Origin of the sequence: Sphingomonas sp. NIBR02145 (genome assembly GCF_027359115.1) — a bacterium.
GTDB classification, from domain to species: domain Bacteria; phylum Pseudomonadota; class Alphaproteobacteria; order Sphingomonadales; family Sphingomonadaceae; genus Sphingomonas; species Sphingomonas kyeonggiensis_A.
This window is the reverse complement of the sequence record NZ_CP114791.1, coordinates 4,620,611-5,010,245: the sequence shown is the minus strand read 5'-3', so window position 1 is coordinate 5,010,245 and position 389,635 is coordinate 4,620,611. Positions and strand designations below refer to the sequence as shown.

Genomic DNA, 389,635 nt, shown 5'->3' with positions numbered 1-389,635 from the left:
CTGAGTCACCGTGACGCACCCCTCCTTCGCGGGAAGCACTGCTTCCCGTGCGCAAATTCGCTCCGACATGAGGCCCCCCGACACCGGACATCCCCGGTCCCTGTGCGGCAGGCTTCGACTACACCCTGGCGAGAACCCGCCTGGGAGGTCTGTTGTAGGTACCCCTTTCTGAGTCGAGCAAGGGGGTCCGGTGTAAAGATACTGAAATAGTTTTGTTGACTCGCCGTAACCCACGGAAAACCGTGCCCATGGCCACTAACTATCTGAAAAGAATAGCGCCTTCAAATTATTGCAAGTCGAAGACACCGCGACTCGCGCGAATCGTAGGGTTCCAGGGTGCTAACCACGATTCGTTCCGCAAGCCTCTGTCGAACACGACAAAAACCCCGCGGAACTGGTGTCCCGCGGGGCTTTGTTACGGAAAAGTGACGATTATGCCAGCGCTTCGACGCGCTTGTTCAGACGCGCAAACTTGCGCGAGGCCGTGTTCTTGTGGAGCACGCCCTTGGCAACGCCGCGCGCCATTTCCGGCTGCGCAGCGGCGAGCGCGGCAGCGGCCGCAGTCTTGTCGCCGGCTTCAAGGGCCGACTCGACCTTCTTCACGAAGGTGCGGATACGGCTCACGCGGGTGCCGTTGATCTCCGCGCGGCGCGCATTGCGCCGGATACGCTTCTTCGCTTGCGGCGTATTCGCCATGCCGTGTCGTTCCTGCTCGTAAAATGGTTTGGACCCGGAGACAAAACGCCGTCCACGTCCGGAAAGACGGGCCCCTTAGCGGCACCAGCGATTCGGGTCAACCAAGAACGATGCGGCACGGCGGAGGCAGTATCTCGCCCGGCCCCGGTACGTACGCAGAATCGAAATAGGGACCCACCATCACGAGGCGCCTGCCTTCGAACCGCGCGGTGCCCCGCCATTCCCCACCCAGCGACAGCGCGCCGCTGGCCTGGTGCCAGGTGTAGCTGCCACTGCCGCTGGTCATCGTCTCCACCATCGCTTCCGGGTAGGTGAAGTCATATCCGCCATTGTCGAAGAAGCGGATTTCGGAAGGCAGCTTTGTGCGGCAATGCTGCGATTCGACCACATGCCAGGTGCCGGTGAGCACTTGCTGATCCCGCCCTGTGACCTTCGCCGTGCGGCTGTACGGCATCCCGCCTATGCGCATCGAGAGGGCAATCTCCTCGCCGCCCTTGGCATCGGACCGTACCAGCAAGCGCTGCCTGCCACGCAAGCGGGCCGGACCTTTCACCGCCAGATCGGCGATGCAGCGCTGCGGGATCATCTTCTCTCCGTCCGGACCGTCACGGTAAACATATTCGATGTTCGTCTCGTCACCCGGCCGCAGGACCTCGCGGTCATAGCGCGCCGCCCGCAGCGATTCGCCGATATGACGGCAATCCGCCGCACCGGCGGCGAGCAGGGCAAGGGCAGTCAGCAGCATGGCATCTCCCTATTTCTGGCAGGCGGGGCACCAGAAGGTCGACCGCCCCGAATCGATTCGCCGCTCGACCAGCCCGCCGCAGCCGCAGGGCTCCCCTTCCCGGCCATAGACGCGCCATTCCTTGGCGAAATAGCCGAGCTCGCCGTCCGGCCGAGCATAATCGCGAATCGTCGAGCCGCCGGCGCGGATCGCGCTTTCGAGCACGTCGCGAATCGCCGCGACCAGCTTTTCCAGCCTGGCCTTCGAGATCGAGCCGCCTTCGCGGGTGGGCGCGATGCGGGCGATATAGAGCGCCTCGCACACATAGATATTGCCCAGCCCCGCCACGACGCGCTGATCGAGCAGCAGCGCCTTCACCGGCGCGATCCTGTCCTTGAAGACACGCGCCAGGTGCGCGGCGTTGAAGTCCGGGCCCAGCGGCTCGGGGCCAAGTGCGACGAAGGGCGCCCAGGCACTCACCTCCGCGGTCGGCACCAGGTCGACCGAGCCGAATCGCCGGGGATCATTGAGCGCGAGACGGTGCTGCTGCGTCTCCAGCACCATGTGATCATGCTTGCCGATCTCGCCCGGATCGATCCGCCAGCGCCCGGACATGCCGAGATGGAAGATCAGCGTGTCGCCGCGATTCGTCTCGATCAGCCCATATTTGGCGCGGCGGCCCATGCCAGTGACCGTCGCCCCGGTGAGCCGCTGGCCGAGCCCTTCCGGGAAGGGCCGGCGCAGATCGCCGCGGTGGAGGGTGACGCGCTGGATCGTCTCGCCCTTGAGCACGGGCTCCAGCCCGCGAACGGTCGTCTCTACTTCGGGGAGTTCTGGCATAGGCCTCCCTACCGCGCCCACCCCCCTTTCGTCATCCCCGCGCAGGCGGGGATCCAGGGTAACCGAGCGAGACCCTTTGCGACTCTGGATCTCCGCCTGCGCGGGTATGACGATGGAGCGGGGGATAACGTGGAGTGGGGATGACGCGCGCAGAAACCCCCGCTAGAGCCCGTCGCATGACCGACACCGTCTCCTTCGGCTACGAGGATGTGGCCCCCGAGGAAAAGACCCGCCGCGTCGGCGAGGTCTTCTCCAGCGTCGCGGCGAAATATGACCTGATGAACGACGCCATGTCGGGCGGGCTTCATCGGTTGTGGAAGGACAAGTTCGTCCGCCGGGTGAAGCCGCGCGAGGGCGAGCATATCCTCGACATGGCCGGCGGCACCGGCGACATCGCCTTCCGCATGGCCCCTTCGGGCGCATCGATCACGGTGGCGGACATCAATCCCGAGATGCTTGCCGTCGGCGTAGAGCGCGCCGCCGAGCGCGGGATCGACGGGCTGGTATGGAGCGAGGCCAATGCCGAGACGCTGCAATGGCCCGACAAGTTCTTCGACGCCTATACCATCGCCTTCGGCATCCGGAACGTGACCGACATTCCCAAGGCGCTGCGCGAAGCACACCGCGTGCTCAAGCGCGGCGGGCGGCTGTTCGTGCTCGAGTTCTCGACCACCGAGTGGCCGGGCTTCTCCGAAGTCTATGACGCCTATTCGCACAAGCTCGTCCCCAAGCTCGGCCAGATGCTGGCGGGCGATGCGGAGAGCTATCGCTACCTGATCGAATCGATCCGCCGCTTCCCGAAGATGCCCGAGTTCGAGCGGATGATCCGCGAAGCAGGCTTCACCCAGACCAAGGTCGAGCCGCTGCTCGGCGGGCTGGTCGCGATCCACAGCGGCTGGAAGATCTGAGCTAAGTGACCGCACCCGCCGTTCATCTCTGGCGCCTGCTGAAATGGGGCCGCATCCTGGCGCGCCACGGCGCGCTGCGCGGTATCGAGCAGGATCCGCACACGCCCAGGCCCGTGCGCCGCGTGGCGCGCATCGCCCGCTTCGGCGCGCGCGTGCCCAAGGTGCCGCATTATGCCGATGCCTTCCAGGCGATCGGCCCCGCCGCGATCAAGCTCGGCCAGACGCTGGCCACCCGTCCCGACTTGGTCGGCGATGAGGCGGCGCACGACCTGCTGCGCCTGCAGGATGCGCTGCCGCCGCTCCCCTTCCCGGTGATCCGCCAGCGGATCGAGGGCAGCTTCGGCCGGCCGCTCGAGACCTTCTTCGCCGAATTCGACGAGCATCCCGTCGGTGCCGCCTCGATCGCGCAGGTCCACCGTGCGATCACCACCGATGGCCGCCAGGTCGCCGTGAAGGTGCTGCGCCCGGGCATCGAGACCGAGTTTGCCAAGGCGATCGACACCTATGAATGGGCCGCCGCCCAGGTGGAGAGCATGGGCGGCGAGGCGTCGCGCCTGCGCCCCCGAATGGTGATCGAGACGTTCAAGCGCTGGACCGCGCGCGAGCTCGACCTGCGCCGCGAAGCAGCCTCTGCTTCCGAACTGGCCGAGGGCATGCAGGCCGAGCCGGACTTCATGGTTCCCCAGATCGACTGGCAGCGCACCACCGGCAAGGTGATGACGCTGGAATGGATCGACGGCATCAAGCTGTCGCACCGGCAGAAGCTGATCGAGGCCGGGCACGATACCAGCGCGCTCGCCAGCCGGCTGATCAAGGCGTTCCTGCGCCAGGCGATCGCCGAAGGCTTCTTCCATGCCGACATGCACCAGGGGAACCTCTTCGCGCTCCCCGATGGCCGCATCGCCGCGATCGACTTCGGCATCATGGGCCGGATCGATCGACGTGCAAGGGTCTGGCTGGCCGAAATCCTCTACGGACTGATCACCGGCAACTACAAGCGCGTCGCCGAGATCCATTTCGAGGCGGGCTATGTGCCGCCGCACCACAATGTCGCCGAGTTCGCGACGGCGCTGCGTGCGGTCGGCGAGCCGATGCGCGGGCTGGCGGTGAAGGACATGTCGATGGGCGCGATGCTCGACGGCCTGTTCTCGATCACCCGCGACTTCGACATGCAGACCCAGCCGCATCTCCTTCTGCTCCAGAAGACGATGGTGATGGTCGAGGGCGTGGCGCGCGGGCTCGATCCCGATATCAATCTGTGGGACGTCTCGGCCCCGTTCGTGCGCGAATGGATCCGCACCGAGCTGGGGCCGGAAGCCAAGATCGCCGACCGGCTGGTCGAGGATTTCCGCACGCTTGCCCGCCTGCCCGACCTGATCCGCAACATCGAGCTGCGCTTCCCGGCTCCGGGTGGCGCGCCACCCGCGCCGCCGCTCAAGGAGATCGAGCGGATCCGCGTGGTCGGCGGCTGGCGCTATGCGCTGGTTGCGGTCTTCTCGGGCGCGGTGGGTGCCGCGATCATGATGTACCTGCTCTCGTGAAGCTGCCTGCGGTCCAGTGGCTGGCGGAACCGACGCGCTTCGCCGCGCTGGCCCGCCCCCGCGCCCGGATCGTTCTTGGCATTCTGCTGCTGTTCCTGCTGTTGTCGCTGACCGCGCTGGTCACGGTCGGGCCGCCGCCGGTGAGCGGCGATCCGGCGAAGCGTGCCGACGACCAGAGCGACGTGGTGCTCTATGAGAGCATCGTCGCCGGCGTGCGGCACGGCGGCGACTATTACGAAGTGACCGCCGATGCGCTGCGGGCCGGCAACTACCCGCTACGCCCCTTCGTCACCTTCCGCCTGCCCGGGCTGGCGATGGTCGAGGCGCATGTGCCGCGTGCCGGCATGCTGGCGCTGCTCTTCGTGCTGGTCGCCTCGGTCTTTGCCGTGTGGGGCATGAAGCTGCGGAGCGGGATGACGCGCTGGCCGCCGGTCCTGATCGGCCTCGCCCTGCTCGCCGGCGGGCTGATGGCGTTCGTCCAGACCGACCTCTGGGCGTTTCACGAGATATGGGCGGGGCTGCTGATCGCCCTGTCGCTCGGCATCCGGCGGCAGGGGCGCTGGATCGAGGCCGTCGCGATCGCGCTGCTGGCCATGCTGGTGCGCGAGCTGGCCGCGCTCTACGCGATCATGATGCTCGCCGCCGCCTGGTTCGAGGGACAGCGGCGCGAGGCGATCGGCTGGGGCGTGGCGCTGGCCTGCCTCGCGGTCGCGGTCGGCTTCCATGCCCATGCGGTGGGCCAGGTGACCAATGCCGCCGATCCGGCCTCGCCGGGTTGGGCCGGGCTGCACGGCTATGGCTTCTTCGCCAAGGCGATGGTGCTGTCGACCGCGCTGCAGCTCTTCCCGATGGCGCTGGGCGTGCTGCTGTTCACGTGCTCGCTGTTCGGCTGGGCGGCTTGGAAAGACCAGGCGGCGGGGCGCGTGTTCCTGACGCTTGCGGCATATGGCGTGGCGCTGGCCCTGTTCGCGCGGCCCGATACCTTCTATTGGGGACTGATGGTCGCCCCGCTCTCGCTGATCGGCCTCGCCTTCGTGCCCGACGCCCTGCGCGACCTGTTCCGGCAGGCGCTCGACAGGCGCAGGATCACCGTGACAAAGGTCACACGATGAAGAAGATCCTCCTGATCGTCGGCGGCGGCATCGCGGCCTACAAGGCGTGCGAGCTGATCCGGCTGTGCCGCAAGGCCGGGATCGAAGTGAAGTGCGTGCTCACCGAAGGCGGGCAGCATTTCGTCACGCCGATGACGCTCGCGGCGCTGAGCGAGAACCAGGTCTATACCAACCTGTTCGACCTCAAGGACGAGGCCGAGATGGGGCATATCCAGCTCAGCCGCGAGGCGGACCTGGTGGTGGTGGCGCCCGCCACCGCCGACCTGCTCGCCAAGATGGCCGCGGGGATTGCCGACGATCTGGCGACCACGCTGCTGCTCGCCACCGACAAGCCCGTCCTCGCCGCGCCGGCGATGAACGTGCGGATGTGGCAGCACGCCGCGACCCGCCGCAATGTCGCGACGCTGCGCGGCGACGGGGTGACGGTGCTGGAGCCCGACGAGGGGCCGATGGCCTGCGGCGAGTACGGCCCCGGCCGGCTGCCCGAGCCCGAGGCGATCCTCGCGGCGATCCAGAAGTTCTCAGAACCTAAATCTGGTGCGCCTCGTCCGCTTGCCGGCAAGCATGTCCTCGTCACCGCCGGCCCCACCCATGAGCCGATCGACCCGGTGCGCTACATCGCCAATCGCTCCTCGGGGAAGCAGGGCTATGCGATTGCCGGGGCGCTCGCAGCCTTGGGAGCGAAGGTCACGCTGGTTTCGGGGCCGGTCACGCTGGCCACGCCGCCGGGCGTCACCCGCATCGATGTCGAGACCGCGCAGGAAATGGCCAATGCCGTCGCCCAGGCGCTGCCCGCCGATGCCGCGGTGATGGTCGCCGCGGTCGGCGACTGGCATGTCGAGCGCGCCGGGCAGAAGCTCAAGAAGCAGGGCGGCGCCCCGCCCCGGCTGGAGCTCACCGAGAATCCCGACATCCTCGCCATGCTCGGCGCCAGCCCGCGCCGGCCGGGACTGGTGGTGGGCTTCGCCGCCGAAACCGAACAGGTGCTCGAACATGCTGCCGCGAAAAGGACTCGCAAGGGCGCAGACTGGATTGTCGCCAACGATGTTTCCGGCGATGTGATGGGCGGTGAAGCCAATGCCGTTCATCTCGTCACCGCCGACGGTGTCGAAAGCTGGGAAAGACTGCCCAAGGACGAAGTCGCCCGCCGTCTCGCGCAGCGGATTGCCGATGCGCTCTAGCCTTGCCCTTTTGCTGCTCGGCGCGAGCCTGGCCGCCTGTACGCCGGGCGAGCGCATTGGCGCGCCGGAACCGGGCCCGGGCCTGTACAGCCAGAGCTTCGGCAACACGCCCGCCAAGCAGGTGCGCACGCTGATCGTCGTGCTGCACGGCGACGCCCCGACGACCAAGCCCGACTATCACTATGCCTTTGCCCGCAGCGCCGCCGCCGCAGTGCCACAGAGCATCGCCGTCGCGCTGCTCCGCCCGGGCTATGAGGACCCGCAGGGGCATGTCTCGCCCGGCGAGCGCGGCCTGACCACCGGCGACAATTATACCGCGGACCGGATCGGCGCCGTCGCCGCGACGATCCGCCACCTGCAGCGCCGCTACGGCCAGGCACGCACCGTGGTGGTCGGCCATTCGGGCGGCGCCGCGATCGCCGCCGACCTTGCCGCGACGCATCCGGGGCTGGTCGACGGCATCGTCCTCGTTTCCTGCCCCTGCGCGCTGCCCGAGTGGCGCAAGCACATGAAGACCGTGTCGCCCACCCCGCTCTGGGACGCGCCGGTCACCAGCCTCGACCCGGTCAAGCTGGTCGGCGGCATGCAGCCCTCGCTGCGCGCCGCGGTGCTGGTCGGCGGCGACGACAAGACCACGCCGGTGCGCTTCTCGCGCACCTATGCCGAGGCGCTGTCGCTGCGCGGCATCGCCACCGATTTCCGTATCATCCCCGGCAAGGACCATGAGCTGCTGAGCGATCCCGAAGTGATCTCCGCGCTCCAGCGCCTTGCCGCCGCGCTTCCAGGAAAATCTTGATGCTCGCTCCGATCCGCATTGCCCTTCAGCGCCTGCCGCATGGCGAGGGCCTGCCGCTGCCCGCCTATGCGACGGCGGGAGCCGCGGGCATGGACGTGGTCGCGGCCGAGGATGTGGTGCTCGCCCCCGGCGCGCGCCATGCGGTGGCGACCGGCTTCGCGATGGCGATCCCGGTCGGCTACGAAGTCCAGGTCCGCCCGCGCTCGGGCCTGGCGCTCAAGCACGGCATCACCTGCCTCAACACGCCCGGCACGATCGACAGCGACTATCGCGGCGAGGTTAAGGTGATCCTTGCCAATCTCGGTGACGCGGCGTTCACCGTCGCGCGCGGAGACCGTATCGCACAACTCGTGCCCGCGCCGGTTCAGCATGCGGAGCTCGAGGAGGTGGGGACGCTCGACGAAACGGCGCGAGGCATCGGGGGCTTCGGATCGACGGGCACGTGATAGCGACGGTTCTTCTTGCTGCGGCGCTCCAGACGGCGCCGATCGACTGGGACGCCCTGCCGCCCCTGCCCTGGCGCGCACCCCCAATCATCACCGCCGAGATGCAGACCTTCGTCCAGCGCGAAGTGAAGCTGCGCAAATGCGTGCTCGCCAAGCCGGGTGTCGCCGAAGTCTCGATCGCCGTGCTGGTCGACGAGGGAGGCAATATCCGGACCACCGTACCGCGCGCCATCGCCTGCCCCTCGGTCGAGCAATATGCCGCCGCGCTGGCAGCCGGCTTCGCGCGCAACAACCTGCTCCCCCGCCCTGGTGCGACCGAGCAATGGTATCGCACGACCATCAGCTTCACCCTGACCAAATGACACTCTCCGACACGGAGCTGGAGCGCTACGCCCGCCATATCGTGCTGCGCGAGATCGGCGGCGGCGGGCAGATGCGGCTGAAGGCCGCGCGCGTGCTGGTGATCGGCGCGGGCGGCATCGGATCGCCGGCGATCGAATATCTGGCGGCCGCGGGGATCGGCGCGCTCGGCGCGGTGGACGACGACACGGTCTCGCTCTCCAACCTCCAGCGCCAGACGCTCTATGCGACCGGCGACGTAGACCGCCCCAAGGTCGAGGCCGCCCGCGCCCGCGTCGCCGCGCTCAACCCCGAAGTGGTGTTCACCGGCTTCCAGCAGCGCATCGACGCGCGCAATGCCGATGCGCTGATCGCCGAGTTCGCGCCGGACGTGATCCTCGACGGCTGCGACAATTTCGCCACCCGGCTGGCGGTCGCAGACGCCGCGCTGCGTCATTGTATCCCGCTCGTCTCCGCCGCCGTCTCCGAATTCGAGGGACAGCTGGGCGTGTTCCGCGGCTGGGAGCCGGACAAGCCCTGCTACCGCTGCTTCGTCGGCCATGATCCCGAGCGCCCGGGCATCAGCTGCGCCGAACAGGGCGTGCTGGGCGCGCTTACCGGGGTGATGGGCAGCCTCGCCGCGCTGGAAGTGGTCCGCGCCATCGTGCCGTTCGGCGAGGAGACCGCGGGCAAGCTGCTGCTGGTTGACGCGCTGGCCTTCCGCTTCCGCACGCTGACGCTGCCGAAGGACCCGGGCTGTCCCGCTTGTGGTGATCTGGAGAGGCCGGAGTGATCGGTCCGCTCCCCGAGGTGACGTTCTACGGATTGGCGACAGCCTATTTCGTCCTGTGCACGATCGCCCCTCGCGGAGTGATCCTTTTGATGAGCTTCGGGCAATCGCGCATCAGCGATACCGGTGAGCGTGTGCTGCGCTGGCTGTCCGGCTTCTTTGCCCTGGCATCTTTCGCAAGTTTCCTTTGGGCGTTGCTCACCTAACGCCTTTCCCGACCGTAGAGGTCAGTGACTCGTCACTACCTGATGCGTGAAACTGGACTTCGCCGCGCCCTTGAGGCACCTGCCCTCCCCATGACGCGCGTCCTGGTAACCGGCTCGGCCGGCTTCATCGGCTTCCACACGGCCAGCAAGCTCCTCCAGCGCGGCGCCACCGTGCTCGGCGTGGACAATTTTAGCGCCTATTACGATCCGGCGCTCAAGGAAGCGCGCAACGACATCCTGTCGAACCACCCGAACTTCAACGTCGCCCGCGTCTCGATCGACGACATGGGCGCGTTCGGCGCGCAATGGGCCGAGTTCCAGCCCGATGTGGTGATCCACCTCGCCGCGCAGGCCGGCGTGCGCCACTCGATCGACAGCCCGGAATCCTATGTCACGGCGAACCTGATCGGCAGCTTCAACGTGCTGGAGCTGGCGCGTCAGCACAAGACCAGGCACCTGCTCGCCGCCTCGACCAGCTCGGTCTATGGCGCGAACACCGACATGCCGTTCACCGAGACGCAGCGCACCGCCACCCCCTTGAGCTTCTACGCCGCCACCAAGGGCGCGACCGAGCTGATGGGGCACAGCTACGCGCATCTGTTCAAGACGCCGATGACCTTCTTCCGCTTCTTCACGGTCTATGGGCCGTGGGGCCGGCCGGACATGGCGCTGTTCAAGTTTACCAAGGGCATCCTCGCCGGCCAGCCGATCGACATCTACAACAACGGCAACATGGTCCGCGACTTCACCTATGTGGAGGATCTGGCCGAATCGATCGTCCGGCTGACCGAGGCCGTGCCGGGCGACACGCCGGTGGAGGGCGACAGCCTCTCGCCCGTCGCCCCCTTCCGCGTCGTCAACATCGGTGCGGGCCAGCAGACCCAGCTGATGGACTATATCGGCGAGATCGAGCGCGCGCTGGGCAAGGAAGCGATCAAGAACTTCATGCCGATGCAGCAGGGCGACGTGCCCGCGACCGAGGCGTCGCACGCGCTGCTCAAGACGCTGACCGGCTATGCCCCCACCACCCCGCCGAGCGCCGGCGTGCCGGCATTCGTGGATTGGTATCTGGAGCATTATCGAAACTGAAACCCCTGCGGAGGCATGAAGGGCGCGACAGAGCGTACTTCACGGGGTTTCTATGAGCATCGAATGGCCCGCCCATGGCTTGAAGCTGCAGGCGCGGATCGAAAGCGGCACCGCGATCATCGGCGTGATCGGCATGGGCTATGTCGGCCTGCCGCTCGCCGTTGCCTTTGGCGAGGCGGGCTGCCCGGTCCTCGCTTTCGACGTCGACCAGGCCAAGATCGACGCGCTCGAAGCCGGTGAGAGCTATATCAAGCATATCGACGGCGCCCGCATCGCGCCGCTCGTCGAAAACGAGAAGCTGCGCGCCACCGCCGACCTCGCCCGGCTGGACGAGGCGGACGTGGTGCTGATCTGCGTCCCCACCCCGCTCACCCGCCATCTCGAACCCGACCTGAAATATGTCGAGCTGACCACCCAGGCGATCGCGAAGACGCTGCGCCGCGGCCAACTCGTCATCCTCGAATCGACGACCTATCCGGGCACCACCAGGGAGGTGATGCAGCCGATCCTCGAGGCCGAGGGCCTGGTCGCCGGCAAGGACTTCTTCCTCGCCTACTCGCCCGAGCGCGAGGACCCGGGCAACCCAACCTTCTCGACCACCAAGATCCCGAAGGTCGTCGGCGCCGACGACACGGTCTCGGCCGACCTGGCGCTGGGCGTCTATCGCCACATCGTGCCCCAGGCGATCCAGGTCTCGTCCGCCGCGACCGCCGAGGCGGTGAAGATCACCGAGAATGTGTTCCGCGCCGTCAACATCGCGCTGGTCAACGAGCTCAAGCTCATCTTCACCGCGATGGACATCGATGTGTGGGAAGTGATCGACGCGGCGAAATCGAAGCCGTTCGGCTTCATGCCCTTCTATCCGGGCCCGGGCCTGGGCGGGCACTGCATCCCGATCGACCCCTTCTACCTCACCTGGAAGGCGCGCGAGTATAACCAGCACACCAAGTTCATCGAGCTGGCCGGCCAGATCAACGCGGACATGCCGCAGCATGTCGTCCGGGTGATGGCGGACACGCTGGACGCGCGCTTCGGCCGCGGCCTGCGCGGCGCGCGCATCCTGGTGATGGGCGTCGCCTACAAGAAGAATGTCGAGGACATCCGCGAGAGCCCGTCGCTCCGCCTGATGGAGATGATCGAGGCACGCGGCGCCACCGCCGACTTCTTCGACCCGCATGTCGCCCAGATCGACAACACCCGCGAGCACCCGACGCTCAACTTCCGCAACGGCGTGGCGTGGGACGAGGCCGAGATCGCCAGGTACGACGCGGTGCTGATCGCCACCGACCATGACGCGGTGGACTATGCGGCGCTGGTCGATGCCGCGAAGCTGGTAATCGACACCCGCAATGCCTGTGGCAAGGCGGGTGTGGTTTCGGAGAAGGTCGTCCGCGCCTGAGCCCCCAAGCTCAGCCCGGGCCTCAGCCCGGGCAACGGCTCGTCATGAAATCGCGGATCGCCGGCGCGATATCCTCGCGCTCAAGCGCCACCGCGATGTTCGCCTGGATGAAGCCGGCCTTATCGCCGCAATCATAGCGGGTGCCCGCGAAGGTGACGCCGTGGAAGCGCTGGTCGCCGATCATCTGGGCCATCGCATCGGTCAGCTGGATCTCGCCGCCGGCACCCTTGCCCTGCTTCTCGAGCACCCGCATCACTTCGGGCTGCAGGATGTAGCGGCCGATCACCGACAGGTTGGACGGCGCCGTGCCCGGGGCCGGCTTCTCGACCAGGCCCTTCACTTCAGTCAGCGCCCCGTCCTGCGCGCCCGGCGTGATGATGCCGTAGCGATGCGTCTGGTCGTCCGGCACGATCTCGGCGCAGATCAGGTTGCCGCCCACCTTGTTATAGGCATCGACCATCTGCTTGAGGCAGCCCGGCTTGCCGAGCATGAAATCATCGGCGAGCAGCACCGCGAAGGGCTCGTCGCCGACGATGTCGCGCGCGCACCACACGGCATGGCCCAGGCCCATCGGCTCCTGCTGGCGGACATAGGCGACCGCGCCGGGCTTGAGCCGGGTGGCGTCGAGGATCTCGAGCGACTTGCCGCGTGCCGACATGGTCGTCTCGAGCTCATAGGCGATGTCGAAATGGTCCTCGATCGCGCTCTTGCCGCGGCCAGTAACGAAGATCATCTGCTCGATGCCGGCTTCCAGGGCCTCGTCAACCGCGTACTGGATCAACGGACGATCGACCACCGGCAGCATTTCCTTCGGCATCGCCTTGGTGGCGGGCAGGAAACGCGTACCGAGGCCGCCCACGGGAAACACGGCCTTGCGCAACGGCTTGATGGTCATTCGGGAAATGCCTTTTCAGATCAGTCGGGCGCCCATAGCGATGGCTATAAGCTTTCGCAATTATGTCCGCGACCGTAACCTGATGGTGACGGGATCGGCGATAGGAGAATGCGCATGACCGGTACCAGCAAGCGCGTTCTCCTGATCTTCGGCACGCGTCCCGAAGCGATCAAGCTCTTTCCCGTGGTCCGCGCGCTGGCGGCCGTGCCCGGGCTGGACGTGCGCACCTGCGTCACCGCCCAGCATCGCGGGCTGCTCGACCAGGTGCTGTCGATCGCGGGCCTGACGCCGGACATCGACCTCGACCTGATGGAACCGGGCCAGACGCTCGATCAGCTCACCGCGCGGCTGCTCACCGGCCTCGGCAAGGTGATGGACGACGAGAAGCCCGACCGGGTAATCGTGCAGGGCGATACCGCCACCGCGATGGTCGGCGCGCTGGCAGGCTATTACCGCAAGGTGCCGGTGAGCCATGTCGAGGCGGGCCTGCGCTCGGGCGACATCTACCAGCCCTGGCCCGAGGAAGTGAACCGCCGCATCGTCGCGCCGATCGCCGACCAGCATTTCGCTCCGACGGATACCGCGGCCGAGGCGCTGCGCCGCGAGAATATCGGCCCCGCGACGATCCATGTCACCGGCAATACGGTGATCGACGCGCTGCTCGCCACGCGCGCCCGGATCGAAGCCGAGCCGGAGCTGGCCGCCGGGCTCGATCCGATCGCCGCGCGCTTCGCCGGCAAGCGGATCGTGCTGGTCACCACGCACCGCCGCGAGAATTTCGGCGGCGGCATGGAGGACATCGCCCGGGCGCTCGGCCGCATCGCCGACCGCGACGACACCGCAATCCTGTTCCCGATGCACCCCAATCCCAATGTCGTGGCGGCAATGGACAAGGTGCTGGGCGACCGGGCCAATGTCGCGCGCATCGAGCCGCTCGACTATCCCCACTTCATCCGCGCGCTCGAGCTCTGCGACGTGGTGCTCAGCGACTCGGGCGGCGTGCAGGAGGAAGCGCCCGCGCTCGGCAAGCCGGTGCTGGTGATGCGCGAGACCACCGAGCGCCCGGAAGGGGTCGTCGCGGGCACCGCGAAGCTGGTCGGCACCGACCCGGAGCGTATCGTTTCCGAAATCTCAACCCTCCTCGACGTACCATCCGCCTATTCGGCCATGGCCCGCGCCCACAATCCGTTCGGCGACGGCCATGCCTCTGAGCGGATTGCGGGGATCGTCGCACATGGTTTCGGATTCTGAGCTCAAGGTCTGTGTTCTCGGCCTGGGCTATATCGGGCTTCCCACGGCAGCGGTGATCGCGCGCACCGGCGCGAAGGTGCTGGGCGTCGACGTCCACCAGTCGGTGGTCGACACGGTGAATTCGGGCAAGGTCCATATCGAGGAGATCGACCTGGACGGCCTGGTCTCGGGCGTCGTCGCGCGCGGCAGCCTGCGCGCCTCGCTCCAGGTGGAGGAGGCCGACGTCTTCGTCATCGCCGTCCCCACCCCCTTCGGCGAGAACCATGCGCCCGATATCGGCTATGTGCTCAAGGCCGCGACCAATGTCGCGATCACGCTCAAGGCCGGCGACGTGGTGATCCTCGAATCGACCTCGCCGGTGGGCACCACCGAGAAGGTCGCCGCGCTGCTCGCCCAGCTCCGCCCCGACCTCAAGATCCCCGGCCACTGCACCGGCAGCGCCGATGTCGCCATCGCCTATTGCCCCGAGCGCGTGCTGCCCGGGCGCATCCTGGTCGAGCTGATCGACAATGACCGCGTCATCGGCGGCATCACGCCGCGCTGCGCCCGCAAGGCACTGCAATTCTATCGCCGCTTCGTGCGCGGCGCCTGCGTCACCACCACGGCCAAGGCTGCGGAGATGACCAAGCTCACCGAGAACGCCTTCCGCGACGTCAACATCGCCTTCGCCAACGAGCTGAGCCTCGTCGCCGAGAAGATGGGCGTCGATGTGTGGGAAGTGATCCGCCTCGCCAACCGCCATCCGCGCGTCAACATCCTGTCGCCCGGCCCGGGCGTGGGCGGCCACTGCATCGCGGTCGATCCCTGGTTCCTGGTCAGCGCCGCGCCCGAGCAGACCCCGCTGATCCGCACCGCCCGCGAAGTGAATGACGGCAAGACCGACTATGTCATCGGCCACGCCGCAGCGATGCTCGAATCCAACCCCCATGCCCAGGTTGCGTGCCTGGGCCTCGCGTTCAAGGCGAACATCGATGATTTCCGCGAGAGCCCCGCGCTCAAGGTCGCGGCGGCGCTGGCCGAGCAGTTTGGAGAGCGTATCCAGATCGTCGAGCCCTATGCCGACGCGCTGCCCAAGGCATTCGACGGCACCGGTGCCGGGCTGATCGACATCGACAGCGCGATCGAGAGCTGCGGCATCTTCGTGGTGCTGGTCGATCACGACGTGTTCAAGTCGGTCCCGCTCGACGAGCGCGCCGACAAGCTGGTCTACGACACGCGCGGCATCTGGCCCGACCAGCCGCGCGGCGTCCCTGGCGAGCCGCTCCGCCTGGCGAGCTGAAGCGCTAGTTCCGCACCAGGATCGACTGCCAGTCGCCATCCAGCGGCTTGTCGCGTTCGCCGAGGATCGGGGGCACGACCGGCCGGGCCGAAATGGTCTCGGCCTTGGCAATCTCGGCCTCGAACGTGGCGACCCGGTCCCGCCAGGCCGGATGCGAGCGGCTGCGCAATATGCCGCCGGCCTTGCTCGGGCCGAAGCGCTTCCAGAAGGCCGTCGTCGCGCGCAGCGGATAGCCGGCATTGGCCAGCAGGTAGACCGAAAGGAGATCCGCCTGGACCTCGGTCTGGCGGAAATACTTCACGTTCGCGCCAAAGCCGGAAAGCAGGCCGTAATCGACGCCGCGCGCAATCAACCGGTCACGGTGGCGCAGGATATTGTGCGCGAATTCATGCGCTACCACTACGGCGATCTGCTCGTCCGGATAGTCCTCGACGAAGCCGGCTCCGACCTGCACCGCGGTGCCGGTGCTGGCCGCGTTGAAGTCATCGGTCATCTCGAATCGGCTGTTGCAGGCGCGGATCGGGCGAATCGTGACATGGATCGGGCGACCGGCTCTAAGTGCGTCCACTTCGATCGATGCATCGACGGGCAGTGCCGCGATTGCGAGGTGCGCGGCATCCAGCCGGTCTGCCTTGCCAGCCTTGCCGGACAGTTTCGCGATCTCGACCGAACCGACCCGAACGAGCGAATCATCGGCGCGCAGCCCCGCCTGCTCCGCCGGGCTGCCGGGCAAGACCCCTTCGACCGCGACCGGCGTGGCGAAACCGAAATGCCGGGCAGCGGCCTCGCGCTGCGGCCCGCCATATTGATCGAGCACGTGAAGCTGCATGCCGGTGCCGGGCTCGGTCCGGTCGCACAGCCGCGCATTGGCCACGGCGAGCCGCCAGCCGATCGCCGCGATGCGCATGTCGGCAGCGCGCACCCCTTCGAACAGGGCGGCATCATCCGCGCGCGTCGACAGGGGCAGGAAAAGCAACGGCAGGACGATGGCCGGAAAGCCGCGGCGACAGGCATGAGCGAGGCGGCGGAACGCGGATGATACGGGCTTCATTCCAGCCATCCTACGCGCGGCCCGCCCCATCGACAAACCCTGGCACGCCCATTCGAGACCCCATCACCCGATTCGCTCTGCACTACCGTGTTTTTGCACCGCAACTCGAACCGGGGCCGGTCTTCCGCAACATATCAGTCACAAAAAAACCCTCCTAACCATCACGAAACAAGGCCATTTCGACGAAGACACTTCATTAACCCCCTTGGCTATATTGGTGCAGCGCGTTAAGGACGGCTGCGTAACCACTTGGTGCGGGTCGCCTGGGTAACAGAAGTGATCCGGATCAACCGGGCCTGTGTTGCCAAAGGGTCACGTCGGGAACTTTCTCGCCGTTACCAAAGTTTGAGGTGTTGCGACGGGTTTGGTCCTATGGCATAGGACTGCCCGACGAGAGCACCAGAGCTCGAAAGAGGGAGAAAAAGAGTGTTCACTAAGCTTCTTACGGCGGCCGCTATCGCGTCGATGGCGACTGCTCCTGTTCTGGCCGCTCCGACGAGCGCTTCGAAGCTGTCGCTGTCGGGCGTTCGCGCCTCGACCTCGACCAGCAAGAAGAGCGAGCTGGCTCCGGCCGTTCTGATCGGCGTTCTCGCCACCGTCGCCATCATCGGCGGCGCCGTGGTTCTCGCCGACAGCGACGACACGCCCGACAGCCCGTAGGATTGTCGGTCGGTCAGCTGACCGAGTTTCAAGTGGCGATCCTTCGGGGTCGCCACTTTTTATTTGCCCGTCGCACGCGTGGCGAGTTGATCTCGCCGGGGCATGAGGGCGAACGGGTTATTTGAGTTTGCAAGTCGGTATGGCGTTCGGCTTATCCCTCTTCAAGCGCCCTGCCAAAGGGAACTCCGCCCTCCCCTCGGGAGAGCGATATTACGCGATCGGCGACATTCACGGCCGCCTGGATCTCCTCAACGAATTGCTCGCACGCATCGAGGAGGATGACCGCCAGCGCGCGCCAGCCGCCACGACGCTGGTCTTCATTGGAGACCTGATCGATCGGGGCCCCGATTCCGCCGGCGTGATCGACGCCCTTATGGCGCTCCGGGAGCGCTTGCCGAATTCCCGGTTCCTGCTCGGAAATCACGAAGAACTGTTTCTTGGCGCCCTTGAGGGCAGCATCGAGATTCTGAAATTCCACCTCCGCGTGGGCGGCAAGGCCACCGTGCTCAGCTACGGCATCTCCGAAGAGGAATACGCACCGGCGAGCCATACCGAGCTCCTCGAGCTCCTGAAGGCCAGGGTCCCCGAGGCCCATGTCCGCTTTCTCGAAAGCTTCGAGGACATGATCATCGCCGGCGACTATGTCTTCGTGCACGCCGGGGTAAATCCGAACCTTCCCCTGGAAAAGCAGCGGGTGAAGGATCTGCGCTGGATCCGGGACAGCTTCCTCGATCACAAGGGCGCCCTGGAGAAAACCGTCGTCCACGGGCACACCATCGTCCCGGAGGCGCAGTTCAAGTCCAACCGGATCGCGATAGACACCGGCGCCTATGACTCAGGCCGCCTGACCGCGCTCGGGCTCGAAGGCGAAGAGCGCTGGCTGCTGCAGACCTGATTGCCTCCCGGTTGCCCGCTCCGGCAGCGCGCGCGACCAAGCCGACTTGACTGGGCGTGCGCGCAAGAGCACGGGAATCTTCCGTTCATCTCCTCGAAAAGGTCGCCCCGGCGACCTCGCTGTGCAAAGTGGGGCATGTTCGCACTGGAGGGCAAATGACTGACGTTCCGGCCAATTTCCGTATCCAGACTTTGAAGGAAATCGTCCGTCACGGGTTGCGACTGGTCGGCCTGGGGCGCCGCCCCTCCCATCTTGGCTCCGGCAATATCCGCGAACGGTTCTCCGAGATCTACGCGTCGGGCGTCTGGCAGGTCGGCAATGACGATGCCCCAGGCTCCGGCGCCGGATCCAGCCTGCAGGCGACGCAGAATATCCGGACCGAACTCCCTCGGATTCTCGACACGCTTGGTGCCGAGACGCTGCTGGACATCGGTTGCGGCGATTTCACCTGGATGCGCGAAGTCAGCCTGTCGCAGCGCTATATCGGTGCCGACATCGTCCCCGCGGTGATCGAGAGCAACACGGCGAATTTCAGCTCGGACCGGCGCGAATTCCATTGCCTGGACGCAATCAGCGGAACCTTGCCCGACGCGGATGCGGTGCTGTGCCGCGAAATGCTGTTCCACCTGAGCTTCGCCGATGCCCGGCGCGCGCTGCAGAATATCCTGAGCAAGCCGCGCAAGTTCATTCTGCTGACGACGGATGGCTCCACCGGCTTCAACCGCGACGTCGATACCGGCGACTTCCGGCTTCTGAACCTTACCCGCCGCCCGTTCGGCTTTCCGACGCCGGCCCATGTCATTGATGACAGCTTCGTATCTCCAGGGCGCGCGATCGGCGTATGGCATGCCGAGGACATCGCCGCCGCCTTGCGCACGCACGCTTGATCTGAACGGCTGACGCCGACATCCAGACAAAATAGTCCAGTACAGAGTAGCCCAGTACGAGAGGGGCAGCGATGAATGTCGACAGAGGGCGCCTAGCGACCCGCTCCGTTTCCCAGACGCTGGGTCGAACACGGTACCAGGTTGCCCTGGCTTTCCTCATTGCCATCCTGGTGCCGGTGGTGCTCCGCCAATATTGGTTTGGGGCGGCGGTGACGTCGCCGAACCAGTTCAACACCGCGGCGGGCGGAACGCTGGCCCTCGTACTCGGCTATCTCGGCTATCGGCGGCTGCATGTGTTTCCCGGCATTACCGCCGGCGGATATATCGTGGCGAGCGTCTCCTTCACCTTCGCCATGCTGGCCACGATGCTCGTGGTCCTTCGCCTCGACTACAGCCGCGTCCAGTTCGCCATCAGCTATGTGCTGACATCGGTGATTTTCACGCTCATCCACCTGATCGTGCGGCGACGTCGCAGGGTTTGCTTCGGCGTGATCCCGGGCGGCAGGACAAACCGGCTCCCGCAGCTCGGCTCGGTAACCTGGCATCATATCGAGACGCCGGACGCCCCCACGCCGCCCCTGCACGGCGTGGTCGTCGATCTGAGCGCCGACCATAGCGCCGCGTGGGACAGCCGGATCACGTCCTTCGTGCTGCAGGGCGCTCCCGTCTATCATGTGAAGCAGGCGATCGAGCAGCTCACCGGCCGGGTCGAAGTCGATCATCTGTCCGAGAACACCCTGGGCTCGCTGAACCCGAACGACGTCTTCTTCAAGATCAAGGCGACGGTCGATATCCTCGCGGCGCTCTGCATGCTGATCGTGCTGTCTCCGGCGATGCTGCTGATTGCGGTGCTGATCCGGCTGGACTCTCCTGGCCCGGCCCTTTTCCGCCAGTGCAGGACGGGTTTTCGCGCCCGCCCGTTCACGATCTACAAGTTCCGCACGATGCGAATTGCGACTGCCGCTTCGAGCGATGAGGAGGCACGCCGACGGGCGATGACCCAGGCCAACGATCCCCGGATCACCCGGCTCGGCGCCTTTCTGCGCAAGAGCCGCCTGGATGAACTGCCGCAGCTGATCAACATCGTGCGTGGCGAGATGAGCCTGATCGGCCCGCGCCCGGAAGCGGCCGAGCTGACAAGCTGGTACGAGAAGGAAATCCCGTTCTACCACTATCGCCACATCATCAAGCCGGGCGTCACCGGCTGGGCGCAGATCAACCAGGGTCACGTCTCCGAGGTTGAGGCCATCAAGGAAAAGCTCAACCTCGACTTCTATTATGTGAAGAACTTTTCGCTCTGGCTGGACATCCTGATCATCCTCAGAACCGTCCACACCATGTTCACCGGCACTGGTGCGCGCTAGCCCTCGATAAGACTAAAGGCTTGAAGATGATCACTTTTCGACGTGTGGCCCGCGGCCTCAAGAATCTCTATCGCCGGGAAGTACTTCGCGATGGCCCCCTTCTGGAGGCAAAGCGCTGGTTCCGCGACAAGGGCGATACGACGCTTCGCCTGGACTATCCGCTCGATGAAGACAGCATCGTCGTGGATCTGGGTGGCTATATCGGCCAATGGGCGCTCGACATCCACGAACGCTATGGCTCGACCGTGCATGTCTTCGAACCGGTGCCCTCGCTCCACGCCACCTGCGTCGAGCGCTTCTCCGGAAAGCCGAAGCTGCACGCCCATCGCTATGGCCTGAGCGACAAGGACGGCACCTTCGCGATCACCGACGATGGCGACGCCTCCAGCTTCGTCAGCCTCGAGAAATCGGATTCGCACATCAATTGCGAACTCCGCTCGGCACCCGCGGCGCTGAATGCGCTCGGGCTCGATCATATCGACCTGCTCAAGCTCAATATCGAGGGCGGCGAATTTGCCGTTCTGCCCGCGCTTATCGAGGCGGGCTGGCTGCCCCGGATCCGCTTCCTGCAGATCCAGTTCCATACCGTCGGCGACTATGATGCGATGCGCGACGCCATTCGCGCAAAGCTGGCGGAAACCCATGATGAGCAGTGGTGCTATCGCTTCGTCTGGGAAGGCTGGGAGCGAAAGCCGGGCTGAACCCGGCACTGGCTCTGTCCATAGCCGCTTGCGATATCCCCGATGGCGCCGCCTGCCCGGCTGCGCCATCGGCGTTTCAGGCTTGGCTATCCGCGCCCAGGCCTTCGCTGGCCAGCTGGAAATACCGGTCTGCGATGATACCCCAGCGATAGGTGTCGCGCAGCGCCGCCAGTGCCTGCGCATCGATCGACACAACCACTTCGCCGGCAAGCGCCTCCGCCAGCTGCCCGGCATCGGCAAAATAGCTGCCCGCGTTGCTGAGCGTGGCGCGATTGAAGGCACAATCGAAGCTGAGCAGCCTGTCCGTGTGAAACAGCGCCTCGACCAGCGACGGATTGGTCCCGCCCACGCTATGGCCGTGGATATAGCCGATCGCGCCGCGTCGGTAGCGCTCCAGCACCCGCTGATCATAGATGGGGTCGAGCAGCCGCAGGTGCGTGCTGGCGCCGAAGCGCTCCCGCAACCGGCGGCCATAGTCGCTTCCGTTCCAGTTTCCGATGAACACCAGGCCCGCGCCGGCCTTGTCGCAGGCCTCGAGGATCATTTCCGTATTGTTCTCGGGCTCGATACGCGCGACCGCGAGATAATATGCCCCTTGCGGCGCGTCGAGCGGCGCGGCGTCGGCGGGCACCGGCGCCTCGGGCAGGACCGTGTGATCGCCGCCATAGGCAATCACCGTCGCCTTGCGCCGGTATCGCGCCTCGAAGATCTCCGCGAGCGCCGAATTGTCGGCAATGATCTTCTGGCTGAAGACGGCCGCGAAATATTCGAGCCCCTTCAGCAGCAGCTTCGAGGAGGCGGAGAACTTGTCCCGCCGCCACTCCATGCCGTCGACATTGGTGATGTAGCAGGTGGAAGGCGACAGGAGGCGCAGCAGCGGGAGGATCCAGCTGCCGGAATAGCCGAACAGGAACACGACCGGACTGCGCTCGACGAAGCGCGCGTGCAGCAGCGCGGCTGCATCGTACAACATGCTCATGGGGCCATTGGCCCGCAGCGGGATGAACACCCGCCTATGGCCGCAGAAATCCTCGGACAGGTCCTCGCTATAGACCTTGCGCTCGCAATAGACCGCGAATGTCATCCGGCCAGGCTCGATATGCCGACACAATTGCTCGGCCAGCGTCTCGAAGCCGCCATAGCGGCCGGGAACGCCCACCGTGCCAACCAGAGAAACGCGCCTCGATCGGCGCGTCCGTGCCCTATTCACGCTCTTCCCCCTGCAAAATCACGCGCAGCGCCTCGCGGAAACGGTCCATGGTGTAAAGCCCGCGCCGCACCTCGCAGGCGGCGCGCAGTTCGGCTTGTCTCGCCGGGTCTCCGGCGAGCGCCGTGATCCGCGCGGCGATCTCCGCCGGATCCCGGGATGCGATGTTGAACGCCAGCGCCGGGCCCAGCACTTCGTCGAGCACCTCGGCTCCCGCGCCTCCCACGGGCACCAGGAACGCGCATGATTCGACCGCTACCAGCGAGAAGGTCTCCACCCACAGTTCGGGATCGGTGGCCAGCAGGGTCAGGAAGCCGTCGGCGAACAAAGTCGATGGCGCGGTTTCGCCGAAATGCACCGCCACGCCAAGCGCGCGGGCCTTCGCCAGCAACCCGGCATCGTACCGCTCGAGATCGGCCAGATAGGCAACGGGCCGCAGTCCCGTCCCGCCCAGCCGCGCCGCGACGTCGAGATAGAGGTCGAACCCCTTCATCGGCGCCGTCGTGCCGATATACAGGAACCGATCGCGCGCCGAAGCCGGCGGCAGGTCCGGCACCGCCACGGGATTGGCAAGGATCGTCGCGTCGATGCCCAGCCCGGAGGCATGGACATGGGAAACGCACATCACCCGCACGCCCCGCCGCATCGCCAGCCGGAGCAGCGGCCGGAAGACTCCGGGAAAGGTCAGCTCATGCAGGTGCAGGAAGACCTGCCGCGGCCGGACCAGCGCCGCGAGCATCGCCGGCGGCAGCGCATAGATGGTGTTGCCCCAGATCCGCTCCCCGCGCAGCACGCGCAGCAGCAGCAGCGGCGCCAGGGCGAGTGACCATAGTGGGAAGAGCAGCTTGCGCACCCGTACCGAGCCGCAGACCAGGTCCGCGCGTACGTCCGGCAGATCCGAGACGAAGCCATGGCCGCCAAAGCCCAGCTGCACCCGGACCCTGGCGCCCAGCGCCTCGAACGCGGCAAACAGCTGCGTGGCCACGCGCTGCGAGCCCGCATAGGCATCGAACGGGTTGAGCAGGGTCACGGGCGGCATCGCGGCGCGCATGTCAGGACTCCGCCGCGGCGGTTCCGGAAGCGAACATCCGATGCTCGACGAACCAGACAATGCCCGCCAGCAGGGCGAAGACCAGGCCGGAGAACACGATCCTGACGGTCAGCGCCTGGGCATCGAGGGCAAGCAGCAGGTCGATCTCGCGCAGGCCGATCGCGGCCAGGGCCATCACCGCGAGTCGGGGGAGCGCAAGCACGCCGAGGTCCCGCAACGCTCCGCGCCCCGCCGCACGGAACATCAGCGCCGCCGCGATGGCGTGCGACACGCACAGGGCGAGCGGCAGCGCGACGAGGCCGAGCCGCGGGAAGAAGCCGACGACCATCGCCATCGATACCACCTGCCCGAGCGACCCGGCAAAGGCATAGGACTTCCCCTTCCCCGCCGCGAGCAGGCTCACCCCGCCCAGCAGGTACAGGATCACCGAGACCAGCGCGGGCGCGTACCAGCGCAGGAGCGGCGCGAGCGCCAGCGCGGAATTGCTCAGGCCGTGCTTCCCGAACAGAATCGTCACTGCGATGTCCGAAAAGCCGTAGAGGAACACCACCGCGGCGCCGCCAACCAGCAGGCACTGCCGCACCCATATGTCGGTCACGCCGCGAAACGCCGCCTCTCCGTCGCGCTGGAATGCATGGGAGAGCTGGGGCAGCGCGAGCGATGCCAGCGCGCTGGTGAACACCGCCTGCAGCGTCGAGCGCGCGAACAGCGCATAGCTGAGAACCGACAATCCGCCGACGCCGGCGAGCGCCGCATATTGACGCTCCAGCAGCCCGCTCGCCTGCCCCAGCAGATAGGGCACGAACAGCGGCAGCGCGACCAGCGTGGCCGCCCTGACATAGAAGCGCAGCTCGCTCCATTTCAGCTGCCGTAGCCGGGAAACCACTGTGCGAAGGAAATCGAACGAGACGGCGAGCGGCGCGAGGACGCCGAGATAATAGGAGACGAGGAGCAGCTCCACCGCCGGCAGTCGCGGAAAGAGCACGATGAAGGCAGTGCCGATCGCCCCCCCGAGCGTTCCGGCGATTTCCGGCCGATAGACCACGCCGACGCAATTCATATAGGCGGTGAGCACCGCGACCAGCTGGGAAAGCACCAGGCCCGGCAGCAGCAGCAATACGAACCTGGTCGCGTCCCCGGTCAGGCCGCCGGTGGACGCGAGCCCGAACATGTCGTCCGACAGGCTGAGCAGCGCGACCAGGCCGAGGCCGATCACCAGCGCGCCCACGACCACGCCGACGCTGACCGACGCTATGTACTTGTCGGCGGCCGCCTGCCCTTCGCCGTGCTGGAACTTAGCATAGGTGGCCCGAAAGGTCTCGACGAAGGGGCCGAACACCATCAGGCTGATCGCGTTCACCAGGCCCAGCGACCAGACCCAGGCGTCGTACATGGCACTTACGCCGAAAATCCGGGCGAACACGAAGATGGTGACCAGGCCGACGCCAAGCTTCAGCCCGCGTACCGTGATCAGGCCGACGAAATCCAGCTGGACCGCCATCTAGCGCCCCTTGGCATGATAGGTTGCGATCGCCGCCTCATAGGCCTCCAGGATCACCTTCTCGCGGCTGTCCCAGCGGAACACGGTGCATTCGCGGGCACAGGCCTCGGCCATCTCGCGGAGCTTCTCCGGGCGCTCCGCCAGCGCCTCCAGCGCCTCCGCCATGTTGCGCTCGATCGCATCGAGGCTCTCGACCGGCAGCTTGATCCCATAGCCGCCGCCGACGGTGTCGTGCATGCCGCAATGGTCCAGGGCCATCAGCGGGACGCAATTCTCCATCGCTTCCCAGATGGTGGTCGGATTGCCCTCGTTGAGCCCGGTCACGACGTGCAGATGCGCGCTGCGGAACAGCTCGGACACCGTCTCCCGCGGAATCTGGCCGTGCCAGGTGATCACGTCATCGATACCCGCCTGGATCGCGGCTTCCTGCATCGACGACATCATCGGGCCATCCCCGATGATGTCGAAATGATAGGCGTGGCGATCCTTCAGCTGCCCGATCGCGCCGAGCAGGATCGGTAGCCCCTTGCGCGCCTCGATGCTGCCGATCCAGGCAACGCGGATCGGCTTTGCCGGGAACTTGCTGGTATCCAGCGTCAACGGCCCCACGATGCCGTTCTCGGGCATGTAGCGGCTGGATACGCCGTGTATCCGCTTGAAGATCGCCTGGTTCTCGCTCGTGGCGGTGAACAGGAAATCGGCGCGCTTGAGCGCCTTGCGCACCCGCCCGCTGAAGCGGAGTTGAAAACCGTTGACCATCGCCCGCAGCGAGAGCTTGGCCAGCCCGCTCGCCGGCATCGCGCGGCGCAGCTGCCAGGGGAAATTCGTGGCGCCGCCGATCGGGCCCCAGACATAGGGTTTGTCCAGCTTCCACAAATGCCCCGGCTCGCGATAGCCGATCGGCCCGAGATAATGGACCAGGTCGAAATCGCGCTCGGCGCAAAGGCGCCTGGCCACCCTGCCCGCCTCGCGATGCCACACCGCATAGGCCAGGTAGAAGCTGTAGAGGAGGAAACCCTTGCGGTTGAAGCGGTTCAGGATCGACGCCAGCCGCGGGGGCTGGACGAAGACATAGTCGACATCCTTGTCGAGCACGTCGCGGACCGCGGCCATATCGTCGTCATCGCCCATATGCGGCCCCGACGTGCCGTACAGCAGGGTGATGTCGCACCATTTCTTCATCGCCTGGATGTGATTCCAGGTCACCGAATATTCCGAGCCCCGCCGCGGCGAGATCATATAGGCCAGCAGCAGCACCCGCCGGCGCGGCGGTGGCGGATCATCCGAACTGGTTTCGGCCAGGCCGTGCATCAGAAGGCGAACTGATAGGGCGAAGCCCAGGCGGCGCCGCGCGCGATGCCGACGACCAGCCACGCCGTGAACATCACCAGCAGCGCGGCGGCGAAACTCGCATCCCGAAGCGACCTGCGCGACAGGAGGTCTGCGGTCAGGAACGCCAGGCAGATCGCGCGCATGCCGTTGAAGTAGAACAGCGCGCGCGCGAACGGGATGAAGCCCCAGCTGGTGTTCACCGGCGTCAGGATCGCGGCGACCAGGAAGAGATAGTGATAGCGCGCATAGCCCTGATCGGCCCAGCGCGCCGCCGTCCTGCGGGAGAACAGGATCAGGATGATATCGACGATCATCCAGAAGAAAGCCGCGATGCCGTAGGAATCATAGCCCCCGGTCAGCAGCAGGTCCGATCGGGAGGTCCGGCCATAGGAGGTATAGTCCAGCATCGGCGCGAGATAGGAGAACAGGAAGATCACCTGGTCCGAGAAGAGCTGGGTCATGAAATAGGCGAGCATCAGCCCGCCCAATTGCAGCGAGACCGGCGGCAGCGAGACGCGCCAGAGCATCAGGCCGATCGGGAAGAAGACGATGGCGCTGCGGTGAAACAGAAACGCCAGGAAGATCATCGCGCCGAAGAGAAACACGTTGCGGCGATTGATCGCGTCAAGCGCGACCAGGATCGCGAAGAACGCCACGCCCTGCCGGATCGTGCTGTTGACCTCGAAGATCAGCAGCGTGGAGAAAATATAGAAGATCACGAGCGCGGCGAGATCGACCCGCTTGCGAAGCCAGGCCACCAGCAGAATGCACTGGACGCAGGTGGTGGCGGCAATGATCGCCTGTGGCGGGAACGAAAAGAGCTTCAGAAACTGGATTAGATAAAGGAACCCCGGCTCGAAATACACCGTCGACGGCGTGTCGTACATGGTGGTGTAGGTGTAATAATCGATATAGCCGAAGAAGTCTCCGCCCACCGCGTAGCGGAAACCGATCACCACCGTGACCAGCACGACGGTGATCACGGACGCGATATTGGCTCCCGATTGGGAGAAGTCTCCGCTCGCCGTCGAATACCATCGCGGCAACTGCCAGACGAGCGCCAGCGAGATGATAAGGCCAAAATAAACAATATATGCGAGCGTCATGTCTCAATCCCAGGCAGCGCTGCCGCGGTCACGCCAACTTGCCGCCCGCCCGCTTCAGCCGGGCGAGAATCCATTGAACGCTCATCAGTGGAAGGAACAGCATGGCCACGCCGAGGTGCTTCGCGGTGAAGCCGCTCGAACTCGCGGTCACCGCCTGCACGAATTCGGGAACCCGCTTCACGCCCCGCCGCTCCACTCCACTAGTCCTGCGCCAATAATATCGCACGCCGCTGACCGCAAATCCGATCTGTCGCTCGATGGCCTGGCGGCCGGCCCGTCCGACGTCCGCCCGCATCGCCACCCCGCGCAGCTTCAGGACGATATGGATCATGTCCCGGACATGCTTCACCGGATTGCTCGCCGCCATGATCGAGCCGGGGCGCATCCGATAGAGATAGGCCGGCCGCTCGATCCTCAGCAGTTTCCTGGCGCAGAGCATCGCCTGAGGTGTGAACAGCGCATCCTCGTGATAGATGCCGGGTTCGAACCAAAGGTCATGCTCGGCCAGCAAGCCCCGCCGGAAGACATAGAATTGCACGGGCATCGGCGGATTGCCGCTCATCAGGAAATCGGTGCCCGGGATCGCCTGCTCGCAATTCTCGCTGAACACCCCGCGCACCAGCGTGCCGCCGATCGTCTCGAAATTCAGCGCGAGCATGTCCACGCCGACCGCCGCGCGATCGAGGATCTGGCCGGTCGCGCCGGGCAGCACCTCGTCATCGCTGTCGACGAACCAGATATAATCGCCCCGGGCGGCGCGTATGCCGGTATTCCGCGCTTCGCTGAGCCCCTTGTTCTCCTGGGTTATGATCGTGACGTTCGGCAGCATCCCACAGATCGCCTGCGCGATGCGGATGCTGTCATCGGGGCTCCCGTCATCGACCAGGATCAGTTCGCACCGATCGGCGAACTCCGGCTCGCGGATGATGCTCTCCACGCATGCGGCGATGAATTCCTCGACGCGGTAGACCGGGACCACGAACGACAGCCCCGGCGTACGCTGCGGTGCTGGGCTGTGTCCTTCCGGCATGGTCACCAGCCCCGTAGGCGATATGCGGCCCGCGTCGCGAGCGTCCGCATGCGTCGGTGCATCCTCGAGCCCAGTTCCCGCCAATTGAAATCGGCAAAGGCCTGGGGCGGCGCAAGCCGCACCGTGCGCGGCGGCGCGTCCTGAACGCGGCCCAGTTCCGCCAGGATCAGGGCCGTGAGATCATGCTCCTCGATCAGGCGCCGGCGTGCCTCGATCAGCGCCGGCAGGCGCGCCTGGTAGATCTCCTCGGCATGGTCGAGCACGTTCGCCACCACGGCCTCCGCCGCGGCCGGATCGTCCAGGTCGAGCCGGATCACCGCGCCCGGGAAGAATTTCTCGATATCGGGGGCGCCGGCATAGATGGGCACCGCATAACCCAGGATCGGATCGGCGATCTTCTCCGTCCAGAGCCCCGGCACGCCGCTGTTCTCGAAGCAGAGATGGAAGCGATAGGGCAGCAGCGCTTCGTCCTTGTACTCGACGAACCGGTGCGGGCGGCCGAAGAAGTCGATGCGCTCGCCAAAGCGCTGCCGGAACCGCTCGATCAGGCGCAACCGCTTGAAATGGTTGGGCAGGTAGGAAAGGTTCGACGTCACGACCGAGATGTCGCGCGTCTTCTCGGGTATCGGCAGTGCCCGGAGCGCCGCGTGGTCGTAGCGATAGCTCTGCTCGCTGCCATTGTAGCCGAAATGCCAGTTGTTGAAGTGCTGGATGCGCACCGCATCGGGGTGGCGCCCCGGCTTGGCCGAATAGACGCGATCGAACTGCGCGAGGAAGCCCGGCGGATAGATGCCGATCTCCGGCGGCTCGCCCGAAACGAAGACAAGCCCGCCTTCGCGCACCGTCAGCGCTGCCGGGACCGACATGCCTTCGAATACGATCGCGAGGTCCCAGTCGCCGCCGTCTCCATTCTCGACGAGCTCGACCTTCTCGGAAAATTGCGCGCCGATATGCTGGGTGTACAGCGGATAGGCATGCCGGGTGAGCAGGTTCACACGCGCGCGCATGTCAGGCCTTCTCCCCGGCCAGGGTAGCACGCAGCAATGCCTGGGTCTCGGCAAGCCTCGGGTCATCGAAGCTGGCGTCGGTGTCGCCGAGCACCGAAGCCCAGAACAGCAAGGTGCTGTTGTTCCCGTCGATCGCACCGAAGCGGCAGAAGGTCCGCAACACGTCCTCGCTCTTCATGCCCGCCGTCGTCACGACATGGGCTTCGCGCTCGGCCAGCAGCGGCGCGAGTTCGGGCGACGAGAGCAGCGCTTCATCGTTGGTAAGCAGGGCGGCTCCTCTCGGGATCGCTGCCATGCGCGACTGGACATGCGCGATGGCAGCGGCGCGGTCGGCGAAAAAGTCGCCGAGGCGCAGATGCACGCCGAACGGATAGAGCTTTTCGCCCGGAATGGCGAGATCCAGGCGCAGGTCGGCCAGGGCGCTCGCGACCGCCTGGGGCGAGAAGCGGGCATAGTCCCGGCTCGACTGGAAATAGCCGTCGAGCAGCGTGACGCCCGGAAGCGCGATCCATTCCCGCTTCGCGCCGAGCCGTGCGGCGATCTTGGGCAGCCGGGCAGCCGAGAGCGCGCGCATCCAGCCGGCGGGCGCCTCGTACGGGAGTTCGTCGCTCTGCGTGAAGCGGTGCGGGTAGTTCAGGTCGTGGATCTGGTACAGCCGCTCGCCCCGCTCCGCCGCGAACAGGCGGGCGAAGAGCAGCTGGAACAGTTGATTGCCCAGGCCACCATGGGTTCGAACGACAACCGGCATCAGATCTCGAGCGAGGCGAGCGCCTCAATGGCATCGGGTATCGGATAATGGTGGTTGCCCACGAACACGCCGTGCGCATCCACATGGTCCGCGGCGGTCAGCCGGCCGTGCACTTCGTGATCCATGTACTTCACCACCTCCTTGGCAGCGAAATTCCCGGCCACGATCGGGCGGCATTCGAATCCCTTCGCATGCAACGCCCCCAGCAACCGGCTGCGCGTGAGATTCCGGCCCGGCCGCACGACGAGGCTGAAGCCGAACCAGCTGCTCTTTCCGGTCTCCCGCTGTATCATCAGGTCCGGATGCTGAGACAGGGCAGCCTGCAGAAGCGCACCATTTTCCTGCCGCGCGGCGATTAGCCCCGGCAGCTTCTCCACCTGGCAGATGCCCAGGGCACCAGACATCTCCAACGGGCGAAGATTGTAGCCCGGAAGGATGAAGCGGAAGGCTTCCTCGAAATAGTCATCCGACTTGTCGGAGCAGATATGGTTCACGCGCGGCAGATTGCGCGTCCAGCCATGCGCGCGAAGCGAGAGGAGGATGTGGTACAGCTCCTCGTCGTCCGTCGAGACCATGCCGCCTTCCATCGTCGAGATGTGATGGCTGAAGAAGCAGCTATAGGTCCCCATCAGGCCGAAGGTGCCGGCCTGCTTGCCGTCGAATTCGGCGCCGAGGGATTCACAATTGTCTTCGAGCAGGATCAGGCCATGCGCGTCACAGATCTTCTGGAGGCGCGCAAAATCGTTCGGATTGCCGAGAAGATTGACCGCGAGGATCGCGCGCGTCGACGGGCCGATCGCAGCCTCAACCGCATCGAGATCGAGATTCAGCGTCTCGAGATCGATGTCCACGAACTTCATCTTCAGGCCATACTGGTGGAGCGGGTAGTAGGTCGTGCTCCAGGAAACCGCCGGAACGATCACCTCGTCGCCACGCTTGAGCCGGCGCTTCTCGTCCGACGTGTAGAACAGCGCCGCGATCATCAGGAGATTGGCCGAGGAACCCGAATTGACCATCACGGAGTAGCTCGCCCCGAGATAGTCCGCGAAGGCGCGCTCGAACGCCTGCACCTTCGGACCCATGGTGAAGTGTCCGGAAGCGATCACGTCCTGCAACGCCTGGTATTCAGCTTCGTCCCAGGTGGAATTCGCCAGCGGGAAAACAAAGCTCATACTGCGCTCCTCAGAAAGAACTCATAAGTCAGACCCACTGCCTGCTTGAGGTCATGGCGGGGCTTCCACCCCATTGCGTCGAGACGCGACACGTCGACGACTTTCCGCGCCATCCCGACCGGACGGTCCAGGTCGTGGTGGAAGCCGCCGGAATATCCGAGGACATCCGCCACGGTCTGATAATATTCGTTGATGCTGTAGTCGAAGCCCAGGCCGATGTTCATCAGGTCGGGCATCGCATCGAAATTCTGCAGGCAGTGCACCACGGCATCCGCGAAGTCGGTCGCGAACAGGAATTCCCGCCGCGCCGTGCCGTCGCCCCAGATCTCCACCGATTCCGCGCCCGTCTGGATCGCGCCGTGCACCTTCTGGATGATCGCCGGCAACAGATGGGAGCTGGCCGGCTTGAAATTGTCATGCCGTCCGAAGAGGTTGCACGGGATGACCGACTTCAGCGAGGTCGCCTCGCTGGCTGCGTCGAGATAGGCCGCGAGCTTGAGCACCGCGATCTTGGCCAGCGCATAGCCTTCGTTCGTCGGCTCCAGCGGACCGGTCAGAAGGTCCTCCTCGCGCAGCAGCGTCGTGCGGTCGCGCGGGTAGATGCAGGAGCTGGCGAGGTTCAGCACGACCGAGGCGCCCGCCTCCACCGCCGCCGTGATAACGTTGCGACCGAGATCGAGATTCTCGATCAGAAAGCCGGCGGGGTCCCGCATGTTCGCCTGGATGCCGCCCACCTTGCCGGCAGCATGGATCACCGTGACCGGCCGATGCAGCTGCATATAGGCGCGCACCGCGGCTGCGTCCCGCAGGTCCAGTTCGGCACGCCCCGGCATGAGCAACCGCGCCCCGCTCAGGGCCGGATGCTCGCGCAGATTCTGCCCGACCATCCCCGTGCCACCGGTTACAAGGATGGGCTCCAGCAGTCCCGATGCGGCCATGCCTTCAATACCCGGAATGGGCGATGAGCGCAGCGCGACGCGCCGCCTTGAGATCCGCCTCGACCATTTCCGCGCAGAGATCGCGGGTCGAAATCTCGGGCAGCCAGCCGAGGTCGTCCTTCGCCAGGGCCGGATCACCGAGCAGGGTCTCGACTTCGGCCGGACGGAAATATTTCGGATCGACGCGCACGATCACGTCGCCCGGCTTCACTGCCGGCGCATTGTCGCCGCTGACCGCCTCGACGATGCCGCGCTCCTCAACGCCCTCGCCCTCGAAGCGCAGCGTGATCCCGAGGCCTTCGGCGCTCCAGGTCAGGAACTCGCGGACGCTGAACTGCACGCCGGTCGCGATCACATAGTCCTTGGGGGTTTCCTGCTGCAGCATGAGCCACTGCATCCGCACATAATCGCGCGCATGCCCCCAGTCGCGCTTCGCATCGAGATTGCCGAGATACAGGCAATTCTCAAGCCCCTGCGCGATGTTGCAAAGGCCGCGGGTGATCTTGCGGGTGACGAAGGTCTCGCCGCGGCGCGGGCTCTCATGATTGAACAGGATGCCGTTGCAGGCGTACATCCCATAGGCCTCACGATAATTCACCGTGATCCAATAGGCGTAGAGCTTCGCCACCGCATAGGGGCTGCGCGGATAGAAGGGCGTCTTCTCGGTCTGCGGCACCGTCTGCACCAGGCCATAGAGCTCGCTGCTCGATGCCTGATAGAAGCGCGTGCGCTCCTGGAGCCCGAGCAGGCGGATCGCCTCGAGCACGCGGAGGGCGCCCACGCCGGTGACGTCGGCGGTATATTCGGGCAGCTCGAACGAAACCGCGACGTGGCTCTGCGCGCCGAGATTATAGACCTCGTCCGGCTGGATCTGCTGCATCAGCCGAATGAGGTTCGTGGAGTCCGCCAGATCGCCATAGTGGAGATGCAGGTTCACATCCTGGGCGTGCGGGTCCTGGAAGATATGGTCGATGCGCCCGGTGTTGAACGAGCTGGACCGGCGCTTGATGCCGTGGACGACATAGCCCTTCTGCAGCAGAAACTCGGCAAGATAGGATCCGTCCTGCCCCGTGATTCCGGTGATCAGCGCAACCTTTTGACCAGAACTCATAGATCTTACCGAGCCCGAAGGCTCTCTCCGCTAGAAACGTTTGGGAAACCGCCGTCCGAAAAAGCCGCGGGAAATCAGGAGCAGCCTAACGAGGAGCGACGCGCGTCAGATCGATCTTCACCACGTCGAAAGTCACCCCTTGCCGGTCTTCGCCCCCGCTCACATCAAGCTCCAGAAACTGGTGCGGGCACCCTTCGTCGATAAGGATCGAATCGTCAATCTCCTCGGATTGCGCTCCGTTGACCGGACGGCCCTGCCACACGATCCGGCTGCCTTCGCCGATTCCGCAGCGTAAAATCCAATTGGCCTTTGCCCGCGCGGGCAAGGCGATGTTGTCGTACTTGGCCTGGAAGCGATACCGCCCCGGCGCGAGGAACAGCAGCTTGCTCGCGGCCGTGCCGCCATGGCCGGGATTGGCATAGGCACTGAATCCGGTCTGGCCATTGGCGGCACTGGAGAATTCCGCGCCGGCATCGGGATCGCTGACCAAACGCCATCCAAGCGCGCCGAACTTCCTGCTTGCGTCGCGCTCGCCGATCGCGGCGCTGCGCAGAACGGTTAGATCGGCATAAGGCAGCGAGCGATAGAAGCGCTCGAGCTCGTCGAAAGCCGCTGCACCGGCCAATTTGTCGACCAGCTGGATCTCGATGATGCGATAGACGGAATCACGCGGAAGCGGCCCGTCCTCGAGGATCATCGCCGACAGCACGCGAGGATCCTGGTCCGGCGCAGCGACGCGCGTGATCAGGAACGGCACGAGCCACGGAGCGCCGGCCTTCACATAAGGCTTCATCGCCTTGCGGATTTCCGGATCCGACAAGGCATTGCCAAGCGCGGGCAGCAACAGGTCGCGCGCGCCCTCGCTGGAACGCAGCGCGAGATCATATTGCACGAGGACCTGGGGCAGCTGGTTGTGCGCGGCGTGATATTCGATCAGCCAGAGCTGGGCGAGACGCGTACGCTGGCCCACGCGCTGCGCGAGATTGATCAGGCGGGCGGCGCCGGCCTGATCCCCGCGAAGATCCCTGGCGATACCCAGCGCGGCGATCGCGCTGGGATTGATCGCCTGCGCCCGGATCGAGCGAAGCGCCAGGTCGCTCACCCGCCCCGCCGAGGCAGGATCCGGCGTCGTCAGTACGCGCTGCGCCATCCCGGCGAGCGCGCCACTGTCATGTGGTGCGAAACGCAGTGCCGCGGACGGATCGCTCCCGCGATAGACAGAGCCCATCGCGGCGGCGAAGCTCGCATAGCCGATTCCGGCTGCCAGGATCCCAAGTGCAATGCCCCGGCCCATTCTGGCCCTGTCGGAAAAGGCATCACGAAGGGATCCCCGACGGCTCATCGCGCGTCGCCGCCCTCATCGTTTCCGTAGCCATAGCCATAGCCGTAGCCATAGCCATAGCCCGCCTGACGGCGCTTGAGCTTGGTCAGCACCACGCCGAAGATGTGCGCGTGGACATCCTGGAGACGGCTGAGCGACGACTTCACGCCGCGCACCGCCACGCCCTCGGCCTCGACCACGAACACGCTGCCCTCAACCGAGCGCGACAGCAGCGGCGCGTCGGCCAGGCCAAGGATCGGCGGGGAGTCGACGACGACATGATCGAACTCTTCGAGCAACTGACGGACCAGAAGGCCCATGCGGTCGCTGCTCAGCAGCTCGGCGGCGCTCGGCGGGATCGGGCCCGACGACATGATCGACACGCCACGCAGCGGCGTCTCGACGACGAACGAACGCCAATCATTCTCGCCGGCCAGGAAGTTGCTCAAACCGCGCTCGTTCTTGACCCCGAACAGGCCATGGACGGACGGACGGCGCATGTCGGCATCGACCAGAATGACCTTCTTCGAGGTACGACCCAGCACGGTAGCGAGCGCGAACGCGGTCGTGCTCTTGCCTTCCGCAGGCCGGGTACTGGTGACCATGAGCGATCGCGGCACACCGTGATCGGTCGAGAAGGACAGGTTGGAGCGAATACTGAGATAGGCTTCGGAAAGCTCGGACTTCGCATCGGCCAGCGCCTTCGACGCGTCCTCTCCCTCCACGTCGGGCACGCTGCCCAGCAAGGGAACCTGCAGGACCCGGTTGACCTGGCTCGGCTCGCGCAATCCCTCGTCGATCTGATCGAGTGCGATCGTCGCAATGCCCGCAAAGGCAAGGCCGCCCAGCATCGCCAAAGCGAGATTGAGGAACAGGCGGGGCGAGGAAGGCTTCGCCGGCACCTTCGCGGTATCGACGATCGCGATGTTGCTCGGGGTCACCCCGGCGACGCCGATCTCCTTGTAGCGCTGCAGCAGCGCATCATAGAGCTGGCGATTGGTGTCGGCCTCGCGCTGGTAGATATTGTACTGGATGCTGTCGCGCTGCTCGACATCGAGCCGCTTCTTCAGCACCGAGACCTGTTCGCGCAATTCCGCCTCGCGGCGCGTTGCCTCGCGGAACGCATTGCTGTCGAGGCCGGTTACGCGACGCTCCTCACGGGCAATGCTCGCATCCAGAACCCCGAGCTGCTCGTGCAGCGCCCGCGCCGCCGGATATTGCGGCTCGAACTGCACCAGCATGCGGGCATATTCCGACGCGACTTCCGCGCGGCGCTGCCGCAGCTGCGACAGGGCGGAGTTGGCGAGCGCAAGCGGATTGCTGTCCGCGGAGCCGCCGCTCTTCATCCGGCTCTCCGCCGCGATGCGATCGGCAATCGCCTTGCTCAGGGCATCGTTCAGCGCTTCGAGATCGACCGCCGTCAGCGTCCGCTCGGCCTGGGTCTTGCCATCGGCGCCCTGCGTCCGGTGGAGCGTCACGATGTCGCGCTCCGAGGCATAGGAAACCAGGTCCCGCTCGGACTTTTCGAGCTTGCCGCGAAGATCGTTCAGTTGGCGCTCGAGGAAGGAACGCGCGTCGGCAGTCGACGAGAAGCGACGGTCGGCGCTGGCTTCGATGAACTGCTGCGTCCAGGCATTGGCGATTTCCGCGGAAAGCGCAGGCGACCCGCTGGTGTAGCTGACGTCGACAAGCGCGGAGCCGCGAACCGGCGCGATGCCGATATGCGCGAGCACCAGGTTGGTCGCGGCCTTCTCGCGCTCATCGGCGATCGACGACGCCGCGCCGGCAGGCTTGCCGGCGGCAAAGGCGGCGGGATCGATCCCGTGCGCGGCAAAGAACGCATCGTTGCTCGCCAGCCGCAGCCTGCGCACGACGCGCTCGCCCAGCGTGCGCGCCTCGAGCAGCGCATACTGGGTCTGGTAGAATTCCAGGTCGCGGCCCGCATCGGCCGGCTCAAGACCTTCGACCTTCGTGATATTCTTCTGATCGCGGCTGATCTCCACGCGCGCACGCGCGGTGTATTGCGGCGTCATCATCATCGTGGCGACAAAGCCGAGGACAACCGAAACGACCAGGATCGACGCGATCACCCACTTCCAGCGGTTGATGATCTGCCAATACTGAAGCAGCAGCGGCGGCGCGAGCGAGGATACCCGCTTCACCTCACCCTGGCCCCCAGCAACCTGCGCGTGCCCTTCAGTATCTGTCTGCGACATGTGGGAAAATATCCGAGTGTCAGTTTGATTAGTTTTGAAGGGCCACGACCAGCGGAGTCGTCACCAGCGGAATGATCGAGATGAAGTCGCGGAAGAGGCGGCGCGCGTAGGATTCCCCGACGACCACGACGTCGTTTGCGTAGACCTCAGGGTCCGCATAGGCGCCCTGACGAATGGCCTTCAGGTTATACAGCGCGGCATATTTCTGCCCCTGCACCGTCCGGAACACGACAACATAGTCGAGCTTCGCATATTCGGTGGCGCCCTTGGCAGTCGCGACCGCGCGCATCAGCGTCATGCGGCCCACCACGGGATACAGGCCCGGCTCGCGAACCTGGCCGTCCACGGTGACGACCTGGCTCACGGTCTCCTTGAGATTCACCGTGACCTGCGGATCCCGGATATGCGCGGCGCGAAGGCGATCGCGGAGAATGTCCTGGATTTCGGCCGGCGTGCGGCCGGCAGCCTCCACCACCCCCGCCAGCGGGAACGAAATTCGCCCGCTCGCATCGGTCTGGACTTCCTTCTTGCTCAGTTCCTCGACGCCGAAGACGTCGATCTCCAGCTTGTCGAACGGGCCGACAAGATAGGGACGGTCTTCGCCGACGATATCCACGCGCGAAGGCGGCGGCAGCTCATTGCCGACCACCACCTGCGTACCGGCATCACCACCAAGCGCACGACTACCGGCACAGGCCGAGAGCGCGGAAACGGCGACCAGCAGCGCGACCCCGCGAAAAGCACCAAAACTCAGCAAGATTATTTCCCTCCTACCTCATCGTCGATGAGGCCCTTGCCGTCCTTTACAGCGCGTCTCTCGCCGGAAACCCACAAAACCGCAACAACGAAAAGGCAAGAAATCGACGGGACACGAAGCGGATAGTCCCCGAGACTCGCAAGCGCAACAAAAACCACGAGAAATGCGCCCAGGCGGCCAAATAGATCGCCCTCGGCGCGCACCGGAGCACGGAAGCGGCTCCATATCCTGCGCCCCAGCAAAACCACCGCCAGCAAGAGCAGAATTACGCCCGGCACGCCTGCAGTCAGCCAGATCTCCAGGAAATCATTATGCGCGTGGTTGGTGTAGGTCAGCGACAGCAGGTTTCTAGGTTCATCGACCTGATATACCTCGACGAACGAGCCGACGCCGGACCCGAACGGGAAGTATTTCCATGCCATTTCGGCAATGGGCCCCCACATCTGGAAACGGCGATCATTGCCCTGCCCCGCCGCCAGCAGGCGGCTCAGCGCCTCGGCCTTCGAGCTCAGCGCCGCGATCGCGACCATCGCCGATACGACGGCGGCCGCGGCCCAATAGCGCCAGTCGCGCCACAGCGCCTTGGAACGCCCGCCGCGGCGCGTGCTGGGCAGCCGATATATCATGGCGATGCTCAGCAGCCCGCAGATCCCGATCAGCAGGCCCGCGCGCGATCCGGTGATCAGCAACAGCGGCACGAGGACCAACCCGGCTCCAGCGGCCAGCAGCGAACGCCCGATGCTCCGCTCTCCCTTGTCCCCGCGCAGCATCGCGTAGGTGGCAAGCATCGGAAACAGCAGCGCAAGCAGCAACGCCTGGTGATTGCGATTGGCGAACATGCCGACCGCGGCGCCGTCATTGGTGACGCGGTAGAGATACAGCGACCCGTGCGGGGGGCCGAGTATCTGGAGGATACCCAGCACGCCGCTCAGCAGGCCCAGCGCCACGAACAGCGGCAGCAGCGCGTGCAACTCGCGCTGCCGAAGCTGCACGCCCATCAGGAATATCGCGAAGGGCACCAGCAGGCTGTACAGGGCGTTCCAGCTATCGTCCGGCGCCAGGCTCAGCGGCCGCCACACGCCCTGCAGGCCGGCAGCTGCATCGACCTGAACCGCGAGCTGCCGCCCCGGCAGGTTCTGCCAGAGCGCGGGCGGCAACGGGATGAGGTGCAGGATGCAAAGCCCGGCAACTGCCGCGGCGATGCCAAACGCGAACCGATTGGCCCGAACTTCTTCCATGCGCAGGGAGAACAGGGCGAAGCAACACATCAGCGCCGCAGCAGGCCGCAGGATCAACAGGGATTCAACATCGTCCCGCGAGCCGCCGCCGATGAAGAAAACAAGCACCAGAAATGCCGCTATCACCCAGAACTTCGCCCGGAACTGACGAATATATTGCATCATCGCGCATTTTCTTTCTGACGCCGGCATCGCCTGCCGAGAAGGATGGCGGCACGGCGTTAGATGCGGCCATTACGAGCGTCAACCGCACCCCGGCGCCGCCCCGGCCCGGCTCCACCCCGCACGGGGAAGACGTCGGCGCGGAATCGTGGCAGGGCCACCCGCAAACGCCACAAGGAAAGCCTGCCCGAATGCCGATCGATGCCCCTCACGCCTCGCGGCGCATGCTGCTGGCCGCACTCGCAGGCTCGGCCGCGCATCCCGTGGCAGCCCGGGCGCTGTACAGGAATGGCGGCCCCGACATAATCGGCGCACCGCAGGACGCACCGCAGCCCCGGCCGATCCAGGGCTTCGTCTCGGTGCTTGATTTCGGCGCCACCGGCCACGGCACCTCGGACGATACCAGCGCCTTCCAGAAGGCCATCGACTTCGTTTCCGAGCACGGCTTTGCCCTGCACGCTCCCGCCGGACGCTACCGGCTGACCAAGACCCTAGAAATCAAGGAAAACATCACGATTTCAGGCGACGGATCGGACAACACGCTGCTGCACCTGGACAGTGACGGCCCGATCCCGGCGATCCGCATATCCTGCCGCGACAATTCCAGCATCATCGGATTGCGGATCCAGGGCCTGAAACTGATCTGCGGCACCCCCGGCTCCGCCAGCGACGGCATCGAGATCATTACGACGAAGGTCAATTCGAGCGTCAATCAATCCGTCTTCGAAGATCTGTTCATCATCAACCCGCGCATCGGCATCCGCATTGGCGGCGTGGTCTACCGATCGATCTGGCAGAACATCACCATCTCCGGCCGCGTATCCAGATATGGCATATATTGCGAAGACGCGTTCATCGACGTCACCTACAATACATTCTGGAATATCGAGGTCACCGGCGTAACCGACAAGGCATATGCCTATTACATTCATTCGAACTTCTCGAATTTCATCAACCTGACCTGCGATGGCTGCTGTTATTTCTCCTCACCCGGAGGATCCATCATCAACCTCGCGGTCGAGACGATGACCGCCGACCATCCGCCGAGCGACAGCGTCGTGACCCTGAATCAGGTCCAGACGGCAAGCAACTTCAACCTGCTCAGCATCCGCCCCACCCAATGCCTGTATGCAGTCAAGGTGATTGGTCGCGCCGTCACGATCGCGGGGCTGCGCTTCGGCGGCGCCCAGCCCTCCCGCCCGATCTTCTTCGATCACGGGTCCTCGGGCGTCGTGAATGGCATCTACATGGATCCGCCATTCGAGAAGCTGGACAGCTATACGCCCGCCGCGGTGCTCAACAACTGGGCGCTGCTCGGCTGCGATGGGGTATCTTCCCGAACGCTCACCTACGCCGAAGACGATTGGACACCCAAGTTCATCGGCTGGGCCAAGCCCCCGAAGCTTCGTTCGGCAACCTATGAGCGGATCGGTCGCCGCGTGTTCGTCACGCTCGAAGCCGAGGGCGGGGTGAGCTCGGCCACTGCGCGCATCGAGGGCATGCCATTCGCCTGCGCCACCGGGGCGGCGGCCACGGTGAGCCTGAATGCCGATGGCGCGCCGCTCGCCGCGCGCGCCAGCCTTGCGCCGGGAAGCAACCGCATCGGCGGCATGGGTCAGCACGATCTCTCGCAGAAGGTCTGGCAGATGTCGGCCTCCTATCGCAGCGCCTAGCCCGACGGCAAGACACTCAGGCCAGCAGGCGCCTCACCACCGGAGCGAGCGAGGCTCGCCATTCCGGCGCGACATAGCCGAACAGCTGGGCAAAGCGCCGACTGTCGAGCCGGGAATTGGAGGGCCGCCGTGCCGGCGTTGGATAGTCGGTGGCGGGGATGCCGCGCACCTCGGCGTCCTTGCCACCATGCGCGATGCTCATCGCCAGGATCTCGCGCGCGAACTCCGCCCAGTTGGTCTCGCCACCGCCGGCAAGATGATAGATCGCATCGGCGCCGTGCTGCGGGTCTACCGCCCAGCGGTCCGCGATGCGGAACAGCGCATCGGCAATGTCGAAGGCCGAGGTGGGGCATCCCCACTGGTCGTTCACGATCGTGAGCTCGTCGCGCTGCGCGGCGAGCGCCAGGATGGTCTTCACGAAGTTCCGGCCGAAAGGACTATAGACCCAGGCGGTGCGCAGGATCGCGTAGCGGGCGCCCGATGCGGCAACGGCCTGCTCGCCGGCCAGCTTGGTCTCGCCATAGACATTGATCGGCGAGACCGGATCGGTCTCCAGATAGGGGCGGTCGAGCGTGCCGTCGAAGACATAGTCCGTCGACAGGTGCACGATCCCGGCGCCGATTTCCGCGGCAGCCCGGGCCAGCACGCCGGGCGCGGTTCCGTTCACCGCCATGGCAAGCGCCGGCTCGGACTCTGCCTTGTCCACCGCGGTATAGGCGGCAACATTGAAGATCAGGTCCGGCCGCTCGGCTTCGATCACCCGGTGTATCGTGTCGAAATCGGCGAGATCGAGCTCAGGCCGCTGCGCGAAGATGACGTCATGCTGCGACGGCGCCCGCTCGGCCAGGCTTCTGGCGACCTGTCCGTCCCTGCCGGTAACCAGGATCCTCATGCGCCTCCCAGCCGTTCGCCGGCATAGGTTCCCGACCGGATCGGCTCCCACCACCAGCGATTTTCGAGATACCAGTCGATCGTGCGATCGAGACCCGTCTCGAAACTCTCCTGCGGCGTCCAGCCCAGCTCCCGGGCGATCTTCGAAGCATCGATCGCGTATCGCCGGTCATGGCCCGGGCGATCGGTCACGAACCGGATGAGCCCCCGGCGCGCGCCGCCTTCGGCCAGCGGGACGCGACGATCCAGCGCGTCGCAGATCGCCTCGACCACCGAGAGGTTGGCCCGTTCCTGATTGCCGCCGATATTGTAGCTCTCGCCGACACGCCCCTGGGTGAGCACAAGCTCGAGCGCCCGCGCGTGGTCCTCGACGAACAGCCAGTCGCGCACATTCTCGCCCTTGCCGTAGACGGGCAATGGCTTGCCCTCGAGCGCATTGAGAATGGTCAGCGGGATCAGCTTCTCTGGGAAGTGATAGGGCCCGTAATTGTTCGAGCAGTTGGACAGCACAACCGGCAGCCCATAGGTCTCGTGCCAGGCACGGACGAAATGGTCCGAAGCCGCCTTGGAGGCCGAATAGGGCGAGGAAGGCGCGTAGGACGTCTCCTCGGTGAAGATGCCGCTGTCGAACGGCAGGTCCCCGAACACCTCGTCGGTGGAAACATGGTGGAAGCGGAATCCCGCCCTGGCGTCGCCTTCCAGCCCGCGCCAATATTCCAGAGCGGCGGAAAGCAGCCGGAACGTCCCGACGACATTGGTCTCCACGAACGCCCCGGGGCCATCGATCGAGCGATCGACATGGCTCTCCGCCGCAAGATGCATGATCCCGTCGACCCGCTCCTCGCGCAACAAGCCGAGCAGCAGGGGAACATCGGCGATATCGCCCTGGACGAAACGATGGTTCGCGGCGTTCTCGATGGCCTTCAGCGAGGCCGGATTGCCCGCATAGGTGAGCTTGTCGAGGTTGATGATGCGAAGGCCCTTGCGGACCAGATGGCGCACCACCGCCGAACCGATGAAGCCTGCGCCTCCCGTGACGAGAATGGTCTTCATACGCGCGCTCCCTCGTAGACGAATGGAGAGTCAAAGGCACTCAGCGGCAATGCCACGCGATCCTTGTCCGACAGCGTCGGCGCGACACCGAGATCGGGCCATTCGATGCCGAGCGCCGGGTCGTTCCAGAGAATGGCCCCCTCATTCTCCCGCGAGTAAGGCGCGCTCACCTTGTACATCACTTCGGCATCCTCGGTGAGCGTCATGAAGCAATGCGCGAAGCCGATGGGAACCAGCAACTGGTTCCACTTCTCCGCCGAAAGCTCGCAGCCGACCCATTTGCCGTAGGTCGGCGAGCCCTTCCGTATATCGACGGCAACGTCGTAGATGCGGCCGCGCAGCACCCGGACAAGCTTGTCCTGGGCAACCGGCGGAAGCTGGAAATGCAGGCCCCGCACCGTCCCCAGGTCGGTCGAGAGGCTGTGGTTGTCCTGGACCCAGCTGATGTCGATCCCCTCGGCCTCGAACGCCGAGCGCTTGTAGACTTCAGAGAAGAAGCCGCGATGATCGCCATGTTTCGGGGGAATGATCTCGATGACGTCGGGAATGGCCAGCCGATTGAAAACCGTCATATCGTACTCGCCACCCGTCGCTTGAGATAATCGGCATAGCCGGTCTTGCCCAGCATCGCGGCCCGCGCGAGCACCTGCTCCCCGCTCACCCAGCCCAGTTCGAGCGCGATTTCCTCGGGACATGCGATCTTGATGCCGGTGCGGTGCTCGATCGTGCGGACGAACGCGCTGGCTTCCTGCAGGCTGTCATGCGTGCCGGTATCGAGCCAGGCATAGCCGCGGCCCAGCCGGGTGATGTGAAGGTCGCCGCGCTCCATATAAGTGCGGTTGACGTCCGTGATCTCCAGCTCGCCGCGCGCCGACGGCCGCAGCGACCTCGCGATATCCACCACGTCCTGGTCGTAGAAATAGAGGCCGGTCACCGCCCAGTTCGACTTGGGAGCGGCGGGCTTCTCCTCGATGCTGGTCGCCCGCCCATCCGGATCGAACGCGACCACGCCGTAGCGCTCGGGATCATCGACATGATAGGCGAAGACGTTCGCGCCCCCACGCGCCGCCTCTTCCGCCGCGACCCGGCATTTCTCGCCCATCTTGTCGCCATGATAGATGTTGTCGCCCAGGATGAGCGCGCTCGGCTTGCCGTCGATGAAATCGGCACCGATCACGAACGCCTCGGCCAGGCCATTGGGCTCGGGCTGCACGGCATAGTGGAGATTGATCCCGAACGCCGAGCCGTCCCCGAGCAGCGTCTCGAACAGCGGAAGGTCACGCGGCGTGGAGATGATCAGGATATCGCGAATGCCGGCAAGCATAAGCACCGACAAGGGATAGTAGATCATCGGCTTGTCGAACACGGGCAGGAGCTGCTTCGAAATCGCAAGCGTCGCCGGGTAGAGCCGGGTGCCGCTGCCGCCGGCCAGAATAATACCCTTCATTGGCGCGTCATCCCCTAAGGCCCACGCCCGGCGCCTAATCAAGCACCGCATGGCACGCAACCGTTTTGGACCGCGGCCGAACGCTCCGTGCGAGAAATGGGGCGGAAAGCAAAAACGCCGGCGGAGCGATCCGCCGGCGTTTTGCTGTTCACTGTGTCGGGAGCTTACTGACCCTCGGGACCACCCGGCTGCGGGCCGCCGGGGCCGCCCGGGCCGCCGGGAGCGCCGCCGCCCTGGCCCTGCTGCTGCATCATCTGCTGCATCATCATCTGCTGCAGGACCGCGGCGGGGACGATTTCCTTCACCTCGAGGTCGAACTGCAGGAGCTTGCCGAACAGCGGATGCTGCGGGCCGGCCTTCTCATAGGCGATGTTCGCCGGAATCCAGATGCGCAGCTTCGAGCCCTTGCTCATCATCTTGAGCGCTTCGTCGAAGCCGGGGATCGCGCCACCGACCTGGAGGCGGATATCGCCGGCCGGCTGGAAGACGGTGCCGTCACGCATCGTGCCGACGGTCCACACCGAGACGCCGTCGCCTTCCTGCGCCTTGGCGCCGGAGCCTTCCTTGAGCACCTGATACTGCAGGCCCGAAGCCGTGGTCTGCACGCCGGTCTGGCCCTTGTTCCAGGCGAGGAACTGCGCGTCGCTGCCCTTGGCAGCGACAGGCGCGCGGGTACCGGTCCAGGCCAGCGCCACCGCAACGGCGATCGCCAGCACCACACCGGCCCAGAGCCAGGTCTTGTAGCTGCGCTTGACGGGCTGGAGCGGAACGGCGGTCACGGACATGCGATAGGCTCCAGGCGCGGGTATTCAGGCTACCCGTTAGTCAAGAAAGTCACGACGGCCACGCGCGAGGTCCGCGCATGGCCGATTCGCGAAATCAACGGGCGCTGTCGCGCTCCATGCGCTTGCGCTCGAGCTTGCGGGCGCGGCGAACCGCGGCGGCACGCTCGCGAGCACGCTTCTCGCTGGGCTTCTCGTAGTGGCGACGGAGCTTCATCTCGCGATACACGCCCTCACGCTGCAGCTTCTTCTTGAGTGCGCGCAGTGCCTGGTCGACGTTGTTGTCGCGAACGATGATCTGCATAAACCCGTCAGTGCTCCGGTCTAATCAATAGAAAAGGGTTCGCCGGAACACGAGAGTTGCGGCGTAAGGGCGGCCACCTAACAGCGTGAATCCAATTTTACAAGGGCGAACCGGCCCCGCCTCCCCTGTGATGCGGCGAGCCGCACCTCAGGCAGCCGGCTTGCCGGTGCAAAGCCCCAGCCGCTTGCCATAGACGCGCATGCGAATCGCCGCATAGTCGGGCTGCCCCCTGGCGCCGCTCTTCTGGTCGACGGTCACGTCATAGGCGTCCTTGCCCATGGTGCCGGCATAGAGGAGAGTGGTCTTCGCGCCGCTCGCCTGGGTGCACTGGATCTCGACGTCGAGCTTCCCGCCCTTCTGGATGAAGCGCGGGAAGGTGCAGGTGCCGGCGACCTTCTCCAGATTCTCGATGTCGAGCGGCTTGAGGTCGCTCGCCGTCTGGCACTTCACCGCATGGCGCTCCTGCTTGCGCACCGCGGCAAGCTGGTCGGCCTTGTCCGCCCCGTCGGTGAAGTCGGCCGAGATCACCTGCATCCCCGAGTCCCAGGTGCCCGGCTGCATCAGCATCTTCGAATGCGCCGCCTTGGACAGCGCGGCGACTTCCTTCATCGAGCCATTGTGCACTTCGAACTCGCCCGTGGCGGCCGCCTGGCGCTCCGCGGCGGACTGGCAACCGGCAAGCGCAAGGGCGCCGACGAGCAGGATGGCACGCATCTTCAGGAAATCCCTCTCCAAATTCGTGGCGCCACTCAGCCGATATCGCAGCCAAAGACAAGCGCGATTCCTGGCGCCATAGTGGCGCGATGACAGCAGCCGACGCCACCACCCCGCCCCGCCACCGCCTGCGCTCGATCCTGGGCGGATCGGCCGGCAATCTGGTCGAATGGTATGACTGGTATGCCTATGCGGTGCTCGCCAGCTATCTGGCGCCGCACTATTTCCCCAAGGGCGCCGGCCAGGACATCAGCGCCTGGATCGTCTTCGCGATCGGCTTCTTCATGCGCCCGATCGGCGGCTGGCTGATGGGCATCTATGGCGACCGGCGCGGGCGCAAGGCGGGACTGACCCTGTCGGTCACGCTGATGTGCGCCGGCTCGATCATCATCGCGGCAACGCCCAGCTATGGCGAGATCGGCGTGGCGGCCACCGTCGCGCTGGTCACCGCGCGGCTGCTCCAGGGGCTCAGCCTGGGCGGCGAATATGGCGCCAGCGCCACCTATCTTTCGGAAATGGCAGGCAGGAAGCATCGCGGCTTCTTCTCCAGCTTCCAGTACGTCACGCTGATCTCGGGCCAGCTCGTCGCACTGCTCGTGCTGCTGGTGCTCCAGGCGGTGATGAGCGAGGCGGACCTGAAGTCCTGGGGCTGGCGCATCCCGTTCGCCGTGGGCGGCGTGCTGGCGCTCGGCGTATTCTGGCTGCGGCGCCGGCTGGCCGAGACCGAGAGCTTCGCCAAGCGCGAAACGGCCAAGAAATCGAGCGCACTGGCACTGGTCCGCGAGCATCCGCGCGAGGCGGCCGTGGTGATGCTGCTCACCGCCGGCGGCACCCTCGCCTTCTACGCCTATACAATCTACCCGATCGCCTTCCTCAAGAAGACCGCCGGCTTCTCCGATTCAGCGGCGACCCAGGTGAACGCGGCCGCCCTGTTCGTGTTCATGGCGATCCAGCCGCTCGCCGGCGCCCTGTCCGACCGGATCGGGCGCAAGCCGCTGATGATCGCATTCGGCGTGCTCGGCACCCTGCTCAGCTATCCGATCTTCGTCGCGATGGAAGGCGCACGCGACGCGCTCACCGCCTTCCTGCTGATGACCGGGGCGCTGGTGATCGTCACCGGCTACACTTCGATCAACGCCGTGGTGAAGGCCGAGCTCTTCCCCGCCCATATCCGCACCCTGGGCGTCGCCCTGCCCTATGCGCTGGCCAACGCCCTGTTCGGCGGCACCGCGCCCACCGTGGCGCTTTGGTTCAAGCAGGAAGGGTGGGAGCGCGGCTTCTACTGGTATGTCACCGCGATGATCGCCATCTCGCTGGTCACCTATCTGCGCATGCGGGACACTGCGAAACACTCGCAGATCCTCGAGGATTGATGAGCTATTGCTAATCATTAGCGTATCGAACTCGTCGAATTGCAGGCCGGCATCACAGCAAGCGCTTCGTCATGCTGAACTCGTTTCAGCATCCAATGCGCCTCCAGCGATATCGCCCGTGGAGGGTTGGACCCTGAAACAAGTTCAGGGTGACGGCGTGAAGGGCTCGCGGTCCCGACACGCCCGGCCTCCCCGCGAAAGACAAAAGCAGAAATCCCCTTACGGCTTTCCCCGTCCCGCTCCGTCATTATGTTTCCGTGCGTTGCAGCCGTGCAATACCGGCGTTAGGCTCGGCACTTAAACCGATGGGATGCCACAAGCAGCTTTAGCCCCCGCCTTGGACATCGAGACCCGCCTGCTGATCGTCGATGACGATCCCGGAATCCGCGAGCTTACCGCGGCCTTCCTGTCGCAGCATGGCTATGTCGTCGACACCGCATCGGGCGCCACCGAGATGCGCACCCTCACCGCGCGCAACGATTACGACCTGATCGTACTCGACGTGATGATGCCGGGCGAGGACGGCCTTTCGATACTCCGCTCGATGGATCGTGAGACCGGCCCCGCGGTGATCCTCCACTCGGTGATCGGCGAGGATATCGACCGGATCGTCGGGCTGGAAATGGGCGCGGACGATTATGTGCCCAAGCCCGCCAATCCGCGTGAGCTGCTGGCCCGCATCCGCTCGGTGCTGCGCCGCAGCCAGGGCGACCGCAGCGCCGCGCCGGCCGCGATCACCACCCGCGCCTTCATGCGCTTCGCCGGCTGGCGGCTCGATCCCGTGGCACGCCAGCTCTGGGATCCGGACGACGTCATCATCAACCTGAGCGACGGCGAGTTCCGCCTGCTGCTCGCTTTGGTCGAGCGCCCACGCCGGGTGCTGACCCGCGACATGCTGCTCGATCTCTCGCGTGGCCCCAATGCCGAGCATTTCGATCGTGCGATCGACGTGCAGATGAGCCGCCTGCGCAAGAAGCTGGCCCGGCCGGGCTCCGAGGACCTGATCCGCACGATCCGCAACGAAGGCTATATGTTCGTCACCGAAGTGACGACCAAGTAACCCCGTGACGCGGCGTTCGATCACCGTTCCGATCGTATTGCTCGTCATCGCCGCGGCGCTGATCGCGACGACGACGCAGTTCACGATCATGTTCAACGGCCCGCCGCCCGGGCCGGGGCCGTTGCCGCTTGCCCGCGTCGCCGAGGCGCTGCGTACTGGCACGGTGGCGCCCACCGCCCAGGCGCGGATGGCGATCACCCGCACCAGCGAGGACAAGTTCGGCCGCGAGGACGAGCGCCCCTCGCCGGCGCGCGACGCGGCGATCGCCCGGCTGATCGGCGTGCCGGCCGAGCGTGTTCACGGCCTCTACCAGTTCCCCGCGCGCGACCCCGAGCAGGACATGCACGGCAGCTTCACCGTCGCGCTGGAGGACGGCAATGGCTGGATCGTCGCCTCGAGCCTGTTCCGCCCCGCCTTCACCCGCTGGCACCTCGCCCGACTGCTGGGCATGCTCGGTGTGCTGCTGGTGCTGTCGCTGCTCGCCTGGGGCGTGGCGCGCCGCATTTCGCGCCCGATCCGCGATCTGGCGGGCGCCGCGACGCGCGTACGGCTCGGCGCCCGCCAGCCGATCCCGCACAACGGCCCGCGCGAAGTCCATGAACTCGCCCGCGCACTCGATTCGATGCAGGAGCGCATCCTGGTCGAGGCGGAGAACCGCAGCGCGATGCTCGGCGCGATCGCGCATGACCTGGGCACTCCCCTCTCCCGCATCGCCTTCTGGGTCGAGCAGCTTCCCGACGATGCCCGGCTGCGCGCCGAGGCGGACATCGAAGAGATGCGCGCGATGCTCAAGGCCGCGCTCAGCTTCACCCGCGACGGCCGCGACGGCGCCCCCCACGAGAAGCTCGACCTGGGCAGCCTGGTCGAGAGCCTGGTGGATGACCTCGCCACCGCCGGCAAGCCGGTGAGCGTGGAGCCTGGCCCACGCGCGGTGGTGCGGGGCGATCCCGCGGCGCTGCGCCGCCTGTTCGCCAATCTGATCGAGAATGCGGTGCGTTACGGTGAGCGCGCGCGTCTCGGCTGGAGCCTGGCCGAAGGCAAGGTGGACGTGGTGATCGAGGATGACGGGCGCGGCTTCGATCTCAGCCGGGCCGAGGCGCTGTTCGCGCCCTTCGTGCGCGGCGAGAGCTCGCGCAATCGCGAGACCGGCGGCACCGGCCTCGGCCTCGCGATCGTCCGCACGATCGCCGAAGCGCATGGCGGCGAAGTCACGCTGGAGAATCGCGCCGCCGGCGGCGGACGGGTGCGGGTGCGCCTGCCGGCCTGACTGCAACATGCTGCAACAATCGGCGACGCGGGGAAATCCGCGCGTGTGTCCGGCATGTGACTGAAGCCTCTGACCAAGGAGGCAGAATGGAACATCATGACGAGCACGACCTGGGCCTCGCCCACGACCTGAAGGCAATGACGCAGCTCGCCAGCCGGCGCCGGGCGCTGGGCTGGTTCGCCGGCGCCAGCGGCGCGGCGATGCTCGCGGCATGCGACGGCGGATCGAGCGGTACTGCCAGCAGCACGAGCAGCTCGGGCACCACCACCACCGCGACACCCACCCCCACAGCGTCGGCCACCGCCACGCCGACCCCGACCGCGACCTCCACCAGCAGCACCTGCGTCGTCGACCCCACCGAGACCAACGGCCCCTATCCCGCCGACGGCACCAACACCTCGAGCGGCGCGACATCGAACGTGCTCACCGCCAGCAACGTGGTGCGCAGCGACATTCGCTCCTCGTTCGTCGGCAGCTCGACCACGACGGCGGCGGGCGTGCAGGTCACGCTCACCCTCACCCTGGTCAATGTGAACGCCGCCTGCGCCCCGCTGGCCGGCTATGCCATTTATATCTGGCACTGCGACCGCGACGGGAAATACTCGCTCTACGACCTCCCGGCCGAGAGCTACCTCCGCGGCGTCGGCGTGACCGACAGCAACGGCCAGGTGACCTTCACCACCATCTTCCCGGGCTGCTATTCGGGCCGCTGGCCGCACATCCATTTCGAGGTATTCTCGAGCCTGGCCAACGCCACCGGCGGACGCTACGCCACGCTGATTTCGCAGCTCGCCATGCCGAGCGCCGCGTGCAGCACGGTCTACAACAACGCCACCGGCTATTCGACGAGCATCCGCAACTTCGCGAGCGTCAGCATCAACAGCGACAATGTGTTCGGCGACAATACCAGCGCCCAGATCGCCCAGCAGACCCCGGTGATGAGCGGCAGCGTCGCGGCGGGCTATACCGCCACCGCCGTGATCGGCATCGCACGCTGAACTCGGCCAGGCATCCCCAGTCGCCCTGAACCTGTTTCAGGGTGACAAAGGGGGCCTTCGACAGCCCCCTTCAAGCCGCTTTAGAGTATCATCCCGCCGCCGCCGCGGATCGCGAGCACGCGGCCGATCGAATCGAACAGCGCGTCCATCGCCACCGGCTTGAACAGCACGTCGTCGGCGCCCACCGCGAGGCAGCGCTCGCGCAGGTCCACCGCCGTATCCGCAGTGACCACGATGATCGGCAGCTCGCCCTTCTCGTCGCCGCGCGCGCGGATGCGCTCGATCGTCTCGAACCCGTCCATCCCCGGCATGCGCAGGTCGACCAGGATCACGTCGAAGCTCTCGGCATCGAGCATCGCCAGGCCTTCCTCGGCCCAGCTGGCCTCGGCCATGGTGGCCCCCGCAACGTCGAGCATGTCCTTCACGACCCGACGGTTCATCGGATCGTCCTCAATGAAGAGGATGTTCATGCCCGCCCGCCCGTGGCGACCGGTTTCCTCGAGATACGCGCGACCATTTCTGTCATGTCAGGTGTGCTATCGCCCTAAGCCGCCCGAGATACAAGCGGGTCCCCATCCCTCTTGTCGGAATTTTCTTCCGTCGGCGGAATGATAGCATCAATCAGGCTCGCGCCGGTAATAGGTTTTTCCAGTATTTTGCCGTCACTTGCCGCAATCAGCTCAGCCACGGTCTCCGCATCGGGCTTGAGCCAGAGAATGGTGTGGGAAACGCTTCCATCCGCCGCCCGCAGCGCGGTGAGCGCCTGGACGGGACCGTCGGCCTCGGCCTTGAGCGTGGCTTCGTCGGCGAGCAGGTGACCGACCCCGCCCTCCTCAAGCATCGGCAGCGCCTCGCCGACATTCGCCGCGAAGCGCAGCCGGGCGACGCGCGGCTCGAGCAGGGTGCGCAGCATCGAGCGGGCGATGGGGTTGCGATCGAGCACCACCAGGTCGATCCCGGTGCTGCTTTCGGCCGTCGCGGCAGTCTCCGGCGCCTCGGCGGGAACCAGCGGCAGATCGACGACAAAGCGCGATCCCTTGCCGTCCTCGCTCTCCACCATGATGTCGCCGCCCAGCGCGCGCGCCAGGTTGCGGCAGATGGCCAGGCCCAGCCCGGTGCCGCCGAAGCGGCGCGTGGTGCTGGTATCGACCTGGCGGAAGCTCTCGAAGATCTCCTCGAATTTCTCGCGCGGGATGCCGATGCCGCTGTCCTCGATCGCCAGCTTGAGGCGGCGGGCATCGCCCTCCCCCTCGGCCACGGCACGCAGCGTCACGCCGCCCTTCTCGGTGAACTTGATCGCGTTGGAGAGCAGGTTGAACACCACCTGGCGCAGGCGGGTGGCGTCGCTGACGATCCAGTGCGGCGCATGGCTGAGCTCGAGCTTGAAATTCAGCCCCTTGGCGCGCGCCTGCTCCTCCCAGAGCTTGGTGACGTCCCGGAGCGTGGCGCACAGGTCCATCGGCGACGCCTCGACGCTGAGGTTGCCCGTCTCCATCTTGGCCACGTCGAGAATGTCGTCGACCAGCGTGCGCATCGTCACGCCGGCGCTGTGGACGATGCCGATCCGGTCGCGCGTCTGCGCTTCCAGCTTCGGGTCGGACAGCATCACCTGGGTCATGCCCAGGATGCCGTTCAGCGGCGTGCGGATTTCGTGGCTGGTCGTTGCCAGGAACTCGGTCTTGGCCTTGAGCGCCTTCTCCAGCGCGACATTGGTCTCGCCGAGCACGATGTTGGCGGCGCGCACCTTGTTGCGGCTCCGACGAATGGTGACGAGGCCCCAGCCCAGCGCGCCCATGACGATTACCGTCGCGCCGCCGATCAGCAGGAACATCGTCAGCTGGGTACGCGCGCGGTTCTCGGCCTCGCGGTTCTGCAGCGTCAGGATGTCGTTCTGCTGCTTGGCGTACTGGAACTGTGCCGCCATCAGCGCCGCGCTGGTCGTCGTCGCCACCTTCGAGGCTTCGTCGCCCAGCCGCTTCGCCGCCTCGAGATGGATCAGCGCCTCGCGGGTATCCCCGGCTCGGCTGAAGACCTGATAGGCGTACATATGGTCACCGCGGAACTCGACCGTCGTCTTCGCGATGTCGAAGCCCGCAAAGGCCTCGCGGATCAGACGCACCGCCCGTTCGGTGTTGCCCCGCTCCAGCTCGAGCGCCGCCGCGGTCGACAGGAGGTGCCGGCGCAGGAAATCGGCATCGACGCCCTTCAGCAGCTCGAACCCGCGCGAGATCAGCCGGCCGGCGACATCGAAGCGCTTCAGCTCGATCTGGCTGCGCGCATAGTTGCTGAGGATACGCGCCTCGAGCACGGGCTGGTCCATCTCGCGCGCGACGCGCAGCGCATCCTCATATTCCCGCCCCGCCTCGACGTTGCGGTCCATCGTGAGCAGCACGTTGCCACGATTGTTGTGCAGCGACAGCGAGAGCACCGGATCGCCGTCATACAGGTCGGCGGCCTGGCGGTAATATTGCTCGGCCCGGCCATTGTCGTTGGCCGAGCTGTAGAGCGATGCGATGTTCTGCAGCGCGATCGCCTGGCTGCGCAGCTCCTTGACGTCGCCGAAGATGCGGAACGCGTTCTGGTAGCTGTCGAGCGCGCGCACCGCCTGGTCGCGCGCCATGAAGAAGGTACCCTGCGACATCAGCAGGTCGCCGCGCAGCTTGATCGGCTCCGGGATCGTCTCGATCAGCTTCAGCCCTTCGACGATCAGCGGCTGTGCCTGGGCGGGCTCGTCATTGCGCAAGCGCGCTTCGGCGGCGAGCCAGCGCGCGGTTGCCTGGGCGAGCATGGACTGGCGCGCATCGGGCAGCTGCCGGGCAAGCTTGTCGATCGCGTCGGCGTGGCGCAACGCCTCGGCCTGATCGCTCATCATGCTGCCCTTGGCCGCCTGGATCTCGGCCTGGATCGCAGGGGTGAATTCATTCGCCGGCTTGGCCGGTGCCTGGGCGAGCGCGGGGACAGCCGTCAGCAGCGCGAGGAACGTCAGGAAAGCGTGGAGGCGCACGCGCATCAGGCGCGCTTCCAGAAGCTCTCGGGCCGGACGAACGACTGAAGCTGGCCGTTCGCAGTGTCGAGATGGCCGTCGTCCGCAAGGAACTTGCGGAACGCATCGAGCCCGAGCGGGCGCGAGATCAGGAAGCCCTGCACCATGTCGCAGCCCATCACGCTGAGCAGCGCCAGCGCCGACGGTGTCTCCACGCCCTCGGCGGTGACTTCCATCTCCAGCGCATGGGCCAGGTCGATCGTCGAGCGGACGATCAGCGGATCGCGATTGCTGCTGGTCAGCTGCATCACGAACATCTTGTCGATCTTGAGCTCGCGCGCCGGCAGCTTCTTGAGATAGGCGAGCGAGGACAGGCCCGCGCCATAATCGTCGATGGCAAGCGTCACGCCGCTGTCGGCGAAGAACTGCAGGTGGCGGATCGCGCTTTCCGGATCGCGGATCACCGCGGTTTCGGTGATCTCGAAGCCGAGCTTGGCGTCGGTGCTCGCCAGCATCTCGCAGACTTCGTTCACGAAGGCGGGGTCGGCCAGGAGCTGGCCGGAGATATTGACGAAGAGCAGCAGGTCGAAGCCGTCTTCGCGCAGCTTGCGCTGGTCCTCGATCACCTGGCGCAGCGTCCACAGCGTCAGCTTGGAGATTTCGCCTGCCTGCTCGGCGACGGAGATGAAGTCGCCCGGCAGGATCAGCCCGCGCGTCGGATGCTGCCAGCGGACCAGCGCCTCGGCGCTGGCGATCTCCTGGCGGCGGACATGCACCTTGGGCTGGTACTGGAGGAACATCTCGCCATTGGCGATCGCGCGCGGCAGTTCGCGCATCAGGGTCAGCTTGTCGAACGCCAGGTCCGCCCGCGACAGGTCGAGCATCACCACCCGGCCATCGACACGCGCCTGCTCGAGCGCGGATTCGGCGGCCTCGGAGAGGAGCACCTCGTCGTCCTCGACCGTGGGCGCGGCGGCGACGCCGATATGCATCTGGAGCTGGTGCGGCTCGCCGTCGATGTCGAGCGTGGTCAGGAACGCCTTGTAGATCCGGTCCATATCGTCGGCGGCGACTTCGGGGGATTCGCGCTCGAACGCGATCTCCACGACCGCGCGGCCGGCGGCGGAAATTCGAACGTCGGGAATCAGCGAAGAGATTCGCCGCGCGACGTCCAGAACCAGCGAATCGGCCCTCGCGCGGCCGATATGGCGGCGCAGCGAAGCAAAATTCGCAATTTCACAAAGTCCGAGAACGCTCCAGTAACGCCCCTCGACGTGGCGATCGTTACTTGCCCGGTGCAGTTCGCGCTTGCCCGGCGCCTGGCGGCTGCGCGGGCGTGCGCGGATATCCATCGCGGCGTCCTGCGAAGCTCGCACTTGCACAAATTCCCTCGTGATTTCCGTATTTTCCACGGACCTCACGACTGCGCTCGAGATAGCGCTGGCCTGGTTAGCCAAGGGCTCTTTGCGTGCCGACATGCCCCGACGGTCTAGCCCGAGACCATTGAAGGAACCGTTAAATCCCGGGCGCTTCGGCATTTTCGATCACGCCAACTCCGCAGAAATCCGGATTGATTCATCGTTAAGCAGTCTTTAACCACGTGAATCGCGCACATGTGCGCACCGATGGGAGACTAAAAATGTTCGCGTTCTTTGAACTTATGTTCCGTGACGGTGCGAGCGGTAACGACATCCGCCCGTTCTAACCGGAACACTCATCCGGGCCGGCGGTGAAGCGACCTCCTGTGAGGCCGTGCTGACCGGCCCGGACGACAACGGAAGACAAAACCAAAAATGGCGGCCTTGGGCCGCCTTTTTTGTTGCCCGCGCCCTTCTCGCGCACGGCACCGGAGAAGCGGTTTGATCCAGCCCCTTGCCCCGGGCGCTGGCGTCGCTATCTGCGCAGCATAGTTTCTTCCCAAGGGGATCCACGTTGCGCATCGCTATGATCGGCACGGGCTATGTCGGCCTGGTTTCCGGCGCCTGTTTCTCGGACTTCGGCCATGACGTCGTCTGCGTCGACAAGGACGCACGCAAGATCGAGCTGCTTCACCAGGGCGTGATGCCGATCTACGAGCCGGGGCTCGACGCGCTGGTCGCCTCGAATGTGAAGGCCGGCCGCCTCTCCTTCACCACCGATCTGGCCGAAGGCGTCAAGGATGCCGATGCGATCTTCATCGCGGTCGGCACGCCCAGCCGCCGTGGCGATGGCCATGCCGATCTCAGCTATGTCTTCGCCGCCGCGCGCGAGATCGCCGAGAACCTGACCAAGGGCAGCGTGATCGTGACCAAGTCGACCGTGCCGGTCGGCACCGGCGACGAAGTCGAGCGTATCCTGGCCGAGGTCGCACCGAATATCGGCGCGAAGGTCGTCTCCAACCCCGAATTCCTGCGCGAAGGCGCCGCGATCGAGGACTTCAAGCGCCCGGACCGCGTCGTCGTCGGCACCGATGACGAGGGTGCGCGCGAAGTGATGCGCGCCATCTATCGCCCGCTCTCGCTCAACCAGTCGGCGCCGATCCTGTTCACCGGCCGCCGCACCAGCGAGCTGATCAAGTATGCGGCGAACGCGTTCCTGGCGGTGAAGATCACCTTCATCAACGAGATCGCCGATCTGTGCGAGGAAGTCGGCGCCGACGTGCAGGAAGTCGCGCGCGGTATCGGCATGGACAACCGCATCGGCGGCAAGTTCCTCCATGCCGGGCCGGGCTATGGCGGCTCGTGCTTCCCCAAGGACACGCTGGCGCTGCTCAAGACCGCCGGCGACAACGAGACCCCGCTGCGCATCGTCGAGGCGACCGTGCAGGTCAACGACGCCCGCAAGCGCGCTATGGGCCGCAAGGTCATCAAGGCGATGGGCGGCGATATTCGCGGTAAGACGGTCGGCCTGCTCGGCCTCACCTTCAAGCCGAACACCGACGACATGCGCGACGCGCCCAGCCTGTCGATCGTCGCGGCGCTGGAAGATGCCGGCGCCACGGTGAAGGCCTATGATCCGGAAGGCTTCGAGCAGGCCCGCCCGCTGCTGCCGAACGTCGAGTTCAGCGACAGCGCCTATGCCGCCGCGGACGGCGCCGATGCGCTGGTGATCGTCACCGAATGGGATGCATTCCGCGCGCTCGACCTTGGGCGGATCAAGTCGCTGCTCAAGGCGCCGCTTCTCGTCGACCTGCGCAACGTCTATCCGGCCGCGGAGGCCGAGCGTGCCGGGCTGACCCTGGTCGGCGTCGGCAAGCCGAAGCGCGGCTGATCCCGGCCGGACGGGGGGAGTAGATCGATGAAGGCCAGCCTGCTGCAGATGACGAGCGGGATCGATCCGGCCGCCAATGCGCGCACCATTTCCGATGGGGTTGCGCAGGCGGCGGCTGCCGGCAGCGCGATGCTGTTCACCCCCGAAATGTCCGGCCTGCTCGACGGCAATCGCGAGCGCGCCCGGGGCCATGTCGTGCCGGAAGACCAGGATCTGGTCCTCGCCGCCACGCGCGAGGCTGCCGCGAAGCACGGCATCTGGGTCCATCTCGGCTCGCTCGCGGTGAAGGGCGAGGGCGACAAGTTCCTCAACCGCGGCTTCGTCATCGACGATACCGGCGCGATCCGGGCGAGCTATGATAAGCTCCATCTGTTCGACGTCGATCTCGCCACCGGCGAGAGCTGGCGCGAGTCCAACACCTATCAGCGCGGCGAGCGGGCGATCCTGGTCGATACGCCGATCGGCCGGCTCGGCCTGGCGATCTGCTACGACATGCGCTTCCCGGACCTGTTCCGCGCGCTGAGCGACGCCGGCGCCACTGCCCTCGCCGTCCCCGCCGCCTTCACCCGCCCGACCGGCCAGGCGCATTGGCACGTGCTGCTGCGCGCCCGCGCGATTGAAGCCGAAGCCTTTCTCATCGCCGCCGCGCAGACCGGTGAGCATGCGGACGGCCGCGCCACCTATGGCCATTCGCTGGTGATCGATCCCTGGGGCGAGGTGCTGCTCGACATGGGCGAGCAAGCCGGGCTTGGCACCGCCGAGATCGATCTTGCGCGCATCGAGGACGCCCGTTCGCGCATCCCGGTGCTCCGCCACCGCCGCCCCATTCCTCCCGTCGAGACCTTCGCATGAGCACCAAGACCGAGAACACCAAGGTGTCGGCACCGATCGAGGACCGGCAGCAGCTGATCGACTATTTCGCCGGCGGCGAGAAGCCGAAGGAGCGCTGGCGGATCGGCACCGAGCACGAGAAGTTCGTGTTCGCGAAGAGCGACTTCCACGCCCCCAGCTACACCGAGCAGGGCGGCATCCGCGACCTGCTCGACGGGCTCACCGCCTATGGCTGGAAGCCCGTGCTCGAAGGCGACAACGTCATCGCCCTGTCCGGCCCCGACGGCACCGTCAGCCTTGAGCCCGCCGGCCAGCTCGAGCTCTCCGGCGCCCCGCTCGAGAACCTCCACGAGACCTGCAACGAGACCGGCCGCCACCTTGAGCAGGTCAAGCAGGTCGGCGAGCGGCTGGGGATCAACTATCTCGGCCTCGGCATGTGGCCCGACAAGACCCGCGCCGAGCTGCCGATCATGCCCAAGGGCCGCTACGAGATCATGCTGCGCCACATGCCGCGCGTCGGCAATCTCGGGCTCGACATGATGCTGCGCACCTGCACGATCCAGGTGAACCTCGACTATGCCTCCGAGGCGGACATGGCGCAGAAGTTCCGCGTCGGCCTCGCGCTTCAGCCGCTGGCGACCGCGCTCTTCGCCAACTCGCCCTTCACCGAGGGCAAGCCCAACGGCTTCCTCTCGTTCCGCTCGAACATCTGGTCGGACACCGATCCCGCGCGCACCGGCATGCTGCCCTTCGTGTTCGAGGACGGCTTCGGCTATGAGCGCTACGCCGAATACGCGCTCGATGTGCCGATGTACTTCGTCTACCGCGACGGCAAATATATCGACGCCGCCGGCCAGAGCTTCCGCGACTTCCTCAAGGGCGAGCTGCCCGCCTATCCCGGCCACAAGCCGACGATCGACGACTGGGCCGACCACCTCTCCACCGCCTTCCCCGAAGTCCGCCTCAAGACCTTCCTCGAGATGCGCGGCGCCGATGGCGGCCGCTGGGGCCGGATCTGCGCGCTGCCCGCGCTGTGGGTCGGCCTGCTCTACGACCAGGGCGCGCTCGATGCCGCCTGGGACCTGGTGAAGGGCTGGTCGATGGAGGAACGCGAGACGCTGCGCAGCTCGGTGCCGAAGCTCGCCCTCGACGCCCCGCTGCCCGGCGGCGGCAAGCTCAAGGACATCGCCGGCGAAGTCCTCGACATCGCCGCCTCGGGCCTCAACGCCCGCGCGCGCTTCAACGCCTCGGGCGACAACGAGTCCGGCTTCCTCGATCCGCTGCGCGAAGTGGTCCGCACCGGCAAGGTGCCGGCGCAGGTCCTGCTCGATCGCTTCAACGGCGATTGGGGCGGCGACATCCGCCGCGTCTATGAGGAAGCGCGGTTCTAGCCTCCCCGACCCGGGGGAGCACCGCCGGGAAGGCTAGTCCCTTGCCGAAGCGATATCCGCTCGACTTCGCGCAGCCGTCCGTCGATCGCGGCGACTTCGTCGTCGTCCCCCTTGCGGATGGCCGCAACGATCAGGTCGATCAGCTGCTGCGGGGCCGCGTCCCCGAAGCGCAGGAGCAACTCCTCGCCCGAGAGCACCGCGACGTCCCGAAGCACCATCCGCCCGCACTGGCCGATCTTCGGGGCGGATTCGGCCTTTCCACGCTTCACGCTCGCCATCATCGCTTCGTCTCACTGAACCGCCGCAAAGCCTGCTCCCGGCCCCGAAATCCGGAAATTGGTAAATTTACGTATTACCGTCCCCGGCACCCGAAAGGCGCCGACGGACCTTGCCCAGCCATATCTGTGGATTATGCCCCCCTGCGGGTTCGGCATGGCAAGGCCGGGCATCGCTGCTGTTAGGGAGCAACCATGGCCTTTTTCCTGGGGATAGACGCAGGCGGCAGCCATTGCCGCAGCCGGCTGGTTGACGAACACGGGACGATCCTCGGCACCGGGGAGAGCGGCCCCGCCAATACCCGTATCGGGATCGAGCGGCTCCACGCCGTGCTGAGCGAGGTCGTCCAGCAGGCGATCTCCGCCGCCGGGCTCGACCAGGGCCAGGCCGCGACGATCCGCGCCGGCATGGGCATCGCCGGCATCACCCGCACCGGCATGCGCGAGCAGCTCGCCGCTCTGCCCTTCCCCTTTGCCGACATCATCTTCGCCACCGATGCCGCGATCGCCAATCTCGGCGCGCATGCCGGGGCCGAAGGCGCCACGCTGATCATCGGCACCGGCAGCATCGCCGAGGTCCGCGTCGGCACCACCAGCTTCGCGATCGGCGGCTATGGCTTCCCGATCTCGGACGAGGGCAGCGGTGCCGCGCTCGGCCTCAGCGCGATGCGCCACGCGCTTCGCGCCCTCGACGGCCGCAGCGAAGTCACCGCGCTCAGCCACGCCGTCACTGCCGGCTTCGGGCACGACACCGCCCGCGCCGTTGCCTGGATGGATGCCGCGACCCCGAAGGATTACGCCGCCTTTGCCCCGCTCGTCATGGACTATGCCGAGAATAACGACGCGATCGCCCGCTCGATCGTCGAGGATGCCGCCCAGCATATCGAGCGCTTCATCGAGACGATCTTCGCCCGCGGCGCCGTCCGCTGCGCGCTTGCCGGCGGCCTCGCGATGCGGATCAAGCCCTGGCTGCGCGCCCGCACCGTCGCCCGGCTGACCGACGCCATCGCCGATCCGCTCGACGGCGCGCTGCTTCTCGCCGGCCTGTCCGCCTCTGTCCTCCCGACCCGGAAGCCGCATGTCGACTGAAGCCACCGACCCCCGCTATCGCGAACTCGATCGCTGGCCCACCGAGGCCGCCGTCGAGGCGATGCTCGAGGCCCAGCTCGCCGCGATCGCCGCGCTCAAGGCCCAGACCGCCCCGATCGCCGCCGCGATCGATGCCGCCGCCGGGCGGCTGCGCAGCGGCGGCCGCATCGCCTATGCCGGCGCCGGCACTTCGGGCCGGATCGGCGTGCAGGACGGGGTCGAGCTCACCCCCACCTTCAACTGGCCGTTCGAGCGGCTCGCCTTCCTCATCGCCGGCGGCCCCGCCGCGCTCACCCGCACCCAGGAAGGCGCCGAGGACAGCCGCGAAGCCGCGATCCAGGCCGTGGCCGCCGAAGCGCTCGGCCCCGATGACGTGCTGATCGGTGTCGCCGCCAGCGGCCGCACCCCCTATGTCATCGCCGCGCTCGAAGCCGCCCGCGCCGCCGGCAGCCTGACCATCGGCGTCTCCAACAATCCCGACACCCCGGTCCTCGCCGCCGCCGAGCATGCGATCCTAGCCGACACCGGCAGCGAAGTCGTCGCCGGCTCCACCCGGATGAAGGCCGGCACCGCGCAGAAGGTTACGCTCAACCTGATCTCCACCGGGATCATGCTGCGCCTCGGGCTCGTTCACCACGGGCTGATGGTCAACATGCAGGTGTCGAACGCCAAGCTGCGCACCCGCGCGATCCGCATGGTCGCCACCCTCGCCGGCACGAGCGAGACCGTGGCCGAGGCGGCGCTCGACGCCGGGCGCCTCAACATCAAGCGCGCCGTGCTGATCGCCCGCGGTCTCGACGCCGCGGAGGCCGAGACCCTGCTCGCCGCCACCAAGGGCAGCCTCGGCGCGGCGCTGGACACGCTCGCGTGAAAGCCCTGGTCAACGGCCGCATGCTGCTGGCCGAAGGCTGGCGCGACGATGCCTGTGTGGTGATCGAGGGCGAGCGGATCGCCGCGATCCTGCCCGAGCCGCCCGCCGGTGCCGAGCAGGTCGATCTTGCCGGCCACACCCTGCTCCCCGGCTTCATCGATACCCAGGTCAATGGCGGCGGCGGCCGGCTGTTCAACGACGATCCGAGCGTCGAGACCCTGCGCATCATCGCCGGGACCCATCGCCGCTACGGCACGACCGGCCTGCTCCCTACCCTGATCAGCGACGATCTCTCGGTGATCGAGGCCGCCATCCAGGCGGTCGATGCCGCGATCGAAGCGGGTGGGCCCGGCATCCTCGGCATCCATATCGAGGGACCGTTCCTCAACCCGGTGCGCCGCGGCATCCATAGCGAGAGCAAGATCCAGCCGCTGCAGGACGGGTTCCTCGCGCTGCTCGAATCCGCCCGCCACGGCAGGACGCTCGTCACCCTCGCGCCCGAGGCCGCCACGCCCGATCAGGTCGCCCGGCTGGTCGCCGCCGGGGTGATCGTCTCGGCCGGCCATTCGGACGCCCCATATGAGACGGTCCGCGCCGCGCTCGACAATGGCGCCACTGGCTTCACCCATATCTTCAACGCGATGTCGCCGCTCACCAGCCGCGCGCCCGGCATGGTCGGCGCCGCGCTCGAGGCACCGGACGCATATGCCGGCATCATCGCCGATGGCCACCACCTCCACCCCGCCACGCTGCGCGTCGCGCTCCGCGCCAAGGGGCCCGACCATCTGATGCTGGTCACCGACGCGATGCCCAGCGTCGGCAGCGACGAGGACCATTTCCTGATCCACGGCCGCGAGATCCACCGCGACGGCGACCGCCTGGTCGGCGCCGACGGCACGCTGGCCGGCTCCACCCTCACCATGGCCGGCGCGGTGAAGGGGATGATGGAGCAGGGCCGCGTCCCGCTGGAAGTCGCTTCCCGCATGGCCTCGGCCACCCCGGCGGCCTTCCTCGGCCTGGCCGGCCAGCTCGGCCACATCGCCCCGGGCTACCGCGCGGACCTGGTGCTGCTGGACGATACCCTGGACCTGCAGCGCAGCTGGATTTCCGGCCTCTCCAGCTAGCGCTCACCGCTGGACCTATCCGCTCCCCGGCGAAAGCCGGGGCCCAGGGTTTCTCTGCCGTTTCGCTCTGTTACCCTGGGCCCCGGCTTTCGCCGGGGAACGGAGGAGCTTCGTCCAATCCATAAATGCTCCCCCGGAGGGGGAGGATTTGATCAGAGCCCCCCATCCTACTCCCCGCTAAACATAAACTAGATCGCGCAGCCCGGGGCAGCTTCCTAAATCGCCCCCCATGCTGCATTCCGGGAACATGACGGAGAACCAGGCTCAAGCGACCGCATCGCTCGCCCCCGCGCGCCTGACGCACCTCCAGCGGCTCGAGGCCGAGAGCATCCACATCCTGCGCGAAGTCGTCGCCGAGGCCGAGCGCCCGGTGATGCTCTATTCGATCGGCAAGGACAGCGCGGTGATGCTGCACCTCGCGCGCAAGGCCTTCTACCCCGCGCCGCCGCCCTTCCCGCTGCTCCATGTCGACACGACCTGGAAGTTCCGCGCGATGTACGATCTGCGCGACAAGGCCGCCCGCGACGCCGGCATGGAGCTGCTCGTCCACAAGAACCCCGAGGCCGAGGCGCTGGGGATCAACCCCTTCGATCATGGCGGCCGCCACACCGACATGTGGAAGACCGAGGGGCTCAAGCAGGCGCTCGACAAATATGGCTTCGACGCGGCGTTCGGCGGCGCCCGGCGCGACGAGGAGAAGAGCCGCGCCAAGGAGCGCGTGTTCAGCTTCCGTACCGCCTCGCATCGCTGGGACCCGAAGAACCAGCGCCCCGAGCTCTGGCACCTCTACAATGCCCGCAAGCAGAAGGGCGAGAGCATCCGCGTCTTCCCGCTCTCCAACTGGACCGAGCTCGATATCTGGCAGTACATCCTTGCCGAGGGGATCGAGATCGTCCCGCTCTATTTCGCCGCCCCCCGCCCGACGGTGGAGCGCGATGGCCTGCTGCTGATGGTCGATGACGAGCGCTTCCGCCTCAACCCCGGCGAACAGCCGGTCACCCGCTCGGTCCGCTTCCGCACCCTCGGCTGCTACCCGCTCACCGGCGCGGTCGAGAGCGAGGCGGATACGCTGGAGGCAGTGATCCAGGAGATGCTGCTGACCACCACCTCGGAACGCCAGGGCCGCGCGATCGACCACGACCAGGCAGCGAGCATGGAGAAGAAGAAGCAGGAGGGGTATTTCTGATGGCCCGCGTCCTTCTTCTTCGTCACCCTGAACTTGTTTCAGGGTCCAATCCTCCACAAGCGAAGGCATCCGTCGTTGCGCCTTGGATGCTGAAACAAGTTCAGCATGACGGAGTGTGGGCATGACCTCCTACCGCCCCGACGCGCTCATCGCGTCCGACATCTCCGCCTATCTCCAGCTCCACCAGAACAAGTCGCTGCTGCGCTTCATCACCTGCGGAAGCGTCGATGACGGCAAGTCCACCCTGATCGGCCGCCTGCTCTACGATTCGAAGATGATCTTCGAGGATCAGCTCGCGTCGCTCGAAGCTGACAGCAAGCGCGTCGGCACCCAGGGCGGCGAGATCGACTTCGCGCTGCTGGTCGATGGCCTCGCCGCCGAGCGCGAGCAGGGCATCACGATCGATGTCGCCTATCGCTTCTTCGCGACCGAGAAGCGCAAGTTCATCGTCGCCGACACGCCCGGCCATGAGCAGTATACCCGCAACATGGTGACCGGCGCTTCGACCGCCGATCTCGCGGTGATCCTGATCGATGCGCGCAAGGGCGTGCTCACCCAGACGCGGCGCCATTCCTATCTCTGCCATCTGCTGGGCATCCGCCACATCGTGCTGGCGGTGAACAAGATGGACCTGATCGGCTACGACCAGTCCGCCTATGACGCGATCGTCGAGGACTATCGCGCCTTCGCCGAGAGCATCGGCATCACCAGCTTCACGCCGATCCCGATCTCGGGGTTCAAGGGCGACAACATCACGGGCTCCAGCCCGAACACGATCTGGTACACCGGCCTGTCGCTGCTCCAGCATCTCGAGAGCGTCGAGATCGACGCGGACGCCGATGCCGCGCGCCCCTTCCGCCTGCCGGTGCAGTGGGTGAACCGGCCGAACCTCGATTTCCGCGGCTTTGCGGGGATGATCGCGGCGGGCACGGTGCGGCCGGGCGACAAGGTGCGGATCCTGCCCTCGGGGCAGGTGACCGAGGTGGCGCGGATCGTCGCTTTTGGTGGCGATCGGGAGCAGGCGGTTGCGGGCGAGAGCGTCACGCTTACATTGGCGGACGAGGTCGATTGCTCGCGCGGCAATGTGATCGCGGCGGCGGATGCGCCGCCCCAGGTCGCGGATCAGTTCCAGGCGACGATCGTGTGGATGGACCAGGCGGAGCTGCTGCCGGGGCGGGCCTATTGGCTCAAGCTCGGCACCCAGACGGTCAGCGCGACCGTCCAGCCGCCGCGCCATGCCGTGTGCGTCAATACGATGGCCGAGCTGAGCGTGAAGACTCTGGGCCTGAACGACATCGGAATTGCCGAGGTTTACACCGACCGCGGAGTGGTTTTCGAATCCTACGCCCAAGGCAAGGACCTTGGTGGATTCATCCTGATCGACAAGGCCACGAATGCGACTGTGGCCGCCGGAATGCTCAATTTCTCGCTGCGGCGAGCCCAGAATGTCCATTGGCAGGCCGTGGAAATCAACCGCGAGGCCCATGCCAACCAGAAGCACCAGGCACCCCGGCTGCTCTGGTTCACGGGCCTTTCCGGCTCGGGCAAGTCGACCATCGCCAATCTGGTCGAGAAGAAGCTGCACGCCATGGGCAAGCACAGCTTCCTCCTCGACGGCGACAATATCCGCCACGGCCTTAACAAGGACCTTGGCTTCACCGATGCGGATCGCATCGAGAATATCCGCCGCGTCGGCGAAGTCGCGAAGCTGATGACCGATGCGGGCCTGATCGTCCTCACCGCGTTCATCTCACCCTTCCGGGCCGAACGCGAACTGGTCCGCCGCATGCTTCCCGAAGGTGAGTTCTTCGAGATCCATGTCGATACGCCGCTGGAAGTCGCCGAAGCGCGGGACGTGAAGGGCCTCTACAAAAAGGCCCGCGACGGCCAGATCGCCCACTTCACCGGCATCTCCAGTCCCTATGAGGCACCGGAGGCGCCGGAAATCCGGGTGGACACCACGCGCGAGAGCCCCGAGGACGCAGCCGAACGGATCGTGGAGACGATCATGGGCACGTGGAGTCCGGTGATTTGAACGACGCTGAACTGGCCAGGGAAGTCGCCGAGGAGGCCGGCGCGCTGCTGCTGCGCATCCAGAACGAATGCGCCGGCGGAGATCGCGGCGACCGCGAGGCCAATGCGATGATCCTCGCCGCGCTGGCGCTGGCACGGCCCGACGATGCGGTCCTCTCCGAGGAATCAGCGGACGATCCCGCGCGGCTGTCTGCCAGCCGGGTGTGGATCGTGGACCCGCTCGATGGCACGCGCGAATTCGCCGAGCGACGCGGTGACTGGGCAGTGCACATCGCCCTCGCCATCGATGGCGTGCCGGCAGTAGGCGCGGTCGCCCTGCCCCGTCTCGGCTGCACGCTCTCGAGCGATTGCCCGCCCGCCTTGCCCGAAGGCGAGCTGCCGCCCCGCATGCTGGTGAGCCGCACGCGCCCAAGCCAGCTCTGCGCCGGCGTGGGCGAGCGGATCGGCGCGGTGCATATCGGCATGGGCTCGGCGGGCGCCAAGGCGATGGCGGTGGTCCGCGGCGAGGCCGAGATCTATCTCCATTCGGGCGGCCAGCACCAATGGGACAATTGCGCGCCGGTCGCGGTAGCGCTCGCAGCCGGGCTCCACGCTTCGCGGATCGACGGCAGCCCGATCGTCTACAATCAGGCGAGCACAAGCATTCCGGACCTGCTGATCTGCCGCAAGGAATGGGCACCGATCGTGCTTGAGGCAGTGAAGGACTGCGGCGCGGATCTCTGAGATTTCGCCGCTAAGTGTGTCGCGCTGATTCCAAGCGACTCGCGGATTCAACGCGAGTCGCGCATAGACGGTGATTCCGGGACATGGTAAACGCTCCGTTTGGGAGGGGCGTTTTTGACTGCCGATATCTGGTTCTTTCTGGCGATCGGATTCAGCTTTGCGGGCTATGCGACCTACCTGATCGGGCTGCGTCGTGAGCTGGTGGAGCCGAACCGTGCGTCATGGCTGATCTGGAGCGCAGCGACCACGCTCGAGGCACTGACCTATGCCGCCGTCAATCCCGGCGCGCCGCAGGGCTGGGTGTTCGCGCTCTCCTCGATCGCCTGCATCCTCGTGACGATCGGCATCTGGCGGCGCTCCTCCTGGGCCCCGCCCTCGCCCACCGAGACCTTCTGCATCGCCGCCAGCCTGAGCGCGTTGCTGCTGTGGCTCGTCTTCCGCGAAGCCTTCTGGGCGCACATGCTGGTAGTGCTCGCGGTGCCGGTAAGCTTCTGGCCGACCTGGGCCAGCGTCTGGACCGATCGTAACCGCGAACGCTCCCCGGCCTGGGGTCTGTGGACCTTCGGTGACCTGGCCACGCTGCTGATCGCCGTACGCGGCGCCGAGCCGGGCGTCGCCGAACTCGCCTATGTGATCGTCGAGTTCCTCTGCCATGCCAGCGTCTGGTTCCTGATCGGCCTGGCGACGATTAACCCGCTGCGCTCCTTCGGCACCCGCCGCGGCGGGCTGCGCTGGCTCGATCGCTACCGGCCTTCAGGCAATCTCTTCAAGGTAGGTGACAACCATCTGGGCAAGGCTGTCTATGCCGCAAGCGGCTTTGCCGAAGGCGACGTGCTGATCGAGTTCACCGGCCGCCGCTTCCGTGCCGACCAGATTCCCAGCCTGATGCGCGGCAGCAACGACCGCTTCGTCCAGGTGACGCCCGACCATTATATGGGCCCGTCCGGCCGGATCGACGACCTGGTCAACCATAGCTGCGATCCCAATGCCGGACTGCGCTTCACCGATCGCGGCGTGTTCCTGGTCTCCGTGCGTGCGATCCAACCGGGCGAGGAGATCGCCTGGGACTATTCGACGACGCTTCGGGAATCGAACTGGCACATGATCTGCCAGTGCCGTTCGGAACAATGCCGCCGGGTGATCGGGAACTTCGACAGCCTCGATCCGGACCGGCAGGAGTGGTTCCGGGCGCGGAACCTAGTCGCACCCTATCTGCGGCGGAAGGATGAGGTGGCGGGTCCCCACCGCGCCGCCGGGCAGCGTTAGGCCGCCATCCCGCTCGGCTGGGCCAATTGGGCAGTCCCCAGCGTCAGGATCGCCTTGGCGCCCGTGCCCCTGCCGTCGCTGAGCAAGTCGAGCCTGCCTTCCATCGCCAGCATCGAATTCGCGCACCAGTGCAATCCCAGCCCGCCCGACTTGTGCGCGCGGGTGGAGAAACCGCGCTGGAACAGCGTGGGTGCAGTCGATGGATCGAAGCCCTCGCCATCGTCGCGGATATGGATTTCGGTGTTCTCGCCCTTCTGCTGGATCGTCACCGCGATCGAACCACTGGTCCGTCCCGTCGCCGCGATTGCCTCGGCAGCATTCGCGAATAGGTTACCGACCACCTGGCTGAGGATCACCCGGTTCGCCATCACCCATTGCGGCTTTGACGGGAAGCTGAAGGCAATCGAGTTCTCGCCCGAATACCGCGCGATCGTGGCGTTCTGGGCGACGATATCGGTGATATCGCAGGCATCGAGCGGCGGACGTTCGTGCGCCGCCTCCTGCTGCTGGCCGATGATCTCCAGCACATGGTGGAGCGCCTCGCGACCGATCGTGATCTGCTCGCGCCGATCGCTGCGTTCCTGCTCCACGCTTTCGATCGCAGCAGCGAGAAAGGCGACCAGCTTCTGCCGGCGCACCGCCGGGATCTCCTCGCCCGCCAGCTCGCCGAGCGCGCGATCGAGCAGTGCGCGGTCCATCGGCGCCCCCGTTCCCAGCCCCTGGCTGAGCACCGTGCTGATCGGGTTCAGTGCGTTGCGGACATTGTGCATCACCGCGACCGCGCTTTCGCTGCGGCCGAGCGAGAAGCTCTGCACCTCGAGCTGCTCGCGCAGGTCCTTGAGCTGCTTGAGCATCGAATTGAAACTGGTGACCAGGCTGCCGATCTCGTCATCGCGCTCCTTGTCGGTGAGCAGCCCGAGCGTGCCCGACGCGCGAACCACGCCCATATGCTGCTCGACCCGCTTGAGCGGCCCGAGCACGAGCCGCGCGATCATCCGGCGCAGCACCAGCAGGACGATCGCCAGCAGGATCGACGACCCGACCACCGCGAGCACCAGCATGCGGGTACCCAGCGTAGAGAGGTCACGCGGCACGGTGTAGGTGGCGGTGGCGACCGAGCGGCCATCCGGGCCCGGGACCGGCACGGCGATACGGGTACGGGTAGTGCCGGGCGTCTTGGTGACTTCGGCTACGGGATTGTCGAGCGCAAGGCTCGCCTTGAGCTGGAGCAGGGTGCTGAGCTGGCTTGCGGTGACGGCGCGCGCCATCAGCACATAGCCGCGCGGACTTCCGCTGCCATCACTCTTGCGCACCTGCGCGACGCCTATTGCGGCCAGCCTATCGCCCAGCCGCATGAAGAAGCCGGCCGAACTCTGGCCGTGCAGTGCCCCCGAGAAATCGAGCTTGGAGATAGCGGTCGTCAGCTGCGCGCGCATCGCCGGCACATCGGCCTGTTTCTCGAGATCGAGCCAGCGGGCGATGACGATCGAGCGGTCCGGCCGGACATAGGCCATGCCGTTGACGTCGAGATTGACCATGGCGAGCGTCGAGAAGCTCTCTTCCTCGAATGCCCTGGTCGGGTTCGCCATGTAGTCGTAGGACGAGTTCCAGTCGCCATAGTCACGCACGGCGTTCTCGACCTTGGCCGAGACGTCGTGAACCACCGCTTCGGTGCGCGCGACATGCGCATTCACGGCGTCGCGCTCGAGCTGGTTGAAGCTCGGCGTGATGACGGTAGCCAGCATCAGCGTAAGCGCGGCGGCGCCAACCACGCCGACGCCGGTGAGGATCAGGACCAGTTTCGCGCCGAGCGAGGCCGGCGCCTTGAGGCGCCCCCGGGTTGGCATCAGCCGTGCGTCCCGTTGCTCAGTTCGGCCTCAGGCTCCTCGATGCCCATATAGCGCTTGTTGGCGAGCACCAGCGCATCCTCGGCATCCATCGGACGGGCGAGATAATAGCCCTGGAGATGGCTGCAGCCGGCCAGGCGGAGCGCCTGGAGCTGCGCTTCGGTCTCCACGCCTTCGGCGACCACTTCCATGCCCAGCGCGCGGCCGAGATGGATGATCGAGTGGACGATCGCCGCGCTCTCGCGCTCACGGCCCATGCCGTCAACGAAGCTGCGATCGATCTTCAGGCAGTCCAGCGCGAAGCGGCGGATATTGTAGAGGCTCGAATAGCCGGTGCCGAAATCGTCGAGCGCAATGCGGAAGCCCATCTGGCGGAGCTTGAACAGCGTCTCGGCGGCACGTTCGACATCGTCGAAGATCGCCGTCTCGGTGATCTCGATCTGGAAGCGGCCGGGCTCGACGCCGGCATTGGCGACGCGCTCCATCACATGCGCCACGAAATTGTGGCGGCGGAACTGGCGCGGCGAGAAGTTCACCGACACATATTGCCCCGGCCAGGTCTTGAGCGTCTCGACCGCACGGTCGATCACCCAGTCGCCCAGTTCGTGGATCAGGTTCGATTCCTCGGCGATCGGGATGAACATGCCCGGCGAGACCATGCCATATTCCGGGCTGCACCAGCGGATCAGCGCCTCGAAGCCCGTGATCTCGAGCTGGTCGCGACCGACGATCGGCTGGAAGACGAGCTTGAGCTCGCCCTTCGCGATAGCCTCGGAAAGCCCGCCTTCGATCTGACGGCGGAATCGGATCGATTCGTCCATCGCCTCGTCGAACAGGCGAACGATACCGCGGCCATTGTGCTTGGCCTCGTTGAGCGCGAGGTCGGCACGGCGCATCACGTCGATCGGATCATGGATCGTGCCGGGCTCGACCACCATAAGGCCGACCGAGGCCCCGCCCTGCACCGAGTGACCGAACACCTTGAAGCTGACCGAAACCGCCTTGAGCAGGCGCTCGGCGACCATCGTCGCCTCGTCCTCGCCGGTCACGGGATAGAGCATTGCGAACTCGTCGCCGCCCAGCCGCGCGACAAAACCTTCTGCCGGCACGTTCGTCTGGAGAATCTCGCAGACCATGCGGATCAGCTCGTCGCCGGCAAGATGGCCGAGCGTATCGTTGACGATCTTGAACCGGTCGAGGTCCATCATCGCCATGGCGAAGCACTGGTCGCCCTTCACCGCCTTGCCGAGCATGTGGAGGAACGAGAGGCGGTTGGGCGCGTCGGTGAGCGAATCATGGTTGGCGATGTGGACGGCGCGGGATTCATTGGCGGCCAGTTCGAGCTTCTGCTCCTCGAGCAGCGCGATGGCGCTGCGCAGCTTGCCGTCGGCTTCCCATCGATGCGCAAGCGCGGTCGCCGTCTGCATCACCTCTTCCGCCTGGAAGGGCTTGGCGATGTAGAAGATCTTGTCGGCGGGGCCGGCGGCGCGGCTGATGTCGAGCGGGGAGAAGTCGGAATAGCCGGTGACGATCACCAGATTGATGTCGGGATCGAGCGCGCGGATGCGGCGAGCGGTTTCCTTGCCATCGATGCCCGGCGGCATGCGCACGTCGATGAACGCGACGGCGAAACGCTTGCCGGTCTCGATCGAGTCCTGGATCGCCTCGACGGCATCCAGGCCCTGGTTGAAATGGGCACAGTCGAAGTCGATCGCGTCATTGGCGGGCTCTGACGGTGCGTCATCCTCGTCGCCGAACAGCTCGGCGGCCATGGCGCTCAGCGCGGTCGCGTTGCCGCCCCGGCGACTCCCGAACACCTGGCGGTACGACTCGTGCATCGCCGGTTCGTCGTCCACGATCAAAATGCGCACTTGCGAAATCCCCTCGCTCATCCCTGCAAACGAGGTAAGCGGACAGCGTTAAGGAGCGGTAAAATCATTACGCCTCCGAGAGGGAAAGGCGCCGGACAAGGTTAAGGATGACGCGCGGTTTACCCGTCGATCCGGCCACGATAGCAAGGCTGGATAACAGGAGGATGCATGACCGACCCGCTCGCCGCCCGATCGCTGCTGTTTGCACCGGGTGATTCCGAACGCAAGATCACCAAGGCAGGCGCGAGCGAAGCGGATCTGGTGCTGCTCGATCTGGAAGACGCGGTGGCCGAGGCGAACAAGCCCGCCGCCCGCACGCTGGTCGCCCAGCATCTCAAGACAGCCGAGCGCGCCCAGCAGCAATGGGTACGGATCAACCCCCTCGACACCCCGCATGCCCTGCCCGACCTCGCGGCGATCGTGCCCGGTCGCCCCGACGGGATCATGCTTCCCAAGGCCAGTCGCGCCGAAGCGGAACTGCTTCATCACTATCTGACTGCACTGGAGGCCGCGCATGGCCTTCCCCAGGGCGGCATCCGCACGATCGTGGTGGCAACGGAGACCGCGCAGGCGATCTTCGGGCTTGGTGACTATGCCGGCTGCCCGCGCCTCGCCGCGCTCACCTGGGGGGCCGAAGATAGCGCCACGGCGCTGGGCGCGACGCACAACCGCGACGAGGCGGGGGAATATGATTTCCCCTATCAGGTCTTCCGCGCCCTCGCCCTGACCGGGGCGGCAGCGGCAGGCGTAACGCCGATCGAAACGATCCATGGCGATTTCCGTGACCTGCAGGGGCTGGAGAAGGTCGCAACCAAAGCGCGCCGCGCGGGTTTCCGCGGGATGCTCGCGATCCATCCCGATCAGGTGCCGGTGATCAACCGCGCCTTCTCCCCTTCCACGGCCGAGATCGAGCGCGCCGAGAAGATCGTGGCCGTCTTCGCGGCTAATCCGGCTATGGGTACGATCGGACTGGAGGGCGAGATGCTCGATATGCCGCATCTGAAGCGCGCCAAGGCCGTGCTGGCGATGCGCCGGTGATATGCGTTGATTTGCCGTAGCCTGGCTAGGACATTGCTGATGCAGCTCGACGGGGTACGATGATCGAAGCACCTGCTGAACCATTGCCGGTTGGCGAGGACGAGTTCCGCCTGATCGCGGACAGCGCCCCCGTCGCCGTGTGGGTCACGCGGCTCGATCGCCGTCGCAGCTTCGTCAATCGCGCCTATGTCGCCTTTCTCGGCGTTTCCTATGCGGAAGCATTGGAGTTTGACTGGCGACGGATCATTCACCCCGATGACGCCGCGCGACTGCTCGCGGAATCGGTGGCGGGCGAAGCGAGCCTCCAGACCTTCGAGCTGGAGGGCCGGTATCGCAACGCCGAGGGCGAATGGCGCTGGCTTCACTCGACGTCGCAACCTCGCCGCGACGCCGAGGGGCGTCACATCGGCTTTATCGGCGTCGCGCATGACGTGACCGAGGCCAAGACCGCCGAACTGGCCCTGCGCGAGCGCGAGGCACAGCTCTCCGCCTTCATCAGCCAGACCACCGCCGGCTTTGCCCAGGTCGATCTCGAAGGCCGCTTCACCCTGGTCAATGATCGCTTTTGCGACATCACCGGCTGGAGCCAGGAAGCGCTGATGGGCATGACCATGCAGCAGATCACCCATCCGGACGATCTGGTGCGCAACGTGCCGCTGTTCGAACGTGCGGTGCGGGAGGGCACGCCCTATACTCATGAGAAGCGCTATGTCCGCGAGGACGGCGGCATCGTCTGGGTGAACAATTCGGTCGCGGTGATCCGCCGTGCCAATGGCGAGCCCTTCGGCGTGCTGGCAGTGACGCTGGACGTCACCCAGCGGCGCGAGAGTGAGGAGGCACTGCGCAAGAGCGAGGAAACGCTTCGCCTAGCCACCGAGACCGCGGGCATGGCGACCTGGGAACTCGATCTCGAGACGATGGAGGGCACCTGGTCGCCCAATCGCTTCGACCTGCTCGGCATGGCGCGCCGTCCCGATGCACGCGGTACCTTCGAGGAGTGGATCGAGCGCGTGCATCCCGCCGATCGCGAACGGACGCGCGAGGCGGCGCTGCGCTGTTTTACCGAGGGCACGCCCTATACGATCGAATATCGCATCCTGCGTGCCGACGACGGCGCCGAACGCTGGCTGCAAAGCCATGGCAACCGGATCGACTATGGCGACAGCCGACCCAGCCGCTTCGTCGGCGTCTCGTTCGACGTGACGGCGCGCCGACGCGCCGAGGACGAGCTGCGCGAGAGCGAGACGCGCTTCCGAACGATCTTCGAGCAGGCCAACGACTTCCTGATCACCACCACGCTCGACAATCGGGTGACGTCGGTGAACCCGGCGGTGGTGGAAGCGATCGGCTATGACGAGAGCGAGATTCTCGGCCACTCGATCGCCGAGTTCATGGACCCGGACCAGTTTGCGATCAGCATGGACGCGTTCAACCGCAAATTGCAGCATGGCGGATCGACCCGGCTCACCGTCAGGCTGCGCGCCAAGGACGGGCGCGAGCTGATCTGGGAAGTCAATTCACGGCTCAGCCTCGACGATCAGGGCCAGCCCGTGGCACTCCATGCGATCGGCCGCGACATGACCGAGGCGAAGCGCGCCGAGGCACATCTCCGCCTGCTGATCGATGAGCTCAACCACCGTGTGAAGAACACGCTGGCGATCGTCCAGGGCATCGCCCAGCAGAGCTTCAAGGACGACGTGCCGCCGCGCCAGGCCCGTGCCGCCTTCGAAGGCCGGCTGGCCGCCCTGTCCGAAGCGCACAACCTGCTCACTCGCGAGTATTGGAGCCTGGTGTCGATGCGCCAGATCATCGAGGACGCGCTGCGCCCGCACGGCGAGGCCTGTCGCTTCACGCTCGACGGGCCGGACCTGACGATCCTGCCCAAGACCGCGATCAGCCTGGCTCTGGCGATCCACGAGCTGGCGACGAACGCGGTGAAACACGGCGCTCTGTCGCGGCCAGAGGGCCGGATCGCCGTGCATTGGCAACGCGTCCATAATGACGGCCCCGCCCGTCTTTCGATGCGCTGGGAGGAAACCGGCGGGCCGACCGTGTCGGCGCCCAGCCGCCGCGGTTTCGGTACCAGGATGATCGAGCGCGGCCTGGCGGCCGAGCTGGGCGGCAGCGTGAAAATCGAGTTCCGGCCCGAGGGGCTGGTCTGCGTCGTCGATGCCCCGCTGCCGGAGGGCGCCGAATGAGTGGGCTGGAGGGCCTGCGCGTGCTCGTCGTCGAGGACGAGCCGGTGGTGGCGATGTACCTCGAAGACCTGCTCGAGGCGCTGGGCTGCCAGACGATCGGACCGGCGAGCCGGCTGGCCGAGGGGCTGGCGCTGGCTGAGGAGCAAGGCTTCGAGGTGGCGATCCTCGACATCAACCTGGGCGGCGAGCGCAGCACCCCGATCGCCGAGACACTGCGGGCACGCGGGGTGCCCTTTGCCTTTGCCAGCGGCTATGGCGCGCCGCCGGAGGGCTTTGGCGACGAAGTGCCGATGATCGAGAAGCCCTATCGCGAAGCCCAGGTGGCCGCCGCACTCGACCGGCTGCTGGCCCGGTAGCTCAAGACCTCCCAAAGTACACGAAGTACAGGCCAAGAACGGTTTTCAGCGGCCTGCCTCGCAACATTGCTGCGCGAGACCGCTCCTATCTTTCCTACATCGGAAGAACGCTCCGGGACGGCGTGAGCCGCCCCGGAGGTCGTTCCCGTTACCAGCGCTTGGACAGCCGGATCTGCAGGGTGCCGGCACGTTCGCCCTGGCCGGCGCGCAGGCCGGTCTCGAAGTCGAACGACCAGCCGCTGCTCAGGATGTCGAAGCGCGTGCCGATGCTCAGCTGGAGCTGCTCGCGCTTCCAGCCATTGCCCGCCAGATCATAGAGCGCAGCACCCGGGATATCGGCATAGTCGAGCCACTGGGCATCGACATCGGCGAACTCATGGTTCCACTCGGCGCGGATGCGCGGGGTGATCGAACCGAAGCTCACCTTCTGGCGATATTCGAGGCGCCCGCCCAGCGTGCCGGTGACCGAACGCACCTGGCGCGCATCGAAGCGCAGGTTGTAGCGCCCGGCACCGCTCTCCGCATAGGCGTCCAGGTCCGCATCGAGATACTCGGCGCGGCCATAGAGCGACCATTGCAGCGGGCCGCCTGCCCGGTCGATGCCGAGCGAGATCGCGGCGACCGTGTAGCTGCCATCCCGGCTGCCGCGCGCCGTCGCGTTCACCGCCGCGGCAAGGCGCCGGGTGGTGAAGTCGAGCTGGCCGCGGCCGACCATGCCATCGATGAATGTCCCGCTTGCCGGCTGAATGCTGGCATAGGCGGCATAGATGGTGCTGGTGCCGCGCACCTGCGCCGCCGTGCCGATCCGGCTCAGGTCATTGCCATAGCCGCCACCCAGGCCGACGAGGATATCGTCGGACAGCTTGATGTCGGCGCCGGCGCTGAGGCCCGCGGTAGTGGCGGTGATCTTGCTGCGATCGGTGCGCTTGTCGCGCGTGCCGATGTCGATGGCACCGCCCGCCCAGGTCGCGACCGACCCGTTCCGGCGCTTGCCGTCCTCATCGACACCCGAAGCCGCCTTGGCCGGCCCTGCCGTGCCGCCGACCCCGCCCGTGGTCGCGACCGTGCGGCCATAGCCGAGCTGGTCGGCCCGCGAGAGCGGCGACTGCGGGTTGTTGGCGAACTGGCCGATCGCCGGATCCTCGCCCGAGACGCGCATCCGGTCGGTGATGGCGAGGCCCCAGTTCTTGTCGTCGGGCCGCTGCAACGCCATCGTCCCGTCGCGCGAGCCGAGCGTCACGCCCATGGCGAGGCCGGTCGCGCCGCCCCCGTTATGGAGCTGCTCGGTGCGCCGCATGAAGTTGGACACCTGTGCCCGGGCGAAGCGGCGTGCCGTCTCGGCCTGGGCATCGCTGATCGCCGCGATATCCGGATCGTTGCGCGGATCGGGGCGGGCCTGGACGGTGAGCGTCACGGTCGACGGCGCCGAGGCACCGAAGATGTTGCTCAGCGTATAGTTGACCACGATCTGCCCGCCGAAGCGGTTGTTCGGCGTCACATCCAGACGATAGGTGCCGTTGCCCGCCGCCACGATCGTGGTGGTTGCCGAATTGGCCGGCGAGATGCTGACCACGGTCGCGCCGGTGATCGGCCCGCGCGTGGCCCCGTCGGTGAGCATCACCGACACCATCTGGCCGTCGCCCGCCGTCGCGGTCTTGGGCGTCGCGATCGGCACCTGGCCGACCACGGTGATCGTCACCGTGCCCGGCGACGAGGTGCCGCCAGGGCCGGTCGCGGTGAAGGTGAAGCTGTCGGTGCCGGCATAATTGGCTGCCGGGGTATAGGTCGCGACATAGGGCGAGACCGGTGCCACCGCGGTCGGCGTCAGGCTGGGCCCTGCCCCGCCGCTCAGCGTAACCGTGCCGTGCGCCGGCTGGCTGGCGATCTGGATCGAGTCATAGACGCCGGTGACCAGCGACGAGAGGTTGATCTGGACACTGGTGCCCGCCGTGGTGGTGCTGCCCGGCACCGTGCCGGTGCCCGGCGCCGCGCTCGGCGGCGGCGGGGTGGCGACCGTCAGGCCCACCGTCGCCGCGGCCGAAGTGCCGCCCGGACCGGTCGCGGTGTAGGCGAAGCTGTCCGCACCGTAATAGCCGGTGGTCGGAACATAGGTCACGACATCCCCGCTGACCGTCGCGGTGCCGTGGGTCGGCGCCGTGCTGATCGTGATGCTGGCATGCACGCCAGTGATCGAGGGCGCGAGATCGATCGCGGTACCTGCGCTGTTATAGCCCACCGCCACGCCGGTCTTGTTCGCCGCCACCGGGGCCGGCGGCGTCGCCACCGTGATGCTCACCGTCGCCGGCGCCGAAGTGCCGCCGGGGCCGGTCGCCGTGAAGGTGAAGCTGTCCGCGCCATAATAGGTCGCGGCCGGGGTGTAGGTCACCACATCGCCGGCGATCACCACCGTGCCGTGCGTCGGCGCCGTGCCGATCGCGATCGCCGAATGCACGCCGGTGATCGAGGCGCTGAGATCGATCGCCGTGCCCGTGCTCGCATAGGGCACCGCCACGCCCGGCTTGTCGGCTGCGACCGGTGCCGGCGGCAGGCCCACCGTGATGCTTACCGTCGCCGGCGCCGAAGTGCCGCCGGGGCCGGTTGCCGTGAAGGTGAAGCTGTCCGCACCGTAATAGGTCGCGGCCGGGGTGTAGGTCACCACATCGCCCGCGATCGTCACCGTGCCGTGCGCCGGTGCCGTGCCGATCGCGATCGCCGAATGCACGCCGGTGATCGAGGCGCTGAGATCGATCGCCGTGCCCGTGCTCGCATAGGGTACCGCCACGCCGGTCTTGTCCGCCGCCGTCGGAGCCGCCGGCGTCGCCACCGTCAGGGTTACGGTCGAGACGTTCGACGCACCACCCGGGCCGTTCGCCACATAGCTGAAGCTGTCCGCACCATAATAGGTGGCGCTCGGGGTGTAGGTGGCAACGTCACCGGCAACGGTCACACTGCCATGCGCGGGTGCCGTGCCGACTGCGACGCCCGAATGCACGCCCGTGATCGAGGCGCTGAGATCGATCGCAGTGCCGGTGCTCGCATAGGGCACCGCCACACCACTCTTGTCGGTAGAGACCGGCGCGGGCGGCAGGCCCACCGTGATGTTCACCGTTGCCGGCGCCGAAGTGCCGCCCGGGCCGGTCACCGTATAGGTGAAGCTGTCCGCGCCGTAATGCGTGGCGTTCGGGGTGTAGGTAGCGACGTCACCGGCGACGGTCACCGTGCCGTGCGCGGGTACCGTGCCGACAGCAATGCCCGAATGGACACCGGTGATCGACGTCGACAGGTCGATTGCCGTGCCGGTGCTCGCATAGGGCACTGTCACGCCGTTCTTGTCGTTCGCCACCGGTGCCGGCGGGTTGGCCACCGTCACGGTCACCTGCGCCGGAGCGGAAGTGCCGCCCGGGCCGGTCGCCGTGAAGGTGAAGCTGTCGCCGCCATAATAGTTGGTGGTCGGCGTGTAGGTGACGACATCGCCCGCGATGCTCACCGAGCCATGCTGCGGCGGCGTGCCGATCGCGATGGACGAATGCACGCCGCTGATCGAAGTGCTGAGGTCGATCCCCGTGCCCGTGCCGTTGTACGGGATCGCGACGCCGCTCTTGTCGGTTGTGACCGGAGCGGCCGGCGTCGCCACGGTGATGTCCACCCGCGCAACGTTCGAAGTGCCGCCGGCACCGGTCGCGGTGTAGGTGAAGAAGTCAGCGCCGAAATAACCGGCGGTCGGGGTGTAGGTCACCACATCGCCCGAGATCGTCGTCGTGCCATGCTGGGCAACGGTGCCGATGGCGATGCTGCTGTGCGGGCCGCCGGTGATCGAGCTCGACAGGTCGATGGCGGTGCCGGCACTGTTGTACGGCACCGAAACGCCCGGCTTGTCCGCCGCGATCGGCTTGTCGATGAAGGTGAAGGTTGCCGAGGTCGTGCTGGTCTGGCCGTTGACCGAGACCGTCACGGCCTTCGCACCCGAACCGGCCACCGGGGCGGTGACGGTGAGCGAGGTAGCGCTCGCCGCCGTGACGTTGCCGTTGCCGGCCGAGCCGAAGGTGACCGTGTTGTTGCCCGGGGTCGTGCTGAAGCCGGTGCCCGAGATCGTCACCACCTGGCTGACCGGGCCCGTGTTCGGCGAGACGCCGGTCACGGTCGGCACGACGGCGAAGGCGCTGCTGCCGGCCGCCGACGTGGTCGGATAACCGCTCGGGGTGAAGGCGCCGAGCGAGAAGCCCGCCGACGAACCGGCGGTGGTGCCGGTATAGCTGATCGTGACGGTGCAGCTGCCCGAAGGGATGCTGAAGCCGTTGAACTGGAAGTTCGCACCGCTGTCCGAACCGCTGGCGCCGCAGCTGCCGCCCAGCGCGCCACGGCTGACCAGCGCCGAACCGCTGAACAGCGGCGCGATGTTGGGCGATGCCGAGGCATTGGGATTGGTGAAGGTGATCGTCGCGGTGCCGGTCTGGCCGACGCCGAGCGTGCTGGTCGAGAAGTTGACCGTCACGCCGATCGCGCCCGCCGCACCGACGGTGACGCTCTGCTGGGCCTGGGGCGCGGCGTTCCAGTTGGAGTCGCCCGCCTGGTTGGCGTTGATCAGGCAGGTGCCGGTCGCCTGGAAGGTCACCGAGCCGCCCGAGATCGTGCAGATCGCGGTGGCGCTGGCGTCGATCGAAAGGATCGGCGTCAGCCCCGAGGTCGCCGAGGCGGTCACATTATATGCCGCACCACCCACCGACGCGCTCGGCGCGGTCGAGGGATTGAAGCTGATCGTCTGGTTGCCCTTGGCAATGTTGACGGTGGTGACGGGGGTATCGGCGGTGTCGGCGGGCCCCTGGGCGTCGGTCGCCCGGATGATGTAGCTGAAGGAGCCCGCGACGGTCGGCGAGCCCGAGACGACGCCGGTCCCTCCGTTGAGGGTGGTGCCCGGCACGAAGGCGCCGGCGCTGAGCGTGTAGGTATAGGGCGCGACGCCGCCCGAGGCGGTGTTGGCCTGGTTGTAGCTGGCGCCGACCTGGAGGCCGGTAGCGGCGCTGGCGTTGATCGTCAGGTTCGCCGGGGTGACGGTGAAGCTGCGCGAGACGTCGGGCGCGGCGGTCCAGTTGCCGTCGCCACCCTGGCTGGCGGTGACCGAGCAGGTACCGGTCTGGTGCAGGGTCAGCGTGGTGCCCGAGACGGTGCAGACGCTGGTCGTGGTCGAGGCGAAGCTGACCGTCAGACCCGAGGATGCGGTGGCCGACAGGGTCAGCGGCGAATCATCGAGCGAAGCGTTGGACAGTGTGCCGAAGCTGATCGTCTGGGCGCCCTGGGAAACGGTGACGCTGTACGACTGGGTCCGGGTGTACGGGCCGCCGCTGCCGGCAGTCGAGCCGTCGGTCGCGGTGATGTCGAAGTTGAAGGTGCCGGTCGTGGTCGGGGTGCCCGACAGCGTGCCGCCCGAGAGGGTCACGCCCGTCGGCAGCGTGCCCAGCGTGCGCGCATAGGTGTAGCCGGCGGTGCCACCGCTCGCAGTGAAGCTCTGCGAATAGCTGGTGCCGACGGTGGCACCCGGCAGCGCGCCGGAGGCAGGCGAGATGCTGATCGTCGGCGCGCCGATGGTCAGCACCATTGGACCGGTCGACATGGTGTAGGGGCCGGTGCCGAGCGAGCTGTCGGTCACGGTGGCCGTGAAGGTGAAGGTGCCGCTCGCCGCCGGCGTGCCGGTGATCGTGCAATCGGCGTTGAGCTGCGTGCCCGCGGGCAGCGAGCCCGTGTTGAGCGTGGTCCCGCAGGTATAGGGCGCACGGCCGCCGGTGGTGTCGATTCGCACGTTCGAGAGCGCGACGCCGCGCGTGCCGCTGCCCACCGGGAAGGTGAAGAGCAAGGTCGGGTTGTTCACCGGCACGGTGACCGTCGCCGGGGCGGACGTGCCGCCCAGGTTGGTCGCGGTGAAGGTGAAGCTGTCATTGCCGCGGAAGCCGCTCGGCGTGGTGTAGGTGACCGTGCCCGAGGAATCGACCGAGACCGATCCGCCCTGCGCCGTGGTCGCCGAGCCGACCGCATAGTTGGTCGGGCTGTTGGTCGCATGGCTGGCGACGCTGAAGGTCGTGTTGCTGATATCATAGGCGACCGCCGCGGCCGTGTACGAGCTGGCCACCGGCGGGGCGATATAGGTGTACTGGTCCGCCGCGCTCGTCGCGCTGGTGCCGCCGGGCGTCGCGACCGTGATGTCGTACGTGCCCGCGGCGCTCGCCGGCGAGGTCGCGGTGATCTGGGTGCTGCTGTTGATCGTGTAGGTCGCGGTGGTCGCGCCGAACTTGACCGCACCCGTGCCCGGCGCCGCCGCGAAACCGGTGCCGGTGATCGTCACCGTCGTGCCGCCGCTGGTCGGGCCCGCTGTCGGCGAGACCGACGTGACCGTCGGCGCCGAGACATAGGTGTACTGGTCCGCCGCGCTGGTCGCGCTGGTACCACCAGGCGTGGCGACGGTCACGTCATAGGTGCCCGCCGCATTGGCCGGCGAGGTCGCGGTGATCTGGGTGTTGCTGTTGATCGTGTACGTCGCGTTGGTCACGCCAAACTTGACCGCACCCGTGCCCGGCGCCGCCGCGAAGCCCGTACCCGTGATCGTCACCGTCTGGCCGCCGCCGGTCGGGCCGGCGATCGGCGAGACCGAGGTCACCGTCGGTGCCGCGATATAGGTGAACTGGTCCGACGCGCTCGTCGCGCTGGTCCCGCCAGAGGTGGTGACGCGGATGTCCACCGTGCCTGCGCTTCCCGCGGGCGAAGTCGCGGTGATCGTGGTCGCGTTGACGAAGGTGAAGCCGGTCGCGGCGGTCCCGCCAAAGGTGACTGCCGTCACGCCGGTGAAGTTGGTGCCGGTGATCGTCACCGAGGTGCCGCCACCCGTCGGGCCCGCGGTCGGCGAGATCGACGTGATCGTCGGCGCCGGGATATAGGTGAACTGGTCCGCCGCGCTGGTCGCGCTGGTACCGCCGGGCGTGGCAACCGTGATGTCGTACGTGCCCGCGCTGTTCGCCGGCGAGGTCGCGGTGATCTGCGTGTTGCTGTTGATCGTATAGGTCGCGGTGGTCGCGCCGAACTTGACCGCGCCCGTCGGGTTCGCCGCCGCGAAGCCGGTGCCGGTGATCGTCACCGTCGTGCCGCCGGCCGTCGGACCCGCCGTCGGGCTGACAGACGTGACCGTCGGTGCGGTGACATAGGTGTACTGGTCCGCCCCCGACGTCGCGCTGGTGAGGCCGGCATTGGTGACGGTGATGTCATAGGTGCCGGCGCTGTTCGCGGGCGCCGTCGCGGTGATCTGCGTGCTGCTGTTGACGGTGTAGCCCGTCGCATTGGCCGCGCCGAACTTGACGCCGGCCGCGCCGGTGGTCCCCGAGAAATTAGTGCCGGTGATGGTCACCGAGGTACCGCCGCCCGTCGGGCCTGCAGTCGGCGACACCGACGTGACGGTCGGCGTCTGGTTGACCACAGTGGAATCGGTAGCCGTCGGTGAGTTCGAAGCGCCGCCGCCCGACAGCTGCACCTGTGGCACAAGCGGAGTCGTGGCGTTGCTCGCGAAACTGGTGTTCAGCGTAATCGTCGGGCCATTGCCCGTGCCGATCGAAGTGGTGCGCGTGCACGAGCCGGTCTGGCCTGAGCCGCTGCAGCTCCAGCCGGTACCGGTCGCGCTGCTGTAGGTCATGCCGGTGGGGAGCGTGAACGCGGCGGTCAGCGTCGCGGTGCTGGTCGGGGCAGTCGTTGTCGACGGAGTGATCGTGTAGGCCAGCGAGCCACCCTGCGAAGCGTTGCCGCTATGGGTCATCGAGACGCCGAGCACCGGCGTGGGCGCCGAGCAGCTGATCGTGACGCTGGCAGTGCCGTTGGTCGGGCCGCTGATGTTCGGGCCGCCGCCAAAGGAACCGGCATCGAGGCGCACACCGACGATATCGCCCGAGTTGACGATCGTGAAGGAGCCGCTGCCCGAAGCCGCGGTCCGATCATAGGAATTGGTCCCGGTGATCAGATTGTAGTTCGAGTCGGTAAGATAGATGTGGAGGTATACGTTGGTGGTCTTCGTATAGCTCCAGCTGATGATCTCACCGGGCGCGAAGGTATCGACCAGATTCGCGCTGGTGGTGATGTTCTCGTCATTACCGTTCGGCGCGATGAACCCGTAGGTTCCGGACATTGCCGTCGGATTCTGGCCGCCCGCGCGCCCGTTGTTCACATATTGGCCGCTGTTGATCGCGGTACAGGCACTAGAAAGCGCCCAGGCGGTATTTGGCGCGACGAAGAGAAGTGCGGCAGCCACCGCCCCGCCGACGCGGGTGCGCAGTCGCCCGAGGGCCGAAGGATGATTGGCCGGGGTCGGCGTCTTGCGCCCCCCGATTCGCTGCTTACCAGAGATCCCCGCAACGATCCGACCACAGGCGGAACGCGCCTTCCCCAAGCCCCACGACATGTGCAAACCTACCCCCAACGCCCATGACGGACGAGCGCGCTGTATATATCGCGCGAACGTTGAACAAAAGTCACTAAAATCAGGAATTAGTTCCGAATTAAGGAACTAGTTACTTTTCCACCAAAATGACTTGAAGCGCATCTGGAGGATTATTCGCGCCGATAGCTCCCAAATGGCACCTTGAATTTTGCAAATTACGACTTTTCGTCAGCCCACTCTTCCCCACCGAGGCGAGATAGAACGGAATTGAAGTAATAGCCGCTTGTCTGCCCTTGCGATCGCGTATCTAAAAACCCCGCCTTAGGAACCGGCGCGGCATTCCGGCGCGCTGGCCATCGCTAACTTGGGGGGTAGGACAATGTCTGAACCGTTTATGGGCCAGATCATGCAGGTCGGCTTCAACTTCGCGCCGCGCGGCTGGGCCTCGTGCAATGGCCAGATCCTCGGCATCTCGCAGAACAATGCGCTGTTCGCGCTGCTCGGCACGACCTTCGGCGGCAATGGCGTGAGCACCTTCGCCCTGCCGAACGCAGCGGGACGCGGCTTTGTCGGCCTTGGCCAGAGCACCGCCAGCGGCCAGACCTATGTGTGGGGCCAGGTTTCCGGCACCGAGACCGAGACGCTGACGATCGCCAACATGCCGGCGCACAATCACGTCGCCACCTTCACCGGCATCGCCGGCCAGACCTCCGCCACCGGCTCGATCTCGGCGATCAGCGACGTCACGGGCGGCCAGCAGGTCAACACGCCGGCAGCCGGCTCGCTGCTCGCGAACTGCGCCAATGCCGGCACCCAGGCCGTGAAGATCTACGTCCCCTCGGGCACCACCGGCACTTCGGTGAACCTGGGCGGCGTCAACATCACCGGCGGCAACTTCACGCCGCAGGGTTCGGTGCAGGTCGGCATCACCGGCAGCAACATCCCCTTCTCGATCATGAACCCCTATGTCGCGGTGCAGACCAACATCTCGCTGTCGGGCGTGTTCCCGTCGCGCAACTGATCGTCACGACGACCAAACAGAACCGGCTCCGTCGCACCCTGCGGCGGAGCCGGTTTCGTTTCAGCCGTCCTGGATCAGGAGAAGACCGCTTCGTAGATTCGCCGATCGGGCAGCGGCTGGAGCTGGGTGATCAGGATCGCATGCGGGCCGCCCCTGCCGCAATCGAGCTCATAGGTGGCATCGATCAGATAGACGTCCATCGGCGCTTCGAAGAACAGCGAGAAGGGCGCACGCACGTCGATGCCCCGCAAGGGACTGCGCCGAAAGATCTGGGCAAGCGTGATCTCCACCGGCTCGGGCAGGGTCGAAACGCGGACCTTGCGCCCAACCCAGGGTTCGAAATCTTCCGGCTTAAGTTCCATGTCGCTGCTTTCCCCTCCTGCATAATCAAAGCTATCCTGCCGGTACGGACGCAACACGGGAAGACGGTCCACGCCGTTTCGGGGCAAAATGACGCGGAATAAGCTACCTTCCTTCCCGGCGGCACGGGTCCTCCCGCCCTTGCCCATGGAGTTGCCGACACAGGGGATCGCGCTGCCCGCAGCCGATGTCGGCAACCTGCCCGAGCTTGCCGATCTTCACGCTCAGGCGCGCATCGCGGAGCTGCTGTTCGCGCCCTGGGCTCCCGACCAGAAACGCGCGTTCCTCGACGAACAATTCGCGCTCCAGCACGCGCATTTCGTGAAGGCCCACCGCAAGGGAGACTTCCGGCTGGTGACGCGCGGCGATGCTCCGATCGGCCGCTTCTATTTCGACAGGAGCGGGCCGGAATGGGTGCTGATCGACATCCTGCTCGCGCCCGGGGCACAGGCCAGGGGGCTCGGCACGACGCTGGTCGGCTGGCTGCAACAGGCTGCACGGGACGCGAACGCGGACCGACTGCGCCTGAGCGTCGCCTATAACAACCCGCGCGCGCAGGCACTCTACCGACGGCTGGGGTTCGAGGATGCCGGCGACGTGGCCGGCACCCATCTCTCGATGCTCTGGCGGCCTATTCGACCGTGACCGACTTCGCCAGGTTGCGCGGCTGATCGACGTCGGTGCCCTTGGCCACCGCGACATGATAGGCGAGCAGCTGCACCGGCACCGCATAGACCAGAGGCGCGATCAGCGGGTGGACCTTGGGCATGGTGATCGTCGCCACGGTGCCCTCGCCCGCCGCTTCGATGCCGTCATAGTCCGAGATCAGGATCACCTTGCCGCCACGCGCCTGAACCTCCTGCATGTTGCTGACGGTCTTCTCGAACAGCGGGCCCGAAGGGGCGATCACGATCACCGGCACGGCATCGTCGATCAGCGCGATCGGCCCGTGCTTCATCTCGCCGGCGGCATAGCCCTCGGCGTGGATGTAGCTGATTTCCTTGAGCTTGAGCGCGCCCTCGAGCGCCAGCGGATAATCGGTGCCGCGGCCGAGATAGAGCACGTCGCGGGCAGCGGCGACCACGCCGGCCATCGCCTGGATCGCCTCGTCATAGGCCAGCGCGCCGTTGAGCGCGGCCGGCGCCTCGGCGAGATGCTTGACGATCGCCTTCTCCTCGGCGTCGGACAGCTTGCCCTTGGCCTTGGCGAGATTGGCGGCGAGCGCGGCGAGTACCGCAAGCTGGCAGGTGAACGCCTTGGTCGAGGCGACGCCGATCTCCGGCCCGGCATGCGTCGGCAGCAGCAAGTCGGCCTCGCGCGCCATCGAGCTGGTGGGGACGTTGACCACCGCGGCGATCTTCTGGCCTTCGCTGCGGGCATGGCGGAGCGCGGCGAGCGTATCGGCGGTCTCGCCCGACTGGCTGATGACGATCATCAGCCCGCCCTCTTCCATCACCGGCGCGCGGTAGCGGAACTCGGAGGCGACATCGAGATCGACCGGCACGCGGGCGAACTGCTCGAACCAGTATTTGGCGACCATGCCGGCATAGAAGCTGGTACCGCAGGCGACGATGGTGACGCGCTTGATCGCCGACAGATCGAAGTCCGGGATCGGCAGCGTTACCTGGTCGTCCATGCGCTGCAGATAGGCGCGCAGCGTCTGGGCGACGACGATCGGCTGCTCGTAGATCTCCTTGAGCATGTAGTGGCGGTGGTTGCCCTTGGAGACGAGATCGCCGGTGACGCCGGAGATGGTGACCGGGCGCTCGACGGGGTTGTTGTCCTTGTCGAAGATCTGGGCGCCGTCGCGGGTGATGACGACCCAGTCGCCTTCCTCGAGATAGGCGATGCGCTGGGTGAGCGGCGCCAGGGCCAGCGCGTCCGAGCCGAGATAGGTCTCGCCGTCGCCATAGCCGACGACCAGCGGCGAGCCGAGGCGGGCACCGACCAGCAGATCCGGATGCTGGCGGAACAGGATGGCGAGCGCGAAGGCGCCATGCAGGCGCGGCAGCACCTCGGCGACGGCCTCGGCCGGGGCCATGCCGGCCTCGACCTTCTCGCTGACCAGATGGGCGACGACTTCGGTATCGGTCTCGCTCTCGAACTTGCGGCCGCGGGCGATCAGCTCGTCGCGCAGCGCCTTGAAGTTCTCGATGATGCCGTTGTGGACCAAAGCGACTTCGCCGGTGGCGTGCGGATGGGCGTTGTTGGTGGTGGGACCGCCATGGGTAGCCCAGCGGGTATGCGCGATGCCGGTGGTGCCGGGCAGCGGGTTCTCCGCCAGCTCCTTGCCGAGATTGACCAGCTTGCCGGAGGCGCGGCGGCGCTCGATCCGGCCATCGACATCGGTGGCGATGCCGGCCGAGTCATAGCCACGATATTCCAGCCGCTTGAGGCCGTCGTACAACCGCTCCGCAACGTCTTCCCGGCCGACGATTCCAACGATTCCGCACATCTCAATTCATCCTTCAGACCGCATCAATGCGGGAATTTGGTATCGACAAAGACCCGGGTGAACTCGACCGGATCGGGCTCCCGGCCATTGGCCGCGACGAACCGGTCCCGCCCCTTGTCCCAGACCTGGCGGATCGCGCCCGCAATGCCATCGGGGAACTGCATCCGGGCAACCACGATCGCCCGCCAGTCGCCGGCCTCGCCGAAGACCTCGCGGAACCGGGGCTCCATCGCCGTCAGCCTGGTATCCTGCTCGGCGTCGAGATGACCGATCGCATCGAGCACATAGCTGTCGAGCAGCCGAAGAAAGGGTTTGCCGGCATATCGGTCGGTCATGGCGTTGCGGGCTTCCTCGTCAGGCAAGTGGCGGCCGAAAATCAGCCCAGGATTTCGATCTGGTCCGCCGTCTCGACGGAGATGCGGGTCTGGAAATGCGAGCCGACCGGCACGCGGCGGGCGATGCCCTTCACGCGCACGCGCTTGCCGACAAGGACGTCTTCGGCGTGCCCGCCGAGCTTCTCCTTGAGCCCGTTGCGTGCCCCGGTATGCAGCTCGATGGTGAGGTTGCCGGGGTCGCGGTAATTGGCGGCGGAGTTGAGATAGGCGCTGAACCCGCCCGCGCCGGACGAAGCGACCACGAACTCGAACACGCCCTCGACCGCACCGGTCTTCGAGGCGGCGACCGCCTCGATCGCCTGGGCCGGCGTGAGCGGCGCGGCGGTCTGGGCGATCGCCGGCGCGGCGAGCACCAGGGAGAGCATCGCGACCTGGCTGCGCATACGCATCATTTCTTCCCCGCTTCCTTAAGAGCCTTCATCTTCTCGCGGAACTTGCGCGCCCAGCCCGGCTTCACCTGCTGCTCAGCCCGCACGATCCCCAAGGCGTCGCTCTCGACATCGCGGGTCACCACCGATCCGGCGGCGACGATCGCGCCATCACCGATGGTGACGGGCGCCACGAGCGCGCTGTTGCTTCCTACAAAAGCGCCGTTTCCTATGACTGTCCGGTACTTTAAAAATCCGTCATAATTGCAGGTGATCGTGCCCGCGCCGATATTCGCCCCCGCCCCGACGGTGGCATCGCCGATATAGCTGAGGTGGTTGGCCTTGGCGCCGGGGCCGATCACGGCCTTCTTGATCTCGACGAAATTGCCCACCTTGGCACCCTGCTCGATCCGCGCGCCGGGGCGCAGCCGGGCATAGGGGCCGATATCGGCACCGGACAGGATCTCGGCGCCTTCGAGGTGGCTGAAGGCATGGATGACCACCCGGTCGGCCACGCTCACGCCGGGACCGAACACCACGTTGGGCTCGATCGTCACGTCGCGGCCGATCACCGTGTCATAGGCGAACCACACCGTCTCGGGCGCGACCAGGGTGGCGCCCTCGACCATCGCGCGGGCGCGGCGGCGCTGCTGCCATTCCTGCTCGAGCCCGGCGAGCTCGCCGCGACTGTTGACCCCCGCAACCTCGATCGCATCGGTCTCGATGCCGACCGAGAAGCGGCCCTCGGCACGGGCGAGCTCGACCAGGTCGGTCAGGTAATATTCGCCGGCGGCATTGTCGTTCTTGAGCTGCGCGAGCAAGCGGAACAGGTCCGCCGAGCGCACAGCCATCAGGCCGGAATTGCAGAGGGTTACCGCACGCTCCTCGGGCGTCGCGTCCTTGAACTCGACGATCTTGTCGAGCCGGCCATCAGGGCCGACGATCACCCGGCCATAGGCGCCGGGATCGGCCGGGCGGAAGCCGAGCACCACCACGCTCGGATCGCCCTCGCCGTGAAGCGCGTCAATCATCCGGCGCATCGTTCCGGTCGTGACCAGCGGCACGTCGCCATAGAGGATCAGGACATCGCCCTGGAAACCGGCCAGCGCCGCCTCCGCCATGCGCACGGCATGGCCGGTGCCGAGCTGCTCGGCCTGCTCGGCGGTCTCGACACCGAGGGGGTGCACCGCCGCCTCGACCTGCTCCTTGCCCGCGCCGACCACCACGACCTCGCGCTCGGCACCCAGCGCCTTCACGCTGTCGATCAGGTGGAGCAGCATCGGCCGGCCGGCGATGGGATGGAGGACCTTGTGGGTATCGGACTTCATCCGCGTGCCCTTGCCGGCCGCCAGGATGATTGCTGCGATCGGTGCGGTCATTTTCCCTCCATTTACCCGTCCCCTGCCACGTTAGCCTTGCCAATTCCATAGGGCTGCTGGCAGGCAGCACCGCCATGGCTGATTTCCCCTTCGACATCGTCGGTTTCGACCTGGACGGCACCCTGATCGACAGCAGCACCGACCTGGTGGGCGCGACCAACCACGCCCTCGATCTGGCCGGGCGGCCGCTGCTCGACAAGGCTGCGGTGATGACCATGGTCGGGCTCGGCGCCAAGCATATGCTGGAGCAGGCGCTGGAGGCCTCGGGCGGCTATGACGAGGCGCTGATGGCGCGGCTCTATCCGGCGCTGCTCGAATGGTACCGGGACCATGTCTCCGAGCATTCGCGGCCCTTCCCGGGCATGATCGAGGCGCTGGACCTGCTGGCGGCGCGCGGCGCGAAGGTGGCGATCGTCACCAACAAGTTCGAATATCTGGCGGTGAAGCTGATCGACGAGCTGGGGCTGAGCGCCCGCTTCGAGACGATCATCGGCGGCGACACGATGGGCAAGGGCAACGCCAAGCCCTCCGCCCTGCCGATCCAGGAGATGATCCGGCGCTGCGGCGGCGGGCGCGCGGCGTTCGTCGGCGACACGATCTTCGACACGCTGGCGGCGAAGAATGCCGGGGTGCCGAGCGTGGCGGTAAGCTTCGGCTTCCTGACCCAGCCGATCGAGGAGCTGGGCGCCGACGCGGTGATCGATTCCTTCGCCGAGCTGGTGCCGGCGCTGGAGCGGCTGGGACAACAGAATTAGGCGTGCACAATTCCCCTCCCTGCAAGGGAGGGGCTAGGGGTGGGTTAGAAAAGGTCGGGCTCGATGCCCGGCCTTTTCTTTTTACCGATGCCGTCTCGCTGGGCGCGCCCGGAAGGCCGGGCGCGCAACCCACCCCCACCCCCTCCCTTGCAGGGAGGGGAGCAAGAAGGAATCAGGTACGATTCTTCAGCTGGTGGAGCAGCACGCCATTGCCTTCGCTGTCCTCGATCACGCGCATCCGGCAGACGGGCGAGTGGATCAGGTCGGTCTTGAAGGTGACGCCCTTGGCCTCGAGATCGGCGCAGAGCGCGTCGAGGTCCTCGACCTCGAAGGCGATGGTGCCGCCGGAATCGGCCGAGGGCTTGTTGCCGGTGACCGTGGTGATGCCGAGGCAGCCGCCGCCGGGCAGGTCATATTCCACCCAGGGAATGCCATAGGCGGCGTTGCTCGCCGGCAGGCCGAGGACGTTCTCGTAGAAATTGCGGGCACGGTCGAGATCGATGACCGGGTACATGGTGAAAGCGACCTTGCGGAACATCGAAACCCCTCCTGCTGAACGCCGCGGAGGATAGGCTGCGATCGCCTACATCACAAGGATTTGTTCCCGTTTCGTTTCAATGCGTTCAGCCGACCGGGCGATAGCCCTTGCGGTATTTGGTCCAGAGATGGCGGGCGAGCATCGCCGGCGGCATGCGGAGCCAGTGGCTGCGGACATAGAAGGCCATGCGCAGCGGCCTGCGGGTCTGGCGGCCCCAGCCGTCACGCGCGGTGAGGCGGCGGAGATAGAGGCGATCGGCCAGCCCAAGCCGCTGGTATTCCGAAGGAACTTCGGTGCCGTAGAGGGCATGGCTGAGGCGCAGGGCGCGGGCCATTTCACGGGCCAGGCCGTGGTGGCGGGCGCGCTCCAGCAGGCCTTCGGTGCCACCATCCCGTACCAGACAGTGAAAGTCCCAAAGGTTGCGCATTCCACCCGCCAGATCGCCGTCCGCCAGGAGATGGGCGACGGCGTGGACCAGCACATCCGGACGCGAAAGTATGCGCAGGCCGTTTTCGAGCGGTTCGCTGGCCGCGATCAGGCCGGCCGCGTCCGGGGTTATCTTCGCGGTCAGCGGCAGGATCGTGTGGTGGACGTCGATCATGCGATCCCGTTCATGATGGATCAGCGGGGGCAGCTCGTGCATCCAGCGGCGGTAATAGGCATCGTCATAGGGATCGGGCTTCACCCATTCCCAGCCGGCGGCCATCAGCGCGGCCTCCACCTCGCCAAGGCTCTCGCGCGGCACGAGAATATCGAGATCGCCGATATTGCGGCCCGCGCTCGGCGACAGGCCGGCGGCGGCAAAGGCAGTGCCCTTGAGCAGCACCACCGGCACGCCCAGCGGGGCGAGCGCGCGACGGGCCATTTCGGCTTCCCAGAGGGCGGCCATGCGGACCTGCTCGGACGAGGCGAGCGCATCCTCGACCAGACGCTTTATCCGGGCGGGTAGCACCAGGCCATGCAAACGGTGCGCGAGCGTGCCAGCCATCTGCTCTGCACGGGCTACGGCGAAGAGTTCGGTCCACTCTTTCGCCGAGAAGGTGAGCGAAGCGGAGGGCTCGCGGAGTATGGTCGCAAGGCGCCAGCCGGGGTTCATGCGAGCCCCTCGACCAGGGCAATGCCAGCTTCGGTGTCCGGATAGTCTATTGCGCGCGCCGGGACCGACTGGACGAGCCGGGTGAGCGCATCGAAACCGCGCTCCGCCAGATGGACGTAATTGGTCGAGGCCTGGGTGAGACGGACGAATGCTTCGCTGGGCAGCACCGGACGCTCGGCGGTGTCGAAGCCGAAGCGCGGGAAGAGGATCAGCGCGGGCTGGGCAAGCTCGTCCATCGCGGCGATGGCGCGGGCATCGGGGACGAGATGGCGGATATCGCCCTTGGGCGTGCCGGCGAGCAGCGGCCCGAACCGGCCCTGCGGATGCGCGGCCTGGGCGACCGCGATCGCCTGGTTCTTGAGGCTGATCAGGCGCGGAAAGGCGTGGGCTGCACCAGTTCGCGGATCGATCAGTACGAACTCGTCGCCCATCAGCCGCCAGCCGCGCGCCATCAGCAGCGCAGCCAGGGTGGACTTGCCGGCGCCCGAGATGCCGGTCATCAGCACCGCCTTCCCGTCCCTTTCAACCGCGGAAGCGTGCAGTAACAGGTAGCGGCGCTGCGCGAGCGCCATCTGCAGGTTCATCCCCATCTCGGCGGCGAGCAGGCCCTGGGCAAGCGGCAGCGGCGCGGCATCGGGAATGGTGAAGTCCCCGCCGATATGGACCGCGGGGCGGAGATATCTGCGCCACGGACGGGCGGCGAAGAGGTGGACGTTGAAGTCCGGGATCTCGGGCTTCGGGTAATCGCCGTACAGGTCTTCGAGCGCGGCGATCGGCGCGCGCCAGTGGCTGCCGATGCGGAAGGCGGCGGGGCCGATCCGGAGATGGGCGATGTGCCTCACAGCCGCTCGACCAGCCCGGCCTGGACGAGCTCGTCGAGACGGATCGCCAGCGCGGCGGGATCGGCGTCGAGCAGGTCGTAGCGCTCGGTGAGGTTGGCGAGGAGCTGGTCGAGGGTCCGGGGCTCGGGGGTGAGCGCTTCGAGCAGCTCGGGTACCGGCGCGTCGACGACATGGGTGATGCCCGAGGCGCGGTGGTAGATCAGGGTGAGCGCGTCGAGCGGGACGATGCGGAGGGTTTCGGGCGCGGCGGCGCGGTAGAGGACCGTCATCTCACGCCCCATTCGTCATCCCGGCGAAAGCCGGGATCTCGTGCGGCTCCTTCCCCGCGCCTTCGCCTGAGATCCCGGCTTTCGCCGGGATGACGGGAACCGGGAATGCCACGGCCTCAGCCGCGCGGCATTTGCAGCGAGGCGAAGCAGGTGAAGCCGCTGGTGCCCGATTGCAGGCGGCGGATGTAATTGGTGTAGGCGCGGCTCTGCTCATAGGTGGTGCCGGGCAGAGTGCCGCCGTTGAGCGCGTTCTTGACCTCGGCCGCCTTGAACGGCCGGCCCGCCGCCGGGAAGGCGCCCTGGGTGCCCGCGGGGACCAGCTTGCCGTCGGCCGCGACATATTGGCCGGCGCGGCCCGGATCGGGGACCGGGATCTCGCAGTTCATCACCGAGGCATTGGTCTGCGCCAGCGCGGGGCGGATCGAGACGATCGCGGACGCACTCGCCGCGCCGAGCATCAGTGCGCGTCGGCTTGCCTTCGGACCCTGTGCTTCGTCTGCCATGATGCATTGTCCTGCGCCCGGTGGCGTTTCGCAATCGTAAATTGTGGGACAGGCCGTCCCAACACCCTCGTCATTCCCGCGGAAGGCGGGAATCCATTGCCGCTGCCGTCGCGGCTCCGTTCGAGAAGCCGGCCAGAATGGATCTCCGCCTTCGCGGAGATGACGGTGAAAAGGGGTGGGGATGACGAAGCTGGAGTGCGGGAACGATGGAATAGAGGGCGCATCGGCAATAATCGCGGCAATAATCGCGGGTGACGAATCTTCGCCCCGCCCCTAGTAAGGCGGCTCATGCCCTATTCCTCCGGTATCAAGGCGCTTGTGGCGCTCGGCATCGCTGCCGCGGGCGCGCTGGCGGGGCTGTTGCTCAACGGCGACGTGCAGACCAGCCTGATCATGCTGGTGTGCGGCGTGGCCGCCGTGCTGGTGGCGACGGCCGGTGGCGACCAGGACGGTCCGCCCGATGCCGCCCCGGCGGCGAGCGAGGATCCGGGCATTGCCGAAGTGCTCGATGCGATCGCCGAGCCGGTGCTGCTGATCGCCGAGCGCCGCGTGACCGCCGCCAATCCGCCTGCCCGCACCCTGCTCGGCCAGCATATCCTGGGCGAGGATGTTCGGGTGGCCATTCGCCACCCCGCCGCCGCCGAGCGGCTGATGAACCCGAGCGATCCGGGCAGCGCGGCACCGATCCACCTGGTGGGCCTGGGCACGCGGGACCAGCGCTGGGAGATGCGGGTGACGACGCTCGCCGACGGGCGGCGGATCGTCCATCTGGTCGACCGCACCGGTAGCTATGCCACCGAGCGGATCCGCGTCGACTTCGTCGCCAATGCCAGCCACGAGCTGCGCACCCCGCTCGCCTCGCTGCTCGGCTATGTCGAGACGCTGGAGGATGGCGCGGGCGAGGATCCGGGGCTGCGCGAGCGGTTCCTCAAGATCATGCACGGCGAGGCACGCCGGATGCAGCGGCTGATCGACGACCTGATCTCGCTGAGCCGGATCGAGGCGGAGAAATATCGCGCGCCCGACGATCCCGTCGCGCTGGGCGAGCTGATCGACGAAGTGTGTCTCGAGCTTTCGGGCGTGCCGCGCGCGGGCGATGTGGTGACCGAGATCGCCGAGGTGGCGCCGGTGCGCGGCGATGCCTCGCAGCTCAGCCAGCTGCTCCACAACGTCATCGGCAATGCGATGAAGTACGGCCGCGAGGGAACGCCGATCCTCGTCAGCCTGTTGCCCGAGGGCGATTCGATGGTGCGCCTCAGCGTGACCGACCAGGGCGACGGCATCCCGCCCGAGCACCTGCCCCGCCTCACCGAGCGCTTCTACCGCGTCGATGCCGGCCGCAGCCGGACGATCGGCGGCACGGGCCTGGGCCTCTCGATCGTCAAGCATATCGTCGAGCGGCACCGCGGGCGCTTCGACATCGCCAGCGTGGTCGGCAAGGGAACCACGGTGAGCGTGCTGCTTCCCTTGGCCGCTGTCATAAAGCCGTAACCGTACTGCAACAGAGGCAGGCGAACCGCAGGGCGATTCTCGCCCCCTTCTTGCCGTTCCCGGGAGACGAGACATTTTCGGCAGGCTTGCACTCGTGGCGACCGCGCTGACGCTGACTGCCTGCAACGGCAACAGCGCGCGGGAGATCCGCGTGGTCGGCTCGTCGACGGTCTATCCCTTCACCACGGCGGTGGCCGAGGCGTTCGTCAACCAGGGCAGCGGGCACCGCGCGCCGGTGGTCGAATCGATCGGCACGGGCGCGGGGCTGAAGCGCTTCTGCGAGGGCGTGGGCTGGCAGTTCCCGGACATCGCCAACGCCTCGCGCCGGATCAAGAAGACCGAATATGCCGATTGCCAGCGCAACGGCGTGGGCGAGATCATCGAGGTGCAGATCGGCATCGACGGAGTCGCGCTGGCCGAGGCGAACAACGGCCCGAAGCTGACGCTCAGCAAGAAGGACGTGTATCTGGCGCTGGCGGCGCATCCGTTCGGCAAGGACAGCAACCCGGCGCGGACCTGGCGCGACGTAAACCCGTCGCTGCCCGCGATCCCGATCCAGGTGATGGGCCCGCCCTCGACCAGCGGCACCCGCGACGCGCTGGTCGAGCTGGTGATGGAGCCGGGCTGCGCCGAGGCCGATCCCGCCGTCCACGCGATGAAGACGGCGAAGGACACCAGCCCGTACGACAATCGCTGCAAGCGCATCCGCGACGATGGCCCGTACATCGACAAGGGCGAGAACGATAATCTGATCGTCCAGGGGCTGGCGCAGAACCCCAATGCGATCGGCGTGTTCGGCTATTCCTATCTCGAGGAGAATGCCGACCGGCTGCACGGCGTGCCGATCGACGGCGTGGCGCCGAGCTATGCGACGATCGCCGACGGCAGCTATCCGGGCGCGCGGCCGCTGTTCCTCTATGTGAAGAAGCGCCACCTGCGCGCGGTGCCCGGGCTGGCCGACTTCCTGAAGCTGTACGGCACGATGTGGGCGCCGGGCGGCAAGCTCTCGCGGCGCGGGCTGATCCCGGCGCCGGACGCGGTGCGCGCGCACGCGCTGGCGATCCTCGAGCAGCGCACGCCGCTCGATCCGGCGGGGCTGCACTGATGAACCCGCTCGCCCTCCTTTTCCTGATCGCCGGGCTTGGCCTGATCGGCTGGCTGACCGGCCGCGCCCGCGCCCAGCGGATCGATCGCGGTGGCGCCAAGCGGCTCCATTCGCTGCCCTCGCAGCATGGCTGGTATGTCGCGACCTGGGCGGTGCTGCCCGCCCTGCTGTTCGTCGCGGTCTGGGCCTCGCTCTCGCCGAGCCTGGTGCGCGACGCGGTGCTGGAGCATCCGGCGGCGAAGCAGCTGCCCCAGTTCGAGTTCGAGCGCGACGCGCTGCTCGCCGAGGCGAAGCGCGTGGCCGAGGACCCGGACGCCAAGGCGTTCGATCCGCTGGCCGCCGAGCTCGCCCCGGCGACCCGCGCGGCGGAGAACCGCTACAACTGGATGGGCAGCGCGATGGCGATCCTGCTCGCCTTTGCCGGCGGGCTGTTCGCCTGGTCGCGGATCCGCGCGCAGCTGAAGGCGCGCAGCCAGGTCGAGCGGATCGTGATGCTGCTCCTGCTGGTCGCCTCGCTGATCGCGATCCTGACCACGCTGGGCATCTTCCTGTCGCTGCTGTGGGAATCGCTGCGCTTCTTCGAGCAGGTGCCGATCACCGACTTCCTGTTCGGCACGCATTGGAGCCCGCAGGTGATCGAGGCATCGGACCCCGGCAAGTCACTGGGCGCGGTGCCGTTGTTCTGGGGGACCTTCTTCATCGGCGCGGTGATCGCGATGCTGGTCGCCATCCCCTTCGGGCTGATGAGCGCGATCTATCTGACCCAATATGCCGCCCCCCGGGTGCGCGCCTGGATGAAGCCGACGCTGGAGATGCTCGCGGGCGTGCCGACCGTGGTCTACGGCTATTTCGCCGCGCTGACCGTGGCGCCGGCGGTGCGCGACCTGGCGGTGCATCTCGGCATGCCCTTCGCTTCGTCCGAGAGCGCGCTGGCAGCGGGTCTGGTGATGGGCGTGATGATCATCCCGTTCGTCTCCTCGATGGCCGATGACTCGATCGCCGCGGTGCCGACCGCGATGCGCGACGGCAGCCTGGCGATGGGCGCGACGCACAGCGAGACGATCTCGCGGGTGCTGCTGCCCGCCGCGCTGCCCGGCGTGGTCGCGGGCGTGCTGCTCGCCGTATCCCGCGCGATCGGCGAGACGATGATCGTGGTGATGGCCGCCAGCGGTGCCGCCAACATCACGCTCAACCCGTTCGAGAGCGCGACCACCGTCACCAAGCAGATCGTCGACCTGCTGACCGGCGAGGCCGAGTTCGACAGCCCGAAGACGCTGGCCGCCTTCGCGCTGGGGCTGACGCTGTTCGTGATCACGCTGCTGCTCAACATCGTCGCGCTGCGCGTCGTGAAGAAATACCGGGAGGCCTATGAATAAGCCCGCCCCCGAGGCCGTGCAGTCCCGCGCGCCGACCGACTGGAAGACCGCGGCGATGCAGAAGCGCATCCGCCGGCGCTATGCGCGCGAGCGGCGCTTCAAGCTGTTCGGGATGATGGCGGTGATCCTGTCGGCCGCCTTCCTCGCCTTCCTGCTGTTCACCATGGTGACCAATGGCTGGCGCGGCTTCACCCGCACCGAGATCGCGCTGCCGCTCGACTTCCCGGCGATGGCGATGAAGATCGATCCCGCCCAGCTCTCCACCCCGGGCGCCAATCTGGCGCTGGCCGGGGCGGAACTGGAGGACAAGGTCTCCAACGCCGCGCTCGCCGCCTATGGGCCGCAGAGCGTGCCGGTGCTGTCCGATGTCGCCTGGCTCAAGGTGCGCGAGGCGCTCAAGGCCGATCCGTCGCTGCTCCATCAGAAGAAGCTGCTCTGGGTGCCGGCCTCGACCCAGGTCGAGCAGGGGCTGCGCGGCAATGATGCCGCCGCGGCACCGCTGGCACGCAAGCTCAATGCCGCGGGCAAGCTCCACACCGGGTTCAACGCCGGCTTCTTCAGCGAATCGGATTCGACCGATCCGGTGGCGGTGGGCATCTGGGGCGCGTTCAAGGGATCGCTGCTGACCATGGCGGTGACCTTCCTGATCGCCTTCCCGATCGGGGTGCTCTCGGCGATCTATCTCGAGGAATATGCCCCGAAGAACCGCTGGACCGACCTGATCGAGGTTTCGATCAACAACCTGGCGGCGGTGCCCTCGATCATCTTCGGCCTGCTCGGGCTGGCGGTGTTCCTGGGCAGCTGGAGCCTGTTCGGGATGCGGGTGGGGCCGCTGCTGCCGCGCTCGGCCGCCTTGGTGGGCGGCGTGACCCTGGCGCTGATGATCATGCCCGTCATCGTCATCGCCAGCCGCAACGCGATCAAGGGCGTGCCGCCGTCGATCCGCGACGCCGCGCTGGGCATCGGGGCGAGCCGGATCCAGGTGGTGTTCCACCATGTCCTCCCCCTCGCCATGCCCGGCATCCTGACCGGCACGATCATCGGCATGGCGCGTGCGCTGGGCGAGACCGCGCCGCTGCTGCTGATCGGCATGCGCGCCTTCATCGTCACCCCGCCGGGCGGCTTCACCGACCCCGCCACCGTGCTGCCCGTCCAGATCTTCCTGTGGTCCGACGAAGTCAGCCGCGGCTTCGTCGAGAAGACCAGCGCCGCGATCCTTGTCCTGCTGGTGTTCCTGCTCGCCATGAACGGGCTCGCCATCTATCTTCGCAACAAATTCGGGACCCGCTGGTGATGACCGACGCCCACCCTGCCCCGCACAAGATGTCCGCGCGCGGCGTCAGCGTGTCCTATGGCGACAAGCAGGCGATCCGCGACGTCTCGATCGATGTCGACATGGATCATGTGACGGCGTTCATCGGCCCGTCGGGCTGCGGCAAGTCGACCTTCCTGCGCACGCTCAACCGGATGAACGACACCATCCCGAGCGCGCGGGTGACCGGCGAGATCACGCTGGACGGCGAGGACATCTATTCGTCGGACATGGACGTGGTGCAGCTGCGCGCCCGGGTGGGCATGGTGTTCCAGAAGCCCAACCCCTTCCCCAAGTCGATATACGAGAATGTCGCCTATGGCCCGCGCATCCACGGGCTGGCGGCTTCGAAGGGCGCGCTGGACGGGATCGTCGAGCAGTCGCTGCGCCGCGCCGGCCTGTGGGACGAAGTGAAGGACCGGCTGAACGACAGCGGCACCGCGCTTTCGGGCGGCCAGCAGCAGCGGCTGTGCATCGCCCGCGCGATTGCCGTGGACCCCGAAGTGATCCTGATGGACGAGCCCTGCTCGGCGCTCGATCCGATCGCCACCGCGAAGATCGAGGAGCTGATCCACGAGCTCAAGGGGCGCTATGCGATCGTGATCGTGACGCACAACATGCAGCAGGCGGCACGCGTCAGCCAGAAGACCGCCTTCTTCCATCTCGGCCAGCTGGTCGAATATGGGGACACCGACAATATCTTCACCGCCCCCAGGCAGGAGCGGACGAAGGATTACATCACCGGCCGGTACGGCTAGGAGTACCCATTATGTCGACCGGCCAGGAACATACGGTAAAGGCGTTCGATCAGGACATCGGGCAGCTGCGCGCGCTGATCTCGCAGATGGGCGGGCTGGCCGAGCAGGCGATCGAGGACGCGATGCTGGCGCTGTCGCGCGGCGATGCCGAGCTGGCCGACGAAGTGCGCAAGAAGGACAAGCAGATCGACGCGATCGAGGCCGAGCTGGAAAAGCTCGTCGTCCGCGTGATCGCGCTGCGCGCCCCGATGGCCGACGATCTGCGCGAAGTGATCGCCGCGCTCAAGATCGCCGCGGTGATCGAGCGGATCGGCGACTATGCCAAGAACATCGCCAAGCGCGTGCCGCTGATCCATGCCGAGGGCGAGGAGCGGATCGAGGTCGTCTCGATCCTGCCGTCGATGGGCCAGCTGGCCGCGGACATGGTGCACGACGTGCTCGACGCCTTTTCGGCCCGCGATGCCGAGGCCGCGGTGCGGATCTGCGCCCGCGACAACGCGCTCGACGATTTCTACGACTCGATCTTCCGGACGCTGGTGACGTTCATGGTCGAGAATTCGAAGACGATCAGCCAGGTGGCGCACCTGCTGTTCGTGGCGAAGAACCTGGAGAGGATCGGCGACCACGCAACCAATGTGGCCGAGATGGTCTATTTCGCGGCGACAGGCGAATACATGGCCGAGCGCGAGACCGGCGCGGCCGGGACGAACTGAGCGGATTGGGGAACATATGGCCCGAGTGAAGATGCTTCTCGTCGAGGACGACGCCGCGATTGCGGAACTGGTCGCCTATCATTTCAAGCGTGAAGATTATGAGGTGAAGCACACGCCCGACGGCGAGGAAGCCCTGCTCCTCGCCAAGGAAGCGACGCCCGACATCGTGCTGCTCGACTGGATGGTCGAGGGGCTGAGCGGGATCGAGGTCTGCCGGCGCCTGCGCCGCATGCCCGAGACGGCGAACGTGCCGATCATCATGCTCACCGCGCGCGGCGAGGAAGAGGATCGCGTGCGCGGGCTCGAGACCGGGGCGGACGATTACGTCACCAAGCCCTTCTCCCCGCGCGAGCTCGTCGCCCGGGTCGGCGCGGTGCTGCGCCGCGTGCGCCCGGCGCTGGCCGGCGAGGCGCTGACCTATTCGGACATCGAGATGGACACGGTGGGCCACAAGGTCCGCCGCGGCGGCGAAGTGGTGCAGCTGGGGCCGACCGAGTTCCGCCTGCTCAAGCACTTCCTCGAGCATCCGGGCTGGGTGTTCTCGCGCGAGCGGCTGCTCGACGCGGTGTGGGGGCATGACAGCGACATCGAGAGCCGCACGGTGGACGTCCACATCCGCCGCCTGCGCAAGGCGATCAACCATGGCAACCGGCCGGACATCATCCGGACGGTGCGCTCGGCCGGGTACGCGCTCGACGCGGGGAATTGAGGAATAGCCGTCATCCCGGCGAAAGCCGGGATCTCGTGCGGCTCTTTTCCCGACTCCTCACTTCGTCATTCCCGCGCAGGCGGGAATCCATTGGCACTGACGCGGCGCTTCTTTCGACAAGCCAGCCAGAATGGATCCCCGCCTGCGCGGGGATGACGGCGGGTGTGCGGAGGAGAGCCCTTCCACATGAACCCGATTTAACGAAACCAACCCCTCCCCCTCGCGTTGCTGGAACCGGGCGTAACGATCTCGCCCGGTTTCAGGAGACGCACCCCATGAAGCTCCTTGTCATGGCAGCCGCGCTGACGCTGGTCGCCGGCGCCGCGCAGGCACAGACTTCGGCGCAGAAGGCCGAATCCCCGACCAACAACGACGCGAGCAAGCTCGGCGGCTATGCGCCGGCCGCGCCGCTGTTCAGCACCGGCACCACGCCGCCGCCGGGCACCCAGGTGGTGTTCGTGCCGAGCACCCAGACGCCGACCCAGGCCTTCCCGCCGCCGGCACCGAAGGAAAGCTACCCGATCTGCAAGCGCGGCCAGTTCGACGGCTGCCGCCAGCGCGGCGGCTGAGCGCGGCCAAATCCCCTTTTTGCGGGATGGAATGTGCCGGGTGCGCAACGTCGCACCCGGCACATGCGTTTCGGGAGGGAAGCGGGTGGGGTGACAGAGAGGAATGCTCACAATGAAGTTCATGCTTTTGGCCTCGGCCGCCCTGGCGCTTGGTGGCACCGCCATCGCGCAGGACATGCCGCAGACCGCCCCGCAGACGGCGCCGGCCCCGACTCCGCCGGCACCGCCCGCCCCGCCGGCCGACGCACCGCCGCCGCCCCCCGACGCGCCTGCGGCGCCTGCCGACCCGGCTGCGCCGCCGCCGCCGGCGACCAACCCGCCGCCCGCCGCTCCGGCCGCGCCCGCTGCTCCGGAAACCACCCCGACGCCTCCGGCTCCGCCCGCGCCTCCGGCAGCTCCCCCCGCATCGCCGCCCCCGCCGGCGGCCGATGCAGCCACCGCCGCGGCGCCGGCACCTTCGGACCCGAAGAGCTATCCGCGCTGCTCGAAGACCATCAAGGATCATTGCCGCCAGTCGCGGTGATCTGTTTAGAACCGGCAGGGGCCTGATGCCTCTGCCGGTTCGTCCCTTGGGGAGAGTTGGACCCTGGAACAAGTTCAGGGTGACGGAGGGTGGGATCGCGTCGCATCCCTCCGCTAGCGGTTGTTGCGGCTTGTCTCCCCCTCCTCGCCCTGCCTAAGCTCTCCGCAAAGGAGAGACCTGCATGACCATCGACTTCAAGGACCGCGTCGCCATCGTCACCGGCGCCGGCGGCGGGCTGGGCCGTGCCTATGCGCTCGAACTGGCGAAGCGCGGCGCGAAGGTGGTGGTGAACGACCTGGGCGGATCGCGCGACGGCACCGGCCATTCGGACGCGGCATTGAAGGTGGTCGAGGAGATCGAGGCGCTGGGCGGCGAGGCGATGTCGAACGGCGGCAGCGTCACCGACTATGCCCACATGGTCGCGATGGTCGAGGCGGCCAAGGCGAAATGGGGCCGGATCGACATCCTGATCAACAATGCCGGCGTGCTGCGCGACAAGAGCTTCGCCAAGATGGAGCCGGAGGACTTCAAGTTCGTCGTCGACGTCCACCTGATCGGCTCGGCCAACTGCACCAAGGCGGTGTGGGAGACGATGCGCGAGGCGAATTACGGCCGCATCCTGATGACCGCGAGCTCGACCGGGCTGTTCGGCAATTTCGGCCAGGCGAATTACGGCGCGGCCAAGCTCGGCCTCGCCGGGCTGACCAAGACGCTGTACCTGGAGGGCGCGAAATACGGGATCAAGGTCAACACCATCGCACCGGTGGCGGGCACGCGGATGACCGAGGACCTGTTCCCCGAGGAAGCATTCAAGGCGTTCGCGCCTGAGAATGTCGCGCCGGCCGCCCTGTTCCTGGTGAGCGAGGACGCGCCGACCAACCAGATCGTCGGTGCCGGCGGCGGGGTAGTCCAGGCCGCCTATGTGACGCTGACCCAGGGCGCCAGGCTGGAAGCGCTGACGCCCGAGGCGGTGCAGGCGCAATGGGCGCAGATCACCGACCGGACGGGCGAGATCGTCCCCGGCTCGGGCAGCGAGCAGACGATGCTGATTTTGAGCCGGTTGCAGAAGGGCTGAGCTTTCCCCTTCCTTCGTCATTCCCGCGCAGGCGGGAATCCATTGGCACTGACGCGGCGCTTCTTTCGAGAAGCCAGCCAGAATGGATCTCCGCCTGCGCGGGGATGACGAAATAGAGAGGAAGGGCACACCGCCTTACCGTATTGTTTCACTAACACACATATGGTATATCCTCCCCAACAGGAGGAGACTGCCATGTACAGCGAAAGCGATCTGGCCAGTGCCGTGGAAGCGGGGGCGCTTTCCCCCGCAGCCGCCAATGCGCTGCGCAATTACGTCGCCGAGCGCCGGTCGGCGCCCGCGGTGGACGAAGAGCATTTCAAGCTGCTCACCGGGTTCAACGACATCTTCGTGGCGATCGCCGCCGCGCTGATCCTGGTTGCCGCGGCGCGCATTGGCGCATTCTTCGGCGAGATGCTGATCGGCCCGGGACCGGAGCCGCGCATCGTCGGCGGCAACATGATCGGCGGTGGGCTCGCCGTGGCCGCGTCGAGCTGGATGCTCGCCGAGTATTTCACCGCCAAGCGCCGGATGGCGCTGCCGTCGATCCTGCTGCTGTTCGGCTTTGTCGGCGGCGTGGGCGCGGCGCTGTCGGGCATCTTCGCCGCGAACCTGCCCTGGATCGAGGAGCAGCTGCACCTGGCCACCGACCTGCAGCGCCAGCAGGTCGGCGCTGGCGTCGCCGCGATCGTCGGCCTGCTGACCGCGCTCGCCACCTGGATCCACTGGAAGCGCTTCATGGTGCCGATCACGGTCGCCGCCGGCGGGCTGGTGATCGTCGGCATGGGCGTGGCGATCGTGCTCGCGCTGGTGCCGAACGCGAAGGACTGGGTGAACGAGATGCTGCTCGTCGCCGGCGTCGCGATGTTCTTCTTCGCGATGCGCTGGGACATGACCGACCGCGAGCGCCGCACGCGCCGCTCGGACGTGGCCTTCTGGCTGCATCTCGCCGCGGCGCCGCTGATCGCGCACCCGGTGTTCCACATGCTCGGCGTGTTCGACGGCGAGGTTACCGGCCCGGTCGCCGCGGTGGTGATCGCGCTCTACATCGCCTTCGCCTTCGTCGCGCTGGCGGTGGACCGGCGGGCGCTGCTCGTCTCCAGCCTGATCTATGTGCTGTGGGCGATGTACGCGCTGTTCCAGGCGACCGGTGCGGTCGAGCTGGCGGCGGCGCTGACCGCGCTGGTGATCGGTTCGGCACTGCTGCTGCTCTCAGCCTTCTGGCAGCCGGTGCGCCGCATCGTCGTCGGCCTGCTCGGCGGGCTGGAGGAGCGGCTGCCGCCGACCCAGCTGGTGACCGCCTGAGTTCCCTGGAGGCCCGGGGTTCGCGCCCCGGGCCGATACTCTCGATCAGGATATTGCATGATGCCCTGTCTGACGCTGGCCCTGTTGCTCACCACCCCCGCCCCGCAGGCGGATGCCCCGCTGGTCGAGCTGGTCGGCAAGTTCGTCGAGGCCGAGCGCGCCTATGACCAGGAGAAGATCGCCAACCTGGTGACCCAGGATTATGCCGAGGTCTCGCCGCTGGGCGATGTCGACACGCATGACGAATTCCTGGGCTTCTATGCCGCGGACAAGAAGCGGCCGGTGCCGGTGACCAGACTGAGCGATCCGCTGGTGCGCGAATATCGCGATGCCGCCTCGATCATCGTGCGGCTGTCGTTCGACCTGCCCGGCGCGCCGGCGCAACCGCCACGGACCGTGTCGATGCGGGCGAGCTTCCTGGCGGTGCGCGCGGGCGGCACCTGGAAGATCGCATCGGCGCACTACACGCCGATCCGTCCGCCGGCGCCGCCTGCCCCGCCGCAGCCGCCTGCGCCCTGACCTTACTTGGGAGGAAGCGCGGTCCCCAGCCCTGCTTCCGACACCACTCCCCTCCCGTGCCCCCCGGCGCGGGAGGGGTTTTTCGTTCAGGGCTGCTCGATCGCGGTGCCGGGACGCGCACTCATCGCGGTGCCGACCGAGGAGAGGACGATCAGGCACACCGCCAGCCACTGCACGCCGCTGAGCACTTCGCCGAGCAGCATCAGCCCCATCAGCGCACCGACCGCGGGCTCGGCGCTGAGCAGCGTGCCGAAGGTGTTGGCCGGGAGCCGGGGCAGCGCGATCATCTCGAGCGCATAGGGGATCGCGCTGGAGACGATGCCGACGAGCAGGCCGAGCATCAGCACCTCGGGCCGGAGCAGCGCGGTGCCGGCGTGGAGGATACCGACCGGTGCGGCTAGGCAGGCGGCGATCAGCATGCCCCCGGCCGCGGCGGCGGGCCCGTGCGCGGCGCCGGCATGGCGGCCGGTGAGGATGTACGCCGCCCAGCAGGCACCGGCGACCAGCGCGAGGGCAACGCCGCGCCAGTCGAGATGCGCGGCGCCCTTCCAGATCGGCAGCAGCAGCGCGAGGCCGAACACCGCCAGGCCGATCCACAGGAAATCGATCCTGCGCCGCGAGGTGAGCACCGCGACCGCGAGCGGCCCGGTGAACTCGACCGCGATGGCGATGCCGAGCGGGATGTAGGACAGCGCCTTGTAGAAGCTGAGGTTCATCACCCCGAGCACGAGGCCGTAGCCGAGCAGCGAGCGCCAGCCGGCGTCGAGCCGGATCCGCCACGGGCGAAAGATCGCCGAGAGGATCACCGCCGCGAACATCAGGCGCAGCGCGGTGGCCCCTTCGGGGCCGACCAGCGGGAACAGCTTCTTGGCGAAAGTCGCGCCCATCGTCACCGACAGCAGCGACACGAACAAGGCGGACAGCGCGACAAGATCGATGCGCGGCGAAGCGGGCCGCGGGGCAGCGAAAGCGGACATCGGGACACTCGAAAATGCGGGGTGGTGGCTTCAGGATAGGGATTTGCCGCGATAAGGGCGGTTTATTTTGGCACTTATGCGATAAAGTTTATCGACCTAGGCTCGAAAAATGACGAAGATTGAACCGCTCGATTCGTTCGACCGCAAGCTGCTCGAGCTGCTGCAGGTTGATGTGCAGCAGCCGGTGGCGGCGCTGGCCGAGAAGGTCGGGCTTTCCGCCCCCGCCTGTTACCGCCGCATCCGGCGGCTGCGCGAGACCGGGGTGATCGAGCGCGAGATTGCGGTGGTGCATCCGAAGACTTTGGGCTGGCCGCTGTCGATGATCGTGCTGGTAACGCTGGAACGCGAAACCGCCGACACGGTGAGCGAGATGTTCGAGATCTTCCGCCGCGAGCCCGAAGTGATGGAAGCGTGGAACGTCACCGGCGACCATGATTTCGCGGTACGGATCATCGCGCGCGACATGGAGAGCTATGACGACCTGGTCCGCCGGCTCTTCTCCGCCGACGAGCGGGTGCGGACGTTCGAGACTTTGGTGGTGATCCGCGAGACCGGGGGAATGAGCCCGGTGCCGGTGGGATTGGGGGGTAGCTGAGGCCAAGGCGCTCCGAGCCACATCCCTCGTCACCCTGAACTTGTTTCAGGGTCCAACGCGCCTCTAGCGATATCGCCGGTGGAGCGTTGGATGCTGAAACAAGTTCAGCATGACGGAGTCGCCCTATTCCTCCACGAGCTTCATCAGCCGGCGCTCGACCGGGGCGAGCACCGGGCCGAGCTCATGCCCGCGCTTGAGGATCATGCCGCTTTCGTTGACCAGCGCCCACATGCCCTGGCGGTTGCGCAAGGCGGGGCGCTTCTCGATGCGGAATTCGGGGCGTTCGGCGGCGCGGCGGAAGGCGGCGAAGATCGCGGCGTCGAGATCGAACGACATCGCATAATCGCGCCAATGGCCGGCGGCGACCATGCGGCCGTAGAGATCGAGGATTCGGGAGAGCTCGGGGCGCTCGAAGCCGACCTGGCCGGGGCGTCCAAGGGGGAGCGGGGTTACGGTGCCCATCTACGCGCTGTCGCGCTGCTCCCCTTCGGTGCGGCGCTCGGCGAGCACGGCGTCGAGCCGCTTGCGCATCGCCTCCAGCTCGCAGCGCATCAGTTCGAGCTTCTGGGTCTGCGGATCGAACAGGTCGCTGCAGGGCGTGCCATAGGGCACGAAATCCTTCTGCCACTTCTCGGCCTCGACCAGGGTCGGCTTGGCGGGGATGCCGACCATCACCGCGCCGGGCGCGACGTCCTTGGTGACCACCGCATTGGCGCCGACACGCGCGCGCTCGCCGACGGTGATCGGGCCGAGCACCTGCGCGCCCGAGCCGAGGATCGCACCGTCGAGCAAGGTCGGGTGGCGCTTGCCGGCCACACCATTGTCCGGGCTGGTGCCGCCCAGGGTGACGCACTGATAGATGGTGACGTCGTCGCCGATCTCCGCGGTCTCGCCGATCACGACAAAGCCGTGATCGATGAAGAAGTTGCGGCCGATCTTCGCGCCCGGATGGATGTCGATCGCGGTCACGAAGCGCGACCAGTGATTGACCACGCGGGCGAGGAAATAGAGGCGATTGCGGAACAATGCGTGCGCGATGCGGTGATAGCCGAGCGCCCACACGCCCGGATAGAGCAGGATTTCCGCGCGCGATCGCGGCGCGGGATCGCGCGCCTTGATCGAATCCAGATACGCCAACAGGCGCTGAAACATGGCCGGTCCCCTTTTATCGGGTGTCCACATAATAGCTAAACCCACGGAATTCCAGAATGGCCCATTCTGCGCTTGGCCGCACTAAAGCCGATGTATCTTGTTGGAACGTTCCGGTGCCGTCATCCATTCCATCCCGGCCCAACCTTCAAGGTGCGAATGATCTTTGGAATCGACCTGAGCCTCCTGCTGCCGTTCATCGCGGTGGGATTCGCCGCCCAGATGGTGGACGGCGCGCTGGGCATGGCCTTTGGCGTGATCTCCAATACCCTGTTGCTGAGCCTGGGGGTGCCGCCCGCGGCGGCCTCTGCCGGCGTGCACACGGTGGAGACCTTCACCACCGCCGTATCGGGCATCAGCCATGCGGTGCACAAGAATGTGAACTGGAAGCTGTTCCTGCGCATCGCCGTGCCCGGGGTGATCGGCGGCGGGCTGGGCGCCTATGTGCTGTCGAACATCGACGCCGGCACCGCCAAACCCTTCATCCTCGCCTATCTGACCGCGATCGGCTTCTACCTGCTGTGGCGCAGCCGCCATTATCCGCCCAAGGAGAAATCGCCCAAGATCGTCGAGCCGCTCGGCCTGGCCGGCGGCTTCCTCGACGCGGCGGGCGGCGGCGGCTGGGGGCCGGTGGTGACCAGCAACCTGCTCGTCCAGGGCGCCTCCCCGCGCACGACGATCGGCACGGTCAACACCGCCGAGTTCTTCGTCACCACGACGATCTCGGCGACCTTCATCACCCAGCTCGGCTGGGGCGCCTTCACCCTGGCGACGGTCGGCCTGCTGGTCGGCGGCGTGATCGCGGCGCCGTTCGGCGCGCTGCTCGCCAAGCGGGTGGAGCCCAAGACGCTGATGCTGATGGTCGGCATCGTGCTGACGCTGACCAGCCTGTACAATCTGTACCTGGCGGTGGGGCGGTAGGGTCTTCACTCCCCACCCTGGAAGGGAGGGGTCGGGGGTGGGTCGATGTACGCGATATGGCTGGGTTAAGCCTTAGGCGACAGTATCGCCCGGCTTCCACCCACCCCCAGCCCCTACCTTCCAGGGTGGGGAGCTTGAGACTTTACGCCTTCCTTACGCCCTCCCCCATCTTCCCTCTCGAAGCTTAACGCCGATCCGCCCCACATCCCCGCGCATGTGGGACAGCAGCAGGAACAGCCGCCACGGGCGGATACGGCGCATCGGCGCTCCCGAAACCGGATGGCAGCGGCGCTGGGGCCGGATCGTCGACTGGCTCGGCGCGCGGCGGCCGCTTGACCTGATCCTGGGCTGCATGATCGTGATCACGCTGATCTCGATGATCGCCCGCGCCGTCTGATCGGTTTTCCAGAAATCCAGTCGATCAATCGATGCCGCTTGATCGATTAAAGCGATCACCCCGAACGGGCTTTCCAATTTCACATTGCAGTGCAGCGGCCCTATCTCGCCATTGCAACAACAACCCCCGTTCTGGAGGAATACCAAGCAATGGCTCTCATCGGCAGCACCATCAGGCCGTTCACCGCGCAGGCCTATAAGGAAGGCAAGTTCGTCCAGGTCACCGACGCGGACACGAAGGGCAAGTGGGCGGTGTTCTTCTTCTACCCGGCGGACTTCACCTTCGTGTGCCCGACCGAGCTCGAGGACCTGGCGGACATCTATCCGCAGCTCCAGAAGATGGGCGTCGAAGTCTATTCGGTCTCGACCGACACGCACTTCAGCCACAAGGCCTGGCACGACACCTCGCCGGCGATCGGCAAGATCAACTATTACATGCTCGGCGACCAGAACCACGTGCTGTCGACCAACTTCGACGTGCTCCGTGAGGGCCAGGGCCTGGCCGATCGCGGCACCTTCGTCGTCGATCCGGAAGGCGTGATCCAGCTGGTCGAGATCACCAGCGAGGGCGTGGGCCGCAACGCGGCCGAGCTGCTCCGCAAGATCAAGGCTGCGCAGTACATCGCCGCGCATCCGGGCGAAGTCTGCCCCGCCAAGTGGGAAGAGGGTGCCGAGACGCTGGCTCCGTCGCTCGACCTGGTCGGCAAGATCTGATCCCCCAGGCGCCCGTTAGCCCCCTTGCGGGCGCCCATGCGGCCCGGGACGGCAATCAACTTCTGTCCCGGGCCGTTTTGTATCTGAATTAGTGGAGTTTCTGCCATGCTCGACGCAAACCTGACCCAGCAGCTCAAGGGCTATCTCGCGAACATCCGGGAGCCGATCGAGCTGGTCGCCAGCCTCGGTGACGATGCCAAGTCGCGCGAGCTGGAGGAGCTGCTCAATGAAATCGCCGCACTTTCGGACAAGGTCTCGGTCGTCCGCACCGATGACGATAGCCGCAAGCCGAGCTTCCTGATCCACCGCACCGGCACCGATATCGGCGTGCGCTTCGCGGGCCTGCCGATGGGGCATGAGTTCACCTCGCTGGTGCTCGCTTTGCTCCAGGTCGGCGGCCATCCGAGCAAGGCGGCGCAGGAGCTGATCGAGCAGGTGAAGAACCTGGACGGCGACTATGTCTTCGAGACCTATTTCTCGCTGACCTGCCAGAACTGCCCGGACGTGGTGCAGGCGCTGAACCTGATGGCGGTGCTCAACCCGCGCATCCGCCATACCTCGATCGACGGCGGGCTGTTCCCGGCCGAAGTCGAAGAGCGCAAGGTGATGGCGGTGCCGACCGTATTCCTGAACGGCGAGCCCTTTGCCAGCGGCCGGATGGAACTGGAGCAGATCGTCGCCAAGATCGACAGCGGTGCCGAGAAGCGCACCGCGGCCAAGATCGCTGGCAAGAATCCGTTCGAAGTCCTGGTGGTGGGCGGTGGCCCGGCCGGTGCTGCAGCTGCGATCTATTCGGCGCGCAAGGGCATCCGCACCGGCATCGCCGCGGAGCGCTTCGGCGGCCAGGTGCTCGACACGATGAGCATCGAGAACTTCATCTCGGTGAGCCACACCGAAGGCCCGAAGCTCGCCGCGCATCTGGAGCAGCACGTCAAGGAATATGACGTCGACATCATGAACCACCAGCGCGCTGCGAAGCTGGTGCCGGCCCGGCATGAGGGCGGGCTGCATGAGGTCGTGTTGGAGAATGGCGCGAGCCTGAAGGCGCGCACCGTGATCCTTTCCACCGGCGCCCGCTGGCGGACGATGGGCGTGCCCGGCGAGGAGGAATATCGCAACAAGGGCGTGACCTATTGCCCGCACTGCGACGGCCCGCTGTTCAAGGGCAAGCGCGTGGCGGTGATCGGCGGCGGCAATTCCGGCGTCGAGGCCGCGATCGACCTGGCCGGCCTCGTCGCGCACGTCACGCTGATCGAATATGACAGCCAGCTGCGCGCCGACGCGGTGCTCCAGCGCAAGCTGGGCAGCCTGCCCAACGTCAAGGTCATCACCTCGGCGCTGACCACCCAGGTGGACGGCGATGGCGAGAAGCTGACCAGCCTGACCTACAAGGACCGCAACCACGGCACCGTGCATCAGGTCGAGCTTGAAGGCATCTTCGTGCAGATCGGCCTGGTGCCGAACACCGAGTGGCTGAAGGACGCGATCGCGCTGTCCAACCGCGGCGAGATCGAGATCGATGCGCGCGGCGAGACCAGCCAGCCGGGCATCTTCGCGGCGGGCGACTGCACCACGGTGCCGTACAAGCAGATCGTGATCGCGATGGGCGCAGGCTCGACCGCGGCACTCTCGGCATTCGACTATATGATCCGCCTGCCGGACGAGCTCAGCGAGGCGGCGTAACCTCTAAATCCTCCCCGAGCTTGTCTCGGGGAGGGGGACCAGCCGCAGGCTGGTGGAGGGGCGGCGAAGCCGGCGGTGTGCCACCGCCGCCCCTCCACCCCTCGCTTCGCGAGCGGTCCCCCTCCCCCAGCAAGCTGGGGGAGGATTTGTTTTATCGCCTGGCTCACTATATACCCGCCATACAATCGACACAGGCGATCAATGGCGCAGACCACCTACCTCCCCACGCTCAAGCAGCTCCAGTATCTCGTCGCATTGAAGGACCATGGCCATTTCGGCCGGGCGGCGGAGAGCTGCTACGTTACCCAGTCGACACTGTCGGCGGGCATCCGCGAGCTGGAGACGCTGATCGGCGTGGTGCTGGTCGAGCGGACGCGGCGGGTGGTGCGCTTTACGCCGCTGGGCGAGCGCATCGTCGACAAGGCGCGGCGCGTGCTGCGCGAGGCGGACGAGCTGGGCGACCTGGCCCGGGCCGCCGGGCGGCCGCTCTCCGGCGAGATGCGAATGAGCGTGATCCCGACGATCGCGCCCTTCCTGTTGCCGCGCATCCTGCCCAAGCTGCGCAGGGACTATCCCGACCTGAAGCTCTATCTGCGCGAGGAAACCAGCGGCCAGGCCTGTGAAGGGCTGCATCATGGCCGTACCGACTGCGTGCTGCTCGCTTTGCCCTATGCGTGCGGCGACGTGGAAACGGCGCCGCTGTTCGACGACCGGCTGTTCGTCGCCTATCGCGAAGGCGAGATGGATCCGAGCGCCTCGATCCGCCCGGCCGAGATCGACGAGACGCGGCTGCTGATGCTCGAGGACGGGCATTGCCTGAAGGAACATGCGCTCGCCGCCTGCAACCGGCCGGAGATGCGCGCCGAGGCGACGATGATGGGCACCTCGCTGCACACCATGGTGCAGATGGTCGACAATGGCCTTGGCGTGACGATGCTGCCCGAGATGGCGGTGGATTCGGGCATCCTCGACCACACCCAGGTGGCGGCGCGGCCGCTGGAGGCGGACAATGCCTCGCGGCGGATCGCCCTGGTGTGGCGCAAGGCTTCGCCGAGGGAACGGGACTTCCGGCTACTGGCGGACGTGCTGGCGGAGGCCCGGCCCTGACCTCCCTCTCCTTACGGGAGAGGGATTACCACTTGGCCGCAGCCGCCTCGTCGCTTGCCCGCGCTTCGACCCAGCTCGCATCCTCCCCCCGCCATTCCCGCTTCCAGAAGGGGGCGTCGGTCTTGAGCCGGTCGATCAGGTATGCGCAGGCCTCCAGCGCCTCGCGGCGATGCGCGGCGGCGGTGCCGATGAAGACGATACGCTCGCCCACCGTCATCCGGCCGACGCGGTGGAGGATCGTCACGCCGAGCAGGTTCCAGCGGTCCATCGCCGCCTCGGCCAGGGTGCAGAGCGCGTCCTCGGTCATGCCGGGATAGTGTTCGAGTTCGAGCGCGGTGATGCCGTCGCCGCCGCGGACCACGCCGGTGAAGCTCGCCACTCCGCCCGCGCCGCGCTCCTCGAGCGCCGCCAGCTCCAGTGCAAGCTCGATCGGTGCGGGATCGATCGAGACGCGGATCATCCGCCGGTCACCGGGGGGAAGAGCGCGACTTCCTTCGCCCCGTTCAGCGGCGTGGCCAGCGGCACGAAGCGCTGGTCGATCGCGGCGCGCAGCCTGGCCGGATCGGCAAAGGCAGCGGCGTGGCCGGGGCTGCGCGTGGCCAGCCAGCCGACCAGATCGGCAACCGTCTCCACCGCCTCGGGCGGGTCGACCTGCTCCTGCCCCACCCCCACGGCCTCGCGGACCCAGGCGAAGTAGAGCAGGTCCATCACGTGTCCATGTGCCGCAGGCCGACGCGCAGATAATCCCAGCCGGTGATCAGGGTGAGCGCGGCCGACACCCAGAAGGCCGCCAGCGCCGCCTGCCACAGCCACGCATAGGGCAAGGCGCCGACCAGGATCAGCCCGCCGAGCGAGACCAGCTGCAGCGTCGTCTTCCACTTGGCGAGCCGCGATACGGGAAGCGAAACCTGGATGCCGCCCAGGAACTCGCGCAGGCCGGAAACGGCGATCTCGCGCACCAGGATCACCAGCGCGGGGATCAGGTGCAGGTCGGTGATCACTCCGCGGCCGGCGAGGATCAGCAGCACCGCGGCGACCATGATCTTGTCGGCGATCGGATCGAGGAACACGCCGAGCTTCGACACCGTGCCCTGGGCGCGGGCGAGATAGCCGTCGAAATAATCGGTGACGCCCATCAGGCAGTAGATCGCGAAGGCGATGCCGTAACCCAGCCGCCATTCCGGCCACCAGAGAAACGCCGCGAGCAGCGGCACCGTGATGATACGCGAGAGCGTAAGGATATTGGGCAGCGTCAGCATTTGGCAGGCTCTACCACCGCACTTACCCTTCCGTCATCCCCGCGGAAGCCAGTACCATCGACAGGCAAAGCCGTTCCCCGGCGAAAGCCGGGGCCCAGGGTAACAGAGCGACACGGTAGAGAAACCCTGGACCCCGGCTTTCGCCGGGGAACAGCATGGCGGGAAGCCGCGTAGCCTACTTCACCAGCTTGAACCGGATCGCCTGGCCGCCGCCCGGCGCCAGCACGAGATCGAGCGTGTCGGCGCTCGTCACCATGCGCTTCTCGATCGTGTAGGCGACCGGCTTCTTCACATAGTCGGCATCCGCCGCATCGCGGTAGATCTGCGCCTCGTAGCGCTTGCCCGGCGCGAGGAAGTCGAGCTTCACCGGCAACACACGCGCCGTCTCGTCGGTGATCGCGCCGAGATACCAGTCCCCGCCCCCGCGCGGCTGGCGGGCGACGACGACATAGTCGCCGATCTCCGAAGCCAGCGTCCGCGTCGTCTCCCAGTCGGTCGGCACGTCGCGGATGAACTGGAAGGCATCGAGATGCTTCTCGTAATTTTCGGGCAGGTCCGCCGCCATGTGGATCGGCGAATAGAGCACGACATATTCGGCGAGCTGTGCAGCGAGCGTCGACTGGTTGCGCTCCGTCAGCAGCGTCTTGCCATGCTCCAGGTCGAAGATGCCGGGCGTGAAGTCCATCGGCCCCGCGAGCATGCGCGTGAACGGCAGGATCGTGAGATGCTCGGGCGGGTTGGTCGGGCGGCCCCAGGCGTTGAACTCCTGCCCGCGCGCGCCTTCGCGGCTCACCCAGTTGGGCCAGGTGCGGCGCAGGCCCGTGTCCTTGACCGGCTCATGCGTGTCCATCGTGATGTGGCGCTTGGCCGCAGCCTCGATCACCTTCAGGTGATGCTGGACCATGAACTGGCCGGCGAACCATTCCTTGCCACCCTCGCGATCGAGGATATCGCCCGAATGGCGGACATAGCCGGTCTTCACCGACGGCACGCCGACCTTGGCATAAAGGTCGAGCGCGTCCTCGAGCTGGTTCTCGTAGTTCACCACCGCGCCGGCAGTCTCGTGATGGCCGATCAGGTGGACGCCCTTCGACCTAGCATAGGCCGAGAGCATCGGCAGGTCGAAATCCGGGTACGACTTGGTGAAGCTGAACTTGTCGCCATTGGCGATCCACTCGCCGTCCCAGCCCTGGTTCCAGCCTTCGACGAGCACGCCGTCGAACCCGTATTTCGCGGCGAAATCGATGTAGCGCTTCACATTGTCGTTATTGGCGCCGTGGGTCGGGCCGCTGCCCCAGGTGGTGCGGTTGAGATGCATCTCCCACCAGACGCCGACATATTTGCCCGGCTTGAACCACTTCTGGATATCCGGAAGCTTGCTCGGCTCGTTGAGGTTGAGCTCGATCCGGCTGTCGGCCAGCGCGCCGGGCGTGGTGCCGATCAGGATCGTGCGCCACGGCGTGGAGAAGGGCCCGGTCTTCTTCGCGCCGACGCCGTCGGGCCAGGGCATCAGCCAGGCGGTAAGCGTGCCGGCGCCGTTGCCCTGGAGCAGCATGCTCGGGAAATCGACCAGCGCCGCTTCGTGGAAGGACAAATACAGCCCGTTGCCGCCCTTCAGCGTCAGCGGGGTCTCGGCCAGGGTGATGCGGCGCGCGTCGGTCTGGGTGTAGAGATATTCGTCGCGCTCCTGGCCAAGCCCTTCATACCACCAGGCCTGGTACGCGCCCTTCGTGCGGAACTGGGTGCGATCGGCGGTGACGCCGACCTGCTCGCCCGCCGGAATGCCGGCATAGGAATAGCGGAAACCTACCCCGTCATCGAAGATGCGGAAGGTGACCTGCATCGCCTTGTTGAGCGCGGTGTCCCCCGTGATCGTCACCGCCAGCTCGCTGTGATTGTCGCGGACCAGCCGCTGCTCGCCCCAGGGCTGCTCCCAATTGCTGTCCGAGGCCGAGCGGCGGGCATCGGTGATCGCACTGTAGCGCGCCGCCGGTTCCCCTGCGAAGCTGAGGCCCAGCGCCGAGGGAGCGATCACCACCGTGTCGCCGCGCTTCACTTCGTAGAGCGCCTGCCCGCCTTCGACCGAAACACAGACTTCGAGCGTCTTGCCCGGCGACTGGGCGCATTCCCGATCCGCCGCGAAGGCAGTGCCGGGAAGCGCAAGGGCAAGCAGGGTCACGAGGGTACGAGAGGTCATTCGGGGTCTTTCCTGTGGGGAAGTCATGATTGGGGAGCGGCGAGCCGGGCCAGCCAGGCGTCCTGCATGGGCTGGCGCAGCACCTGCTCGCGAACGAAGCCGAGCATACGGCGGAACTGCGCCTTCACTTCCTCGGGCGGGACCCGATCGATCGCCGGCGGCCAGCTTTCGGGTTCGACGCCCTGGCCGAGGAACAGCGCGCGCCAGCTGTCGGGCGGGAGGTTCTCCTCCTCGAACGGCGCCAATTCGCCACGGGCGCGGAACAGCGCGATGGCATGGGCGAGATCGGGCGATACCTCGCACGCGCCCTGCCAGAAGGGGCCGGCATAGCGGGCGAGCGCGTAATGCGCGGACTGGAAGTCGCGCAGCCGGTCGAGCGCTTCCGTGGTGGCGCGGTTATAGGCGTCGCGCTCGGCAGCGAAACCGGCACTGGCCGGGAAGTCGGCGAGGAGCTGGACCAGGCTGACCTGCAGGCCGAGCAGGTCGAGGCCGTGAACCGGATCGAAACGTGCGCCGAGGGTGACCTGGTTGCCGGTCCAGGGTTGCGCGGGGCGCCCCGGATCGAGCGTGCGGATCACGGCGCCGGTGAGCGGCAGGCCGGCGGCTGTGGTCGCGGCGGCCAGCGCTTCGTCGTCACTGGCGTGCGCGCTCGACCAGACATGGGTGACGAAGGTCGCCGGGCGGCTCGGGTGGAGCGCGGTCCAGCCGGTGGGACCGGCTCGGTTCTCGGCATAGACCGGGAGATTGGCGAAGGCCGGGCCGGCGGCGGTCAGCACGCGGTCCGCAGGGAAATGCGCACGCCAGCTCAGGAAATCCGTGTCGAGCGCGCCGCCGGCATCGACGAACAGATCGCCCGTGAGCCGCCGTCCCTCGCCGAGATCGAGCGCGGTAATCGTCTCGCCCTGTCGTGCAGGGGTTACCGCGTCGGCGGCATGTACAATGACGCCGTGGCGGATCGCCGTCTCGCGCAGCAGCCGGGCATAGGCGGTCGCCGGCAGGTGATAGCCATAGTCGCAGCGGCCGTAGCTCGCGCTCTGGTCGTCAGGCAGCATCAACCGCCCGTGTCGCGCAGCGGCGGCAGTGAGCGAGAAGTCGTCGAGCGGGACGCTCAGGCCATAGGCGCGTGCCTTGACCCAATGGGGGAAGAATTCGTCCTCGCCGATCCGGGTGCCGGCGGAGCCATAGGCGTGGAGGAAGGCGGGTTGCGACTGTGCCCCTACCGCTTCCGAAGCTGATCCCCGGCGAAGGCCGGGGCCCAGGTTCGACGCAGCCTCGGCGGCGCTTGCCCTCTCCTCCAAACCGCTTGCAGCTGGGCCACGGCCTCCGCCGGGGATCTGGTTGGGCTCTATTGTGCTGGGCTCAAGCTCCACAAAATTCTGCCCAAGCGTCAGGCTTCCCCCCGTAGCCCGCAGCACCCCAGCCTCATCGATACGAAGCTGGCTATGCAGCGCCTCCAGCGCCGGGAAGGTGGCGTAGAAATCCACCGGCGCGAGCCCGCTCGGCAGCTCCACCGCCTCCACCCGAACACCCGAAGCCCCAAGCGCCCGCGCCAAGGCAGCCGCCGCCAGCCAGAGCGGCGCATCCCGCCCTACAACGACAACGGTGAACGCCCCGCTCATGCGACCACCGCCACTTCCCCCGCCGGGCAATAGCCGGCCAGGAAATCGGCATGCGCTGGCAACGCCGCGGCGTTGCTGGCGATCCGTTCGCGCAGATCGGAGAGGCGCTCTGCCACCTGATCGAGCGGCGCGCGGTCGGCCTGACGATCCCAGGCCTGGGGCATGATCCCCTGCCCCATCAGCACCGCCAGCCAGCTGTCGCGCGAGAACAGGCCAAGCTTGTAGTCGGGCGCGCGGCCGCTGGAGCGGAAGAGATCGATCTTGTGGGCCAGGCTGTCCGGCAACGCCATGTTCCGCACATGATCCCAGAGCGGTTCGCCGTGGCGCGCGTTGGCGGTGTAATGGAGCACCAGGAAATCGCGGGTCCGGTCGTAATGGATCGCGAACAGCCGGTTGAACTCGGCGGCCAGGCGCGGATCGATCGCGCCGCCGGGCCGGGGCATCAGCTTCGCCAGGTCGGTTACCGCCGCCTGGATCAGGAAGATGCTGGTCGATTCCAGCGGCTCGAGAAAGCCCGAGGACAGCCCGACCGCGACGACATTGCCTTCCCAGCCACGCTCCCGCCGCCCAGCCTGGAAGCGCAGCACACGCGGCTCGGCAAGCGGGGTGCCGTCGATCGCGCCGAGCAGCGTCTCGCGCGCCTGGTCTTCCGAGCAGAAAGCGCTGGAGAAGACATAGCCATTACCGATCCGATGCTGGAGCGGGATGCGCCAGGTCCAGCCGCCGGTCTGGGCCGTCGAGCGCGTGAAAGGCGTGATGCCGGCCACGCTGGCGCACGGCACCGCCATGGCGCGGTCGCAGGGCAGCCATTCGCTCCAGTCCTGCCACGCCACGCCCATATTCTGCCCGAGCAGCAGCGAACGGAAGCCGGAGCAGTCGATGAACAGGTCGCCTTCGATCCGCGCACCCGATTCGAGCGAGACGCTCTCGACGAGCCCGGTCTCGGCGCCGCGCAAGACCTCGACGATCTTGCCCTCGATCCGCTGCACGCCGCGCTGCGTCGCCCAGCCACGCAGATACCGGGCGTAGAGCCCCGCATCGAAATGATAGGCGTAGGAGAAGGTCGAGCGGATCGAGCGCGGGTCCGGATCGGGCATGTCGAACACGCCTTCGCGGCACATCGCGGCGGCGAAGCTGTGCTCGGCGAATTCGCCAACCGGCTTGCCCGCCGCTTTCGCCCGCAGCCAGTGGTGCTGGAAGTCGAGCCCGCCCCAGCGTTCGCCGAACGTGCCGAAGGGGTGGACATAGCGCCCCCCGGGCCTGTCCCAGCCGACGAACTCGATGCCCAGCTTGAAGCTGCCCTGGGTGGCGGCCATGAACTCGGCCTCGTCGAGCCCGAGCATCGCGTTGAACTCGCGGATATGCGGCAGCGTCGCTTCGCCGACGCCCACCGTGCCAATCTCGTCGGACTCGATCAGGGTCAGCGCATAATCTGTCTCCGGCAGCAAGCGCGCCAGCCCGGCCGCGCACATCCAGCCCGCGGTCCCGCCGCCGACGATGACGACGCGCAGGGGCGCCGCGGATGTGCTCGAACTGGGCTGCATGCAATTCGCTCCCGAAAGAAATGGCGCCGCCGAATGAAGGAACGGCGGCGCCGAGGGGAGTTAGAACTTGAACCGGGCGCCGAACTGGAAGCGGCGATCGACCCGGCTCCAGTTTGCGTCGCGGTAGACAGGCTTGGCGCCGGGCGTCTTGCTCGTGTCGCCGAAGATCTGCTGCTGGAACACGCTGGTGGTGCCGAGCAGGTTCGATCCTTCGACCGACAGCTCGACCCATTTCGCCAGCGAGAAGCGCAGGGAGCCGTCGAGGAACCCGGCCGCCTTCTGGAACACCGGCAGGCCGATGCAGCAGTCGAGATTGTCGGTGAGGAAGCGCGAGCGCCAGTTATAGGCGACACGCATCGCTATCGGGCCCTTTTCGTAGAGCATCACCGCGTTGAACGTGTGCTTGGAGATGCCCGCCAGCTGGTGCGAGTCCATCACCACGCCGCGCCCGCCCGATGTGTCGAGGCCCGCGCCGAAGCCGCCGGTGCCGCCCGAGTCCAGCGCGCCCGCCGTCACCAGGTTCGAGTTGTTGATGCCCGACTGGTCGACGAACGTGTAGTTCAGCTGCGTACCAAGCCCGCTAAGCGCGCCGGGCAGGAAGTCGAAGAAAGTCTGGAAGGCAACTTCGAATCCCTTGAGCGTCCCCCCATCCTCGCCGTTGCGCGGGCCGCGCATCAGCACGGTCTGGGTCGAGTTGTTGTTGGTGAAGCTGCGATAGAACTCGCCGTACGAGATGCTCGAATTGAGCTTCTTGTAGAAGCCGTCGATCGTGAACGAGCTGCTGCGGCCGAAATAATGCTCGAAGGTCAGGTCGAACTGGTCGGCCGTGATCGGCTTGAGCGCCGGGAAGCCCGATTCCGCGCGGAACACGAAGTTGTAGCCGGTGACCGTGCCCGCGCCGTTGCGGACCAGGTAGGGCGACGTCGCCGAACCGTCGAGGATCGGTCCCTGGATCGATACGAAGTTGCGCAACAGGCCGAAGTCCGGCCGCGACATGCCCCGCGAATAGCCGAAGCGGATGAAGCTCTTGTCGTCGAGGCCCAGCCGCAGATTGAAGCTCGGCAGCCAGTTGTCATAGCTGGCCTCATAGGTGTTCGCCGTGCCGCCGCCGCTGGCGAAGGCCGCCACGGCCGGCGTGACGAAGCACATCGGGTTGACGATCCAGGTGGCTGGCAGCGTCGAGCCGCAGGGCTGGTAGTTGGTGAAGGTGGTGGTCAGCGGATAGCCGACGCTGCCGTCGGAATCGATGCTGGTGCGGACATAGCGCAGGCCGATATTGCCGCGGATATTCACCCCGCCGATATTCGCATTGTCACCGCCGAAGCGCAGCATCGCATAGGCCGCGGTGGTCTTCTCCTTGACGTGCATCACCTCGGACGGGAGGTAGCAGCCCTCGACCGTGGCATCGGCGCGGTCGCAGATCGGCTCCCAGCCCATCGGCGAACCGGTGGTCGAGCCGCTGACGCCCTGCACCAGCCGCGCGCGGTCCATCAGCGTGGCGCGGTTCATGTAGACCAGCGCCGGGTTGTCGTAGACGCCGCCATCGTAGAAGCCGTCGCCGAGCGTGACCGACTCCCACATGCCCGGGCCATAGCCCTTGAACGCCGGGTGGCCGGCGTTGCAGCTCGGATAGGCACCGCCCGTGGTGTTGTCGATATTGAAGCCCGGGCCGTTGCAGTTCCACGACGCCGCGACCGGCGACCAGTTGAAGGTCGAGTAGCGCACCGTCTGCGCGCGATCGGCATAGCGAACGCCTACCTTCAGCGAGTCCAGCCAGCCGCCCTCGTCGAAATCATAGCCGATATCGCCGCGGAACGCGGTCTCCTTGGCGTCATTGTCCTCCATGTGCGCCTGGACGAACGGCATCCAGTAATTGTGCGGGTTGGAGAGGCCGCCGGCGGCGTAGTTCACGTTCGAGCCCGGCAGCAGCTTCACATTGGGCGTGCCGTCCTTGTTCGTGCTGTACTGCACATTGGCCATCGAGCCGACGGCGACGAGGATGTCGTCATTGGTGGTGTTGGCCCAGATATGCTGCACGTCGAGGTTGACGTGGAGCTTCTCGGTCACGTCCCAGCTGATGTTGCCCGACAGGTCCTGGGTTCGCTCGCGGTGATCGAAGTTGCGCGCCTCGTTCTGGAAATAGAGGCCGTCCTGCAGCGTCGAGCAGACCGAAGGCGCCGCGCAATTGTTGACGAAGGGCTGGCCCGGCACGGCCGAACCGGTGTTGATCGCTTCCTGGGTGCTGTCCCAGCTGCCGCGCCAGCTGCCATGCGCCTGGGTCAGCGTGCCCGACTGGAGCATGCCGTCCGGCCCGAAGACGAAGGCCGAGGTGCCCGGCGCCCGGCCGAGAACCGTGGTGGCGCGCGGGTTGAACGCCGGGGTGCCGAAGTAATTGCCGTCCAGGATCACGTGGCTGGCCCGCTCGAGCCAGGCATTGTGATACTCGCTGTCGTTATACTGGGCCGACATGCGGAAATTGCCCGCATTGTTCTCGTACTGCGCCGCCGCCGAGATGCCGCGCCGGGTGCGGTCGTAATCGACCTGCGAATAGCGGATGCCGTCGGGAATATAGGCCCAGCCGGTGCCGCCGAACGGATTGGCGGAGCAGTTCACGGTGCCGTTGGTCAGCACACCATTGCCCTGCGCATTGGTCGCGCCGGCCGAGCAATAGGTATCGATCTTGTCCATGATCACGTTTTCGGTGCGCGTCACGACATGGCTGCGGGCGAAATTGGCCATCAGGCCGAAGCGGCCGATCGCGGTGTCCCAGGTGTTCGAGATCAGGCCCGAGAACTCGCCGGTCCACTCCTTCGAACGGGTGCCATAGCTCGCCTTGGCGTTGCCGGCGACGACCAGCCCCTTCTGGTCGAACGGCAGGCGGGTGCGCAGATTGACCGTGCCGGCCAGGCCGCCTTCGATCATCTCGGCCGTCTGGTTCTTGTAGGCATCGACGCCGGCCATCAGCTCGGGCGAGATGTCGTTGAAGTTGAGCCCGCGATTGGCATCGGCCGAGAAGCTGTCGCGCCCGTTGAACTCGGTGCGGACGAAGGTGAGGCCGCGGATCAGCACCGCGGTCGGCTCGCCCGAGGGGTGGGTCGAGTCCCCGGCTGCCTGCAGGCGCGAGGTGGTGATGCCCGGCACGCGCTGGAGCGCGCCCGCCACCGAGGTGTCCGGGAAGGCGCCGATATCCGTCGCGGTGATCGAGTCGACCACCGTGTCGGAATCGCGCTTGATCGTCTGCGCGCTTTCCAGTGCCTTGCGGACGCCGACGACGACGATCGCGCCGCTATCGTCCTCCTGGGTGGCTTCGGGTGCCGAGGCGGTCTGCGCCTGGGCAATGCCGGCCAGGCCCATCAGGGCTACGGCCGCCAGCGAGGCGCCGCCCCGCAACAAAGTGATCTGCTTCATCTTTCCTCCCTCCGTCGCGCCTTTGCGGCGCTGTTGCACGCGCGGCACCACGGGGCCCCCGCCCCGCAGCGTCGCTTCAGATTCCAATTCGGTGCTTCAAGGCGCGGATGCGCGAAACGCGCGCAGGGCAAGGCCCGACGCTATCGCGCATGATCGCAAGCCGGCTATGCCGCGCTTCCCCCAAGACACCCTCCATTGTGCCGCCCCCGCTCTCCGGCGGGACCATCCACTTGCGAGCTGCCCGGCCCGGGAAGCTCTTTGCGTAACTTTGCGTAAATTGAGCAAAGCCGCAAGAGGGAAATTCTGCAGAATATTTCTGCCGATATCTTATTATAAAATAACAGTTCTATGCGGATTATCAGTGGGACGTGCACGAATTTCCGCAGCAGCGAACGAGTCGCGCGATGCAATTTTGTCTTGCAATTAATGCAAATTTTGCACAGCCTCGCGCGGCAATGCGAAGCACTGCAAAGCCTTGCGCCCGTGAGGGGCTGTCACCGGGAGCCGGTATCGGCGCTGCGTGGAAGCGTGAGCGCGAAGCCTGCCGCGACCAGCAGCGCCGCGGCGGCGAGGAGGAGCGCGTATTCGGCCTGCCCGTGGAAGACGCGGCCGACCAGCGGCCCGAGCATCGTCGAGGCGACGAGCTGGGGGATCACCAGGAACATGTTGTGGATGCCCATATAGACGCCGGCCTTGCCCGGCGGCACGCTGCCGGCGAGCATGGCATAGGGCATCGACATGATCGCCGCCCAGGCGAGCCCCACCCCGATCGTCGGCAGCCACAAAGCCACCGGATCGCCGACGAGAAGGAAACCGACCAGCCCCGCCGCGCCGAAGCACAGGCACAGCGCATGCGTCAGCCGCCGGCCGAGCCGCTCACCGATGCCGGGCAGCAGCAACGCGCCCAGCGCCGCGACGCCGTTATAGCCGGCGAACAGCACCCCGACCCAGTCGGCCGCTTCATTGTAGCCCGGCGAGGCCGGATCGGCGGTGCCGTAATGCCGGAGCGCCAGCGCGGGTACGGTGTAGATCCACATCGCGAACAGGCCGTACCAGGTAAAGAACTGGACCACCGCCAGCCGCTTGAGCACCGGCGGCATCGACCGGATGTCCTCGACGATCTCGAGCATCCCGATCGAGCTTCGGCCGAGCCGTCGGAGGCGGACGACCACGGCCTGGAGCAGCCCGAACAGGAAGCAGATGCCGGCGATGACATAGATCTCGCGCTTCCATCCGGCGAGCGCGGCAGCCCCGGCGACCCCCGCCCCGGCCAGCATCCAGCCGATACCGTGGCGCACCAGCGAAGCCGCGCGCTCGGGCGACAGCGTCACCGGCGGCATCGCTTCCTCGGGCAGCCGCGTCGGCGCCGGGCATTCGGGGGTGGTGACGATCGTCCAGCTCACCGCCACCAGCAGGCAGACGCCGCCGATATAGAAGGCGCTTCGCACCGATTGCGGCAGCAGATGCGGCTCGGGCTGGCCGCTCAGCCCTGCCCAATGGACCAGCATCCAGGGCAGTGCGGAAGCGAATACCGCGCCGATGCCGATGAAGAAAACCTGCATCGCGAAGCCGGCGGTGCGCTGGCTCTCGGGCACCCGGTCCGCCACCAGAGCGCGGAACGGCTCCATCGCGATGTTGATCGATGCGGTGAGCACCCAGAGCATCAGGCTCGCCGCCCACAGGCTGGTGGCATTGGGCATCAGGAACAGCGCCAGCGCGGTGCAGACCGCACCGGCCAGGATATAGGGGCGCCGCCGGCCGAGCGGGCCGCGGGTGCGATCGCTCAGATGGCCGATGATCGGCTGGACGAGCAGCCCGGTCGCCGGGCCCGCGATCCACAATATCGCAAGGTCGTCGAGCTCGGCGCCGAGCGTCTGGAAGATGCGGCTGGTGTTTACGTTCTGCAGGCCCCAGACAATCTGGATGCCAAGCAGGCCGAAGCACATGTTCCAGATCTGCAACAGGCTGAGCCGCGTGACACGCGGCGCGGCGCCCGCGTCGCCAGCTTGCAATGCTCCCCCCTCACCGTTCTAATCTGGCCGTATTCGGCTTTCCTCAAGCTTGGGCACAATGGGCAGCAGTAGCAACAACAATACGACGCTGGAGGATCTGGCGAAGCTGGCCGGCGTGTCGATCTCGACCGTCTCGCGGGCACTCAACGATCATCCGCTGATCAGCGCGCGCACCAAGCAGAAGATCTGGGCGCTGGCACGCGACCATGATTATCCCTTCCGCCCCTATATGCCGGCCGCGCCGGTGGGAGCCGAGGGGACGATCGTGATCGTCACGCCGTTCATGCGCGGCCGGCCGCTGCCGCTCTCGCACCCGTTCTTCCTCGAGCTGCTCGCCAGCATCGGCGAGGCGGCGCGCGCCCGCGACTGCGACTTCACGGTGAGCCACACCACGCCCGCCAATTATGACGATCTCGTCGCCACCACCACGACCAGCCGGGCGAGCGGGGTGATCTTTCTCGGCCAGTCGATGCTGCACGACGCGTTCAACCAGCTCACCCAGACCAGCGCCAATTTCGTGGTGTGGGGCGCACAGATGGCCGGGCAGCTCTATTGCTCGATCGGATCGGACAACCAGCTGGGCGGCAGGCGGGCGACCGCGCATCTCGCCCGGCTTGGCCGCAAGGCGATCCTGTTCCTGGGCGGCACCGATCCGGAATCGATGCAGCGCAAGCGCGGCTATGACGAGGCACTGCGCGAAGCCGGGATCGCGGCCGATCCCAAGCTGGTGGTGCCGGTCGATTTCGAGCTCGAATCGGCCGACGCGGCGGTGAGCCGGCTCTTGCGGCGACACGTCCATTTCGACGGCATCGTCGCTTCGTCGGACCTGATCGCCCTGGGCGCCATCCGCGCGTTGCGCCGCGCCGGCGTATCGGTGCCAGGCGACGTATCGGTGATGGGCTATGACGACATGCTGCTCGCCCGGCTCTCCACTCCGGCACTCAGCACGATCCGCCAGGACACGTTCGAGGCCGGCCGCCAGCTTGTCTCGCGCATCCTCGACCCTTCCCCCGATCCCAGCGCCGAGCGGCTGCCGACGGACCTGATCGTGCGGGAGTCATGCGGGGCGTAATCCAGTGAATTCCCCTCCCTGGAAGGGAGGGGAGCAGAGGGGAAACCGATTAACCGATTGCCGCCATGCATGCCGCTCGGCTATGCCCGCCCCAGATACAGCGGAAAATCCGCAACCAGAGGTGAAAGTTAGCTTATGCATGGTGCGGCGCTCGGTTTGATGCGGGAGCGCCGGTTCCTGCCGCTCTTCGTCACCCAGTTTCTCGGCGCGTTCAACGACAATCTGTTCAAGAACGCGATGATCTTCTTCGCGACCTATCAGATCTTCAATTCGGTCGAGGACGAGACCCGGTTCAGCGCAATCGCAACGGGCATCTTCATCCTGCCCTTCTTCCTCTTCTCCGCGCTCGCCGGCCAGCTCGCCGACAGCTACGACAAGGCGAAGATCATGCGGATCATCAAGGCCGCCGAGATCGGGATCATGCTGGTCGGCGCCTCGGGCATCTTCCTCAAGAATCTCGAGCTGATGCTGGTCGCGCTGGTCGGCATGGGCGTGCACTCGGCGTTCTTCGGCCCGATCAAATACGCGATCCTGCCGCAGCATCTGAAGGAAGACGAAGTGCTGGGCGGCACCGGCATGGTCGAGGCCGGCACCTATATCGCGATCCTGTGCGGCACCATTGCCGGCGGCGTGATCAGCGCGAAGGCCGCGGCCTTCGCCGTGATCGGCGTGGCGCTTGTCGGCTGGCTGGCCTCGCAGCGCATCCCCTCCGCCCCGCCGCTGACCAAGCTCAAGATCGACTACAACATCTTCCGCGCCTCGTGGCGGCTGATCTCGGCTACGATGCACATCCGCCGGCTCTATCTCGCGATCATCGCGATCAGCGTGTTCTGGACGATCGCCGCGGTGCTAGGCGTGCTGTTCCCGCCGCTGGTGAAGAACGTGTTCCACGCCCAGAAGGACGTGGCGAGCGTGTTCCTCGGCATCTTCTCGGTGGGCATCGCGATCGGATCGGTGATCATCAACCGGCTGCTCAAGGGCCATGTCTCGGCCAAATATGCCGTGCGCTCAGTCCTCTCGATGATGCTCTTCGTGATCTGCTTCTACCTCACCGCGCGCTTCTGGCCGGTGCATGAGGGTCCGCTGCTCAAGACCGCCGAGTTCCTGTCGATGCCGATCGGCTGGGCGGTGCTGGGCACGCTGCTGGCGATCGCGACCACCGGCGGCATGTTCGTGGTGCCGCTCTACGCCTTCCTCACCACCACCGTCGAGAAGTCGCAGACCGCGCGGACCGTTGCGGCGAACAACATCGTCAATTCGGGCTTCATGGTGTTCGGATCGGTCGGCATCTTCGGGGTGAGCAAGATCCCCGGGGTCGGCGTGGCCGAATGCGTCCTGGTCGTGGTGCTGCTCTGCCTCGCCTCGGCCTGGTGCGCCAATCGCCTCTACAAGGCCGAGGACACACCCCACGCGCCGGACGTGCTGCCCTAAAGGGGCGGACGACCACCCTGCCTTTATCCTTCGTCACCCTGAACTTGTTTCGGGGTCCAACCCTCCACCAAGGATATCCCTCGTGGTGCCCTGGATGCTGAAACAGGTTCAGCATGACGAAGCGTTTCAGGCGATGAACGTGAAGAAGCAGACGAAGAAGGCCGTGAAGCTCAATGCGAAGAGCTTCACGTCGCTGTCGTCGCGCAGCTGGCGTTGCTGGGCCACCGCGCGGCGGACATAGCGGCGGAACGGATGGCGGCGGGGGGCATAGCCCTCAAGGACGAGCTGGCGTTGCATGGCCAGCAGTTAACGACTTCTTAACTTTTGCCGCCAGCGCCGTGTTTGGTTAACCCCTGTCCGGCTGCGGGACAGCTATTGGTTACCGGGACACCGGCCCGGTGCTCGCCCGTATCATCAGCTTGTGCTCCAGCGTCACCCGCGGCTGCGGCGCCGTCCCGGAAAGGATCAGCTCGGCCGCGGCGGCAGCAAGCTCGTGCACCGGCTGGCGGATCGTGGTCAGCGGTGGCCACACCGCGCGCGCCAGGTCCGAATCGTCGAAGCCGGCGATCGACAGCTGGCCCGGCACGTCGATGTCGCTCTCATGCGCCACCGCGAGCGCGCCCGCCGCCATGTCGTCATTGCCGGCGAAGATCGCGGTCGGCCGGTCCTTGAGCGCCAGCAGCTCGCGCGCGGCGGCCGCGCCCGAGGCGAAGTCGTTCTCCGCCGCCACCACCAGCGCCGGATCGAAGGCGATGCCATGCGCCTCGAGCTCGGCCTTGTACCCCGCCAGGCGATCGGCCGACGAGGCGTGGCTCTCGAGGCCGCGGATCATCGCGATCCGGCGATGGCCGAGCCCGATCAGGTGCGCGGTCATCTCGCGCGCGGCGGCGACGTCGTCCATCGCGGTCGACATGCCCGCGTCCTGGCGGATGCCCGGCGCGATCCGCGCATAGGGCAGCCCGCGCCGGTCGAGCTCGTCGAGCAGCGCCGTCGCCTCGGTTACCGGCGGCGAGAGGATCAGCCCGTCGAGATGCGTCTCGTCGATCAGCGCCAGCACGTTGGAGACCAGGTCCGGCGACTGGCTGTCGATCGGCTGGAGCAGCAGCCGGTAGCCCAGCTCGGTGCAGCGCTGCTGCGCGCCGGTCTGGACGTGATAGATGTAATAGGGGCTGGGATTGTCGTAGAGCAGCCCGACCTGGAACGACTTGCGCCCGGCCAGCGTGCGCGCCGCATGGCTTGGCCGGAAGTTGAGCCGTGCCACGACTTCCTCGACGCGGCGGCGCGTCTCTTCGCTGACATGCTTCTCGTTGTTGAGCACCCGGCTGACGGTCTTGAACGACACGCCTGCGATCTTCGAGACTTCCTTGATCGTCGGACGACTGGACACAAGTTTTCCCCGCCGGGAAGGGCCCCGGCCCGCACCAGCCTTATTTGACAGCGCTGGCAGAGCGCAAGCACAGATGCAGCCGATGGCCGCGCCCCCGCCCCTTCCCGCCGCCGAGTGGATCGCCGAACGGCTCCGCCCCGGCACACGCCGCCCCTTCGTGCTGGGCATCGCCGGCGCGCAGGGCAGCGGCAAGAGCACGATCGCCCGCGCGCTGGCCGAGCGCTTCGCCTGCCCGGTACTGTCGCTCGACGACCTCTATCTGGACGGCGCCGAGCGCCGACACCTTGCCGAGACCGTCCACCCGGCGCTGCGCACCCGCGGCGTGCCCGGCACGCATGACGTCGCCGCCGGCCTTGCCGCGATCGAGGCGCTGGCGCATGGCCCCGCCCTGCTTCCCCGCTTCGACAAGGCCCGCGACGAGCCCGGCGCGCCCGAGCAGGTCCCCGGTCCGGCCGGGATGCTGATCCTCGAAGGCTGGTGCCTCGGCGCCCGCCCGCAAGGCGAGGCGGAACTTGACGAGCCGGTCAACGATCTCGAGCGCACCCAAGACCCCGACGGACGCTGGCGCCGCTGGGTCAACGCCCGGCTCGCCGGCCCCTATCAGGCACTATGGGCGCGGATCGACCAGCTGGTGTTCCTGCAGGCGCCCGGCTTCGAGATCGTCGCCGACTGGCGGATCGAGCAGGAGCGCAAGGCCGGCGGCCCGATGAGCGATGCCGAAGTCCGCCGCTTCGTCCAATATTATGAGCGGCTGACCCGCCACATGCTGCGCCACGGCGGCGCGTGGGCGGACCTTACGCTACGGCTCGACGCCGACCGCAGGCCCGATTTCGTAACGTAGATCAATCCCAACATGAAATTTGCGTAATATCGGGACTCTTCCCTCAGAATCTGCGTGCGCGTGAATGTTTCCGTCTATATTGGAAGCGGGGCTAACCGTCCGGAATCGAATAGAAACCACGGAAACAAAGAAACTCGGGGGTGTAGTTTGGCGTCGCAACCTGTTCGCGTACACCGTTACACGACCGCCCAGATCGACGCCAAGGATCGCCACGAAGTGTGGCTGAGCCATTGGCCGGGCATGACGCCGCTCTACCATACCGAGCCGCTCGAGCAGTTCCGCATCTCCAGCAGCATCGCCCAGCTCGGCGAGATCGCGCTGGTGTTCACCGACATCTCGGCCCAGCGCTGGCGCCGCGACAAGCGGCTGGTCGACATGGGCAACGACTCCATGGCGCTGACCGTCAACCTCGACGGCAAGGCGGCGGGCGTGGTCGGCAAGCAGGCACAGGACTGGGTGCAGATGCCCGGCTCGGCGGTCATCGTCGATCGCCAGCAGACCTCGATCCATGATTCCGCCGGCGGGCGCAGCATCTCGCTCAGCGTGCCGCGCCATCTGGCGATAGAGGCGGGGCTCGATGTCGCCAGCCTGCACGGCACGGTGCTCAATCCCGCCGAGATCGCGATGTTCACCTCGCACGCGATGCAGATACGCGAAGCCCTGCCCCGCTTCAGCGAGGAAGACGCCCCCAGGCTGGGCAAGTCGATGCTCGACGTGCTGGTGCTCGCGCTGAAGGGCGCCAGCCGCACCGAGGCGCCGGGCTTCCGCGAGGATCCCGCGACCCTGGTGCTGCGCGCACGGAACGAGGTCCAGGCGCATCTCGGTTCGCCCAGCCTGACCGTCAACAATCTCTGCCGCAAGCTGGGCGTGTCGCGCAGCACCCTGCACCGCTTGTTCGAAGCCGGCGGTGGCGTGCAGGCCTATATCCGCGACATGCGGCTGGAGGCCGCGCGCCAGGCACTGCTCAACCCCGAGAACCTCGAGCGGATCGGCGATCTCGCCGAGCGGCTCGGCTTCAGCGACGCCGCGCATCTGAGCCGGCTGTTCAAGGCGCGCTTCGGCGAAACCCCCAGCGATTGCCGTGCAAGGGCCGCGCTAACCCGTTGATGTCCCAAAGCGGGAGTTGTCCTCCCGTGCGACATCGGTCCAAATCGGTGAGACGGCTGTTCAACAGCAAAACCCCCATCTGGGACTAAGGGATTTCCCTATGTCTGCCGTGTGTCGCGTGGAGTCGGGGCGCACGGTCATTTGATTTCGGGGGCTTTTTCGAATGATCGATCGTGGCAATGGCGCGCGTGCGTCCAAGGCGGTTTCGGTGCGCGTGGGTCGTGAGGCGCTGCTCCGCAAGGCGCTGCTCGGCTCGACCGCGCTGATCGGCATCACGCTGGCAACGCCGGCGCTCGCCCAATCGACCAGCCCCGCCGGCGGCGGCACGATCTCGGGCTCGGGCACCTATACCGACGATACCGCGACCAATGGCGGCGTGATGGTGGACAACACCCAGAGCTCCGGCGTCACCATGACCGGCGTCACGATCGACAACACCACCGGCAACCCCAATGGCAGTGCCTACCGGCAGAACGCCGGGAGCGGCCAGAGCGCGGTCCTCTACACCGCGGGCGCCAACTCGCTGCGCAGCGACCAGAACGGCGCGGCGCTGTTCATGCAGGCCGGCGGCGGCAACCTGACCTGGGCGATCGGCCAGTTCGACACCAGCTCGACCACCGACCTGAACGCGACCTTCGGCGCCTATCTGGTCGCCACCGGCTTCATCAACGTCGTCGATTTCGGCACGGTCAGCAGCCTGCGCAACGTCACCGGCATCAGCGGCGACACCGGCATCTATGCGACATCCACCACCGCGACGGTGGACCTGTCGCTCAAGGCGCCGACGATCTCGGGCTTCGCCACCGGAATCAACGCCCTGTCCGCCACGGGCGCCAACGTCACCACCACGGGCGGCACGATTACCACGCTTGCCAACGGCACCGGCATCGCCGCTTCGGCCAGCAACGCCATCGCCGCCGTCAACGTCACCTCGGGCTCCGCGATCACCACCAGCGGCACCGGCATCGGCATCAACGTCACGTCGAGCAACACGACCAACAGCGTCACGACCACGGCTGGCGGCACGATCAACGGCGGCAGCGTCGGCATCCAGATGAAGTCGGCGCAGTCCGGGCAGACGAACACGGTGACGGTCGGCGCCGCCATCGGCAATTCGACCCGCCCGAGCGCGGGCGTCCTGTTCAACACCGCCGGCGCGATCGGTGGGCTCAACACCGTCTACGCGAATGCGGATATCCTGGCGGGCAATGGCAGCTACGCGATCGGATCGGGCTGGACCAACACCGACCTGGTGGTGAACGTGGCATCCGGCGTCACCGTATCGAGCCAGGGCAGCAGCGCGATCGGCGCCGGCCATGACGTCACCATCGTCAACAACGGCACGATCAGCGCGACCGCCGCCGGCGGCACCGGCGTGCGCAATTCGCAGGGCCCCTCGACGGTCACCGTGACCAACAACGGCACGATGACCGCCGGCAGCGTCGTGGTCTGGGGCGCGGCGACGACCAACATCACCAATTCCGGCACCCTCACCGCGACGAACAATTCGGCGATCATCTCGGGCCGCGGCGGCACGATCACCAACAACGCCAGCGGCCACATCACCGGTGGCTCGGCCGCCAATGGTTGGGCGATCCGCTTCGACAGCAGCACCTTCTCGCCGGGCCAGACGGTCAACAGCGACGGCCAGATCACCGGCGGCGGCGCCGGCGCGATCCGGATCGACGCGACCACCGCCTCGACGCTCAACCTCAACGCCACCTCGCAGACGACCGGCCTGATCAGCGTCGTCGGCAGCGGCGCGACCACCGTCAACCTCGCCGGCGCGCTTGTCGGCGACTATGACGGCAGCGGCTCCACCGGCGCCCAGAACTTCCGGCTCGGCGCGAACGGATCGATGCAGAGCGCAGATTTCGGCTCGGGCAACGACACCTTTACCTGGGCCGGCGGCGCCTTCAGCGGCACGATCGACGGCGGCACCGGCACCGACACCTTCGCGGTGGATGTCGGCTCGTCGACCAACAAGACGCTCAATCTCACCACCGACTTCGCCAACCTCACCAATTTCGACGCCTACAGCCTCGTCAGCGGCAACCTGACCCTGACCGGCAGCCGCAACGGCGGCGCGGGCTGGACCGTGGCGGGCGGCAACGCGACGACGTTCATCCTCAACGGCTCGCTGACCAATATCGCCGGTGTCGGCGTCACGCTGACCACGCCGGACCTGATGTTCGTCCAGTCGGGCGCGCAGCTGAGCGCGACCGGCGACGTCATCTATTCGAGCGGCACCGGCAACAACATCCAGAACAGCGGCACGATCACCTCGGGCACCGGCGCCTCCTCGGCTATCGCGATCGGCAGCGGCACGGTCGATAACTATGGCACGATCACCTATGCCGCCGGCGGCTCGATCACGACGCAGGGCAACGGCGTCCTTGCCAGCACCAACCAGCTGTCGCTCGGCAACCACACCGGCGCGAGCCTCTATGGCCGCTGGGACGGCGCCCGCGCCAACAACGGCGCCTATATCGTCAATGACGGCCTGATCCAGGGCGACCGCTTCGCCGGCGTCGAGATCAGCGGCACCAGCGTCGTCATCAACAACGCCACAGGCCGCATCTATGGCGCGACCGGCGAAGGCACGGGCCTGCTGATCAACAGCGGCGCGGTGCAGGTCACCAATGCCGGCCAGATCGTCGGCGCGGGCACCGCGGGCATCAACAATGTCGGCAGCGGCCTGCTGAGCGTCAGCAACTCGGGCACCATCGCCACCGGCACGCTCGACGGCTCGAACAACTATGTCCAGGGCGGCACCACCACGGCGATCCGCACCGGCACCGCCAACATCACCAATACGGGCACGATCCGGGGCGCATCGGGCGGCATCGCTGCCACCGGCGCGCTGACGCTGGTCAACATCGGCATGATCAACGGCGTCGGCGCCGGCACGCTGGCCCTCAATGCCGTCGATGTCGGCGGTGCCGCGAGTATCCTCAACGCCGGCGCGATCAGCGAAGGGACGAACTTCGCGATCAGCGCCACCGGCGGCGGCACGATCACCAACGCGGTGGGCGCCTCGCTCGGCGGCGGCAGCGATGCGACCAACGGCTATGCGGTGTTCCTGAACGGCGGCACGACCTTCAACAACTATGGCCAGGCGGGCAGCGGCACCGGCAGCACCGTGCTGACCGGCAGCACCGGCGGCACGATCAATCTGTTCGCCGGCTCGGCCAGCGGCCGGATCACCGGCGGTGCGGGCAACGACACGCTGGCGATCTACACCGGCCAGACCAACGCGAGCGCGGTCACGCAGGGCTATACCAACGCCGTGACCGGCTCGGCCGGCACCGTGACGCTGCAGAGCAGCGGCGCGCTGGCGGCGGCGACCTATGGCGCGATCGACCTGGGCGGCGGCAGCGACACGCTGCAGCTGCGCGGCACCGGTACCGGCGCAGATGCAGGCAGCTTCTCGCTCGCCACCTCGACCGGCGCCGAGACGATCACCAAGCTCGACAGCGGCACCTGGACGCTCACCGGCGCAGCAGTGGTGCCCGGGATCACCGTCAATTCCAATGGCGGCACCCTGCTATTCCAGGGCACCAGCGGCATCGGCACGATCAACGCGAACGGCGGAATCGTCCTCGCCAACGGCGCCGGCGCGTTCGGCAGCGCGGTCGTCCACCTGCTCACGTCGAACGTCCAGTTCGGCGCATCGGGCGTCTATGCGAACAACTTCGTGCTCGACGTTCCGGCGGTGCTGAACGGCCAGCCGGCCGTGTTCGAGAACCTGTTCGGCGGCAACGCCATCCTGAGCGGCAGCATCACCTCGGGCAGCGGCACCAACGCCGCCGGCCAGGCGATCGGCACCTCGCAGGCGGTTACCTTCGCCGGCATCGGCGGCAGCCTGTTCAACCTGACCGGCACCGGCAACAGCTGGACCGGCATCACGACGATCGGTTCGGGCGTGACCGTGCGCGGCTCGACCAGCGCGATCTCGGGCGGCAGCATCACCAACAACGGCACGCTCACCTATGCCCAGTCGGGCGCCAGCTCGAGCGCCAAGGTGATCTCGGGCACCGGCGCGCTCCGGGTAGAGAGCGGCCAGGTCACGCTGACCGGGTTCAACACCTATACCGGCGGCACCACGGTCGCCGGCGGCACCCTCCAGGTCGGCGATGGCGCCGCCAGCGGGCGCATCACCGGCGCGATCACCGTCGATTCGGGCGGCACGCTGATCTTCAACCGCACCGACAATTACGACTTCACCAGCGCGATCAGCGGCGCCGGCGACGTCCAGGCACTCGGCACCGTCTCGCTGAGCGGCGCGATCACCAACACCGGAAACCTCACCGTGGATTCGGCCACCGGCGGCCAGGTCACGCTGACCGGCGCGCGCAGCGGCGCGGCTGTCTCCGCCGTGACGCTGGCCGGCGTGGGCAACGTCCTGCGCGTCGGCCTCTCCGGCTCGGTCGCGGGCGGCCAGTATGTCGGCGTGCGCCTCGGCGGCACCAATGACGGCGTCGACAATTTCGGCGCGATCACCAACACCGGCACCGGCGGCGACAATGGCTATGGCGCCGCGATCGCCGTGGTCGCGACGAGCGGCACCAGCACGATCAACAATGGCTCGGCGAGCAACTCGACCGCGACGATCAGCGGCCAGAATGCCGGCATCAACCATGTCGCCTCGGGCGGCATCGTCGCCACCGGCGCGTTGAACGTGAACAATTACGGCCTGATCGCCGGCAACCTCTACAACGCGATCGAGAACCAGGGCGGCTCGGGCAACCTCTCGATCAACAACTACGGCACCGGCCGCATCGTCGGCCAGGGCAATGCCGGCGGCGGCAACGGCATCGGCATGGGCGGCACGGGCACGCTCGGCCTGGACAATGCCGGCCTGATCGTCGGCCGCTCGAACGGCATCGCGACCGGCGGCACCGTCAACATCACCAACCGCGGCACGATCGCCACCGGCACGCTCTCGGGCGGCACCACCGGCACGCTCACCGCCGGCGGCGGTACCGGCATCCAGGCCATGGGCGGCACGATCACCAACCAGGCCGGCGGTGTGATCCAGGGCTCGTTCCTGAACGGCAGCGGCGCCGACACCAACGCGATCTCCTCGTTCGCGGCGACCACCGTCAACAATTCCGGCCAGATCCTCGGCGCGGCGCTCGGCTCGACCTCGACCGTGCGCGCCAATGGCGTCTATCTCGCTAGCGGCCTCGGCACGGTGACCAACAATGCCACCGGCCTGATCACCGGCAGCTGGGACGGCGTCTATCTCGCCAGCGGCGGCTCGGTGACCAACACGGGCACGATCTCGGGCTATAGCGTCAACGGCATCGAAGGCGCCGGCACCGTCACCAACAATGCCGGTGGCCGTATCTTCGGCGGCGGCGTGGGCGTGAAGCTGGCCGCAGGCGGCACGGTGAACAACAGCGGCCTGATCGCCGCCGCAACCTATGACTCGCTGGCCAACACCTATACCGCGAGCACCGGCATCGGCGTGTCGCTCATCTCGGGCACGGTGATCAACCAGTATAACGGCACGATCACCGGCGCGACCGGCGTCAGCGCGACCGGCACGCTGAACTTCAACAACAGCGGCGGCACGATCATCGCGTCGACCAATGCCGGCCTGAACGTCGCGGGCACCAGCAACCAGCTCTTCAACTCCGGCACGCTCACCGGCGGCAGCAACGCCACCCAGGGCTATGGCGTGCGCTTCACCAGCACCTCGACCGGCAGCCTCAACAACCAGACCAACGGCCTGATCAGCGGCGGCACCGGCGGTTTCCTGGCGGGCGCCGCCACCGGCGTGAGCGTCGACAATGGCGGCGCCATCGTCGGCCTCGACAGCGGCAGCCGCGGCATCTACTTCTCGAACGGCAGCGCCATCGTCACCAACCAGGCGGACGGCGTGATCGTCGGCCAGGGCTGGGGCATCTCGGTCTCCGGTACCGCGAACATCAACAATAGCGGCTTCATCGGCTCGGGCACGCTGTCGGGCGGCACCACCGGCACCTTCACGGTGAACGGCACCGGCAACGGCGTGGTCTTCAACGGCGGCTATTTCAGCAACAACGTCACCGGCACCGTCACCGGCGGCAATTACGGTGTCGCTTCGGGCGGCACCACCGCGGCGAACATCGCCAACGCCGGCACGATCACCGGCGGCACCTATGCGATCTATCTGACCGGCAACAACGCCGACACGGTCAGCCTCTACGCCGGCTCGACCACCAATGGCGCGATCGCGCTCGGCAACGGCGACGACACGCTCAACTGGTATGGCGGCAGCTTCACCAGCATCAATGGCGAGGGCGGCAACGACCGCTTCGCCGCGACCGTCTCCGCCCCGGCGACGCTCGACCTCTCCACCCTCACCGGCTTCGAACAGCACAGCCTGAACGGCGGCGGCACGCTCACCCTGACCGGCACCCAGGCACCGACCGAAGGCGGCTGGAGCGTGAGTGGCAGCAATCTCGTGCTCGGCGGCACCGCGAAGCTCGAGATGACCGGCACGGGGGTGACGCTCGTCAACGCCGACGCAAGCCTGGCCGTCAACGCCGGCGGCCAGCTGATCGCTCATGACGCCTATGCCGTCGCCTCGTACACCGGCGGCGGCGTGACCAATGCCGGCCTCATCAAGTCGACCGGCAGCGGCTTTGACGGCGTGATCACCAATGGCGGCACCGTCGACAACCAGGCCGGCGGCCGGATCATCGCGGCGGGCAACGGCGTCACGCTGCAGGCCGCGGGCACCACGCTCACCAATGCCGGTGTCATCGCCGGCCAGGCCAATGGCGTGATGGGCAGCGACGACTATCAGACGCTGACCAACACCGGCGTCATCGTCGCGGGCACCGCCGGCGACAACGCCACCGCATATTGGCAGACCAATGCCAACCTCAGCACCGGCGACGGCGTCCGCTTCACTGCGGGCGGCTCGGTCACCAACGTCGGTGGCTATGTCAACGGCAACACCACGGGCATCATCGTCGGCGGCGCCAATGGCGTGACCATCTCGGGCGGCGCGGCCACGATCGAGAACTCGGGCACGCTCCAGGGCAATAGCGGCTACGGCATCTCGATCGACACCGCCGGCGGCGTGACCTCGACGATCACCAACCATAATGGCGGCGCGCTCGTCGGCGGCACCGGCTCCGCGCTGCTCTCGGGCGACGGTACGGTCAACATGACCAACGAGTACGGCTCGTACATGTACGGCAGCATCGTCTCGACCGGCAACGGCACCCGCAACATCGATCTGTCGGGCGTGGTCTATGGCGACTATGACGCCTCGTCGGGCGCGGGCGTCGACAATGTCATCTTCCGCGGCGGCTCGATCTACAACGCCAACCTTGGCGACGGCGACGACAGCTTCACCTATTTCGGCGGCACCATCAGCGGCATGGTCGACGGCGGCGCGGGCAATGACTGGCTGTACGCCGACTTCGGCGACGCCGGGACCAGCGTCTCGGTCAGCCTGGCCAACTTCATCGGCTTCGAGAATCTCGGCCTCGTCTCGGGCGACATGACCCTGACCGGCCCGAGCGCCAATCCGGGCCAGTCGATCAGCGCCGGCGTCCGCGGCATGCCCTCGGGCACCATCACCTTCGACGGCACCAGCGACCTGACCGGCGACATCTGGGTCAATGGGGGCACGATCCGCGCGGCGACCGCGGGCGCCTTCGGCACCGGCACGATCCACATGGTCGATCCGACCGCGGTGTTCGGCATGACCGGCACCTATGCCAACAATATCGACCTGCAGGCGGTGGACACGGTCAACGATCCGGCCGTGCTGCGTGCCGAGACCGGCGTCACCGCGACGCTGACCGGCGCGATCACCGAGAGCCTGGCCGGCCAGAACCTGGTCTTCCAGGGCAGCATGGGCTCGGGCCTCGTCCTCACCAACGCCGCGAACGACTGGACCGGCACCACCACCATCTCGGCTGGCGCCTCGCTCGCCGGCACGTCCGACACGATCTCGGGCGGCGATATCGTCAACAACGGCCTGCTGACCTACAATCAGGCCGCCAACGGCACGGTCTGGCAGGACATCACCGGCACCGGCAACTTCGTGAAGACCGGCACCGGCGACCTGACGCTCGCCGGCACCAACAACTGGACCGGCACCACCACCGTCAGCGGCGGCACGCTGATCGGCACCACCGACAGCATCTCGGGCAGCAGCGTCACCATGTCGGGCGGCTCGCTCTACTTCCAGCAGGCGAACAGCGGCACCTTCGCGGCCAATATCTCGGGCAGCGACGGCGGCGTCTTCGTGAAGGGCCTGGCGGCGGGCAACACGCTCACCTTCTCGGGCAACACCAACTATGTGGGCAGCTTCACCGTCGTCGACGGCTCGGCGATCGCCTTCACCGGCTCCGTGAACAGCGGCGCCGGAGTCAGCGTCGCCCTTGCCGGCGCCGGCAGCAGCGTGACCAATTCGGGCACGATCACCGGCGTGCGCGCGATCGACGCGATGGCTGCGGGCACCAGCGTGACCAACCTCGCCGGCGGCACGATCGACGGCACGTCGGACAGCGCCGCGGTGTTCTGGAACGGCGGCACGCTCAGCAACGCCGGCACGCTCACCGCCTCGGGCAGCCTTGCCACGGTCTACATGGCGGGCGCGACGGGCAGCGTCACCAATGCCGCCGGCGGCAGCATCACCAGCACCGCGAGCACCGGCCTCAACATCTACACCGCCAGCTTCACGCTGGACAATGCCGGCCAAATCAGCGGCTTGACCGGCGTCTATGTCGGCACCGGCACCAGCGGCACGCTCACCAACCAGGCGAGCGGCACGATCACCGGCACCACCTATGGCATCCAGACCAACAGCGCGGGCCTGACGATCGACAATTATGGCTCGATCTCGGGCGGTTCGGCGACGAGCGCCTCAGCGGTCCGCGCAGCCGGCGCCAACGTCACCGTCATCAACGAAGCCGGCGCGACGATGAGCGGCTGGCGCGGCATCGTGACCACCGGCGCCGGCGCCACCGTCACCAACTATGGCACCGTCACCGGCATCGCCGACAACGCGCTGAGCCTCGATGGCGGCGGCACCGGCACCAACGCGCTGGGCGGCATCCTCAACGCCACCGCCCCCGGCGGCTGGGGCATCTTCGTCAACAACACCGGCACCGCGATCAACAACGGCACGATCAACGCCGATATCGGCATCGCCTTCGCCGGCAACGGCACCCACACCGCCACCAACACCGGCACGATCAACGGCATCAGCGCCGGCGTCGCGACCTGGACCGGTGCTTCGGCGGCGAGCCTGGTCAACAGCGGCACGATCGCGGCGACCACCGGCGCGGGCATCAACTATGTCTCGGGCGGCTCGGTCACCAATTCGGGCACGATCACTGGCGGCACCGCCGGCTATGGCATTGCCACCACCGGCGCGACCACGATCACTAACCAGTCGGGCGGCAAGATCGAGGGCGGCCTCGGCGCGCTCTACCTGGACGGCGCCGCGGCGATCACCGTCAACCTCGATGCCGGCTCGACCACGATCGGCACGATCGGCTCGGTCGGCACCGGCGATCGCATCGTCAACATCAGCGGCACGCTGACCGGCAACTATGTCGGCGGCGACGGCGCCGATGCCCTCACCCTCGATACCGGCGCAGTCTTCAACGGCACGCTCAGCGGCGGCGCGGGCAATGACACGCTGGCACTGGTCGGCACCGGTTCGGGCACGCTCGGCGCCGTCACCGGCTTCGAAAGCGCTACCAAGTCGGGCACCGGCACCTGGACGCTGGCCGGCGCCAACGACGTCGCCAGCTGGACCGTCACCGGCGGCACCCTGGCCACTGGCGGCGCGATCGACAACGCCGCCTCGGTCAACCTGGCGGCCGGCGGCACGCTGCAGCTTACCGCCGACGAAGGCATCGGCACGCTCTCGGGCACGGGCACCGTCTCGCTGGGCAGCCTCACGCTCGGCCTGTTGGCCGGCACCAGCAGCTTCGCCGGCGCCCTGACCGGTACCGGCAACCTGCTGATCGACGGCGCGAACCTGACCTTCGGCGGCACCGCCGGCTATACCGGCGTCACCCAGGTCAACTCGGGCAGCCTCACCCTGGCAGCCGGCGCGAGCTTCGATCCGGCCTCGACGCTGATCGTCGGCACCGCCGGCACGCTCGATCTGTCCACCATCGGCATGACGGTGTCGCAGGCGACGCTGAACGGTACGCTGAACGGCGCCGGCACGCTCACCGCCACCACGATCGCGCTGAACGGCGCGACCGTGAACGGCAACCTGTCGGGCGCGGTAGGCAACACCGGCGGCGTCTCGCTGCTGAACGGCACCATCAGCGGCGGCAATGTCTCGGTCACCGCAGGCACGCTGCGCCTCGGCGCCGCCAACCGCATCGCCGACACCGCCGAGCTCGGCGTGGCCCAGGGCGCAACCTTCGACCTGCAGGGCTATAACGAGACTGTCGCCGTCGCCGGCATCGCCGGCACGCTGGCGGGCACCGGCACCCTCACCGCCAGCCAGTACAAGCTGAGCGGCGCGACGGTGAACGCCAATCTCGGCGCGGGCACGCTGGTCAACCTGGCCGCCATCTCGACGCTCAACGGCACGCTGGCCGGCGACGCCGTGGTCCAGGCTGGCACGCTCAGCCTCGGCGCCTCGGATCGCATCGCCAATGGCGCCACGGTCTCGGTCGCTTCGCTCGCCACGCTCAACATCGGCGGCTTCAACGATACCATCGGTACGCTGGAGCTGGCCGGAACGCTGAACGGCACCGGCACGCTCACCGCGAGCCAGTACAAGCTGACCGGTGCGACGGTGAACGCCAACCTCGGCGCGGGCACGCTGTTCAACCTGGCCGATACCTCGACGCTCAACGGCATGCTGGCCGGCGACGCCGTGGTCCAGGCTGGCACGCTGAGCCTCGGCGCGGCGGATCGCATCGGCAACGCCAGCACGGTCGCGGTCGCATCGGGCGCCACCTTCAACATCGGCGCCTTCAACGATACCATCGGCACGCTGGCGCTGAGCGGCACCCTGGCCGGCACCGGCACGCTCACCGCGAGCCAGTACCTGCTCAGCAACAACGCCGTAGTGAACGCGAACCTTGGCGCGGGCACCCTGTCGAACCTCGGCGGCACCTCGGTGCTGAACGGCACGACGGCGAGCAACGTCTCGGTCCAGGCCGGCACGCTGCGCCTCGGCGCAGCCAATCGTATCGTTGATACGGCAACGGTGGCGGTGTCCTCGAACGCCATTTTCGACCTTGGCGGGAACAATGAAACGGTCGGATTGCTGGCACTTGGCGGCACCCTGTCGGGCACCGGCACGCTTACCGCGGCCGAGTATCAGCTCAGCACCGCCACGGTGAACGCCAACATCGGCGCCGGAAACGTCTACAACCTTGCCGGTACTTCGACGCTGAACGGAACGGTCGGTGCAGGCACGGTCGTCGTACAGGGCGGCACCCTGCGCCTCGGCGCAAGCGAACGTGTCGCCAACAATGCCACCCTCGGCGTCTCTTCGGGTGCAGTGTTCGACCTGGCGGGCTATACCGAGACCGTCGGCGGCCTGGCCGGCACCGGCACGCTGGCGCTCGGCGCCGGCAAGCTGGTCCTGTCGAACACCTCCGAGCAGAGCTTCGGCGGCGCGATCACCGGCACCGGCTCGATCGACAAGCAGGGCCTTGGCCGCCTCAATCTGGCGGGCACCTTCGCCACCACCGGTCGCTTCGACGTGACGGCCGGCACCCTCGCCTTCTCGGGCTCCACCCAGGGCGGCATCCGCGTCCAGGGCGGCACGCTGATCGGCTCGGGCACCGTGGCGGGCGCGCTGACGATCGCCTCGGGCACCTTCTCGCCGGGCGGCCTCAACGGCGCGCTGGGCACGGTCAACCCGATCGGCAGCTTCACCGTCGGCAGCCTCGTCGCCAGCGGCGGCAGCCTGCTCTTCGACTTCGGCGGGACGAGCTTCAACTTCGCCTCGGACAGCATCAAGGTGAACGGCACCGCGACGCTCTCGGGCGGCACGGTGGCGGTCAACGCGCTGACGTCGACGGCGAGCGACTATCGCTTCAACCAGCTCTACACGATCGTCCAGGCGAACAGCCTCACCGGCACCTTCGCCAATGGCAGCACTTTCGCCACGGTGGCGAGCAACCCGAACCTGAAGTGGCGCCTGCGCTACGATCTGGTTGCCAACTCGGTCATCCTCCAGGTCCAGAAGAACATGGAGTTCAACGACGGCGTGGCAGCGGGCGACACCAACACGCTGGCGGTGGCCAATGCGCTGAGCAACTCGACCACCGGCAATGCATCGGACGAGTGGGCGGCGACGCTCAACACGATCACCGCACTCGACACCACGCAGCGGGTCGCGGCGTTCAAGAGCCTCAGCGGCGAGGCGCTCGCCGACATCTCGACGGCGACGATCTCGGCGAACAACCTGTTCACCGACCTGCTCCGCCAGCGCGTCGGCGACGGCAGCGATGCCCTGGTCGGCGGTGGCTTCGCCAGCTCGAGCCTGGCCGATGTCCGCACCACCGCCACCTCGGGCAACAGCTTCGCCAGCGCCCTCTCCGGCGCGACCCTGCCGGGCACCGGTGCGGGTGGCGACACCAGCCGCGGCGGCATCTGGGGCCAGGTCTATGGCGGCTACCAGAAGCTGCTTGGCGACAATGTTCATGCCGGAGTGGAGAACACCACGGCGGGCGTCGCCATGGGCGTGGAGACGAAGCTCGATGGCTTCACCCTCGGCGTTGCCGGCGGTGTGGCGCAGATCGACTCCGACATGAACAGCCGGGGTTCGACCGTCAGCGGCAACCAGTATCAGCTGGGCGGCTATGCCAGCTATGATGCCGGCAGCCTGTTCATCGCGGCCTCGGGCAGCTGGTACTCGGGCGACTTCGACAGCCGCCGCACGCTCAGTCTCGGCGGCACCACCAGCCTGGCCACCGGCGACATCAGCTCGAAGGGCTATTCGTTCGGCCTCACTGGCGGCGTCCGCACCGAGCTCGGCAACGGCCTGCGCCTCGCCCTGATCGGCAGCGCGAGCAAGGTCCATGACAAGCGCGACGGCTTCAACGAGAGCGCCGCGGGCGGCCTCGGCCTCCAGGTCGCCTCGGCCAGCCGTGACCTGTTCACGGCCTCGGGTGAGCTCCGTCTCGGCGCCAAGGTCAAGACCGGCGCCGGCGAGGCGATGCCCTGGGTCAGCATGGGCGTGCGCTACAATTCGGGCGATCTCGACACCCTCGGCGCGATGCGCTTCGCGGGTGCTCCGACCGGCACGGGCAGCTTCGGTGTGAGCGGCGTGCGGATGGCACCGGTGCTCGGCACGCTCGGCGTCGGCATCGATGCCCGGGCCAGCAAGAATGTCCGCCTGGGCATCGCGCTGGAAGGTGCAGCCGGCGAGAACACCCGTGAGGGCCGCGCGTCGGTGCGGGTGAAGATCGGCTTCTAAGGGAGCTTCGGCGCGGCGCGCGGAGGGGTCTGGAATCCCGCTCTTCGCTGCCGTGCCGGCATCCGGCCTCTTTGGGGGGGGCCGTGGGGGCCCGCGCAGGGGGACTGCGCGGGCCCTCTTTGCTGCCCGCCTTGTAGCCGTCTACGGCAACTGTTCCGTTGCGTAGGGCGCCGCGGTTCCCCCAACCGCAGCGCCCGGCCCTGAGGGGCAGAGAGCCCGCACCGAAAGGTCGTGCGGGCTCTCCCGCTACTTGTCGCCGTCGCCCTCGTCCTCGCCCTGATCGTCGCCCTCGAGATTCCGGGAAGGGTTCTGATCCAGCGAGAAGCCGGGTGCGACGCCGGCCCGCAGCGTCCTGAGGGCGTCGCTTGCATCGGCGCCCGATTGGGTAAGGGTGATCGCCAGCGTGCCGGGGATCACGGTGAGCAGGTAGTTGGCCGACAGCGCCAGCGTCCCCTGCCCGATCGCATAGCGGCCGACCTGCTCGCCCGCAGTCCGCGCCAGCGCGCCACCGAAGCTATCGCCGCTCACCACCGATCCGCCGGTGACGGCATAGGTGAATGCGGGATCGGGCTGGCCGAGGAGCTTGGTCATGTCGGCCACCGTCACCGTCACCGCACGGCGGGTGATGTCGGCGGTCACCGGGGTGCTCGACAGGGTGACGGTGTAGTTCGCCGCGTCCGCGCCCGAGAGCGCAAGGCCGCTCACCTGCACCGTGCGGCCGGTGCCGGCATTGGCATCGGCGAAGCGATAGCTCGCCGTACCGGTTACCGTGTCGCCCGAGATCAGCCCGGTCAGCGCGATGCGGCCCGTGGCGGTGGTGGTGCCGTCATAGGTCCGGCTGTCCGCCGTGGCGGTGGCGCTGATCGCCTTGGGGGAGATCACGGCGCTGCCGCTGGCGGTGCCGCTGACCGTGTAGTTGGCCGCATCGGCACCGTTGAGCGCCAGGCCCGTGGCGGTGGCGGCGCGGGTGCCGGCATTCTTGCTGTCGAAGGCGATGCCGGCGGCAGTAACGCCAACCGTATCACCCGCGATAAGACCGCTCAGGCCGAGCGTGCCGGTGGCGGCCGTGGTGCCGTCATAGACCCGCCCGTTCGCCGCCAGCGTGGCGGTGATCGCCTTGGCGAGGATATTGGCCAGGGCGGTCGCGATAGTGCCGGTCAGCACATAATTGCCCGCGTCGCCGCCCGACAGGCCGATCCCGCTCGCGGTCACCGTGCGGCCCGTGCCCGCGTTCTTGCTGTCGAAGGCCATGCCGGCGCTGGTCGCCGAGACCGCGTCACCGGCGACCACGCCGTTCAGCCCAAGCGCGCCGGTGGCGGCCGTGGTGCCGTCATAGGTCTTGCCGTTGGCCGACAGGGTCGCCGTGATCGACTTGGCCAAGATGTCCGCCAATGCCGTCGCACTGGTGCCGGTCAGCACATAATTGCTCGCATCCACGCCCGAGAGGCTGATCCCGCTAGCAGTCACCGTGCGGCCCGCGCCGGCATTCTTGCTGTCAAAGGCATAGCTGCCGGCCGCGCTCACCTGGTCGTTGCCGACCAGACCGCCCAGGCTCAGCGTGCCGGTGGCGGCAGTGGTGCCGTCATAGGTCTTGCCATTGGCCGACAGGGTCGCGGTGATCGCCTTGGCAAGGATGTCCGCCAGCGCCGTCGCGCTGGTACCGGTCAGCACATAGTTGCCCGCGTCCACCCCCGACAGGGTGATCCCGCTTGCAGTGACCGTACGGCCCGTGCCCGCATTCTTGCTGTCAAAGGCATAGCTGCCGGCCGCACTCACCTGGTCGTTGCCGATCAGCCCGCCAAGGCCCAGCGTGCCGGTGGCGGCGGTAGTGCCGTCATAGGTCTTGCCATTAGCCGACAGCGTCGCCGTGATCGCCTTGACCAGGATCTCCGCCAGCGCAGTCGTGCTGCCGGCCGAAAGGACATAGTTGCCCGCATCAGCGCCCGACAGGGTGATGCCGTTCGCCGTGACGAGATGCGTGCCGGCATTCTTGCCGTCAAAGGCCATGCCGGTGCTGTTCGCCGACACCGTGTCGCCCGCGATCAACCCGTTCAGGCTCAGCGTGCCAGTGGCGCCCAGCGTGCCGTCATAGGTCTTGTCGTTGGCGGTCAGTATCGCGCTGATCACGCGCGGATCGATCACGACCGTGCCGGGCACGAAGGCGAAGGTGTAACCCATCTCCGAGCTGAGCGTGCCCAGCGAGCTATAGGCGAAATAGGTGCCGGCATCGCTGCCGACGCCGCTGATCGCTGCCGCGCCGCCATACGCATTGGCGGCACTGTCGCCATTGACCAGACCGGTGATCGTCGTGGTGACGTTCGGCACGGTGCCATCATAGACGAGGTGCAGGCTCGACGGGGTGACCGTCAGCACCGGGCGATAGCCATAGACGAAGCGATTGCCTGCATTCGGCGCGGTAGCGAAGCTGCCGGTGCCGAAATCATAGGCGTCGCCATAATAGCTGGTCCCCGCCAGCCCGCCGAAATCGTTGAGCGGGTCGGAGGCGCCGGGATTGCCGCCCGTCTGGGTATAGACCAGCCAGCGGCCGTTCGAGGCGCTCAGCGCGCCTGCCCCGGCCAGGTTGGTGAACCGGCCGTCCGAGGCGAGCACGATCGCATCGCCCGAAGCGGCGGAGACGATGCTGCCATTGGGGCTGATCTCCAGCCCGCCATGCGAGGCGATCGTCACCGCGCCGCCATTGCCCTGGACGGGGCCGTCGATCACCAGCGAGGTGGCGTTGTTGAGCCTAAGGCCATTTGCCGAGAAGGCGGCAAGCGTGCCGATGCGGTTGTCACCACCCAGCGTCGCCGCGCCGGTCACATTGCCCTGCAGGCGATCGGCGACGATGTACCAGGCATTCTGGGTCAGCCCGCCTGTGACCTGCAGGTCAAGCACGCCGCTCACCTCGATCACGCCGTCGAGGCTGAGGCCCTGAAGGTTGCGCAGTGCGAGGTTGCCGTTGCCGACCGTCACGCTGGCCAGGCTGCCGATGTGCGAACCGGTCCCGCCATTGTCGAGATTGACGTTGCCGCCCATCGCGACCACGCCGAGCGTGCTGGCCGAGATGCCGGCGGCGTCGATGCCGCCCGCCACCGAGAACGACACGTCACCGCCGGTAACGGCGCCGACGCTCAGATTGCCCAGGCTGGCGCCGAGGGTGATCACGAAGTGGCCCGACACATTGCCCAGCGTCGTGTTGCCCTGGCCGCTGACGTTGATGAGGCCGGCGCTGGTGGTCAGGTTACCCAGCGCGAGCGTGCCGCCCGGCCCCTGCACCAAGAGCGCGCCCACCGCATCGATGTCGCCAGCCGAGAAATCGCCGGCCGCCACTGCGATCTGCACCGTGCCGCCCTCGATCGCGCCAAGGCCGTCGGCCTGATGAAGGTTGATCGCGAGATTGCCGTCCGCCTGGATGCTCGTGCCGCTCGCCAGCGACCCCGCGTTGCTGAAGATATTGGTGCCAACGACCGAAGCCGTATTGGCGGCGCCGAACTGCAGGTCCCCGCCCGAGACGAGCGAGAAGCTGTTGGTGCCGGTGGACGTCAGCTTCGCGCTGGCCAGCGTCAGATTGCCGCCGGCGTTCAGCGTGATCGCGTTACCTGCCTGCAGGTTACCGATGTTGAGCAAGCCGTGCGACGCGTCGATGTCGATCGCGCCGCCAAAGGCGAAGTCGGTCGCGCCGAAGTCGAAATCGCCGACCGTGTCGGTGATGGCGAGCGAGCCCGTGTTCGCGCCACCGGTGGCCAGAGCATTGCCCGAGAAGTTGCCGGCGGTGACCGTATAGTTTCGGCCGACACTGAGCGTGTTCGAGATCGCGGCCGTGCCGGTGCCGGCATCGATCGTGACGTCGCGGCCCTCTGCCCATTGCAGGGCAACGCCCTGACCAATGGCGGTGACGTCGCCGGCTGCGGTCAGCGCCAGTCCGCCGGTGATAGCGCCGTCCCGCGCTTCAACCCGGATATCGCCCGAGGAATTGAGCGCCCCCGTGGAATTGAGATCGCCATCGGTGTCGATGATCGTCACGTCGCCGAGGCGGGTGGCCCCGCCGAACAGCGACGGGCTGAGCGTGAAGGTGCCGAAGTCCGCCGCGGTCAGCGCATAGCTGCCACCGCTGCTCTGCGCGTCCATGATGCTGAGCTGGCCGGGCGTCGAGACCAGGATATTGTGGCCACGCAGCCTGTTGATCCCGAGATCGCCCGAGGCATTCGCGATGCTGACATCGCCGGCGTCGGCGGTCACGCGGTCGAAGACACCCGTCACGCTGGTCAAGTTGATCGACACGTTGCCGCCAAGCGAGATCACCGTCGCGCCGCCGGTGAAGCAGCCGCAGCCGCCCAGCGCTCCGCCGACCTGGATATCGTTGCCGGCAGCCGCGAGCGTTCCGGCATCGGCGCCTAGCGTGACATTGCCCTGCCCCGTCAGAGTGAAGCCATTGCCTGCGATCACGCCGCGCACCGTGGCTTCGCCGCCTGCCACGAAATCGCTGAGGCCGCCGACCGAGATCTGGTTCATCGCCAGGTCGCCAAACGCACTGACGAACGCCACGCCCGAAGCGGTCAGGTTGTCGAGCGTGATCCCGCCATTGGTGCTCGACAGGTCGGCATCACCGCTCGAGCTGAGCGACGCCGCGCGGATCTTCGATCCCACGATCTCGATATACTGGCCGGAAAGGTTGCTGATCGCAGTGGTGTCGATGGTGCCGTCGGCCACCAGATGGATACCGTTCGCGGTGATCCCGGCGCCGCCCAGCGTCAGGTTGCCGCCACTGGCCTCGAGCAGGAGAACTCCGCCCCGGGCGGAATTCACGAAGATCGAACCCGCTCCGGTGATGGCGGTGGCGTCGCCGGCAAGCGCGCCAAGCGTGTCGATCGACAGGTTGCCATGCTGCACCTCGACCCAGGCCGTGTTGGCCTGAACCAGGTCCAGCGCCGCGGAATGGTCGAGATACACTTTGGCGCCGGTCGATCCGAGGATCGAGACGGTGCCGCTGGAACCCGCCGCACGCTCGAAATAATGGTCGCCGGTGATCGAAGCGTCATCGTCCGCGCCAAGTTTCGCCGCGCCGATAACGCTCTGCACGCTAAGGCTACCGGTCGCGCCGGTGAGCTTCGCCTGGCGCAGCGTGGCGTTGCCGAACAGCGAATAGACACTGATATCGCCGCCCGCACTGGCATTGCCGACCGTGGCGGCGCCGAACTGGGCCGACACGCTGGCATTGGTGCCCGCCTCGATACTGCCGGTCACGTTGAGCGCCTGGCTGCTGCGAAGCGTCGCGCTGCCGCTATCGGCGATAGCCTGGAAGATCGTGAAGCTGCCGCTGGTGGCGGAGACGTCGAGGTCGGTCGCCGCGATCAGCTGGTAGACATCGGCCGAATTGGCGGTGCCCGTCACCGCACCGGACAGCGAGCGGATCGTGCCGTTGCTGAGCAGGCCGGCGACCGAGAAGTCGATATCGCCCGCATATTCGAGCGTGTTGCCGCCCATGTCGAGCGCGCCCGTGGCGGTCAGCGCCCAGATGCCGCCGCGCGTGCCGCCCGGCGCAAGCGCCGCGCCCGCGAAATTGCGGCCGGTGAGCGTATAGTCGTTGGCGACGAGCAGGAAATTGCGAACGTCGATCGTGCCTGCATTGGCGACCAGCGTGACATTGTTCCCGCTGAGGCCGCCGATGCCGATATTGGCGGCGCGGATCTCCACATCCCCGTTCGCGCCGAGTTGGACGCCGGTGTCGGCGTCGAGCGCGCCGGCCGCGATTTTGATCAGGATGTTCCCGGTCGCGCCGATCGAGGTCGGCAGGAAGAGGTTGCCGTTGTCCTGGGTGATGGTCAGGTTGACGATGCCGCAGCCACAGGGCGACAGCGCGCCCGCGTTGAAGCCGGCGCCGCTCCACAGCGTGTAGTCGCCGGTGACGGTCACCCCGGTCGCATTGACCGAACCCAGCACCGAGCGCAGCGAGACATTGCCGCCCGAAACGGTGTCCAGCATCAGGTCGCCCGTATTAACCTGGGCCTGGACCGCGCCCGAGACGGCGGCGACCGAGAGCGCATTGTTCATGCGGTAGAGATTGACGGTCGCGCCGCCCGCGCCCGCGTTGATCGCCGCGCTGCCCGTCCAGCCGTTGAACTCCAGGGTATTGTCCGCCGAGATGCTCGCCGGGCTGACCGCGCCGAGGGTCACGCCGCTGCCGCTGAACAGCATGTTGTGGTCATCGGCTTCGTTGTCGACACCGCTCGTGCCGATCGACGCCCCCACGATCGACACCGCCGTCGCCGCGGAGACCGCGATGTCGTCGCCGGCCCGGACGGTGAACAGGCTGACCGCGCCATTGTGGCTGGTCACCGAGACATCGCCGCCCGCGTCGATCGCCGAGGTGATCGAGACGAAGCTGTCCGCCTCGAGCGATAGGTTGCCGGCCGCGGTGACGGTGGGCGAGCCGATCGTCAGGCTGCCGCCTGCCACGGTGACGCTAGCATCGCCCGGGCTGGCGAGCGCGGTAAGGACGAGGTCGCCGACATTCCTGATGCCGATGTCGCCGGTCATGGTGCTCAGCGAGAGCGTGCCGAAACGGTTGTTGCCCAGCAGGCTGATGCCATTCCGCGCCGACAGCGTGGTCGAACTGGCGGTGATCGCCCCGCCCGACTGCGTGATCTGGCCGCCGGTCGAAGTCAGCTGGACGGCGTCGGCGACGATATCCGCGGTTATGTCAAAATCGGCTGCCTGCGAGAAGCTGAACAGCGTCGGGTCGATCAGGCCGAGGCGCAGGATGTCCTGGTTGGTGAGGACGACGTCGCCGATCGCCTGGATGTTGAGCGTGCCGGTGTGCAGCACGCCGGTGCCGCTGTTCTGGATCGCCGGCCCCGACGCCAGCGTGCTGATCAGCGAGATGCTGTGGCTGCGATCGGTCGTGACATCGCCAACGATGGTCAGCGAACGATCGGTTGCGACCGCGATCTCACCGTTCGTGGCGGTGATCGTGCCCAGCGCCGAGATATGGTTGGCGCCGGTCAGCAGGAAGTTGCCGGTGGCCATGCCCTCGATATTGGCGGCGCTGACGATCGAACCGCTGGCCTGGGTGACCGAACCGTTGGCGGCGCTGAGGAATACACCGCCCCCACCGCCCGCCTGGACAACTCCGGTGATATCCACCGACGCGGCGCCGAGCCCGATATAGCCGCTGCCGGTCAGGATATCGCCGAAATGGCCGACAGTGTCGGTGCCGAAATTCAGGCTGATGTCGCCGGTGATGTTCTGGGCGCTGATCGTGCCGCTGATGGCGCTGTGCGCGCCGGAGGCGGTGATCGCGTTGTAAGCGCGAAGGTACAGATCGCCGTCCACCACCGCACTGTTAAGATAGATGCCGCCCATCGAGGTGGTGACGCTGGCATCGCCGTTGAAGTTTAGATTGAGCTCGAGCTGGCTCGACGACGCAATGATGCCGGTCAGCGTCGCGGTGCCGGCACTGCCGGTGTTGCTGAGGCTGATCATCTGCGCCCGCAGCGCGCCGTTCGAGCCCATGCCGAGCGCAAAATCGGTCGCCAGGCCCGAACGGACAAAGGCGATGCTGTTGGCGGCGTTGATATAGCCGGTGATCGCGGTCTGGCCGACGCCGACCGAGATATTGTTGCCGAACAGATAGCCGAGGCGGTCGATCAGATTGTCGCCGGTCAGTTCGATATCGTTGCCGGTGGCATCGACGTTGAGCAGGCTGGCCTTGACCGAGTCCGCGGTGATGCGGCCGACGGTGAGGTCGACCGTGCCGTTCACGGCCGAGATCAGGTTGCCGCCCAGGATGTTGGCGGTGGTGATGACCGTAATGCCGCCGTTCTGCGACACCAGCCGATCGATATAGTTGAAGGTGCCGCCGTTCAGATCGATGTTGCCAGCCGCGGTGACATCGACAGTGTTGGCGGTGAACAGAGCGCCGGGGTTGGATACGCTGCCGGTATCCGAATAGAGGCCGAACTTGCCGCCGACGACGCTGTTGCCGCTGGCCCAGAGCTCGATGTCGCCGACGTTGCGGAAGAGGAAATCGCCGCTGGTGGTGACCAGCCCGAGCTGATCGACCACATTGGCCTGGCGCAGATCGGCGCTACCCGCATTGACCGCCAGCGACTGGGCGGTGATCGTGCCGCCGGTCTGGGTGATGCCCGCGCCGCCGTTCAGCGAGGCAGTGGTGCCGGCGGTGACGTCGCCGGTCAGCGCATAGGCGGTCGAGCCGTAATAGGTCAGCTCGGTGCCGGCACTGAGCTTGGCGAGAGTGCCGATCACATTGCTCTGGTTGAACGAGATCGAGCCATGCGCCGTCGCGGCGAGCGAGCCCCCGTTCATCACGCCCGACTGCCAGATATTGCCATTGGTCGAAGTCAGGTCGATCGCGCCGGTGGTCCCGGCATCGATCCCGCCGACGGTAAAGGTCCCGTCGTTCACGAAGGTCACGTTGTCGCCGCTCAGCGAGACGGTGCCGCCGGCATCGACAAGATTGGCCGCATCGAGCGTGACGTCGCCAGCAGCGTTGACGTAGAGCCAGCCCGCCTTGATCCGCCCCCCGGTCTGGTCGACCGCGCCGCCGGCATCGAGGCTGAAATAGCCGCTCGCATCGATGTTGCCGGTCAGCGCGACCGCGCCGAGGCTCTTGATCACGACGTCGCCGAAGCTGCTGCTCAGCGTGCCGAGCGCGGCGATATGGTTGGCGGCGCCATCAAGGGTCACACTGCCATAGCCGCTGGCATTAAGCAGATTGGCGGTGATCGAACCGGAGGTCTGGCGCACGAAGCCACCATTCGCGGTGCCGCCCAGCGTGACGGTGTCGCCGCGAATATCGCCCTGGATATCGAGCAGGCCCGACAGGATCGAGACGTCGCCGGTGGTCGTGGTCGCCCCGTAGACATAGCTCAGATTGCCGGTGATCGAGATGCCGGTCGCCGCCTGAAGCGTGACGCCGCCGCTGTTGACCGCGCCGCCCGCCATCGAGATAGAGCCGTTCTGGCTGGTCAGGAAGGTCTGGAACATCCCGTTCTGGAGCGCACCCGCTATGGTGAAGCTGCCGTCGTTGACGAACTCGAACTGGTAGCCGTTGAATCCGCCGATCGAACTGACGTGACTGGCGGTGTTCAGGAAGACGCCGCCGCCGATCGGGTTCACGGTCAGGAGGTTGGCAGTGATGTTGCCGCCGCTGATGTCGCCGCCATTGTAGATCGTGACATTGTGGCTGCCGGCATCGATGGCGTCGATCTGCAGCGCCACGTCGTTGCGCAGGCTGAGGTCCGACCCGGTCGAGATCAGGCCGATGCGGCTGATCCGGTTGCCGGTGTTGTCGAGCACGACATTGGTGCCGGTCGCCGAGAAGGTGCCAGCAAGGATCGACGTGCCGGCGAGCTGAGTGACGCTGCCGGTATCCGAGATCATCTCGACGATGTGACCGGCGGCGCTGATGTCGCCGAGCGCAAAGTCGCCGGTGTTGCGGAAGCGCAGGTCCTTGCCGTTCGAGTTCAGCGTCGCATTGCCGACCTGGTTGTGGTTGAGCAGGCTGATGCCGTTGGCGGCCCCCACGCCGCTCGTCGCCTCGAGGAAGTCGCTGTGGATCGCTCCGGTGCCGACCTGGGTGATGTCGCCGCCAGCGACAAGCTTCACCAGGTCGTGCGCGGTGATCTCGCCGTCGAGCGCTAGGCCCGTGGTGGTGCGCGCCGAGATCCCGTCGAGCGCGGTGATGGCGTTGAGCGTGCCGATCGAATTGAGCTGATCGAGCACGATGTCGCCGCCGACGGCGCTGGCAGCCAGCCGGTCGGCCGTGATCGCGACCGTCTGGGTGATGTCGCCGCTGTCCGCAGTGAGCGAGAGCAGGCCCGGCGCGTTCACCGTGCCGAGCAGGATCGCGTTCGCCGAGTGGAAGAAGATGTTGCCGACGTTCGAGGAGAAGGAACTGGCCGTGGTGCTGCCGACATTGTTGGCGCTGTCGAGCCGGATCAGGCCATAGGCCGACGAGGCGATGTTGCCGGCGGTGATGATGCCGCCGCTCTGGGTGAGCCCGCCGCTGGTCGAATCGAGCGTTACCTGCTGTCCCGCGGCAGTGACGTTGCCGGCGAGTTCATAGCCCAGGAAATTGTTGAACGAGATGCCGCCCGAAACTGCATTCGACAGCCCGGCGATCTCGCGGATGTTGTTGTTCGCGTGGAGCTGCACGCCGGTCTGGGCGCTGACGCCAAGCGATTGGGCGGAGATCATGCCGGCCGCGGCCTGGCTGACCGCGCCATTGAGCGACGTGAGCGAAACCGCCTGGCCGGTCGCGGTGATGCCGCCGTCGATGCGCAGATCGCCGCTGTTGGTCAGCACGATGCCGCCGCTGGTGCTGTTGGTCGCCTCGGAGATCGAACCGATCGTGTTGCCCGAGTTGCTGAAGTCGATGCCAGTCGCCGCCTGAAGCTTGACGTAACCGACACCCAGGGCAGTGGACTGAGTGATCGATCCGGTATCGGAGATCAGCGTCAGCAAACCCCCGCCGTAATAGAAGCTGAAGTCGCTGTTGGCGACGATGTCGCCCTGGTTACGGAACGCGATCGCGAGCCCGCTCGAGTTGAGATAGTTGCCGGTCGCGCCGACCTGGTTCGCCCCGACCAGGCTGATGTCGCCGCCCGTTGCCGAAATGCGACCGGCAACGATCCGACCGGTACCGCTCTGGGTGATCGCGCCATCGGTGGACAGGCCGATGCCGGTGGCGGCGGTGATCGTGCCGGCGCTCTGGTTGAGCGTGTGGCCGCTGAGCTCGATGCCGCCCGCTGCGGTGACGTCGCCGATGATGGCGAGGTTCGAGTTCGAGCCGTTGATCTGGATATCCTCGCCGCTTGTGACCGCGTCGAGGGTGTTGAGGCTGGTGAAGTCGAGATAGAAATCGCCGTTGGCGCTGCCGGTGAGCTGGTCCGCGCTGAGATAGCCGTTGCTGTAGACGGCGCCGCCCGAATAGAGCGCCAGCGTGCCGCCCACGGTGCCGTTGTTCATCGTGATGTCGGCGGGCGTGTGCACGGTCAGCGAGCCGCCGACCGACAGGCTCTGGGCGATCGTGGTGGCGAGCGCCGAGCGCAACGTCGCGTCGCCGGTGACGTTCAACCCGAAGGTGCCGACCAGATTGGCGTTGTCCAGGATCGCCGAGGCGTTGGTGCCGGTGGTCGTGACGTTGAGCCGGTTGGCGGTGATGACGTTGCCGGTCGCCTGGCTGAGGCCGTCTTCCGCGGTGATCGAGACGGTCTGTCCGGCGGCGGTGATGTCGCCTTCCAGGGTGACGTTGCCGAGCAGGTTGAGCGCGATGCCGCCGCTGCCGCTGTTGGTGATCGTGCCGAGATGGTTGGCGGCGATCTGCCCACCGGCGCCCGCCGCCGAGTAGATGCCGTTGGCAGCGGAGAGGGTCAGCGTGCCGGCCGAGGACGAGCCCGCGCCGGTGAAATTGATGTTGCCGCCCGAGGTGATCGTCGCCGCGCTGGTGGCGTTCAGCCGGAGGTTGAGGTCGCCATAGGACAGGAAGCTGCCGCTCCCCATCGTGATATTGGCCTGGCCGCCGACGATGTTGATGACATTGCCCATGTCGAGCGTGCCGGCGGTGTTCAGGTTCAGATTATAGGTGTTGATCACCCCGCCCGGGCCCTGGGTGATGCCGGCGGCATTGGTGATCGTGGTGGTGCCGCTGACCACGATGTTGCCGTTCAGGCCAAGCACCCCGGTCGACAGGTTTGAATTGGCGGTGAAGTCGCCGCCGTCGATCTGGATGGAATCGAGATTGTCGAGCGCGTTGGCGCCCAGCGTGGCGCTGCCGTTCATCAGGCGGAGCCGCAGATATCCACCGGTGATCGTGCCGCTGTCCTGCGTGAGGTCGCCGTCGCCGACGAAGAAATAGACATACTGGCCCGGCGCGGTCACATCGCCGGCGATGTGCATGTCGACATCGGAGGCGATGGCGATCCCGACATTGGCGGCGCTGCTGCTGTTGGTCAGGCCGTCGACGGTGTGGATCTGGTTGCCGATCTGGCTGAGCACCAGCCCATCGACCGCCGAGGCGGTGAGATGGTTGGCGATGACGGTCCCGCTGTTCTCACGGATCTCGCCGGCATCCGCGATGAGCGTGACATGGTCGCCGCGCACACTGCCGGCGATCTGGAAGCCGTTGATGTCGTGGAAGCGCACATCGCCATCGGCGGTGAGCGCGCCCAGCGTACCGACGTCATTGGCAGCACCCAGCGTGATCGCGCCGGTAGCGCCGCCGGCGGTGGCATAGAGCGACGCGGCGGTTAGCGTGCCGCTGGTCTGGATGATCGCACCCTGCGCACCGAGCGTAAGCCTGCCGCCGACAGCGACGTTGTTGAGCAGGCTGAGCGACGTGCTGCTCGTCGTGATCGTGGCATCGCCCGAGGCGCTGAGAGCGCCGAGATAGGTGAAGCTGTTGGCGGCGTTGCCGAAGCTGATGGTGCCACGCTCCGCAATCGCGGACAGCGCGGTGGCGCTTATGGCGCCCGTCGAAGTGATCGAGCCATTGTCCGAGGTCAGCGCCAGGTTGCCGCCCGAGGTGAAGCCGCCGAGTGCGTCGAGATCGATCGATCCTGCGTTGCGCAGGATCAGGCCGCCATTCGTGGCGACGGAAACCGAGCTGCCGGCGCTGTTGAAGCTGTTCGCACCGTTGAAGATGATCGCGTAACTGCTCAGCGCGATGGTGTTGGCCACGACCCGGCTGGTGGTGCCGATCTGGCTCAGGTTGCCCACGCTGGTGAGGTGGACGTCGTCGCCGGTGATCGTGCCGCCGAACTGCGAGATTCCGCCCGTATTCGCCCGCAGGTCCACGGTGCCCAGCGTGCTCGTACCGGCGGTGACGTCGCCGAGGATCTGGAAGCTGTTGGCGTCAGTGAGCAACACATTCCCCGACGTCGTGATCAGCTTGCTGACGCTGTTCACGTCCGTATTGAACGTGAGGTCGATCGCCCCGCCTGCGGTGAGCGACAGGTCGCCCGCCCGAATATAGGCTCCGAGCACGCCGCCCGCGGTGGTGACGACCGCGTTGCCCGTGGTGCTGACGGTGAGGTCGAGCGTGGAGGTGCCGGCATTGTTGAAGGTGACGGTGCCGCCGCCCTGCGACGTGCCACCGAAGCTGCTGAGGCTGTTGGCCTTGTCGAGCGTGATGCTGCCGGCCGCGCCGGTGAGCACGGTGTTGCCGGTCACGATGCCGGCGCTCTGGGTGATCGAGCCGATATTGGCGATCAGGCTGGCGGCGAAGAAGTTGCTGGTCGCGGTCAGGTCGATGCTGCCATCGGCGACCAGCGTGAAGCCGCTGTTGACCGAGGACGCGCCAAGATTGATGTCGCCGGCGGTGTAGACCGTGGCGTTGACGGCGGAAACGGTGAGCGTGTCGGCATCGACCTTGCCATGCGGCGTCGTGACGACGCCGACCGTGGTGGTGCCGGTGGTGATGTTGCCGCCGCTGGCGAGCGCGACGGTGCCGGGCGCGGTGATGTTGCCTTCGATGGCGAAACCGTTGGTGTCCGCGATCCGGATGTCGCCGGTGGCGGTGGTAAGTCCGGTGAGCGTCGTGAAGTTGTTGGCCTGGGTCAGATTGATGCCGGCGGCGGCATTCGCGATCAGCGTGGCCACGGCGATAGCGCTCGTCTGGCCGATGCTGCCGGTATCCGACGTCAGCGTGAGCGTGCCGAAGCTGTTGGCGGTGCCCGGCAGCGTGATGCTGCCAAGGTTGCGGATGGTGACGTTCTTGCCGTTGCCATGGCCGAAATCGAGCAACTGACCGAAATTGTTCGCGCCGCCGAGCAGCAGGTCGCCGCTCGTGCCGGTGAAGAGGCGGTCCGCGGTGATCGCGCCGGCGGTCTGGCTGATCCCCTGCGTGGCGTAGATATTGACGCCGCCGCCGGTGATGTTGCCCGTCAGGCCCAGCAGCGAGTCACTGAAGATGTCGATATCGGTGCCGCCGGTGTTCCTGGCGGTCAGGTCGCCGAGCGAACCGATGTGATTGTTGCCATAGTTGAAGACGAGCTTGCCGTTGGCGGCAGTGGCGCTCAGCCTGTCGGCGTTGATCGGGCCGCCGATGATGTCGCCGGTATCGGAAATCAGCGTGGTGTAGTGGTTGCTGCCGGCCTGGTTGGCGGATCCGCTCATGTTGATCGTGCCGACCGCGCGCAGCGTCAGGTCATGGGTGACCGTATACATGCTGATCGCGCTGATCTCGTTGGCGCCGATCAGCGACACATCGGTGGCGCGGAGGCTCAGGCCGTAATCGCCGGTCACCACCTTCGCGCTGGCGTCCTGGAGGACCGACTGGGCGGCATCGAGCTCGACGCTGTAACCGCTGATCGTGCCGCTGTACTGCTGGAGCGAGCCACCACTCGAGTTCAGGCGGACATAGTTGGAGCCGGTCCCGCCGCTTGCGGTGACATCGCCGTCGAGGTTGATGTCACCCTGGTTCTCGACGTCGATCGCACCGGCCGACGAGGTCAGATAACGATAGCTGCCGACGTTGATGGTGACGGTCTGGTCGCTCAGATAGACACCACCGTCCGCGTTTATCCCCACCGAATTGGCGATCACGCTGTCGTTGTTGCCGGCGATGCCGCCGGCATCGACGGTCAGGTCGCCGGCCGTGTCGATCTTGAAGAAGATATCGGCATTGCCCGTGAGATTGATGGCGCCGCCGTTGCTCGAACTCGCCCAGACGATCGCATTGCCGGTGCTGTCGAGCGTGATGCTGTCGCGCGCGGTGGCGGCAACCGAGTTGGCCGTGATCGTGCCGCTGGCGCCGTGCCCGATCGTGCCGAAATTCGCCTTCAGCGTCGCGTCGCCGCCATTGGTGTTGAGCAGGCCGGCGACGGTGAGATTGCCGTCGGTATCGATCGCGAAATTGCCGTTGGTGGTGACGGTGCCGAGCTGGATGTTGTTACCCGCGACCAGATTGGCGCTGGTCGCCGAGACGTTGAGCAGGCCGCCCGCGACGACCAGCCCGCCATTGGTGGTGATCGCCCCGCCCGAGGTGAGCGAAAGCGCACCGGCGGCACGCACCTGGCCCGTCAGGTCGAAGGCATTCGCATCGACGATGGTGACGCCGCCGCCCTGGCTGCGGATCGCGCCCAGATGGCTGATAGCGTTCCCTGCATAGTCGAGCACGATGTCGCCGGCTGCATCGGCCTTGAGCGTGCCGGCGATGAAGCGGTCGCTGAAGCTGGTCTGGCTGATCCCACCCGTGTCCGAGATGAGCGAGACGGTGCCGCCGGGCGCCTCGATCTGATAGTCGAGCACGATCGCGCCGACATTGCGCAGCGTGATGTCGTGGCCGGTGCCGCTGTCGTACTGGTCGGTGTCGAGCCGCCCGACTACATCGATCTGGTTCGCCCCGGTCAGCAAGATGTCGCCATTGGTGATGACGTTGAGCCGGTCGGCATCGATGATGCCGCCGGTCTGGCTGAGCCCGGTATTGCCGTAGAGGCTGACGTTCCGGCCGGTGACATTGCCGGTCAGCACCATGCTGCCGTTGTTGGTGGTCAGCAGGATGGACTGGCCGGCAGTGATGGTACCGAGCGAGGCGATCGTGCCGGCGAGGCTGATCGAACCCGCCGCGCTCACGGTCAGGCGCGAGGTGTCGATACCGGAGTTGGTGCTGAGGATGTTCCCGGTATCGGAGATCAGGGTGAGCGCGCCACCCGTCCGATATCCGCCGGTCCCCCCGAGGATCGGACTGAGATCGATGTTGCCGAGATTGCGCAGCGTCAGGTCGCCGCCCACCGCAAGGTCGGTGAGGGTGGTGAAGTCGTTGGCCTCGCCCAGCGTCGTATTGCCGCCGCTGGTCAGCGACAGATTGGTGCCGTGCAGCGTGGCGCCGCTGCCCTGAGTGAGAGTGGTACCAGCCTGCAGCCCGATGCTGCCGCCGGTGAGCGTGGTGCCCGCGTTCTGGGTGAGAGCGCCGAATAGCGACGTCAGCGCAAGGGTATTGGAGCCCGCATTGATCGACTGGGTGACATTGAAACTGCCGGCATTGGTGAAGACGATCGGCCCCATCGTCGAAGCGAATGTGCCGAGATTGCCGACCTGGTTGTTGCGCCCGACGCTGATACCATTGGTCGCGGAGAGGCTCAGCGTATCGGCCGTGACAATGCCGCCGCCCTGGAAGATGTTACCTGCAAGATCGGTGATCGACACCGTCTGGCCCGCAGCATTGATGTTGCCGGCGAGCGTGAGCTGCGACGCGCTATAGCTGACAATGTTGATGCCGCCGCTGGTCGTGTTGGTGATCGTGCCGAGATTGAGGATGCCGTTGTTGCCGACAAGGGATGCGCCCGGCAGGTTGATTCCGGTGACCGCGCTCAGATTGGCCGTGCCCGCCGAGAACGAGCCGTTAATGCTCTGGGTGATCGCCCCGCCCGAACTCAGCGAGATCGTAGCGAAATAGACGGATTGGTCGATCAGGAGATCGGTGGTGGTGTTGAGCGAAAGCGCGCCGTTGCCCGAGGTGGCGATGAGCCTGTGGATCCGGTTCGCCTGGTTGAGCGTGACCGTGCTGGCGCCGGTGGTGATCACGCCGAGATAGTCGACGTCGATGATGCCGCCGCTCTGAGTGATCGACCCCGCACCGGCCGTGCGCAGCGAAACGCCCCCGGTGACAGCTGTGGTCGCGGTGATGTTGCCCGCGATGTCGAAGCCATTGGCGTCGCGATAGAGGATGCCGCCATTGGTGCTCGTCGCGCCGCCAAGCGTGGCGATGTCGTTGCTGGTGCTGCTGAGCAACAGGTCGCTGGCGCCGCTCAGGAAGAGCTGGTTCGCGCGGACATAGATGCTGGCGCCGGTGTTCTGGGTGATGCCGCCGGTGTTCGAAGTCAGCCGGAGCGCGCCGCCCGTGGCGTCGATCCGGCCGTTGAGAATGATGTTGCCATCGTTGCGGAAGGTGATGCTGTGGCCGCTGGTGAACAGATTGGCGTTGAGCCCGCTCACCGTGGTGACCGCGTTCGCCTGGTCAAGCGTGATGTTGTTGTTGGCGGTCGCGTTCAGCGTGTCCGCAGTGATCTTGGTGCCGGCGTTCTGGGTGATCCCGCCATTCATCGCGAGCAGAGTCACATTCGTGGCGGTGATGTCGCCGGTGAGGGCGAAGCCGGGGAGATCGGTGCCGATCTCGATGTCGCCGCCCGCGGTCATCGCACCGAGCGAGCCGATCAGATGACCGCCGCCGCCAAGCAGGATCGACCCGTTCAGCGCCGTGGCGGTTAGCTTCGTGGTGGTGACGACATTGCCGGCAGAGATGTCGCCGATGTCCGAGGTCACGGTCAGCGCACCGCCCAGGGTGGCGCCGCCGCCGACCGTAGGATCGAGATCGATGCTGCCCAGGTTGCGCAGCGTCAGGTCGCCACCGATCGAGAGATCGGCGATGCTGGTGAAGTCGTTGGCCTGGCCCAGCGCCACATTGCCGCTGCTGGTGAGCGACAGGGCGCCGCCGTGCAGCGCCGCGCCGCTCGCCTGGTTGATCGCGGAGGCGCCGCTCAGCTTGATGATGTCGCCGGTGATCGTGCCCGAATTCTGCAGGATGCTCCCGCCCGAGGTCAGGCTGACGGTATTACCCGCGCCGCCTGCGGTGACGTCGCCATCGAGCTTGATGTCACCGTTGAGGTCGATGCTGATCAGGCCGTCATCGGTGCCGAGATGGCTGAAGCTGCCGATATCGACCGTGAAACCCGTGTTGACCAGGCCAATCCCGGTGCCCGCGGTGATAGACACCGAACTCGCGATCACGTCACCGGTGTTGCTCGCCTGCCCGCTGGTCTCGACGGTGAGGGTGCCGGTGGTGTTGGCCGCGAAGCCGAGATCGTTGTCGCTGCTGAGATGGATGGCGCCGCCACCGCTCGAGGTTGCCCAGAAATTGGCGAAGCCGGAGCCGACGAGCGTGATCGCGCCGGTGGCGTCCGCCGTCGTCGAAAAGGCCTTGATCGAGCCGCCATTGCTGGTGATCGCGCCGTTGGTGGTGGACAGCGTCAGGTTGCTGGTGCCGGTGTCGACCAGGCCGGTCAGCTCGATATTGCCGTTGCTGCCCAGGTAGAAATTGCCGCCACCGCCGGTGCTGACATCACCGAGCTTGATGTTGCCGGTCACATCGAAGCTGGCGCCGCCACCTGCGGTCACTTCCAGCGTGCCGGCGGAAAGATGGCCGGAATTGGTGTTGATCGCCCCGCTTGTACCGAGCTGAACAAGCCCCGGAGCGCTGATGTCGCCGGCAATATCGAATCCATTGCCTTCGACGAACATGATGTCGCCGCTGGCGGTGCTGAGCCCGCCCACGGTGGTGACGGTGTTGCCGACGCCGCCGCCATCGAGCCGCAGCCCGGTCGCCGCCTGCGCGATCAGCGTGTCGGCATAGATGCCGCTGCCCTGGCGGATGCTGCCGGCGTCGGAGATCAGCGTCAGCGTGCCGACGGTGATACCGTAGCTGTTATAGCGGAAGTCGCCGATCGCGCGGATCGTGACGTCCTTGCCGGTGCCCGCTGTGAGGTACGGGTCCTGGTAGCCCAGGTTGTTCGCACCACGCAGCAGCAGGTCGGTGGTCGCATGCGCTTCGAGATAATTGCTGGTGCTGATGCTGCCGCTGGCATGCTGGTCGATCGCTCCAGCCGTGGCATTGAGCGTGACGTCGTTGCCGGAGATCGTCGTGCCGGCACCCTGGCCGATCGACGTCCCGGACAGGCTGACATTGGTTCCGGCGACGACGTCGGCCGTCACCGAGAGCGCGCGGTTGGACGTGATTCCAATCATGCCGCCGGCGGCCACGGCGCCCAGCGAGTCGATCGCGCCCGAAAGGCCTATCGATCCCCAGGCCGAAGCGGTGATGCGCGATGCGGCGATGGCATTGGGGCTGATGATATCGCCGTTATCGGACGTCAGGTTGAGCTGGCCACCCGCGGTGTAGCCACCGCTCGACACTGGGGTGAGGTTGATCGTGCCGGCATTGCGCAGCGTCAGGTCGCCGCCGACGTGCAGGTCCTGGAGGCTGGTGAAGCTGTTCGCGCTGCCCAGCGTCGCGGTACCGCCGCTGGTGAGCGACAGGCCACCCGTCTGGACGAAGGCGCCGTTGGTCTGGATGATCGTGCTGTCGGCGTCGAATATGATCGCGCTTGCGGTAATGCTGCCGGAGGACTGCTGGATCGCGCCGCTCTGCGAAGTGAAGCGCGCGGTGCCGCCATTCGCCTGCACGACGCCGCCGAGCCGGAGCACGCCGTCCATCGCGAGCATGATGTTGCCGTTGGCCTGCAGGTCCCCGAACGCGGCGTCACCGCCGTCGGAGCTGAGGTTGATCGCGCCGCCCGCGGTCACGTGCAGACCTCCGGCGATCAGAGCGTTCGTGCCCGAAGACGTCGCATCGCCCCCGACGGTGAACCGCGCGCTCGAGAAGGTGTTCACCTTGAAGTCGAGATTGCCGGTCGCGTTGACCGTGATGTTCTCGCCATCGGCGGAATTGGCCGTAAGGCTGGTGAAGCTGTTGGCCCCACGCAGGTCGATCTCACCAGCGGCATTGGCGACGACGGCGCCCCCGCCCGAGATGAAGCCACCGGTCTCGCGGATCGCGCCGGTGTCCGCAGTCAGCGAGAGCTGGTTGCCGAGCAGCATCCCGAACTCGTTCGACAGCGTGATGCCGCCGGTCGCGTGGACCGTCACCGCCCCTTGGGACTGGCCGTAGCCGATATTGGCGTCGCCATTGACCTTGAACGACCCGCCGCCGCCCAGGGACAGCTCCAGGCTGCCGGCGGTGATCGAGCCAGTCGTAGTATCCATGAAGCCGCGCGCGCCGAGCGTGACCTTGCCGGGCGCGCTGATCGCGCCGGTGAGGATGACCCCGTCCTCATCGCCGATATAGGCGAGATCGCCCGTGACGGTGCTGAGCGCGCCGAGCTTGTCGACCCGGTTTGCACTGAACGAATTGAAGTTGATGCCCGTCTGCGCGCTGGCGGTGAGCGTGTCCGCCGTGATCACACCGGCGAACTGCCGGACATCACCATTGTCGCTGCGCAGATCGACGGTGCCGCCCGTCGCAGTCACATCGCCGCGCAACAGGACGCCGTCAGTGCCGAGCACGCTGACCGACGGCGCGACGAGCGCGCCGCCAGGGGTCCCGACGAAGCCCGAGCCGGTGCCGGAAACCGGGGCCGCCACCGCGGCGCCGCCCACGATATTGTGGTTCGCGCTAAGCACGATCGCACCGGTTTCGTCGGTTACGGCAGTCGTGGCGGTGATTGTGCCGGTGCTGAGAATATTGGCTTGCAGCCCGGACTTCGAGACCGCCGCGACGAACACGCGGTTGCCGCTGATGTCGCCGGCCAGCGAGATTGCATCGGTGCTCGAAGTGCCGGCGCCGTCCGCCACTTCGAAGCTCAGCAGGTCCATGTCGTCGGTCGAGGTCGGCCGGAAGCTGATCTGGTATTTGGACGCCGAGCCGACGAGCACGTTGCCGCCATCCTGCGCCGAGATGCTCGATCCGACCTCGGCGGTGACCACCGGCGCCACCAGCGCGATCGCGCCGCCGTGGCTGGTGATCTGCGCGCCGTTCTGCACGGTGATGTTGCCGGTCCCCGCCCCGGTGAAGCCGAAGCTGGTCGAGCTGCCGTCGAGGAAGCCGCCCGCGCTGCTGTCGGTCGCACGGTCCAGCCCCGCCGTCGTGACGAGCAGGCCGCCGGTGCTCACCCGGGCATTGGCACCGATCACCACGCCATTGGCGTTGTAGATCCAGATATTGCCGCCCACCGCCCCGCCGGTGGAGCCGATCGTACCGTTCAGATTGCCGTTGATCGTGCTGCCCGCGCCGCCCACGCGGTTGAGCACGATGTCGCTGCGATTGGCAAAGACGAAGTTCGCCGTGTCGCCCGAATTGATGTCGAACTTGTCCCAGTCGATCACCGTGCGCGATCCGCCCAGCGTCACCGTGGTGGTGTTGGGCACCGACTGGTCGATCGCGGGGCCCGTGCCGTTGCTCTGCGCGGTCGTGGCGCCCTGGACGAGCTGCGCTTGCGCGGGTGCCGCCCAGACCGCGGCGAGCGCGAGCGCGCCGAATGCCGAGGTCGTGAACAGGCGGCGATTGGAGCGGCGGCGGGGAGCGGACATCTATCTATTCCTCAGAAGATCGAGGCGGTGAGGCTGACGAGGAAGCGGTCGCCGGGTTTGGGCGCGCCAGGCGCCACCCGGTCGAAGGGATGCGCCCAGGCGGCATCGACCGAGAACCACGGGCCGATCTGGGCGCGGACGCCGTAGCCGGCGGAACGCAGCGTCACCTGATCAGCGCCCGGCCCGATATTGGTCAGGCGCACGGCGTCGAGGAACGCATAGGGCCGGATCACCGATCGCTTGGCGAACTGGAAGGGCGCGGTGCTGATCTCCAGCGACGAGCCCAGTGCCCGATCGCCCGAAGCTGCCGAGGGGTCATAGCCCCGGCCGATCAACAGCCCGCCGGCGGCGAACTCCTCATAGGAGAGCAACGGCGTGTCGGTGTACTGCCAGCTGGTCGAGAGGCTGGCCGTGATCGGGCCGAACAGCCGGGCGCCGACCGACAGGTCCGCGCGAACCACCGTCGCGTCCGGGCGCCCGCCGAAGCGCGACGCATTCTTGTTGCCGAACGGCGTCGCGCCCAGGCCGTTTATGCCCTTGCGGATTTCGAGCGAGCCGGTCGCCGCTACCGAGTGCGACGCCAGCTCGCGCGGGGCGAGATGGCCGTCGAGCTTGGCGAAGAACACGCGCAGCTTGTCGTCGGTCAACGTGGCGATGCCGCCGCCGAACTCGACCTTCTGGTCGATCCATTCGAGACCGCCCGACAGGTTCAAATTGTACCGGCGGTGGCGCAGCACCGGGTAGCTGAGCCTGGCATTGCCGGCGAAGCTGTTGCCGAGCAGGTTCAACGGCTTGAGCGCCGCGCCCGGCCGCGTCCGCGCGAACGAGCCGGACAGGTCGAGCTGCAGCCCCTCCCCGCCCAACTTCACGCTCTCGGTCAGCTGGATGACGCGTTGCTCGGGGCTTGTGATCGTGCCGTAGCCGACGACGGTTGTGCGCTCGCCGAACGGGGTGAAGCTGTTGTAATCCACCCGAGCGGTAGCGAGGTCGCGCCCGATCGATTCCGAGCCGCCATTGTTCACGGAGAAGCTGGCGGTGACCGGCGTGCGCGAGATCGCGATGTCGAGGTCGACAGCTCCCTTGCCGCCCGACGCCTGCTTGAGCGAGGCCTGGACGATCACGCCGGGAATATCCGAGGCAAGCAGCAGGTAGCGCTGGGCGACGTTCAGGTCGAACGGCGTCATGCCCTTCAGCTTGTCGAGATAGCGCTCGACCTGACGCTGCGCCGGGCCGACATCGCCGTGATAACTGACCGAGGAAACATGCGCCTCGGTGACCAGCAGGACGAGCTTGCCGTCGGCGATGCGCTGCTCGGGGATCTCCACCGAAGCGAGCACCCCGCGCCGCAGGTAGAGCGACGCCACCCGATCGCGGATCGTGCAGATCGTGGCGAGCGGCACCTGCTTGCCGATCAGGTCGGCATAGGCGAGGCGCAGCCGGTCGCCGGAGAGCGCGAGCTTGCCGTTATTGCCCTGGAACACGACGTCGGCCAGCGTCACCTTGAGGTCGCTGCCGGCAAAGGGACAAGGCCCAGCTTCCATGTCGCGGAACAGCTCGCCGCGCGGCGCCGCCGGGATCGGCGTCTGCTGGGCGGGGTTGAGCTGCTGGCGGTTGGGCAGCACCTGCGCCGCCGCCGGCATGGCGAGGACCGCCGCGCCAAGTAGCAGGGATGTGGCGAGCGCCTTCCGCCCGTAAGGGAGATGCTGCACGGCAACCTTCGGCATCGCTCGGCCTTTTTTTGTCTTGAACTGGAGAACCGGGAGGCCGCTCCACCCCACGACCCGGGCGAGCGATCCTGCGCGTGAATGGTACCGCAGGGCGGATTCTGCGTCTGTCGCTACAACTAGTGACAGCAGCGGAACGACGTCGCGGAACGTCGGACTCCGCGGCCTGGACCTGCGCATCGGCTGCGGTTCCGGGCCTAAGCCACGGTGAAGAAACTCCAATTCCATCGACGCCATCCCCCCGACGCGATCCCGCGCGCACGATCCCGAGGGTGGTTGGGTAAGGAGGCCGATAGGGAGCGAATAGCTCCCATATGGGAGTATCCCTCAGACGAGTCGGAGAGTGGGGACCGACATGGCGAGGCGCACCAGATCCATCTGGCGGTGGCAGTCCGTCTTGGCCTGGATCGTCTTCAGGCGGGTGCGGGCGGTGGAGAGCTGGATGCCCAGTCGCTCCGCCGCTTCGCTCAGCGGCACGCCCGCGATGACCGCCTCGGCCAGCCTCTCTTCCGATGGCGACAAGCCGAACCGCCGCGCGATCCAGGCGACCGCGCCCGGCGGGGTATCGTCCGGATCGGAGACCACGAGGAGAACCTGCCCGGGAAGGCTGGGCAGGTTGAATTCGGCCGCACTGGAAATCGGCCACAGCATCGCGTGCAGCGCGCTTGCCCCGGCGCGGCGCGGCAACATCACCCCGCCTGGATCGTCCACCGCTCGAATCGGCGCATCCGCGCTCGCCCGGCAGGCAGCCAAGGCGGTTTCGAGCGCCCGGCTGCACTTGTCGTCGAAGCTGCGCGGTTGGCCGAACCGGTTGAGCACCAGGCAGTCGCCCCGAATGACCAACGCATCGGCGCGGCGGTTCATCGTCATCACCCGGCCGTCACGATCGAGCACGAAGGCGGCATGCATCCAGCCATCGAATACCGCCTGCTGGGCCTGGCCGGCCATGCGGCTGTCCATCAGCGTGCGCCGCAGCTTGAACGCGCGACCGAAATGCGGCGCGAGCAGGCGGAGCAGCTGCATCTGGTGGTCGCGCCGGTCCACATCATTCCGGCGGTCGGCGAGGGAAAGCGAAGCCCAGCCGCCGGGGTCCCGCTCCAGCACCATGCCGGTGCCATATCGGCCAACGCCATGCGGCAGCATGAAGTCGTTATAGTGCTCGGTCCGGAACAGCTCCTCGTCGCTGATGATCGCCTCGGTCCGCACCGGCTGGCCCACGCCGTTGCGGGGCACGAAGTCGACATAGGGGCTGGTCGAGAAATGATAGGCCGAATAGTCGCGCAGCGCCGCTTCGGAGAAGTTCGCCCGGATGTTCAGCGCCGCCGAGGGAACATGGCTCTCATGGCTGAACAGCGCGACCGTGATTTCGGGATAGATCGCCTCGATACGATCGACGAGGCTCTGCCACAGGCACGGGTCGAGCGCGGCCTCGTAGATACCGCCTACCAGTTCCGCGACGAGCATCGGCGTCAGAGGGGCCGGGCTTGGCATGGACGACTCATTCTCTTGCCTGACCTGGGAAACGGAAGGTTAACCCAGCCAGGGTTCCGGAACAAATTGTAACGAGCCCGAAATATTGAGTATGTCGCTATTTATAGGGACAAGGTCGGGGCGTATCCGATGGTACAATCGCGAAAGCCGGGCGTGGCGACACGCCCATCCGATCGCCGCTCTGGCCGCGCCGCTGGAGGCGGGCCGCTTCAGGATGCCCGAATGGCCGATTCCACTCCGCCGCTGCTCAAGGTCGCGCTGGTGGAGGACGACATCGCCTTCCAGAACAGCTTCGCGGCAGCGGTGCGCAGCTCCGGTGACATGCATCTGGTCGGCATGGCGCATAATGTCGCCCAGGCGCGCAGGATGATTGCCGGCGATCCGCTCGACGTGCTGGTCGTCGATCTCGGCCTGCCCGACGGGTCCGGGATCGAGGTGATCCGTGCCGCGCATGATGCCTGGCCCGATTGCGGGATCATGGTCAGCACCACCTTCGCCGACGAGAAGCACGTCATTGCCTCGATCGAGGCGGGTGCCGCCGGCTACCTGCTCAAGGACAGCTCGGCCGAGAAGATCGCCGACGAGATCCGCGCGCTCCATGCCGGCGGCAGCCCGATCAGCCCGCGCATCGCCCGCCAGATCCTGCTGCGCTTCCGCCCCGCCGAGCCGGTACCGGCGGCTGCGGCGCTGGCGGAAGTCACGCCGATCGCCAACCCGCTTTCTCCGCGCGAGCGCGAGGCCCTGGAACTGATCACCAAGGGCTTCAGCTATGACGAGATCGCCGAACTGATGCAGGTCTCGCGCAACACGGTGATGACCTTCGTCCGGCGCATCTATCAGAAGCTGGAGGTCACCTCGAAGGCCGAAGCCATCTTCGAGGCCCGCAACCATGGTATCCTCTAGGACCCTGCGCGCTATCCTCGTCTATACCGGGATAGCGCTGCTGGTACTGCTCGCCTGTTACTACGGATCGCGCCCCCGGGGGATCCACCTGACCAGTGCCGATCTGCTGGTGCAGGACACGCTGGGCTATCCGCCGCCCTCGCGCACTCAGGACTGGCGCGCGCTGCCCGGCCAGTGGCAACAGGTCCCCCTCCCCCATGCCCCGCGCCCGAGGATGGTGCCGGGCTCGGGCGATGCCGGCCTGCTGCCCACCCAGACGAGCTGGTATCACTTTACCCTCGGCCCGGAGCAGGCCGCACCGGCCGGCGCCTATATCTATGTCCCACGCTGGAAGACCGATGGCGAGCTGGCCATCTATATCGACGGACGGCTCTTCTATCAGACCCACGCCAATCTCCAGTGGAACGGCTCGAATCGCCCGCTGTGGATCCCCCTCGAGGAAGCGGCCGAGAGCACGCCGCCCAAGGACATATTGATCCGCATCCGCCATGTCCGCGGCATCGGCGGAGCACTCTCCACCCTGTGGATCGGCGACTATCGCCAGCTCGGCGCCGCTTACTACATGCGCGCCTTCTTTCAGGCCGAGCTGCCCTATATCAGCTCGGCGCTGTTCCTTGCGACTGGGGTGTTCGCCTTCCTGATCTGGCTGCGTTCGCGGCGCGAAACGCTCTACCTGCTCTATGCGGTGATGACGGTCGCGACCTTCCTGCGCGTGATGCACGCCTATATGGGGGCGGACCGCCTGCCGGTGTCCGACGCGTGGTTCGGCTGGATCACGGTCAACTCCGTGGGCTGGACGGTGCTGATCACCCACCTCTTCCTGACGGCCCTCCATCACCACCATGTCCGCGTGCTGACCTGGATCATCGCCCTGATGTGCGTGGGCTTCGGCGCAATCACCCTGCCGCTGTTCGAAGGCACGACCGACGCCACGATCATCTCGCCGCTTATGTACATCACCATGGTGGCGGTCGGCTCCGTCACCTTCGCCCTTCACATCCTCTGGAGCCGCCGGGCCGGTACGCTTGAGGGTGCCGGGCTGGCGATCTGCGGCCTGCTCTCGTTCATCCTCGGCGCGCGCGACATGCTGCTCCAGAACAACATCATCAACATCGAGAGCCTGTTCGTCTCCTTCTACGCCCAGATCTCGCTGATCATCGTCTTCTGCCAGATCATGCTGAGCCGCTATCTCAAGGCGATGAAGGCGGTGGGGGAAGCGAATGTCGTGCTCGTCCGCAGCCTGGCCGAGCGCGAGGCGGAGCTCACCGCCAGCCACCAGAAACTGCGCGAGGTCGAGCGCCGCGAAGTGCTGTTCCAGGAGCGCCAGCGGCTGATGCAGGACATGCACGACGGGCTGGGCTCGTCGCTCGTCAGCACGCTGCGCATGGTCGAGCATGGCCATATCGACGAGGCCGACATCGCCCAGCTGCTCAAGGGCTGCATCGACGACCTCAAGCTCACCATCGACTCGATGGAGCCGGTGGAGACCGATCTTCTCCTCCTGCTCGGCACGCTGCGCTTCCGCCTCCAGCCTCGTCTGGAATCGACCGGCATCCGCCTGCGCTGGGACGTACGTGACGTGCCGCCTCTCGGCTGGCTCGACCAGCGCCACTCGCTCCACATCCTGCGCATCCTGCAGGAGGCCTTCACCAACGTAATCAAGCATGCCGGGGCCAGCGAGATCATCGTCACCACCGGCGTACGGGACGGATGTGTATGCGTGGGCGTGGCCGACAATGGCCAGGGCTTCGACGTGGCGGCAACGGGCGCGGGCCGCGGCCTGGGCAACCAGGCGCGCCGCGCCGAGGTGATCGGCGGCCGGGTGGAGCTGCTGTCCGGACCGCAGGGTACCCGCTTTGCGCTGCTGCTGCCGGTAGAGGGAGCGGCGCTGCAGCAAAGTGCCGCCGACTAAACGGAAGAAGGGGTTCCGGGCCGCAACCGCCGCTGGTACCTCTGCCCCATGACCCAGACGGGATATGAAAGCCGACCACTCCTGCGCATCGCCCGCGCCGGCGAACAGGGCCCGGCGGACCGGGACATCGCGGAGGAATGCCCGGTCGCGCTCGAATATCAGGGCCTCGGCTATGCGGTGCTGATGGCGACGCCGGCCGACCTGGTCGACCTTGCCTATGGCTTCTCCCTCTCGGAGCGGCTGATCGACCGGGCCGAGCAGATCCTCGATGTCGACAGCTTCCGGGCCGAGAAAGGCTTCATCCTGCGCATCCAGCTGGCGCCAGAAGTGGCGGGCCGGATCACCGATCGCGTCCGCCACCGCGCGAGCGATTCCTCCTGCGGGCTCTGCGGAATCGAGAATCTCGAACAGGCGCTGCGCCCGCTCCCACAGGTGTCGCAGCCCTGCCTGGCGGAAGACGCCGCATGCTTCGCCGCGCTTGCGGCGCTGCCCAAGCATCAGGTGCTCAACCAGGCCACCGGCTCGGCCCATGCCGCGGCCGCCTGCTCGGCGGACGGAGAGCCCTGGCTGGTCCGCGAGGATGTCGGACGCCACAATGCCTTCGACAAGCTGATCGGCGCGATGGCCCGCGCCGGGCGCGGCTGGAACAGCGGCTTCGCCTTGCTCAGTTCACGCTGCTCCTATGAGCTGGTCGAGAAGGCTGCGCTGGCGAACTGCCCGATGCTGGCGACCATATCCGCCCCCACGACTCTGGCGATCGATCGCGCCGCCGGGGCGAGGCTGCGCCTGCGGGTGCTGGTCCGCAGCGACGCCCTGCTGGCGGCCCATCCCTATAGTAGCGGCAGCTTGGGATAGGCCAGGAAGCGCGGCGCATCCGGCGAGACGCGGAGCCAGTGATCGGCATGCACCACACTGCTCAGGACATGCGAGCGCTGGTCGAGGCCGGTATCGATCCGCACGCGCCCTTCCGCATCGAGCATGCGCCGGCCGCGCAGGAACAGGGTGGTGCCTTCGCGCGGTTCCGCATTCGCCGAGACCAACTCAGCCGCCTCACGCGGCAAGCCGAGCATCCGCCGGACCGCCGCCATCACAAAGAAGCGGAAAGCGACGAATGCCGCCACCGGATTGCCTGGCAGGCCGAAATAGGGCCGCCCGTCAGGCAGTTTCGCGAACAGCAGCGGCTTGCCCGGGCGCATCTGGACACCGTGGAAGCATAGGGTCGCGCCCCGCGCCTCCAGTCCGGCGCGGACCAGGTCGAAGTCTCCAACGGACACCCCGCCTGTCGAGATCACGATGTCCGCGTCGCCGGATGCGAAGACCGTGTCGAGCATCGCCGTCACCGCCGCATGCGTATCTGCCATCCGCCCCTGGAATCGCACCGGCAGGCCTAGGCTTCTCGCGGTCGCAAGGATCATCGGCGCGTTGCTGTCGATGACCTTGGCCTCGCCGGAGAGCGCCGCGGAGCTAGCGGCCAATTCGCTGCCGGAGGAGACAAGCACGATCCGGGGCATGCGCCGGACCGCGAGCCGTTCGATCCCACAGGCTGCCAGCGCGCCAATCGCGTCGGCGGTAATCAGATGGCCGGCACCGATCAGTTGGCCTCCGCGTGCCATGTCCTCGCCTCGGGTACGTACGTTGCGCCATTTGTCGATCGCCCCGCGAACCCGAAGGCGCGCACCTTCTTCGCTTCGTACAATCTCGCCGAGCTCCCGCACGAGGACTGCATCGGCCCCTTCCGGAAGCGGCGCACCGGTGCTGATCGGCACCGCGTGTCCCGCCGCCAAGGCACCCGCCGCGCTGCCGGCTGGCACGGGCGCTCCCAGCGGGAGATCGACGGGGAACTCCTGGGTCGCGGCCAGGACATCGACGCTGCGTACCGCAAACCCGTCCATCGCGGAGGCTGCGAACCGGGGTACGTCCAGCGCGGCAATCGCGGGCTCGGCGGTGATACGGCCCAACGCGTCCGCTGCCGCGACGGTCTCCGAACCAAGCGGCGATACCATCCTCTCTATCATGTCCAGCGCGGCATCGACGCTCGGCCGCGGGCGCCGTTCAGCCATTGCGCCCGGCCAGTCGCGCCAGGTCTTCCGGCGTGTTCACGTTGAGGATCGGCCGCTCGAGGCTGATGCCCCGCGCGCCGAGCCGCCGCGCCCAGCCGCGCATCGAGCGATCCTCGCCGGTCAGGTGTTCGTCCAGCATCTCGGCCATCGCGACCGGCCACAGCCCGATCACCGGCGCATCCTCGACAAAGGCAGGCGCGCCCGCCGCTTCCAGCCGCGCGCGCAAGTCGGGCGGCAGCAACGGCGCATCGCACGGCACACTAAGCACTGCGTCGAAGCCCTGCGCCGCGTGCAGTGCCGCGTTGATCCCCGCCAGCGGCCCAAGCCGACCGAGGGGGCGGTCCGCCAATCCCTCCGGCCCGCACAGCAGCAGGGCATCGACCTGCGGGGCCAGCGCCTCCCGCACCCAGTCGATCAGCGCGCGCCCCTCCAGCACTGCCGCTGCCTTGTTCGATCCGAAGCGCCGCGATTCGCCCCCGGCCAGGATGGCACCCAATATCCGCACGGCTAACCCGTAACGACGCGAACCGGGATCGACTTGGCGGCGGGCGTGCCGCTGATCCTGTCGTAATGATCCAGCGGCAGCAGCGGGTTGAGCTCGGGATAATAGCCCGCCACCGCACCACGCGGCATCGCATAGTCGAGCACGGTCAGCCCCTCCACGCGCCGGGCCAAGCCGTCGCTGCTGATCGTCTCCAGCGCGATCTTCGCGCCCGCCTCGAGCCCGCGCGCGGCACGATCCTCGGCGTTCATGAACAGCACCATCCGGTCGTTGTAGACCCCGCGATAGCGGTCGGAATAGCTGTAGATCGTCGTGTTGAACTGGTCGTGCGAACGCACCGTCGCCAGCCGCAGCATCTGCGGATCGTCCACCGGCGAATCCACTTCCAGTCCCGGCAGGATGAGCATGTTCGCCTTGCCGTTCGGCGTCTTCCAGACGAGCCGGCGCGGCGCGACGTCGAGGTGGAAGCCCTTGGGATTGCGGATCTTCTCCGAGAAGGCCGCATAGATCTCCGGATAGACCTCGGCGATCTTGTCGCGGATCGCTCCATAGTCATGGATATAGCTCACCCAGTCGACCTTCGAGGCCGGCAGCGTCGCCATCGCCATGCGGCAGACGATCTCCACCTCGGGCATGCAGTCCGGGCTCGCCGGATCGAGCACCCCGCGCGACGCGGTGACGTTCGACATCGAATCCTCGATCGTCACAAACTGCTCGCCGGCCTCGGTCTCTATGCGCTCGGAACGCGCAACCACCGGCAGGATCAGCGCATCCTTGCCGTGGATCAGGTGCCCGCGATTGAGCTTGGTCGCGATCCCCACGGTCAGGTCGAGCTTGCGCATCGCGGCATAGGCGCGGTCGGTATCGGGCACCGCGCGGACGAAGTTGCCGCCCAGCCCGATGAACACCCGGGCGGTGCCGTCCAGCATCGCCTCCATCGTCTCGACGGTGTGATGGCCATGCTCGCGCGGCGGCTCGAAGCCGAACACCTCGCGCACCCGGTCGAGATAGGCCTGGCTCGGCTTCTCGTCGATGCCGACGGTGCGATCGCCCTGGACGTTGGAATGGCCGCGAATCGGAGAGATACCGGCGCCGGGCTTGCCGAAATTGCCCTTGAGCAGCAGGACATTGGCGACCTGCTGGAGCAGGCGCGACGACAGCTGATGCTGGGTCAGCCCCATGCCGTAGCAGATCATCGTCGCCTTCGACCGGATATAGACCTCGGCGCAGCGCCGGATCTGCGCTTCCTCGATCCCCGAGACGCGGACAATCTCGTCCCAGTCCTGCGCCATCACATCGGCGCGCAGTTCGTCGAGCCCGACCACATGCTCGGCCAGGAAGGCGCGGTCGAGGATCGGTTCGCCCGCATCCTCGCGCTCGAACATCACCTTCATCATGCCCTTGAGGAAGGCGAGGTCACCGCCGATGCGGATATGGACGAACTCGCTGGCGATCGGCGTCGAGCCGAAGGTCGCCATCTGCACCACGTCCTGCGGCTCGGTGAACTTGATCAGCGCGCGCTCGGGCATCGGGTTGACCACCACGATCGGCACACCGCGCTTCCGCGCCTCGACCAGGTTGGTCATCATCCGCGGCGAATTGGTGCCGGTATTCTGCCCGATGATGAAGATCGCCTCGGTATGCTCGAAATCCTCGAGGATCACCGTGCCCTTGCCCACCCCGATCGCCGGCGGCAGGCCGCGGCTGGTCGGCTCGTGGCACATGTTCGAGCAGTCCGGGAAATTGTTGGTTCCGAATTCGCGCACGAAGATCGAATAGAGGAACGCCGCCTCGTTCGGGGTGCGGCCCGAGGTGTAGAATTCCGCGTGGTGCGGGCTGTCGAGCCGGCGCAGGTGATCGCCGATCAGCGCGAAGGCATCGTCCCACGATACCGGCACATAATGATCCGTCGCCGAATCATAGCGCATCGGCTCGGTCAGCCGGCCCTGCATCTCCAGCCAGTAATCGGACTGTTCGTTGAGCGCGGTGACGCTGTGCTGCGCGAAGAAATCGCGGGTGACCCGGAATTTGGTCGCCTCGTGGGCCAGCGCCTTGGCGCCGTTCTCGCAGAATTCGAGCGTCTTCTTGCACTCAGGATCGGGAAAGGCGCAGCTCGGGCATTTGAAGCCCCCGGGCTGGTTCATCGAGAGCAGCGCACGCGATCCCTTGGTGACGACACTCTGTTCGAGCAGCACCTTGGCGGTGGCCGCCGCCGCGCCCCAGCCGCCCGCGGGATGGTCGTAGCGCTTGTACCGTGGCTTGCTCTCGCCCATTCGCTTCACTCCGTCCCGCCCGGCATCGATGCTCTAGCACAGCTAGCCGATCGTGCGCGACGGAGCAGGAGAAACAAAGGTATGGGAATGTCGCGAGGAAGGAACGCGAGCCCAGCATCGCTGCGCGGGCCGCCCGGCACGGGGCGCCTCGCGGCGCGATCACATCATGCTGGAAAACAAGGAGGGAATGGTGGAGCCGAGGGGGATCGAACCCCTGACCTTCGCAATGCCATTGCGACGCTCTCCCAGCTGAGCTACGGCCCCATTTCCTCGGGAGACGGGCCCTCTAGATGGGCCCTTCGGGTCTGGCAAGGGCCTTTTTTCGACCCTTGCCATTTTCCCGGAAATTACTGCTCTTCGTCGTCGCCGCCGGTCTCGACGCCCAGGTCGTCGTCGCCGCCCAGATCAACGTCGTCGTCCGCCGAGGGCTCCTCGTCGTCGTCGCCGATGTCCAGATCCTCGTCGCCGAGATCACCGTCCTCGGTCTCGGGCTTCTCGCCGTCCTTCTTGACCATCTCGAAGGGAAGCGGCTGCTTCGACTTCAGGATGGGCTCCGGATCCCATGCAAAGCCGCAGTTGATGCAGGTGACGGGTTCGTCCTTGGTAAGATCATAGAAGCGCGTACCGCACTTCGGGCACGCGCGCTTGGTGCCCCATTCCGGCTTCACCATGTGTTGCCTCTTCGCCTTTCAAAATCTCGGATTTCGGGATGTTGTCCCGGAAAGTGGGGCGCGCCTTGCCATGCCGCAAGGGCGCTGTCAAAGCCGCGCGTTATGTCTACCGCCACGCCCCGCCCGCTCGCCGTCTCCTCCCGTGGTCCGCTGAAGGGCCGAGTCACCGTTCCCGGCGACAAGTCGATCAGCCATCGCTCGCTGATGTTCTCGGCGCTCGCGGTCGGCGAAAGCAGGGTCGAAGGGCTGCTCGAGGGCGAGGATGTGCTGGCCACCGCGGCGGCGATGCGCGCGATGGGCGCGACGATCACGCGCGGCGAAGACGGCGTGTGGACGGTCAACGGAGTCGGAGTCGGCGGACTGCTCCAGCCCGAGGGTGCGCTCGACATGGGCAATTCGGGCACCTCGACGCGCCTGCTGATGGGGCTCGTGGCCAGCCATCCGATCACCGTGACCTTCACCGGCGACGCATCGCTCTCCAGCCGCCCGATGGGTCGCGCGATCGAGCCGCTCAGCCAGATGGGCGCCGAGATCACGGCCAGCCCGGGCGGCCGGCTCCCCTTGATGTTGCGGGGCATCAATCCCGCGGTGCCGATCACCTACACCCTTCCCGTCGCCTCCGCCCAGGTGAAGTCGGCCGTGCTGCTCGCCGGCCTCAACACCCCGGGCATCACCCGCGTCATCGAGCCGGTGCCGACTCGCGACCATAGCGAGCGCATGCTCAAGGGCTTCGGCGCCGAGCTGACCGTCGAGGACAGCCCCGAGGGCAAGATCATCTCGATTCGCGGCGAGGCGGAACTCAAGCCGCAGCACATCGTCGTGCCGGGGGATCCTTCCTCGGCAGGCTTCTGGATGGTCGCCGCCTCGATCGTGCCGGGCTCGGACATCACCATCGCCAATGTCTGCATGAACCCGACGCGCACCGGCCTGATCCAGGCCCTGCGCATGATGGGCGCGTCGATCGAGGCGGTCGATTCGCGCGAAGTCGGCGGCGAGCCGGTCGCCGACCTGCGTGTCCGCCATGCCCCGCTCAAGGCCATCGAGGTCCCGCCCGAGCTCGCCCCGAGCATGATCGACGAATATCCGATCCTGTTCGTCGCCGCCTCGGTCGCGGAGGGCCGCACCGTGGCGCGCGGCGCGCATGAGCTGCGCGTCAAGGAATCGGACCGGATCGCGACGATGCGCGCCGCGCTCGAAGCCAATGGCGTGGTGCTCGAGGAGTTTGACGACGGCCTGGCGATCACCGGCACCGGCGGCGCGCCGATCCCGGGTGGCGGCGCGGCGGTCTCGAAGCTCGACCACCGCATCGCGATGAGCATGACCGTCGCTGGCCTGGCCGCCGCCGCGCCGATCGCCATCGACGATGTCGCGCCGGTCCAGACCAGCTATCCCGCATTCTTCGACGTGCTGGACAGCCTGACCGCATGACCCCGATCGGCCGCCGCGCTTTCCTCGGCGGCCTCGCCGCCGGCGCGATCACCCTGCCCGCCTGGGCACGGATTGCCGGCAGCGATATCCGGTTCACGCCGGACCGGGAGCTGATGGTCCCGGTCGAGGGCGGCAGCGTCTATGTCCGGATCAACGGTGACCCCAAGGGCCCGCGCCCGCCGCTGATCTACGCGCATGGCGGCCCCGGCGGCGACCATTCGGGGCTCCTGCCCCTCACCGCGCTCGCCGGCGAGCGTGCGGTGATCCTGTGGGACCAGCTCGACAGCGGCCGCTCGGACGCCCCGCTCGATCCGAAGAACTGGCGGGTCGAGCGCTTCGTCGACGAGATCGACCGGATCCGCGACGCGCTCGGCATCACCCGCTGGCATGTCGGCGGCGGCAGCTGGGGCGGCACGCTCGCGATCGAATATGGCGCCCGCCGGCGGCCCGGCACCGCCAGCCTGATCGTCCAGTCCCCACTGGTCTCGACAAGAAGCTGGATCGCCGACGCCAATCTGCTCCGCGCGCGGATGCCGGCCGAAGTCCGCTCCACGCTGGAGAAGTGCGACACCGCCGCCCCGCCCCCGGAAGCGACCTGCGAGGCCGCGACCTGGGACTTCTACCGCCGCCACGTGATCCGCTCGAAGCGCGCCGACGGCATCGCCGAATACCGTGCCAGGGCACCGCGCGACGCCGGCGATACGCTCTACAACCGGATGTGGGGCAAGGCCGAGTTCGTCTCGACCGGCACGCTGCGCGACTATGACGGCGAGCCGCTGCTCGGGAAGCTGGATGGCCCCAGGACATTGTTCGTCTGCGGCGAATATGACGAGGCCCGGCCCGAGACCGTCGCGAAGTTCGCCGCGCGGGTGCCCGGCGCCACCTTCAAGGAAGTGATGGGATCGGCCCATTCGATCCTGTCGGATCAACCCGAGGCCTATCTTGCCCTGCTGCGCGACTGGATGGCGCGTCACGACGGTATTTGATGCCGATTCATGTCCGAATCGCTTGACGCCGCGCCCGCGTGCCGCGAACGCTCGGGCATATGATCATCGCAGTCGACGGACCGGCAGCCTCTGGTAAGGGCACCATCGCGCGCGCCCTCGCGCAGCATTACGGGCTGCCGCATCTCGATACCGGGCTGCTCTATCGCGCCGTCGCCGCCACCGTGCTGCGCGAGGATCTCGATCCGTCGAAGGAAGCCGATGCCGTCTCGGCCTGCAGCTTCGAGGATTATCTGCTCGACGATCCCTGGCTGCGCACCGACGAGGTGGGCAAGGTCGCCTCGGTCGTGTCGGCGCACCCGCTGGTCCGCGCCGCGCTGCTCAATCGCCAGAAGAAATTCGCCCGCCAGCCCGGCGGCGCGGTGCTCGACGGGCGCGACATCGGCACGGTGATCGCACCGGACGCCAATGTGAAGCTGTTCGTCAAGGCGACCCCGATGATCCGCGCCCAGCGCCGCCATCTCGAGCTGCGCAAGAACGGCGTGCTCACCAGCCTCGACAAGGTGCTCAGCGACATCCGCGCCCGTGACGAGCGCGATTCCAAGCGTAGCGAGGCGCCGATGCTCCAGGCGCCGGACGCGGCCCTGCTCGACACCAGCTTCCTCTCGATCGACGCCGCCGTGCAGCGCGCGATCGCGATCGTCGAGAGCAAGACCAACTCGGCCGCCTGAGACCGCGCGATTCTGGTTAACGCCTTTATAACCATGACTGCTCAGTATTGTCCCGGAGGAACCCCGGGGGATTACCATGCAGATGACGGTGCGCGCGTTCGAGATCGCAGAGCTGCTCGACCAGGCGCCTGACGGGATCGAAGTCCTGTCGCTCGATTGCTTCGACACGCTGATCTGGCGCAACACCCATGCGCCGACCGACGTGTTCGCCGATATCGAGTTCACCGGCGGCGGCGTCGAGCCGCGCATGTGGGCGGAATCGCATGCCCGCAAGCGCGCCTATCTGCGTACCGGCGCCCGCGAAGTGGGCCTCACCGACATCTATCGCGAGATGCTGAGCAATGCCGACGACGCCGAGATCGAGGCCGCGATCGGCCGCGAGCTGGCGATCGAGGCGAATCACGCCTTCGCCTTCGCTCCCACCGTCGCGCTGATGCGCGAGGCCAAGCGCCGCGGGCTCAAGCTGATCCTCGTCTCCGACATGTACCTGACCGAGGCCCAGCTGCGCGCGCACGTCGCCGGTGCCGCGGGCGACGACGTGCTGGCGCTGGTCGATCAGGTTTTCGTCTCCAATGCCTATGGCGAGGGCAAGCGCGACGGGCTGTTCCCGCACGTGCTCGAGGCGCTCGGCGTCTCGCCCGACAAGATCCTGCATGTCGGCGACAATCGCGCCGCCGATTATGATTCCGCGATCGAGCATGGCCTGCATGCCGCGCATCTCGTCCAGTTCGACGCCGATGCCGCCGCGCGGCTGCGCATGGAGGCGGCGACCGCGCTGATGCTCGATCCGCAATGCGGCATCACTCGCCCCGTCGCCCAGCCCCACCGCGCCCAGATCGCGATGCGCCGCTCGGACGATCCTGCCTATATGCTCGGGCACGACATTGTCGGCCCGGGCCTCGCCACCTTCGCGCACTGGCTCAAGAACGAACTGGACGAAGCCAGCGCCAAGGCCGGCAAGCCCATCCGCCCGCTGTTCGTGATGCGCGATGGCTATCTGCCCTGGAAGGTATTCGACGCGCTCTATCCGGAGATGGGCGCCAGCACGGTCGAGATCAGCCGCTTCGTCGCGCTGCGCGGCAGCATCGCCGACGAGAAGTTCCTCGACCATTATCTCGAGGAATGGACCGAGCGCCTGCCGGTCCGCTCGCTGGCGCGCCAGCTGATGCTGTTCAGCCACGAATATACCAAATACGACAAGGCGACGGATGCCGACGCGGCCAAGGTGGAGCGCGAGGCGTTCGTGAAGTGGGTGCGCAAGGATCGCGACATCCAGCGCAAGATCTTCACCCGCCGCAACGCCTTCCTCAAGAAGATCGTCGCGCATCTCTCCGCCGCCGGCGTCGAGCGGGGCGATGCGGTGATGCTGGTCGATATCGGCTATAACGGCACGGTCCAGAACCTGCTGACCCCGATCCTCGCCGAGGCGATGAACGTCAGCGTCAGTGGCCGCTACATCTTCCTGCGCGAGAAGCGCCAGTCGGGCCTCGACAAGCGCGGCATGATCGATGTCCGCAACTTCGACTATCGCACGCTGCATGCGCTGTCGCGCTCGATCGTGGTGCTCGAGCAGCTCTGCAATGTCGAACAGGGCTCGACGATCGACTTCGATGCCGATGGCACGCCGGTGCGCGAGAAGACCGATGCCAAGGCCGCGAGCAACGCCACCCGCGGCGTGGTCCAGGCCGCGTGTCTCGACTTCGTCTCGGAAGCCGCCGGCCCCAGCCGCGTGCGCGCACCCCGCGCGGACGACCTGGACAGCCGCTGCCGCGCCGCCGCCGCCAGCTTCGCGCGCCTGTTCTTCCTGCCCAATGCCGGAGAAGTCGGCGTCTTCGAGAGCTTCGATTTCGACTATAACATGGGCAGCGCCGCGTCGGTGACCCTGGTCGACAAGGGGCGCGGCCGGCATGGCCTGCGCCGTCGCGGCCTCACCTTCTACAACGATCAGCTGCCCCAGTTCATGTCGGCCGAGCTTCAGGCCCAGGGCCTGCCGGTCAGCCTCGCCAACTTCACCGCCTCGCGCTTCAAGCTCGATCTGCGCTCCACCGATTTCGAGGTCGGCGGAATCAAGGTGCCGGTGATCCTGGCCGGTGCCGCGCAGCAGGGGGTGATGGACTTCACGGCCTGGCCGACGGCCGAGGGCTATTATCATGTCCGCGTGCCGGTCGGCCCGCAGCGGCCGGTGGTCGCGGTGCAGCTCGGCCAGATCTGCGAATGGGTCCAGGTCGAGGAGTTTGGCTTCATGCCGCTCGAGGACATGTGGGACGGCAAGACCGCGTCCACCGTTCCCGCCCAGGCGACCGCGGACGCGATGGAGCAGATGAGCCCGGGCCTGTTCCGCGCTGGTCCCACCGGCGTGCTGATCGCAGCCCCGCCGGCGGGCACCGAGCCCATGGTATTGTCGCTGGTGTTCCGCCCCGTCGTCGCCCGCAAGGCAGCAGCGGAGCTGCGCGTGGCGGCCTGACCGGCCGCCCTCGCACTAGCGCCGGAGTTCCACCTCGCCTTCGCCCGGCTCGGTGAAGCCGCGCAGGATCTGCAGCATGCCTTCGGTGCCGAACAGCTGGTAGAGCGTGTTCAATCCCTGGGCGAGATCGCCGCCGAACTGGAAGGAGAAGCGGTCCATCCCGCACTCCGCCATTTCCACCGGTCCGCCGGAATAGTGCAGCCGAACGTCCTTGAAGCTGCAATTCCGGTAGGTATTGCCGTCCAGCGTTACCGTAACCCCTTCAAAATGCTCGTTCTCGTATACCATCTCGAATCCTTGCAACCTGGCCCCAAAGCCCGCACGTCGCATCCCGGCCGCTTCTCCGCAATGCTTGCGGATAAGGGCTGTTTCCGCTAAGGCGCGCGCGTCCGGCGGGCAGTGCCCGCGGAGGAAGGCGCGGAGAGTTGACTCTCACGCGCCCTTTTCGCTTTTACCGGCGGCTAGTCCTTCCTCCGCTTGCTCCTGCGCGACGGATGCCGCGATCGGCGATCGGCCGCCGCGGCGACTCTGGCCCAAAGACCGCCGGATCCAACCGGCTGGCCGGAAAAACATTGTTAGGAACTGAAACCCTTATGGCCACTACGGCAAATCCGAGCCGCGACGATTTCGCGGCTCTCCTCGAACAGACCCTCGGTCAGGCAGACGGCTTCGAAGGCCGCGTCGTGATCGGCACCGTCACCGGCATCGAGAACGACCTCGCGGTCATCGACGTCGGCCTCAAGTCCGAAGGCCGCGTGCCGCTGCGCGAATTCGCCGCGCCGGGCCAGAAGGCTGACCTCAAGGTCGGCGACGAAGTCGAAGTCTATGTCGATCGCGTCGAGAACGCGAACGGCGAAGCGATGCTCAGCCGCGACCGCGCCCGCCGCGAAGCCGCCTGGGACAAGCTGGAAGCCGAGTTCGCCAAGTCGGCTCGCGTCGAGGGCGTGATCTTCGGCCGCGTCAAGGGCGGCTTCACCGTCGACCTCTCGGGCGCAGTGGCCTTCCTCCCCGGCTCGCAGGTCGATATCCGCCCGGTGCGCGACGTCACCCCGCTGATGGACATCCCGCAGCCCTTCCAGATCCTCAAGATGGACCGCAAGCGCGGCAACATCGTCGTGTCGCGCCGCGCCGTGCTCGAAGAGACCCGCGCCGAGCAGCGTTCGGGCCTCATCCAGAGCCTGGCCGAAGGCCAGATCATCGACGGCGTCGTCAAGAACATCACCGATTACGGTGCGTTCGTTGACCTGGGCGGCATCGACGGCCTGCTGCACGTCACCGACCTGAGCTACAAGCGCGTCAACCACCCGTCGGAGATGCTGAACATCGGCGACACGGTGAAGGTGCAGATCATCCGCATCAACCGCGACACCCAGCGCATCTCGCTCGGCATGAAGCAGCTCGAGAGCGATCCGTGGGATGGCGCCGGCGCCAAGTACCCGGTCGGCGCGAAGCTGTCGGGCCGCGTGACCAACATCACCGAATATGGTGCGTTCGTCGAGCTGGAGCCGGGCATCGAAGGCCTGGTCCACGTCTCGGAGATGAGCTGGACCAAGAAGAACGTGCACCCGGGCAAGATCGTCTCGACCTCGCAGGAAGTCGAAGTCGTGGTGCTCGAGGTGGACGCCGAGAAGCGCCGCATCTCGCTCGGCCTCAAGCAGGCCCAGGGCAATCCGTGGGAAGCCTTCGCCGCTGCCCACCCGGTCGGCACCGAAGTCGAGGGCGAAGTCAAGAACGCCACCGAGTTCGGCCTGTTCATCGGCCTGGACAACGACGTCGACGGCATGGTCCACATGTCGGACATCGCCTGGGGCATCTCGGGTGAGGACGCGCTCAACCTGCACCGCAAGGGCGAGGTCGTTAAGGCCATCGTTCTCGCCGTGGAGCCGGACAAGGAGCGCATCTCGCTCGGCATGAAGCAGCTCGAGCGTGGTGGCGTTGCCGCTGCCGGTTCGACCGCCTCGGCCGATCGCCTCAACAAGAACCAGGTCGTCACCGTGGTCATCCTCGAAGTCCGCGACGCGGGCCTCGAAGTGCAGGTTGGCGAAGACGGCGCGACCGGCTTCATCAAGCGCACCGACCTCGGCCGCGACCGCGACGAGCAGCGTCCGGAGCGTTTCGCTGTCGGCCAGAAGCTCGACGCGATGGTCACCGGCTTCGATCGTTCGAAGAAGCCGACCTTCTCGGTCAAGGCGATGCAGATCGCCGAAGAGAAGCAGGCTGTTGCGCAGTACGGCTCGTCCGATTCGGGCGCGTCGCTGGGCGACATTCTCGGCGAGGCCCTCAAGGCCCGCAACGAGAAGAACTAAGACCTTTCGGAACGGGGAGCGGCAAAACCGCTCCCCGTTTTCGATTATTCCCGATTATCATAGGTTAATAAGCAATCTTCGCCTTGATGAAGATTGCTGAACGGGGCTAGAGAGTCCGTAAGGGATTGGTGTTCGCACGGAATCCGCATGTCCGTGTGCGCAAAGGGAGGGTTGCGGATGATCCGCTCGGAACTGGTTCAGTTGCTGGTGCAGGACAATCCGGGCCTCTCGGTCCGTGAGGTCGAGAAGATCGTGTCCGTCTTTTTCGATGAGATCGTCGGCCGCCTCCAGCAGGACGGCCGGGTCGAGCTCCGCGGCTTCGGCGCCTTTTCCACCCGCGCACGCGATGCGCGTACCGGCCGTAACCCGCGCACGGGCGAGACGGTCGAAGTCGACGCCAAGCGCGTCCCCTATTTCAAGCCTGGCAAGGAAATGCGCATCAAGCTGAACGTCTGACGCCGCGCGCCGGATGGCGCGCGTGCTTGACGATGCTTTGCGCATGCGCTTCGTGCGCCTGCACGATGCGGACGTGGCGGAACCGGTAGACGCCGGAGACTTAAAATCTTCTGCCCTTCGGGGCGTGCGGGTTCGAGTCCCGCCGTCCGCACCAGCGCTGAGCCAGCGTTCCCGCTACCCCAAGCGGGCCCCAAGGCCGGATTACCCCGACCGTCGCCTCGGCGACCATGATCGCATCGCCGGATCGGCGGGGGTTGGCAGCCCATGCGCGGCGCCATACACCAAGCATACCCCAGCCGGATCCATTCCCCGATGCGCCCAAGCTTCCTTGCCCTGCTGCCCCTGCTCGCGCTTGCGGCGTGTGGCGGCGGTGCGGGTCAGCGGCGCGACAACACCGTCGTGGTGGTGAGCGCCATCGGCAGCGGCAGCACGTTCGCCGATCCCGATACCGGCCCACTGGATCCCGCGCACCGCGTGCTGATGGGCGCGGCCGCGCAGGGGCTGGTCCGCTTCGACGCCACCGGCCAGATCGAGCCCGGCCTGGCCGAGCGTTGGATCGTGATCGACGACGGCCGCAGCTACATCTTCCGGCTGCGTGACGACGCGACCTGGCCCGATGGCGAGGCCGTCACCGCCGGCGAAGTCGTCCGTGTCCTGCGTCGCGCCATTCAGCCGCGTTCGCGCAATCCGCTCGCCCCCTTCCTCGCGGTGATCGACGAGATCGTCGAGATGACTCCGCAGGTAATCGAAGTGCGGCTGAAGCGCCCGCGCCCGGACCTGCTCAAGCTGTTCGCCCAGCCGGAGATGGCCGTGTTCCGGCTCGACAAGCTCGATGGCAGCGGCCCGTTCCGCGCCACCCAGAACCGCGCGGGCGTGCTGCTCAGGCCCGTCCCCGAACCCGGAGATCCGGACGAGGCAGCGGCACCGCGCCCCCAGGAGACCCTGCAGTTCCGCGGCGAGCGCGCCTCGATGGCGCTCGCCCGTTTCCGGGAAGGACAGTCCGACCTGGTGCTGGGCGGCAGCTTTGTCGATTGGCCCCTGGTCGGCGTGGTCGGCATCGCTGGCCCGAATGTGAAGCTCGACAACGCACTCGGGTTGTTCGGCCTGGCCGTCGCCTCGCGCGAGGGCTTCTTCGCAGATCAGGCCAACCGCGCGGCAATCGCCATGGCGATCGACCGTCCCACGCTCACCCGTCAGATCCACCCCGATTGGGCCCCGGTCGAGACGCTACTGCCCAGCCAGCTCGATTCCGCCAGTGCCCCCGCCCAACCGGCCTGGGCATCGCTCGATCTCGACGCGCGCCGGCAGAATGCCCGCAATACCGTAGCCAACTGGCGCCGAAGCCACCCGGGACCGGTCACCATACGGGTAGCCCTGCCCTCGGGCCCCGGCGCCAATCTTGTCTGGTCGCGAATCGCCGAAGCGCTCTACGCTATCCGGCTGACCCCGGTCCGCGTCGCGCAGGACGCCCCCGCCGACCTGCGGCTGATCGATGCCGTCGCGCCCTATGACAGCGCCCGCTGGTTCGTCGCCACCGCGTGCGAGACCTGCTCGCCCCAGGCCCAGGCGCTGATCGAAGCGGGCCGTGACGCGCCCGACCTCGACGCCCGCGCCGCACGCATCGCCGATGCCGACGCCGCGCTCACCGCCGACATCGCATACATCCCTATCGCCCAGCCCTTCCGATGGTCTATCGTCGCGCTGCGGCTGCAGGCCTGGCAGGGGAACGCCCGGGCGTGGCACCCGTTGAACCACCTGCGCAACGAGACGAGGTGAACGTGGCGAAGACGACGCGGATGGCTTCGGGGGCAAGGACGGCGGCGAGTGCGCTGCCGCTGGGAACGCATGCGGCCGACGTCCGCAAGCGGATCGAGGCGATGGAGCATCTGCTCGAGCGCAGCGTGCCCATCCCCGGCACCAAGGCCAAGGTCGGCCTCGACGCGATCCTGGGGCTCGTCCCCATCGGCGGCGACGTGGTCGCGGCGCTGCTCGGACTCTACATCGTCTGGGAAGCCCGCAACCTGAAGATGCCGAAGACGACGATGATCCGCATGCTCGGCAATGTCGGCTTCGACTGGGCGATCGGCCTGGTGCCCGTGGTGGGCGACGCAGCCGACTTCCTGTTCAAGTCGAACAGCCGCAACCTGAAGCTGATCAAGCGCCACCTCGACCGGCACCACCCGGGCACCTCGACCATCGACCACCGTTAACGGCGGCCGCCACCCCGCCAGATCTTGAGCGCGGCGCCGTCCGCGGCCCCGCCGCTGTTCGGCTTGCAGCGCTCATAGCGCAGCCCGGTGTCGAGGCAGAGCCACAGCTCGTCGAGCCAGTTCTCCTTGGTCACCGTCACGCGGATCGCCTCGGCCGGAATGTTCGGATTGGCGGCAGCGAAGCGCGCCTTGAACTGGCCGACGGTCAGGTTGCCGCGCGACAGCTGGTCCATGTCCGGATAGCGCACCAGGTCGTAGAGCCGCCTGGCCGTGGCGAAATAGGTGGCGGGCGACATGGTCGTGCAGGTGCCGTGCTTGGCCCATTCGTGCTGGATCAGCTGGGCCGAGGGGGTGGCGCACAGCATCTGCTTGATCTGCGCCGGCGGCAGGATGCGCGTATCGGCGCAATATTGCGGCCAGGTCTTGCCCGTCCCGTCGGGCCACAGGCCGTGCAGGGTGAAGCCGAAACGCGCGCTCCGGCTGCAGCGGAAGCGGTTCTCCGGATTGGCAGCATCGGCGCGGCACAGGCCGGGGTTCCAGGTCAGCGCCAGCGTATAGCTACCGATCGGCAGGATACGGCGCGGCTGCCGGGCATCGGGCAGGTCCGGACGCGGCCGCTCGACACCCGCGGCGGGGCGGCACATCAGCGCCTGGGCCGATGCCATGCCCGGCAGCAGCGCAAGCCCGGTGCCGGCGATCCCGAGAAGCAGCTTGCGCATCCCCATCTTCCTCATCCTTGGGTGAAATCCAGGCCGATATCGGCGGCGGGCGCCGACTGGGTCAGGCGACCGACGCTGACATAGGTGACGCCGCTTTCGGCAAGCGAACGGATCGTATCGAGCCGCACCCCGCCCGAAGCCTCGGTCGGCACCCGCCAGGAGACCAGCGCCACCGCCTCGCGCAGTGTCTCCGGCCCCATATTGTCGAGCAGCAAGTGGGTGGCGCCGGCTTCCAGCGCCGGCTCGATCTGGTCGATCCGATCGACCTCGACGATGATGTGCTCGATGCCCGCGGCCACCGCGCGGCGCGCCGCCTCGCCCACCGAACCGGCGACGGCGACATGATTGTCCTTGATCATCGCCGCGTCCCACAGGCCCATGCGGTGATTGGTCGCCCCGCCCATGCGCGTGGCATATTTCTCGAGCACGCGGAGACCCGGCAGCGTCTTGCGGGTGTCGAGCAAGGTCGTGCCGGTGCCGGCGATCGCAGCGACATAGGCGCGCGCCATCGTCGCGATGCCGGACAGGTGCTGCACCGTGTTGAGCGCCGATCGCTCGGCGGTGAGCAGCGCGCGGGCCTTGCCGCGCAGCCGCATGAGATCGGTACCGGCGGGCACCTGCTGCCCGTCCTCGACCAGCCGCTCGATCTCCACCTCGGGATCGAGCGCGCGGAAGAACGCCTCGGCGATCGGCAGCCCCGCGACGGTGATCGCGTCGCGGCTGTCCATCACCCCGGTGAACACGGCATCCGCCGGAATCACGGCGGCGGAAGTGATGTCTCCCTTGTCGCCCAGATCCTCGGCAAGGGTGGCGGCGACGAAGGCGTCGAGATCGAAGCGGTCGAGCGTAAAGGCCATGCGCTGCCCTTAGGAGCCATGCCCCGTGGCGGCAATGGCGACCTGCCGAACGGATGCCATTGACCGAAGCCAGCCCGCCGGGTCATCGATAGCCCATGGCCGATGTCGAACCCGCCCTGTTCCCGGATATCCGTGGTCTGCATACATATTGGGAGCGCAAGGCCTGCCATCTCGCCGCGCCGCCCGAAGACTGGCTGGCGGACAAGCTGCTGCTCGACCTCCTGGGGCTGGGGACGGAGCAGGCCATACAATATCTTGCCGTAGAGAGACCGGACTTTGACGGTTTCCGCCGCTGGATCCTCGCCACCGCCGGTTCGCCCGAGCCGCTGGAAATCGCCCGGTTCCACGCCGCGCTGGATGGCGCCCCGCCCCCGCCGGCCGTTGCCGCCCGGCTGGCGGCGATCGATGCGATGCCCGACACGCTGGACTCCACCGACCTCGCCCATTGGGAAGAGCACGGCTATGTGGTGCTGCACGACGCAGTCACGCCCGAGGAAGCGGAAGCGGCCGCGACCCTGCTCTGGGAAACCGTCGGCGCCGACCCGTCCGATCCTGCAACCTGGTATTCGGCGCGCGGCCAGGGGATGATGGTCCAGCTGTTCCAGCATCCGGCGCTCGAAGCGGTGCGGCGGTCGGCCCGGGTGCACAAGGCCTTTGCCCAGCTCTGGGGCACCAGCGACCTGTGGCGCCGCGTCGACCGGATGAGCTTCAACGCGCCGCTGCACCCCAGGCATAGCTTCGCCGCGCCAAGGCTGCACTGGGATGTAAGCCTGGTGCCGCCGATCGCCTTCGCCACCCAGGGGGTGCTGTATCTATCGGACACCAGCGAGGACCAGGGCGCGTTCGAGCTGGTGCCCGGCTTCCATCACGAGTTGCTCGAATGGCTCGACGGATTGGGGGATGCCGATCCACGCAAGGTGGACCTGAGCGATCGCGCGGTGCGCATCCCGGGTCGCGCAGGCGACCTGATCATCTGGCGGCACGACCTGCCGCACGGCGCCAGCCCGAACACGACCGACCGGCCAAGGCTGGCGCAATATGTGAACTTCTATTCGGCGACGATGGGCATCCAGCCGGAATGGCGCTGAGCCACCGCGGCGGCCAGCTTGCAATGTAGGATTTCGTCTGCTGGGCTCGCGCCGCCGGCTCCATGGCCGGCCGCTCTTTGAAGCCGCTGGAAAAATAGGATCACGCGCACGCAATCATGTTGCGGGACGCACGACTTCCCCGGGAAAACAGGGAAGACAAGCACCGGCGAAACCCGTTCCAGGCCTGTACTTTGTGTACTTTCGCGAGTCGCAGCCGGACGCGTGTTGGAGCGCGTCGATCGCGCCTTAGTCGCCCTTGGTGGGGTCGCCGCCGATCGCGCCGAGATCGCCCTGCCCGACCGTGCTCGACGCCATCTCCAGCATCCGGTCGAGGCTCTTCTTGGCCTGGAGGCGCAGCCCCTCCTCGATCTCGATGCGCGGAGTGAGATCGCGCAGCGCGAGGTAGAGCTTCTCCATGTTGTTGAGCGCCATGTACGGGCAGATATTGCAGTTGCAGTTGCCGTCGGCACCCGGCGCGCCGATGAAGGTCTTCTCCGGCATCGCCTTCTGCATCTGGTGGATGATGTGCGGCTCGGTGGCGACGATCAGGATATCGCCGTCCATTGCCTGCGAGAATTCCAGGATGCCGCGGGTCGAGCCGACATAATCGGCGTGATCGAGGACATGCGGCGGGCATTCGGGGTGCGCGGCAACCGGAGTGCCGGGATACTGCGCCTTGAGCTTCAGCAGCTCGGTTTCGCTGAACGCCTCGTGCACAATGCATACGCCCGGCCAGAGCAGCATGTCGCGGCCGATCTTGCGCTTGAGATAGCCGCCCAGGTTGCGGTCCGGCCCGAAGATGATCTTCTGGCTCTCGGGAATCTGGGCGAGGATCTTCTCGGCCGAGCTCGAGGTGACGATGATGTCGCTGAGCGCCTTCACCTCGGTCGAGCAGTTGATATAGGTCAGCGCGATATGATCCGGGTGCGCGGCACGGAAGGCGGCGAACTGCTCGGGCGGGCAGCTGTCCTCGAGGGAGCAGCCGGCGTTCATGTCGGGCAGCACCACGATCTTCTCGGGGCTCAGGATCTTCGCCGTCTCGGCCATGAAGCGCACGCCGCAGAAGGCGATCACATCCGCATCGGTCTCCGCCGCCTTGCGGCTGAGGTCGAGGCTGTCGCCGACGAAGTCCGCCAGGTCCTGCAGCTCGGGCTTCTGGTAATAATGGGCGAGGATGACGGCGTTGCGCTCCTTGCGCAGCCGATCGATCTCGGCGCGGAGATCTAGCCCGCTCAAGCTGCCGCCAATGCCGTTGCGCGCGTCCATGCCAACCATACTCCCTTGCCCGCGCCGCACATGGCCCGGCGCGAGCCCGGGTTCAAGGCCGTTCGGGCTCACCACTTGTTGTTGATGACATCCTCGGGCCGGCGCGAGACGTCCCATTGCTCGCTCGGGCGGTTCAGCTCGTCGGGGAACAGCACCTCGACGCTGCCGTCGATCCCGGCGGCCTTGAGCGGCATGGTGAAGCTGCGCTCGATCGCGCGGCGCGTCGCGTCCCGGGCCATGCGCATGTACGGGCCCGAGCGCGCCTGGTTGAGCAGTTCCTGCTGCCCGGCCTTGCGGTTCGCCTCGTCGAGCTTGCCCCCGACATTGGTGACCGAAAGCAGAATGCCGCCATTGTCATACTGGCGGATGGCGTTGAGATCGACCGCGGGATCGGTCGCCTCGACCGCAGGCAGCTTGATGGTGAGCCGCTTGTTCGCCGCATCCCAGGTGACGTCGTCCTGGCCGAGCTTCGACAGATCGACTTCGTAGCGGACGCTGCCCGGCATGATCATGGTCTTCTGCGCGGTAAGACCCAGCTGGCTCTGCTTCGAGGTCACCACCGCGACGAACTTGGCGGCGAAAGCGGACAGGCGGTTCTGCTCGCGCAGCCCCTGCAGGCTGGCCTGGGCAACCGTCTCGGGCGTGGGCCCCTGGAACTGGCGCTTGATCGTGTCGCCGATGAACCAGAATCCGGCGCCGAGCATCAGGGCGATTGCCAGCAAGATCGCCAGCGTCACGCCCAGCAGCTTCAGGCAGCCGCTCCCCTGCTTCACGCTGCCATCTTCCAACTATCGCCCTCCTCGATCACCAGCCCCCGATCGCGCAGGTCGATCAGATGCGCGAGCACAGACCGGCCCGCCGCGCCGTTGAGACGCGGGTCGAGGCCTACATACATGCGCTCGACCATGGCGGGAACCGCGCCGACATCCGCCTTGAGCAGGCGCAGGATCTGGCCCTCGCGCTGCTTGCGGTGGCCGATCAGCCCGCGCACGAACCGGTGCGGCCGCTCTATCGGCTCGCCATGCGCGGGGAAGTAGATGCGGTCCTGCGCGCGCGCCATCAGCACCTCGAGGCTGCGCATATAGGACGCCATGTCGCCATCGGGCGGCGCGACCACGGTGGTCGACCAGCCCATGACATGATCACCGCTGAACAGCGCGCCGCTCTCCGTCAGCGCGAAGCAGAGGTGGTTGGAAGTGTGGCCGGGCGTGGCGACGGCGGTGACCGTCCAGTCGGGGCCGGTGACGGACTCGCCGTCCGCCAGCACCCGATCGGGTGCATAGCCGGTGTCGAAGGCGGCATCGGCGCGCGGGCCGGCGTCGGCGAGCGACAGCGGGGCACAGCCGATGATCGGCGCCCCGGTCAACGCCTTGAGCGGCGCGGCGGCGGGGCTGTGGTCGCGGTGCGTGTGCGTGCAGAGGATCGCCACCACCTTGCGCCCGGCGATCGCGCCGATCAGTGCGGCGATATGCTCGGGATCGTCGGGGCCCGGATCGATCACGGCAAGCGCGGTCGTGCCGACCAGATAGGTCTGCGTGCCGGTATAGGTGAAGGGCGACGGGTTGGGCGCCAGCACCCGGGTGACCAGCGGATCGAGCGCCATGGCCAGGCCGGTCGGAGCGTCCGTGGGGATGTCCATGCGCCCGAGATGGCCTTTGCGGCGGCGCAGCGCAAGACTGGCCTCGAAAACGAAACGGGGCCGGCTGCGAAGGAGTGGCAGCCGGCCCCGTCGAAGGGCGTTCGTGAAAGGGGCAACAATCCGAACGCCCTTCCCCTCGCGGGTTACTTGTCGGCGTTGAGGCCGCCCTTTTCGAGCTCGGCGATCGCCTCATCGATGCCCTTCAGTGCCTTGGCACGCTGCTCGGGGCTGAGGTCGGGCTGGCTCTCGATCGAGCGGCGGGCAACCTGCAAGCCGATCGTAGCCGAACGCATGCCGACCCGCTTCGCCTCGAACGCGGCCTTCTCGGCCTGGACAGTGATCTTCTCGATCCGGTTCGAACAGATGATCATGATCTTCTTGCCGTTCCGCTCGAAATTCTCGACGACCGGCTTGCCGTCCGTGGTGTCGGTGCACTTGCTGTTGCGGACTTCCGGAACGCGGGCACGAAGCTCGTCGATGTCCGGCATGTCCTTCTCGGTCTTGCTGCCATCGGCATGCACCATCACGATCTTGGTGACGCGCTTGCCATCCTTCTTGTCCTTGCCGTCCCCGGTGACCGTATAGCTGTAGGTGCGGACCTTGACCGGGCCTTCCGGCGCTTCCGGGGCCTCGGGTACGGCAGGAACGGCCTGGGGCGAGACCGGCGCGGGCGGTGCCGGCGGCGCGGGCACGTCCTGGCCGAGCTTGATGCCGGTCACCTTCTCCACCTTCACCTTGATGGTCTCGGCGGCCTGGGTGCCGGAAGCGGTGAGGCCGAGCGCGGCGAGGCCCAGCGCCGTGGTGCCGACCAGGCCGGCGGCCAGGCGAGCGGGGGAATTCTTGTGGGTCTTCGAAAGCATGCGGAGCCTCCCTTTGACTTCGTTGATTGTGTGCAAGTGACATGCCGCCGAGACCGCACCCCCATGCGCGGACTTGACGATCGCACGGCCATAAGCATGGCGCAGTGCCTGGGCGCGGCCGGCGAGCACCAGGGCGTCGCAGGCCATTTCCTGGTCGGCGCGGAAGGCACGGAATGCCCGCCAGGCGACCGGATTGAACCAGTGGAGCGCGAGGACGATGAGCGCGACCCAGTTGGCGATCAGATCGCCGCGGACATGGTGGCCCAGCTCATGGGCGAGCGCGAGATCGCGCTCCTGCTCGTCGTAGCGCTCGTTGAAGTCGCACGGGAAAGCGACATATTTGCGCATCACCCCGAAGGCGAGTGGCCCGTGAACCGCGTCGGTCTCGATCACCCGCACCTTGCCCTGGGCGATGGTGCGGTCGATGCGCGCCGCCCGGAGCAGCTTGGCGCAGTGCCGACGGTGCGCGATCAGGTGATAGGCGAGGAACGCCAGCGCGCCGAGCGCCCACAGGCCGATGGCAAGGATCAGCAGGCTGGGCCCGCTCGCACTATAGGTGGGCGCGACCAGCGCCGCCGTGGCGGGATGGCTGCCGCTGCCGATCTCCACGATCGTCACCGCGCTCCTGTCGATCGTGGCGGGCAGTGCCTCGGGCTTGATGATCCCCGTGACGATCCCCGGTACGTCCGCCTCGCGGACGAAGGGAGCGATCAGGCTGGTGAGGGTCCAGTCGCCGGGCAGCGGCGGCATCAGCAGCCGGAGTACCGGCATGGCCCACAGCGCATAGGCCATTTGCGGGCCGAAGGCGCGGCGGACCGGTGCCCGGATGACGAGCACCAGCAGCATCAGCAGCGTGCTCGCGATGAAGGTCTCGACGATCCAGCCGGTCATTGCTTGAGATCCTTCAGCAGTGCCTCGATCTCGGCGATGTCCTGGTCGGTAAGCTCATCGCGCTCGGCGAGATGGGCGACCAGCGGAGTCAGCTTGCCGCCGAACAGCCGGTCCATCAGCTTGCGCGATTCTCCCGCGACATAGTCGCCACGGACGACCAGCGGACGATAGAGGTAGCGACGGCCCTCTTCCTGGTGCCCGATGATGTTCTTGGCGAGCAGGCGGCCGAGCAGGGTCTTGACCGTATTGGCGCTCCAGCCGCGCTCGGTGGGCACGCGCTCGGCAACTTCCTGGGCAGTGAGCGGCGACTCCTCCCAGAGCACTTCCATCACGGCATGCTCTGCATCGCTGATCCGTTCCGTCATCACGTCCCTCTTTTGCTGACTACGCCTGTAATCGTCACGATTACGCTTGTAGTCAAGCGGGTGAACGCTGGCTGAACGGAAACTGACGGCTTTGCTGCTGGATGGTCGGCGCAACCTGCCGAAACTGTCGGAATCGCTTACAAGTCCAGCAACGGGTTAACCCTCGCTAACCAGTGAAACCCGCGCAAATCCGGGGTTCGTGAAAACTGGCACGCGGACTGCAAAGTATAGGGCACCCCAAGCGTTCAACGCTTCATTTCAGGGTGGGTCGACCGCTACTTTCCCCGGTCTCGCGTCGACCCACCCGACCCGGGTTCCCTAGAACGAATCGAGCAAGTGACGTCACGACGTCGCATCATGGCGGCGTGCAGCCATGACGTCATGAAAAAGGCCGCCACCCGCGAAGGAGTGACGGCCCGATATTCCGGACGCGTGCCGCGAGATCAGGCGGCGGCGTTGTCGGCGAGAAGCTGGGCGAGTTCGCCGCTCTCGTACATTTCCATCATGATGTCCGAACCGCCGACGAACTCGCCGTTCACATAGAGCTGCGGGATGGTCGGCCAGTCGGAGAATTCCTTGATCCCCTGGCGGACACCCTGGTCCTGGAGCACGTCGACGCTCTCGAACTCGGCGCCGAGATGGTTGAGGATCGCCACCGCGCGGCTGGAGAAGCCGCACTGCGGGAAGAGCGGACTGCCCTTCATGAACAGCAGCACCTTGTTGCTGTCGACCAGCTGCTGGATGCGGGCCTGGGTATCGTCGGTCACTTGGTCTTACTCCTCGACAGGCGCTTCGGTGGTGAGCTGGAGCGCGTGGAGCACGCCACCCATCCGCCCGCCGAGCGCGGCATAGACCGCCTGGTGCTGGCGCACCCGCGGCATGCCCTTGAACATCGGCGCGACAACCCGCGCCGCATAATGGTCGCCGTCCCCGGCGAGATCGGTGATCTCGACCCGGGCATCGGGGATGCCGGCCTTGATGAGATCCTCGATCTCGCTGGCCGCCATCGGCATCAGATCTCGCCCATCAGCTGGCGACGTGCCTCGACGGTCTGCTCGTCGAGCGCGCGGCGCACCGCGGCGTCATCGGCCTCGACCCCGGCGGCGAGCAGGTCGCCCAGCACCTTGCGGATCACGTCCTCGTCACCGGCTTCCTCGAAATCGGCCTGGACGACGGCCTTGGCATAGGCGTCGGTCTCTTCCGGGGTGAGCTTCATCTGGGCCGCAGCCCACTGGCCGACCAGCTTGTTGCGGCGGGCCGTGACGCGGAAGGCCATGTCCTCGTCGCGGGCGAACTTCGCCTCGAATGCCTTTTCGCGATCGTCGAACGTGGTCATTGCAGTCCCCTATATGGCGTTTGGTGCGGAGATAGGGGGGCGATGGGCGCTAGGCAAGCGAGTGCGGCCCGAACTCCACGCGCCGGGGCCACTCCTTCGTCCAGGCGCGCACCCGGGCAGGCGCCGGAAAGCTTGACGGCCAGCCCAGGAATAATAATAAACAGAGTACTCTCTCTTTTATTGGATTCACATGCGCACCGTCGATCCCGTCAAACATGCCTTCCAGCGACAGGCCGTCCTCGCCGCGGCGCGGGCCTGCTTCATGCGCGATGGCTTCCACAGAACCAGTACCGAGGCCATCCGCATCGAGGCCGGCACGAGTTCGGGCAAGCTGTTCCACTATTTCCCGAACAAGAAGGCGATCATCCTCGCCGTCGTGGAGGATCAGAGCCGGCAAACCGCGAGCTGGATGGAATCCCTGCGCCGGCAACCGCAATTCCCCGCGGCATTGACCGCTTTCCTCGACGGGATCCTGCACCTCGCCAGCGACGCGGGCGAGCGACGGCTCATCCTGGAGATTGCAGCGGAGGGCGCGCGTGACGCGGATGTCGCCGCAGCGAGCATGACCGGCGATCGGCTGCTGGAGGAAGGGCTTGCGGCACTCCTCCTGGACGCCACCGCTCGGGGCCAGGCGCATCCGTTGATCCCGGCCGACCATGCCGTTCGCTTCCTCATGGTGCTGGTCGACGGGATATTCAGCCGCGTCGCCGTCGACGGGAACTTCGATCCCATGGCGGAGCGCGCCGCGCTGGCAACCGTGATCCAAGCCATTTTCGGCATCGACGCGACCGACCGCGATGCATGAACGCATCACCAATATCGATGCGGCCCGGGGAAGCGCCCTGTTCGGCATTCTGGTGGTCAACGCCATGGTCTTCTCCTCGCCATGGTATGGGACCGGGCTCATGCCGCCGGGCGGAAGGGGCCCGCTGGACGACGCCCTCGCCTTCGTGATCTCCACGGTCTTCGAGCTGAAATTCTACCTGCTGTTCTCCTTCCTGTTCGGCTACAGCGTCACCCTCCAGATGCAGTCGGCGGAAAGGGCGGAGGCCGCGTTCCTGCCGCGCATGCTGCGCCGTCAGGCCGGGCTGTTTCTGATCGGGGCCTGCCACGCCGTCCTGCTGTTTCATGGCGACATCCTCGCCACCTATGCCGTGCTGGGCCTCTTGCTCCTGATGACGCGGCGTTGGAGCGATGCAACCAGGTTGTGGCTCGCCGCCGCCATCATCCTGGCGACAGCGGCCTTCTGGTTGCTGCTGGCCCTCCTCCAGGCGAGCGAGCCGATGCGGCAGGATTCCGTGGCACTCCAGCAGCACGCCGAAGCAGTCGCCGCTGCCTTTCGGGGGTTGATGCCGTCGATCGTGGGCCAGCGCCTGGAAGAGCTGCAGTCCTTCCTGCCGATGCTGCTCCTGCTCCAGGCACCCTGTGCACTGGCGATGTTCCTGCTCGGTTTCGTCGCCGGCCGCCGCCGATTCTTCGAGGCGCGCGAAACCTATGGGCCATATCTCGGCCGGGCATCCCGTTGGGGGTTGCTGGTCGGTTTGCCGGGAGGCCTTGCCTATGCGGCGGCGACGCAGCTCGCGCCCGGCTCTCCGCTTGAAACGGCCACACTGGCCCTCTCCATCGTCACATCGCCATTCCTGACGATGGCGCTGATGGCCGCGATGCTCACGATATTCGATTCCGGCCGGACCGAGCCCTGGCGCGACTATCTGGCAAGCGCCGGCCGCATGGCGCTCTCCAACTACCTCCTGCAATCGCTGGTCTGCGCCTTCATCTTCTACGGCTATGGCCTAGGCCTGATCGGGCGCCTGTCCATCGCGCAGACGCTCGGCACGGTCATCCTGATCTTCGGCGCCCAGCTGCTCGCGAGCCACTGGTGGCTTCGGCGCTTCCGTTATGGCCCCACCGAGTGGCTGTTACGCGCAATGACCATCGGTCAATGGCCGCAATGGCGTGCCGACCGGCATGCCGGCGGGTGAGAAGGCCCGAACCCACGACATCGCCCTGACGTGAAGCAGGAGAAGGGAAAGCTCAGACCCGCACCACGACCTTCCCGATCACCTGGCGCGCGGCCATCTTGGCAATCGCCTTGCCGCCATCGGCGAGCGGGAACGTCTCGGTGACCTTCGGCGCGATCTTGCCTTCGGCCCAGAGGCGGAAGAGGTGCTCGACATGGGCCTGGTTGGCCTTGGGATCGCGCGCCGCGAAGGCGCCCCAGAAAACGCCGCACACGTCACAGCTCTTGAGCAGGGTCAGGTTGAGCGGCAGCTTGGGAATGCCCGCAGGGAAGCCGACCACCAGGTAGCGCCCTTCCCAGCCGATCGCACGCAGTGCCGGCTCGGCATAATCGCCGCCCACGGGATCGTAGACCACGTCCGCACCCTGCGGCCCCAGCGCCGCCTTGAACTGCTCGGCCAGCGCCTTGGACTGGTCCCTGTCGAACGGCGCACGGCCGTAGACCAGCGTCTCGTCGGCGCCCGCCGCCTTGGCCGCCGCCGCCTTCTCCTCGGAGGAAACCGCCGCGATCACCCGCGCGCCGAACGCCTTGCCGAGCTCGACCGCCGCCAGGCCGACGCCGCCGGCCGCACCGAGCACGAGCAGGTTATGCCCCTCGCGCAGATGGCCGCGATCGAGCAGCGCGTGGATCGTCGTCGCATAGGTGAGCAGCAGCGCCGCGCCTTCCTCGAAGCTGCGGCCCTCGGGCAGCCTGAACAGGCGGAAGGATTCGATCGCTATCCTTTCGACCAGGCCACCATGGCCCGTCACGGCGATTACCCGGTCGCCAACCGCCCAATCGGTCACGCCCTCGCCGACGCTTTCGATCACGCCGGCGATCTCGCCGCCCGGCGCGAAGGGCCTGGGCGGCTTGAACTGGTACTTGTCCTCGATGATCAGAAAGTCGGGATAGTTGATCGCGCAGGCCTTCACCGCGACCACCACCTGCCCCTTGCCGGCGACCGGATCGGCGACTTCCTCGAGGATTAGAGTGTCAGGTCCGCCCGGCTCCTTCGAGAGCAATGCCTTCATGTCCGCCTCCTACAGCGATCCACGGGCGCTCTGCGGCCACCGCGGATTCGAATTTCGAAATCGCGGTATCCTTTGCCAGCGTCATGCCGATCTCGTCCAGCCCTTCCATCAGGCACTGGCGACGGAACGCATCCAGCTCGAAGGCAAAGCGATCCTGGAACGGCGTGGTGACGGTCATCGTCTCGAGGTCGACGGTAATCTCGTCGGTCTTCGCCACTTCGACCAGCCGGTCGACGGCTTCCTGCGGCAGCACCACCGGCACGATGCCGTTCTTGAAGGCATTGCCCGAGAAGATGTCCGAGAAGCTCGGCGCGATCACCGCCTTGATGCCGAGATCGGCGAGCGCCCAGGCCGCATGCTCGCGGCTGGAGCCGCAGCCGAAATTGTCGCCGGCGACGAGCACAGGGGCGCCGGCATAGCGCTCGTCGTCGAACACATTGCCCGGCTGCGCGCGCACGCTTTCGAACGCGCCCTTGCCCAGCCCTTCGCGCGTGGTGGTCTTCAGCCAGTGCGCGGGAATGATGATGTCGGTGTCGATATTCTTGGCGCCCCACGGATAGGCGCGCCCCTCGACCTTGCGAACGGCTTCCACTTATTCTGCCTCCCGGTTCAGCGGGCGGCTGCGGTCTCCGCCTTCGCTTCCATGACCCTGCCGGTCGTTGCATAGGCTGCTGCCAGCCCGCTCAGCACCGTTGCTGCGATCAATGCGACAAGCGCACGCTTCATACTTCATCCCCTTACGCATCCTCCGACATCAGCTCCCTGACATCGGTGAGGCGCCCCCGTATCGCTGCCGCCGCCGCCATTGCGGGTGAAAGCAGGTGCGTCCGCGCCCCAGGACCTTGTCTTCCTACGAAATTTCGATTCGAGGTGGAAGCACAACGTTCGCCGGCGGGGACCTTGTCGGGGTTCATGGCGAGACACATCGAGCAACCCGGCTCGCGCCACTCGAAACCTGCCTCGCGGAAGATGCGGTCCAGCCCCTCGGCCTCGGCCTGGCGCTTGACCAGCCCGGAACCCGGCACGATCAGCGCCTGGCGGATGCGATCGGCGACGTGATGGCCCTTCACCACCGCGGCGGCGGCGCGCAGATCCTCGATTCGGCTGTTGGTGCACGAGCCGATGAAGACATGCTCGATCGACACGTCTTCCATCCGCATGCCGGGGGTGAGCCCCATATAGTCGAGCGACTTCTGCGCGGCGATGCGCTTGGCCGGATCCTCGAAGCTCTCCGGATCGGGCACGGCGCCGGTGATCGGCACCACGTCCTCGGGGCTGGTACCCCAGGTGAGCGAGGGCGCGATGTCGCTGGCCTGCAGGATCACGCTCTTGTCGTAACACGCGCCGGCATCGGTCGGCAGCGTCTTCCAATAGGCGACGGCTCTGTCCCAGGCCTCGCCCGTCGGTGCCAGCGGCCGGCCCTTGATATAGTCGAAGGTCGTCTGGTCCGGTGCGATCAGGCCCGAGCGGGCGCCGCCCTCGATCGACATGTTCGAGACGGTCAGTCGCCCCTCGATCGACATGGCGCGGATAACCTCGCCGGTGAACTCGATGACATAGCCGGTGCCGCCGGCGGCGCCGATCTTGCCGATGATCGCCAGCACCACGTCCTTGGGGCTCACCCCGAAGCCGAGCGTGCCGTCGACGCGGATCTCCAGCGTCTTGCTCTGCTTCAGCAGCAGCGTCTGGGTCGCAAGGACATGCTCGACCTCGCTGGTGCCGATCCCGAAGGCAAGCGCGCCCAACGCGCCATGCGCCGACGTATGACTGTCACCACAAACCAGCGTCGTGCCCGGCAGCGTGAAGCCCTGCTCGGGACCGACGACATGGACGATGCCCTGCCGCGCATCGAGCGCGTCGATATAGGGTACGCCGAACTCGGCGACGTTCGCGCGCAGGGCGGAGAGCTGGCCGGCGCTGGCCGCATCGGCGATCGGCAGCTCATGCCCGGCGGCATCGACGCGCGCAGTGGTCGGCAAATTATGGTCGGGAACCGCAAGCGTAAGGTCCGGACGGCGCACCGGCCGCCCCGCCGCGCGCAGGCCGGCAAAGGCCTGGGGGCTGGTCACCTCATGGACGAGGTGGCGGTCGATATAGATCAGGCAGGTTCCATCATCCCGGCGCTCGACCACATGGTCGGCCCAGATCTTTTCGTACAGGGTGCGAGGTTGAACGGTCATGCGGGCGCTTTAGTCGATTCTTGCGCACAGGCAAGCGTTCGTGCAATTTTCCATCGCATAGTTGAACTATTCTCCGGTCCGGCAGCTGCATCAAGTTGCCGAGCTGGAGATAGGAATTGCCGACCCGGATCGCCACTGTGATCCAAGGCTCTGCAACTACCTGCTCCCCGGCGAAAGCCGGGGCCCAGGGTCACGAGCGGTCCGGCAGAGAAACCCTGGGCCCCGGCTTTCGCCGGGGAACAGATTGACCCCTAGCGCGCGCCCTTCGCGGCCTCGGCCTTGAGATAGGCCTGCAGCGCGACGATCTCCTGGTCGGTGAAGGCCGAGAAACCGGCGCGGGCGACGACGCCCATCAGCCCCAGGTCACGCTTGCTCATCCCCTGCCCCGTGCGCATCAGCTTGTTGAACGCGGCGGGATCGTAGGAAGCGACCATCGGCGCCAGCGCCGGCACCTTGGTCTTGCCGTCTTCCATCGTGCCGTCCTCGTGCAGCTTGTGGCAGGCCTGGCAGGCGACGCTCGAATAATAGCGGCCGACATCGGCGGGGCGCTTCGCCGCCGAGACATTGGCCGGCGTCGCCATCGCCGGCAGCGCACCGGTGAGCAGCAGGAAACGGCCGATCGGCCCGAACCGGTTCTGCGCCTTGCTGTCCTGCGGGCCAGGCTTGAGCGTGCGGATCCAGGCGATGATCCTGCCGAGATCGTCGTCGGAGATATGCCCCAGCGAGTGGCTGGGCATGATGAAGGTCGAGCTGCCGTCCTTCTTCACGCCGTGGCGGATCAGCCGGGCAAGCTCGGCATCGCTGAGCTGCGCCGCCATCTTGGCGATCGGCGGCGGTGCCACCGTGCCGAACATCGGATCGGAGAAAATCTGCTGCCCCTGCCCCTCTGCCGCATGACAATCGCGGCACATGACGATCTTGGCGAGGCGGCCGCCTTCGGCCACCGACGCGGCATCCTTCGGCACGGCGATCGCGACTTCCGGCACGGCATGGCTGCGGCGGAGCACCCATTCGGAACCCGCAAAGACGATGATGGCAAACAGCACGGCAAGGCCGGCCAGAACGGCCAGTCCACGAAATATCCAGCGCATGTATAATTCCCAAGGCTCAAAAGTGTATCAAGCCACTAATACACAGCCAGCCCCAGCGGATTATGCCGCGGCCGGACCTTCCTTAGGGGAGACGTAAGACGGATCATGCGCGAAAGGCAGTGGCCTCCCGCCGCGCAGCGTATCCAGAACTTCTGCGAACCCGGTCTCACACCGAAAGCCGAGTCTTTGCTCGGCGCGGGCTGCGTCATAGATGCGGCCGATGCTGCTGGGAAGTTCCCATCCCTTTGCACGATATAACTCCGGTGCATCGGGGAAATGACGGGTAATTACCGTAGCGGCATCGTGCTTGAGTTCCGAGCAATCCGCGCGCGAGAAGGGTGTCGGCGCAGAAACGATGCAAGTATCGAAGCCGATTTCCGGCGCCTTCTCCAGCGCAACCAGATGCGCCCGCGCCGCGTCCTCTACCGTGAGACGGCGATTAAGCAGTTCATTCGCCTTCATATTCTCGCCGGACAGCGCATGGTGGGTATCATCATCTTCCGGGAAGAAACGGCTGGTGCGCAGCACGATGCAGTTGAGCCCGTCGTTCAGCCAGGCGAGCCGGCAGAGCTGCTCGGCGGCAAGCTTGGTGACGCCGTAGATGTTGCGCGGCTCGAGCGGGCCCGAGGCCTCATCGAGCCACACCGCCGCGTCGCCGGCCTCGTCGCGGATCGCCTGGCTGATCATCAGCGAGGTGGTGGATGTGAACACGAACCGGTCATGCCCGGCCTTCGCGGCCGCCTCGAGCAGATTGAGCGTGCCGGCGACATTGACGTCGATGAACGCCTGGGCGGGATAGCGGGCGATGTCGGGCTTGTGCAGCGCGCCGCCATGGATCACCGCCTCGATCCCCCGCTCGGCGAAGGTGCGATCGACAAGTGCCCGATCAGCGACCGATCCGGCCACATCGGTATCCACGCCCGGGGCGACATCAAGCCCGGTCACCTGGTGGCCATTCGCACGCAGCAAAGGCGCAAGGAAACGGCCGAGCCAGCCGGACGAGCCTGTCAGCAGGATATGCATCGAGGTGGATATGCCCGAGGCATCGCAGTGTCGAAAGCCCCTCCCCTTCGGGAGAGGGGCTTTAGGTCAGGAGAGCACCGGCACCGGCGAAGCCTTGGCCTCGGCCGGCTCCCGCGCGTCCTGCCATTCCGTCCGCCGCTTCACCCGGAAGTTCAGGAACAGCACCGGCAGCTTGAGAAACAGCAGCTCGGAATGAATGAAGGTGTCGATCCCCCGCTCCCACCAACGGGACTCGCGCTTGCCGTTCGCCTTGAGCCAGCCTTCATAGGGGGCCCAGTGGCTCGGCTCATCCTTCTCGATGATCCGGAAGATCTTCATCAGCACCTTGTCGCCGGTCACCAGCGGATGCCTGAGCAGGATCTCCACCTGCTTGTGCCCGCGCTGCTCGGTGAGCGAGATCACCCGGCAGAGCTTCTCGAACTGGTCATCCTCGGCGATGATCCGCCTGGTATCGAGCTCGTCGATCGTCCGGCGGAACATGATCTCGACGAAGCGGTCGATATGGCCGCAGGTCCGATCGACCTGGAGCGGCATCTTGCCCCGCAGCTCGAACCAGCGCTTGAACATGACATAATGCTTGCGCTCGTCGGCGCGGTGCTTCTCGATCGCGGCGATCAGGGCGTGGTCGTCGGGCGCACGCGCCTTCACGGCCTCGAGCACCCGGTCGATGCTCGTATAGCCCCGATGCTCGTTATAGATGTAGATCGAACCGAGCAGGTCGAGGTAGCGGCGGCGGAACCAGTCGATCATGGGCGGAGGCTACGCCCTTGCGCAGCCCCCGGCCAATTAATTCGCGTCCATGCGGCGCTGCAGCAACTTATGCCGTCGCCAGCGCCACTTCGTACTTCGCGGTGGTCTTCGCCGCGACGTCTTCCTCGCTCACGCCCGGTGCCAGCTCGATCAGACGGAAGGGCGAGCCGTGATCGGGGCGCTGGAACACCGCGAGATCGGTGATGATCATGTCGACCACATTCTTGCCGGTAAGCGGCAGGTCGCAGCTCGGCACGAACTTGGGCGCGCCATCCTTGGAGTTGTGCTCCATCACGACGATGATCTTCTTGACGCCGGCGACCAGATCCATCGCGCCGCCCATGCCCTTGATCATCTTGCCCGGGATCATCCAGTTGGCAATGTCACCGGTCTCGCTGATCTCCATCGCGCCGAGCACGGTGAGATCGATATGGCCGCCGCGGATCATCGCGAAGCTCTGCTCCGAGCCGAAATAGACCGACTGGGGCAGCTCGCTGATCGTCTGCTTGCCGGCGTTGATCAGATCGGGATCGACTTCGTCGTCAAAGGGAAACGGGCCGATGCCGAGCATGCCGTTCTCCGACTGGAGCGTCACCTCGACCCCTTCCGGGATATGGTTCGCCACCAGCGTGGGGATGCCGATGCCCAGATTGACGTAGAAGCCGTCCTGCAGCTCCTTCGCGGCGCGCGCCGCCATCTCGTCACGGGTCCAGGCCATTATTTCTTCTCCTCGGCCGGATCGGCCCATTGCTTGTCCTTGGGGAACACCTCGTCCATCCCGCCCTTGAGGCCGGAGCCGTAGACCGGGTTGGGCAGGATGAACCAGCCGCGCCCCCAGAGCGGGGCGATCAGCGTGTTGCCGGTGGTGTTGCGTCGCGCCGGCGTCGACAGGTCCCTGGCGTTGAACAGGTCGCTGAAATCACCGAGCTGGTCGCCGCCCATCGCGACGATGCAGTAGCGCTCGGCGATCTTCCAGCGCCGCTCGTCCTTGCCGCTCGGCGCACTGTCGTCGCGCAGGATCAGCGTGTCGCCCAGGGTCACCGGGCCCAGCCCGGCCTTGTTCAGCGCATCGATCGTGAAGGCCGCGGTGCTGGCCGAGCGATTGGTGTTGTAGATCACGGTGATGCCGTCGCCGCGGATCGCGGCGATCGTCTCGGCGGCGCCGGGCACGGCCTCCACCTTGTCGGCGCCGGTCTCTTCCCAGCGCGTCCAGCGGCCCTGGTCATAGCCGGGCCCACGCCTTGCCGCATCGCTTTCGAAGCCAAGGTTGAGCAGCACAGTCTCATCGACATCGAACACCACGGCAAGCGGGCGCTTGCCGCAGGTATCGAACTTGGGCGAAGTCAGGGTGGAATCGCGCGTCATCACCACCGAGCTGATCTGGCTCTTGTCGCGGCGGAAGCGCAGCTCGTCATGCAGATAACGCCACAGCGCGGCATAGGCCTGGAGGCTGAGCGCCGACGCCTCGCCCGAGCCATAGAGGAACTGCATTTCCGGCGGGACCTTGCCCGGCGCGACGGCTGCCGCGGTGGGCGCGCCGCTGGGCGGCGGCAACGCCGTCAGGCCGGTGACCTGCGCCTTCTTGCCGTCCTCGGTGACATAGACATCCCCGGCACGCGGCACGGCCTGCTTCTCGCGCTTGCTCTTCTTGCGCGCCTTGCCGTCCTGCGTGGTCTTGACCACCTGCGCACCGGCCATGAGCGGCACCGCGGCCACTGCCGCGACACAACCCGAAAGGCCGGTCGCGGCAAGCGCCAGGCCGGCTATCGCCAGGCGGCTGGTCACGCCTGCTGCGCCTCGGGGCGCGGCCGGGTGGTGCGGAACTCGATCTTCTTGTCGTAGGGCGCGCCCACGATCAGCCGCTTCACATAGATGCCGGGCAGATGGATCGCGTCATGATCCAGGCTGCCGACCGGCACCACTTCCTCCACCTCGGCGACGCAGATCCTGCCCGCGGTCGCCATCGGCTGGTTGAAGTTGCGCGCGGTCTTGCGGAAGATCAGGTTGCCGCTCTCGTCGGCCTTCCAGCCCTTGATGATCGACAGGTCGCTGCGGATGCCGCGCTCGAGGATATATTCCTCGCCGTCGAACACCTTCACTTCCTTGCCCTCGGCCACCAGCGTGCCGACGCCGGTCTTGGTGTAGAAGCCGGGGATGCCCGCCCCGCCCGCGCGGCAACGCTCGGCCAGCGTGCCCTGGGGGCAGAATTCCACTTCGAGTTCGCCCGAGAGATACTGGCGCTCGAACTCCTTGTTCTCGCCGACATAGGACGAGATCATCTTCTTCACCTGGCGGGTGCGCAGCAGTTTGCCGAGCCCCTCGCCATCGATGCCGGCATTGTTGGAAGCGATCGTCAGGTCCTTGGTGCCCGCATCGCGGATCGCGTCGATCAGCCGCTCGGGGATGCCGCACAGGCCGAACCCGCCCGCGCAGATCGTCATGCCATCGAACAGCAGCCCTTCCAGCGCTGCTTCTGCGTTGGGATAGAGCTTCTTCATCGGCGATTCTCTCCTGACTTCGCCGGGGCGATAATCCGGGCGCAGCCTGCCGGTCAAGCAAACCTGAACCGACTTTCAACTTCGTGGCGCAGCGGCGGCGCTCAGGGATCGTAGGGCCAGGGGTTGGAGCGGGCGCGCGAGCCCTGGCGGATCAACTCCTCATTGGGATCGCCTTCCGTCGGGACGTACCGGCCCTGCCCTTCGTCCCAGCGCTCGGTCGGAGCACGGCCGCGGCGCTCTTCTTCCTCTTCCGCTCTGCGCCGGCTTTCGGCTGCGGTGTGCGCGTTGACCCGGCGCATCTGGCGCCACATCGCCCGCATCAGCAGGAAGGTGAGGCCAAAGACGATGGCCACCCCGGCAAAGGCTGTCAGCTGTTCCCCCATGCGGGCATGCTAGCAAGCCCGTCATGCGCCGCAAGGGCGGCGAGGCTTCTCGGCCAACCTGAACAGAACATGATCGAGAATGGCGGTGTGGCACAAAGGCAACACGCCGAAATTGTAATTAAATTGCCATATTGCACTGCGGAATCGGAGGCCTACGTAGAGCCCCGGATGGCCATCCGAACCTGAGTAAATAAGTCCAAAGTTAGGAAATATAATGCGAATTCTCGCAGTGTCCGCGTTCGCCCTCGTGGCAGCCACCGCAACTCCCGCTTTCGCGCAGGACAGCGCCGCGCCGTTCAACGGCCCGCGCATCGAAGCCGAAGGCGGCTGGGATCACGTCGGCTCCGAGGGTGATGGCCGTTCGGGCTTCGTCTATGGCGGCGCCATCGGCTACGACAAGCAGTTCAACAACATCGTGATCGGCGCCGACGCCGAGATCACCGGCGCGACCACCAAGGAAGGTGGCGTGGAAGCCGGCCGTGACCTCTATGTCGGCGGTCGCGCAGGCTTCGTCGTCGGCGGTTCGACGCTGATCTACGGCAAGGCCGGCTACACCAATGCCCGCATCAGCGTCGGCAACGACGGCATCAACAACGACGGCTACCGTCTGGGCGCCGGCGTCGAGAAGAACTTCGGCCGCTTCTTCGGCAAGGTCGAGTATCGCTACTCGCGCTACGAGAAGATCGACCTGAACCGCGACCAGGTCGTCGCCGGCCTCGGCGTTCGCTTCTAAGCGAACCGATCAAATCCGGACAGCAAGGAGGGCCGCGCGGGCAACCGCGTGGCCCTTTTCCGTTCGGGAGATGCGGCAGGGACAAGCCCCATAACGGCCGCATGTCGGCATTGCCCGTCCCACATACTTCGGGCACGCTCCGGCCGTGCAGTTGCGCCGGCCCACCCTTTTCCGGTTCACCCTCCTGGCACTGGCTTTGGCGGGCGCCCTCGGCGTCGCCTGGCTTTTGCTGCCGCCGGCAACCGCGGATGAGCGGGCGGTCCTCGAAAAGGTGGCGAAGGCACAGCCCGTAACGACCTGCCTGGCGCTCAAGACCAGGCGGCCCTCAGGCTATCACATCCCCTGGCGTGACAAGGTGAGGGACGCCGCTATCCTTCGCGCGGACGAACTTGCCCAATCCAGGGACGTGAGCCTCGCGCTCGACCTGGAAAGCCTCATCGACAATGCGCTGAAACTGGATTGCAGGACCAGGGCCACGCTTTCCACGCCAGCTTTTTCCGGGAGCTTCGCATTCGTCGAAGTGGCCGATAAAAACTCGCGCGATGCGATCGTTCTGCAAAAGAGCGGCAAGGGATGGGAGTTCGTCAGACATTATCCGGCCCCGATCCAGAGCGTGATAGTCTAGCTTCCTCCGACCGCTGGCCCATCTTCCAGCATGATCGAGCGCTGCGCCGTCCGGTCGCCATAGCTGTGCTCGGCCACTTTCGCGCCCGCCGCCCGCAGCGCCTCCGCCCGGTCCGCCGAGCGCACCCCGAAGATCGCCGCCTCAAGCGGCATCGTCCCCGCGAACGCCGGCACCGCGCGGACCCGCTCCAGCCAGTTCGCGGTTCGCGGCCAGCGTTCCGCATCTACCTCGAACCCGGCGAGCGAAGCGTTGCGGAAGAAGCAGGCATAGGTGAAATCAGCGGTGCAGACATGATCGAACAGGAAGCCCTCGCCCGGCGCCCGCGCCTCGATCCAGTCGAGCGCCTCGGGCAGGTCCTGCGTCACCGTCTTCTCGACCAGCGCATGGTCGATCTCGCGCTTCCACACATAGGGGACGATCGTCTTCTGGTAGAAGAGCCGCCAGATGATCAGGTCGCCCAGCCGGCTGTCGGCAAACTCCTCCATCCAACGCGCCTTTGCCCGGTCGGCGGCGGCGCGCGGCATCAGCGGCGGCTCGGGCCAGCGCTCATCGACATATTCGGCGATCACCGTCGAATCGTTGAGCAGCAGATCGCCGTCGATCAGCACCGGAATCCGGCGCAAGGGACTTACCCGGGTGAATTCCTCGGTTCCGAAGAACGGCACGATCGGATCGATCTCATAGTCGACGCCCTTGTGATCAAGCGCGACGAACACCTTGCGGGCATAGGGCGAGACATGGTTGCCGATGATGAGCATGGGGCCTCCGCACTATCGCCGTTCCTGGATCAGAGCTCTATCTCGAAAAAGCGCAGCGGACCATCGCCCTCCTCCCAAACCGGCTCGCACTGGGCCGCCGCGACAAGGAATGCCGTGAGCCCCGGCGCCAGCACCTGGCGCTCGTCCTCGTCGCTGCCGATCACGATGATCTGCCCATGGCTACCGCCCGGAACCGGCGCGAGATCGACCGCATAGGCATTTCCCCCGCCATCGATCGCGAACGGAAACCAGCCGCGCCGGAAATATTCGCGCGCGACCGGCGGATCGCCCGCGCGCAGCGTGATCCATTCGTTCGGGTCGCTCTCGTCGCCCCATTCGTCGATGACGTCCACCCAGGTCCGATAATCATCGAGCGCGCGGGAGAGCGAAGCGAATTCATATCCGCCGAACAGGGGCGTCACGATCGTACCGGGCGTGGGATCGATCGGCTCATGGAAGCGCTTCTGCCCGTCCGCCCGCAGGTAGAGTTCCCGCAGGTCGTCGGAGAGGCGGAAGCCGATTTCCGCTTCCACCGCCATGATCGCCGCCCTGGTCGCCGGAGGGTTGAGCTGCGCTTCGGCGACGAAGCCGAGATCGTTCAGAAAGACGAGCCACGCATCGAACGCGGACTTGAAATCGCCAGCCATATCTGTTCCCCTTTCGTACCGTTTTCTATCGTGGGGCGGGGACGCCGAACAGCATCGGACGGGGCAGAAGACTCCGGATCGGACATAGTTCGCGGCGGTTCGCGCCATTGCCGCAGCCTATACGCCGGTAACAATCGCACGGGTTGGTCTGGCCGCGCGGCCTCGCTAGACAAGGCGCATGACCGCGAAACGTACCGGGGGCCGGATCCTCGTCGACAATCTGGTTGCGCAGGGCTGCGACCGCATCTTCCACGTGCCGGGCGAGAGCTTCCTCGCCGTGCTCGACGCGCTGCACGACACGCCGCGGATCGACGTGGTGACCTGCCGCCAGGAAGGCGGAGTCGGCTTCATGGCCTGCGCCGATGGCGCGATGACCGGCAAGCCGGGCGTGGCCTTCGTCACCCGCGGCCCGGGCGCGACCAATGCCTCGATCGGCGTGCATGTCGCGATGCAGGATTCGCAGCCGATGATCCTGTTCATCGGCGATGTCGACCGCGGCATGCGCGACCGCGAAGGCTTCCAGGAAGTCGATTTCCCCGCGATGTTCGCGCCGCTCGCAAAATGGGCGACCAAGATCGAGGACGCCCGCCGCATCCCCGAATATGTCGCCCGCGCCTATGCCGTGGCCATGTCCGGCCGACCGGGCCCGGTGGTGATCGCCCTGCCCGAGGACATGCTGTGCGACGAAGTCGAGGCTGTCGACCGGCCCGAGCTCGCCCCGCCGCTCCAGGCGCCCGACGGCTATGACCTCGACCAGATGTATGCGCTGCTGGAACAGGCCAAGCGCCCGGTCGCGATCGTCGGCGGCGCCGGCTGGGATGCCGAGACCGGCGAGGCCTTTCTCAAGTTCGCCGAGCGCATCGCCCTGCCCGTCGCCGGTGCCTTCCGCCGCCAGGACGCGATCCCCAACGCCTCGCCGGTCTGGGCCGGCAATCTGGGCTATGGCCCGAACCCGAAGCTGGTCCAGCGGATCAGGAATGCCGACCTGCTGCTGGTGGTTGGCGCCCGCCTCGGCGAAGCGACGACCGACGGCTACACCTTGGTCACGCCCGATCATCCCGGCCAGACGCTGATCCACGTCCATCCGGACCCGAACGAGCTCAACCGCGTCTATCTCGCCGACCTGCCGATCTGCGCCAAACCGTTCGAGTTCGCGGCGACGCTGGCCGCCGATGAGGACGTCGAGCTTCCGAGCTTCGACGCCGAGCAGGCACATGCCGAGTGGCTCGACTGGTCCACCCCCAAGCCCCGCGACGGCGTGGCGCTCGATCTCGGCCAGTGCGTCGCGGCGATGCGCGCGGCGATGCCGGCGGACACGATCATCTGCAACGGCGCGGGCAATTTCTCGAGCTGGTGGCATCGCTACTGGCCCTATGCTGCCCACCCCTCCCAGCTCGCCCCCACTGCCGGGGCGATGGGCTATGGCGTGCCCGCGGCGGTGGCCGCGGCGATCCGCTTCCCCGATCGCACCGCGGTCGCGCTCGCCGGCGACGGCGACTTCATGATGAACGGCCAGGAGCTTGCCACCGCCGTCCAGCATGACGCCAACCTGATCGTGCTGCTGATCGACAACTCGACCTATGGCACGATCCGCATGCACCAGGAGCGCGAATACCCCACGCGCCTCTCGGGCACGACGCTGAAGAATCCGGATTTCGCCGCGCTCGCCCGCGCCTATGGCGGCTGGGCCGAGACGGTGGAGACGACCGAGCAGTTCGCCCCTGCCCTGGCCCGGGTGCTGGAGCGCGACGGCCTGCGCCTGCTCCACCTCAAGACCGATATCGAGTTCATCACCCCGGGGCTCACCGTCTCGGGCCTGCGGAGCAAATAAAGGCGGCCAAGTGCCGATTCGAAAGGTCCCTGCCCGCTATAATGCTGAAACAGGGATTCAATCGAAGAGGCATGATATGGGCTGGCGGCACCTGCACGTCGGGCGCAAGGGCGACAATCTGACCATCCAGAACCGTCAGGTCTGGAAGGAAGAATGGCGCTGGATCAACGCGGAGACCGTCCGCCTGCCCGATCCGATGGTGCCGGTCGATATCCTCTCGCACATGATCTGCGAGATCGGCCCGAAGACCCGCCCGGTCCGCTTCGCCGCCCACAAGCTGCAGAGCGACCTGTGGAGCTTCTACATCCCGGATTGATCCCGGGCGCGCCGCCTCAGTCCAGCAACCACGAGCGCTTCGGCCCCGCGCCGGACACCAGCGGATCGTCCGGCTGCGCCAGGCGCAGCTTCGCATCGGCCAGCGGCTTGCCGGTCAGCCGGTCGATCACCATCGGCTCGACCAGCGCATCGGTCTCCATATCGACCAGCCGGCTGGTGCCGCCTTCGCCATTGTGGCGCCGGCCCCATTCGCCGATCACGTGCAATACCGGCAGGAAATCGCGCCCGGCCTCGGTCAGCACATATTCGTCCCGCGGCGGACGCTCGCTGTAGCGCCGTTTCTCCACCAGCCCCGCCTCGCCCAGCGCGCGCAGCCGCGCGGTGAGGATGTTCGGCGCGATCTTCAGGCTCACCCGCAGCTCCTCGAACCGGCGCAGGCCGAGCGATAGATCGCGCAAGATCAGCATGCTCCACGCATCCCCGACCTTTTCCAGCCCACGGGCGACCGGGCAGCAGGTCCGATTTTTTTCTTCGCTCATATCCATTGCATAATGATAGTGACTCACTATTAAATTGCAAGCGACTCGATCTCCGGGCCGCTTCGGAGACGACCCATGACTGATTCCACCCTTGGCACCGCCCTGATCACCGGCGCTTCCACCGGCATCGGCGCCGTATATGCAGACCGGCTGGCGAAGCGCGGCCATGACCTGATCCTCGTTGCCCGCGATACCGCACGCATGCAGGCGCTGGCCGAGCGCCTCACCGCCGAGACCGGCCATACTGTCGAAGTGTTTCCCGCCGACCTCACCGATGGCGACGATCTCGACCGCGTCGCTAAGCGCCTCGCCACCGACGAAGCGATCACCCTGCTGGTCAACAATGCCGGCATGTCGCTGAACGGCGGGCTGCTCGACAATGAGGGGCCGGCGATCGAGCGGCTGATCGCACTCAACATCACCGCCCCCGCCCTGCTTGCTTCGGCCGCCGGCAAGGCGTTCAAGGCACGCGGGCGCGGTGCGATCATCAACATCGCCTCCGTGCTCGCCTTCGTGCCGGAAATGTATGACGGCACCTATTCGGGCTCCAAGGCTTTCCTGCTCAACCTGTCGCTCTCGCTCGCCGGCCAGCTCGAACCGCTGGGCGTGCGCGTCCAGGCGGTACTGCCCGGCGCTACCCGCACCGAGATCTGGGAGCGGTCGGGCAAGGACGTCGACAGCTTCCCGGCCGATTTCGTGATGGGCGTGGACGATCTGGTCAACGCGGCGCTGCTCGGTTTCGACCGGGGCGAGACCGTGACGATCCCGCCGCTCGCCGACGAGGGGTTGTACACCGCCTATACCGAGGCTCGCCTCGCCATGGGCCCGCACCTTTCGAAGCGCGACGTCGCGCCGCGTTATCGCGAGGTTGTGGAGGCCTGAGCCCACCACCAACCTGTTCCCCGGCGAAGGCCGGGGTCCAGGGTTGCTCCGCCGTTGCGCTTGTGGCTCTGGGCCCCGGCCTTCGCCGGGAAACAGGTCAGCGGGAGGAGAGGCTCACCAGCCCCTCGGCGATTCCCTTCCACACCGGATCGCGCTTCCGCCGCAGCAGCTCTACTGCCGTCCGCCCTTCGGCATCGGCAATATCCCCCCGCGCGCCGGCCGCCACGAACATCGCGAAATGCCCGGCCGCGCTGCCCTTCCTGAGCATCAGGTGCAGCGCGGTCCGCCCCTTGCCGTCGCGCGCATCGGGATTGGCGCCGCCATCCAGCAATTCCTCCGCCGGACCGAACTTGCTCCAGCCCACCGCCCCCAGCAGCGGCGTCTCGCCGCGGCCCGCGCCTTCCTCGATATCCGCGCCATGCGTCAGCAGCAGCCGGATCGTCGCACGATCCTCGTTCCAGGCGGCGGCGAACAGGCAGAAATCGGGATTGCAGCCACGCTTCAGCAGATATTCGGCCAGCGGATAGTTCTGGCCGCGCGCGATAGAGAACCAGAGCGGCGTGGCCCGCCATTCCCCTTCGGTGAAAGCGGCCTCGTCCAGTCCCAGGCCCAAGCCGAGCAGCAATTCCGCCATCGCGATCGGCGTGCCGGGCACCGAACAAGCCAGGTGGAGCCAGTTCCGCCCACGCTCGTCGCGTTGGCCAAGCAGGTCGGGACGTAGCGCCAGCCCCTCGCGCACCTCCTCCACCCGGCGGCCACGCACGCTTTCCGTGAGGCTGGTCTTCGAAACCATGGCCGCATCCTAAACGCGAGCACCCGCCATACAAAGAGGCCGCCCCGGTTTCCCGGAGCGGCCTCACCCGAGTATCCGCCTGGGCGGATCAGATATCGTCGCCGAGCGCGCCCTTCACCTTGCCGATGAACTGCTGGCCCTTGCCCTTGAGCTCCTGGGCCTTGCCCTCGGCATCCAGCTTGTCGTCGGCATGGGTGCGCTGCGGGTCGGCGGGATCGCCGGCCACGGCCTGCTTGGCCTTGCCCACCAGCTCGTTGACGTTGCCCTTGATCTTGTCGGTAAGTTCGCCCATGATTCCAGTCTCCTAGCCGCGGATTGGCGCTTGGCCGCGCTTGTCATCCGTCCGACTGAAACAACGGTCCGCGCTGGAAATGGGTTCCGTCATGCCTGAGCGGATTGCCGAACATTATGAAAGACATGCGCACGCGTTCGACCATGAGCGGCGCAAGCGCTTCGCCGAACGCGCCTGGCTCGACCGATTCCTGCTGGGGGTGACGAAGGGCGCACCGGTGCTCGATCTGGGCTGCGGGGCGGGCGAGCCGATCGCGCGCTACCTGATCGCCCATCATCATCCGGTCACCGGCGTCGATGCCTCGCACGAGATGATCGCGCTGTGCCGCACCCGCTTTCCGCGCGAGCGCTGGATTGTAGCCGATATGCGCAGCGTGCCGCTCGACACCGCCTATGGTGGGATCATCGCCTGGGACAGCGCCTTCCACCTGCCCGCCGACGACCAGCTTGCCCTGATCGCGCGTCTAGCGCCCTGGCTGGCGCCGGGTGGCACCTTGCTGTTCAACACCGGCCCGGCACGCGGCACCGCAATGGGCTGCCAGTTCGGCGAGGAGCTCTTCCACGCCAGCGCCGATCCGGCCGAATATCGCGCGGTGTTCGCGAAGACTGGCCTGTTCGAAGTCGCCTACAAGCCCGAGGATGCCGCGATCGGCGGAAGATCGGTGTGGCTGGTGCGGCGGCCCCATTAGATCTGTACAACATCTCGTCACCCCGGCCTTGAGCCGGGGTCCCGCTGCCCTATCCTGACAAAGAAGAAGCGGGATCCCGGCTCAAGGCCGGGATGACGTAAGAAAACCCGGCCTCACGGTGCCACCTTCTGCAGGAACGCCAGCACCGCTGACCAGGCCGGCTCGGAGCCGTCCGGGTTCTTCGCACGCAGCAAGGTCGACGAGCCGTGCACCCCGCCCAGCTTGGGCACGAACTGCTCCTTGGCACCGGGCACCGCGGCGAGGATGTCGCGCGCCGCGTCGATCTCGTGCCCGTCCTTGGCGGAGGTCGCGAACACCGGCACCCGCACCTTGGCCGCAGCCTTCGCCACCAGCGTCTTGTCGTCGAAATATTCGCCCGGCGAGAAGGCCATCACCGCCCGCAGCTCGGGATGCTCGGCCGCGAGCAGAAATACCAGCGATGCCGAATAGCTGCTGCCCCACAGGATCACCGGCAGCTTCTTCGCCTCGGCCCAGGCAAGCGCGGCCTCCAGATCCGGCTTCGCCGCCAGATATTCGGCCGGAGTCGCGACATGGCCCGGCTTCACGCCCACGCCCTTGGCGGTCGCGTTTCCGCCGAACAGCTCGCCGCCGGCACGCTGGTCGATCCGCAGCGAGGCATAGCCCCAGGTGGCGAGGCGCGGCGCGATCGTGGCGTATTCGTCCTTGCCCGATTCGGCCTGGTGGAAGAGCAGGATCAGCGCCTTGGGCTTCTCCACGCCGGTATGGACGCCGGCGATCTTCACGCCGTCCGCCGCGGTGAGCGTCACCGGCTCGGCCGAGATCGAGCGTGCCTCCTTGGGCACGTTGGCGGGCTTGGGATGGCAGGCCGAGAGCGCCAGCAACGCAAGCGCCGCAGCAGCGCCCCGCATCAGATCAGGCCTGCCAGCGGGCTCGACGGATCGGCATAGCGGCGCTTGGCCATGCGCCCGGCACGATAGGAAAGCCGGCCGGCTTCCACTGCCGCCTTCATCGCAGCCGCCATCAGGATCGGGTCCTTGGCCTCGGCGATCGCGGTGTTCATCAGGATGCCGTCGCAGCCCAGCTCCATGCCGATCGCGGCGTCGCTAGCGCTGCCCACGCCGGCATCGACCAGCACCGGCACCTTGGCGCCTTCCACGATCAGCCGGATCGTCACCTGGTTCTGGATGCCCAGGCCCGAGCCGATCGGCGCGCCCAGCGGCATGATCGCCACCGCGCCCGCATCCTCCAGCCGCTTGGCGGCGATCGGATCGTCGACGCAATAGACCATCGGCTTGAAGCCTTCGTTCGCCAGAATTTCCGTGGCCCGGAGAGTCTCGACCATGTCCGGGTAGAGAGTCCGCGCCTCGCCCAGCACTTCGAGCTTCACCAGCTCCCAGCCGCCCGCCTCACGCGCCAGGCGCAGCGTGCGGATCGCCGATTCGGCATCGAAGCAGCCGGCGGTGTTGGGCAGGTAGGTGATCTTCTTGGGATCGATATAGTCGGTGAGCATCGGCGCGTTCGGATCGCTGACGTTCACCCGCCGCACCGCCACGGTGACGATCTCGGCGCCCGAAGCAGCCACCGCTGCCGCGTTCTGCTCGAAATCCTTGTACTTGCCGGTGCCGACGATCAGCCGCGAGCGGAAGGTCTTGCCGGCGACGCTCCACGTGTCTTCGTCCACCGGCTTGCCATGGTCGCCGCCACCGACGAAGTGGACGATCTCCAGCTCGTCGCCATCCTCGACGACCACCTGGTCCAGCGTCGAGCGCGGAACGACCTCAAGGTTGCGCTCCACCGCCAGCTTGGCGGGCACCAGGCCGAGCTCCTCGGCCAGCTGGGCGATGGTCAGGCCGGCCGTCACCCGCTTGTGCTCGCCGTTTACGGTGATGGAGACGGTGCAGTCGCTGTGCATGAACTGTCCTTGGAAATTGATCGGAAGCGCGGGCTCATATAGGGAAGCCGCTCCCGCGCCCGCAACCGAAAGGCTTGGCCTTGGCCAACACGATCTACGTCCTCAACGGTCCCAACCTGAATCTGCTGGGGCTGCGCGAGCCGGAGATCTACGGTTCGGACACGCTCGACGACATTGCCGGCCGGCTGGAAGACCGTGCCAAGGAGCTCGATCTCGAGATCGACCTGCGCCAGTCCAACCATGAGGGCCATCTGGTCGACTGGCTGCACGAGGCCCAGGCGCGCGGTGCAAAAGCCGTCTTGCTGAATGCCGGTGCCTTCACCCATACCAGCCTGGCGCTCTACGATGCGATCCGCTCGATCAGGACGCCGGTACTCGAAGTCCATCTCTCCAACCCGCTCGCCCGGGAGGAGTTTCGCCACCACAGCTATGTGGGCATGGCCGCCAAGGGAACCATCTCCGGTTTCGGGGCGCTGTCCTACATGCTTGCGCTTGAAGCCGCCGCGCTCCTCTGACAAAGGGCGCGGTTTCATCGGAAGAACGAGATCAAATGGCAGACAAGAACGACAAGGCGGGCGCCATGCAGGTTGATATCGAGCTGGTGCGCCAGCTCGCCGCGGTGCTCGACGAAACCAATCTGACCGAAATCGAGGTCGAGGACGCCGACCGCAAGGTCCGCGTCGCCCGCACCGTGCAGGCTGCGCCGGCGATCATGCAGGCGCCGATGGCCGCGCCCGTGGCCGCCCCGGTTGCCGCGCCTGCCGCTGCCGCTCCGGCCGCCGAGGCGGCGCCGGTCGCCGCGCTCAACGCCGTCAAGTCGCCGATGGTCGGCACCGCCTATCTCGCACCGAACCCGGAAGCCGCGAACTTCATCGCAGTCGGCCAGTCGGTGAAGGCCGGCGACACGCTGCTGATCATCGAGGCGATGAAGGTGATGAACCCGATCCACGCCACCTCGGCCGGCACGGTCAAGGCGATCCTGGTCGACAACGGCCAGCCGGTCGAGTTCGACCAGCCCCTCGTGGTGGTCGAGTAAGCGCCTTGCCCGAGATCAAGAAGCTTCTGATCGCCAATCGCGGCGAGATCGCGCTGCGCATCCATCGTGCCTGCCACGAGATGGGCATCAAGACCGTCGCGGTGCACTCCACCGCCGATTCGGACGCGATGCATGTCCGCCTCGCCGACGAGGCGATCTGCATCGGGCCGCCGGCTGCCGCCGAGAGCTATCTGAAGATCGACCGGATCATCGCCGCGGCGGAGATCTCGGGCGCGGATGCGATCCACCCGGGCTATGGCTTCCTCTCGGAGAACGCCAAGTTCGCCGAGATCGTCGAGGCGCACGGCATCATCTTCGTCGGCCCCAAGCCCGAGCATATCCGCACGATGGGCGACAAGATCGAGGCGAAGCGCACCGCCGGTGCGCTCGGCCTGCCGCTCGTCCCCGGCTCGGACGGCGCGATCAGCGATGTCGAGGAAGCCAAGAAGATCGCGGAAGCTGCCGGCTATCCGGTGATCATCAAGGCCGCGTCGGGCGGCGGCGGCCGCGGCATGAAGGTCGTGACCAACCCGGCCGATCTCGAAGCGCAGATGCTCCAGGCGGGCAGCGAGGCCAAGGCCGCCTTCGGCGACGCCACCGTCTATCTCGAAAAGTATCTCGGCAACCCGCGCCACATCGAAGTGCAGGTGTTCGGCGACGGCAATGGCAACGCCATCCACCTCGGCGAGCGCGACTGCTCGCTCCAGCGCCGCCACCAGAAAGTGCTCGAGGAAGCCCCCTCGCCCGTCCTCTCGTCCGAGGAGCGCGAGCGCATCGGCGGGATCTGCGCCAGGGCGATGGCCGACATGGGCTATCGCGGCGCCGGCACGATAGAGTTCCTGTGGGAAAATGGCGAGTTCTACTTCATCGAGATGAACACCCGCCTGCAGGTGGAGCATCCGGTGACCGAGGCGATCACCGGCCTCGATCTCGTCCGCGAGCAGATCCGCGTCGCCGAGGGCCATGGCCTGACGCTGCGCCAGGAGGACGTCGTCTTCCGCGGCCATGCGATCGAGTGCCGCATCAACGCCGAGGACCCGCGCACCTTCGCTCCCTCGCCGGGCCTGGTGAAGGGCTATCACGCGCCGGGCGGCATGAACGTCCGCGTCGATTCGGGCCTCTACGCCGGCTACAAGGTGCCGCCCTATTACGACTCGATGATCGCCAAGCTGATCGTCTACGGCACTACCCGCCAGGGCGCGCTGCGCCGCCTGCGCCGGGCGCTGGAGGAGTTCGTGATCGACGGGATGAAGACCACCATCCCGCTCCACCAGGCGCTGCTCGACGACCCCGAGTTCCAGAAGGGCGAGTACACGATCAAGTGGCTCGAAGAGTGGCTGGCACGCCAGGACGAGGCCTGATCCCATCCGGGATCAGGTCCGCCTGAAAGGATTCGTTACAAGTAGATCATCATCCCCATCGCTCGATTTCGGAACGTCATCGACGCCCGAACGCCGGACTTTACCGAAGCCGACTGAATGAGAAGAGATTTACTGGTATCGAATCCCATCAATTGTAGAGAGAAGCCAAAAATCTCGATTCGCCCCGGCCCGGCATCGACAGTAACTGCCGTCGGAACCGACAAAGGGCCTTCAGTCCGATCATAATCAAACCAAAAGGCAATATTGGAAGACTGGCCAGCAATCTTTGCCCGCTTGCCGCCCCAGCGCAGGTCGGCCTCCCCTGCCGGCCCCTCGTGATAGTCAACTGGCGAATAAGAAATTGGTGATGGCAGCGCCTCAATTTGCTTATGCCGTACCCCAATCACATTTCCCTTCTTACTCACGGCCATGCCGTCGGGATTGATCGAGGTGAACGCGACTTTCTGAATTCCGTCGAATTTTCCGTCGGCATTGCTGTCGATTAGGCAGGCCCCAGCCATGCCGATTCCGCTTGCGCGCAAAGGCACGCAATAGCGCCCGCTACGATTCTCGGTTGCGATTAGCACCACACCCCGGCGCAATGGCGCGCTTGGGTCGATGGACGCGCGCATAGCTAAATCGCTATTTAGCCCAACGTCTTCATCCAGCTTAATCGCAAAGGGGGCATAGGTCTTCAATTTGAGGATCGAATCTCCAGCGTGCACTGATCGCACAGCAATGTCCGCAGTTTCGACTGCTTCGACGATCACAAACCCTTCGGGCGCTTGCTGCGCTGACGCTGGACTAATAAAATTCAGCCCCCACACGACCAGGACGGCTGCCACAAGACCAAAGTGAATTTCTCGCATAGCCCCCCCCTCAAACCCAACGATTGGTATCACAACTTCTTCGTTTCAAGACAATCAAGGCACAAGCATGAAGGCCACGATCTACAACAATCCCCGCTGCTCCAAGTCACGCGAGGCGCTGGCGATCCTGAACGAGACGCCGGGCATCGAGGTCGAGATCATCGAGTATCTCAAGACCCCGCCGAGCCGCGACACGCTGAAGGACCTCTATGCCCGCGCCGGCATGACCCCGCGCGAAGGCCTGCGCATCGCCGAGGACGCCGCCAAGCCGCTCAAGGGCGCGGACGACGATACCATTCTCGATGCGATGGCCGCAAACCCGATCCTGATCGAGCGCCCGCTGGTCGTCACCGAGAAGGGCGTTCGCCTCGGCCGCCCGCCGGAGAATATCCGATCCATCCTATAATTTTCGGCCCGGACGCCCGGTTATCCACGGCTTTCCGAGCTTTGGTGGCCTGAAAATTAACGATCCGCCGCGTAGCATTCTCGTCGAAACGGGGGTGGAAATGCCGGTAAGGTTCAGGAATTACAGGAAAGGTCCGAAACGGGAGGCCGTGCGACTCAGCACCGGCCGAATTGGCGAGTCGCGGGCATGAACGCGCCTGTCTCGCTCCATTCCCCGCTCGACCGCCTCACCTCCTGGTTCCGGCGCAGCGACGGCACCGAATCCGATCGGGTCGCGCAGTATCGCCTGCGCTACGAGCAGGTCGGCGCCCTGCTGTTTCAATATGGTCTCGAGCCGACCACGACCAATTTCGACTTCGCCAGCCGCTTCCTCGACGGCAATGATACCGCGCTGATCCAGGCGGCCCAGACGGTTCTCGAATTCAAGGGCAAGCTCAGCGACCGCGACGTGGAGCGGATCGTCGAGCGCTGCACGCCCAACGACACGCCCGACAAGCTCGACAAGCTCACCCGCCAGCTCGAGGCCAAGGTTGCCGAATGCCTTGGCGCCGTCGGCGATGCCTCGGCTTCGACCAGTGCCTATTCGACCGCGCTCGGCGAAGCCGCCGGGCAGATGGAGAAGGAGCCGGCCGAGGCCTATCGCCGGCTGCTTTCGGCGACGCTCGACGTGGCCGAGACCACGCGCAGGATCGGCGGCCGGCTGGAGCGCACGCGCGAAGACACCAAGCGCCTGCGCGCCGATCTCCAGCGCGCGGTGCGCGAGGCGGAGGAGGATCACCTCACCTGCCTGCCCAATCGCCGCGGCTTCTTCATCCGGATGGAAGAGGCGCTGGCCCGCACCGACGCCGCGCCCTTCGCGCTGGCGCTGTGCGACATCGACAATTTCAAGGCGATCAACGACCGCCACGGCCACCAGACCGGCGACCGGGTGCTCCGCTTCGTCGGCCGCACGCTGAGCGAGTTCCTCGGTCGCCGGGTGACGGTCGGCCGCTATGGCGGCGAGGAGTTCATCTGCCTGTTCGAAGGCAGCGATGCCGAGGATGCGGCAGACACGCTCGACGCCTGCCGCACCAGGCTGCGCGAACGGATGCTGCGCGACCAGACCACCGACATGCCGATCGGCCGGATCAGCTTCTCCGCCGGCGTCACCACGGTCACCGGCGATCCAAGCGAAGCGCTGCGCATCGCCGACGAACTCCTCTATGCGGCCAAGCACGCCGGCAAGGATCGGGTGGTCACCTCCACCAGCGCGATCGCCTCGGCGGCCTGACCCTGACAGCTCCCCGGCGAAAGCCGGGGCCTAGGGTCACAAGCGACACGGCATAGAAACCCTGGGCCCCGGCGTTCGCCGGGGAACGGCGCTTTTCCAAAGCCCCCCAACTCCGCAAGAACCGTCAGGCGCCCCACCACCCCTTGCGGCATCCCCTCCCCTCAGGGAGACCAGGAACCGTGAAGCCAGACGCAAGCCAGCACTATCTCGCCCGGATGGGCCGCGTGCTCGATCATATCGACGCGCATCTCGACGCCGATCTCGGCACCGGGGCGCTGGCGCGCGTCGCGGCCTTCTCGCCCTTCCATTTCCACCGCCAGTTCGCCGAACTCTTCGGGATCAGCGTCCACCGCTATGTCCAGCTCGCCCGCCTGAAACGGGCCTCGCTCGCCCTCGCCTACCGGAAGCATAGCGTGCTCGACATCGCGCTCGACTCCGGATTCGGCGGGCCTGAGGCCTTTGCGCGCGCGTTCCGGCAGCGGATCGGACAAAGCCCGAGCGAATTCCGTGCCGGCCCGGAATGGGCTCCCTGGAACGCGGCGCTCGCGCCGCTCGAACAGGCAAGGAGCCAGCACATGACGCCCACCTTCACCGATGCCGATGTCACCATCATCGATTTCCCCGACACGCCGGTCGCACTGGTCGAACATCACGGCGATCCCGTCGCGATCGGCGACACGATCCGCCGCTTCATCGACTGGCGCCGCGCCAATGGCGTGGCGCCGGCGAAGAGCGCGACCTTCAACATCCTGCACAATGATCCGGAAAGCGTGCCGGCCGAGGATTACCGGCTCGACATCGCCTGCGCGGCGAACCGCGTCGCGCCCAATCATGCCGGCGTCACCGAAGGCCTGATCCCTGCCGGCCGCTGCGCCCTGATCCGGATGACGGGCCCGGGCGACAATCTCCGCCCCGCCGCTCACTTCCTCTACGCCGACTGGCTCCCGCGCAGCGGCGAGGAACTGCGCGACTTCCCGATGTTCGCGCAAAGGGTGAAGTTCTTTCCGGACGTGCCGGCGAGCGAGGCCGTGACGGACGTGTTCCTGCCCTTGAATTAGCCGCCCCCGGTAACCGTCCTCCCCGCCTTCGCGGGGAGGACGACGAAAGAGATGCGCGTTAGCCCAACTTCACTGCTTCAAATGGGTGATGTCCTGCTTGAGCCCGTACAGATACGCCGCCCGACCATCGCGGACCTCGACATCGGCGGTAATCCGCATCCAGCGCACCTCTCCATTCGGGCGCCGGATTTCGGCCTCGAAGGTGAAGCTCCCGCAGGTCGCGATCGCGTCATCGCGTAGTCGCTTGAGCTCCGCCTGCGATTCGGCGCTGTACATCGCCACCGCGTCTTCACGACGCAGCGGCACGTCCGGTGGCAGCCCGAATATCTCGAACACCCCGGGCGTCCAGCGCAGCGAATCGTCGGAAAGGTCGCATTCCCAGGCGGCGGGCATCGGGGCGAGCACGCCGGGCGCTTCGTCGGGCACGACATGCAGCCCGTTCGCCCAGCCCATCGGCACGCGGCCCGATGCCGGCTCCGCTACCCGATCTATCCAGTGACGCGACAAGCTACCACCCGAGATCCTGCTCCCTATGTCCCTTTGCTACGCCTGTAGTGGTTAATGTCCAGTCCCATCGAACAGCGACGAATCGGTCTTTTAATGTAGGATTCCATCTGCTTGGCTGCCCGGCGATGCCGATCCGCCTCTCCTCCCCCGCTACGCTGCCCGCCAATCCGGTGCCGATGTTTTCCGGCGCCGCGCACCCGCGTTGGGGATTCAAGAGATTCAACATTTCTGCTTCCGCCCCGCTCGGGGGTGACGCGGGCGAACACCCTCGCTATGGGCTGCGCCCATGAGCCAGATCACCCCCGAAACCGTCGCCGAACACGGCTTCACTCCCGAAGAATATGAGCGCGTGCTCAAGGCAATGGGCCGCGAGCCCAACCTGACCGAGCTGGGCATCTTCTCGGTGATGTGGTCCGAGCATTGCAGCTACAAGTCGAGCCGCATCCACCTCAAGAAGCTGCCGACCACCGGCCCCCAGGTCATCTGCGGCCCGGGCGAGAATGCCGGCGTGGTCGATATCGGCGATGGCCAGGCGGCGATCTTCAAGATGGAGAGCCACAACCACCCGTCCTACATCGAGCCCTATCAGGGCGCGGCGACCGGCGTGGGTGGCATCCTGCGCGACGTCTTCACCATGGGCGCGCGCCCGATCGCCAACATGAACGCGCTGCGCTTCGGCCGGCCGGATCACCCCAAGATGAAGCACCTCATCGCCGGCGTGGTCCATGGCATCGGCGGCTATGGCAATTGCGTGGGCGTCCCCACCGTCGGCGGCGAGGTCAATTTCCACAAGGCGTATGACGGCAACATCCTCGTCAATGCGATGACGGTCGGCATCGCCGATACCGACAAGATCTTCTATTCGGCCGCGAGCGGCGTGGGTAACCCCATCGTCTATGTCGGCTCGAAGACCGGCCGCGACGGCATCCACGGCGCGACCATGGCCTCGGCCGATTTCGGCGAGGACAGCGAGGAGAAGCGCCCCACCGTCCAGGTCGGCGATCCCTTCACCGAGAAGCTGCTGATCGAAGCATGCCTCGAGCTGATGTCGTCGGACGCCATCGTCGCGATCCAGGACATGGGTGCCGCCGGCCTCACCTCCTCGTCGGTCGAGATGGCCAGCAAGGGTGGCGTCGGCATCGAGCTGATCATGGACGATGTCCCCCAGCGCGAAACCGGCATGACGCCGTACGAGATGATGCTGTCGGAGAGCCAGGAGCGCATGCTCATGGTGCTCAAGCCCGGCCGCGAAGCCTTTGCCGAAGCGATCTTCCGCAAGTGGGAGCTCGATTTCGCCGTCATCGGCCACGTCACCGATACCGGCCGCATGGTGCTCAAGTGGAAGGGCGACACCGTCGCCGACATCCCGCTCGCTCCGCTCGCCGACGAAGCGCCGCTCTATGACCGTCCGCATGTGCCGACGCCGAAGCCGGCCGAGCTGGCGAACGTGCCGGAGAGCGTGGATCCGGCCGCGGACCTGCTCAAGCTGGTCGGCACCCCCGACCTCGCCTCGCGTCGCTGGATCTGGGAACAATATGACCACATGGTCGGCGCCGACACCACGCAGCGCCCGGGCGGCGATGCCGCAGTGGTCCGAGTCCATGGCTCGGGCAAGGGCCTGGCGATCACCACCGACTGCACGCCGCGCTATTGCTTCGCCGACCCGATCGAAGGCGGCAAGCAGGCTATTGCGGAGGCATGGCGCAACCTCTCGGCAGTCGGCGCGACGCCGCTCGCCGTGACCAACTGCCTCAACTTCGCCAATCCGCAGCGCCCGGAGATCATGGGCCAGATCGTCGGCTGCCTCGAGGGCATGTCGGAAGCCTGCATCGCGCTCGACTTCCCGATCGTCTCGGGCAACGTCTCGCTCTACAACGAGTCCAAGGCCACCGGCGGCGGCTCGGCGATCCTGCCGACCCCGGCGATCGGCGCGATCGGCCTGCTCAAGGACTACAGCAAGAGCGCGACGATCGCGTTCAAGGGCACCGGCGACATCATTCTCGCCGTGGGCGAGCGCTCGGGCCATCTCGGCCAGTCGATCTGGCTGCGCGAGCTGCATGGCCGCGAGGAAGGCCCCGCCCCGGCGGTCGACCTGATGATGGAGCGCCGCACCGGCGCCTTCATCCGTTCGGCGATCAACACCGGCTGCATCACCGCCTGCCATGACGTCGCCGATGGCGGCCTCGCCGTGGCGCTCGCCGAAATGGCGATGGCCTCGGGCATCGGCGCGATCATCGACCAGCCCCAGCCGTTCGGGATTGCGGGCTCGTTCTTCGGCGAGGACCAGGGCCTGTATGTGGTCACGGTGCGCGACGAATCGCTCGCCGACTTCCTGGTCGCCGCCGACAAGGCCGGTCTTGCGGCCGACCCGATCGGTCGCACGATCAAGGACCGGATCATCTTCGAGCTGGAAGAAGGCGATTTCTGCGTGAGCTTGACCGATCTCAAGGCGGCGCACGAAGCTTTCTTCCCAGAACTGATGGGGGAAGACGCCGCCCTGGCATGAGGTGACGCGCCGGGCCGGCAATGGAAGGAGGTCGTTCGATGACCGAAGGCTATTCCGGCACGCCGCTCGCGCAGAAGCTGGGGTTGAAGCCGGGCATGCGCAGCTGGTTCTGCGGCATGCCCGACAGCGTCCGCGACGAGATCGATCCCGAAGCGCTGGGGATCGAGGAATATGAAGTCGCCTGCACCGGGCTGCAGGCCGCGCACCTCTTCGTCACCGAACGGGCGAAGCTGGAGCGGGAACTGGACGCGCTGCTGGCGCTGATCGAACGCAACGGCTTCATCTGGGTATCCTGGCCCAAAAAGGCCGCGAAGGTGGAAACCGACATCACCGAGGACGTGATCCGCGAGGTCGCGCTGCCCAAGGGACTGGTCGATGTGAAGGTGTGCGCGGTCGATCCCGTCTGGTCCGGCCTAAAACTGATGATCCGCAAGGAAAATCGCTGAGGACCTAGGGAAGAATCCTTAGTGCCCGCCGGAGGGCACCGGTGACATGCTGCGGTCAGGGATTCCTATGACCGAGCATGAAGCGCTGCCCTGGCAGCCCTATCCGGAACTGAGCGACGAATCGCGGATCGAGCGAGCCCGGGCCTTCCTCGCGGAAATGGCCACACGCCGCAGCTGCCGCGCCTTCAGCGATTCGCCCGTGCCCCGCGAAGTGATCGAGGCAGCGCTCCGGGCCGCCGGTTCCGCCCCCAGCGGCGCCAACCGCCAGCCCTGGCATTTCTGCGCCATCGAGGCTCCCGAGGCCAAGGCGGCGATCCGCGTCGCGGTAGAGGAGGAAGAGCGGCATTTCTATTCGGGACGTGCGCCGGCCAACTGGATCAACGCGGTCCGCCCGCTCGGCACCGGCGCCGACAAGCCCTATCTCGAGGTCGCGCCGTGGCTGATCGCGATCTTCGCCCAGCGCCATGCCACCGAAGAGGAAGAGCGCCTCCGCAACTATTATGTCGTCGAGAGCGTCTGCATCGCCGCCGGTCTGCTGCTCGCAACGCTCCATGCCGCGGGCATCGCCACCCTGGTCCACACGCCGCACCCGATGCGCTTTCTCAACCTCGTCTGCCGCCGGCCGGACAATGAGCGTCCGGTGATGCTGATCGTCGTCGGCCATCCCGCGCCGGGCGCCACCACGCCTGCCAATGTGATCAGCAAGAAGCCGCTGGAGGAGATCAGCTCCTGGCTGTAGCGTCCTGCGCAGAACGCGGCAGGGGACGAGGCATGGCAAGGGCTGGACAGCGCATTCTGGTCTCGACGCTGGTCGCCGGCACGCTCGACATCGCCGCGGCGGCGTTGCTCGCGATCCAGGCCGGGCGCACGCCCGACAAGATGCTGCGCGGCGTTGCCAGTGGACCGTTCCCAGATGCGGTCCATTGGGGCCTTGGCGGGGCTGCGCTGGGCCTGCTTGTTCATTTCGCGATCATGGCGGTGATGGCCGCCGTCTATATCCTTGCTGCTGATCGGCTGCCGGTGCTCAAGGCGCAGCGCCTGCTGGCCGGCATCCTTTATGGCATCGCCACCTGGGCGGTGATGAACCTGGTCGTGCTGCCGCTGCGCTGGCCTACTGTCTTCCCGCATCTCGACCTGCAGAGCGTCGCTACCCAGCTCTTCTGCCATATCGTGCTGGTCGGCTTGCCCATCGCGCTGATCGCGGCGCGGCGCTGAATGAACCGCCCCGCCGGCAGCGCCCGGCTTGCCTCGCTGGATACGGTCCGCGGTGTGGCGGTGCTGGGCATATTGCTGCTCAACATCCTGTCCTTCGCGATGCCCGAGGCCGCCTATTTCAACCCGCGCGCCTATGGCGGCTGGCACAGCGCCGACCTTGCCACCTGGGCGGTCAACTTCATCCTGTTCGACGGGAAGATGCGCGGGCTGTTCTCGTTCCTGTTCGGCGCATCGACCCTGCTGGTGATCGAGCGAGCCGAAGCCGGCGGGCTAAGCCCTGCCGAGGTCCATTACCGGCGCATGGCCTGGCTGCTGGTCTTCGGCATCGCCCATCTGTTCCTCGTCTGGCACGGGGACATCCTGGCCCATTATGCGCTGGTGGGCATGATCGCCTTTGCGATGCGGGACATGCCGGTTTCGCGGCTGATCATCCTTGGCATCCTGCTGGGCCTGGCAGGGGCGGTGCTGTTTGCGACGATCCCTTTGGGTATCGTCGCGGCGATGGGGAGGGATTCGAACCCTCAGGCGCTCCATGACTATAGTCTCATGTTCGGGGTGCCGAACGCGGCCGATATCGCGCGGGAACTGGCGCTGCACCGGGGCGGCTACGGCCCGATCCTGCTCGACCGGCTGCAGCATGACAGCGGCGCGCTGACCGGGCAGCTGATCTTCTTCGGGCCCGAGACCCTCGCCTATATGCTCTTCGGCATGGCGGCGCTGCGCAGCGGCATGCTGCGCGGCGAATGGGCCCCGGCACGCTATCGCCGCTGGCTCGTCGCCTGCTGGAGCATCGCGCTGCCCGCCTATGCGCTGCTGGCCTGGTGGCAATGGGCATCGGCCTTCGACATCCGCGTGGTCGCCGCGATGATGCCGCTGACCGCGCTGGCCCGCCCGCCGATGATCGCCGGCTGGATCTGCCTGATCCTGCTCCTCGCCCGCCCCGGCGGCCGGCTGACCGCCCGGCTGGCGGCGGCGGGGCGCATGGCCTTCACCAACTATCTCGTGACCAGCCTGATCTGCACCACGCTCTTCTACGGCTATGGCCTGGGCTGGTACGGCCATCTGAGCCGCTGGCAGCTCTACCCCGTAGTTTTCGGGATCTGGGCAGCGATCCTGACCTGGTCCAGTCTCTGGCTCCACGCCTTCCGATTCGGCCCGTTCGAATGGCTGTGGCGCAGCCTTGCGCGCTGGGAGCTGCAGCCGCTCCGCAACACCAGCCTACGTAATAATGCGACTGCCTCGCAATAGTCTTGCGAATCAGTGTCAATAGCCCTAGATCACCCGCAGCGAGTTGCGAGGGTTCGATGGTCGTTTGCGTTTGCAATGCTCTGCGGGAACGGGAAGTGCGCGAAGCCGCGCGTGGCGGCGCAACCAGCGCATGCCAGGCCTATCGGGCGCTCGGCTGCCAGGCCAAGTGCGGACAATGCGTGCCATTCGCACGTGAGATCATCGCCGAGGAACGTGCTGCTGCGTAACACTCGCAACAGCCAAAAACCGCAGAAATCCGCCATTTTTTGACTGTTAAACGCGGCCGTCCGCGCCTATTCTGCTGCCCGAAATTCAATCAGAAAACAGGTGGCAGCAATGAAGGGCGACCCCAAGGTCCTCGACTATCTCAACGAGGCGCTCAAGAACGAGCTCACCGCGATCAACCAGTATTGGCTGCACTATCGCCTGCTCGACAATTGGGGCGTGACCAAGCTCGCCGAGCTGGAGCGCCACGAATCGATCGACGAGATGAAGCACGCCGACAAGCTGGCCGAGCGCATCCTGTTCCTTGACGGCCTGCCCAATTTCCAGCTGCTCGGCCGGCTGCGCATCGGCGAGACGGTGGAAGAGATCCTCAAGGCCGACCTGGCGATCGAGATGGAAGCCATCCCGCTGCTGCGCGACGCGATCCAGCATTGCGAGAGCGTGCGCGACTATGTCTCGCGCGACCTGTTCGCCTATATCCTCGACAGCGAGGAAGAGCATGTCGACACGCTGGAGAAGCAGTTCGACATGATCGCCCGCATGGGCCTGGAGAACTATATCCAGCTCAACAGCAAGCCTGTCGAAGGCAGCTGAGCCGCATCGGCATCAGGCATTCGGAGCCGGGCCCTTTCCCAAGGGTCCGGCTTTTTCGTATCCGGCACCGGACACGGTTGTTGCTCGACGGCGTCAAGGAGCGGCCGGCGATCCGGCTGGGGCGAGCGAAGCAGGCGAAATCCTACATTGCAAGGCGGGTTGGGTGCGGAGCGCCTGCCCCGGAGGAGCGGAATGTGGATTCCCAACCCCCGCCCGTGGGCACGGAAATCAGCCCCAGGCTGGTGGCGGGGTAATATCCGCGAGCGATGTCGCGCGTGGCACGCTACCCCTCCACCACCAGCTTCGCTGGCGGTCCCCCTCCCCCTCCGGGGGAGGATGGTGGTGCCAGCACCAAGAAGCACTGCGATCCGGCCCTTGCGGGGATGACGACAGTAGCGCGGCGATGTCGGTGGGTGGGTTCAGGCGCCCTCGCCAGTGCCCGAGACTGGGCCCCGGCCTTGGCCGGGGAACCGGAAGGAAGCTTGCCGCGCGAAGAAGCCTCACGAAATCCCGGCGGCCGGCGGGATAACGCGAACGGGCAGCCTCAGCCCGCGAGCGAGCGGCGGCCGAAGACCGGGCGGCGTTCCACCAGCGGATTGGATTCGCGCTCAAGCAGCGCGAGCGTGGCTTCGAAGAGCGGGCGCAGCGCCACGACATGTTCGAGGACATTGGTGGGCGTATCCTGGCGCTCGACGCAGGAGCGCGCGGCCATCTCGATCGTCTCGGCCAGATCGGCCAGCGGATCGGCGCCGAACTGGCGCGCCTCGCCCTTGAGCGTGTGCGCGGGAATCACCATCGACGCGGCATTGTTCGCGCGCATGGCTTCCTCGATCCGCGCGACCGACTTCACGCCGTCTTCGCGGAAATAGCCGAGAATCCGCACGAAATTGGCGCCGAGCTCGGTCCGCGCCTGCGAAAAACTGTCCCAGTTCACCAGCTGCTCGCTGCCGGTCATCGCTTCATTCCCCTACTCCGCACCCCAGAGCACGGGAGGAGATTAAAGCCGGTTCGTAAACACAGGGTTGATTTAGGCTAAGGGTCGTTACGGAAGCGTCTGGATTCTCAACCCTTATCGCGATCGAACGGGTTCTTCGGCGCACGCAGATTGAGCCGCACCGGCACCGCCCCGAAATCAAACTCCTTGCGCAAGCCGTTGATCAGATAGCGCTGGTAGCTCATCGGCAGCAGATCGACCCGCGTGCCGAACAGCACGAACGTCGGCGGGCGCGTCTTGTTCTGCGTGACGTAGCGCGGCTTGATCCGCTTGCCGCCGGGCGCGGGCGGCGGGTTCGCTTCGATCGCGCGCTCGAACCAGCGATTGAGCTGACCGGTCGAGACGCGGCGCGACCAGGATTCACGCGTCTTGAAGGCGACGTCGATCATCGTGTCGAGGCCCTTGCCGGTCACCGCGGACACGGTGAGCAGCGGCACACCCTTCACCTGGGCGAGACCTTCGTCGAGCGCCTTCTTCACGCCGTTGAACAGGCTGGAGGCATCTTCGGCCACATCCCACTTGTTAAGCACGATGATCAGCGCGCGCCCTTCCTGGAGCACACGATCGGCGATCTTGAGGTCCTGGACTTCCAGCCCGCGCGTCGCATCGAGCAGCAGCACCACGACTTCGGCGAAGTCGATCGCGCGCAGCGTGTCCATCACGGAGAGCTTCTCCAGCTTCTCCTCGACCTTCGCCTTCTTGCGCATGCCGGCGGTGTCGATCAGGCGGACCCGGCGCATATTGCCGTCGAAATCCTCCCATTCCCAATCAACCGAGATCGAATCACGGGTGATCCCCGCCTCCGGCCCGGTGATCATCCGGTCCTCGCCGAGCAGACGGTTCACCAGAGTCGACTTGCCGGCGTTCGGACGGCCGACGATCGCCAGCTTGAGCGGGGCGTTGGGGTTGTCGGGATCTTCCTCCTCGATTTCCTCCTCGCCCTCCCGCTCGACGTGCGGCAACAGCGCCTCGAACAGGTCGGCCAGGCCTTCGCCATGCTCGGCGGAGAGCTGGACGGGCTCGCCGAAGCCGAGCGCCATCGCCTCGATCACGCCGGTTTCGCCCGCGCGGCCCTCGGCCTTGTTGGCGACGAGGATGATCGGCCGGTCGGTCGAGCGCAGCCAGCGGGCGATCTCCTCGTCGAGCGGTGTCACACCGGCGCGGGCATCGACCAGAAACAGCGCGACATCGGCGTCCTGCACCGCTGCCTCGGTCTGCTGGCGCATGCGACCGGGCAGCGTCGCCGCGTCCTCGTCCTCATAGCCGGCGGTATCGAAGATGCGGAACTCGAGCCCGAGCAGGTTCGCCTCGCCCTCGCGGCGATCGCGGGTCACGCCCGGCTGATCGTCGACCAGCGCGAGCCGCTTGCCGACGAGCCGGTTGAACAGCGTCGATTTGCCGACATTCGGCCGGCCGATAATGGCGACGGTGGGCAATGGCATGGCGTTGAAACTCTTGTCGGCGTGGTTCGATCAGAAAGAAGCAGCTTGGCCCAAAAAGCAACGGGCGAGGTCTTGCGACCCCGCCCGCCTGCCATGGCCGGGACAGATATCAGCGGAACGCGGTGAGGCGGCCCTTCTCGTCCAGAACGTAGAGCGTGTTGTTCACCACCACCGGCTGCAGCGAGATCGGATCCTTGAGATCGATCGTCGAGCTGATGCTGCCATCGGCGGGCGAGACGAACACCAGCTCGCCGCGGGTGTTGCCCAGGATCAGCTTGCCGCCGGCGAGGACCGGGCCGACCCAGCTATAGGGGTTCTTCGGCTTCTTGGCGTTCTTGTAGAGCTTGAGCTGCGAGATCCAGCGGACCTTGCCGCTGGTGCGCGACAGGCAGAGCAGGCGCGCATCGTCGGTGACCACGAACAGCCACTCGCCCGCCACCCAGGGGGTGGAGATGCCGGCGATGTTCTGTTCCCACATGCGGTTGCCGGTGGCGATGTCCATCGCGACCATGCGGCCGCCCTGGCCCACGGCGTAGACGCGGCCCTGATCGATCACCGGCTCGGCATCGATGTCCGACAGCGACGAGACCGAGGTGGTCATGCTGCTGCGCGACAGCACGTCGCTCCACAGCTGGCGGCCATTCTCGTAGCGATAGGCGTTGAGCTCACCCGAGGAGAAGCCCGCGACCAGCGTGCCCTGGGCCGAAGCCGGGGCAGCGACGCCGAACACGCCCTGGGTCTCGAGGCTGGCCGATGCGGTCCAGCTGACGTCACCATTCTCCTGCTTCATCGCGAAGAGCTGGTTGTCCTGGGTGACGACATAGAGATTGTCGTTGGCCAGCGTCGGCGCGCCGCGCAGCGGGCCGCCCGGGCGCTTGCGCCACACCTCGGTGCCGTCGGCGACGTTGAGCGACACGACATCGCCCAGGCCGTTGGTGGCGAAGACATGCTCGCCCGCGACGCTGACGCCGCCGCCGAAGCGCGCGGTCTTGTTGCCCTCGGCCTTCACGGTCGCGGCGGTCCACAGCTCGTTGCCGCTGTCGGCGGACATCGCATGGACGACACCGTCGGTGTCCATCACGAACAGCTTGCCGCCCGCGATCACCGGCGACGCGGCGAGGCGCTCGCGCTTCGAGGTCTTGGCGACCTGCTTGCTCCAGACGCGCGACGGCGAGGCCGAAAGCGCGAGATGGCCCATCGACTTGGCGGCGTTGCCGCCCGGCTGCGTCCAGTCCTCGTTCACGGCCGCTTCGGGCACGAGCACGTCGACATTGGCCAGCGACTTGTCGCTGGTGATGTCGTTCTCGGACATCAGGATGGGAACGCGCTCGCCGAGCACGGGCGTCTTCTTGCCGCCCGATCCCTTGAAGACCCCGCAGCCGCTAACCAGCGCGAGTGCCGCAAGGGCCCCAGCCACCCTCAGCTTATTGTTCATTTAGCCTGCTTTTCCTTCGACTGATCGAGGACGTCGATCCCCAATACGCTCGCCAGCTGAACCGCGCGTTGCCGCGTCGTATCCGGCACGTTCTCGCCCCCCTGGGCAATCTGCTGGAGCAGCTGGCCGGCCTCGGCCCGCTTGCCCAGCTTGATCTGTGCGGCCGCCACCATCTCGCCGGCGCTGCCGAACCAGGCCGAATCCGGCTTGGCGAGCGCCTGGAGGCGCGAGACCACCACGTCCGGCTTCAGCGTGTCATACTCGACCGTGGTCTGGCGGAGCAGCGCATAGTCGCGATAGGGCTTGGCGAAGCCGCTGTTGCTGGCGACGGTCGCGAACTTGGCGGCGGCGCCCTTCAGGTCCTTCTTCTGGACGAGGAGGTTGCCCTCGACGATCGCCGACATTGCGGCGAAGCCGTTGGTGCCGCTGGCGGCCAGCTTGGCGAGCTCGGGCGCTGCCTTGTCGCCCTGGTTCTGCTCGATCTGGCGGAGCGCCGCGTCATATTGCTCGCCCTTCTGGCCAGCCGCGGAATCGCTCTGGTGCTGCCAGAACAGGAAGCCGCCGAGCGCCGCGAAGGCGATGACGATGCCGCCGATGATCAGCCGCCCATATTTCTGCCAGATGCCAAGCACCTGCGAGCGGCGATATTCCTCGTCGACTTCGCGCAGGAAGGCTTCGTCTGTCGTGCCGGAGGGGGGAAGCGCCAAAATCTACCTCATGCGTCTCTTGCGGGCGCGGACCTATAGCCGCGCCGTGCGGGAATCGATAGCGCTCGGTAGCCCGTCAATCCCGCGGCGCATAGACCTGATCGGGTCCCGGAAAGGACCGCGACCGAACATCGGCGGCATAGGTTTCAACCGCGGCGGAAATACGGCCAGCCAGATCGTCATATTTCTTCACGAAACGGGCGGTGCGCTCGAACATGCCGAGCATGTCGTCGATGACGAGGACCTGGCCGTCGCATTCGGCCGAGGCGCCGATGCCGATCACCGGGCAGGAGACGGCGGCGGTGATCTCCTTCGCCAGCGTCTCGACCACGCCCTCGACGACGATGCCGAAGGCGCCGGCGGCCGCGATGGCGCGGGCATCGTCGATGATCTGGGCGTGCTCGGCATTGCTGCGGCCGCGCGCGCCATAGCCGCCGAGCGCGTTGACCGCCTGGGGCGTGAGGCCGACATGGCCGACCACCGGTATGCCGCGCTTCGTGAGGAACTCGACCGTGGGAGCGAGCGTCTCGCCGCCCTCGAGCTTGACGCCGGCGGCGCCGGTCTCGGCCAGTACCCGGGAAGCGGAGGCGAAGGCCTGTTCGGGGCTTGCCTCGTAGCTGCCGAAGGGCATGTCGACGATCACCAGCGAATGCCAGCTGCCGCGCACCACCGCGGCACCGTGCGCGATCATCATGTCGAGCGTGACCGGCAGCGTCGACGGCAGGCCGTAGATCACCTGGGCCAGGCTGTCCCCAACCAGCAGCACGTCGCAATGCGGATCGAGCAGCTGCGCCATCCGCGTGGTGTAGGCGGTCAGCATCACGATCGGGTCCTTGCCCTTGCGATCGCGGATGGCGGGAACGGTCAGGCGCTTCATCGGCGCCGGGGTCGGGTTAGCGCGGCTCGTGGCCGTGTCCATCGTGACGTGCGACATGCCGGGCTCTCTAGCCGCTCCGAACCGCGCCCGCCAGCACCGAGCGGCATGCAAGTTCGCCGCGCTTGACTCAATGTTATATATTTCTAACATAGAGTCATATGATTCGAACTTGAGGTGAAGAATGCCATTCAAGGAAAAGATCGCCTGGATCTCGGTGGTCACCACGATCCTGGTGTGGGGCGGCTATTTCGGCTTCGGACTGGCGACCGGCTGGCAGATGCACGGCATGGTCTATGTCACGGGCTTTGTCGGCGCGGTGATCGTCCAGACGATCCTGGTGGTGGTGGCGAGCATCGTCACCGCCGCGCTTGCCCCCCGCGACGCCAGCGCGGGCAGCGACGAGCGCGACCGCGACATCGCCCGGCGCTCCTATGCCTTCGCCTATCCGGTGCTGCTGACCCTGGTCCTGTGCGTCGCGGCGAGCATGCACTTCGGCGTCAGCAAGATCGGCATGGCCTATGGGATCATGGGCGCGATCGTGATCGCCGAGATCGTCCACTATGCCGCGCAGATCGCCGGCTATCGCCGGGGATATTGAGCATGGCCTATCGCGAAAAGACCGCCTGGCTGACGCTGATCTGCATGATCGTGGCGTACGGCATCTACTTCCCGATGATGGCGCTCCGGGACACACAGCCCACGCTGTTCGACATCCTCTGGGCCTTCGGCATCATCGCCGGGCTGCAGGCAGTGGCGGTGATCATCGGCAGCATCGTCCTCGCCATCCAGACCGAGCCGACCGCGCGCCGCGCCGACGAGCGCGACAAGGCGATCGCCCGGCGCGGCGCCTCGGCCGGCTTCTATGTGCTGATGGCCGGCACGATCCTGGTCGGCGTGGTGATGCCCTTCACCGAACCGGCCCCCAAGATCGTCAACACCACCCTGCTCGCGCTCGTCATCGCGCAGGCGGTGAGCCTGGTCCTGGTCCTCATGAGCTATCGGAGGGGCTGGCATGGCTAAGGGACGCGTCGTCAACCAGGTCCGCACGCTGCGCTTCCTCGCCGGCGAGATGACCCAGGCCGAGCTGGGCGACAGGATCGGCCTTACCCGCCAGACCGTGGCGGCGATCGAACAGGGCAAATATTCGCCGACGCTCGAGGCAGCATTCCGCATCGCCCAGGTATTCGGCAAGCCGCTGGAGGAAGTATTCAGCTGGGAGGAATAGGCTTCAGCTACCCATTTTGGCAGAGCCGGCACTTGCACGGATCGGCAACCACGCTAGCGTGGTTGCCACCAGATTGGGGGGAATCAGGATGCGTCTCGCACTGCTCGCGCTTGCCGCGCTCGTTACACCGCATGCGGCCTCGGCCCAGTCCTGGCGCCTCGCCGCCTATTCGAACCAGGCGCCGCAAATGGCCTATTTCGTCGACGTCGATTCGGTGCGCCGCAATGGCAACGTCGTGACGTTCAAGCAGCAGACCATCTACGAGACGACCAGCCCGACGCGCGACTTCGACCGCTCGATGCTCACCCGCCAGGCCGACTGCTCGGCGATGACCTCGTTCATGCGCGACAGCAGCTTCTATGTGCGCGGCACCTATCTGGACACCGAGGCCGGCCCCAGCGACCCCACGCTCGCCAAGCCGGGCACCGTGCTGCTGACCATGCTCAACACGGTGTGCGGCCGCGGCGACTATTTCTCGCCGGTGGTCGCCAATCCGGAAATCTGGGTGCTCGAGAAGTTCCGCAAGGGCTTTTGAGCGTCAGCTGTTCCCCGGCGAAAGCCGGGAAAGCCGTTTACCGTGCGCGCCTGCCCTTACAGCAGCGTCCTGGCGTAGATCTCCGGCTTGAAGCCGACCAGCACACCGCCCGGATATTCGAGCACCGGCCGCTTGATCATCGAAGGCTGGGCCAGCATCAGCGCCGCCGCCTTGCCGGCATCGATTCCCTCGCGATCGGCATCGGGCAGCTTGCGGAAGGTGGTGCCGGCCCGGTTGAGCAGCACTTCCCAGCCGACCATCCCGCTCCAGCGCGCCAGCCGCGCGGCATCCACGCCCTGCGTCTTGTAGTCGTGAAAGGCGAACGGGATGCCATGCTCGTCGAGCCAGGTCCGCGCCTTCTTGATCGTGTCGCAATTCTTGATGCCGTACATGGTGATGGTCATTGCGCGCTTTCCTGATCGGGTCTGATATCCCCATATTGCCTGGACCAGGGAGCACAAGCGGAGGTGCGGCATGCGCGACGTAAAGCTGCTGGCGGGCGGCAACCCGCAGATCCCCAAGGGCGAGGGCGATGCGCCGGTGCAGGCCTATCTCGCCGCGATGCCGGGCTGGAAGCAGCGGATCGGACGCACGGTCGATGCCCTGGTGACGGCCACCCTGCCCGGCGTGCGCAAGGCCGTGAAGTGGAACTCACCCTTCTATGGCGCGGCGGACCAGGAAGGCTGGTTCCTGTCGTTCCATTGCTTCGACCGCTATGTGAAGCTGACCTTCTTCCGCGGGACCTCGCTCGATCCGGTGCCGCCGGGGCCGTCGAAGCAGAAGGATGTGCGGTATCTCGACATCCGCGAGGAGGATGCGATCGACCAGGCGCTGCTGGCGGCGTGGTTCCGGCAGGCGAGCGCTTTGCCGGGGGAGAGGCTGTAGGATGTAGCCTGTGCTCTCCCCGTCATCCCTGCGAAGGCGGGGATCCATTGTCGCTGAAGAGAATGAGACTCACGCCGGCCAGCCAGAATGGATCCCCGCCTTCGCGGGGATGACAGAGATAGGCGCGAGGACAGAGGTAGGTGCGAGGACGGAGGTAAGTGTGGGAATGACGAAGGGTAGGTTTTCCTAGTCCTTCAGGAACCGCCCCAGCGTGACCACGCCCTGCGGCTCCAGCCCCAGCGCGGCGTAGAAGTCCAGCGCCTCGGCATTGGTGTCGCGCACCATCAGCTGGATCTTGGGGCAGCCGCGGGCGCGCAGCCAGTCTTCCGCCGCCGACATCAGCTGCCGGCCGAGACCGGTGCGGCGGGCGCTTTCCGCCACGGCGAGATAATAGACCCAGCCGCGATGGCCATCGTCGCCGATCATCACGCTGCCGATAACCCCGCCCTCGCCTTCCGCGAGCAGCACGGTCGAGGTCTCGCCTGCCAGCGCCCGGGCAAAATCCTGCGCGGGATCGTTCCAGGGCCGGGTGAGCCCGCAGGCATGCCACAGCGCGATCACCGCATCGGCATCCGCGATCAGAGCTTCGCGGATCATGCCGGCTTCCGGGCGATGCGCCACAACGTCACGCCGCCGATCAGCAGCCACACCACGTTGAGCGCGGCCGAGGGAATCGCGCCGTTCCAGCCGCTGTTGACGATGAAGCAGGCCGCGCCGGCGACGTTCATCCATTGATAGAGGCGCGACTGGCCGGTCACCTTGCCCGAGGAGAGCAGCAGATAGGCCACGAGGATCAGTCCGGCGCCGGTCCAGCCGACGACCTCGATCAGCACCCGCTCGACAGTCATCGCGCGATGCAGGTCGTGCCGGCCCAGAGATTGGTGACCTTGCCATCGGGCGCGGGCGTGCTGAGCAGGCCGGAAAGCCCGCCCATCATGAATTCATTGCCGATCGAGGTCTCGCCGACATCGACTGCGCTGCCGGACGCTTCCAGCTCCTTGCGGGTAGTGCCGATGCCGACGCCATTGCCGGTGGTGAACTTGCCGTTCTCGCGCCCGTCCAGATCCCAGCCGGCGAACTTGCCGTCGTCGAAATAGAGCGACAGGCCGTTGCGGAAGGCGGCATAGCCCAGCGCGCCGGCGCCGCAATCCTGGTTGACGGCTTCCTCGATCGGGCTGCCCAGCGCGGCGCTGATCATCTTCACCGCTTCCGCCTTGGCCATGCCGAATCCGACATGGCGCGAAGAGCCATTGGGCAAGACCAGGGTCAGTTCGTCCGGCGCGAGATTGAGGCCCACCCCGGCCGCTTCCTCGCTGGCATTGGCGATATTCACCTCGGGCGGCGCGGAGGGGACGATGATCTCGGCCTCGTTCGCCGCGGCGTTGTTGGCGACGGGCTTCTCCGCCTCGGGCGAGCAGGCGGCGAGCAGCCCCAGCGCGGTGAGCGCGGCCGGCAGCAGCTTGATCGTCATCGTCATTCCCCCATCCCGATACAGGGCCATTGTCCCATTATCGCCGGTCGCCCGCAATGATTTCAGGCAAGCGCGGCGACGGGTTCGCGGCGAAAACAGCCGAGTTGATGATCGTTGACCAGCCCGACTGCCTGCATCCAGGCATAGACGATCGTCGGGCCGACGAACTTGAAGCCGCGGCGCTTCAATTCCTTCGAGATCTCTTCGGACAATGGCGTGGTCGCGACGAAGCCGTGGCCGGGGCGCTGGATCGGCTTGCCGTCCACGAACGCCCAGCAGAACGCGGCGAAATCCTCGCCGCGATCGCGCATCTCGCACCAGATCTGCGCGCCCCGGATCGTCGCCTCGATCTTGGCGCGGGCGCGGACGATGCCGGGATTGGCCATCAACCGCTCGACATCCCCGGGCCCGAAGGCTGCGACCTTCACCGGATCGAAGCCGGCAAAGGCTTCGCGGAATGCCTCACGCTTGCGCAGGATGACGATCCAGGCGAGTCCGGCCTGGAAACCTTCCAGCATCAGCGTTTCCCACAGCTCGCGGGAATCGCGGACGGGCACGCCCCATTCGGCATCGTGATAAATGCGATTGAGCGGATCGCCGGCCGCCCAGGCGCAGCGCTGCGGTTCGTCGGTCATTGGCTTCCCCTGATTGTCTCTCCGATTCGCACCTCGCCGAGCCCGAGCCAGCCGGCCATGCGCGCCAGCTCGACCGCCAGCCGCTCGAGCGTGTCGGCCGGCGCGTCCGGCTCCAGCGTGATCCGATGGGCGAGCAGCCGCCCGGCCTGACGATCGGCCTTGAGGTCGACGCGCGCGGTCAACGCCTCGTCCTGCAGGAAGGGCAGCACGAAATAGCCGTGCGTGCGCTTGTCGGCAGGGACGTAGATCTCGATCCGGTAGCGGAAGCCGAACAGCCTTTCGGTACGGCTTCGTTCCCAGATCAGCGGATCGAAGGGCGCGAGCAGCGCATCGCCGCGCACCCGGCGGGGCAGTTTCGCATCGCGGTGGAGCCAGGCCTTCTGGCTCCAGCCCTGCACCGCCACCGGGACCAGCACGCCTTCCTCCTCCAGCTCTGGGATGGCGTGGTTCGCTTCCTCGGGCTTCAAGCGGAAATAGTCGCGCAGATCGGTCGCGGTGGCGACGCCGAGCGCGCGGGCGCTGCGCTCGATCAGCGCGCGCTGGGCGGTGGCGGCATCGGGCGTAGGCAGATCGAAGACGGCGCGGGGGATCACCCGCTCGCTCAGGTCATAGACGCGCTCGAAACTGCCGCGCCGCGTCGCCGTGGTGATCTGGCCGGACCAGAACAGCCATTCGAGCGCGAGCTTGGCTTCGCTCCACTCCCACCAGCCGCTCTTGCTGCTGCCATTCTCGAAATCGGAAGCGGCCAGCGGCCCTTCCGCGGCGATGCGGTCGAGCACCGCCTTCGCCTCATGATTGCGCTCCTGCGCGAACAGGCGGAGATGACGCCAGCCGATCTCGCCGCGCTCGGCCCGGGCCATGCGCCAGCGGAAATGGGGGTGAAGGTCGATCGGCAGCAGCGAGGCTTCGTGCGCCCAATATTCGAACAGCCGGCGGCTGCGCTTCGGGCCCCAGGCATCGCGCTCGAGCAGCATGCGATCATAGCTGCCGAGCCGGGAGAAGGCGGGCAGATAATGCATCCGCGCCAGCACGTTGACGCTGTCGATCTGGTGGAGCCCCAGCCGCTCGACCGTGCGGCGGAGGTGCGGCGCGCCCACCGTTTCCGGATGGCGCGCGCCGAAACCCTGGGCCGCGAGGAAGATGCGACGCGCCTGCTTCAACGATAGGCTCGTCACTATTCCCCCTCCAGGCACTCGCGGAACATAACGAGTACCTTAGCGGGTTTTTATTCCCATTCAATCGTGCCGGGCGGCTTCGACGTATAGTCGTAGGTTACCCGGTTCACGCCGCGCACTTCGTTGACGATGCGGGTCGAGACGCGGGGCAGGAAGCCGGCAGGGAACTCGAAGGCCTCGGCGGTCATGCCGTCGATCGAAGTGACCGCACGCAGCGCCAGCACCGAATCATAGGTGCGGCCATCGCCCATCACGCCGACCGACCGGACCGGCGTCAGCACCGCGAAGGCCTGCCAGATCGTGTCGTAGAGACCGGCGTTGCGGATCTCCTCGAGATAGATCGCGTCGGCCTTGCGCAGGATGTCGCAGCGCTCCTTGGTGACTTCGCCCGGGATGCGGATGGCGAGGCCCGGCCCCGGAAAGGGGTGACGGCCGACGAACGCCTGGGGCAGGCCCAGCTCGCGGCCGAGCGCACGGACTTCGTCCTTGAACAGCTCGCGCAGCGGCTCGACGAGCTTCATGTTCATCCGCTCGGGCAGGCCGCCGACATTGTGGTGGCTCTTGATCGTCACCGACGGGCCGCCGGTGAAGCTGACGCTCTCGATCACGTCCGGATAGAGCGTGCCCTGGGCAAGGAAATCGGCGCCGCCGATCTTCTTCGCCTCTTCCTCGAACACGTCGATGAAGGTCTTGCCGATGAACTTGCGCTTGGCCTCGGGATCGGTGACCCCGGCCAGGCCGTTCAGGAACAGCGCCTCGGCGTCCACATGGACGAGCGGGATATTGTAGCTGTTGCGGAACAGGCTGACGACCTGCTCGGCCTCGCCCGAGCGCATCAGGCCGTGATCGACGAACACGCAGGTCAGCTGGTCGCCGATCGCCTCGTGGATCAGCACCGCGGCAACCGCGCTGTCGACACCGCCCGACAGGCCGCAGATCACCTTGCCGCTGCCGACCTGGGCGCGGATCTCGTTGATCTTGGTCTGGCGGAACTCGGCCATCGTCCAGTCGCCGGTCAGGCCGCAGACATGGCGGACGAAGTTGGCGAGCAGCTTGGCGCCGTCGGGCGTGTGGACCACTTCGGGGTGGAACTGCATCGCATAGTAGCGACGGTCGTCATCGGCGATCACCGCGAAGGGCGCGCCCGAGCTGTGGGCGACCGGGCGGAAGCCGGGGGCGAGGTTGGTCACCTTGTCGCCATGGCTCATCCACACCTGGTGGGTCTCGCCTTCGTGCCACATGCCGTCGAACAGCACGCAGCCATCGTCGATGTCGATGAAGGCACGGCCGAACTCGCCGCTGTCGCCCAGCTGCACCGTGCCGCCGAGCTGGTGCATCATCACCTGCTGGCCGTAGCAGATACCGAGCACCGGCAGGCCGGAGTCGAAGATCTCCTGCGGCACGCGCGGGCTGCCGTCTTCGAGCACCGAGGCCGGCGATCCCGAGAGGATGATGCCCTTGGGCTTCATCCGGGCGAACGCCTCTCCGGCGGTGGTGAAGGGAGCGATCTCGCTATAGACCCCCGCCTCGCGCACGCGGCGCGCGATCAGCTGGGTTACCTGGCTGCCGAAATCGACGATGAGGATGGAATCTGCATGCTGGTCCATGCCCAGCGCGCTTAGCCAGAAGCAGCGCCGGGGGGAAGGCCGGGCGCGAGATTATTCTTCGCGCCCTCCTCCGTTCCGCTTCAGAGCGACTGCAGCCCCTCGATCGTCACGATCGGATCGCTGCCCCGGCGCAGCGCGCAGCGGAAGCCGTGGCTCTGCTTCGTGGTGTCGCGGTAGCTGGCGGCGAGCTCGACCTGGCCCTTGATCACCCAGCTCTTGCCGTTCCACACCGTGCTGGTGACGTTCGAGACGCGGGCGAGCCGGGCATAGCGTTCGCCAAGGCTCTCGGCTTCCATCGCGCAGCGATCCGCCGCGGCGTCTTCGTCGTACAGCCCGTCGAAGCGCGCCGAATCGGGTGCCGGCATCTCGGCGATGGGACCGCTGCCCGGCTGGGGTGCCTCGCCATAGCGGCTGTCGGCGACGGGGCCGGTATCGATCGGCACGCGATCCTCGGGGGGAGGCGCGTCCTCGAGCGCCTCGACCGGGCGCGGCTTCTTCTTGCCGCTGGAGACGAGCGCGAGCAGGCCGCCGACCACGAGCCCGCCGACGATCGCGTCGCCGACATCGAACTTGTCCTCGTGATGCTTGCGCTCGGGGCGCCAGCGCTGGGCCTGGGCGGGCATCGCCATGCCGACGATCGCAACCACGGCGATCGCGCCGCCTCCGAGCTTCAGAACACCCATCGCCGCCTCCGTTACTTTTGTGGAACGAAATCTAAATCCATCAATCTGTCAGGTGGCTGAATGACATCAATCAGGACGCGGGTGGCGCAACACGACCAACCTGGTGATTTCAACATGCAGCGAGCCACCCGAGACTTGCCAGATCCTGGCTTCGACATCGTCCTTGCCGACGAACCTGTAGCAGGTCGCCCCTTCCTCCGTCGCGCAATTCCACATGCTTTCGAGCGGGCGCGCGACGAATGCCGACAATGCTTCGACGCAGGAGCCGGTGGCAGTATCGCAGCGGGGGAGCTTCCCGGCCTGCGCTTCGGCTGCCGCACGCCGGAGCAGGGCATGGCCTTCGCGTGCCGCCTCCTCGCTCACCGCGCGGAAGAAGCGCGGATCGTCCTGCCCAAGCCTCGCGCAGGGGCCGTTCCATTTGTCGTCGAACACGTCCCCCCGCTCTTCCGGCAGCAAGGAGAGCACCAGGAACCGCTTGCTGCTCTCCAGGCCATAGGCACGCATTGGCGTGACCGCGTCGGCATCGCGCAGCAGGCCCTGCGTCGGCGCCAGCTTCATCACCACCACATCCATACGACAGAGGCCGGAAGTGCCGAACGCACCGGCGGGATAGGGTGTGGTGACGAGGCGCTCGCCCGTGAGCGGCTGGGTTGGCTGCGTCGGGCTGCGGCGATCGGCCTTGCGGAAGAGGCCCCATAGCTGGTCCCGCAACTGCGCGTCGGTGATCGAGGGATCCTGCTGCCGGACTTTTGCCTTGGAGATAGTCTGCTGGGCACTTGCCGGCACCGGCAACATCAGCGCTGCCAGCATCAACATCGCATAGGCCCGAATACGCATCACCCCTCCCGAACACCGGCTCTGCCCAGACATAGGAGCCGTGCCCATCGGGCGATATCGAATGTTCGGCATTCGCGCCGAATTGGATGCGAACGCGGCGCCATCCCAAAGTCAGGATGGCGCCGCGTGCCGGTTACTTGCTCTTGATCTCCAGCCCGGTCCACTTGGCCGTGAAGGCATAGAGGTCGGAAGCTTCCTCGATGATCTTGTCGGTCGGCTTGCCGGCGCCGTGGCCGGCGCGCGTCTCGATGCGCACGAGATGCGGCTTGTCACCGATATCCGCATGCTGGATCGCGGCCGTGTACTTGAACGTGTGCCCCGGCACGACGCGGTCGTCGGTATCCGCCGTGGTCGCCAGGATCGCCGGATAGGCTACACCCGACTTAACATTGTGGTACGGCGAATAGGCATAGAGCGTCTTGAAATCGGCTTCCTTCGACGGATAGCCATAATCATCGACCCAGTAGCGCCCGGCCGTGAACCGGTCGAAGCGCAGCATGTCCATCACGCCCACCGCCGGCAGTGCCGCGGCGAACAGGTCGGGGCGCTGGTTGACCACCGCGCCCACCAGAAGCCCACCGTTCGAGCCGCCCTGGATCGCCAGCTGGTTCTTGCCGGTGATGCCTTCCTTGATGAGATACTCGCCCGCGCCGATGAAATCGTCGAACACGTTCTGCTTGTTCGCCAGGCGCCCGCCGTCATGCCACGCCTTGCCATACTCGCCGCCGCCACGGATGTTGGCGAGGACGAACACGCCGCCCTGCTCCATCCAGGCGATCCGCGAGGCGGAGAAGCTGGGCGTGTACGAGACGTTGAAGCCGCCATAACCCCAGAGCAGGGTAGGCGCCGGGCCGGTGGTGGTCTTCTTGCGGACGATGAACATCGGCACCTTGGTGCCGTCCTTCGACGCGAAGAAGCGCTGCTCTACCTTATAGTCCTCCGGCTTGAACAGCAGCTTGGGCTGGGCCCAGGGCGTGCTGGCGCCGGTCGCCATGTCGTAGCGGTAAATAGTGGTCGGCTCGTTGAAGCTCGTGAAGGCGTAGAAAGTCTCGGGATCGTCCGGCTCGCCGCCAAAGCCCGATGCGGTGCCGACGCCCGGCAGCTTGACCGCGCCCAGCGCCTTGCCGTCCAGGGTGAAACGGCGCACTTCGGTCTTGGCGTCGACCAGATAGCTGGTGACCAGCTTGCCACCGACGATCGCGGCGCCTTCCAGCGTCGCCTTGTCCTCGGGGACCAGATCGGTGGTGGCGAGGTCGGCGGAAGCCACGTCCATCGTCACGATCTTGTGCTTCGGAGCGCCCTTGTTGGTAACCCAGTAGAACTTGCTGCCGATATTGCCGGCCAGACCCCAGCTGTTCTCCAGCGCGGGGATCAGCACCCGCGGCTTCATCGCCGGATCCTTCAGGTCGATCAGCGAGATCCGGTACCGATCATCGGTGCCCTCGCTGGTGGTGACCACCATCCAGCGGCCGTCATCGGTTACCTGGGCATAGTGGCTCCACTTGGGATGGTCCGGCGTCTCGTAGACCAGCCTGTCCTCGCTCTCGGCCGTGCCGAGCTTGTGGAAATAGACCTTGTGGTTCTCGTTCAGCGCCTGGAACTTGGCATCGGCGGCCACATCCGGATAGCGCGAATAATAGAAGCCGCTGCCGTCCTTCGCCCAGGAGGCGCTCAGCGTGAACTTCATGCCATGGACGGTGTCGGGCAGTTCCTTGCCGGTGGCGACATCGAGCACCTTGGCGAAGCGCCAGTCGGTGCCGCCGTCCTGCACGGCGTAGAGCAGATACTTGCCATCGTCCGAAGGCGCCCATTCGGAAAGTGCCGTGGCGCCATCCTTCGACCAGCCATTGGGATCGATCAGCACGCGGCCCTGGCCATCCAGCGTATCGCGCACGAACAGCACCGCCTGGTTCTGCAGGCCGCTATTGTGCATGTAGAAATAGCGGCCGCCCTTCTTCTGCGGCGCGCCGAACCGCTCATAGTCGAACAGCTGCTTGATCCGCGCCTTGAACCAGTCGCGCCCGGGCAGCGTGGCGAGATAGGCACCCGTCACCTTGTTCTCGGCATCGACCCATGCGGCGACTTCCTTGTCGTTGCGCACGTCATTCTCGAGCCAGCGATACGGATCGGCGACCTTCACCCCGAACTGTTCCTCCACCACATCGACGCGGCGGGTTTCGGGATAGGCAAGCTTGGTCACTTTGGTCTCCGGCTGGGTCTGGGCGAATGCGGGGGTGGCAAGGAGCAACGGCAGGATGAGAGCGCGGCGCAAGGGAACCTCCGATTGGGGGGAATGCGTCCTAGGCTAACGCCCCGCCGCGATCGCTCAAGCGAAACCGACCACCGACGTCTCCGAAACGGCCCAGATCAGCGCGCCCAGCACCGGCGCGAGCGCCATGCCGGCCGAAAGCCAGGCGCTCATGTTGGATTGGGAATGGTTCCTGTTCATTCCCCGGATATGGGGATCGGAACGCCTGCGGAAGGAGTGCAGGAAAACTTGTGGGGCTGAAACGAAAAGGGCGGCCGCACTTGGTGCGACCGCCCTTCCCTATCTCGATATCGAGGCCGATCAGGCGACGGCGTCGAAATCGTCGTCGACGAGGACCGGACCCGAGTCCTGGCCCTTGGCCGAGACGTCGCGATCGACGAACTCGATGATCGCCATCGGCGACGCGTCCGAAGCGCGCGGGCCGGTCTTGATGATGCGGGTGTAGCCGCCGTTGCGGTCGGCATAGCGCGACGCCAGGACGTCGAACAGCTTCACCAGCTGCGCATCGTCGAGCAGGCGGGCATGCGCCAGACGACGGTTCGACAGGCCACCCTTCTTGGCGAGGGTGATCAGCTTCTCGACGTAGGGACGCAGTTCCTTCGCCTTGGCGAGGGTGGTGGTGATCTGCTCGTGCTTGATCAGAGCGGCGCTCTGGTTGCGGAACAGGGCCGCACGATGGGCCGAGGTACGCTGCAGCTTACGGCCGCCAACGCGATGACGCATTGTCTTCTTCCTTCAGTTCGTCTGGGGGCCGTTTCAGGTACCCCAAGCCAGGCGGTGCTAATCGGGCCACCGCCCAAAACCCGTGTGCGAATTTCGCGAAGGGGCGCCCAAAGCGGATTCGGGGCCGAGAGTCAAGGGCGGGGACGAAACTCCGCCCGCAAAAGGCCGTCGCTAGCTCGTCGACTTCGCCGCTCCGACCGGTGCCAGCACCTTAATCTCATATACCCGGTCAATGTAGAGATAGAAGAAGAACATAGAGGCGACGAGAACGAACAGCCCAATGATCGACGAGCTGATCTCGACCCCGTCGAAGCCGAATTTCAGCCTGCTCATTCCAGCCGGGGCGACGGGATTCTCCCCGGAAACTCCGCCAGCTTCGGAGGCACCTCCCCCATCATTGCCGGTTCCAGTCGGCCCACTCTTTCGGAATTGCAGATAACTCATATAGATACCGCTCAGGACGGTCAGCATCACGAAGATGCCGATGACGATATCGGTCACGCTCTGCTTGTAGAACGAAAACATGCGGTGCTGGTCTTCCTTGACCGCCTGGTCGATCTGCGCCCGGCGATACCGCAAATCCTCCGCATAGAGCGCTGTCGTGATGCGAGCGCGCTCTGCATCCTCCTTCGATACCACTGGCGGCGGTTCGCCCTCTTGCGCACGCACCGGCATCGTGGCGGTACACGATATCGCCAACGCCAGCGCAGGCCCGAGCCACTTCACTCCCGTCAAGGCCGCCTTGGCCTGCAGACTTGTCGATCCGGTAGCCATTCCCCTCCCCTTGCAGCACAAGCGCCAGGCGTGCTCGAATTGCGCAGATCGGCCTGGGTTCCCTGCCCGACCTGCGTGCAGCCGCAACATGCCAGCAGAAACGGGATGAGCGTTCGGCGCATCACTTTCTGCGGAGCGTCAGGGAGTAGCGCCGGACCTTGCACGTAGCGGTGACGGGATCCCATTCACGGCCCTGCGCCGCACAAAGGCCGGCTGCGGACAATGTCGGCCGCGGCAACGCCGGCAGCGGCGCAGAGCCCTGGGTCCCACCGCCGATGGTGCTGGCGTTGCAGCCCACGCAATTGGGCAGATTCCGCAGACCCCGTACAAGATCACCGGGAAGAGCCCGCCCCGTCTCGCCCCGCACCTGCGCAGCCGCGGCACCACTGGACGCCAGCAAGGTGATTGCTGCAATCAGGCGAATGCCCTGACCGAACACGGCTAAGCCCTCCCCCATATTCAGGCACGCATTTCTATCAGAAGCCATGCGCCCGGAACAGCGCCGGGGCGGAGATCCAACGATAATGAAGCAAATAGCAAAAAGGGCCGCCACAAGGGCGACCCTTTCCGATGTCTATTCAGGAAGTAACGGGCCTTAGCCCATGATTTCCTGCTCGAGCTTCTTGGCCATCTCTTCGATGTTCTCAGGCGGCCAGCCCGGGATTTCCATGCCGAGACGGAGACCCATCGACGACAGGACTTCCTTGATCTCGTTGAGCGACTTGCGGCCGAAGTTCGGCGTGCGCAGCATCTCGGCTTCGGTCTTCTGGACCAGATCGCCGATATAGATGATGTTGTCGTTCTTGAGGCAGTTGGCCGAGCGGACCGAAAGCTCCAGCTCGTCGACCTTCTTCAGCAGGTAACGGTTGATCTGCGACGCGTCGCCCGAACCGGTGTCCGCAGCGCCGCCGGCAGCCGGAGCGGCCATGCCGATCGGAGCCGAGCGGGTGATCGCCGAATCGTCGAAGTGGACGAACAGCGCCAGCTGGTCCTGGAGGATGCGCGCGGCATAGGCCACGGCGTCTTCCGGGGTGATCGTGCCATCGGTCTCGATCGACAGCGTGAGCTTGTCGTAGTCGAGCTCCTGGCCGACGCGGGTGTTCTCGACCTTGTACGAAACCTGGCGAACCGGGCTGTACAGCGCGTCGATCGGGATCAGGCCGATCGGAGCATCCGCCGGACGGTTCGACGCGGCGGGGACATAGCCCTTACCGGTGTCGGCGGTCAGCTCCATGTTGAGCGTCGCGCCGTCGTCGAGGTGGCAGATGACGAGATCGGGGTTCATCACCTCGATGTCGCCCGAGACGGCGATGTCGCCGGCCTTCACCTCAGCCGGGCCGGTGGCCGAAAGCTGGAGGCGCTTCGGGCCTTCGCCCTGCATCTTGAGCGCGATCTGCTTCACGTTGAGGACGATGTCCGTCACGTCCTCGCGCACGCCTGCCAGCGAGCTGAACTCGTGGAGGACGTTCTCGATCTTGATCGAGGTGACCGCGGCACCCTGCAGCGAAGAGAGCAGCACGCGGCGCAGCGCGTTGCCGAGCGTCAGGCCGAAACCACGCTCCAGCGGCTCCGCTACGAAGGTCGACTTGCGCTTGGGATCGCCACCGGGCTTCTTCTCGAGGCCGTTGGGCTTCTTGAGTTCCTGCCAGTTCTTAGCGTTGACCGACACGGGCTTTCCTCATGTTGGGCAGGCTGGGGTGTGCCTGCCAGAAATATACTGCAAAGGCCGCGGGCCCACCCCTGGGCCCACGGCGAACGCAGGGTTGCCGCTTAGACGCGACGACGCTTCGACGGACGAACGCCGTTGTGCGGGATCGGCGTCACGTCACGGATCGACGTGATCTGGAAGCCGACCGCCTGCAGCGCACGAAGCGCCGACTCACGGCCCGAACCCGGACCCTTCACTTCCACCTCGAGGGTGCGCACGCCGTGCTCGGCAGCCTTGCGGCCTGCGTCCTCGGCGGCGACCTGGGCAGCGTACGGGGTCGACTTGCGCGAGCCCTTGAAGCCCATCATGCCGGCCGACGACCACGAGATGGCGTTGCCCTGAGCATCCGTGATGGTGATCATGGTGTTGTTGAAGCTGGCGTTCACATGGGCGACGCCGGCGGTGATGTTCTTGCGTTCGCGACGGCGAATGCGCTGCGGTTCACGTGCCATTGTTAGAGCCCTCCCTTACTTCTTCTTGCCGGCGATCGGCTTGGCCTTGCCCTTGCGGGTGCGCGCATTGGTGTGCGTGCGCTGGCCACGGACCGGGAGGCCCTTACGATGACGGAGGCCGCGATAGCAGGCCAGGTCCATCAGACGCTTGATGTTCATCGCGGTCTGGCGACGCAGGTCACCTTCCACGGTGTAGCCGGCGTCGATCGCTTCGCGGATCTGCAGCACTTCCTGGTCCGAAAGGTCCTGGACGCGGCGCTCGGCGGCGATGTTCAGCTTGGCGGTGATCTCCTTGGCCTTGGCCGCGCCAATGCCGTGGATATACTGCAGCGCGATAACGACGCGCTTGTTGGTCGGGATGTTTACACCCGCAATACGTGCCATGGAATTTGTTCTCCCAGCTCCACGGGGTGCCGCATGGCAGCTCACACCCCATCTCGTAGCGTTTACTCCCGAAATGCAGTGGCACGACGAACACGCCTAGGCGCCGCCGTGATACCGATCTTTCGGAAGATGCGCGACATATGCGTCCGCCCACGCTGAGTCAAGCGCTGCGGGAAAGGCTTTCGCCGGAACGCGGTTCATACACCATCCCGCCCCCCTCGCCAAGCAGTCCACTCGATCCCCTCCGGGCCGGTATATTCAACCGGGCGGTTGAACGATTCATTGAATCTCTTGATACTCCACGCATACGCGCAAAGCGCCGCCCCTCTCCTTCCAGAGAGCAGGCGAAATCCTATTTTGCAAGGCGAAGAATCCTCCCCTCCCTTCCAGGGAGGGGATCAGGACTCACACCGCGGCGAGCCGATATCCCGCCCCGCGCACCGTGTGGAGGATCGGCGGCTCGCTCTCCTCGAGCTTGCGGCGCAGGCGGCCGATATGGACGTCGACAACGTTCGAGCCCGGATCGAAGCGGCAGTTCCACACATGCTCGAGCATCATCGTGCGGGTGACGACCTCGCCGGCGTGGCGGGCGAGATATTCGAGCAGGTGGAATTCGCGCGCGACCAGCGGCACCGGGCGACCGGCGCGGACCACGGTACGACTGAGCAGATCGATATCGAGATCGCCGACGATGATCCGCGTCGCCTTGGCATCCGATTCGGCACGATCGGCACGGCGCAGCAGCGCGGCGATGCGCGCGCGCAGCTCGGCAAAGGAAAAGGGCTTGGCCAGATAATCGTCGGCGCCGGCGGCCAGGCCGCCGACCTTGTCGTCGACAGTGCCGAGCGCGGAGAGCATGATTGCCGGAGTGCGCAGGCCCTGGCGGCGCAGCGCATCGAGCATTGCCAGCCCGTCGATGCCGGGAAGCATGCGATCGAAGATCCAGAGATCGAAACGCCCCTGCCCGGCGCGGGCAAGGCCGGCATGGCCATCGGCGCAGATTTCGATTTCGAAACCAGCCTCGCCGAGGCCCTTGGCAATCAGCTCGGCAGCGGCCGCATCATCCTCGACGATCAGGATCTGGTGGGTCACTTCCATCCTCCGCACCCCCGCAAAGGGCTGCCGGCAAGAGGGTGGCCGGCGAACAAGGGGGTGTCCGCCGGCCGAGACGTCGATGCCAGGGCAGCATCGGCGACTTCAATACGCAGCACGATTTCCGAAAGCTCTTCCCGGCAGGCCCTGGTCCGACAGGGGCAATCGCCGGAGCGGAGCCGCGGCGAAGATCACGGGACGGATCCGCCGGGCCGGGAAGAGCAACCGGGGAAACCGTGTGCGGTTACCTCTGATGCGTGGTCGGCGGGGGCTGCCGGCCATGGGCTCCTGATAGCCGCCGACCCCGCCTCCGGCGGTGACCGGGGCATGACAAAACCGTAATGTTGGGTGGTCGATCAAATCCTCCCCGAGCTTGCTGGGGGAGGAATTGAAGGGTCAGCGCTCCGCTGCGGCCTTGAGCCCGGCGACTTGCGCGGCGAGGACGCCATCGACCGGCGCGGCGATCCGGCCAAGCCCGGGCGCGCCGGCCACGGCGTAGGTGAAGACAACCGCCGTCGACTTGCCGTCCGCCCCGGGCGTCAGCGTCACCGTCATCACCGCGCTGGCCGGCATTGCCTGGAGCGGACCGAGACCGCCGGTCAGACGCAGCATCTCGCCGGGCGCCGCATAGACGACCCGCATATGCTCGACCCCACCGCCCTTGGGCAGCTTCTCGCACCAGCAGCCGCCGGGGCGCGGATCGAGCGACAAGTTCGCGGCACTGCCCGACCAGGTATGATCCTTGTTCCACCACAGCGACGGCGCGACCAGCGTCGCCCAGACCTTGGCGGCGGGCGCGGCGACCGTGACCTTCTCGGTGACGGTGAAGCTGGTTTCGGTGGACGCCGTGACTTCGGCGGCAGCGGGCGACGCAGCAACGAATGCCAGGGCGACGAGCGAATGAGCCTTCATGTTCCCCTCCCACGATGTGGCGGGGCGATCATAGCGCGCAGAGCAGCATTCCAGAAGCTGCGGCGACACGGCGCGGAATCCCGGTTTCGACCCGGTCCGCAAGCGTTCGCGCCAGCGAGAGATAATGCAGCGTGCCGTCCAGATACGCCTGGAAGCTGGCCATCGGCACATGCTGCGCATCGACGAACCGGCGCAGCGCATAGGGGTTCGCCCCCGGCGCGTTGAGCCCTTCGGAAACCAGCGTGGCCGACCGGACCCCGCTGGCCGCGAGCAGGGCGGGCGCCGAAGGGTGGAAAGTGCCGCTGGGATAGCAGAAATGCTCGGCGGCCGCCCCGCCGGTGGCGGCGCGCAACGCGGCGCGGTTCGCCTCGATCTCGGGTACCAGCTGCCCGATGCGCCCGGCGACATCGATATGGCGGTGGGTGTGGAGCTGGATGTCGAGCCCGCGGGCATGCGCGTCGGCCAGCGCGTCCGGTCCCATCAGGTGGAACTGGCGGCAGGCGAGCCAAGCCTCCCCTACCCCCAGCGCCCGGCCAAAGGCACGCAGCGCATCGAGCCGATCGGCCTCGGGCAGCGCCTCGATCCGGCGGATCGTCGCGGTGCAGTTCTGGTCCGTCCGGCCCGAGGCGGCGACCAGATAGTCGACCGCGACATTCACCACCGGCAGGTCGCGCTCGGCATACCAGGTAGTGGCGTAGAGCGTTGCCGGCAGGCGGTGCGCCTCGAGCACCGGCAGCATGTGGCTGTGGGTGGAGGCCCAGCCATCGTCGATCGTGAGGACCACCGCGCCGGCGGGCAAGCGATCGGCGGCAAGCCGCTCGACCGCTTCGCCGAGCGGCAGCACCGGGCGCCCCGAGCGGGCGAGCCGGGCCATGCGATCGGCGAACAGCGCGGGCGTCATGAACAGGCAATTGCCATGCGGGGCGCCGGGAGCCAGCCACAGGCCGTGATAGCAGAGGATGCGCAGCTGCGACGCGGTGGCGCGGCGGGCGAGCGCGGACAGTCCGGCAAGGCCGGCGAGCTTCAATGCGGCGCGCTTGGGCATGATTACGATCCCCCACCCGGCGGGCCGCCGGAGCAGGGGAAGCGTGTCACTGCAGGTTTAAGCAGGGGTTAGGGCAACAATATATTACAATGGGTTGGACTTCAGTTCCCCGGCGAAGGCCGGGGCCCAGTTGCAATGTCGGCCGAGAGCTCCGACCGCCCTAACCAACTGCGCCGAGACTGGGCCCCGGCCTTCGCCGGGGAACTGCCAGTAGTTAGGCCGAAACGGAAAAAGGCCGGGCATCACACCCGGCCTTTTCCAATTCCCGGCCCCTCACACGGAGGGGTACTCAGGCCTTGGCGTCGAGGATCGCGTCGATCTGCGCGCCGACCTCGGCGATGTCGGCCATGCCGTCGACCTTCCGCACCAGGCCCTTGGCCTCGTAGAAGGGCAGGATCGGCGCGGTCTTGGCGCGATACTCGGCCATGCGGGTGCGCACGGTCTCGGCATTGTCGTCCGGACGGCGCTTGAACTCGTGATGACCGCACACGTCGCAAGTGCCCTCGACCTTGGGCAGCTTGAACTTGTCGTGATAGCCCTCACCGCAGTTCGCGCAGGTGAAGCGCCCCTCGACACGCTCGACCAGCGCATCCTCGTTCACTTCGAGCTCGATCACGAAATCGAGCTTGCGGCCACGCTCCGAAAGCAGCGCGTCGAGCGATTCCGCCTGGGCGGCGGTGCGCGGATAGCCATCGAAGATCGCGCCGTTCAGCGTGTCTTCCATATCGAGGCGCTCGCCGATGATCCCCGAGACGATCGCGTCCGACACCAGTTCGCCGGCATCCATCACGGCCTTGGCCTGGAGCCCGACGGGCGAACCCGCCTTGACCGCGGCGCGCAGCATGTCCCCAGTGGAAAGCTGCACCATGCCGCGCTCTTGCTCGAGCCGCTTCGCCTGGGTGCCCTTGCCGGCTCCCGGCGGGCCCAACAGGATGATATTCACTAAGCCTATCCCCTCAGTATCGGCCAGTATGGGTCGCGCTTAACGCGCGCGACCCTTGAGCTTCGCCTTCTTGATCAGATCGCCATACTGGTGCGCCAGCAGGTGCGACTGGATCTGCGTCACTGTGTCCATCGTCACGTTGACGACGATGAGCAGGCTGGTGCCGCCCATCAGGAACGGAATGCTCATCGACGAGAACACCGCTTCGGGAACGAGGCAGATGATCGTCAGATAGGCAGCGCCGATCACGGTGATGCGGGTGAGCACGTAATCGAAGTACAGCTCGGTGTTCTTGCCGGGGCGGATGCCCGGGATGAACCCGCCATAGCGCTTCAGGTTCTCGGCGGTCTCCTCCGGATTGAACACCACGGCGGTGTAGAAGAAGGAGAAGAAGACGATGCCGAGGCCGTAGAGCGTCATGTACACCGGCGAGCCGTGGCGCAGCCAGGTGTTCAGGTTGATGATCAGGTCGCTCCACCAGTTCTCGCCCGCGGTCATGTTGCCGGCAAACTGGGTGACGGTCAGCGGCAGCAGCAGCAGCGACGAGGCGAAGATCGGCGGGATCACGCCGGCGGTGTTCAGCTTGAGCGGCAGGTGGCTGCGCTCGGCCTGGACGCCGCGCGCGGTCTGGCGCTTCGGATACTGGATCAGGATGCGGCGCTGGGCACGCTCCATGAAGCAGATGAACAGCACCAGCGCGGCAACGCCGACGATGATGAAGATCAGGCGCAGCGGATCGATCGAGCCGGTGCGGCCGCTCTCGAACAGCTGGACAAGCGTGGTGGGCAGGCGGGCAACGATGCCGGCCATGATGATCAGCGAGATGCCGTTGCCGATGCCACGATTGGTGATCTGCTCACCGATCCACATCAGGAACATGGTGCCGCCGATCAGCGAGACCACCGCGCCGATGCGGAAGATGAAGCCCGGTTCGACGACCGGCTGCAGCCCCTGGCTTGCACCAAAGGTCTCGAGGCCGACGGCGATGAAATAGCCCTGCACCGCGGTCAGCGCCACCGTGCCGTAGCGGGTGTACTGGTTGAGGCGCTTGCGGCCGCTCTCGCCTTCCTTCTTGATCGCGTTGAGCTGCGGCGACAGCGACGTCGCCAGCTGCACCACGATCGAGGCGGTGATGTAGGGCATCACGCCGAGCGCGACGATCGACATGCGGTTGAGCGCGCCGCCGGTGAAGTTGTTGAAGAAGTCGAGCACGCCGCCCTGGGTCTGCTGCGCGAGCAGGTTGAGCTGGGTGGGGTCGACGCCCGGCAGGGGCACGTAGCTCAGCATGCGGAAGACGATCAGCGCGCCGAGGGTGAACCACAGACGCTTCTTGAGATCGGTCGCCTTGGCGAACTTCGCCAGGTTGATGCTGGAAGCAAGTTGATCGGAGGCGGAGGCCATAATGTATTAGGTCCCGGAAACAGAAACGGCGGATGAGCGTTTCCGCCCTCCGCCGCTCATATAGGGTGTCCAACCCTTTGGGCAATCTGTCCCTGCCCACAGGCTGGGGACAAGTTGCGGAACGGCGTATGCTGGGCCCCGGCGCGACGGCCGGGGAGCAGCAGTTTTACGCCTTGGCGGCAGCCTTCTTGGCTTCCTTGTCCGCGGCGCGCGTCTTCTGCACGACGCGATACTTGGCCTTGGCCTTCTCGGCGGCCGGCACGATCTCGGGGATCGTCACGGTGCCACCGGCCTTCTGGACCGCCTCGATCGCGCCCTTCGACGCGCCGGCAACGGTGAAGTTCAGCTTGGCCTTGAGCTCGCCCTTGCCGAGCAGGCGCACGCCGTCCTTGCCGCCACGGGTCAGGCCCGCCGCGTTCAGCTCGGCCTGGGTCAGGTCGGTCGCGGTCAGCTTGCCCGAGTCGATCGCCTTCTGGATCGCGCCCAGGTTCACCTCGGCATAGTCCTTGGCGAAGATGTTGTTGAAGCCGCGCTTCGGGATGCGCATGTGGAGCGGCATCTGACCGCCCTCGAACCCGTTGATCGAGACACCCTCACGGCTCTTCTGACCCTTGACGCCGCGGCCGCCGGTCTTGCCCTTGCCCGAGCCGATGCCGCGGCCGACGCGGATCTTGCGGTGGCGGGCGCCCTGGTTGTCGGTGAGTTCGTTAAGCTTCATGATATGCACTCGCTTTCGCTTTTGTCGCGCGTTGAAAGGAAGCGGGGCCCATAGCGGCGCAGGCCGGACTTGTCACCCCTGTTTTCACCGGACTAGCCAGCATCGGGGCCGGGCCGTAGGAAATCGGGCTTGCCGCCCATCCGGCCGGCAGATCACGGTGCAGGCGATGAAGAGTTTCTGGGCCATTTTGCGTCAGCCCGCCGCACGGATCGTGGTGGCGGCCGCCCTGTCCTTCGTCATCATCTCGTGGATCGCGGTCATCTGGCAGATTCGCGAGGACGCGGCCACCGCCATCCAGTCCGCCTCCCGGGAGAATCGCAGCCGCGTCGTCGCGTTCGAGCAATATGTTCGGCGCACGCTCGAACTGGCGGACCTGGCCACCGAGTATCTCGGCGAGCGCTATGGCGGCCGGATCGACCAGGGCGACAGCACCCGGCCCAACCTGATCACCCTGCCCAGCTATTTCCGCCCGATGATCACCGGCGCGGAGATCGCCGATCGCGACGGCAATATCCGCTTCACCACCAAGCCTACCGGCCCGATCAACGTGAAGGACAAGCGGGTGTTTCGCGAGTTGCTCGCGGCCCCAGGCATCGCCCGCGCGATCTCCAATCCCAGCGAAGCGCTCAATTCCAAGGGGGCCGTGCTGCTGATCGCCCGTTCGTGGCGCGATGCGAAGGGGGCGTTCGCCGGCGCCGTGGCGGTCGATATCCCGACGGACCGGTTCGTCGATTTCAACGCCGGCCTGCGCTACCGGCCCGACGACCTGATCTCGATCATCTCGCTGCGCGGCATGACGCTGGCACGCCGTGAGGGCGAAACCGTCAGCTGGGGCCAGGACCTCAAGGGCAAGGAGGTGATGCGGCAGCAGATGGCCCATCCCGATGGCGAATATTGGGGGCCAAGCGCGATCGACGGCAAGCGCCGGCTGTTCAGCCACCAGCGGCTGGCCAGCTACCCGATCTTCGTCACCTCGGGCATTGGCGAGCATGATATCCTCGGCCCGGCACAGCAGCGCGCCCGCTGGTTCCTGGTGCTGGTCAGCGCGCTGACCCTGGTCGTCGGGGCGCTGCTCGCGCTCTATTTCCGCCACGTCCTCAAGCAGCAGCAGGCGCGACGCCGTTTCGACGTGATCCGCGACGAGTTCGCCCACAGCGCGCGGGTCTCGTCGCTGAGCGAGATGGCCGGCGGGCTGGCGCATGAGCTCAACCAGCCCCTGGCCGCCGCATCGAACTTCCTCTCGGTCGGCGAGCTGATGCTGAAGGGCGACGGCAGCCGCGAGGCGGCGCTGCTCCAGGTCCGCCAGGCGCGCAGCCAGATCACCCGCGCCGGGGACATCATCCGCCGCATCCGCGACTATCTGGCCAAGGGCAGCGCCGACCTGCGCATCGAAGCGATCGACGATGTGATCAACGATGCCATCGAGCTGGCACGCGGGGCCAAGGTCGCCCCTTCGGCGCGGATCACCTATTCCAGCGCCCAGCCCGCCGCGCGGGCGCTGATCGACCGGGTCCAGATCCAGCAGGTCCTGGTCAACCTGATCCGCAATGCCGAGGAAGCCATGGCCTCGCTTCCGCCCGAGCAGCGCGCGATCCGGATCAGCTGCGCGGTCGCCTCGGACGAATTCCTGCGCATCTGCGTGGAGGATACCGGCCCCGGCATCCCCGACGCGGTGTTCGGCAAGTTCAACATGCCCTTCATCTCGACCAAGGCCGACAAGGGCCTGGGCATCGGCCTGTCGATCTGCCGCAGCATCATCGAAGTGCATGGCGGCGAGTTCAAGGCGGAGAACCTGACACGCGGCGCGATGATCTGCTTCACGGTACCGAGGGACCCGACGCTGATGGCGGTTGCCTGAGGCCTAATCATGCCCCGCGTAAGAGGGCACTCAGGCAAAGCATGAACCCAAAGGCAGCGACCAGGGTCGAGGCCAAGATCACGCGCGCCGGAACATTGCCCCTGATCGCACGATGCCCGAGGGCAACGGTGCCCGCGATCAGTAACAGGGGAACAACCAGCAGCGCGACCACGCCCTGGTCCAATACCGCACGGACGTAGAGGCCGTAGCTGAACAACTCGCGCAGCCCCGCTGCGAGGAAGATCAGCCACAACAGGCTTCCCAGAGCCGCCAGCAGAAAGGGCTTCATCCGACAACCCTAACCCGCCCCTCCGAGGCGGCAAGCCGTGCCCTTGGGCACACAAAGGAAAAGGGGCGGTAGTTGCCTACCGCCCCTTCCCGATTTTGCTGCGAGATGCGCGAAGGGCTTAGCCCTCGAGCACCTTCACCATGTGCGGCAGCTTGCGGATCATGCCACGGACTTCCGGGCTGTCCTCGAGCTCGCTGACCTTGTGCATCTTGTTGAGGCCCAGGCCGATCAGCGTCGCGCGCTGATCCTTGGTGCGGCGGATCGGCGAACCGATCTGCTGGATCTTGATCTTCGCCATGATCGATTACTCCGCGATAGCCGCAGCGTCCGCCTCGGCGGTCTGCGAACCGCCGCGGCCGAGCAGGTCGGCGATCTTCTTGCCGCGGCGCTGCGCAACGCTCTTCGGCGAGGTCTGCTCGCCGAGCGCTTCGAAGGTGGCGCGGATCATGTTGTAGGGATTCGAAGTGCCGACCGACTTGGTCACCACATCGGCAACACCCAGCGATTCGAACACGGCGCGCATCGGACCGCCGGCGATGATGCCGGTACCCTGCGGCGCCGAGCGCACATAGACGCGGCCGGCACCGAAGTGGCCAGCACCGTCATGGTGCAGCGTGCGGCCTTCCTTGAGCGGAACGCGCAGCATCTTCTTCTTCGCCGAAGCGGTCGCCTTCGAGATGGCTTCCGGCACTTCGCGCGCCTTGCCATGACCGAAGCCGACACGGCCCTTGCCGTCGCCCACGACGACCAGCGCCGCGAAGCCGAAGCGCTTGCCGCCCTTGACGGTCTTCGAGACGCGGTTGATGTGAACCAGCTTCTCGATCAGCTCCTCGCCACCGTCCTCGGCGTTCTGGCCACGACGGTCGTCGCGACGACCGCGGTTGCCGTCACGGCCGCCACGGCCACGATCACCACCGCCACCGGGGCCGCCACGGCCACGGCCGCGGCCACGGCCCTGCTGCTCCTGGGGAGCACCGGCACCGGCGTCCTGGGCTTCGAAGCCCGCGCCCTCTGCGGGCGCCTGGTTGTTTTCGTCAGCCATTCTCAGAACTCCAGCCCGCTCTCACGAGCGGCATCGGCCAGCGCCTTGACGCGGCCATGATAGAGGAAGCCACCACGGTCGAACACGACCTGGGTGATGCCGGCTGCCTTGGCAGCCTCGGCAACACGCTTGCCGACGTCCTGCGCGGCCTCGATGGTCGCGCCGGTCTTGCCGCGCACGTCCTTGTCGAGGGTGGAGGCAGCCGCGACGGTCTTGCCGGCGGCATCGTCGATCACCTGGGCATAGATATGCTTGCCCGAGCGATGGATCGAAAGACGCGGACGACCACCGGCACGCGCACGAAGCGCAGTACGGTTGCGGCGACGACGCTTCGCGAAAAGCGAGAGACCCTTGGTGCTGATCACTTCTTCTTCCCTTCCTTACGGAAGATGAACTCGCCGTCGTACTTGATGCCCTTGCCCTTGTACGGCTCAGGCTTCCGCCAGCGGCGAATCTCGGCCGCAATCTGGCCGACCTTCTGCTTGTCGATGCCCGAGATCTCGACCGTGGTCTGGTCCGGGGTCTTGATCTCGATGCCTTCCGGCACGTCGATGTTCACGTCGTGCGAATAGCCGAGCTGGAGCTTGAGCACCTTGCCCTGCGCAGCCGCACGGTAACCGACGCCGGTGATCAGCAGCTTCTTCGAGAAGCCGGTGGTCACGCCGGTGACGAGGTTCTGCACCAGGGTACGCTGCATGCCCCAGAAGGCACGGGCGCGCTTGGTGTCGTTCGCCGGCTGCACCGAGATGCCGCCTTCGACGAGCTCATAGCTGATCAGATCAGCCTTCGGGATCGACAGAGTGCCCTTGGGGCCCTTCACCGAGACCTGGTCGCCGTCCAGCGTGGCGGTGACGCCAGCGGGGATGGTGACCGGCTTCTTACCGATGCGGCTCATTAGAACACCTCCGCCAGCACTTCGCCGCCGACATTCTGCTCGCGCGCTTCCGCGTCCGAGAGAACGCCGCGAGGCGTCGAGACGATCGTGATGCCCAGGCCGTTGCGAACGCGGGGAAGCTCCTGGCTGCCCGAGTAGACGCGGCGGCCCGGCTTCGAGATGCGCGCGACGTGCTTGATCGCCGGCTGGCCCTCGAAATACTTCAGCTCGATGCGGATGCCCGCTGCGGGGCCCATCTGCTCTTCGCTGTAGCCACGGATGTAGCCTTCGCGCTGGAGCACATCGAGAACGCGCGCACGCAGCTTGCTCGCCGGCGTAAGGACAGAGTCCTTGCGGGCGCGCTGGCCGTTGCGGATGCGGGTGAGCATATCACCCAGGGGATCGGTCACTGCCATCTTCGTGATCCTTACCAGCTCGACTTGGTAACGCCGGGGATGAGGCCCTTGTTGGCCAGATCACGCAGCATCACACGAGCGAGACGGAACTTGCGGTAGTAACCGCGGGGGCGACCGGTGAGCTCGCACCGGTTGCGAATGCGGGTCGGGTTGCCGTTGCGCGGCAGCTCGGCCATCTTGAGACGCGCGATGAGACGCTCGGTCTCATCGAGGCTCTCGTCATTCGCGATCGCCTTCAGCTTCGCATACTTGCCGGCGTACTTCTTCACCAGCAGCTTGCGACGCTCGTTCTTATTCACGGAACTCAGTTTCGCCATGACTTAAGTTCTCTTTCCTTTACGCGGCCTTGGCTTCGCCGTCCGCATCCTGCGGGAACGGGAAACCGAAGAGACGGAGAAGCTCGCGAGCTTCCTCGTCGGTCTTCGCGGTGGTGGTCACGATCACGTCCATGCCGCGGATCTTGTCGACCTTATCGTAGCTGATTTCCGGGAAGATCAGCTGCTCCTTGAGACCGCAGGCATAGTTGCCACGGCCGTCGAACGACTTCGGGTTGAGGCCACGGAAGTCGCGAACGCGCGGCAGCGCGATCGTGATGAAGCGGTCGAGGAACTCGTACATGCGCTCGCGGCGAAGGGTGACCTTCGCGCCGATCGGCATGCCCTCGCGCAGCTTGAACTGCGCGATCGACTTCTTCGCCTTGGTGATCACCGGCTTCTGGCCCGCGATCAGCTCCATTTCAGAAGCGGCCTGATCGACCTTCTTCTTGTCCTGGGTGGCTTCGCCGACGCCCATGTTGAGCACGATCTTCTCGATCTTCGGCACTTCCATGACGTTCTTGTAACCGAACTTCTCGGTCATCGCCTTGGCGATGGTCTCGTCATAGAGCTTGCGCATGCGCGGCGTGTAGGAATCAGCCATTGATGACCTCCCCGGTCTTGACGGCGACGCGAACCTTCTTGCCGTCACGCTCCTCGAAGCGGACGCGCGTCGGCTTGCCGTCCTTGGTCACGTGCGCGACCTTGGAGACCGCCAGCGGCGCTTCCGAACGCTCCAGGCCACCCTGCGGGTTGGTCTGGCTCGGCTTGCGGTGACGCACGGCGACGTTCACGCCCGACACGACAACCTTGCCCTCCTTGGGGAGAGCCTTGACGACTTCGCCGGTACGGCCCTTGTCCTTGCCGGACAGTACGACGACCTGGTCGCCCTTCTTGATCTTGGCAGCAGCCATCACAGCACCTCGGGGGCGAGCGAAATGATCTTCATGAAGCCCTTCGAGCGCAGCTCGCGGACCACCGGGCCAAAGATACGGGTGCCGATCGGCTCCTCGTTCTTGTTGACCAGGACGGCAGCATTGCCGTCGAAGCGAATGACCGAGCCATCGGCGCGGCGGACGTCCTTGGCGGTGCGGACGATGACGGCGCGGTGCACGTCACCCTTCTTCACCTTACCGCGGGGAGCAGCTTCCTTGATGCTGACGACGATGACGTCGCCCACGGAGGCGAAGCGACGCTTCGATCCGCCCAGCACCTTGATGCACTGCACCCGCTTCGCGCCGCTGTTGTCAGCGACGTCGAGATTGGACTGCATCTGGATCATCGATCCGGTTCCTTCTCGTTTGGCCTTCCGGGACCTGCCCGGGGGTTCCAGTTAAAAAGATTAGGCGGCGGCGTCCGACTTGGTCGGGGTCGCGTGGGTGTTCACCCGCTCGATCACCTTCCAGGTCTTCAGCTTGGAGATCGGCGCAGTCTCTTCGATGCGCACGGTCTCGCCGGCCTTGTACTCGTTGCCCTCGTCATGGGCATGATACTTCTTCGAGCGACGGATGATCTTGCCGTAGAGCGGGTGCTTCACCTTACGCTCCACGAGCACGACGACCGTCTTGTCGCCCTTGTCGGAAACCACGTTCCCGGTCAGCACGCGCTTCGGCATGGTCTCGTTCCTTACTTCGCAGCCGAGCGCGAGCGCTCGTTCTGCAGCGTCTTGATGCGGGCGATGTCACGACGGACCTCGCGAACGCGGCTCGGCTTCTCGAGCTGGCTGGTCGCGGCCTGGAAGCGGAGGTTGAACGCCTCGCGCTTCAGGTTGCCGAGCTCTTCGCTCAGCTGGTCTTCGGTCTTCGCACGAAGATCGGTAGCCTTGGTCATTCTATCAACCCTCCAGGTGCGAGGTATCGCCGAGGCGAGCCACGACCTTGACCTTGATCGGCAGCTTCATCGCCGCGCGCTCGAAAGCTTCAGCAGCGAGCGGACCCGGCACGCCGTCCAGCTCGAACAGGATGCGGCCCGGCTTGACGCGGGCGACCCAGAACTCCGGCGAACCCTTGCCCGAGCCCATGCGGACTTCGGCGGGCTTGGACGACACGGGGACGTCCGGGAAGATGCGGATCCAGAGACGGCCCTGGCGCTTGATGTGACGGGTGATCGCGCGGCGAGCCGCTTCGATCTGGCGGGCGGTGATCCGCTCCGGCTCCATCGCCTTCAGGCCATACGACCCGAAGTTCAGCGCAGTGCCACCCTTGGCGTCGCCATGGATGCGGCCCTTGAAGGCCTTGCGGAACTTGGTGCGCTTCGGTTGCAGCATTGTTCTGTCCTACCCTTAGCGACGGTGGTCGTCGCGCGCCGGGCGAACGCCCGTCGTCTGCGACTCCAGGTTGAGGCGATCGGTCGCCATCGGATCGTGGCCGAGGATCTCGCCCTTGAAGATCCACACCTTCACGCCGCAGACGCCATAGGCGGTGTGCGCTTCGGCAGTGGCGTGATCGATGTTCGCGCGCAGCGTGTGCAGCGGAACGCGACCTTCGCGATACCATTCCGAACGGGCGATCTCGGCGCCGCCGAGACGGCCACCGCAGTTGATCCGGATGCCTTCGGCACCGAGGCGCATGGCCGACTGCACCGCACGCTTCATGGCGCGGCGGAAGGCGATACGACGCTCGAGCTGGTCAGCGATGCCCTGGGCGACGAGCTTGGCGTCGACTTCCGGCTTGCGGATCTCGACGATGTTCAGGCTCACGTCGCTCGAGGTCATCGAGGACAGCGTCTTGCGCAGCTTCTCGATGTCCGAGCCCTTCTTGCCGATGATGACACCGGGACGGGCAGCGTAGATCGAAACGCGGCACAGCTTGGCCGGACGCTCGATCACCACCTTCGAGATTGCGGCCTGGGGCAGCGTCTCGAGGATGTACTTGCGGATCTTGAGGTCCTCCATGAGAAGGCGGCCGTAATCGGCGCCTTCGGCGAACCAGCGGCTGTCCCAGGTACGGTTGACCTGGAGGCGGAGGCCGATCGGGTTGCTCTTGTGACCCATTATGCTTCTTCCTGCTCGCGGACGACGATGCGAAGACGGCTGAACGGCTTCAGGATGCGGGTGGACTTGCCACGGCCGCGGGTCGCGAAGCGCTTCATCGTGATCGACTTGCCGACCGAAGCCTCGGCGACGACGAGCGCGTCGACGTCGAGGTTATGGTTGTTTTCCGCGTTGGCGATCGCCGAGGCGAGAACCTTGCGGGCGTCCACTGCCATCGCCTTGGTCGAAAACTGAAGGATGTTCAGCGCGTCCTCGGCCTTCTTGCCGCGGATGAGACCGGCGACGAGGTTCAGCTTCTGGGCCGAACCGCGGATCTGCGTGGCGACGGCAAGGGCTTCCTTGTCACCGACCTTGCGGGGAGCCTGGGGCTTCGACATTAGCGCTTACCCTTCTTGTCGGCGGCGTGGCCCGGGAAGTACCGGGTCGGCGCGAACTCGCCGAGCTTCATGCCAACCATGTCCTCGTTGACCGAGACCGGCACGAACTTGCGGCCATTGTAGACGTTGAACGTCAGGCCGACGAAATCCGGCAGGATCGTCGAGCGGCGCGACCAGGTCTTGATCGGACCGGCGCGGGTGCCCTGCTCCTGCGCGGTCTGCGCCTTCTTGAGCAGGTGGAGGTCCACGAACGGACCCTTCCAAACGGAGCGAGCCATGGGTTAGCCCTTCTTCTTCGCGTGACGGCTGCGGATGATCATCTTGTCCGTCGCCTTGTTGTGGCGGGTGCGCGCACCCTTGGTCGGCTTGCCCCACGGGGTGACCGGATGACGGCCGCCCGAGGTCCGGCCTTCACCACCGCCGTGCGGGTGGTCGACCGGGTTCTTCGCAACACCGCGGGTCAGCGGGCGGATGCCCTTCCAGCGGTTACGGCCAGCCTTGCCGAGGTTGGTGTTCTGGTTGTCCGGGTTGGACACCGCACCAACGGTCGCCATGCAGTTGCCGTGGATGTAGCGCTGCTCGCCCGAGTTCAGGCGAACGATGACCATGCCGCGGTCACGACCGACGACCTGGACATAGGTGCCTGCCGAACGGGCGATCTGGCCACCCTTGCCCGGCTTCATCTCCACGTTGTGGACGATGGTGCCGACCGGCATCTGGCCCAGCTCCATGGCGTTGCCCGGCTTCACGTCGGTCTTCTTGCCGGCGATCACCTTGTCGCCGACGGCGAGGCGCTGCGGCGCGATGATGTAGGCGACGCGATCCTTGCCGGCTTCGTCGGCGCCGTAGTTCACGAGCGCGATGAAGGCGGTGCGGTTCGGGTCATACTCGATCCGCTCGACAGTGCCCTCGACGTCCCACAGGCGGCGCTTGAAATCGATGATACGATAGCGCTGCTTGTGGCCGCCCGCGATGCCGCGCGAGGTCACATGGCCCTTGTTGTTGCGGCCGCCGGTCTTGGTCTTGCCCTCGGTCAGAGCCTTGACCGGACGACCCTTGTACAGGGCCGAACGGTCGATCAGGATCAGGCCGCGGACGCCAGGCGACGTCGGATTGTAATTCTTGAGTGCCATTACGAATTGACCCCCGAGGTCACGTCGATCTGCTCACCGTCGGCGAGGGTCACGATAGCCTTCTTGATGTCCGAGCGCTGGTAGGGCGCACCCTTCCACTTCTTGGTCTTGCCCTTCTGGACGATCGTGTTGACGCCAGTCACCTTGACCTTCCAGATCGCCTCGACGGCGGCCTTGATCTCGGGCTTGGTGGCGTCGCCGGCGACCTTGAACACAACGGCGTTGTGCTCGGAGACCAGGGTCGACTTCTCGGTGATGTGCGGCGCGACAATCACGTCATAGTGACGGTTGTCGATCGCGGCTGCCTGCTTCTTAGCCATTGAAGCGCGCCTCCAGCTTCTCGACGGCAGCGCGGGTCAGGACCAGCGTGTCGTGCTTCAGGATGTCATAGACGTTGGCGCCGACCGCCGGGAGGACGTTGACGCCCACCAGGTTGCGGGCGGCGAGGAAGCCGTTGCCGGCCTCGCCGTCGATCACCAGCGCGGTCTTGCCGGTGCCGAGCTTGGCGAACTGCGCCTTGAGCTCTGCGGTCTTGGCGGTGCCGAAGGCGTCGAGGACGACCAGCGAACCTGCCTTGGCATGGCTGCTGAGCGCCATCTTCAGGCCGAGCGCGCGGATCTTCTTGTTCAGCGACGGATTGAAGTCGCGAACGCGGGCGCCGTGCGCCTTACCACCGCCGATGAACACCGGAGCGCGGCGATCGCCGTGACGGGCGGTACCGCCGCCCTTCTGGCGACCGAACTTCTTGCCCGAGCGGGCGACGTCAGCACGCTCGCGAGTGCCGCGCGCGGTGGCGCGACGCTTCTCGAGCTGCCAGGTGACGACGCGGTGCAGGATGTCGGCGCGCGGCTCGACACCGAAGACGGTGTCGTTGAGCTCGATGTCGCCCGATGCCTTGGCGTCGAGGGTTTGAACCTTGACCTTCACTTAGCCCTCCTGGCCTTCGGTCGCCTCAGGAGCCTCGGTCACTTCGGCCGGAGTCTCCGCGGGGGCGGTGTCGTTGTTGTTGGCGACCGACTTGATGCCGGCCGGGAACGGCGCTTCGGCAGGACGGGCGACCTTGACGGCGTCCTTGACGAACAGCCAGCCACCCTTCGAGCCAGGGACCGAGCCCTTGACGAAGATCAGGCCGCGCTCGACGTCGGTGCCGACGATCTCGAGATTCTGCTGGGTGCGGAACTTGTCACCCATGTGGCCGGCCATCTTCTTGTTCTTGAAGACCTTGCCCGGATCCTGGCGCTGACCGGTCGAACCGAGCGAGCGGTGCGAGACCGAGACGCCGTGGGTGGCGCGCAGACCGCCGAAGCCCCAACGCTTCATGCCGCCGGCGAAGCCCTTGCCCTGGGTCTTGCCCTGGATGTCGACGAACTGGCCGGCGACATAGTGGTCGGCCGAGATCTCGGCGCCCACTTCGAGCAGGCCGTCCGCGTCGACGCGGAACTCATGGACGACAGCCTTGGGCTCGACTTCGGCCTTGCCGAAGTGGCCGCGCTGCGGCTTGGCGACATTCTTGCTCTTCGCCGTGCCGGCGCCGAGCTGGACGGCAGTGTAACCGTCACGATCCTTTTCGCGGACGGAGACGACCTGAACGCCTTCGAGGGCCAGGACGGTGACGGGCACGTGGCGGCCGTCGTCCTGGAACAGGCGGGTCATCCCCAACTTCTTCGCGATCACGCCAGTGCGCATGACCAGTTGCTCCTATGCATAGGCACCCGAGGGGGAATTCCCACGGGTGCGTGCTTCAGCCCGAAAATATGATGCGAGCCCCCGTCCGGGCTGAACCCCCTCCCGAAGGAAGAGGCGACGGGGGACGCAGGCCCGGTTCTCCGAAGAGGCCGGCGGTATCCCTATCGCGATGCGAGTGCGCCCGTGGCGCCCTCCGGTTCCTTGCGTTGGATCAGATCGACCCGGTGGAGGAACCTGGCGAATCCCCCTCAGGGGAATCGCGAATCTCGTGTGGAGGCGCGCCTTTACGTCAGCAGCGCTTCCCTGTCCACCCCCTCACCTGCATTCCTGCGAAGGATGCGGCGGGACGTGAAAAGACCCCCGCTTTCGCAGGGGTCCCTGACTGGCTCAGGCCAGCTTGATCTCGACGTCGACGCCGGCGGCGAGGTCGAGCTTCATCAGCGCGTCCACGGTCTGCGGGGTCGGCTGCACGATGTCGAGCATGCGCTTGTAGGTGCGCACTTCGAACTGCTCGCGCGACTTCTTGTCGATGTGCGGGCCACGGTTGACCGTGAACTTCTCGATCTTCGTCGGAAGCGGGATCGGGCCACGGATGAGAGCGCCGGTACGGCGGGCAGTGTCGGCGATGTCGCCGGTCGCCTGGTCGAGCACTCGATGATCGAACGCCTTCAGGCGAATACGGATATTCTGCGTTTCCATGTCCCTACCAATGCGAAAGAGCGGGCCCCGCTGAACGGGGCTCTTGCTGTATGTGTGAACCGAAGGCGCGGCCCCTACAGGCAGAGGCGATTCGGGTCAAGGGGCGCGGCGGATTTTGATCGCCCGCCATGCCCTGCCCTCGCCGGCCAGGCACGCGTCATGCCCCGGTAACGGAGCTCGGCAACAAGCCCGGATGGGCGCGCGTGCCCTGCGCCTTTGTGTCGTAGGGGAAAGAGATGCTTAGGAGAACCTCTGCCGTCATGCTGGCAGCCCTGCTGCTCGCTTCGTGCAACACCAGCCCATCGGCGATCACCGCTACCGGCTCCGCCACCGTATTCCCGTTCACCAGGGCCGTCGGCGAGGCGTTCGTCAAGAAGGACAAGAAGCAGCCGATGCCGGAGATCGCCGCGGTGGGCACCGGCGAGGGCGCGCGGGCCTTCTGCAAGCCGGTGAACGGCAAGGCGCCCGACCTGCTCGACGCGTCGCGCCGCATGACCCGCGTCGAATTCAACGCCTGCAACGCGGCCGGCGCCGGCGACATCCTCGAGATCCGGATCGGCCTCGACGGCCTCGCGCTGGCGGCGTCGGTGCAGGGACCGAAGCTGGAGCTGACCAGCCAGGACATCTATCTGGCGCTCGCGGCCAATCCGCGCGGCAAGCCCAATACCGCCAGGACCTGGCACGATGTAAATGCCAGGCTGCCCGCCATTCCGATCCTGGTACTGGGCCACCCGAAGGGCAGCGGCACGCGCGAGATGTTCGAGGCATTGATCCTGCGCGTCGGCTGCCTGGCGGCGATGCCCCAGGCAAGCGAGCTGCTGAAGAGCCCCGACCCTTCGCAGTTCGACGTCGCCTGCCAGCGCGTGCGCACCGATGGCGCCTATGTCGAGAAGGGCGAGGACGATGCCGAGATCGTCTCCGCGCTCAAGCAGAACCCGAACGCCCTCGGCCTGTTCGGCTATGCCCGGCTGGAGCAGAACGCCGCCGCGCTGCGCGGCGTGCCGATCGACGGGATCACACCGGACGCCAAGACCATCTCCGGCGGCCAGTATCCCGGTGCCCGCACGCTGTTCCTCTATGTCCGCAAGGCGCGCCTCAAGGAACTGCCGGCACTCAAGGACTTCCTGAAGCTCTATCTGCAGATGGCGGCGCCAGGCGGCCCGCTGACCGCGATCGGTCTGGTCGCCCTGCCGGACGGCACGCGCAAGAAGGCAGCCGAAGCGCTGGAGAACGAGTATCCGCTGGAGGCGAGCGAGCTCTCCTGAGGCTGGCAGGTGCGCCCCTTCCTGCGCGGGAGGGGTGCACAAAGGGCCGGTATGCAGGAGGCAACCTACGCGGAGCGCCCCGCCCTTTCTGCACCGTCATCCCCGCGAAGGCGGGGATGACGCCGGACCGTAGCATCAGCTCGCCGGCGTCTCGCCATCCAACCTCCAGTTCCCCGGCGAAGGCCGGGGCCCAGCTGCAATGTCGATCGTGACGTCCCCGCGCCATCGATAGTGCGCCGATCCTGCGCGCCCGGCCTTCGCCGGGGAACTGCCGGGCTCAAGGCACCCACCAGCCTTTCCTTGCACGCGATATCCAAACGAAAAGGCCCGGCCTCCTTTCGGAGACCGGGCCCTTCGAACTCTACCCTAAAGGGTGAAGCTTACTTCTGGATCTCGGCAACGACGCCTGCACCCACGGTGCGGCCGCCTTCGCGGATCGTGAAGCGCTGACCGACGTCCATAGCGATCGGAGCGATCAGCTTGATGCCGAGAGCGACGTTGTCGCCCGGCATCACCATCTCGGTGCCTTCCGGCAGCTCGATCGTGCCGGTCACGTCCGTGGTACGGAAGTAGAACTGCGGACGATAGTTGGCGAAGAACGGCGTGTGACGGCCACCTTCGTCCTTCGACAGCACGTACACTTCCGACTTGAAGTCGGTGTGCGGCTTGATCGAACCCGGCTTGGCCAGAACCTGGCCACGCTCGACTTCGTCACGGCCGACGCCGCGGATCAGCGCGCCGATGTTGTCGCCTGCACGACCTTCGTCGAGCAGCTTGCGGAACATTTCCACGCCGGTGACGGTGGTCTTGCGGACCGACTCCTGGATGCCGACGATCTCGACTTCCTCACCAACCTTGACGATGCCGGTCTCGACGCGGCCGGTCACCACGGTGCCGCGGCCCGAGATCGAGAACACGTCTTCGATCGGCATCATGAACGGCTGATCGACCGGACGCTCCGGCTGCGGGATCGACTCGTCGACGGCGGCCATGAGAGCCAGGATCGCGTCCTTGCCGAGCTTGTCGTCCGAGCCCGAGAGAGCGGCGGTAGCCGAACCACGGATGATCGGAATGTTGTCGCCGTCGAACTCACGACGCGACAGCTCTTCGCGGATTTCCATCTCGACGAGCTCGAGGATTTCCTCGTCCTCGACCAGGTCGACCTTGTTCAGGAAGACGACCATGGTCGGCACGCCGACCTGGCGAGCGAGCAGGATGTGCTCCTTGGTCTGCGGCATCGGGCCGTCGGTGGCGGCGACCACGAGGATCGCACCGTCCATCTGCGCGGCGCCGGTGATCATGTTCTTCACATAGTCGGCGTGGCCCGGGCAATCGACGTGCGCATAGTGACGCTTGTCGGTCTCGTACTCGACGTGCGCGGTCGAGATGGTGATGCCGCGCTCGCGCTCTTCCGGAGCCTTGTCGATGTTGGCGAAGTCGACGGCGGCGTTACCCGCAACGTTCTCTGCCAGGACCTTGGTGATAGCGGCCGTCAGCGAGGTCTTGCCGTGGTCGACGTGACCGATGGTGCCGATGTTGAGGTGCGGCTTGTTCCGCTCAAACTTTGCCTTCGCCATTGTTTTCCTACCTTCTGATCTCTGATTCCGCGCCGCCAGGGGATTCGCCGGAAGGCGGCCCCATAGCGGCTGTTTTCAAGTTACGCCAGCCCAAGCGCTAAGCGCGTCAGGCGAGCTTCGCCTTCACTTCGTCTGCCACGTTCGGCGGCACTTCGTCATAGTGCGAGAACTGCATCGAGTACTGCGCACGACCCTGGGTGAACGAGCGGAGCTGGTTCACGTAACCGAACATGTTCGCCAGCGGCACCATGGCATCGACGGTCTGCGCGTTGCCGCGGCTGTCGGTGCCCTGGATCTGACCACGGCGGCTGTTGATGTCGCCGATGACGTCGCCGAGATAGTCCTCGGGGGTCACGACTTCCACCTTCATCACCGGCTCGAGCAGCTTGATGCCGGACTTCTGGGCCGCTTCGCGCATTGCGGCGCGGGCGGTGATTTCGAAGGCCAGCGCCGACGAGTCGACGTCGTGGTACGCACCGTCATAGAGCAGCACTTCGAAGTCGATGATCGGGAAGCCGACCAGCGAACCCGTCTCGGCGGTCTCGCGGAAGCCCTTCTCGATCGCCGGGATATACTCCTTCGGGATGTTGCCGCCCTTGACTTCGTCCTTGAAGACGAAGCCAGAACCGCGCTCGCCCGGAGTCAGCTTGACCTTGACGCGGCCGAACTGACCGGTGCCGCCCGACTGCTTCTTGTGCGTGTAGTCGATGTCCACCGGCTTCGCGAGATACTCGCGATACGCCACCTGCGGCGCGCCGACATTCGCCTCGACCTTGAACTCGCGCTTCATGCGGTCGACCAGGATCTCGAGATGGAGCTCGCCCATGCCCTTGATGATGGTCTGGCCCGACTCGTGGTCGGTCGAAACGCGGAACGAGGGATCCTCGGCGGCCAGACGGTTCAGGGCGAGGCCCATCTTCTCCTGGTCGGCCTTGGTCTTCGGCTCCACCGACAGCTCGATAACCGGCTCCGGGAACTCCATGCGCTCCAGGATGATCGGGTTCGCGGTGTCGCACAGCGTATCGCCGGTCGTGGTCTCCTTGAGGCCCGCGATCGCGACGATGTCGCCAGCGCGTGCTTCATCGATGTCCTCACGCGAGTTCGCGTGCATCAGGAGCATACGGCCGATCTTCTCCTTCTTGTCCTTCACCGAGTTCAGATACTGACCCTTGGTGAGGGTGCCCGAGTAGATGCGGGCGAAGGTGAGCGAGCCGACGAACGGATCGTTCATGATCTTGAACGCGAGCAGCGAAAGCGGCGCGGTGTCCGAGGCCGGACGCGAATCCGGGGTCTCGCCGTCGAGCTTCACGCCCTGCACGTCGGGAATGTCCAGCGGCGAAGGCAGATAGTCGACAACGGCGTCGAGCAGGGGCTGCACGCCCTTGTTCTTGAACGCCGAACCGCAGACGATCGGCACGAACGACATGGCAAGCGTACCCTTGCGGATCAGCTTCTTCAGGTCGGCGACCGAAGGCTCGTTGCCCTCGAGATACGCTTCCATCAGGGCGTCGTCCTGCTCGACGGCCATCTCGATCAGGTCGCTGCGATACTTGGCGGCCTTTTCCTTCAGGTCATCGGGGATGTCCTGATATTCGAACTTCGCGCCCAGGCTCTCTTCGAGCCAGATGATCGCGCGGTTCTCGACCAGGTCCACCAGGCCCTTGAAGCCGCCCTCGATGCCGATCGGCAGATAAAGCACGGCCGGACGCGCGCCCAGGCGCTCGACGATCGAGTCGACGCAGAAATAGAAGTTCGCACCGGTGCGATCGAGCTTGTTGACGAAGCACATGCGCGGCACGCCGTACTTGTCGGCCTGGCGCCACACGGTTTCCGACTGCGGCTCAACGCCGGCAACGCCGTCGAAGCACGCCACGGCACCGTCGAGCACGCGGAGCGAACGCTCGACTTCGATGGTGAAGTCGACGTGGCCCGGGGTGTCGATGATGTTGATCAGGTGCTCTTCACCCTTGCCCTCTTCCGCGCGCCACTTGCAGGTGGTCGCAGCCGAGGTGATCGTGATGCCACGCTCCTGCTCCTGCTCCATCCAGTCCATCGTCGCGGTGCCTTCGTGCACTTCGCCGATCTTGTAGGACTTGCCGGTGTAGTAGAGGATGCGCTCGGTCGTCGTCGTCTTGCCGGCGTCGATGTGCGCCATGATGCCGATATTGCGGTAACGCTCGAGCGGATGGCTGCGGGCCATGACCTGGTTTCCTTAAGGATGTGGGGAGCCGGACGATCCAGCTCCCCGATATGTAGGAACGAAAATTTCCAACGCCAGACGTGCCGGCGCTGGAGAAAGACTTACCAGCGGTAGTGGCTGAAGGCGCGGTTCGCCTCGGCCATACGGTGGGTGTCTTCGCGCTTCTTCACCGCGTTGCCGCGGTTGTTCGAGGCGTCCAGCAGCTCGCCCGAAAGGCGTGCCGACATGGTGTTCTCGCTGCGATTGCGGGCCGAGGTGATCAGCCAGCGGATCGCGAGGGCCTGCGCACGCTCCGGACGAACTTCAACCGGCACCTGGTAGGTCGCACCGCCGACGCGGCGGCTGCGGACTTCGATGCCCGGCTTGATGTTGTTCAGCGCGTCATGGAACACGCCGATCGGATCGCGCTTGGCGCGAGTCTCGACGGTTTCCAGGGCCGAATAGACGATGCCCTCGGCAACGGACTTCTTACCGTCCAGCATGACCGAGTTCATGAACTTCGAGAGAACGATATCACCGAACTTGGGATCCGGCAGGATTTCGCGCTTCTCTGGGCGACGACGACGAGCCATCTTGAATTTCCTTCTAAAACTTCAGCCGATCCGGAACCTGTCCGGGGCTTACTATGGCTGTGATTACTTGGGACGCTTGGCGCCGTACTTCGAACGCGACTGGCGACGATCCTTGACGCCCTGCGTATCGAGCACGCCGCGCAGGACGTGGTAGCGCACGCCGGGAAGATCGCGGACACGGCCGCCGCGGATCAGAACAACCGAGTGCTCCTGAAGGTTGTGACCTTCGCCCGGGATGTAGCTGATGACTTCGCGCTGGTTGGTCAGGCGGACCTTGGCAACCTTGCGGAGCGCCGAGTTCGGCTTCTTCGGGGTCGTCGTATAGACGCGGGTGCAGACGCCGCGCTTCTGCGGGTTCTGCTCCATCGCAGGGACCTTCGACTTGGTCTTCTGCAGTTCGCGGCCCTTGCGGACCAGCTGGTTAATCGTCGGCATGAAGCCCTTCACCTTATGTTACCGGCCGTGGCCGGCGGTTACTTTGCTGGAACCCTGTGTTTGAGAATACGAAAAGGCCCCGGGTGTACTCGACCCCCCGGGCCATTGCGTCTCCAGCAACGTTCAGCTCTTGTCCCGCAAGGAATCGCGACCGGACGTGCCGGTCCCTTGTGGGACGGGGGCGCCTATAGCGATGGGGGGCTGACGGGTCAACTGAGTCGGCCGGCGGGATAACAGAGCGTCAACCAGTGCCGGGCTAGAGCCCAGAAGATGGTTCGTTACGCATCCCGATTCAACCCCTTGGTGGCAGCTCTTGCCGCGCTGATCGCGACTCTGCTGCTCGGCGGGGTCGGGCCGGTGCTGTCGGGCCCCGCCTCGCTGCTTTCCTGGGAGCTGTTCGGGCTGGCGATCACCGGGGGAACCGGGTTCCTGGCCTGGCATCTGGCACAGCTGACCGCCCTGCCTCCGGGCTCGCGGGCGAAGGCCGCCCTGCCCGCCACGCTGCTGCCGCTGGTCGTGCTGCCGCAGGTTGGCGCCGCCGCACTGCTGGTGCCCGCCGCGCTCGGCTTCGCATTGCTGCCTCGCGAGCGATTCGCCGGGCCGCTGGCGCTTGCGGGAACGCTCGCGGCCCTGGGCGCGGGGCCCATCCCGCAGCTCGTCGCCGGCGTAACGATGCTCGGCGCAGCGTGGCTTTGCCGCGCCCGTTGCCCGGCCGCGAACGACAATCCCTCTCTGGAACGCTCGCCGCGCTTTCGCCCCCGCTTTTGGCCGATGTCGGCTTCCCTGCGTTATGCTAGAGGTATCGCAAGGGATTCGGGTTCCGAATTTGGGGAGTAGCGTGGATGTTCAACAGCAATAATCGTGGTCGCGATCGGGATGAGCGTCCGGCAATGCCGCCGGCCCCGCCGCAGCAGAGCAGCGGAAACGGCAAGCGCGGCATGTTCTCGGTGATCGGTCCGGACGTGACGGTGACCGGCAATGTCTCCGCCACCGCCGACCTGCATATCGACGGCCGCATCGAGGGCGATGTCCATTGCGGCAGCCTGGCCCAGGGCGCCGAGAGCCAGATCTTCGGCAACGTCACTGCCGAGACCGCCCGCCTTGCCGGCGCGATCGAAGGCACGGTGCGCGTGCGCCAGCTCACCATCGAGCGTTCGGCCAAGATCACCGGCGATGTCGAATATGAGAACATCACGATCGAGAATGGCGGCCATATCGACGGTCGCCTGAAGCATATGAGCACCGTCCAGGCAGCGGCTCCGGCAGCGCCGGCGGGGCCCCGCCCGGTCGAGGCTGCGCCCTCGCCCTTCGCGGCGGCGGCGAACGAATAAGCCCACCGGCTTTTCGCGGGACATAAGGGGCGCGCTTCCCGGGGGGAGCGCGCCCCTTTCGCGTTCTAGAGCCCGCGTATCTTGTCGAGATGCTGCTGGACGACCGGCGCGATCTCGGCGGCGAAGGCCTTGAGCTGCGGCACCGTGCCGTTCTTCGCATAGTCCTGCACCGCCGCCAGCGTCTTCTCGTGCGCGACGACCTGCTGCGCCTTGTAGGCAGTGTCGAAATCCGCTCCGGTGGTGTCGCGCAGCGTGGCGAGATTGGCTTCCTGCTCGGCGCTGAGCTTTGCGTTCGGCACGATCGCCGGCGCTGCCTTCGCCCCGGCGACCTTGAGCTTGGCGGTGGACCCGGTGTGGGCGGTGACCATCATCCCGCCGAAATCCTTGAGCGCCTGCGTGCTCGCCTTCTGCGCCGCAAGCTTGCCCGCCGCGACTTCATAGGCATCGCTGGCACCGGCGGTGTCGGCGAAGGTCTGACCGGTCATCACCGCAGCGCCGCTTGCCTCGTTGAGCGTACCGGTGGCGGCATTGGTATCGATGCTGTTCTCGGGGATGATCGTGTCGGTCGCGACGATATTGTCCACCGTGGTCACCGGTTCGCTGCCGCCACAGGCGCCCAACGCGAACGCCGGCCCCAGGCCGAGCGCGAAGAAGTATCTGTTCATGCAGGCATCCTCCTGTTCTTTTGGAGGAAAGTAACGCGGGCCTGAGGGCGCCGTTCCGGCTAGGACGGCGCAATGCGGCGAATCGACACAGGAGCAGGGGAATGACCGACTGGAACCAGGCACACGAGGGTGGATGCCGTTGCGGCCAGCTGCGCTTCCAAGTGACGGCCGCCCCCTTCCTCACCAGCGCCTGCCACTGCACCGGCTGCCAGAAGATGACCGGCAGCGCCTTCTCGCTAACCCTGACCGTGCCGGCGGACGCCTTTGAAGTAACGCAGGGCGTGCCGGTGATCGGCGGCCTGCACGGCCCGGTCGCGCATCACTTCCATTGCGACCATTGCAAGAGCTGGGTGTTCACCCGCGCCGAGGGTGTCGACTGGTTCGTCAATGTCCGCACGACGATGCTCGACACGCCGGACGACGCGCGGCCGTTCCTCGAGACCTCGACCGACGAGAAGCTCCCCTGGGTCGAGACCGGCGCGAAGCGCAGCTATGCAGGTAACCCGGACTGGAATGACTGGGATGCGCTGACGAAGGAGTATGCGGCGGGGCTATAGCGCCCCGTGCTCGCGCCATGTCAGACCTTGTAGTTCCCCAGCGAAAGCCGGGGTCCAAGGTAACAAGCGAGACGGAAGAGAAACCCTGGGCCCCGGCTTTCGCCGGGGAGCAGCTACATCAGCCACCACCAGGCAGCCTCACCCCAGCTTGAGCACCGCAGTCGCCGCCGAAGTCAGGTCCGCCCGCTCCCGTATAGACTGCTCGATCGCCAGCCCGGTCCGCGCGACCTTGCCCGAATAGGCGGTGCGCCCGTTGACGATCACCTTAACCGGGCGATCGAGATTGAGCAGATGGTCGGACAGGCGCAGCGTCGTGCCCGCCGGCACGGCGCCGGTGAGCGTGATGGTCTGGCCCTCGACGGACGCGGTGATCGTGTCGCCGGCCTTGGCCGCCGCCGCATCGGGAATGTGCAGCCAGTAGAAGCGGTCATGCGTGACATCGTCCTGGAGCCACACGATGCGCTTCGGCCAGGGATCGCGGGTGAAGCCGGCCATCCAGGGCAGCGCCTCGGCGTCCTTGCGGTTCATCCAGTGCGGCAGCCCCGGATAGATGCGCGACATATGGACATAGCCGGCCGGATCGGCGGCATGCATCCGGTCGAGCTCGGCGGTCTTGTCGGCGGCGATCTTGTTGCGGTCATAGGCGGCATCGGCGCCGCCCATGAAGATCGCGAAGGGCAGGTTGCGCAGGCCGAGCACCGAGGATTCATTCGGGTGGCCCGCCATCATCGCGGCGGCGGCGAAGCGGTCCGCCATCCGCGGGGCAAGCTGCCACACGCCGTCGCCGCCCGCCGAATAGCCCATCAGATAGACGCGGTTGGGATCGACGCCGTTGATCGCGACCTGCGCGTCGATCAGCTGCTGGAACAGCGGATCGATATGCCCTTCGTGCCAGAGGTTCCAGGTATCGGTCGGCGCGCGCGGGGCAAGATAGATGCCCTCGGCCGGCTCATAGAGGCGGATCTGGTTGCGCCATTGCTGGTCGTTCACCGCCGGCTCGGCATTGCCGCCGCCATGCATCGAGATCCACAGGCTGCGCTTGCCCGGCGCGGCATTGCCGAAGGTCTTGCTTTCCCATTTCAGCGTCTTGTCACCGATGGTGATCTGCTTGGCGGCAACCGCTTCGGCGGCACTGGCCGAGACGGCGCGCATGCGCTCGGCACCCAGCAGGGCAAGCGCCCGATCGGCATCGGTACGGTTCAGCGGACGGGCCAGCGCAGGATCGTTCAGTGAGCGCTCGGCTTCCGGCTTCGCCAGCCAGGCCTCGATGCCCGCGACCGGCGCTGCCGCGGGGACATTGCGCGCCACGACCGGCGCCATGGGAACAACGAGCGCCGGGGTCAGCGCAGTGGCGGCGAGGAGGATGCGGATCGCGATGCTGGACATGCCGCCACCCTAATCGCGGGACAGCACATGTCTATACCATAAATATGACCACGTTAGTACCAAAGCACGTGGCTTGCGCGCGCCCTATTGCTCGATCGGCCTATTCCTTCATGGGGTCGTGCCCCCAGTTCATCAGCGAATAGCGCCAGCGCGAGGTGGGGATGCGATAATCCTCATGCGGGCCCTGGGCGCGGTGGCGGGCGACGAAGCCGATCACCTTGCGCATATGGGCATAGTCGCCGCCGTCGAGGTCTTCCTTGTCGGTCCGCAGGATACCGACGATGCGCCGCCCCGAAGCATGGCCGATGCTCTCCGCGCCATCGCGCTTCTGACCAACCTTTCGACTCTCCGCCGTCTCGAGCCATTCCTCTATTTCGGCCGGGGCCATGTTCACCACTTCATGGAATTTGCGCCACACTGTCTCGTGGTCGTCGCGTTCTGCCAACCCGCTTCTCCGTTATCGTCATGTTACCCATGCGTAACGGTTAGCCCTATCGCGGAGTTTCCTCGGGCGGGGATTTTATCCAGCCGCATCGGTGTAAGTTTCCCCCACTGGCGGCAGCATAAGCCGCGCCGCAAGCCCGCTCCCGCCGACCAGCAGCATCACAGCCAGCGCAATGCCCAGCCCGCGTCGCGGCAGCCCGGCACCCGCCACCAGTGCGATCGCCAGCCCGGTCGCGAGCATCGCCCAGAGGTGATAGCGATAATCGGCCGCGACGCTGATCACCAGGAAGGCGAGCTCGGTCAGCACCGCGGACAGGGCCAGCGTCGTGGCCAGCCGGCTGCGCGCATCGTCGCGGCGCCGGGCCAGCGCGACCACCGCCAGCGCCCCCACCAGCCAGAGGATCGGCGCGCCGAGCGGGCTTTCGGCCAGCCCGCCCGCCAGCCGCTGGAAGGGCTCGATCCGCGGGGAAGGCGAACCGAGGCCCAGCGTGTTCGGCTCGCTGCCCGCCTGCGGCTCGGCGAGCGGGTAGCGCCACGGCACCAGCCAGCGCATCGTCGCGTTCCAATGCGCCAGCCGATGCGCGGCATAGGCCAGCGGGTGGCGGGCAATCGTGCCGACCCAGACGCCGGTCAGCTTGCCGCCCGGCGCCGCCCGTGCCAGCCCGTCCGCGACGAAATCGCAGCGGTCGCCCAGCGGATCCCAGAGCAGCGGCCGGATGCAGCCTTGCGCCTCGGCCTTGTCCCATGTCGCTGCCGACAGCACCGGCACCGCCCCGGCTCCGGCATGATGCGCGATGCCCGCCAGGTCGTAGATCGGCAGCGAACGCCCGACATCGCTGGGCTGTGCGCGCAGCAGGCCGTGGTTGACCAGGGGCATCGCGGCCAGCACGGCGATCATCGCCACCAGCATCAGCGCCCCGTGCCGCACCGGCCGCCACGCGCCGGTACCCAGCAGCCCGAAGGCAAGCGGCACCGTGGCGAACACCGCGTTGATCCGCACCAGCGTGGCGTAGAGCAGGAGCAATATGACCAGCGCGGTCGCCCAGCGCGGCATGGGCCGATCCCGTAACTGCCACCAGCAGGCGATCCCGACCGCGGCGAGCAGCGCCCCCGCCATCTGGCCGTCCTTGAGCACCGCGACCTGCCAGCCCGCGATCGGTGGCCAGATGCCGAGCAGCAGCACCGCCCCCGCGGCGATCCGGGCGCCCTGCCGGGCCAGTGCGGCGGCGACCAGCCCGAGCCCGGTCCAGTAGAGCAGCATCTGCAGCAGGAACATCGGCGCCTGGCCGGCCCAGCCCAGTCCGTGGAACAGCGACCAGAGCCGGGCCATCGCCGGCGGGTGCCAGTCGTCATAGCGCTCCGAGAGCAGCTGCTGATACTGGTTGAGGCTGTCGAACATCGCGACGCCCGGCCAGAACAGCGCGAGCATGACAAGGCAGAGAAGAAGCGCGGCGAGCGCCGCCCGGATCGCGGGCGACACGCGCATCAAACCAGTGCCCCTAGCTGATCTTGCGGCCGAACACCGGGCGCGGCGCATCCTCGGCGTGCGGGATCTCGGCGCTGCCCTGCCCGGCAGCCTTGCGGGCCAGATAGCGAGCGAGCGCGGCATCGGCGTCGAAGGCCGGCTCCTCCGGCAGATCGATGCCCTTGCCCGGGTTGGGGCCGCGCGGCGTGATGGTCAGCTTGAGCAGGCGGATGACCAGCGGGATGCAGAACAGCAACCCGATCGCGCCGAGCCCGAGCACGGTCGGCCCCAGGCCGGAGGCCAGCGGTCCCTCGCTCCAGCCGCTGAAGCCGGTGAAATAGAAGAGCAGCCCGCCGATATAGACGAGGGGCAGCAGCGAAAGGATCAGCTTGAAGGCACGCATGCCGAATCTCCCACCAGTTCCGGGGAACATGGCAGGAGATCTCCAACAAAGCGTGAAGGCCGCTTAGATGTGCAGCGCGCGGCCGTAGGCGCCGAGGACCGCCTCGTGCATCGTCTCGCTGATCGTCGGGTGCGGGAACACCGTCTCCATCAGCTCGGCCTCGGTGGTCTCCAGCGTCTTGCCGATCGTGTAGCCCTGGATCATCTCGGTCACTTCCGCGCCGATCATGTGCGCACCGAGCAGCTCGCCGGTCTTGGCGTCGAACACCGTCTTCACGAAGCCCTCGGTCTCGCCCAGCGCGATCGCCTTGCCGTTGCCGATGAAGGGGAAGTTGCCGACCTTCACTTCATAGCCGGCTTCCTTGGCCTTCGCCTCGGTAAGGCCGACCGACGCGATCTGCGGGTGGCAATAGGTGCAGCCCGGGATGTTGCGGACGTCCATCGCGTGCGGATGCTTGCCGGCAATCGCCTCGACCGCGATCACGCCCTCATGGCTTGCCTTGTGGGCGAGGAACGGCGGCGCGGTGACGTCGCCGATCGCATAGAGGCCGGCGACATTGGTCTTGCACGCCGCGTCGGTGATGATGTGGCCACGCTCGGTCTTCACGCCCAGCGTCTCGAGGCCGATATTCTCGGTGTTCGGCACGATGCCGACCGCGACGATGACGTGGCTGAACTCCTCGACGGTGACCTTGCCGTCCTTGCCCTTGATCGAAGCCTTCACGCCCGAACCCGTCACGTCGATCTTCTCGACACCGGTCGCGGTGCGAATGTCCATGCCCTGCTTCTTGAACTGCTTCTCGAGATGCGCGGAGACGTCCTTGTCTTCCACCGGCACGATCCGGTCGAGCATCTCGACGATGGTCACCTTGGCGCCCATGTCGTTGTAGAAGCTGGCGAACTCGACGCCGATCGCGCCCGAGCCGATGACGAGCAGCTTGGTCGGCATCTCCGGCGGCGTCATTGCCGTGCGGTACGTCCAGATGCGCTTGCCGTCGGCCTTGGCGAACGGCAGGTCGCGGGCGCGGGCGCCGGTCGCGACGATGATGTTCTTCGCCTCGATGTCGGTCTTCTTGCCGTCCTCGGCGGTCACGGTCAGCTTGCCCGGCGCGGTCAGCACGCCCGTGCCGAAGTGCACCGCGATCTTGTTCTTCTTCATCAGGTGCGTGACGCCCTGATTGAGCTGCTTGGCGACGCCGCGCGAACGCTTGACCACGGCTTCCAGGTCGGCGCTGATCTTCTCGGCAACCAGCCCGTAGTCCTTGGCGTGCTGCATGTAATGGAAGATCTCGGACGAGCGGAGCAGCGCCTTGGTGGGGATGCAGCCCCAGTTGAGGCAGATGCCGCCCAGCAGCTCGCGCTCGACGATCGCCGTCTTGAGGCCCAGCTGCGCGGCGCGGATCGCCGCCACATAACCGCCGGGGCCCGAACCGAGCACGATCACGTCATAGGTGTCAGCCAAGGGAGGAATCCTTCAATTGGGTTTGTGTGGATATAGGGGCCTCAGCCCGCATTTTCATCGAGCGGCCGGGGCCGCTTGTTCGCGTCCACCGCGACGAAGACGAACTGCGCCTGGGTGACCAGGCAGCTCTCTTCCGAATGCCGGGCACGGCGCCAGGACTGGACTTCGATCGTCATCGAGGTGCGGCCGACCTTGACGATCTCGGCATAGACCGAGACTTCGTCGCCGACCGATACCGGCGCGTGGAACTTCATGCCCTCGACCGCGACGGTCACGGCCCGCCCGCGCGAATGGCGCGCGGCGACCAGCCCGGCGGCCAGATCCATCTGGCCCATCAGCCAGCCGCCAAAGATGTCGCCATAGGCATTGGCGTCGGCCGGCATGGTGCTGACGCGAATCGCCGGCTGGGTCTTCGGCTGCTCGGCGCCCTGCTCAACCATCGACGCGCGGCTCCGTGCCCGCCAGCTTCGCCTTGTCGGCCGCGAACGCCTTGCGCACCGGGCCGATGCCCATCAGCACCACCGCGATCATGCAGGCATAGCCGACCAGCCAGATGTCCCCGGTCGCGCGCGGATAGGACCAGGCCGCCGCCGCGGAAATCAACGCCGCGGCGATCAGCCCGATCACGATATGCACCACTTCGATCAGCACGCGCATCGGCGCAGCCCTCCGGTTCAGGCGATCATCCCGAAGGGATTCTCGACCAGCTCCTTGAAGATCTTCATCATCTCGGCACCGTCGGCACCGTCGATGGCGCGGTGATCGAAGCTGCCGGTCGCCGACATCACGGTGGCCACGCCCAGCGCGTCATCGACGATGTACGGACGCTTCTCGCCCGCGCCGATCGCCATGATCATGCCCTGCGGCGGATTGATCACCGCTTCGAACTGCTTGATGCCGAACATGCCCATGTTCGAGAGCGACGCGGTGCCGCCCTGATATTCTTCCGGCTTCAGCTTGCCTTCGCGGGCACGGCCGGCAAGATCCTTCATCTCCGCCGAGATCGCCGAGACCGCCTTGTTGGCGGCGTCGCGGATGATCGGGGTGATGAGGCCGGTCGGAGTCGAGACCGCGACCGACACGTCCGCGCGGCTGTACTTGATCAGCTGCTCGCCGGTGTAGGTGACGTTGCACTTCGGTGCCTGGGCCAGCGCCACGCCGAGCGCCTTGATCAGCAGGTCGTTGACCGACAGCTTCACGCCGCGGGCATCGAGCGCCTTGTTCAGGTCGCCGCGCAGCTTGAGCAGCGCATCGAGGCGGATATCGACCGTGAGGTAGATGTGCGGGACGGTCTGCTTCGACTCGGTTAGACGGCGCGCGATCGTCTTGCGGATGTTCGAGAGCTTCTCGGCCTCGTGCGGGATCGATTCGTCCCACCAGACCGGCTTGTGCTCGGCCGGGGCGGCAGCGGCAGCCGGAGCAGCCGAGGGAGCAGCCGAAGCGGCCGGTGCAGCGGCAGCCGGCGCGGCGCCGGGCTTGGCGCCCTCGACGTCCGCCTTGACGATTCGGCCGTTCGGCCCCGAACCGGCGACACCCGACAGGTCGACGCCCTTCTCGGCGGCGATACGCTTGGCGAGCGGGCTGGCCTTCACGCGGTCGCCCGAAGCGGCCTGGGCCTGGGCGGGAGCCGGAGTCGGCGCGGGCGCGGGCGCGGCGGCCGGAGTCGGAGCGGCGGCAGCGGCTGGAGCCGGGGCAGCTGCCGGGGCCGGCGCAGCCGCGGCGGTCGAGGCGTCCTCGCCCTCACCGGCGATGATCGCGATCACGGTGCCGACCTTCACATTGTCGGTACCCTCGGCGACGAGGATCTTGGCGATCACGCCCTCGTCCACCGCTTCGAATTCCATGGTGGCCTTGTCGGTCTCGATCTCGGCCATGAGGTCGCCGGACTTCACCGTATCGCCCTCCTTCACGAGCCACTTGGCGAGGGTACCCTCTTCCATGGTGGGGGAAAGCGCAGGCATCTTGATTTCGATCGACATGAAGGTTCCCGTCGTTGGAGCCCTGAACAGGTTCGGGCCCTCTTTGCGCCGCCCCCGCCCCGGGTCAAGAGACGCGCTTGCAGGAAATGACGCTACGGGGCACGTAACGCACGACCAAGAGGAACCTTCCATGCGTACCTATCTGGTGGTGATCGACGAGAGCCCGGAGGCGGAAATCGCCCTGCGCTTCGCCGCACGCCGCGCCGTGAAGACGAACGGCAACGTCGAAATTCTCGCGCTGATTCCCAAGCCCGACTTCGTCCAATGGGGCGGCGTGATGGCCACGATCGAGGAAGAAGCCCGCGAACGCGCCGAGGCACTGGTCGCCCGCGCGGCCGGAACCCTGTTCGCCGAATCGGGGCTCCAGCCCTCGATCACGGTGCGCGAAGGCGACGGACCGAAGATCGTCCACGAGATGATCGCCGCCAATCGCGACATCGCCGCGCTGGTGCTCGGTGCCGCGGCGAGTGGCCCGCCGGGACCTATGGTGACGCACTTTTCCGGCTCGGACGCCGGCAAGCTGCCGGTGCCGCTGATGGTGATTCCGGGCGGGCTCGACATGGACGCGATCGACCGGCTGAGTTGAATACTGATCGGAGCGATGCCCTCTAATTCGTCACCCCGGCCTTGTGCCGGGGTCCACCGAGAGGCGAACCACGGACAAGAGGCTCAAGTGCATCCGGTGCGGCGCAGTGGACCCCGGCACAAGGCCGGGGTGACGGGGTGATTGACCACCCCCAAATCCCCCGCCACTCTCCACGGCCATGCGCATCCTCGCCCTCGCTCCGCTCACCCTGATCGCCCTCCCCGCCCAGGCCCAGGAAAAGCCGGACCCGGCTAGACTCAAGGCGTCGGTCGAGAAGCTGGTGAGCTTCGGCACCCGCCACACGCTCTCGGATCCCGACAATCCCACGCGTGGCATCGGCGCCGCCCGGCGCTGGTTCGCCACCGAGCTCGCGCGCCTCGGCGACCAGTGCAATTGCATCGAGGTGGCGAACATCGCCCGTGGCTTCACCGGCGATCGCGCGCCGAACGGCGTTCAGATCGTCGATGTGCTCGGCTTCCAGGCCGGCACCGATCCCAAGCGAGTCGTCATCGTGATGGGCCATATCGACAGCCGCGTCACCGACGTGATGAACGCCACCGCCGACGCGCCCGGCGCCAATGACGACGCCTCGGGCGTCGCGCTGGTGCTGGAGGCCGCACGCATCCTGTCGAAGCAGAAATTCCGCGCGACCATCGTCTATGCCGCGCTCTCCGGCGAGGAACAGGGCCTGTTCGGCGGGCAACTGCTCGCCGAGACGGCGAAGGAGCGCGGCTGGACGGTCACCGCGGTGCTCAACAACGACATCGTCGGCAACACCGTCGGCACCGACGGCCGCAAGGTCGCGGACCGGGTGCGTGTCTTCTCCGAGACGTTCGGCGAGAATGACGAACCCAAGACACTGAAAGGCCTGCGCGCGGATGGCGGCGAGGATGACGGCCCCTCGCGCGCGCTCGCCAAGGCGGTCGACCAGGTTGCCGGCACCATCCCGGGCGGGCTCGACGCCTTCCTGGTCCGCCGCCCGGACCGGTTCGGGCGCGGCGGCGACCATACGCCGTTTAACAAGCTCGGCTATCCGGCAATCCGCTTCTCGGTAGGCATCGAGAATTACGACGCCCAGCATCAGGACCTCGTCCCCGGCAAGGGCGACACGGTCGACAAGATGGACTTCCCCTATCTCGCCAAGGTCACCGCGGTGAACGTCGCGACGATCCGCCGCCTCGCCGCGGCACCGGCCGCGCCGGACAAGGTGACGATCGGCGGCGCGCTCGCATCGGATACTTCGGTGAAATGGGCAGCGGTGCCCGGCGCGGTGAAGTACCGCATCCACTGGCGCCGCGCCGATGCGCGTGACTGGACCGACCATCTCGACGTGACCGGCACCGAGGCGAGCCTGAAGGGCGTGATCGTCGACGACAGCTTTGTCGGCGTGTCGTCGATCGGCGCGGACGGGGCGGAGAGTTTGGTGACCTTCGGGGGACGCGGACGCTAAATCCCTTCCCACCGTCACCCTGAACTTGTTTCAGGGTCCAAGGTTGGGCCGGGCGACAGCCTCTTCCATCGAGCGATGTCGCCCGCCGCACCTTGGATGCTGAAACGAGTTCAGCATGACGGAGGTAGAGGTACGGCCTTGCAATGTAGGATTTCGCCTGCTGGGCTGGCGCAGCCGGATCACCACCCGGCCGCTCTTTGACCCGGCAGGAAGAATAGGATCACGCTCGCGCAACTATGTTGCGAGATGCGGCGCATTCCCGTGGAGAAGGTCAAAATTGCGGGCCCGAAAACCCGCTCTTGGCCTGTACTTCGTGTACTTTGGCGAGTCGCGCCCGATGCGCTGCTGGAGCCTCAGCGGCAGCCGCAGACGCAGCACTTCACCGGCGCGCGGTAGCGCCGCACCGGCGCCTTGCGCACCACACGGCGCGCGGCCGAGCGGACATAGGTCGCGCGGCTCTCGATCACTTCCTCGGTCACCGTGGTGGTGGTCGTGGTCGCGCCCGGGATGACGATCACGGTCGTGCCGACCGGCGCGCCATAATAGGCCGCGCCGGCCTGGTAGCCGCCGCCATAATAGGCCTGGCCCGAGCCGTAATAGCCCTGGACCTGTGCCGCCGGCGGTGCACCGATCGCACCAGCCGGCGGCAGACTCCCCCTGGAGTAACCGTCATAATAATCGTTCGGATCGACGGGCTGGATCGGCTCGCGATAGCCGGCGCCCGTGCTCGAATAGCTGTAGGAACTGGAATAGCTGCCGCCCGAATCGGCCCAGGCGCCGGCGTCATAACCGTCGTCCCAGCCGATGCCGCTCACCGAATCCCAAACGTCGCCGCGGCCGTCGACCAGCACGGCGTCGTCATAATAGCGCACCCAGAAATAGCCGTAGGGCGGCGCGGCCAGGCCCCAGCTCAGATAGTCCGGGATGCGGAAGCCGCTGCCCATCCAGTAATTGGGCAGGTGATGGCCACGGCCCATGCGCCGATAGGCGTTCCAGCCGCCGGGCGCCTGCGCACCGGCATACCAGCGGCCGTCGATCCGGTTGCCCCAGCGATTGCCGGCATGCTGGCTGTTCTTGACCGGGCCCCGCGCCGGCAATGCCATCCAGCGGCCATTCTGCCAGACGCGCGGTCCCGCAGTCGGCACGCCGGGGCCGCCATGCACGACCGGCGGCGTATTCGGCATGTGCGGCGTATTGGGCGAGACGCGCGGGGGCGGCGGCATCGGCACGTTGCGGCCATAGCTGCCGCCGGGTGCCGGGATCGGCCCGCCGCTGCCACCCCAGCTCGGTCCGGGGGACGTCACCTGCGCGGCCGCCGGCAGGGTTGCCAGCAGCGCCGTGGCCATCAGGGCCGGCTTGATCAGGTGACGCATATTGAACTCCTTCGCCATGCCGGAGCCCGCGTTGCTCCCATGGTTGACGAAGAATTAAACCCCGCGCGGGGGCGGCGCCACTTTTGCCTATGCTTAACGGAGTCCCAATCCGGGTCAGCCGACCAGGCGGGGACCGAGAATCCGCATCAGCGCCTCGCAACCCGCCGCGTCGCCGGCATCGAACCGTGCCGGATTGGGGCTGTCGAGGTCGAGCACGCCGATCAGTTCGCCTTGCACGACGATCGGCACCACCAGCTCGGAACGGCTCGCCGCGTCGCAGGCGATATGGCCGGGAAAGGCATGGACATCCTCGACCAGCTGGGTCTCGCGCGTCGTGGCGGCGGCACCGCACACGCCCTTGCCGAACGGAATGCGGATGCAGGCCGCCTTGCCCTGGAACGGCCCGAGCACCAGCTCGTCGTTGACGTTGCGATAGAAGCCCGCCCAGTTGAGGTCGGGCAGATACTGCCAGATCAGCGCCGAGACATTCGCCATGTTGGCGATCGCATCGGGCTCGTCGGCGGTCAGCGAATCGAGCGCCGCGGCGAGGTCGCGGTAGAGCTCGGTCTTGTCGGTGGTTTCAATGTCGAAGGCGTACATGGGGGCGATGTAGGTCGGAACACGCCGAACCGCCAGCCAGATTCCCCTCCCTGGAAGGGAGGGGGAGAACTCAGTCCAGCCGGACCTTGCCCCGCCCGGCCTTGACCTGGCTCCGCCCCTTCTTCTCGTCCACCCGCCGGGCCTTGGCCGCCTTGCTCGGCTTGGTCTTGATCCGCTTCGCGTCGCGCTCATGCGCCTTCTGGATCAGCTCCAGCACCCGCTCGCGGGCATCGGCGCGATTGGCTTCCTGGGTACGGAACTTGCGGGCGGTGATCACCAGCTCGCCGCCGCTGGTCAGCTTGGTGCCGGCGAGCACCTTGAGCTTCTGATAGGCATAGGGCGCCAGCCCAAGCCGGAACACGTCGATCCGCAGCTGCACCGCGGTCGCCACCTTGTTGACGTTCTGCCCGCCCGGCCCGGTCGAGGCGAGGAACTTCTCCTCGACGATCGCCTCGTCGGGGATCTCAGCCACGGCCGAAGCCGAGATTGTGGAAGCGCACCGGCAGCGGCGCGGTGGCGTGGATGTCGTCCTTGCCCTCGCGCGGCACGGTGAGCTCGATCGCATGGAGCATCATCGCCGGCCCGCCCCGGCCATAGACCGGATCGCCAAGCACCGGCACGCCCAGCCCCTCGGCGGCATGCACGCGGATCTGATGGGTGCGGCCGGTCTCGGGATAGAAGGCGACCAGGCTCTTGCCGCCCTTGCGCTCCATCACCTTGTAGCGGGTGATCGAGGGCTTGCCCTTGGGATCGCCGACCATCCGCCAGCCTTCCTCGCGGGTGGAGACCTTGGACAGCGCCAGGTCGATCGTGCCGCTGTCCTCCTTGGGCTCGCCGTCGAGGATGGCGAGATAGCGCTTTGCCACTGCCCCGGCCTCGAAGGCCTGGGAGAAGCGCTTCATCGCCTTGGGGTTGCGGGCGAGCAACAGGCAGCCACTGGTGTCGCGGTCCAGCCGATGGACCGGGACCGGCAGGCGCTGGAAGCCGAAGGTGAGCTGGTCGAGCAGGTCCTCGAGGCTCTCGCTCCGGTCCCGTGGGCGATCTACCGGCAAGCCGGCGGGCTTGTCGATCACCAGAGCTTCGCCATCGATGAAGAGCACGCGATCCTTGAACATCGCCCGCCCATGCCACCGCCAGCGCCGAAGCGCCAGCGGTGGTGCAGGTTTCGATCAGCGCTGGAAGCGGATCGAGCAGACCGACTGGCGGCCCTGGACGGTGGTGCGCCAGTTGCCGGTCCACTCGCCGCGCATGTTACGGGCGGTGTCGCGGCACTTGGTCTCGGCGTCGCGCTGGTTCCAGATCGGGCCGACTTCGATGTCGCGGATCACGCCGCCAGAACCCCAGCCGCCGCCATTGCCGCCGCCCGGACGATCCCAGTTACCGCCACCGCCGCCGGGGCGATCCCAGTTGCCACCGCCCCCCGGGCGACCGCCACCGGGACGGCCCCATCCGCCTTCACCCCAGCCGCCACTGTCGCCCCAGCCATTGGAGCGGCGCGGATCGAGATCGGTGATGCGATAGAGCAGGCGCGGGCCGCCGGAGCGCGGAATGCCCGAGATCACGCCACCGCGCAGGTCGAGCCGGACGCGGGCGCCGCGCGAGGGATCGTAGAGGTTGACCGCGTCGCGGTTGCGGTTGGTCTCGTCGAAGCGGTGGATCAGCGTGCCGTCATCGGCGAACTCGACCCAGCGGCCAGGACGCGTCTCGACAAAGGCGCCGCCGCCGCTGTGGCGGACACGACCGACATTGTTGCCGTCGACCCGCTGCATCGCGGCGGGCGCGGCCGGCTTGGACGCCGGAGCAGCCGATGCGGCGGTGCCGGCCAGCAACGCGGCGGACAAGGCGAGGCAGGAAATTCTTGCGAGCATGGTTCATTCTCCCCTGGCTGCAACTTAGGGTCGATATTTGACCCGATCGAGACAGCTGCGCAACGATTCAGAAATGCGCTTGGTTGCGTGACCCTTTTCGCTTGAACGGCGTTTGAACGACGATGCCCTTTTCCGGCAGCGTCGTGAGGTTGCTTATGCGTCTTTCGGCCCTGATCCTGCTCTCGCTCGCGCCCCTGGCGGCCCACGCCGAGGAAGACGTGGCGGCGCCGCCAGCCACCGCATCGGCAACCCGGCTGTTCAACCATCTTCCCTATGGCGAGCTGGAAGCCGCGGCGCTGCTGCCCGTCCCCAGCCTGCCGGGATGCATGATGGCGCGCGATGCGGTGTTCGATGTCGAGCGCCTGCTTTCCGCCGCGCGTGCCGAAGGGATAGAGCTCGGCGCGATCTCGTGCTTCCGTTCGATCCAGCACCAGCGCCGGGTGTTCTGCGCCGGCGCGGGCAATTGCGACGCTGTGGCGGCGCTGCGGGCGCGCTTCGTCGCCCCGCCGGGCTATAGCGAGCATGCCACCGGCTACGCGATCGACTTCGTCCAGAGGGGCGGCGATTGCCGGGCGGTCGAGCAATGCTTTGCGCTTACGCCGGGCGGGCAATGGCTGATGCGCCGCGCGCCCGAATTTGGCTTCGAGCTATCCTTTCCGGCCGGCAACAAGCAGGGCGTGGGCTGGGAGCCCTGGCACTGGCGCTGGGTCGGCGCATCCGCCGCCCGCGCCCGCTTCGCACCGGCCCGGGCGAGCTTTCCCGCTTTGCCCGCCGTGCCGCGCGCAGATACGAAAACGGCGGCTGGACCATTCGTCCAGCCGCCGTCCGGCGAAACCGCGCCAGGAGGGGGGAATTACGCGGTTTCGGTCTCGCGGTGGGGAGCCGCGATCTTGTTGGCCAGCTCGGCGACCTTGCGGCCCTGATAACGGGCACCTTCAAGCTCGACTTCGCTGGGCAGGCGGCTGCCGTCGCCGTCGGCGATGGTGGTCGCGCCATAGGGCGAGCCGCCCTTCACTTCGTTCACGCCGCCCTGGCCCTGGAAGCCATAGTCGAGGCCGACGACGGTGAGGCCGAAGTGCAGCAGGTTGGTGATGATCGAGAAGAGCGTCGTCTCCTGGCCGCCATGCTGGGTGGCGGTCGAGGTGAAGGCACCACCGACCTTGCCGTTCAGCAGGCCCTGGTACCAGACGCCGCCGGCACGATCCCAGAAGCTCGCCATCTGGCTCGACATGCGGCCGAACCGGGTCGGCGAGCCGACGAGGATGCCGTCGTAATTGGCGAGCTCGTTGACGTCCTCGAGCACGGGATGGCTGTGATCGGCGACGAAGCCGGCGGCCTGCGCCACTTCGAACGGCGCGGTCTCGGGCACGCGGCGGACATCCACCTCGGCGCCGGTGCTGCGAGCGCCTTCCGCAACGGCGTCAGCCATCTTCGCGAGGTGGCCATAGGACGAGTAGTAGAGAACGAGAATCTTGGACATGGTTGCTTCCCTTCCTTGTTATTCGCTGTCGACCAGGACGATTTCGGCGTCCTCGATCGCGGTGATGGTGTAGGTCTTGCCGCTGCTCAGGGCGGCGCCATCGCGGGCATCCACCCGCTCGCCGTCAATCTCGATCGAGCCGATGGCGGGCACCAGATAGGCATGGCGTTCGTCGCCCACTTCGTGGGTGACGCTCTCGCCGGCCTTCAGCGTCGCGCCCAGCACCCGGGCATTGGCCCGGATCGGCAGCGCGTCATTGTCGTCGGCAAAACCGCTCGCCAGGGTGACGAACCTGCCCGAGCGATCGCCCTTGGGGAAAGGCTTGGCGCCCCAGCTCGGCTGGCCGCCCCGCTCGCGCGGCATGATCCAGATCTGGAAGATCCGCGTGGTCTCGGGCTCGAGGTTGTACTCGGCGTGGCGCACGCCGCTGCCGGCGCTCATCACCTGGACATCGCCGGCCGAGGTACGGCCCTTGTTGCCCATCGAGTCCTGGTGGGTGATAGCACCCGAGCGGACATAGGTGATGATCTCCATGTCCTGGTGCGGATGCGGCGGGAAGCCGCTGTTGGCGCCGATCTCGTCGTCGTTCCAGACGCGCAGCGCCCCCCAGTTCATGCGGTTCGGATCGTAATAGTCCGCGAAGCTGAAATGATGCCGCGCGTTGAGCCAGCCATGATCTGCATGGCCGAGACTGGCAAAGGGTCGTTTGTCGATCATGGGGTGTGAACCTCCTGTGTTGAGCAGGAAGATAGGGCGGCGGATCACGCCGTAAATGGAAACGTAGGAAACCAATCGTTTCCGTGATAGGCATGCGGAATGAAGCTACCTGACTTCGAGGCCTGGGCCGTTTTCGCCGCGGTGGTCGAACACCGTTCCTTCTCCGGCGCCGCCGATGCGCTGGCGGTTTCCAAGGCAACCGTATCGAAGGCGATCACCCGGCTCGAGAGCCGTCTGGGTACGACCCTGTTCCACCGCACCTCGCGCCGTCTGACGCTTACCGACAGCGGCCGCAGCCTGGCCGAGAACGCTCAGCGCATCCTGAGCGAAGGACAGGCGGCGGAAGAGGCGGCCTTTGAATCGGCGAGCGCGCCCGCGGGGCTGGTCCGCGTCGCGGCACCCCTCACCTTCGGCATCCGGCACCTCGCGCCGATCCTTTCTGACTTCATGGTGCTCCACCCGGCGATCAAGATTGACCTGCGCCTGTCCGACGCGTTCATCGACATCGTCGGCGAGGGGATCGACATCGCGCTGCGCATCGCCGAGCTGCCCGACAGCTCGCTGCGCGCCCGGCGCCTGGGCCCGGTGACCACGCATATCGTCGGCGCACCCGAATATTTCGACAGGGCCGGCCGCCCGCGCCACCCGGCCGACCTCGCCCACCATGCCTGCTTCGTCTACACCAACACCGCGACGCCGGAGCTCTGGCGCTTCCGCAAGGCGGGAGGCGAGGAAGCCGCGGTGCGCGTCGACGGACCCATCCGCACTGACAGCGGCGACGCGATGATCCCGGCCTTGTGCAAGGGCCTCGGCGTCGCCCGCCTGCCCGAATTCCTGATCGGCGACGAACTGCGCAGCGGCAAGCTCGAGGCCGTACTCGAGGACTGGTCGGTCAGCGCAGCCGCGCTGCATTTGTTAACGCCGCCCGGCACGCTGCGCCCCGCCCGCGTGGAAGCGTTAATAAATTATCTCGATCAGCATCTGCGGAAGGTCTGCCCCTCTATAAGGGACTCGACTCTGATGGCGAGCTGAGTCCGCGTGTAGGTAGATTCCCTACGACTCGTGGACTCAGGCCGGTTAGGAAGAAATTAACCTTTTGCCTTCAGACACGCTTAGGTTAATGAATCGTCCGAGGCATGCCTTTCATTGGGGCAAGGCAGCCTGCGGGCAAGGGGACTTTGACGATGCGCGTGCTGTTGATCGAAGACGAGCCGAGCACTGCCAAGGCGATCGAGCTGATGCTCACGACCGAGGGCTTTAACGTCTATACGACGGACCTCGGCGAGGAGGGCTTGGACCTGGCCAAGCTCTATGACTACGACATCATCCTGCTCGACCTGAACCTGCCCGACATGCACGGGTATGACGTTCTGAAGAAGGTCCGGGTCGCCCGCGTGCAGACGCCGGTGCTGATCCTGTCGGGCATCAACGAAATGGACAGCAAGGTGCGTTCGTTCGGCTTCGGTGCCGACGACTACGTGACCAAGCCCTTCCACCGCGAAGAGCTGGTCGCCCGCATCCATGCGGTCGTCCGCCGCTCGAAGGGCCACAGCCAGTCGGTCATCCGCACCGGCAAGCTGGCGGTCAATCTCGACGCGAAGACGGTCGAGGTCGATGGTGCCCGCGTGCACCTGACCGGCAAGGAATATGCGATGCTGGAGCTGCTCTCGCTCCGCAAGGGCACGACGCTCACCAAGGAAATGTTCCTCAACCACCTCTATGGTGGCATGGACGAGCCCGAGCTCAAGATCATCGACGTGTTCATCTGCAAGCTGCGCAAGAAGCTCAGCATGGCCTGCGAGGGCGACAATTACATCGAGACCGTCTGGGGCCGCGGCTATGTCCTGCGCGAGCCGGACGGCGCCGAGGAGCAGGAGCCGATCTCGGCGGTTGCCTGACGACAAGTTCTACGGGGGTAGAAGAGGCCGCGGTCCGCAAGGATCGCGGCCTTTCCTTTATCTGCGTCCCCGCCTTGCGATGGCATGGCGCTCCGCAGCCTCAAGCAACGCCGCCAGGTCCTCGCGGCTGACGTCGAAGCTCTCATGCGCCTCCGCCAGCGCGGCATCGATATCCTCGGGCTGGATACGCGGATGGGCGGGCGCGGGTACCGGACGATGCGGATAGCTGTGGCCGGAGAAGCGGTGGAAGACGATACCGGTCAGCACGAGCAGCAGCGCGTTGAGCCCCATCGGCACCAAGGCGAAACCGATCCCCTGGTCGAGCACCGCCGAGCCGAGCACGGCGAGCAGCGCGCAGGCACCGCCGGGCGGGTGCAGGCAGCGCAGCAGCGACATCAGCACGATCGCCAGCCCGACCGCCAGGCCGGCGGCGATCGCGCCGTGCCCGAGCACAGCGGCGACGGCGAAACCGACAAGGGTGGAGATCGCGCAACCACCAACGACCGGCCAGGGCTGGGCGAGCGGACTGGCGGGCACGGCAAAGACAAGGACCGCCGAGGCGCCGATCGGCGCGGCAAGCAGCAAGGCCGCATGGCTGCCGACCGACAGCGCCGCGACCCAGCCGGTCAGCCCTATGCCCAGCATCGCGCCGAGCGCCGCGATCAGCCGCTCGCGCCAATTGGCGCCCGCGAGCAGGCGCAGCTTCAGCAACGCCGTCGCCATGCTACTTCTTCACATAGACCCGCGCGCCGCCCACCCAGGTCTCCAGCACCTGGGTGCCGCGCAGGTCGGCGGGCGAGGCAAGCATCGGATCGCGATCGACGATGATGAAATCGGCGCGCATGCCGGGCGCAAGCCGCCCAATCAGGGTCTCGGCAAAGCCAGCCCAGGCAGCACCGGTGGTGAAGCCCGCCCAGCCCTGCTCCCGGGTCACCGCTTCCTCGATCCGCCAGCCGCCGAAGGGCTGGCCATTGGCGTCGGTGCGGGTGAAGCTCACCGCCCAGCCCGCCCAGGGATCGGGGCTCTCGACCGGATAGTCGGACCCGAAGGCGATATGCGTACCGTCCTTGAGCATCGTCTTCCAGGCATAGGCACCGGCGAGCCGGTCCGGCCCCAACCGCGCCTCGGCCATCTTCATGTCGCTGGTCTGGTGGACCGGCTGCATAGAGGCGATCACGCCCAGCTTGGCGAAGCGCGGCAGATCCTTGGGATCGACGATCTGGGCATGCTCGATCCGCCAGCGGCGATCGTCCTTGAACGTGTCCGACAGCACCTCGACCGCGTCGAGCACCTGGCTGTTGGCACGGTCGCCGATCGCGTGGACGGCGATCTGGAAATTGTCCATCGCGCCGCGCGTCATCAGGTTGAGCAACTGGTCGTCGGTGAGGAAGCCCAGCCCCTTCTGCCCCGGCGCATCGCTGTAATCGGCCTTGAGCCAGGCGCCGCGGCTGCCCAGCGCGCCATCGGCATAGAGCTTGATCCCGCCCATGCGCAGCTTGTCGCCATAGAGCCAGGGCGTCGGCCCCTGCCCCGCCACCTGCAGCGCGGTCTCGACACCGTGCGCATAGCTCATGATCCGCATGCGGAGCTGGCCGATATCGGCGATGCGGCGATAGGTCAGCCAGTCATCGGTGGTAGTGCCCATGTCGGCGCTGGCGGTGATGCCGAGCGACAGCAGCTTGTCCTGCGCGGCGAGGAAGGCGGCGTTGCGCTCGCGCGGGGTGGGCTTGGGGATGAACTTGTCGACCAGCCCCATCGCGCCATCGACGAACACGCCGGCGGGCGCGCCCTTGGCATCGCGCTCGATGCGGCCGCCATTGGTGTCCTTGTTCGCGGCGGTGACGCCGGCGATCTGGATCGCCCGGCTGTTCGCCCAGGCGGCATGGCCATCGACCCGCTCGAGCCATACCGGCCGGTCGCTCACCACCTTGTCGAGTTCCGCCGCGGTCGGGAAGCGGCCGAGCTTCCAGGTCTCCTGGTTCCAGCCGCCGCCGAGGATCCACTTGGTCGGGTTGGCATCGGCATAGGCCTTGATCCTGGCCAGCGCCTCTTCGAGCGAAGTCGTCGCCGAGAGATCGAGCAGCATCAACTGCGAGCCCAGGCCCATGACATGGCCATGCCCATCGATCATGCCGGGCAGCAGCGTCTTGCCCCCCATGTCGATTTTCCATTCGACCTGCTTCGGCCGCTTGTCCTCGCGCTTGAGGATCTGGGTGATCTTGCCGTCGCGGTTGAACAATATGCCGGTGAAGCGGACGACATCGCCCTTCTCGTCCAGCGTCATGCCGTTGACGTTGTCGACCAGACCGTCCGCCAGGGCGGCAACGGGCGCGAGAAGGAGGGCGAGCGCGGCGACCGGCCGCAGGAGGCGCTTCAGCATGGGCAGGGCATAGGGCCAGTTCCGCATGCGCGCCAGATGCAGGAACCGGCCGCCATCGATACCTGCCGCGCATGCCCTGAAAAGATAAGCAATGTTCCCCCTGGCACGGAGATCGTCTAGGCGGGCTGCACTATGGCAACCAAGACCCTCCCGGCGAACGCGCCGCTCCCCGTTTCGATCGATGACGTCCGTGCAGCGCAGGCGCGCATTGCGGGCCAGATCGTGCGGACGCCGACGCTGGTGAGCAAGACGCTGTCGGACCTGACCGGCGCCACCGTCTATCTCAAGTTCGAGAACCTGCAGTTCACCGCCGCCTACAAGGAACGCGGCGCGCTCAACACCCTGCTCCAGCTCGACGAGGCGGCGCGCGCCAAGGGCGTGATCGCGGCGTCGGCCGGCAATCATGCCCAGGGCCTCGCCTATCACGCCAACCGGCTGGGCATCCCCAGCACGATCGTGATGCCGAAGAACACGCCGATCGTGAAGGTCACCCAGACCGAGGGCCACGGCGCCAATGTGATCCTGGAAGGCGAGACCTTCGATGCCGCCTATGCGCACAGCCGCAAGCTGGAGGCCGAGAAGGGCTATACCTTCGTCCATCCCTTCGACGATCCCCGCATCATCGCCGGCCAGGGCACGGTCGCGCTCGAGATGCTCGAGGACGTGCCGGAGATCGACACGCTGGTGATCCCGATCGGCGGCGGCGGCCTGATCTCGGGCTGCTCGACCGTAGCCAAGTCGGAAGGCCGCGACATCGAAGTGATCGGCGTCCAGGCCGAGCTCTACCCCTCGATGTACAACCGCGTGCACCACACCGACATGCCCTGCGCCGGCGATACGCTGGCCGAGGGCATCGCAGTGAAGGAGCCGGGCGGCATCACCGCCAGGCTGGTCGAGGCGCTGGTCGACGACATCGTGCTGGTCAGCGAGCGGCGGCTCGAGGAATCGGTGAGCCTGCTGCTCCAGATCGAGAAGACCGTGGTCGAAGGCGCCGGCGCCGCCGGCCTGGCCGCCCTGCTCTCCGAGCCGCAGCGCTTCAAGGGCAAGACCGTGGGCATCATCCTGTGCGGCGGCAATATCGACCCGCGCCTGCTCGCCTATGTGCTGCTGCGCGACCTCGCCCGCTCGGGCCGGATGGCGCGGCTGCGCATCCGCCTGCAGGACCGGCCGGGCGCGCTGTTCCGGGTGGCGCAGATCTTCGACCAGCTCTCGGTCAACATCCTCGAGCTGTCGCACCAGCGCATCTTCACCAACCTCCCCGCCAAGGGCCTGAGCCTGGACGTGGAGTGCGAGACGCGCGACCGCGACCATCTGGAGCGGCTGATGACCGCGCTGCGCCGGGCTCAGTACGAGGTGCAGCTGGTCGAGCTGGCCTAGCGGCGTCCAAAGTACACGAAGTACAGGCCAAGAACGGGTTCCGCCGCCCCAGGCGGGTGGCGGAATCCTATTCCATAACCAACCGCCATGCCGCGCCCTGCAAATCGGGCCCCGACGCGACTCCGCAGGAGTCCGCGAGTCGCGTCAAACCGACGAAGCGAATCACACGCGCGACGAACTGAGTCGTCGCTGGATTCACACGATTCGCCGATTCCGATACAAAGCCCGCACAGCCAAATTTTCCATTTTCGGCAGCGCGTTGCGCGGCCCGATGGTTAACGTCACCGCTCTCCGCCGGAATGGTGAATCGTTAACTCTCTTTCATGGTAAAGCAGCTTTTCATCCTTCGAGAACCGCAGCATAGTTGCCTCATCGGCCGGACGTAGCGGCCAGAGCAAAGGGGCATCAGGGGTGACTGCACTTTCCCGTTTTCCGCGGTTCTTCGTGACGAGCCCCTCGCCCTGCCCCTATCTGCCGGGCCGCCAGGAGCGGAAGATCTTCACCGAACTGTCGGGATTGCATGCGGGCGAGCTGAACGATGCGCTGGGCCGCATCGGCTTCCGCCGGAGCCAGTCGGTCGCCTATCGCCCGAGCTGCGCGGGCTGCACCGCCTGCGTCTCGGTCCGCGTCGTCGCCGACGAGTTCCAGCCCAACGCCACCCAGCGCAAGCTGCTGCGCCGCCACTCGGACCTGGAAATCACCGCCTGCAAGCCCTGGGCGACCGAGGAGCAGTTCGCGCTGCTCCACCGCTATCTGAGCGCCCGCCATCCGGGCGGCGGCATGGCGACGATGGACGAGAACGACTATGCCGACATGGTCGAGCAGTCGCCGGTCAGCTCCTATGTGATCGAATATCGCGAGCCCTCGGTGAATGGCGAGCGCGGCCGGCTTGTCGGCGCCTGCATCACCGACCAGCAGGCCGATGGCCTGTCGATGATCTACAGCTTCTTCCTGGCCGATGACGAAAGCCGCCCGGGCCTGGGCAATTTCATCATCATGGAGCACATCCTGCGCAGCCAGGCCGCCGGCCTGCCCTATGTCTATCTCGGCTATTGGGTGAAGGGCAGCGAGCGCATGGCGTACAAGACCCGCTATCGCCCGATGGAAGCGCTCGGCCCCAATGGCTGGACCCTGCTGGAGGACGAGGACATGGCGATCGCCATGCCGGTGCCGGCGAACGCGGCGGCCTTCGCCTGATCTCTGACCTTGATCCCAGCTGTTCCCCGGCGAAAGCCGGGGCCCAGGGTTTCTCTGCCGTCTCGCTTGTGACCCTGGGCCCCGGCTTTCGCCGGGGAACGGTTTAGGGGAACGCCCGGCCTATTCCTCAACCCCGAGCTGATCGACGTGCAGGTCCACGTCGAGCTGTTCCTGTCCGTGCCCGATCCGCATGCCGCCGGTGGCCGCCGCACTGCTCGCGTCGAGCCCGATCGCGACGCGGACATAGCTCTCGTCGGGGCTGAGCCCCGTCGACGGATCGAAGCCGACCCAGCCGAGGCCCTCGACATAAGCCTCCGCCCAGGCGTGGGGCGCCGAACGCGCCGCCTCTTCCGCGCGATAGCCCGAGACATAGCGCGCCGGCACCGACAGGCCCCGCGCCGCGGCGATGAACATCTGGGCGACGTCGCGCGAGCTGACCTTGCGGCTGCCCTCAAAGGCCTTGGCCGCGGTGCAGCCGGCATCGGGCAGATCGGGCACGCAGGGGAAGCGCCCGCGCAGCGCGGCATTGAGCCGGTGGAGCTGCTCGAGCCCGTCACTGCCCGTGCCGATACTATCCGACGCAAAGGCAAACAGCGCGTCGCTGGACTTGGTGCGCGGGGTGGTGCGCAGATAGAAGAGCGGCGGCAGCGGCTCCATGCTGCCACGGATCACGCCACTGGACTCGCTGGTGAGCACTTCACCGGTGACGGTGATATCGAGTTCCTCAAGCGGCCCTTCGGCATAGAGCATCGTCACGGAATTGCCGAAGCCGTCGGTCGCGTCGCGCAGGCGGGCGTCGCAATCCACCCCGACCAGCCAGCTCACCACCGTCTGGTCCTGCGTGTCGCAGGGGGTGAGGCGCAGCATCTGGACCACGCGCGCCTGGGGCTCGCTGAACCGGTAATGCGTCCTGTGTTCGATCGCAATCCGCATCAGATGAACCTGAACTGCCGGGCGATCGCGCCGTCGAGCAGGGCATTCTCGCTCACAAATGCTTCGAGATGCTCGTGCAGGCCGGAGACGATCACGTCATGGGTCTTGGTTTTCTGAAGCCGCGCCATGCGGGCGCGGGCCATGCGATCGGCCTCGCCCTGCAGCCCGGTGCGCTTGGCCAGCGCATTGAGCAAAGCGACGACTTCCTCGATGCACGCGGCCAGGCTGCGCGGCAGCTCGGCACGGCTGATCAGCAGGTCGATCACATTGGCGGGCTGGAGCCCGTCATTGTAGAGCCAGCGATAGGCGTTCACGGCGGAGACGGTCTGCAGGATCGTGTTCCACTGGTCCCGGTCGACCACGCCGCCCACTTCCTCGTCCGCCGGCAGCAGCAGGTGATATTTCACATCGACCAGCCGGGCGGTGTTGTCCGCGCGCTCGATCGCGGCGCCGAGCTGGATCAGCAGGGTCGCCTCGTTGCGCATCATCCGGTGGGTTGCGCCTTCGAAGCCGCGCGTCTCGCCCTTGACCTGTTCGAGCAGGCTGAGCGTCGCCGTCGAGCCCCCGGTGGTCTGGCGGTTCTGGAAGAGCAGCCAGGCGCGGTTGATCGCGGTCCAGGCCTCGCGGGTGAGCGCGGTACGCACGGCACGGGCATTGTTGCGCGCCATGTCGAGGCAGCGGACGATCGAGCCAGGATGGCTGTCGTCGAGCGTGAGGAAGCGCGCGACGTTCTGCTGGTTGATGTCCAGCCCGGTCGCGGCGAATGCCTCGTCGGTATAGGTCACGGCGAGTGCGCTCTGCCATGCCGCTTCGCCGGCCGGACGGGTGGAGAGCGCGTCGAGACGGATCGTAGCCTCGACCAGCCGGGCGATGAAGTCGGCGCGCTCGAGATAGCGGCCAAGCCAGTAGAGCGCGGCGGCGGTGCGGGAGAGCATCAGCATCGCGTCATGCTCCGTCGTCGAGCAGCACGAAGCTGTCCTTGGTGCCGCCGCCCTGGCTGGAATTGACCACCAGCGAGCCTTCGCGAAGGGCCACCCGGGTGAGCCCGCCCGGCGCCACGCGGACGCCGTCGCTGCCGGTGAGGACGAACGGGCGGAAATCGACATGGCGCGGCGCGAGCCCCTGCTCGACCAACGTCGGCACGGTGGAGAGCGCCAGCGTCGGCTGCGCGATATAGCGATGCGGCTCGGCGATCAGCGCGGCGCGGAACTCCTCGATCTGCTGCTTCGTCGCGGTCGGGCCGACGAGCATGCCGTAGCCGCCCGATCCGTCGACCAGCTTCACCACCAGATCGGCGAGGTTATCGAGGACGTATTTCAGCGCCTGCGGCTCGCGGCACCGGTACGTCTCGACATTGGGCAGCTTGGCCTCCCCGCCCGAATAGAAGCGGACGATCTCGGGCATGTAGCTGTAGATTGCCTTGTCGTCGGCGATGCCGTTGCCCGGCGCGTTGAGGATCGCGACGTTGCCGGCGCGGTATGCCGCCATGATGCCGGGCACGCCGAGCATCGAATCCGGGCGGAAGACCAGCGGATCGAGGAAATCATCGTCGATGCGGCGATAGATGACGTCGACCTTCACCCGGCCGGCGATCGTCTGCATCCAGACGACATCGTCATCGACCACCAGGTCCGCCGCCTCGACCAGCTCGACGCCCATCGAGTCCGCCAGGAAACTATGCTCGTAATAGGCCGAATTGAAATGGCCCGGGGTCAGCACGACGCAGACCGGGCGAGGATTGTTGCCCGGCGCCACCGACTGCATGGTCCGCAGCAGCATGTCCGGATAGCTGTCCACCGGCGCCACCCGGAAATCGCGGAACAGCTCGGGGCACAGCCGGATCATCGCCTCGCGATTCTCCAGCATGTACGACACGCCGGAGGGGGTGCGGGCATTGTCCTCCAGCACATAAAACTGGTCCGGACCGGTGCGAACCAGGTCGATCCCGCAGATATGCGCCCAGACGCCGTGCGGCGGGCGGATACCGTCCACCTCGGCGCGGAACTGGTCGTTGAGATAGATCAGCTCGGGCGGGATGATGCCCTCTTTCAGGATCCGCCGCTCGCCGTAAATGTCCTCGAGAAAGGCGTTGATCGCCTCCACACGCTGGACCAGCCCTTCCGAAAGCCGCTGCCATTCGCCGGCGAGGAACACGCGCGGGACGATGTCGAACGGGATGATCCGCTCCGCCGCGTCGCTGTCGCCATAGACGGCGAAGGTGATGCCCAGCTGGCGGAATGCGGCTTCGGCGGATTGCTGGCGGCGCTGCAGCTCCGCAGCCTCCGTATCGACCAGCCATTGCGAAAGCGCAGCAAACTCGGCGCGCGGACGCTCAGGCCCGCCATGCCCCCAGATTTCGTCGAACGCCCCCGCTGCCGCCATGCGCCTCCCAAGTGCCGGAAAGACCGACAAGTTCCATGCTGCAACGCTTTGTTGCGTTGCACAAGGGGGCAGACGCTATGCCGTCAGCTCGCGTATTTGACGCTGCAGCCATAGGGCCGCGTCTCGGGCACCGATACCGGCTTGCCCGCACGCATCTCGGCCAGCGCCGCCAGCACATGGTTGCGGGCGCCCGCGATGTCCGCGACATCGGCGGTCGGCTTGTCGTCGATCCCGCCCTTGTAGGCGAGCTGGCCCTTGCCATCGATGATGTAGAGGTGCGGCGTCGTCTTGGCGCCATAGCCCTTGCCGACCAGTCCCTTGGGATCGAGCAGATAAGCGGTGGGCTTCGCCTTGGCGCCGGCGACGAACTTCTGCGCTTCCGGCCCGCTCATATTGCCCTGCTGGCCGGGCGCGCTCGAGTTGATCGTCAGCCACACCACGCCCTGCGCCGTCGCCGCGGCCTGGGTCTTCTGCATGTTGCCGCTGCCATAATGCTTCTCCACGAAGGGGCAGCCGGGGTTGTTCCACTCGAGCACCACCGTCCTGCCGCGATACTGGCTGAGGTCGACGACCTTGCCGTGCATGTCCAGGGCGCGGAAATTGGGGACGGCCTTGGCGACATCGGGCTCGGCCAGCAGCGGGGCGGCGACCAGGGCGGCGGCGGCGATTGCGGTTCCGAACAGGACAGGACGAGTCATGGTTGCGCTCCTCTTCTGGTCCCCCGCCCCTATTATTTCCCGGCGGCCAGGTCCTGCAGCATGCCCTGGGTAAGGATCTGGGGCAGGACTCGCGGCTCGGCCTCGCCGGGCTTGTACCACAGATAGAGCGGCACGCCCGCACGATTGTGCCGTTCGATGAAGCGGCCGAGCACGGGATCGCCATCGGTCCAGTCGCCGACCAGCACGGTGACCTTGTTGTCGGCCAGCGCCCTTTCGACGGCGTCGGTCTCGATCACCGCCTTCTCGTTGACCTTGCAGGTGAGACACCAGTCGGCGGTGAAATAGGCGAAGACCGGCTTGCCCTGCGCGGTCAGCTCGGCAAGCCGCGCCTCGCTGAACTTCTCCCCGCCGGATACCGTCCTGCTCTCCGCGGGTGCGGCCCGGACCCATGCGATGGAGCTAATAGCGATTAGCAATAGCGCCGCCGCCGGCAGCCAGGCGAGCGCCTTGCCCCGCCGCTGGCGCAGGCCCGTCCACCACAGGCCGAGCGTCGCGAGCAGCGCCGCGGCGAGGCCGAGCGTCATGCCCGATACGCCCGCCTGCTTGCCCACCACCCAGGCGAGCGCCAGCGCGGTGAGGAACATCGGCACCGACAGGATACGCCGCAGCGTCTCCATCCAGGCGCCCGGCCTGGGCAGAAGGCGGCGGAGCGGCGGGATGAAACCGAGCAGCAGGAAGGGCAGCGCGATGCCGAGCCCGAGCCCGCCGAACACCGCAAGCGCCGCCGGCCAGGGCAGCACCAGCGCCGCGCCGAGCGCCGCGCCCATGAACGGCCCGGTGCAGGGCGTCGCGACGAACGCCGCGAGCGCGCCGGTCATGAAGGCGCCGCCGGTGCCCTTCGACGCGGCACGATTGACGAAGCCGGGGGCCGACAGCTCGAACAGCCCGGCAAGGTTGAACGAGATGCCGGTGACGAGCAGCAGCAGCACCAGGATCACGCGCGGATCCTGCAGCTGGAACGCCCAGCCGAGCGTCGCCCCGCCGGCCCTGAGCGCGAGCAGCGCCCCGCCCAGCGCCAGGCAGACCAGCACCACGCCGGCGGTATAGGCCAAAGCCTCGGCGCGCGGGCTGCCGCCCTCGGCATTGGCCTTGGCGAGGCTCAGCGCCTTGAGGCTGAGGATCGGAAAGACGCAGGGCATGATGTTGAGGATCAGGCCGCCCAGCACCGCGCCGAGAAAGGCGAGCACCGCGCCGCTCCATGGCAGCTGCGCGGCCGGTGCGGCTGCGCTGGCCGGCGGTACGGTGCCCGGCACCGCGCGCACCCAGAAGCCCTGCTTGCCGAAGGCCAGCAGCCCCTCGATCGGCCCCACCGACTTCAGACCCGCGGTATCGACGACCACCCGGTCGCCGTCGCGCACCACCTTCTGGGCAGCGGCATAGTCGAAGGCGTCGTGGGTGGCGGGGAAGAAATAGCCCTCGCCTTCCGTCCTGGCGGCGGCGGGGAACGGCACGGCGAGGCGCAGCGCCTTGCCCTGCACCTGATAGGTCCCCTCGGCACCCAGCGGCCTGGGCAATACCGCGCGCCAGGCATCGAATTGGGCGCGGCGATCGGGCGAGACGCTGCCGTCGCCGATCTGGAGGTCGGTCGCCAGGTCCGCCTTGCCCGGCACGCAGATCGCATCGGTGCAGACCAGGTAGTTGAGCTGCACCCGCACCGGGAAGGCGCCCTTGGCATCGGCCGGGATCTTGAGCGTCACCAGCGGCGCGAACGGCCCCTCATACACATAGTTCATCAGGCCCGCGATCGTCAGCCGCTGCGGCACCGGATAGCGGAACTCGCCGGTGGTCGCGCCCTTGGGCAGCGTCCATTCTGCACGCGCCGGCAGACCGGCATCGCCGGGGTTGAGCCAATAGGCGTGCCAGCCCTTCTCGGGCACCGAAGCGAAGGCCAGCGTGACCTCGCTGCCGGGCGCGGGATGGTCGCTTTCGGCGAGCAGTGCGATCTTCACATGCTGCTCGCCCGGCGCCTGGGCTATCGCCACGCCGGAAAACAACCACAGCATCAACGCCATCAATCCGAAACGAACCGCCGTCATGGAGCGTCCTTGCCGTGGAAGAGCTGTTGGCCCAATAGCATCCCGGCAGGATTTGCACACGCCGGAGGTGGCCAAAGCATGAAGTCGTTCCGTCCGCTCGCGGCAGCCGCCGCGCTGCTCGCCGCAACCCCGCTCGCCGCGCAGGAGACGCCCCCGGCGCAGACCGTGCCCGCCGAGGCCCCGCGCGCCGCGCCATCGCTCGTCGTGGTGATCTCGGTCGACCAGTTCTCGGCCGATCTGTTCGCGGAATATCGCGCGCAGTTCAGCTCGGGCCTTGCCCGGCTGATGACCGGCGCGGTCTTCCCCTCCGGCTATCAGAGTCATGCGGCGACCGAGACCTGCCCGGGCCACTCGACGATCCTGACCGGCGATCATCCGTCGAAGACCGGCATCATCGCCAATGACTGGACCGATTTCAACGCGCCGCGCGAGGACAAGACGGTCTATTGCGCCGAGGACGAGAGCGTCCCCGGCAGCAACTCGAACAACTACACCGTCTCGGACAAGCATCTGAAGGTGCCGACGCTGGGCGAGTGGATGAAGCTTGCCGATCCGGCGAGCCGCGTCGTCTCGGTGGCGGGCAAGGACCGCGCCGCGGTGATGATGGGCGGCCACAAGACCGACGAGATCTGGTGGTGGAACGGCAAGGCGTTCGTCTCCTATGCCGGCCGCGCCGAGCCGGCGATGGTCACCCGCATGAACGCGAACGTGACCAAGCGGATCAGCGAAGCGCAGGAGCCGCTTGACCTGCCGCCCTTCTGCCAGGCTCGCAGCCGTGCCTTCCAGCTCAACCCGACCCGCAGTGCCGGCGCCGGCCGCTTCGCGCGCGCCGCGGGCAACAGCACCGCCTTCCGCGCCTCGCCCGAGTTCGACGAGGCGATCGTGGCGACCGCCGCCGGCCTCGCCAGCGACATGAAGCTCGGCCAGTCGGGCCATACCGACCTGCTGATCGTCGGCGCCTCGGCCACCGACTATGTCGGCCACACGCTGGGCACCGAAGGCAGCGAGATGTGCCTGCAGCTGCTCTCGCTCGACCAGACCCTGGGCAAGCTGTTCGCCGTGCTCGACAAGATCGGCGTCGACTATGCCGTAGCGCTGACCGCCGACCATGGCGGCCACGACTTCCCCGAGCGCAACCGCGAGCACGCCGCGCCGATGGCCGCACGCGTCTCCAAGGAGCTGAGCGCGAAGGCGATGGGTCTGGCGATCGGCCAGGCGCTGGGCATCAAGGGCCCGGTGCTGGTCGGCGGCAATTCGGGCGACGTCTGGTTCTCGCCCGACCTGAGCAAGGCGGACCGCGTCCGCGTGCAGGCCGAGGCGATCAAGCGCTACATGGCCAATCCGCAGGTCGAAGCCGTGTTCACCCGCGCCCAGATCGCGGCGACGCCGATCGTCCACACCCCGCCCGAGACCTGGACCCTGCTCGAGCGCGCCCGTGCCTCGTACGATCCGCAGCGCTCGGGCGACCTGGTGATCGCGCTCAAGCCGCGCGTCACCCCGATCGCCGGCACCGAGGGCGGCTCGATCGCCACCCATGGCAGCTTCTGGGACTATGATCGCCGCGTGCCGATCCTGTTCTGGCGCAAGGGCATGACCGGCTTCGAGCAGCCGCTGTCGGTGGAGACCGTGGACATCGCCCCGACGCTGGCGGCGCTGATCCATGTGCCGGTGCCGGTGGAGATCGACGGCCGCTGTCTCGACCTGGATGCCGGCCAGGGCGATAGCTGCAAGTGAAATGAAGAAGGGCTCGCGAGGTTCGCGAGCCCTTTCCTTTTCTGCTCCGTCACCCTGAACTTGTTTCAGGGTCCAACGCACCTCAGGCGATATGGCTCGTGGAGCGTTGGATGCTGAAACAAGTTCAGCATGACGTTTCGATTTACCGCCGCCGCTCGAAGATGCGGATGCCTGGCCCCAGGTCGTTCTGCCCGAGCGGTCCCACCTGCCCGGTGAAGTCCGCCACGAACGCCGGATTGCCCGGGGCGCCCGGTGCCAGTGTCGCGGTATTCCCTTCGATGCGCAGGCCCGTCGACGGATAGGTCCGTCCCTCCGCCGCGACCACGATCAGGCCCGAGCTGTTCTCCTTGCGCGGCCCCTGGACGAAGGTGTTGCCGGCGATCAGCCCGGTGCCGCCCTCGCTCAGGTCGATCATGTAGTTGGTCTTGTTGCCCTTCGAATCATCGAAGCTGTTGCCGGTGATCGTCACCCGGCGTGCGCGCAGCTTGACGTAATGGCCACCGGTGCCGCGCTCGAAGCGCGAATTGGTGACGACCACGTCGCCGTCCACCGCCAGATAGATCGAATGGCTGCAATTCTCGGTCTCGCACTGGCCGAGGCCAGCGAAGGTCGTGTGATCGATCGTGATCCGGTGCACCGTCTCGTGACCGCCGCCGAGAATGCCTTCCTGGCTGTCGAGGAACATCGAGTTGGTGACGGTCAGGTCGCCCATCTCGATGCGGATGCCGGCGCCATTGCCATCGGGCACCGAGAAGCCGCGAAAGACGATACCATCGACCACCGATCCGCGACCGCGCAGCACGAAGGCGGCCTTTTCCTCGCACACCTGGTTCTCGAAGATCGCGGTGCCGGGCTGGACCGCCTTGAAGGTGATCTTGCCGCCGGTCTGCACCGTGCAGTCATGATAGGTGCCGGGCGCGATCAGGATCGTCGCCGTGCCGTCGCGCACGGCATTCACCGCATCATCGAGCTTGGCAAAGCCCTGCCCGGTCTCGGCGATCACGAAGGGCGCGCGCTGCTGCTGGGCGGCGGCGGGCGCGGCGATGAGCACGAGGGCGGCGAGGATCGGCATGCGCATGTACAGGGTATGCGCCGGGAGGCGTTAAATCTCCCCTTATCGTCATCCCGGCTTTCGCCGGGATGACGGTTGAGGGCGAGGTGACGGCTATTTGAGCGTCTTGATGATGCCCGAGAAGTCGAGACCGGCGCCGTCGCCGTCGACGAACGCCTGGTAGAGTTCCTCCGCCCGGGTTCCCATCGGCACGTTCGCGCCGACGCTCGCCGCCGCCTCCAAAGCCAGCTTGAGGTCCTTGAGCATCAGCGGTGCCGCGAACCCGCCCTGATAGTCGCGATCGGCCGGGCTTTCGGGACCGACGCCGGGGACAGGGCAGTAGCTCGTCATCGACCAGCTCTGGCCCGAACTGACCGAAGCGATGTCGTAGAAGCGCTGGGCGTCGAGCCCCAGTTTCTCCGCCAGCGCAAAGGCTTCGCAGGTGGCAACCATCGTCGCGCCGAGGATCATGTTGTTGCAGATCTTCGCGCCCTGTCCCGCCCCGCTGGCACCGGCATGGATCACTGCCTTGCCCATGTCCGCCAGGAACGGCTCGGCGCGGCCGAACGCCTGTTCGGTGCCGCCGACCATGAAGGTGAGCGTGCCGGCATTGGCCGCGGCGATCCCGCCCGAGACCGGCGCATCGACTGCCATCAGTCCCCGCGCGGTCGCCGCCTCGGCCACGCGGCGGGCAGTGTCGACGTCGATCGTCGAGCAGTCGATCAGGATCGCGCCGGGTGCGGCATGATCGAGCAGTACGTCGGCATAGGTGGCTTCCACATGCTTGCCGGCGGGCAGCATGGTGATCACCGCCTCGGCTCCGTCCACCGCCTCCACCGCACTGGCGGCAGGCAGGCAGCCCGCCGCCCTGGCCTTGTCGAGCGCATCCTGGCTCAGGTCGAAGGCGCGGACGTCATGCCCCTTCTTCGCGAGGTTCGCGGCCATGCCGCCGCCCATATTGCCCAGGCCGATAAATGCTACGCGTGCCACTTGGTCTTCCTCTCTCTAAATTCGTCATCCCGTCCCGGCGCAGGCCGGGGCGGGATCTCGTGCAGCTCTTTTCCTGCCTTCGCCTGAGACCCCGGCTTTCGCCGGGGTGACGACTATATCCTTCACTTCCCCGTCCAGTTCCCCGGGCGCTTCTCGACGAACGCCGTCATGCCTTCCTTCTGGTCGGCAGTGCCGAACAGCGCATGGAACAGCCGGCGCTCGAAGGCGACGCCCTGGGCGAGGCTGGTCTCGAAGGCGGCGTTGACCATCTCCTTGTTGGCCAGCACCGCGAGCGGCGCCATGGCGGCGATCGCCTGCGCCGTCTTCACCGCTTCCTCGACCAGCTCCGCAGCCGGCAGGATGCGGCTGACCAGCCCGGCGCGCTCGGCCTCGGCCGCGTCCATCATCCGGCCAGTGAGGCACATCTCCATCGCCTTGGCCTTGCCGACGGCACGCGTAAGCCGCTGCGAGCCACCCATGCCGGGCGAGACCGCGAGCTTGATCTCGGGCTGGCCGAACTTGGCGTTATCCCCGGCCAGGATGAAGTCGCACATCATCGCGAGCTCGCAGCCGCCGCCCAGCGCATAGCCGGAAACCGCGGCGATGATCGGCTTGCGGGTGCGGGTGAACACGTCCCAGCCGGCGAAGAAGTCATGGCCGTACATGTCGGCAAAGCCCTGGGCCTGCATCTCCTTGATGTCGGCGCCAGCCGCGAATGCCTTTTCGCTGCCGGTGATCACGGCGCAGCCTTGCGACGCATCGGCGTCAAACGCCTTCATCGCGTCGAGCAGCTCGGACAGGATCTGGCTGTTGAGCGCATTCAGCGCCTGCGGCCGGTTGAGCGTGACGAGCGTAGCGGCACCGCGCTGCTCGACGAGGATGGTTTCGTAATTGGCCACTTTGCTACTCCGTCATTCCCGCGAAGGCGGGAATCCATTCTTCCCGCAGATGATAATGGATCCCCGCCTTCGCGGGGATGACGATTACAGAGGCGCCCATGCTTCGCCTTCCGGCAGCGGCGCGAAGATCGCATCGAGCATCGCGTCGCTGACGCCCTCAAGCGTAGCCGGCTTCCATTGCGGCGCATTGTCCTTGTCGACGATCAGCGCACGGACGCCCTCGATGAAGTCATGGCTCTGCGCGACGCGGCCGCCAATGGCGTATTCCTGTGCCATCTCGTCCGCAAAGCTGGCCTTCGCACGGCCTTCCCGGACGAGGCGGAGCGAGACCTTCATGGATTGCGGCGACTTGGTACGCAGCGTCGCGAGCTGGGCCGCAGCCCATTCGCCGCCATCGGCCTCGAGCGCGGAGAACACACCCTCCACCGTATCGGCAGCGAAGAGGCGATCGATCGCCTCACGGTGTGCGGCGATGGGCGGCTCCGGCGCCGGGATCGCCAGTTCTGCCAGGATCGCTTCAACCGCTGCCGGATCCCCCGCTATGCGTGCCTTGGCCTCTTCCAGTGCCTCGGCGGGCAGATAATGGCTGGCGAGGCCGAGCGCGACACACTCGGCGCCGTCGAGCCGGTGGCCGGTCAGCGCCAGATACTCGCCGGTCTTCCCGGGCAGGCGCGACAGATACCAGCCGCCGCCCACGTCCGGGAACAGGCCGATCCCGGTCTCGGGCATGGCGAACTTGGTGTTCTCGGTCGCGACCCGGTATTTCGCAGGCTGCGAGATACCGACGCCGCCGCCCATGGTGATACCGTCCATGAACGCCACGATCGGCTTTTCGCAGGTGAACATCGCATGGTTGAGCTGGTACTCGGTGCGGAAGAATTCCCGCGCCGCAACGCCGTCGCTCGCGCCACTCTCGGCGATCATGCGGATATCGCCGCCGGCACAGAAACCCCTGCCCTCGGCATGATCGACCAGCACGATCCCGATCGCCGGATCATCGTGCCATGCCGCCAGGGCTTCGAGCATCGCTGCGCACATGCCGGTGTTGAGTGCGTGGATCGCCTTGGGCCGGTTGAGCCGGATGCGGCCAGCCTTGCCTTCGGTCTGGATCAGAACATCGTCGGTCACTGGCGGGTAAGCTCCCGGCCGACGATCATCCGCATCACCTGGTTGGTGCCCTCGAGGATCGAGTGGACGCGCAGGTCGCGCCAGAAGCGCTCGATCGGATAGTCCATCAGATAGCCATAGCCGCCATGCAGCTGGAGCGCGCGATCGACCACCGAGCTGCCGGTGTCGGTGGCGAAGCGCTTGGCCATCGCGGCGAACTTGGTCTTGTCGGGCGCGCCCGCGGTTACCTTGGCGGCGGCGAGATAGAGGAGCGCACGGGCAGCCTCGAGCTCGGTCGCCATGTCGGCCAGCACGAACTGGGTGTTCTGGAAGTCCGCGATCGGCTTGCCGAACTGCTGGCGGTCCTTGGTGTACTTCACTGCCTCGTCGAGGCAGCGCTGGGCGCCGCCAAGCGAGCAGGCGCCGATGTTGAGGCGGCCACCGTCCAGCCCCATCATCGCGAAGCGGAAACCTTCGCCCTCGCCACCGACGCGGTTCGAGACCGGCACGCGGACATCCTCGAACGTCACCTGGCGCGTCGGCTGCGAATGCCAGCCGAGCTTGCGCTCATTGGCGCCGAAGGACACGCCCGGCATGTCCTTCTCGATCACCAGGCAGGAAATGCCCTTGGGGCCTTCCTCGCCGGTGCGGACCATGGTGACGTAGATCTCGTTCTCGCCGGCACCCGAGATGAACTGCTTCGATCCATTGACGACATAATGATCGCCGTCGCGCACCGCCCGCGTCTTGAGCGCGGCGGCATCCGAGCCCGACGACGGCTCGGTCAGGCAATAGCTCGCGATCCGCTCCATCGTGATCAGCGACGGGAGGTACTTCGCCTTGAGCTCGGCGCTGGCGAAGGTGTCGATCATCCAGCTCGCCATGTTGTGGATCGAGATGAACGCGCTGGTCGAGGGGCAGCCATAGGCCATCGCTTCCATGATCAGCGCTGCCTCGAGCCGGCCGAGGCCGATGCCGCCGCTTTCCTCCGAGACGTAGATCGAAGCGAAGCCCAGCTCGGCCGCCGCCTTGATCGTGTCGCGCGGGAAGATGTGCTTCTCGTCCCACTCCGCCGCGTGCGGGGTGATCGCATCGGCAGTGAATTTCCGCGCCATCTCCTGGATGGCGAGCTGGTCGTCGGTAAGGTCGAACTGGGTCATTGTGCTTTCTCGTGCAGCACCCGCTCGGCAAAGAGCGGGTTGGCGATCTTCAGGTCATTGCGGTCGTAATAGCGGGGCGGCGGGATCTTCTTCTCCCAGGCCATCTGCTCGGTCAGCGTGCCGTTGGTCCAGGGCACCTCGGGCATCGCCAGGTAGATCGGATCGGCATAGGCCAGGTCCGGCGTGATGATCTCCCAGCCGTCGCGGCGCAGCGCGTCGATCAGGTCGCCGATGAACAGCGCGGCGATGTCGGTCTCGTGGAGCAGCATCACATGCGCGGGCGAGCGGCCGATCGTCTTGATCGCCAGCTCGTCGGCGAAGTCGGCGGCTTTCACATGGCTCTCGACATAGAGATCGCGCAGGCCCTCCATGTCGATCGTCTTGCCCGCCTTCTTCGCCGCGATCGTCAGCCCCTCGATATTCCAGTCAGACGCCTCGGCAGTGACATGGCCGTTGCGGATGCCGCGTGCGGCCAGACCGGCGCGGACCGCAGCGACCTTGGCCTTGTCCGGCCCACCTTCGTCGAGGAAAGGGAAGCGCAGCCAGCGCCGCGAATTGGGCTGCTTGTCCAGCCAGACCTGCGCCTTGCCGACCTGATCGAGGAACTCCTCGGCGCTCACCTTGGACAGATGCGGGTGCAGCCAGGTGTGGTTGGCAAGCACATTGCCCGCGGCGACATAGGCACGGATGCGGCGCATCGCGGCCTTGCCCGCGGCGCCATTGTCGATCCGGCCCGGATTGAGGAACAGCGCGACCTGGCTGACCCCGCGCGAGCGCAGCACCGCGATCAGCTTGCGCGTGCGCTCGTCCTCGCTGAGGAAGGCGCCGGCACCGCGCGGCACATCGTCGAAGCTGAATGCGATCCGCTTGGCCGCCGCCTGCACGGGCTGCGCGCCGGCGTTCGACACCGGATCGGCCCGCACGACCAGCATCAGCGCGCCGATGAATAGCAGCAGCCGGATCATTCGCTTCTCCCCTTCGAGGACGGCACCAGCCTAACCGATCCGGCCCCCGCCTGTCGCGCCACAAGGGCACGGCCTGCGTCCCGGATCGGCGCGGCCGATCAGCCCATCGTCGGGATGATGAAGGCGCTGTCGCCCGTGCCGCCGCCATCGGGCCAGCGCTGGGTGATCGTCTTCACCTTGGTCCAGAACTTCACGCCTTCCATGCCGTGCTGGTTGGTGTCGCCGAAGGCCGAGCGCTTCCAGCCGCCAAAGGTGTGATAGGCGACCGGTACCGGGATCGGCACGTTGATGCCGACCATGCCGACATTGACGCGCGCGGCGAACTCGCGGGCCGCGTGGCCGTTGCGCGTGAAGATGGCGACGCCGTTGCCGTACTGGTGATCGCTCGGCAGCCTGAGCGCGGTCTCGAAGTCCGGTGCGCGGACGATCTGGAGCACGGGTCCGAAAATCTCTTCCTTGTACGCCTGCATGTCCGGCGTGACGCGGTCGAACAGGCTCGGGCCGATGAAGAAGCCCTGTTCATGGCCCTGGAGCTGGAAGCCGCGGCCATCGACGACGAGCTCGGCGCCTTCATCGACGCCGGTCTGGATCCAGTTCTCCACGCGCTGCTTGTGCGCGGCATTCACGACCGGGCCGTAATGCGCCTCGGCATCGGTGCTGACACCAACACGCAGCGCCTCGATCGCCGGGATCAGCTTCTCGCGCAGCGCATCGGCGGTCTTGTCGCCGACCGGGACGACCACCGGCAGTGCCATGCAGCGCTCGCCGGCCGAGCCGAAGGCGGCGCCGGAGAGATCGGCGACGACCTGGTCGAGATCGGCATCGGGCATGACGATGCCGTGGTTCTTCGCGCCGCCCATCGCCTGGACGCGCTTCCCGGCCTCGACGCCGCGGCGATAGACATAATGGGCGATGTCCGACGAGCCGACGAAGCTCACCGCCGAGATCGCCGGATGGTCGAGGATCGCGTCGACCATTTCCTTGTCGCCGTGCACGACCTGGAGGATGCCCTCGGGCGCGCCCGCTTCAAGCATCAGCTCGGCAAGGCGAACCGGCACGCTGGGATCGCGCTCGGAGGGCTTGAGGATGAAGGCATTGCCGCAGGCGATGGCGACGCCGAACATCCACATCGGGATCATCGCCGGGAAGTTGAACGGGGTGATTCCCGCGCCGATGCCGAGCGGCTGGCGCATCGAATAGACGTCGATGCCGGGGCCCGCGCCCTGAGTGTACTCGCCCTTGAGGACAGGCGGGATGCCGCAGGCGAACTCGATCACCTCCAGGCCGCGCTGGATATCGCCCTTGGCATCGGCGATCACCTTGCCATGCTCGGAGCTGAGCAGGTGCGCCAGCTCGTCCATGTTCTTCTCGACCAGCGCCTTGAAGGCGAACATCACGCGGGCGCGGCGCTGCGGGTTGGTCGCGGCCCAGCCGGGCTGGGCGGCCTGGGCGGCGGCGATCGCCTTGTCGAGATCGGCCTGGCCGCCGAGCTGGACCTGCGCCTGTACCTGGCCGGTATTCGGGTTGAACACCTCGCCGGTCCGGGCACCCGCGCCGCCGTTATGGCCGACGATGACATGGTCGATGTTACGCACCATATTTCTCCTGCTTCGGGCTCTTGCGGCCCGACTCACTGTGTAATTTAATTACGCAGTGGCACAAGAAACAGTCGCTGTCACGCGCCGCTCGATGGGGCGCCTCACTGGGTGGCGAAGCCGATCGGCACGGGGAGGAGCCGGCCATTGGCATCGCCAATCACCATCACCTCGATCCCGAATGCCTGGCGCAGATTCCGGTGCTCCAGCACTTCGCGCGCCGGTCCGAAACCAAGCATGCGCCCCTGGCCGAGCAGCAGCACGTCATCGGCGAGTCGGGCAGCGAGCACGGGATCGGCGAGCGTCACCACCACGCCCATCCCCTGCTGCGCGGCAGCTCGCAGCTGGCCGATCCGGGCGAACTGGGTAACCGGGTCGAGCATGCTCAGCGGATCCGCGGCAAACAGCCAGCTCGGCCTTGCTCCGATCGCATCGGCGAGATCGACGGGGCCCCTGCCGAACAGTCCGCGCCGGCCCTCTCCCAGCAACATGAACGCCGCGGCGCGCTCGCCCTTGGTGAAGCGTCCGATCAGCCGCCCGCCCAGCCGGATCTGGCCGGCATCGAGATCGACTCGTCCGGCGAGCGCGCGCAGCAGCAGCGCCTTGCCGGCGCCCGCGCCGCCCAGCACCACCGTCACCCGGCCGGGTTCAAGCACTGCCTCGACGCCGTCGATCACGCGCTGGTCACCGTGGCTGAGCGCCAGATTTTCGATGCTGAACTTCATGGCCTCCCCCTAGCCAGCGGCGGATGACGCCATGGTTACAGCCACGCCCACGATTTTTCGCAAGAAATCGCCCGTAACCCGCGAAAAAATGCGCATTGTCTCGGTACTGTAACGCTAGGCTAAGTGGGCATTTACCAAGTGCCTCCTATCCGGCAGCCAATGTCTCTTGCCGATCCCCCTGCGCCCCGCGGCACCTGGCTCACCGAGCGCGAGCTCAACCCGCCATTGCTCACGCTGACCGACACGATGTGGCGGGCCGCCGAACTGTTCGGCGGCGACCCCGAGCTGCGCCTCGTCGCGATCGTCGACGCGCAGGAGCGCCCGCTCGGCGCGATCTTCGAGAAGGACGTGCGGCGGCTGCTGCTCAATCCCTTCGGCCACGCGCTGATGCGGAACCCGTCCTACGGCGCTGCGGTATCGCGCTATGTCCGCGCCTGCCCGGTCGCCGAAATGAGCGACGACATGGGCCGGCTGATGGAGAGCTATCGCGCGTCCGGCGGCAGCGAAGGCATGATCCTGGTCCGGAATGGCCGGGTGCAGGCGACGGTGAACAACCGCCGCCTCGTCCATCTCGCCGCGGAACGCGAAGTCGCGGTGGCGCGGGCACAGGTCGAGCGCGCCGCGCGGATCGAAGCGGCGAGCAGGCGCTTCGAGGCACAGGTCGAGGCCCTGTCGCGCGACATGGGCACGCTCTCGACCGAACTCGAGCAGGGCGCGCTCGCTACCGCCGACCGGGCCAGTGGAGTCGGCGACCGTGCCGTCGCCGTCGCGACCGCCGCCTCGCAGACCAGCGACAACATGGCCGAGATCGCCGCGCGCGGCCGCGACCTGGCCGGCGCACTTGCCGGCATCGCCCACAATACCAGCGACGCGCGCCTCGCGGCCTCCGCGGTCTCCCAGCTGGTCGAGACCGGCAGTGCGCGTACCCGCGACCTGCTCCACTCCGCTCAGTCGATCGATTCGGTGATCGGGCTGATCAGCGACATCGCCCGGCAGGTGAACCTGCTCGCGCTCAACGCCACGATCGAGGCGGCGCGTGCGGGCGAGGCGGGGCGCGGCTTCACCGTGGTCGCCAATGAAGTGAAGCAGCTCTCCACTCAGACCGGCATCGCGGCGGACCGGATCACTGCCCATGTCCGCGAGATTCGCGGCGGGATCGACGAAGTCGCCGCGGGCCATGAGCGGGTCGAGCAGGCGATCGGCGCGATGGCTACGCTGGCCGATGCCGTGGAGGGCGCAGTCGCCCGGCAGGAAGAAGCGACACGGACGATCGCCCGCAACGTGGATGAAGCCGTGCATGCCAGCACCGGCATCCAGCGCGATATCGAGGCGATCGGCGGCACCTCGCTCGACGCCTCGAGCCAGGCCCGGGCGATGCGCGAAGTGGCGGTTCGGCTGCATGACGGCGCCGATGCGCTGTCGGGCCAGGTCCATGCCTTCCTCGCGGAGCTGCGCGTTGCCTAGCCCCTGGCGGTGACGATCTCGACACGGGCTGGCATGCGGACCCGACCGTCCTCCATATGCCTCGCACAGACCTCGGTCAGGCGGGCATGCGCCCGTTCGCGCACCTCTTCGGGCGCATCCGCCAGCGGCGCGGCCATCGACGAGGATGCGAGCAGGAAGGCCGCAGCGGCAGCGGGGGTGTCACCCGGCACCGGCAGCGAGCAATGCACGGTGCGACTCGCGGCATCGCGGAACCCCGCCCCTTCGAGCAGCGCGATCAGCTTCGCGGGATCGCCATAGCGACAGGGACCCGGCGCATCGGGATCGCTCGCCGCCACGTCCATCACGGAGGCGATCGTCCCGCGGAGCTGCGCCATGAAGCCGACCTCGGCGGCCGGGCCCCACACGGCAAAGGCAAGCTGCCCGCCGGGCGCGAGCCAGTGACGCAGATTGGCGAAGGCGGCAGCGGGGTCCTCGAAGAACATCACGCCGAAGCGCGAGGCGAGCCGTTCGAACGGGCTATCGGGCCGGTATCGCGAAACATCGGCCTCGACGAAGCGCGCGACGTCGCCCGCACGAGCCGTGGCGGCGGCGACCAGATCCGGCGAAATGTCGAAGCCGGTGATCTCGCTGCCTGCCGGCGCGGCGGCGGCAATGGCGCGGGTGGTGCCGCCCCCGCCACAGGCGATCTCGCCGATCCGGCAAGGCGCATCGAGAGCCAGCGCTTCGACGAACGGCACGTCGATGGGCGCCAGCAGCGCCTCCATCCCGTCCAGCTTGTCCCGCCACAGCGCGCCGCGTCCACTCGCCCAGTCATAGCCAGACTCGGAAAAGGTTTTCTGCATGGGGCGAGGATGCGCCAAAGCGGCACGCGGCGCCAGCGCGGACAAAGAAAAAGCCGCCAAGTCATTGACCTGGCGGCTCTTCTATATGGTGGGCGCGGCAAGGATTGAACTTGCGACCCCTGCGATGTCAATTCGTAAGAGACACCGCTGCCATTTCGAAAACCTCGGAGAACAGCCGCTTCCGACACTCCTGCAACAAGGCTAACCAATTTCTCGCTTCCTGCAAGCCCGTCCGCTGTGACGAGTTTGTGCCAGCACGAGAACGTGGGAACCTAGCGACACTGTAATCAGGCAATCCCAATTCATTAGATTGAGCGCTGCCCTCCGAAGGCTGACAATGCTGAACCAGCCAAAAGCAAACATTCGAAAATTCTGAGAAATCTGCCGTTTCTGGCGACTCCGAGTTCGAGTTATACCGTCTCGAAAGCACCTTTCAAGACGTTACCTGTTTCGTCGCTGTGTCAACGACAGTAGGTCCAGATGCCTCCCGCAACCGCTGCAAGGGAAAGCGCCACTAGTGCTACGGTCCCGGTGAGGGGCATCTTATCGCGCCAAAAGGTGAATTGCTTCTGCTCTTCGATCCAGTCAATTTGATGCTGCCAGAAGAACTTATAATGAGCATACCAGTCGCTAAACATTATCTGCTTCGTGATAGAACGGGTGTAATATTCTCCTTCCAAGCGGTAAAGCTCCGCCTCTTCCGTTGAAAAATCAGTTGCCCCGCTCGACTGAACGTCACGATAAAGTTTACGAAGGTTGTTGTATATTTTCGTAAGCTCTACACCTACTTCATTATATCTTTCGCGCGTATGATCGTAGTACGCGATATACAGGGCGATAACCCCCAGAATCACCATAGCGGCTGACGGCAGTTTTTTTGAAAGCTCATCGATAACTAACGCCAAGGTACCGACTGCCAAAGATAGGAAGCCGATAAACCCCGGAATTTTGCTGACAATATCATAGGTAGCGAAGTGCTTCTTCGCTCCGAACCCGACATTGTATCCTGTCTCAGCTATGCATTTTAGAAGCGCGGGTCTATCCATCAGCATCCTCCGAATTGGAGGTGATCGGTACATGAATTCGGTCGGTGGCTACAACAACGCCATGCTGCACCGCATAGCATTCGACAACGTGGTCACCCTTGAAACTGGTATGCTCTACCAACTCTCGATGACCCTTGTCCGCCACGATTTGCCCACGGATCATGTCTCGCTTTTCAGCCTCTGGACCGCGGTTTAAGACCTTCCAGAAAAGTCCAAACTGCCCCGGAATATCCGTTGCCGATATGGAGAAGTGCAGCCTCTTCCGGGGCTGCAAAAATACTCGCTTAGTCAGCATATCGCGCAGTGAAGCCGGCCGGAAACCATCCTGAGTAACCTCGCAATCAATGCTGATGTTGTTACGGATATCGACCACAAACGAGTTCTCGATAAACTCTTCGGTGTCGCGAAACCGGCTCTCCGCAAGCGCCGATTTTTCGATCTTCGCCGGCGCTGGGAACCGGCGCCCAAAAACTGCCCTCCATTTGTCGTTCTGCTTATCTGTCCCTTCCGCCGCGATGGCTTTGAGGCAAAGGTCATACGCCTTGCTCGCCTTCTTCTGAAAATTGGCCTTGACCTTCACGCGCTGGCCGCTGCCCAGCGCCATAAAATAATCTTGCTTAGGAAGTTGCGATAAGTACTGAAAAAAGTCCCTACTCATCAAATCGTAATACAAGTAACTTTTGTCGTCATATTCAGATGTAGACTGCAAAAACTTATGTGATAGAGTATCTATCAGCAGCCCGCCAATCCCAACGCCATGCTTGTTCTTCCAAGCTCTTGCCATCCTACATAGTCGCCTAAGGTTCCTATTTTTCTGCTGATCAAACTCGGACATTGCAGAAATTTCTTCGGATGGCTTGGTAATCTTCCAACTACCTCCTTGGTAAGTGTCGGGATATCGGAAGCTGCCATCGGCAAGCTTAAAAACCGGCTGAGCCTCTACATGGAAATTGGAATAGCGAATTCGGACAATCAGCCTATCAACCCCAATATCAGTCTTCGGATAGCGGGTGCGTATCGCAGCAGCTGCATCAGAGAGAAGCTTGGCCTGCCCACCGTCTTTGTAAGTTTCCCACTCACCCTGCGGCATTATATAAAGCATATCGAGGTCGGAAATGCCCTTGATGGCGGTCCACCGCCCATACGAACCAACCTGCAACGTATTCGCCGTTTTTGATTCGGTATCTCGAAAGGCTTTGTTCAAAGCACAGGTGATCTCACCATATCGGTCCGAAATTGACTGAGCATTATCGACTGCGAGGTTTCCAAGAAACTCTTTGAAGACTTCTCCGATTCCCATTTTCCATCCTCGCCGTGGTCACTTTTAACGTAGGGGCGAAGCCATGCTCCTTCCAGAACGCCAAGGATGGTTATCCACATTAATCTATGGCTCTAAATCGGAGGATTCCGACACACGCACTGTGACCTGATCGGAATATAGCCCTTCCAATTTCCGATACACTCCCTATTTTCGATACACAGAATCGATACAGGGAATACCTCGATGGGAAGAACGTTTGCCTATTGCCGGGTTAGCACCGGCGACCAGACCACTGACAATCAGGTTCGGGAGGTAGAAGCGGCGGGCTTCTCGGTCGATCCCAAGCGCATTGTTACGGAAACCATATCGGGCTCCACTGCTGCCATGGAACGGACGGAGTTTGCTCGACTGGTAGATCGCCTTGAAGCAGGCGATGTTCTGATCGTCACAAAACTAGATCGCCTCGGGCGCAACGCTATGGACGTTCGTGCTACCGTAGAGCGCCTCGCCGCCGATGGCGTCCGTGTTCACTGCCTAGCGCTGGGCGGAGTCGATCTTACAAGCGCCGCCGGTAAGATGACGATGGGTGTCATCGCTGCGGTGGCAGAGTTCGAGCGCGACCTTCTTATCGAACGCACCCAATCCGGCCTAAGCAGGGCCAAGGCGGCAGGAAAGACCCTTGGACGCCCTTCCAGCCTTAGCCCAGACCAGCAGCGAACCATCGTAGCCGAAAGATCGAAGGGCACGTCTTTGGGCGCCCTGGCCAAGCGATATGGCGTTTCCCGCGCTGCCATCCAGCGGGTGGAGAAGAGGACGTTGTGAGCTAGCCAGTGCCCTCGGATTGGCTTGGGACGGACGTAACGATAGTGCCCGGCTCCAATCCCAACGCCCGAACGAAATCGGCGAATTCAACAAAGTCGAGCCTGCGCTCCCCAAGCTCCACCCGAGATATGAACTGCTTATGCAGGCCCAGCGCGTCGGCCAGGGCCTGCTGACTCATTCCCAGCGCCCTGCGCCGCTCCACAAGACTGTCGATCACCGCTTTATATCGATGATCTTTGAATCCGGGGCTGGTGGTTCGCCGAGTAGGCATGGCCAGCCATGTCCACCATCTTGCGCAAGTCACAGAAACTGTGACACGACGCGCAGGAAGGGGGAGCTATGATATCAGTCCTAATCGCGCCATTTCTGCTGCTGCCGCCTGCGGCCCAAGAGCCGCGCCCAGCGGTCACGTTTATATTCAACAAGGCTCAACCGGACGGCGGGCGCTACATTAAAGCCAAGTTCGAGGGCGACACCTTCCTCATCCGCGCATCCCGTGACCGGATCGTCGTAGATCGCCGCGAAAAGATCGGCCGGCGAAACACCGGGGCGGATCAACGCGACCGGATGCGCCGCCTTGCCCAAAGTCTCACCGGTTGCGAGCTACAGCATGAATTCTTTGATGCATGGAAGTTCGCCCTAGAAGCGGACCTAATCTGCCCGGCCTCCGGTAATCAGGTGCTAGCATGAGGTTCGGCCCCCTAGCTGTATTACTAACCGTCCTCCCCATGGTCTCGGCATGCTCCCAAGAGCCCGCACCGCCCCCGCCACCAACGGCAGACGAACAGTTGCAAGCCCGAATTGAGGCGGACGTGCGTTCGCAGATGAAGGACCCAGACTCGACAAAGTTCGAAGGTATTGTCGTCGTACCGGAAGCTGGATGCGGTTTCGGTCGGGTGCAGTCAAAGAATAGCTATGGGGGCTATGCCGGCTACCAAGGGTTCGCCTGGACGAAGGGTGTGATCGTCTATGCGGAGAACGACCGTTCGGCTTTCATCGATGCTATGGGGGCATGCAGCAATAAGATATTGGCCGCCGGCAAAGCTCGAGCTGGCGGATAGCTGCGGAAAGCAGACAGCCACACGTTAGGTCGAAGTCTTAGAGGATCATACGGGCGGCGATGCCGTTCGATTCACAGCCTACCGCCGAAATTCCGCGGATGCTCACACTTTGGCGACAACTTGGCTGTGCGGCTGGCCCTTCAACCTCGCCGGAGACACCCAAATGCCAAAGCAGATCATTCCAGCTGCGCAATACATAAGAATGTCCACGGAGCATCAGCGCTTCTCCCCCGATAACCAAAAAAACGCGATAGCCGCCTATGCTCTCGCGAACGGTTTCGAAGTGGTCGCCACGTACCAGGACTCTGGGAAAAGCGGGCTAACGCTGAGCGGGAGGCCCGAGCTTAAGCGACTCCTCAGCGATGTGCTGTCAGGAGCAATGCCTTACAAGGCCATCCTTGTCCTCGACGTGAGCCGGTGGGGCCGCTTTCAGGATGCCGATCAAGCCGCGCACTACGAGTATATGTGCCGGGAGGCAGGCATCCCCGTTTCCTACTGCTGCGAGGCTTTCGACAACGACGGCGGCTCAATGGCGGCAATCGTCAAGCACATGAAACGCGTCATGGCTGCGGAGTACAGCCGAGAGCTATCTACGAAGGTTGCACGTGCGCAGAGGCAGCAAGCTCGGCTCGGCTATAAGCAGGGCGCCCCTGCCGTAATCGGCACTCGGCGGCAAGTCGTTGATGAAAACGGAAGGCCCCGAATGATTCTATTGCCGGGACAGTACAAAGGCCTCCTCACAGACAGAGTTGTTTATGTTAAGGGCCCAAGAAGTGAGACAAGCTTAGTTAGAAAGATTTTCGATTTATATGTTTATAGCGATCTAAAGATCAGCGAGGTAGCAGAAGAATTAAATAGACTGCGAAAGCCCCAGCCAAGCGGACAGCCATGGGACTATCACAGCGTCCAGAAAGTTCTAGAAAATGAGATATACGTAGGAACTTACGTATTTGGCAGAAAGGTAAACAATCTTGGGTCCAGAGGGCCTGCCCCCGCCAAATCTTGGATTAGATCACGCGCCATGGACCCCATTATACCGGAAGAGCTTTTCAAGGCCGCCGCCTCTAAGCGCAGATTAACTAAGTCACTTCGCCTTAATGACGAAGAATTATTAAGTGGCCTAACTCGGCTTTTAAAGCACAACGGATACATTTCAGGTTCACTAATTGAATCATGTCAATATTTGCCCGGCCCTGCTGTTTTTTATAAGAGATTTGGCGGCCTTCGAAAGGCCTGCAAGCTGATCGGATATGACAAGCCACTCACGTCCACCACGAGAAGAATCAAGGCGTTCACAGATGACGAGTTGCTGGACTCCATAAGAAAGATTTATCGAGACAACGGGAAAATTAGCAAAACGATAATTGACGCCAGCAAAGAAACTCCATCATCAACATATTACGGCCGGAGATTTGGAGGTCTTTTAAAGCTATACAATCTTGCCGGTATAACACCAAATCGCCAGTCTCAAAAAATAGCGTGTACACGGGAGAACGGTGAATGTTTTTCCGCAGAAGAACTTCTTGATCTAGTCAGACAAGTTTACATTGAGCACGGATATCTGAGTGGCAACGTTATTGATGCCCACCCCGGTTGTCCATCGGCTTGGTACTATGCAAAAATTTTCGGAAGCCTTCTGCGGCTTTACGATATACTGGGCCTGCCACAGACAAGGGGCAAGGTAATGGAAGCTGCGGCAGCAAGGCGCTGGCGGCGACAACTTAAGATTGAGTAATCAAGCCCAACTGCGATAAACGGTGGGGCTGCGGGCGCGTGATGCCTACACGGACCCAAGCAGGGGCGAAGAGAATGGCTTCTGCCAGAGATTGGGTTGGCGACTCGTTCCATACTGACACTGTAGAACAAAAAGTGAACTTCGCGGACCCAATTTGTGATAGCCGCCGGTCAGCTTACCTATGATTAGGCCGGGACGGCAGCGAACGGATCAATGAGCAGGTTCGCCTCTTTGTCCATCGGGACCAAACCGGCCCCGTTGAAGAAAAACTCACGAACAATGAAATGCGAATAGCCGGGGCAGGCGATCTCATACCCTAGGTGGTAGTGCCCAACATCAGGGCGTGGCATGTCAAGGTCCAGCAGGGTGAACTGGGTTTCCTTAAAAATTGGCATTGAACCGGGGATGCTGTGGTTCTGCGTGTAGACATGGACCGGCGCGTTTTCAGCCAGATTACCAGCTTGGAGAGCGCCTTCGAAGAACTGCCACATGCCGTAACCGGGCTGCTCACCGCTGAACATCGGTGTGCCAACAAAAACTTTGATGTGTGCGTACAGCATCGGCTCAGAGCTGCGGTTGCCGATATGGGCAGTCAGCTTAGAGCGGTTTGCACCGGCCTCGTTCTGAAAATTGTGCAAGGTGAAATAGATGAAAGGCTCGCTGGACGATGCCCGCCGCATCAAGTCCTTAACCTCGTAGTCCTCCATTGGAAGCGATTGGAAGTTAACGCGCTTGTGATAGCGGTGATTGGCTTGATGCGGGGCGAACGTGGTCGCTTGGGGAATGTCGATCACATAAGCGACGCCGCCCGAGGCCAGTGGAATAGGTTTGATGACGAGGCCCGCGATACGCGGTTGCACATGGCCCAGGATGCTGTTCTCGATCCACTCTCGTGTGATTACGGTCGGGTCACAACCGCCATCAATGTTGGCAGGCAAATTGTTGGCTTCCGCGATCCCGTAGATGATGCGCCCCCCTGCGGAGTTCGCAAAAGCCGATACGTCCTTCGCTAGCTCATTCTGGCTATTGTTGTTTTTCGCAAGCGCGGCCGACTGCTTGTAATCGAGTTGCAAGCTCTCCTGTACCTGATTGGCAATCAGGGCTTGGAGGTCATTTTCGTCCCATTCGTCGAGTGGTCGCATCGCTAGATTCCCTCCTTCGGTGATATGCTTTGCGACTTGACGGGCCTAGTGGGGGTTAGCCGCCGCATCCATAGCATCGGCCAGCCCCTCATTGGTCTGAACCTTCCGAAGCCGGCCCTTCAATTCGTTGTGCTTAGCTATTGCTCGCCCAAGGTCATCCGTAGCAAATAGATGCTGATCGCCGTTTTCGTCTTCGCCGCCGACAATATAAACTCGATCCTCTGCCATGACTCAGCCTCGACTTGACGAATTCACGAAATTGCCAACATAAAGCCCATACAGGGCAATTTGTATTTTTAGATAGCCAACCTAGCCTAAATTACGTTTCACGCCTGTATGGGCTCCCTAGGGTGAAATAGGGCCTATTTAGCAGCCGACTTCTTCGCGGGTGCCTTTTGCCCCGGCTTACGTCCAAGCCCAAGCTTCTTTGCCATTTCCCGGCGTTGCTCGCTGTAGGCAGGAGCAGTCATAGGGTACGATTTCGGGAGGTTATACCGAGCCCGATACTCGTCAGGGGTGAGGCCGTGCGTGGACAGGTGCCGCGTGAGAGTGCGGTAAGGACGCCCATCTAAAAGACTAATGATATGCTCTTTGCTGGCGAGGCTCTTGCGCACCGATACAGCGGGAACATGCTCGGGCTCGGCTGGCGCGACAGGCTCGGGCTCAACCGCAGCTACCTTGCCCAGGTCCGCGACAGCGGCATGGATCGAGGTCAAGAAGGCAACCGCCTCCTCCGTAGTGGATCGAGTATTGGGATTTGCCAACCACGCAGCGGTCAGTTCAGCGGCGAGTTCAACCGGGCTCAACGTTGCTTCATCTGCCATTATATACTCCTAAAAACTTAGCGCTCATCCGGCCCGACAAACTTGTTGGTGGTAACAACCACATCCATTTTCACAAGCGCTTGCTGCACCGGGGCCTCGCGCAGCACGGTCGTGAGACGTTGCTTAGTAGGGATACCGGCAGCCTCCCTAGCAGCCTTCTTCGAAACCGATTTTCCCGCCGACGACGCGAAACAGGATTTCAAAAATTCGACCAGAGCCTTTCCGTGATCGCTCATGTCCTCTTCCGGTGGGCCCCAAGGATCAATTACGCAGCCTGGGAAGGCCTCCCTAATCAAGGCGGCTGGCGCAGGCGCCTTGGAAACGACCATATAGACGTCGCATTCCCCCGCGATCCCGTCCCTGCTATTCCGCGCATTGCCGCGCATGATGGCTTGCAGGAAATTGTGCTGGAACTCCGCCCCCTTGAGCGCCGGCAGAGCCTCAAGCCCTGCCTCACCAACGGGCTTGCCAGAAGCAGCGAGCGCTAGAGCCGTGTACGCGACTGCGGGATAGAAGCCCGAGCCAATGATGACGATGTTCTTGATATCTTTGTACGCATTGGTGCCGTGGTGCAGCCCCCACGAAAGATATTCGAAGGAGACAGCCTCATCTACGGTGTCGCGCAGGTCTTTATGAACATTGAGATCATCGCTAGCCTTGTAGGAAATCACCAACCAACGCTCATCAGGCTTGGCCGCCATGGCCTTGGCAACCTCGTCGTAGATATCACGAGATGCGCCACTATGCCGGAGAATGTCTTTCCCAACTTTGGTAGCCCAAAGGTGGACACGAAGATTCCGGTAGTCGTTGGCCTTGGCGGGCAATCGAACGAGCCCGCCTGCATCTTCCCAGATATCGTAGGTGCCACGCACACGCCCGGAGGCGTCGGTAATTATCGCCGGGGCGAAATCGGCCGGCAGAGGCTTGCTCGCACCAACTAGAGCACGTTCCCCCTTACCAGACTCGGCAACTAGCCACATCGATCGACCAGCGACCAACTGAATGCCTTCGAGCGTTTTCACATGGGCATCGCTCAGGCCCCTCCGGTCCTTAAGAGCTTCCTTCGCCAAATCCTCGAAGTAGCGCGGCACAGCGATCACATGCCCCAGCTTATCGGACAGCGTCCCAAGGAAGCGCTCAATGCGCAGGGCAAAGCCTCGAGAGCGCGGTTTCAACGGCTCAACCAACGCCGCGAGGCTAGACCAGGACAGCATCACCGGCTCCGCAAGGACAAGGCTTTCGTCCCAGATGCGTAGCGACCTAGGCCTCCCCTCATAGTGGAAGTCCCTCGCCGCCGAGAACGTGCGATCCCGAGTCCGACTGAGGATCATCTGCTGCGTGGTGAGCAGAATCCTAGCCTCGCCACGCCGCCCATCACCCAGGCCGAGGGCGTTGATGCCTTCGTCACTCGTAAAGCAGGCGAAGTCCGCATCATCCAAACCGAGACGGTTCACAAGGGCTCGAATTTCTTCCTTGGTTTTCACCCCAACGAGGACACTCCCCTCCGGAAGAAAGCCCTTGGATTTCCAAGCCTTGAGGAAGGAGGAAATCGCTTGAGTCTTTCCAGAACCGGGATCGAGACTACTGAGATAGAAATTTGGTTGAAGGAGACTTCTCAATCCACCTTCAAAGACCTTGAGAAGCTCCTTTAAAGCGTTCTCAGTATCAACATCAGGAACAATATGAAACCCACTAAGGTCATTCATAAGGGTTCTATAAGAGGCATCGTAAAGAGATTCACTATCAGTTTTATGAGTAGTCATAGAAGTATCTTTGTATAATAAAGTAATCTATCCACAATATACTCTATAGAGGGACGAGTTACTTTTTGGCAAGCGCCATGTGGCGCCCGCCTAGCCGTTCGTCAACCCTCTTCCAGGCATGAAAGTTTAAAAATGTATAGGGTTTATTTAGAACAATTCCAGATTTTCTGTTTATCTACTTCTAGATATGTTAATTTTAGGAATGATATTAACTAATATGCCTATCCAATTCTATGAAATCACCTCCGGCGTTCTAAAGCCGGAGGCGGTGGAAAAGGATGATGAATGAGGGATCGGGGTGAAAAGCCCCGAAACTCACAGCAGTTTTGCAGCTCGTTCCGTTGAGTTGTGGCAACACTCTGCAAGTAGCCCGGCTAGTTCTAGGCGAGAGCCCCTAGGCAGCGGGGCCCACTTCTTGCTCCCAAGAGCGCCCTGCTAGTTTGGCAGCCAAGGTGGCGGGCCTAAGATGGGTGTAGCGGGTGAGCATCCTAAGATCGCGATGACCACTAATCACCCTTAACTCGACGGCGGTAAGACCCATTTCCGCGAAGCGGGAAATAGCTTCGTGCCGAAGGTCGTGGAATCGTAAATCGGACAAAGACGCCCGGCCCCGAGCCCTATTCCAAGCCAGCTTCAACGCCATTGCCGTCATGGGGAACACCTTGCTCTCGCGGCGGGGCAAACCCTCCAAGATGCCTAGAGCAGCGTCCGTAAGCGGAATGGTCCGTGCATAACCGGTTTTGGTATGCGGGATATGAGCGGTGCGATTGCGAACATCGATTGCCGTCCATTCTAGATCAAGCAGTTCGCCCCGCCTGAGCGCCGTCTCTATCGCGAATAGAATTGCAGGTTGGAGCAGTGGATTGCGACTATCAACAAGTGCGTCACGAAGCGCCTGTAGCTCTCCGGGTCGTAAGCGCCGGTCCCTAGCATTTCGAACCGGCAGGCGGCGTACCTGCGCCACCACATTTGTCGCCAGCGGCACGTCCCATTCCCGGCGAGCAATATCGATCACATTATGAAGCAGGGACAGTTCGCGGGCGACGGTACCCGGCTTCACCGTCTTGGCTCTAGCGTCCCTGTAGGCCGCCACAGGAGCCGATGTCAGGTCAGCTAGGGCAATCTCACAAACAGGTGCCTTAAGCAGCTTTAGGAGCCTCAGGCGCTCGCTTTCAGCGCTTAGCTTGCCGGGTGTGATTTCCGCGAGATAGCGACGGACCAAACAACCAAGCGTTTGCCCTCGAAGTGCCCTTTGGCCCGGCGGATACGCACCTTGATCGATCTGGCTCTCGCGCTCCCGAGCCCACCGCTCCGCATCAACCTTATTCCGGAAGGACCGAGACTCAGGCTCGTATCCCTTTCGCCGAACTTGAACCGACCAACGGTCCCCTCTCTTTCGAATTGAAGCCAATTCCGTTCCCCGTGACAAAAGTGTGTCAGGAGCGCTGAAAACGGCTGTCCGGGGCTTAGCTCTAGAATGCAAAAACCCCGGAAGTCCTGAGACTTCCGGGGTTTTCTATGTGGTGGGCGCGGCAAGGATTGAACTTGCGACCCCTGCGATGTCAACACAGTGCTCTACCACTGAGCTACGCGCCCATTGGCCTGTCGGCCGAAACGGGAAGCGGGCCTCTAGCGGGACTTTTCGAACCGCGCAAGCACCCTAATTCAATTAAATCCGGCATTCTCCGCTTCGAACAACCGATCGACCTCGAGAACGAGGTCGCGCAGATGGAAGGGCTTGGAGAGGACCTTGGCCTGCGGCACCTGCTTGCCGGCCTTGAGCGTGACCGCCGCAAAGCCGGTGATGAACATGACCCGCATGTCCGGCGCGATCTCGCTCGCCTTCTGGGCCAGTTCGATCCCGTCCATCTCGGGCATCACGATGTCGGTGAGCAGCAGGTCGAAACGCTCGGACTCGAGCAGCGGCATCGCCGCCGTGCCGCGATCGACCGCACTGACCGCATATCCCGAGCGCTCGAGCGCCCGGGTAAGGTATTCCCGCATCACGCGGTCATCCTCGGCCAGCAGAATTCGGATCATGTTTCCCCACTCGAAATCAACAGGGCTCCTCCTATACCGAAAGCCCTTAAGATTTTGCGCCCTTATCCTATCCCACGGCATTGCGGCGAGGCCAAGGCGCGCATAGTCATGGCGTCGTGACTGAAGCGACCTTCGTCCGCCATGGCCCCGCCGAGCCGCTGAGCCCGGTGATCCTGTCGGTGCCGCATGCCGGACGCGACTATCCCGAGGCGCTGCGCGGCGCGATCCGCGTCCCGCTCGTTGCGCTGCGCGCGCTGGAGGATCGCCATGCCGATGCGATCGCCCTTGCCGCCCGCCGCGACGAGACGCTGTTCGTCGCCACCCGTGCCCGTGCCTGGATCGATCTCAACCGCGCCGAGCATGAGCGCGACCCCCGGCTGGACGACGGCGCCTGGCCGCACGGCGCGCCGCTTTCCGCCAAGATCCGCTCCGGGCTGGGGCTGGTGCCGCGCCGGGCGGGCAGCGCGGGCGACATCTGGCAGCGCCGCCTGACCGCCGACGAGGTGCAGCAGCGGATACATGCCGATCACCGCCCCTGGCACGCCGCCATCGAAGCGGCACTGACCGCGGCGCGCGTCCGTTTCGGCGTGGCGGTGCTGCTTGATGTGCATTCGATGCCCTCGCTCGGTGCCCCGGGCATCGCGGCCCGGCTGGTGCCAGGCGATCGCTTCGGCAAGTCGGCCGCGGCACGCTTCCTCGGCCGGATCGAGGGCGTGGCGCGGGCGCATGGCGTGCGGACCGCGGCCAACACCCCCTATTCGGGCGGGCATATCCTTGAGCGCCACGGCAATCCGCGACGCGGCATCCACGCGATCCAGCTGGAGTTCGACCGGTCGCTCTATCTCGATTCGATGCTCGACCAGCCAGGGCCGGGGCTCGAAGCTGTGGTGCGGCTGCTGCGCGACATCATCGATGCGGTTGCCGACGAGGCGCTGCCGGGCGCGATCGCGGCGGAATAACGCTCAATCGCGGCGCGCGATCTCCGCTTCAAGCCAGTGGATGCGCTTGTGCCACTGCTTGGCAGCCTTCGCTCCCTCGACAATCGCCAGCCGGCTGTGCGCACGCGCGAGTTCGGCCTCCAGCGCAGCAAGGCTGAGCGCCGCCAGTTCGTCGTCACGGTGCGGAACCCCGGATCGCTTGCCCATGCGACCAGTCTGCCGCGCGTCGAGGGCCGGGGCAACGGCACATAAAAAACCACCTCGTGGTTACCCACGAGGTGGCCAAGGTTCAGGGAGGAGACACGCCCGAGGGCGTGCCGTACGGCTTCGCGAAAGGGGGGACACGACGCCGTACAAGACCAAATATAATTGGGGGGTCGATTAGTTCAAGGGGCTGCGGGCGAACGTTCTCGCAGAAAGATCAACCGTTTCGGCGGATCCCGGGCAGCATGCGCGCGAGCACCTGGTCGCGGAGCAGGAAATGGTGCCGCAGCGCCGCGGCGATGTGGATCACCACCAGCGCCGCCATCAGATAGCCGAGCAGCTCATGCGCCTCGTGCGCATTGTGCGCCACGGCGGGCGTTGCCGGCAGCACCGGAATCTCGAACAGGCCGAACCAGTTCACCGGGCGCGGCTTCTCCGGATTGGAGGAAAGCAGCCAGCCGCTGATCGGCAGGATCAGCATCAGCGCATAGAGGATGAAGTGGACAATGTGCGCCGTCGCCTTTTCCCAGGCGGGCAACAGCTCGGGCAGATGCGGCGGCTTGTGGGTGAATCGCCAGGCGATCCGGCCCAGCGTGAGCGCCAGCACGGCCATGCCGAGCGACTTGTGCAGCGGCATCACGCCCCACGCCCGCGGCATCGCGTCGTGGAACAGGCCGATGATCAGGTTGACGAGGATGAGCGCGGCAATCGACCAGTGGAAGGCGATCGCCCCCCGGCTGTATCGATCGCCGCGCTCGATCATTCTCAGGCGGTCGGCTGCACGAGCTGCGGCTCGGGCATCTTGCCCTGGCGCAGCTGGCGGCCGAAGATGTCGCGCATCAGGCCCAGCGAGAAGAGGTGGGCGTAGATGAGCGGCAGCATGCCGTTCTGCACGATCTTGCGCAGCTGGTCGCCGCGCAGCTCGTTGAGCTTGTTCTCGTCGATCATCATGAAGCCGCGATAGACGAAGGGCTGAGCCGCGCCGTCCGGCTGGATGGTGACTTCACCGTCGATCAGCAGGTCGAGTTCCTTGAGCTCCTTCATGAACTGGCCGGTGCGGGCGCCGGCCTGCTCGAACTGCTCGTTGAACTGAAGGATGTTCTTGGTGGTCTCGCTCGGTTCGCCGTCGACGAACAGGGCCTCGCCTTCCTCGAACGCACCCACGGTGTCCGTGGTCGGGTCGAAGCAGAGCGACAGCTCGTCGCTGTCCGGGCGCAGGCGCGCCAGCAGATACGGATAGCGGCGGATATAGGCCGGGACGTAGAAGTTCGGCTCGTTGAGCGAACCATCTTCGTCGAAGAAGGTATTGATGCCTTCGTTCAGGCCCATCAGTGCAAGCGGCACCGGCTCTTCGCCCTGCGAGAAGACGATCGGCATGAAACGCTGCACCAGCGGGAATTCCTCGACGGTGACGGGAACCGCGTGCTGCTTCGCAAGGAACGGCGCCTTGTCGGCCGAGCGAATCTTGAAATCGGCGTGCTGCTGGCTCGAAAGCGGCTGCAGGTCATTGTAAAACAGAGGCAGCGACTGCTGCGGGGCGGAAGCCATCCTAAATCTCCTGGGAACAAAATGCTGGTATCTGGAATCCCGATTGGCGGGTCTATGGGTTGTCAGCCTCGGGCGCAAGCACCACCAGCTTGCCCGGATTGAGGATTCCGCGGGGATCCAGTGCCATTTTGATCGCCTTTAGTGCCGCGATGCGCTGCGGCGGGCTCAAACGCACCAGTTCGTCACGCTTCATCTGGCCGATGCCATGCTCGGCCGAGATCGATCCGCCTTCGGCCACCACCATGTCATAGACGAAGCGGCTCACCGCCTTGCCGTCGCCCGCATACCAGCTGTCGCGATCGACGCCGGCGGGCGCACGGACGTGGAAATGGACATTGCCGTCGCCCAGATGCCCGAAGCCGGTGGCGGTCACGCCGGGAAAGCGGCGCTCGGCCGCCTCCGCAGCCTCGATCATGAAGCGCGGCATCTTGTCGACCGGCACCGAGATGTCGTGCTGCATCGCCGGGCCGAGTGCCCGCTCGGCCTCGGAGATCGAATCGCGGATGTGCCAGAAAGCCTCGACCTGCGCCTCGCTCGACGAGATCACCGCATCCTCGGCAAGCCCGCTCTCGAATACCGGCTCGAGCAGCTGCCCAAGCAGCGCGGCGGGAGGTTCCGCACCGGCTTCGGTGGCGACCGATTCGATCAGCACGTGCCAGGCATGTTCACCGGCGAGCGGCGAGCGGGTGCCCGGAATATGATCCAGGACATGCCGCAGGATCTCGCCGGGGATGATCTCGAAGCTTTCGATCGTGTTGGTCCGTGCCTCCATCAGACGCAGCATCCGGAGCGCATCCTCCGGGCTCGCGACACCTACCCACGCGGCCGCGCGCTCGAGAATCGCCGGATGGAGCTGCAGCGTCGCGGCGGTGACGATGCCGATCGTCCCCTCCGCCCCGATCAGCAGCTGGGTGAGGTCATAGCCGCGATTGTCCTTCTTGAGCGGCGTCAGCCCCTCGTAGATAGAGCCATCGGGCAGCACTGCCTCCAGCCCCGCGACCAGGTGTCGCATGTTGCCGAAGCGCAGGACCTGGGTGCCGCCGGCATTGGTGGAGACCAGCCCGCCGATCGTGGCGCTGCCCTTGGCGCCCAGCGTCAGCGGGAATCGGCGCCCCTGTTCCAACGCGGCATTGTGGAAGTTGGCCAGGATCACCCCAGCCTCGACCACCGCGACATTGCCTACCGGATCGATCGAGCGGATCATGTTCATCCGGCGGGTAGAGAGCAGCAGCGCCGATCCGTCCTCGGACGGGGTCGCGCCGCCGACCATGCCGGTATTGCCGCCCTGGGGCACGATCTTCACGCCGAGTTCGCCGGCAAGCCGGATGATTTCCGCCACTTCCGCGGTCGATCCCGGCGAGAGCAGAGCCGGTGCACTGCCGTGATAGCGGCCGCGCCAGTCCGATTCCCAGGGCGCGATTTCCTGGGCGTCCGTGGTGACCGCCTTGGCGCCAAAGCGCTCCAAAACGGTATCGACGAGCTGCTGCTGCGCTGGTGTCATGGCATTTTTGGGCTAGCACGATGGCCGGCAGTTCATCCACTGTTCAAACCTGGGTCGTACATAACAAACACGAAATGCCGAATCCGTTTTCCGTCGCCTCCAGCCTGCTGCTCGTAGTCGCCGCTCCCGCAGCGGCGCCTGCAGGCGCGCCCGACTGGGATGCGGTGCGGGTGGCGTTCCAGCAGGACCAGCAGCAGCAACAGCAGCAACGGGTGACGATCCAGGTGCCGCGCGTCACCATCACCAGCAGCGCCACCATCGTGGTGCGCCGCGCCCCGCGCGTGATCGAGAAAAAGACCAAGGACTGCGTGAAGGTCCAGGACATTGCGGGCTTCGCCGGCGTCAACACGCAGGAAAGCGTCGATCTGGTGCTGCGCGACGGCTCGCTGCTGCGTGCCAAACTGGGCCGCAATTGCCCGGCGCTCGGCTTCTACAACGGCTTCTATGTGAAGACGAACAAGGACCAGAAGATCTGCGCCGGCCGCGATTCGATCCGCACCCGCGCGGGCCGCTCCTGCGACGTAGAGGCCTTCAAGACGCTGGAATTGGCACGTTAAGCGCCTCAGCGCTTGACTTTCCTTACCAAATCCGCAAGCGCGTGAAGGCTTCGCGCGTGGGTCAGCCACGCCGATTTTCCGGAAAATTGCATGAGCTTTGCCGATCTCGGCCTTTCTGACGAACTTCTGCGCGCAGTGACTGACGCGGGCTATACCGAGCCCACGCCCATTCAGCGCCAGGCCATTCCAAGCGTGCTGATGGGCAAGGACCTTGTCGGCATCGCCCAGACGGGCACGGGCAAAACCGCCGCATTCGTGCTGCCGATGATCGACATCCTCGGCGAAGGGCGCACCCGCGCGCTGATGCCGCGCTCGCTCATCCTCGAGCCGACGCGCGAGCTCGCTGCCCAGGTCGCCGAGAATTTCGAGAAGTACGGCACCCACCACAAGCTCTCCATGGCCCTGCTGATCGGCGGCGTGCAGATGGGCGACCAGGTGAAGGCGCTGGAAAAGGGCGTCGACGTCCTCATCGCCACGCCGGGCCGGCTGATGGACCTGTTCGGCCGCGGCAAGATTCTGCTCACCGGCTGCAGCCTGCTGGTGATCGACGAGGCCGACCGGATGCTCGACATGGGGTTCATCCCCGATATCGAGGAAATCTGCACCAAGCTGCCCAAGCAGCGCCAGACCCTGCTCTTCTCGGCAACGATGCCGCCGGTCATCAAGAAGCTGGCGGACAAGTTCCTGAACGATCCCAAGCGGATCGAGGTCGCCCGTCCGGCGACCACCAACACCAACATCACCCAGCGCATCGTCGAGACCACCTCGATGAAGAAGCGCGAGACGCTGCGCCAGCTGCTCGAGGCGGACAACGTCCAGACCGCGATCATCTTCTGCAACCGCAAGACCACGGTGCGCGAGCTCAACAAGAGCCTGCAGCGCCACCGCTTCCGCTCGGCCGAGATCCATGGCGACATGGAACAGCCGCAGCGCCTGGCCGAGCTCGACCGGTTCAAGAAGGGTGACGTGAACATCCTCGTCGCCTCGGACGTCGCGGCGCGCGGGCTCGACATCAAGGGCGTCAGCCACGTCTTCAACTTCGACGCGCCCTGGCATCCGGACGATTATGTCCACCGCATCGGCCGCACCGGCCGCGGCGGCGCCACCGGCACAGCCTATACGCTGGTCGCGCCGGACGATGCCGAGAACATCGCCAATATCGAGAAGCTCACCGGCCACAAGATCGAGCGCGTGCGGCTGAAGAACCCGGCTGCCGCCGCCGAGGGCGACGAGGTACGCGAGGAAGCGCCGCGCGGCCGCCGCAAGGCCGAGGACGAGAAGAAGCCCGCGCGCGGCAAGAAGGCCGAGCCGAAGCGCGAGGAAACGCGTCGCGACGAGCCCCGCCGGGAAGAGCCGCGCCGCGAGGAATTCCGCCGTGAAAGCCGCGACGAGCAGCCCCGCCGCGATCGTGGGCGCGACCGCCGCCGCGACGAGCGCGACGATGGTCCGGACGATGGCTGGAACGGCCCGATCCCGGACTTCCTGAACTACACGCTCGCCGCCGAATGATTCGCCGCGCCGGGCTGCTGCTCGCGCTGACCGCGCTGGCGCTGCCCGGCACTGCCCTTTCGCAAACGGTGGCAGCGCCCCGGCTCAAGGCGCGCACGCTCGCCCAGCTACCGCTGCCCCTGCCCGCGCCTTATGATCCATCGCGCGATGCCGGGAGGGACGTGGACGCTGCGCTCGCCCGCGCGAAGAAGTCCGGCAAACCGCTGCTCATCGATTTCGGCGCCAACTGGTGCGTTGATTGCCGGGTTCTGGCCGGCGTGCTCGAATTGCCCGAGATGCGCAGCTGGATCGCCAGCCATTTCGAGCTGGTCCAGGTCGATATCGGCGAGTTCGACCGCAATCTCGACATGCCCCGCCGCTTCGGCGCTGCCTCGCTCGAGGCCGTTCCCGCGATCCTCGTGGTCGACCCGCGCACCCGCCGCCTGCGCAACCGCGACGACATTCTCGGCCTGGGGGATGCGCGCCTCCTGCAGCCCCAGCAAATGGCCGACTGGCTGGCGCGCTGGACGCGATGATCGAATATGTCCCGATCATCGAGAGCCCCTGCATCGGGCTCTGCACGATGGACGGTGCCACCGGCTGGTGCCTCGGCTGCGGCCGCACGATCGACGAGATCGCGCGCTGGGGCTCGACCGACCAGGCCGACCGCGACGCGGTGATGGCCGAATTGCCGGCCCGGATGGAACAGCTTGAGCGCTAGGCCGCATCAAAACCTGAATCCCACTAGTTCGCCGTTCCCCGGCGAAGGCCGGTGCCCGGGTTGAGCGCGCTATCGATGGCGCCGAAGCCTCTCGAACGACATTGCAACTGGGCCCCGGCCTTTGCCGGGAAACTGAAGGAATTACGCCTCCATGCTGCTCGCCACGCCTTGCGCCTGGTTGCGATTGGCGCACTGGCCCGCGATCAGCAGCAGGACCAGCACGAGCGCCAGGTTCAGCGGCCAGCGCACGAAGCCGACATCGCGCTTCCTTGCCAATCGCTTGCCGAAGAACACCCCCAGCGCGATCATTCCGCCATATACCAGAAGGTACCCGATAACGGTTCCGGCCAGGCGGCCGGTATCATAGGCTGCCGAGTGGTCCACTCCGCCCTCCCCCATTTTCCGTCAGTTTGTGAACGCATGCCTCCGGCGCGTCACATGCTGCACGCGCCGGAGAGAACAGTCAGGCCGGCGCCTTGGCCGCTTCCAGTTCCGCCACCAGCGCATCGTCCTTGGCGCTGGCGCGCTGATACGCTTCCCGGCTGCTCAGCCGACCGAAATAGTCCAGAAAGGCATCGCGCTTCGGCAGCGTGCCGAACATCGTGCCCCAGCCCACCGCCGAGCCAACATAGATGTCCGCCGCGGTAAAGCGATCACCGGCGATATAGGAATGCGCCGACACCGCCTTCTCCAGCACATCGACGGCCAGGTCGTAATTGCCATAGCCGAACATCCGGCCCTGATCGGCCGATGGCTCGAACTTGGCGAAGTTGTTGGTCACCGCCTGCTCGACCGGGCCTGCCGCGAAGAACAGCCAGCGATAATAGTCCGCCCGCTCCTCCGCCGTGGGCGCCAGCCCTGCCTCGGGGAACGCCTCGGCCAGATAGGCGCAGATCGCCGCGCATTCGGTGACGACCCGGCCCTTGTGGACGATCGCCGGCACCTTTCCCATCGGGTTGATGCCGAGATAGTCCTCGCCCTTCATCGTCGTGCCATATTCGACGACCCGCGTTTCATAGGCGGCACCCGCCTCTTCCAGCGCCCAGCGGGCAATCCGCCCGCGCGACTGGGGATGGGTGTAGAAGATCAGTTCGTCTGCCATGGCCTGCCTCCGAATCGTCAGAACATAACGTGAACTCACATTGACCGGCCGTCAAGCCGCCTCAGAGCGTGACGAAGGTCGCCAGCAACCGGTCCCAGGCGCGATTGGCCTCGGCGGCGTTGTAGACCTGGCTGTCCGGCGGGCACCAGCCGTGCATCGTTCCCTTGTAGACCTCGATCTCGGCGGGGAGCTTCGCGGCGGCGAACGCGGCGCGCAGCTTGTCCTTGTCGCCGGGCGCGCGGCCGTCGTCATTCTCGGCAATGGCGATCAGGAAGCGCGCCTTCATCGTTGGGACGAGCGCGAGCAGCCCGTCCGCCGCGAGCCCGCCGCCATGGAAGGTCGCCGCGCCGCGCACCCGGGCGGGCGACACGGCCGCGGTGAGCATCACCAGCGGCCCGCCCATGCAATAGCCGGTGGTGCCGATGCCGCGCTTCCTGTCGACTTCCTTCTGGCCATCGACCCAGGCGATGAACGCCGCCGCATCGCGCTGAGCCGCCTCATTGGTGAGCAGCGCGCGCCACGGCCCCACCTTGGCCTTGAGTGCATCGTCGAAGCCCTGACCGGGCGTGACGAACGGCGTCTTGGTCGAGCGGTAGAACTGGTTGACCGTCAGCACCGCATAGCCCGACTGCGCGAGCCGGTCGGCCATCTGGCGGAAGGCCGGGCGCAGGCCGAAAATGTCCGGCCACACGATCACCGCGGGATGCTTGCCCTTGGCCGGTGCGACGAAATAGGCATCGCAGCTGCCGTCCGGCGTGACGATGGTGACGTCGCGGCCCTTGATCTCCGCCGCGTTGGCGGGAACCGGCAACAGCGCGACCACTCCGGCCGCAGCCGCGCCCGCGCCGAATTCGCGCCGGGTCATCAGGAAGTCGGCGTTGTCGGCGGCGGTCAGGTCGTCACACATGGGATCCCTCCAGGATGCGCGCCCGGCCGTCCCGAGTCGCGGACGCGAGGCTACACGCCCCGCCCCGTCCTGCCGAGGCTCGACAGCGCACCCCGCCCGCTGCCATGCTCTCTGCCTGCAAGGGGGAGGCAGCACATGGATCTTCAGGCCTATTTAGCGCGCACCGGCCAGCCGCAGCCGACCACGCCGGACCGCATCACGCTCACCCAGCTGATGCAGGCCCATCTCGCTGCCTTCCCGTTCGAGAATCTCGACGTGCAGCTCGGCACGCCCATCTCGATCGATCCGGACGCGATCTTCGACAAGCTGGTGACGCGCCGGCGCGGCGGCTGGTGCTTCGAGCAGAACGGGCTGTTCGGCCGCGTCCTGGAGGCGCTGGGCTATGACGTCCGCCGCATCTCCGCCGGCGTGATGCGGCACGTGATCGGCGAGATGTCACTGGGCAACCATCTCGCGCTGCTGGTCAGGCTGGAAGGCCGGCTATGGCTGGTCGATGTCGGCTTCGGCGGCAGCCAGGCGGCACCCCTGCCCTTCGAAGCAGGAAACGCGCAATTCGCGCCCTATGCGGTGGCGCTGCGCGAAGTGGATGGCTGGTGGCGCTTCGAGGAGCGCTATGGCGAGGACGATCCGTTCAGCTACGATTTCAGCGACGCGCCCGCCGACGAGGCGCTGTTCGCCCAGCGCTGCGCCGAGCTGCAGGTCGCGCCGCAATCGCCCTTCGTCCAGAACCTCGTGGTCCAGCAGCGCCGCGGCGACACCCACAGCATATTGCGCGGGCGCGTCCTCATCACGCGCGGCCCCGAGGGCGAGACGAGCGAGACCCTCCAGAACGCAGAAGCGCTGGTCGAGCGGCTCGACCAGCGCTTCGGTTTGGCGGTGCCGGAGGCGGCGGGGCTATGGGACGCGATCTGCGCCCGCCACGCCGCCCTGTTCCCGGACGCTTAGTTGCTGTTGTTGGTGCGGAACAGCGTCTCGGCGGTGTGCTCGATCGGCGCGGCCGGCGCGTCGTCGCCATGGCCTTCGGCTTCGCGGGCCGCGGCGGTGCGCTCGGCACGGAGCTGCTCGATCAGCGCTTCGCGGTCGCCCTCGAGGCGAGTATCGACCTGTGCCTCGATGCCGGCGGCCTTGGCGGCCTTGGCGACCAGCGCGTCAAGCTCGCGCTGCGAAGTGAGGCCCAGCGTCACCGGGTCCTTCGGCACGATATTGGCGATGTTCCAATGGCTGCGGTCGCGAATCGCGGCGATGGTGGTGCGGGTGGTGCCGATCAGCTTGCCGATCGCGCCGTCCGAGATCTCCGGATGGTTGCGCAGGATCCAGGCGATGCCGTCCGGCTTGTCCTGGCGCTTCGACACCGGGGTGTAGCGCGGGCCCTTGGTGCGGCGGACCTGCTCGGGGCCCTTGAGCATCTTGAGGACGTAGTTCGGGTCCTTCTGGCCCTTCTCGATCTCGTCCATCGTCAGCTCGTGCGCACGGACCGGATCGCGGCCGGTGAGCTTGGTCGCGGCGGTATCATCGGCGATCGCCTGGACCTCGAGGATGTGCAGGCCGCAGAACTCCGCGATCTGATCGAACGAGAGCGAAGTGTTGTCGACCAGCCAGGAAGCGGTCGCATGCGGCATCAGCGGCTGGGCCACTTTTCGTCTCCAGAAATAGAAAGGGCCACCCTTCACGGGTGGCCTGTCACGGGCCCGACTTAATGCGAGAAGTCGCGAAGAGCAAGAAAAAGGGGGCGGGATGCGCAGGCAGTACGCCCATAATTGCCCCCGGGATGACGATTATTGCGTGCTCAGGCCGCTGCCCGCTCCCCATGCATCGGATGCAGCGCATTGAGGAACTGGCGCGCGCTGGCTTCCCAGGTGAAGGTCCGGCCATAGGCGGCGCAGGCCGCGCGATCCCGGGTCAGCGCGATGCCGATCGCCTTGGTCAGGTCGGCGTCCATCGCGCCGGTCTCCGGCGTCAGCACATCGATGGGCCCGGTGACCGGATAGCCCGCGACCGGCACGCCGCAGGCCAGCGCCTCGATCATCACCAGCCCGAACGTGTCGGTCTTGCTCGGGAAGACGAAGACGTCGGCGGCGGCATAGGCGGATGCGAGCTCGGGGCCGAACATCGGGCCCAGGAACTTCGCTTCCGGGAAGCGTGCCTGAAGCGAGGCGCGGGCCGGGCCGTCGCCCACCACGACCTTGGTGCCCGGATGCGAGGTCTTCAGGAAGGCCTCTATATTCTTCTCGATCGCGACCCGGCCGACATAGAGCTGCACCGGCCCTTCCAGCCCCTGCATCGCCGGATGCGGCGCTATGCCCGGGTGGAAGTTCGCCAGGTCCACGCCGCGGCCCCAATGCTTCACATGGGACAGGCCATGGTCGATCAGCGACTGGCGGATCGAGGGGGTGGAGGCCAGGATCGCCTGGCTCGGCGCGTGGAACCACTTGATGTAGCGCCAGATCCATTCGGCCGGCACGCCGGAGCGCGCCGAGACATAGTCCGGGAACTGGGTGTGGTACGCCGTGGTGAACGGCATGTCGTGGCGGATGCACCAGCGCCGCGCGGCGACGCAGAGCGGCCCTTCGGTCGCCAGGTGGATCGCCGTCGGATTGAATTCCTCCAGCATCGCCCCGACGCTGGCGACCCGGGCGAGCGCCAGCCGGATCTCCGGATAGGTCGGGCACGGCAGCGAATAGAAGAGGTCGGGCGAGATCACGATGACCTTGTGGCCCTGCTTTTCCAGCACCGCGCGCACCGATTGCAGCGTGCGCACGACTCCGTTCACCTGGGGCTCCCAGGCGTCTGTCACTATGGCTATCCGCACGGGTCCGACCTCCGTTGCCGCCGTCACGCAGCCGCCAGTCTGACCCCGGACGCTAGTTCGCTTTCGCGCTTCGCCATCTCTTCGGCCCAATGGAGAATTTCCATCGTACCGTCGTAATGCTCCACGAGCGCGGTGCAACCCTCCACCCAATCGCCGTCATTGTAATAGGCGATGCCTTCGATGTCGCGCATCTCGGCCGTGTGGATATGTCCGGCGATCACGCCGTCGACTCCCCGCGCACCGGCTTCGTGCGCGACGATCTCTTCGAACTTGGAAATGAACTCGACTGCGTTCTTCACCTTGGCCTTGGCGTATTTGCTCAGCGACCAATAGGGCATGTCGAGCATGCGGCGGACGCGGTTCACCAGCCGGTTGAGGCCCATCATCATCTCGTAGGCGGCATCGCCCAGATGCGCGAGCCAGCGGTGCGACATGGTGATCGCGTCGAACTCGTCGCCGTGCAGCACGAGCAGGCGGCGGCCGTCGGCGGTGGTGTGGATCGCCTGCCGGCGGATATGCACGCCGCCGAAGTTCAGGCCCGAGAACTGGCGGAACATCTCGTCATGGTTGCCCGGGATATAGACGATCTCGGTGCCGCGCTTGGCGCGCTTCAGGAAGCGCCAGACGATGTCGTTGTGCGAATCGGGCCAGTAGAAGCGCTTCTTGAGCGCCCAGCCGTCGAGGATGTCGCCGACGAGGTACATCACGTCGCAATCGACATGATCGAGGAAGTCGATGAGCATCTCGGCATTGCAGCCGCGCGTGCCGAGATGGACGTCGCTGATCCAGACCGTGCGGTAGCGCTTGCGCTCGGTGACCGCCTTTTCGGGGATCGACGGAGTCGAAGCGTGGAAGTCCGCGAGATGCTGTGTGTCGAACGGAAGCCTCGTGATCGTGGCCATTTAACCAGCCCTGCAAATGCCCTTGCCTGGACCGGGTAAATGGCCGCGGAATATTACATTTCGAATCGTTTCGACTTCACGCGGATGTCATAGAACTATGCATAATGGGCCGCTTCCGCTCGTCGAATCAGGCGGTTATCGGAATATGCCGCGGATGGGCAGCGACCCGGTCGATCCAGGCGCGCACATTCGGATAGGCCTGCAGGCTGAACCCGCCATCCTCCGCGACATGGGTATAGGCATAGAGCGCGATGTCGGCGAGCGTCAGCCGGTCGATCACGAACCAGTCGCGCGTCTCGAGATGCTCGTCCATCAGCGCCAGCGCCGCCTCGCCCGCCGCCTGCTTGCCCGGCAGATTCGCCTGCTGGACCGCGCTCAGCTGGTCGAAGCCCACCCATTTCGCCCAGAAGCGCAAGGTCGCGACATTGGGCTCGTGGTTATATTGCTCCCAGAACAGCCAGCGCAGCATGTCCGCCCGCTCGAACCGGTCGTGCGGGATCAGGTCGCTGCCATCGGCCAGGTAGAAGCAGGCTGCATTGCTCTCGGGCAGGAAATCCTCGCCGACCTGCAGCGTCGGGATCCGGCCATTGGCGTTGACCCGCGCGAGGAACTCGGGCGTCCGCGTCTCGCCCTGCATGATGTCGTACTCGCGCCGCTCCAGCTTCAGCCCGAGATGCGCGGCGGTCAGCCGGATCTTGTAGCAATTGCCCGAGGCGGCATATTCGTGAAGCACCAGCGCGGCCATCATTCCCTCCCTTTGCCCAGCCCCTTTCGAGCGCTCGCGCATCCCGGGTCCAACAAATTGCGCGCGCCCAATCATAAGCCCAGCTGATCGATGCGCACGCCCCTCGGGGCAATACGCTACGCAATGGCCCCTAGGCCCGCTCCGCCCTCTATAAACCGAAATGGGGACCATGGAGACGCTGCGTGCACGGCCTGGACAGCATCAGACAGGAACATCGCGAACTGCTTCGCCTCACCGAAGCCGTGATGGAGGCCGCCGGCGCGATCGAACCCAGCTTCGACAAGATCGCCGCCGCGCGACACGCGCTCGGCCAGGCCGGCAGCCGCCATGTCATCGGCAAGCTGTCGACGATCACCCAGGCGCTCCAGGCCAGCGCCGACCCCGCCCACCTTGCGCTCGGCCGCCGCTTCACCGACGAGCTTATGACGCTGCGCCAGAGCGCCAGCGAGCATTACGGGCTGTGGACGATGGCCCGGGTGAAGGAAGATCCCCGCGAGTTCCGCATGGCGGTGCGCAGCCAGTATCGCGCGCTCAAGGCGCGGGTCGACTGGGAAGAGGCGGAAGTCTTCCCCGTCGTCGCCCAGCTCCTCGCCGCGCCGGCGGCGATGCCGGTGCAGCATCGCGCCACCGGGATCAGATAAGCCCGTTCGCCGCGCGCCAGCGCATCGTCCGGCGGTGCCACAGCCAGATCGCCGGTCCCAATTCCATAGCCCCTCCACCAAGGTGCCCGATCCCAAACGCGCGCACCGGAGACGACGGAAATATCTACCCGCCCGAACGCGCCTTTCGCCCGCCGGAGGGCGCCGGCTTGTCGTCCTCATCGTCGGACGAAGCCGCCACGATGTTCTTCGTGCCCAGGTCCGCCGCTCCCGCGACCAGCCCGTCAAGCGTGCCGCCGTCAAAGCCCAGCTCGCGCATCAGCCCGTCGATCACCGGTGCCTGCGCGCGGTAGCGCAGCGCCGCGGCGACCGCCGAATTGGCGAGGTTGCGATCGCCTTCCCCGCCCGCATCGGCGACACCCGCCGAACCGCCACGCCCGGTGATGCCGTCGACCTGGACGATCTTGATCGAATCGATCGCCTCCAGCGGCTTGGAGGCTTCGCGGATCACTTCGGGCAGCACCTTGAGCAGCGCCAGCTTGGTCTGCAGCGACATGGTCTCGGACGAGAGCAGGTTCGCCGCCTCGTTGATCGCGCGCTGGCCGGCGGCTTCCACTTCGAAGCGCACCCGGTCCGCCTCGGCCTTGAGCTTGGCGGCTTCCGCCTCGCCCTCTGCCTGGAGGCGGGCCGCCTCGGCGCGATCGGACGCGGCCTGCTTCTCGGCATCGGCCTGCACCTTGATGCCGATCGCGGCGCGCTCGGCCTCACGCGCGGCGTCGATCAGCTCGATCCGCTTCTGGCGCTCGGCAACTTCGGCCTCGCGGGCGGTGCCGACGCGTTCCTCGGCGACCACCGCCTCGGCGCGCGCCTTGTCCGCCTCGGCCCGGGCCTGGCTTTCCTCGCGGCTCTTGTTCTGCACCGCGATCTGCTGCTCCTGCCGGGCGAGCTCGAGCGCCTGGTCCTGCGCGATCTTGGCCTGCTGCACCGCGCGGTCCGCCTCGATCTGCTGGCTATCGACCAGCTTCTTGGCCTCGATCCGTGCCTGGTCGGATTCCTGCTGACGCAGCGACTGCTCGCGCGCGACTTCGGCGGCCTGCACGGCCCGGCGCATCTCGACTTCGCGCTCCTGCTCCAGCCGGGCGAACTCGGTATCGCGGCTGATCAGGAAGCTCTGACGCGCCGCCTCGAGATTCTTGGTTTCGATCTGCACGCGCGTGTCCTGCTCGATGTCGTTGCGCGCCTTCTTGCGCAGCTCGATCTGCTCGGTGAGCTTGGTCAGCCCCTCGGCGTCGAACGCGTTGTTGGCGTTGAAATGCTCGATCGAGGTCTGGTCGAGCCCGGTCAGCGACACCGATTCGAGCTCAAGGCCGTTCATCGCGAGGTCGACCGACGAGACCTGCTGCACCTTCTGCACGAAATCGGCGCGCTGCTCGTGGAGCTGCGCCATCGTCATGCCCGCCGCGACCGAGCGCAGCGCGTCGACGAACTTGCCCTCGACCAGTTCCTTGAGCGCATCGGGGTTCATCGTGCGCATGCCCAGCGTCTGCGCGGCGATCGCGATTGCCTGGGCATCGGGGCGCACGCGGACATAGAATTCCGCCTTCACATCGATGCGCAGCCGGTCGAGCGTGATCAGCGCGTCCATGTTCTTGCGCTCCACCGCGAGGCGCACGGTGTTCATGTTCACCGGCATCGTCTCATGGAACACCGGCAGGACGAGCGCGCCGCCGTTGATCACCACTTTCTCGCCGCCAAAGCCCGTGCGGACGAAGCCAATCTCCTTCGAGGCGCGCTTGTAGAGCCGCGCCAGCGTGAGGCCGAGGATCAGCAGCGCGAACAGCGCGATGCCGGCATAGATCAGATACGGAATCATCGAAGTGGCTCCTGCGGGCACGATCGCGTTCATGGGGTCACCCATCCAGACGTGGTAAGTGGAAATCGCCGCGCGAGATCGCGCGGAAGCATTCGCCTTCGCGGCGGACGAGCAGCACGCGCTCGCCTTCCTCGAAGACCTGGCCGGCATTGTCGGGCTCGACCATGATGTAGTGGACCTGGCCGTGATGGTCCTCGGCGCGGGCGCGGGCCGGAGAACCGGTGCTGGCGCGGCCGGTGACGATCTGCGCGCTGGTGCCGACCAGCACGTCGAGCGGCACGGCGGTAGTGAAGTCGCGCGGCAGGATCGGCGCCAGCAGGCGCGCGGCAAGGCCCGTGACCGGCAGCGCGGCAATTCCGACCAGCGGCACCGCGGCGACGGTCGAGAGCGGCTCGCCGGTCCAGTCGCGCAGCAGCTGCTGCAGCGCCAGCCCGCCGATCCCGAAGATCGCCAGGAAGACCACGATCAGCATCAGCAGCGGCAGACGCCCGACGCCGAGCCAGGAAAGGAAATCGAAGTGGAGGTCGCCTTCGACGTGCAGGTCGGAATCGACGTCGTGGCCGAAGCCGATCACCTGCACCAGGCCGATGAGCAGCATCAGCAATACCGCGACGACGAACGCGAAATTCCCCTCCGCGAGAAGAAACGCAAGCACCCTGGATCCCCCGATTCGAAGGGGGATGCTAGTTGCCGGAAACTCGTTTCCCTAGCGAAATCGGAACCGTTTCAGGGGGCTAGGGTGGCTTTCCTCCAGGATTCCCGGAGAGGAGCGAAAGCCATCCCTCTCCGTCGTCATCCCCGCGAAGGCGGGGATCCATTGCCGCAGGTGGCAATGGGACTCACGACCGTCAGCCGGAATGGATTCCCGCCTTCGCGGGAATGACAGGCTTGGGAGCTGGTAGGCGGCGTCGGGAAAAGCCGCGCCCTACCCCACCGTCAGCACGATCTTCCCGACATGATCCCCCGCTTCCATCCGGGCATGCGCACCGGCCGCATCGGCCAGGGGGAAGGTCTTGTCGATCACCGGCTTCAGCCTGCCCTCCGCCACGAACGGCCACACCGTGCGGTGGATCTCGTCGGCGAGCAGGCTCTTGAACTCCACCGAGCGCGGGCGGAGCGTCGATCCGGTCAGCGTCAGCCGCTTGCGCATGATCTCGAAGAGCGGGATCGTCGCCTGCAGCCCGCCCTGCACCGCGATCGAGACGTGCCGACCGTCCTCGGCCAGGCACTGGAGGTTGCGCGGCACATAGTCGCCGCCCACCATGTCGAGCACGATGTTCACGCCCTTGCCGCCGGTGATCTCCTTCACCCGCGCGACGAAATCCTCGGTCTTGTAGTTGATCGCGTGATCCGCACCGATCCGCTTCGCAGCTTCGCACTTCTCGTCCGATCCGGCGGTGACGATGATCGTCAGCCCGAACAGGTTGGCGAGATGGATGGCCATCGTGCCGATGCCGCTGGTGCCGCCGTGGACCAGGATCCAGTCGCCATCCACGGCATAGGCGCGCTCGAACACGTTGCTCCACACGGTGAACAGCGTCTCGGGAATCGCCGCGGCCTCGACCATCGAGATCGCCGGCGGAACCGGCAGGCACTGGCCGACCGGCGCGACCGCGTATTCGGCATAGGCCCCGCCCGTGATCAGCGCGCAGACCGGCGTGCCGATCACTTCGCCGGGTACGCCCTCGCCGAGCGCGACTACCTTGCCCGCGATCTCCATGCCCAGGATCGAGGGGGCGCCAGGCGGCGGCGGGTACATGCCCTTGCGCTGCATCACCTCGGGACGGTTCACCCCGGCGGCGGCGACCTTGACCAGCACTTCGCCCGGCCCCGGCTGCGGTATGGGGCGCGACACCGGCACCAGTACCTCGGGCCCGCCGGGCGCCTCGGGATCGATTGCCAGCATCGTTTCCGGAAGAGCCATTGCCGTGTCGCTTTCGAACGCAGGAGAAACCGTTGGCCTTATTGACATCGGCCCTGCCAGGGTCAACGCTGCCTCCCATGGACGCCGACGAAAATCTTCCGCGTCGCAAGGACGACCTCGTCGCCCAGCTCGGACGCCAGGACCTCGATCCCCTTTCGGTTGAGGAACTTAGCGAGCGCATTGCGATGCTAGAGGCCGAGATAGATCGGACTCGAACCAAAATTTCACGCGCCATTAACCACCGCGCAAGCGCGGACGCTCTATTTAGGAAATGAGCGTGACGGCACCGGAGATGGGGCGAAACGCCATTCTACTCCGGTGCGGGGCCGCTGCGCTTGATGCGGGGCCCATGCCTCCCGACATAAGGGGAGACAGGGGCCGTGTATCCTTTTCGGCCCACAGGAGTTGTAGCTGAATGCCTAGTTTCGCCTCCGCCCTCGAATCGACCCTCCACAAGGCGCTCGAAGCCGCGAGCTCGCGACGCCATGAATATGCCACGCTCGAGCATCTGCTGCTCGCGCTCGTCGACGACGAGCATGCGAGCAAGGTGATGAGCGCGTGCGGGGTAGATCTGGGCGAACTCAAGAATACCGTCGCGCACTATCTCGATACCGAGCTTGAAGCACTCAAGGTCGATCAGGCGACCGATCCGTCGCCGACCAGCGGCTTCCAGCGCGTCGTCCAGCGCGCGATCCTCCACGTCCAGTCCTCGGGCCGCGACGAAGTGACCGGCGCGAACGTGCTCGTCGCGCTGTTCAGCGAGCGCGAGAGCTATGCCGTCTATTTCCTGCAGCAGCAGGACATGAGCCGCCTCGACGCGGTGAGCTATATCTCGCACGGCGTCGGCAAGGGCGGCACCGGCAGCACCGAATCGACTCCGCCCAAGGGCGCTGCGGACGAGGACAAGTCGTCCAAGCAGGAGACCAAGTCGGGCAAGGGCGAGAGCGCGCTCAAGCAGTTCACCGTCGATCTCAACGAGAAGGCGAAGAACGGCAAGGTCGATCCGCTGATCGGCCGCGGTCCCGAAGTCGATCGCACGATCCAGATCCTGTGCCGCCGCTCGAAGAACAACCCGCTCTATGTGGGCGATCCGGGCGTGGGCAAGACCGCGATCGCGGAAGGCCTGGCACGCAAGATCGTCGAGGGCGAAGTGCCCGACGTGCTCAAGGAAGCGGTGATCTACTCGCTCGACATGGGCGCGCTGCTCGCCGGCACCCGCTATCGCGGTGACTTCGAGGAGCGCCTGAAGCAGGTCGTCAACGAGCTGGAGAAGCTGCCCCACGCGGTCCTCTTCATCGACGAGATCCACACCGTGATCGGTGCCGGCGCCACCAGCGGCGGCGCGATGGACGCGTCGAACCTGCTCAAGCCGGCTCTGTCGGGCGGCTCGATCCGCTGCATCGGCTCGACCACCTACAAGGAGTTCCGCAACCACTTCGAGAAGGACCGGGCGCTGCTCCGTCGCTTCCAGAAGATCGACGTGAACGAGCCGACGGTGGAGGACACGATCAAGATCCTCGCCGGCCTGCGCTCGGCGTTCGAGGACCATCACCACCTCAAGTACACCCCCGACGCGATCAAGTCGGCGGTGGAGCTTTCGGCGCGCTACATCAACGACCGCAAGCTGCCGGACAAGGCGATCGACGTGATCGACGAGGCCGGCGCGATGCAGATGCTGGTACCGCCCTCGAAGCGCAAGAAAACGATCACGCCCAAGGAAATCGAGCAGGTCATCGCGACCATGGCTCGAATCCCTCCGAAGAGCGTGTCCACCGACGACACAAAAACGCTCGCGAACCTGGAAACGGATCTCAAGCGGGTGGTGTTCGGCCAGGACAAGGCGATCGAGGTGCTGTCCTCGGCGATCAAGCTCAGCCGTGCGGGCCTGCGCGATCCGGACAAGCCGATCGGCAACTACCTGTTCTCGGGCCCGACCGGCGTCGGCAAGACCGAGGTGGCGAAGCAGCTCGCCGAGCTGCTCGGCATCCCGCTCCAGCGCTTCGACATGTCCGAATATATGGAGCGCCACAGCGTCTCGCGCCTGATCGGTGCCCCTCCGGGCTATGTCGGCTATGATCAGGGCGGCCTGCTCACCGACGCGGTCGACCAGCAGCCGCATTCGGTGCTCCTGCTCGACGAGATCGAGAAGGCGCATCCGGACCTGTTCAACATCCTGCTGCAGGTGATGGACAACGGCAAGCTGACCGATCACCACGGCAAGACGGTCGATTTCCGCAACGTGATCCTGATCATGACCACGAATGCGGGCGCGTCGGACATGGCCAAGGAGTCGATCGGCTTCGGCGAGATGAGCCGCGACGACGTCCAGGAAGAGGCGGTGAAGAAGCTCTTCACTCCCGAATTCCGCAACCGTCTCGATGCGATCGTGCCGTTCGACTATCTGCCGCCGGCAGTGGTCACCCGGGTGGTCGACAAGTTCATCCTCCAGCTCGAGCTGCAGCTGGCGGATCGCGGCGTCCACATCCAGCTCGACGAGGCGGCCAAGAACTGGCTCACCGAGCGCGGCTACGACAAGCTTTATGGTGCGCGTCCGATGGGCCGCCTCATCCAGGAGAAGATCAAGCAGCCGCTGGCCGAGGAGCTGTTGTTCGGCAAGCTCGTCCATGGCGGCGAGGTCAATGTGAAGCTCAAGGACAATGCCCTGAGCTTCCAGGTCACCCAGGCCGCGCCCAAGCCGAAAAAGGGTAAGAAGGAAGCCGCCAAGGCGTCCAAGTAAGCCATCGATCAAGCCAATGTGCGGGCCGGGAGGAAACTCCCGGCCCGTTTCGTTTTGCCCGGAGCCGCTTCTGCGATAGTCTCTCCGTCGCGCCAGAATGCACTCTGGTCGCCGGAAGAGCGTTGCTCGTCGTACGCGACATGACCACGCCGCTTCGCGTGCATAGCCGGGCCGCCGCCACTCCCCAGGCCGAGGGTTCGATCGGCACGGGGACATAACCGGCGACTATGGTTGATGTGTAATATACGAATAACACACCCTTGCAATTTCGTTCCGATGTCGTAAGGGGCGCTCGCGTTTTCGGGTCGCAGCCATGGTTTTCCAGGGAGAATCCGAATGCGACCGAAGATAATGAAGATGTTGGGTGCCGGCACGGCGCTGGCGGGACTGCTCGCCGCGGGCCTGGTTGTCGCCCAGACCAGCGAGACCGCGCCCGAGGCGCGTTACGTTATGGATATCGGCACCACAGCCGGGATGATGGGCCAGGGCGACAGCCGCGAGATGGTGCTGCGCCTCGGCTCGCGCCTGCCCGCCACCGGTGGCGCGCCCAAGGCCGATCACTTCCTGCCCGAGGGCATGCGCATGGGCGCTTCCGTGCCGCTCGTCACGCCGGAGCCGAACAAGCCGGCCAAGGAAGAATATAAGTTCGACCGCCCCAAGGGCCGCATGCTGATCTACTGGGGCTGTGGCGCGCATGTCGGCCCGGGCCAGCCTGTGATCATCGACTTCGCCAAGGTCGCCAAGGGCCAAGTGCCGCCCGACCTATTCGCCGCCGGCATTCCGGCCGAACTCGGCCCCCGCCCCGGCAACAGCCGCACCTATGGCGATTGGCCGAACGGCAAGGGCAATGCCCAGGTGCGCGGCAATTCCTCGCTGATCGGCCAGCACCGGATCGCGGGCAATTACAGCCCCGAGATCAGTTTCGCGCTGAACCAGGACTTCATGAGCGCCCCGCGCGTGAAGGCCGGCCAGGCGGCCGATGGATCGATCCCGCTCAACTGGGGCCAGGTGCCTTTGGCGACCGGCTATTATGCCTGGGCGATGGGCACCGGCGATCGCAAGGACGGCGACATGGTGTGGTGGGCTTCGTCCGCCACGCGCCAGTTCGGCGGCGACCTGTGGAGCTGGCTGTCGCCGGCGACGGTCAACCGGCTGATCGGCCAGAAGGTGGTGATGCCGGCAACACAGACGAGCTGCACCATCCCCACCGAGGTGAAGGCCGCTGCCGGCGAAATGATGATGGGCTTCCTCTATGCCTATGGTCCGGAAGCGAACTTCGCGTTCCCGGAACGGCCCAAGGATCCCAAGATCGCCTGGCGCCCGAAATGGACCGCCAAGGCGCGCTATCGCTCGATGGCCAATTTCATGACCGGCATGCCCGACATGGGCGACGCAATGCGCGGTCAGATGCCTGCAAACCAGGACGGCCAGCCCGAGCAGCCGAAGCCCAAGCCCTGCAAGCCCAAGCTGGGTGGCCTGCTCAAGCGCGCCGCCGGCCTGGGCGGCGGCTGCTGAACGCTTTTACGGTTCCCTAGGGAGCGGGGGCGGCAGCGTATCGCCGTCCCCGCCAAGCCGCTGCGACAAATAGCGTGCGGCTAAGGAGAATCCCGTAAATCTTTACGGGTTGTTTGTCATGTTGGGCGTAGGCCGTCCCCATGCCGGGGGTGCGCCTTTTCCACCTTGTTCTCCTGTGCGGTGTGTTTGCCCTTCTGCTGAGCATCGCGCCGCCCGCGCACGCACAGCCACCCTCGACGGGCGACCTGCAAGTCTGTTTGTTGCGCGATACCGGGGGGATGAACCCGGCCGAACTCGTCCGCCATCCCGAACGCTTCGATTGCACTACCAAGCAGTACAAGCTTGGTCCGGGCAATTACTGGGCGCTCTCCCAGCCGATCAACGCCGTCTCCACCCCGGAACGGCCGCTGGTGATCAACTTCGCCAGCCTTTGGCAGCAGCAGCTCTCGGCGCAGCTCTTCTACGCGGACGGCCATGTTCATGGCTATCGGACCGATGCGCGCGGCATCACCCCGCTGATCCAGCTCGGTGCGCTTGCCGCCCTGCCGGTCCCCCCCTCGAAGGCGCCCCTGGCTCGCGTGCTCTGGCATGTCGAGGGCGCGGCCAATGTCCGTGGCGTGCTGCTCGGCGCCGAACTCAGCGACACGCAGCGGATCGCGACGACCAACCTCGCCATGGCCGCGCTCTACACCGGGTTCGCCGGGATGTGCCTGGCGCTGATCGTCTACAACTTCGCGCTGTGGTGCGCGATGCGCTATCGCTTCCAGCTCCACTATTGCGCGCTGCTTACGGTGCTGGTCGGCTATGGCCTCTCGTCCTCGGGCGCGATGGCATGGTTCTGGCCGGATATGGTCAACAACGACCGGCTGCGCTTCAACTATCTGTTCCTGGGACTGGCGGGCGGCGCCGCGGCACTGTTCACCCTCAGCTTCTTCGAGATGAAGATCCGCTCGCGCCGGCTCGACATCTATACGCGCATGGTCGCCACCGCCGTGCCGCTGTCGGGCATCATCGTGTTCCTGTTCGGCGCGATCGATCTCCGCCTGGCCGACATGTTCTACACGCTGACCATCCTCGGCCTGATCTCGATCGTGGTGCCGACGCTCTGGTACGCCTGGATGCAGCGCTCGCATTTCCTGTGGCTGTTCGCCCTCGCCTGGAGCGCCCCGGTCGTGCTCGCGATGATGCGTGTCCTCGCCAATCTCCATGTGCTGCCGTGGAGCTTCTGGCTCGACAATTCGACGATCGTCTCGATGATGTTCGAAGCGCTCGTCTCGGCGCTGGCCGTCGCCTATCGCATCAAGTTCCTGCGCGACGAGCGGGATGAGGCGATCACCCGCGAAGTGCTCGCGCGCCGCCTTGCCGATACCGATCCGCTCACCGGCCTGCTCAATCGCCGCGCCTTCCTCGACCAGGCGCTCGGTCGCCCGGGCGAACAACAATTGCTGATTGTCGACATCGACCATTTCAAGCGCGTCAATGAGACGCTCGGCCATGACGGCGGCGACGAGGTGCTGCGCCTGTTCGCCCGCACGCTGCGCTCCGCCACGCCGGCGGATTCGCTGGTCGCCCGGCTGGGCGGCGAGGAATTCGCGCTGCTTTCGCACAGCGGCACCCCGATCGAGCCCGAGCAACTGCTCAACAAGCTCCGCCAGACGCGCATGCCCTTCGACCTCAAGGTCACCGCCAGCATCGGCGCCTGTACCGGCCCGCTCGCCGACGACAAGAACTGGAAGGCGCTCTATCGCTGCGCCGACATCGCCCTGTTCGAGGCCAAGTCGGCCGGCCGGGACCGCGCCAGAGCCCGCCGCGAAGCGGCCTGATCCCGACACCGCGAAGGCGCCTGATTCGCTTGCCCGGATGCGGCTTCGGGCGTATGCGGGTAACCATGTCGGGACGAGCCAGAAAGATCGCTTTCGGGGCGCTAGCTGCGCTTGCACTGCTCGCCGTCGCTTCCCCCAATCGCCGCGCCGACATCGCCCTCCACATGCACCGCGTGGACGATCTCGCGCCGCAGCGGATCGAGGCCGTCGTCGATATCGGGATCTTCGCGATTTCCGTGCTCGTTACGTGGAGCAAGCGGCTTACGACTTGACCCCCACAAAGGCTTGCTTACACCAGTGTCAATGACTGACCCCGAACAGATCTGGCGTACCGCGTATCGTCACCCGGGTGCATGGGACACCCAGTTCCCGCCCCAATCCATGGTCGAGCTGTTCGAGGCTAGCGCCCGCGCCCATCCGCAGGCGCCCCTGCTCGATTTCATGGGCCGGCACTACAGCTATGGCGAGACGCTAGACGGCGTGAACCGCGTCGCCTGCGGGCTCAAGGCACTGGGATATGGCCCGGGCGACCGCATCGGGCTCTTCCTGCCCAACGTCCCGCATTACGTCGCCGCCTATTACGGCATCCTCAAGCTCGGCGCGACGGTGGTGAACTTCTCGCCGCTCTACACGGTCGAGGAGCTGAGCCACCAGGTCGCCGATTCGGGCACGAGGCTGCTCTTCACCATCTCCGCCTCGGCGCTGCTGCCGACCGCGCTCAAGGTGCTCGAGCAGAGCGCGCTCGAGCGGCTGGTGGTCGGATCGGTCGCCGGCGCCCTGCCTCCGGCCAAGTCCTTCTTCTACCGGCTGTTCAAGAGCGCGGAAGTCACCGAGCGCCCGCATGACGAGCGGATCATCGCCTTCTCGAAACTGATCGCCAATGACGGTGCCTGCGATGCGCCCAGCATCGACCCCGAGAAGGACGTCGCGCTGATCCAGTATACCGGCGGCACCACCGGCACGCCCAAGGGCGCGGTGCTGACCCACCAGAACCTGTCGGCCAATGCCCGCCAGGTCGCCCGGCTCGATCCGGAAATGGCCACCGCCAAGGACAGGATCCTCGGTGTCCTCCCCTTCTTCCACGTCTTCGCCAATACCTGCGTGCTCAACCGCACCGTGGTCACCGGCGGCGAGATCGTGATGCTGCCGCGCTTCAACGCCAAGCAGGCGCTGGCCGAGCTGCGCCGCACCCGCCCGCGCTCGCTGCCCGGCGTCCCGACCATGTACCAGGCTCTGCTCGACGCGCCCGGCATGAAGCCGGATGACTTCAAGTCGCTGCGCTTCTGCATCTCGGGCGGCGCGCCCCTGCCCGCCCAGCTCAAGGAAGAATGGGAGCGGGTCACGGGCGCCCGGGTGATCGAGGGCTATGGCCTGTCGGAAAGCTCGGGCGTGGTCTCGACCAATCCCTATACCGAGCTCAACAAGCCCGGCACGATCGGCCAGCCGATCCAGGGCACCCGTGTCCGCCTGGTCGACAAGGAAGACCCGACGCGTCCCCCGCCCGAGGGCGAGCCCGGCGAGATCGTCGTCCACGGCCCGCAGATCATGCAGGGCTATTGGAACCGCCCCGAGGCCGATGCCGAGGTGTTCGTCAGCGTCGAGGGCGAGCCGCACTGGCTGCGCACCGGCGATGTCGGGCTGATCGACGAGGACGGCTATATCCAGATCGTCGACCGGCTGAAGGACATGATCGCGGTCGGCGGGTTCAAGGTGTTCCCCAGCCAGATTGAGGCGGTGCTCTACCAGAACCCGGCCGTGAAGGAGGCGCTCGTGATCGGCCTGCCCGATCCCTATCATGGCGAGATGCCGCACGCCTATGTGACGCTGGACGAGGACGCCACGCCGATCACCGGCGCCGCGCTGGCCCAGTGGGTCAACGCCCGCGTCGGCAAGCATGAGCGCGTCGCCGAAGTGGTGGTGCGCGAGAGCCTGCCCAAGACGATGGTCGGCAAGCTCAGCCGCAAGGACCTGCTCAACGAAGTACGCTCGGAGCAGCAGGGATGAGGGCGTCGCTGGCCGTGCTGGCTCTGGCCCTCACGGCGGCGGCACCGGCGCCGGAGCAGCGGATAGACGTCGCGCTCTCGAGCTTCAAGTTCACTCCGTCCACCATCACGCTGGTGCATGGCCAGGCCTATGTGCTGCACCTGACCAGCAGCGGCGGGCACAATTTCGCGGCCAGGGACTTCTTCGCCGCCGCCACGATCGCGCCGGCGGACCGGGCGAAGATCCGGGACGGCAAGATCGAGCTCGACAGCGGTGACGCGGTCGACCTGCACTTCACCGCGCCCAGGGCCGGCACCTACCCGATCAAGTGCACCCACCTGCTCCACGCAAGCTTCGGGATGACGGGCAAGTTCGTGGTTTCGTAACCCAATAGGCCCCTCCCCCATGGGGGAGGGGCTAAGAAGGTTCTAATCCCCCGCCACCACATTCTTCCCGAACATCACCGCCTTCAGGTTCATGAACTCGTGCAGCCCCCAGGGGCCGAGCTCGCGGCCATGGCCCGACAGCTTCACGCCTCCGAACGGCGCCTCGGGCGTCGAGGCGAGCAGCGAGTTCACTGCGGTCATGCCGGCCTGGATATCGCGGGCGAAGCGCTCGATCTCATCCTCGTCCTGCGTCCACACAGAGGAGCCCAGCCCGTAGGGGACGTCATTGGCCAGTGCGATCGCCGCATCGATATCGGCAACCTTGTAGACCGCAGCCACGGGTCCGAAGACTTCCTCCTTCGCCACGTCGCTCTCGGGATCCATGTCGGTCAGCACGCCGGCGGTCATCCAGGCGCCGTCGCGCTCGATCTTCTCCGCCCCGAAGCGAAGGGTCGCGCCTTCGGCCACCGCGCGCTCGACCTGCTCCAGTACCGTATCGCGCTGGGCCACGCTGGAAAGCGGGCCCATGCCGGTGTCCTTCTCCATCGGATTGCCGATCTTCAGCGCCTTCATACCGCCCTCGAACTTCTCCAGGAACGCGTCATAGACATCGGCGTGCACGATCATCCGCTTGGCGCAGATGCAGCTCTGCCCGGCATTCTGGGTGCGCGCCGTCACCGCGGTCTTCGCCGCCAGGTCGAGATCGGCCGAGGGCATCACGATCAGCGGATCGGAGCCACCAAGCTCGAGCACCACCTTCTTGAGCGCGCGGCCGGCCGCCTGCGCCACCTGCATGCCCGCGCCTTCGCTGCCGGTCAGCGTCACTGCCACCACCCGCTTGTCGGCGATGATCGCGGCCACCTTGTCGGACTTGATGGGCAGGTTCTGGAACAGCCCGTCGGGCGCGCCGGCAGCGCTCATCATCTGCTGGATCAGCGCCGCGCAGCCCTGCACGTTCGAGGCGTGCTTCAGCAGACCGACATTACCCGCCATGATCGTCGGCGCGAGGAAGCGGATCACCTGCCAATAGGGGAAGTTCCACGGCATCACCGCCAGCACCGGCCCCATCGGCAGCCAGCGTGCCACGGCATGGCCGCCGCCGGCAGTCTGCACCGTGATCGGCTCGAGATAGCCGGGCCCCGCCTTGGCATAATGGCGGAAGCCGCTGATGCACTTCTCCACCTCGGCGATCGCGCTCGCCAGCGTCTTGCCCATCTCGCGCGTCGCGGTCTCGGCAAGATGCTGCTTGTTGGCTTCCCAGGCGTCAGCGATCTTGCCCAGCAATTCGGTGCGCTGCTCCAGCGACGAATCGCGCCACGACCGAAACCCCGCCTCGGCCCGGGCCAGCGCCGTCTCGATCCCGTCCGCGTCCAGCTCCGGATAGGTTTCGATCGTCTCTCCGGTGGCGGGATTGATGCTGGTGAACATGGGCAAGTCTCCTTCAGCCGAGGTAACGCGGAGCTAGGGTGGAGGATGCCCGGTTGCAATCATACCGAGGCAGGTTGCCATCCAGCCCCGGCCCGGCGCATAGCGGGCGCATGGCAGAAGAAGCGGACGTAACTGCGCTCTCGTTCGAGGAAGCGCTGAAGGAACTGGAGCGCATCGTCGCTCGACTGGAGAGCGGCGAGGCCCAGCTCCAGGAAGCGATCGATCTCTATGAGCGCGGCGATCGGCTGCGCCGGCAATGCGCCGCGCGGCTCGATGCCGCCCAGGCGCGGATCGAGGCGATCCGCACCGATGCGGAAGGCCGCGCCGCCGCCACCGCGCCGTTCAACGCCGGCTGACCCGACCCATGGCGCACGCCTCCCTCGCGCTCCAGGGGGCGCTCAAGCAGGTCTCGGCGGAGATGGACCGCCAGTTCGATCTGCTGCTCGCCGTGCCCGGCGATCCGCGCAAGGGGCTCTACGAGGCGATGCGCCACGCGGCGATCGGCGGCGGCAAGCGGCTGCGCCCGCTGCTCGTCTCGGCCACGGCCCAGCTGTTCGGCGTCGACCGGACCTGCATCGCACGGACCGCGCTCGCGCTCGAATGCATCCATGTCTATTCGCTGATCCACGACGATCTGCCCGCAATGGACGATGACGACATGCGCCGCGGCAAGCCGACGGTGCACAAGGCGTTCGACGAAGCCACCGCGATCCTGGCGGGCGACTGCCTCCACGCGCTCGCCTTCGAAGTGATCGCCGACGAGAAGACCCATTCCGATCCGTTCGTGCGCATCGAGCTGTCGGGTACGCTCGCTGTCGCTGCCGGTCCGGCCGGCATGGCGGGTGGCCAGATGATGGACCTGGAAGCCGAGAAATCGAGCTTCGACCTCGCCACCGTCACGCGGCTCCAAGCGATGAAGACCGGCGCGCTGATCAGCTGCGCGGTGGAGAGCGGCGCGATCCTCGGCCGCGTGCCGATCGAGGGCCGCACCGGCCTGCGCGGCTATGCCCGAGACGTCGGCCTCGCCTTCCAGATCGCCGACGACATCCTCGATGCCGAGGGCGACGAAGCTTTGGTCGGCAAGAAGCTCCAGAAGGATGGCGAGGCGGGCAAGGAAACCTTCCTCTCCCTCCTCGGACTGGAGCGCGCCCGGGAACAGGCCCGCATGCTGGTCGACCAGGCGATCGAGCACCTCAAGCCCTATGGCGCCGAAGCCGACCTGCTGCGCGACATCGCCCGGTACACGCTCGAACGGGATCGGTAAGCTCTCCCATATCCGGGTAGTAGTTCGTCATCCCCGCGAAGGCGGGGATCAAGGGTAATGCGGGACAGCGATGCAATCGGGCGCGCCTTCCGGAGATGCCAACGCGAGCCGGCGCGCTCCACCCTCGGCTCTGGATCCCTCCTTCGCGGGGATGACGATGACAGGGGATTGCCGAGCGCGACCTCGAACCCCTCACAGATCGCCGGCGAAGGCCGGGGCCCAGGTTCGGCGCACTTGGTCAGGCTCACGCGCCTCTCGAACTACATGGCGACTGGCCCCCGGCCTTCGCCGGGGAGCAGCTAGAGCTGTACTTTGTGTACTTCCGCGAGTCGCGGCTACCGCGCTGTAGAACGCAGCCTCAGTCCCGGCGCACCACTGCGGTCGCCACCCGGAACACGGTAGGGTTGCCACCCTCGCGCACCACGGTGCCGCTCGCGACATAGGACTTGCCCTCGCGCAGATCGCCGAGCGCCACGTTTCCCTCGACAACCGGCAGCATCACGCCCTGAAATCCCGCCGGCCGCGCATACCATTGGCCGGCGATATGCAGCAGCGCCGCCTGCGTCTCGCCCATGGTCGACGGCTCGGCGCGCGACAAGGTGCGCGGGTCATTCGCAGGTTCTGCGACCTTGCGCGTTTCCTCGTATGCGACGAACCCGCCGCCGCTGCGCACCCGCTTCGGCGCGTCGAACAGCTGGTCGATCCGCTCGGCCTGCAGGCTCTCGATATAGATGATCGTGTTGTTGTCGCCCTTCACATAGAGCTTGGCGTGCGAGGCCTGCTTGCGGACGATCGGCCCGGCGAGCGACGTCAGGAAGGTCCGCACCGAGGCCGAGATCTGCGCGACCTGCCCGCCGCCCGCGTTCATCACCGTCTCCAGCGCCACCGCCACGGTCTGCAGGAAGCCGCCGAACAGCGCGCGCTGGTCGTACAGGTCGAGCAAGGTCTTGCCGAGGTCGAACCAGGCATGGAGGCTGGCGATCTCCACCCGGATGATCTCCAGGCCATGGCGGTTCTGCCCGTCCCGCGTCTCCTGGGCGAAGGCATTGGCCAGCCGCTCGATCGCCGTGCCCGAGGTCCGCGCATCGGCTGCGTCGTAATAGCCGATCTCGAGCACCAGCACCGCATTGTCACGCACATCGTCGATCATCGCCGCAGGCTGGCCGAAAGCCCGGTGTGCCGCAAGCGCGCAGCCGGTCTTGACTTGGCTTCGCACCCGCAGCACGTCCGGGTTCGATCCTGCGACGAGGTACAGCATGACCACCCGCACCGGCGTCTATCCCGGCACCTTCGATCCCATCACGCTTGGCCATATGGACATCATCCGCCGCGGCGCGAAGCTGGTCGACCGGCTCGTCATCGGCGTCACCACCAACCCTTCGAAGAACCCGATGTTCAGCGTCGAGGAGCGGATGGAGATGGTGAAGCGCGAGGTCGAGGGGATCGCCGGCGAGATCCATGTCGTCAGCTTCGATTCGCTGCTGATGGACTTTGCCGAGCGCGAAGGCGCCGGCATGATCGTCCGCGGTCTGCGCGCCGTCGCCGACTTCGAATACGAATATCAGATGGCCGGCATGAACCAGCAGCTGAACAGCAAGATCGAGACGGTCTTCCTGATGGCCGATGTCTCGCTGCAGCCGATCGCCAGCCGGCTGGTCAAGGAGATCGCCCTCTATGGCGGCGACATCCGCAAGTTCGTGTCACCCGCGGTTAATGACGAGATGGTTACCCGGATCGCGACGATCGGTCGCAAAGGGAGTGGTTGAGCCCGCGCGATTGGGCTAGAGCGGCCAGTCGAGAATGGGTTTGGAGTGGGGAAGTTAATGCGTTTCGTTGCCGCGCTGGCCGCTTCGGCCTTGATGATGTTTGCCACCCCTGCCCTCGCCCAGGGCGGCGGCGAGGCCCCCAAGCCGGTCGCTGAGCCGCTCAAGGGCGTAAGCGCCGCGGATGTGAACAGCATCTATCCCGCTGTCGTCCCCGCCGATCCGGCCGAGACCTGGGTGCTCGACCTGTCGACCGGCGGCCGCGTGCTGATCCGCCTGCGTCCCGATGCTGCGCCCAAGATGGTCGAGCGCATCAAGACGCTTACCCGCCGCCACTTCTATGACGGCCTGAACTTCCATCGCGTCGTCGATGCCCCCTATTTCATGGCGCAGGGCGGCGATCCCAAGGGCGATGGCACCGGCGATTCGGACCTGCCCAACGTGCCGGCCGAGTTCAACAACCTGCCGCACGTCCGCGGCACCGTCGCCGCCGCCCGCCGCGGCGCGCCGGAAAACGCCACGCCCGAGCAGAAGACCGACGCGGAGAACAGCGCGAACAGCCAGTTCTACATCATGATGGCCCCGAAGCTCGCCTTCGACCACGATTATACCGTGTTCGGCCGCGTCACCGCCGGTATGGAGTGGGTCGACAAGATCGAGCGCGGCGAGCCGCCGGCGAACCCGACCAAGATCGTCCACGCCTATATCCTTTCCGACAACCCGCCGCCTTATGCGAACCTTGCAGCCGACGCCCCCAAGGCGCTGCCGCCGGGCGAGGTGAAGGCGACGCTGCCGCAATAATCCGGTGAACGTCGACCTTTTTGATTTCGAGCTGCCGAACGACCGTATCGCGCTGCGCCCCGCGGCCCCGCGCGACACGGCGCGTTTGCTCGTGCTCGACGGCCCCGAGGCAATACGCGACCTCCATGTCCGCGACCTGCCGAACCAGCTGCGCGCCGGCGATTGCCTGGTTTTCAACGACACCCGCGTGATCCCCGCCCAGCTCGAGGGCACAAGGGGCGAGGCGAAGATCGGCGCCACCCTCCACAAGCGCGAGGGACCGCGCCGCTGGCGCGCCTTCATCCGCAACGCCAAGCGGCTGCGCGACGGCGACACGGTCGATTTCGGCAATGGCGTCCTCGCCACCGCCGGCGACCGCGCCGAGGATGGCAGCTTCGCGCTCGATTTCCACGGCGACGAGCCGGTCGAGCTGCTGCTCGAGCGCTGCGGCCGCATGCCGCTGCCGCCCTATATCGCATCCAAGCGCCCGACCGACGCCCAGGACGCCGACGATTACCAGACGATGTTCGCCAACGAGCCGGGCGCCGTCGCCGCCCCCACCGCGGCGCTGCACTTCACGCCGGATCTGCTCGCTGCGCTCGCCGCCGCCGGGGTCGGCCACACCACGCTGACCCTCCATGTCGGCGCGGGCACCTTCCTGCCGGTCAAGGCCGAGGACACCGCGGACCACAAGATGCACGCCGAATGGGGCCGCATCGACCAGGCCACCGCAGACCATCTCAACGCCGTCCGCGCAAAGGGCGGCCGGGTGATCGCGGTCGGCACCACCAGCCTGCGCCTGATCGAGAGCGCCGCCGGCGACGACAAGATCATCCGCGCGTTCGAAGGCGACACCGCGATCTTCATCACCCCCGGCTACCGCTTCAAGGGAATCGACGGCCTGGTGACCAACTTCCACCTGCCGCGCTCGACGCTGTTCATGCTGGTTTCGTCGCTGATGGGGCTGGAGCGGATGCAGGCTGCATATGCCCATGCCATCGCCGATCACTATCGCTTCTACAGCTACGGGGACGCCTCGCTGCTGTTGCCGTGAGGCGCCCCGTGCCGTGCCGCGTCAGAAACGCTGGCCGAACTTGATCCCGAAATATTGCGGCTTGGTCGGATAGAGCCGCGCATAGGGTGCGCAAAGGCTCGGCGCGCAGGTGATGTTCTTGCTCAGGATGCCCCGCTCGTCGAAGGCGTTCTGGATGAACGCCTCGATCGAGAAATTCGCGAAGCGGTAGCCGGCCGAGAAGTCGACCGTGGTGAACTGGTCCGTGTTGCCGAGCGCCGCATTGCCGTCCGGCGTCAGGTACGAGGTCGTGCCGCTCTGATGGTTCAGATTGCCCTGCAGGAAGGCTTTATCCGCGCCGAGCAGGAATTCGTAGCGCGCACCGAGGTTGAACTTGACCTTGGGGGTAACCGGCAGTCGCGTGCCCTTGGGCGCGAATACCTGGCCGCCATTGGCCGGATCGCAGCCATTGACCTGGTCGCAGAAGGGCTGGGTCAGCTTCGCATCGACATAGGTGCCCGAGCCGGTGAAGGTCAGCCCGCGCATCGGTGACCAGCTGATATCGCCCTCGAAGCCGCGCGAGCGCGCCTTGCCGGCATTCACCGTGTAGAAGATGCCGAGCACGCCCGGCAGGCTGTACTGGACGTCCTTCCACTCTTCCCAGAACAGCGCCGCGTTGAAGGTCAAATGACGATCGAACCAGCTCGTCTTCCAGCCGATCTCGTAGTTGGTGAGCGTATCCGCCTTGTATGCCGGGATGTCCTGCAACTGGCCGAGCGCGAACGCGTCACGGTTGTTGCCGCCCGGGCGGAAGCCGGTCGAGTAGGTGGCGTAGAGCAGCTTGTCCGGGCTCGGCTTCCAGGTGAGCGTCGCCTTGTGCGTCTCGCCGCGCTCGACATATTTCTTGTCGATGTTCGGACATTCCTGGACCGTGGTCCCCGTGCACCCGAACAGCGTGACCTGGCGATCGAACGCGCCATAGCCGCCCGAGAAGCCGTTCAGCGTGTTGTTGGCGATGAAGCCGCGGATACCGGCGAGCAGCGTGAGGTTCGGCAGGATGTCGAACTCCGCCTCGCCGAACGCGGCATAGTCGCGGTCGACGCGGTGGATGGTGGTGAAATAGACATCGTCGGGGCCGCCGCCCGGCACCGGCGGGCTGAACGGGTTCACCGCGGTGCTGACGCCCGGCAGAATATATTCGGCGATGCGATCGTCGATCTGGTGCTGCGCGAACAGGCCGGCGGTCAGGCGGAAGCGGTTCTTCGCCGGCGAGCTGATCCGCAGCTCGTTCGCCCATTTCTTGTAGCGATCATAGCCGCGTACCGCCTGGCTGGGATCGATGTCCTGCCCCGATGCCGTCTTGTAGTAATTGTAATCGGCATAGGTGTCGTAGGCGACGCTGAAATAGGAATAGTCGGAGGTATTGTCGACGACGCGGTGGAACCAGGAGCCGGTGTAGGTCAGGTCCCAGTTGCTGATCTGCCCCTTGATCGTCAGCGAGGCGAGATACCATTCGTCGCGATTGTGGCTCTCGATGAAATCGTGGTTCTTGAGGTCGCCGACGCGCGGATCGAACAGGAACTGGCCGCCCGCTTCCTGGTGCTGGTAGATGATGCCCGGCGTCACCGTCCAGCTGTCGGAAAGGTCGATACCGAGCGCGGCGCGGCCGCCATAGGTCTCGACGTCGTTATAGTCGTCCTTGACCAGGTCGTTGTTGTTGATGGTCAGCGGTGCGTCGACGACATTGCCCAGCCCGTCGGTGTGCGGGCGGTTATAGGTGCGCGTGCCCGGCGTGTTGTCGATATAGCCGCCTTCATGCTCGAAGAAGCCCGAGGCGCGGAAGGCGATCGTCTCGCTGATCGGGATGTTGATGAAGCCTTCGACCTGGCCGCCGAAATCGCCCTTGCCGAACTTGGATACCTGCACGTCATAGCCCGCCTCGAAGCCGGCGGTGCTCGGCTTGTTGGTGATGATGCGCAGCGTGCCCGACAGCGAGCTCGCGCCGTAGAGCGTGCCCTGCGGCCCCGCCAGCGCCTCGACCCGGGCCAGGTCATAGGCATGGAGATCGACCGAGCCATAGATGGTGGTCACCGGCACATCGTCGATATAGAGGCCGGCGCCCGGCAACGGCCCCGAGGCGAGACCGTCGCCGCCCGTCGCGATGCCGCGGAAATAGAGCTGCGAGGCCCCCGGTCCGAACGACTGGTAGCTGACGCTCGGCAGCAGCTTCACATAGTCGTCGAAGCTGGAGACGTGGTTCTCCTCGAGCTTGGCCGGGCTCAAGGCAGTGATGCTGATCGGAACGTCCTGCAGACTGGCTTCGCGCTTGGTGGCGGTAACGACGATCTCGTTGGGATCGCGATAGCCCGTCGTGTCCTGTTTCTCCGGCGTTTCCGCCGGCGTGGACGGCGCTTGCTGCGCCGCAGCAACACCGCTGAATCCTGTGAGCATGGTACTTGCGAAAAGGAACTGCGCAACCCGCGTCGAACGCATAACGGCCTCCCCTTAGCTAAGATCGGGAAGGCTGTTATTACAAACCTGTGAAGTCAAGCAGGTGCTGAACTATGCGAATTAAGTTCGCGCTGCATTGCAAAAATGTCACGGTCGCGGAACGTCCGGATAGGCCGTGAGAACGGGCCCGAGCGCCCCCTCGATCGGGCCGAGCCAGGGCGCGAAATGCTGCCATTGCTCCATCCCCTCGCGGAAGATCGGGCGACGAACCTGCTCCGAGGAAGCGGTGCGCACCGCGCGCTCGGTCTTGTGGAAGTCCAGGCAGCCAGGCTCGAAGTCCAGCCCGGCAGCGGCGAGCAGCGCGCGCACCTGCGCCTCGGTGTCCTCGACCATGCGCTCATAGATCACCCGGTGGACTCGACCCGGCAGCGCCGCGTCGATCCCGGCCATCGCGCGGACATAGTCGGCATAATAGCGGCCGATCTCGGTCAGGTCGTAGGAGAAGGCCTGGCCATGCGCGAAATGCTGCTTGAACAGCGAGAAGCCGCAGCTGAGCGGATGGCGCCGCGCATCGACGATCGTCGCATTGGGCAGGATCAGCTGGATCAGCCCGGCATAGAGCCAGTTGTTCGGCATCTTGTCGACGAAGCGCGGGGTGCCCGCCTTGCGCTGCACCCGGGTGCGATCGAGATATTCCGCCCCCCAGGCGGCGGCGGTCTCCGCGTCGAGCTCGGCGAGCCCGCCCGGCCCCAGCCTTCCCGCGAGCATGGCGATGTCGGGCAGCTCCATCGTGCCTTCCACCTGGCTGTGGCTGGCGAGGATCTGCTCAACCAGCGTCGATCCGGCGCGCGGCAGCGAGACGACGAAGATCGGATCCCCGGCCTGGGACCCCCAGCCGGCCCGCGTAGCAAAGAACGCCGCATCCTGCGTCGCCAGCTGGCGATCGACCAGCGCGCTGGTCTCATCCGCATCATAATGGATCATCGCCCGGCGCAGACGATTGCCTTCGGCATAGTGTGCGAAGCTCCCGGCATAATGACCGGCATCCTCTTCCGCCTTGCCCAGCGCGAAATGGAGGTGAAAGCGGTCGTCATGGCTGATCGCATCGTCGGCCAGCGCACCGCGCATCGCAGCGGCATCCGCAGCCGTGAAGCGATACGTCTTGAGGTTGGCGAGGCTCCACCAGCTGCCGCCCAGACCCGGTTCCAGCTCGATGCTGCGGCGATAGGCCTCGATGCTCTCGGCCTGCTCGCCCACCGTCTTCAGCGCATGGCCCAGGCTCATCCACACCTTGGCCTGGCGCGGATGCTCGGCAAGGATCGTGCGGTACAGCTCCACCGCCAGATCATAGTCGCCGCTGCGGCCCAGGATCGCCGCCTTGAGGATATCGTTGCTCGGATCCTCCGGCGCCTCGGCGATCAGCGAATCGATCTCGGCCAGCGCGTCCTCGGGCCGGCCATGCCGGTGGAGGACCAGCGCGAGATTATGCCGTGCCGCGGCGAAGCCCGGCGCCAGCTCGAGTGCGCGGCGCAGCAGGGTCTCGGCATCGCGCCAGCGCCCCAGCCGCCCGGCCAGCTCGGCCATCATCCGGATCGCGGCAACGTCGGTAGGCTGGGCATGAAGCCGGCCGCGCAATCGCATCTCGGCCCGGTCGAGCGCCCCCTGCGCCAGTGCCGCCGCCGCGTCGATCAGCTCGGGATCGGATACCGAGAGCGAGACCGCGCGAAGATGCGCCGCGCCGCCCGCGCCGGCATCCCCCGCCGCATGCCAGAGATTGCCGATCGCCCGCCACGCGCCGGGCTGGGGCGGATCAAGCGCTTCGGCCTGGCGCAGCGCGCGGGCGGCGGCATCGCGCTCTCCCGATTCGATCGCCGCCTTCGCCGCATCCAGCCGCGCCCGCACTTCGCTCACACGCTTCCCCCGCCGAACCTGCACCGCGATCATGCGACGCACGGGCGTGGTCCGCAACGCCCCACCTTCGCCACGGATTGCGCCTTGGGTGGCAAGCGCGGTAGCGGTCCTCGTTATCGCGATTCGGAAGGGTTCCCATGCGTTTGTTGTTTGCGCTCGCGGCGTTGATCGCGACTCCCGCCTTTGCGCAGGCCGCCCATGCCCAGGATCGCGTCGGCATCCCGATGCCGCCGGCGAATACTGCCAACCCGATCGGCACCAGCACGCGCGAGCAGCCCGCCTTCACTGTGATCGCCGAGCCCGTGGCGATGATGATCGCCGCCTTCGACGCGGACGGTGACGGCAAGGTCACCCGCGCCGAATTCGATGCCGGCCTGAAACGCAGCTTCGATGCGATCGACACCCGCCACCAGGGCTGGCTCGGCTATATCGCCTATTCGGACTGGCAGGAGCGCTGGATGGGCGATCGCAACACCGTGCCCAGCCCCTTCGAAGTCGATCGCGACGGCGACAACAAGATCACCTTCGCCGAGATCGCCGAGCGCTTCGACCTGCTCTTCACTCGCTTCGATGCCGACAAGAACGGCGTGCTGGAGCGCAAGGAACTCGTCACCATCCGCCCGCAGATGCCGCCTCCCGGCGCAGGACGTGGAAAGAAGGGCCGCGGCCCGAACTGATGTCCTAGCATCACATGCAGCGACTTAGCTAAAGCGAGTCCATGGCCGCGCACGATCACAACCACAGCCACAACGGACATGCACATCACGGCCATGGGCACAGCCATGCGCCCGCGGATTTCGGCCGTGCCTTCGCCATCGGCACCGCGCTGAACCTCGCCTTCGTGCTGGTCGAGGGCGCGGCGGGCTTCCTGACCCATTCGATGGCGTTGCTGGCCGATGCCGGGCACAATCTGTCCGACGTGCTTGGCCTGCTGATCGCCTGGGGCGGTGCCGAACTGGCCAAGCGCCCCGCCTCGCCACGCTTCACCTATGGCCTGCGCGGCTCGTCGATCCTGGCGGCGCTCGCCAATGCTGTGCTGCTGTTCGTCGCAGTCGGCGCAATCCTGCTCGAGACGATCCAGCGCCTGTCCGAACCGCGCGACGTGCCGGGCATGACGGTGATGCTCGTCGCCGGCGCCGGCATCGTCGTCAACCTGGCGACCGCCCTGCTCTTCGCCAGCGGCCGCAAGGGCGACGTCAACATCCGCGGTGCCTATCTCCACATGGCGGCGGATGCCGCGGTCTCGGCCGGCGTGGTGATCGCCGGCGCGCTGATCCTGTTCACCGGCGCCGACTGGATCGACCCCGCGATCAGCCTGGTCATCGTGGGCGTGATCCTGTGGAGCAGCTGGGGGCTCTTCACCGAATCGCTGACCATGGCGCTGCAGGCCGTTCCCAAGGGCATCGATTCCGCCGCGGTCGAAGCCGCGCTCGCCTCGATGCCCGGCGTGACGCGCGTCCATGATCTCCATATCTGGCCGATGAGCACCACCGAGGCCGCGCTCACCGCACATCTCGTCATGCCGGACGGCCATCCCGGCGATGCTTTCCTGATCGCGCTGCAACATCGGCTGGCGCACGACTTCAGGATCGATCATACGACCGTTCAGATCGAATTGGGGGACGGGGCGGAATGTCGGATGCATGGGAGTGGACACGCGCATGAGTGACGCGTCGCCCATTCGGCTGGTCATCTTCGATTTCGACGGCACGCTTTCCGACAGCGGCGACTGGTTCCTGTCTGTCGTCGACGAGCTGGCGCGCAAGTTCCGCTTCCGCACGGTCGCGGAGCACGAAGTCGACATGCTGCGCAACAAGAGTTCGCGCGACGTGATCGAGTTCCTCGGCATCTCGAAGTGGAAGCTGCCGCTGATCGCCCGCCATGTGCGCCGCCTGGTCGGCCGCAATGCGCACCAGATCGAGCTGTTCCCGGGAACCCCCGACCTGCTCGAGCAGATCGCCGCCACCGGCGTGAAGATCGCACTGGTCACGTCGAACGCCGAAGCCAATGCGCGCAAGATCCTGGGCCCGGTCCATGCCGCCCGGATCGATTTCTTCGCCTGCGGCTCGTCACTGTTCGGCAAGGCACCCAAATTCCGCCGTGTGCTCAGGAAGATGGGCGTGAAGCCGCACGAGGTGCTGGCGATCGGCGACGAGACCCGCGATGTCGATGCCGCCCGCGAAGTCGGCATGCGCGCCGGATCGGTGCTGTGGGGCTATGCCGCCGAGGAGCTGCTCGCCGCGATGGAGCCCGACGTGATGTTCCGCACCCCGCAGGACATCATCGACTATGTGTCCGCCAGCCGCTGAGGCCCGTTTCGGTTGAACGCATTCCCCCGACCTGTAAGGTACGGACATGGAACGTTTGCGTTGGACCTGGATCTGGCTCCCCCCCTTCGCGGGTGCGCTGAGCCTCCTTTTCGGCAGCTCCTTCACGCTCCCGCCGCTGCTGCTCGGCACCGTGCTGATCGCCACCGTGCTGGCCGCCGTCCATCATGCCGAGCTGATCGCGCACAAGATGGGCGAGCCGTTCGGCACCTTCCTGCTCGCCCTCGCCGTCACGGTGATCGAGGTCGGGCTGATCCTCACCCTGATGCTGCAGGGCAAGGCCGGCGCCGAGACGCTGGCACGCGACACCGTATTCTCGGCGGTGATGATCATCCTCAACGGCCTGCTCGGCGCGTTCATCCTGTTCGGCGCGCTGCGCCACCATGAGCAGAGCTTCCAGCAGGTCGGCGTCAGCGCCTCGCTGGCGACGCTCTGCACGCTCACCGTGCTGACGCTGGTGCTGCCCAATTTCCTCGCGTCCGAGCACGGCCCCTATTACGCGCCGTCGCAGCTCGCCTTTGTCGCGATCGTGTCGCTGCTGCTCTACCTCACCTTCGTGATGGTGCAGACGGTGCGCCACCGGGGCTATTTCCTGCCGCCCGGCGGGGAAACCGAAGACCCCGAAGCGCATGCTCCGCCGCCCAGCGACAAGCAGACGGCGCTGTCGGGCGTGCTGCTCGTCGCCTGCCTGGTTGAGGTGGTGCTGCTCGCCAAGGCGCTGGCACCGGCGATCGAGGAAGGCGTCGCCTCGGCCGGCGCACCGCACGCCGTGGTCGGCGTAGTGATCGCCGCGCTGGTCCTGCTCCCGGAAAGTGTCGCCGCGGTGCGCGCCGCGATGGCCAACCGGCTGCAGACCAGCCTCAACCTCGCGCTCGGCTCCGCGCTGGCGACGATCGGCCTCACCATTCCGGCGGTGGCGATGCTGTCGCTGGTCCAGGACCTGCCCCTGGCGCTCGGCCTCGATTCCAAGGGCATCGTGCTGCTGTCGCTGACCCTGCTGGTGACCACCCAGTCGCTCGCCACTGCCCGCACCACGGTGCTGCAGGGCGTGGTGCACCTCGTCATCTTCGGGGTGTTCGTCTTTACCACCCTGGTCCCCTAGGCGCGCAAAAGGGACGCTTCCGTTTGCGTCTTCACCCCGGCCTTGAGCCGGGGTCCCGCTTCTTCTTCGGTGGCGCAGCGCCGGTTTCGTTGCACCGACATAGTTGACTCAATCAACTATGTCGGTGCAGATTGCCCGCATGGATCAGGCCATCGAACAATTCCGCGCCTTCAACCGGGCGCATACCCGCTTCGCGGCGGTGCTGGCGCCGCGCTACATGGACAGCGAGATGGGCGTGGCCGAAGCACGCCTCCTCTACGAGATCGCCGCGCGGCATCCGGTCCTAGCCACCGAATTGCAGGACGCGCTCGACCTCGATGCCGGCTATGTCAGCCGCGCGGTCAAGCGGTTCGAGGATCGCGGCTGGATCGCGCGCGAACGCGGCGAGGAGGATGCCCGCCAGCGCCCGATCATCCTGCTACCCGCCGGCCGCACCGCCTTTGACGCGCTCGACGACACGACTCGCGCCCACAGCCGCCGCCAGCTCGAATCCCTCGGCCCCGCCGCCGCTACGCTCGGCCACCATCTCGCGGCGGCGCGCGCATTGATCGAAGGTGGGGCGGGCAGCTGGGAGATCCGCACGCTGCGCCCGGGCGACATGGGTGCGATCGCGAGCCGCCAGGCGATCCTCTATGCCGAAAATTATGGCTGGGAGCGTCCGATGGAGCTGCTGCTCAACGACGTGACCACCAGCTTCCTGCGCGACTTCCAGCCGGGCCGCGAGCAATGCTGGGTCGCCGAGCGCGGCGGTGAGATGCTCGGATCGGTGATGCTCGCCGATGGCGGCGACAGCGTTGCCAAGCTTCGCCTGCTCTATGTCGAAAGCCATGCCCGCGGCCTTGGCATCGGCGAAGCGCTGGTCCGTAGCTGCATCGAATTCGCGCGCCAGGCGGGCTATCAGCGGCTCGAGCTATGGACCCACACCATCCTCACCAGCGCCCGGCGCATCTATGCCGCGCATGGCTTCGAGCTGGTCAGCAGCGAAGTCCACACCCGGTTCGGCGAACCGCTGATGGGCGAGACCTGGTCGCTCGACCTCAGCCCAAATGCACCGCCAGCCACACCGTAGGCCGATCCTCGGCCGTCCAGGTCACCCAATGACGCTTCCCAGCGGCGATCAGCAGGTGATCGCCCGGGCGTAGCGTGACCGCCTCTCCCTCCTCGAGCCGCAGCCCGGCCACGCCTTCGAGCAGCAGCACCCATTCGTCCCAGTCCTGCACCATCGGCGCATCCTCGGGCGTCGCCTGCCCCTGCGAGACGATCCGCTCGATGCGGACGCCGGGACGGCGCAGCAGCTCGGTAAAGACTTCGTCGGCGCTGGCATCGGGCAGGTCGGCGAGGAGGTTGCTGGTCATCCCCTCCCGTTGCGCTCCTCCGCCAAAGGGGGCAAGGCCCTGCGCATGTCCCGTTTCGAGTTCACCATCCACGCCACCGACGGCAAGGCGCGCCTTGGCACCATCGCCATGCAGCGCGGCGATATCCGCACGCCCGCCTTCATGCCGGTCGGCACCGCCGCCACCGTCAAGGCGATGAAGCCGCAGGACGTGCGCGCCGCCGGCGCCGACATCATCCTCGGCAACACCTATCACCTGATGCTGCGCCCCGGCGCCGAGCGCGTCGCGCGGCTCGGCGGGCTGCACAAGTTCATGCACTGGGATCGCCCGATCCTCACCGATTCGGGCGGCTATCAGGTGATGAGCCTGTCCGACCTGACCACCCGCAGCGAGGAAGGCGTCTCGTTCAAGTCGCACCTCGACGGCACCCGCCACCTGCTCTCGCCGGAGCGCTCGATCGAGATCCAGCGCCTGCTCGGCAGCTCGATCACCATGGCGTTCGACGAACTCGTCCCCACCACTTCGACCCGCGAAGTCCAGGCCGCCGCGATGGAGCGTTCGATGCGCTGGGCCAAGCGCAGCCGCGACGCCTTCTTCGCCGCCGAGGAGCATGCCGAGCACAATGCGATCTTCGGCATCCAGCAGGGCGCACTCGACGAGGGGCTGCGCAAATACTCCGCCGACGCGCTGCTCGATGTCGGCTTTGACGGCTATGCCGTGGGCGGCCTCGCGGTTGGCGAGGGCCAGGAAGCGATGTTCGGCGTGCTCGACTATGCACCCGGCCAGCTCGATGCGAGCAAGCCGCGTTACCTGATGGGCGTGGGCAAGCCCGACGACATCGTCGGCGCGGTCGAGCGCGGCATCGACATGTTCGATTGCGTGCTGCCCACCCGCTCGGGGCGCACCGGCCAGGCCTTCACCCGCACCGGCCCGATCAACATCCGCAACGCCAAGTTCGCCGAGGACCAGGGCCCGCTCGATCCCGCCTGCCCCTGCCCGGTCTGCGGCACCTGGAGCCGCGCCTATCTCCATCATCTCGTCCGCGCCGGCGAGATTCTCGGCGCGATGCTGATGACCGAGCACAATATCTGGTTCTACCAGGTGCTGATGCAGGACCTGCGCGAGGCCATTGGCGAAGGCCGGCTCACCGAGTTCGCCAACGGGTTCCGCGCTTCCTATTACAGCACCAAGGCCTAGGCTGGCCGCGGGAGGTTCGACATGGCCGAACATTGCTGCTCCGCGAAGGGAAAGGAACTTGAGCGCCTCGCCGTCCAGGCCGAGCAGCGCCGGGTGCTCACCATCGTGCTGGCGATCAACGCGACGATGTTCTTCCTCGAGTTCGGCGCCGGCGTGATCGCCGGCTCCGCGGCGCTGATGGCCGATGCGGTCGACATGCTCGGCGACGCGCTGGTCTATGGGCTCAGCCTCTATGCACTGGCCCGCAGCGACCGGTGGAAGGGTGGCGCCGCGTTGGCCAAGGGCGTGTTCATCCTCGCCTTCGGGATCGGCATCCTGATCGACATCGCGATCAAGCTGCGGAGCGGCATCCCGCCCTCCTCCACGCTGATGCTCGGCTTCGGTACGCTGGCGCTGGCCGCAAATCTGCTTTGCCTGCGGCTGCTGTGGCGCTTCCGCGCGCAGGACGTGAACATGGCCAGCACCTTCGAATGCTCACGCAACGACGTGGTGTCGAACATCGGTGTGCTGGTAGCGGCGGGCGGCGTTGCGATCTTTGCCTCGCCTTGGCCAGACATACTGGTGGGCGCAGCCATCGCTGCCCTTTTCCTGCGTTCGGCATTCGGCGTGATCCGCAGCGCGCTGCCGGTACTGCGCACCTCGCATGGTTAAAATTACCTTTACCATCAAGTGTTTCGCCATAGGACATGGGAAAATCCGGGGGCGCGGGGGGGCCCGAAATCGACTATAGCCACGCCCGGGCAAGGGGCCCGTACGGGGTTGGGCACGCGTGTTCTGGCGGCGTTTCTCGAAGATGCAGGCGCGGGGGATCGCAGCGGCAATCGTCGCGTCGCTGATCGGCGCAGGCTTCTCCGCCCAGGCGCTCGCCCCCGACACCAAGCCCAAGGCGAATCCCAAGCCGGTGGCCGTCGGCTATGAAGCCGAGGATCATTTCCCAGGCGCCGCCTTCTATTATGCCGTCGATGACGATGCCGCGGTGAGCGCGGGTACGACCGGCACTACCGCGCTTCCCGACATGCCGATCCCCGCCGATGCGCTCGACACACCGGTCGACGGATCGATCCAGCCCGCCCTGCCCTTCCACCTCGCCGGCAGCGGCGTGGACAAGGCGCGCGCGCTCCAATGCCTGACCACCGCGATCTATTACGAAGCCGCCAACGAGCCGAGCGACGGCCAGCGCGCGGTGGCGCAGGTGATCCTCAACCGCGTGCGCCACCCCGCCTTTCCAGCCACGGTGTGCGGCGTGGTGTTCCAGGGATCGGAGAAGCGCGGCTGCCAGTTCAGCTTCGCCTGTGACGGCGCCATGGCCCGTGCGCCGATGCGCTCGGCCTGGGACCGCGCCGCCAGGGTCGCCGCCGCCGCGCTTTCCGGCCAGGTATTCGGCGCGGTGGGCGAGGCGACGCACTATCACACCTATGCCGTTACCCCGTCCTGGAACCGCAGCCTGGTGATGACCGGGGTGTTCGGCGCGCATTTCTTCCATCGCTGGAAGGGCTGGTGGGGCACCGCCGCCGCCTTCCGCCAGGCCTATCGGGGCGGCGAGCCCCTGCCCCAACCGCATGCCCGGATCGACCTGGCCGATGCGATAGCACCGGTCGTACCGGTGCCTGCAATGGCAACGGCGCTGCCGGCCAAGCCATCCGCCCCGATCGCCACCCCGCGCGAGACGATCCAGCCGGCCTATGCCCTGAGCGGCACGCCGCTCGGCGGCTATGTGCCCAAGTCCGTGCCGAGCACATCGCCGATGGACCAGGGCGAGTCGCAGATCCTCGACAAGTGGAAGGACAGCGGCAAGCCGCTGCGCTGAGTGGGTCGACAACTCACCCTTCACCGTCATGCTGAACTTGGTTCAGCATCCAAACCTCCTCCGGCGATATCGTTCGTGGATAGTTGGACCCTGAAACAAGTTCAGGGTGACGCCAGGCCTTGATGGCCTCGGCTCTGAACATCGCCGCCGCTCCTCAAACGGCAACGGGCCCCGCCTTGCGGCGGAGCCCGTCCTGTCAGGTTCCCCCCAGGGGGGTCGGGAAGGGGAACCCGCTAGCCTTTACCAGCGACGGCCGGGGCCGCGATGGTCGTTGCGATCGTGCTTCTCGATCCGGATGCGCGCCGAAAGCGCATCGAAGCGGCGGTCCAGGTCACGGCGCTCGGCCAGCGTCAGGCCGGGGCGCGAGCGGCGATACTGGGCCTCAAGCCGGTTCAGGCTGGCGAACTCGGCACGGAGGCGAGCCGCCTCGCTGCGGCTCAGCGCGCCCGAACGCACGCCCTGGTTGATACGGGCCTCGAGGTTCGCCTGGCGGCCATTGATCGACTGCCATGCCTGGAAGGCAGGCGCCGGGTGCGGCGCGGCCATCGCGGCGGTCATCGGAACAGCCGAAACGGCGATGCCAAGTCCGGCGAGCATCAGGGTGAACTTCTTCATGACTACGCTCCTCTTCAAAAACCGGGCCGTCCCTGCGGCCTGAAACCTTTATGGGGACCGCCTGTCGCATGCCTGTCCCGATCCCCGCGCTTTTGTGTCGCAAGCTGTCGCGCGACCGCGGGTTCCGTTCAGGTTCGGGGAAGCGAGTCCCTCTCGCGGCGACCGGAGCGTCGGCGGAATCGATTGACGCGCCGGTCGCTTGCCCTAGATTCCTCGCAAGTATCTCGGGGGATTGGGATGTCGCTTTCGATTGCCGAACTGACGCTGGTCGAGCAGCGCGTGACCAACGACGCGCCCAGCATCGCGGTCGCCTATCTCTTCTGGCTGTTCCTGTGGTTCGTCAGTGCCCACCGCTTCTATCTGGGCCGACCGGTGTCGGCGATCCTCCAGATCCTGTCCTATTTCGTGGTGATCGGCTTCGTCTGGTTGCTGATCGACCTGTTCCTGATCCCTGGCATGATCCGCGAGAAGAAGGACGAGATCCGCCACGAGATGATGCGCCGGCTGGCTACGGCCTGACACCCGCGCGGCGTTGACGCGGCCAATATCTGCGATACTGTGCAGACCTCCTGAGGGGGAAGCCGCCACATGCCGTATCGCCATGCCCATTGGTATCTGCTTGCGATCTTTCCGCTGGCGGCGCTGGCCTTCTGGCCCGGCTATCTCTCGACGATCGGCACCGCGCCGCTGCAGATGCATGCACATGGCATCACCGCTACCTTATGGCTGGCGCTGCTCGTCGCGCAGAGCTGGCTGATCCATTCCGGCAACAATGCACTGCACCGCACGCTGGGCGCGACCAGCCTGGCGCTGTTCCCGCTGTTCCTGGCCGGCGGGTCGATGATCTTCCTCGGCATGGCGCAGCGCTTCGCCGATCCGCCCTCGCCCTTCTACACCATGTACGCGCCCGGCCTGGCCTGGATCGACATGATCTCGGTCGCTGCCTTTGCCTGGTGCTATTATTCGGCGCTGCGCACCCGGCGGACCGTGCAGTTCCATGCGCGCTACATGCTGGCGACCGTGATCTTCCTGCTGCCGCCGATCCTCGGCCGTCTGGCCCCGATCCTGCCGCCGCTGTCGATCAACGGCCCTGCCGACTTCTGGAAGCTGGGCATCGGCTTCCAGCTCGGCAATGCGATCACCGCCGCGATCGCCTTCAGCCTGGCGCTCGGCAGCGCACGGCACGGCCATCCCTTCTTCGTCGCGGGGGCTGCGACCGTGCTGGGGGGCGTGTTATTCCAGTTCGTCGGCCCGATGGCGGCGTGGCGGCACCTGTTGGTGGAATTTGCCCTGCTGCCGCCCCTGCCGCTTGCGCTGGCGGCGGGGATTGCGGGGGTGGGCATTGCCGCGGCCGGCTGGATGGCCGGACGCGCACCGCATCTGCCGGAGGTTGCAACCGCCTAGGCGGCGATCAGCCGCTCGGCCTGGGCGCGTGCCTCGTCGGTGATCTCCGCACCCGACAGCATCCGCGCGATTTCCTCGCGGCGCTCCCCGGCACCCAGCGGCGTTACCCCGGTGCGGGTGACCGTCCCGTCATGGCTCTTGGCGATCAGCAGATGCTGGGCACCCCGCGCCGCCACCTGCGGGCTATGCGTCACCACCAGCACCTGCGCGGTATCTGCCAGCCGCGCCAGCCGCTCGCCGATCGCACTCGCCACCGCTCCGCCGACACCGCGATCGATCTCGTCGAAGATCAAAGTCCGCGCCCCGCCTTCCTCGGCCAGCGCCACCTTCATCGCCAGGATGAAGCGCGACAGCTCGCCGCCCGAGGCGATCTTGACCAGCGGCGCGAAGGGCGCGCCGGGATTGGTCGAGACTTCAAACTCGACCCGGTCCATGCCGAAGCTCGACCAGTTCGCCTCGTCCTGCGGCTCGACCATGGTGCGGAAGCGCGCTGCGTCGAGTTTGAGCGGCTTGAGTTCGGTCATCACCGCCGCATCGAGCCGCGCCGCGGCCAGCGCGCGCTTGGCCGAGAGCGTCTTCGCGGCATCGGCATAGGCGGCGTGCGTCTCGTGCACCGCCGCTTCCAGCTTCGCGATCCCCGCTCCACCGCTCTGCACGCGGTCCAGTCGCCCGGCCAGTTCCTCGAGCAGGGCAGGCAGCGCATCCGGCTGCACCCGATGCTTGCGCGCCTGCCCACGCAGCTCGAACAGCCGTGCTTCGTCTGCTTCCAGCGCGGCGGGATCATAGGCCAGTGCCTCGGCGGCGACGTCCACCCGGTCCTGCGCCTCGGCCGCCTCGGTGATCGCGCGGTCGATCGCGGCCAGCGCCTCGGCCAGTGCCTCATGGTCGCCGGCAATCCGCTCGAGCACCCGCGCCGCCTGGCGCAGCTGGCTCAGCCCGCCTTCGGAGCCATCGAGCAACTCGGCAATGCCCTGTAGCTCGCTGGCGATCTTCTCGCCGCGCTGCATCGAGGCACGCCGCTCGGCGAGCATTTCCTCCTCGCCTGCCTCGGGCGCCAGCGCGCGCAGCTCGCCCACGGCATGTTCGAGCCACTCACGGTCACGCTCGGCGACGTCCTGCTCGGCCCGCGCCACCGCCAGCGCCGCCTCGGCATCGCGCCACGCTTTGTGCGCGATCGCCACCGGGCCAACCTCGCAGCGCCCGAACGCATCGAGCAGCGCCCGGTGCCCGCGCGGATTCAACATGCCGCGGTCGTCATGCTGGCCATGGATCTCGACCAGATGCGGCGCCAGCTCGCGCAACAGCCCCGCCGAGGCCGGCTGGTCGTTGAGGAACGCCCGGCTGCCGCCATCCGCCTTGACGATACGCCGCACGATCAGCGGCTCGCCCGGCTCCAGCTCCAAGCCATTCTGGTGGAAGATATTGGCGACTCCGCCGTCCCGCGCCGGCGCCTCGAAGCTAGCCGTCACCACGGCTTGCGCAGCGCCGTTCCGCACCAGCCCGGTCTCGCCGCGCGCGCCGAGCGCCAGGCCCAACGCGTCGAGCAGGATCGACTTGCCCGCCCCGGTCTCGCCGGTGAGCACGCCAAGGCCGGCGCCGAACTCCAGGTCCAGCGCCTCGATCAGGACGACGTCGCGAATAGCCAGCGCAGTAAGCATGCGCCCGCTCCTATCGCAGGAACTTAACGAGAACGAAAGCCCCGAGCATCAGCTCGCGGGCTTGGTCGCCGCCTGGGCCTGCTGCACCTTGCCCTTGTTTTCCTGCATCAGCTTGTAGGCGTGGCTATACCAGTCGGTGCCCGGATAGTTGGCGCCGAGCACGGCCGCGGCCTTCTCGGCTTCCTCCGGCACACCGAGCGCCAGATAGCTCTCGGTCAGGCGCATCAGCGCCTCGGGCACGTGGGTAGTGGTCTGATACTGATCGACCACGGTGCGGAAGCGCAGCGTCGCCGAGAGCCACTGGCCACGCGTCTCGTAGAAGCGGCCGATCTCCATTTCCTTGCCGGCCAGGTGGTCGCGGACAAGGTCGATCTTCAGGCGCGCATCGGCGGCGTATTTGGTGTTCGGGTAGCGGCGGGTCAGCTCGCCCAGCGAATCGAGTGCCTGCTGCGTGATCTTCTGGTCGCGCTGCACGTCGCTGATCTGCTCGTAATAGCTCAGGCCGATCAGATAATAGGCGTAGGGCGCGTCGCGGTTGCCCGGATGCACCGCCAGGAAGCGCTGTGCCGACGAAATGGATTCGGTGTAGTCGCGGTTCAGATAATAGCTGAACGCGCCCATCAGCTGCGCGCGGCGCGCCCAGACCGAATAGGGGTGCTGACGCTCGACTTCGTCGAACAGCGCGGCGGCCAGCTTGTACTGGTGCTGGTCGAGCTTCTGCTTGGCGGTGGAATAGAGCGTGCCGACGTCGCGCGCGACATAGGGAAGGTCCTTGCCGCCACTCTTCTTGGCGCAACCGGCCATCGAGAGCGCGAGAACCGGAAGCAGGGAGAGCGCAAGCGCGCGAGTGGTGGAAGTACGCATGGGCGGGGGTCTTAGCGCGGTCCCGTGGCTTCAAACAATCCTTTTCGCGGCGTCATTGTGTCATTGCCGGAGCCACCCATAATCAGCAATTGCGGCGGGAGCCTCGAGGGGGCATGCGCGTTCCGATACAGAACCGTTTTTCACGAGGGAAATTGTGACCGCTACCCTGCTTGCCACCCATCGCGTCGAGAAGCCCTGGGGTCGCCACACCCTGTGGCCGGGCTTCGCCGATCCCGCCGCCGATGGCGAGCCGGTCGGCGAGATCTGGTTCCAGACGCCGGGCAACAGCGCGCCCGACCTGCTGATCAAATATCTGTTCACCAGCGAGAAGCTGTCGGTCCAGGTCCACCCGACCGACGAGCAGGCTCAGGCCGTGGGCCTGCCGCGTGGCAAGGACGAATGCTGGGTGATCCTGGCCGCCGAACCCGATTCGACGATCGCGCTGGGCACCAAGGCGCCGGTCGACCACGAGACGCTGCGCGCCGCCGCGCTCGACGGCTCGATCGAACACCTGCTCGACTGGAAGCCGGTTAAGGCCGGCGACTTCTTCTATTCGGGCTCGGGCACGATCCACGCGATCGGTGCAGGGATCACGCTGGTCGAGGTGCAGCAGAACAGCGAGACCACCTATCGCCTCTATGATTATGGCCGTCCGCGCGAGCTGCATCTCGACCAGGGCGTCGCCGTTTCGGATGCGGTGCCGTACGTGCCGCACCCGATGCCGGGCCGCGTGAGCGATGACCGCAATATCCTGGTCGAAGGCCCCAAGTTCGTGCTCGAGCGTTGGGAAGGCGGCCACCGCACCTTCACTGTACCCGTGGGCACCACCGGCTGGCTGATCCCGCTGCGCGGCGAAGGCGTCGTCGACGGCGTGGCGTTCGAGGCCGGCCAGTGCCTCACGGTCGAGGGCAGCGCCGATCTCCACGCCGAGGTCGGCAGCGACCTGCTCTTCGCCTATCCGGGCGAAACGCGCATCTGATCCATGGCTCCCGCGTGAACGGGAAGTAGTTTCCCGTTCACGCAACCGCTCTCCGCCCGGCACGTTGGTTGCCCGGGAAAACAAGGAGAGATTCCATGCGTATCCTTTTCGCCGCCGCGGTTGCCGCGGCCGCCCTCGCGACGCCTGCCGCCGCCCAGGGCTGGAACGAGCGCGAGGCGCGCGCCGATTGCCGCCACGACCTGCGCAATTCGGACAGCCGGGGCGAGTATCGCCGCGAGCTGCGCGACTGCCGCCGCGACATCAACAATGCCCAGCGTCGCGACGATCGCGAATGGCGCCGCGATTATCGTCGCTATCGCAACTACGACTATAACCGCCTGCCCCCGGGCGAGCGCTATTACAACCCGGGCGACTATTATCGCGACGGCCGCTATTATCGCGAGCGCCGCCTGAGCCGGAACGACCGCATCTATCGCGGCAATGACGGGCGTTACTATTGCCGCCGCTCGGATGGCACGACCGGCCTGATCGTGGGCGGCGTCGCCGGCGGTCTGCTCGGCAACGCGCTGTCGAACGGCCGCAACGCCACGCTCGGCACGCTGCTCGGCGCGGCAGCGGGTGCAGCGCTCGGCTCGTCGGTCGACCGCGGCGAGGTTCGCTGCCGCTAAGCAACGTGCTTGCCACGCAGGCAGAGAGGGGCCCGGTGGAAACGCCGGGCCCTTTTGCGTGCTCCCTCGTCACCCCGGCCTTGTGCCGGGGTCCACCGGGAGGCGAATGCCGGCCAAGAAGCTGGAACGCAGGACACGAGGCACCGTGGACCCCGGCACAAGGCCGGGGTGACGGATGGAGCGAAGGCCCGCGCCTCCCGCCTCTACGAAATCAGAAGATGAAGCCGCCCAGCCAGAGGCGAAGGAAGCCGACGCCGGCCACGACGATGTTGAGGTTGCGCCCCGAATTCGAGTCCGAAAGTGCGCCGAGCGCCAGTCCGACCACGGCGATCGGAATCACCAGATAGTTGAGCCACCCGAGCAGCGGAATCAGGGCGATCAGCATCAGCGGCAGGGCAATGATGCCCACGAGGATCGAGAGCAGGTTCAGCATGTGCGAAGCTATACCCTATCGCGAGTGTGTTATCAACATACAACAGTCAGGCAGCGAGCGGGATCAGGATCTCCGTCCTGCGCAGCACCGCCGGGGTGAAGGGCGAGTTGTAGAAGGCATGTTCCACCGGCCCCGCCGCGCTCAGCCCGTTGCGCCCGATCCAGGCGCGAAGCTCGGCCTCATGCGCATCGAACGCGCCTTCGCTGTCCACCCCGGCAAAGCGCAATGCGGCGATACGCCGGGCAGGCAGCTTGCGCAGCCGGACGCCAGCCTCCGGATCGGGCAGGCTCTCGATCGCCACATCAGCGGGCATCAGGAAACGCGTGCGCCATCCGCGTCCGTCCTCGTCGCCATCGGAGAGCACCGGCACGGTCATCGGCAGCCGACCGCCACCGCGGTCCTTGCCGAACACATAATCGGCCAGCCGGGTGAAGCCGACCGACAGCGCCGCCTGGCGGAGCCCCGGCACCACCACTTCGGCGACAAGCAGGCCAGGATAGTCGCGTACGCTGATCGCGCCGTCGCGCGTCACGGTGCTGAACCGGGCTTCTTCCTCAGGCTTGTTGAGCAGCACATATCCGACACCGGCAGCAACGGCGGCGGCCACGCCGGCGCCGATCATCTTCGCGTTGAGCTGCATGCATAACCCTTCGATCGTTCGGCCAAATACGCACACGATCCGTCCGGGGTTCCGCTTATGGTTAACGCGGCTGTGGATGGAAATCCAGCTTCCCAAAGCCTTCCTTAACCCTCCTTCGGCATAACCTCGCGCCAAAGGAGCGTGTGAAGATGGCCCGCCGCGTTAATGTCCTGTTGCTTGCCCTGCCCCTCGCGCTCGCGGGATGCGGCAATAATGGCAGCCTGGGCGATGTTTCGGATACCGAGAGCGGCAATGCCGCCGATCCGGCGCTGGCCAGCGCGCTGCAGGGCCAGATCATGGTCGATCCCCAGCTCGGCCGCCAGGCCAATGGCGACGCGATCCGCCCGCCCGCCCAGCCCTATTCGGGCGGCGTGCCCAACGACAATGTCGCGGCGAACGGCAGCAAGATCGACAATGGCCAGCTGCTTAAGACGCCTGCCCCGACCCAGGCGACCAAGGATTGCACCCAGTGCTCTGCCGCGCGCGATGCGGTCACGCTCGGCGGTCTCGCCGCCCGCCAGAAGGATCCGAAGAGCAACCAGTGCGCCGCCTCGCTGCAATATGCAGCTGGCTGGGCGCAGCGCCTGCCGAAGGACCTGCCGCTCTATCCCCAGGCCCGCGTCACCGAAGCCGCCGGCAGCACCGCCGGCCAGTGCCAGCTGCGCGTGGTGAGCTTCTCATCGCCCCAGCCGATGCAGGTGATGCTCGACTGGTACTACACCAAGGCGATCCGCGGCGGGTACACCGGCGAACATCAGGTCGACGGCAAGGAGCACATCCTGGGCGGCACCCGCGACAAGGATGGCGGGGCGTACGTCCTGTTCCTGACCACCCGCCCCGATGGCGGCACGGACATCGACATGGTCGCCAACAACGGGATCTAAGCCCGCTGTTCAAAGCACATCGTCACCCTGAACCTGTTTCAGGGCCCAACGTGCCTCAAGCAACATCGCCGGGGGAAAGTTGGATGCTGAAACAAGTTCAGCATGACGAAGTGGACAGGGTGATCAACAGCAAGGTTCCCCTCTCCCCGATTCCGCGCTAACCGCTGCGGATGCCCCCCATCCTCCTCGTCATGCTCGGCGGCGCCTTCGGTTCCGCGGCGCGCTATCTTACCGGCAAGCTCACGCTCGGCTGGTTCGGGCCGGACTATCCGTGGGGAACGCTGGCCGTGAACCTGATCGGCGGCTTCCTGATGGGCATGCTCGCGGGCACGCTTGCGAAGATCGGCCAGGGCGGCGAGCAGTGGCGCCTGCTGATCGGCGTCGGTCTGCTCGGCGGCTACACGACTTTCTCTGCCTTCACCCTCGACCTGATGAACATGATCGAGCGCGGCGACTATGGCATGGGGCTGGGCTATATCCTTGCCTCCGTGGTCGGTTCCGCCCTCGCGCTGTTCGCCGGCCTCAGCATTTTGCGAGCCCTTCCATGACAGACGCCGTCCGCCAGTTCACCGTCAAGCCCGATGACGACGGCATCCGCCTCGATCGCTGGTTCAAGCGGCACCTGCCCGATACCAGCTTCAACCTGGTCTCCCGCTGGGCGCGCACCGGTCAGCTGCGCATCGACGGTGCGCGCGCCAAGCCCGGCGACCATGTCGCGATGGGCCAGGTCATCCGCGTCCCTCCGGCCGAGGCGCCGGCGCCGGACAAGCCCGGCCGTCCGAAGCGCGTGCGCGTCGTCAATCTGAGTGAGGAGCAGATCGATTTCGCCCGCTCGATGGTGATCCACCAGGACGATGCGGCATTCGTGCTCAACAAGCCCCCCGGCCTCGCCACCCAGGGCGGCACCAAGACCACCGAGCATGTCGACGAGCTGCTCGATGCGCTCCAGTACGACATGGAGAGCCGGCCCAAGCTCGTCCACCGGCTCGACAAGGATACGTCGGGCGCGCTGCTCGTCGCCCGCACCGCCCGCGCGGCGGCGGCCTTCTCGAAGAGCTTCTCCAGCCGCACCGCGCGCAAGGTCTATTGGGCGCTGATCGTCGGCGTGCCGAGCATCGAGGACGGCATGATCGAGCTGCCGATCGGCAAGCAGCCGGGCACCGGCGGCGAGAAGATGCATGTCGACGAGAAGGAGGGCTCGCCCGCCCGCACCCGCTACCGGGTGATCGCGCGCGCCGGCAATCATGCCGCCTGGGTCGAGCTCCAGCCCTTTACCGGGCGCACTCACCAGCTGCGCGTCCACATGGCGGCGATCGGCTTCCCGATCGTCGGCGACGGCAAATATGGCGGGGCCGAAGCCTTCCTGACGGGCGGTATCAGCCGCAAGATGCATCTCCACGCCCGCCGCCTCCGCGTCGATCATCCCGATGGTGAGCGGATCGACGTGCGCGCATCGCTACCGCACCATTTCGCCGAATCGCTGCGTACGCTCGGCTTCGAGGAAGCGGAGGGCGATGCGCTCCACCTCGATGACGGTCCGCCGCCGATGACGAAGGAACAGCTCAAGGCCAATGCCCGCGCGCATGCCAAGTCGGTGCGCAAGGAGCGTCGAGGCGAGCGGCGCGGCCGCGGCGAAGGCCCGACCGGCGACAAGCCCGCACCCCGCAGCGGCGGCAAGCCGAGCACCCGCAAGGCGCCCGCGGCCAAGCCCGGTAGCGCCAAGCCCGGCGCGCGCAAGCCCGCCACCGGCAAGCCCGCAGGCAAGCCCGGCGCCCGGCCCGGCCCGCGCAGTGGTGGTGGTGCGAAGCCCGGCGGCGGACGCAGCGGCCCGCCGCGGAGCCGCTGATGCACCCGCATCCGGCCTTCCGCTGGGAAGACCGCCCGGCGATCCGCGATCTGGTCCGCGACATCGGCTTCGGCGCGCTTTTCGCATCGACGCCCGAGGGTCCACGCGTCGCGCATGTCCCGGTGGTCTGGCTCGACGACGATACGCTCGCCTTCCACGTCTCGCGCGGCAACCGCATCGCGAAGCATCTCGACGGCGCCACCGCCCTGTTCAGCCTGCAGGGGCCGGACGCCTATGTCAGCCCTGACTGGTACGGCATGGGTCCGGACGAAGTCTCGACCTGGAACTATGTCGCGGTCGAGCTTGAGGGGAATGTCTCCCGCATGGACGATGCCGGGCTGCTCGAGCATCTCGATGCGCTTGCGCACGAGCAGGAGCGCCGCCTCGCGCCCAAGCCCGAATGGAAGCGCGACAAGGTCGATCCCGCGAAGATCGCCAAGATGCTGACTGCGATCACCGGCTATCGGCTGCAGGTCCAGGCCTGGCGCGGCACGCTCAAGCTCGGCCAGAACAAGCCCGATGCCGCCCGCCTCGCCGCCGCCGATGCGCTTGAGGCCCTGGGCCGCCGCGCGATGGCCGCGCTGATGCGGGGCGCGAAATGAACCGCCTCGCCGTATTCGATTGCGACGGCACACTCGTCGATTCGCAGGCCAATATCTGCCGCGCGATGGAAGCGACCTTCGCCGCGCACCGGCTCGATCCGCCCGATCGGAACGCCATCCGCCGCATCGTCGGGCTCAGCCTGGTTCCCGCCATCGCGCAGTTGCTGCCCGAGGCCGATCCGGCACTGCACGAAGCGATGGCCGAGGAGTACAAGCGCGCCTTCCACGCGATGCGGGCGAGCGCCGCGCTCGATCCCGAACCGCTCTACGACGGCATCCTCGAGACGATCGAAGCGCTCGACGCCGCCGGCTGGCTGCTCGGCGTCGCCACCGGCAAGTCCGATCGCGGGCTGCACCTGATCCTCGAGCATCACCGCATCCGGCACCGCTTCATCACGCTGCAAACCGCCGATCGCCATCCGTCCAAGCCGCACCCCGCGATGCTCGAGCTTGCCATCGCCGAGGCCGGTGCCGCGCCCGAGACCACGGCGATGATCGGTGACACCAGCTTCGACATGGCGATGGCCCGTGCCGCTGGCACGCATGCGCTTGGTGTGCTATGGGGATACCACACATCCGAGGAGCTGCTCGGCGCCGGCGCCCATGGGCTCGCCGACCACGCCAGCCAGCTCTTCGCGCATCTGGAGCGGATATGACCGAGGCCGAGCAGCTGGCGCGCAAGCGCTATTACATGATCGTCGCGCTCAACATGCTCGGCACCGCCGGCGCGGTGCTCGGCCTGCTGATCGCCGGGCGCGCGCAGAATTACGGCGTCACCGTGTTCGGGGGTGCCATCCTGCTCGCCTCGCTCTATTTCATGGCGGTGGTGCCGCGCTTCCTTGCCCGGCGCTGGAAGACCCCCGTGGAGGCAACACCCGAAGCATGAAGCGTTTCTGGAAGGAAGTTACCGTCGAGAATGGCCAGGTGGCACTCGACGGCAAGCCGGTGCGCACGCCGGGTCGCGCGCCCCTCGCCCTGCCGACTCCCGCGCTTGCCGAAGCGGTGGCCGAGGAATGGCGCGCGGTGGGCGAGACGATCGATCCCCGCGCGATGCCGCTCACCGGCCTCGCCAATGCCGCGATCGACCGGATAGCGCCCGACACCGCGACCTTCGCCGCCGGCCTCGCCGCCTATGGGGAAAGCGACCTGCTCTATTACCGGGCCGAGGATCCCATCCAGCTGGTCGAGCGCCAGGCCGAGGCCTGGGACCCGCTGCTCGACTGGGCGCGCGGCCGCTATGACGTGCATTTCGAGACCACCGCCGGCGTGATGCACAAGCCCCAGCCCGAAGCCACGCTCGCCCGGCTGTCCGAAGCGGTGCACGCGCTCGACGCCTTCCGCCTCGCCGGCCTGTCGCCGGTGGTAACGGTCAGCGGCACGCTGGTCGGCGCGCTGGCGCTGCTCAAGGGCGCGGTCGAAGCCGAGACCCTGTGGCAAGCCGCGCATGTCGACGAGCTGTGGCAGGCCGAACTGTGGGGCGAGGACGCGCTTGCGCTCGAAGCCCGCGAGAACCGCCGCGCGGAGTTCATGGCGGGGGTGAAGTTCCTCGGGCTGCTCTAAAGCTCCCGGAAGCACCCCAGGATCAGCCGCCTGGCATCGAAGGGAATCTCTCCCTCCACCTCCAGGCTGCCGTCTGCGTGCATCGCCTCCTCGGCGGCATCGAGCGTCGCCTTGTCGGGCCAGACCTGCCAGGAGATGACGATCTTCTCCCCCGGCTCGGCCGCTACCGCCTTGCGGAAGTCGGTCACCGAGCCGTCGGGCACGAAATCCTCCCAGGCCTCGGTGATCGACACGCAGCCATGCGCCTTGAAGATCGCCGCGCCCCGCTCGGCCCATGCACGATAGGCCTCGCGCTTCGCCTCCGGCACCGGGATCACCAGTGCGCAGATATACATCAGGCGCTCGTCGGCACCGGCCGCGGCAGCGCCCAGGCGAGCACCGCCCCCGCCGCGACCCAGCTCGCCACGTCGCTGATCCACAGATAGGTGAAATAGCCCCAGGGCGCGTGGTTGAAGATCGGCTGGCCGAGATCCGAATAGGCGGTCACCGCCACCGCGATGATCGCGACCAGCTTCAGCCGATCGGCAAAGTCCAGGCTCGCTGCCACCAGGCGCAGCGCGAAGCCCGCGACCAGCACGCAGACTATGGCGAGGATCAGCCCGCCGAACAGCGCGCTCGCGTCGAACGCCGCGAAGCCATGCTGGTTGAACAGGATCATCGCCACCGGTCCCTGGCCGTAGAGCGCGGTGCCTGCGGGCGTATAGGACCAGGGCACCGGATAGGCGCCGGTGCCGAGGGGCCCGAGATGTTGCGCCAGCGCCGCATGAAGCGCCGCGCTCGCGGCATCGTCCGTCTTGGAAAGCGCGAGCAGGCTGAGGGGCGTACCCCAGAAGATGAAGCCCACCAGCCACATTGCGAGCCCACCAAGGACTCCGCCGAGCAACAGTCTAGCCATCATAACCTCCCCCGTTGGGAAGGTTACTTCATCAACCCGCGGATGAATCCGATCAAGCCCGTCTGGCGCGAGCGCTTGAGCCGCTCGGCGTTCAGGATCGTGTGGACCGAGCGGTAGCATTGGTCGACATCGTCATTGACCAGCACATAGTCATAGCCGTCCCAGTGGCTGACTTCGGCGGCCGCACGCGCCATGCGGGCGTCGATCACTTCGATCGAGTCGGTCGCGCGATTGACCAGCCGCTGGCGCAGTTCGACGAAGGACGGCGGCAGGATGAACACGCGGACCACATCGCCGCCGGCCAGCTGGAACAGCTGCTGCGCGCCCTGCCAGTCGATGTCGAACAGCACGTCGCGGCCCGAGTCGAGGATCTCCTCCACGGTCGAGCGCAGCGTGCCGTAGCGGTGGTTGAACACATGCGCCCATTCGAGGAACTCATGGTTGTTCGCGATTTCGCGGAACCGCTCGAGATCGACGAAATGATAGTCGACGCCGTCCACTTCCCCCGGCCGCATCGCGCGGGTGGTGACGGAAACGGACATCTGGAGATGCTCGTCGGCGGCAAGCAGCTTGCGCGCGATCGTCGACTTGCCGGCGCCGGAAGGCGAGGACAGCACGAACAATACGCCGCGTCGCTTGAATCCGTGCGGGTCGGTCTCGGTGGAATGGGGCATGGGTGCCTTTGGCGTGGGAGTCGCTCCCCCGTCAAGCTAGGACCGGACGTAACGGACCTTCCGTTTCGGGAAAATCAGCCGCCAGACGAAGCGCAACACCAGGAAAAGTGCCGCCAGCACCCAGCCGACCGGCCCCATCCGCACCAGCAGCCGCTCGACGCCGAGGCCGATCAGCGCCCCCTTCACGCCGCCCTTGCCATCCGAGCGGTCGATCCGGTTGCCGATAAAGGCGGCGAGCAGCTTGCCGATCATGCGGCTTCCTGTCGGCCCCTGGTGAAGTGGTGATAGGCATAGGCCGCGCCGCCGATCACGATCGCGGCGGGCACGATCTTCTTCGCCGCCTTCCAGGTCAGCACCCCGGCGATCGCGCCGAGCGTCCCGCCCTCACCGTCCGCACGGTCGATGCGGTTGCCGATCCAGCCTGCGATTGCGTCCCCGATCATGGTTGCTCCGTCGTAAGTGGTTACGAAGAGCAAGCGATTGAGAAGGGCTGAAGTTCCCCTCCCTGGAAGGGAGGGGGCAGGGGTGGGTAGAATGCTCGCGATACGGAAAGGGCCTGGCGATACGGCTCCGTATCGCCAGGCCCCTACCCACCCCTCGATCCCCTCCCTTGCAGGGAGGGGAAGCGGGAAATTACCGCCCGATCATCGTCTCGGGACGCACATACTGGTCGAACGTCGCCTCATCGACGAGGCCCAGCGCCAGCCCGCTTTCCTTGAGCGTCAGGCCCTTCTCGTGCGCGTTCTTCGCGATCTTGGCGGCGTTGTCATAGCCGATCGCCGGCGCCAGCGCGGTCACCAGCATCAGCGAGCGGTCGACCAGTGCCTTGATCTGCGACTCGTTCGCCTCGATCCCGTCGACGCAGCGCTCGGCGAAGCTCGTCATGCCGATGGACAGCAGCGAGATCGAGCGCAGCACGTTCGCGCCGATCAGCGGCATGAACACGTTGAGCTCGAAATGGCCCTGCATGCCGCCGACGGTCACCGCCTGGTTGTTGCCGATCACCTGCGCCGCGACCATCGTCAGCGATTCGCACTGGGTCGGGTTGACCTTGCCCGGCATGATCGAGCTGCCCGGCTCGTTCGCCGGCAGCGACAGCTCGCCCAGGCCCGAGCGCGGGCCCGAACCGAGGAAGCGGATGTCGTTGGCGATCTTGTTGAGCGCCACCGCCAGCGTGTTCAGCGCGCCCGAGAAGAAGACCAGGCCATCCTTGGCCGCCAGCTGCTCGAACTTGTTCGGTGCCGGCTCGAACTGCTGGCCGGCAATGTCGGTGATCGCCGCCGACATGTCCTCGGCCCAGCCCTCCGGCGCGTTGAGCCCGGTGCCGACCGCGGTGCCGCCGATCGCCAGCTTGCGCAGGTTGCCGTTCAGCGCGCCTTCGATCCGCGCCTTGCAGCTGATCAGCTGCGCCGCATAGCCGCCGAATTCCTGGCCGAGCGTCAGCGGGGTCGCGTCCTGGGTGTGGGTGCGGCCGATCTTGATGATGTGGTCCCAGGCCTCGGCCTTGGCGGTCAGCGAGGCGGTCAGCTGGTCGAGCGCCGGGATCAGCGTCTTGTAGGTCGCGATCACTGCCGCGACGTGCAGCGCGGTCGGGAAGCTGTCGTTCGACGACTGGCTCATATTGACGTGATCGTTCGGGTGCACCGGCGACTTGCCGCCCTTGGTGCCCGCCAGCACGAAGTTCGCGCGGCCGGCGATCACTTCGTTGACGTTCATATTGGTCTGGGTACCTGAGCCGGTCTGCCAGATCACCAGCGGGAACTGGTCGTCCAGGTCGCCCGCGACGATCTCCTGCGCCGCCGCCTCGATCGCGTCGGCGATCTTGGCGTCCATGCCGTGCTTGCGGTTCACCCGCGCCGCGGCCTGCTTCACGATCGCCTGGGCGTGGACGATGCCCAGCGGCATGCGTTCCATCGCGCCGAACGGGAAGTTCTCGATCGAACGCTGGGTCTGGGCGCCCCAATAGGCGTCGGCGGGGACTTCGATTGCGCCAATCGAGTCGGTTTCGGTGCGAGTGGTCACACGGTGCCTTTCATTCTGGATCCGCCTTTCGCGGAGTCGCGGCGGCTCTAGCCCCTTGCCCACCGCGATTCCAGCACCCCCGCGCAGGTGTCTGGCAGCACAGGAATTTTGAGCGCCGTTAACCAACTATCCAAATCTGGCTTCTTACAATGGACTCATGCACGCCGGCGCACATCTTCCCTCTTCCAACGGATCGCAGGAGCGCGCGCCGCGCAAGAACCTGTTCCTGGCGGCCGCGATCGAAGCGGATGCGCTCAAGGTGCAGGTCCGCATCCGCAATCTTTCCGAAGGCGGCGCGATGCTCGATGGCGCCGTGCTGCCGCGCACCGGCACCCACCTGGTGCTGCGCCGCGCCGAGATCGAGA

374 protein-coding genes and 3 tRNA genes (1 of these 377 only partly in view) are annotated in these 389,635 nt (G+C 66.3%); 157 read left to right on the top strand and 220 right to left on the bottom strand.

From position 1 onward, the window contains the following. Positions 1-432: 432 nt before the first annotated feature. The 3 genes from rpsT to mutM form a co-directional block, all read right to left on the bottom strand. On the bottom strand, positions 433-696 hold the full coding sequence (rpsT, locus tag O3305_RS23110) for a 30S ribosomal protein S20 (protein ID WP_183994207.1): 264 nt from the start codon (positions 694-696) through the stop codon (positions 433-435). A gap of 97 nt (positions 697-793) precedes the next feature. Then, positions 794-1,441, bottom strand: a complete 648-nt coding sequence (locus O3305_RS23105; protein WP_269574609.1) for a hypothetical protein — start codon at positions 1,439-1,441, stop codon at positions 794-796. Between the two features lie 9 nt (positions 1,442-1,450). Continuing rightward, entirely contained in the window at positions 1,451-2,260 is an 810-nt protein-coding gene (gene mutM / locus O3305_RS23100) for a bifunctional DNA-formamidopyrimidine glycosylase/DNA-(apurinic or apyrimidinic site) lyase (protein ID WP_269574608.1), read from the bottom strand. Positions 2,261-2,436: 176 nt separating this feature from the next. Between mutM and O3305_RS23095 the strand changes: the two genes are divergently transcribed. The 11 genes from O3305_RS23095 (at position 2,437) to O3305_RS23045 (ending at position 12,067) form a co-directional block, all read left to right on the top strand. Then, positions 2,437-3,168, top strand: coding sequence for a class I SAM-dependent methyltransferase (locus O3305_RS23095; protein WP_269574607.1), 732 nt, complete (start codon positions 2,437-2,439; stop codon positions 3,166-3,168). Positions 3,169-3,173: 5 nt separating this feature from the next. Continuing rightward, positions 3,174-4,709, top strand: a complete 1,536-nt coding sequence (gene ubiB / locus O3305_RS23090) for a 2-polyprenylphenol 6-hydroxylase (RefSeq protein ID WP_269574606.1) — start codon at positions 3,174-3,176, stop codon at positions 4,707-4,709. Then, positions 4,706-5,821: a glycosyltransferase family protein gene (locus tag O3305_RS23085; RefSeq protein ID WP_269574605.1), complete on the top strand. Its 1,116-nt coding sequence runs from the start codon at positions 4,706-4,708 to the stop codon at positions 5,819-5,821. The genes ubiB and O3305_RS23085 overlap by 4 nt, the downstream gene beginning before the upstream one ends. Then, positions 5,818-7,002 (top strand): bifunctional phosphopantothenoylcysteine decarboxylase/phosphopantothenate--cysteine ligase CoaBC, encoded by a 1,185-nt coding sequence (gene coaBC / locus O3305_RS23080; RefSeq protein WP_269574604.1) that lies wholly within the window; start codon positions 5,818-5,820, stop codon positions 7,000-7,002. The genes O3305_RS23085 and coaBC overlap by 4 nt, the downstream gene beginning before the upstream one ends. Beyond that, complete coding sequence (locus tag O3305_RS23075) at positions 6,992-7,798, top strand: alpha/beta hydrolase (protein ID WP_269574603.1); 807 nt, start codon at positions 6,992-6,994, stop codon at positions 7,796-7,798. Before coaBC ends, O3305_RS23075 begins: the two co-directional genes overlap by 11 nt. Further along, complete coding sequence (dut, locus tag O3305_RS23070; RefSeq protein WP_269574602.1) at positions 7,798-8,244, top strand: dUTP diphosphatase; 447 nt, start codon at positions 7,798-7,800, stop codon at positions 8,242-8,244. Before O3305_RS23075 ends, dut begins: the two co-directional genes overlap by 1 nt. Next, positions 8,241-8,606 (top strand): hypothetical protein, encoded by a 366-nt coding sequence (locus tag O3305_RS23065; protein ID WP_269574601.1) that lies wholly within the window; start codon positions 8,241-8,243, stop codon positions 8,604-8,606. Before dut ends, O3305_RS23065 begins: the two co-directional genes overlap by 4 nt. Beyond that, entirely contained in the window at positions 8,603-9,376 is a 774-nt protein-coding gene (locus O3305_RS23060) for a HesA/MoeB/ThiF family protein (RefSeq protein ID WP_269574600.1), read from the top strand. The genes O3305_RS23065 and O3305_RS23060 overlap by 4 nt, the downstream gene beginning before the upstream one ends. Continuing rightward, positions 9,373-9,579 carry a hypothetical protein gene (locus O3305_RS23055; RefSeq protein WP_269574599.1) on the top strand — a complete coding sequence of 69 codons (207 nt, stop codon included), beginning with the start codon at positions 9,373-9,375 and terminating at the stop codon, positions 9,577-9,579. Before O3305_RS23060 ends, O3305_RS23055 begins: the two co-directional genes overlap by 4 nt. Positions 9,580-9,669: 90 nt before the next feature. After that, positions 9,670-10,668 carry an NAD-dependent epimerase/dehydratase family protein gene (locus O3305_RS23050; protein WP_269574598.1) on the top strand — a complete coding sequence of 333 codons (999 nt, stop codon included), beginning with the start codon at positions 9,670-9,672 and terminating at the stop codon, positions 10,666-10,668. Positions 10,669-10,720: 52 nt separating this feature from the next. Continuing rightward, entirely contained in the window at positions 10,721-12,067 is a 1,347-nt protein-coding gene (locus O3305_RS23045; protein WP_269574597.1) for a nucleotide sugar dehydrogenase, read from the top strand. Positions 12,068-12,089: 22 nt separating this feature from the next. Here O3305_RS23045 and galU read toward each other — a convergent pair whose 3' ends face one another. Then, positions 12,090-12,962 carry a UTP--glucose-1-phosphate uridylyltransferase GalU gene (galU, locus tag O3305_RS23040; RefSeq protein WP_269574596.1) on the bottom strand — a complete coding sequence of 291 codons (873 nt, stop codon included), beginning with the start codon at positions 12,960-12,962 and terminating at the stop codon, positions 12,090-12,092. Positions 12,963-13,076: 114 nt separating this feature from the next. Between galU and wecB the strand changes: the two genes are divergently transcribed. Both wecB and wecC read left to right on the top strand, forming a co-directional pair. Beyond that, entirely contained in the window at positions 13,077-14,213 is a 1,137-nt protein-coding gene (wecB, locus tag O3305_RS23035; protein WP_269574595.1) for a non-hydrolyzing UDP-N-acetylglucosamine 2-epimerase, read from the top strand. Next, entirely contained in the window at positions 14,197-15,492 is a 1,296-nt protein-coding gene (gene wecC, locus O3305_RS23030; protein ID WP_269574594.1) for a UDP-N-acetyl-D-mannosamine dehydrogenase, read from the top strand. The genes wecB and wecC overlap by 17 nt, the downstream gene beginning before the upstream one ends. Positions 15,493-15,496: 4 nt before the next feature. On the opposite strand, the gene O3305_RS23025 is transcribed toward wecC, so the two are convergent. After that, complete coding sequence (locus O3305_RS23025) at positions 15,497-16,543, bottom strand: M48 family metallopeptidase (protein WP_269574593.1); 1,047 nt, start codon at positions 16,541-16,543, stop codon at positions 15,497-15,499. 426 nt (positions 16,544-16,969) lie between these two features. On the opposite strand from O3305_RS23025, the gene O3305_RS23020 reads away from it, so the two are divergent. The 5 genes from O3305_RS23020 to O3305_RS23000 all read left to right on the top strand — a co-directional run bounded on the left by O3305_RS23020 (position 16,970) and on the right by O3305_RS23000 (position 21,050). Beyond that, on the top strand, positions 16,970-17,203 hold the full coding sequence (locus O3305_RS23020) for a hypothetical protein (RefSeq protein ID WP_184168150.1): 234 nt from the start codon (positions 16,970-16,972) through the stop codon (positions 17,201-17,203). 139 nt (positions 17,204-17,342) lie between these two features. Beyond that, on the top strand, positions 17,343-18,098 hold the full coding sequence (locus O3305_RS23015) for a metallophosphoesterase family protein (RefSeq protein WP_269574592.1): 756 nt from the start codon (positions 17,343-17,345) through the stop codon (positions 18,096-18,098). A 155-nt stretch (positions 18,099-18,253) separates the two neighbouring features. Then, positions 18,254-18,985, top strand: coding sequence for a class I SAM-dependent methyltransferase (locus O3305_RS23010; protein ID WP_184168152.1), 732 nt, complete (start codon positions 18,254-18,256; stop codon positions 18,983-18,985). A gap of 170 nt (positions 18,986-19,155) precedes the next feature. Beyond that, positions 19,156-20,349 (top strand): sugar transferase, encoded by a 1,194-nt coding sequence (locus tag O3305_RS23005; protein WP_184168154.1) that lies wholly within the window; start codon positions 19,156-19,158, stop codon positions 20,347-20,349. A gap of 26 nt (positions 20,350-20,375) precedes the next feature. Next, the gene (locus O3305_RS23000) at positions 20,376-21,050 is read left to right on the top strand and encodes an FkbM family methyltransferase (protein WP_269574591.1); all 675 of its coding nucleotides are present in this window, start codon (positions 20,376-20,378) and stop codon (positions 21,048-21,050) included. 76 nt (positions 21,051-21,126) lie between these two features. Here the strand turns inward: O3305_RS23000 and O3305_RS22995 are convergent, their stop codons facing one another. The 15 genes from O3305_RS22995 to O3305_RS22925 all read right to left on the bottom strand — a co-directional run bounded on the left by O3305_RS22995 (position 21,127) and on the right by O3305_RS22925 (position 38,950). After that, positions 21,127-22,209 (bottom strand): DUF1972 domain-containing protein, encoded by a 1,083-nt coding sequence (locus O3305_RS22995; protein ID WP_269574590.1) that lies wholly within the window; start codon positions 22,207-22,209, stop codon positions 21,127-21,129. 43 nt (positions 22,210-22,252) lie between these two features. Next, positions 22,253-23,308 (bottom strand): glycosyltransferase family protein, encoded by a 1,056-nt coding sequence (locus O3305_RS22990; protein ID WP_269574589.1) that lies wholly within the window; start codon positions 23,306-23,308, stop codon positions 22,253-22,255. A 1-nt stretch (position 23,309) separates the two neighbouring features. After that, positions 23,310-24,809 carry a lipid II flippase MurJ gene (locus tag O3305_RS22985; protein WP_269574588.1) on the bottom strand — a complete coding sequence of 500 codons (1,500 nt, stop codon included), beginning with the start codon at positions 24,807-24,809 and terminating at the stop codon, positions 23,310-23,312. Then, a complete protein-coding gene (locus O3305_RS22980; RefSeq protein ID WP_269574587.1) occupies positions 24,810-26,120 on the bottom strand; it encodes a glycosyltransferase family 4 protein in 1,311 nt (436 codons plus the stop codon). Then, a complete protein-coding gene (locus O3305_RS22975; protein ID WP_269574586.1) occupies positions 26,120-27,124 on the bottom strand; it encodes an EpsG family protein in 1,005 nt (334 codons plus the stop codon). Before O3305_RS22975 ends, O3305_RS22980 begins: the two co-directional genes overlap by 1 nt. Positions 27,125-27,275: 151 nt before the next feature. After that, positions 27,276-28,277: a glycosyltransferase gene (locus tag O3305_RS22970; RefSeq protein WP_269576585.1), complete on the bottom strand. Its 1,002-nt coding sequence runs from the start codon at positions 28,275-28,277 to the stop codon at positions 27,276-27,278. Between the two features lie 2 nt (positions 28,278-28,279). Next, the gene (locus O3305_RS22965) at positions 28,280-29,284 is read right to left on the bottom strand and encodes a glycosyltransferase family 10 domain-containing protein (RefSeq protein ID WP_269574585.1); all 1,005 of its coding nucleotides are present in this window, start codon (positions 29,282-29,284) and stop codon (positions 28,280-28,282) included. A gap of 1 nt (position 29,285) precedes the next feature. Next, the gene (locus O3305_RS22960; RefSeq protein WP_269574584.1) at positions 29,286-30,032 is read right to left on the bottom strand and encodes an O-fucosyltransferase family protein; all 747 of its coding nucleotides are present in this window, start codon (positions 30,030-30,032) and stop codon (positions 29,286-29,288) included. Then, on the bottom strand, positions 30,032-31,204 hold the full coding sequence (locus tag O3305_RS22955) for a DegT/DnrJ/EryC1/StrS family aminotransferase (RefSeq protein WP_269574583.1): 1,173 nt from the start codon (positions 31,202-31,204) through the stop codon (positions 30,032-30,034). Before O3305_RS22955 ends, O3305_RS22960 begins: the two co-directional genes overlap by 1 nt. Next, entirely contained in the window at positions 31,201-32,142 is a 942-nt protein-coding gene (locus tag O3305_RS22950; RefSeq protein ID WP_269574582.1) for a GDP-L-fucose synthase family protein, read from the bottom strand. Before O3305_RS22950 ends, O3305_RS22955 begins: the two co-directional genes overlap by 4 nt. Positions 32,143-32,146: 4 nt before the next feature. Continuing rightward, positions 32,147-33,253, bottom strand: a complete 1,107-nt coding sequence (gene gmd / locus O3305_RS22945; protein ID WP_184168178.1) for a GDP-mannose 4,6-dehydratase — start codon at positions 33,251-33,253, stop codon at positions 32,147-32,149. Between the two features lie 85 nt (positions 33,254-33,338). After that, positions 33,339-34,547, bottom strand: coding sequence for a hypothetical protein (locus tag O3305_RS22940; RefSeq protein ID WP_269574581.1), 1,209 nt, complete (start codon positions 34,545-34,547; stop codon positions 33,339-33,341). Positions 34,548-34,591: 44 nt separating this feature from the next. Next, on the bottom strand, positions 34,592-36,790 hold the full coding sequence (locus tag O3305_RS22935) for a GumC family protein (protein WP_269574580.1): 2,199 nt from the start codon (positions 36,788-36,790) through the stop codon (positions 34,592-34,594). A 28-nt stretch (positions 36,791-36,818) separates the two neighbouring features. Continuing rightward, positions 36,819-37,547: a polysaccharide biosynthesis/export family protein gene (locus tag O3305_RS22930; protein WP_269574579.1), complete on the bottom strand. Its 729-nt coding sequence runs from the start codon at positions 37,545-37,547 to the stop codon at positions 36,819-36,821. Positions 37,548-37,549: 2 nt separating this feature from the next. Beyond that, positions 37,550-38,950, bottom strand: coding sequence for an O-antigen ligase family protein (locus tag O3305_RS22925; protein ID WP_184168183.1), 1,401 nt, complete (start codon positions 38,948-38,950; stop codon positions 37,550-37,552). A 188-nt stretch (positions 38,951-39,138) separates the two neighbouring features. Here O3305_RS22925 and O3305_RS22920 point away from each other — a divergent pair, with 188 nt between their 5' ends. Next, positions 39,139-40,620 (top strand): glycosyl hydrolase family 28-related protein, encoded by a 1,482-nt coding sequence (locus tag O3305_RS22920; RefSeq protein WP_269574578.1) that lies wholly within the window; start codon positions 39,139-39,141, stop codon positions 40,618-40,620. 16 nt (positions 40,621-40,636) lie between these two features. Here O3305_RS22920 and rfbD read toward each other — a convergent pair whose 3' ends face one another. The 7 genes from rfbD to O3305_RS22885 form a co-directional block, all read right to left on the bottom strand. Beyond that, a complete protein-coding gene (gene rfbD / locus O3305_RS22915; RefSeq protein ID WP_269574577.1) occupies positions 40,637-41,512 on the bottom strand; it encodes a dTDP-4-dehydrorhamnose reductase in 876 nt (291 codons plus the stop codon). Next, the gene (gene rfbB, locus O3305_RS22910) at positions 41,509-42,564 is read right to left on the bottom strand and encodes a dTDP-glucose 4,6-dehydratase (protein ID WP_269574576.1); all 1,056 of its coding nucleotides are present in this window, start codon (positions 42,562-42,564) and stop codon (positions 41,509-41,511) included. Before rfbB ends, rfbD begins: the two co-directional genes overlap by 4 nt. Beyond that, the gene (rfbC, locus tag O3305_RS22905; RefSeq protein WP_269574575.1) at positions 42,561-43,136 is read right to left on the bottom strand and encodes a dTDP-4-dehydrorhamnose 3,5-epimerase; all 576 of its coding nucleotides are present in this window, start codon (positions 43,134-43,136) and stop codon (positions 42,561-42,563) included. Before rfbC ends, rfbB begins: the two co-directional genes overlap by 4 nt. Beyond that, positions 43,133-44,011, bottom strand: coding sequence for a glucose-1-phosphate thymidylyltransferase RfbA (gene rfbA, locus O3305_RS22900; RefSeq protein ID WP_269574574.1), 879 nt, complete (start codon positions 44,009-44,011; stop codon positions 43,133-43,135). Before rfbA ends, rfbC begins: the two co-directional genes overlap by 4 nt. Before the next feature lie 164 nt (positions 44,012-44,175). Further along, positions 44,176-44,796: an FKBP-type peptidyl-prolyl cis-trans isomerase gene (locus O3305_RS22895; RefSeq protein WP_269574573.1), complete on the bottom strand. Its 621-nt coding sequence runs from the start codon at positions 44,794-44,796 to the stop codon at positions 44,176-44,178. A gap of 94 nt (positions 44,797-44,890) precedes the next feature. Further along, complete coding sequence (gene rpsU / locus O3305_RS22890; RefSeq protein WP_010545388.1) at positions 44,891-45,097, bottom strand: 30S ribosomal protein S21; 207 nt, start codon at positions 45,095-45,097, stop codon at positions 44,891-44,893. A 147-nt stretch (positions 45,098-45,244) separates the two neighbouring features. Further along, complete coding sequence (locus O3305_RS22885; protein WP_269574572.1) at positions 45,245-45,811, bottom strand: DUF3617 domain-containing protein; 567 nt, start codon at positions 45,809-45,811, stop codon at positions 45,245-45,247. Between the two features lie 89 nt (positions 45,812-45,900). On the opposite strand from O3305_RS22885, the gene O3305_RS22880 reads away from it, so the two are divergent. The 4 genes from O3305_RS22880 (at position 45,901) to O3305_RS22865 (ending at position 50,509) form a co-directional block, all read left to right on the top strand. Continuing rightward, positions 45,901-47,184 carry an MFS transporter gene (locus O3305_RS22880; protein ID WP_269574571.1) on the top strand — a complete coding sequence of 428 codons (1,284 nt, stop codon included), beginning with the start codon at positions 45,901-45,903 and terminating at the stop codon, positions 47,182-47,184. 310 nt (positions 47,185-47,494) lie between these two features. Continuing rightward, entirely contained in the window at positions 47,495-48,244 is a 750-nt protein-coding gene (locus tag O3305_RS22875) for a response regulator (RefSeq protein WP_269574570.1), read from the top strand. 4 nt (positions 48,245-48,248) lie between these two features. Next, the gene (locus O3305_RS22870; protein ID WP_269574569.1) at positions 48,249-49,511 is read left to right on the top strand and encodes an ATP-binding protein; all 1,263 of its coding nucleotides are present in this window, start codon (positions 48,249-48,251) and stop codon (positions 49,509-49,511) included. A gap of 86 nt (positions 49,512-49,597) precedes the next feature. Continuing rightward, positions 49,598-50,509, top strand: a complete 912-nt coding sequence (locus O3305_RS22865) for a dioxygenase family protein (RefSeq protein WP_269574568.1) — start codon at positions 49,598-49,600, stop codon at positions 50,507-50,509. Between the two features lie 80 nt (positions 50,510-50,589). On the opposite strand, the gene O3305_RS22860 is transcribed toward O3305_RS22865, so the two are convergent. The 3 genes from O3305_RS22860 to O3305_RS22850 all read right to left on the bottom strand — a co-directional run bounded on the left by O3305_RS22860 (position 50,590) and on the right by O3305_RS22850 (position 54,868). Beyond that, positions 50,590-50,979, bottom strand: coding sequence for a response regulator (locus O3305_RS22860; RefSeq protein WP_184168197.1), 390 nt, complete (start codon positions 50,977-50,979; stop codon positions 50,590-50,592). Positions 50,980-51,053: 74 nt separating this feature from the next. After that, positions 51,054-53,519: a tetratricopeptide repeat-containing sensor histidine kinase gene (locus O3305_RS22855; RefSeq protein ID WP_269574567.1), complete on the bottom strand. Its 2,466-nt coding sequence runs from the start codon at positions 53,517-53,519 to the stop codon at positions 51,054-51,056. Further along, positions 53,519-54,868 carry a GGDEF domain-containing phosphodiesterase gene (locus O3305_RS22850; RefSeq protein ID WP_269574566.1) on the bottom strand — a complete coding sequence of 450 codons (1,350 nt, stop codon included), beginning with the start codon at positions 54,866-54,868 and terminating at the stop codon, positions 53,519-53,521. Before O3305_RS22850 ends, O3305_RS22855 begins: the two co-directional genes overlap by 1 nt. Positions 54,869-55,424: 556 nt before the next feature. On the opposite strand from O3305_RS22850, the gene O3305_RS22845 reads away from it, so the two are divergent. Genes O3305_RS22845 through O3305_RS22835 form a run of 3 tightly spaced genes read left to right on the top strand, consistent with a single transcriptional unit; the run spans position 55,425 to position 58,963 of the window. After that, the gene (locus O3305_RS22845) at positions 55,425-56,741 is read left to right on the top strand and encodes a UDP-glucose dehydrogenase family protein (RefSeq protein WP_269574565.1); all 1,317 of its coding nucleotides are present in this window, start codon (positions 55,425-55,427) and stop codon (positions 56,739-56,741) included. Positions 56,742-56,768: 27 nt separating this feature from the next. Next, entirely contained in the window at positions 56,769-57,593 is an 825-nt protein-coding gene (locus tag O3305_RS22840; RefSeq protein WP_269574564.1) for a carbon-nitrogen hydrolase family protein, read from the top strand. Continuing rightward, positions 57,590-58,963, top strand: a complete 1,374-nt coding sequence (locus O3305_RS22835; protein WP_269574563.1) for a glutamate--cysteine ligase — start codon at positions 57,590-57,592, stop codon at positions 58,961-58,963. Before O3305_RS22840 ends, O3305_RS22835 begins: the two co-directional genes overlap by 4 nt. Here O3305_RS22835 and O3305_RS22830 read toward each other — a convergent pair. Continuing rightward, positions 58,960-59,232, bottom strand: coding sequence for a hypothetical protein (locus O3305_RS22830; protein WP_269574562.1), 273 nt, complete (start codon positions 59,230-59,232; stop codon positions 58,960-58,962). The genes O3305_RS22835 and O3305_RS22830 overlap by 4 nt on opposite strands. Positions 59,233-59,433: 201 nt before the next feature. Here O3305_RS22830 and O3305_RS22825 point away from each other — a divergent pair, with 201 nt between their 5' ends. The 7 genes from O3305_RS22825 (at position 59,434) to O3305_RS22795 (ending at position 67,531) form a co-directional block, all read left to right on the top strand. Further along, on the top strand, positions 59,434-60,327 hold the full coding sequence (locus O3305_RS22825; protein ID WP_269574561.1) for a glucosamine kinase nucleotide-binding domain-containing protein: 894 nt from the start codon (positions 59,434-59,436) through the stop codon (positions 60,325-60,327). Next, the gene (locus O3305_RS22820) at positions 60,317-61,198 is read left to right on the top strand and encodes an N-acetylmuramic acid 6-phosphate etherase (RefSeq protein ID WP_269574560.1); all 882 of its coding nucleotides are present in this window, start codon (positions 60,317-60,319) and stop codon (positions 61,196-61,198) included. Before O3305_RS22825 ends, O3305_RS22820 begins: the two co-directional genes overlap by 11 nt. 20 nt (positions 61,199-61,218) lie before the next feature. Continuing rightward, complete coding sequence (gene nagA, locus O3305_RS22815) at positions 61,219-62,322, top strand: N-acetylglucosamine-6-phosphate deacetylase (protein WP_269576584.1); 1,104 nt, start codon at positions 61,219-61,221, stop codon at positions 62,320-62,322. 247 nt (positions 62,323-62,569) lie between these two features. Next, positions 62,570-63,508, top strand: coding sequence for a sulfate adenylyltransferase subunit CysD (gene cysD, locus O3305_RS22810; RefSeq protein WP_269576583.1), 939 nt, complete (start codon positions 62,570-62,572; stop codon positions 63,506-63,508). 121 nt (positions 63,509-63,629) lie between these two features. Next, on the top strand, positions 63,630-65,543 hold the full coding sequence (cysN, locus tag O3305_RS22805) for a sulfate adenylyltransferase subunit CysN (protein ID WP_269574559.1): 1,914 nt from the start codon (positions 63,630-63,632) through the stop codon (positions 65,541-65,543). Further along, the gene (locus O3305_RS22800; protein WP_269574558.1) at positions 65,540-66,265 is read left to right on the top strand and encodes a 3'(2'),5'-bisphosphate nucleotidase CysQ; all 726 of its coding nucleotides are present in this window, start codon (positions 65,540-65,542) and stop codon (positions 66,263-66,265) included. The genes cysN and O3305_RS22800 overlap by 4 nt, the downstream gene beginning before the upstream one ends. Positions 66,266-66,379: 114 nt before the next feature. Then, positions 66,380-67,531 carry an SET domain-containing protein gene (locus O3305_RS22795; protein WP_269574557.1) on the top strand — a complete coding sequence of 384 codons (1,152 nt, stop codon included), beginning with the start codon at positions 66,380-66,382 and terminating at the stop codon, positions 67,529-67,531. On the opposite strand, the gene O3305_RS22790 is transcribed toward O3305_RS22795, so the two are convergent. Further along, positions 67,528-69,378, bottom strand: a complete 1,851-nt coding sequence (locus O3305_RS22790; RefSeq protein WP_269574556.1) for a sensor histidine kinase — start codon at positions 69,376-69,378, stop codon at positions 67,528-67,530. The two genes, O3305_RS22795 and O3305_RS22790, sit on opposite strands and share 4 nt — an antisense overlap. After that, on the bottom strand, positions 69,378-71,270 hold the full coding sequence (locus O3305_RS22785; protein ID WP_269574555.1) for a putative bifunctional diguanylate cyclase/phosphodiesterase: 1,893 nt from the start codon (positions 71,268-71,270) through the stop codon (positions 69,378-69,380). The genes O3305_RS22790 and O3305_RS22785 overlap by 1 nt, the downstream gene beginning before the upstream one ends. Positions 71,271-71,417: 147 nt before the next feature. Between O3305_RS22785 and O3305_RS22780 the strand changes: the two genes are divergently transcribed. The 3 genes from O3305_RS22780 to O3305_RS22770 are packed head-to-tail and all read left to right on the top strand — an operon-like array spanning position 71,418 to position 74,841. Beyond that, positions 71,418-72,287, top strand: coding sequence for an HpcH/HpaI aldolase/citrate lyase family protein (locus O3305_RS22780; protein WP_269574554.1), 870 nt, complete (start codon positions 71,418-71,420; stop codon positions 72,285-72,287). A 59-nt stretch (positions 72,288-72,346) separates the two neighbouring features. Continuing rightward, positions 72,347-74,485, top strand: coding sequence for a PAS domain-containing sensor histidine kinase (locus O3305_RS22775; RefSeq protein WP_269574553.1), 2,139 nt, complete (start codon positions 72,347-72,349; stop codon positions 74,483-74,485). Next, positions 74,482-74,841, top strand: a complete 360-nt coding sequence (locus O3305_RS22770; RefSeq protein ID WP_269574552.1) for a response regulator — start codon at positions 74,482-74,484, stop codon at positions 74,839-74,841. The genes O3305_RS22775 and O3305_RS22770 overlap by 4 nt, the downstream gene beginning before the upstream one ends. Positions 74,842-74,989: 148 nt before the next feature. Here the strand turns inward: O3305_RS22770 and O3305_RS22765 are convergent, their stop codons facing one another. Continuing rightward, positions 74,990-83,119, bottom strand: a complete 8,130-nt coding sequence (locus O3305_RS22765; RefSeq protein WP_269574551.1) for an IPT/TIG domain-containing protein — start codon at positions 83,117-83,119, stop codon at positions 74,990-74,992. A 508-nt stretch (positions 83,120-83,627) separates the two neighbouring features. On the opposite strand from O3305_RS22765, the gene O3305_RS22760 reads away from it, so the two are divergent. Next, positions 83,628-84,269, top strand: a complete 642-nt coding sequence (locus O3305_RS22760) for a phage tail protein (RefSeq protein WP_269574550.1) — start codon at positions 83,628-83,630, stop codon at positions 84,267-84,269. A 74-nt stretch (positions 84,270-84,343) separates the two neighbouring features. Here O3305_RS22760 and O3305_RS22755 read toward each other — a convergent pair whose 3' ends face one another. Next, positions 84,344-84,631, bottom strand: a complete 288-nt coding sequence (locus O3305_RS22755) for a DUF6916 family protein (RefSeq protein ID WP_269574549.1) — start codon at positions 84,629-84,631, stop codon at positions 84,344-84,346. 145 nt (positions 84,632-84,776) lie between these two features. Between O3305_RS22755 and O3305_RS22750 the strand changes: the two genes are divergently transcribed. Then, positions 84,777-85,274: a GNAT family N-acetyltransferase gene (locus O3305_RS22750; protein ID WP_269574548.1), complete on the top strand. Its 498-nt coding sequence runs from the start codon at positions 84,777-84,779 to the stop codon at positions 85,272-85,274. Here O3305_RS22750 and glmS read toward each other — a convergent pair. From glmS to glmU, 4 genes are read right to left on the bottom strand one after another with little or no spacing between them, the layout of a single operon-like run. Further along, a complete protein-coding gene (gene glmS, locus O3305_RS22745) occupies positions 85,261-87,084 on the bottom strand; it encodes a glutamine--fructose-6-phosphate transaminase (isomerizing) (RefSeq protein ID WP_269574547.1) in 1,824 nt (607 codons plus the stop codon). The two genes, O3305_RS22750 and glmS, sit on opposite strands and share 14 nt — an antisense overlap. Before the next feature lie 23 nt (positions 87,085-87,107). Then, entirely contained in the window at positions 87,108-87,419 is a 312-nt protein-coding gene (locus O3305_RS22740) for a hypothetical protein (protein ID WP_269574546.1), read from the bottom strand. Between the two features lie 41 nt (positions 87,420-87,460). Continuing rightward, positions 87,461-87,871, bottom strand: coding sequence for a hypothetical protein (locus tag O3305_RS22735; RefSeq protein ID WP_269574545.1), 411 nt, complete (start codon positions 87,869-87,871; stop codon positions 87,461-87,463). Beyond that, on the bottom strand, positions 87,868-89,226 hold the full coding sequence (glmU, locus tag O3305_RS22730) for a bifunctional UDP-N-acetylglucosamine diphosphorylase/glucosamine-1-phosphate N-acetyltransferase GlmU (protein ID WP_269574544.1): 1,359 nt from the start codon (positions 89,224-89,226) through the stop codon (positions 87,868-87,870). Before glmU ends, O3305_RS22735 begins: the two co-directional genes overlap by 4 nt. Before the next feature lie 74 nt (positions 89,227-89,300). On the opposite strand from glmU, the gene O3305_RS22725 reads away from it, so the two are divergent. After that, positions 89,301-89,981, top strand: coding sequence for an HAD-IA family hydrolase (locus tag O3305_RS22725; RefSeq protein WP_269574543.1), 681 nt, complete (start codon positions 89,301-89,303; stop codon positions 89,979-89,981). Between the two features lie 172 nt (positions 89,982-90,153). On the opposite strand, the gene O3305_RS22720 is transcribed toward O3305_RS22725, so the two are convergent. The 5 genes from O3305_RS22720 to O3305_RS22700 all read right to left on the bottom strand — a co-directional run bounded on the left by O3305_RS22720 (position 90,154) and on the right by O3305_RS22700 (position 93,229). Next, positions 90,154-90,519, bottom strand: coding sequence for a VOC family protein (locus O3305_RS22720; protein WP_269574542.1), 366 nt, complete (start codon positions 90,517-90,519; stop codon positions 90,154-90,156). An 85-nt stretch (positions 90,520-90,604) separates the two neighbouring features. Further along, positions 90,605-91,615, bottom strand: a complete 1,011-nt coding sequence (locus O3305_RS22715; RefSeq protein WP_269574541.1) for a nucleotidyltransferase domain-containing protein — start codon at positions 91,613-91,615, stop codon at positions 90,605-90,607. Continuing rightward, the gene (locus O3305_RS22710) at positions 91,612-92,457 is read right to left on the bottom strand and encodes an HprK-related kinase A (protein WP_269574540.1); all 846 of its coding nucleotides are present in this window, start codon (positions 92,455-92,457) and stop codon (positions 91,612-91,614) included. Before O3305_RS22710 ends, O3305_RS22715 begins: the two co-directional genes overlap by 4 nt. Then, positions 92,454-92,738, bottom strand: coding sequence for an HPr-rel-A system PqqD family peptide chaperone (locus O3305_RS22705; RefSeq protein ID WP_269574539.1), 285 nt, complete (start codon positions 92,736-92,738; stop codon positions 92,454-92,456). Before O3305_RS22705 ends, O3305_RS22710 begins: the two co-directional genes overlap by 4 nt. A gap of 104 nt (positions 92,739-92,842) precedes the next feature. Then, positions 92,843-93,229: a hypothetical protein gene (locus O3305_RS22700; protein WP_269574538.1), complete on the bottom strand. Its 387-nt coding sequence runs from the start codon at positions 93,227-93,229 to the stop codon at positions 92,843-92,845. Between the two features lie 288 nt (positions 93,230-93,517). Here O3305_RS22700 and O3305_RS22695 point away from each other — a divergent pair, with 288 nt between their 5' ends. The 12 genes from O3305_RS22695 to O3305_RS22640 all read left to right on the top strand — a co-directional run bounded on the left by O3305_RS22695 (position 93,518) and on the right by O3305_RS22640 (position 104,684). Next, positions 93,518-94,720, top strand: a complete 1,203-nt coding sequence (locus O3305_RS22695; RefSeq protein WP_269574537.1) for an ATP-binding protein — start codon at positions 93,518-93,520, stop codon at positions 94,718-94,720. Positions 94,721-94,814: 94 nt separating this feature from the next. Beyond that, on the top strand, positions 94,815-95,825 hold the full coding sequence (locus tag O3305_RS22690) for a PstS family phosphate ABC transporter substrate-binding protein (RefSeq protein WP_269574536.1): 1,011 nt from the start codon (positions 94,815-94,817) through the stop codon (positions 95,823-95,825). Further along, entirely contained in the window at positions 95,825-97,201 is a 1,377-nt protein-coding gene (pstC, locus tag O3305_RS22685; RefSeq protein ID WP_269574535.1) for a phosphate ABC transporter permease subunit PstC, read from the top strand. The genes O3305_RS22690 and pstC overlap by 1 nt, the downstream gene beginning before the upstream one ends. Further along, positions 97,194-98,495 carry a phosphate ABC transporter permease PstA gene (gene pstA, locus O3305_RS22680; RefSeq protein WP_269574534.1) on the top strand — a complete coding sequence of 434 codons (1,302 nt, stop codon included), beginning with the start codon at positions 97,194-97,196 and terminating at the stop codon, positions 98,493-98,495. Before pstC ends, pstA begins: the two co-directional genes overlap by 8 nt. After that, on the top strand, positions 98,495-99,271 hold the full coding sequence (gene pstB / locus O3305_RS22675) for a phosphate ABC transporter ATP-binding protein PstB (protein WP_184169361.1): 777 nt from the start codon (positions 98,495-98,497) through the stop codon (positions 99,269-99,271). The genes pstA and pstB overlap by 1 nt, the downstream gene beginning before the upstream one ends. Positions 99,272-99,282: 11 nt before the next feature. Further along, positions 99,283-99,984, top strand: coding sequence for a phosphate signaling complex protein PhoU (phoU, locus tag O3305_RS22670; protein ID WP_184169363.1), 702 nt, complete (start codon positions 99,283-99,285; stop codon positions 99,982-99,984). 16 nt (positions 99,985-100,000) lie between these two features. Continuing rightward, the gene (gene phoB / locus O3305_RS22665) at positions 100,001-100,693 is read left to right on the top strand and encodes a phosphate regulon transcriptional regulator PhoB (RefSeq protein ID WP_184169365.1); all 693 of its coding nucleotides are present in this window, start codon (positions 100,001-100,003) and stop codon (positions 100,691-100,693) included. A gap of 275 nt (positions 100,694-100,968) precedes the next feature. Further along, the gene (locus O3305_RS22660; RefSeq protein WP_269574533.1) at positions 100,969-101,262 is read left to right on the top strand and encodes a hypothetical protein; all 294 of its coding nucleotides are present in this window, start codon (positions 100,969-100,971) and stop codon (positions 101,260-101,262) included. 112 nt (positions 101,263-101,374) lie between these two features. Beyond that, positions 101,375-101,785 (top strand): Fe-S oxidoreductase, encoded by a 411-nt coding sequence (locus O3305_RS22655; protein ID WP_269574532.1) that lies wholly within the window; start codon positions 101,375-101,377, stop codon positions 101,783-101,785. Positions 101,786-101,966: 181 nt separating this feature from the next. Further along, positions 101,967-102,860 (top strand): SDR family NAD(P)-dependent oxidoreductase, encoded by an 894-nt coding sequence (locus O3305_RS22650; protein WP_269574531.1) that lies wholly within the window; start codon positions 101,967-101,969, stop codon positions 102,858-102,860. 195 nt (positions 102,861-103,055) lie between these two features. Beyond that, complete coding sequence (locus O3305_RS22645; protein WP_269574530.1) at positions 103,056-104,165, top strand: hypothetical protein; 1,110 nt, start codon at positions 103,056-103,058, stop codon at positions 104,163-104,165. Between the two features lie 57 nt (positions 104,166-104,222). Continuing rightward, positions 104,223-104,684 carry a nuclear transport factor 2 family protein gene (locus tag O3305_RS22640; RefSeq protein WP_269574529.1) on the top strand — a complete coding sequence of 154 codons (462 nt, stop codon included), beginning with the start codon at positions 104,223-104,225 and terminating at the stop codon, positions 104,682-104,684. Positions 104,685-104,770: 86 nt separating this feature from the next. Here the strand turns inward: O3305_RS22640 and O3305_RS22635 are convergent, their stop codons facing one another. Further along, the gene (locus tag O3305_RS22635; RefSeq protein ID WP_269574528.1) at positions 104,771-105,661 is read right to left on the bottom strand and encodes an EamA family transporter; all 891 of its coding nucleotides are present in this window, start codon (positions 105,659-105,661) and stop codon (positions 104,771-104,773) included. Positions 105,662-105,770: 109 nt separating this feature from the next. Here O3305_RS22635 and O3305_RS22630 point away from each other — a divergent pair, with 109 nt between their 5' ends. Continuing rightward, positions 105,771-106,256 carry an Lrp/AsnC family transcriptional regulator gene (locus tag O3305_RS22630; RefSeq protein ID WP_269574527.1) on the top strand — a complete coding sequence of 162 codons (486 nt, stop codon included), beginning with the start codon at positions 105,771-105,773 and terminating at the stop codon, positions 106,254-106,256. 123 nt (positions 106,257-106,379) lie between these two features. On the opposite strand, the gene O3305_RS22625 is transcribed toward O3305_RS22630, so the two are convergent. Beyond that, positions 106,380-106,718 carry a DUF2794 domain-containing protein gene (locus O3305_RS22625; RefSeq protein WP_269574526.1) on the bottom strand — a complete coding sequence of 113 codons (339 nt, stop codon included), beginning with the start codon at positions 106,716-106,718 and terminating at the stop codon, positions 106,380-106,382. Beyond that, a complete protein-coding gene (gene epsC / locus O3305_RS22620) occupies positions 106,719-107,408 on the bottom strand; it encodes a serine O-acetyltransferase EpsC (RefSeq protein WP_269574525.1) in 690 nt (229 codons plus the stop codon). Between the two features lie 156 nt (positions 107,409-107,564). Between epsC and O3305_RS22615 the strand changes: the two genes are divergently transcribed. From O3305_RS22615 to O3305_RS22595, 5 genes are all read left to right on the top strand, one after another. Beyond that, positions 107,565-108,326 (top strand): sulfite exporter TauE/SafE family protein, encoded by a 762-nt coding sequence (locus tag O3305_RS22615; protein WP_269574524.1) that lies wholly within the window; start codon positions 107,565-107,567, stop codon positions 108,324-108,326. Between the two features lie 214 nt (positions 108,327-108,540). Beyond that, positions 108,541-108,723, top strand: coding sequence for a hypothetical protein (locus tag O3305_RS22610; protein WP_269574523.1), 183 nt, complete (start codon positions 108,541-108,543; stop codon positions 108,721-108,723). Positions 108,724-108,872: 149 nt separating this feature from the next. Next, entirely contained in the window at positions 108,873-109,436 is a 564-nt protein-coding gene (ahpC, locus tag O3305_RS22605; RefSeq protein WP_269574522.1) for an alkyl hydroperoxide reductase subunit C, read from the top strand. 105 nt (positions 109,437-109,541) lie between these two features. Further along, entirely contained in the window at positions 109,542-111,119 is a 1,578-nt protein-coding gene (gene ahpF / locus O3305_RS22600; protein WP_269574521.1) for an alkyl hydroperoxide reductase subunit F, read from the top strand. Between the two features lie 201 nt (positions 111,120-111,320). Further along, positions 111,321-112,226 carry a hydrogen peroxide-inducible genes activator gene (locus tag O3305_RS22595; protein ID WP_184169395.1) on the top strand — a complete coding sequence of 302 codons (906 nt, stop codon included), beginning with the start codon at positions 111,321-111,323 and terminating at the stop codon, positions 112,224-112,226. A gap of 25 nt (positions 112,227-112,251) precedes the next feature. Here the strand turns inward: O3305_RS22595 and O3305_RS22590 are convergent, their stop codons facing one another. From O3305_RS22590 to O3305_RS22555, 8 genes are all read right to left on the bottom strand, one after another. After that, complete coding sequence (locus O3305_RS22590) at positions 112,252-112,686, bottom strand: molybdenum cofactor biosynthesis protein MoaE (protein WP_269574520.1); 435 nt, start codon at positions 112,684-112,686, stop codon at positions 112,252-112,254. Then, positions 112,683-112,934, bottom strand: a complete 252-nt coding sequence (gene moaD / locus O3305_RS22585) for a molybdopterin converting factor subunit 1 (protein ID WP_269574519.1) — start codon at positions 112,932-112,934, stop codon at positions 112,683-112,685. The genes O3305_RS22590 and moaD overlap by 4 nt, the downstream gene beginning before the upstream one ends. Continuing rightward, positions 112,934-113,485 (bottom strand): CDP-diacylglycerol--glycerol-3-phosphate 3-phosphatidyltransferase, encoded by a 552-nt coding sequence (gene pgsA / locus O3305_RS22580; RefSeq protein WP_184169400.1) that lies wholly within the window; start codon positions 113,483-113,485, stop codon positions 112,934-112,936. Before pgsA ends, moaD begins: the two co-directional genes overlap by 1 nt. A gap of 175 nt (positions 113,486-113,660) precedes the next feature. Further along, positions 113,661-115,682, bottom strand: a complete 2,022-nt coding sequence (locus O3305_RS22575; RefSeq protein WP_269574518.1) for a glycoside hydrolase family 97 protein — start codon at positions 115,680-115,682, stop codon at positions 113,661-113,663. Between the two features lie 23 nt (positions 115,683-115,705). Further along, positions 115,706-117,301, bottom strand: a complete 1,596-nt coding sequence (locus O3305_RS22570; RefSeq protein WP_269574517.1) for a tryptophan 7-halogenase — start codon at positions 117,299-117,301, stop codon at positions 115,706-115,708. Continuing rightward, on the bottom strand, positions 117,298-118,845 hold the full coding sequence (locus O3305_RS22565; protein WP_269574516.1) for a tryptophan halogenase family protein: 1,548 nt from the start codon (positions 118,843-118,845) through the stop codon (positions 117,298-117,300). The genes O3305_RS22570 and O3305_RS22565 overlap by 4 nt, the downstream gene beginning before the upstream one ends. 60 nt (positions 118,846-118,905) lie before the next feature. Beyond that, entirely contained in the window at positions 118,906-122,253 is a 3,348-nt protein-coding gene (locus O3305_RS22560; RefSeq protein WP_269574515.1) for a TonB-dependent receptor, read from the bottom strand. 494 nt (positions 122,254-122,747) lie between these two features. Then, positions 122,748-124,265, bottom strand: coding sequence for an MFS transporter (locus tag O3305_RS22555; protein WP_269574514.1), 1,518 nt, complete (start codon positions 124,263-124,265; stop codon positions 122,748-122,750). Between the two features lie 58 nt (positions 124,266-124,323). Between O3305_RS22555 and O3305_RS22550 the strand changes: the two genes are divergently transcribed. Together O3305_RS22550 and O3305_RS22545 are read left to right on the top strand one after the other, a co-directional pair. Next, positions 124,324-125,337 (top strand): LacI family DNA-binding transcriptional regulator, encoded by a 1,014-nt coding sequence (locus tag O3305_RS22550; RefSeq protein WP_269574513.1) that lies wholly within the window; start codon positions 124,324-124,326, stop codon positions 125,335-125,337. 159 nt (positions 125,338-125,496) lie between these two features. Continuing rightward, positions 125,497-126,768, top strand: a complete 1,272-nt coding sequence (locus O3305_RS22545) for an MFS transporter (RefSeq protein WP_446746012.1) — start codon at positions 125,497-125,499, stop codon at positions 126,766-126,768. Positions 126,769-126,894: 126 nt separating this feature from the next. Here O3305_RS22545 and O3305_RS22540 read toward each other — a convergent pair whose 3' ends face one another. Next, on the bottom strand, positions 126,895-127,065 hold the full coding sequence (locus O3305_RS22540; RefSeq protein WP_184169414.1) for a hypothetical protein: 171 nt from the start codon (positions 127,063-127,065) through the stop codon (positions 126,895-126,897). An 82-nt stretch (positions 127,066-127,147) separates the two neighbouring features. Further along, positions 127,148-128,155, bottom strand: coding sequence for a LacI family DNA-binding transcriptional regulator (locus tag O3305_RS22535; RefSeq protein ID WP_184169416.1), 1,008 nt, complete (start codon positions 128,153-128,155; stop codon positions 127,148-127,150). Between the two features lie 82 nt (positions 128,156-128,237). On the opposite strand from O3305_RS22535, the gene O3305_RS22530 reads away from it, so the two are divergent. The 3 genes from O3305_RS22530 to O3305_RS22520 all read left to right on the top strand — a co-directional run bounded on the left by O3305_RS22530 (position 128,238) and on the right by O3305_RS22520 (position 143,523). Beyond that, the gene (locus O3305_RS22530) at positions 128,238-128,996 is read left to right on the top strand and encodes a kinase (RefSeq protein WP_269574511.1); all 759 of its coding nucleotides are present in this window, start codon (positions 128,238-128,240) and stop codon (positions 128,994-128,996) included. Positions 128,997-129,143: 147 nt separating this feature from the next. Then, positions 129,144-130,103, top strand: coding sequence for a helix-turn-helix transcriptional regulator (locus O3305_RS22525; RefSeq protein WP_269574510.1), 960 nt, complete (start codon positions 129,144-129,146; stop codon positions 130,101-130,103). Between the two features lie 163 nt (positions 130,104-130,266). Continuing rightward, positions 130,267-143,523 carry an autotransporter-associated beta strand repeat-containing protein gene (locus O3305_RS22520; RefSeq protein WP_269574509.1) on the top strand — a complete coding sequence of 4,419 codons (13,257 nt, stop codon included), beginning with the start codon at positions 130,267-130,269 and terminating at the stop codon, positions 143,521-143,523. 246 nt (positions 143,524-143,769) lie between these two features. Here the strand turns inward: O3305_RS22520 and O3305_RS22515 are convergent, their stop codons facing one another. From O3305_RS22515 to O3305_RS22505, 3 genes are all read right to left on the bottom strand, one after another. Continuing rightward, positions 143,770-164,625 carry a YDG domain-containing protein gene (locus tag O3305_RS22515; protein ID WP_269574508.1) on the bottom strand — a complete coding sequence of 6,952 codons (20,856 nt, stop codon included), beginning with the start codon at positions 164,623-164,625 and terminating at the stop codon, positions 143,770-143,772. Positions 164,626-164,636: 11 nt separating this feature from the next. Then, complete coding sequence (locus O3305_RS22510) at positions 164,637-166,349, bottom strand: ShlB/FhaC/HecB family hemolysin secretion/activation protein (RefSeq protein WP_269574507.1); 1,713 nt, start codon at positions 166,347-166,349, stop codon at positions 164,637-164,639. A 327-nt stretch (positions 166,350-166,676) separates the two neighbouring features. Further along, positions 166,677-167,840 (bottom strand): helix-turn-helix transcriptional regulator, encoded by a 1,164-nt coding sequence (locus O3305_RS22505; RefSeq protein WP_269574506.1) that lies wholly within the window; start codon positions 167,838-167,840, stop codon positions 166,677-166,679. A gap of 222 nt (positions 167,841-168,062) precedes the next feature. Between O3305_RS22505 and O3305_RS22500 the strand changes: the two genes are divergently transcribed. Genes O3305_RS22500 through fdhD form a run of 3 tightly spaced genes read left to right on the top strand, consistent with a single transcriptional unit; the run spans position 168,063 to position 171,510 of the window. After that, on the top strand, positions 168,063-168,743 hold the full coding sequence (locus tag O3305_RS22500) for a response regulator transcription factor (protein WP_269574505.1): 681 nt from the start codon (positions 168,063-168,065) through the stop codon (positions 168,741-168,743). Beyond that, positions 168,730-170,655 carry a sensor histidine kinase gene (locus O3305_RS22495; RefSeq protein ID WP_269574504.1) on the top strand — a complete coding sequence of 642 codons (1,926 nt, stop codon included), beginning with the start codon at positions 168,730-168,732 and terminating at the stop codon, positions 170,653-170,655. The genes O3305_RS22500 and O3305_RS22495 overlap by 14 nt, the downstream gene beginning before the upstream one ends. Before the next feature lie 48 nt (positions 170,656-170,703). Continuing rightward, positions 170,704-171,510: a formate dehydrogenase accessory sulfurtransferase FdhD gene (gene fdhD / locus O3305_RS22490; RefSeq protein ID WP_269574503.1), complete on the top strand. Its 807-nt coding sequence runs from the start codon at positions 170,704-170,706 to the stop codon at positions 171,508-171,510. Here fdhD and O3305_RS22485 read toward each other — a convergent pair. The 5 genes from O3305_RS22485 to O3305_RS22465 form a co-directional block, all read right to left on the bottom strand. Further along, positions 171,486-172,715, bottom strand: a complete 1,230-nt coding sequence (locus O3305_RS22485) for a molybdopterin molybdotransferase MoeA (protein WP_269574502.1) — start codon at positions 172,713-172,715, stop codon at positions 171,486-171,488. The genes fdhD and O3305_RS22485 overlap by 25 nt on opposite strands. Then, positions 172,708-173,220 carry a molybdenum cofactor guanylyltransferase gene (mobA, locus tag O3305_RS22480; protein WP_269574501.1) on the bottom strand — a complete coding sequence of 171 codons (513 nt, stop codon included), beginning with the start codon at positions 173,218-173,220 and terminating at the stop codon, positions 172,708-172,710. The genes O3305_RS22485 and mobA overlap by 8 nt, the downstream gene beginning before the upstream one ends. 2 nt (positions 173,221-173,222) lie before the next feature. After that, a complete protein-coding gene (locus tag O3305_RS22475) occupies positions 173,223-175,490 on the bottom strand; it encodes an FdhF/YdeP family oxidoreductase (RefSeq protein ID WP_269574500.1) in 2,268 nt (755 codons plus the stop codon). Positions 175,491-175,678: 188 nt separating this feature from the next. Then, positions 175,679-175,754, bottom strand: a tRNA-Ala gene (locus O3305_RS22470). 83 nt (positions 175,755-175,837) lie between these two features. Further along, positions 175,838-176,161: a TIGR02300 family protein gene (locus O3305_RS22465; protein ID WP_184169439.1), complete on the bottom strand. Its 324-nt coding sequence runs from the start codon at positions 176,159-176,161 to the stop codon at positions 175,838-175,840. Positions 176,162-176,263: 102 nt separating this feature from the next. Here O3305_RS22465 and aroA point away from each other — a divergent pair, with 102 nt between their 5' ends. From aroA to O3305_RS22445, 4 genes are all read left to right on the top strand, one after another. Next, positions 176,264-177,589 (top strand): 3-phosphoshikimate 1-carboxyvinyltransferase, encoded by a 1,326-nt coding sequence (gene aroA / locus O3305_RS22460; RefSeq protein ID WP_269574499.1) that lies wholly within the window; start codon positions 176,264-176,266, stop codon positions 177,587-177,589. After that, the gene (locus O3305_RS22455; RefSeq protein ID WP_269574498.1) at positions 177,586-178,575 is read left to right on the top strand and encodes a proline iminopeptidase-family hydrolase; all 990 of its coding nucleotides are present in this window, start codon (positions 177,586-177,588) and stop codon (positions 178,573-178,575) included. The genes aroA and O3305_RS22455 overlap by 4 nt, the downstream gene beginning before the upstream one ends. 59 nt (positions 178,576-178,634) lie before the next feature. Further along, a complete protein-coding gene (locus tag O3305_RS22450) occupies positions 178,635-179,264 on the top strand; it encodes a (d)CMP kinase (protein ID WP_269574497.1) in 630 nt (209 codons plus the stop codon). 76 nt (positions 179,265-179,340) lie between these two features. Then, positions 179,341-181,728 (top strand): HAD family hydrolase, encoded by a 2,388-nt coding sequence (locus O3305_RS22445; protein WP_269574496.1) that lies wholly within the window; start codon positions 179,341-179,343, stop codon positions 181,726-181,728. 15 nt (positions 181,729-181,743) lie between these two features. On the opposite strand, the gene O3305_RS22440 is transcribed toward O3305_RS22445, so the two are convergent. Then, a complete protein-coding gene (locus tag O3305_RS22440) occupies positions 181,744-182,016 on the bottom strand; it encodes a hypothetical protein (RefSeq protein WP_184169449.1) in 273 nt (90 codons plus the stop codon). A gap of 305 nt (positions 182,017-182,321) precedes the next feature. Between O3305_RS22440 and rpsA the strand changes: the two genes are divergently transcribed. From rpsA to O3305_RS22415, 5 genes are all read left to right on the top strand, one after another. Further along, complete coding sequence (gene rpsA / locus O3305_RS22435; RefSeq protein WP_184169451.1) at positions 182,322-184,034, top strand: 30S ribosomal protein S1; 1,713 nt, start codon at positions 182,322-182,324, stop codon at positions 184,032-184,034. Between the two features lie 177 nt (positions 184,035-184,211). Next, positions 184,212-184,490 carry an integration host factor subunit beta gene (locus O3305_RS22430; protein ID WP_184169453.1) on the top strand — a complete coding sequence of 93 codons (279 nt, stop codon included), beginning with the start codon at positions 184,212-184,214 and terminating at the stop codon, positions 184,488-184,490. Between the two features lie 67 nt (positions 184,491-184,557). After that, positions 184,558-184,644, top strand: a tRNA-Leu gene (locus O3305_RS22425). A gap of 158 nt (positions 184,645-184,802) precedes the next feature. Beyond that, the gene (locus O3305_RS22420) at positions 184,803-186,266 is read left to right on the top strand and encodes an ABC transporter substrate-binding protein (RefSeq protein WP_269574495.1); all 1,464 of its coding nucleotides are present in this window, start codon (positions 184,803-184,805) and stop codon (positions 186,264-186,266) included. A 2-nt stretch (positions 186,267-186,268) separates the two neighbouring features. Then, a complete protein-coding gene (locus O3305_RS22415; RefSeq protein WP_502958165.1) occupies positions 186,269-186,700 on the top strand; it encodes a DUF4112 domain-containing protein in 432 nt (143 codons plus the stop codon). Here the strand turns inward: O3305_RS22415 and O3305_RS22410 are convergent. Further along, entirely contained in the window at positions 186,697-187,419 is a 723-nt protein-coding gene (locus tag O3305_RS22410; protein ID WP_269574494.1) for a ribonuclease T2, read from the bottom strand. The two genes, O3305_RS22415 and O3305_RS22410, sit on opposite strands and share 4 nt — an antisense overlap. 11 nt (positions 187,420-187,430) lie before the next feature. Continuing rightward, positions 187,431-188,276 carry a carboxylating nicotinate-nucleotide diphosphorylase gene (gene nadC / locus O3305_RS22405; protein WP_269574493.1) on the bottom strand — a complete coding sequence of 282 codons (846 nt, stop codon included), beginning with the start codon at positions 188,274-188,276 and terminating at the stop codon, positions 187,431-187,433. 95 nt (positions 188,277-188,371) lie between these two features. On the opposite strand from nadC, the gene O3305_RS22400 reads away from it, so the two are divergent. Further along, positions 188,372-189,364 carry a phytanoyl-CoA dioxygenase family protein gene (locus O3305_RS22400; RefSeq protein ID WP_269574492.1) on the top strand — a complete coding sequence of 331 codons (993 nt, stop codon included), beginning with the start codon at positions 188,372-188,374 and terminating at the stop codon, positions 189,362-189,364. A gap of 246 nt (positions 189,365-189,610) precedes the next feature. On the opposite strand, the gene nadA is transcribed toward O3305_RS22400, so the two are convergent. The 8 genes from nadA to O3305_RS22360 form a co-directional block, all read right to left on the bottom strand. Next, positions 189,611-190,630 (bottom strand): quinolinate synthase NadA, encoded by a 1,020-nt coding sequence (gene nadA / locus O3305_RS22395; protein WP_269574491.1) that lies wholly within the window; start codon positions 190,628-190,630, stop codon positions 189,611-189,613. Between the two features lie 68 nt (positions 190,631-190,698). After that, entirely contained in the window at positions 190,699-191,418 is a 720-nt protein-coding gene (locus O3305_RS22390; protein WP_269574490.1) for a DUF4230 domain-containing protein, read from the bottom strand. Then, entirely contained in the window at positions 191,400-192,269 is an 870-nt protein-coding gene (locus O3305_RS22385; RefSeq protein WP_269574489.1) for an MBL fold metallo-hydrolase, read from the bottom strand. The genes O3305_RS22390 and O3305_RS22385 overlap by 19 nt, the downstream gene beginning before the upstream one ends. 143 nt (positions 192,270-192,412) lie before the next feature. Next, complete coding sequence (locus O3305_RS22380; RefSeq protein ID WP_269574488.1) at positions 192,413-194,020, bottom strand: M56 family metallopeptidase; 1,608 nt, start codon at positions 194,018-194,020, stop codon at positions 192,413-192,415. Beyond that, positions 194,017-194,385 carry a BlaI/MecI/CopY family transcriptional regulator gene (locus O3305_RS22375; RefSeq protein WP_184169467.1) on the bottom strand — a complete coding sequence of 123 codons (369 nt, stop codon included), beginning with the start codon at positions 194,383-194,385 and terminating at the stop codon, positions 194,017-194,019. The genes O3305_RS22380 and O3305_RS22375 overlap by 4 nt, the downstream gene beginning before the upstream one ends. A gap of 443 nt (positions 194,386-194,828) precedes the next feature. Continuing rightward, entirely contained in the window at positions 194,829-195,152 is a 324-nt protein-coding gene (gene grxD, locus O3305_RS22370) for a Grx4 family monothiol glutaredoxin (protein ID WP_269574487.1), read from the bottom strand. A gap of 6 nt (positions 195,153-195,158) precedes the next feature. Then, positions 195,159-195,398: a BolA family protein gene (locus O3305_RS22365; RefSeq protein WP_184169471.1), complete on the bottom strand. Its 240-nt coding sequence runs from the start codon at positions 195,396-195,398 to the stop codon at positions 195,159-195,161. Next, positions 195,398-195,721, bottom strand: coding sequence for a DUF1476 domain-containing protein (locus tag O3305_RS22360; RefSeq protein ID WP_184169473.1), 324 nt, complete (start codon positions 195,719-195,721; stop codon positions 195,398-195,400). The genes O3305_RS22365 and O3305_RS22360 overlap by 1 nt, the downstream gene beginning before the upstream one ends. Positions 195,722-195,911: 190 nt before the next feature. Between O3305_RS22360 and O3305_RS22355 the strand changes: the two genes are divergently transcribed. Next, positions 195,912-196,526, top strand: coding sequence for a TetR/AcrR family transcriptional regulator (locus tag O3305_RS22355; RefSeq protein WP_269574486.1), 615 nt, complete (start codon positions 195,912-195,914; stop codon positions 196,524-196,526). Next, entirely contained in the window at positions 196,519-197,703 is a 1,185-nt protein-coding gene (locus tag O3305_RS22350) for a DUF418 domain-containing protein (RefSeq protein ID WP_269574485.1), read from the top strand. Before O3305_RS22355 ends, O3305_RS22350 begins: the two co-directional genes overlap by 8 nt. Positions 197,704-197,755: 52 nt before the next feature. Here the strand turns inward: O3305_RS22350 and O3305_RS22345 are convergent, their stop codons facing one another. The 10 genes from O3305_RS22345 to O3305_RS22300 form a co-directional block, all read right to left on the bottom strand. Continuing rightward, the gene (locus O3305_RS22345; protein ID WP_269574484.1) at positions 197,756-198,751 is read right to left on the bottom strand and encodes an NADPH:quinone oxidoreductase family protein; all 996 of its coding nucleotides are present in this window, start codon (positions 198,749-198,751) and stop codon (positions 197,756-197,758) included. After that, positions 198,714-199,343, bottom strand: a complete 630-nt coding sequence (gene leuD / locus O3305_RS22340; RefSeq protein ID WP_269574483.1) for a 3-isopropylmalate dehydratase small subunit — start codon at positions 199,341-199,343, stop codon at positions 198,714-198,716. The genes O3305_RS22345 and leuD overlap by 38 nt, the downstream gene beginning before the upstream one ends. A gap of 145 nt (positions 199,344-199,488) precedes the next feature. After that, complete coding sequence (gene leuC, locus O3305_RS22335) at positions 199,489-200,931, bottom strand: 3-isopropylmalate dehydratase large subunit (RefSeq protein WP_269574482.1); 1,443 nt, start codon at positions 200,929-200,931, stop codon at positions 199,489-199,491. Positions 200,932-201,182: 251 nt separating this feature from the next. After that, positions 201,183-202,022, bottom strand: a complete 840-nt coding sequence (locus O3305_RS22330; protein WP_269574481.1) for a c-type cytochrome — start codon at positions 202,020-202,022, stop codon at positions 201,183-201,185. Between the two features lie 60 nt (positions 202,023-202,082). Beyond that, positions 202,083-203,045 (bottom strand): NAD-dependent epimerase/dehydratase family protein, encoded by a 963-nt coding sequence (locus O3305_RS22325; protein WP_269574480.1) that lies wholly within the window; start codon positions 203,043-203,045, stop codon positions 202,083-202,085. Between the two features lie 66 nt (positions 203,046-203,111). Next, entirely contained in the window at positions 203,112-203,795 is a 684-nt protein-coding gene (locus O3305_RS22320) for a ferritin-like domain-containing protein (RefSeq protein WP_269574479.1), read from the bottom strand. A gap of 67 nt (positions 203,796-203,862) precedes the next feature. Continuing rightward, entirely contained in the window at positions 203,863-204,513 is a 651-nt protein-coding gene (locus O3305_RS22315) for a 3-oxoacid CoA-transferase subunit B (protein WP_184169491.1), read from the bottom strand. Then, a complete protein-coding gene (locus tag O3305_RS22310) occupies positions 204,513-205,580 on the bottom strand; it encodes an HAD family acid phosphatase (protein WP_269574478.1) in 1,068 nt (355 codons plus the stop codon). The genes O3305_RS22315 and O3305_RS22310 overlap by 1 nt, the downstream gene beginning before the upstream one ends. After that, complete coding sequence (locus tag O3305_RS22305) at positions 205,577-206,293, bottom strand: CoA transferase subunit A (protein WP_269574477.1); 717 nt, start codon at positions 206,291-206,293, stop codon at positions 205,577-205,579. The genes O3305_RS22310 and O3305_RS22305 overlap by 4 nt, the downstream gene beginning before the upstream one ends. A gap of 101 nt (positions 206,294-206,394) precedes the next feature. Then, positions 206,395-206,676 (bottom strand): hypothetical protein, encoded by a 282-nt coding sequence (locus O3305_RS22300; protein ID WP_184169495.1) that lies wholly within the window; start codon positions 206,674-206,676, stop codon positions 206,395-206,397. Positions 206,677-206,890: 214 nt separating this feature from the next. Here O3305_RS22300 and O3305_RS22295 point away from each other — a divergent pair, with 214 nt between their 5' ends. Beyond that, entirely contained in the window at positions 206,891-207,409 is a 519-nt protein-coding gene (locus O3305_RS22295; protein WP_269574476.1) for an outer membrane protein, read from the top strand. Positions 207,410-207,554: 145 nt separating this feature from the next. Then, the gene (locus tag O3305_RS22290; RefSeq protein WP_269574475.1) at positions 207,555-208,034 is read left to right on the top strand and encodes a hypothetical protein; all 480 of its coding nucleotides are present in this window, start codon (positions 207,555-207,557) and stop codon (positions 208,032-208,034) included. Here O3305_RS22290 and O3305_RS22285 read toward each other — a convergent pair. Both O3305_RS22285 and O3305_RS22280 read right to left on the bottom strand, forming a co-directional pair. Continuing rightward, positions 208,031-208,792, bottom strand: a complete 762-nt coding sequence (locus O3305_RS22285) for a glutathione S-transferase family protein (protein WP_269574474.1) — start codon at positions 208,790-208,792, stop codon at positions 208,031-208,033. The two genes, O3305_RS22290 and O3305_RS22285, sit on opposite strands and share 4 nt — an antisense overlap. Before the next feature lie 29 nt (positions 208,793-208,821). Beyond that, the gene (locus O3305_RS22280) at positions 208,822-209,439 is read right to left on the bottom strand and encodes an SMI1/KNR4 family protein (RefSeq protein ID WP_269574473.1); all 618 of its coding nucleotides are present in this window, start codon (positions 209,437-209,439) and stop codon (positions 208,822-208,824) included. 178 nt (positions 209,440-209,617) lie between these two features. Between O3305_RS22280 and O3305_RS22275 the strand changes: the two genes are divergently transcribed. Next, positions 209,618-211,270: a thiamine pyrophosphate-binding protein gene (locus O3305_RS22275; RefSeq protein WP_269574472.1), complete on the top strand. Its 1,653-nt coding sequence runs from the start codon at positions 209,618-209,620 to the stop codon at positions 211,268-211,270. Between the two features lie 76 nt (positions 211,271-211,346). Further along, on the top strand, positions 211,347-211,586 hold the full coding sequence (locus O3305_RS22270; RefSeq protein WP_184169507.1) for a hypothetical protein: 240 nt from the start codon (positions 211,347-211,349) through the stop codon (positions 211,584-211,586). A 16-nt stretch (positions 211,587-211,602) separates the two neighbouring features. Here O3305_RS22270 and O3305_RS22265 read toward each other — a convergent pair whose 3' ends face one another. Continuing rightward, on the bottom strand, positions 211,603-212,013 hold the full coding sequence (locus O3305_RS22265) for a winged helix-turn-helix transcriptional regulator (protein WP_269574471.1): 411 nt from the start codon (positions 212,011-212,013) through the stop codon (positions 211,603-211,605). Positions 212,014-212,160: 147 nt separating this feature from the next. Between O3305_RS22265 and O3305_RS22260 the strand changes: the two genes are divergently transcribed. Continuing rightward, positions 212,161-212,967, top strand: a complete 807-nt coding sequence (locus O3305_RS22260; RefSeq protein ID WP_269574470.1) for an SDR family NAD(P)-dependent oxidoreductase — start codon at positions 212,161-212,163, stop codon at positions 212,965-212,967. A gap of 97 nt (positions 212,968-213,064) precedes the next feature. On the opposite strand, the gene O3305_RS22255 is transcribed toward O3305_RS22260, so the two are convergent. Both O3305_RS22255 and O3305_RS22250 read right to left on the bottom strand, forming a co-directional pair. Next, complete coding sequence (locus tag O3305_RS22255) at positions 213,065-213,760, bottom strand: ankyrin repeat domain-containing protein (RefSeq protein WP_269574469.1); 696 nt, start codon at positions 213,758-213,760, stop codon at positions 213,065-213,067. Between the two features lie 88 nt (positions 213,761-213,848). Continuing rightward, complete coding sequence (locus O3305_RS22250; protein WP_269574468.1) at positions 213,849-214,052, bottom strand: CsbD family protein; 204 nt, start codon at positions 214,050-214,052, stop codon at positions 213,849-213,851. A 91-nt stretch (positions 214,053-214,143) separates the two neighbouring features. On the opposite strand from O3305_RS22250, the gene O3305_RS22245 reads away from it, so the two are divergent. Then, positions 214,144-214,740, top strand: a complete 597-nt coding sequence (locus tag O3305_RS22245) for a class I SAM-dependent methyltransferase (protein ID WP_269574467.1) — start codon at positions 214,144-214,146, stop codon at positions 214,738-214,740. Between the two features lie 113 nt (positions 214,741-214,853). Here O3305_RS22245 and O3305_RS22240 read toward each other — a convergent pair whose 3' ends face one another. Together O3305_RS22240 and thiS are read right to left on the bottom strand one after the other, a co-directional pair. Then, entirely contained in the window at positions 214,854-215,630 is a 777-nt protein-coding gene (locus O3305_RS22240) for an alpha/beta hydrolase (RefSeq protein ID WP_269574466.1), read from the bottom strand. Further along, the gene (thiS, locus tag O3305_RS22235) at positions 215,630-216,634 is read right to left on the bottom strand and encodes a sulfur carrier protein ThiS (RefSeq protein ID WP_269574465.1); all 1,005 of its coding nucleotides are present in this window, start codon (positions 216,632-216,634) and stop codon (positions 215,630-215,632) included. The genes O3305_RS22240 and thiS overlap by 1 nt, the downstream gene beginning before the upstream one ends. An 80-nt stretch (positions 216,635-216,714) precedes the next feature. On the opposite strand from thiS, the gene aroQ reads away from it, so the two are divergent. Genes aroQ through accC form a run of 3 tightly spaced genes read left to right on the top strand, consistent with a single transcriptional unit; the run spans position 216,715 to position 219,031 of the window. Beyond that, a complete protein-coding gene (gene aroQ / locus O3305_RS22230; protein WP_269574464.1) occupies positions 216,715-217,149 on the top strand; it encodes a type II 3-dehydroquinate dehydratase in 435 nt (144 codons plus the stop codon). 35 nt (positions 217,150-217,184) lie between these two features. Continuing rightward, entirely contained in the window at positions 217,185-217,670 is a 486-nt protein-coding gene (accB, locus tag O3305_RS22225; protein WP_184169532.1) for an acetyl-CoA carboxylase biotin carboxyl carrier protein, read from the top strand. Positions 217,671-217,675: 5 nt separating this feature from the next. Beyond that, positions 217,676-219,031 carry an acetyl-CoA carboxylase biotin carboxylase subunit gene (accC, locus tag O3305_RS22220; protein WP_269574463.1) on the top strand — a complete coding sequence of 452 codons (1,356 nt, stop codon included), beginning with the start codon at positions 217,676-217,678 and terminating at the stop codon, positions 219,029-219,031. 35 nt (positions 219,032-219,066) lie between these two features. Here accC and O3305_RS22215 read toward each other — a convergent pair whose 3' ends face one another. Continuing rightward, complete coding sequence (locus tag O3305_RS22215) at positions 219,067-219,900, bottom strand: hypothetical protein (RefSeq protein WP_269574462.1); 834 nt, start codon at positions 219,898-219,900, stop codon at positions 219,067-219,069. 67 nt (positions 219,901-219,967) lie between these two features. Here O3305_RS22215 and arsC point away from each other — a divergent pair, with 67 nt between their 5' ends. The 3 genes from arsC to O3305_RS22200 all read left to right on the top strand — a co-directional run bounded on the left by arsC (position 219,968) and on the right by O3305_RS22200 (position 222,633). Continuing rightward, complete coding sequence (arsC, locus tag O3305_RS22210; protein WP_269574461.1) at positions 219,968-220,306, top strand: arsenate reductase (glutaredoxin); 339 nt, start codon at positions 219,968-219,970, stop codon at positions 220,304-220,306. Positions 220,307-220,492: 186 nt separating this feature from the next. Beyond that, positions 220,493-221,575: a GGDEF domain-containing protein gene (locus O3305_RS22205; protein ID WP_269574460.1), complete on the top strand. Its 1,083-nt coding sequence runs from the start codon at positions 220,493-220,495 to the stop codon at positions 221,573-221,575. Between the two features lie 179 nt (positions 221,576-221,754). Beyond that, positions 221,755-222,633 (top strand): AraC family transcriptional regulator, encoded by an 879-nt coding sequence (locus O3305_RS22200; RefSeq protein ID WP_269574459.1) that lies wholly within the window; start codon positions 221,755-221,757, stop codon positions 222,631-222,633. A gap of 69 nt (positions 222,634-222,702) precedes the next feature. On the opposite strand, the gene O3305_RS22195 is transcribed toward O3305_RS22200, so the two are convergent. Then, positions 222,703-223,140 carry a PAS domain-containing protein gene (locus O3305_RS22195; protein ID WP_269574458.1) on the bottom strand — a complete coding sequence of 146 codons (438 nt, stop codon included), beginning with the start codon at positions 223,138-223,140 and terminating at the stop codon, positions 222,703-222,705. A gap of 286 nt (positions 223,141-223,426) precedes the next feature. Between O3305_RS22195 and purL the strand changes: the two genes are divergently transcribed. The 7 genes from purL (at position 223,427) to bfr (ending at position 229,374) form a co-directional block, all read left to right on the top strand. After that, positions 223,427-225,646, top strand: a complete 2,220-nt coding sequence (gene purL, locus O3305_RS22190; protein ID WP_269574457.1) for a phosphoribosylformylglycinamidine synthase subunit PurL — start codon at positions 223,427-223,429, stop codon at positions 225,644-225,646. Positions 225,647-225,684: 38 nt separating this feature from the next. Continuing rightward, a complete protein-coding gene (locus O3305_RS22185) occupies positions 225,685-226,092 on the top strand; it encodes a hypothetical protein (protein WP_269574456.1) in 408 nt (135 codons plus the stop codon). Positions 226,093-226,159: 67 nt separating this feature from the next. After that, on the top strand, positions 226,160-226,831 hold the full coding sequence (locus tag O3305_RS22180; RefSeq protein ID WP_269574455.1) for a nitroreductase family protein: 672 nt from the start codon (positions 226,160-226,162) through the stop codon (positions 226,829-226,831). Positions 226,832-226,863: 32 nt separating this feature from the next. After that, complete coding sequence (locus O3305_RS22175) at positions 226,864-227,307, top strand: hypothetical protein (RefSeq protein WP_269574454.1); 444 nt, start codon at positions 226,864-226,866, stop codon at positions 227,305-227,307. Continuing rightward, positions 227,308-228,555: a DUF418 domain-containing protein gene (locus O3305_RS22170; RefSeq protein ID WP_269574453.1), complete on the top strand. Its 1,248-nt coding sequence runs from the start codon at positions 227,308-227,310 to the stop codon at positions 228,553-228,555. Between the two features lie 56 nt (positions 228,556-228,611). Continuing rightward, positions 228,612-228,782, top strand: a complete 171-nt coding sequence (locus O3305_RS22165; RefSeq protein ID WP_184169560.1) for a (2Fe-2S)-binding protein — start codon at positions 228,612-228,614, stop codon at positions 228,780-228,782. A 109-nt stretch (positions 228,783-228,891) separates the two neighbouring features. Next, positions 228,892-229,374 carry a bacterioferritin gene (gene bfr, locus O3305_RS22160; RefSeq protein WP_184169562.1) on the top strand — a complete coding sequence of 161 codons (483 nt, stop codon included), beginning with the start codon at positions 228,892-228,894 and terminating at the stop codon, positions 229,372-229,374. A 544-nt stretch (positions 229,375-229,918) separates the two neighbouring features. Here the strand turns inward: bfr and O3305_RS22155 are convergent. The 5 genes from O3305_RS22155 to panB all read right to left on the bottom strand — a co-directional run bounded on the left by O3305_RS22155 (position 229,919) and on the right by panB (position 234,886). After that, positions 229,919-230,329, bottom strand: coding sequence for an Hpt domain-containing protein (locus O3305_RS22155; protein ID WP_269574452.1), 411 nt, complete (start codon positions 230,327-230,329; stop codon positions 229,919-229,921). Positions 230,330-230,436: 107 nt separating this feature from the next. Next, positions 230,437-231,810, bottom strand: coding sequence for a ribosome biogenesis GTPase Der (gene der, locus O3305_RS22150; protein WP_269574451.1), 1,374 nt, complete (start codon positions 231,808-231,810; stop codon positions 230,437-230,439). A 109-nt stretch (positions 231,811-231,919) separates the two neighbouring features. Further along, entirely contained in the window at positions 231,920-233,245 is a 1,326-nt protein-coding gene (locus tag O3305_RS22145; protein ID WP_269574450.1) for an outer membrane protein assembly factor BamB family protein, read from the bottom strand. Next, the gene (locus O3305_RS22140; protein ID WP_269574449.1) at positions 233,242-233,952 is read right to left on the bottom strand and encodes a tetratricopeptide repeat protein; all 711 of its coding nucleotides are present in this window, start codon (positions 233,950-233,952) and stop codon (positions 233,242-233,244) included. The genes O3305_RS22145 and O3305_RS22140 overlap by 4 nt, the downstream gene beginning before the upstream one ends. Before the next feature lie 76 nt (positions 233,953-234,028). Then, positions 234,029-234,886 (bottom strand): 3-methyl-2-oxobutanoate hydroxymethyltransferase, encoded by an 858-nt coding sequence (gene panB, locus O3305_RS22135; protein WP_269574448.1) that lies wholly within the window; start codon positions 234,884-234,886, stop codon positions 234,029-234,031. 124 nt (positions 234,887-235,010) lie between these two features. Here panB and O3305_RS22130 point away from each other — a divergent pair, with 124 nt between their 5' ends. From O3305_RS22130 to O3305_RS22115, 4 genes are all read left to right on the top strand, one after another. Then, a complete protein-coding gene (locus tag O3305_RS22130; RefSeq protein ID WP_269574447.1) occupies positions 235,011-235,427 on the top strand; it encodes a hypothetical protein in 417 nt (138 codons plus the stop codon). 2 nt (positions 235,428-235,429) lie between these two features. Beyond that, positions 235,430-235,849: a hypothetical protein gene (locus O3305_RS22125; RefSeq protein ID WP_184169577.1), complete on the top strand. Its 420-nt coding sequence runs from the start codon at positions 235,430-235,432 to the stop codon at positions 235,847-235,849. Next, complete coding sequence (locus O3305_RS22120; protein WP_184169580.1) at positions 235,842-236,054, top strand: helix-turn-helix transcriptional regulator; 213 nt, start codon at positions 235,842-235,844, stop codon at positions 236,052-236,054. The genes O3305_RS22125 and O3305_RS22120 overlap by 8 nt, the downstream gene beginning before the upstream one ends. 88 nt (positions 236,055-236,142) lie before the next feature. Continuing rightward, a complete protein-coding gene (locus O3305_RS22115; RefSeq protein ID WP_269574446.1) occupies positions 236,143-236,589 on the top strand; it encodes a surface-adhesin E family protein in 447 nt (148 codons plus the stop codon). A 56-nt stretch (positions 236,590-236,645) separates the two neighbouring features. Here O3305_RS22115 and O3305_RS22110 read toward each other — a convergent pair whose 3' ends face one another. Continuing rightward, positions 236,646-236,993 carry an ArsC family reductase gene (locus O3305_RS22110; RefSeq protein WP_269574445.1) on the bottom strand — a complete coding sequence of 116 codons (348 nt, stop codon included), beginning with the start codon at positions 236,991-236,993 and terminating at the stop codon, positions 236,646-236,648. A 70-nt stretch (positions 236,994-237,063) separates the two neighbouring features. Here O3305_RS22110 and O3305_RS22105 point away from each other — a divergent pair, with 70 nt between their 5' ends. Continuing rightward, the gene (locus O3305_RS22105; RefSeq protein WP_269574444.1) at positions 237,064-237,474 is read left to right on the top strand and encodes a DUF1801 domain-containing protein; all 411 of its coding nucleotides are present in this window, start codon (positions 237,064-237,066) and stop codon (positions 237,472-237,474) included. Positions 237,475-237,660: 186 nt separating this feature from the next. Here the strand turns inward: O3305_RS22105 and O3305_RS22100 are convergent, their stop codons facing one another. The 20 genes from O3305_RS22100 to rplO form a co-directional block, all read right to left on the bottom strand. After that, entirely contained in the window at positions 237,661-238,071 is a 411-nt protein-coding gene (locus O3305_RS22100; RefSeq protein ID WP_269574443.1) for a GNAT family acetyltransferase, read from the bottom strand. After that, a complete protein-coding gene (locus O3305_RS22095; RefSeq protein ID WP_184169594.1) occupies positions 238,068-238,322 on the bottom strand; it encodes a CBU_0592 family membrane protein in 255 nt (84 codons plus the stop codon). The genes O3305_RS22100 and O3305_RS22095 overlap by 4 nt, the downstream gene beginning before the upstream one ends. Then, positions 238,319-238,951, bottom strand: a complete 633-nt coding sequence (locus tag O3305_RS22090; protein WP_269574442.1) for a hypothetical protein — start codon at positions 238,949-238,951, stop codon at positions 238,319-238,321. Before O3305_RS22090 ends, O3305_RS22095 begins: the two co-directional genes overlap by 4 nt. A 56-nt stretch (positions 238,952-239,007) precedes the next feature. After that, entirely contained in the window at positions 239,008-239,580 is a 573-nt protein-coding gene (locus O3305_RS22085; protein ID WP_269574441.1) for a DNA-3-methyladenine glycosylase I, read from the bottom strand. Continuing rightward, positions 239,577-240,755, bottom strand: coding sequence for a winged helix-turn-helix domain-containing protein (locus O3305_RS22080; protein WP_269574440.1), 1,179 nt, complete (start codon positions 240,753-240,755; stop codon positions 239,577-239,579). Before O3305_RS22080 ends, O3305_RS22085 begins: the two co-directional genes overlap by 4 nt. A 50-nt stretch (positions 240,756-240,805) precedes the next feature. After that, positions 240,806-242,362, bottom strand: a complete 1,557-nt coding sequence (gene guaA, locus O3305_RS22075; RefSeq protein ID WP_269574439.1) for a glutamine-hydrolyzing GMP synthase — start codon at positions 242,360-242,362, stop codon at positions 240,806-240,808. A gap of 80 nt (positions 242,363-242,442) precedes the next feature. Then, entirely contained in the window at positions 242,443-243,045 is a 603-nt protein-coding gene (locus O3305_RS22070; RefSeq protein ID WP_269574438.1) for a hypothetical protein, read from the bottom strand. 66 nt (positions 243,046-243,111) lie between these two features. Further along, on the bottom strand, positions 243,112-243,882 hold the full coding sequence (locus O3305_RS22065; protein WP_269574437.1) for a hypothetical protein: 771 nt from the start codon (positions 243,880-243,882) through the stop codon (positions 243,112-243,114). Positions 243,883-244,015: 133 nt separating this feature from the next. Beyond that, positions 244,016-246,154, bottom strand: coding sequence for a prolyl oligopeptidase family serine peptidase (locus tag O3305_RS22060; protein WP_269574436.1), 2,139 nt, complete (start codon positions 246,152-246,154; stop codon positions 244,016-244,018). Positions 246,155-246,451: 297 nt separating this feature from the next. Beyond that, complete coding sequence (gene rplQ, locus O3305_RS22055) at positions 246,452-246,874, bottom strand: 50S ribosomal protein L17 (RefSeq protein WP_184169824.1); 423 nt, start codon at positions 246,872-246,874, stop codon at positions 246,452-246,454. A gap of 171 nt (positions 246,875-247,045) precedes the next feature. Beyond that, on the bottom strand, positions 247,046-247,648 hold the full coding sequence (locus O3305_RS22050) for a hypothetical protein (RefSeq protein WP_269574435.1): 603 nt from the start codon (positions 247,646-247,648) through the stop codon (positions 247,046-247,048). 595 nt (positions 247,649-248,243) lie between these two features. Then, on the bottom strand, positions 248,244-249,317 hold the full coding sequence (locus tag O3305_RS22045) for a DNA-directed RNA polymerase subunit alpha (RefSeq protein ID WP_184169829.1): 1,074 nt from the start codon (positions 249,315-249,317) through the stop codon (positions 248,244-248,246). A 101-nt stretch (positions 249,318-249,418) separates the two neighbouring features. Then, complete coding sequence (gene rpsK / locus O3305_RS22040) at positions 249,419-249,808, bottom strand: 30S ribosomal protein S11 (RefSeq protein ID WP_010545745.1); 390 nt, start codon at positions 249,806-249,808, stop codon at positions 249,419-249,421. A gap of 15 nt (positions 249,809-249,823) precedes the next feature. Then, positions 249,824-250,192, bottom strand: coding sequence for a 30S ribosomal protein S13 (gene rpsM / locus O3305_RS22035; RefSeq protein ID WP_184169832.1), 369 nt, complete (start codon positions 250,190-250,192; stop codon positions 249,824-249,826). 405 nt (positions 250,193-250,597) lie between these two features. After that, positions 250,598-251,284 carry a response regulator transcription factor gene (locus tag O3305_RS22030; protein ID WP_269574434.1) on the bottom strand — a complete coding sequence of 229 codons (687 nt, stop codon included), beginning with the start codon at positions 251,282-251,284 and terminating at the stop codon, positions 250,598-250,600. A gap of 396 nt (positions 251,285-251,680) precedes the next feature. After that, a complete protein-coding gene (locus tag O3305_RS22025; protein ID WP_269574433.1) occupies positions 251,681-252,196 on the bottom strand; it encodes an SRPBCC family protein in 516 nt (171 codons plus the stop codon). Positions 252,197-252,224: 28 nt separating this feature from the next. Then, complete coding sequence (locus O3305_RS22020; RefSeq protein ID WP_269574432.1) at positions 252,225-253,241, bottom strand: polysaccharide deacetylase family protein; 1,017 nt, start codon at positions 253,239-253,241, stop codon at positions 252,225-252,227. Between the two features lie 289 nt (positions 253,242-253,530). After that, positions 253,531-254,184: an adenylate kinase gene (locus O3305_RS22015; protein ID WP_269574431.1), complete on the bottom strand. Its 654-nt coding sequence runs from the start codon at positions 254,182-254,184 to the stop codon at positions 253,531-253,533. A gap of 39 nt (positions 254,185-254,223) precedes the next feature. Beyond that, positions 254,224-255,585: a preprotein translocase subunit SecY gene (gene secY, locus O3305_RS22010; protein ID WP_184169846.1), complete on the bottom strand. Its 1,362-nt coding sequence runs from the start codon at positions 255,583-255,585 to the stop codon at positions 254,224-254,226. A 166-nt stretch (positions 255,586-255,751) separates the two neighbouring features. Further along, positions 255,752-256,303: a 50S ribosomal protein L15 gene (gene rplO, locus O3305_RS22005; protein WP_184169849.1), complete on the bottom strand. Its 552-nt coding sequence runs from the start codon at positions 256,301-256,303 to the stop codon at positions 255,752-255,754. Positions 256,304-256,469: 166 nt separating this feature from the next. Here rplO and O3305_RS22000 point away from each other — a divergent pair, with 166 nt between their 5' ends. Then, complete coding sequence (locus O3305_RS22000) at positions 256,470-258,161, top strand: ATP-binding protein (protein WP_269574430.1); 1,692 nt, start codon at positions 256,470-256,472, stop codon at positions 258,159-258,161. Positions 258,162-258,168: 7 nt separating this feature from the next. Here O3305_RS22000 and O3305_RS21995 read toward each other — a convergent pair whose 3' ends face one another. From O3305_RS21995 to rpsJ, 21 genes are all read right to left on the bottom strand, one after another. Then, positions 258,169-258,450 carry a hypothetical protein gene (locus O3305_RS21995; RefSeq protein WP_269574429.1) on the bottom strand — a complete coding sequence of 94 codons (282 nt, stop codon included), beginning with the start codon at positions 258,448-258,450 and terminating at the stop codon, positions 258,169-258,171. A 118-nt stretch (positions 258,451-258,568) separates the two neighbouring features. Beyond that, the gene (gene rpmD / locus O3305_RS21990; RefSeq protein ID WP_044333362.1) at positions 258,569-258,748 is read right to left on the bottom strand and encodes a 50S ribosomal protein L30; all 180 of its coding nucleotides are present in this window, start codon (positions 258,746-258,748) and stop codon (positions 258,569-258,571) included. Between the two features lie 6 nt (positions 258,749-258,754). Then, a complete protein-coding gene (gene rpsE, locus O3305_RS21985; protein WP_269574428.1) occupies positions 258,755-259,492 on the bottom strand; it encodes a 30S ribosomal protein S5 in 738 nt (245 codons plus the stop codon). Positions 259,493-259,494: 2 nt separating this feature from the next. After that, on the bottom strand, positions 259,495-259,854 hold the full coding sequence (rplR, locus tag O3305_RS21980) for a 50S ribosomal protein L18 (protein ID WP_184170695.1): 360 nt from the start codon (positions 259,852-259,854) through the stop codon (positions 259,495-259,497). Continuing rightward, positions 259,854-260,387 carry a 50S ribosomal protein L6 gene (gene rplF / locus O3305_RS21975; RefSeq protein ID WP_184169861.1) on the bottom strand — a complete coding sequence of 178 codons (534 nt, stop codon included), beginning with the start codon at positions 260,385-260,387 and terminating at the stop codon, positions 259,854-259,856. Before rplF ends, rplR begins: the two co-directional genes overlap by 1 nt. Beyond that, the gene (rpsH, locus tag O3305_RS21970; protein ID WP_086128654.1) at positions 260,387-260,782 is read right to left on the bottom strand and encodes a 30S ribosomal protein S8; all 396 of its coding nucleotides are present in this window, start codon (positions 260,780-260,782) and stop codon (positions 260,387-260,389) included. The genes rplF and rpsH overlap by 1 nt, the downstream gene beginning before the upstream one ends. A gap of 11 nt (positions 260,783-260,793) precedes the next feature. Then, positions 260,794-261,099: a 30S ribosomal protein S14 gene (gene rpsN / locus O3305_RS21965; protein WP_137861460.1), complete on the bottom strand. Its 306-nt coding sequence runs from the start codon at positions 261,097-261,099 to the stop codon at positions 260,794-260,796. 19 nt (positions 261,100-261,118) lie between these two features. Beyond that, on the bottom strand, positions 261,119-261,700 hold the full coding sequence (gene rplE, locus O3305_RS21960; RefSeq protein ID WP_184169864.1) for a 50S ribosomal protein L5: 582 nt from the start codon (positions 261,698-261,700) through the stop codon (positions 261,119-261,121). Continuing rightward, entirely contained in the window at positions 261,693-262,010 is a 318-nt protein-coding gene (rplX, locus tag O3305_RS21955) for a 50S ribosomal protein L24 (protein WP_269574427.1), read from the bottom strand. The genes rplE and rplX overlap by 8 nt, the downstream gene beginning before the upstream one ends. Next, positions 262,010-262,378 (bottom strand): 50S ribosomal protein L14, encoded by a 369-nt coding sequence (gene rplN, locus O3305_RS21950; RefSeq protein WP_086128650.1) that lies wholly within the window; start codon positions 262,376-262,378, stop codon positions 262,010-262,012. Before rplN ends, rplX begins: the two co-directional genes overlap by 1 nt. Positions 262,379-262,438: 60 nt before the next feature. After that, the gene (rpsQ, locus tag O3305_RS21945; RefSeq protein WP_086128649.1) at positions 262,439-262,711 is read right to left on the bottom strand and encodes a 30S ribosomal protein S17; all 273 of its coding nucleotides are present in this window, start codon (positions 262,709-262,711) and stop codon (positions 262,439-262,441) included. 11 nt (positions 262,712-262,722) lie between these two features. Next, entirely contained in the window at positions 262,723-262,926 is a 204-nt protein-coding gene (rpmC, locus tag O3305_RS21940; RefSeq protein WP_086128648.1) for a 50S ribosomal protein L29, read from the bottom strand. Positions 262,927-262,930: 4 nt separating this feature from the next. Then, positions 262,931-263,362 carry a 50S ribosomal protein L16 gene (gene rplP / locus O3305_RS21935; protein WP_086128647.1) on the bottom strand — a complete coding sequence of 144 codons (432 nt, stop codon included), beginning with the start codon at positions 263,360-263,362 and terminating at the stop codon, positions 262,931-262,933. 15 nt (positions 263,363-263,377) lie between these two features. Then, entirely contained in the window at positions 263,378-264,088 is a 711-nt protein-coding gene (gene rpsC / locus O3305_RS21930; RefSeq protein ID WP_269574426.1) for a 30S ribosomal protein S3, read from the bottom strand. Continuing rightward, the gene (gene rplV / locus O3305_RS21925) at positions 264,088-264,465 is read right to left on the bottom strand and encodes a 50S ribosomal protein L22 (RefSeq protein WP_184169872.1); all 378 of its coding nucleotides are present in this window, start codon (positions 264,463-264,465) and stop codon (positions 264,088-264,090) included. The genes rpsC and rplV overlap by 1 nt, the downstream gene beginning before the upstream one ends. Then, positions 264,465-264,743, bottom strand: a complete 279-nt coding sequence (gene rpsS / locus O3305_RS21920; RefSeq protein ID WP_269574425.1) for a 30S ribosomal protein S19 — start codon at positions 264,741-264,743, stop codon at positions 264,465-264,467. The genes rplV and rpsS overlap by 1 nt, the downstream gene beginning before the upstream one ends. A 3-nt stretch (positions 264,744-264,746) precedes the next feature. Next, the gene (gene rplB / locus O3305_RS21915; RefSeq protein ID WP_269574424.1) at positions 264,747-265,598 is read right to left on the bottom strand and encodes a 50S ribosomal protein L2; all 852 of its coding nucleotides are present in this window, start codon (positions 265,596-265,598) and stop codon (positions 264,747-264,749) included. Beyond that, the gene (locus O3305_RS21910) at positions 265,598-265,918 is read right to left on the bottom strand and encodes a 50S ribosomal protein L23 (RefSeq protein WP_184169878.1); all 321 of its coding nucleotides are present in this window, start codon (positions 265,916-265,918) and stop codon (positions 265,598-265,600) included. Before O3305_RS21910 ends, rplB begins: the two co-directional genes overlap by 1 nt. Beyond that, the gene (gene rplD, locus O3305_RS21905) at positions 265,911-266,525 is read right to left on the bottom strand and encodes a 50S ribosomal protein L4 (RefSeq protein WP_184169881.1); all 615 of its coding nucleotides are present in this window, start codon (positions 266,523-266,525) and stop codon (positions 265,911-265,913) included. Before rplD ends, O3305_RS21910 begins: the two co-directional genes overlap by 8 nt. Next, positions 266,526-267,284 (bottom strand): 50S ribosomal protein L3, encoded by a 759-nt coding sequence (gene rplC / locus O3305_RS21900; RefSeq protein ID WP_184169884.1) that lies wholly within the window; start codon positions 267,282-267,284, stop codon positions 266,526-266,528. A 387-nt stretch (positions 267,285-267,671) separates the two neighbouring features. After that, positions 267,672-267,983, bottom strand: coding sequence for a 30S ribosomal protein S10 (gene rpsJ / locus O3305_RS21895; RefSeq protein ID WP_029936463.1), 312 nt, complete (start codon positions 267,981-267,983; stop codon positions 267,672-267,674). 260 nt (positions 267,984-268,243) lie between these two features. On the opposite strand from rpsJ, the gene O3305_RS21890 reads away from it, so the two are divergent. After that, positions 268,244-269,248, top strand: coding sequence for a substrate-binding domain-containing protein (locus O3305_RS21890; RefSeq protein WP_269574423.1), 1,005 nt, complete (start codon positions 268,244-268,246; stop codon positions 269,246-269,248). A gap of 380 nt (positions 269,249-269,628) precedes the next feature. Here the strand turns inward: O3305_RS21890 and tuf are convergent, their stop codons facing one another. The 4 genes from tuf to rpsL all read right to left on the bottom strand — a co-directional run bounded on the left by tuf (position 269,629) and on the right by rpsL (position 274,032). Further along, positions 269,629-270,825 carry an elongation factor Tu gene (gene tuf / locus O3305_RS21885; protein ID WP_269574422.1) on the bottom strand — a complete coding sequence of 399 codons (1,197 nt, stop codon included), beginning with the start codon at positions 270,823-270,825 and terminating at the stop codon, positions 269,629-269,631. Positions 270,826-270,931: 106 nt separating this feature from the next. After that, positions 270,932-273,025 carry an elongation factor G gene (gene fusA, locus O3305_RS21880; RefSeq protein ID WP_269574421.1) on the bottom strand — a complete coding sequence of 698 codons (2,094 nt, stop codon included), beginning with the start codon at positions 273,023-273,025 and terminating at the stop codon, positions 270,932-270,934. Positions 273,026-273,126: 101 nt separating this feature from the next. After that, complete coding sequence (gene rpsG / locus O3305_RS21875) at positions 273,127-273,597, bottom strand: 30S ribosomal protein S7 (protein WP_184169897.1); 471 nt, start codon at positions 273,595-273,597, stop codon at positions 273,127-273,129. 63 nt (positions 273,598-273,660) lie between these two features. Beyond that, positions 273,661-274,032: a 30S ribosomal protein S12 gene (gene rpsL / locus O3305_RS21870; RefSeq protein ID WP_086129340.1), complete on the bottom strand. Its 372-nt coding sequence runs from the start codon at positions 274,030-274,032 to the stop codon at positions 273,661-273,663. A 270-nt stretch (positions 274,033-274,302) separates the two neighbouring features. On the opposite strand from rpsL, the gene O3305_RS21865 reads away from it, so the two are divergent. Together O3305_RS21865 and O3305_RS21860 are read left to right on the top strand one after the other, a co-directional pair. Beyond that, on the top strand, positions 274,303-274,869 hold the full coding sequence (locus O3305_RS21865) for a hypothetical protein (protein ID WP_269574420.1): 567 nt from the start codon (positions 274,303-274,305) through the stop codon (positions 274,867-274,869). 5 nt (positions 274,870-274,874) lie between these two features. Further along, positions 274,875-275,363 (top strand): bactofilin family protein, encoded by a 489-nt coding sequence (locus O3305_RS21860; RefSeq protein WP_184169905.1) that lies wholly within the window; start codon positions 274,875-274,877, stop codon positions 275,361-275,363. 65 nt (positions 275,364-275,428) lie between these two features. Here the strand turns inward: O3305_RS21860 and O3305_RS21855 are convergent, their stop codons facing one another. After that, positions 275,429-276,028 carry a DUF4142 domain-containing protein gene (locus tag O3305_RS21855; RefSeq protein WP_269574419.1) on the bottom strand — a complete coding sequence of 200 codons (600 nt, stop codon included), beginning with the start codon at positions 276,026-276,028 and terminating at the stop codon, positions 275,429-275,431. Positions 276,029-276,129: 101 nt separating this feature from the next. Here O3305_RS21855 and O3305_RS21850 point away from each other — a divergent pair, with 101 nt between their 5' ends. Further along, the gene (locus O3305_RS21850; protein ID WP_269574418.1) at positions 276,130-276,585 is read left to right on the top strand and encodes a GFA family protein; all 456 of its coding nucleotides are present in this window, start codon (positions 276,130-276,132) and stop codon (positions 276,583-276,585) included. A 138-nt stretch (positions 276,586-276,723) separates the two neighbouring features. Here the strand turns inward: O3305_RS21850 and O3305_RS21845 are convergent, their stop codons facing one another. The 8 genes from O3305_RS21845 to O3305_RS21810 all read right to left on the bottom strand — a co-directional run bounded on the left by O3305_RS21845 (position 276,724) and on the right by O3305_RS21810 (position 283,723). Then, entirely contained in the window at positions 276,724-277,971 is a 1,248-nt protein-coding gene (locus O3305_RS21845) for a dienelactone hydrolase family protein (protein ID WP_269574417.1), read from the bottom strand. A 100-nt stretch (positions 277,972-278,071) separates the two neighbouring features. After that, a complete protein-coding gene (locus tag O3305_RS21840; RefSeq protein WP_184169916.1) occupies positions 278,072-278,416 on the bottom strand; it encodes a DUF3140 domain-containing protein in 345 nt (114 codons plus the stop codon). Positions 278,417-278,491: 75 nt separating this feature from the next. Continuing rightward, complete coding sequence (locus tag O3305_RS21835) at positions 278,492-279,901, bottom strand: hypothetical protein (protein WP_269574416.1); 1,410 nt, start codon at positions 279,899-279,901, stop codon at positions 278,492-278,494. Positions 279,902-279,914: 13 nt separating this feature from the next. Continuing rightward, positions 279,915-280,283 carry a hypothetical protein gene (locus O3305_RS21830; RefSeq protein WP_269574415.1) on the bottom strand — a complete coding sequence of 123 codons (369 nt, stop codon included), beginning with the start codon at positions 280,281-280,283 and terminating at the stop codon, positions 279,915-279,917. A 63-nt stretch (positions 280,284-280,346) separates the two neighbouring features. Further along, positions 280,347-281,744, bottom strand: coding sequence for a dihydrolipoyl dehydrogenase (lpdA, locus tag O3305_RS21825; protein WP_269574414.1), 1,398 nt, complete (start codon positions 281,742-281,744; stop codon positions 280,347-280,349). A gap of 41 nt (positions 281,745-281,785) precedes the next feature. Beyond that, complete coding sequence (locus tag O3305_RS21820; protein ID WP_184169929.1) at positions 281,786-282,184, bottom strand: acyl-CoA thioesterase; 399 nt, start codon at positions 282,182-282,184, stop codon at positions 281,786-281,788. Then, the gene (locus O3305_RS21815) at positions 282,177-282,401 is read right to left on the bottom strand and encodes a hypothetical protein (protein WP_269574413.1); all 225 of its coding nucleotides are present in this window, start codon (positions 282,399-282,401) and stop codon (positions 282,177-282,179) included. Before O3305_RS21815 ends, O3305_RS21820 begins: the two co-directional genes overlap by 8 nt. 17 nt (positions 282,402-282,418) lie before the next feature. Continuing rightward, complete coding sequence (locus O3305_RS21810) at positions 282,419-283,723, bottom strand: pyruvate dehydrogenase complex dihydrolipoamide acetyltransferase (RefSeq protein WP_269574412.1); 1,305 nt, start codon at positions 283,721-283,723, stop codon at positions 282,419-282,421. Positions 283,724-283,853: 130 nt separating this feature from the next. Between O3305_RS21810 and O3305_RS21805 the strand changes: the two genes are divergently transcribed. Together O3305_RS21805 and O3305_RS21800 are read left to right on the top strand one after the other, a co-directional pair. Then, positions 283,854-284,309, top strand: a complete 456-nt coding sequence (locus O3305_RS21805; RefSeq protein ID WP_269574411.1) for a universal stress protein — start codon at positions 283,854-283,856, stop codon at positions 284,307-284,309. Positions 284,310-284,487: 178 nt separating this feature from the next. Beyond that, positions 284,488-285,759, top strand: a complete 1,272-nt coding sequence (locus tag O3305_RS21800; RefSeq protein ID WP_269574410.1) for a M20/M25/M40 family metallo-hydrolase — start codon at positions 284,488-284,490, stop codon at positions 285,757-285,759. Positions 285,760-286,112: 353 nt separating this feature from the next. On the opposite strand, the gene O3305_RS21795 is transcribed toward O3305_RS21800, so the two are convergent. The 5 genes from O3305_RS21795 to O3305_RS21775 all read right to left on the bottom strand — a co-directional run bounded on the left by O3305_RS21795 (position 286,113) and on the right by O3305_RS21775 (position 289,600). Further along, on the bottom strand, positions 286,113-287,132 hold the full coding sequence (locus O3305_RS21795) for an RcnB family protein (RefSeq protein WP_269574409.1): 1,020 nt from the start codon (positions 287,130-287,132) through the stop codon (positions 286,113-286,115). A 114-nt stretch (positions 287,133-287,246) separates the two neighbouring features. Continuing rightward, a complete protein-coding gene (msrC, locus tag O3305_RS21790) occupies positions 287,247-287,732 on the bottom strand; it encodes a free L-methionine (R)-S-oxide reductase MsrC (protein WP_269574408.1) in 486 nt (161 codons plus the stop codon). A 70-nt stretch (positions 287,733-287,802) separates the two neighbouring features. Further along, positions 287,803-288,204 (bottom strand): alternative ribosome rescue aminoacyl-tRNA hydrolase ArfB, encoded by a 402-nt coding sequence (gene arfB / locus O3305_RS21785; protein ID WP_184169950.1) that lies wholly within the window; start codon positions 288,202-288,204, stop codon positions 287,803-287,805. Further along, complete coding sequence (locus O3305_RS21780) at positions 288,197-288,847, bottom strand: RluA family pseudouridine synthase (RefSeq protein WP_184169952.1); 651 nt, start codon at positions 288,845-288,847, stop codon at positions 288,197-288,199. The genes arfB and O3305_RS21780 overlap by 8 nt, the downstream gene beginning before the upstream one ends. Positions 288,848-288,901: 54 nt before the next feature. Further along, a complete protein-coding gene (locus tag O3305_RS21775; protein WP_269574407.1) occupies positions 288,902-289,600 on the bottom strand; it encodes a mannan-binding lectin in 699 nt (232 codons plus the stop codon). 155 nt (positions 289,601-289,755) lie between these two features. Here O3305_RS21775 and O3305_RS21770 point away from each other — a divergent pair, with 155 nt between their 5' ends. Beyond that, complete coding sequence (locus O3305_RS21770) at positions 289,756-290,523, top strand: M15 family metallopeptidase (protein ID WP_269574406.1); 768 nt, start codon at positions 289,756-289,758, stop codon at positions 290,521-290,523. On the opposite strand, the gene wrbA is transcribed toward O3305_RS21770, so the two are convergent. Together wrbA and O3305_RS21760 are read right to left on the bottom strand one after the other, a co-directional pair. Then, the gene (gene wrbA / locus O3305_RS21765) at positions 290,454-291,080 is read right to left on the bottom strand and encodes an NAD(P)H:quinone oxidoreductase (RefSeq protein ID WP_184169961.1); all 627 of its coding nucleotides are present in this window, start codon (positions 291,078-291,080) and stop codon (positions 290,454-290,456) included. The genes O3305_RS21770 and wrbA overlap by 70 nt on opposite strands. Positions 291,081-291,098: 18 nt before the next feature. Beyond that, a complete protein-coding gene (locus O3305_RS21760; protein WP_269574405.1) occupies positions 291,099-291,797 on the bottom strand; it encodes a pirin family protein in 699 nt (232 codons plus the stop codon). A 99-nt stretch (positions 291,798-291,896) separates the two neighbouring features. Between O3305_RS21760 and O3305_RS21755 the strand changes: the two genes are divergently transcribed. Together O3305_RS21755 and ctrA are read left to right on the top strand one after the other, a co-directional pair. Continuing rightward, a complete protein-coding gene (locus O3305_RS21755; RefSeq protein ID WP_269574404.1) occupies positions 291,897-292,829 on the top strand; it encodes a LysR family transcriptional regulator in 933 nt (310 codons plus the stop codon). A 152-nt stretch (positions 292,830-292,981) separates the two neighbouring features. After that, complete coding sequence (gene ctrA, locus O3305_RS21750) at positions 292,982-293,695, top strand: response regulator transcription factor CtrA (protein ID WP_184169970.1); 714 nt, start codon at positions 292,982-292,984, stop codon at positions 293,693-293,695. Positions 293,696-293,752: 57 nt separating this feature from the next. On the opposite strand, the gene O3305_RS21745 is transcribed toward ctrA, so the two are convergent. Both O3305_RS21745 and O3305_RS21740 read right to left on the bottom strand, forming a co-directional pair. Then, complete coding sequence (locus O3305_RS21745) at positions 293,753-294,418, bottom strand: HPP family protein (protein WP_269574403.1); 666 nt, start codon at positions 294,416-294,418, stop codon at positions 293,753-293,755. Position 294,419: 1 nt separating this feature from the next. Beyond that, positions 294,420-296,075 (bottom strand): amidohydrolase, encoded by a 1,656-nt coding sequence (locus O3305_RS21740; protein ID WP_269574402.1) that lies wholly within the window; start codon positions 296,073-296,075, stop codon positions 294,420-294,422. Positions 296,076-296,207: 132 nt separating this feature from the next. Here O3305_RS21740 and O3305_RS21735 point away from each other — a divergent pair, with 132 nt between their 5' ends. Both O3305_RS21735 and O3305_RS21730 read left to right on the top strand, forming a co-directional pair. Next, positions 296,208-297,452, top strand: coding sequence for a threonine ammonia-lyase (locus tag O3305_RS21735; protein ID WP_269574401.1), 1,245 nt, complete (start codon positions 296,208-296,210; stop codon positions 297,450-297,452). A gap of 411 nt (positions 297,453-297,863) precedes the next feature. Next, positions 297,864-298,649, top strand: coding sequence for an arginyltransferase (locus O3305_RS21730; protein WP_184169982.1), 786 nt, complete (start codon positions 297,864-297,866; stop codon positions 298,647-298,649). A 120-nt stretch (positions 298,650-298,769) separates the two neighbouring features. Here O3305_RS21730 and O3305_RS21725 read toward each other — a convergent pair whose 3' ends face one another. The 5 genes from O3305_RS21725 to O3305_RS21705 form a co-directional block, all read right to left on the bottom strand. Next, positions 298,770-299,582, bottom strand: coding sequence for a transglutaminase family protein (locus O3305_RS21725; RefSeq protein ID WP_269574400.1), 813 nt, complete (start codon positions 299,580-299,582; stop codon positions 298,770-298,772). After that, the gene (locus tag O3305_RS21720) at positions 299,582-300,517 is read right to left on the bottom strand and encodes an alpha-E domain-containing protein (protein ID WP_269576581.1); all 936 of its coding nucleotides are present in this window, start codon (positions 300,515-300,517) and stop codon (positions 299,582-299,584) included. The genes O3305_RS21725 and O3305_RS21720 overlap by 1 nt, the downstream gene beginning before the upstream one ends. A 10-nt stretch (positions 300,518-300,527) precedes the next feature. Then, positions 300,528-301,964 (bottom strand): circularly permuted type 2 ATP-grasp protein, encoded by a 1,437-nt coding sequence (locus O3305_RS21715; RefSeq protein ID WP_269574399.1) that lies wholly within the window; start codon positions 301,962-301,964, stop codon positions 300,528-300,530. Positions 301,965-302,047: 83 nt separating this feature from the next. Beyond that, the gene (locus O3305_RS21710) at positions 302,048-302,662 is read right to left on the bottom strand and encodes a redoxin domain-containing protein (protein WP_269574398.1); all 615 of its coding nucleotides are present in this window, start codon (positions 302,660-302,662) and stop codon (positions 302,048-302,050) included. Between the two features lie 32 nt (positions 302,663-302,694). Next, positions 302,695-304,719 (bottom strand): protein-disulfide reductase DsbD family protein, encoded by a 2,025-nt coding sequence (locus tag O3305_RS21705; protein WP_269574397.1) that lies wholly within the window; start codon positions 304,717-304,719, stop codon positions 302,695-302,697. Between the two features lie 78 nt (positions 304,720-304,797). Here O3305_RS21705 and O3305_RS21700 point away from each other — a divergent pair, with 78 nt between their 5' ends. Beyond that, a complete protein-coding gene (locus tag O3305_RS21700; RefSeq protein WP_269574396.1) occupies positions 304,798-306,453 on the top strand; it encodes an alkaline phosphatase family protein in 1,656 nt (551 codons plus the stop codon). Between the two features lie 142 nt (positions 306,454-306,595). Here O3305_RS21700 and O3305_RS21695 read toward each other — a convergent pair whose 3' ends face one another. The 8 genes from O3305_RS21695 to O3305_RS21660 all read right to left on the bottom strand — a co-directional run bounded on the left by O3305_RS21695 (position 306,596) and on the right by O3305_RS21660 (position 314,945). Further along, positions 306,596-307,531: a right-handed parallel beta-helix repeat-containing protein gene (locus O3305_RS21695; protein WP_269574395.1), complete on the bottom strand. Its 936-nt coding sequence runs from the start codon at positions 307,529-307,531 to the stop codon at positions 306,596-306,598. 87 nt (positions 307,532-307,618) lie between these two features. After that, positions 307,619-308,494 (bottom strand): 3-hydroxyisobutyrate dehydrogenase, encoded by an 876-nt coding sequence (gene mmsB, locus O3305_RS21690; RefSeq protein WP_269574394.1) that lies wholly within the window; start codon positions 308,492-308,494, stop codon positions 307,619-307,621. A gap of 122 nt (positions 308,495-308,616) precedes the next feature. Further along, positions 308,617-309,393 (bottom strand): enoyl-CoA hydratase, encoded by a 777-nt coding sequence (locus O3305_RS21685; RefSeq protein WP_269574393.1) that lies wholly within the window; start codon positions 309,391-309,393, stop codon positions 308,617-308,619. A gap of 84 nt (positions 309,394-309,477) precedes the next feature. After that, on the bottom strand, positions 309,478-310,521 hold the full coding sequence (locus O3305_RS21680) for an enoyl-CoA hydratase/isomerase family protein (RefSeq protein WP_269574392.1): 1,044 nt from the start codon (positions 310,519-310,521) through the stop codon (positions 309,478-309,480). Continuing rightward, complete coding sequence (locus tag O3305_RS21675) at positions 310,518-311,660, bottom strand: acyl-CoA dehydrogenase family protein (protein ID WP_184170011.1); 1,143 nt, start codon at positions 311,658-311,660, stop codon at positions 310,518-310,520. Before O3305_RS21675 ends, O3305_RS21680 begins: the two co-directional genes overlap by 4 nt. Further along, a complete protein-coding gene (locus tag O3305_RS21670; RefSeq protein WP_269574391.1) occupies positions 311,657-312,625 on the bottom strand; it encodes a polysaccharide deacetylase family protein in 969 nt (322 codons plus the stop codon). Before O3305_RS21670 ends, O3305_RS21675 begins: the two co-directional genes overlap by 4 nt. Positions 312,626-312,723: 98 nt before the next feature. Continuing rightward, entirely contained in the window at positions 312,724-314,220 is a 1,497-nt protein-coding gene (locus O3305_RS21665; RefSeq protein ID WP_269574390.1) for a CoA-acylating methylmalonate-semialdehyde dehydrogenase, read from the bottom strand. A 104-nt stretch (positions 314,221-314,324) separates the two neighbouring features. Further along, complete coding sequence (locus tag O3305_RS21660) at positions 314,325-314,945, bottom strand: ATP-binding cassette domain-containing protein (RefSeq protein ID WP_269574389.1); 621 nt, start codon at positions 314,943-314,945, stop codon at positions 314,325-314,327. 159 nt (positions 314,946-315,104) lie between these two features. Between O3305_RS21660 and O3305_RS21655 the strand changes: the two genes are divergently transcribed. Then, positions 315,105-316,409 carry a methyl-accepting chemotaxis protein gene (locus O3305_RS21655; RefSeq protein WP_269574388.1) on the top strand — a complete coding sequence of 435 codons (1,305 nt, stop codon included), beginning with the start codon at positions 315,105-315,107 and terminating at the stop codon, positions 316,407-316,409. Here O3305_RS21655 and O3305_RS21650 read toward each other — a convergent pair. From O3305_RS21650 to O3305_RS21640, 3 genes are all read right to left on the bottom strand, one after another. Further along, entirely contained in the window at positions 316,406-317,233 is an 828-nt protein-coding gene (locus tag O3305_RS21650) for a class I SAM-dependent methyltransferase (protein WP_269574387.1), read from the bottom strand. The genes O3305_RS21655 and O3305_RS21650 overlap by 4 nt on opposite strands. A gap of 461 nt (positions 317,234-317,694) precedes the next feature. Next, on the bottom strand, positions 317,695-318,279 hold the full coding sequence (locus tag O3305_RS21645; protein ID WP_269574386.1) for an SLATT domain-containing protein: 585 nt from the start codon (positions 318,277-318,279) through the stop codon (positions 317,695-317,697). Beyond that, entirely contained in the window at positions 318,272-319,579 is a 1,308-nt protein-coding gene (locus tag O3305_RS21640) for a nucleotide-binding domain-containing protein (RefSeq protein ID WP_269574385.1), read from the bottom strand. The genes O3305_RS21645 and O3305_RS21640 overlap by 8 nt, the downstream gene beginning before the upstream one ends. A 204-nt stretch (positions 319,580-319,783) precedes the next feature. Between O3305_RS21640 and O3305_RS21635 the strand changes: the two genes are divergently transcribed. After that, on the top strand, positions 319,784-320,362 hold the full coding sequence (locus tag O3305_RS21635; protein ID WP_269574384.1) for a recombinase family protein: 579 nt from the start codon (positions 319,784-319,786) through the stop codon (positions 320,360-320,362). A 1-nt stretch (position 320,363) separates the two neighbouring features. Here O3305_RS21635 and O3305_RS21630 read toward each other — a convergent pair whose 3' ends face one another. Further along, positions 320,364-320,579, bottom strand: a complete 216-nt coding sequence (locus tag O3305_RS21630; RefSeq protein WP_269574383.1) for a helix-turn-helix domain-containing protein — start codon at positions 320,577-320,579, stop codon at positions 320,364-320,366. A 134-nt stretch (positions 320,580-320,713) separates the two neighbouring features. Beyond that, the gene (locus tag O3305_RS21625) at positions 320,714-320,947 is read right to left on the bottom strand and encodes a hypothetical protein (RefSeq protein ID WP_269574382.1); all 234 of its coding nucleotides are present in this window, start codon (positions 320,945-320,947) and stop codon (positions 320,714-320,716) included. A gap of 227 nt (positions 320,948-321,174) precedes the next feature. Here O3305_RS21625 and O3305_RS21620 point away from each other — a divergent pair, with 227 nt between their 5' ends. Both O3305_RS21620 and O3305_RS21615 read left to right on the top strand, forming a co-directional pair. Continuing rightward, positions 321,175-321,423 carry a hypothetical protein gene (locus O3305_RS21620; protein ID WP_269574381.1) on the top strand — a complete coding sequence of 83 codons (249 nt, stop codon included), beginning with the start codon at positions 321,175-321,177 and terminating at the stop codon, positions 321,421-321,423. A gap of 163 nt (positions 321,424-321,586) precedes the next feature. Continuing rightward, a complete protein-coding gene (locus O3305_RS21615) occupies positions 321,587-323,158 on the top strand; it encodes a recombinase family protein (RefSeq protein ID WP_269574380.1) in 1,572 nt (523 codons plus the stop codon). Here the strand turns inward: O3305_RS21615 and O3305_RS23190 are convergent. The 8 genes from O3305_RS23190 to cpdR all read right to left on the bottom strand — a co-directional run bounded on the left by O3305_RS23190 (position 323,145) and on the right by cpdR (position 328,927). Continuing rightward, the gene (locus tag O3305_RS23190; protein WP_353739212.1) at positions 323,145-323,279 is read right to left on the bottom strand and encodes a DUF6771 family protein; all 135 of its coding nucleotides are present in this window, start codon (positions 323,277-323,279) and stop codon (positions 323,145-323,147) included. The two genes, O3305_RS21615 and O3305_RS23190, sit on opposite strands and share 14 nt — an antisense overlap. Positions 323,280-323,343: 64 nt before the next feature. After that, the gene (locus O3305_RS21610) at positions 323,344-324,300 is read right to left on the bottom strand and encodes an AlbA family DNA-binding domain-containing protein (protein ID WP_269574379.1); all 957 of its coding nucleotides are present in this window, start codon (positions 324,298-324,300) and stop codon (positions 323,344-323,346) included. 45 nt (positions 324,301-324,345) lie between these two features. Further along, positions 324,346-324,528: a hypothetical protein gene (locus O3305_RS21605; RefSeq protein WP_269574378.1), complete on the bottom strand. Its 183-nt coding sequence runs from the start codon at positions 324,526-324,528 to the stop codon at positions 324,346-324,348. Positions 324,529-324,662: 134 nt separating this feature from the next. After that, complete coding sequence (locus O3305_RS21600) at positions 324,663-325,124, bottom strand: Ros/MucR family transcriptional regulator (RefSeq protein ID WP_269574377.1); 462 nt, start codon at positions 325,122-325,124, stop codon at positions 324,663-324,665. 17 nt (positions 325,125-325,141) lie between these two features. Continuing rightward, complete coding sequence (locus O3305_RS21595) at positions 325,142-326,830, bottom strand: hypothetical protein (protein WP_269574376.1); 1,689 nt, start codon at positions 326,828-326,830, stop codon at positions 325,142-325,144. Positions 326,831-327,281: 451 nt separating this feature from the next. Then, complete coding sequence (locus O3305_RS21590; protein ID WP_269574375.1) at positions 327,282-327,947, bottom strand: site-specific integrase; 666 nt, start codon at positions 327,945-327,947, stop codon at positions 327,282-327,284. A 461-nt stretch (positions 327,948-328,408) separates the two neighbouring features. Continuing rightward, a tRNA-Val gene (locus O3305_RS21585) sits at positions 328,409-328,483 on the bottom strand. A 69-nt stretch (positions 328,484-328,552) separates the two neighbouring features. Continuing rightward, positions 328,553-328,927 (bottom strand): cell cycle two-component system response regulator CpdR, encoded by a 375-nt coding sequence (cpdR, locus tag O3305_RS21580; RefSeq protein ID WP_269574374.1) that lies wholly within the window; start codon positions 328,925-328,927, stop codon positions 328,553-328,555. Positions 328,928-329,043: 116 nt separating this feature from the next. Here cpdR and O3305_RS21575 point away from each other — a divergent pair, with 116 nt between their 5' ends. Beyond that, a complete protein-coding gene (locus O3305_RS21575; RefSeq protein ID WP_269574373.1) occupies positions 329,044-329,886 on the top strand; it encodes an N-formylglutamate amidohydrolase in 843 nt (280 codons plus the stop codon). A gap of 3 nt (positions 329,887-329,889) precedes the next feature. On the opposite strand, the gene O3305_RS21570 is transcribed toward O3305_RS21575, so the two are convergent. The 4 genes from O3305_RS21570 to O3305_RS21555 form a co-directional block, all read right to left on the bottom strand. Continuing rightward, positions 329,890-330,072: a hypothetical protein gene (locus O3305_RS21570; protein ID WP_269574372.1), complete on the bottom strand. Its 183-nt coding sequence runs from the start codon at positions 330,070-330,072 to the stop codon at positions 329,890-329,892. Between the two features lie 214 nt (positions 330,073-330,286). Further along, positions 330,287-330,832 carry a cytochrome b gene (locus O3305_RS21565; protein WP_269574371.1) on the bottom strand — a complete coding sequence of 182 codons (546 nt, stop codon included), beginning with the start codon at positions 330,830-330,832 and terminating at the stop codon, positions 330,287-330,289. 2 nt (positions 330,833-330,834) lie between these two features. Continuing rightward, positions 330,835-331,617, bottom strand: coding sequence for a SapC family protein (locus O3305_RS21560; protein WP_269574370.1), 783 nt, complete (start codon positions 331,615-331,617; stop codon positions 330,835-330,837). Between the two features lie 52 nt (positions 331,618-331,669). Beyond that, entirely contained in the window at positions 331,670-333,118 is a 1,449-nt protein-coding gene (locus tag O3305_RS21555) for an FAD-binding oxidoreductase (RefSeq protein ID WP_269574369.1), read from the bottom strand. Positions 333,119-333,192: 74 nt separating this feature from the next. Here O3305_RS21555 and O3305_RS21550 point away from each other — a divergent pair, with 74 nt between their 5' ends. The 4 genes from O3305_RS21550 (at position 333,193) to O3305_RS21535 (ending at position 335,884) form a co-directional block, all read left to right on the top strand. Then, positions 333,193-333,675, top strand: coding sequence for a hypothetical protein (locus tag O3305_RS21550; RefSeq protein WP_269574368.1), 483 nt, complete (start codon positions 333,193-333,195; stop codon positions 333,673-333,675). A 90-nt stretch (positions 333,676-333,765) separates the two neighbouring features. After that, positions 333,766-335,184 carry a DEAD/DEAH box helicase gene (locus tag O3305_RS21545; RefSeq protein ID WP_269574367.1) on the top strand — a complete coding sequence of 473 codons (1,419 nt, stop codon included), beginning with the start codon at positions 333,766-333,768 and terminating at the stop codon, positions 335,182-335,184. Next, positions 335,181-335,699, top strand: a complete 519-nt coding sequence (locus O3305_RS21540; protein WP_269574366.1) for a thioredoxin family protein — start codon at positions 335,181-335,183, stop codon at positions 335,697-335,699. Before O3305_RS21545 ends, O3305_RS21540 begins: the two co-directional genes overlap by 4 nt. Continuing rightward, positions 335,696-335,884 (top strand): DUF1289 domain-containing protein, encoded by a 189-nt coding sequence (locus tag O3305_RS21535; RefSeq protein WP_269574365.1) that lies wholly within the window; start codon positions 335,696-335,698, stop codon positions 335,882-335,884. Before O3305_RS21540 ends, O3305_RS21535 begins: the two co-directional genes overlap by 4 nt. 141 nt (positions 335,885-336,025) lie before the next feature. On the opposite strand, the gene O3305_RS21530 is transcribed toward O3305_RS21535, so the two are convergent. From O3305_RS21530 to O3305_RS21520, 3 genes are all read right to left on the bottom strand, one after another. Beyond that, positions 336,026-336,193, bottom strand: a complete 168-nt coding sequence (locus O3305_RS21530) for a hypothetical protein (protein ID WP_269574364.1) — start codon at positions 336,191-336,193, stop codon at positions 336,026-336,028. 154 nt (positions 336,194-336,347) lie between these two features. Further along, a complete protein-coding gene (locus O3305_RS21525; RefSeq protein WP_269574363.1) occupies positions 336,348-336,986 on the bottom strand; it encodes a glutathione S-transferase family protein in 639 nt (212 codons plus the stop codon). A gap of 61 nt (positions 336,987-337,047) precedes the next feature. Continuing rightward, complete coding sequence (locus O3305_RS21520) at positions 337,048-337,893, bottom strand: dienelactone hydrolase family protein (RefSeq protein WP_269574362.1); 846 nt, start codon at positions 337,891-337,893, stop codon at positions 337,048-337,050. A 135-nt stretch (positions 337,894-338,028) separates the two neighbouring features. Here O3305_RS21520 and O3305_RS21515 point away from each other — a divergent pair, with 135 nt between their 5' ends. Beyond that, positions 338,029-338,838: an arylamine N-acetyltransferase family protein gene (locus O3305_RS21515; protein WP_269574361.1), complete on the top strand. Its 810-nt coding sequence runs from the start codon at positions 338,029-338,031 to the stop codon at positions 338,836-338,838. Here the strand turns inward: O3305_RS21515 and O3305_RS21510 are convergent. From O3305_RS21510 to O3305_RS21495, 4 genes are all read right to left on the bottom strand, one after another. Next, the gene (locus tag O3305_RS21510) at positions 338,835-339,527 is read right to left on the bottom strand and encodes a DUF1013 domain-containing protein (RefSeq protein WP_269574360.1); all 693 of its coding nucleotides are present in this window, start codon (positions 339,525-339,527) and stop codon (positions 338,835-338,837) included. The genes O3305_RS21515 and O3305_RS21510 overlap by 4 nt on opposite strands. 152 nt (positions 339,528-339,679) lie before the next feature. Next, positions 339,680-340,702, bottom strand: a complete 1,023-nt coding sequence (locus O3305_RS21505; RefSeq protein ID WP_269574359.1) for a glycosyltransferase family 4 protein — start codon at positions 340,700-340,702, stop codon at positions 339,680-339,682. A gap of 23 nt (positions 340,703-340,725) precedes the next feature. Next, positions 340,726-341,604: a UDP-2,3-diacylglucosamine diphosphatase gene (locus tag O3305_RS21500; RefSeq protein ID WP_184170069.1), complete on the bottom strand. Its 879-nt coding sequence runs from the start codon at positions 341,602-341,604 to the stop codon at positions 340,726-340,728. Between the two features lie 127 nt (positions 341,605-341,731). After that, positions 341,732-342,352 carry a glutathione S-transferase family protein gene (locus O3305_RS21495; protein WP_269574358.1) on the bottom strand — a complete coding sequence of 207 codons (621 nt, stop codon included), beginning with the start codon at positions 342,350-342,352 and terminating at the stop codon, positions 341,732-341,734. A gap of 179 nt (positions 342,353-342,531) precedes the next feature. Here O3305_RS21495 and O3305_RS21490 point away from each other — a divergent pair, with 179 nt between their 5' ends. Beyond that, complete coding sequence (locus tag O3305_RS21490) at positions 342,532-342,990, top strand: hypothetical protein (protein ID WP_269574357.1); 459 nt, start codon at positions 342,532-342,534, stop codon at positions 342,988-342,990. 124 nt (positions 342,991-343,114) lie between these two features. On the opposite strand, the gene O3305_RS21485 is transcribed toward O3305_RS21490, so the two are convergent. The 3 genes from O3305_RS21485 to O3305_RS21475 form a co-directional block, all read right to left on the bottom strand. Then, positions 343,115-344,821 carry a flotillin family protein gene (locus O3305_RS21485; RefSeq protein WP_269574356.1) on the bottom strand — a complete coding sequence of 569 codons (1,707 nt, stop codon included), beginning with the start codon at positions 344,819-344,821 and terminating at the stop codon, positions 343,115-343,117. A 37-nt stretch (positions 344,822-344,858) separates the two neighbouring features. Then, positions 344,859-345,476, bottom strand: coding sequence for a YqiJ family protein (locus O3305_RS21480; protein WP_269574355.1), 618 nt, complete (start codon positions 345,474-345,476; stop codon positions 344,859-344,861). A 270-nt stretch (positions 345,477-345,746) separates the two neighbouring features. Continuing rightward, positions 345,747-346,745 (bottom strand): NAD(P)H-quinone oxidoreductase, encoded by a 999-nt coding sequence (locus O3305_RS21475; RefSeq protein WP_269574354.1) that lies wholly within the window; start codon positions 346,743-346,745, stop codon positions 345,747-345,749. Between the two features lie 77 nt (positions 346,746-346,822). On the opposite strand from O3305_RS21475, the gene O3305_RS21470 reads away from it, so the two are divergent. The 7 genes from O3305_RS21470 to O3305_RS21440 all read left to right on the top strand — a co-directional run bounded on the left by O3305_RS21470 (position 346,823) and on the right by O3305_RS21440 (position 355,189). Beyond that, entirely contained in the window at positions 346,823-347,020 is a 198-nt protein-coding gene (locus O3305_RS21470; RefSeq protein ID WP_184170085.1) for a DUF1192 domain-containing protein, read from the top strand. 140 nt (positions 347,021-347,160) lie between these two features. Then, positions 347,161-349,482, top strand: a complete 2,322-nt coding sequence (gene clpA, locus O3305_RS21465) for an ATP-dependent Clp protease ATP-binding subunit ClpA (RefSeq protein WP_269574353.1) — start codon at positions 347,161-347,163, stop codon at positions 349,480-349,482. Between the two features lie 336 nt (positions 349,483-349,818). Next, positions 349,819-350,997, top strand: coding sequence for a hypothetical protein (locus O3305_RS21460; RefSeq protein WP_269574352.1), 1,179 nt, complete (start codon positions 349,819-349,821; stop codon positions 350,995-350,997). A gap of 278 nt (positions 350,998-351,275) precedes the next feature. Next, on the top strand, positions 351,276-352,820 hold the full coding sequence (locus O3305_RS21455) for a sensor domain-containing diguanylate cyclase (protein ID WP_269574351.1): 1,545 nt from the start codon (positions 351,276-351,278) through the stop codon (positions 352,818-352,820). 65 nt (positions 352,821-352,885) lie between these two features. After that, complete coding sequence (locus O3305_RS21450) at positions 352,886-353,092, top strand: hypothetical protein (protein ID WP_184170095.1); 207 nt, start codon at positions 352,886-352,888, stop codon at positions 353,090-353,092. A 31-nt stretch (positions 353,093-353,123) separates the two neighbouring features. Then, a complete protein-coding gene (locus O3305_RS21445; RefSeq protein WP_269574350.1) occupies positions 353,124-354,824 on the top strand; it encodes a long-chain-fatty-acid--CoA ligase in 1,701 nt (566 codons plus the stop codon). Next, complete coding sequence (locus tag O3305_RS21440) at positions 354,821-355,189, top strand: plastocyanin/azurin family copper-binding protein (RefSeq protein WP_269574349.1); 369 nt, start codon at positions 354,821-354,823, stop codon at positions 355,187-355,189. Before O3305_RS21445 ends, O3305_RS21440 begins: the two co-directional genes overlap by 4 nt. Positions 355,190-355,231: 42 nt before the next feature. Here O3305_RS21440 and O3305_RS21435 read toward each other — a convergent pair whose 3' ends face one another. Continuing rightward, positions 355,232-356,617 (bottom strand): NAD-dependent succinate-semialdehyde dehydrogenase, encoded by a 1,386-nt coding sequence (locus O3305_RS21435; RefSeq protein ID WP_269574348.1) that lies wholly within the window; start codon positions 356,615-356,617, stop codon positions 355,232-355,234. Between the two features lie 110 nt (positions 356,618-356,727). Here O3305_RS21435 and O3305_RS21430 point away from each other — a divergent pair, with 110 nt between their 5' ends. Then, positions 356,728-356,973 (top strand): exodeoxyribonuclease VII small subunit, encoded by a 246-nt coding sequence (locus O3305_RS21430; RefSeq protein WP_184170104.1) that lies wholly within the window; start codon positions 356,728-356,730, stop codon positions 356,971-356,973. An 8-nt stretch (positions 356,974-356,981) separates the two neighbouring features. Further along, on the top strand, positions 356,982-357,881 hold the full coding sequence (locus O3305_RS21425) for a polyprenyl synthetase family protein (protein WP_269574347.1): 900 nt from the start codon (positions 356,982-356,984) through the stop codon (positions 357,879-357,881). 358 nt (positions 357,882-358,239) lie between these two features. Here the strand turns inward: O3305_RS21425 and O3305_RS21420 are convergent, their stop codons facing one another. Beyond that, complete coding sequence (locus O3305_RS21420) at positions 358,240-359,151, bottom strand: hypothetical protein (protein WP_269574346.1); 912 nt, start codon at positions 359,149-359,151, stop codon at positions 358,240-358,242. On the opposite strand from O3305_RS21420, the gene coaD reads away from it, so the two are divergent. From coaD to queA, 3 genes are read left to right on the top strand one after another with little or no spacing between them, the layout of a single operon-like run. Further along, entirely contained in the window at positions 359,138-359,647 is a 510-nt protein-coding gene (gene coaD, locus O3305_RS21415) for a pantetheine-phosphate adenylyltransferase (protein ID WP_269574345.1), read from the top strand. The two genes, O3305_RS21420 and coaD, sit on opposite strands and share 14 nt — an antisense overlap. Before the next feature lie 57 nt (positions 359,648-359,704). Continuing rightward, positions 359,705-360,445: a peptidylprolyl isomerase gene (locus tag O3305_RS21410; RefSeq protein ID WP_269574344.1), complete on the top strand. Its 741-nt coding sequence runs from the start codon at positions 359,705-359,707 to the stop codon at positions 360,443-360,445. 4 nt (positions 360,446-360,449) lie between these two features. Beyond that, complete coding sequence (gene queA, locus O3305_RS21405) at positions 360,450-361,478, top strand: tRNA preQ1(34) S-adenosylmethionine ribosyltransferase-isomerase QueA (RefSeq protein ID WP_269574343.1); 1,029 nt, start codon at positions 360,450-360,452, stop codon at positions 361,476-361,478. Positions 361,479-361,499: 21 nt separating this feature from the next. Here queA and O3305_RS21400 read toward each other — a convergent pair whose 3' ends face one another. Further along, complete coding sequence (locus tag O3305_RS21400; protein ID WP_269574342.1) at positions 361,500-363,887, bottom strand: TonB-dependent receptor; 2,388 nt, start codon at positions 363,885-363,887, stop codon at positions 361,500-361,502. 147 nt (positions 363,888-364,034) lie between these two features. Then, positions 364,035-365,831 (bottom strand): tetratricopeptide repeat-containing sulfotransferase family protein, encoded by a 1,797-nt coding sequence (locus O3305_RS21395; protein ID WP_269576580.1) that lies wholly within the window; start codon positions 365,829-365,831, stop codon positions 364,035-364,037. Between the two features lie 104 nt (positions 365,832-365,935). Here O3305_RS21395 and O3305_RS21390 point away from each other — a divergent pair, with 104 nt between their 5' ends. The 5 genes from O3305_RS21390 to O3305_RS21370 all read left to right on the top strand — a co-directional run bounded on the left by O3305_RS21390 (position 365,936) and on the right by O3305_RS21370 (position 370,296). Continuing rightward, positions 365,936-366,475 (top strand): EF-hand domain-containing protein, encoded by a 540-nt coding sequence (locus O3305_RS21390; protein WP_184170125.1) that lies wholly within the window; start codon positions 365,936-365,938, stop codon positions 366,473-366,475. Positions 366,476-366,516: 41 nt separating this feature from the next. Next, positions 366,517-367,467, top strand: a complete 951-nt coding sequence (locus O3305_RS21385; protein ID WP_269574341.1) for a cation diffusion facilitator family transporter — start codon at positions 366,517-366,519, stop codon at positions 367,465-367,467. After that, positions 367,460-368,107 carry an HAD hydrolase-like protein gene (locus O3305_RS21380; RefSeq protein ID WP_269574340.1) on the top strand — a complete coding sequence of 216 codons (648 nt, stop codon included), beginning with the start codon at positions 367,460-367,462 and terminating at the stop codon, positions 368,105-368,107. The genes O3305_RS21385 and O3305_RS21380 overlap by 8 nt, the downstream gene beginning before the upstream one ends. A gap of 46 nt (positions 368,108-368,153) precedes the next feature. Further along, a complete protein-coding gene (locus O3305_RS21375) occupies positions 368,154-369,227 on the top strand; it encodes a calcium:cation antiporter (RefSeq protein ID WP_269574339.1) in 1,074 nt (357 codons plus the stop codon). A gap of 139 nt (positions 369,228-369,366) precedes the next feature. Continuing rightward, positions 369,367-370,296, top strand: a complete 930-nt coding sequence (locus O3305_RS21370; RefSeq protein WP_269574338.1) for a bifunctional helix-turn-helix transcriptional regulator/GNAT family N-acetyltransferase — start codon at positions 369,367-369,369, stop codon at positions 370,294-370,296. Here O3305_RS21370 and O3305_RS21365 read toward each other — a convergent pair. Continuing rightward, positions 370,265-370,582, bottom strand: a complete 318-nt coding sequence (locus O3305_RS21365; RefSeq protein WP_269574337.1) for a cupin domain-containing protein — start codon at positions 370,580-370,582, stop codon at positions 370,265-370,267. The two genes, O3305_RS21370 and O3305_RS21365, sit on opposite strands and share 32 nt — an antisense overlap. Before the next feature lie 45 nt (positions 370,583-370,627). Between O3305_RS21365 and tgt the strand changes: the two genes are divergently transcribed. The 3 genes from tgt to O3305_RS21350 all read left to right on the top strand — a co-directional run bounded on the left by tgt (position 370,628) and on the right by O3305_RS21350 (position 373,565). Continuing rightward, positions 370,628-371,758, top strand: a complete 1,131-nt coding sequence (gene tgt, locus O3305_RS21360; RefSeq protein WP_269574336.1) for a tRNA guanosine(34) transglycosylase Tgt — start codon at positions 370,628-370,630, stop codon at positions 371,756-371,758. 21 nt (positions 371,759-371,779) lie between these two features. Continuing rightward, positions 371,780-372,409, top strand: a complete 630-nt coding sequence (locus tag O3305_RS21355; protein ID WP_269574335.1) for a cation efflux transmembrane domain-containing protein — start codon at positions 371,780-371,782, stop codon at positions 372,407-372,409. 118 nt (positions 372,410-372,527) lie between these two features. Further along, on the top strand, positions 372,528-373,565 hold the full coding sequence (locus O3305_RS21350) for a cell wall hydrolase (RefSeq protein ID WP_269574334.1): 1,038 nt from the start codon (positions 372,528-372,530) through the stop codon (positions 373,563-373,565). Between the two features lie 240 nt (positions 373,566-373,805). Here O3305_RS21350 and O3305_RS21345 read toward each other — a convergent pair whose 3' ends face one another. After that, positions 373,806-374,180: a hypothetical protein gene (locus O3305_RS21345; RefSeq protein WP_269574333.1), complete on the bottom strand. Its 375-nt coding sequence runs from the start codon at positions 374,178-374,180 to the stop codon at positions 373,806-373,808. A 237-nt stretch (positions 374,181-374,417) separates the two neighbouring features. Between O3305_RS21345 and O3305_RS21340 the strand changes: the two genes are divergently transcribed. Beyond that, complete coding sequence (locus O3305_RS21340) at positions 374,418-374,699, top strand: TM2 domain-containing protein (RefSeq protein ID WP_184170153.1); 282 nt, start codon at positions 374,418-374,420, stop codon at positions 374,697-374,699. A gap of 69 nt (positions 374,700-374,768) precedes the next feature. After that, on the top strand, positions 374,769-375,584 hold the full coding sequence (locus O3305_RS21335) for a hypothetical protein (protein WP_269574332.1): 816 nt from the start codon (positions 374,769-374,771) through the stop codon (positions 375,582-375,584). Here O3305_RS21335 and recN read toward each other — a convergent pair. Beyond that, positions 375,581-377,242 (bottom strand): DNA repair protein RecN, encoded by a 1,662-nt coding sequence (recN, locus tag O3305_RS21330; protein ID WP_269574331.1) that lies wholly within the window; start codon positions 377,240-377,242, stop codon positions 375,581-375,583. The two genes, O3305_RS21335 and recN, sit on opposite strands and share 4 nt — an antisense overlap. 48 nt (positions 377,243-377,290) lie before the next feature. Next, the gene (locus O3305_RS21325; RefSeq protein ID WP_184170162.1) at positions 377,291-378,106 is read right to left on the bottom strand and encodes an outer membrane protein assembly factor BamD; all 816 of its coding nucleotides are present in this window, start codon (positions 378,104-378,106) and stop codon (positions 377,291-377,293) included. A 154-nt stretch (positions 378,107-378,260) separates the two neighbouring features. On the opposite strand from O3305_RS21325, the gene O3305_RS21320 reads away from it, so the two are divergent. Both O3305_RS21320 and O3305_RS21315 read left to right on the top strand, forming a co-directional pair. Beyond that, the gene (locus tag O3305_RS21320) at positions 378,261-379,085 is read left to right on the top strand and encodes a class I mannose-6-phosphate isomerase (RefSeq protein WP_269574330.1); all 825 of its coding nucleotides are present in this window, start codon (positions 378,261-378,263) and stop codon (positions 379,083-379,085) included. Positions 379,086-379,180: 95 nt separating this feature from the next. Then, complete coding sequence (locus O3305_RS21315) at positions 379,181-379,714, top strand: glycine zipper 2TM domain-containing protein (protein ID WP_269574329.1); 534 nt, start codon at positions 379,181-379,183, stop codon at positions 379,712-379,714. Between the two features lie 211 nt (positions 379,715-379,925). Here the strand turns inward: O3305_RS21315 and O3305_RS21310 are convergent, their stop codons facing one another. Together O3305_RS21310 and O3305_RS21305 are read right to left on the bottom strand one after the other, a co-directional pair. After that, positions 379,926-380,147, bottom strand: a complete 222-nt coding sequence (locus O3305_RS21310; protein ID WP_269574328.1) for a hypothetical protein — start codon at positions 380,145-380,147, stop codon at positions 379,926-379,928. Positions 380,148-380,193: 46 nt separating this feature from the next. Continuing rightward, positions 380,194-380,787, bottom strand: coding sequence for an SOUL family heme-binding protein (locus O3305_RS21305; RefSeq protein ID WP_269574327.1), 594 nt, complete (start codon positions 380,785-380,787; stop codon positions 380,194-380,196). A 149-nt stretch (positions 380,788-380,936) separates the two neighbouring features. Here O3305_RS21305 and O3305_RS21300 point away from each other — a divergent pair, with 149 nt between their 5' ends. The 7 genes from O3305_RS21300 to O3305_RS21270 all read left to right on the top strand — a co-directional run bounded on the left by O3305_RS21300 (position 380,937) and on the right by O3305_RS21270 (position 385,679). Next, positions 380,937-381,671 carry a hypothetical protein gene (locus tag O3305_RS21300; protein WP_269574326.1) on the top strand — a complete coding sequence of 245 codons (735 nt, stop codon included), beginning with the start codon at positions 380,937-380,939 and terminating at the stop codon, positions 381,669-381,671. A gap of 170 nt (positions 381,672-381,841) precedes the next feature. Next, a complete protein-coding gene (crcB, locus tag O3305_RS21295) occupies positions 381,842-382,219 on the top strand; it encodes a fluoride efflux transporter CrcB (RefSeq protein ID WP_269574325.1) in 378 nt (125 codons plus the stop codon). Continuing rightward, the gene (locus O3305_RS21290; protein WP_269574324.1) at positions 382,216-383,517 is read left to right on the top strand and encodes an RluA family pseudouridine synthase; all 1,302 of its coding nucleotides are present in this window, start codon (positions 382,216-382,218) and stop codon (positions 383,515-383,517) included. Before crcB ends, O3305_RS21290 begins: the two co-directional genes overlap by 4 nt. Next, positions 383,517-384,119, top strand: coding sequence for an FMN-binding negative transcriptional regulator (locus O3305_RS21285; RefSeq protein WP_269574323.1), 603 nt, complete (start codon positions 383,517-383,519; stop codon positions 384,117-384,119). The genes O3305_RS21290 and O3305_RS21285 overlap by 1 nt, the downstream gene beginning before the upstream one ends. Continuing rightward, a complete protein-coding gene (locus tag O3305_RS21280; RefSeq protein ID WP_269574322.1) occupies positions 384,116-384,775 on the top strand; it encodes an HAD-IA family hydrolase in 660 nt (219 codons plus the stop codon). Before O3305_RS21285 ends, O3305_RS21280 begins: the two co-directional genes overlap by 4 nt. Beyond that, complete coding sequence (locus tag O3305_RS21275) at positions 384,772-385,005, top strand: hypothetical protein (RefSeq protein ID WP_269574321.1); 234 nt, start codon at positions 384,772-384,774, stop codon at positions 385,003-385,005. The genes O3305_RS21280 and O3305_RS21275 overlap by 4 nt, the downstream gene beginning before the upstream one ends. After that, the gene (locus O3305_RS21270; RefSeq protein WP_269574320.1) at positions 385,002-385,679 is read left to right on the top strand and encodes an ATP12 family chaperone protein; all 678 of its coding nucleotides are present in this window, start codon (positions 385,002-385,004) and stop codon (positions 385,677-385,679) included. Before O3305_RS21275 ends, O3305_RS21270 begins: the two co-directional genes overlap by 4 nt. Here O3305_RS21270 and O3305_RS21265 read toward each other — a convergent pair. The 6 genes from O3305_RS21265 to fumC form a co-directional block, all read right to left on the bottom strand. Then, entirely contained in the window at positions 385,676-386,014 is a 339-nt protein-coding gene (locus O3305_RS21265) for a DUF1428 domain-containing protein (RefSeq protein WP_269574319.1), read from the bottom strand. The genes O3305_RS21270 and O3305_RS21265 overlap by 4 nt on opposite strands. Continuing rightward, positions 386,014-386,574 (bottom strand): hypothetical protein, encoded by a 561-nt coding sequence (locus tag O3305_RS21260; RefSeq protein WP_269574318.1) that lies wholly within the window; start codon positions 386,572-386,574, stop codon positions 386,014-386,016. Before O3305_RS21260 ends, O3305_RS21265 begins: the two co-directional genes overlap by 1 nt. A gap of 23 nt (positions 386,575-386,597) precedes the next feature. Beyond that, positions 386,598-387,248, bottom strand: coding sequence for a guanylate kinase (gene gmk, locus O3305_RS21255; RefSeq protein ID WP_184170200.1), 651 nt, complete (start codon positions 387,246-387,248; stop codon positions 386,598-386,600). A 36-nt stretch (positions 387,249-387,284) separates the two neighbouring features. Beyond that, complete coding sequence (locus O3305_RS21250) at positions 387,285-387,500, bottom strand: hypothetical protein (protein WP_269574317.1); 216 nt, start codon at positions 387,498-387,500, stop codon at positions 387,285-387,287. Then, complete coding sequence (locus O3305_RS21245) at positions 387,497-387,691, bottom strand: hypothetical protein (protein ID WP_269574316.1); 195 nt, start codon at positions 387,689-387,691, stop codon at positions 387,497-387,499. Before O3305_RS21245 ends, O3305_RS21250 begins: the two co-directional genes overlap by 4 nt. Before the next feature lie 190 nt (positions 387,692-387,881). Continuing rightward, positions 387,882-389,270, bottom strand: coding sequence for a class II fumarate hydratase (gene fumC / locus O3305_RS21240; RefSeq protein ID WP_269574315.1), 1,389 nt, complete (start codon positions 389,268-389,270; stop codon positions 387,882-387,884). A 157-nt stretch (positions 389,271-389,427) separates the two neighbouring features. Between fumC and O3305_RS21235 the strand changes: the two genes are divergently transcribed. Beyond that, positions 389,428-389,635, top strand: partial view of a PilZ domain-containing protein gene (locus tag O3305_RS21235; RefSeq protein WP_269574314.1) — the 5' portion only. 473 nt of this gene lie beyond the right edge of the window; only the first 208 of its 681 coding nucleotides appear in the window; the start codon lies at positions 389,428-389,430; its stop codon lies off the right edge, out of view.

What these genes read in the sequence shown, in the direction of transcription:
- rpsT (WP_183994207.1), bottom strand. Translation starts at nt 696, where the DNA reads ATGGCGAATACGCCGCAAGCGAAGAAGCGTATCCGGCGCAATGCGCGC.
- O3305_RS23105 (WP_269574609.1), bottom strand. Translation starts at nt 1,441, where the DNA reads ATGCTGCTGACTGCCCTTGCCCTGCTCGCCGCCGGTGCGGCGGATTGC.
- mutM (WP_269574608.1), bottom strand. Translation starts at nt 2,260, where the DNA reads ATGCCAGAACTCCCCGAAGTAGAGACGACCGTTCGCGGGCTGGAGCCC.
- O3305_RS23095 (WP_269574607.1), top strand. Translation starts at nt 2,437, where the DNA reads ATGACCGACACCGTCTCCTTCGGCTACGAGGATGTGGCCCCCGAGGAA.
- coaBC (WP_269574604.1), top strand. Translation starts at nt 5,818, where the DNA reads ATGAAGAAGATCCTCCTGATCGTCGGCGGCGGCATCGCGGCCTACAAG.
- O3305_RS23075 (WP_269574603.1), top strand. Translation starts at nt 6,992, where the DNA reads ATGCGCTCTAGCCTTGCCCTTTTGCTGCTCGGCGCGAGCCTGGCCGCC.
- dut (WP_269574602.1), top strand. Translation starts at nt 7,798, where the DNA reads ATGCTCGCTCCGATCCGCATTGCCCTTCAGCGCCTGCCGCATGGCGAG.
- O3305_RS23060 (WP_269574600.1), top strand. Translation starts at nt 8,603, where the DNA reads ATGACACTCTCCGACACGGAGCTGGAGCGCTACGCCCGCCATATCGTG.
- O3305_RS23050 (WP_269574598.1), top strand. Translation starts at nt 9,670, where the DNA reads ATGACGCGCGTCCTGGTAACCGGCTCGGCCGGCTTCATCGGCTTCCAC.
- O3305_RS23045 (WP_269574597.1), top strand. Translation starts at nt 10,721, where the DNA reads ATGAGCATCGAATGGCCCGCCCATGGCTTGAAGCTGCAGGCGCGGATC.
- galU (WP_269574596.1), bottom strand. Translation starts at nt 12,962, where the DNA reads ATGACCATCAAGCCGTTGCGCAAGGCCGTGTTTCCCGTGGGCGGCCTC.
- wecB (WP_269574595.1), top strand. Translation starts at nt 13,077, where the DNA reads ATGACCGGTACCAGCAAGCGCGTTCTCCTGATCTTCGGCACGCGTCCC.
- wecC (WP_269574594.1), top strand. Translation starts at nt 14,197, where the DNA reads ATGGTTTCGGATTCTGAGCTCAAGGTCTGTGTTCTCGGCCTGGGCTAT.
- O3305_RS23025 (WP_269574593.1), bottom strand. Translation starts at nt 16,543, where the DNA reads ATGAAGCCCGTATCATCCGCGTTCCGCCGCCTCGCTCATGCCTGTCGC.
- O3305_RS23015 (WP_269574592.1), top strand. Translation starts at nt 17,343, where the DNA reads ATGGCGTTCGGCTTATCCCTCTTCAAGCGCCCTGCCAAAGGGAACTCC.
- O3305_RS23010 (WP_184168152.1), top strand. Translation starts at nt 18,254, where the DNA reads ATGACTGACGTTCCGGCCAATTTCCGTATCCAGACTTTGAAGGAAATC.
- O3305_RS23000 (WP_269574591.1), top strand. Translation starts at nt 20,376, where the DNA reads ATGATCACTTTTCGACGTGTGGCCCGCGGCCTCAAGAATCTCTATCGC.
- O3305_RS22990 (WP_269574589.1), bottom strand. Translation starts at nt 23,308, where the DNA reads ATGCGCGCCGCGATGCCGCCCGTGACCCTGCTCAACCCGTTCGATGCC.
- O3305_RS22985 (WP_269574588.1), bottom strand. Translation starts at nt 24,809, where the DNA reads ATGGCGGTCCAGCTGGATTTCGTCGGCCTGATCACGGTACGCGGGCTG.
- O3305_RS22980 (WP_269574587.1), bottom strand. Translation starts at nt 26,120, where the DNA reads ATGCACGGCCTGGCCGAAACCAGTTCGGATGATCCGCCACCGCCGCGC.
- O3305_RS22970 (WP_269576585.1), bottom strand. Translation starts at nt 28,277, where the DNA reads ATGCCGGAAGGACACAGCCCAGCACCGCAGCGTACGCCGGGGCTGTCG.
- O3305_RS22965 (WP_269574585.1), bottom strand. Translation starts at nt 29,284, where the DNA reads ATGCGCGCGCGTGTGAACCTGCTCACCCGGCATGCCTATCCGCTGTAC.
- O3305_RS22960 (WP_269574584.1), bottom strand. Translation starts at nt 30,032, where the DNA reads ATGCCGGTTGTCGTTCGAACCCATGGTGGCCTGGGCAATCAACTGTTC.
- O3305_RS22955 (WP_269574583.1), bottom strand. Translation starts at nt 31,204, where the DNA reads ATGAGCTTTGTTTTCCCGCTGGCGAATTCCACCTGGGACGAAGCTGAA.
- O3305_RS22950 (WP_269574582.1), bottom strand. Translation starts at nt 32,142, where the DNA reads ATGGCCGCATCGGGACTGCTGGAGCCCATCCTTGTAACCGGTGGCACG.
- gmd (WP_184168178.1), bottom strand. Translation starts at nt 33,253, where the DNA reads ATGAGTTCTGGTCAAAAGGTTGCGCTGATCACCGGAATCACGGGGCAG.
- O3305_RS22940 (WP_269574581.1), bottom strand. Translation starts at nt 34,547, where the DNA reads ATGGGCCGGGGCATTGCACTTGGGATCCTGGCAGCCGGAATCGGCTAT.
- O3305_RS22935 (WP_269574580.1), bottom strand. Translation starts at nt 36,790, where the DNA reads ATGTCGCAGACAGATACTGAAGGGCACGCGCAGGTTGCTGGGGGCCAG.
- O3305_RS22925 (WP_184168183.1), bottom strand. Translation starts at nt 38,950, where the DNA reads ATGATGCAATATATTCGTCAGTTCCGGGCGAAGTTCTGGGTGATAGCG.
- O3305_RS22920 (WP_269574578.1), top strand. Translation starts at nt 39,139, where the DNA reads ATGCCGATCGATGCCCCTCACGCCTCGCGGCGCATGCTGCTGGCCGCA.
- rfbD (WP_269574577.1), bottom strand. Translation starts at nt 41,512, where the DNA reads ATGAGGATCCTGGTTACCGGCAGGGACGGACAGGTCGCCAGAAGCCTG.
- rfbB (WP_269574576.1), bottom strand. Translation starts at nt 42,564, where the DNA reads ATGAAGACCATTCTCGTCACGGGAGGCGCAGGCTTCATCGGTTCGGCG.
- rfbC (WP_269574575.1), bottom strand. Translation starts at nt 43,136, where the DNA reads ATGACGGTTTTCAATCGGCTGGCCATTCCCGACGTCATCGAGATCATT.
- rfbA (WP_269574574.1), bottom strand. Translation starts at nt 44,011, where the DNA reads ATGAAGGGTATTATTCTGGCCGGCGGCAGCGGCACCCGGCTCTACCCG.
- O3305_RS22895 (WP_269574573.1), bottom strand. Translation starts at nt 44,796, where the DNA reads ATGTCCGTGACCGCCGTTCCGCTCCAGCCCGTCAAGCGCAGCTACAAG.
- rpsU (WP_010545388.1), bottom strand. Translation starts at nt 45,097, where the DNA reads ATGCAGATCATCGTTCGCGACAACAACGTCGACCAGGCACTGCGCGCA.
- O3305_RS22885 (WP_269574572.1), bottom strand. Translation starts at nt 45,811, where the DNA reads ATGCGTGCCATCCTGCTCGTCGGCGCCCTTGCGCTTGCCGGTTGCCAG.
- O3305_RS22880 (WP_269574571.1), top strand. Translation starts at nt 45,901, where the DNA reads ATGACAGCAGCCGACGCCACCACCCCGCCCCGCCACCGCCTGCGCTCG.
- O3305_RS22875 (WP_269574570.1), top strand. Translation starts at nt 47,495, where the DNA reads ATGCCACAAGCAGCTTTAGCCCCCGCCTTGGACATCGAGACCCGCCTG.
- O3305_RS22865 (WP_269574568.1), top strand. Translation starts at nt 49,598, where the DNA reads ATGGAACATCATGACGAGCACGACCTGGGCCTCGCCCACGACCTGAAG.
- O3305_RS22860 (WP_184168197.1), bottom strand. Translation starts at nt 50,979, where the DNA reads ATGAACATCCTCTTCATTGAGGACGATCCGATGAACCGTCGGGTCGTG.
- O3305_RS22855 (WP_269574567.1), bottom strand. Translation starts at nt 53,519, where the DNA reads ATGCGCGTGCGCCTCCACGCTTTCCTGACGTTCCTCGCGCTGCTGACG.
- O3305_RS22840 (WP_269574564.1), top strand. Translation starts at nt 56,769, where the DNA reads ATGAAGGCCAGCCTGCTGCAGATGACGAGCGGGATCGATCCGGCCGCC.
- O3305_RS22835 (WP_269574563.1), top strand. Translation starts at nt 57,590, where the DNA reads ATGAGCACCAAGACCGAGAACACCAAGGTGTCGGCACCGATCGAGGAC.
- O3305_RS22825 (WP_269574561.1), top strand. Translation starts at nt 59,434, where the DNA reads ATGGCCTTTTTCCTGGGGATAGACGCAGGCGGCAGCCATTGCCGCAGC.
- O3305_RS22820 (WP_269574560.1), top strand. Translation starts at nt 60,317, where the DNA reads ATGTCGACTGAAGCCACCGACCCCCGCTATCGCGAACTCGATCGCTGG.
- nagA (WP_269576584.1), top strand. Translation starts at nt 61,219, where the DNA reads ATGCTGCTGGCCGAAGGCTGGCGCGACGATGCCTGTGTGGTGATCGAG.
- cysD (WP_269576583.1), top strand. Translation starts at nt 62,570, where the DNA reads ATGACGGAGAACCAGGCTCAAGCGACCGCATCGCTCGCCCCCGCGCGC.
- cysN (WP_269574559.1), top strand. Translation starts at nt 63,630, where the DNA reads ATGACCTCCTACCGCCCCGACGCGCTCATCGCGTCCGACATCTCCGCC.
- O3305_RS22790 (WP_269574556.1), bottom strand. Translation starts at nt 69,378, where the DNA reads ATGCCAACCCGGGGGCGCCTCAAGGCGCCGGCCTCGCTCGGCGCGAAA.
- O3305_RS22785 (WP_269574555.1), bottom strand. Translation starts at nt 71,270, where the DNA reads ATGAGCGAGGGGATTTCGCAAGTGCGCATTTTGATCGTGGACGACGAA.
- O3305_RS22780 (WP_269574554.1), top strand. Translation starts at nt 71,418, where the DNA reads ATGACCGACCCGCTCGCCGCCCGATCGCTGCTGTTTGCACCGGGTGAT.
- O3305_RS22775 (WP_269574553.1), top strand. Translation starts at nt 72,347, where the DNA reads ATGATCGAAGCACCTGCTGAACCATTGCCGGTTGGCGAGGACGAGTTC.
- O3305_RS22770 (WP_269574552.1), top strand. Translation starts at nt 74,482, where the DNA reads ATGAGTGGGCTGGAGGGCCTGCGCGTGCTCGTCGTCGAGGACGAGCCG.
- O3305_RS22760 (WP_269574550.1), top strand. Translation starts at nt 83,628, where the DNA reads ATGTCTGAACCGTTTATGGGCCAGATCATGCAGGTCGGCTTCAACTTC.
- O3305_RS22755 (WP_269574549.1), bottom strand. Translation starts at nt 84,631, where the DNA reads ATGGAACTTAAGCCGGAAGATTTCGAACCCTGGGTTGGGCGCAAGGTC.
- O3305_RS22750 (WP_269574548.1), top strand. Translation starts at nt 84,777, where the DNA reads ATGGAGTTGCCGACACAGGGGATCGCGCTGCCCGCAGCCGATGTCGGC.
- glmS (WP_269574547.1), bottom strand. Translation starts at nt 87,084, where the DNA reads ATGTGCGGAATCGTTGGAATCGTCGGCCGGGAAGACGTTGCGGAGCGG.
- O3305_RS22740 (WP_269574546.1), bottom strand. Translation starts at nt 87,419, where the DNA reads ATGACCGACCGATATGCCGGCAAACCCTTTCTTCGGCTGCTCGACAGC.
- O3305_RS22735 (WP_269574545.1), bottom strand. Translation starts at nt 87,871, where the DNA reads ATGATGCGTATGCGCAGCCAGGTCGCGATGCTCTCCCTGGTGCTCGCC.
- glmU (WP_269574544.1), bottom strand. Translation starts at nt 89,226, where the DNA reads ATGACCGCACCGATCGCAGCAATCATCCTGGCGGCCGGCAAGGGCACG.
- O3305_RS22725 (WP_269574543.1), top strand. Translation starts at nt 89,301, where the DNA reads ATGGCTGATTTCCCCTTCGACATCGTCGGTTTCGACCTGGACGGCACC.
- O3305_RS22720 (WP_269574542.1), bottom strand. Translation starts at nt 90,519, where the DNA reads ATGTTCCGCAAGGTCGCTTTCACCATGTACCCGGTCATCGATCTCGAC.
- O3305_RS22715 (WP_269574541.1), bottom strand. Translation starts at nt 91,615, where the DNA reads ATGAACCCCGGCTGGCGCCTTGCGACCATACTCCGCGAGCCCTCCGCT.
- O3305_RS22705 (WP_269574539.1), bottom strand. Translation starts at nt 92,738, where the DNA reads ATGGGGCGTGAGATGACGGTCCTCTACCGCGCCGCCGCGCCCGAAACC.
- O3305_RS22700 (WP_269574538.1), bottom strand. Translation starts at nt 93,229, where the DNA reads ATGGCAGACGAAGCACAGGGTCCGAAGGCAAGCCGACGCGCACTGATG.
- O3305_RS22695 (WP_269574537.1), top strand. Translation starts at nt 93,518, where the DNA reads ATGCCCTATTCCTCCGGTATCAAGGCGCTTGTGGCGCTCGGCATCGCT.
- pstC (WP_269574535.1), top strand. Translation starts at nt 95,825, where the DNA reads ATGAACCCGCTCGCCCTCCTTTTCCTGATCGCCGGGCTTGGCCTGATC.
- pstA (WP_269574534.1), top strand. Translation starts at nt 97,194, where the DNA reads ATGAATAAGCCCGCCCCCGAGGCCGTGCAGTCCCGCGCGCCGACCGAC.
- pstB (WP_184169361.1), top strand. Translation starts at nt 98,495, where the DNA reads ATGACCGACGCCCACCCTGCCCCGCACAAGATGTCCGCGCGCGGCGTC.
- phoU (WP_184169363.1), top strand. Translation starts at nt 99,283, where the DNA reads ATGTCGACCGGCCAGGAACATACGGTAAAGGCGTTCGATCAGGACATC.
- phoB (WP_184169365.1), top strand. Translation starts at nt 100,001, where the DNA reads ATGGCCCGAGTGAAGATGCTTCTCGTCGAGGACGACGCCGCGATTGCG.
- O3305_RS22660 (WP_269574533.1), top strand. Translation starts at nt 100,969, where the DNA reads ATGAAGCTCCTTGTCATGGCAGCCGCGCTGACGCTGGTCGCCGGCGCC.
- O3305_RS22655 (WP_269574532.1), top strand. Translation starts at nt 101,375, where the DNA reads ATGAAGTTCATGCTTTTGGCCTCGGCCGCCCTGGCGCTTGGTGGCACC.
- O3305_RS22650 (WP_269574531.1), top strand. Translation starts at nt 101,967, where the DNA reads ATGACCATCGACTTCAAGGACCGCGTCGCCATCGTCACCGGCGCCGGC.
- O3305_RS22645 (WP_269574530.1), top strand. Translation starts at nt 103,056, where the DNA reads ATGTACAGCGAAAGCGATCTGGCCAGTGCCGTGGAAGCGGGGGCGCTT.
- O3305_RS22640 (WP_269574529.1), top strand. Translation starts at nt 104,223, where the DNA reads ATGATGCCCTGTCTGACGCTGGCCCTGTTGCTCACCACCCCCGCCCCG.
- O3305_RS22635 (WP_269574528.1), bottom strand. Translation starts at nt 105,661, where the DNA reads ATGTCCGCTTTCGCTGCCCCGCGGCCCGCTTCGCCGCGCATCGATCTT.
- O3305_RS22630 (WP_269574527.1), top strand. Translation starts at nt 105,771, where the DNA reads ATGACGAAGATTGAACCGCTCGATTCGTTCGACCGCAAGCTGCTCGAG.
- O3305_RS22625 (WP_269574526.1), bottom strand. Translation starts at nt 106,718, where the DNA reads ATGGGCACCGTAACCCCGCTCCCCCTTGGACGCCCCGGCCAGGTCGGC.
- epsC (WP_269574525.1), bottom strand. Translation starts at nt 107,408, where the DNA reads ATGTTTCAGCGCCTGTTGGCGTATCTGGATTCGATCAAGGCGCGCGAT.
- O3305_RS22615 (WP_269574524.1), top strand. Translation starts at nt 107,565, where the DNA reads ATGATCTTTGGAATCGACCTGAGCCTCCTGCTGCCGTTCATCGCGGTG.
- O3305_RS22610 (WP_269574523.1), top strand. Translation starts at nt 108,541, where the DNA reads ATGTGGGACAGCAGCAGGAACAGCCGCCACGGGCGGATACGGCGCATC.
- ahpC (WP_269574522.1), top strand. Translation starts at nt 108,873, where the DNA reads ATGGCTCTCATCGGCAGCACCATCAGGCCGTTCACCGCGCAGGCCTAT.
- ahpF (WP_269574521.1), top strand. Translation starts at nt 109,542, where the DNA reads ATGCTCGACGCAAACCTGACCCAGCAGCTCAAGGGCTATCTCGCGAAC.
- O3305_RS22595 (WP_184169395.1), top strand. Translation starts at nt 111,321, where the DNA reads ATGGCGCAGACCACCTACCTCCCCACGCTCAAGCAGCTCCAGTATCTC.
- O3305_RS22590 (WP_269574520.1), bottom strand. Translation starts at nt 112,686, where the DNA reads ATGATCCGCGTCTCGATCGATCCCGCACCGATCGAGCTTGCACTGGAG.
- moaD (WP_269574519.1), bottom strand. Translation starts at nt 112,934, where the DNA reads ATGGACCTGCTCTACTTCGCCTGGGTCCGCGAGGCCGTGGGGGTGGGG.
- pgsA (WP_184169400.1), bottom strand. Translation starts at nt 113,485, where the DNA reads ATGCTGACGCTGCCCAATATCCTTACGCTCTCGCGTATCATCACGGTG.
- O3305_RS22575 (WP_269574518.1), bottom strand. Translation starts at nt 115,682, where the DNA reads ATGACCTCTCGTACCCTCGTGACCCTGCTTGCCCTTGCGCTTCCCGGC.
- O3305_RS22570 (WP_269574517.1), bottom strand. Translation starts at nt 117,301, where the DNA reads ATGAGCGGGGCGTTCACCGTTGTCGTTGTAGGGCGGGATGCGCCGCTC.
- O3305_RS22565 (WP_269574516.1), bottom strand. Translation starts at nt 118,845, where the DNA reads ATGCAGCCCAGTTCGAGCACATCCGCGGCGCCCCTGCGCGTCGTCATC.
- O3305_RS22560 (WP_269574515.1), bottom strand. Translation starts at nt 122,253, where the DNA reads ATGAAGCAGATCACTTTGTTGCGGGGCGGCGCCTCGCTGGCGGCCGTA.
- O3305_RS22550 (WP_269574513.1), top strand. Translation starts at nt 124,324, where the DNA reads ATGGGCAGCAGTAGCAACAACAATACGACGCTGGAGGATCTGGCGAAG.
- O3305_RS22545 (WP_446746012.1), top strand. Translation starts at nt 125,497, where the DNA reads ATGCGGGAGCGCCGGTTCCTGCCGCTCTTCGTCACCCAGTTTCTCGGC.
- O3305_RS22540 (WP_184169414.1), bottom strand. Translation starts at nt 127,065, where the DNA reads ATGCAACGCCAGCTCGTCCTTGAGGGCTATGCCCCCCGCCGCCATCCG.
- O3305_RS22530 (WP_269574511.1), top strand. Translation starts at nt 128,238, where the DNA reads ATGGCCGCGCCCCCGCCCCTTCCCGCCGCCGAGTGGATCGCCGAACGG.
- O3305_RS22520 (WP_269574509.1), top strand. Translation starts at nt 130,267, where the DNA reads ATGATCGATCGTGGCAATGGCGCGCGTGCGTCCAAGGCGGTTTCGGTG.
- O3305_RS22515 (WP_269574508.1), bottom strand. Translation starts at nt 164,625, where the DNA reads ATGTCCGCTCCCCGCCGCCGCTCCAATCGCCGCCTGTTCACGACCTCG.
- O3305_RS22510 (WP_269574507.1), bottom strand. Translation starts at nt 166,349, where the DNA reads ATGCCGAAGGTTGCCGTGCAGCATCTCCCTTACGGGCGGAAGGCGCTC.
- O3305_RS22505 (WP_269574506.1), bottom strand. Translation starts at nt 167,840, where the DNA reads ATGCCAAGCCCGGCCCCTCTGACGCCGATGCTCGTCGCGGAACTGGTA.
- O3305_RS22500 (WP_269574505.1), top strand. Translation starts at nt 168,063, where the DNA reads ATGGCCGATTCCACTCCGCCGCTGCTCAAGGTCGCGCTGGTGGAGGAC.
- O3305_RS22495 (WP_269574504.1), top strand. Translation starts at nt 168,730, where the DNA reads ATGGTATCCTCTAGGACCCTGCGCGCTATCCTCGTCTATACCGGGATA.
- fdhD (WP_269574503.1), top strand. Translation starts at nt 170,704, where the DNA reads ATGACCCAGACGGGATATGAAAGCCGACCACTCCTGCGCATCGCCCGC.
- O3305_RS22485 (WP_269574502.1), bottom strand. Translation starts at nt 172,715, where the DNA reads ATGGCTGAACGGCGCCCGCGGCCGAGCGTCGATGCCGCGCTGGACATG.
- O3305_RS22475 (WP_269574500.1), bottom strand. Translation starts at nt 175,490, where the DNA reads ATGGGCGAGAGCAAGCCACGGTACAAGCGCTACGACCATCCCGCGGGC.
- O3305_RS22465 (WP_184169439.1), bottom strand. Translation starts at nt 176,161, where the DNA reads ATGGTGAAGCCGGAATGGGGCACCAAGCGCGCGTGCCCGAAGTGCGGT.
- aroA (WP_269574499.1), top strand. Translation starts at nt 176,264, where the DNA reads ATGTCTACCGCCACGCCCCGCCCGCTCGCCGTCTCCTCCCGTGGTCCG.
- O3305_RS22455 (WP_269574498.1), top strand. Translation starts at nt 177,586, where the DNA reads ATGACCCCGATCGGCCGCCGCGCTTTCCTCGGCGGCCTCGCCGCCGGC.
- O3305_RS22450 (WP_269574497.1), top strand. Translation starts at nt 178,635, where the DNA reads ATGATCATCGCAGTCGACGGACCGGCAGCCTCTGGTAAGGGCACCATC.
- O3305_RS22445 (WP_269574496.1), top strand. Translation starts at nt 179,341, where the DNA reads ATGCAGATGACGGTGCGCGCGTTCGAGATCGCAGAGCTGCTCGACCAG.
- O3305_RS22440 (WP_184169449.1), bottom strand. Translation starts at nt 182,016, where the DNA reads ATGGTATACGAGAACGAGCATTTTGAAGGGGTTACGGTAACGCTGGAC.
- rpsA (WP_184169451.1), top strand. Translation starts at nt 182,322, where the DNA reads ATGGCCACTACGGCAAATCCGAGCCGCGACGATTTCGCGGCTCTCCTC.
- O3305_RS22430 (WP_184169453.1), top strand. Translation starts at nt 184,212, where the DNA reads ATGATCCGCTCGGAACTGGTTCAGTTGCTGGTGCAGGACAATCCGGGC.
- O3305_RS22420 (WP_269574495.1), top strand. Translation starts at nt 184,803, where the DNA reads ATGCGCCCAAGCTTCCTTGCCCTGCTGCCCCTGCTCGCGCTTGCGGCG.
- O3305_RS22410 (WP_269574494.1), bottom strand. Translation starts at nt 187,419, where the DNA reads ATGCGCAAGCTGCTTCTCGGGATCGCCGGCACCGGGCTTGCGCTGCTG.
- nadC (WP_269574493.1), bottom strand. Translation starts at nt 188,276, where the DNA reads ATGGCCTTTACGCTCGACCGCTTCGATCTCGACGCCTTCGTCGCCGCC.
- O3305_RS22400 (WP_269574492.1), top strand. Translation starts at nt 188,372, where the DNA reads ATGGCCGATGTCGAACCCGCCCTGTTCCCGGATATCCGTGGTCTGCAT.
- nadA (WP_269574491.1), bottom strand. Translation starts at nt 190,630, where the DNA reads ATGGACGCGCGCAACGGCATTGGCGGCAGCTTGAGCGGGCTAGATCTC.
- O3305_RS22385 (WP_269574489.1), bottom strand. Translation starts at nt 192,269, where the DNA reads ATGGACATCCCCACGGACGCTCCGACCGGCCTGGCCATGGCGCTCGAT.
- O3305_RS22380 (WP_269574488.1), bottom strand. Translation starts at nt 194,020, where the DNA reads ATGACCGGCTGGATCGTCGAGACCTTCATCGCGAGCACGCTGCTGATG.
- O3305_RS22375 (WP_184169467.1), bottom strand. Translation starts at nt 194,385, where the DNA reads ATGACGGAACGGATCAGCGATGCAGAGCATGCCGTGATGGAAGTGCTC.
- O3305_RS22365 (WP_184169471.1), bottom strand. Translation starts at nt 195,398, where the DNA reads ATGCCGATGGCGGCCAGCGAGATCGAGGATCTCATCAAGGCCGGCATC.
- O3305_RS22360 (WP_184169473.1), bottom strand. Translation starts at nt 195,721, where the DNA reads ATGACCACGTTCGACGATCGCGAAAAGGCATTCGAGGCGAAGTTCGCC.
- O3305_RS22355 (WP_269574486.1), top strand. Translation starts at nt 195,912, where the DNA reads ATGCGCACCGTCGATCCCGTCAAACATGCCTTCCAGCGACAGGCCGTC.
- O3305_RS22350 (WP_269574485.1), top strand. Translation starts at nt 196,519, where the DNA reads ATGCATGAACGCATCACCAATATCGATGCGGCCCGGGGAAGCGCCCTG.
- O3305_RS22345 (WP_269574484.1), bottom strand. Translation starts at nt 198,751, where the DNA reads ATGAAGGCATTGCTCTCGAAGGAGCCGGGCGGACCTGACACTCTAATC.
- leuC (WP_269574482.1), bottom strand. Translation starts at nt 200,931, where the DNA reads ATGACCGTTCAACCTCGCACCCTGTACGAAAAGATCTGGGCCGACCAT.
- O3305_RS22330 (WP_269574481.1), bottom strand. Translation starts at nt 202,022, where the DNA reads ATGCGCTGGATATTTCGTGGACTGGCCGTTCTGGCCGGCCTTGCCGTG.
- O3305_RS22325 (WP_269574480.1), bottom strand. Translation starts at nt 203,045, where the DNA reads ATGCATATCCTGCTGACAGGCTCGTCCGGCTGGCTCGGCCGTTTCCTT.
- O3305_RS22320 (WP_269574479.1), bottom strand. Translation starts at nt 203,795, where the DNA reads ATGATCGACTGGTTCCGCCGCCGCTACCTCGACCTGCTCGGTTCGATC.
- O3305_RS22315 (WP_184169491.1), bottom strand. Translation starts at nt 204,513, where the DNA reads ATGGCCTGGACCCGTGACGAGATGGCGGCGCGCGCCGCGAAGGAGCTG.
- O3305_RS22305 (WP_269574477.1), bottom strand. Translation starts at nt 206,293, where the DNA reads ATGAAGAAGCTCTATCCCAACGCAGAAGCAGCGCTGGAAGGGCTGCTG.
- O3305_RS22300 (WP_184169495.1), bottom strand. Translation starts at nt 206,676, where the DNA reads ATGGGGGAACAGCTGACAGCCTTTGCCGGGGTGGCCATCGTCTTTGGC.
- O3305_RS22295 (WP_269574476.1), top strand. Translation starts at nt 206,891, where the DNA reads ATGCGAATTCTCGCAGTGTCCGCGTTCGCCCTCGTGGCAGCCACCGCA.
- O3305_RS22285 (WP_269574474.1), bottom strand. Translation starts at nt 208,792, where the DNA reads ATGCTCATCATCGGCAACCATGTCTCGCCCTATGCCCGCAAGGTGTTC.
- O3305_RS22280 (WP_269574473.1), bottom strand. Translation starts at nt 209,439, where the DNA reads ATGGCTGGCGATTTCAAGTCCGCGTTCGATGCGTGGCTCGTCTTTCTG.
- O3305_RS22275 (WP_269574472.1), top strand. Translation starts at nt 209,618, where the DNA reads ATGACCGCGAAACGTACCGGGGGCCGGATCCTCGTCGACAATCTGGTT.
- O3305_RS22270 (WP_184169507.1), top strand. Translation starts at nt 211,347, where the DNA reads ATGGGCTGGCGGCACCTGCACGTCGGGCGCAAGGGCGACAATCTGACC.
- O3305_RS22265 (WP_269574471.1), bottom strand. Translation starts at nt 212,013, where the DNA reads ATGCTGATCTTGCGCGATCTATCGCTCGGCCTGCGCCGGTTCGAGGAG.
- O3305_RS22260 (WP_269574470.1), top strand. Translation starts at nt 212,161, where the DNA reads ATGACTGATTCCACCCTTGGCACCGCCCTGATCACCGGCGCTTCCACC.
- O3305_RS22255 (WP_269574469.1), bottom strand. Translation starts at nt 213,760, where the DNA reads ATGGTTTCGAAGACCAGCCTCACGGAAAGCGTGCGTGGCCGCCGGGTG.
- O3305_RS22250 (WP_269574468.1), bottom strand. Translation starts at nt 214,052, where the DNA reads ATGGGCGAACTTACCGACAAGATCAAGGGCAACGTCAACGAGCTGGTG.
- O3305_RS22245 (WP_269574467.1), top strand. Translation starts at nt 214,144, where the DNA reads ATGCCTGAGCGGATTGCCGAACATTATGAAAGACATGCGCACGCGTTC.
- O3305_RS22240 (WP_269574466.1), bottom strand. Translation starts at nt 215,630, where the DNA reads ATGCGGGGCGCTGCTGCGGCGCTTGCGTTGCTGGCGCTCTCGGCCTGC.
- thiS (WP_269574465.1), bottom strand. Translation starts at nt 216,634, where the DNA reads ATGCACAGCGACTGCACCGTCTCCATCACCGTAAACGGCGAGCACAAG.
- accB (WP_184169532.1), top strand. Translation starts at nt 217,185, where the DNA reads ATGGCAGACAAGAACGACAAGGCGGGCGCCATGCAGGTTGATATCGAG.
- O3305_RS22215 (WP_269574462.1), bottom strand. Translation starts at nt 219,900, where the DNA reads ATGCGAGAAATTCACTTTGGTCTTGTGGCAGCCGTCCTGGTCGTGTGG.
- arsC (WP_269574461.1), top strand. Translation starts at nt 219,968, where the DNA reads ATGAAGGCCACGATCTACAACAATCCCCGCTGCTCCAAGTCACGCGAG.
- O3305_RS22205 (WP_269574460.1), top strand. Translation starts at nt 220,493, where the DNA reads ATGAACGCGCCTGTCTCGCTCCATTCCCCGCTCGACCGCCTCACCTCC.
- purL (WP_269574457.1), top strand. Translation starts at nt 223,427, where the DNA reads ATGAGCCAGATCACCCCCGAAACCGTCGCCGAACACGGCTTCACTCCC.
- O3305_RS22185 (WP_269574456.1), top strand. Translation starts at nt 225,685, where the DNA reads ATGACCGAAGGCTATTCCGGCACGCCGCTCGCGCAGAAGCTGGGGTTG.
- O3305_RS22180 (WP_269574455.1), top strand. Translation starts at nt 226,160, where the DNA reads ATGACCGAGCATGAAGCGCTGCCCTGGCAGCCCTATCCGGAACTGAGC.
- O3305_RS22175 (WP_269574454.1), top strand. Translation starts at nt 226,864, where the DNA reads ATGGCAAGGGCTGGACAGCGCATTCTGGTCTCGACGCTGGTCGCCGGC.
- O3305_RS22170 (WP_269574453.1), top strand. Translation starts at nt 227,308, where the DNA reads ATGAACCGCCCCGCCGGCAGCGCCCGGCTTGCCTCGCTGGATACGGTC.
- O3305_RS22165 (WP_184169560.1), top strand. Translation starts at nt 228,612, where the DNA reads ATGGTCGTTTGCGTTTGCAATGCTCTGCGGGAACGGGAAGTGCGCGAA.
- bfr (WP_184169562.1), top strand. Translation starts at nt 228,892, where the DNA reads ATGAAGGGCGACCCCAAGGTCCTCGACTATCTCAACGAGGCGCTCAAG.
- O3305_RS22155 (WP_269574452.1), bottom strand. Translation starts at nt 230,329, where the DNA reads ATGACCGGCAGCGAGCAGCTGGTGAACTGGGACAGTTTTTCGCAGGCG.
- der (WP_269574451.1), bottom strand. Translation starts at nt 231,810, where the DNA reads ATGCCATTGCCCACCGTCGCCATTATCGGCCGGCCGAATGTCGGCAAA.
- O3305_RS22145 (WP_269574450.1), bottom strand. Translation starts at nt 233,245, where the DNA reads ATGAACAATAAGCTGAGGGTGGCTGGGGCCCTTGCGGCACTCGCGCTG.
- panB (WP_269574448.1), bottom strand. Translation starts at nt 234,886, where the DNA reads ATGTCGCACGTCACGATGGACACGGCCACGAGCCGCGCTAACCCGACC.
- O3305_RS22130 (WP_269574447.1), top strand. Translation starts at nt 235,011, where the DNA reads ATGCCATTCAAGGAAAAGATCGCCTGGATCTCGGTGGTCACCACGATC.
- O3305_RS22125 (WP_184169577.1), top strand. Translation starts at nt 235,430, where the DNA reads ATGGCCTATCGCGAAAAGACCGCCTGGCTGACGCTGATCTGCATGATC.
- O3305_RS22120 (WP_184169580.1), top strand. Translation starts at nt 235,842, where the DNA reads ATGGCTAAGGGACGCGTCGTCAACCAGGTCCGCACGCTGCGCTTCCTC.
- O3305_RS22115 (WP_269574446.1), top strand. Translation starts at nt 236,143, where the DNA reads ATGCGTCTCGCACTGCTCGCGCTTGCCGCGCTCGTTACACCGCATGCG.
- O3305_RS22110 (WP_269574445.1), bottom strand. Translation starts at nt 236,993, where the DNA reads ATGACCATCACCATGTACGGCATCAAGAATTGCGACACGATCAAGAAG.
- O3305_RS22105 (WP_269574444.1), top strand. Translation starts at nt 237,064, where the DNA reads ATGCGCGACGTAAAGCTGCTGGCGGGCGGCAACCCGCAGATCCCCAAG.
- O3305_RS22100 (WP_269574443.1), bottom strand. Translation starts at nt 238,071, where the DNA reads ATGATCCGCGAAGCTCTGATCGCGGATGCCGATGCGGTGATCGCGCTG.
- O3305_RS22095 (WP_184169594.1), bottom strand. Translation starts at nt 238,322, where the DNA reads ATGACTGTCGAGCGGGTGCTGATCGAGGTCGTCGGCTGGACCGGCGCC.
- O3305_RS22090 (WP_269574442.1), bottom strand. Translation starts at nt 238,951, where the DNA reads ATGACGATGACGATCAAGCTGCTGCCGGCCGCGCTCACCGCGCTGGGG.
- O3305_RS22085 (WP_269574441.1), bottom strand. Translation starts at nt 239,580, where the DNA reads ATGACCGACGAACCGCAGCGCTGCGCCTGGGCGGCCGGCGATCCGCTC.
- guaA (WP_269574439.1), bottom strand. Translation starts at nt 242,362, where the DNA reads ATGGACCAGCATGCAGATTCCATCCTCATCGTCGATTTCGGCAGCCAG.
- O3305_RS22070 (WP_269574438.1), bottom strand. Translation starts at nt 243,045, where the DNA reads ATGGGTGTTCTGAAGCTCGGAGGCGGCGCGATCGCCGTGGTTGCGATC.
- O3305_RS22065 (WP_269574437.1), bottom strand. Translation starts at nt 243,882, where the DNA reads ATGCGTATTCGGGCCTATGCGATGTTGATGCTGGCAGCGCTGATGTTG.
- rplQ (WP_184169824.1), bottom strand. Translation starts at nt 246,874, where the DNA reads ATGCGTCATCGCGTTGGCGGCCGTAAGCTGCAGCGTACCTCGGCCCAT.
- O3305_RS22050 (WP_269574435.1), bottom strand. Translation starts at nt 247,648, where the DNA reads ATGGCTACCGGATCGACAAGTCTGCAGGCCAAGGCGGCCTTGACGGGA.
- rpsK (WP_010545745.1), bottom strand. Translation starts at nt 249,808, where the DNA reads ATGGCACGTGAACCGCAGCGCATTCGCCGTCGCGAACGCAAGAACATC.
- rpsM (WP_184169832.1), bottom strand. Translation starts at nt 250,192, where the DNA reads ATGGCACGTATTGCGGGTGTAAACATCCCGACCAACAAGCGCGTCGTT.
- O3305_RS22025 (WP_269574433.1), bottom strand. Translation starts at nt 252,196, where the DNA reads ATGAAGGCTCATTCGCTCGTCGCCCTGGCATTCGTTGCTGCGTCGCCC.
- O3305_RS22020 (WP_269574432.1), bottom strand. Translation starts at nt 253,241, where the DNA reads ATGCCCAAGCGCGCCGCATTGAAGCTCGCCGGCCTTGCCGGACTGTCC.
- secY (WP_184169846.1), bottom strand. Translation starts at nt 255,585, where the DNA reads ATGGCCTCCGCCTCCGATCAACTTGCTTCCAGCATCAACCTGGCGAAG.
- rplO (WP_184169849.1), bottom strand. Translation starts at nt 256,303, where the DNA reads ATGAAGCTTAACGAACTCACCGACAACCAGGGCGCCCGCCACCGCAAG.
- O3305_RS22000 (WP_269574430.1), top strand. Translation starts at nt 256,470, where the DNA reads ATGAAGAGTTTCTGGGCCATTTTGCGTCAGCCCGCCGCACGGATCGTG.
- O3305_RS21995 (WP_269574429.1), bottom strand. Translation starts at nt 258,450, where the DNA reads ATGAAGCCCTTTCTGCTGGCGGCTCTGGGAAGCCTGTTGTGGCTGATC.
- rpmD (WP_044333362.1), bottom strand. Translation starts at nt 258,748, where the DNA reads ATGGCGAAGATCAAGATCCAGCAGATCGGTTCGCCGATCCGCCGCACC.
- rpsE (WP_269574428.1), bottom strand. Translation starts at nt 259,492, where the DNA reads ATGGCTGACGAAAACAACCAGGCGCCCGCAGAGGGCGCGGGCTTCGAA.
- rplF (WP_184169861.1), bottom strand. Translation starts at nt 260,387, where the DNA reads ATGAGCCGCATCGGTAAGAAGCCGGTCACCATCCCCGCTGGCGTCACC.
- rpsH (WP_086128654.1), bottom strand. Translation starts at nt 260,782, where the DNA reads ATGGCAGTGACCGATCCCCTGGGTGATATGCTCACCCGCATCCGCAAC.
- rpsN (WP_137861460.1), bottom strand. Translation starts at nt 261,099, where the DNA reads ATGGCGAAACTGAGTTCCGTGAATAAGAACGAGCGTCGCAAGCTGCTG.
- rplE (WP_184169864.1), bottom strand. Translation starts at nt 261,700, where the DNA reads ATGGCTGATTCCTACACGCCGCGCATGCGCAAGCTCTATGACGAGACC.
- rplX (WP_269574427.1), bottom strand. Translation starts at nt 262,010, where the DNA reads ATGGCTGCTGCCAAGATCAAGAAGGGCGACCAGGTCGTCGTACTGTCC.
- rplN (WP_086128650.1), bottom strand. Translation starts at nt 262,378, where the DNA reads ATGATCCAGATGCAGTCCAATCTCGACGTCGCTGACAACAGCGGCGCG.
- rpsQ (WP_086128649.1), bottom strand. Translation starts at nt 262,711, where the DNA reads ATGCCGAAGCGCGTGCTGACCGGGAACGTGGTTTCCGACAAGGGCGAC.
- rpmC (WP_086128648.1), bottom strand. Translation starts at nt 262,926, where the DNA reads ATGACCAAGGCTACCGATCTTCGTGCGAAGACCGAAGACCAGCTGAGC.
- rplP (WP_086128647.1), bottom strand. Translation starts at nt 263,362, where the DNA reads ATGCTGCAACCGAAGCGCACCAAGTTCCGCAAGGCCTTCAAGGGCCGC.
- rpsC (WP_269574426.1), bottom strand. Translation starts at nt 264,088, where the DNA reads ATGGGTCACAAGAGCAACCCGATCGGCCTCCGCCTCCAGGTCAACCGT.
- rplV (WP_184169872.1), bottom strand. Translation starts at nt 264,465, where the DNA reads ATGTCGAAGCCCCAGGCTCCCCGCAAGGTCGGTGACAAGGAAGCCCTT.
- rpsS (WP_269574425.1), bottom strand. Translation starts at nt 264,743, where the DNA reads ATGGCTCGCTCCGTTTGGAAGGGTCCGTTCGTGGACCTCCACCTGCTC.
- rplB (WP_269574424.1), bottom strand. Translation starts at nt 265,598, where the DNA reads ATGGCACTCAAGAATTACAATCCGACGTCGCCTGGCGTCCGCGGCCTG.
- O3305_RS21910 (WP_184169878.1), bottom strand. Translation starts at nt 265,918, where the DNA reads ATGGCTAAGAAGCAGGCAGCCGCGATCGACAACCGTCACTATGACGTG.
- rplC (WP_184169884.1), bottom strand. Translation starts at nt 267,284, where the DNA reads ATGCGCACTGGCGTGATCGCGAAGAAGTTGGGGATGACCCGCCTGTTC.
- rpsJ (WP_029936463.1), bottom strand. Translation starts at nt 267,983, where the DNA reads ATGGAAACGCAGAATATCCGTATTCGCCTGAAGGCGTTCGATCATCGA.
- O3305_RS21890 (WP_269574423.1), top strand. Translation starts at nt 268,244, where the DNA reads ATGCTGGCAGCCCTGCTGCTCGCTTCGTGCAACACCAGCCCATCGGCG.
- tuf (WP_269574422.1), bottom strand. Translation starts at nt 270,825, where the DNA reads ATGGCGAAGGCAAAGTTTGAGCGGAACAAGCCGCACCTCAACATCGGC.
- fusA (WP_269574421.1), bottom strand. Translation starts at nt 273,025, where the DNA reads ATGGCCCGCAGCCATCCGCTCGAGCGTTACCGCAATATCGGCATCATG.
- rpsG (WP_184169897.1), bottom strand. Translation starts at nt 273,597, where the DNA reads ATGGCTCGTCGTCGTCGCCCAGAGAAGCGCGAAATCCTGCCGGATCCC.
- rpsL (WP_086129340.1), bottom strand. Translation starts at nt 274,032, where the DNA reads ATGCCGACGATTAACCAGCTGGTCCGCAAGGGCCGCGAACTGCAGAAG.
- O3305_RS21865 (WP_269574420.1), top strand. Translation starts at nt 274,303, where the DNA reads ATGGTTCGTTACGCATCCCGATTCAACCCCTTGGTGGCAGCTCTTGCC.
- O3305_RS21860 (WP_184169905.1), top strand. Translation starts at nt 274,875, where the DNA reads ATGTTCAACAGCAATAATCGTGGTCGCGATCGGGATGAGCGTCCGGCA.
- O3305_RS21855 (WP_269574419.1), bottom strand. Translation starts at nt 276,028, where the DNA reads ATGAACAGATACTTCTTCGCGCTCGGCCTGGGGCCGGCGTTCGCGTTG.
- O3305_RS21850 (WP_269574418.1), top strand. Translation starts at nt 276,130, where the DNA reads ATGACCGACTGGAACCAGGCACACGAGGGTGGATGCCGTTGCGGCCAG.
- O3305_RS21845 (WP_269574417.1), bottom strand. Translation starts at nt 277,971, where the DNA reads ATGTCCAGCATCGCGATCCGCATCCTCCTCGCCGCCACTGCGCTGACC.
- O3305_RS21835 (WP_269574416.1), bottom strand. Translation starts at nt 279,901, where the DNA reads ATGCGCGTGTCGCCCGCGATCCGGGCGGCGCTCGCCGCGCTTCTTCTC.
- O3305_RS21830 (WP_269574415.1), bottom strand. Translation starts at nt 280,283, where the DNA reads ATGCGTGCCTTCAAGCTGATCCTTTCGCTGCTGCCCCTCGTCTATATC.
- O3305_RS21820 (WP_184169929.1), bottom strand. Translation starts at nt 282,184, where the DNA reads ATGGTTGAGCAGGGCGCCGAGCAGCCGAAGACCCAGCCGGCGATTCGC.
- O3305_RS21815 (WP_269574413.1), bottom strand. Translation starts at nt 282,401, where the DNA reads ATGCGCGTGCTGATCGAAGTGGTGCATATCGTGATCGGGCTGATCGCC.
- O3305_RS21810 (WP_269574412.1), bottom strand. Translation starts at nt 283,723, where the DNA reads ATGTCGATCGAAATCAAGATGCCTGCGCTTTCCCCCACCATGGAAGAG.
- O3305_RS21805 (WP_269574411.1), top strand. Translation starts at nt 283,854, where the DNA reads ATGCGTACCTATCTGGTGGTGATCGACGAGAGCCCGGAGGCGGAAATC.
- O3305_RS21800 (WP_269574410.1), top strand. Translation starts at nt 284,488, where the DNA reads ATGCGCATCCTCGCCCTCGCTCCGCTCACCCTGATCGCCCTCCCCGCC.
- O3305_RS21795 (WP_269574409.1), bottom strand. Translation starts at nt 287,132, where the DNA reads ATGCGTCACCTGATCAAGCCGGCCCTGATGGCCACGGCGCTGCTGGCA.
- msrC (WP_269574408.1), bottom strand. Translation starts at nt 287,732, where the DNA reads ATGTACGCCTTCGACATTGAAACCACCGACAAGACCGAGCTCTACCGC.
- O3305_RS21780 (WP_184169952.1), bottom strand. Translation starts at nt 288,847, where the DNA reads ATGTTCAAGGATCGCGTGCTCTTCATCGATGGCGAAGCTCTGGTGATC.
- O3305_RS21775 (WP_269574407.1), bottom strand. Translation starts at nt 289,600, where the DNA reads ATGCTCGCAAGAATTTCCTGCCTCGCCTTGTCCGCCGCGTTGCTGGCC.
- O3305_RS21770 (WP_269574406.1), top strand. Translation starts at nt 289,756, where the DNA reads ATGCGTCTTTCGGCCCTGATCCTGCTCTCGCTCGCGCCCCTGGCGGCC.
- wrbA (WP_184169961.1), bottom strand. Translation starts at nt 291,080, where the DNA reads ATGTCCAAGATTCTCGTTCTCTACTACTCGTCCTATGGCCACCTCGCG.
- O3305_RS21760 (WP_269574405.1), bottom strand. Translation starts at nt 291,797, where the DNA reads ATGATCGACAAACGACCCTTTGCCAGTCTCGGCCATGCAGATCATGGC.
- O3305_RS21755 (WP_269574404.1), top strand. Translation starts at nt 291,897, where the DNA reads ATGAAGCTACCTGACTTCGAGGCCTGGGCCGTTTTCGCCGCGGTGGTC.
- ctrA (WP_184169970.1), top strand. Translation starts at nt 292,982, where the DNA reads ATGCGCGTGCTGTTGATCGAAGACGAGCCGAGCACTGCCAAGGCGATC.
- O3305_RS21745 (WP_269574403.1), bottom strand. Translation starts at nt 294,418, where the DNA reads ATGGCGACGGCGTTGCTGAAGCTGCGCCTGCTCGCGGGCGCCAATTGG.
- O3305_RS21740 (WP_269574402.1), bottom strand. Translation starts at nt 296,075, where the DNA reads ATGCTGAAGCGCCTCCTGCGGCCGGTCGCCGCGCTCGCCCTCCTTCTC.
- O3305_RS21735 (WP_269574401.1), top strand. Translation starts at nt 296,208, where the DNA reads ATGGCAACCAAGACCCTCCCGGCGAACGCGCCGCTCCCCGTTTCGATC.
- O3305_RS21725 (WP_269574400.1), bottom strand. Translation starts at nt 299,582, where the DNA reads ATGCGGATTGCGATCGAACACAGGACGCATTACCGGTTCAGCGAGCCC.
- O3305_RS21720 (WP_269576581.1), bottom strand. Translation starts at nt 300,517, where the DNA reads ATGCTCTCCCGCACCGCCGCCGCGCTCTACTGGCTTGGCCGCTATCTC.
- O3305_RS21715 (WP_269574399.1), bottom strand. Translation starts at nt 301,964, where the DNA reads ATGGCGGCAGCGGGGGCGTTCGACGAAATCTGGGGGCATGGCGGGCCT.
- O3305_RS21710 (WP_269574398.1), bottom strand. Translation starts at nt 302,662, where the DNA reads ATGACTCGTCCTGTCCTGTTCGGAACCGCAATCGCCGCCGCCGCCCTG.
- O3305_RS21705 (WP_269574397.1), bottom strand. Translation starts at nt 304,719, where the DNA reads ATGACGGCGGTTCGTTTCGGATTGATGGCGTTGATGCTGTGGTTGTTT.
- O3305_RS21700 (WP_269574396.1), top strand. Translation starts at nt 304,798, where the DNA reads ATGAAGTCGTTCCGTCCGCTCGCGGCAGCCGCCGCGCTGCTCGCCGCA.
- O3305_RS21695 (WP_269574395.1), bottom strand. Translation starts at nt 307,531, where the DNA reads ATGCGCATGCCGATCCTCGCCGCCCTCGTGCTCATCGCCGCGCCCGCC.
- O3305_RS21675 (WP_184170011.1), bottom strand. Translation starts at nt 311,660, where the DNA reads ATGACCCAGTTCGACCTTACCGACGACCAGCTCGCCATCCAGGAGATG.
- O3305_RS21670 (WP_269574391.1), bottom strand. Translation starts at nt 312,625, where the DNA reads ATGATCCGGCTGCTGCTATTCATCGGCGCGCTGATGCTGGTCGTGCGG.
- O3305_RS21660 (WP_269574389.1), bottom strand. Translation starts at nt 314,945, where the DNA reads ATGAAGTTCAGCATCGAAAATCTGGCGCTCAGCCACGGTGACCAGCGC.
- O3305_RS21655 (WP_269574388.1), top strand. Translation starts at nt 315,105, where the DNA reads ATGTCTCTTGCCGATCCCCCTGCGCCCCGCGGCACCTGGCTCACCGAG.
- O3305_RS21650 (WP_269574387.1), bottom strand. Translation starts at nt 317,233, where the DNA reads ATGCAGAAAACCTTTTCCGAGTCTGGCTATGACTGGGCGAGTGGACGC.
- O3305_RS21645 (WP_269574386.1), bottom strand. Translation starts at nt 318,279, where the DNA reads ATGGATAGACCCGCGCTTCTAAAATGCATAGCTGAGACAGGATACAAT.
- O3305_RS21640 (WP_269574385.1), bottom strand. Translation starts at nt 319,579, where the DNA reads ATGGGAATCGGAGAAGTCTTCAAAGAGTTTCTTGGAAACCTCGCAGTC.
- O3305_RS21635 (WP_269574384.1), top strand. Translation starts at nt 319,784, where the DNA reads ATGGGAAGAACGTTTGCCTATTGCCGGGTTAGCACCGGCGACCAGACC.
- O3305_RS21615 (WP_269574380.1), top strand. Translation starts at nt 321,587, where the DNA reads ATGCCAAAGCAGATCATTCCAGCTGCGCAATACATAAGAATGTCCACG.
- O3305_RS21610 (WP_269574379.1), bottom strand. Translation starts at nt 324,300, where the DNA reads ATGCGACCACTCGACGAATGGGACGAAAATGACCTCCAAGCCCTGATT.
- O3305_RS21605 (WP_269574378.1), bottom strand. Translation starts at nt 324,528, where the DNA reads ATGGCAGAGGATCGAGTTTATATTGTCGGCGGCGAAGACGAAAACGGC.
- O3305_RS21600 (WP_269574377.1), bottom strand. Translation starts at nt 325,124, where the DNA reads ATGGCAGATGAAGCAACGTTGAGCCCGGTTGAACTCGCCGCTGAACTG.
- O3305_RS21595 (WP_269574376.1), bottom strand. Translation starts at nt 326,830, where the DNA reads ATGAATGACCTTAGTGGGTTTCATATTGTTCCTGATGTTGATACTGAG.
- cpdR (WP_269574374.1), bottom strand. Translation starts at nt 328,927, where the DNA reads ATGATCCGAATTCTGCTGGCCGAGGATGACCGCGTGATGCGGGAATAC.
- O3305_RS21570 (WP_269574372.1), bottom strand. Translation starts at nt 330,072, where the DNA reads ATGGGCAAGCGATCCGGGGTTCCGCACCGTGACGACGAACTGGCGGCG.
- O3305_RS21565 (WP_269574371.1), bottom strand. Translation starts at nt 330,832, where the DNA reads ATGATCGAGCGCGGCGATCGATACAGCCGGGGGGCGATCGCCTTCCAC.
- O3305_RS21560 (WP_269574370.1), bottom strand. Translation starts at nt 331,617, where the DNA reads ATGGCTTCCGCCCCGCAGCAGTCGCTGCCTCTGTTTTACAATGACCTG.
- O3305_RS21555 (WP_269574369.1), bottom strand. Translation starts at nt 333,118, where the DNA reads ATGACACCAGCGCAGCAGCAGCTCGTCGATACCGTTTTGGAGCGCTTT.
- O3305_RS21550 (WP_269574368.1), top strand. Translation starts at nt 333,193, where the DNA reads ATGCCGAATCCGTTTTCCGTCGCCTCCAGCCTGCTGCTCGTAGTCGCC.
- O3305_RS21545 (WP_269574367.1), top strand. Translation starts at nt 333,766, where the DNA reads ATGAGCTTTGCCGATCTCGGCCTTTCTGACGAACTTCTGCGCGCAGTG.
- O3305_RS21540 (WP_269574366.1), top strand. Translation starts at nt 335,181, where the DNA reads ATGATTCGCCGCGCCGGGCTGCTGCTCGCGCTGACCGCGCTGGCGCTG.
- O3305_RS21535 (WP_269574365.1), top strand. Translation starts at nt 335,696, where the DNA reads ATGATCGAATATGTCCCGATCATCGAGAGCCCCTGCATCGGGCTCTGC.
- O3305_RS21530 (WP_269574364.1), bottom strand. Translation starts at nt 336,193, where the DNA reads ATGATCGCGCTGGGGGTGTTCTTCGGCAAGCGATTGGCAAGGAAGCGC.
- O3305_RS21525 (WP_269574363.1), bottom strand. Translation starts at nt 336,986, where the DNA reads ATGGCAGACGAACTGATCTTCTACACCCATCCCCAGTCGCGCGGGCGG.
- O3305_RS21520 (WP_269574362.1), bottom strand. Translation starts at nt 337,893, where the DNA reads ATGTGTGACGACCTGACCGCCGCCGACAACGCCGACTTCCTGATGACC.
- O3305_RS21515 (WP_269574361.1), top strand. Translation starts at nt 338,029, where the DNA reads ATGGATCTTCAGGCCTATTTAGCGCGCACCGGCCAGCCGCAGCCGACC.
- O3305_RS21500 (WP_184170069.1), bottom strand. Translation starts at nt 341,604, where the DNA reads ATGGCCACGATCACGAGGCTTCCGTTCGACACACAGCATCTCGCGGAC.
- O3305_RS21495 (WP_269574358.1), bottom strand. Translation starts at nt 342,352, where the DNA reads ATGATGGCCGCGCTGGTGCTTCACGAATATGCCGCCTCGGGCAATTGC.
- O3305_RS21485 (WP_269574356.1), bottom strand. Translation starts at nt 344,821, where the DNA reads ATGATTCCGTATCTGATCTATGCCGGCATCGCGCTGTTCGCGCTGCTG.
- O3305_RS21475 (WP_269574354.1), bottom strand. Translation starts at nt 346,745, where the DNA reads ATGGCTCTTCCGGAAACGATGCTGGCAATCGATCCCGAGGCGCCCGGC.
- O3305_RS21470 (WP_184170085.1), top strand. Translation starts at nt 346,823, where the DNA reads ATGGACGCCGACGAAAATCTTCCGCGTCGCAAGGACGACCTCGTCGCC.
- clpA (WP_269574353.1), top strand. Translation starts at nt 347,161, where the DNA reads ATGCCTAGTTTCGCCTCCGCCCTCGAATCGACCCTCCACAAGGCGCTC.
- O3305_RS21460 (WP_269574352.1), top strand. Translation starts at nt 349,819, where the DNA reads ATGCGACCGAAGATAATGAAGATGTTGGGTGCCGGCACGGCGCTGGCG.
- O3305_RS21455 (WP_269574351.1), top strand. Translation starts at nt 351,276, where the DNA reads ATGAACCCGGCCGAACTCGTCCGCCATCCCGAACGCTTCGATTGCACT.
- O3305_RS21450 (WP_184170095.1), top strand. Translation starts at nt 352,886, where the DNA reads ATGTCGGGACGAGCCAGAAAGATCGCTTTCGGGGCGCTAGCTGCGCTT.
- O3305_RS21445 (WP_269574350.1), top strand. Translation starts at nt 353,124, where the DNA reads ATGACTGACCCCGAACAGATCTGGCGTACCGCGTATCGTCACCCGGGT.
- O3305_RS21440 (WP_269574349.1), top strand. Translation starts at nt 354,821, where the DNA reads ATGAGGGCGTCGCTGGCCGTGCTGGCTCTGGCCCTCACGGCGGCGGCA.
- O3305_RS21435 (WP_269574348.1), bottom strand. Translation starts at nt 356,617, where the DNA reads ATGTTCACCAGCATCAATCCCGCCACCGGAGAGACGATCGAAACCTAT.
- O3305_RS21430 (WP_184170104.1), top strand. Translation starts at nt 356,728, where the DNA reads ATGGCAGAAGAAGCGGACGTAACTGCGCTCTCGTTCGAGGAAGCGCTG.
- O3305_RS21425 (WP_269574347.1), top strand. Translation starts at nt 356,982, where the DNA reads ATGGCGCACGCCTCCCTCGCGCTCCAGGGGGCGCTCAAGCAGGTCTCG.
- coaD (WP_269574345.1), top strand. Translation starts at nt 359,138, where the DNA reads ATGACCACCCGCACCGGCGTCTATCCCGGCACCTTCGATCCCATCACG.
- O3305_RS21410 (WP_269574344.1), top strand. Translation starts at nt 359,705, where the DNA reads ATGCGTTTCGTTGCCGCGCTGGCCGCTTCGGCCTTGATGATGTTTGCC.
- O3305_RS21400 (WP_269574342.1), bottom strand. Translation starts at nt 363,887, where the DNA reads ATGCTCACAGGATTCAGCGGTGTTGCTGCGGCGCAGCAAGCGCCGTCC.
- O3305_RS21395 (WP_269576580.1), bottom strand. Translation starts at nt 365,831, where the DNA reads ATGATCGCGGTGCAGGTTCGGCGGGGGAAGCGTGTGAGCGAAGTGCGG.
- O3305_RS21390 (WP_184170125.1), top strand. Translation starts at nt 365,936, where the DNA reads ATGCGTTTGTTGTTTGCGCTCGCGGCGTTGATCGCGACTCCCGCCTTT.
- O3305_RS21385 (WP_269574341.1), top strand. Translation starts at nt 366,517, where the DNA reads ATGGCCGCGCACGATCACAACCACAGCCACAACGGACATGCACATCAC.
- O3305_RS21380 (WP_269574340.1), top strand. Translation starts at nt 367,460, where the DNA reads ATGAGTGACGCGTCGCCCATTCGGCTGGTCATCTTCGATTTCGACGGC.
- O3305_RS21375 (WP_269574339.1), top strand. Translation starts at nt 368,154, where the DNA reads ATGGAACGTTTGCGTTGGACCTGGATCTGGCTCCCCCCCTTCGCGGGT.
- O3305_RS21370 (WP_269574338.1), top strand. Translation starts at nt 369,367, where the DNA reads ATGGATCAGGCCATCGAACAATTCCGCGCCTTCAACCGGGCGCATACC.
- O3305_RS21365 (WP_269574337.1), bottom strand. Translation starts at nt 370,582, where the DNA reads ATGACCAGCAACCTCCTCGCCGACCTGCCCGATGCCAGCGCCGACGAA.
- tgt (WP_269574336.1), top strand. Translation starts at nt 370,628, where the DNA reads ATGTCCCGTTTCGAGTTCACCATCCACGCCACCGACGGCAAGGCGCGC.
- O3305_RS21355 (WP_269574335.1), top strand. Translation starts at nt 371,780, where the DNA reads ATGGCCGAACATTGCTGCTCCGCGAAGGGAAAGGAACTTGAGCGCCTC.
- O3305_RS21345 (WP_269574333.1), bottom strand. Translation starts at nt 374,180, where the DNA reads ATGAAGAAGTTCACCCTGATGCTCGCCGGACTTGGCATCGCCGTTTCG.
- O3305_RS21340 (WP_184170153.1), top strand. Translation starts at nt 374,418, where the DNA reads ATGTCGCTTTCGATTGCCGAACTGACGCTGGTCGAGCAGCGCGTGACC.
- O3305_RS21335 (WP_269574332.1), top strand. Translation starts at nt 374,769, where the DNA reads ATGCCGTATCGCCATGCCCATTGGTATCTGCTTGCGATCTTTCCGCTG.
- recN (WP_269574331.1), bottom strand. Translation starts at nt 377,242, where the DNA reads ATGCTTACTGCGCTGGCTATTCGCGACGTCGTCCTGATCGAGGCGCTG.
- O3305_RS21325 (WP_184170162.1), bottom strand. Translation starts at nt 378,106, where the DNA reads ATGCGTACTTCCACCACTCGCGCGCTTGCGCTCTCCCTGCTTCCGGTT.
- O3305_RS21315 (WP_269574329.1), top strand. Translation starts at nt 379,181, where the DNA reads ATGCGTATCCTTTTCGCCGCCGCGGTTGCCGCGGCCGCCCTCGCGACG.
- O3305_RS21310 (WP_269574328.1), bottom strand. Translation starts at nt 380,147, where the DNA reads ATGCTGAACCTGCTCTCGATCCTCGTGGGCATCATTGCCCTGCCGCTG.
- O3305_RS21305 (WP_269574327.1), bottom strand. Translation starts at nt 380,787, where the DNA reads ATGCAGCTCAACGCGAAGATGATCGGCGCCGGCGTGGCCGCCGCCGTT.
- O3305_RS21300 (WP_269574326.1), top strand. Translation starts at nt 380,937, where the DNA reads ATGGCCCGCCGCGTTAATGTCCTGTTGCTTGCCCTGCCCCTCGCGCTC.
- crcB (WP_269574325.1), top strand. Translation starts at nt 381,842, where the DNA reads ATGCCCCCCATCCTCCTCGTCATGCTCGGCGGCGCCTTCGGTTCCGCG.
- O3305_RS21290 (WP_269574324.1), top strand. Translation starts at nt 382,216, where the DNA reads ATGACAGACGCCGTCCGCCAGTTCACCGTCAAGCCCGATGACGACGGC.
- O3305_RS21285 (WP_269574323.1), top strand. Translation starts at nt 383,517, where the DNA reads ATGCACCCGCATCCGGCCTTCCGCTGGGAAGACCGCCCGGCGATCCGC.
- O3305_RS21280 (WP_269574322.1), top strand. Translation starts at nt 384,116, where the DNA reads ATGAACCGCCTCGCCGTATTCGATTGCGACGGCACACTCGTCGATTCG.
- O3305_RS21275 (WP_269574321.1), top strand. Translation starts at nt 384,772, where the DNA reads ATGACCGAGGCCGAGCAGCTGGCGCGCAAGCGCTATTACATGATCGTC.
- O3305_RS21270 (WP_269574320.1), top strand. Translation starts at nt 385,002, where the DNA reads ATGAAGCGTTTCTGGAAGGAAGTTACCGTCGAGAATGGCCAGGTGGCA.
- O3305_RS21265 (WP_269574319.1), bottom strand. Translation starts at nt 386,014, where the DNA reads ATGTATATCTGCGCACTGGTGATCCCGGTGCCGGAGGCGAAGCGCGAG.
- O3305_RS21260 (WP_269574318.1), bottom strand. Translation starts at nt 386,574, where the DNA reads ATGGCTAGACTGTTGCTCGGCGGAGTCCTTGGTGGGCTCGCAATGTGG.
- gmk (WP_184170200.1), bottom strand. Translation starts at nt 387,248, where the DNA reads ATGCCCCATTCCACCGAGACCGACCCGCACGGATTCAAGCGACGCGGC.
- O3305_RS21250 (WP_269574317.1), bottom strand. Translation starts at nt 387,500, where the DNA reads ATGATCGGCAAGCTGCTCGCCGCCTTTATCGGCAACCGGATCGACCGC.
- O3305_RS21245 (WP_269574316.1), bottom strand. Translation starts at nt 387,691, where the DNA reads ATGATCGGGGACGCAATCGCAGGCTGGATCGGCAACCGCATCGACCGT.